Consider the following 324,854-nt stretch of genomic DNA (forward strand, 5'->3'; position numbering starts at 1 on the left):
CGAAGGACGAATCCGGCTGTGCGGGCGACCAGCGCTGTCCGTGGATCAAGGTGCTGGGGTGGCGTCGCCGGTGTGGAGGGGCTGCTGTTTTCGTCGCCTCCGATCGAAGGATGGATGTGGTCGCGGGGGCGGCGAGTCGGGTGTTTCCGGGTCCTGGACGTGCCGCTTCCCCGGTCGCCGTGATCGAAGGATGAGTCCGGCTGTGCGGGCGACCAGCGCCGTCCGTGGATCAAGGTGCTGGGGTGGCGTCGCCGGCGTGGAGGGGCTGCTGTTTTCGTCGTCTCCGAATCAAGGGGTGGATGTGGTCGCAAGGCGGCGAGGCGGGTCTTTTCGCGTCCTGGACGAGCCGCCTCGCCCGTCGCCGTGATCGAAGGACGAATCCGGCCGTGCGGGCGACCAGCACTGTCCGTGGATCAAGGCGCTAGGGCGACGTCCCCCTTGAGAAGCGTCAGACGGGCCGTGGGAGGTCACGTGCGCAGATGGGGTGACTCGGTCCGGCTGATGCGGAGGGGGCGCTGCCCGAACTGGCGGCGGCGGCAGCGGTGAAGGGCTCGCTGCATCGTGGGGGACCCGCGGCGCCTGCATGCGGGGTGGGGCACGTCCGTCTTGGGGGCATAGCGGCCGGTTCGTTTCGGCGTTGCCAGGGTTAGCCGGCCACGGCCCACCACGCCGTGGCTCCGGGCACGCATGGTCGAGCGCAATCCAGGTCGGTGTGACCAGATCGGCGCGACTGAACCGGGCGCCTCGCCAGACCGGGCACATGCCGGGCTGTGCGGTGCCGGGTCGTGTGCGACTGGGTCGGGCGAGTGCGTGGTCGAAGACGGCACAGCGCCCGGGCTGTGCGCGGTGCCGGGCGGTGTGCGACTGGGGCGAGGTCCGTGTGTGAGCGTCGGGCGAGTGCGTGGGCGGAGCGGGTGCATGGTCAGAACCGGCGCGGCGCCCGGGCTGTGCGCGGCGCCCGGGCTGTGCGCGGCGCCCGGGCTGTGTTCGAAGTGGGCCGGGCCGGGTTGTGTGACTGGGTCGGGGGCGTGTGTGGGCGTCGGGTGAGTGCGTGGTCGGGGTGGGGCGCGTGGTCAGAGCCGGCGCGGCGCCGGCCGAGCAAGGCTCGGACCGGCGCGCGGCGCGGCGGGGTGGGTCAGACGAGGCGGCGGATTTCGCCGTGGGCGCGGTAGAAGCCGCCGCGGGAGGCCTCGCGGATCTCGGGGACGACGTAGCGGGCGTGGGGCTCGCGGATGCCCTTGGGGAACTGGACCTGCCAGTCGTGGTGGTAGCCGGGGGAGACGACGCGGATGCGGAGGCGGCCGCCCTCCTCGAAGCACTCGACGATGATGCCGTCGCTGGGGTCGGTGGCGACCTCGACGGTGGTGGAAGGGGCGACGGCCTCCATGCGGGGGGCCTTGACGTCGACGTACTCGGGGACTACGCCCTGCTCGGCGGCGCGGACGGCCTGCTCGCTGGCGTCGATGCAGGCCAGGGAGCCGTCGGTGGTGACGATGTAGAGCCGCTCGTCGTGGTACTGCATCGAGTAGGCGCTGCCGCAGCCGGTGCCGAGCTTCCACAGGCGGGTGCCGTCGGCGGCGAAGCAATACACCGAGGAGCTGGAGTCGCCGGCGAAGACGTAGCGGCCGTCGGGGGCGGCGGCGCAGGAGTAGATGGTGTTGTCGCAGCGGTAGGTGACGGCGGTCTCGCCGCTCTTGGTGAAGGACAGGACCGAGTTGGAGGACATGCCGGCGTAGAGGGTGTCGCGCTCCTGCCAGCCGAAGAGGACGGCGCCGCGGGTGGGCTGGTTCCACAGCTCCTTTCCGGTGCGCCAGTCGTAGCTGGTGACGCCCTTGCTGTGGCCGTGGTGCACGGCGTTGTCGTCGCAGCGGACCATCCAGCCGCTGGTGCCGTTGCCCTGGCGGCGCCAGAGGAAGTCGTCCTCGTGGTCGATGCTGCAGATGCCGCCCTTGGCGTCGGCGACGCCGAGGACGCCGTCGTGGATGTCGAGCCAGTAGATGTCGATGTCGGGGGCGATGGAGTAGGCCAGGCGCGGGATCTTGCCGGAGAGGTCGTAGACGTTGCCGTCGTCGCAGCCGGCATAGAGCCAGTCGTCGTCGGCGACGATGCACTTCACGCCGTCGGGGAGCTTGAACTGGCGCTCGACCTGGGCGTCGTGGGTGAGGGTGGTGACGACGCCCGCCTCGTTGCCGACCATGCAGACGCGGTCGTCGACGAAGATGCCGAAGGCGGAGGAGCCCGACTTGTAGCGCCACAGGAGCGGGGCGGTCTTCGCGGTGGAGCGGGCGCTGACGATCACGCGGCGGGAGACGGAGCGCTTGGCGCGCTGGCCGGCGACGGCCGGGGCGTAGCCCTTGCGGGTCTTCTCGCCGATCTTCTTCGCGGCCTCGGCGGTAGCCTTGGCGTGGTCGGGGTAGGTCGTGGTCTTCAGGGTGCCGGGGTCGCCGATGCGGCCGTAACGGATCGACATCTCAGCGCCGTCGACGGTCACTTCGTAGAACTTGTGGGCGCTGCCGCTGTCCTCGGACAGCTCGAGATAGGTCGTCTGGGGCATCGGTCACGGCCTTTCGAATACGAACCAACGAGGGGCGCCGACAGCGTAGCGGCGACCACCGACAAAAATCGCAGGCGTGCGCGACCGGCCTGGTCGCGACGACCGCAAGGAAGGCGGCGCAGGAGTGACGGACCTCAGAGAAGCCCTGGACCGGCTGCTGGAGCCCGTCCCGCCGAAGCGGCTCGCCGAGTCGGTGCAGCGGCTCATCGCCGACTACCGCAGCGGCCGCCCCGCCGACGAGCCGCTGATCCGCAACATGGTCGACGCCACCGCGTACGCCGCCTACAGAATGCCGGCCACCCACGCCGCCGTAGGGGCCGTGCTGGAACAGCTCGGGCAGAGCGTCAGCCCGCGCAGCATCCTCGACGTCGGCGGTGGCTCGGGCGCCGCGACCTGGGCGGCGCTCGAGCAGTATCCGGAGATCCAGGAGATGACCGTCCTCGACCAGGTGCCGGAGGCGCTGAAGCTCGGCCAGCGCATGCTCCCGCAGGCCGGCTGGCAGGAGTGGCACCTCGGGGAGCCCTTGTCCACTGTGGACATGGTGCTGGTGTCGTACGTGCTGGGCGAGCTCACCGAGGACGCCCAGGTCCAACTCGTCGAGGCGGCCGGCGCCGCGGCGAACCAGGCCGTGGTCATCGTCGAGCCGGGCACCCCCCTCGGGTACCGGCGGATCCTCGAGGCAAGGGACCGCCTCATCGCCGGAGGCTGGACCGTCGCCGCCCCCTGCCCGCACCAGCAGGCGTGCGGGATGACGGGCAAGGACTGGTGCCACTTCACGGCCCGGATCAACCGCTCCGCCCTGCACCGCCGCCTCAAGGCCGCCGAGCTGGGCTACGAAGACGAGAAGTTCTCCTACGTGGCCGTCACGAAAGGCGCCCGCCAGCCACCGGGGCGGGTGGTGCGGCACCCCACGTTCCGCAAGGGGCTGGTCACGCTGCAGGTCTGCAACCCGGACACCACCGTCGGCCCGACGCTCGTCTCGAAGCGCGAGGGTCAGCGGTACAAGCAGGCCCGGGACGTCGAGTGGGGCGACGAATGGCCCGCACCGGAAGGCTGACCAGCGAGGTAGCCGCCCCGAAATGTCCTCATAACCGGATGCGCACGGTGGCGGCCGCAGCATGTGATCGCCGTGACGGTCGCGGGCGCGCTCGTGCTGCCCGTGCTCGGTCTGCTCGGTAACGCCACCGGTATCAGGATGCTCGCCAAGCTGCAGGCGGCGCTGGACCGCTGGACCCAGCTGCCGGCACGGCGGAGGACGGCGAACGGGCCCGGCCGATCGTGGTGATCGGCCGGGCCCGTCGTCAGGCGGTCAGCGTCAGGTCTGGTCCGCAGCGAAGGAGGCGACCCAGGACAGCGACGAGTTCCAGTTGATGGTCAGCTCGTTCGTCGACCACGACTTGATGTCGTCGATGTAGCACAGCTGCGGCTTGCAGTCCTTCAGCGCCGCCGAGGCGACCTCGTCCTGCAGCGAGGAGTTCGGTCCACCGGCGAGCGTGCCGCGCGGCGGGTTGGGCAGCTTCGGGTCGAGCTGGTTGGCGTACCAGCGGCTGTGCTGGTTCTTCGACGCCTTCTCGCCGTAGCCGGTCACGTAGGACTGGTTGAGCGCGTTGCGGCCGAAGATGTAGTCCATGCCGGACAGGACGCCGTCGCGGTACTTCGCCTCTCCGGTCAGGTCGTACGCGGTGCCGACGACCGCCAGGTTGTTGAGCATCTGGCTGTTGGACGCCCAGTCGTAGCCGCCGTTGGGCGCGTAGGCCTGGCCGTACGCCTGCGAGGTGAGCGTGGCGAGGTGCTTGTCGGCACCGGCGACGACGCTGGCCTTCACACGCTCCCGGTCGGGCAGCTTGTTGTCGACCGTGGCCAGGTCGAGCCGGCCGAGGGCGCCGACGGCGCGCCAGTCGAACGCGTTGGCGAAGACGTCGTTCTTGTGCACCGGCGACGCGGTCACGAAGTCGGCGAACTTCTTGTCGCCGGTGGTGATGTAGAGCTCCGCCGCCGCCCAGTAGAACTCGTCGTCGACGTCTCCGTCACCGTACGCGCCACCGCCGACGGAGTCGGAGTCCGGCGCGTAGACCTTCGGGTTCGCCTCCGCCGCCGCGAACGCGGCGCGGGCCGAGGCCAGCAGCTTCTCGGCGTAGGCCGGGTCGTACGCCTTGAACACCCGGGCGCCCTGAGCGGCCGCGGCGGCCAGGTTCAGGGTCGCGGCGGTCGACGGCGGCTTGAGCACCCGCGGCTGCGTGTCGGCGGCCGGGTCGGTCGGCAGCCCGGTCCAGGCGACGTCCTGGACCTTGTGGTGCGCCATGCCGGCGAGCTTCTGCCCGGCCGGGACCTGCATCTTCATCAGGAAGTCGAGCTCCCAGCGGGCCTCGTTGAGCACGTCTGGGGTCTTGCCGCCGGACTCCGGCTGGCGCAGGGTGCGCGCCTGAGCCGCCTTCGGGGAGCGCTCGTAGGAGCTCATCAGCTGCGCGACCGAGATGCCGCCGTTGACGACGTACTTGCCGTGGTCGCCGGCGTCGTACCAGCCGCCGGTCACGTCGAGGGTGTAGTCGCAGGAGCCGGGCGCGCACGGCACCTTGGTGTCGCCGCCGTTCGGCGACTCCGCGACGTGCCCCGCGGCGCGGCCGTAGCCGGGCGCGATCTTGTCGTCGATGGCGATGCCGCTGCGCTGCGGGTAGTAGAACGACATGGCGTCGATCGCGAGCTGGCGGTAGGCCTTCGGGTCCAGGTCGAAGGGCAGGCTCGCCTTGCCGTCGACCTCGAGGGTGTACGTGCTGCCGCTGCCCTTGTAGGAGCTGAAGTCGACGGTGTGGGTGTTCTGGCCGGAGCTGGGGTCCATGCCGTGCGGGGTGGTCTCGCCGGAGGCGACGACGGCGCCGGCCTTGTCCTTGAGCTGCCACGGCAGCGGGTCGGTCGCGTCGCTGATGACGGTGGCGTGCTTCGGGCCGTCGGGCAGGTAACCGACCTGGTTGACCCGCACCGGTGTGTCCGGGATGTGGTCCGGCGTCGCGGGGAACGCGTAGGCTGCGTCGCCCCCGCGGGATCCGACGCCCGGCAGGCGGCCGTCCTTGGAGGCGAACGCGATCGGCAGGGCGACGGCGGGGACCGCCACGATCGCCGCGATGGCGGCGAGTTTGGCCTTGTTGGACAGGTTCGGCAGGCGCACCGGCTCTCCTTCTCGGTCGGGTTGCACCACACCCGCCACCCGCTCCTCCAGGGGGAGAAATGGGGTGATCGGCGGCGTGTCCGGGCGAACCTACCGAGCGAAATGCCGGTCGAATAGGGCAAAACATCCACCATGTGACCCAGGCCACTCGGCACTGCGGCGGTTGGCACATCAGCTCCTCCAAACGCATGAGACCTTCTGTGCATCCGCCCAGCTCAATGACTCTACAACTGGTGTATACAACGTAGGTATACACATGGTGTACAGTCACCGGCATGTCCATCGGTCAAGCGTTTCTGGGGCTGCTCGAGTCCCAGCCCCGCCACGGTTACGACCTGAAGCGGGCCTACGACGAGCGGTTCGGCAGCGACCGGCCCCTCGCCTACGGGCAGGTCTACTCGACCCTGTCCCGGCTGCTGAAGCACGGCCTGGTCACCGTCGACAGCGTCGAGCCCGGCGAGGGCCCCGACCGCAAGCGCTACGCGATCACCCCGGCCGGCGTCGCGGACGTCGAGCAGTGGCTCGCCTCCCCGGAGAAGCCCGAGCCGTACCTGCAGAACACCCTCTACACGAAGGTCATCCTCGCGCTGCTGACCGGCCGCCCCGCCGCCGAACTGCTGGACACGCAGCGGACCGAGCACCTGCGCCTCATGCGCGAGCTGACCCGCCGCAAGACCGGCGGCGACCTCGCCGACCAGCTGATCTGCGACCACGCCCTGTTCCACCTCGAGGCCGACCTGCGCTGGCTGGAGCTCACCGCCGCCCGCCTCGACGACCTGGCCCGGAAGGTGCGTGCCTGATGCTCTCCGCTGTGTCCTTGACGAAGTCGTTCGGATCCACACAAGCCTTGTCGGGCGCCTCCATGTCGATCGCGGCCGGCGAGGTCGTCGCCGTGATGGGGCCGTCCGGCTCCGGCAAGTCGACCCTGCTGCACTGCCTCGCCGGGATCGTCCGCCCGGACGGCGGGCAGGTCCTCTACCGCGACCGCGAGCTGTCCGCGATGTCCGACGCGCAGCGCAGCGCGCTACGGCGCGGCGAGTTCGGCTTCGTGTTCCAGTTCGGCCAGCTGGTCCCGGAGCTCACCTGCCTGGAGAACGTGGCGCTGCCGCTGCGCCTGTCCGGGCACCGGCGCAAGGACGCCCAGCGACGCGCCGCCGAGTGGCTGGAGCGCCTGGAGATCACCGACGTGGCCGGCAAGCGGCCCGGCGAGGTGTCCGGCGGCCAGGGACAGCGCGTCGCCGTGGCCCGGGCCCTCGTCACCGGCGCGCGGGTCGTCTTCGCCGACGAGCCGACCGGTGCCCTGGACTCGCTCAACGGCGAGCGGGTCATGCGCCTGTTCACCGAGGCCGCCCGCGACACCGGCGCCGCCGTGGTGCTCGTGACGCACGAGGCCCGGGTCGCCGCCTACGCCGACCGCGAGATCGTGGTCCGCGACGGCAAGGCCCTCGACCTGGCGAGGCAGGCATGACCGCTGTGCATGGCGGGGCGTCCTCCGGTGCGACGGGGGTGGCGCTCGGCGGGGCGGGGCGGCACGCGCCGGAGGGCGGTCCCGTGCGGGCCGGCCGGCTGCGGCGCTGGGCGACGGAGATCGGCCTCGGGATCCGGCTCGCGCTCAGCGGCGGCCGGGAGGGCCTGCTGCGCACCGCGCTCACCGCCGTCGGCGTCGGCCTCGGTGTCGCGGTGCTGCTGCTGTCGGTGTCCATCCCGACGATGCTCGACGCGCGCAGCGACCGCACCGCCGCCCGCGACGACGACCGGTACGGTGGCGAAGAACTGCCGGCCGGGGACACGACCGTGCTGACGTTGAACCTCTCCACCTCCTTCCACGGCAAGAACGTCCGCGGCCGGCTCGTGCGCGCCGACGGCGCCCACCCGGTGCTGCCGCCCGGCGTGCACGCGATGCCGGCGCCCGGCACGATGCTCGTGTCGCCGGCGCTGCGGGACCTCCTGGCCTCCTCCGACGGCGCACTGCTGCGCGACCGGATGCCCGGCACCGTGGCGGGCACGATCGGCAAGGCCGGCCTCTCCGGCCCCAACGAGTTGGTGTTCTACGCCGTGCGCGGCGACCTGGCGTTCGGCCAGCCGCAGGTCCAGCGCATCGACTCGTACGGCAGCCGCAGCGTCCACGAGCCGCTCGACCCGTTCCTGCTCATGCTGGTCGTCGTCATCTTCGTGGTGCTGCTCATGCCGGTGGCGATGTTCGTCGCCGCCGCCACCCGGTTCGGTGGCGAGCAGCGCGACCGGAGGCTCGCCGCCGTCCGGCTCGTGGGCGCCGACGGTGCCATGATCCGCCGCATCGCCGGCGGGGAGGCGGTGATCAGCGCCACCCTCGGCCTGCTCGCCGGCGGCGTCTTCTTCCTCGTCGGCCGGCAGTTCGTCGAGGCGTTCGAGGTGGCAAGCCTCAGCGTGTACAGCTCCGACGTGCGCCCGCCGCTGCCGCTGCTCGCGCTGCTCGTCGTGGCCGTGCCGGCCGCCGCGCTGGCGATGACCCTGGTGGCGATGCGCCGGGTGGTCGTCGAGCCGCTCGGCGTCGTGCGCCGCGCCACCTCCCGCACCCACCGGCGCCTGTGGTGGCGGGTGCTCGTCCCGCTCGCCGGTGCCGGCCTGCTCGCGCCGCTGACCGGCAGGCACGGCGAGTTCAACCCGTGGCAGGCCGTCGGCGGGGTGTCGTTGCTGCTGCTCGGGGTGGCGCTGCTGCTGCCGTGGGTGTTCGACCGGCTGGTCGGCCGCCTCGGCGCCGGTGGTGGCGTGTCGTGGCAGATGGCGGTGCGCCGCCTGCAACTGTCCGGCGGCAGCTCCGTGCGGGCCGTCGGCGCCATCGCGGTCGCGGCGGCCGGGACGATCGCGCTGCAGATGCTGTTCGCCGCCGCCGAGGCCGAATTCACGATCAACACCGGGCAGGACCCGACCCGGGCGCAGGCGGTCACGGTGCTCACCGTGTCCCCGCTCGCGACGGTCGAGGACGTCGCCGGCGTCGACGCGAAGCTGCGGGCCTCGGGAGTGACGTCGGTCCGCACGTACCGGAGGGACATCGCGACCATCGGTGACGACGACTTCGTCCAGGTCCGTGTCGGCGACTGCGACGTGCTGCGGGAGATAGCCGTGCTGGACCGCTGCACCGACGGCGACGTGTTCGTGCTGGACCGTCCCGACCTCATCGGGCGGACCGTGCGCATGGGCGAACCGTCCGCCACGCCGCAAGGTCCACAGTGGACCGTGCCGGCGGCGGCGCACCGGGCGAAGACCCGCAAGGACCCGTGGGGCCAGGACGTCGAGGGCATCCTCGTCACGCCCGCGGCCGCGCCGGCCGCCCGCGCGGAGCCCACCTTCGAGTCCTACGTCCACCTGGACCAGGCCGCCGGCCAGGCCGCCGAGGAGCGGCTGCGCAACGCGGCGATGGCCATCAGCCCGACCATGGACGTGTCGATCCTGCGCTCGAAGGTGCGCGACAGCACGTTCACGAGCATCCGCCGCGGCCTCTTCGCCGGCGCGGCCGTCACCCTGCTGCTCGTCGGGCTGAGCCTGCTCGTCGGCACGATCGAGCAGCTGCGCGAGCGGCGGCGCACCCTGGCCGCGCTGGTGGCCTTCGGCGCCCGCCGATCCACGCTCGGCTGGTCGGTCCTCTGGCAGACCCTGGTCCCGGTCGTGCTGGGCCTGCTGCTGGCGACCGGCCTCGGCCTCGGCCTCGGCGCCATGCTCCTGGCCACCGTCGACGTGCCCTTCCACGCCGACGTGACCGGCATCGCGATCGTGTGCGGCATCGCCGGCGGAGTGGTCCTCCTCGTCACCACGGCGTCCTTGCCCGCGCTGTGGCGTCTCATGCGGCCCGACGGGCTGCGCTTCGAGTAGCGGGTTTTTCTGTCGTACCCCGGGGCTACCGTGTCGGTCATGGAGCTGCGGGAGTGGTGGGGCCTCATCGAGTCGGCGCGGTCGTCCTGTCGGACGGACGACCGCGACCCGCCGGGCGATCCGGTGCCAGGGGCGGTGCTGGACTTGGTCGCGGCCCTGCCACCCGCCTCGATCGTCGCGTTCGGTCGGCGCTTCTCGGCCGTGTTCGACTCGGCGTATCTCGCCCCGCTGTGGGCTGCGGCCTACCTCATCGAGGGCGGCTGCGGCGACGACGGCTTCATGGACTTCCGCGCCGGCCTGATGCTGCAGGGCCGGTCCGCGTTCGACCGCGCCGTCGCCGACCCCGACACCCTCGCCGACCTGCCAGTGGTCCAGCGCATGGGCACCACCGGCGAGGGCTGGCTCGGCTGCGAGGCGATGCTGTATGTGGCCCGCACGGCGTACACCCGCAGCACCGGCTCACCGTCCGGCTACGACGAGGCCTTAGCCACCCCGGCCGCGGCCCGCCCGTCACCGGCCCGCGGCGAGCGGTGGGACGTCGACGACGACGCACAGATGCGGCTGCACCTGCCCCGGCTGGCCGCCCTGTTCCTTTCCTGATAGCGGAGGATGCTCGGGCGCGGACGACGTGCGGCGCCGACGCGGTTGCGTGTGCCCTGTTGGCGGCGCTGCTCTTCTACTGACTGCGGCGACCACTGGGGATGGGCCGCCGCAGGGAATGCTGGGAGCGGGGCGCTGGGAATGGGCGCTGAGAGCGGAGCTGCTGGGTCGGGTGCTGTTGGCGCTGCGCATGTGCGGTTGCGCCTGCGCCTGCGCCTGCTGGCTGTCCCGTTTCTGCCTTGTTCGCGGCGGGCGGGCGCTCAGGCATGGACGATGTGCTGCGCAGATGCGGTCGGGTGTTCCTTGGTTGGTGGCGTTGTTCTTCCCTCGGCCGCCGGGAGCGCTGGAAGCGGGTCGCTGGGAACGGGGAGCTGGGCGGGCCGGGGCCACCGGCGATGCGCACATGCGGCTGCATCTGCCGTGCTGGCTGGCTCGTTCGTGCCCTGATCGAGGCTGGTGCTCGGGGTGTCGTCGGCGATGTGCAGTTGCGGCTGCGTGTGCCTTGCTTGGCGGCGTTGTTCTTCTCCTGACTGCGGGGAACGCTGGGAGCTGGGGCGCTAGACGATCTATTCCAAGGGGTACGGGACAGCGAAAAGGTGCGAGGGCCTCCAACATCGACGCTGCGAAGCAACGATGACCTGGAGGCCACGTGTACGTCGATCTGGACACCCTCGCCACCGCACTCTACGTGAAGATCGACGACGAATTGAAGGCGTCACCCCAGCTCAACCCGTACCGGCCGAAGACCGGCATCACCCCGCAGATCACCGACGCCGAACTGATCACCGTCGCCGTCCTGCAGGTCCTCCTCGGCCACCACAAAGAGAACCGCTGGCTCCGGGCCGCCCGTAAAGCCGTCGGGCATCTCTTCCCATACCTGCCCAAACAACCCGGATACAACAAACGCCTCCGAGCCCTGGTCACCCAGCTCGCGCACTGCATCGCCGTCCTCGCCGCCGACACCGACCTGTGGCAGCACCCGATCCGTATCGCCGACTCCACCCCCGTGCGGTGCGGCACCTCCCGCGAGACCGTCAGACGTTCCGACCTCGCCGGCTGGGCCGGCTACGGCTACTGCGCCTCGCACTCCCGCCTGTTCTGGGGACTGCGCCTGCACCTCGTCACCACCATCCACGGCCTGCCCGTCGCGTTCGCCCTCACCAACCCCAAGACCGACGAACGTGACGTCCTCATCGACCTGGTCTCGTTGCAGCCGAACATGTTCCACCACCCCGACGGACTGATCCTGATCGTGGACAAGGGCTACCGGGACCGCACCACCGAAACATGGCTCAACGACAACAACACCAACGTCGTCCGGCCCGCATACCGCACCGAACCACCACGCCCCGGCCGGACCCTCCTACGCGCGGTCCGGCAGAACATCGAGTCCGTCAACCAAACCCTCAAAGGCCAACTCGACCTCGAACGCCACGGCGGCCGGACGGCCGCCGGGGTCGCCGTCCGAATCCTGCAACGGGTCCTGGCCATGACCGCCGCCATCTGGCACAACTGGCACACCAGCCAGCCGATCATGCGATCCCTGACCGCCTACGGCCACTAACCCTTGGAATAGATCGTCTAGGAGCGGGGAGCGGGGCGCTGGGAACGCGGGAGGCTGGTGGGGCCGGGGGAGACGACGATGTGCAGAAGCGGCTGGACCTACCCTCGCTGGCGGCCTTGTTCCTTCTTCGATCGCGGCGGGCGCTCCGGTCCAGTCGGCGCCGCGCACATGCGGCTGCGGGTCGCGGTTGGCGTTGCTCCTCCCCTGACTGCCGGGAGCGCTGGGAGCTGGCGGCCTTGTTCCTTCGCTGATGGCGGCCGGCATCCGGGTGTCGACGACGTGTTGCGCAGATGGGGTTGTGGGCCGTGGGTGGCGGCGTTGTTCCTCGTGTGGGCGTGGTCGTGCATCATCAGCCGATGGCGGAAGGTGAGCTGCTGCTCGAGGTGGGCATCGAGCCCGAGTGCAACCAGATCAGGCTGTCCGTGACCGGTGGAGACGGCAGCGTGCCGGAGTGGGGGGACGGACCGGGTGCGGCGGTGTCCGGGCCGGGCGTGATCCTGGTGGAGACCTGGGCTGACGAGCGCGGGCCGGTGACCGTCCGCGTGTACGACGGGCGGCCCGGGCTCGACGGGTGGAGCCTGGTGCGCACGGGCCGGCTCGAGGTCGGGCCGGCCGGGCTTGACGCCGGTATGGCGGTCAGCGCTGTTGACCACTGGATTCCGGTTCCCGAAGGTCCGGTGGAGGTCGAGGTGTGGGTCCGCGATCCGGTCGAGCCGGGCGAGGTCACGTTCGTCCTGACGCGCTGACGACCTTCTGCGGGGCGTCCGGAGTTCGCATACGCTGCTGGCATGGCGGGGTTCGAGGATGCTGCGCGGGGTGTGCTGGACGAGGGGCGGTACGTGGTGCTGGGCACCGCGGACGCGGATGGGAAGCCCTGGGTGTCGCCCGTTTTCTACACGATGAGCGGGTATCGGGAGCTCGTCTGGATATCGTCGCCGGAGACGCTGCACTCGCGGAACCTGGCGGTGCGGCCCGAGGTGAGCATGGTGGTGTTCGACTCGCGGGTGGAGGTGGGCGGGGCGTTCGCCGTGTACATGAGCGGGGTGGCGGCGGAGGTCACGGGGGAGGCCGTGGCGGAGGTCGCGGCGGCGTATGGTGCCGCGGCGCTGCCGAAGGGTGGGCGGCTGGTCAGGATCGAAGAGGTGACCGGCGACGGGGTCTACCGGATGTACCGGGCGACGATCCGCGAGCACTGGGTGCTCGACCCCGACAGCCGGCCCGACGGGCGGGCCGTCATCACACTGTAGAAGCGTTACGCCGCAAGGCGTCAGGCCGGGACGCGGGCGAGGATGTCGTCGACCGAGGCGGCCGGGTCGGTGATGGGGAACTGCACCTCGCGGATCACACCCGCCGCGTCGGCGAGCAGGGTGAGCCGCTTGAGGCGGTCGACGCCCGCGGCGCGGAAGGTCGGCAGGAGCAGGCCGGCGGTCAGCGTGAGGTCCTGGTCCGACAGCAGCGGGAACGGCAGGCGGGCGTGGGCGGCGAACGCGGCCAGCTGGTCGGGGCGCTGGGTGCTCACGCCGTGCACCGCGACACCCTTCGCCAGGAACGCCGGGTGGCGGTCGGCATAGGTCAGCGACTCCAGGGTGCAGCCGGGAGCACCGGGGATGTCGCTCCAGCCGGGCGGGTAGCCGTGGGTGCCCGGGGCGAAGGCGCCGGGGAAGCAGTACAGCACCATCCATGAGACCGGGGCGCCGAGGTCGACCGGGGTGCCGTCGTGTGCGGTGAGCGTGACGGCGGGCAGGCGGCGGCCGATCAGGGCGTGCACCCTGCGGGACTCGCCGGAACCGGAGCCGGAGCCGGAACCGGAACCGGAGGCGGAACCGGAGGCGGAACCGGAACCGGAACCGGAGGCGTCGTCGGCGGTCGCGGTCAGGGCGCCCGAGCCCATGACGTGCCGGGTGCCCCAGTCCTGCAGGGCGACCAGCACGGGCAGCAGCCCTTCGCCCTTCGCGGTGAGCAGGTAGTCGTAGCGCGGCGGGTGCGCCGAATACTGCCGCCGGTGCAGCACGCCGTGCTCGACGAGCCTGGCGAGGCGCTCGGTGAGGGCGCGGCGGCTCACGCCGAGGGCGCGCTGCAGCGCGTCGAAGCGGGTCGTGCCGCCGGCGATGTCGCGCACGATGAGGAACGTCCAGCCGTCGCCCATCACGCCGAGCGCCTGGCTTATGCCGCAGTCGGCGTCGGCGAGGGCAGCGCGGTCCATGCCTACCGACTATAGTGCGTTCCATTATGGAACTCACTGCGCAACGCAAGGAGACGCTGTTCTGGACCTGGTGGGCGGCCGGGACCACCAGCAGCGTCGGGTCGGCGGTCGGGGCGGTCGCGCTGCCGCTGACGGCGCTGACGGTGCTCGGCGCGGGGCCGTTCGAGATGGGGCTGATCGCGGCGGCCAGCTATGTCGCGTGGCTGGTCATCGGGCTGCCGGCGGGGGTGTTCGTGCAGCGGCTGCCGCTGCGCGGGGTGCAGGTCGGCGCGGACCTCGCCCGGGCCGCCGCGGTCGGGTCGGTGCCGCTCGCCTGGTGGTGGGGGTGGCTGAGCGTGCCGCAGCTGGTCGCGGTGGCGCTCGTCGTGAGCTTCGCCAACGTCATCTTCGACGTGGCCAACGCGACCTTCCTGCCGGAGATCGTCGAGCGGGAGCGGCTGCAGGCCCGCAACAGCCTCGTGTCGGCCACGCACGCCGCCACGCAGCTGGGTGGGCCCTCCGCCGGTGGGCTCTGCGTCCAGCTGCTCGGTCCCGTCGCCACGGTACTGGTGGACGCCGCCAGCTTCATCGTCTCCGCCGCGCTGCTGCGGACCCTGCCGGTTCGGGACGGCAGGGTCCGTGGTGACGCGGGCCCGGCCTGGGGGCTGATCCGGGAAGGATGGTGGTTCGTGGTCCGCCATCCGGTGATGGGCCCCGGCATGTGGACCGCGACCGCCGTCAACTTCGTCTGCGGGGCACAGCTGGCCGTGTACCCGCTGTACCTGGTGCGCGAGCTGCATGCCCCCGCCGGGCTGGTCGGCCTGCTGCTCGCCGCGGAGGGCGTCGGATCCCTCGTAGGCGCGGCGCTGACGGCGCGGATCACGGGCCGGCTCGGGTCGGCCAGGGCGCTGATCTGGGCCGGGTTCGGGGCGGTCGCCGGTGCGGCGCTCGTGCCGGCCGGCAGCGGGTGGCCGGCGTTCGTGGCGTTCGCCGCGGGCAACGTGCTCTTCGCCGGCGGCGTGGTCGTGCTGAGCGTCACGACCCGGACCTATCGCCAGATCGCCAGCCCGGCGGAGCTGCTGCCGCGGGTCGTGGCCACCGTCCGGTTCGTGTCCTGGGGCGCGATCCCCGTCGGCGGCCTCGTCGCGGGTGCCCTGGCCGGCGCGGTGGGCGGGCGCACGACGTTGTGGCTGTTCGCCGCGGCGACCCTGGCCGCACCGCTCGCGCTGGTCCTGTCGCCGGTCCGGCGGCTGCGCGACCTGACCGACTTCCAGCAGGTGCCCCGTGCCGGCGGCGAGCTCGTTCACAGCCCGGGCGGCGTCGATGTGGGGCGTGTGAAACGGGGTGGCGATGATCGGCGTGACGTGCGTGTAACGCGCTCTCCTTAGGCTGCCCGCAGCGTCACGGTCGACGCGACGGTGTCGGCCGGGCGGAGGGATGTGGTTGTGGGAGCACTCGGCACGCAGGTCAGGACGGTGTGTTCGTACTGTGGCGTCGGCTGCGGGGTGGTGCTGGACATCCAGACGGGGCCGGACGGCCGGCGGAGCGTGCTGAAGGCGGCCGGCGACAAGGAGCACCCGGCCAATCGCGGGCGGTTGTGCACCAAGGGGGCGACGAGCGCCGACATGCTCGCCGCACCCGGGCGGCTCGGCACGGCGAAGGTCCGCCGGGAGCGCGGCGCCGCGCCGCAGGACGCCGACCTCGACGCCACGATCACCGAGACCGCGCGGAAGCTGCGGGCGATCATCGACGAGCACGGGCCGGACGCGGTCGCGCTGTACGTGTCGGGGCAGCTGACCCTCGAGGCGCAGTACCTGGCGAACAAGCTGGCGAAGGGCTTCATCGGCACCAACCAGATCGAGTCGAACTCCCGGCTGTGCATGGCGAGCGCCGGCAGCGGCTACAAGCTGTCGCTGGGCTCGGACGGGCCGCCCGGCTCGTACGACGACCTCGACCACGCCGACGTGTTCCTCGTCATCGGCGCGAACATGGCCGACTGCCATCCGATCCTGTTCCTGCGGATGCTCGACCGCGTGAAGGCCGGCGCGAAGCTGATCGTGGTCGACCCGCGCCGCACCGCCACCGCCGAAAAGGCCGACCTGTTCCTGCAGGTCAACCCCGGCACCGACCTCGCGCTGCTGAACGGGCTGCTGCACCTGCTCGTCGAGGGCGGCCACGTCGACGAGGAGTTCGTCGCGGCGCACACGGAGGGCTGGGAAGCGATGCCCGCGTTCCTGGCGGACTACCCGCCGGCTCGGGTGTCCGAGATCACCGGCATCGCGGAAGCGTCCCTGCGAGAGGCCGCCGCGCTCATCGGTACCGCGGCGAATTGGGTGAGCTGCTGGACCATGGGACTCAACCAGTCCACGCACGGCACCTGGAACACGAATGCCCTGATCAACCTCCACCTCGCCACCGGAGCGATCTGCCGCACGGGCAGCGGGCCGCTGTCGCTCACCGGTCAGCCCAACGCCATGGGCGGCCGCGAGATGGGCTACATGGGCCCCGGCCTGCCCGGGCAGCGCTCGGTGCTCGCCGAGCAGGACCGCGCGTTCGCCGAGGACCAGTGGGGGCTGCCGCGCGGCACCATCCGCGCCGAGGTCGGCACCGGCACCGTCGACATGTTCCGGCGGATGGCCGACGGCGAGATCAAGGCCTGCTGGATCATCTGCACCAACCCCGTCGCGTCCGTCGGCAACCGCCGCACCGTCATCGAGGGGCTCGAGGCCGCCGAGCTGGTCATCACGCAGGACGTGTACGGCGACACCGAGACCAACGCGTACGCCGACGTGATCCTCCCCGCGACGATCTGGGGCGAGACCGACGGCATCATGATCAATTCCGAGCGGAACCTGACGCTCGTGCACCGCGCCGTGACCCCGCCCGGCGACGCCCTGCCCGACTGGCAGCTGATCGCTCGCATCGCGACGGAGCTGGGGTACGGCGCCGCGTTCGACTACGGCAGCGCCGAGGAGATCTTCGCCGAGCTGCGGGCGTTCTGGAACCCGGCCACCGGCTACGACCTGCGCGGCGTCAGCTACGACCGGCTCCGCGACGGCCCGGTGCAGTGGCCCGCGCCGCCCGGGGCGGGAGCCCGCAACCCGATCCGCTACCTCAACGACGGCGTCAGCCAGCACCTGTACGAGCGGCCCGACGGGTCGAGGCCGCGACTGGCGTTCGCGACGCCGAGCCGCCGGGCGGTGTTCTTCGCGCGGCCGCACCTGCCGGCGGCGGAGCTGCCCGACGACGACTACCCGTTCCTGCTCAACACGGGCCGCGTGCAGCACCAGTGGCACACGCTGACGAAGACCGGCCGGGTCGGCAGGCTCAACAAGCTCAACCCCGGCCCGTTCGTGGAGCTGAACCCGGCCGACGCGGCGCGCCTCGGGGTCGCCGACGGTGACCGGGTCGAGGTCGCGTCCCGCCGCGGCCGCGCGGTGCTGCCCGCCGTCGTGACGGACCGGGTGATGCCGGGCGGGTGCTTCGCGCCGTTCCACTGGAACGACCTGTTCGGCGAGTACCTCAGCGTCAACGCCGTCACGAACGACGCAGTCGACCCGATCTCGTTCCAGCCGGAGCTGAAGGTCTGCGCCGTCTCCCTGACCCGCGTGGTTGAGATGCCCGCGGCCGCTGATGAGCCGGGCCTGCGCGAACTGCTCGGACTGCCTGTCGCACCGCCACAACTCACCGAAGACGAGAAGCGGTATGTTGCCGGGTTCCTCGACGCACTCACCGCCGCTCCGCCGGACCACACCGCCGTCCCCGTCCTACCGGTGTCGGCGCCTCTCACGCCCGAGCACGCCCTTTGGGTGAACGGGCTGCTCGCCGGGCGGTACTCGCGGGTGCCCGCGACGGCACCCGCCGTGGTGGCGGTCGAGGAGGCGGCCGGGCCGGCGATCCAGGTGCTGTGGGCGTCGCAGACCGGCAATGCCGAGGACTTCGCCGGCGTCGTCGGCCGGCGGCTCGCCGACGCGGGCTGGCGGGCGAGCGTGCGCAGCATGGCCGACGTCGGCGTCGACACCCTGGCCGGGCCGGCGGATCTGCTCATCATCACCAGCACGTTCGGCGACGGGGACGCGCCCGACAACGGCGCCGCGTTCTGGCGGTCGCTCGGCGGGCCGGACACGCCGCGGCTCGACAACCGCCGGTACGCCGTGCTCGCGTTCGGCGACTCCAACTACGACGACTTCTGCGGCCACGGCCGGCGCCTCGACGCGCGGCTCAGCGAGCTCGGCGCGACCAGGCTCACCGCCCGCGTCGACTGCGAGCCGGACTACCAGCCGGCCGCCAGCGCCTGGCTCGACCAGGTCATCGCCGCGCTGCGGGCCACGCCGGCCCGAGGGGCGGCGCTGCCGGCACCGACCCGCAACCAGCCGGTGACGGCCCGGCTCACCGGCAACCGCCTGCTGAGCCTGCCCGGCTCGGCGAAGGAGGTGCGGCAGTTCACGTTCGAGGCCGCCGACGGCGTCCTGCCGTACGAGGCCGGCGACTCCCTCGGCGTCTGGCCCGTCAACTGCCCGGACCTGGTGGACGAGTGGCTGAAGGTGACGGGCCTGCGCGCCGACGAGCCGGTCGAGGTCGACCGGCACGGCACGCTGCCGCTCGCCGAGGCGCTGCACCGCCGCCTGGAGATCGCGAAGATCAGCCCGGACCTGCTGCGGTTCGTCGCCGAGCGCGGCACCGACCCGCACCTGAAGACCCTGCTGCGCCCCGACAACCAGGGCGAGCTGGCGAAGTGGGCGTGGGGGCGCCAGGCGATCGACGTCATCGCCGAGTGGCCCGTCGACGCGACCGCGCAGGAGTGGGCGGGCGTGCTGAAGCGGCTCCAGCCACGGCAGTACTCGATCTCCTCGACGCCGCTGCTCGACCCCTCCCGGGTCAGCCTCACGGTCTCGGTGATCCGCTTCGCGAACAGCCGCGGCCAGATCCGCAAGGGCGTCGCGTCGACGTTCCTCGCCGACCTGCCCGCCGACGGTGAGGTGCCGGTCTTCGTCCAGCGCTCCCCGCACTTCCGCCCACCCGTCGACCCCGCCACTCCCATGATCATGGTCGGCCCTGGCACCGGCGTCGCACCGTTCCTCGGCTTCCTCCACGAACGCCAGGCGCGCGGCGCCCGCGGCGCCAACTGGCTGTTCTTCGGCGAGCAGCGCCGCGGCACGGACTTCTACTACGCCGACGAGCTGCTCGCCCTGCGTGACGCCGGCGTCCTCACCCGTCTGGATCTCGCGTTCTCCCGCGACCAGCGCAACAAGGTGTACGTGCAGGACCGCATGCGCGAACACGGCGCCCAACTGTGGTCCTGGCTCCAGGACGGCGCCTCCTTCTACGTCTGCGGCGACGCCAGCCGCATGGCCAAGGACGTCGACCGGACGCTGCGCGAGATCGCCGTCGCCCACGGCCACCTCACCCCCGACGCCGCCGAGGCGTACGTCAAGCAGCTCAGCGCCGAGAAACGGTACGTGCGCGACGTCTACTAGGGTGTGCCGATGCGCAGACGGGTCGTGGGTGTGGTGCTGGCGTGCGGGCTGCTGGCGGGGTGTGGCGGGGAGCCGGTGAAGGTGCCCGCAGCCGCGTCGAAGGCGCCGGCGTCGGTGGCCGAGGAGCTCGCGGTCTTCGCCGGGGGCGGCATCGCGGTCCCGGCGGCGAAGCAGCTCCCGGCGAACGCGGCGATCGGCGGGCCTGACTACGCGGTGCGGTTCACCGAGGCCGGGACGGCGGATCACCTGGAGCCGGCGGTGGTGACGCAGTTCGCGAAGATGCAGTCGGCGACCGGCGTGCCGCGGGACGCGTCGGGCACGATCGCGGCCGGAGCGGGCAAGGAGTTCGTGTTCGCGCGGCTGGCGGCGGTGCCGGCGCGCAAGACCGAGCCGTCGCCGGAGGTGAAGGCGCGGCTGCGGGTCGGGGACAAGGCGCGGCCGGTGGAGGGGATGGTCACGGCGGACAGCGTGCTGGTCGCGCTCGTGCCGGCCGGTGCGCCGGTGACGCTCGTCGTCGCCGACGCCGGCAAGGAGGAGAGCGTCGACCTGCGCACCGGCACGGTCGGGCCGGGGGTCGCCGCCGCGTACCTGAAGCAGCGCCCCTACGGCGAGACGTCCTACAAGCTCGTCGGGCAGATCAGCGGCGAGCCGCACCAGACCTCCGTGGAGATGAAGGTGTCGGCGGCGGTCGAGCCGTACGACCACCGGCAGCAGGGCACGTGGGCGCCGGCCGGGCGGACGTGGCTGCGGATCTGGGTGGAGGCGAAGTTCACCGCGATCGGGGCGCTCGACGGCAGCGTCGACCTGCGGCAGAGCCTGCAGGTGTCCGCGGCCGGCAAGACGATCACCGTCGAGGCGGGCAGCGCCGGCGTCACCCGCGACTCCGTGCCGATCACCGGCTACACGATCAGCGACGAGGTGCGGATGGAGGTCGCGGAGGGGTCGGTGAAGGAGATCTCGTTCCGGTTCGAGCCGAAGGGCGCCATCACCCGCGACGGCAAGCCGGCCACGCTGAAGCTGACCGGCAGCACGCAGCAGAAGATCACGCTCAAATAGCGACGCGGGTCGGTGCACGGTCCGTCATCCACTCGGTGAGCTGCGCGGCGGACACGGGACGGGCGAAGTGGTAGCCCTGGGCCGAGCGGTACCCCAGTGACCGCAGCCGCTCGGCCTGCTCCGGCGTCTCGACGCCCTCCGCGACGGCGTGCAGCCGCAGCGCCTGCGCGAGCTGGATGACGGCGGCGGCGACGGGCGTGCGGCCTTCCCCTGACGGCAGCGGGGGCGCCTGGGTGAAGGAGCGGTCGAGCTTGACCTCGTCGACCGGGCAGTCGTGCAGTTGTCCTCGCCGTGCGGCGGAACGCGGCCGTGAGCAGCAGCGCGCCGACCGGGGTGGGCAGCCACAGCAGCACCGGCGGCCCCACCGGCCGCACCAGGTTGACCAGGAACCAGACCACGCAGGCGGCAAGGACCAGGCACGAGGCGCGCATCGGCCCGGACATGGCGCGCCACCGTCGCAGTGCGCCCATGCGGTCTCCTCGCCCCCTGCTGTCACCAGTGCGCCGCCATCATCGACCACCCGAATGCTGCCATGAGGCATTGCCGGATTTCAGCACGTTACGATTGACGTAATATCACGACGGTTGTAATTTGCTGGTCATGCCGCCTCTGCAGGAACCGACGTTTCTGGTGCTGACCGCGCTCACCGGCGAGCCCCTGCACGGCTACGGGATCCTGCAGCAGGTGACCGCCCTCTCCGGCGGCACGGTGGTGCTCGGCGCGGGCACGCTCTACGGTGCGCTGGACCGGCTGGCCGAGCAGGGCCTGGTCGCCGTCGAGCGCGAGGAGGCCGTCGACGGCCGGCTCCGCCGCTACTACCGGCTCACCGACGAGGGCGCGGCCCGGCTCGCCGCCGAGGTCGACCGCCTGCGCCGCAACGCCAACGCCGCCGCGGCGGGCCTCCGCCGCCGCGGCCGGCGGGCGGGACTCGCGTGATCACGGTTACGGGGTGAGGCGGCGGAGGACTGTCCACTGGGGTTCCGGCACGAAGCCGAGCGCCTCTTTCGGGCCCTGGGCGCCCTTGCCGCCGACGATGAGGGGGCGCTGCTGCTCGATGCCCCAGCGGATGAGGCGGGCCAGGTGGTCGAACCAGAGGCCGCTGCGCCGGTCGCCGCCGAGGGGGAGGGCGCCCCACGGACCCAGGATCGGGGCGACCGGATGGTCGAAGGTGACGGTCGCCGCGATGAGCCCGTTCGGGCCGGTGTAGCTGAGGGCGAGGACGCCCGGCTGCCGCAGGACGGTCTCGAACAGGGCCTGTGGCCAGACCCGCATCGGCGGCCAGCGCTGCGTGTGGTTGCGGCGGGCGGTGACGGTGCAGAGGCGGTGCATGGTGGCTGCGTCGATCCCGGCCTCGGCGGCCGGGCCGAAGGCGACGGTGAGCGACGGGTCGGCGTCGATGTTGCGGACCAGCCGCTGCTGGTCGACGCGCCTCGATTTGCGCAGGGTTCGCAGGTACGCGTCGTAGTCGGTGAACGTGTTGCGTAGCAGCAGCGCCGGCGCGCCGGCTCGCACGACCGAGACGCCGTGCAGGAGGTGTGGTAGCTCGCGCCGGTAGATGTGGCGGTACATGACGGCTTGGAGGCGCCTGCCGTACCGCTGCCGCAGCGACTCCTCGAGGGTCCTGACCGCGGCCGGGAAGAGGTCCGGCGCCGGCCCGCCGCTGGGGTGCAGCGTGCCGGGCAGCCCGCCGGCCAGGGCGATCCCGGGGAGCGCGCCGATGAGCATGCTCTCGACGTCGGCGACGGCGAGCCCGAGGCCGGGGATCCTGCGCAGGCGCAGCGTGACGAGCCCGGCGACCTTGCCGCCGTCGCGGAGCGCGCCGGTGAGGAACGGGCCGCGCCGGGTCGACGCCAGCGTCCGCATGACCGGCCAGTCCAGCACCGAGTGCAGCTCGGCGTCGCGGACCGCGGGCCCCCACCACGGCGGCGTGGCGGTGCCGGTCGGATCGAGAAGATCCAATACCAGTTCTTCGATGAAGATGATGTTCCGCCAAGATCCGCGGCCGGTCAACAATCCGAACGGAACGCTTCCCTTCGGTAACCGCTTCCGTCAATACCTTTGCAGGTTGATGGGGGGACGGAAAGATCTTCGGTCGACGAGATGGGGATCAATGTATGTACTCGGCTTGAGTCAACACCACGACTCGGCTGCGGCACTCCTGCACGACGGGCGGATCGTCGCGTTCTGCGAGGAGGAGCGGTTCAGCAGGATCAAGCACGACGGGGCTTCCCTGTCGGGGTGGTGCAGTGGTGCCTGCGCAGCGCGGGCATCACCCTCGGCGACGTCGACCACGTCGCGTACTTCTTCCAGGGCCGGCGCCTGCTGTGGCACGCGGGCAAGCACTTCCTGCGCTACCTCCCGGCCACCCTGGCCGTGCTGCGCAACGACGCCGGCGACTACGGCAAGGCCCGCGGCTTCCGCGAGACGACGACCCGGCGGGAGACGTCCACCAACGCCGACGACAGCCACATGGGCGGCACCCTGCTCACGCTGTGGCGCCGGGCGTCGCAGCTGGAGGGGCTGCTGCGGGCGGCGACCGGGCACGAGGGGCCGACGAAGCTCAAGGTGCACCTGGTCGACCACCACCACGCGCACGCGGGCAGCGCCCTGCACATCTCGCCGTGGGACGACGCCGCGATCATCGCCTGGGACGGCATCGGCAGCGACGGCACCAGCACGCTGCTCGCCGTCGGCGAGGGCGACCGGATCCACGACCTGCGGCGGGTGAAGTTCCCGCACTCGCTCGGCGCCATGTACGCCGACGTCACCGCCCGCGTGCAGACCGTCTCGCGCGGCGACAACCCGCTGTACCACGAGCTGATCAGCGAGTTCCACGCGCTGACCGGCGTGCCGATGGTGGTGAACACCTCGTTCAACGACAACGAGGAGCCGATCGTGTGCACACCGCAGGACGCGGTCCGCTGCTACCTCAAGACCGGCATGGACGCGCTCGCGCTCGGGCCGTTCTGGACGCAGAAGTGATCCGACGCTGGTGGTGGCTGGCGGCCGGGGTCGCCGGCGCCGCGATGACCGGGCTCATCATGGGGGTCCTGCCGCCGGACCGCACGATCGACAACCCGGCGGAGTTCCTGCTGCGGATCAGCCCGGTGCTGTTCGCGGTCGTCGCGATCGGCGGCTTCCCGCACCGGGCCGCACCGGGCCTGATCCTGCTCGCCGCCGTCGTCGTCGGGTACATGGGCATCCTGGACACCCTGTACGTGCTGCGGGTCGTCGCGCTCGCCGACGGCGGCGACTTCGCGCCGTTCTACCAGATGGCGATCTTCGTCAACGCGTTCACCGTCCTGGCGATCCTGTTCGGCTACCGGCTCGGCGGCGCGAGCACGGAGCGCGTGCTGCGGCTCGGGTTCGCGTCGGCGCTGGTGGTCGTGTCGGGCCTCAACGACCTGTCGTTCTACTACCTCAACGACTGGCCGGACGGGCGCCCGGCACGGCTGGACTGGGCGTCGCACATCACGGTGTTCGTCGGTGGCACGCCCACCCCGGCGGTCGCGATCGTCTTCTGCGCGGTGCACCTGCTGCTGGCCGCGGCCGTGCTCACCGTGCCGAGGTCCACACTTCGGCGTCGGCGAGAAACCCCGACGCCGTCCCCGGCACCGGCGTCCCCCCGACCGTGAGGGCGCCGTGCCCGCACCGGGCGAACACCGTGGACAGGTTTCGGCCGGTGCCCTGGAAGTCGTCCACGGTGATCAGGCGGTGCCCGGACGGCCCGCTCAGCTCGACCGTGATCCCGCCGCCGGTGGCCGTGCAGCCGGCGGCGAGGTCGAGCTCCACGGCGACCGGCGCCTCGGTGAGCGCCGGCTCGGGCCACGGCAGCCCCGCGACCTCGGGGAAGTGCCGGTTGAACGTGTCCGCCAGCCACCGGCCCAGCACCGGCCGGTCCGTGACGAGTGTGGTGCGGCCCTCGTGCCACAGGACGATCGCCCGCCCGGCGCCGTGCGCCGACCAGTCGACCCGCCACACCGACACGAACGCGACCGTCCGGCCGTCGCGCTCGACGGTCAGCCCGGGGTTCGCCCCCACCAGCAGCACCGGCATCGGCCGATCCTAGCGGCCGGCGGCGCGGATCCGGTCCGCCAGTGACGGCAGGTCGCCGGGGTTGCCGTGGTGCCAGTCCCAGAGGGTGCGGCAGCGGACGGTGGTGGCGACGTGGTGGCCGACGCTGAACACGGCCTCGGCGCGGAGGTGGCCGTCGCGGCGCATCCGGATCGTCAGGGAGGTGCCGGCGTCGCCGAGGCGGGCGGTGCCGCCGGGGCGCAGCGCCGCCAGGTCGTCGGCGAAGGCGGCCAGGTCGGGCCAGGGCACGAACAGGGTGCCGGAGCACGGGCGGTCCTCGCCCGGGTGGGGCAGCAGGGTGTCGCGGGGGACGTCGAGCGCGCAGTGGGCGTGCCGGGGGTCGCCGTCGGGCTGGTCCTGCCAGCTGCGCCCGCTGCCGGCCGCGATCCGCAGCCCGATGCCGTGCTCGGCGTCGAAGAACATCACCCGCGTCGTCATCAGAGGTGCTTCACGAACTTGAGGGCGTCGCGGCCCGGTCCGTCGTAGTCGCTGTGCACGGGTAGCCCGTCCACCGAGGTGTCGCCCGGCACGAGGGTGAAGCCGAGCCGGGTGTGGAAGGCGAGGGACTGCCGGTTCGCGACGCCGGTGATCGAGTGGACCTTCCGGACGCCGCGCGCCGCGACGTCGGCGCAGAAGCGGCGGTACAGCCCGCCGCCGACCCCGGTGCGGCGCAGCGCCGGCGAGACGCCGACGAAGTGGATGTAGCCGACCCCCGGGTCGGACTGCGACACGAATCCGACGAGGAACGCGCCGAGCCGGCCGCCGGGCAGGTCGAGCACGTAGCTGGTGTCGGTGAAGTGCTGGAAGTACAGGCGGGGCAGTAGCATCGCCCGGTACACGCTGCCGGACTCGCCGCCCAGGCCGCCCCACCATTCGTCCATGACCGCCATGACGCGGGCGTGGTCGTCCTCCGTCGGGTGCCGTAGCGTGTCGATCACCGTTCCATTGTCGCGCGCCGCATCGGGGTGCGCTGCTACGGTCGGGCCCATGTTCGAGCGCCACGGCGCCGCCGCGGTGAACCAGCCGACGAGGGTCGCGGCGATCGACGTCGGCGGCACCCGTACCAGGGTGGCGGCCGGCGACGGGACGGTCGTGCGCTTCCCGACGGACCCCGACTACGACCGGCAGCTCGCCCTGCTGCGGGAGGCGGTCCAGGGCCGGCCCGAGACCGTCGGCGTGTCGTTCGGCGGGCGGGTCACCCCGGACGGTGACGTGCGGGTCTCGCTGCACCTGCGCGGCTACGAGGGCCGGCCCCTGGGCCGCGACCTGGCGGCGGTGCTCGGCTGCCCGGTGCGGGTCGCCCACGACGCGACCTGTGGCCTGCTCGGCGAGCACGCCGCCGGCACGCTGCGCGGCGAGGACCGGTGCGGCTACCTCACCCTGTCGACCGGTGTCGGCGCGGCCGTGCGGCTCGGGCAGGGCGAGCACTTCGTGGCGCTGACCACCGAGGCCGGCCACCAGCTCGTCGAGGGCAACGACCGGCGCTGCGGCTGCGGGCAGACCGGCTGCCTGGAGACGCTGCTCGGCGGTGCGGAGCTGCGCCGGCGGCTGGGCCGTGGCCTGGAGAGCGTCGACGATCCGCGGTTCTGGCAGGTGTACGCGCAGCGCCTGGCCGCCGGCATCGCCAACTTCGCGCTCACCGCCGGACTGGAGGCGGTCGCGGTCGGCGGGGCGATCGCGGCGCGCCGGGCCGAGCTGTGGCCGCCGCTGCGGCGGGCGCTGGCGGACCGCCTCACGTATCAGGCGCTGCGCGTACACCTGGCGGCGACGGAGGACGCCCCGCTGGTGGGTGCGAGGGTGCTCGCCGGCACGCCGCCGACGAGCATCCTGCACTGAGCGGCTCTGTCAGCGGGCCTCGATCTCGACCCAGTCGAGGTCGCCGGCGTAGTAGTCGCAGCCGACGTCGCGCTGGTCGCACTCGGTCTTGCCGCCGATGGACAGCGGCCAGCTGTTGGAGATCGAGCCGGTCCAGCCGCCGCGGCGGGCCACGGTCCGGCCGTCGATCTCGAGGCTGACGCCGGAGCCGGTCCGCTCGCAGCGCACGACGTGCCACCAGCCGTCGTTGATCGGCCGGGGCGCCTGCACGATGATCGTGCCCCTGGAGCCGCGGAACAGGCACTGCACGATGCCGTTCGGGATCTGGAACTTGAAGTTGCCGCCCGAGGTGGTGGCCTGGCCCTTCTGGATGATGTTGCCGAACTTGTAGGTCGTGCGCAGCCTGAGCGTGACGGCGTAGTCGCGGCTGCCGGGGTCGAGGGCGGAGCTGTCCGGCACGGTCACCAGGTGCCGCGGGTGCGTGGGCGGACGGTCGGGCTCCAGCCGGGTGAACCGGTAGCCGGTCGCGCCGCGGACACCGACGTCGGTGATCACCTCGTCGCCGATCTTGCCGTGCAGGCCGTTGCCGCTGCTGTCGACCATCGTGCGGGCGCCCGGGCCTTCGTTCATCGACCAGACCGCCACCGGGTAGTGGCCGGTGCTGGCGCCGGCCGTGGCCGGCACCCCGACGACCAGGACCGCGGCCGCCGCCGCCACCGCCAGAACCCGCGTCACAGAGACCATGCAATACCCCCGAACTCAAAAAGTCCGCAATCCGGACAAACCAGATCGTAGACCTCGAAAGCTCCTACCCGGGGTGGGATCGCCGCAGCGTCGTCACACTCCTGTCGGCGCCTCCGGGTCCAGGGCGGCCTCGACGGCGGCGGCCTCCATGCCGCGCAGCAGGGCCTCGCCGTCGGCGGGGGAGACCACGTGCGTGTCCATGAAGATGATCGCCCGCACCGCGTCGTCGGGAAGGTCGTCGATGTGCACGATCAGCGGCTCGAACGGCACGTCCTGCCGGGTCGTCCACTCGAACGTCGCGTCCTTGCGGCCCTGGAACTCGGTGCTGCCCTCACCCGCGGTGCGGCGGTCGTTGAAGTACGCCGGCAGCTCCAGGTCGCCGCCCCGCTCCTCGACCACCCGGCGGACCAGCTCGTCGAGCTCCACCGGGTGGTAGTACGCGTGCTTGTACGTGGTCATGGCGCCGCGCTTGGCCCGGTCGAGGACCTCCGCGAGCGAGGCACCCGCCACGTCGAGCTGGCAGATGCCGTACTGGGCGAGCATGCACACGACCCGGTCCAGCCCGGGGCGGAACCGGTTGTTGACCATCGGCCGCAGCACCACCGGGTTGACCCCGGTGACCCGGGCGAGCGCGACGGCGAACACCGCGAGCAGCGCCGGCGCCGGCGGCACACCGGTCCGCTCGGTCACCGCCCGCAGCGCGGGCGCGAGGGCCCACGACGTGAGCTCGCCCCGCCAGTGCCGCGGCTCGGGCTTCTCGGCCGTGTCCGGGAACCGGCGCGGTGCCATGCCGCGCAGGATGCCCTCCCAGTGCCGCAGCGCCAGGGTGTTCTGCCGCTGGCCGGCCGGCGACGCCTGCCACCGGGCCTGCTCCAGGGGCTGCAGCTCCGGGATCGGCGTCTCCACCCGGGTGGCGAGGTCCTCCAGCATCACCCCGGTGCCGAAGCCGTCGGCGACCAGGTGGCACATGACCACGACGAGGTGGGTCAGTTCGCCGCCGGACCGCACCGCCGTCATCCTGACCGGCCAGTCCTCGGCGAAGTCGTACTCGGTCTCCTGCAGCCGCAGCCGGACCGCCTCCGCGACGGCCGCCGGGTCGTCGTCACCCGCGTCGACGATGTCGAGCGTGATCTCACCGGCCGCGGCCACGACCTGGCTGGGGCGCCCCTCGGCGTCGAACCGCAGCCTCGTCCGCGCCGTCGGGAAACGGCTCATCATGTACCGCAGCTGCTCGGCGACGTCGTCGACGGTGGTGCCCGCGGGCAGTGGCCCCCAGGCGCCGTTCGGCAGCCACGAGCGCTGGCGGACCATCGCCTGCCAGATGTCCTGCTGCCCCCACGACAGCTCGGCCTCCCCGGCACCGTCCCCGGCGAACGCCACGTTGATTCGTTCGGCAACCGTGGTCATCGGATTCCTTCCGTGGATACTTCGGCCTTCAGGCCGGAGAGGAAACGGAACTCCTGCGGAGCAGGGCAGGGAAAGCCGATCCGCCGCCAAGGCGGATGGGCGTTTGCCTGTGTGTCACCGCAAGGTTCACCATTCGGGCCGCTATCGTGTGGGCCGTGTCCAGGGTTGTGAAGCGGGCGTTCAGGTACCGCTTCTACCCGACTCCCGGGCAGGCTGCCGAGCTTGCCCGGACGTTCGGGTGTGTCCGACTGGTCTACAACCTGGCGTTGCAGGCCCGGACCGAGGCGTGGACACTGCGCCGGGAACGGGTCAATTACCACGCCACCAGCGCGATGCTGACCGCGTGGAAGAAGACCGAGGACCTGGCGTTCCTCAACGAGGTCTCCTGCGTGCCGTTGCAGCAGGCGCTGCGCCACTTGCAGGTGGCGTTCACGAACTTCTTCGCCAAGCTGGCGGGGTATCCGACGTTCAAGTCCAGGAAGCGGTCGCGCCGCTCGGCGGAGTACACGACCAGCGCGTTCCGCTGGCGCGACGGCCGGCTCACTCTGGCGAAGATGACTGAGCCCCTGGACATCGTGTGGTCCCGGCCGCTGCCCGAAGGAGCCTCGCCATCCACGGTCACCGTGTCCCAGGACACCGCCGGCCGATGGTTCGTCTCGCTGCTCTGTGACGATGTGATCCCCGACGCTGCGGCAACGGGCGCGGTCGGTGTCGACGCAGGGCTCAACAGCCTGCTCACCCTGTCCACCGGGGAGAAGATCACCAGCCCCAGGCATGAACGCCGGGACCGGGCCGCACTCGCCCGCGCCCAAGGCAACCTCGCCAGGAAAGAGAAGGGCTCCGCGAACCGGGCGAAGGCACGGCTGAAGGTCGCCGGCGTCCACGCCCGGATCACCGACCGGCGCCGCGACCACCTGCACAAACTGAGCACTCGGCTCGTTCGTGAGAACCAAACGATCGTGATCGAGGACCTGACCGTCCGCAACATGGTCAAAAACCACCACCTCGCCCGCGCCGTCTGCGACGCGGCCTGGCGGCAGTTCCGCACCATGCTCGAATACAAGACCCAATGGCACGGCCGCACCCTGGTCGCCGTGGACCGCTGGTTCCCGTCGTCCAAACTGTGCAGCGTCTGCGGTGCGCTCGCTGAACGGATGCCGCTGCACGTCAGGTCGTGGACCTGCCGGTGCGGCACCATCCACGACCGCGACGTCAACGCGGCCCGCAACATCCTCGCGGAGGGGCTCTCCGTGATCGCCTGTGGAGGCGGTGTAAGACCTCAACGAGAGTCCTCTCGGACGGGGCAGTCGTCGGTGAAGCAGGAACCCCCTGGGGTGACCCAGGGAATTCTCGCCCTTTAGGGCGGGGAGGACTGTCAAGCCATACCTCCGCCTCGAAGGCGCCGATCGTAGCGGATCATGGTGTCCGGTCTGCTACATGGTTTGTGGTGGTGCCTGCCATACCGGTGTTCGGCTGGTGTACGGGCGTGTGCCGGCCGCTCGGACCCGGTGGAATCGACGGCATGGAGACGGATGTCGTCACGCTCGACAGGGTGCACCGGCGGTTCGGCGCGGGGGACCGGGCGGTCACCGCACTGCACGAGGTCACGCTCGGGTTCGCGGCCGGGACGTTCACCGCGGTGATGGGCCCGTCCGGGTCCGGCAAGAGCACGCTGCTGCAGTGCGCCGCGGGGCTGGACCGGCCGACCGGCGGCACCGTCACCGTCGCCGGGACCGACCTGTCGACGCTGTCGGAGACCGGGCTGACGCTGCTGCGGCGGGACCGGATCGGCTTCGTGTTCCAGGCGTTCAACCTGCTGCCGTCGCTGACCGCGGAGCAGAATGTGGCGCTGCCGCTGCGCCTCGCGGGCCGGCGGCCGGCGCGCGCCGAGGTCCGCGCCGTCCTCGACGCCGTCGGGCTCGGCGGCCGGGGAAGGCACCGGCCGGCGGAACTGTCCGGCGGGCAGCAGCAGCGGGTCGCGATCGCCCGGGCGCTCGTCACCCGGCCCGCGGTCCTGTTCGCCGACGAGCCGACCGGTGCGCTGGACTCCGCGACCGGGCGGGACGTGCTGCGGCTGCTGCGGTCCCTGGTGTCCACAGCGGACGGTGACCGCCGGCAGACCGTCGTCATGGTCACCCACGACCCTCTGGCCGCGTCCTACGCCGACCGGGTCGTGTTCCTCGCCGACGGGCGGCTCGCGGGCGCCCTGGACCGGCCGACCCCGCAGGCCGTCGCCGCGCGCATGACGTCCCTGGAGGCGGTCTCGTGCTGAGCATCGCCACGCAGACGTTGCGGGCGCGGTGGGCGTCGTTCGCCGGGGTGTTCGTGGCGCTGTCGCTGGGCGCGTGCCTGCTCGCCACGACGGGCCTGACGATCGCCTCGACCGTCTCCGACGGCCGTTCGCCGGTCTGGTACGCGCTGCCGGCCGTCGTCGTCACCGGCAACCAGACCGTCAGCGTCACCGTCGACGAGGGCGACGGGGAGCACTCCACGGCCAGCACCCGGGCCCGCCGCCCGCAGCAGCTGCCGGCCGGCACCGCCGAGCGGCTGGCCGCGCTGCCCGGCGCGACCGTCGTCGTGGACCGTGCCGTCCCGGTCGACGTCGGCGGCGTCGCGCTGGAGGCGCACCCGTGGTCGAGTGCGGGGCTGCATCCGTACACCATGCGCGACGGCCGGCCGCCGCGCGCGGACGACGAGGTCGTGCTCCCCGAGATGACCGGCGCCCGCCCGGGTGACCGTGCCGAGGTGTCGACGCCGCTGGGGCCGCGGGTGCTGGTCGTCGCCGGGATCGTCACCGGCCCGCCCGCCGCCTACCTCACCGACCCGGCCGCGGCGGCGCTGGCCGGAGGGCGGGTCGACGCGATCGCCGTCGACGGGGTCACCGCGGCGCAGGTCCGCGGCGTCGTCGGGCCCGGCCCGGCCGTGCTCACCGGCGACCGCCGGGCCGGCGCCGAACCCGACCCCGGCGGCGACCTCCTCGCCGCCGCCGCGTCGCTGCTCGGGACCACCGCCGGCGTCGCATTGTTCGTGTCGGTGTTCGTCGTCGCCGGCACGTTCGCGTTCGCGGTCGTGCAGCGCCGGCAGGAGCTCGCGCTGCTGCGCGCCGCCGGGGCCACCCCTCGCCAGGTGCGGCGGCTCGTCCTCGGCGAGTCCCTCATCGTCGGCGTCGTCGCCGGCCTCGGTGGGTGCCTGGCCGGCCTGCTGGTGGCGCCGCCGTTCGCGGCGTGGCTGGCCCGGTCCGGGTTCGCGCCGCCCGGGTTCACCGCCCGGTTCATCCTGTGGCCGCTGCTCGCCGCGTTCGGGGTGAGCCTGCTCGTCGCGCTCGCCGGCGCGGCCGTCGCCGCCCGGCGGGCCGGCAAGGTCCGCCCGATCGAGGCGCTGCGGGAGGCGGCCGCGGAGCGGCGGGTCATGACCGCCGGCCGGTGGGTCTTCGGCGTGCTGTTCCTCGGCGGCGCGGCCACGCTGCTGGCCGTCATCCCGTCCCTCGGCGGGGAGGCGATCGCCCTCGTCCTGGTCGACGCGCAGCTGGCCATCACCGGGATCGCGCTGCTGGCACCGGTTTTCGCGCCGCGGCTCGCGTGGCTGGCCGGGCTGCTGGTGCCCGGCGTCGCCGGCGCGCTCGCCCGCGACAACGCCCGCACCTCGGTCCGGCGGACCGCGTCGACGGTCGCGCCGATCCTCGTCACGGTCGGCATCGCGGCGGCGACGTTCGCGGCGACGGCGACGCTCTGGGACGCCTCCGAGCGCGCGTCGGCCGGCCGCGTGACCGCCGGCTCCATCGCCCTGCCGGTGGGGTCTGCCGGCATTCCCGTCGCCTCCGCCCCGGGGGCTTCTGGTCCTTCGGGTGCTTCCGGTCCTTCGGGTGCTCTTGCTGGCGTTCCGACGGCACAGTCCGTCGTGTACGTGCCGACCGACGACTATCCGGAGCAGTTCGACGCCCTGTACACCGGACCGGGCATCGACAGTGTGCTGCGGCTGCCGGTGCGCTCCGGCTCGGTCGCCGACCTCGCGGGCACCGACACCGTCGTGGCCGGCGCCGGGCTGGCCCGCGCCGCGGGCTGGCGGACCGGCGGCACGGCGACGCTGTGGCTGGACGACGCCTCGCCCGTCCAGCTACGGGTCGTGGCGGTGCTGGAGCCGTCGATCGACCTCGACGAGACGGTCCTGCTGCCGTGGGCGCTGCGGGCGGCGCACGCCCCACGGACCGGCGCCGACGCGGTCTACCTCACCGGGTCCACGCTGGACGGTGCGCGGGTCGTCACCGCCGCCGAGTACTTCCGGTCGCTGAACGCCGCGCAGCGCCGCCTCAACCACCTGGCGCTGGTCGCCGTGCTCGGCATGGCGCTGGTGTACACGTCGATCGCGATCGCCAACACGCTCGTCATGGCCACCGGTGCGCGCGTGCGGGACCTCGCCGTCCTGCGCCTCGGCGGCGCCACGCCACGGCAGGTGCTCGCGATGATCGCGGTGGAGGCGCTGCTGCTGGGCGCCACGGGGATCCTGCTCGCCGGCGTCGTCACCGCGGGGATGCTGGCCGGGCTGCGGTCTGGGCTGCGGTCTGAGCTCGCCGGTCTCGTGGCCGATCCGCGCACCGTGGTGCCGTGGACGCCGATCGGGGTGATCGCCGCGGTGTGCGTGGCGATCACCCTCGTCGCGAGCCTGGTGCCGGCCGCCGTCGCCCTGCGGACGCCGCCGGGGCGCCTGTCCTCCGTCCGGGAGTGACAGGTCTATGGTCGGGGCCATGGCGTTGTTCGGGCTCGGACCGATCGGGCAGATCGCCCGGCACGTGAGCGACATCGGCCGGGCGGTCGACTTCTACGGCGGGGTGCTCGGCCTGCCGCACCTGTACACCTTCGGCGGTCTGGCGTTCTTCGACTGCTCCGGCACCCGGTTGTTCCTCAGCCGGCCCGAGTCCGGTGCGTTCGACCCGGCCGCCCAGTCGATCATCTACTTCCGGGTGCCGGACATCCACGCCGCCCATGACTCGCTGACCGGCCGCGGCGTCACCTTCCAGTCGCCGCCGACGATGATCCACCGGCACGAGAACGGGGTGGAGGAGTGGATGGCGTTCTTCGCCGACCCCGACGGTTCGCTGCTGGCCGTCATGGCGTAGTTCCTCGAGCGGCCTCGGCCGGGTCGTCGGCCGGGTCGTCGGCCGGGTCGTCGGCCGGGTCGTCGGTCAGGGCTTCGGTCAGGGCTTCGGTCAGGCGAGCGCCGGCGGGGCGGCGCGGAGGGCGCGGCCGAGCATCGTCCTGACTACCAGTGGGTGGATGCGGCCGACCACGGCCAGGTAGGCGCGGCCGCGGCGGGTGCGGGGACGGGCGAGGGTCGAGCAGACCACCGACTCCGCGTCGACGAACAGCGAGATCCGCAGGTCGAAGTGGCGGGTGTCGGCGCCGAACAGGACCTCGTCGGCGCGGGCGTCCAGCGGCGCGAACACCTCCCTGGTGTCGAGCGGCTCCAGGCCCGGGATGTGGTTGCGCAGCCGCATCAGCGCGCCGACCCAGCGCGGCGGGCGGCCGAACATCGCGGCCCGCCACGCGGCCGGGTCGGCGCTCGCGCCCGGCGGCCGCCTGCCCTGCCACGCGTCCATCAGGTCGACCCGGTCCAGCGTCCCGGCCGCGAGCCGCGCGCCGCCGGGGAGCGGCACCCGCCGCGGCCCCCTGCTGAACGCGCGGCGCAGCAGCCGTACCCACGGTGACCAGCGGGCCGGTCGGCGCACGGTGCCGGTGCCGGCGCGCTCGGCGTTGTCGAGCAGGTCCTGCAGCAGCGCCTCGTGCAGCCACCGGATGGCGACGGGCCACAGCACCCGCATCGCGCCGGTGAGCCGGCCCCGGATGACGTGCACGACCGCGGTGCCGTCGCCGTCGGGCTCGATCCGCAGCTCGTGCTCGCCGACGACGCCGATCGCCGGGTCGAACCGGCACCGCAGCAGCCGGCCGGGGACGTGCTCGACGACGTCGTACCGGATCATGCCGTGCCCGCCGGACGCGCCGGGGCCGAGCGGCCGGTCGAACCGCATCGGCGGCCACGCCCTGACCGGCCACAGCGGGTCGTCTGGCCCGGCGAGCCGGTCCAGCAACGCGCCCATCCGCTCCGCCGGCGCGTCGATCGTGCGGCGTTGAACGTTCTCCATGGCTGCCTGCCCGTCCCTCGTTCCGTACGGTGCCGTATGGAGGAACCGTACGCTACCGTATGGGCATGGCACAACGGCGGCTCAGCGCGGAGGACTGGACGGCGGCGGCACTGGCCGCGATCGCCGACGGAGGGCTGCCCGCGGTCGCGGTCGAGCCCATCGCGGCCCGGCTGGGCGCCACCAAGGGCAGCTTCTATTGGCACTTCGCCAACCGCGACGCGCTCATCGAGGCGACCATGCAGCTGTGGGAGCGCGCCTGCACCGACGCGATCATCGACCTGGTGGAGGCGGCGGGGGACCCGCCGCGGAAGCTGTCGCTGCTGTTCACGACGGTGCTCGGGCACGCCCGGTCGAGCCGCCTGGAGACCAACGTCCTCGCCGTCGCCGACCACCCGCTGGTCGCGCCGGTGGTGCACCGGGTGACCCGCCGCCGTCTGGAGTACGTCGAGCAGCTGTTCACCGAGGCCGGGTTCGCGCCGGACGAGGCCGGACGGCGGGCGCTGCTGGCGTATTCGGCGTACGTCGGGCAGGCGGAGCTCGCCGCCCGCCTGCCGTCGCTGCTCCCGGCCGACGCCGGCGGCCAGGGCGCCTACCTCGACACCGTCCTGGGTGCCCTCTTGTCGCCGCCCCATTCGGTGACGTAGCGTTTCTGGATACACGACGTTTCTGAGTTGGGCGGTGCGAGTTGGCGCGGCTGACCCGCGTACAGCAGCAGCAACGGACGCATGAGCAGCTGCTGGACGCCGGTCTGGCCGTCCTGCTGCGGCGCGGATATCTGAGCGCGACGGTCGAGGAGATCGCCGCCGAGGCCGGCTTCACGCGCGGCGCCGTCTACAAGCACTTCGGCGGCAAGGAAGGCCTGTGGCAGGCGATCGTCGACGCCCGGGCCGGCGCGCTGCTGGACGGGCTGCGGGCCGCCCTGGACCGCGCGGGCAGCCACGCCGAGCTGCTGGCGGTGCTCAACCCGGCGGCGTTCGTCAGTGACCCGGCGGCGGCCCGCTGGACCGTGGTCTCCGCCGAGCATCTCGCCGCCGTCGCGGGCCGGTCCGCACACCAGGCCGCGACCCAGCGCCGCCTCGACGAGGCGGTCGCCGCCGACCTCGACCGCCACTGCCGCCGGCTGGGGATCCGGCCGGCGGTGCCGCTGGAGCAGTTCGTGGTGGCGTGGAGCGCGCTCGGCGGCGGCCTCGCGCTCCTGCACGCCGTCGACCCGTCGACCGACGTGGCGACGGTCGCCGCCGGCGTGCTCGCCGCACTGCTGCCCGCACCGTCGTCGCAACCGTCGTCGGCGCCGGCGGCGTCAGTGGAAGGGGGCGCGCGTGGAGTCAGTTGAGCGGCGGTCGGCGTTCATGGCGTGGCTGCGCCGGCGGTTCCGGCTCCTCGGCGGGGTGGCCGGCGCGGTCTCGCACGCCGACACAGGACCGTACGCTGGCGCACCGCGCGACCCCGACCTGCGCGTCGGCGACGAGAAGTCGTACTCGACCGTGCGGTACACCACCCAGCACATCGCGTACACGACGATCGGCACCGGTGAGGGCGAGTGCCGCAGGTGCGGCCGCCCGCTCGTCGACCTGCACCGGCTCGAATACGTCCGCGGCGACACCCGCGTGCCGGTCGGGGCCGTGCGCACCTGCCGCGGCTGCCAGACCGACTCGTGGCTGCTGCGCTCCCGGATGCCGGCGGTGTCGCGCGCCCGCGACACCGCCCGCAAGCACGTCGTCTAGATCACGTCGTAGGAGAGCATGACGACGCCGGTGGACGTGGGGGTGCAGTCCACGAGCGACAGCCGCCGCGGGGTGGCCGCGCCGCGGAACAGGCGCTTGCCGGTGCCGAGCAGCAGCGGGTGCAGGAACAGGCGGTAGCCGTCCACCAGGTCCTCGGCGATCAGGTCCTGGACGAGCACGCCGCTGCCCAGCACCGCGATCGTGCCCTCCCCGTCGGCCTTGAGCTTGCGCACCGAGGGCCCGAGCGGGCCGTCGAGCACGTGCGCGTTGTTCCACGTCAGCGACTGCGGCGTGCGGGTCGCGACGTACTTCACGGTCGAGTTCAGGTGAGCCGCCATGGGGTTCGTGTCGGGCTGCCCGGGCCAGAACGCGAGCATGTGCTCGTAGGTGCGGCGCCCGAACAGGTACGCCGTCGTCGACGCCAGGCCCTCCAGCGCGGCGGCCGCCTGGCGGTCGTCGAAGTACGGCGCGCCCCAGCCGCCGTGCTCGAACCCGCCGTCGCGGTCGTCGTCCGGCGACGCCAGACCCTGCATGACCCCGTCCAGGGTCAGGAACTCGATCACGGTCAGCTTGCGCATGTGTACCTCCAGGTGTGCGGACTCGCTTTCACCTGCTGTACGAATTCGCCGCTCCCGGATCGACATCCCGCCGGCGCCAACCGAGCGCAGGGCCGAGGTTCGTGGCGATGTCGGTGAGGATCTGCAGGTAGTCCTCATGCTCGAACGTGAACGGCAGCGCGAACGCCACCTCCCGCACCTCCTGATACCCGGCGTGCGCGTGCAGCCGCTCCGCGATCAGCGCCGACGGCCCGACCAGATCCGGGGCGAACATCATCCGGGCCGGTCCCTGTGGCGTCGCCGTGCGCGGGGTGCGCTGCTCCGCGTACACCTCGTAACGGCGCCGCTGCTCAGGCGTCGCGGAGTCCGTCGGGATGACCACCAGGCCCTGCGAGACGCGCGCCCGGTCGCCGTCGGGGTGCGCGGCGCGGAACGCGCGGATGTGCGAGCGCTGGATCTCGGCGAAGTCTTCCGACTCCTCTGCCTTCACCACGCTGCTGGTCAGGAAGTTCATGCCGTGCTCGCCCGCCCAGCGGGCCGAGGCGAGGCTGCCCCCGCCGTACCACATCCGGCTGCCGAGACCGGGGGAGTGCGGCTGCACGCGGTCGGAGAACACCTCGAAGCCTTCCGTGCCGGCCTCGGTGACCGGAACCCCGCGGACCAGGTCGAGCAGCCGCCGCACCCGGTCGTAGCCGAAGTCCTCGGCCTCGGCGGTGTGCGGGTACAGCGCGTCCTTCACCCGCTCGAAGTGCATCGGCGGCCCGACGCTCACGCCCGGGTTGAGCCGCCCGCCCGACAGCACGTCCACGGTCGCCAGATCCTCGGCGAGCCGTAGCGGGTTCTCCCAGCCGAGCGGGATGACGGCGGTGCCGAGCTCGATCCTGCTGGTCCGCTGCGTCGCCGCGGCGAGCACCGCCACCGGCGACGAGATTCCGAACTGCAGGTGCCGGTGCCGCACCCACGCACTGTCGAACCCGAGGCGCTCCCCGAGCTCGATCACCTCCAGCGTCGACTCGTGACCCTTGCGCGGATCCGCCTCGTCGAACAGCCCGATCGTCAGAAAGCCCAGCTTCTCCAGTGCCACGCTGTAGATTATCCGCCCGTGACCGGCACGGGCGTCTTCTGCGGGGCGTCTTCTACGAGGCGGCTGCTACGGGGCGGCTGCTACGGGGACGGCGATTGTGATGGCCGCCGGGACGGCGCGGGCCTTGAGCTTGCGGACCTCGGTCCGGGAGCCGCCGTCGAGCTCCAGCAGCACCGGCTCCGCGAACCGCACCTTGACCTTGCGGGCACTCGCCACCCGCACGAACGGCGAGCCGTCGGTCCGTCCGAACGCCATCCTCCCCAGCGTCCGCGCCCACTGCAGGGCGCCGTGCGCGGTGGACACCCCGACCTCCAGCCGCCCGTCGAACGGACTCGCGTCGTCGAACGCCTCGATCCCGCCGGCGATGGTGCCGATGTTGCCGAGCAGCACACAGGTGGCCGGCCCGGAGAACCACTGCGCCCCGTCCAGCTCGACGGTCACCTCGACAGGCTCGTCCTTGACATGCCGGATGGCGGTGCCGAAGTACGCCAGCTTCCCCGCCCGGCTCTTCATCCCCCGATCGGCATCATCGATCATCGCCGCGTCGAACCCGGCACCCGCCATCACCGCGAAGTGCTCCCCGCCGACCTTCCCCAGGTCGAACCGCCGCCGCGTCCCCTCCAGCCCGATCCTCACCGCCTCGCCGATGTCCTGCGGAATGTCCAGTGACGTGGCGAACAGGTTCGCGGTCCCGGCCGGAACGATCGCCAGCGCCACGTCCGACCCGGCAAGCGTGTCGACGCACCGCTGCACCATGCCGTCGCCGCCCCAGACGAAGACCAGGTCCGCACCTTGTTCGACGGCCTTGCGCACCTGCTTCGGCGCCTTCCGGCTCTTGGGCACCTCCCGCCAGTCAGGCGCCTCGACACCCGCCCGGGTCAGCTCCCGCCGAAGCTCGTCAAGCCCCCCACCGATGCTCTTCCCAGCATGCGCAATCACAGCGACCTTCACACCCGCCCCGGTACCCATCCGCACCTTCCGTTAAGCACCCCCCATCACCGACCGCCCCATGCCGGCCCGGCGCCCACCGGCGTGACGATCGAACGCCGGATCCGGTCATGGCGGGGTTCCATCCTTCGATCAACCCGGTCGCGCCGCGATTCTGGCGCCTCGCGTCACCTCACCTCGCCTCCTGCATTCGACGGTGCTCGCACTTGAACCGGCGGGTGGTCCGGAGCCGTCGCGCACGACCCTCCAACCGCGCAGGACCCTGAACCGCGCAGGACCATCGAGCCGCGCAGGACCCTGAACCGCGCAGGACCATCGAGCCGCCGCGCCGCCCGTGGTGGACACCCGGCACCAGATCGCTGTCGCGAGCACGGCTGCGGTCACCGTCGTGCACCACCCGTGCCTACGCACTGCGGTCCGGCGGCGGGCAATCAGCGCGCAGCGGTGGTCAGGCGTCACGGACCTCGAGGGTGATGACCGCGACGAGTAACGCCCCCACCGCCCAGGCCGCGGTCACGGCAAGACCTGCCCACGGGCCGATCGGTAACGTGTCCAGCCCCGTGGTGGCTTGGACGGCGAGCCCAGCGGTCATCGGGCCCGCCTGCAGCAGGTGCCGCTCCCACGCCGGGTCGGGTGCGGCGGCGGCGAGGATCGGGAACAGGAACAGCAGGGCGAGCACCACCCCGACCGCCGAGGCGGCGTTGCGGACCACCGTGGCCACGCCGAGGGCGAGCAGGCCGATGAGCGTCAGGTACAGCACCGAGCCACCGGTGGCGCGCAGAACTGACGGCCATGACGCATCCGCCGGCAGGAAGTGACGGCCGGCGAGGGCGGCGACCGCGACCGCCACCGTCGCCACGGGCACGGTGACGGCGGTGACGACGACGGCCTTGGCCGCGAGCACCCCGGTGCGGCGCGGCATGGCGGCGAGGGTGCCGTGGATCATGCCCGTGCTGTACTCCCCGCCGACGGCGAGCACCGCGAGGATCGCCACGACGGCCTGACCGAGCTGGACGCCGGTGAGACCCGTCTTCGTCGGGTCGCCGGCGCAGACCTCGGCGCTGCACGCAACATTGAGCACGACGACGAGCCCGACCCCGACGGTCGCCGCCACGATCCCGACGACCAGCCACACCGTCTCCGTGGCGGTGCGCAGTTTCGTCCACTCCGCCCGCACGTACCGCCAGCACTCGGCCGCCAGCGGACGCCGCGATTCGGTCGTCAGCCCGCGCCGCCGTCCGGCTCTGAGTTCGTGCCGCGGTTCGGTCGTCAGCTCCTGCTGCGGTTCGGCTGGCTGCCCGGGCCGCGGCTCCGCTGGCAGGTGCTCTGGGGCCGTCCCACGCGGGTGGCGCGCCTCCCGCGCCCCGGAGCCGGCCCGGTCTTCCAGCGGTGATGGGGTGCGGTCCCGACGCGAACCGGGCGGCGGTGGCAGGTTGCGGTCCCTGCGACGGTCCGGCGGAAGCAGGTCGCGGCTCATACGTCCCTCCTACGGAAGCGGTACGCGGCGAAGGCCAGCCCCGCGGTCGCCCAGGCGAGCAGGACCGCCAGCCCCGACCACGGGGTGAGCGGGAAGAAGCCGTTGGCGGGCGTGTACAGGCCCTCCACCTGGGCGTACTGCGGCGTGCTCTGCTGGATGGCGAACGCGGCGGCCGGCGTCACGCGAAGCAGCCACGCACCCGCGGCGACGGGCAGGACGGTCATCGACAGCAGGTACGGCAGGACCGTCGCCACGAACGCCAAGGTCACCGCCGTGGTGCCGCGGCGCAGCAGGACGCCGAACGCGAGCGCGAGGACCGCGGCGACGGCGAGCAGGGCGCCGGTGCCGGCGATGACCCGCAGCTCGGTGGCGGTGGAGACCGGGTGGACGTACACGCCGTTGTCGCGGAGCAGCCCTGGCCCGATGGTGACGACGACGGCCGCGGCGGCGACCCCGACGACGAACGTGACTGCGCCGAGCACGGTCGCCTTCGCGGCGAGCGCGGCACCACGGCGGGGCGCGGCGGCGAGCGACGTGCGGATCAGACCGCGCCGGTATTCGCCGGTCATCGTCATCGCGCCGACCACGACGACGAAGACCAGACCGGCAAACGTGCCGACGAGCGTCTGGCTGATCGTCGTGCCCAGCCCGGCGGCACCGGCCACGGCTGGGGCGATGTCGCCGGAGCCGCTGACCGTGAAGCCGTCGGCGGTCTGCTCGGCGCCGGGCGCCTGCCCTCCGGCGGGTGCCCTGCTACCACCGGGGCTGTCGCCCGGCTCGGGCGGCGGGCCGCTGCCGATCGGGTGCGGGTCGTCGGCGGTGCCGCCGACGCGTTCGGTCGTCCAGGTCGCGGACTGCCAGCCGCCGGTCGTGGTGAGGTGGTCGAAGCCGGCCGTGGCGAGGCTGGGCGCGCTGGTCGCGCCGGCCGCACCGACCCCTTCCACGAACATCGGCGACGTGACGAACAGCCCGGCCTCCGCTGTCGCCGGCAGTCCCTTGAGGCGGACGGTGCCGATGCCCGTCCACGAGGTGCCGTCGGCGGACTCCAGGGCGGTGACGACGTCGCCGGCGCGGGTCAGCCGCAGCCATCGCGGCGCCGACTCGGTGACGGCGCCCGGCTTCCCGGCGCGGTCGTGGACATAGTCGTGCTGCAGCCGCACGCCGTGCGCGCCGGTGACCATGACCGCCGCATACGTGGCGCCCTGCTTCGTGCCGTCCCTGACGATCAGGCCGGCCTTCGCCCACGGCACCAGCCCTGGTTGCGGATCCTTGCCCGGCCCGTCGGGCGGCAGCTCGCCGGTCAGCGACGCGACCCGGACGGTGAGGGTGCCGTCGCCGGCGAGGGGCCGGTGCACGAACGTGAACACGTCGGTGACCTCCTCGCCCTCTGGCCCGACGGGCAGGCCGCAGCCGGAGCCGCACGTGCCCGTCATGCCTGGGAACAGGCCGAGACCGACGATGGCGGCGGCGGCCGCGGCCATGCCGATCAACCAGCCACGCACCGTCCTGAATTTCGTCCATTCCGCGTGTACGAGTCGCGCGAAGCCGCTCATGCCGCCACCCCCGCCACGCCTCGGCGCCTGTCCGGGCCGACGCCGCGACGCTGGGTCGCGGCTCCTCCACCACGCTTGGGACCGCTCATCGTGCCGCCTCCGACCCGGTCGCGGCGCGGAACTCGACGGCGTCACGGGTCAGCTCGAGATACGCCTCCTCGAGGGTGGCCCGGTGCGACGAGATCTCCGCGAACGGCACGCCGCGGCTGGTCAGCAGCCGCACGACGGCCTCGGCCGGCAGCCCGGTGACCGTCAACGTTTCGGCGTCGGTGCGGCTGACGGAGGCGCCTTCTGCTTCCAGTACACCTGCCGCGACGTCGATCGAAGACGCGCCTGTGCGCAGGGTGACTCTGCCTGCGGCGGCCCGCTTGAGCAGCGCGGCGATGTTGGTGTCGGCGATGACCCGGCCTCGGCCGGCGACCACGACATGGTCGGCGGTGTCCTCGAGCTCGCTCATGAGGTGACTGGAGACCAGGACGGCTCGGCCCTCCGCGGCGAGCCCGCGCAGGTGCTGGCGCATCCACACGATCCCCTCGGGATCCATGCCGTTGAACGGCTCGTCGAGCATCAGCGCGGGCGGGTCGCCGAGCAGCGCGGCGGCGATGCCGAGACGCTGACGCATGCCGAGGGAGAACCCACCGGCGGCGCGCCGGGCCACGGTCTGCAGACCGGCCCGCTCGAGGACCTCGTCGACGCGGCGACTCGACAGTCCTTGGGAATGCGCGATCCACAGGAGGTGATTGCGTGCGGTGCGGCCGGGCTGCAACGCGCCCGCGTCGAGCAGCGAACCGAGGTGGCACAGCGGGCGGGCGAGGCTGCGATAAGGACGGCCGGCGACGAGGGCGGTGCCGGCGTCGGGCGCGTCGAGGCCGAGGATCACCCGCATCGTGGTGGACTTGCCGGCGCCGTTGGGCCCGACGAAGCCGGTGACCTGGCCCGGCTCGACGGTGAACGTCATCCCGTCGAGGGCGGTGTGCGACCCGAACCGTTTGCGGAGTCCGTTGACGACAATCATGCGGTCCGTTGTACGTGGCGGCCGGTGACATCACGGTGACAGCGGCTGACACCTCACTGACACCTTCGACCTGGCATGGTGGTGGGCATGCGGGTGCTGGTGGTTGAAGACTTCGAGGTCCTGGCCAGGACGGTCGGGACGGGGCTGCGCCGTGAGGGCATGGCGGTCGACGTGGTCCTCGACGGCACGGAGGCGCTCGACCGGCTCACCGTCAACCGGTATGACGTCGTCGTCCTCGACCGCGACCTGCCGGGCATCCACGGTGACGAGGTGTGCCGGCGGATCGTCGCGGCCCGCTCCAGCAGCCGCGTGCTGATGCTGACCGCGGCGAGCACCGTCAAGCAGCGCGTGGAAGGCCTGGGCCTCGGCGCCGACGACTATCTGCCCAAGCCGTTCGACTTCGATGAGCTGGTGGCCCGTATACGGGCGCTCGCGCGGCGCCCCGCCGAGGCATTGCCGCTGGTGTACGAGCTCGGCGACCTGACGCTCGACCCGGCCCGGCGGGTCGCGTCCAGGGGCGGGCGCCGTTTGGAGCTCAGCCCCAAGGAGTTCGGCGTCCTGGAGTGCCTGCTCGCCGCCGACGGCCGGCCCGTCTCCGCTGAGGATCTGCTGGAGAGGGTGTGGGACGAGGCGGCCGACCCGTTCACCACCGTGGTGAAGACGACGATCCGCCGGTTGCGCGGCAAGCTTGGCGCGCCCGAGCTCATCCACACGGTCCGCGAGGCCGGCTACCGGATCGGGGCGCCGTGAGCACCCGGCGCCGGCCGCGGCGCGGGCTGCAGCTGCGGCTCACGACGCTGTATGCCGTGCCGTTCATCATCGCCGTGACGGCCAGCATCGCGCTGTTCTCCTTCGGGGAGACCGTGTCCGCCCCCGCCAGCGAGACCGTCGGCGGCGTCCGCATCATCCGCGACCCTCCTTCCGAGATCTACGAGGAGCGGATGTTCCGCGTCATCGCGCTCACGGTGCTGATCGCCAGCGTCGTCGCGGTGATCGGCGGTTGGATCACCGCCGGGCGGCTGCTGCGCCCACTGCGCGCCATCATCGCCACGGCGCAGGACATCTCGGCGACGAGCCTGGACCGGCGGCTCGGGAAGACGGGCGACGACGACGAGTTCACGGATCTCGCCGAGACGCTGGACAGCGTCTTCGAGCGGCTGGAGGCGGCGTTCGCGTCGCAGCGGCGGTTCGTGGCCAACGCGTCCCATGAGCTGCGCACGCCGCTGGCCGCGGAGCGGGCGCTGCTGCAGGTCGCGCTCGCCGACCCCGACGCCACCGCCGACTCCCTCCGCGAGGCCTGCCGCGAGGTGCTCGCTCTCGGCGCCGCCCAGGAGCGGCTGGTCGACGCCCTGCTGACCCTCGCCAGCGGCGAGCAGGGCATCGAGCAGGCGGAGCCGGTCGACCTGGCCGAGATCGCGGCCGCCGCGATCCGTCGCCGGTCGAGTGAGGCGAAGGTCCGCGGCGTCCGCGTCGACGCCACGCTGGACCCGGCCGTCGGCGCCGGTGACCCACGCCTGGCCGAGAGCCTGGTGGCGAACCTGGTTGACAACGCGGTGCGGTACAACATCGACGGCGGCTGGATCGAGGTCATCACCTCCACAGTGCGGGACGCCGCCCCGCCCACGGCGGCGAGCGCGGGCCGGCCGGTGCGTGCCGAAGCTGAGCCTGCGGCGCCGGGTGCGGGCACTCCGGGCCGGGACGAGCCTGGATCAGCGGCGGAGAGTGGAGCTTCGGCGGCGCGGGGCGTGGGCCGGCTGCTGCCGTGGGGCGCGAAGTCGTCGGTGCGGGGCGAGGCAGGGCCTGCGGCGCGTGGCTCGGGTTCGACGGTGCGGGAGGCGGCTCGGCTCACGGTGCGCAACACCGGGCCTGCGGTCCCGGCGGAGGAGATCGGGCGGCTGTTGCAGCCGTTCCAGCGGTTGGAGGGCCAGCGGATCGGCCGGGCCGCGAGCGGGCACGGCCTCGGCCTTGCGATCGTGCAGGCCATCGCGACCGCGCACGGCGCCACGTTACGCGTCACGCCCCGCCCGGAGGGTGGCCTCGACGTGACCGTCGACTTCCCGCCGCCCGCCGACCGCAGCGCCTAACTCGGCCGGCGCGGGCTGGGGCGGCCGGGCGAGGAGGACGGCAGCCTGGGATGGCGCGGGCTGGGGCGGCCGGGTGGGCGAGTGCGGCGGGTTCGCTTGGTTGGTGAGGGCTGTGGCAGTGCGGGTTGGAACGGTCAGGTGGCGAGGACGCGGGCTGGGACGCGCTCGGTGGCGGCGGTGCGGGCTGGGACGCGGGGCGTGGGGCGGTGCGGGTTGAGGCGGTCGGGTGAGGACGGCGTGGGGCGGCGCGGGTTGAGGCGGTCAGGTGAGGACGGCGTGGGGCGGTGCGGGTTGAGGCGGTCAGGTAAGGAGGACACGGGCCGGGATGGCACGGGCTGGGCGGCCGAGTGGGCGAGTGTGGTCGGGTTGGCGAGTGCGGTCGGGTGGACGAGTGTGGTCGGGTCGGCGAGTGCGGTCGGGTGGACGAGTGCGGTCGGGTTGGCGAGTGCGGTCAGGTGGGCGAGTGCGGTCGGGTTCGTTTGATCGGTGAGGGTGGGTCGGTTCGGGGAAGGGCGGGCACGGCCGGGTGCAGTTCGGTCGCGGGGGCATGGTCGTGTGAGGCGTGGAGACATGCGGTGGCGTGTCGGGCCGGCTGCCCTCCAGCGACGCGGATTGCGGCGTTGTGCGGGGAGGTGGCTTCGTCACGGGCTGTGGTCGGCCACCTCTCGTTGGGCTGGTGGATCGCTGGCTTGCGAGGACGTAACGCGGGATGGGGTGGCCGTGATGGTGCGTTCGGCGGTTGCCGCTCGTCAGGGACATGGAATTGAGTGACGAGCCCTGGCCCGGGAGCCGTCGTCGATGTCGGCGGGGTTGGTGACCTGGCTGCGGACGGATCCAGGCGGACCGGACCGGGTCGGTCGCCGTGGCGGGATGCGGGGTGAGCGCATCACTGCAGCAGAATGGCGGGGTGCTGGACGACGAGGTCTTCGAGGCGGTCACGGGGCTGGTCGTGGCCGGTGAGTACCGGGACCAGATTCCCGGCTGGGAAGTCGTGGACCTCGGTCTGCTCGCGCTTGTCGATGACTTCGAGGCGCCGCCGGCGCGGCGGTGCACGTACGAGCGTGGGTCACGCAGTCACGTCGCGGCCCGGAGGCATGGGCTGGTGGAGAAGCTGCCGCCGCTGGAGCCTGCGTCGGCGGCAGCGGTGGACGAGGTGGAGCGGGTGGCCGGGGTCGCGCTGCCGCCGTTGCTGCGGCGGCTGTACCTCGAGGTCGGTGACGGTGGGTTCGGTCCCGGGTACGGGCTGCTGAGCCTGCGGAGCGACCTGGTCGAGCAGGGACGGCAGGCCGCAGAGGAGCCTGCCGTCCCGATGATGCTGTGCAGTTGGGGCTGCGGGATGGTCTCGTACGTCGATCTCGCCGACGGCTCTGTCTGGTCGAACGGGCCGGGACGGGAGGGCGGGGCGACCATGGAGCTGTGGCCGCACCACTTCACGCTCGGCGAATGGCTGTCGCAGTGGGTGCGGCGCCGGCTGTACCCGCCGTGGCGCACCACGGATCCGGTGAGTGGGGAGCCGCGGCTCGCGACGTACGAGGAGACCGTCGCGATGCTCGGGGAGCAGCACTGGCTCGACGACTGAGCGCCGGTCAGCAGGCGGCGCGGAAGGCGTCGAGGCGGAGGTTCTTGCGGATCGAGCTGAAGCGGAGGCCGGCCGGGGTCGGGCACAAAGAGGCCTTGTACTCGACGTGGAAGACGGGCTTGCCGGCGGTGATGAACGGGGTGAGCAGGGCGCATTCCTTCCACTGCAGGCAGGATTCGTTGACGGCGAAGTCGAAGGACGGTTGCAGCTTGGTGATCTGGTCGAGGTCGTTCTTCAACCCGACGGCCAGGCCGAGAGAGTGGGCGAGGTCGGCGACGCGGCGGTTGAACAGGAGCTGGTCTGCGGCGGTGAGGGGGAAGCCGGTGGGGTTGGCGTAGCCGTCCATGTTGTCCGGGTCGACGGCGTCGAAGCCCTTCGCCTTGCAGGTCGCGAAGCGGTCGGCGAGGATCGGGCGCAGCGTGTCCCACTGGCGGATGTCGAGCCACTGCTCGCCCGCCCAGCCGTCCAGGGCCTTGCCGCGCACGGCGGCCGGGAAGCGGGCGGCGTCGGCGCGCCAGTCCTCCCAGGAGCCGGCGTCGACGTAGCAGAGCACCTTCCGGCCGGCCGCGTGCAGCTGGGTGACCTGGGCCTTCGTGGCGTCGGCGCCGTCGATGTCGTACACGTCGGCGGCGATGGACGTGTCGAGCTTGCCGGTGAACTGCATCTGCCAGGTGGCACCGACCGCCGGTTTCCACCAGGTGGCGGGGGTGGTCGCGGCGGCTGCCGGTACGGTGGAGCAAACGACGGCAACGAAGGCTGTCACGGCCAGGAGCACAGTGCGGGGGGTGTGTCGCATGCCTCGCCATCGGCCGGGCGTCGGGTGGCCTGATCTGACGGTCCGGCGGAATGCGCCGGCCGACCGGGGGACAGACAGCCCCATCTCCTGGTCGGTATGTGTCCGTGACGGCGGCGGCCAGGTGGTGTACGAACACCGCCCCGACACCGTGCTCTCCACAGCGAGTGTCGGCAAGCTGCTGCTGCTGGTCGAGGTGGCCCGCTCCCTCCCGCCGGACCTGCCGTGTGACCGGCGGGACGTCGAGCCGGTGGCGGACTCCGGGCTGTGGCAGCACCTGCACACCGACGTGCTGCCGGCGCACGACCTGGCGGTGCTGGTCGCGTCGGTGAGTGACAACCTCGCGACCAACGTGCTGCTGCACCACGTCGGGCTGGAGCGGGTCGCGGCGCTCGGGCATGAGCTGGGGCTGGCGGCGACGGCCCTGCACGACATGGTCCGCGACGTGCGGACGGCCGCGCATCCGCCGCGGCTGTCGTCCGGCTCCGCCGGCGAGCTGTCGCTGCTGCTGCACCGGCTGCCGGGGATCGACGGCGGCGAGCGGGCGCTGGACTGGATGCGCACCTCGGCGGACCTGTCGATGGTCGCGTCGGCGTTCGCGCTCGACCCGCTCTCGCACGACGGCCTGGTCCTGCGCAACAAGACCGGCACCGACGACGGCGTCCGGGCGGACGTGGGGGTCGTGAACGGGTGCGCGTACGCGGTCCTGGCCAACTGGCCGCCGGACGAGGCGACGGCCGGTGAGGTGCTCGCGACCATGCGTGAGCTGGGCGATGGGATTCGTGCGTTCGTGGGAGCATGAGGCATGCCGTACTCGCCGCGGGAAACCGTTCAGAAGACCGGGTTCAGCCTCGACACGCTGCGCTACTACGAGCGGATCGGCCTGCTCGACGGCATCGACCGCACCGCCGGCGGGCAGCGCCTGTTCACCGACGACGACCTCGCGTGGCTCGAGGTCCTGCGCTGCCTGCGGGACACAGGCATGCCGATCGCGAGGATGCGGCGGTACGCGGAGCTGGCGCGCGACGGTGACAGCACGTTCGCCGAGCGTGCCGAGCTGCTGGAGGAGCACGACCGGGACATCGAGCGGAAGATCGCCGACCTGCGGGAGGAGCAGGCGAGGATCAAGGAGAAGATCGGCTGGTACCGCGGCGAACTCGCCCGATCAGCACCCGCCGACGCCCAGGCCCCCGCGTGACAGAGGTTTGGGGCGGCTCGCCGCCCTGTGCGCCGGGGACGGTCGGTCCGCGTCCGTTACTGTGCGGCGGGCGTATTCGATCCGGCGGCCGGTTACCCGAGGCGTCCATTGTGGACGAACGGGCAGCTGGCGGCGTCTGGTCGGGCGGTCGCCGATTCTGAAGGGTGCTGACGCCCCGGCGAAGTAGGGCGCACACCGGTGTGGCGGCGTGTCGCGGCGGGCGCCGACGAACGGCTGGCCGCCGACGAACGGCTGGCCGCCGTCGCGCGGATCGCTGCGGACCTGGGGGTGGCCGGGAACCATCCGGTGCTGACGTGGTTGCCGCACCTGCGGGATGCCGCCACTGGGTCGGCCCGATCACGCTGTCCGCCAGCCACGCCGCCACTGGCTGGTCGGTTCGCGGGTCGTCGGGCAGTCGCGCCGCGACCGGCTGGTCGGTTCGCGGGCCGTCGGGCAGTCGCGCCGCGACCGGTTGGTCGGTGCGCGGATCCTTGAGGAAGGCCGCCGTCGGTCAGGGTGAGCGAGGTGATCCTGCGAGGGCTGCGGGGGCGCTGACGTCCACGGCGCAGCGGATCAGGGCGGCCAGGGCGCGTGACCGGCTGTGTGGCGGCCAGGCGATCACCGTGGTCACCGCGGGTGCGTCCAGGACGGGCACGGCGACCAGGTCGGGGCGCAGCTGGGAGCGGCACGACGACGGCAGGGTGGCGACGACCATGCCGAGGGCGATCAGCTGGTACAGCTGCGTGCTGTCGCGCACCAGCGGGCCCGTCGAGGCGGGGGAGCCGGGCCAGGCGGGGAACGGCTCGCCGGCCAGGTCGGCGGTCAGCAGATGGGGGCGGCCGGCGAGGCGGTGGCCGGCGGGCAGGACCGCGACCTGGCCCTCGGTGTGCAGCTCCTCGACGTCCAGGCCGGTCGCGTCGTCGAAGGGCAGGTGCAGCAGCGCCACGTCGGCCCGGCCGTCGCGCAGCAGCCGCTCCTGCTCGCCGATGCCGCACAGGAGCACCTCGACGGCCACGGCGTCGGGGCCGGTCGCGGTGGGGTCGGTGGCGTACGCCGAGAGCAGCGCGGGCAGAAGGTCGCCGGCCGCACCGGACTTCGTGGCGAGCACGAGCTTGGCGGCGGGGTGGCCGGCGCGGCGGGTGCGGCGGTCGGCGGCGGCGACCGCGTCCAGGGCGGCGCGGCCCTCGCGGAGCAGGACCTCACCGGCCGCGGTCAGCGCGACCGAGCGGCTGGTGCGCTCCAGGAGGGTGACGCCGAGGCGGCGCTCCAGCTGGCGGATCGCCCGCGACAGCGGCGGCTGGGCGATGCCGAGGCGGGTGGCGGCCCGGCCGAAGTGCAGCTCCTCGGCGACCGCGACGAAGTACGCCAGCTCGCGCGTTTCCATACCGCTACGGTATCGGTCCTGACCCAGACGGTGTTGGCGGCCGGGGCGGGCGCGAACCAGCATCGTGGGCATGACCACAGGAACCGTGGCGCTGGTGACCGGCGCGAACAAGGGAATCGGCTACGAGATCGCGGCGCGGCTCGGGGCGCTCGGGTGGCGCGTCGGGGTCGGGGCACGCGACGCTCAGCGGCGGGAGGAGGCGGTGGCGAAGCTGCGCGCGGGCGGCGCGGACGCGTTCGGGGTCGCGCTCGACGTCACCGACCAGGCGAGCGTCGACGCGGCCGCGGCGCGGCTGGACGTGCTGGACGTGCTCGTCAACAACGCCGGGATCATCGGTGGCACGCCGCAGGTCCCGAGCACCGTCGACCTGGCGATCGTGCACGCCGCGGTGGACACCAACGTGTACGGGGTGATCCGCGTGACCAACGCGATGCTCCCGCTGCTGCGCCGGTCCCCGCGGCCGCGGATCGTGAACATGTCGAGCTCCGTCGGCTCGTTCGCGGAGCAGACCGACCCGGAGGGGCCGCTGAGCGGGATGCCGCCGTCGGTGGCGTACGCGCCGTCGAAGGCCTTCCTGAACGCCGTCACCCTCCAGTACGCCAAGGAGCTGCGCGACACGGGAATCCTGGTCAACGCCGGCTGCCCCGGCTACTGCGCCACCGACCTGAACCACCACAGCGGCTTCCGGACCCCGGCGCAGGGCGCGGCGATCGCGGTGCGCCTCGCGACCCTGCCCGACGACGGCCCGTCCGGCGGCTTCTTCGACGACGAGGGCCCGGTCCGCTGGTAGACCGCCACGGCCGCCGGGGGAACGGGTCGCTCGCGACTGGAGCGGTCGCGGACTCCGTCGTGACGGCGGCGAGGTGGCTGAGGACGTGGCCGGGCTGGCCGAGCGCGGGGGCGCGCAGGCTGCCGAGCGCGGTGCCGCAACCCGCAAACCCGCAACCCGCGGCCGCGCGGCACCGCGCTCGGGACGAAGGGCGAAGGGCGGAGGCGAAGGGCGAAGGGCGAAGCAGGAACTGGGTCAGCAGGTGGGTGGGGCGGTGCTGGCCGCGGCGGCGACCGGGGTGGTGGCGGCGGCCGACGGCGACTCCGACGGCGACGGGGAGAGGGACGGCGACGGCGACGGGGACGGCGGGGCCGGGCTGTACATGAGGGTGGCCGTCTGCTGGAACGCCGACGAGCCGAGGGCGATCCCCGGCAGCGTGACCTGGTGGCCGGAGGCGTCCGTGACGCGGAGGGTGACCGGGCCGGTCAGCCCCGACGGGCCGGTCCACGTGTTGTCGGTGTTGTGCTTCAGCGGCGTCCAGCCGGCCGCGGTTTGCAGCTCCACAGTGGACAGCCGGTTGCCGTGGTTGTCCAGGACGACCGAGAGGGACGAGTAGCCGGTGCCGCCCTTGGCGCGGACCTTCAGGGGGCCGGGGAGGTCGGGGTCGCGGACGGTGCCGTAGGTGATCTGGATGATGCCGGCGCTGACGGAGCCGATGCGGGAGAAGGCGCCCTTGCTCAGGTCGATCTTGCCGGCGGGACAGGACGGGCACTGGTCGACGACCTGCACGGTGGTGGTCTGGCCGTTGGGGCCGGTCACGGCGAGGTAGGAGCCGCACGCCGCGCCGCCGGCCCACTCGGCGGGGCCGATCGCGGCGTAGGCGTCGGTGGAGGGGGCGCCGAGGTTGCACATGCCGTTGCGGTTGGTGCTGTAGTACGAGGCGCTGCCGGAGCGCACGTTCTCCACCACAGGTGCCTGGAGCGGCGCGGCAGGGACCGCGGCGCAGGCGGCCTCGCCGGTGTCCTGCAGGACGAGCACGAGCGACACGACGACGGCGAGCACGCCGCCCGCGGCAGGGATGATCCAACGCAGGTGACGGCGCTCCATGGGTCCGGGAGTCTAGAAGGCAGACCGCGAAACCCGAAATCGACGACAACAAGCACAGCGAGTGCACACAGTCGTTGACATCGAGGCATCGACGGGCGTCTCATGTGTGGATGCGCAGCGCAGCGTCGTTGGTCCTTGTCGCGGGCATCCTCGCCGTCCCCGCGCCCGCCGCCGCGGAGCCGCCGGTCTGCGGCCCGCCGGTGGCGAGCACCACGCAGCCCGGATACACGGTCGCGGATCCGGACTGCGACGTGAACGGCACGCCGTTCGTGCCGGTCAACGGATCGAGCGTGTGGACCGGGATCACCGACGGTGCGGCGTACCGCATCGAGAAGCCCGCCGACTGGAACGGCGAGCTGGTGCTGTACGCGCACGGGTACCGCGGGCTCGGCACGACCGTGTTCGTCGACAGCCCGTCGCTGCGCGCGCACTACCTGTCGCGCGGCTTCGCCTGGGCCGCGTCCAGCTACGCGACCAACGGCTATGACGTCGGGCAGGGCGTGCGCGACTCGTACACCCTGATCGACCGCTTCAAGGAGCACACCGGGCTGCGCGCCAGGTCCGTCTACATGACCGGCGCGTCGATGGGCGGCCACGTCACGGCGGTGGCCATCGAGGAGCACCCGCAGGCGTTCGCCGGCGCGATGCCCGTCTGCGGCGTCCTCGGCGACGCGGAGCTGTTCGACTACTTCCTCGACGCGAACGTCACCGCGGCGGCACTCACCGGCACCGCCATCACGTTCCCGAAGGCGCCCGTCGATCCGTCGTTCCAGGAGGTGTACCGGCAGCAGGTCGCCCAGCAGGTGCCGCTGCTCGGCCAGGGGGCCGGGCTGACCGCGCTGGGCCGCAGGTGGGGCGACTTCGTCGAGCAGCGCAGCGGCGGCACGCGGCCGGGCTTCGACAACGCGATCGCCTACTGGAGCGCGCTGCCCGGGATCCCGCCGCTGACCACGGTGCCGTTCCTGTTCGGGGTGTACCCGGGGCTGTCCGGCGGCACCGCCGGCATCGCCGAGGGCAACCTCACGTCGAACCGGCTCACGCTGTACCAGAGCGACGACAGCCCGTGGCTCAGCCGGGACGAGCTGCGCGTCAACCGCGACGTCCTGCGGGTCGACCGCACCGACCGGCCCTCGCGGGACCTGTCCGGGGTGCCGCGCGTCGACGGGCGGCCGCGCGTGCCGGTGCTGTCGATGCACACGATCGGTGACCTGTTCGTGCCGCTGTCGATGGAGCAGGAGTACGCGCGCCGCGCCGCGCTGCAGGGCCGCGGGAAGCTCTTCGTGTCCCGCGCGGTGCGGGCGCTCGGGCACTGCGAGTTCACCGTGCCGGAGCTCGCGCAGGGCTTCGACGACCTGGTCTCGTGGGTCAGGACCGGGCACCGGCCGGCGGGCGACGCGATCCTGGACCGCCGGGCCGTGGCCGCGGACGACTTCGGCTGCCGGTTCACGCTGACGCAGCGCCCCTCCTTCGGAGCCGCCTGCCCGGCCTGAACATGAGCGGTGCCGGGTACGGTGACCGCTGCGGCTTCCCGTGCGCCGGTGACGGCTACTTCTCTGAAAAAAGCGCCGTCACCACCGATGATCTCGGGAGCTGCCCATGCTGCCGGCCGAAGCCTGAGTCCAAGATCCGACGGCTCGGCCCCTGGGCGCCCGCCAGCGGATAACGTGACGCCGTGACGCGGCTCGACTTCCGGATCCTCGGCCCGCTGGAGGTCCAGCCGCCCGGCGGCGCGCCGCTGGACCTCGGCGCGCGCAAGCAGCGGGCCGTCCTCGCGCTGCTGCTGCTCGACCCCGGCAGGGTCGTGTCGCTCGACCGGATCATCAACGGGCTGTGGACCGGCGAGGCGCCGTCGAGCGCCACCAGCACGCTGCAGGTGTACATCTCGCAGCTGCGGCGCGTCCTCGAGCCGGACCGCCCGCCGCGGACCGCGCCGTCGGTGCTGGTGACCCGGGACCCCGGGTACCTCCTCGCGATCGACGCCGGTCAGGTCGACGCGGCCCGCTTCACCCGTGGCGCGGAGGAGGGCCGGGCCAGGCTCGCGGCCGGCGCGTACGCCGAGGCCGAGACGCTGCTCACCGCGGCCCTGCGGGAGTGGCGGGGCGTGCCGCTGGCAGACTTCGCCGAGGAGGAGTTCGCGGCCGCGGTCGCCGCGCAGCTCGGCGAGGCGCACGACGGCGCCGTCGAGGACCTCGTCGACGTCCATCTCGCCACCGGGCGGCACGCGGCGGCGGCAGCGGCGTCCGTCGCGCTGCTGGACCGGCACCCGTTCCGCGAACGGTCCTGGGGGCAGCTGATGCTCGCCCTGTACCGGGACGGTCGCCAGGCCGACGCACTCGCCGCGTTCCGGCGGGCGAGGACGGTGCTCGACGACGAGCTCGGCCTGCCGCCCGGCCCGCACCTGCGCGACCTGGAGGCGGCCATCCTCCGCCACGACCCGGCCCTGACGCCAACGCACAGTCCCTCCGTCGCGACCGCGCCCGCCACCCCCGGTCCCTCGGCTTCGCTCAGCACCGCCGGTCGCGCGGGTTCGCTCAGCACCGCCGGTCGCGCGTCGGCGGCCGGCACCGCCGTGAAGACGGCCGACCGCCCGGCGGCCACGGAGCCCGTCGGCAGGGATCTCGTCGGCAGTGCGCTCGTCGGCAGGGAGCGGGAGGAGCGGCACCTCGACGAACGGCTCGCACAGGCAGGCGCCGGCCAGGGCGGCGTCGTCCTCGTCGTCGGTGAGGCCGGGCTCGGCAAGACGCTGCTCGCCGAGCGGGCCGCCACCCTCGCCACCGGGCACGGGCTGCGGGTCGCGTGGAGCCGGTGCGTCGAGGCGAGCGCGACCCCCGCGTTCTGGCCGTGGGCGCAGATCCTGCGGGCACTGCCCGACACCGACGGCCGGCGGCACCTGCTCGACGTGCTCGCCGGGCGCGGCGAGAGCGGCTGGCGGGCCGAGGAGCCCGGCACCGCCCTGTTCCACCTGCACGAGGCGGTCGCCGAGACGCTGTTCGAGAGCGCCGCCGGGCAGCCGCTGCTGCTCGTCGTCGACGACCTGCACGTCGCCGACGCGTCGTCGCTGCAGCTGCTCGCGCACCTGGCGCCCGCCCTGCACCGGCGGCCGATCCTGCTGCTGGGCACGATGCGCCCGGACGTGACCGGCGGCGACCCCGCGCTGCGGGAGACCCTTGCGCTGCTGGCGAACGAGCGCGGCTCCGACCGGATCCGGCTCGGCTCGTTCACGGCGGGAGACATCGCCGCGTACCTCCGCGACAACGCGGGCGGCGCACCCGGTGAGGCACCCGGCGGTGCACCCGGCGAGGCACCCGGTGAGGTCGTCCAGGCGCTGCTGGAGCGCACCGGCGGCAACCCGTTCTACCTGAAGGAGCTGCTGCGGCTGCTCACCAGCGAGCACCCCGGCGGGTGGGGCACCGCGCAGGCCGTCGCCGACCTCGGCGTGCCCGAGGGCGTCCGCGACGTCGTCGGCCGGCGCGTGTCACGGCTGCCGGAGGAGACCCAGGCGATGCTGCGCACGGCGGCGGTCATCGGGCGGGACGTCGAGCTGGTCCTGCTGGAAGCCAGCACCGACGCCGAGAACGAGCAGGTGATGAGCGCCCTGGAGCCCGCGGTGGTCGCGGGGCTGCTCACCGAGGTGCCCGGCACCTGGGACTACCGGTTCTCGCACGCGATCGTCCGCGACACCCTCTACGGCGCGCTCACCCGCCTGCAGCGCTCCCGGCTGCACCTGCGGGTCGGTGAGGCCCTTGAAGCGTTCGCCCGGCCCGACGACCCGGCGCTGCTCGGCCGGCTCGTGCACCACTTCACCATGGCGGCGCGGCTCGGCGGCGCGGAGCGCGCGGTCGGCTACGCGCGGCGCGCCGCCGAGCTGTCGATGGCGCAGCTGGCGTACGACGAGGCCGCCACCTACCTGGAGTCGGCCCTCGGCGCGCTGGACCCGACCCGCCCGGGCGCGGCCGCCGACCGGTGCCGGCTGCTCGTCCAGCTGGGTGTCGCGCGCCGCGCGGGCGGGGATCTCGCCGGCACCCGCGCCGTCCTCGACGAGGCGCTCACCCTCGCCCGGCAGCTCGGCGACGACGACCTCACGATGGACGCGGCGACGCTCTTCGGCGGGGTCACGCTGTGGACGTGGCGGCCGTACCTGGTCGTCGACGAGCGGATGATCGGCATCCTCCGCGACCAGCTCGCCCGCCTCGGCGACACCGACCCGCGCCGCCGGGCCGTCCTTCTCGGCACCCTGGCGGTCGAGCTGTACCACGCCGAGGACCGGCCGGCCGGGGAGGCGTACGCCGCGGAGGCCGTGGCGATCGCCAGGCGCATCGGCGACGCGGAGCTGCGCGCCCGCACCCTCGACAACCTCTGGAACGTCGCCCTGGTCCCGCAGGCCGAGCAGCTGCGCCGGGCCACCGTCGACGAGCTGCTCGCCATCGACGCGCTGCCGCGCACCGTGGAGCTCACCGGCCGGCTGCACCGCATGATGAGCGCCGTGACCGCCGGTGACTTCGCCACCTTCGACACCGACCTGGCCCGCGCCGTCCACCTCGGCGGGGAGCTGCGCACCGGGGTCCTCGCCGCGCAGGTCAGGTACGCGCGGGCCGGCCGGGCGATGCTCGACGGCCGCTGGGACGACGGCGAGCGGCTGGTCGGCGAGGCGTTCGCCCTGCAGGCGCACACCAGTCTGTGGGGCACCAACTGGATCCGGCTGGCCATGCTGTACACCAGCCGGCGCTTCCAGGGAAGGCCCGGTGATCTGCTCGACGAGCTGATCCGCCGCGCCGACGAGCCGCACCTGGAGCTGCTGCGGCCGACCGCGGTCCTGGCCGCCTGCGAGTCCGGCGACGAGGACCTTGCCCGGCGGCTCGTCGACCGGTGGGGCACGCGCCGGGAGATGCTGTGGTGCTGGAACCTCGTGGCGTTCCAGTGGGCGCTCGTGGCGGCCCGGCTCGACCTGCCGCTGTGTGCCGAGTTGTACGAGGAGATCCTTCCCTTCGCCGACCTGTGGGCCACGGTCGGGACGGGCTGCGCCACGTGGGGCTCGATGCGCTACGCCCTCGCCGCGCTCGCGCACGCCCTCGGCCGTCCGGACGATGCCCTCGCGCACGCCACGCTGGCCCTGGAGGCGCACCGCCGGCTCGGCGCCGCCCATCTTGAGGCCGCAAGTATTGCTCAAGTCGCGCGTTTAAGTGGCGATTAACCGGCAGCCAAGCGCTGTCGTGCACCGTGGTCCGTGGCGCTGCCGCACGCGCCCCGACCTTGAGGAACCTCTGATGACTGCATCGACCGACCTGTCCTTCGCCGACCTCGCCGCCGCCGTCGACGGCCCGGTGCTCCTGCCCTCCGACGACGGCTTCGCGGAGGAGATCTTCGCCTGGAACGTCGCGAACCCGCACCGACCCGCCGTCGCCGTCGGCGCCACCAGCATGGCCGACGTCGCCGCGGCGGTCAGGTGGGCCGGCCGTCACGGCCTGCCCGTCGCCGTCCAGGCCACCGGCCACGGCGCCGTCCGCCCCGCCGTCGACTGCGTCCTGATCACCACCAGCCGCATGCAGTCCCTGTCCGTCGACGTCGCCGGCAAGCGCGCCCGCGCCGCGGCCGGGGTCCGCTGGTCCCAGGTCATCGAGGCGGCCGCGCCGCACGGCCTCGCCCCGCTGAACGGATCCTCGTCGCAGGTCGGCGTGGTCGGCTACACGCTCGGCGGCGGCCTCGGCCCCCTCGGCCGCACCTTCGGCTTCGCCGCCGACCACGTCCGCTCCGTCGAGATCGTCACCGCCGACGGCGTCGTCCGCACCGTCGACGCCGCCCACGAGAGCGACCTCTTCTGGGCCGTCCGCGGCGGCAAGGGCAACTTCGGCATCGTCACCGCCATCGAGTTCGACCTCTTCGACGTGCCGTCGCTGACCGGCGGCGGGTACTTCTTCCCGGCCACCCACGCTGCCGAGGTCCTGCACGCCTACCGCACCTGGGCGCCGACCCTCCCCGACGGGATGAACACGTCCCTCGCCATGCTCCGCCTGCCCCCGCTGCCGCAGCTGCCCGAGCCGCTGCGCGGGGCCTTCGTGGTGCACCTGCGGGTGGCGTACCTCGGCGACACCGTCACCGCCTCGGAGCTGCTCGCCCCCATGCTCGCCGCCGCCCCGGTCCTGCTCGGCGGCGTCGGCGAGATGCCCTACCAGGCCATCGACTCCATCCACCAGGACCCGGTCGACCCCACGCCCACCCGCGAGGGCGGCGTCCTGCTCGGCGACCTGACCGCCGCCACCGTCGAGGGCCTGCTCGCCACCGCCGGCCCGCAGGTCGACGTCCCGCTCATCGCGGTCGAGCTCCGCCACCTCGGCGGCGCCCTCTCCCGCCCGCCGGCCGTCCCGAACGCGATCCCCGGCCGCGACGCCGCCTTCTCGCTCTTCGTCATCGGCCTGGGTGTCCCGGAGCTGGTGCCGGTCGTCGACGCCGTGACCGCCGCGGTCCTGTCCTCCGCCGCGGACGCCACCGTGCCGGGCGGGTTCATGAACTTCTCCGGCGGCGCGGGCCCCGAGGCGCTGCAGGCCAACTGGCCCGCCCCGGACCGCGACCGCCTCCTGCGCATCAAGCGCTCCTACGACCCGACCAACGTCTTCTCCACCAACCAGGCAATCCTCCCCTGACAACGAACACGTAGGTGAGTCCCGTGCCGCTGACCGGCCCGGGTCCCGATCGGGATCCGCCGGCCGCAACGGCACGGGACTTACCGTTGCTCGTGAAGGTGGAGACAACGACATCGGCCTGGTCACGCCGCGGGCGGATGCGGCAGCGCTCCGGGCCGCCGGCGCCGTCCTGATCCTGGGCGCAGACGGCACCGACCGCGGGTCCAATCCGCGATGCGCGCCCTCACAGCCTCAGCGCGGTCGCGGCGGCGGCGTCGTCGACGAAGGCGACCAGGCCGTTCGTCAGGGTCGGCGCCGTCGCGTGCCACCTGCCGACCAGATGCCGCCAGCGCACCGTGCCGGTGGCGGTGTCGACGGCGTAGAGATGTGCACCGACGCCGAAACAGGCGACGTCACCGGCCATGGTCACCGCGCCGGGGTAGTAGCCGGTCCGCAGCGTCCAACGGACCCGTCCCGTCGCTGCTTCGACCGCATGCAGATCGCGGGTGGCGAAATACGCGACGCCACCGGCGATCGTGATCGCCGAGAACGGCCCACCCCAGCCGTTGGCACGCATGGACCATCCTGTCTCGCCGGTCTCGCGGTCCAGTCCGTACACCCGTTTGCCCTCTGGCCGGGCCGCCACGACCACACCGTCGGCGGCGGCAAGCACCCATTCGAGGGGCTTCTCGCTGGCGAACCGCGCCACGAGTGGTCGCGGCTTCGGCACGACCTGCCACCGGATCTCGCCCGAGGCGGGCGCGAGGCCGGCCACCCGCCCGGCATCCGTGCCGACGACGACGCCGTCGGCATCGGCGATCGCCGCGACCGGCCCCCCGACGAGCTCTCGCGTCCAGCGGTCCTCACCGGAGTCCGCGGCAAGGCTGACCACGCGACGCTCCCGCCGCACCACGACGTGACCGCCCGGCGCCAGCACCGGCAGGCGGGCGTCGACGCGGTGTCGCCAACGCTCGGCGCCGGTCGCCAGATCCACCGCGGTGAGGTCGGGCGCGGCGAGATCGCCGTGGACGGCCACATATACGTTGGCACCGTCCGTGACCAGCGCGGTCCGCGCCGCGGAGCCGGCGATCGGATGCCGCCACTGCCGCTCGCCTGTGCCGCTGTCGAGGCAGTGCACCTGGCCTCCGTCGTCGCAGACCAGCACCCGGGAGCCGGCCGCAAGCACCGGCCGGACCAGGGTCCGCTCCGGCTCGGCAAAGGCCCATCGGACCGCGCCGGTCAGCGCGTCGAGCCCGTACAGCCGATGGTCGGTGCCCGCCATGAGCAGGGTGTCGCCGGCGACCGGAGGGGCGAAGGCCGCCGGTTCACGCGACTTGCTGTCCAGCGCGATCGCCCAGGTGTTGAGTTGGTGCGTCGCGACCAACGGAGGAATCGGCCGCCTGATGCCACGGACGACGGGCCCGACCCGTTCGACCGTCCACGCGACCACGGCAGCCGGCGGGGCAGCAGGCACCTCGGTGATCGGCGACTCGTCCACAATGGACGATTGGCGGACGGATTCTGGAGCCGTCGAGGTCGTCGAGGTCGTCGCGGCGACGTTGCGTGCGAGGGCGAAGGTGCCGGAGGTGTTCCGTGCGGCGGCCTCCGCCCTCGGCAGGCCCTTGCTGCGCAGTCGTTGCGACACGTGGTGATACACCGTGTCGAGGCTGAGATACTCGCCGCCGCCGGGCAGCCCTTCGGTGAGCAGCCCGACCAGTTCGCCGGTGAACGCCGTGTGCTCGGCACCGATCGGCGCCATCGCCAGCCTGGTGGCGGACGTGGCGGTCAACACGTACGCACCATCGATGACGACCTGCCCGGCCGGTCCGCCACCCATACCGTCCAGCGCTGCCCCGCTGAAGCAACAGTCCAGGATGACGATCTTCACCGCGGCGGGGCTGTCGAGGACCGTGTCCCGCAGTCGCTGGTACGGCAGGCAGTCCACGTCGGAGAACTCCACCGAGGACTCGGCAACGGCTAAGTACAGCTCACCGCGGCGTCCGGCACGCATCCCGTGACCGGCGTAGTAGACGAGGAGCGCGTCGGTGGCCTCGTCAGCGGCCTTGGCCACCGCCTGCGCCACCGCGACCGGTGTCCGGGGGTCCGAGACCACGGCGATGGACTCGCCCGGCAGCCCGCACCGAAGCGGATCGGTGAGGATGCCGGTGAGCGACCGGAGGTTGTTCGCGACCGCGGGGAGATCGGGTAGCTCGGGCTTGCGGTAGGCGCCGACGCCGATGAGCACGGCGCGCGAGGCGAGCGGGTCAGCGAGGATCAAGGCCATCCTCGACGGTCGGTCGGCGGCGACACCAGCACCGTGCCGTTCCCCGGCGTGGGCGAGCTGTGCTCGGCCCGGACGGTCCACGGACGGAGATCGTCGTCGGACCGCAGCCATTGGCGGAGGGCCCCGACCTCCTCCCCGCCGCCGCCGTCGTCCGGGTGCGCCGGAGTTCGTCCGTCATAGCGGACAAGATAGTGTCCGTCGCCGGGCCGTCGCACCCTACGTTTGGCCGTAACGCGTGCGCCGCCGCGTCGTGCGTCGATGGATGGACCAGCCGATGGCGAACACGGAGGTGAGTCCCGTGCCGCGCGCACGCTACGGGGCTCGTCGTCTCTCCGCCTGGCTACGCGCCCGGGCGCGGGCGTGGGTGGCGGCGGGACCTGCGGATGAGGGCGATGGTGAGCCAGGTGAGCATGGCCAGGGCCCACAGGGCGACGAAGACCGTGGTCGCCGCCCAGCGGGCCAGCGGGAACACCGACGGGGCAGGCGAGGGGCCGCCGAAGGCGCCGGCCGCCACCAGGTCCGCGGCGACGTCGACGTCCCAGATGGTGCCCGGGGGCTTGGTGAGCAAGGACTTCGTGGTGCCGTCGGGGGCGAGGGCCAGGAGGTCGGCGTCGGAGACGGCGCGGTAGGCGGCGGGTGGCTCGTAGGACGGCCCTGCGGTGTACGTCTCGTCGACGTAGCGGACGACGACCGCGGTGCCGTCGCGCTGCCAGCCGGCCAGGCGGGCGGTGGCGCCGCCGAAGGTGGGCAGGGAAGTGGGCAACTGGTCGCCGGTCGTGGCGGACAGGACGGTGAGGCGCCAGGACCTGGCGTTGCGGGCCGCGTGGGAGCAGGCGGCGGTGCAGCCGTCGGCGACGGTGAAGACGCCGAGGCCGGTGCCGTCCGCGGTGTACGACCAGGGGCCGCCGAGGAGGGCGCCCGCCGGCAGGGTGGCGAGCGGGCGGCGGGTGCCGGTGGCCGTGTCGACCAGGGCGAGCTCGCGGCCGAGCTGGACGGCGACGGTGCGGCCGTCGGGGGAGAAGGCCGCGGCGCCGCGGCGGGTGCGGCCCAGGTCCAGCAGGTGCGTCGTGGCGCCGGTGCCGACGTCGAGCACCCACAGCGCGCCGTTGTCGGAGCCGATGGTGTCGGATCCGTCGAAGGGCGTGTCGGTCCAGGGTGACGCGTTGGACCGGTGCACCAGCAGGCGGCGGCCGTCGTGGCTCCACGCGACCGGGGCGGCGGCGCCGGAGCCTGTAAAGCGTCTGGCCTCGCCGGTGCTCAGGTCCACGACGGCCACGTCGCGGCCGCCGGTGCCGAAGAGGTGCTCATAGGTGCCGTTGCCCGCGGCGTACCGGCCGTCGGGGGAGAGCAGCACGTCCTGGCCGGCCTGTAGGTAGGTGGTGCCGAAGGGCAGGACGCGGTAGGAGCCGTCGCGGCCGATCGCGCTGATGCGGCTGCCGTACGTGAAGGGCAGGTCCGGCGGCTCGTAGCCGCCGCCACCGCTGACCAGCAGCGCGGCCGGGCCGCGGGGCGAGAGGGCCACGCTGGCCTGCCAGACCCATGGCTCGTGCAACCGCCCCGGCGCGCCGCTCGTCCCGCTCGCCGGCACCGCCGTGCCGTCGAACCCGCTAAGTGCCATGGAAGCGGCAACTGCCAGTACAACAGCGAAAATCGCAAATGTCGACATCTGCCGGCGGTGACGGCGTCGGCCGCGACAGAACAGGTCGGACGGGACGCGGGCGGCGGGCATGTCGTCGGCGGCCGCCGCCAGGCGCCGGGTGAGCTCCTGCGTCATCGTCGCACCTCCAGTTCGGAAGAATCGCCGAGCAGCTCCGGGGCGATTGCCCGCAGTCGCGCGAGCGCGTCGCGGGTCTGGCTCTTCACCGTGCCGACGCGGCAGCCGAGGATGTCGGCGGTCTGCGCCTCGGTGAGGTCCTCGAAGTAGCGGAGCACGATCACCGCGCGCTGCCTCGGTGCCAGCCTGGCGAGCGCGGCGCGGACGGCCACGCCGCCGGTGACCGCGTCGGACTCGTCGGGGCCGGGGCGGTCCGGCGGGTGCTCCACGTGGACGGTCCGCCCGCGGTGCCGCCGCCACGCGGACACGTGCTGGTGGTAGAGGGTGCGGCGGACGTACGGGTCGGGGTCCCCGCCCGCCGCGATCCGCCCCCACCGCCCGGCCACCCGCAGCAGCGTCTCCTGCACCAGGTCCTCGGCCAGGTGCCGGTCCCCGGTGAGCAGGAACGCGATCCGCGACAGCGCGGCGACCCGCTCCCGCACGTACGCCAGGAACGACTCCTCTGCGTCCACGTTCACCTCCACACCCTCCGACACGCCGCCGCGCCGGGGAAGGAGGGGTGCATTCCGAAGAAGATTCTTGCGTCGATTCTTGCGTTGATTTGGGTGGGGCGGGTATCAAGGGGAAAGTTCGATCGTCGAAATATTTGTCTCCGGAAGGTACAGAGCGTGGGCACACGAGTGGCGGCGGCCGTCACCGGCCGGTTCGGCGCGGTCCTGATCCTGCTCGTCACGGTGGGGCTGACGGCGCTGGTGTTCCTCACCTCGCCCGCCCAGCCGCAGAAGGAGCCGGCCGACGGGCTGCCGGCGGGCAAGCAGTCGACGAAGGTCATCGAGCTGGCCGACCGGTTCGCCAGTGGCCGCGCCGAGGTGGCCGTCGTCGTGTACGAGCGGCGCGACGCACCCCTCACCGACGCCGACCGCGCGGCGATCGAGCGGACCAGGACCGCCGCCGGCGGCCAGGCGCCGGCCGTCGGCGCCGAGGACGGGCGGGCCGCGCTGCTGCCCGTGACGCTCACCGGCGAGGGCGACGAGCTGTACGCCGCCGTCGACAAGCTGCGCGAGACCGTCCACGCCGGCCTGCCGGACGGGCTGACCGCACAGGTGACCGGCGGGCCCGCGTTCGGGCGGGACATCTCCGCCGCGTTCGAGGGCGCCGACGTCACGCTGCTCATCGCCACGGCGAGCGTGGTCGCGCTGCTGCTGCTCATCACGTACCGCAGCCCGCTGCTCTGGATGGTCCCGCTCGTCGTCATCGGGGTCGGCGACCAGGTCGTGGCGAAGCTGCTGCCGTGGGTCGCCGTGCTCGTCGGCGAGCGCACCGACGCGTCGGTCAGCGGCATCGTGTCCGTGCTCGTCTTCGGCGCCGGCACCGACTACGCGTTGCTGCTGATCTCCCGGTACCGGGAGGAGCTGCGCCGCACCGAGGACCGCCGCGAGGCGATGCGGGTCGCGCTGCGCAACGCCGCCCCGGCCGTGATCGCCAGCGCGGGCACCGTCGTCCTCGCGCTGCTGACGCTGCTCGCGGCGGTCCTGACCGCCAACCGGACACTCGGCGTCGCCGCCGCGATCGGGGTCGCCGTGGCGCTGCTCTTCGGGCTCGTGGTGCTGCCCGCCGCGCTGGTGTGCCTGCCGCGCGGGATCTTCTGGCCGTTCGTGCCGCGGCTCGGCAGCGACGACCCGACGACCCGCGGCCTGTGGTCCCGCGTCGCGCACGCCGTCGGCCGGCACCCCGCCAGGGTCCTCGCCGGCGCCGCCGTCCTGCTCGCCGTGCTCACCGCCGGCCTGCTGAGCACGTCGATCGGGCTGTCGCAGACCGAGCAGTTCCGCACGCAGGTCGAGTCGGTCACCGCGCAGGAGGCCCTCGCCAGGCACTTCCCCGCCGGCTCCGCGCAGCCGGTGACCGTGATCGCCCCGGCGGCCGCCACCGATCGTGTCGTGGCCGCCGTCGAGGGTACGGACGGCGTCGCCATGGTCGGCAGACCCGAACGCTCCGACGACGGCACGCTGACGAAGCTGCGCGTCGACCTGAAGGCCGGGTCGGGCACGCCCGCCGCCGACGACACGGTCCGGGCGCTGCGGTCGGCCCTCGGCGCGCTCCGGGCCGGCGACACGCTCGTGGGCGGGGCACCCGCCGCGGACCTGGACAAGCGCGACGCGTACAGCCGCGACAACACCGTCGTGGTCCCCCTGGTGCTGCTGGTGGTGCTGCTCGTCCTCGTGCTGCTGCTGCGCTCGGTCGTGGCGCCGCTGCTGCTCCTGCTCACCGTCATCGTCAGCTTCGCCGCGAGCGTCGGCGCCGCGGGCCTCGTGCTGCGGCACGTCCTGGACATCCCGGCCCTCGACGCGGGCGTGCCGCTGCTGAGCTTCCTGTTCCTCGTGGCGCTCGGCGTCGACTACAACATCTTCCTCGTCACCAGGGCCCGGCAGGAGGCAGCGGAGCTCCGCGACACCCGCGCCGGCGTGATCCGGGCACTGGGCGCGACCGGCGGCGTCATCACCTCCGCCGGCATCCTGCTCGCGGCCGTGTTCACGGTGCTCGGGGTGCTGCCGGTGATCGTGCTGACGCAGATCGGGGTGATCGTCGGCATCGGCGTCGTCCTGGACACCCTGGTGGTGCGGACCGTGGTCGTGCCCGCGATCGCCCTGCTGCTCGGCGAGCGCTTCTGGTGGCCCGCCCGCCCAGCCACGGCGCCGGCTTCGGCCTCGGCGCCGGGTTCGGCTGCGGACGGGTCCGCGGAGAATGCGGGTGGGCCGGCACATCACTCGGGCCGGCACATCGCGACAGGGTCGCCGGGGCGGCATGCGGAGTGACCGTTCGGACCTCGTGCAGGCCGGGGTAGGGCTGTCCATTGCCTTGGCGTGCTTGCCGACGACGTTGTGGGAGTGGCCCGCAGGAGGTCGCCGTCACGCGCACGTGGCGCAGCAGGGCGGCGAGGACGTCTGGGGGTGGACCGTCACGCATCGAATCCGAACTCTGCCACAAGCCGCGGCGCCAGGTGAGGGCGTCAGCGCCTGACGACGTCGTGGGCGAGGCGGAGCAGGTCGGGCACGGCCGGGTGTGTGAAGGGCTCCCGCCACGCGAGGAACACGTCGACCGGCGGCGTGTCGGTGAGCGGCACGTAGCGCACCGCCGGGTTCGGATGCATCGCGGCGGTGCCCGCGGGCGTCACGCCGACCGCGTCGCCGGCGATGATGACCGACAGCCAGTCGTCGGTGTTCTTCACGGGCACCACCTGTGACGGCGCGGCGTCCGGCGGCCACAGGGCGAGGGTCGTGCTGCCGGTCACCGTGTTCAGCGCCAAGGGCTCCGCGGCGAGGTCGGCGAGCGTCAGCGAGACGCGCCCCGCGAGGGGGCTGTCGTCGGCGACCGCGGCGAACCGGGCCTCGCGCATCAGGTGGGCCGTCGCCACACCCGGGACGTCGGGCGCGCCGCGCAGCACGGCGACGTCGACCGTGCCGGACGCGAGGCCGGCGCTGCGCTCGTCGAGGCGGAGCAGCTCCAGCGCGGTCTCCGGGTGCGCCCGCTTCCACCGTCGCTGGAGGCTGGTGGTGTACGCCCCGAGCGCCGACCACGCGTGCCCGAGCCGGACCGGCAGCCGCCGGGACCGGTCGGGGTCGAGGGCGTGCTCGACGGCGGTGATCGCGGCGGCCGCGTCGCGGCGGAACTCGTGGCCCGCGGGGGTCAGCGCCAGGTGGTGCGTGGAGCGGTCGACGAGCCGGACCCCGAGGTGCGCCTCCAGCTGCTGCAGGGTGCGGGTCAGCGCCGGCTGGGTCAGGTGCAGCCGGGCGGCGGCGCGGGTGAGGTTGCCCTCCTCCGCGATGGCCAGGAACCCCCGGAGGTGTCGCAGTTCGATGGTCACAAACGTCGCCTTCGGCAGGCCCACGCACGACCGGGCCCTCCGCCACGCTGCGGACTGGTCATGCGTGTTGAGCATAGCCAGCGGTGAAACGGCATTTCCCATGATCCCCGGTACTGTCTAGCGTTGCCCTGTGACCGACGTCCTGACCGCGCCCGCACCGACCGCAGTCCCCGAGAAGTCCAGGGCGGGCGGGGTGTGGCGGGTCCTCGCGTCGCAGACGTCCGTCCACAGTGGAGCCGCCGTCGCCACCACCCTGTTCCCCCTCGCCGGGGCGGCCGGGGTCGTGTCGCTGCGGCTGCTCATCGGCAGCGCGGTCCTCGTCGCGGTCGGACGGCCGAGGCTCAGGGGGTACACCACCCGGCAATGGATCCTCGTCGGCCTCTTCGGCGCCGTCCTCGCCGGCATGAACCTCGCGTTCTACGTCGCCATCGCGCGCATGCCGATCGGCCCCGTCGTCACCCTGGAGGTGCTGGGGCCGCTGACGCTGTCGGTGGTCACCGCGCGGCGCCGCGTGGCGTGGCTGTGGGCGCTGCTCGCGCTCGCCGGGGTGGCGCTGCTCGGCGGCGGTGGGTTCGACCAGCTCGACCCGCTCGGGGTGGGCTGCGCGCTCCTCGCCGGCGCCGCCTGGGCCTGCTACATCATGCTGTCGGCGCGGGCCGGCGCCACCTTCCCCAAGCGCGACGGCCTGACCCTCGCGATGCTCGTCGCCGCGCTGCTGGCCCTGCCCGCCGGGCTCCTCGACGCGGGTGCGGCGCTGGCCCAGCCCCGCGTGCTCGCCCTGGGCGCCGCCGTCGCGGTGTTGTCGTCGGTACTGCCGTACACGTTCGAGCTGACCGCGCTGCGCCGCCTGCCGACGTCGACGTTCGCGGTGCTGATGAGCCTCGGCCCGGCGATCGCGGCGCTGATGGGGTGGGTGCTCCTCGGCCAGGACCTGCACCCGGCGCAGATCGCCGCGATCGGGTTCGTCGTCGCGGCCAGCGCGGGCGTGGTGCTGTGGAAGGACCGCGGGTCCGCTACAGGCGCGGCAGCCGGATCGTGACGACGGTCCCGCGCGGGTCGTTCGGGCCCGCGGTGACCGTGCCGCCGTGCTGGGAGGCGGTCTGCGCCACGATGGCGAGTCCGAGGCCCGAGCCCGGCATGCCACGGGCGGCCGGCGAGCGGTAGAAGCGGTCGAAGACGTGCGGCAGGTCCCCGGCGTCGATGCCGGGGCCGGTGTCGGCGATCCGCAGCACGCACCAGCCCTGACCGGCGCGCAGCTCGGTGTGGACCGTCGCGCCCGGCGGGCTCCACTTGGCGGCGTTGTCGAGGACGTTGACGACCATGCGCTCGAGCTCGCTGGGCCGGCCGTGGACGCGGGCGGGGCTCGCGTCGCCGGCCCAGCCGAGGACCGGGATCGCGCCGGGAACCAGGTCCGCGCCGGAGGCTGGGTCCGCCCCGGGAACCGGGTCGGCGCCGGCGGCCGGGTCCGCCCCGGGGGCCGGGTCCGCGCCGGCGGTGGCCGGGGGACGGTCGAACGTGAACGTCACCGCCGGGACCCGGATGCGCACCCGGTCGATCGCGGCCGCCACGACGTCGGTCAGCTCGACGTCCTCGGCCGGCTCCCGCGTCGTCTCCTCGCGGGCCAGCTCGACCAGCTCGGTGGTGAGCGCCGCCAGCTCGCCGACCTGGGCGTCGAGGTCCCGCAGCAGCTTCGCCCGCTCCTCCGGCGGCAGCCGGTGCGCCAGCTCGGGCTGCCGCTCCACCGCCAGCAGCAGCTCGATGTTGGTGCGGATGCTGGTCAGCGGGGTCCGCAGCTCGTGGCCCGCGTCCTCGACCAGGGTCCGCTGCGACTGGCGGGCGGCGTCGATCGCGGCGAGCATCGTGTTCACCGACTGGCCGAGGCGCGCGATCTCGTCGACGCCGTGGATCGGGATGGGCCGGTTCAGGTCCATCGTGACGGCGACGTCCTCGACGGCCTTCGTCAGCTGCTGCACGGGCACCAGCCCGGCACGCGCGACGGTCCTGCCGAGCGCCGCGGCCCCGCCGATGCCCAGCACGCAGCCGGCGGCCATGAGCAGCCCGAACACGGTCAGCGTCCGGTTCGCCGGCGTCTGGTCGGCGGCCACCTGCACCGCCCCGGCGCCCCGCCCCGCGGCGACGGTCAGCATCAGGTAGCTGTGGCCGTCGAGGAGCATCCGCTCCTGGACCCGCTCCTCCTCGCCGGCCGCGACCCGCCGTGCGCCGTCGGTGACCGGCAGGCCGTTGGTGGAGTGCGCGGTGACGGTGCCGTCGCGGCCGAGGACCTGCCAGCGCGGCCCGATGTCGCGCCGGAACCGCGAATCCCGTCGCCCGCCCGGTCCCTGCGGCGGCGGGCCGTCCCGCCAGAGCTCCGGCTGCGCGACGACGGACCGCGCGTCGGTCTCCAGCTGCGACCGCAGCTGCTGCCGCTGGATCTGCGCGACCGCCGCGAACGCGATGCCCGCGACCGTCAGCACCGCCGCCGCGACCGCCGCCGTGACCAGCAACGACAGCCGGTCGTGCAGCGTCCTGCGCCGCCACCACCGCCCCAGCACCGCCCCGGCCCGCTTCACAGGGGCTCCTCCCGCAGGACGAAGCCGACGCCGCGGACGGTGTGCAGCAGGCGCGGGCTGCCGTCGGCCTCCAGCTTGCGGCGCAGATAGCCGAGGTACACGTGGATGCTGTTGGACGTCTCGCCGAAGTCGTAGCCCCACACGTGCTCGAACAGCATCCCGCGGGTCAGGACCTGCCGCGGGTGACGCAGGAAGACCTCGAGGATCGTGAACTCGGTGCGGGTCAGCCGCAGCGGGTGCTCGCCCCGCCACACCTCCCGGGTCGCCGGGTCGAGCCGCAGGTCGGCGAAGGCCAGGAGCTCCGACGGCGGCTCCGGCGGCGCGGAGAGCAGCGACCGGCGCAGCAGCGCCCGGATCCGCGCCAGCAGCTCCTGCAGCGCGAACGGCTTCACCAGGTAGTCGTCGGCGCCCGCGTCGAGGCCGGCGACCCGGTCGCCGACGCTGTCGCGGGCGGTGAGCATGAGCACCGGCACCAGCAGGCCGTCGCCGCGCAGCCGGCGGCACGCCTGCAGGCCGTCCATCCGCGGCATGCTGACGTCGAGGATCATCACGTCGGGCTCGTCGGCGTGCGCGGCGTCAAGGGCCTCCTGCCCGTCCCGGGCGGTGTCGACCTGATAACCCTCGAACCGCAGCGTCCGCGCGAGCGAGTCCCGCACGGCGGCGTCGTCGTCCACGACCAGGATCCGCATTCCGTCACCCCTTCCGCTGCCCAGCTTGCCTCACCCGTGCCTCAGCCGGCGGGCCAGCCCTCGGTGACCCGGACGAGACCCGACGCCGTCACCATGAGGGCCTCGTAGCCGTCGAGGCCCTCCAGCCAGTCCATCGCCCATGGCCCGCGGGCCGCGGCGGCGGTCGCGTAGACGTCGGCCCACAGCAGGTCCGGGCCGGTCACGGTGACCGCCCGTACTCCGGTCGCGGGACCGCCGGTGTACGGGTCGACGATGTGATCCCCGCGGTGGGTGCGGCCGGAGGTGGCGACGGCGCCCGTACTCCGGGTCACCACGTGCGCCACTCCTGCCTCGGGCGCGTCCGGGTCCTCGACGCCGATCCGCCACGGCGGCTGTCCGTCCGGCGCGTGGACGAGCACGTCGCCGCCGGCGTTGAGGCACCAGCCGAGCCCGGCCGGCAGGTGCGCCGCCGCCCGCTGCACGGCCCACCCCTTGACCAGCCCGGACGGGTCGTAGCGGGGGCGGCCGGTGCGCGGGTCGGGCAGCCCCCGCGGGTCGAACCACCCGCCGGTGCGCTCCCGCGCCTCGTCGCACAGCGCGAACACGGCGTCCAGCGCGGGCGTCGGCGGCGCCTCGCCCCGCTCCCAGCGGGACAGGTCGCTGCCGTCGAGGTACGGGCTGAACGCCGCGTCGTCGCGGCGCAGGTCCGCGAAGACCCGGGCCACCGCGGCCGCCGCGGCCGGGTCGCCGGCACCGGGGCCGCGCAGGTGGACCGAGACCGGCAGGCCCATGATCTGCTCGACCCACGCGCGGCGGGGCAGTTCGGCGGTCATGACAGGTGCGCGGCGTCGATCGCGGCCTGCAGCGACTCCTTGTAACCGTCGCTGGTGACGGTCGCGCCGGAGACGGTGTCGATGTCGGCGCTCTGCGCGGCGACCACCGCCTGGTTGAGGATCGGCAGGGCGCGGGCGTTGATCTGGCGGTCCTTGCCGTTGCCGTCCGGGTACACGGGCACCGTCACGCCGGTGATCTTCCCGCCGGCGACCGTGATGATGACCTGGATGTCGCCCCACCGCGTCGGCACCACCGAACCGTTGTAGGTGGTGCCACCCGTCGCCGCTCCACCGCCCGTATTGTCGCCGCCCGTACCGCTGCCGCCGCTGGTGACGCCGCCGCTCGTGGTGCCGCCGCTCGTGGTGCCGTTGCCCGTGGTGCCGCTCCCGCTGCCGGAGGCGCTTCCTGGGCCGGTCGCCACGGTCGCGGTGCTGCCGAGGCTGGTGCGGTAGCTGAAGAGCAGTACCACGGCGGCGAGCGTCGACAGCAGCCACAAGGTGATCCGTCGCACGGGGCGATCCTTTCCGTTACCAGGAGAACTGTTCGGTGTGCACGCGCGACGCGGGGACCCCGGCGGCGCGGGCGGCGGCGCGGGCCGCCTCGGTCCAGGTGCCGGGCCCGCAGACGTAGACGTCCGCCGCCGCGATCGACGGCGCCGCCCTGCGCAGCGCCTCCGCGTCGCCGATCCCGGCGAGGTTCCGCGGCAGCCATGACGCCTCACCTGCGCGCGGGCCGAGCAGGTGGACGACCCGGACGCCACGCTGCCGCGCCAGCCAGTCCAGCTCGTCGCGGAAGGCGATCTCCGCCTCGCTGCGGGCCCGGTAGAGCAGGGTCGCCTCGCCGGAGCGGTAGGGCAGCTCGCCGAGCAGCGCCAGCAGCGGCGTCACCCCGATGCCGCAGGCCATCATGACGACCGGGCCGCCGGTGTACGACTCGCCGGTGAGCCGCCCGTACGGGCCCTCGACCAGCACGCGGGTGCCCGGCGCGAGCGACGCGACGCGCGAGCTGCCGTCGCCGAGATCCTTCACGGTGATGCGCAGCACCCCGGTGTGCGGGGTCGCCGACAGTGAGTACGGGTGCGCTCTCGTCCAGCCGGGACCGTCCAGGAAGCGCCACTGGAGGAACTGGCCGGCCCGGACCGGCAGCTCGTGCAGGTGCCGGCCGGTCAGATAGACCGAGGTCAGCCCCGGCCCCTCCGGCACGACGCGGCTGACGGTCAGGCGGTGCCGCGCGTTGCGCCACACCGGCAACCCGACCCGGTAGACGAGGACCGCGCCGGCGGACACCGCGTACAGCGTCCACCAGTACGCCGTGGACAGCGGCGAGGCGAGGAAGTCCGCGCCGGTCCAGAGCTGGTGCGGCAGGGCGAGCCCCACGCCGAGGTAGGCGTACAGGTGCAGCAGATGCCACGACTCGTAGCGCAGCCGGCGCCGCGCGGCCCGCATCGACGTGACCACGACCATGACCAGCGCGACCGTGCCGGCCACCGCGAGCAGCATCCCCGGGTACTCGACGGTCAGCTCCCACAGCTCGGCGAACACGTTCGCGTCGGACGCGACCGCGTAACCGATGGTGATGAGCACGATGTGCGCGACCATCAGGTTGAACGAGGTGAACCCGGTCCAGCGGTGCCAGCGTGCCAGCCGGTCCTGCCCGAACGCCCGCTCGACCAGCGGCACCCGGGCCATCAGCAGCACCTGGAGCAGCAGCAGGTCGGAGGAGATCAGGCCGGTGAGCCGGCCCGCCGCGGACCACGCGTCGGCGCCGCCGGCGAGGAACTGCTGGACGCCGCCGTTGGCCACCCACAGCGCGGCCACGACGAGCATGCTCGCCGTGGCCGCCGCGCCGCCCAGGTCCGCCCACCACCGCGGGGTTGTGGCCGGGCGCGGCACGGCACCTGTCATCGTCATGCGTTCAACTATCGGGGGACCGGCTGGCAGCCGGCTGTGAGCCGGTTAAAGGTTGTCTAAGAACGCCCCACGACGTTCTGCCACGCGTCGGCCGGCAGCAGGTATCCGGCTCGCACGTTGGCGACGTCCGCCAGGACCACCTTGGCCAGATACGCGCCGCGGCGCGGGTACAGGCGCTGCAGCGTCGCGGCGTCGAACGGCTGGTGCGTGCCGAACAGCCGGCAGAACGTCTCGCCGGTGTTGTCGCCGGTGTTCAGCGCGGTCGGCACCGCCACCTGCGACAGCCGGATGCCGCCGGTGGCGAGTCCGAGCGCGTCACGGGTCTTCGTGCCGTCGGCGCCGAAGACCAGCGGGGGAGCGACCGGCGGGGGAGTGCCCCGCCGCACCCAGCGGATCAGGTGGTCGTATGCGGCGGCGACGACGTGATCGAGGGGCACCCGGCTGAAGGGCGGGCTGCCGCAGGTGTACTGGGGTGCCGCACCGAGATCCCGCACAGAGATCGGCGCCCGGTACTCCTGGCCGCGCCACCCCGAGTGCGCGGCGCCGGCGACCTCCCAGCGGCGGAACCGGTCGGTGTCGGCGGGCCGCTCAGGGGTCCGCACGTCCGTCTCGGAGAGCACCTGGAACACCGGCTCGGCACCCACGCGGGTCGGCGCGGACCCGACGACGAACGCGTAGCCGTCGAAGACCGGCGTCACCTTCGGCAGGATGCTCTGGTAGTACACCGTCATCCGGGCGGCCGACTGTGAGGCACCGATCGCGAGCGTGGTCCGCGGCCGGAGCGCTCTGGTGACGGCCGCCGCGGCCTTGGCGAAGATGTCGTAGGACAGCTCGTCGGCGGTGAACCGGCCGCCACCGGTGACGTCCAGCGTGCCGTACCGGGCGGGGCTCCAGCCGCGCAGTTGCTCGACGCCGACCCGCTGCGCGGACACGCCGATCCACGCGTGCCCCTGCCGGGTGATGGCGTCGTGGTCCCACAGGGCGTCGAGATCGTAGCCGGCGGTCACGTTCTGCCACTCGACGAGCGCGGTGCCGCTGAAGCGGGCCGCGTGGGCGGGCCGGCGCACCACGACCCTGGTCCGGAACGGCACGCCGGTCGCCACCTGGTTGCCGGCGGTGTCCCAGCCGTCGGCGCCCCCGGCGACGAGGAACTCCTGCTCGACATAGCCGGCGGCGGCGAGGTCGTCGGTGGTGGAGAAGAACGGGTACGTGTCGCGGATGTCCGCTGCCTTCGGATCACCGGGGACGGTGCCCGGCAGCGGCCCCGTGACGGTGACCGGCGGCGCCTCCGCCACGGCGTGTGCGGGGACGGCGGGTGCGGCGACGAGCGCCAGGGCGGTCAGGACGGAGCAGGCGAGTCGTGCCAGTGTATTGGGTGCCATGGATGTCACCCTGTCGGCGGCGGTGGGCCGCGGCATCGGTGGAATCGCCGGTGCTCCACCCGCGGACACCGCTTCCCGGCGTGCCGCCGGCCACCTCGCGCAATGCCACCTCGCCGCCAGCTATGACGACGGAAAGCGCGTTCACATCGCTGCAGCACCCGAGGACGGCCCTGCACGTTGATCGAAGGACGGTCCTGGCCGTCCGGACGACCGCCACACGACTTCGATCACGGCGGCAGGGCGGTAGTGGGTCACCGGTTGCCTGAGCGCATGCCTCTCGACGGCGCGCTGCAGCATCCGAGGACGGCCCTGCACGTTGATCCAAGGATGGTCCTGGCCGTCCGGACGACCGCCACACGACTTCGATCACGGTGGCAGGGCGGCAGCGGGTCACCGGTTGCCTGAGCGCTTGCCTCTCGACGGCGCGCTGCGGCAGCCGAGGACGGCCCTGCACGTTGATCCAAGGATGGTTCTGGCCGTCCGGACGACCACAGCACGACTTCGATCACGGCGCCAGGGCGGCACCGGTTGGAGACGACCGCACGAACGGCTCTCGACGGCCCGCTCCGGAAGCCGGTCGCCACCACCGGGACCGCGGATCTCTCACCTTGATCGAAGGACGGTCCTGGCCGTCTGGACGACCACCTCACGACTTCGATCACGGCGGCAGGGCCGCGGCCTCGGCCTGTTCGCGCTTCGAGGGGGCGGCCATGGCGGGGCCGGCGAGGCCGATGACCACGACCGGGACGGCCCGGGCGCACCGGCAGCGGCCGGACTGTCAGCCCGCGGCGATGGCCTCCTCCACGGTGGCGTGGCGGGTGAGGATGCGGTCAAGGTTGGTGATGTGCAGCACGTTGTCGACCAGAGGGCGGGTGCCGGTCAGCCGCAGCCAGCCCCCGGTCGCGACGAGCTGTGACCGCGTCCTCACGAACAGGTTGAGCCCGCTGGAGTCACACATCGGCACGTCCGACAGCTCCAGCACCAGGTGCAGCGCAGGGCGTTCGGTCAGTCCGGCCAGGACGTCGGCGAGCGGGGCGAGGGTGTCGTAAAGGACCTTGCCCCGCACCGATACGACGACGGCACCGTCGCGGTCGGTGACGTCGGCGGTGACGTGTTCCTCCGTCACCTGGGACTCGTCGCGGTCCAGGGAGAACTCCACAACCCCGAGCGTAACGGGAACCTGCGGACGGCCACAGGGTCCGTTTCCGGCGCGGCGGGGATGGGAATCCGTACAACCGATCGCGGGGTGCACGCGCGACCGGTGTGACGGATGGGTCGCGCATGCGACCGTGTTTGGTTTGCCGAGGGGTGAGCGAGGCATGGCGGCGACGGTGGAAGCGCGCTGGCTGGAAGCGTTCAGCGCGATTCTCGACGGATCACACCTGTTCCAGCCGGACGGGCTGGCCACGGCGGTGGACGCTGCGCTGGAGCCGCTCGGGATCGACGCCACCATCTACCTGGTCGACGAGGAGCAGCGGTCCCTGTGCCCGGTGCCGCGTCCGGGGTACCCGCTACCCCCGCCACAGCCGGTGGAAACGACGGCGGCGGGGCAGGCGTTCGCGATGGTCAGCTCGATGCCGAAGGGTGACCGCGGCTGGTGCGTGCCGATCGTCAACGGCACCGACCGGCTCGGGGTCGTCGAGTTCGAGGTCGGCGAGGACGAGCCGGAGGTGCGCGACGGCTCGCTGCGGGCCCGCTGCGAGACTCTCGCCGGGCTGATCGGTCACCTGGTCACCGTCACCTCCCACAAGGGTGACTTCCTCGCCCAGGTGCGCCGGTCCCGGTCGATGACGCCGGCCGCGGAGCTGCTCCGGCAGCTGCTGCCGCCGCTCACGTCGGCCTGCGAACGGATGGTGATCAGCGCGATTCTCGAGCCGTGCTACGACGTCGGCGGTGACGGCTTCGACTACGCGATCGACGGCGCGCGGGCCAGGATCGTGATCCTGGACGCCGTCGGACACGGGCTCGCGGCCAGCCTCGCGTGCGGGGTGGCGATGTCGGCGATGCGCGCGGTCCGCCGTGCCGGCGGCGACCTGCGGGCGCAGGCCCGGGCCGCCGACGCCGCGCTGACCGAGCAGTTCCCGGACAGTCGGTTCGTGACCGCCGTGCTGGCGGAGCTCGACCTGGAGGCCGGGCGCCTGCGGTACATCAACGCCGGACACCCACGGCCGCTGCTGCTGCGCACCGGGCGGGTCGTCCGGGACCTCGCCGCCGGTCGCCGCATGCCGCTCGGGGTGCACGACGACGTCGAGGTGGCCGAGGAGGACCTGGAGGGTGGCGACCGGCTCCTGCTCTACACCGACGGCGTGACGGAGGCCCGCGACGCGGCCGGGGAGGAGTTCGGCGTGCAGCGGCTCATCGACCTCACCGAGCAGCACGCGAGCGCCGGCCTGCCCGCGCCGGAGACCCTGCGCCGGCTCGCGCACGCCGTCGCCGAGCACCAAGGCGGCGCGCCGGCCGACGACGCCACCCTCGTGCTCGCCGAATGGTCACCGGTCGCGGCGCTGCGCAGCGCTCCGTACCAGCAGCGCCTGACCTGACCTCGCACCGGTCGCGACGTCGGTCTCGTCGTCGAACTCGCCGATGACCTCCTCCAGGAGATCCTCCAGGGCGACCAGGCCGACCGGCGCGCCGTCCTGGGTGGCGACGGCGAGCTGCGCCCGGGACTCCCGCATCGACCGGACCGCGGCCAGCACGCTGCTGCCGGCCGGCAGGGCGAACGCGGCGGTCATCAGGTCGGCGGCGGTCGCCGCCGAACCAGCCGTCGTCGCCCGCAGCGCGTCGCGGACGTGCACCACCCCGACGACGCCGCCCAGGGAGTCGACGACCGGGAACCTGGACCGGCCGGTGGACCGGTTGGCGAGCTCGACGTCGGTCGCGGTGGCGTCCAGCGGTACCGTCACCATCGCCGCCGCCGGGGTCATCACCTGCGCGACGGTGGTGTCCTGCAGCTGCAGCACCCGGCTGAGCAGCTCCTGCTGGTCCTGGGCGAGCGTGCCGTGCTGCCGGGACGACTCCAGCAGCATCATCAGCTCCTCCGGCCCGTGCGCAGCGGACAGCTCGTCCTGTGCCCGGACCTTGACGAGGCGCAGGCACGCGTTGGCGAGGCCGTTGAGCAGTGCCAGCAGCGGCCGCACGACCCGGGTGAACGCCCGGAACGGCAGCGCCAGCCCCCGCGCGGAGCGCTCCGGGTCGCTGATCGCCCACGACTTCGGTGCCATCTCGCCGACCACCATGTGCAGGAACACCACGACGGCGAGCGCGATCACGAACGCGATCGGGTAGCTGAACCGCTCCGGCAGCCCCACGGCGTGGAACAGCGGGTCGAGCAGGTGCGCGACCGCGGGCTCGGCGAGCGCGCCGAGCCCCAGCGAGCACAGCGTGATGCCCAGCTGCGCGCCGGCGAGCATCAGCGACAGCTCGCGGCTGCCGGCGAGCGCGGCGGCCGCGGCCCGGCTCCCACCGGCGGCGGCCTGCTCCAGCCGGTGCCGCTTGCTGGCCACGAGGGCGAACTCGGCGGCGACGAAGAACCCGTTCGCCGCCAGCAGCACCGCGGAGACGAGCAACGCCCATCCGGTGCTCACGCCGTCACCTCCGCTGCGCTCCGGCGCCGGCCTGAGCCCCAACCCGCAATCCTGTTTCGCGGCCCTCCGCTGCGCTCCGGCCCGCTCATGCCGTCACCTCCGCTGCGCTCCGGCGCCGGCCTGAGCCCCAACCCGCAATCCTGTTTCGCGGCCCTCCGCTGCGCTCCGGCCCGCTCATGCCGACACCCGGATCGTCTTTGGGACGTGGCGGTGCACGGTCAGGACCTCCAGGCGCACCTCGCGGGGCGGGGCGTCGTCGTCGGGGAGCGCGGGCGGCAGCGTGACGTCCACGGTGTCGCCGGGTTGGGGGATTCGGCCGAGGCGCTGCAGCACGAGACCCGAGACGGTGTCGTAGTCGTCGCTCTCCGGCAGCGTCACGCCGGTGGTGCGGGCGACCTCGTCGACCCGCCAGCGGGCCGGGACGAGCCACGAGCCGTCCGGCTGGCGGACCGCGGACGGCTCCGGCGCGTCGTCCTCGTCGCGGATCGACCCGACGAGCTCTTCCGCGACGTCCTCCAGGGTGATGATGCCGGCGAAGCCGCCGTACTCGTCGATGACGCACGCCAGCTGCCGGTGCTCGGTGCGCAGCCGCTCCAGGACCGCCGGCAGCGCCGCCGTCGACGGCACCAGGACCGGCGGCAGCGCGATCTCCGCCATCGTCACCTTGTGCCGGTCCGCAGCGGGCAGCGCCACGAGGTCGGCGCCGCCGACGACGCCGATCAGGTCGTCGACGCTCGCACCGACGACGGGGAAGCGGGTGTGCCCGGTGTCGAACAGCTCGACGAGGCGGATCGCCGGGTCGGTCGCGGCCACCGTGACCACGTCGACGCGGGCGATCATCGCCTCCTCGGCGGTGCGCGCCCGGAACGCGAGCCCGCGCTGCAGCAGCTGCGAGGTGTCGGCGTCGAGCAGCCCGCCGGTGCGCGACTCGGCGATGATGCGCTCCAGGTCCTCCGGGGTGGCGCCCTCGGGCAACTCCTCGATCGGCTCGATGCCGACCCGCCGCAGCAGCCGGTTCGCCGCCGCGTCGAACATGCGGATCAGCGGGCCGGCCAGCGCCAGGTAGACCAGCGTCAACCGCGCCAGGGCCCGAGCGAGGGCCTCCGGTCGGGCGATCGCCCAGTTCTTCGGGCCGAGCTCACCGAGGACCATCTGCACCACGGTCGCCGTCAGCAGCGCCAGCACGACCGCCGCCGACGCGCTCGCCGCCTGCGGGACCCCGGCCGTGCCCAGCAGCCGCGCGAGACCCCTGCCGAGAAACGGCTCGGCGACATACCCGACGAGCAGGGCAGTCACGGTGATGCCGAGCTGCGCGCCCGACAGCATGAACGACAGCCGTCCGGTGACGCGCAGGGCCCGCCGCGACGGCAGGTCACCGCCGTCGGCGGCGCGCTTGAGCTTCGCGCGGTCCACGGCCACATAAGCGAACTCGGCTGCGACGAAATAGCCGGTCGCGGCGGTGAGCACCACGATGAGCACGAGGCCGATGAGGATCAGCATGAGGGACCAAAAGTCAGCCGGGCGCAGCCCGGCCCGGTACTCCAACCAACCATGATCCGACGCTAGCAGGCTTCGCTGAACGATCGCTGGGAAGCGCCCCGCACCGGTACTGTGAGGCTGAATCGTTCCAAGCGTCCGGCCGATCCACCTTCGTCGCGGTGATTACCGCCGATGACGCCCGGGTAAAGGGCGGCAATCCCCCGAACACCCTGGAGGTTGTGATGGCGGAGCTCGGACACGAGGGCCGAAGCGGGGCCGGGGCGGCCGGCGAGCCGAGGTCCCAGTCCCGCGATCTGGCGCGCGATCTGGCCCGGGACGTCCGGGACCGGGTCGGCGCCGAGGCCCGCGGCCGCAACGAGGGACTTGCCGGGGGCGTGCGCCGCTTCGCCGGCGAGCTCGACCGGATGCCCGGCGGGCGCGGCGGCCCGGCCACGAACAAGGCCGTCACGCCACGGGGCGGCCGCCGGGTCGCGGACTACCTCGCCGGGCACCGGCCGGAGGGCGTCCTGGAGAGCGTGCAGGACGTCACCCGCCGGCCCGACACGTTCCTGCTGGCCGCCGCCGCCGCGGGGTTCGTCGTCGGCCGGCTCGGCGACGGCGCCTTCCAGGCCGGGCGGCCCGGCGACGGCGACCTCTGGCGCGCGTACAACGGCAGCTCGTACAACGGCCGCGGCTACAGCACGAGCGGCCCGGCGCGGAAGACCCGCTGACCGCCGGCCCGCGGCACGACGCACCGCCGGGGACGCGCCGTGCCAGCACCGGCGGGGGCGCGGACCGGCCGCACCCCCGCCGTCACGCGCCGGTGACCGGCGGCTCGGCCGACCACGGGAAGTTGATCCAGCGGTCCGTGCGGCGCCACACGTACTCGCACCGCACGACGGTGTGCGGCTTCTCGTACAGCACCGCGATGCGCACGTCCGAGGCGTGCTCGACGCAGAAGTCGTGCACGACCCGCAGGGTGGCGCCGGTGTCGGCGACGTCGTCGGCGATGAGCACCCGGGCGCCGGCGAGATCCGCGCCGTCAGGGGTCGGGCGCAGCACCACCGGGGCCTCGAGCCGCTCGTCGACGCCCGTGTAGTACAGGACGTTCATCATCACGATGCTCTTCACGTCGAGCGCGTACCCGAGGGCGCCGGCCAGCAGGAGCCCGCCGCGGGCGATGGACAGCACCACGTCGGGCCGGAACCCGTCGTCGGCGACCGCCTGCGCCAGCTCCCGCGAGGCCGCGCCGAACTCCTGCCAGCTCAGCTCTTCCCGCTCCGCCATCGCCTACCCTTCGAGCGCCTTCCACGGCTTGGGGGTCCACACCCAGTGTCCGTTGACGTGGGCCAGACCGTCGAACGCCATGCCGGAGTCCTTGCCCGGCTCGGTGTACTTCCACCGGTACCAGGTGACCCCGGGCTGCAGGTGCGGCCCGACGTCCTTGTAGCCGCCGGGGAACTCGGCCTCGGCCGCGGAGGTCCACGCCTTCAGGTCGTCGCTGGTGGCCTTCGCCAGCTTCAGCTCGGTCTGGCCGGCACTGCCGGCGACCTCGACCTTCTGCCCGGTCCACACGCTCTTCTTGTAGAACTGTTCGGCCTTCGCCGCGGCGGCGCCCACGAACAGCGCCTTGTAGTCCTCGGCCGTCGGCTGCAGCTTCTGTACGAGCGCGGGGTCCTTCGGCAGCGCCTGCAGCAGCGCCTTCGCGCCGTCGTCACCCTTCGGGTACTGGTCCGCGGCCTGGCTCGCGCCCCCGGCGGTGGTCGCCGGCGCGGCGGGGGAGTCCGCCTCGTCGGACTTGCAGCCGGCGGCGGTGAGGCCGATCAGCGTCACCAACAATGTCGAAAGCGCCAGGCGCTTCATGCATGCTCCTTGATCGTCGGTCCGTGTGCGCGGACCAACGTACAAAGGCGATGCAACGGCCTACTTCAGGAACGCGCTGACCGTCGTCGCGAGCCAGGCCGGGTCGTCGAGCCACGGGGAGTGCCCGCCGGCGGGCTGGACGGCCACCTCGGCGTGCGGGAACAGGCCCGCGTAGTCGGCGGCGCGCTTCGGCGGCAGCGCCACGTCGTGCTCGCCCGCGATCAGCAGGACCCGCGCCCGCAGGCCGCCGATCGCCGCCCGGGCCGCCGCCGTGTCGACGCCGTCGTAGTACACCTTCGCGGCCTCGTCGTTGCGCAGCCGGTCCTGCTCGGCGGCCTGCGCGCGGGCGGTGTCGTCCCACCGCCCGTACGTGAACGGTGTGATCGCCGCCCAGTCGGCGGCGACGGCCTCGCCGGCCCACACCCGCTCGAACGCGGTGTACGCGGTCGGGAACCACGGCTCGGCGTGGCGCAGCCGCGCGACCTCCCGCCGGTCCGCGTCGCCGATCTCCAGGCCGACCACCCGCGGCGACGGGGTCACCAGCACGAGGCGGCCGATCCTGTCGCGGTGGCGGGTGGCGTACAGCACCGCGACGGCCGCACCGGCGGAGTGCGCCAGCAGGTCGACCCGGTCCAGGCCGAGGTGCTCCCGCAGCGCCTCGACGTCGTCGGCGAGCCGGTCGCAGCGGTAGGTCGCCGGGTCCTGCGGCGCGTCGGACCCGCCGGTCCCGCGCAGGTCCAGCCGGACCAGGTCGTGGTGCGCGGACAGTCCCCCGAGATCGCCGAGGTACGACGAGGCCACCATCGGCCCGCCCGGGATGCAGATCAGCGGGCTGCCCGCGCCGCCGCGGTGGTACGCGAGCCGGGTGCCGTCGGCGCCGTCGAAGTAGTCCACCGGGCGATGATATGCGTGCCTCTCGATCCGGTCCCGCCGTGGCGTTTCGGGCCGGACGCGGCGGGGCAACTGCAAGAGGTGAGCCGGCTCGTTCGCGTCCTGGCCGCCGCGGTCACCCTCGCGGTGGGTGTCGGCTGCGCCATCGGCACCGGCGGCGACCAGGAGCGGCGCGGCGCCCCGCTCGGCGGCGGCCTGGGTCGCACGCCCGACGCGGCACGCGCCGACCAGACCGCGCGCGACGCCATCGCCGACGTCGAGCGGTTCTGGTCCGCCACCTACCCGCGCCTGTCCGGCGGTGCGCCCTTCGAGCCCGTGACCGGTGGCTACCACCCGTACACCCGGCGGGACCCGCCACCGGCGTGCGGGCCCGAGCGGTGGCAGTACCAGCCGAACGCCTTCTACTGCTCCGCCGGCGACTTCATCGCCTGGGACGCCGAGACGCTCGTCCCGCAGCTCGACGCCGACTTCGGCCGCCTGCTCGTCGCGGTCGTCTTCGCCCACGAGTACGGCCACGCCGTGCAGACCCGCCTGCGGCAGGGCGGCCAGCCGACGATCGTGCTGGAGCAGCAGGCCGACTGCTATGCCGGCAGCTGGATCGCCGACGTCGCCGCCGGGCACTCCTCGAAGTTCGCCGCCGCCACCCCCGACGAGCTCGACAGCACCGTCGCCGGCATGCTCACGCTCCGCGACCAGCCCGGCGTGTCGGCCCAGGCCTCGCAGGCGCACGGCAACGCCTTCGACCGGGTCCGCGCCCTGCAGGAGGGTGTCGAGCAGGGCGCCGGCCACTGCGCCGCGTACAACGCCCGGAACCTGCCGGTGACCGAGATCCCGTTCAGCTCCGAGGACGAGGCCGCGTCCGGCGGCGACCTGCCCTACGAGCAGGCGGTGTCCGAGCTGTCCGCCGACGCCTCCGCGTACTGGAGCCGCGCCTACCCGAAGCTCACCGGCGAGCCGTGGAAGCAGGTCAAGGTCGTCCCGTTCGACCCCGCCGACCCGCCCGACTGCCCCGGCCAGGACCCGTCGCCGGCCTTCGCCTGCACGAGCCGGGACTTCATCGCCTTCGACGACAAGCAGCTGGGGCCGCAGCTGTACGAGCACATCGGCGACAACGCCGTCGGCATGCTCCTGGCCGACCTGTTCGCCCGCGTCGCCCAGGAACGCCGCGGCGAGCCGGCGACCGGCCGTGAGGGCCAGCTGACGGTCGACTGCCTGGCCGGCTCGTGGACCAACGACCTGCTCAACCGCACCGAGGGCCTCCGCCTCTCCCCGGGCGACCTGGACGAGGCCGTGGCCGCCCTGCTCGTCCTCGGCCGCGCGGGCGCCAGCAACGACGCCACCGCCTTCGACCGCATCGCGGCCTTCCGCGACGGCACCCTGGGCGGCATGTCGAAGTGCGCCTGAGCGGTGCTGTGGTTCTCCTCGCCCGTGGATGTGCAAGACCGGCCGGGACCGCCGGCGAACCTAGCGGCGCGGTCCGCCGCCTGACCGCGGGCGGTCGCCCGCCGCCAGCGCGCCGGACTCGGCGGCGCGGATGATGCGGCGGAAGGTGGGGCACTCCATGTGGCTGGGTGCCGGGCAGGCGGCCGCGTGGCGCAGGGAGTCGCGCAGGACGGTGAGCCTGCCGATCGTCGCGTCCAGGTCGTCGGCCTTCGCGGCGAGCACGGCACGGTCGATGCGCGGGCTGCCGTCGGGGGCGAACATGAGCGCGATCTCGTCGAGGGAGAAGCCGGCGGTGCGGCCCAGCGCGATCAGGGCGAGCCTGCGCAGCACGCCCGGGTCGAACTGGCGGCGCAGGCCGGCCCGGCCGGCGGACGCGATCAGGCCCTTCTCCTCGTAGTAGCGCAGGGTCGAGACGGCCAGCCCCGAGCGGCGCGCCACCTCGGCGATGTCCAGGTTCGTCATCGGCTTGACCTCAAGTCGGCTTGAAGTGAAACGGTCCCATCCCGTCACCGTTCATGGCAAGGAGAGCAGAGCATGGAAGCGCAGACGGCACTGTGGAACGGGCGCGCCGGTGCGGCGTGGGTCTCGGCGCAGGCGATGCTGGACGAGGTGTTCCGGCCGTTCGAGGACCTGCTCGCCGCGGCGGTCCGCGGCGGCGGCCGCGTGCTCGACGTCGGCTGCGGCGCCGGCAGCACGACCGTCGCCGCCGCCCGGAAGGCCGGCCCCGGCGGCCGCTGCGTCGGCGTCGACATCGCCGCGCCGATGATCGCCGCCGCCGCGGACCGCGCCGGCCGCGAGGGGGTGCCGGCCGTCTTCGTCCAGGCGGACGCGCAGGAGCACGACTTCGGGGCGGCGGCGTTCGACACGATCATCTCCAGGTTCGGCGTCATGTTCTTCGCCGACTCCGTCCGCGCGTTCACCAACCTGCGCCGCGCCGCCGCGCCGGGCGCGCTCCTGCGGGCCGTCACCTGGCGCGGCGTCGAGGAGAACCCGTTCATGACGACGGCCGAGCGGGCCGCGGCGCCGCTGCTGCCGTCGCTGCCGCGGCGCCGGCCGGACGCGCCGGGGCAGTTCGCGTTCGCCGACCCGGCGAAGGTGCGGGGCATCCTGCGGGACGCCGGCTGGACCGCGGTCGACATCCGCCCCCTCGACGTGCCGTGCGCCTTCCCGGAGGCGTCGCTCGTGCCGTACTTCACCCGGCTCGGCCCGCTCGGCCTGGTCCTGGGCGACGTCGCCGAGCCTGCCCGGACCCGGATCGTCGAGACCGTCCGCGCCGCGTTCGCCCCGTTCGTCGTCGACTTACCAGCAGGCGCCGAGGTCCGCTTCACCGCCGCCTGCTGGCAGGTCGACGCGCACGCCCCGACGGTGTGACCAGCGACCTCAGCCGTCAGGCGCTCTCGCCGCGGCGGAGCTCGTAGGCGACGAGGCGTTCCTGGGGCGGGGCGCCGTCGGGGCCGGCGAGGCGGGCGGCGAGGAGGTCCACGGCGACCTGGGCCAGGCGCTCCTTGTCAGGGGCGATGGTGGTCAGGGTCGGCACGGAGAAGCGGCCGTCCTCGATGCCGTCGAAGCCGGCGACCGCCACGTCGCCGGGGACGCGGAGACCGGCCTCGTGCAGGGCGCGCAGGGCGCCGAGGGCGAGCGTGTCGTTGAAGCAGAACACCGCGTCCGGCCGGGCGGCCAGCAGTGAGCGCATGGCGGCGGCGCCGTCGGTGCGGTGCCAGGCGGAGGCCGGTGCGATCAGCGAGTCCGACACGGGCAGGCCCGCGTCGGTGAGGGCGGCCGTGTAGCCGGACAGCCGCAGCCGGGCCGTCACGCCCTCGGCGGTGTGCTGGGCGCCGATCGCGGCGATGCGGCGGCGGCCCAGGGCGATCAGGTGGGCGGTCATGTCGCGGGCGGCGGCGACGTTGTCGATCGCGACGTGGTCGGCGGGGCCGTGGTGGACGCGCTCGCCGAGCAGAACCATCGGCGCGCGGCCCGAGGCGGCCGACAGGTCGGCGGCGGTCAGGGCCAGGGGGCTGAAGATGACGCCGTCGATGAGGTGGTCGCGGATGCCCTGGGCGACCATGCGCTCCTGCTCGGCGGAGCCGTTGGTCTGATCGATGAGCACGGTCCAGTCGTGGCGGGCGGCGGCGTCCACCACGTGGCGGGCGAGCTCGGCGAAGTAGGGCAGGCCCAGCTCGGGCACGGCGAGGGCGATGACACCGGTCCGGCCCAGGCGCAGGTTGCGCGCGGAGAGGTTGGGGCGGTAGTCCAGCGCGGCCAGGGCCTCCTCGACCTTGGCGCGGGTGTCCGGCCGGACGTGCGGATATCCGTTGACCACGTTGGACACCGTCTTCACCGACACCCCGGCGCGCTCGGCGACGTCCTTCAGTCTGTGGCGCACGCGAAGGACTGTACCGTGCGCGCAGCTCTTTACAACGTTGTATTCAACGTTGTACAAAGTCATCACGTTCACACGGAAGGCGACAGGATTGGACACCTCGGCAGGGCACGTCGCTCAGCACACGGCGAAGGTCACGATCGATCCGGCGTTCCGCATCGGCCCCGCCGACCGGCGGCTCTTCGGGTCGTTCGTCGAGCACATGGGCCGCTGCGTGTACGGCGGCGTCTTCGAGCCGGGCCATCCGAGCGCCGACGGCCTGGGGCTGCGCGGCGACGTGCTGGAGCTGACCCGCGAGCTCGGCGTGTCGGTGGTGCGCTACCCGGGCGGCAACTTCGTCTCCGGCTACCGCTGGGAGGACGGCGTCGGCCCGGCCGGCGACCGGCCGCGCCGACTCGACCTCGCCTGGAAGAGCATCGAGACCAACGCATTCGGCCTCGACGAGTTCATGACGTGGGCGCGGGCGGCCGGCGTCGAGCCGATGATGGCCGTCAACCTCGGCACCAGGGGCGTGCAGGAGGCCTGCGACCTGCTGGAGTACGCGAACCACCCGGGCGGCACGCACTTCTCGGACCTGCGGCGCAAACACGGCGCCGAGAGCCCGTACGGCATCCGCCTGTGGTGCCTGGGCAACGAGCTGGACGGCCCGTGGCAGGTCGGGCACAAGACGGCCGACGAGTACGGGCGGCTCGCCGCCGAGACCGCCCGCGCGATGAAGATGGTCGACCCGTCGGTGAGCCTCGTCGCCTGCGGCAGCTCCAACCGGGGGATGCCCACGTTCGCCGCGTGGGAGGCGACGGTGCTCGAGCACACCTACGAGCACGTCGACTACATCTCCGCGCACACCTACTACGACCCGACCGACGGCGACCGGGCCAGCATCCTGGCGTCCGCCGTGGACATGGACGCGTTCATCCGTGAGGTCGTGGCGACCGCCGACCACGTCGCCGCCAAGCAGCGCCGGACCCGCCGGCTCAAGGTGTCCTTCGACGAGTGGAACGTCTGGTACCAGCAGCGCCTCGCCGCCGACCTCGACCGTGACTGGGTGGAGGCGCCGGCGCTGATCGAGGACACGTTCACCGCGACCGACGCCGTCGTCGTCGGCGACCTGCTCATCACGCTGCTGCGGCACGCCGACCGGGTCGGCGTCGCCTGCCAGGCGCAGCTCGCCAACGTCATCGGGCCGATCCGCACCGTCGACGGCGGGCCGGCCTGGCGGCAGAGCATCTTCCACCCCTTCGCCCTGACCGCCCGGCACGCCCGCGGCACGGTGCTGCGCACGGAGCCGGTCGGGCCGTCGCACGACACGGCCCGCTACGGCCTGGTGCCGTCCGTGGACACCGTCGCCGTCCACGACGAGGAGAGCGGCGCGCTGGCCGTCTTCGCGGTCAACCGCGGCGACACCGACCTGCTGCTGCAGATCGACCTGCGCGCCATGCCGGGCCTCGTGCCGGCGGAGCACCTCAGCATCGAGGCCGGCGACGCCACCAACACCGCCGACGCACCCGACCGCGTCACGCCGCGGGTGCGGCCACTGCCCACCGCCGGCGGCGTGCCGCTCAAGGCCGCCTCCTGGAACCTCATCCGCTTCACACACCCCCACGAGGAGCGCTGAACCATGACCACACTCAACCGACGGCAGCTGCTGGGTCTCGGCCTCGGCGCCGCCGCCGCGGTGTCGCTGGCCGCCTGCGGCGACGACGACAAGGGCCCCGCCGCCGCCACGGGCAACGGCGGCAAGGACTACACCGGGCCCAAGGTCACCCTGAACCTGTGGAACGGCTTCACCGGCGGCGACGGCGACATCTTCAAGAAGCTCGTCGACCAGTTCAACGCCGAGCACGCCAACATCGCGATCACCGTCGCCACGTACAAGTGGGAGGACTACTACGCGAAGCTGCCCGGCGCGGTGTCCAGCGGCAACGGCCCCGACGTCGCCGTCATGCACATGGACATGCTCGCGACGTTCGCCGCGCGCCAGGTCATCCAGCCGGTCGACGACGTCGCGGCCGCGCTCGGGCTGAGCGAGTCGGACTTCGCCGCGACCGTGTGGAAGGGCGGCATCTACCACGACAAGCGGTACGGCATCCCGCTCGACATGCACCCGCTCGGCATGTACTACAACAAGACGCTGTTCCAGCAGGCCGGCCTCGACCCGGCCAAGCCGCCGACGGACCGGGCCTCGTTCGAGGCGGCCCTCGCGGCGTTCAAGAAGGCGGGCATCCAGGGGTTCTGGATCAGCCCGTTCCAGTTCACCGGCGGCATGACCGGCTACTCGCTGGTCCACCAGTTCGGCGGCTCGCTGTACAACGACGACGCGACGAAGGCGGCGTTCAACTCCGACCAGGCGGTCGAGGCGGTCACCTGGTGCACGAAGCTCGTCGCCGACGGGCACTCCCCGGCCAACGTCGGCCAGGACGCCGACTACCTCGCGCTCAAGAGCGGCAAGAACGCCATCAACATGAACGGCATCTGGCAGGTCAACGACCTCAAGAAGAGCCCCGAGGTGCAGTGGGGCGTGGCGCCGCTGCCGCAGATCGGCACAAAGAAGGCCGTCTGGGCCAACTCGCACAACTTCACCATCGTGCAGCAGAAGAAGACCGACGCGAACAAGGTCGCCGGGGCGAAGGTCTTCATCAACTGGCTCAGCCAGCACTCCCTGGACTGGGCGGCCGGCGGGCAGGTCCCGGCCCGCAACGCGGTCCGCGACGACCCGAAGTTCAAGGAGCTGACCGAGATCAGCGCCCTCGCGGCGGAGCTGCCCGACGCGGCGTTCCCGCCGGCGGCGCCCGGCATCGGCGACGTCACGAACCTGTTCTACACCGCGTTCAACGAGGCGGTGCTGGGCAAGAAGTCGCCGAAGCAGGCGCTCGACGACGGCGTCGCCAAGGCCGACAAGCTGCTGGAGGACAACCGCAAGAAGTACGGCAGCTGACGATGCGGCACGGCCGCGCGACACCGTACCTGTTCCTCCTGCCGTACCTGCTGATCTTCGGCGCGTTCGGGCTGCTGCCGATCGCCCTGGGGGTGTGGCTCAGCCTGCACCAGTGGGACTTCCAGCTGCCCGACAAGCCGTTCACCGGCCTGGACAACTACACCGAGCTGTTCACGCCCGATTCGCTGGTGTACAGCGACTGGTGGGAGAGCGTCCGCGCCACCGCGATCTTCACGGTGCTGTCGGTGCCGCTGCTCGTCGTGCTGCCGCTCGGCGTCGCCGTGCTGCTCAACCGGCGGTTCCCCGGCCGCACGTTCTTCCGGGCGGTGTACTTCGCGCCGTACGTCCTGGGCGTCGCGGTCGTCGGGCTGCTGTGGCGGTTCCTGCTCGACGCGAACCTCGGCTTCGTCAACCACGTGCTCGGCACCGAGACGCCGTGGCTGACGGCGACGCCGTGGGCGTGGGTGTCGCTGGTCGGGGTCACCGTCTGGTGGACGTGCGGCTTCAACGCCGTCATCTACCTCGCCGGGCTGCAGGACATCCCGGCGGAGCTCTACGAGGCGGCCAGGATGGACGGTGCGTCGGCGTGGCGGCGGTTCTGGCACGTGACCTTGCCAGGGCTGCGGCCGGTGATGCTGTTCGTCGTCACCACCACGATCCTGGCGTCGGCGAACATGTTCGGCCAGTCCTACCTGATCACGCAGGGCGCGCCGGGCAACGAGACCCGCACCGTCGTCGCCTACGTCGTGCAGCTCGGCCTCGGCCAGAACGACGCCGGGCGGGCGGCCGCGATGAGCGTCACCCTGACCCTCATGCTGGCGGTCGTCAGCGTCGCCAACTTCCGGCTCTTCCGCTACCAGGAGGACTCGTGACTCTGCCACCAGAAGGGCGCGGGACAGCGCTGCCACCCCGGCCGGTGCCGACCACGAGAGCCGGCGCGCTGAACATCATCCGCCGCGTCGCGCTGTACGCCACCCTCCTCGCCTTCACGGCGGTCTTCGTCGTCCCGCTGGTGTGGATGGCGCTGACCTCCTTCAAGACCTACCCGGCCGCGCAGCAGAGCCCGCCGACGTGGCTGCCGCACCCGGTCTCGACCTACGGGTACGGGCGGCTGTTCGAGGCCGGCTCCCAGAACCCGGTGCTGCGCTGGTTCGTCAACAGCATGCTCGCCGCCACCCTGCACGCGGCGCTCGTGCTCGTCACCGCAGCCACCGCCGCGTACGCCCTGGCGCGGATGCGGTTCCGGGGCCGGGGCGCGGTGTTCGCCGTCATCGTCGCGACCCTGTTCGTGCCGCCGGCGACGCTCATCATCCCGGGGTTCCTCATCGCGGACACGCTCGGCTGGCTCGACACGATCACCGTGCTGGTCGTGCCGACGGCGGCGTCGGCGTTCGGCGTGTTCTTCCTGCGCCAGTTCTTCCTGTCGCTGCCGCGCGAGCTGGAGGAGGCGGCCGTGCTCGACGGGGCCAACCAGTGGCAGGTGTTCGTGAAGGTGGTGCTGCCGCTGTCCCGGCCGGCGCTCGCCACCCTGGTCGTGCTGTCGTTCCTGACCAACTGGAACGACTTCCTGTGGCCGGTCTACACCCTGTTCAGCGCGGACCGGCTGACGCTGCCGGCCGGGCTCGGGCTGCTGCAGGGCGCGTACGTCACCGACTATCCGGTCGTCATGGCCGGTGCGGTGCTCGCCAGCGTGCCGGCGCTGGTGCTGTTCGTCCTCGCCCAGCGGCACGTGATCGAGGGCGTCTCCCGCAGCGGGCTCAAGGGGTGAAGAGTCCGCTCCTGGCCGTCGCCGCAGTCGCTGTCCTCTCCCTCGGCGGCTGCGGCGACGGCCGTTCGACAACAGAGCCGGAAGGCGGCGACGCCGTGTTCAGCAATCCCGTCCACAGTGGAGACACGCCCGACCCGCAGGCGGTGCTCGCCGACGGCACCTGGTACCTCTTCCACACCAACGCCGCCGGGTCGAACGTCCCGGTGCTCACCTCGCCGGACCTCGTGACCTGGAGGCCGGCCGGCGACGCGATGCCGGTGCTGCCCGCCTGGGCCGACCCCGGCAAGACGTGGGCGCCGGAGGCGATCGCGCTCGGCCCGCAGCGCTACGTGCTCTACCCGACCGTCGCGGACCGGGCCTCGGGGCGGCAGTGCATCGCGCGGGCGACCGCCACGCGGCCCGGCGGCCCGTACACGGACACCGCCGCCGCGCCCCTCGTGTGCCAGGCGGACCTCGGCGGCTCCATCGACGCCAGCCCCTTCCGTGACAGCGACGGCAGCCTGTACCTGCTGTGGAAGAACGACGGCAACGCCGTCGGACAGGACACCTGGCTGTGGTCGCAGCGGCTGTCGGAGGACGGGCTGCGCCTGGTGGGGGAGCCGGTGCGGCTGCTGCGGCAGACCGAGCCGTGGGAGGGCCACGTCGTCGAGGGCCCGTTCCTGTGGCGGCACGAGGACCGGCTGTACCTGTTCTACGCGGCCAACGCCTACGACAAGGCCGACTACGCCGAAGGCTACGCGCTGTGCGACACGCCGCTCGGCCCGTGCCGCAAGCCCGGCGGCGACCCGGTCCTGAAGTCCGGCGGCGGCGCGTCCGGGCCGGGCCACGCGTCCATGGTGGAGTTCAAGGGCCGGACCTGGCTGCTGTACCACGCGTGGCCGCCCGGCGCGGAAGGCTCGGTCAGCCCCGGCCGGCAGCTGTGGCTCGACGAGGTCACCTGGGAGGACGGCCGGCCGGTCGTCCACGGCCCGACGCGCGGGCCGCAGCAACGCCCCTGACGGGCCAGGGGCCGAAGGTCACCGCCGGGTGAGGTGGCCGGCGCAGGACTCGCGCCGGTCACCGCCGGACTTCGTGCCGTCGGGGCAGACCACGTTCACCCACGTCACGTCGTCGAGGTCGGCGTCGTCGAGACGGGCGCCGCGCAGGTCGGTGTCGGCCAGGAGGGTGCCGGTCAGGTCCGCGCCCCGGACGTCCGCGCCGCCGAAGTCGGACCGGCGGAACTCGGTCCGTCGCAGCTTCGCGCCGCGCAGCACGGCGCCGCGCAGGCCGGTGTCGGCGAACGTGCTGCCGTCCCAGGTGGTGCGGCGCAGGTCGGCGCGGCCGAGCTCGACGCCGGTGAGCGTGGCGTCGCGGACGTCGGCGCCGGTGAGGTCCGCGCCGGTCAGGTCGACGTTCTCCATCGACACCGTCCGCAGGTCGGCCTCGTGCAGGTTGGAGCCGCTGAGGTTCGCCTCGCGGACGAACCCGTCCACAGTGGACCGCTCCAGGTCGGCGCAGCGCAGCCGCCGCTGGGACAGTTCGGCGTCGTTGACCGTCCGGCGTGGCATCGAGACCGCCCCGGCCTCCGCGCACCGCCGTCCATGCGTCTCGGTGTTCCGCGTCTGTACGACCAGCAGCACGCCGAGCAGGACCGCGCAGAGCAGGCAGGCCGCCGCGACGCGACGCGGCCGGTGCCGCACCGCGTGTCGCAGCTTCGCCAGACCGCCGACGTTCACCGTGGGCCCGGTGAGACGAGCGGGTTCAGGGAAAGGCGCAGGATGCGGTCGTCATCGGCGGAGGGTCCGCGGTCGAGGCGGCCGTCGCGGTTGGACGTCGTCATCCAGACGCTGCCGTCGGGTGCCCTGACGGCGGAGCGCAGGCGGCCGTACTTCGTCGCGAGGGCCTCCACGGGCTTCTTCGCCACCCCGCCGCTGGGCCGCCACCGGATGCTCGGCGCGTCGGGTCCGCCGCCCTCGGTCGGCCGCCTGCCGGCCTCCTTCTGCAGGCTGCGGTCGAGGGCGACGAGGTAGACGCGCTGCCCGCGCAGGCAGGTGACGACGGCGGTGCTGCCGAGCACGGCCACGTCGGCGCTGACCCCGACCTCCGGGTGCCAGGTCACCACCGGGTCGATGAACTGCGGTTTGCCGCCGATGCCCTCCACGAGCGGCCAGCCGTAGTTGCCGCCGGGCAGGATGACGTTCAGCTCGTCCCAGACGGCCTCGCCGATCTCGGTCTCGTACATCGTGCCGTCGGGGCCCCAGTCCAGGCCCTCCGGGTTGCGGTGGCCGTAGGACCAGACGAGCGAGCCGCGGAACGGGTTGCCGGGCGGCGGCTTGCCGTCGGTCGTCATCCGCAGGATCTTCCCGCCGAGATTGCTGAGCTGCTGCGCCGCCTCGGTCCTCGACGCTTCGCCGGTGGTCGCGTACAGGTACCCGTCGGGGCCGAACTCGAGCCGTCCGCCGTTGTGGATGCCGCCGCGCGGGATGCCGGTGAGGATCGGCCTGGGCCGCTCGCCCAGCTTCAGCCTGGCGATCCGGTTGTCGTCGCGGGTGGTGTAGTAGATGAAGACCGTCTGGTCGACGGCGAACCGCGGCGACGCGGCGATGCCGAGCAGCCCGCCCTCGTTGTCCGACACCGCCTCGCTGATCTTCGTCACCGGCGTGACCGCCTGCGTGCCGTCGGCGGCCCTGCCCGGGCCGATCCGCAGGATCCGCAGCGTCCGCCGCTCGGTGACGAGGGCGCTGCCGTCGGGCAGGAACGTCAGGCCCCACGGGACGTCGAGGTGCCGCGCGATCGTGCTGACGGCGACCGAGGCGTCGCCGCTCGCGGACGGGTCGATCGGACCGTGGCCGAAGGCGGTCGGGTCGGTGACGCCCGGCGCCGCGTTCTTGGTCGGCGGTGGCTTCGCCGGGGCGTCGGCCGTGCAGCCGGCGGCGACGCTCAGCAGCACGCAGAGCGCGACGGTGCCCGCGCGGACGGGTGTTCCCATGGACCGGCCTCCGCTCGCGCCGCCGTACATCGTCTCCCTGCACGATCACGAATTCGTGCCGCCTCCGGCCTCACCCGTGCCGGAGGATCGTCGACGGGAGTTTGACCTCGTGCCGGGCGGGGCACAAAGCCGTGGGAGTTGAGCACCCGTACCTTCGCCCGTACCTTCGAGGAGACCAGATGAGACTGCTGACATTGGCCGCCGGGCTCGCCACCGGTTACGTGCTGGGCACCCGTGCCGGCCGCGGCAAGTACGAGCAGATCGTCGAGGGCGCCCGGCAGCTGCGTGCCAACCCGACCCTCGCGCAGGCGCAGGCGACGGCGAGGAAGCTCGCCTCCTCTCCGTCGTCCACTGCCTCGATCACGCCGCCCGCGGCATCACCCGCGATGTCATCCGCCGCGTCGTCCAGCACCACCACGACGCCGTCGTCCCGCGCGGCTTCGGCCGCCCCGGCTTCGACCGGCCCGGCTTCGACCGGTTCCGCTTCGACCGGTTCGGCTTCGGCCGGCCCGGCTTCGGCCGGCTCCGCTTCGACCGGTTCCGCCGGCTCCGCCGCGAAGCCCAAGGCGGCGCGCGGCACCTCCGGCCAGGGCGCGGCGTCCGCCGTCAACTCGCTGAAGTAACCGACCCGAACGATCCCGCACGGCCCCGGCAGCGCGCGCTGCCGGGGCCGTCCGTGTGCAAACGACCGTTCCGCTTGACCATGGAAATGAAACCGATGCCAGTGAGGGAAGGAACTCGAACTCACCGAACCGGAGGAGCATGTCACCGGACGTACCCACCGCACTGTTGGAGCGGGCCGAGGCGGGCCCGATCGACGACGGCGCGTTCGTCGCCTGCGTGCGGGACTCGCTGCCGTACGCCTGGGCCGTCGTCAGCGGCGTCGCCGCCGGCCTGCACGCGTCCGGGGCGGACTTCGCCGACTGGACTGCGATGAGCAGACGATGATGAGAATTCGAACGTCCATGGCCGCCGCCGCGGCCCTGGCCGCGCTCGCCGATGCGGCGACGCGGGCACACCCGCCACGGCGGGACGAGGAGACCGGCTCGCGGTCGTCGCGACCACCACCCAGGTCGCCGGCTTCGCCCGCGCCGCCGGCGGTGACCGGTTCAGCGTCACGCAGATCCTCAAGCCCAACATCGACCCCACATGACGACGAGCCGCCCGCCGCCGACGTGACCGCGATCGGAGCCGCCCGTGTGCTCGTCAAGAACGGCGTCGGCCTGGAGGGCTGGCTCGACGCGACGATCGCCTCCGCCGGCTTCAAGGGCAACGTCGCCGACATGAGCACCGGCGTGACGATCCGCGACGGGGAGGATCCTCACATCTGGCCGGATCCCCGCAACGACCGCATTGCTCGCCGCGCTGCTCGTCGCAGCCCTGTCACGACGGCACGACCCGAGCACCGCCAACGCCGTCGTCCTCGCCGCCGGTGTCGCGCTGCTGTCGGCGCAGCGAGGGCTCGCCACGGACCTGACCGCGTTCCTCGCCGGGTCCATCCTCACCGTCGACCGGCACGACCTCGCCGTCGTCGCGACGGTGCTGGGCGGTGCGGGGAAGGAGGTGACGTTCACGGCGTTCGACCGTGACGGAGCCCGGCCGGCCTGCCCGTCACCACGATCGACGCCACGGTGCTGCTGCTGATCGGGTGCGTGGGTCGTCACCGCCGTCCCAGCCGCCGGCACGCTGCTGACGGTCGCCCTCGTCGCCGCACCGGCCGGCACAGCGCGACTATGGGCGACCCGGACCGGAACCATGACAGCCCTCGCGGTCACACTCGCCGTCAGCGGCAAGGTCTGCGGGCTCCTGCTGCCCCGGGCCAGGGACATCGCCGCCGGAGGTGCGGTCAGCCTGGTCGTGGCCACCTGCTTCGGCGCCTCACTGCTCACCGCGCCCCACTTGCGATCCCTCCGGCTGCCGACCACCGACCGTCCGCCGGCGTCGATGCCGCACCGACCGCCGAAGTGCAGCAGGGCCCGCTGCCATCGGGCGGATTCCCATTCTTTGCGGGTGACCGACCGTCGTGTCCGCGGGTCCGGTTTTCCGGCCACGGCACCTGATCGACGGGCTCCGGCGACGGATCCAGACGGGAGCGCCGTGATGCTGACCGCGTCGCAGGCGCATGCGACCGCCACGACCAGATCCGGTGGGACGCCAGCATGGACCCCACCAGCGTCCGGACACATCAGCACGCTGCCCGGTGCCCACCGTGACGGGACGTTCGCCGCAGGAGCAGTGCTGTGATGTCTGGGCGCAGATCCGGTCGCGTCGCAGCCCTGGTCGCCGAGGTCGGACACGTCACCTGGGACGTGTCGGTGGACTCCACCGCGCGGACGGACCGGCACGCCGCCGGGGCGCGGTATGGGGGATCTGCAGGCCGGTTCACCCGGCGATGTTCGGCAGGAGCCATTCGACCTTGCCTTCGGCCGCTCCCGTGGTGCCCTTGACGCCAGGATCCACCTCGGCTGCGAGCAGGGCAAGAAGTCGCTGTCGATCGTTCTGACCGCGGCAACAGTCTGCAGTTCACCGTGGTCCTCGACGGCAGACGGGTCCCGCCGCTGCGCGCTGGGCTGGCCGCGGACCTGCCTGGATCGGGTCCTGGCCGACAAAGCGTGCGCCGGCAGGGAGAGCCGGGACTATCCGCGCCGCCGTGACGCCTGAACAGTGGCGTCCGGGCCGTGACGCCTGAACCGTGGCATCCGGGCGGTGGCATCTGGGGCGTGGCGTCCGGGTTGGGGTATCTGGGCCGGGGGAGTCCGGGCGGCGGTCCGCTCGAAGGCCGACCACGCCGCGAACTGGAGTCGGGACCTATCTGCGCCGCCGCCGTGACGTCTGGGCCGTGACGTCTGGGCCGTGACGTCTGGGCCGTGACGTCTGGGCCGTGACGTCTGGGCCGTGACGTCTGGGCCGTGGCGTCCGGGTCGGGGCGTCCGGGCGGCGGTCCCGATCAACGGCCGACCACGCTGCGAACCGGTGGGGGCTCGGGCCGGAGGGTGGCCGTCTGCCCGGCCTTCGACCCTGGAACGCTGCGAGCAGTGCCGCGGCGTGGATTGCGGCGTCAACCTGCCGAACAGCGACGACGAGTGTGTGCTGACAGGTCGGCGTCATCGTCACCGCAGCGGCGAATGGTGCTGCGCCGCCGTCAGCGGACACGGCTGAGTTGCGGCTGCGGGCTTCGGTGGGTCGGTGGTCGGTGCGGCCCGGCTACGATCCATCGCATGTCGACCACGGCCTCCGGGTGTCTCTTCGGTCTCGCGTACGGCGATGCACTCGGCAAACCGACCGAGTTCATGACGGTCGACGCGATCGTCGCGCGCTACGGGGCCGGTGGTCCCCGCGAGCTCGAAGGCGACCCGGCACTCGTCACCGACGACACACAGATGACGCTCGCAGTCGGGTGGGCGCTGCTGGACGCTCCCGCTGCCACCGCCGCCGCGCTGGAGCCGCTGCTGCGGGCCCGCTTCGTGGAGTGGGCGCACAGCCCCGACAACAACCGGGCGCCGGGCATGACGTGCCTGCGGGCGTGCGGCGGGCTCGCCCAGGGCGTGCTATGGACCGAGGCGACCGTCGCGGGCTCCAAGGGCTGCGGCGCCAACATGCGGGTCGCGCCGGTCGGGCTCGTCCCCTCCTACGACCTGGACACCCTCGCGGGCGTCGCCCAGCTGCAGGCCGCCATGACCCACGGTCATCCGACGGCCCTCGCGGCCAGCGAGCTCACCGCGCTTGCCGTGCGCCTGCTCCGCGACGGCGCCCCCATCGCGTCGCTGCCCGCCGCGCTGCGCGACCGGTGCGAGTCGCAGCGGACCATCTACCGGTCGGACTGGCTCGGCACGCTCTGGCAGCAGCCGGCGGTGAGCTCGCCGGAGCAGTTCATCAGCCGCGGCTGGGACGAATGCCTCGACGTGCTCGACCGTCTCGACGCCGCCCTGGCGGCCCCCGACGACGGCGGCGACCCGTGCGCGGCCACCGGGGAGGGCTGGATCGCCGAGGAGGCCCTGGCCACCGGCCTGCTGTGCGCGATCCGCCACGCGGACGACCCGGTGACCGCCCTCGCCCGGGCCGCCACCACCGCCGGTGACTCGGACTCGATCGCCTGCCTCGCCGGCGCCTTCCTGGGCGCGTCGCTGGGCATGGCGGCGTGGCCGCTGCCGTGGCTGTCGCGCATCGAATACGCCGCCGGCCTCACCACCCTCGGCCGCGCCTGGGACTGACGGCACCCCCTCGTGCCGGGCCGTCGTCGCGGACGCCTGCCGCAGGACGACGGTCCTGGCCCACGCGACGACACCCCACAAGAACCCGCCGACCCCCGTCATGCCCTGGACGCTACGCCCCGGGTACGACACTTTTCCGGGCCGGCAGATCGAGGAGCGGGGCCGGCAGACCGCACTCCAGGACCAGGCAGATCCAGGTGACAGCGACGGTCAGCAGCACCCGCATCGCCGGGTCCGCGCCCGACACCGGCTCGACGAGCACGGCGTGCAGGATCGCCAGGACCGGCATGTGCAGCACGTAGATCGGCAGGGTCCGGCGGCCGATGCCGCCGATCGTCGCCGACACTGCGCGGGACCGGGCCGCGAGCGCCACCGCCGTCACGCCGAACCCGATGGCGGCGACGCTGACGACCGGGCGGGCGAGTGGGGTCAGAGGCAGGATGGCGAGGCCCGCGGCGTACATGAGACCGAAGACCGACAGACGGCGCCAGGTCGCGGCGCGGGCGAGGCCCTCCACGACCGGCCGCAGGCGGAGGCCGGCGAGGAAGCCGGTCGGGGACTGTCGAAAGGACGACGCTTCGGCTACCGGGCGTGCTCCCGCAGCAGCGAGCGGGTGATGGCGGCGACGTCCGGGACGCCGGTGAGGGCCATCGTCAGGTCGAGCTCGGCGACGATGTTCTCGGCGACCTGCCGTACACCGTCTGCACCGGCGATCGCGAGACCGTAGATGTGCGGCCGCCCGAGCAGGCACGCGTCGGCGCCGAGGGCGAGCGCGACGAACACGTCCGCGCCGGAGCGGATGCCGCTGTCGAACAGGACCGTCGGGTCGGGGCCGACGGCGTCGCGGACGGCGACCAGCGCGTCGAGGGCGGCGACCGTGTGGTCGACCTGCCGGCCGCCGTGGTTGGAGACGATGATGCCGTCGACCCCGGCCGCGACCGCGGTCTTCGCGTCGTCGGGGTGCAGGATGCCCTTGAGCAGGATCGGCAGCTTCGTGCGGCGGCGCAGCGTCTCCACGTGCCGCCAGCTCAGGCCGGGGTTGGAGTAGATGTCGAGGAAGGTCTCGACGGCGGCGCGCGGCTCCTTGGAGCGCAGGTTGGCGGCGGTGCCTCCGGGGTGGTTGCGCGCCATCGACCACAGCGTCCGCAGCGCGCCGAGCGTGACCTGCGGCCTGCCGGCGGGGGCGGTCATGCGTTCGCGGACGATCTCCATGAAGCGCGGGTCCGAGGTGTACTGAGCGATCCCCAGACCCTGCGCGAACGGCAGCGAGCCGAGGTTGAGGTCCTGCGGTCGCCAGCCGAGCAGCGTCGTGTCGAGCGTGACGACGAGCGCGCGGGCGCCGCAGTCCTCCGCACGGCCGATCATCGAGTCGACGAGCCGCTCGTCGGTCGACCAGTACAGCTGGTGCCAGAACGGGGTGTCGCCCATGCTTGCCGCGGTGCGCTCCATCGGGTCGCAGCCCTGGCTGGAGAAGATGTACGGCACGCCCGCCGCGGCCGCGCCCTCGGCGATGCGGACGTCGCTGCCCGGCGTCACGAGCGCGCCCGCGCCGACGGGGGCGAGCAGCAGCGGCGCGCGCAGCGGTGTGCCGGCCACCGTGGTGGTGAGGTCCCGCGTGGTGACGCCGTGCAGCATCCGCGGCACGATCCGCCACCGCTCGAACGCGGCCCGGTTGTGTCGCATGGTGGCGCCACCGCCCGCGCCGCCCGCCACGTACGCCCAGGCCCTCCGCGACATGGCCCTGCGCGCCCGCCGCTCCAGCTCGTCGGCGTCGGTGGGCACGTCCGGCGCGCGCCCGAGCACGCCGGCGCGGTAGATGGCGTTCTGCCTCAGCCGGCCCGGGCCGGGGGTGCTGGTCATCGGAAACCTCCGTGGAAACCCGCGGCGTTCGCCGCGGGGAGGAAGCGGAGGTAGGGAGGTCGATCCGCCGCCAAGGCGGTTCGGCGTCCACCCGCGCTCGCCGTAACGTTCACTGGTTGGCGTGTTAGCTTATGGGCCTTGTCCAGGACTGTGAAGCGTGCGTTCAAGTACCGCTTCTACCCGAGTGCCGAGCAGGCTGCTGAGCTTGCCCGGACGTTCGGGTCTGTCCGGTTGGTGTACAACATGGCGTTGCAGGCTCGCACCGAGGCGTGGGCTATGCGGCAGGAGCGGGTCAACTACAACGCCACCAGCAGGCTGCTCACCGGCTGGAAGAAGACTGAGGAGCTGTCGTTCCTCAACGAGGTCTCCTCGGTGCCGTTGCAGCAGGCGCTGCGTCACCTGCAGTCCGCGTTCACGAACTTCTTCGCCAAGCGGGCCAGGTATCCGACGTTCAAGTCCAGGAAGCGGTCGTGTCGCTCGGCGGAGTACACCAGCAGCGCGTTCCGCTGGCGGGACGGCCGGCTGACCCTGGCCAAGATGGATGCGCCGCTGGACATCGTGTGGTCGCGTTCCCTGCCGGAGGGAGCATCGCCGTCCACGGTGACCGTGTCGCAGGACGCCGCGGGCCGCTGGTTCGTGTCCCTGCTCTGCGAGGACCGGGTCGAGTCCGTCCCTGCCGCGGGTGCGGTCGGTGTCGACGCCGGCCTGGACAGTCTGCTCACGCTGTCCACCGGTGAGAAGGTGGTCAACCCGAAGCATGAGTGCCGGGACCGGGCCGCGCTCGCCCGCGCTCAACGCGACCTGGCCAGGAAGGAGAAGGGGTCCGCGAACCGGGCGAAGGCCCGGCTGAAGGTGGCCCGCGTGCATGCCCGGATCAGCGACCGGCGCAGGGATCACCTGCACAAGTTGAGTACTCGGCTCGTTCGTGAGAACCAAACGATCGTGGTCGAGGACCTGACCGTCCGCAACATGATCCGAAACCATCGCCTGGCCCGCGCCATCAGCGACGTGGCCTGGCGGCAGTTCCGCACCATGCTCGAATACAAGACCGACTGGCACGGCCGCACCCTGGTCGTCGTAGACCGATGGTTCCCGTCGTCCAAACTGTGCTCGACCTGTGGCGTGCTCGCTGAGCGGATGCCGCTGCACGTCAGGTCGTGGATATGCCGGTGCGGCACGGTCCACGACCGGGACGTCAACGCGGCCCGCAACATCCTCGCGGAGGGACTCTCCGTGACCGCCTGTGGAGGCGGTGTAAGACCCCAACGAGAGTCATCTCGGACGGGCAGTCGCCGGTGAAGCAGGAAGCCCAGCGGGCGACCGCTGGAATCCCCACCTCAGACGTGGGGAGGACGTCAAGGTTGTCCATCTTCCTCATCGGACGGTGGCCGGCAAAGCGGCTACGGTCGGGGGCGTGACGAAGCACCGGCCCGCCGCGCGGGTCATCTGCCTGGACGCCGCCGACCGGGTGCTGCTGCTGCGGTGGCGGGACCCTTCCGACGGCAGGTGGCTGTGGGAGCCGCCCGGTGGCGGCATCGACCCCGGCGAGACCCCGTTCGAGGCGGCGCGGCGGGAGCTTGCCGAGGAGACGGGCCTCGACGCGGCGCGCGTGGGGGAGCGATGGGTGCCGGTGTCCCGCGACTCGTGGTGGAAGGGCGTCCGGTACGTCGGGATCGAGCAGTTCTTCCTCGCCCGGTTCGACACCGAGCGGCCGCCGCTGGTCCGGACCGGCCTGCTGCCCCACGAGCAGGTGACGCTCGACTCATTCGCGTGGGTCGCCTGGCCGGACCTGGCGTCGCTGCCGGACGAGCTCCAGCCGCCGCAGCTGCTGGAGGTACTGGTGGCCCTGGCCCCGGACGGCCCGTGGTCGGCGCCTCGCCCCTGACGGGGTCGCAACCTGGGCTGACCGGGCCGCAACCTGGGCGCAATGCGGGGCAGGCATCATGGAGTGCTTCCGACCGAGAGGGTTGTCGTGCTGCTGTCTGTCGCCGCCGCGGTGGTTGCCGCGCCGTTCGTGTGGTTCGTCGGGTCCGTCGCCGGGGTCGCTACGGCGACGGCGCTGCAGGAGGTGCGGGTCGAGCGGCAGGTCCGCCGGATCCGGCGGGAGCGCGCGGGATCACCATGGGAGTTCCGGTCTCCGGGTCGGGCATGACGCGGCAGGCCAGGCCGAAGACCGCCGCGACGACCGGCGCCGTCACCACCTGAGCCGGCGTCCCCTCGGCGACGATCCGGCCGGCGCGCATGGCGATCAGGTGCGTCGCGTAGCGGGCCGAGAGGTGCAGGTCGTGCAGCACCGCGACGAGGGTGCGGCCGCGGTCCCGGTGCAGCCGGGCGCACAGCTCAAGGACCTCGATCTGGTGGGTGACGTCGAGGTACGTGGTCGGCTCGTCGAGCAGCAGCAGCGGCGTGTCCTGGGCCAGGGCCGTCGCGATCCACACCCGCTGCCGCTGGCCGCCGGACAGCTCGTCGACCGGGGTCGTTGCCAGGGCGGTGGTGCCGGTCGCCTCCATCGCGTCGCGGACCGCGTGCCGGTCGGCGGCGGTCCAGGGGCCGAGGGGGCCGTGGTGCGGGTACCGCCCGTGGGCCACGAGGTCGGCGACGGTGATGCCGCCGGGCGCGGTCGCCGTCTGTGACAGCAGCCCGAGGGTCCGGGCGACCTCGCGGGTCGGCCGGGTGCGGATGTCGTGCCCGTCGAGCAGCACGGCGCCGGCCCGGGGGCGCAGCGTCCTGGCCAGGGCCCGCAGGAGCGTCGACCGCACCTACACGGTGCGGGAGCAGCGCGGCGACGAGTTCGACGTCGACTTCGCCGTGCACGACACGGTCACCGCCGGCCCCGCGTCGACCTGGGCCCGGCACGCGCGCCCCGGCGACCGCGCCGTCGTGCTCGCCCCGACCGTCGCCGACAACGGCGGCGTCGACTTCCGCCCGCCGGAGGGCACCGACTGGGTGCTGCTCACCGGCGACGAGACGGCCGTGCCGGCGCTCGCGGGCATCCTGGCGTGGATCGGCACCTCCATGCCGGTCCGGGCGTGGATCGAGGTGCACGACGCGGCCGATGTACGGGACCTGCCCCGCCCCGAAGGCGCCGAGCTGACCTGGCTGGTCGGCGGTGGCGTCCTGGACGCGGTCCGCGCCGCCGAGCTGCCGCCGGGCACCCCGTACGCGTGGGTGGCGGGGGAGCCCGGCGTCGTGCGGTCCGTGCGCCGGCACCTGGTCCATGAGCGCGGCATCGACCGCCGCCGGGTCATGTTCACCGGCTACTGGCGCCGCGGCGCCACCGAGGACGACCTGATCGTGGAGGCGCAGCAGAACGCCTAGAACGGGGGGAGGGCCTTGAAGCGCTCGTCGAGGCGGATGCTGGGCAGCAGCCGGCGCAGCATCGCCCGGGTCGCGGTCAGCGGGTGGTGCGGGAACTCGGCGTCGTACTCCTCGTCGTCGGCGTGGTGGGAGGGCAGGCCGCCGGTGGCGTCCGGGGCGAACGGTGACGGCTTGTTCATCCGTTCGGGACCGAGCTTCGCGAAGATGAGTGCCTCCCGTCCGCCGGTCGTGCCGGTCTCCGCGGCCTGCAGCTTCAGCACGGTGCTGCAGGTGGCCCGCGGGACCGTGTAGGAGCCGAGGAACACCAGGCCGTGGCCCTGCGGGTGGCGCACCTTCACCACCTGCCGCAGCGCGGGCACGCCGTCGACCGGCTCGACGGCCGCGTCGATGAGCCCGCCGCCGGCCGCCGCGGTCCGCCGGGCCGTGCCGGCGAACAGGGCGGCGGGGTCGTGCAGCGGGGCCGGCAGGTCGGGGCGCAGGTCGAAGAAGTGCAGCGTCATCACCGGACCCTGCTCGTGCTGCCAGGCGTACTGATCCACCTGTTGGAAGCCCGTGAGGTCGAGATGGGTGATCGCGCTCATAGAAGATCACCCTATTGGGCGACCAGGCAGGCATGAAATGCGACGAAAAGACCGTTTTATGACTCATACGACCAGGGGATTCGGGTGACTGGCGTGGATCCCCGGCTGTCTCCATCGGCTCGCTGGCAGTACGGTAGACCCGGCGGGGTCTTCACTGCCGGCAACGATGGCCGGCAGGACTCGCCGTGTTTCAGGAGGAACGTGTGGCTAGCGGTACCGTGAAGTGGTTCAACTCCGAAAAGGGCTTCGGCTTCATCCAGCAGGACGACGGCGGCGCGGACGTCTTCGTGCACTACTCGGCCATCGCGAGCAGCGGCTACCGCGAGCTCACCGAGGGCCAGAAGGTCGAATACGACGTGACCCAGGGCCAGAAGGGCCCGCAGGCGGACAACGTCCGCGGTCTCTGACCTTCTCCATCCTGCTCCGGAAGCCGCGCACCTGCCGGTGACCGCTTGCATGACGGGCCCGTGCGACGCTCAGCTGATGGGCGTGGCGCGGGCCCGTCGCCATTGCTGAGGGCAGGCGTCCGGGTGCAGCAGCGCGGCGAGCGCCTCCACCCCGTCGACGAGCCGCGGGCCGGGCCGCACCACGATGCCGTCGGCGTCGATCGCCCACACGGCGGCGTCCGGGAAGCGCGGCGCGACGAGCCGGGCCTGCTCGGCGGCGCCGTCGAGGTGGAACCCGCACGGCGCCACCACGACCACGTCCGGCCTCGCCGCGGTCAGCGTGTCCCAGGTCGTCGCCTGCGACCGCGCGCCGGGATGCGCCGCGACCGGCTCCCCGCCGGCGGCCGTCACCAGATCCGGCACCCAGTGGCCGGCGGTGAACGGCGGGTCGACCCACTCCACGACGAGCACCCGCGGCCGCGGGCGCCCGGCGACCGCCGCCGCGACCGCGTCCAGCCGCGCCCGCAGGCCCGCGACCAGCCGGGCCGCCCGGTCCGGCACCCCGGCGCGGGCGGCGACCGCCACGATCGTGCCGAGTACTTCCTCCAGGGAGTGCGGGTCGAGCGACAGCACGTCGGCGCGGCAGCCGAGGTGCTCCAGGGCGTCGGACACGTGCCCGGACGGCAGCGCGCACACCCGGCACAGGTCCTGCGTCAGGATCAGCTCCGGGTCGAGCGCGGCCAGGGCGCCGGCGTGCAGCGTGTAAAGGTCCTCGCCCGCCGCGAACCGCTCCCGCACATACGCGTCGATCTCCGCCGGCGCCATCCCGCGGGTGTCGCGCCCGCCGACGACCACGGTCTTGCCGGTCCGCGCGGCCGGCGGCTCGTCGCACTCGAACGTCACGCCGACCAGGTCGTCGCCGAGTCCAAGCGCGTAGACGATCTCCGTCGCGGACGGCAGCAACGACACCAGGCGCACGCCCGCCAGACTAACGGGTGAGTGAACGCGCGCCGGGATTCACCCGGTGACACTTCACCGTCCTGCCGCCCCCCATTCACCCTGCGTCACGGGATCGGTGGGATAGCCTCTTCGAGGACGCGGCGCTCGCGTCAATCCCCCCGTGAAATCCGCGATTGTCAGCGAGGTCTGACGCTGGTCCGCCCGGCCCGCGTCCCTACCCGTCGCGCTTGCGCGAGGGAGAGGTATGTGGTGACGCGAGTGCGGTCACGGTCGCGGCACGGGCGCAGGCCCGTGACGCTCGAGCAGCTGTATTCGGGGCGGGACAACGGGATCGGCGCGATCCGGCTGGGCCTGGCGGTCCTGGTCGTGTTCACGCACGGCACGTCGCTCGGCTTCGGCTGGGAGGATCTCGGCGAGTCGCTGTTCCGGGGGCAGACCAACACCGGCACCCTCGCGGTGTTCGGTTTCTTCGTGCTTTCGGGGCTTCTCATCACGCGCAGCGCGGCGCGCACGACGATCGGCCGGTTCGTGTGGCACCGGATGCTGCGCATCCTGCCGGCGCTGTGGGTGTGCCTGCTCGTGACGGCGTTCGTGGTCGCGCCGCTCGTCGCGTTGCACGAGTGGGGGACGCTCCGGGGGTTCTGGTCCGGGCCGAAGGGGCCGCTGCAGTACGTCACCGGCAACTGGTTCACCGGCGTCCGCCAGTACGGCATCCACGACCTGCTCGGTGCGTCCACCCCCTGGGGGCGGCAGTCCGGCGGCAGCGTGTTCGACGGTGCGCTGTGGTCGCTGGTGTACGAGGTGCTCTGCTACGCCGTGGCCGGGACGCTCGCCGTCACCGCGGTGCTGCACCGCAGGCGGTGGCTGGTCGTGTGCCTCGCCCTCGCGCTGTACGGCGTCGTCGTCACCGACCAGATCCAGGGCCGCCCGCTGACGGGGCCGCCGACCCCGCACTACGGACAGGTGCACCTGCCGCTGCTGGGCGAGGTGTCGTTCCACTGGCTCATGTACCTGGGGCTGCTGTTCCTCGCCGGGGCGGTGATGGAGCTGTACCGCGACCGGGTCGTCATCCATGACGGCGCCGGGTTCGCCGCCCTCGCCGCCCTCGCCGGGTCACTGCTGCTCGGCGGCTTCTTCGTGATCGGGTTCCCGGCCCTGGTGTACACGCTGGTCTGGGCGTCCGTGCGGCTGCCGGCCGGGCTGCGGTGGATCGGCCGGCGCAACGACTACTCCTACGGCGTCTACATCTACGGGTTCATCGGCCAGCAGGTCCTCGCCGGCCTCGGCTGGAACCGGTGGGGGTACGTGCCCTACATCGCGATGTCCCTGACCGCCGCGTTCGGCGCCGCCGCGCTGTCATGGCACCTGATCGAGCGGCGCGCGCTCGCGTTCAAGGACTGGACGCCGCGCCGCACGCGCACCGTCGCGAAGGTGCCGGCCCAGCCGACCGGCCCGGGTGCCGCCGCGGACGCTCCTGTCACCGGGGACGGACCTATTGTGGTGGGAGGCCGAAGAGACTGATCAGGCCGGCGCTGCGCAGCGCGCGCAGCAACGCGGCCGACGGGTGCTCCAGCACCAGCCGCGAGCCGGCGTGCTCGGCCAGCCGCTGCGCGGCCACCAGGGCGCCGATGCCGCTGGAGTCGACGAACGTGACGAGGCGCAGGTCGAGGTGCAGCGTGCCCGGCGGCGGCTGCAGCGCCCGCTCGACGCAGCGGCGGAACCGGTCCGTGGCACCGTAGTCGAGCTCGCCCCGGGCCACGATGACGATGCCGCCACCGATGCGTCCTTGCACGTGCAGGCTCATGTCCACCGAGCACCGTCCCAACTCCGGATCGGTGAACCCTATCTGCCCTGCTCAGCGGTGGTTCGTTGTCATCCGGCAAGCGACGCGGCGGGGGCGCGGCGAAGCGCCCCCGCCCCGGGTGTTCAGCGCACGAACTGGGTCTCGACGCCGGCGTCGACGGCGTCGCCGATGCCGTAGACCCAGGCGGCACCGACCGGGTCGCCGAGCTGGGCGCGCAGCCACAGCGCGGCCCACCGGGCGATGTTCTCCACACCCGCCGCCTGGTTCAGGGTCTGCGGCGACAGGTCGGGCCGGGCGCCGGCGACACTCACGTACAGCTTCGGCACGCCCTGCAGGACCGCGCAGGTGCCGAGGCCGTTCGCGGGGCTGCCGATGCCGTCCGCGGCGCCCTGGATCAGCGCGACCGGGACGGTGTTGGCGACCGGCGGGATCCCCGGCGAGCCGGGGGCGGCGTTGTCGGTGCCGTAGAACGCGGCCGCCCGCAGCTGCGACGGCGCGGGGACCGGCACGTCGGTGAACGGTGGCGTGGACGGGCCCGTGGTCAGGCCGAGCCCGGCGGCGCCGCCGAACGAGTGACCCGTGAGCAGCAGCGTGCCCGCGTCGATCTGGCCCTTGAGCGGCGAGCCGGTGCGGGCGTTCTCCGCGGCGGCCCAGGCGACGGTCCAGGTCGCCTCGGCGCCGTCGGCGTGGAGGCCGGGGACGCCGAAGATGACCCGGGTGTGGCCGGGACGACGGGCGAGCGTGCCGCCCGAGGAGTTCGCCTGCCCGAGCCAGGTCGCGACGTTGTTCAGGAACGGGTCGTTGTTGCCGAGGTTGCTGACCGTGCAGCCGAAGATGCCGGCGGACGGCAGTGTCGGCGCGAACACGACGAACCCGGCCGCGGCGTAGTGCTCGGCGAGGTCGGCCAGGTTGCCGTTGGAGCGGGAGAACCCGTGCTGCAGGTGGACCAGGCCCTTGGCGGTGCCGGCGGGCAGGAACCAGTCCGCCGACGGGTGGTAGGTCAGCCCGGCGCGCGGGACGTCGACGGTGTTGCTGACCTGGGTCCAGGTGCCGGCCGCCGTCGCGGCCCGGGCGGGTGCGGACAGGCTCACCGTGACGGCGATGAGCAGGGGCGGACAGCGCGGTCGGCCGGTTGGAGAACAGCGAGCGCTTACCTCCTGACGTGTATCGCTGGACGAAACGCTGTTTCCTGAGGATCGATTGACCTCCGCTTGTTGGCAGGCTGTCAAGAGGCGTAGAGTCCCGTCGTGGAGGGAAGCCCGTCGATGTCGTATCCACCTTCGCCGTGGTCGCTGCGTGGCCGGATGCACGTGTCCGTGTGGGCCGTGCCGGTCGGCGCCGTGCCGGCGCTGCCGCCGGAGCTGGACGGCGCGGTCCGGGTGCTGCGCGCCGGAAGGCGGGCGTTCGTCGGCACCGCGTGGGTCGACTACCGGCCCGGCGGCGACATGGCATACCAGGAGCTGCTCTCGGCCGTGCTGACCCGGGCCGGCTGGCGGCCGCGCGTCACCATCACGCACATCTGGGTGGACAGCGTCGCGTCCCGGGACGGCGGCCGGGAGCTCTGGGGCATCCCGAAGGACCTCGCCGACCTGACGATCCCGTCCTCGTCCGGCCCCGCCTCGGCGTCCGCCGCGGACGGGCCGATCGCGTCGGCGACCCTGCCGCGCGGGGACGGGCTGCCGCCGCGGCTGCCGGCCGGGTTCCGGGTCGTGCAGGCCCTCGCGGGGCGCGCCGAGACGACCCCGGTGCGCTCGGCCGCGCGCTACGGCCCCGCCCGCGTCGCGTGGACGATCGCGCCCGACGGGCCGCTGCGGTTCCTCGCCGGCCGCCGGCCGCTGCTGTCGTTCGTCGCCGGCGACTTCCGGATGCGGTTCGGCTCGCCTCAGCGCGCTGGCGAGTAGTCCGCTTCGCTCAGGTGGGCCGTGCGCGCCGCGTACTCGGCCGCCATCCCCGGCCAGTTGGTGACGACGCGCCCGCCGTCCGTGCGGTACCAGCTGTCGCAGCCCACCCAGACGCTGTCGCCGAGCCGGCGCTGCATCTCGGCGTCGAACGCGCCCGCGACCTCCGCCCGCACCTCCACCGGACCCCTGCCCGCCAGCATCCGCACCGCCTGCACGATGTAGCGGGCCTGCGCCTCGTGGAAATACACCACCGACGTGTTGCCGGTATTGGTGTTCGGCCCGTACATCAGGAACATGTTCGGAAAGCCCGGCACCGCGATGCCGAGGTGCGCGTAGGCGCCGCCGCGCCACTCGTCGTGCAGGGCGCGCCCGTCCCGCCCGGCGATCCGCACCGGCACGAGGAACTCGGTGGCCGCGAAGCCGGTGCCGTACACCAGGACGTCGCACTCGTGCACGGCGCCGTCCTGCGTGCGGACGCCCTGCGCGGTCAGCCGCTCGATGCCGGTGGTCACCAGGTCGACGTCGGGGCGGCGCAGGGTCCGGAACCAGTCGCCGGTGAACAGCACCCGCTTGCAGCCCATCGCGTAGTCCGGCGTGACCCGCTTCCGGATGCCGCGCGCCTGCACCACGCGCTGTGCGCTGGACAGGGCCCAGACCGCGAGGCGCGCCGGCCGGTTGCCGGTCACGGCCTTGCCCGTCACGACGGTGAGCAGCCACGTGCCGGCCCGCGCGGCCCGCATCACCGCGGGGACCCTGCGGTTGAGCGCCCGCCGCCAGCCGCCGTACCGCCGGTTCGGCTTCGGCAGCGTCCACGGCGCCGTGCGCTGGAAGACGGTGACCCGCGCGGCGTGCGGCGCGATCGCCGGCACCAGCTGGATCGCGCTGGCACCCGTGCCGATGACGCCGACCCGCTTGCCGGTCAGGTCGACGCCGGGGTCCCAGCGCGCCGTGTGCATCGCCGGCCCGGTGAACTCCTCCGCGCCCGGCAGCACCGGGACCACCGGCCGCGACAGCTGCCCCATCGCCGGAATGAGCACGTCGAACTCGTCGGTCTCGCCGCTGTCGTACGACACCCGCCACCGCTCGCCGGTCCAGGCGGCGGCCACGACCTCGGTGCCGAGCCGCAGGTGCGGCTCCAGGCCGAAGTCCCGGACGCACCGCTGGAGATAGCCGAGGATCTCCGCCTGCGGCGGGAAGCGCTGCGACCAGCCGGGGTTGAGCGCGAACGAGTACGAGTACAGCGGCGCCGGGATGTCGCACGCGCAGCCCGGATACGTGTTGTCGCGCCACACCCCGCCGACGCCACCCGCCTTGTCCACAATGGTCAGATCGCGGAACCCGGCCTCACGCAACAGGTGCGCGACCGCGATCCCGCCGAACCCGGCGCCGACGACCAGAATCCGCGTCATAGCTTCCTGAACACCTGCTCCACGAGCGTGACGAGGCTGGTCGACAGCAGCACGTGCACCTGGTCCCGGCTGAGCACGCCGCGCTCCAGCCACTCGCGGGCGGTCGCCTTGGCCAGCCCGCAGTAGGCCCGGACCATCGCCCGCAGCTCGTCACGGTGGTCTTCCTGCCGGTCGAGCCCGACCGCCACCAGGATGCTGTCGGCGGCGATGTCGTCGGCCTCGCGGAGAACCCGCTCGATGTCCGGATCGCGCCCGATCCCACCGCCGTCGACCGCGGCGAGCCACGACCGGCTGTGCCGGGACACCACGTCGAGGAACCAGGTGACGCTGGCGTCGACCCTGGTCGCCAGGTCACCCTCGGGCAGCTGCGCCACGGCGACCGCGGGGATCGTGACGAGCACCCGGACGGCCTCGACGAACAGGCCCTTCTTCGTGCCGAAGTAGTGGTTGATCAGCCCGCGGGCGACCCCGGCCGCCTCGGCGATGTCGGTGGTGGACACGTCCGCATAGGCCCGCTCCCCGAACAGCCGCACCGCGACGGCGAGGATCTGCTCCCGCCTGACGTCAGGCTCCAGCCGCCGCCCCCGCTCGGCGGGCTCCCCGCTCATCCGCATGGCAGCCACCGTGCCCTGTTGTTGGCTGACTGTCAACAACGTACGGTGGCCTCGTGACGGAGCTGTCGCACCACCGGTCCGGCACCGGTCCACCCCTGGTCCTGATCCACGGCATCGGCAGCCGCCGGCAGCTGTGGGACCCGGTCCTGCCCGCCCTCCGGCCTCACTTCGACGTCGTGGCGCTGGACCTTCCCGGCTTCGGCGCCTCCTGTACGACCGGCGCCGCGGACGTACGGTCCCTGGCCGACGCTGTGGTCCGGTTCGCGGGTCCGTCCTTCCATGTGGCGGGGAGCTCGCTCGGCGGTGGGGTCGCGCTCGAGCTCGGCCGGCGCGGCGTGGCCCGGTCGGTGACGGCGTTCGCCCCGATCGGCTTCTGGGGCCCGCTCTCCCGCCGCTGGTGCCAGGCCTCGGTGACCGCCGCCCGCACCCTCGGCCGCCTCACCCGCCCGGTGCTGCCCGCCCTCGCGTCGACGGCGGCGGGCAGGATCGCCCTGTTCGGCCTGTTCTTCGGCCACCCCGCCCGCCTCGACCCCGCGGTGTGCCTCGCCGATGTCGACGCCCTGGTCGCCGCCCCCGCGTTCCGCGCCGCCAGGTCCGCCTTCGCCGGGCACCGCTTCACCGATCCCGGCGCCCTCGCCACCATCCCGGTCACCGTCGCCTGGGGCACCCGCGACGCGATCCTCCCCGCCTTCCAGTCCCGCCGCGCCGCCGCAGCCCTGCCGCACGCCAGCCACGTCAGCCTCAAGGGCTGCGGCCACCTCCCGTTCTCCGACGACCCGGACACCTGCGCCACCCTGATCCGGACCACCGCCGGCACCACCTGACCCGAGCCGAAGCCAGGGAGTTCGGACGCTGGTCGGCGTTGCCATTGCAGGTCCGGACCGCCAGCTGGGTGCCGTTGGTCGTGCTGCCGTTCGTCCAGCAGATGCAACAGTCGCACCGGGCCGCCCAGTGGATGCTCGAAGACACGAGGTCCACGCCGGCCGACCTGCGGGTGCTCCACCCTCCGGCGGGAACGCCGGCGAGATCGCCGCCAACAAGGCGTCGGTGCGGCCGACGTTCGGCGCGGCCGCGCAGGCGACCACCCAGGCCGCCGCCCCGGCGGCCACGACGGAGGCGGCGGCCCTGCCGAAGACCGGCCCGGCGACGAGCCGGTCGTCGTCCTCCCGGCCCGCCGGCGCTGCTCACGCTCGGGATCGGGCTCCTCGTCGTCCTCCCGGCCCGCCGGCGCCGCACCGTGGAAGGGAGGTGAGCGGCATGCGCCGCATCGCGACGGCCGCCGCGGCGCTCGCCGTGGCCGCCACCGGCCTCGCCGTGGTCACCGGAACGGCCGCCGCGGCGCCGGTGGACGCGTCGCTGGGGTGCCGGCTGTACTTCAGTGACGCCGGGACCGGCACGTCGCCGACCACGTGGGCGGGCACGTTCACGCTCAGCCAGTCGCCGGCGAGCTCCGCGGCCGGTCAGCCGGTGACGGTGACCCTCGCCGCCGTCGCCGGCGTGACCAACGGCCCGGTGCCGCTCAACGCCGGCGACGTGCCCGTGCGGGTCACCGTCGCCCTCGGCGGCGCGCAGACCGGGACCGTCACCCTCGGCCAGGCCGCGTACCCGGCGTCGGCGAAGGCCGCCGGGGTGCCGCTCGGCCCGATCAGCGCCACCGGCACGTACACGGCGACGGCGGCGGGCACGGTGCCGCTGGTGGTGCGCCAGGTCGCGTTCGCCAACACGACCGCCACCACGTACTGCTCGGCGAGCGGCGACCGTGACCACAGGGCGGTGCCGGTCGACACGCCGGTCACCGCGTCCGCCGTCGTCGCCCCCGGCCCGTCCGGCTCGGCGTCACCGTCGGCGTCGGCGTCCGCATCACCGTCCGTTTCGGCTTCCGCTTCAGCCTCCGCCTCGGCGGGCGCGGGCGCGTCGGCGTCGAGCACGGAGGCGGTCACCCCCGCGGAGACGTTCGGGCCCGCGCCGGTGACGATGAAGTGCAAGACGCTCAGCACGATCCGGGACTGGACCGCCACGCACACGCTCACCATGTCACCGGCGAACCCGGGTCACGGCGCCAGCGTCACCGTCTCGTACACCTTCGACAACGGCGGCAGGAACGGCCCGGCCCCGATCATCGCCGGTGACCTCAAACCCACCGCCACCGGGAAGCTCAGCGGCGCCCAGTCCGGCACGGTGGAGCTCACCGGCCCGGCCTACGGCGCGATCGCGGCGCAGGCGACCGTGCCCGGCGCCACCCTCACCGGGCAGTTCGTCGCCGGTACACCCGGCGTCGTCACCCTCACCGTCGCGGACATCCTGTTTGACCACCCGCAGGTCGGCACGGAGTGCAACAAAAGGCAACGACCCGGTGACGTCGCCGGCGGACACCACGATCGTCGCGAGGTTCACCGTGAAGTCGACGCCGGCGACCCCGTCGGAGGTCACCGGGGAGGCGCTGCCGAAGACCGGCGACGGCGGGATCCTGCTGTGGGGCACGGCATTGCTGCTCACCGGGGTCGGCGCGCTCGTCGTCCTCCCCAGACGGGCCCGCCGCAGGATCGCCCTCGAATAGGTAGGTGCTCCCGATGTCCGGGCGGCCGCCGGCGGTGAGGCTTGACGCATCGCCCCGGCGCCCCGCCGGAGCACCAGCCAAGGAGCGCACAGTGCACCGCTTTCTCATCGAACGCCAGATCGAGGGCGCCGCGAACCTCACCCAGGAGCAGCTGGCCGAGATCGCCAAGACCTCCAACGCGGCCGTCGACTCACTCGGCGTGCCCTACACGTGGGTCACCAGCTACGTCGCCGGCGACAAGATCTACTGCCTGCACGAGACCGACGACGCCGACACGATCCTCGAGCACGCCCGGCGCGGCGGCTTCCCGGCCGACCTGGTCACCGTCGTGGCGAACGAGTTCGGCCCGCAGACCGCGTCGGCGGCCTAGACCGGACGCGGGTGGCGCCCGCCGGGGCTGGATGCCCGGCGGCGCCGCTCCTACAGTCACCTCATGGACCTGTACGAACGGGATCGCGAGCTCGCCGCGCTGGCGGGCGCGACCGCCGGCGCGGCCGGCGGCACCGGCGCGGGGGTGGCCCTGGTCGGCGAGGCCGGCGCCGGCAAGTCGGCGCTGGTCGAGGTCGCGTGCGCGCGGGCGGCCGGGCTGCGCGTGCTGCGCGGCGGCTGCGACCCGCTCGTCACCCCGCGGCCGCTCGGCCCGTTCCGCGACCTGATCGCGGGACTGCGCCCGGCCGACCTGACCGACCCGGCCGCCGCGTGCGAGGTCGCCTACGAGGCGCTGCGCGGCGAGCCGACCGTGCTGGTCGTCGAGGACGCGCACTGGATCGACGGCGCGTCGGTCGAGGTGCTGCGCTTCCTCGTCCGCCGGCTCGAGGTGCTGCCGTGCGCGCTCGTCGTCACCTACCGCGACGACGAGATCGGCGCGCAGCACCAGCTGCGGCCGCTGCTCGGCGACTTCGCCAAGCTCGACGGCCTCACCACCCTGCGCCTGGACCCGCTCACCGTCGACGGCGTCGCGATGCTGCTGCGTGGCGGGCCCCTCGACGCCGCCCAGGTGCACCCGCTGACCGGCGGCAACCCGTTCTTCGTCGCGGAGGTCGCGAAGGAGCCCGGGCGGCCGCTGCCGGCGACGGTGCGGGACGCGGTGCTCGCCCGCACCGCCGGGATCGCCGCCGAGGACCTCGAGGTGCTGCAGCTGGCGGCGACCGCCCCGGACCGGCTCGCCGACCGGGTGCTGCCCACGCTCGGCGTGGACCTGCCGACGCTGCGCCGCCTGCACGACACGGGGCTGCTGCTGCGCGACCGGCAGGGCCTGGTGTTCCGGCACGAGCTCGCCCGGCTCGCGGTGGAGAGCACCATCCCGGCCGGCGGCGCGGCGCGCCTGCACGCGCGGCTGCTGGAGTCCCTGGAGCGGCTGGAGCCCCGGGACCCGGCCGTGCTGACCCACCACGCGGTCTCCGCCGCCGACCCGGTCCGCGCCGCCCGCTACGCGCAGGACGCCGCCGAGGAGGCCGCCCGCGCCGGCGACCACACCGACGCGGTCGCGTTCCTGCGGATCGCGGTGGCCAACCTGCACGGCGCCCCGCCCGGCGAGCGGGCCCGCGTCCTGACCCGGCTCGGCTACGAGCAGTACATGACGAGCAGCCTGGAGGAGGCCATCGGCAGCGTCACCGCGACCTTCCCGCTGTGGCACGCGGCCGGCGACCGCGCCGGGCTGGCGTCCGCGCACGAGTCGTGCGCGCTGTTCGAGTACTACAGCGCGCGCCGCCAGCAGGCCGAGTATCACGCCGACCGGGCCGCGTCGGCCGCCCCCTCGCACGCCGGCGGCGCCCAGTTCATCAAGGGATACCTCGCCTTCCTACGCAGCGACCAGGAGCTCGCCGCCCGCCACTGCGCCGACGCGAGCCGCATCGCCGAGGCGGCCGGCGACACCACCCTCGCCCTGCGCACCGCCGTCGTCGGGGCGGCGGCCGCGCTCGGGCTCGGCGCCGCCGGCGCCCGTGACCGGCTGCTCACCCTCATCGAGGACGCGAAGGCGCACGGCCTCGACGAGCTCGCCTCCACCGGCTACTCGAACCTCAGCTACCTCGACGTCGAGCAGCGCCGCCTCCGCGAGGCCGAGCGCGTCCTGGAGGAGTCCCTCGCCTTCACGATCGCCCGGGACATCCCGATCTGCAACCACTGGCAGACCGCCGTCCGGGCGCGGCTGCGGTTCGTCGGCGGGCGGTGGAGCGCCGCCGCGGAGGACGCCGCGGACGTCCTCGCCCGCGACGGCATGCCCCTGGCCACGCTGTGGCCGCACCTGATCAGCGCGCTGCTGCCGCTGCGCCGCGACGGCGCCGTCAGCCCGTCCGGTGCGCCCGGTGCGGCCGGCGCCGCCGACGTCGTGACGGACCACCTCGACGCCGCCTGGGCTGTCGCCGAGCGCCTCGACGAGCCGCTGCGCCGCCTGCCGGTCCTCGCCGCGCTCGCCGAACGCGCCTGGCTCACCGGCGCGGACGACCCGCGGCTCGCGGCGGCCCCGGCCGTGCTCGCCGCCGCCGTCGGGACGCCCGCGACCGCATGGGTCGCCGGCGACCTCGCCGTGTGGCTGTGCCGGCTCGGCGTCGAGGCGCGCATCGATGCCCCCCAGGTGCTGGCGCACATCGCGGAGCCGCACCGGCTCATGCTGAGCGGGCACCACCACGACGCCGCCGACTGGTGGCGGCGGGCCGGCGCCCCCTACGACGAGGCCCTGGCCCTCGCCGACGCGCCCGACGTCGACGACCAGGTGCAGGCCATCGAGCGGCTCGACCTGCTCGGCGCGACCGCCGTCGCCGACCGGCTGCGCCTCGGCCTGCGCCGCCGGGGCGTCGCCCAGCTGCCGCAGCGCCCGCGGGCCGAGACCCGCGCGAACCCGGCCGGCCTCACCAACCGCCAGCTCGACGTGGCGAAGCTCGTCGCCCGCGGCCTCACCAACGCCGAGATCGCCGGCAAGCTCTTCATCTCGGTGAAGACCGCCGACCATCACGTCTCCGCGGTACTGACGAAGCTCGGCCTCACCAGCCGCCGCACCGTCATGGCCCAGGCGGAGGCGCTGAAGCTGTCCTGACGGGGGTCAGCTGTGCTGCGGAGCGGGGCCGAGGCCCGCTCTCGCGGGTGGCTGGCAGGTGTCGGCGCACCGCAGGTAGCCGGTCGTCATGTTGCCCTGGTCGCCGACGTAGAAGAAGACCAGGTAGACCTGACCGTCGCCGGGCCGCAGCGCGCTCAGGTCGGCACCGCCGATGCGGAGGTCCGCCCTGGTGTGCTCGTCGATGGTCAGTCTGACGGTGGCGTGCGGCCCCGCCGTCGCCGTCGGCTGGTAGGCGAGGGTGTACCGGCCGGACGCGTCGATCGGCTCGGCGGCCGCGCCGGACGAGGAGGCGTCGAACAGGCCCGGCGGCAGGTTCAGCGCGGTGAACGTGCCGTCCGCGCCGAACGTGATGAACCGCTCGGTGCCGGCGTGCCAGGTGCCGGCGATGTTCTCGGTGGTCATGTCGACCGGATCCCCCGGATCCTGCAGCGCCTCGCCGATGCTGCAGGCGGCGCCGACCACCAGCGCCACCAGGAACGCCGCTGAGACCGATCCTCGTCGCAAGGTTGCCTCCCCGCCGGTGGCGCTCACCCGATGCCGACGAGCGTAGTTCCTCCGGCGGCCGTTCGCGGTCCCGGTGGGCCGTGGCCCTCTACAGTCGGTCCGGTAGCTGCCGGCGGGGCCGGGTCGGGCAGCGCCGCGCCGTCATGGCTCAGGCGGAGGCGCTGGAGCTGTCGTGAGGTCCGGGGCGGCGGCGGCCTTACGCGGCGTCGGGGGCGGGCGCAGCATCGCGCGCCAGGAGACGGCGATGGCGGCGATCGGCGGGGCGAGCAGCACGCCGACGAGCCCGGCGAGCGCGCCGCCGACGAACGTGACCGCCAGGATCGCGACCGGGTGCAGGTCGAGGGCGCGGCCGAACACGTACGGGCGCAGCACCCCCTCCAGGATGTTCTGCGTGATCAGCACGATCACCAGCATCCACACGGCCGCCGGCACGCCGCCGGCGCCGAGGGCGACGACGACCGCGAACACCGCCGACACCCACGCGCCGAGATAGGGCACGTACGCGGCGACGAACGTGACCAGGGTGATCATCCCGATGAGCGGCAGGCCGAGCGCGGCCGCGCCGATGGTGATGACGACCGCGTCCATGGCCGCGACGACGGTGGTGCCCAGGACGTACTGGCGCAACCGCAGCGCGGCGCTGTCCAGCATCTTGCGGGTCAGGCCGGGTCGCAGCGGCAGCCGGCGGTCGAGGTAGCCGACGAGCGTCGAACCGTCCTTGAACGCGTAGTACAGCAGGAACGCGCCCAGCAGCACGCCGACCGCCGCCTGTGCCAGCAGCGCGGCCGTGTTCAGCAGCGCCGAACCCGCGCCGAGCAGCACCTCCCGCCAGTGCTTCGAGCGCAGCAGCGCGTCGAGAGGATCGGTGCCGAGCACGGCGCGCAGGTGCTCACCGGCGTCGCCGGCGACCTTGGCCCAGGTCGCCCCGGCGTCGGAGACCGTGCGCAGCATCAGGGCGCCGATCAGGATGAGCAGCACGGGCACCAGCAGCGCACCGATGAGCGCGGCGGCGGTCGGCGGGACCCCGCGGCGGCGGAGCCGGGCGACGAGCGGCTGCAGGGCGGCGGCGACGGTCACGGTGACGAGGACCGGTGCGAGGACCGCGAGGACGACGCCGACGCCGACGATCAGGGCGGCGGCGCCCACGACGACGCCGGCGACCAGCCAGCCGGACCGTCCCAGCCGCGCCAGCCATGAGGACGGCATGCACCTGTACTGCCCGTGCGGGCCGAAGAAACGCCATCGCTGGAGGATGACGCGACGGGTGCTTCCGCCCCATTGGAACGTATAACACGCATAGGGTCTTGCGGCAAGACCCGGGTCCTGCCGCAGAATTCGTGGCCGCGACGCCGGACGGCTCGCGGCCGCGGGAGAAGGAGAAGACCATGCGTGTGCTGGTGTCGTCGGCAGGGACGCGCGGCGACGTGCAACCGGTGCTGGCCCTGGCCCTCGAGGTCCGCCGGCTCGGGCACGACGTCCGCCTGTGCGTGCCGCCCAACTTCGTGGAGTGGGTCGCCGGTCACGGGTTCGACGCCCTGCCGATGGGCATGGAGATGCGCAGGCCCGCGCCGGGGCAGGCGCCCGCGCCGGTGCCGGACCTGATCACCGACCAGTTCGACACGCTCGCCGCCGCCGTCAAGGGCTGCGACGCCGTCCTCGGTGCCAACGCGCACCAGTACGCGGCCCGCTCCGTCGCCGAACGCGACGGCCTGCCGTACGTGACCGCCGTCTACGCACCGGTGGCGCTGCCCTCGCCGGAGCTCGCGCCACCGCCCGCGCCGGGTGAGTCGTGGGAGCCGGGGCGGCCCGGGGACAACGAGCGCCGGTGGGCCGCCAATACGGCCGCCTGGAACGCCCGGGCCCTGGATCGCGTCAACCACAACCGGGCCCGCCTCGGGCTGGCGGAGATCGGCGACGTGCTGCGGCACAACCTGACCGACCGGCCGTGGCTCGCCGCCGACGCCGCCCTCGGCCCGGCGCCGTCAGGCATGGACGTCGTGCAGACGGGAGCCTGGCTGCTGCCGGACCCGGCGCCGCTGCCGGCGGAGCTCGAGAGGTTCCTCGACGCCGGCGACCCGCCCGTGTACGTGGGCTTCGGCAGCATGCCGCTGCCACCGGACACCAGCCGCGCCCTCGTCGACGCGGCACGGGCCAACGGCCGGCGGGTCGTGCTCGCTCGGGGCTGGGCCGACCTCGCCCCCGTCGACGACGGGCCGGACTGCCTCAGCGTCGGCGACGTGAACCAGCAGGCGCTGTTCCCGCGGGTGGCGGTGGCCGTGCACCACGGCGGGGCGGGCACCACCGTCACCGCGGCCCGCGCCGGGGTACCGCAGGTGGTGGTGCCGATGTTCAGCGACCAGTTCTACTGGGCCTCCCGGGTCGTCGCGCTCGGCGTCGGGACGTCGGCGTCGCTCACCGGCCTGTACGCGGGCACCCTGAACGCGGCGCTGCACGAGGCGCTCCTGCCCGGCGTCGAGGCCACGGCGGGCGCGACCGCGTGGGACGTCACCACCGACGGCGCCGCCGCCGCGGCCCGGCTGCTGGTGACGACCGTCAGCGGCTGAGAGCCGCCACCGCACCTGCTCTCAGCGGCCGGCGGCTGAGAGCCGCCACCGGCCGCTGGGCGTGGCTTGTCAGCGGCTGAGGGCCGCCACGACGGCGGCGGCCTTGCGGCGGCCCATGGTGAGCAGGCCGGCGAACGACGCCCACGACCCGTCGGTGAACTCGACCGTCAGCCGGGCCGGGTGCAGGCGGTGCCGGCCGACCCGGGGGGACCGCACCTCGGAGCGCGGCACGTCCCACAACGGGCGCAGCCGCTCGGTGGCCGGCCTGCTGTGGTACTTCGGCTCGTCGACGAAGTGCGCCTGGTCGAGCGGCTCGTACAGGCGCAGGCGGGCGTCGGTGACCACCAGCAGCAGCGGGCCGCCGACGCCCAGGGTGGCCGCGTGGCACGCGGCGGCGGTGGACGTCGCCGCCCCGGCCGCGGCCCGGCCGAACACCAGCCACCAGAAGAATCCCTGGCCCGGCTTTGGCGGGGCCAGGATCGCGCCGGCGACGGCGCCCGCGGCGCTCCCCGCCGTCACCGGGCCGCCGTCGCCGTCGGGTGGCAGCGGCGGGCCGAGCCCCAGCGGCGCCTTGGCCACGACGGCGGCGAGGACCCGCTCCCCGGGCGCCAGCTCGGCGAGTGCCCCGGCGTAGGCCTCGGCGGGCGACGGGTCAGTGTCCATGCTGGAACCGCCGCTGGTCACCCGCGATCTCCTCGAACGCCTCGTAACCGTCGGACAGGCCGGTCCGGCACGCCTCGGCGACCTGCTGGCAGATGTCCCGCGGCTGGAACGACGCCGGCAGCGGCCTGAACGGCATCCGGCCGGCCTCGGTGCCGGCGCCGCCGGCGCGCATCGTCTCGAACCGGTCCGCGACGCCGTGCGTCCTGCCCGCGAACGCGGTCATCGCGGCCGGGTCGACGTCGCTGTCCTGTCCCGCCATCCGGTCCCCAGTCCCCGTCGGAATGCGGCCGAGGGTATCAATCCCGCCCGCCGCCGGATCACAGGGTGGTGTTTCGCGAACGCTTCGACCAAGATGGATGCCGTTGCCGGCGCCGCACCGTTCGGGGGTCACGATGACAGCTGTCCAGCACGATCCGTCCGCGGCGTTGCCGCCATTACCGCTGCCCCCGGCGACCGGCTGCCCGTTCAGCCCGCCCGCGCAGTACGAGAGCCTCCGCGAAGGCAGTCCGGTCGTCCGCGTCGCGTGCCCCACGGGTGTGCAGGCGTGGCTGGTGAGCCGCTACGCCGACGTGCGCGAGGTCCTCGGCGACCCGCGGCGCTTCAGCAACCGGTCCGGCGTCGCCGCGCACATCCTGCTGGGCTACGGCGGTGACACCCCGGTCGGCGAGGGCGAGTTCCCGCGCATGGACGGCGCGGAGCACCTGCGCTTCCGTCGGCACATGGCGCCCGAGGTCTCCAACATGAAGCGGATCAACCAGCTGCGCCCCCTGGTCCAGCAGATCGTCGACGAGCGTCTCGACGCGCTGGCCTCGGCCCCGTCACCGGTGGACCTCTACGCGGACTTCGCCCGGCCGGTGACGACCGCCGTGATCGCCGAGCTGCTCAGCGTCCCCAAGGACGACCGGCACCTGTTCAAGAACGCCGCGGAGGCGCTGTCCGACGGCAAGTCCAGCGCCGGTGACGTCGCCGCGGCCATGCAGCCGCTGTTCGAGTACCTGTACATGACGGTGGTGACCCGCCGGGCGAACCCCGGCGAGGACGTGCTGAGCCGGATGATCGTGCGCAGCGACCAGACCGACCGCCCGTTCACCGACATGGAGCTGGTCATGATGAGCGCGGCGATGCTGATCGCCGGCTACGACACGACGGCCAGCATGATCAGCCACGGCATGCTCGCGCTGCTGGAGCACCCTTCGGAGCTGGAGCGGCTGCGCCAGGATCCGTCGCTCGCCGGCGCCGCCGCGGAGGAGCTCGTCAGGTATCTCGGGGTCGGCTCGGGGCTGCTGCGCGAGGTCACCGAGGACACGTCGATCGCCGGGCAGCCGGTCAAGGCCGGTGACTACGTCGTCGTCGCCATCCAGTCGGCGAACCGGGACACGGACCTGCATCCCGACGGCGACCGCCTCGACATCGGCCGTGCCACCGGCCCGCACCTCGGCTTCGGGCACGGCCCGCACCAGTGCGTCGGCCAGCAGCTCGCCCGCCTGGAGCTGACCACGGTCCTGGCGACGCTGCCGCGGCGGATCCCGTCGCTGCGGCTGGCGGTGCCGCTCGACGACATCCGGTTCAAGGTTGAGACGTCGGTGTACGGGCCGGAGACGCTGCCCGTGACGTGGGACAAGGTCGAGCCGGCCGAGGAGGGCCTGTGATGCGGGTGTCGGTGGACGCGGACAAGTGCATCGGATCCGGGGTGTGCGTCCTGGTCGCCGGTGAGGTGTTCGACCAGCGCGACGACGACGGGGTCGTGGTCCTGCTCGACGAGCACCCGGCGGAGGAGCATCAGGAGGCGGTGTACGAGGCGGCGAACCGCTGCCCGGCGGCCGTCATCGAGGTCCACGACCGGTCGTTCTAGGCGGTCGTCCCGGACGGGGTGTGCTGCTCGTCGGCGTGGGCGATGCGGGTCAGCTCGCGCCACAGCAGCACCACGAACACCGCCGAGCCGGCGAAGGCGAACCAGAACGGCGCCGTCACGCCGACGCGGGTCGCCAGGACGCCGCCGATCACCGACCCGGCGACGAGACCGCCGAAGACGCTGATCGTGTTGACGCTGCCGACGCGGCCCTGCAGGTGCTCCGGCACCGCCCGCTGCCGGACGGTGATCGACGTGGTGCCCCAGATGAACGCGTGCGCGCCGAACACGAACATGATGGCCGACGCGACCCACGCCGACGTCGTCACGGCGAGCGCGAGGTGCGTGAGCGTCTCGATGATGAGCCCGGCGCGCATCACGTTGCCGAGGCTCACGTGGCGGGTCAGCCGGCCGTAGAGGCCCGTGCCGAGCAGCCCGCCGGCGGCGCCGACCGTGGTGAGCAGCCCGAACCCGACGGCGTCGAGGCCGAGGCGCTGCTGGGCGTAGAGCACCAGGACCGACCAGGCGGCGCCGAACGTGACGTTGAAGATGAGGATCGTCAGCGACAGGGTCCGCACGGCCGGGTGGCGTACCGTCCAGCGCAGCCCCTCCACGACGGCGTGCCGCACGTTGCCGGGCGTGTCCGCGGCCGGTCTGGCGGCGGCCGGCAGCGCGAGCCGGGACACCAGCAGCACCCCGGCGGTGACCAGCACGGCCTCCGCGGCGAACGGCCACACCAGCCCCGCGGCGAAGAGCACCGCGCCGAGCGGCGGACCGGCGAGCTGGTTGAGCGTCAGGAACCCCGCCTGCAGCCGCGCGTTGGCGACGACCAGGTCGTCGCGCCCGACCAGCATCGGCGTCAGGGTCGCGGCCGCGTTGTCGGCGAACACCTCCGCGATCGTCAGCAGCCCCAGCGCGGCGAGCGCGCCCGCGACCGGCAGCCGGTCGACGGCGAGCAGCGCGATCAGCACGCACAGCACCACGGCCCGCAGCCCGTCGGCGGCCATGACGATCCTGCGCCGGTCGAGCCGGTCGGACAGCACCCCGGCGTAGAGCCCGAACACGAGCGGCGGCGCCCACCGCAGCAGCGCCGCCAGCGACACCAGGAACGCGTTGTCCGTCAGCGACGCGACGAGCAGCGGCCCCGCCGCGACCGCGATCCCGTCGCCGAGGTTGCTGGTCCACGACGACGCCACCAGCCACCGGAACCCTGTGCCCAGCCGCGCCGGCAGGATCTTCTCGACGACGGTATCGATGCCAGGGGCCACGAGGAGAGCACCTTACGGCGCCGGGCGCAGCCCCGCACGCGATTTTCAGTGATCGCGGAGGAGCGAGCCGGCGTTGTGGACCTTGTCGGGGATGTCGTTGTCACGCAGCGCCATCCACCAGGTCGCGGCGTTGATGGCGATGACCGGCTTGCCCAGCCAGCGCTCGGCCTCGTCGGCGAGGCGGACCATGGACAGGTTGGTGCCGCACTGGACGACGGCGTCGACGTCGGGGCCCCCGCCACCCGGCGGCATGAACGCCCGCCGCGCGGGTAGCACCCGGGGTGGTGAAGAGGGGACGGGCGCTCGCGATCGCCCTCGTGGCGGCGTTCATGACGCTGCTCGACGTCAGCATCGTCAACGTCGCCATCCCCTCGATGCAGGCCGGCCTGCACATGGGCGCCAGCGGGCTGCAGTGGGTCCTGTCCGGCTACGCGCTGACATTCGGGCTGCTGCTGGTGCCCGCCGGGCGGTTCGGCGACGCGCGCGGGATCCGGCCGGTGTTCGTGGCCGGGCTCATCGGGTTCACGGCGGCCAGCGCCGCGGCCGGGGCGGCGCAGAACGAGGCGTGGCTGGTGGTCGCCCGGCTCGTCCAGGGCGCCTTCGCCGGAGTGGTGAACCCGCAGGTCACCGGCCTCATCCAGCGCCTGTACCCGCCGCTCGAGCGGGCCCGGCCGTTCGGCCTGCTCGGCGCCACGATCGGCATCGCCACCGCCGTGGGGCCGCTGCTCGGCGGGGTGATCATCCAGGTCGCCGGCACGGCCGACGGCTGGCGCTGGGTGTTCTACATCAACGTGCCCGTCGGGCTCGCTGCCGCGGCGCTCGGCTGGCGGATGGTGCCGCAGCGCCCCAAGGAGCGCAGACGCCGGGAGAGCCTGGACCCGGTCGGCGTGCTGCTGCTGGGCGGCGCCGTCGTGCAGATCCTGTTGCCCCTGATCGAGCAGCGGCAGTGGTACCTGCTGGGCACAGGCGTGCTCACGCTCGGCGGGTTCATCCGGTGGGAGCTGCGCCACGCGAGCGTGCCACTGGCTGACCTGCGCCTGTTCCGGCGGCGCTCCTACGGGCTCGGCACGACCGTCGTGCTGCTCTACTTCGCCGGGTTCACCGCGAACTTCTTCATCCTCACCCTGTACCTGCAGCGCGGCCAGCACTTCACGGCGCTGCAGGCAGGGCTGGCGATCACCCCGTTCGCGCTCGGCTCGGGCCTGGCGGCGTTCACGGGCAGCCGGGTCGTCAACCGGTTCGGCCGGATGCTGGTCGTGGCCGGGCTGGTCACGACCGCCGCCGGCCTCGCGGCGACGGTCGCCGTCCTGCACCTCCTGGTCTCGCCGTGGGCCCTGGCCGTGCCGCTGCTGGTCGCCGGCGTCGGCAGCGGCCTGGTCATCACCCCCAACCAGACCCTCACCCTCGCCGACGTGCCGGTCGACCGCGCCGGCAGCGCCGCCGGCGTCGTCCAGACCGCCCAGCGCGTCAGCGCGGCGTTCGGCATCGCGGCGATCGGTGCGGTGTTCTTCGCCCGCCTCACCGACACGCACGGTGACTGGGCCGCGGCGTACGAGATGGCCCTCGCGGTCGCGATCGGCTTCATCGCCCTGGCCCTCGCCGCCGCGGTGACCGACGTGCTCCTCGCCCGCCGATCCCGCTGAGCCCTGAGCCGGGCCCAGCGGGGAGCCGGCGCCGGCTTCTTGCATCAGCCGCTCCGGCCGGCGCCGGCCGCTTCCTCATCACCCCTGCCCAGCAGGGGGCGGGTCAGCTTCTCGCGCAGCTCAGGGCCGGCGCCGTCGCCGTGCCCGTCGCGATGAAGCCGAACGTGGCCGAGGCACCGGCGGCGAGGGCGCCGTTGTCGGACTCGTTGGTCACGGTGGCGGTCGTGCCGCTCGTGGCGAGGCGGCCGCTCCAGATCTGGCTGACGCTCTGGCCGCTGCCGAGCGTCCAGCGCACCGCGGCGAGCAGCAGTGTTGTTCGTGCCGTTGACATGTCGGACCTCTCTGACGGGGGTGTGCGTCCCTAGAGAGATGCATGCCGGACGATCCGGATAACACTTTTCCTACGACGGGTAGGCGGTGGGGGACAGGCCGGCCCCGCCGGCGCGGAACGCGGCCGGGGCGTGCACCACGCACGTCTGCGCGTACTCGGCGAGCCCCTCCTCGGCGTACTCGCGGCCCCAGCCGGAGCGCTTCACCCCGCCGAACGGCGACCGCAGCGACATGCCGGTGCGGTTGTGGGTGTTGACGAACGCGAACCCCGCCTCCAGGCGCCGGGCGAAGGCGAACGCGCGCTCCTCGTCGGCGCTCCACACCGACGCGCCGAGGCCGAGGTCGTCGTCGTTGGCCATGGCCAGGACCTGGTCCTCGGAGTCGTACGGGATCAGCGGCACGACCGGCGCGAACTGCTCCTCGTGGATCAGGGCGGAGTCCGGCCTCGGGTCGACGACGAGCAGCGGCGGCGAGAAGTAGCCCGCCTGCTCGTCGTAACCGTCGGCCTCACGGCCCAGGTCGACGATGTCACCCGCGGCGGCGATGGCCAGGTCGAACGCGTGGGACTGGGCGTCGGCGCTGATGAGCGGCCCGGTCGCGTCCGTCAGCACCGACTACCGTGACCTGGCGGCGCTGCGGGCGTCGACGGTCGCGTGCCGGCGGCTCGGGTTCGTCGGCCGGGCGTGCATCCACCCTGCCCAGGTCCCGGTCGTCAACGAGGTCTTCACCCCGTCCGCGCTGGCGGTCGAGGAGGCGTCCGACCTGGTCCGGCGCTTCGACGCCGCGGTCGCCTCGGGCGCGGGCGGGCTCGTCGGCGCCGACGGCCGCATGGTCGACGCCGCCGTGGTCCGCGCCGCCCGGCGCGTGCTGGACCTCGCCGGGCCGGCCGCCGGTGGTGCCGACCGGCGTTGAGGCGCCGCCGGCCATCGTCGCGGCTTCACGGCAGCCTCGCCACCGCCTTCGGGCCCAGCGCGAGCAGCTTCGGCTTCGCGGCGTCGACGTCGCCGGCGGCCACCACCACCACGACGAACGCACCCTTGATCGAGAACAGGAAGATGGTGCTGATGAACGCGGCCTCGCCGATGCCGGGGACCCGCTCGCTCTCCGGGAAGTTGGCCTCGACGGTCTCGAACTCGGCGTCGAACCCGGCGCGGTCCTCCGGGTAGACGCCGACCGTGGTGAGCAGCTTCGTGCCCTGCTGGTCGAAGGAGCAGACCCGCTCGCCGGTGCGGTTGCCGCGGATCTCCTCGCCGGGCTCGATCGTGCCGCCCTGCACCTGCTGCACCTCCTCCGGCGTGAGCAGCCCACACGGGTCCGGGGTCGCCGCCGTCGCGGCCGGGTCGAGCGGGCGGTCGTCGGGCTCGTCGCGCGGGCGCGGCATGCAGCCCGCCATCGTCACGGCGGTCACCGCGGCGAGCATCGTACGCACGGGCTTCGATGCAAGCATGCCGACAGTGTCACGCGCCGGGTCAACACCGGCCCGGGTGCCGTTGTGGACCTGCTGCGAAGGTGTCGGGCGGGTCCGGTGCACGCCGGCCCGTGCCGCCCGGATCGGCTCTAGCGTGCGTTCCGTGGAGACAGTTGACGTACTGGTGGTCGGTGCCGGACTGGCGGGCCTGCACACGGCCCGCCTGCTCGCGGAGCGGGACCTGCGGGTCCTGGTCGTCGACCGGCGCAGGTCCCTGGCGGCCGGGGTCCGCACGACCGGGATCTTCGTGCGGCGCACCCTGGACGACTTCGACCTGCCCGGCCACCTGCTCGGCCCCGGCGTCCGTGACGTGCTGCTCTACCCGCCGTCCCGCCGCGACCCCGTGCACCTGAGCAGCGACCGCGACGAGTACCGCGTCGCCGACATGCCGGGCGTCTACGACCACGCCCGGCGCGCCGCGGAGACCGCAGGCGCGCGGGTGCTGCTCGGCGTCCGGTACACGGGAATCACCGCGGGCGTCGCGCTCCTGGACGGCGCCGAGGCGGTCCGGGCCCGGTTCGTCGTCGGCGCCGACGGTGCCCGCTCCACCGTCGCCCGCGACCTCGGCCTCGACGTCAACCGCCGGCTGCTCGTCGGCGCCGAGCTCATCCACCCGACCGGGTCCGCCACGACCGTCCCCGCGTTCCACTGCGTCCTGGACCCGCGCATCGCCCCCGGCTACCTCGGGTGGGTCATCGACGACGGCCGGCACGTCCACGCCGGCGTCGCCGGCTACCCGTCGGCGATGCGCTCCGGCGTACGCCACCTCCTGTCGACCTTCACGTCCGACGCCCCCGGCCTGAACGCGCCCGCCGGCCCCGTGGAGCGCCGCGGCGGGCCGATCCCCGTCGGCGGCGTCCTGCGCCGCCTGGCGTGCCCGTCCGGCCTCCTCGTCGGCGACGCCGCCGGCGCCGTCTCCCCGCTGACCGCCGGCGGCCTGGACCCGTGCCTGCGCCTGTCCGAACTGGCCGCCACGGTCACGTCCGACTATCTGCGCACCGGCGACGACCACGTGCTGCGCGCCTACGACGGCAACGCCCTGCGCTCCCGCTTCCGCGGCCGCCTGGCCCTGCGCCGGGCGCTCGCGTCCGTCACCTCCCCGGCCGTCGCCGAGGCCGCGGTCGCACTCCTCCGCACCCGCCCCGGCCGCTCCGCCGCCGCCCGGATTCTCTTCGGTGACCGCTCTTTCCCGGATGTCGCCTCCCCGTCGCTCAGCCCGGTCAGGTGACGGGTCCTCGCCGCCACGTGGTGTCAGCGGGCCCAGTCCGGCAGAAGTTCCCGGGCGTCGATCCAGCGCCGCGGTACGCCGGCGCCCGTCTCGGTCCGGTCGCCGACCCCGGTGTGCGCGGCCACGATCCCGCCGGCGATCGCCGCGGTCGTGTCGATGTCCCCACCCGCGACGACGCACGCGGTGACGGCCGCCGGGTAGTCGTCGAGGTGCGTGGCCGCGACCCACACCGCGAACGGCACCGTGTCCTGCGCGGTGACCCTGCTGCCGTTGCCGAGCTCGTACGCGGCCTCCTGCGCGGTCCGCCCGATGAGCCGGCGCGCCTTCCCGAGCCCCCGCTCCACGGCACCCTCGGGTGTGTGCGGCCGCAGCAGCTCCAGGAACGCCCCCGGCTCGGGCCGCACCCCACCGAGCCGTGCCGCCGCCGCGTGCGCCGCCGCGACGGCGACGACCACCGCCCCGGCGACCCCCTCGGGGTGCGCGTGCGTCACCTCGGCGGACCGCGCCGCCTGCTCGGCCGCCCGTGCGGGCCGGTCCGCGTGGTATGCCCCGACCGGCGCCACCCGCATCGCACCCCCGTTCCCGAGCGACCCCTGCTCGCCGAACGCCCGCCGCGCCGCCTCCCGCCACGGCACACCCTCACGGATCTCGTGCAGGACGGTCGCCGCCCCGGCCCCGTAGCCGCGGTGCGACTCGTACCGCTGCGAGAACCGCGACGCGAGCCTGTCCTGGTCGATGGTGGGCCCGTCCCGCAGCTCCGTGACGACGGAGCAGGCCATGTGCGTGTCGTCGGTCCACTCCCACGGCCCGCCCGGCACCCGCCCCGCGACCAGGTCGCCCACCGACCGCCCGACCATGAAGAACTGCGCCCCGAGCGCGTCCCCGACCGACAACCCCGCCAGGCTGTCATCGACAAGCCCGAGCCGCACCCGCTCCGACAACGCGAACCTCACCACCCCCAGATCCTCCCAGCCCCCCACCACCGGCGCCCCTCGCGGCGGTCCTGCCCGCCGGGTAGCCGGGGCCGTCCAGATCGAAGTCGCGTGCCGGCCGTGCGAGCGACCGTTTCACGACTTGGATCACCGCCCGCGCCCATCGGCAGCCGAGCCCCCGGGGCCCCACCCATGATCCGGAAGACTTATTGTCGCCCTAGCAGCAACAACTCTTCCGGATCATGAGCACGGCGAGCCCGGCCGTGATCCCGAATGGTTCTGGCCGCCCTGGCTACCGAAATCGCACGGGAAACCTCAGCCACGGCGGAGAGCGGCCACCGATGCCGCGTGAGCGGAATCCAGCCAGCGCGGAGCGCCGCGGCTGTGCGCGCGAAGCGCGCATTGGGGGTCCGGGGTGAGAATCCCCCGGCGGGACCCGCCGCGCCAGCGGTGGGGCGGTGAGCCCATGGCCGAAGGCCACAGACGGGTAGCAGCGGGTAGCAGCTATCGGCGGGGGGCTACCGGGGCGCTGAGGCCGAGGGTGAAGAGGCGCTGGTCGACCTCGTTGAGGGCGAGCCGCAACGCGCCGAGGGCCACGCTGTCGGCGCCCAGGGTGGAGGCGCGGACGTCGGGGAGGCGCAGGCACAGCCGGCCCAGCTCGCGGCGGAGCGGGTCGAGGACGAGGTCGGCGGAGCGGGAGAAGCCGCCGCCGAAGACGACGACCTGGGGGTCCAGGGCGAGGACCAGGGCGGCGGTGCCGATGGCGAGGTCCTTGACGTAGCGGTTGACGGCGGAGCGGGCGTCGCGGTTGCCGTCGCGGGCGGCGTTGAAGACCCAGGCGGCGGCGTCGTCGGGGCTGACGGTCGCCGGCACGCCGGGGCACTGCTCCAGGTGTGAGGGCGCGGTCAGCCAGCGGACGGCCTTCAGGGCGCCGATCTCGCCGGCGGCGCCGCCAAAGCCCCGGCGCAGGACGCCGTCGATGATGAGGCCGGCGCCGGTGCGCATGCCGGCGAGGACGAAGACGATGTCGTTGGCGTCGCGGGCGGCGCCCTGCCAGCGCTCGGCGAGGGCGGCGAGCTTGCAGTCGTTCTCCACGACGATGGGGCAGGTGAAGCGGTCGCTGAGGTGGGCCGCGAGGTCGACGGTCTGCCAGCCGGGCAGCGGGGTGAAGAGGGTGGTCTTGCCGCTGGCGTCGACGGGGCCGGTGACGCCGATGGTGACGGCCCAGATGTCCTGCTCGGTCTTGCCGGCCTCGGACAGGCAGGTGGCGAGGACGGCGTCGAGCGCGGCGAGCCGCGAAGGCGGGTCGGCGTCGGCGGCGACGGTGCAGCGGGCCGTGTGCACGACGTTGCCGTCGAGGTCGGCCAGCAACGTCAGTATCTTGTGGGCGCCGACGTCGACGCCGATGACGTGCCCGGCGGTGGCGCGGAAGCGGTACCGCCGGGCCGGCCGCCCCACGACGCTGCTGCCGCTCGGCTCGACGACCGTGGCCCAGCCGCCGGTGACGAGCCCCTGCGCGATGACGTCGACGGCGGGGCGGGACAGCCCGGTCAGCTTCGCCAGCTCCGTGACGGTGGCGGGTGGCTGATCGCGCAGCGCCCGGACGACCGTCAGCGAGTTGAGCTCGCGCAGCCTGGACAGATCGGTGCCGCTGATGACCTGATCTGTCACAGTCTTCCCCTTGACGTATCGTGCCAGCGGCGCGCCAATATTGCTATGGAGTTTACAAAGTACTCGGGGGATCGCAACCCTGTCACGATCGCGGTGGTCGTTGCGGGCCTGCGGGGTCGCCAGTAGGCACGGCTCGCTGCGTGGACGACTGCGACAACGACGCACCGGGCGGTCTGGTCAGCCGAGCGGGCCCGGCTGACCAGATCATTCATGACGGTCCGATTAGACGAAGGAGATGCTGTCGATCGTGACGGTGCCGCTGCCGCCGTACCAGAAGCCCATGGCGAGCTGGGCGGGGCTGGCGCGGTTGATGCCGTTGGCGACCATCGGGATCCGGATGTCCTGGAACGTGTCGGTCAGGGCGGGGTGCCCGCCGCCGTCGAGGGTGTAGTCGGCGAACACCTTCGTGGTGCCGCCGAGGCTGAGGTTGAAGTGGGCCGCGGACGTGCCCTTGATCCGCACGACCAGGTAGGTGCGGGTGGAGACGTCGACGCCGACGTCGCTGCCGAACCAGCCGCAGTTGTTGTACTGCAGCGTCAAGGCACCGCCGGAGACGACACCGTTGCCGCCGCCGTTGAGGAAGCAGTTGCCGCCGGTCCACTTCCCGAGGTCGTTCATGGCCGCCGACGGGTAGGCGGGTGTGCCGTCGTAGTCGTCGACGACCAGACCGGCCGGCACGGGCGGAGCGGTCGAGGCGGTCAGCGGCGCCGACGCCGGTGAGAGGTTGCCCGCCGCGTCGCGGGATTTCACGGTGTACGTGTAGCTGCCGGCGCTCAGCCCGCCGTCGGTGTACGCCGTGCCGGTCGGCGTGCCGACCTGCGTGCCGTTGCGGAACACCACGTATCCGGTGACCCCGACGTTGTCGGTCGAGGCGGTCCAGGCCAGCGAGATCGAGGTCGTGGTGGTGCCCGTGACCGCGAGCCCGGACGGAGTCGACGGCGGTGCGCAGTCGGTGCAGCCGACGCCGACGGTGACGGCGTTGCTGGGCGCCGACACGTTCCCGGCGGCGTCGCGGGCGGTGACGGTGTACGTGTGGGAGCCCGCCGGCACCCCGGTGTCGGTGTACGTCGTCCCCGTGGGCGTGGCGACCTGCGTACCGTCGCGGAACACCGTGTATCCGGTGACGCCGACGTTGTCGGTCGCGCCGGTCCACGACAGCGACGCCGAGGTGGCGGTCGTGCCGGTCGAGGTCAGCGTGGGCGCGGTCGGCGGCACGCAGTCGGACGTGCACGAGCCGACCTGGATCGTGGACGCCAGGACGTTGTAGCCCTTGGCGGCGTCCCAGGTGCCGGTGTTGGCCAGGCGCACGGAGTACGCGGGGTTCCCGCGCAGCCCGGTGGCCTGGTCGGGCAGCCACAGCGCGAGCTTGTAGGTGCCCGCCGTCATCGACGGCAGGGTCACCGAAACGGTGGGGATCGTGACGGCGCCCGGCCGCCACGTGCGCGGGTCGAGGCCCGGCAGCGGCACGTTGTAGCGCTGGGTGCCGTTGTCGAAGACCAGGAAGACGGGGCGGGGCTTGATGATGCCCGCGTAGCCGTCGTTGGTCAGGTGCGCGGCGAACGTGAACGGGCTGCCGGCGACGGCCTGCGTGGTGTAGGTGGCGTCCTGCAGGCGCAGCCGGTAGCCGAGCTTGCGCTCGATCCGGGTGAACAGGGTCTCGGCCGGGTCGTTGCCCGATGCCGCGAGGTGCGCGGCCTTCCAGATGTCGGTGTTGACCGGCGCGTAGTCCTCGTTGATCTCCGTCCAGTGCTGGTGCGACAGCTCGTACTGGGCGTTGACGCCGGCGCTGTCGTTGGCGCCGCTGGCGTTGCAGGTCTCCCCGCCGACGAGCTTGTTGCCGCCGGTGGTGGTCGCCATGTCGTACACCCACTGCTTCTTCACGGACACGTCGAACCAGCCGAGCCACGAGTTCTGGTCGTAGGTGCCCATGTCGGCGGTGTCGGCGAGGAAGCAGTCGTCGTGGAAGCCGAGCCGGTCCTTGTCCTGGGTGGTCATGAGGCAGTTGTCGGGCAGCGGGCAGCCGGGCGGCGGCGTGGTCCGCTGCGCGAACTCGTAGTTGAAGATGGGGTAGCGGATCGCGATCGGCATCGTCGCGGGCGTGCTGCTGAGCAGCTTCTTGACGAGGCGGTAGCGGACCGGCGCCTGGCTCTCCTCCGACGACGCGGTGTAGGGGCTGGAGTGCCACTCGCCCCAGGCGCCGAAGAACCCGGCCTCCAGGTGCAGGATGACGTCGGCGTTCGCCGCGAGCACCGGCGCGAGCTGGTCGATGTGGCGCTCCATCTGCGGCTCGGTGACCGCGGAGTAGCCGTCCCAGACGTAGGCGACCCGCAGCACGATCTTCATGCCCTGGGCGCGGATCGCGGCCAGCCCGGTGCCCAGGTTGGTCATCAGGGCCGGCGGCAGGTCGGCGGTCTGGTACTTGTCGAGGTGCAGGTAGCTGTGGATGAGCGTGTTGCCGCTCGCCTTCGCGCGGGCGAAGGTGCGGTCGAGCATGTCGGGGTTGAATCCGGGGATGGTGTTGCTGGCGTAGTCGTTGACGGCCGGGTCGTCGACGATCTCGTAGCGGTTGTGGAAGCCGCGCTCCGGGTTGGCGAACACGGTGGCGAGGTCGGCGGTGTAGGTGGCGGTGGTCGTCGGCGCGTCCGCTTGAGCGACGCCGGGCGTCAACAGCAGCACGGCGGCGAGGAGCGCGGCCGCGATTCGGGTCGGTTGCATCGTTCTCCCTGAACGGGCGGCCGGCGCCGTCCATCAGGGTGGACGGCGCCGGCGCGGGGGTCAGTTGCTGAAGGAGAAGCCGTCGATCGAGATGGAGCTGTTGCCGCCGTACCAGAAGCCCATGGCGAGCTGCCCGGGGCTGGTGCGGTTGATGCCGTTGGCGGCCATCGGGATCTTGATGTCCTGGTAGGACGTCGTGATCACGGGGTGCCCGCCGCCGTCGAGGGTGTAGTCGGCGAACACCTTGGTGGCGCCGCCGAGGCTCAGGTTGAAGTGGGACTGCTCGCCGCCGGAGGCACCGCGCACCCGCACGACGAGGTACGTGTAGGCGGAGACGTCGGTGGCGACGTCGCTGCCGAACCAGCCGCAGTTGTTGTACTGCAGCGTCAAGGCACCGCCGGCGACGACACCGTTGCCGCCGCCGTTGAGGAAGCAGTTGCCGCCGGTCCAATTCGCGAGGTCGTTCTTCGCCGCGGACGGGTAGGCGGGGTTGCCGTCGAAGTCGTCCAGGCCGATGCCGCCGCCCCCGCCGCTGCCGCTCGCGGACGTGGTGACGGTCAGCGGGCTCGACGCCGCCGACACGTTGCCCGCGGCGTCGTAGGCCTGCACGGTGTACGTGTAGGCGGTCGACGCGGACAGGCCGCTGTCGGTGTAGGAAGTGATCGCGGACGTGCCGACCTGGGTGCCGCCGCGCAGCACGCGGTAACCGGTGACGCCGACGGCGTCGGTCGACGCGTTCCAGGTCAGTGACACGCTGCTCGCCGTCTTTGTCGGCGAGGCGAGCCCGGTCGGCACGGTCGGCGCCGTGGTGTCGCCGCCGCCCCCGCCGCCGACGCTGATCGCGCCGAGGCCCAGCCACCCGTCGGCGTTCTGGGTGGCGTTGCCGAAGCGCAGCTTCTTCGCCGCCGCGCTCACCGTTTCCAGCGGGTTCTTGACCCGCAGCACCAGCTGGTACGAGCCGGTCGCCACCCCGGTGAGACTGACGCCGGCCTGGAAGTACTGCGGGTAGCCGAAGTCGCGGTAGGTCGGGTCGGCGCCGACGCCCCAGTCGGGGAACGCCCGGATCTTCAGCGGCTGGACGGTCCGCAGGTCCCAGGGGGTGTCCCAGGTCTTGACCACGGTCCCGGCCGGGTTCTTCAGGCCGAGCGTGACCGTCCACGGGTAGTAGAACGGGGCCACGCCGTTGTTGACGAGCGTGACACCGACCGTCGCGCTGCTGCCGCTGACGGTGTTCGGGAAGTACGCGTGGGTCGCGGACAGGTCATAGCCCATGAGCCGCACGGCCGCGGCGACATTCGGGTCGGACGGCGAGTAGCTCTGGCTGGTCTGGTTGATCTTCCAGGTGGTGTGCTCCAGCTCGATGCAGGCCTTCATGTTGTCGACCTGGCCCGAGCCGCCGGGCCACGAGGTGAACGCGGAGCTCTGGATCTCCGGCCGGACCTCGCCGCCCATCGAGCTGGTGATCCACTTGTTCTCCACGCCCATGTTCACGGCGCGTTGCAGCTGCGAGTAGCTCGCGCCGCCGAGCGACTGCGGCAGGGTCACGCCGGCGAGCGGTGAGCCCTCCCGGTAGCAGAACGAGTCGTCGTGGTAGCCGATGTCGCGGGTGTTCGCGGCGCCGCCGGCGGAGTCCGGGTAGCGGATCTCGAGCTTCGTCTTGTTGAACGCGGCGTCGAACGCCTGGATGATCTGCGCCCCGTGCGCGTCGGTCGGCATCAGGTTGGGGTAGCCGTCTGCGGTGTCGGTGTCGAACGGCCACGTGTGCCACTCGCCCCACAGTCCGACGATGCCGAGGTTGATGAAGCCGATCCGCGGGTCGCCGTCGTAGCGGGCGCCGAACGCGGCGATGAAGTTGGACAGTGCGCTCAGCAGGTAGGGGCTGTCGTAGTCCGGCGACACCGTTCCCCAGAAGGTGTTGTTGCGGTACGTGACGTGCCCGTCGAAGCAGTGCGGAATGGAGTTTCCGGGATGGCTGCCGGTGCCGCCGGGATACTCCATGAAGAACCGGATGGCGGCCTGGTTGCCGTAGGACGCGATCTCGTTGAGCGCGCTGTCCACGATCGACCAGTCGTAGCTGGCGCAGTTCGCCGCGTTGGTCATCACCTCGGACAGGCCGAAGTAGCTCCACGCGAGGGACCGCGGGTAGCCGGAGTTCTGGTTGTCGCCCGGGAAGTAGAACCGGGCGAAGCCCTTCAGCGGGTTGTCGAGCGGGCTCGGGGCGGCGGTGAGCGGGTGGTCGGTCAGCGACGGGCCCGGCGTGGCGGGCGGAGCCGGTCTGGCCGGTGGGCCGGCCGGTGCCGCGCCGGCGGGCTGCGCCTGCACGGTCACGGCGAGCACGGCCGTGGCGGCGGCCGTGCAGAGTGCGGCGGCGAACGCGAGGGCTCGCCGCCGCGGGGCGGTACGCATGGATGGGCCTCCGGGACGTGGGGTGAGTCCCCGTACCTCGATTTGATACGAGGAGGTGTTGACAAAGTTTCCCTGAGCTTCATCATTATTAGCGGCCGCCCACCCTTCGCCGCAAGACATCAATCTCGAAGACTTTCGATGGACGAATCGAGGCTGGATCGTGACGATGCGTAACTCCCCGGCGGTGACCGCGCCGCCCGAGCCGGGCCCGCCCGGCGGGCTGAACGGCGGGCCGAACGGCGGAGCCGGCGCCGCGGGGGCGCGCCGTCACCGCGACGACCGGCGGGTCGCCTGGCTGTTCCTGCTGCCGGTGCTGGTCGGCTTCGCGGTGTTCTACCTGTACCCGACGGTGCGTGGCGTCTGGTACTCGCTCACCGACTACAGCCTGCTCAACACCCCGTCGTACGTGGGCGCCGACAACTACGCGAAGCTGGTCAGCGACGCGCAGTTCTGGAAGTCGCTGCGGATCACCGCGTACTACGTGGTCGTCAACATCGGGTCGCAGACGCTGCTCGCGCTCGGCGTCGCGGCGCTCATGCACCGGCTGACCCGCTCGGTCGTGCTGCGGGCGACGCTGCTGCTGCCGTGGCTGGTGCCCAACGTGACCGTCGGGCTGCTGTGGATGTGGCTGCTGGACGCCAATCTCGGCTTCGTCAACCACCTGCTGACCGCCGCGGGCCTGGAGAGCCGGGGGTTCCTCACCTCGCCGGACCTGGCGATGCCGTCCATCGCGCTCATCAACACCTGGGCCTACACCGGCTACACGGCGCTGCTGCTCTACGCCGGCATGCTGCAGATCCCGCTGCACCTCTACGAGAGCGCCTCCCTGGACGGCGCGGGCGAGCTGCGGATGTTCCGCATGATCACGCTGCCGCTGCTGCGCCCGATCCTCGCGCTGGTGCTCGTCGTGTCGCTGATCGGCTCGTTCCAGATCTTCGACACCGTCGCCGTCACCGACAAGATCGTGCCGGTCGGCGCCACCCGGGTCATCTACTACTACATCTACCAGCAGGCGTTCACGTACTTCCACATGGGCTACGCCTCGGCCGTCGCGATGGCGCTCGTGCTGATCCTCGGTGTGCTCACCGCCGTGCAGATGTGGCTGCTGCGCGCCTCCCGATCCGACCTCACCTGAGAGGCATCATGTCCCGCCGCCTGACGCCCGGTCGGCTGCTCGCCTGGGCCGCGCTCATCGCCTTCCTCGTGGTCACGATCGTGCCCTTCTACTGGATGGTCCGCACCGCGATCACCCCCGCCGCCGACATCTACCGCGACAGCACCGGCATCGTGCCGGAGCACCCCACGCTGATCAACTTCGAGCGGGTCCTCGGGCTCGTCGACGACGAGACCGCCCGCGCCGCCGGTGGCTCCGGCGCGAAGATCAACTTCTTCCGGTACACGCTGAACTCCCTCATCTACAGCGGCGCCATCGCCATCGTCCAGACCTTCTGCTGCGCCATGGCCGGATACGCCTTCGCCCGCCTCCGCTTCCCCGGCCGGGACCTGCTCTTCGGGCTGTTCGTCGCGGCCCTGATGGTCCCGCCGATCTTCACGCTGCTGCCCAACTTCGCGCTCATGCGGCAGTTCGACGCCGTCGACACCTTCGCCGGCATGGTCGCGCCGTCGCTGCTGATGACCCCGTTCGCGGTGTTCTTCCTCCGCCAGTTCTTCCTGTCGGTGCCGCGCGAGGTCGAGGAGGCGGCCGTCATCGACGGCGCGAGCCGCTGGGGCATCTTCTGGCGGGTCATCCTGCCGATGAGCCGCGGCCCGCTCATCACCATCGCCCTGACCACGTCCGTGTGGGCGTGGAAGGACTACCTGTGGCCGCTGCTCGTCGGCCGCGGCGAGGACAACCGGGTGCTCACCGTCGCGCTCGGCGTGTTCCTCCAGCAGTCACCGAACACCGCACCCGACTGGACCGGGCTCATGGCCGGCTCCACCCTGTCCGTCCTGCCCGTCCTGCTGCTGCTGATCTTCCTCGGCAAGCGGCTCGTCCAGTCCCTGAACTTCACCGGCATCAAATGACACCTGAGCTTCACCGCATCAACGACACCTGAGCTTCACGGGCATCAATGACAGCTGAACTTCACGGGCATCAATGACACCCCCCACCCCGTCCTCGAAAGGGATCCCCATGTCCAGACTCCGTATGGCGGCGGCCGCGCTGTCCGCCGCGGCGATCGTCCTGCCCCTCGCGGCCGCCTGCTCCGACGAGTCCGGCGGCGACACCGGCAACGTCACGCTCAACTACTGGCTCTGGGACGACAAGCAGCTGCCGCCCTACCAGGCGTGCGCCGACGCGTTCACCAAGGCCAACCCGAACATCACCATCAAGTTCACGCAGACCGCGTGGTCGCAGTACTGGCAGAACCTGACCACCCAGCTCGCCGCCGGCAGCGCGCCCGACGTGTGGACCGACCACGCGTCCTACTACCCGCAGTTCGTTTCCAGCAACCAGATCCTCGACATCCAGCCGTTCGTCACGAAGGACAAGGTCGACCTCGGCCAGTACCAGGCGGGCCTCGCCGACCTGTTCGTCAAGGACGGCAAGCGCTACGGCCTGCCGAAGGACTGGGACACGATGGCCCTGGTCTACAACACCAAGCTCGTCACCGACACCGCCGGCCTGGACAAGCTCACCTGGAACCCCAGCGACGGCGGCACCTTCGAGCAGGCGATCGCCAAGGCCACCGTCGACAGCCAGGGCCGCAACGGCCTCGACCCGGCCTTCGACAAGAACAACGTGAAGGTCTACGGCTTCCTGCCGGAGTGGGCCGACGGCTCGCAGGGCCAGAACGGCTGGGGCGACCTCGCCGTCGCCAACGGCTTCACGTACCTCGACAAGAACCCGTGGGGCACGAAGTACAAGTACGACGACCCGAAGCTCGCCGAGACCATCGGCTGGTTCAAGCACCTCATCGACAAGGGCTACGCGCCGAAGTTCGACAAGCAGTCGAACCTCGGCCGGGACGCGGTGATGGACACCGGGACGGCGGCGTACACCATCGTCGGCTCCTGGACCATCGGCACCTACCTCGGCACCGGCGCCAAGCAGCAGTACGCGTTCGCCCCGCTGCCCACCGGCCCGGCCGGGCGCAAGACCGCCATCAACGGCCTCTCCGACGCCATCTACGCCGGCACCAAGCACCCCGACCAGGCATGGGCGTGGGTGAAGTTCCTCGGCTCGTCCGCCTGCCAGGACGTCGTCGGCGAGAAGGCCGTCGTGTTCCCCGCCGTCAAGTCCGGCACCGAGAAGGCCCTCGCCGCCCACAAGGCCGCCGGCCGCAACGTGCAGGCCTTCACCGACCAGGCGACCGCGTCCGGCGGCACCTTCTTCCTGCCGATCACCGACCACGGCAACGAGGTCAGCCAGATCGTGCAGGACGCGATCCAGTCCGTCGCGCTCGGCCAGGCCGCCCCCGCCGACGCGCTGAAGAAGGCCAACGACCAGGTCAACGCCCTGTTCAAGTAGCCCTTCGAACCAAGCGGCGGGGCGCTCGGCCCGCGTCCCGCCGCCACACAACCTGATGAGGAGAACCATGGCACAGCTCGTCGAGGTCGGCGGACACCACTTCGCCGTCCAGCACTCCGCCGCACCGGCCGTCGACATCGGCACTGCCCCCGGCGGCGTCCTGCTGCCCCCCGGCCGGGTGGCGATCCTGCACGGCCTCGGCGACGCGTCGTTCTACCGGCACGGGCAGAACTCGTGGAGCCCGTGCGGCTGGCGGCGGCTGAGCGAGCCCCCGCTGCGGGTGCCGAACCCGACCCGGCTCGTCACCGCCGACGACCCCACGTTCGACGACCCGGCGCGGCACCACTCCTCGGCCGTCGCCGCGTTGCAGGGCCCCGACGGCGGCACCCTGCTGCTCGGTGCCCTCGGCCTCGACACGCCGCGGCTCACCGCCGACCACGACACCCTCACCGGCTGGTACGCCGCCTCCGGCGCCGACTGGTTCCTCGCCTACGGCCCCGAAGAGGACGTGTTCGCCGCCTACGCGGCGGCGCTCGCGTCGCGGTTCGGCGCCGGCACGCGCCGCGCCGGCAACGTGTGGTGCAGCTGGTACGCCTACTACGAGAACGTCACCGAGGCCCAGCTCACCAAGGACATCGCGGACCTGGCCGGGCTGCCCTTCGACGTCGTGCAGATCGACGACGGCTGGGAGGAGCTGGTCGGCGACTGGCAGCCCAACGCGAAGTTCCCCAGCGGCATGCGGGCGGTCGCCGACCGCATCGCCGACGCCGGGTTCACGCCGGGGCTGTGGCTCGCCCCGTTCATCGCGCTGCCGCACTCGCGCCTCGTCGAGACCCGGCCCGAGCTGCTGCTGCGCGACGAGTCCGGGCAGCCGGTCGTCGCCGGGTACAACTGGGGCGGCCCCTACTACGCCCTCGACCTCGCCCGTGAGGACGCCCTCGCGCATGTCGCCGCGCTGATCCGGACGGTCGTGCACGACTGGGGGTACCGCTACCTCAAGCTCGACTTCATCAACGCCGGCGCCGCACCGCTCCCGGGCCGTGACCGCGACCGGCTCTACCGGGAGGGGCTGCGGGTCATCCGGGAGGCCGCCGGCGACGACGTCTACCTGCTCGGGTCCGGCGCGATCCTGCTGCCGTCGCTCGGCATCCTCGACGGCCTGCGCAGCGGCCCCGACGTCGCGCCCATGTGGGACAACTACGCCTCCGTCGACCCCTCCGACGCCACCGCCCGCAACGCCGTCGTCAACAGCGTGCACCGGCTCTGGCAGTCCCCGCTCGTCGAGGTCGACCCCGACGTCATCTACTTCCGCAGCAAGCTCAACCTGCTCACCACCCAGCAGACCCGCTGGCTGCGCGACCTCGCCGACGTCTGCGGCTTCCGGGCCGTCTCCGACCCGCCGAGCTGGCTCACGCCGGCCGAGCTCGAGGACCTGCGCGAGTACCTCGACGCGAAGCCGGTCATCCGCCGGCTCGGCCGCTACCGCTACACCCTCGACGGCCGCGAGGTCGACTTCGCCCCGGCCGTCGCCACCGACGGCCAGCTCTACCCCATCTCCTGAGGCGGTGCCGCCCGATGCCCGAAACGGAGCCCAAAACGGAGCCCGTCACGGAACCCTTGCTGCCGGCCGTCCGCCACCAACGCATCATCGAGCTGCTGGCCCAGAGCGAGTACGTGACGATCGCCGACGTCCGCAACGCCACCGGCGCCTCCCTGGCCACCACGCAACGCGACCTGGCGCGGCTGGCCACCACGGGCGCCCTGGCCCGGATCCGGGGCGGCGCCACCCGCCCCCAGGCACCCCGCGGCGAGGCCCGCCTGCTCGCCGCGTGCCTGACCCGGGTCCGCCACGCCCTCGACCGCCACGACCTCACCACCGCCGAGCACGCCCTGCACCAGGCCCTCGACGCCTGCGCCCGCCTCCGCCGCGGCTGACCCGGCCGGTGCGGCCGGCCGCGTCGCAGACCCGCGCCGTCCCGTGGCGGCGCCACCGGGTGTCCGGGGTGCGGCTGCGCCGGTCCCGGGCGCACGACCTGGACCGGCCCGGCTGGACCGACGGCTGTCAGTACGAGTTCGAGGCGATCCTCCAAGGGGCCGAGCAGGTCGTCCACAGTGGACAGCGACGCGAGCGCGGTCGTGCGGGCGGCCAGCGCCTCGGCGGCGGCCGGGGGCAGGGCGCGGGCGGCGTTGAGCTGAAACTCGCGGGCCAGGGGCGGCGGGGGGAGCGGCGCCTCGGCGCTGCCGAGGGAGGCGTCGACGCGGTGCTCGTGCCCGGCGCCGACCCGCAGGACGGCGGCGAAGGTGTGCGGGAAGATCCTCGTGGCGCGGTCGTCGGCGACGCAGCGGACCTTGGTGGCCAGGGCGAGGCGGGCGGGGTCGAGGGGCCGGTGAAGTCGTCCAGGCCGACGCCGAGCCCGCCGCCGCCGAGCAGGGCCGTCGCGACCGTGTAGGGGCTGGAGAACTTCCCGTGGTAACTGCTGCGCGGCCGGACCTTCTCGGCGGCGGGTTCGGCGATGGTGCGAAGGGTCGGCGCCGCCACCCCGAGCTCGATCCAGTCCACGGCCGACGGGTCGAGGCCGGCGGCGCGCAGGGCGAGGGCGCAGTCGATGCCCGGGTGGGTGAAGTGGTTGGACGGATAGGGCTTGAACGCGGCGCGCAGCAGCTCCCAGCGGGTGCCGAGGCCGGCGAGGAGCGCGCCGTCGCGGCGGCCGTCCGTGTACGCCCGGTGTGACGGATCTCCGGTGCGGGCGGCCTGCCGGAGGCGCCGACGGGCCGCCGGGGAAGACTCCGGTGCGTGTCGTGGTGGATGTACGCGCTGCTGCCCCTCGCCGGGGTCGGCGCCGGGCTGGTGGGCAGCGTCGCCGGGCTGGCGTCGCTGATCAGCTACCCGGTGCTGCTGGCGATGGGGCTGCCACCCGTCACGGCGAACGTCACCAACAGCGTCTCGCTCGTCTTCAGCAGCGCCGGGTCGATCACCGGGTCGCGGCCGGAGCTCGCCGGGCAGGCCGCGCGGCTGCGGTGGCTCGCCGTCGCGGCGGTCGCCGGTGGGGTCACGGGCAGCGCGCTGCTGCTCCTCGTGCCCGCGGAGACGTTCGAGGTGGTGGTGCCGTGGCTGATCGCGGGCGCGTCCCTGGCGATCCTGCTGCCGCGCCGACCGGCCGACGCCGAGCCGCACCGGCACCACGGGTGGTTCCTGGCGGGCGGGGTCGCCCTGGTCGGCGTGTACGGCGGCTACTTCGGCGCGGCCGCCGGCATCGTGCTGCTCGCGCTGCTGCTGGCGCTGACCCCGGCGACGTTCGCGCAGGGGAGTGCTGCGAAGAACGTCCTGCTGGGCGCGGCCAACGCGGTCGCCGCGTCCGCGTTCGCGCTCTTCGGGCCGGTGCACTGGCTCGCGGTGCTGCCGCTCGGCGTGGGCCTGTTCATCGGCGGCCGCCTCGGCCCGGTCGTCATCCGCCGCAGCCCGCCGGCCGCGCTTCGTGGCGTCATCGCCACCCTGGGCCTCGGCCTCGCCGTCCACCTGGGCTGGCAGGCGTACCGATGACCGCCGCCGCGAGCTACCGGGCGCTGCTGCGGACGCCCGGCGCGGCCGCGTTCTTCGTGCCGGCGGCCGGCGGCCGGGTCGGGATCGCGATGACGAGCCTCAGCATCGTGTGGCTGGTCCGGGACGCGACCGGGTCCTACGCGACCGCCGGCCTGGTCACGGGGGCGTTCGCCGTCGCGGACGCCGTGGCGGGGCCGCAGGTGGGCCGGCTGATCGACCGGTTCGGGCAGGCGAGAGTGCTCCTGCCGGGGGTCGTCGTGCACGCCCTGGCGGTCGGTGCGCTCGTGGCGGGCGCCGCCGGGCACGCGCCGGGCTGGCTGCTCGCCGCCGCCGGCGCGCTGGTCGGGGCGAGCCTGCCGCAGCTGAGCGCGGCCGTCCTGGCCCGGTGGTCGGCGCTGCTGGGCGGTGAGCGGCGGGCCGCGCTGCCGTCGGCGTACGCGCTGGAGTCGCTCAGCAACAGCGCCGCGTACTTCGTCGGGCCGGCGCTGGTGAGCGCGATCGCCGCGGCGGGCCGGCCCGTCCTCGGCGCGCTGACCGCCGCCGCGCTGGTGGTCGCCGGCGGGTCGCTGCTCGCGCTGCAGCGGCGGACCGCGCCGCCGGTCGTGGCGCACGACGGCCGCCGGCCACACCACCGCCGGGCGCTGCTGCGGCCGGGGTTCCTGCTGCTCGTCGGCGTGAACACGGCGATCGGCGGCTTCTTCGGCACGATGTCGATCGCCGTGACCGCGTTCGCCGTCGAGCGCGGCACGCCGGAGCTGGCGGCCGTGCTCTTCGCCGCGTCGAACGGCACCGGTCTCGTCGCCGTCCTCCTGTACGGCCTGCGCCCCTGGCCCGTGCGGCCGCGCACCCAGCTGGCCCTGGCGGGGGCGGCGCTGGGACTCGGCGCCCTGCCACTGGCGGCCGGCGGCATCGCGGGGGTCGCCGCGGGAGTGGTACTGACCGCGGCAGCGGTGCCGGTCGTCATCGTCCTCGGCTCGGTGCTCGCCGACGCCGTCGTCGCCCGCGGCGTGCTGACGGAGGCGTTCGCCTGGCTCGGCTCGGCGAGCGCCGCCGGCTCGGCCCTCGCGGCGACCGCGGCCGGCGCGGCGATCGACGGCTCGGGCGCCCACGGCGGCCTGCTGGTCGCGCTCGCCGCGGCCCTCACGACGGCCGCGCTCGCGGTCTGCGGCCTCCGCGCGCTCCACCCGTCGACAGCAGCGTCCGACCGGCCCTGACCCCTGCGCACCGGACCGGCGGCTACAGCGCGTGCCGCGCGCGCGACCGCGGCTTGGCGGCGGGGGACCGCGGCCTGGCGGGGGACCGCGGGGCCGGCACCGAATGCGCCGGCACCGAATGCACCGGCAGCTCCCGGCGTGGCCTGGGAACGGCGGGCGCGGACGTCAGGGCGAGGCGGTGGCGGCCACGGGCGGGAGCGGCGGCGGTGCGCCGCATCATGCGGAGGAAGGGCAGTTCGACGCCGTGGTAGAGCAGCATGGCGGCGATCAGGCTGAACCACAGCACGGACACCGTCGCGACCAGGGCCTGCGCCGGGCCGGCCCGGTGCGGGAGGAGACCGGTGCGCTCGAAGACGACGATCATCAGGAAGTGCACCAGGTAGAACGCGAAGGACAGCTCCCCCAGGTACACCATGACGGGGCGCGACCAGAGGGTGCGGCGCCCGAGCAGGTCGGCGCGGGCGGCGGCGGCCACGACGCAGGTGACGGGGACGAGGGTCAGGGTGTGCTCGTAGACGGGGTAGGGCACGAACAGGCCGGCGGCCATCGCCGGGGGCACCATCGCCAGGGACCAGCGCAGGCCGGGGCCGCGCCACGCGCCGGAGCGGACCAGCAGCGCGACCGTGACGCCGAGGGTGAACTCGGCCATGCGGACCGGGGGCAGGACGTAGCCGACCCAGGCCGCGGTCTCGCGCGAGGCGTGGACGAGGTTCGTGGAGAGGGCGGCGACGCACTCGACCATCATGACCGCGATCGCCCACAGCCCGGCCGGCCCCAGGCGCCGCAGGCCGGCGAGCAGGAGCGGGAAGCACAGGTAGAAGAACACCTCGCAGGACAGCGACCAGCTGACGATGTTGAGCCCGGCGTACACGTCACGGCGCGGCAGCCAGCTCTGCGTGAGGGTCAGGTGGGTGGCCAGCTGCAGCGGGCCGGCGCCGCCGATGATGAAGATCGCCGCCACGGTGGTGACGAGCGCCGCAGGGTAGATCTTGCTGAACCGGCGCCACCAGAACGCCGGCACCGACATGCCGGGATGAAACGACCAGGCGAGCACGAAACCGGACAGCACGAAGAAGAACGACACGCCGAGCCCGCCGCCGTGGGCGAGGAGGGCCCAGACCGCCGAGCGGACGGGCTTCGGCGCGACGAGCTGCGGGTTGTAGTACTGCTCGAGGAGGTGCTGACCGAAGACGATGAACGCGGCAACCCAGCGCAGTCCGGTGAGCGACGGCAGGCGGCTGTTTCGATCCACCCCAGTTGTCTAACGAACGGTGCGCATCCCCAATGGCGATCCGGAACGGCTCACATCGAACCTCATCCTGCGAACGCGCGCAGCGCGGACGCCAGGGCGACGACGTCCGCGTACTTCGCGTCCAGGTCGAACAGGTTCGCGTCGTGCGGGCCGGGAGCGCGGTCGGCGCGGCCGCCGCCCTGACCGGGTCGGCGGCCGCGTCGTGCTCCGGTGTCTCAGGGCCCGGGCCAGACCGGGTGCAGGCCTTCCGGCGAGTCGTAGAACAGGTACGGGCGCAGCGTCGCCGTCTGCGTGAGGGTGCGGTGCAGGCGCGCCGGGCTCCCGCCGGGCGCGGCCAGGAACGGCTGGGTGGTGAGGAGGCGGCGCAGGTCAGAGAAGGGCCAGGCGGTGCCGAGCAGGGCCCGGATCCGGGCCAGGGTCGCGACCCCGTCCGGCGGGATGCCGTCGACGTACACGTCGGCGGAGTGCGGCAGGTCCCACACGGCGGTCCGGTCGCTGTGCCGGCAGCCGGTCAGGTGGTGCGGCACCGGCCGTCCCAGTAGCCGACGTGCCGCAGGGTCACAGCCGGAGACGGTGGCAAGCGGCGACTTCTGCCAGGGTGCCGCACGGGCGCGGGCACGCCGGCCCTCGGGGAGGGGCCGGCGTGCGGTCGGAGCGGTCCGGAGGTCAGCGCCAGGCCTGGTGGGTGGTGACGCCGCCGGGGTTGCAGTCGTACTGGACGAGCTTGGCCAGGGCCAGGATGCTGCCGTCCTTGACCGTCAGGCACTTCCAGCTGTTGTGGTTCACGAAGTGGAAGTAGCCCGGCACGGTGAGGATGTCGATCTTGAACCACTGCTGGTTGAGGTCGCCGTGGCAGGTGTACTGCTGGACCACCGCGTTGTTGGACTTGCTGCGGTCGCGGACGTCCAGGCACTTGCCGCTGTTGTAGTTGCGGATCAGGTAGAAGCCCTCGGTGCCGACCGGCTCCAGGTCGAACAGCTGCGCGGTGGAGCCGTTGCACGGGGACTGTTGCAGCTGCAGCTTGTTGCTCGTGCCCCAGTCGGGGACGTCCATGCACTGACCGCTGTGCGCCACGTCCCAGGAGCTCCAGACCGGGGCGGTGTCGGCGTGGGCGGCCGCGACCGGCGCGGCGGCCAGGCCGGCGCCGAGGACCAGTGCGAGCAGCATGCGGCGGGCAAACGTGATCATGATCGGTTCCTGTCGGTCGTGGCGCCGCCCGGGTTGGCGGCGCACACCGGGAACCGTGCCGCCCGGCGCTGAAACGGCGCTGAAACCGCCACTGAAACGGGCGGGGTCGTTCAGGAGCGAACGACCATCCGTCCGTCGTAGGACGGCCACGGGATGTTCACGCGACGGCCGTCGCACCAGACACTGGTGATCGTCGATATTGGCGGCGGCGAAGCCACGCCGCCTTACCGTCTGATCGGAGCTGGAATGACCCGACCGTCCCGTTTGATCGCCGCGCTGCTGACTGCGCTGCTGACCGGGGTGCTCGCCGCACTCGTCCTGGGCGCCCCGTCGCACGCGGCCCCGTCAGGGATCCCGTCCAAGGCGACGGCGCAGAGCTGGCTCACCGCGCTGACCGTCGCCGCCGAGGGCTCCAGCAGCGGGTACTCCCGCGACCTGTTCCCGCACTGGATCACCATCAGCGGTGCGTGCAACACCCGCGAGACCGTCCTCAAGCGCGACGGCACGTCCGTCGTCACCGACAGCTCGTGCGCGGCGACCTCGGGCCGCTGGTACTCCCCGTACGACGGCGCGACCTGGACCGCCGCCGCCGACGTCGACATCGACCACGTCGTGCCCCTGGCGGAGGCGTGGCGCTCCGGCGCGAGCTCCTGGACGACCGCGAAGCGGCAGAGCTTCGCCAACGACCTCACCCGCCCGCAGCTGATCGCCGTCACCGACAACGTGAACCAGTCCAAGGGCGACCAGGACCCGTCGACGTGGCAGCCGTCGCTGTCGTCGTACCGCTGCACGTACGCGAAGATGTGGATCGCGGTGAAGCACTACTGGGCGCTGAAGCTCCAGTCGTCGGAGAAGTCGGCGCTGCAGACGATGCTCAACACCTGCTCGTCCTGACCCGCGTGCGCCGGGGCGTTCGCGCGCCCCGGCGTACAGCTCTCGCCGGGCGCGGTCAGCCGGCGAGGGGGTGCCCGCCGTCGCCGTCGACCTTCACGTCCATCACGCCGTCCTCGTCGAGGTCGACCATGGTGACGTTGACCTGCCCGTCCCCGTCACTGTCGAGCTGGAACAGGTCGGCCTTGCCGTTGCCGTCGGTGTCGATGGCGAGCACGTCCGCGACCCCGTCCTGGTTCGTGTCGACGGCGAGCAGCTCGTCGCGCTGGTCGCCCCGGGTCTCGACAGATTCGCCCATGGCAGTTCCCTCTCTGCAGGTGTCCGGGACCACGCGCCCGAAGGACCGCCATGGTAGCCCCGGGCCATGAACCTCGGGTGCCGCCCGCCCGGCTACTTGCGCTCGACGCGGCGCAGGCCGTGGGCCGGGGTCCACCACTCGACGACGAGCAGGGTGGCCTCCGGGTCGAGATGGGTGTGGACGACCTCGGCGATGTCGGCGACGAAGCGGTCGCTGCCCGATTCGTCCGAGGTGACGGCGGTGACGCGGCCGGAGATCTTCGCCTCGCCGGGCCAGTCGGCCTCCGCGCCGTCGACGGGGTCGACGGTGGCGCTGTGCAGGGCGAAGCGCGGGTCGCGGCGCAGGTCGGCGCCCTTGCGGGCGCCGGGCATCGAGCCGAATGCCAGGTCGCCGTCGGTGAACTGCGCCTCGATGCCGGAGATCCTGGGGGAGCCGTCGGCGCGGAGCGTGGCGATCGTCTTGTGCCTGTGCGCGTCGAAAAGTACCCGCACGCGGTGGGCGAACTCCGGCTCGGCCCGCTCGACGTCCTGCCAAGTGGTCATGGGTTTCATGATGCCAGCAGGGCTCATGAAACACTGTGGCATGCACCTCCAGCACGGGCTTCTTGCCATAGCGGCGGTTCTCGCCATCGTCTCGGTCGCGAAAGTGGCGCCACGCGTCGGCGTGGCCGTGCCCATCGCGCTCGTCGTCGTCGGTATCGGGGTCAGTTACCTGCCGTTCGTGCCGAACGTCAACGTCGACCCGCACCTGATCCTGACCGTGGTCCTGCCACCGATCCTGTACTCGGCGGCGGTCAACGTGCACGCCACCGACTTCCGGCGCAACGTGAAGGCGATCGGCGGGCTGTCGGTGCTGCTCGTCGTCATCTCCGCGCTCGCCGTCGGGCTCCTGCTGCACGCGCTCATCCCCGACCTCAGCCTGGCCGCCGCGATCGCGCTCGGCGCGGTCGTGAGCCCGCCGGACGCGGTCGCGGCGATCTCGATCGGCAAGCGGCTGGGCCTGCCACCGCGGCTCGTGATCGTGCTGGAGGGCGAAGGGCTCATCAACGACGCCACCGCCCTGGTCCTGCTGCGGTCCGCGGTCGCCGCGACGGCCGGCGTCGTGTCGGCGTGGGACGTGCTCGGCGACTTCGCGTTCGCCGTCGCCGGCGGGCTCGTCATCGGGCTCGTCGCGGGCCTGCTCACGGTGTGGCTCCGGGCGAAGCTCAACGAGCCGGTGCTGACCACGGCGATCTCGTTCATCGTGCCGTTCCTCGCGTTCGTGCCCGCGGAGGAGATCCACGCGTCGGGCGTCCTCGCCGTCGTCGTCGCCGGGCTGGTGACCGGGCACCAGAGCGCGCGGCACTTCACCGCGCAGGACCGCATCAGCGAGCGCACCAACTGGCGCACCATCCAGCTGCTGCTGGACAACGGCGTGTTCCTGCTCATGGGGTACCAGATCGTCACCGTCGTCGGCGACGTGCACCACGGCGAGGACGACGTCCTCGTGACCGTCGGCATCGGTCTGGCCGTGACCGCCCTGCTGGTGCTGCTGCGGGTCATGTTCGTCGCGCCGCTGACCGCGATGCTGCGCCACGACCAGCGCCGCGCCTGGGCCCGCAAGGACCGCCTGCAGGGCATCCTGACGAGGCTGACCGAGCGGGAGCACGAGTCGCCGAAGTCGGCGGCGCGGGCCGGGTGGGTCGCGTCGCTGGTGCGCCGCCGGCAGGCGGACGACGCCTACCTGACCACGGAGGGCCTCGGCTGGCGCGGCGGCGCGGCGCTGGCCTGGGCCGGGATGCGGGGCGTCGTCACGCTCGCGGCGGCGCAGTCGCTGCCGCAGAGCGTCCCGCACCGCTCGCAGCTGATCCTCATCGCGTTCACCGTCGCGATCGTGACGCTGCTCGGGCAGGGCGCGACGCTGCCGGTGCTCATCAAGCGGCTGCGCATCGCCGGCACGGACGCCGAGGCCGACCGGCGTGAGCTGGCCCGGCTGATCGGCGAGATCACCGCCGAGGGCGAGGACGTGCTGGACAACCCCGACCTGCGGCAGGCCAGCGGCGCGCCGTTCGACGTGGAGGCGCTGGAGGCGGCCCGCCGGGAGAACGCCGCGATCGGCCAGGCCCTCACCCAGCCCCACGACCCCGCGGAGAGCGACCTCGCGCATCAGCGTCGTGAGCTGCACCGGCTGCTGCTCGAGTCGGCGCAGGCCGCGCTGCTGGACGCGCGCGAGTCCGGCACGTACACCTCCCGCGCCCTCCAGCACGTCCAGCACATGCTCGACACCGCGGTCACCAACCTGGACCCCGCCGAGGTGCACTGAAGCCATGACGGGCCGCCCCGGACGCACGGGGCGGCCCGGGCCTGCGCCCCCGCGGGCTCAGCGGGCGACGCGGCGGAGGCAGGCGACGAAGCCCTGGTCCATGCTGACCAGCTCCCAGCCGCGGGTCTCCAGGTACTCCACGGCGGTCAGGACCTCGTCGAGCATGGCGTTCTGGCCGGCGCCGGGGTTGACGGCGGCGCCGAGCGCGGTCGAGAGCGACATGGAGGGGCCGATGACGATGTACCGGAAGGGGTAGCCGTCCAGGACGGCGCGGCCGGTGGCGATGTCGTTGGCGCGGAAGACCCTGGACGGTCGTGGCGGTGGTGGCGGCTGCACCGCCGCATCATCACACGGCCGGCGGCGCGCCGCCCTCCGGCCGTGTGACGGTGCGGGTTCAGTAGGTCCAGACCTGGTTGGCCGCGCCGGTGCAGGTCCAGATCTGCAGGCGGGTGCCGTTGGCGGAGCTGGAGCCGGCCGCGTCGAGGCACTTGCCGGAGCCGGCGTTGACCAGGGTCGACCCGGTGCGGGTCCAGCGCTGCGCCGCGGTGCCGTTGCAGTCGTACAGCTGGACCTTGGTGCCGTTGGCGGTGCCGGCGGCGGTCACGTCCATGCACTTGCCGAGGGCGCGCACGGTGCCGTCCGACAGGCGGGCCCAGCTCTGGGCGGCGGTGCCGTTGCAGTCGTACAGCTGGACCGCGGTGCCGTTGGCGCTGTTCGCGCCGGCGACGTCGACGCACTTGCCGCCGTAGCCGTGGATCGGGCCGACGGAGCCCGGCGGCGTGGTGGTGGGCGGCGTGGTGGTGCTCCCGACCCAGGCGGTGGCGGCCGCGGCGCCGGTGCTGTCGATGGCGGCGTTGCTCTCCACGGGGCTCGGCACGCTGCTGGGGAAGACGATGTACGTGACCGGTCCGGCGGTGCCGCCGCTGGCGGGGTTCGGGTCGATGCCGAGCGCGACCGCCAGGGCGTAGGAGCCCTCGCCGATGATGTTGCTGGGGCCCTCGTCGGCGAAGACGGCGTAGGCGACCTTGCCGTTGTAGACGACCGCGGCGACGCTGCCGGCGCGGATGCCGTTGGCGGAGTACGTGAAGCGGCTGCTGGGCAGCGGCACGACGAAGTAGCGGGTCACGTCCGAGGTGAAGTACGCGCCGGTCGACGTGGTGAACGAGGTCTGCGCCTGGTACCACGGGTCGGTCGAGGCGTTGCAGCGGGCGGTGGAGATGCCGTCGCAGTCGATGTCCATGTCGGCGGTCCAGAAGTACGCCGAGCCGTTCTTGCAGATCGCGACGGTCTCCGCGGCGCCGTCGTCGGTGGCGTACCGGCCGTTGGAGACCTGGTTGCAGGTGGAGGTCTTGGCGAGCAGCTGGGCGGCGGTGGGTCCGGCGGCGAGCGCCGCGGACTGGGTGGTGAGGGCGTAGGCGGCGGTCGCGACCACGGACAGTGCGACGGACGCGAGCGCCAGGATCGGTCTGCGCATGGCGGGCTCCAGACGTCGTCGGGCGGGCGGGGACACCGGACAGGTAACCTGACTAACAGATTTCTGTCAATACGATGCTCCCGGCCCGGCCGCCGCTCGGCATCGGAGTCGCCGCGTCGCCGGGGCCGGCCGCCGGCCGGTCGCACCGACGGGTGCAAATGGCCTCTTGCCAGTCGGCATGTCCGCGAATAATGATGTAGTCCTTCGGAAGTTCGCCTACACCTCTGCGTATTGCCGGTGTCCTGCCGCCGCCCCACCGCCCGGGCCGCGGCGGTGACGCCGTGCGCACGCGCGCCCGCAAGGCCGGCCCCGACACCCCCTCCGAGCCGAGGAAACCCATGAGACGAAGCTTCACCGTCGCCCTGCTCACCGCCCTCACGATCGCGGCGGCGGCCACCCCCGCCGCGGCCCACCCCGGCACACCGCAGTGGAAGCCCCTCGCCTACACGGCCGCGCCCGCCGACAACCCGCTCAAGGGCTTCATGCCGTTCGCCGGCGACTACGAGACGTTCCCGCACAGCATGGAGTGGTTCTACCTGCCGCTGCGCGACGTCATGACCGGACCGAAGCAGTTCCGCTGGGACGCCTTCGAGCGGCAGCTCGACGCCGTCGCCGGGCGCGGTCACCAGGCCGTGTTCCGGTTCTACCTCGACTACCCGGGCAAGCCGACCGGCATCCCGCAGTACCTGCTGGACGCCGGCCTCGTCACCCGCCCGTACCCCGACTTCGGCAACAACGGCGTCAGCGTCGCGCCCGACTACAGCGACCCGCGGCTCGTCACTGCGCTGGAGAACTTCATCACCGCGCTCGGCCGCCGGTATGACGGCGATCCCCGCATCGGGTACATCACCCTGGGCCTCATCGGCTTCTGGGGCGAATGGCACACCTGGCCCTACGACGGCTGGACCCAGCCCGACAACTGGATGCCGGGCACCGACGTGCTGACCCGCATCCTCGGCCGGTACGAGGCGGCGTTCGACGAGACGCACCTCCTGGCCCGCTACCCCAGCCCGGAGAACAAGCCGCTGAACATCGGCTACCACGACGACTCGTTCGCGTTCGAGACGCTGCCGCCCACGTCGTGGCACTTCGTGCAGCGCCTCATCGACAACGGCGTCACCGACAAGTGGCGCACCCAGCCCGTCGGCGGCGAGCTGCGCCCGGAGATCCAGTCCTGCCTGTGGGACGAGCCGGTCTCCTGCCCGCAGCACGAGGACTACGCCGAGTCCGTCGCGCAGACCCATGCCTCGTGGCTGATCAACCACGCCGCGTTCACCGGCGGCGGGTTCACCGGCGACAAGTACCAGCGAGCCCTGGCCGGCGCGAGGTCCCTCGGCTACGAGCTGACCGTCACCGAGGCGGCGCTGGCCCGTGACCGCGTCACCGTCCGCGTCGAGAACCGCGGTGTCGCGCCGTTCTACGCCGACTGGCGGGCCAAGCTGGCCATTGTGGACAGTCGCGGTCGCGTCGAACGGCGCTGGCACACCGGCTGGAGCATGGCCGGCATCCAGCCGGGTCAGGGTGCTACGACGCTGTCCGCGCGCATCGACACCCGCGGCCTGCGCCCCGGCCGCCACACCGTCGTCATGCGCGTGGACAACCCGCTCCGCAACGGGATCCCGCTGCGGTTCGCCAACACCGCCCAGAACACCAGCACCGGCTGGCTCACGCTCGGCACCGTCTGACCGCTGAAAGGGAGCACCGCCCATGCGATCCCTGCGCATCCTGGCCGCCGCGGCGACCCTGGTCCTGTCCCTGCTACCCGCTTCCGCCGCGACCGCGGCCCCGGCGGGGCCACCGCCCCGGCCCGCCGCCGGGCCCGGACCCGACACCAGCCTCGCCACCCACACGTACGCCTACGCCGACGCTCCGCTCGGGCAGCCGCTGAAAGGCTTCGCCCCCTACCTGTTCCCCGGCGACAACCTGTCCACGAAGTACCCCGGTGGTCTCGTCTGGAGCTACTTCGCCCTCAACGAGGTCATGAAGGACCCGGCCAGCTGCGCGGTGTTCGACTGGAGCGTGTTCGAGAAGGCCCTCGACGAGGCCGCCGTCTGGGGGCGGCAGGTCGCGTTCCGGTTCTACCTCGAATACCCCGGCGGCAGCGGCACCCACCCGGGCAACGGCATCCCGCCGTGCCTGAACGGCAAGATGGCCCTGCGCACCAACGGCTTCTGGGGCACTGTCAGCCCCGACTACGACGACCCCGACGTCATCGCCGCGCTCACCAGCTTCATCAACGCGTTCGCCCAGCGCTACGACCGGGCCGGGCCGGGCGGCACCGCCGACCCGCGCATCGGGTTCATGTCGCTCGGCCTCGTCGGGCTGTGGGGCGAGTGGCACACCTGGCCCTACGACCGGGACGCCGCCGACGGCTACCCCGACCTGATGCCGACCGACGCCACGATCCGCACCATCATCGGCGCGTACGACGCGGCGTTCAGCAACATCCAGCTGGAGGTCCGCTACCCCCTCGCCGGCACGGAGACGGCGAACATCGGCTTCCACGACGACTCGTGGCCGTACAAGGAGTGGCGTGGCGGGCAGCTCAAGGGCATGACCCTGCCGATGTCGATGAACGGCTGGGACGACGCGTTCCTGCAGCTGCAGCTCAACACCGGCACCGAGAACCGGTGGACCACCCAGTCGATCGGCGGCGAGGCCCGGCCCGAGATCCAGGGCAGCCTCTACACCGACTGGCCCAACGGGTCGAACCAGGTCGACGACGTCCTCGCCGCGACCGAGCTGACCCACATCACCTGGATGATCAACCAGACCGGCGCCGGCGGGTACAGCACCAGCGACCCGAAGGTCGCCGCGGGTGTCCGCAAGATGGGCTACAACCTGCACATCCCGCAGGCGAACTTCAACGCCACCGCGGCCGGCACGGTCAAGGTCGGCGTCACGATGCAGAACACCGGTGTCGCACCGTTCTACTACCCGTGGACCACCGTCATCGGGCTGCGCGACGCCGCCGGCACCGTCGTGAAGACCTGGGACACGAGCTGGGACCTGCGGCAGGTGCAGCCGCTGAAGATCCGGGCGTTCCCGGACTGGAACGCCGGCGCCGGCTACCTCGACTACGGCCGGCCGGTGAACTTCTCCACCACCCTCAGCACCGCCGGGGTGCCCGCCGGGTCGTACAGCCTGGTGCTGAAGGTCCGCAATCCACTGGAGACGGTCACGCCGGCCGTGCTGCGGGCCCGCCCCGCCGCCAGCCGCCTCACCGACTGGGTCATCGACCAGTGGCGGCCGGCGCTGCCGCTGTCCTTCGCCAACGCCAACCAGGGCACCGACGGCTGGGTCGACCTCGGCGCCGTCTCGACGACCGGCACCTGCACCGGTGACTGTGCCGCGCCGTCCGTACCGGGTGGGCTCGCGGTCACGGGCGTGACGTCGTCGAGCGTGGCGCTGTCCTGGTCGCCGTCGACGGACAACGTGGGCGTCACCGGCTACCAGGTGCTCCGCGACGGCACCCAGATCGGCACCGCGACGGGGACGACGTTCACCGACACCGGCCGCCCGTCCGGGCAGACGTACCAGTACACGGTGCGTGCCGTGGACGCCGCCGGCAACGTCTCCGGCCCGTCCGCCGCCGTCAGCGCGACGACGACCGGCTGCGCGGGGGACTGCACCGCTCCGACCGCTCCGTCGGGCCTGACCGCATCCGCCGCAGGCACCAGCGTCTCGCTGTCCTGGTCGCCGTCGACCGACAACGTCGGCGTCACCGGGTACGAGGTGTTCCAGGGGTCCACCCTGGTCGGGACACCTGCCGGCACCTCGTTCACCGACACCGGCCTGGCCCCGTCCACTGTGTACACCTACACCGTGAAGGCCCGCGACGCGGCCGGCAACCGTTCGCCGGCCTCCGGCGCGGTGACGGTGACGACCGCCGGAGTCCCGGCCGGCCTGCTGCTGGACGACTTCGACGGCAGCCCGGCGTACCCGTCGGCGGCGCAGAACGACCTGGGCAGGTGGACCGGCGGCAACTGCTTCCTCGACGGCGGCGGCTCCGGCGTCGTCGCCGGCGGGGCGCTGAGCCTGCGGTACAACAACTGCGGCTGGTTCGGCTCCGACGTCGGCGTCGACCTCAGCAGCCGCACCTACCTGGTGATCCGGGTCAAGGGCGCGGCCGGTGGCGAGCAGACCCACTTCAACCTGGGCCTCGGCGGCACCACGAAGGTGTTCGCCGACTACACCCTCGACGGCGGCGCCCACCCCGTCGTCACCACGTCCTATCAGGACATCCGGATCCCCCTGGCCGCCAACGGGATCAGCCGGAACTCGCCGTCGCAGCTGACGATGGGCTTCTGGTACGGCGGCAGCTCCACCATCACCATCGACAGCATCAGCTTCGTCTGACGCGGTCCGCCCGGCCGGGGCGCCGTGCCCCGGCCGGGCCCTACTTCGTCGTCTTCACCCCGTAGACCGCTGTGACCGGGACCGGGCCGGCGCAGCGGGAGTCGTTGGACCGAGCCGGCCCGCCAGAGTCCGTGCCCATCCGACGTACCCGCCGGGTCGCCGGACGGTCCGGTCGCGGCGGTCAGGGGCTGCCCGGGGTGACGAGGCCGTGCTCGTAGGCGTGGACGACCGCCTGCACGCGGTCCCGCAGGTCGAGCTTCGTCAGCACCCGGCTCACGTGCGTCTTGACGGTCGCCTCCGACAGGTGCAGCGCGGCGGCGATCTCGGCGTTGCTCAGGCCGCGGGCGACCAGCTGCAGCACCTCCAGCTCCCGGTCGGTGAGCCGGTCGGCGGCGAGGGCGGCGGCCGTGTCGACCGGCGGGACGCGCAGGAACCGGTCGATGAGCCGCCGGGTGACGGCCGGGGCGAGCAGCGCGTCACCGGCCGCGACGGTCCGGACCGCCTCCGCGAGCTGGCCCGGCGGCGCGTCCTTGAGCAGGAAGCCGGCCGCCCCGGCGCGCAGTGCCTCGTAGACGTAGCCGTCGAGGTCGAACGTGGTGAGCACCAGCACCCGCGGGCCGTCCTGCCGGTGGCGGATGCGGCGGGTCGCCTCGATGCCGTCCATCACCGGCATGCGGATGTCCATCATGACCACGTCGGGGGCGAGGGAACCGGCGAGCCGGACCGCCTCCGCGCCGTCGGCCGCCTCACCGACGACGGTCAGGTCCGGCTGCGCGCCGAGCATCGCCGACAGCCCGGACCGGATCAGGGCGTGGTCGTCCGCGACGAGCACCGTGATCATGCCGACCCCCTCGGCAGCCGTGCCTCGACCGCGAACCCTTCGCCGTCGGGCCCGGCGATGACCGTCCCCCCGTACAGCCGGGCGCGCTCCCGCATGCCGATCAGCCCCCTGCCGCTGCCCGGCGGACCCTGGCGGTGACCCGGCGCCGGGGCGGCGTTGCGGACCGCCACGTCGATCCAGCGGGCGGTGTATCCGATGTGGACGGTGGTGGCGGCGGGCCCGGCGTGCCGCCGGACGTTGGTGAGCGCCTCCTGCACGATCCGGTAACCGGCCAGGTCGAGGCCCGGCGCGACGTCGCCGCGCTCGCCGCCGACCGTCAGCGTGACCGGCAGGCCGGCGGCGCGGACCTCGTCCACCAGGTCGGCGACCCGCTCGAGGGTCGGCTGCGGTGCCAGTACAGACGCGGCACCGGCGGCATCGTCACGCTGGACGTCAAGGACATGTCGCATCTCCGTCAGCGCCTCCCGGGCGGTCCTGCGGGCGGCGGCCACATGGCGGCGCGCCAGGTCGGGGTCGATGGCCATGAGCTCCTCGGCGGCGCCCGCCTGCACCGCCACGATCGAGAGGGAGTGGGCGACGACGTCGTGCAGCTCGCGGGCGATCCGCTCCCGCTCGGCGGCGACGGCCTCGGCGGCTCGGCTGCCGGCTTCCCTCCGGGCGGCCGCCGCGTCCGCGGCACGCGCTTCCGCTTCCCTGCGGGCGGTTTCGGCGTCCTCGGCCCGGGCCTTGGCTTCGCGGCGGGCGGTTTCGGCGTCCTCTGCCCTGGCCCTGGCCTCCCGGCGCGCGGTGGCGGCCTGGGCGGCCCGGAGGCGGACGAGCCAGCCGCCGGTCCACGCGCCGGCGATGAAGAACCCGAGGATGAACAGCTGGCCCGGGGTGTCGGTCGTGTAGTAGCCGAGCGGGTCCAGCGACAGCATCGCCGCGAGCGTGACGACCCCGCCCGCGACGGCGACGACCGGCCGGCGCGCGTGCAGGGCCGCGGAGAACACCGCGACGAGCATGCTCGGGAACGGGAACGTGCTCTCCTCCGCCCCCGGCACCGCGAACACCCGCACCATCAGCACCGCGACGAGCGCCACCACGACCGCGGTCGGCGCGCGGCGGCGCACGAGCAGCGGCAGCGTCACCCCGGCGGCGAAGAGCGCCCGCTGCCACCACGAGCCCGGCCCGGCCGCGGTCGCCGCCTCCAGCAACGCCCATGCGAGCAGCACGGCGGTGAGGGTGACGTCGGCGCGCGTCGGCCGGCGGGGCACCCGCGCGAGTGTGGTGAGCGCGTCCACACCGACGAGCCTAGGCCCAGCCGAGGTGTGCCCGCGTCATCCCTCGGTCGCACGCGCGTCAGCCTTCAGTCGTACCCGGGTCGCGACGCCGGACCGGGCGGGTCGGCACCTCGCGGCGGACGTGCCGGGGCCCGCGCCGTCCGTACCGTCTGCGCCATGACAACGACAACCACAGTCTCCACCGATACCTCATCCGCCCGCCTCGCCGGCTACGCCGCCGTCCTCGGTGGGATCACGTCCGCCGTCGCCGGCGCCATCCAGGTCGTCCGCGTCGACGACGGCAACCCGAAGGTCGGCCTGTCCGAGCACGTCGTCCTCACACTCGTCGCGGTCTCGCTGGTGCTGTGGCTGCCGGCGTACCTGCGCCTCGGCCGGACATCGAGCCGGCTCGGCCTCGTCGGCGGCTGGCTCGCCGTCGCCGGCGCCGCGATCCTGGCCGCCGGCATGACCTCGACGAACCTGCACGGCGAGGACTACTCCTGGTTCCCGGTCGTGGCCGCCCCCGCGAACCTGGCCTGGCTGGCGGGATCGGTGCTGCTCGCGGTCGCCACCTGGCGCGCCCGGACCCTGCCCCGCACCCTCGCCGTCGGCGTCGGCCTGGTGTGGCTCACCTCGATCATCCTGTCCCAGGCCGGCGGCAGCCTCGTGGCCGGCGCGATCTTCGCCGTCGTGGGGGTCCTCCTGGCCCGCGGCCCGGCCTCCCGGCCCGCGGCCTGAGTTGCACGTGGATTGCACGTAGCGCGCTGTACGGTCCGCGGCATGCCGTTCAAGACCTACCGTCGCCCGGTATTCCCGGTCGAGAGCCCGGGCGACGTCGCGGCGCTGGTCGAGCTGCTCGTTCCGGCCGCCACCGACGAGCAGCTCCGCAACACCCTCTGTGACCACTTCGCCTATGTGGCGGGCGCACATCCGGAGTGGTTCCGCCCGCACCAGGAGCGAGTCATTCTGGAACTGCTCGGCGGGTTCTCGGTCACGTTCGACACGATGTCCGTGCTGTTTCGCGGAGCCCCGGACAACTGCGTCGAGCACCTGATCGCCCGCCCGAGGCTGCGCCTGGATGCGCTCGCGGCCATCGGCACCGAACCGGCACTCACCGCGGCGGCCGATCTCGCGCGCGGCCAGGGCGACGCGAGCGAGCTGGAGGACATCGGGTTCTGGACCCCGCCGTCCGGCCCGCTGCGGCAGCGGTTCTCGTCGCACCGGCTGGCCGTGGAGCGCCGGCCGGTGGCCGACCTGGCCGGGCTGCTCGCCGCGGAGCACCCGGTCGGCCTGCCGCTGGACCGGGTCGTCCGCGACCCGGAGACCACCCCGGTCAGCTGGCACTTCCTGTCCCTGCGCGCCGCCGCCCTTCCCGGCGTGCCGGCGTGGCCGGCCGACCTCCTGCACCTGGTCGAGACGAACCTCGGCTGGGGCGTCACCGGCGCGGTCGGTGAGGACGGCCGCTGGCACGGCGAGTCCGTGGAGGCCGAAGGCGCGCCGGACGACGAGGACGAGCGCGTCAACGACGAGGGGGACGGCCGCGCCATGGTCGTGCTGCGCCCGTACGACGACACCCTGCTCTACTGCAACTCGCACATCATGTCGACACCTGACGTGTTCGGCACGGTCGGCGGCCCACCCATCGGCGTCTACTCGAACCCGTCGTGCCGCTCCTGCCACCGGCTCATGTTCCACGTCGCCACGGTGACCAACCACATCCGCGGCGACGGCGACGGCTTCCGCAGCCTGTACATCTGCGAAGACTGCCACCTGACGACGTCCGCCGCCTCGAACTGGAACTGACCCTCACCCCGTCTCCCGCAGCACGAGCCCGAGCATTTCCGCGATGGCGGCCTCGTCGATCACGGTCGCCGTTCCCTGCTCGTGTTGCCGGAGCGCCTGATGTACGGCGGTGAGCCGCGGCCTCCGGTCGAGCGCCCACCGCGCCGCCTGCGCCTTGGAGCAGTGCGCCCGCTCCACCGCGAAGTGCCAGATCCGGCACGCGGTGAGCACCATGAACGCGGCGTGCGCGGTGTCGCCGGTGAGTGACTGCCACGCCACCAACCAGTGCCGGCCACGATCGACGACCCATTCGGCCGGCACCGGTGCGAGCGCATCGTGCGGCGCGGCACCGGCGAGCGCCCGCCCGCCGGCCCGCGCCATGGAAAGCTCGGCGAGCAGGTCCGGGTATGCGGCGACGCGACGTTCGACCTCGAGCGCCTCCTGGCCATACCGTCCGACGTGCAGCTCCAATGCGGGCTCCCGCCCCGGCGCCGCGGCCACCGCGGCCGTCACCATGTGCAGGTCGATCCCGCCGGCGCCGCTCAGCCCGGCGCGACCGACCACCCGCACGACAGCGTCCGCCTCCGCCTCGGTGAGCTGGTCCTCGACGACCACGAGCAGGTCGATGTCGCTGCGCCCCGGCTGGAACCCGCCGGCCGCAAGGGAACCGTGCAGCATCACCGACCGCACGGATTCCCCGACCGCATCACAGATGGCCCGGGCAACCACCCCAGCTGCGTCCTGCGCATCCCCGATCATCACGTGACGATAGCCCCCGCCCACCTCGACGACCGGCAACCACCATGGTCGCGCGAGTTCTACGGCTGACTGTCAGTCGAGGCAGAACTCGTTGCCCTCGATGTCCTGCATGAGCTGGCACGACTCGTTCACCCCGTCGGCGAGCAGGAGCTTGCCGCGGACCGCGCCGAGGGGGAGCAGGCGGGCGCATTCGGCCTCGAGGGCGGCCAGGCGCTCCTCGCCCACGAGGCCGGTGCCGACGCGCACGTCCAGGTGGACCCGGTTCTTGACGACCTTGCCCTCGGGGACGCGCTGGAAGAACAGGCGCGGGCCGGCGCCGGTGGGGTCCGTGCACGACGCGAACGCCGGATCCTTCTGCTCGGGCGGCAGGACGTAGCCCAGCACCTCCGACCAGAAGCGGGCGACGCGCCACGGGTCCGCGCAGTCGAAGGTGACCTGGAACTGTCTGACCGGTGCCATCCCACCACCCTATAGGTGCTTGAGCTCAAGTGCGGTTGAGCTCATAGTCTCCGCGGCATGACCTACGTGATCGCGCTGCCGTGCGTGGACCTGATGGACAAGGCGTGCCTCGACGAGTGCCCGGTCGAGTGCATCTACGAGGGCGACCGGATGCTGTACGTCCAGCCGGACGAGTGCATCGACTGCGGCGCGTGCGAGCCGGTCTGCCCGGTCGAGGCCATCTTCTTCGAGGACGACCTTCCCGCCGAGTGGAGCCAGTTCACGGCCGTCAACGCCGGGTTCTTCGCCGCGGTCGGCTCGCCGGGCGGATCCACGCGGGTGGCCCGCATTCCGGGCGACCACGCGTACGTGGCGGCCCTGCCGCCGCAGGTCCACGACGACGCCCTGGCGTGAGTCAGGCCGGCTCGTCGAGGCGGACCGGGCCCTGGCCGCGCGTGCCGAGCCGGTCGTCCGGGTTGAGCAGGTCACACGATCGCATCGAGAGGCAGCCGCAGCCGATGCAGGCGGTGAGCTGGCGCTCAAGGTTGACGATGTACCGCCGGCGGTCCTCGAGCTCGCGCTTCCACACCCGGGACACCCGCACCCAGTCCCGGTGACTCGGCTCCTCGTCGGCGGGCAGCGTGGTGAAGATCTGCGCGACGTCGGCGAGCGGGATGCCGAGCCGCCGGGCCGCGAGGATCAGCGAGATCCGGCGCAGCATGTGCCGCCGGTACAGCCGCTGGTTGCCACGGTTGCGCTCGGCCGTGATGAGCCCTTCGGCCTCGTAGAACCGCAGGGCGGACGCGGCCACCCCCGTCCGGGCGGTGACCTCACCGACGGTCAGCAGGTCCTTCGAGTGCGCGTTCGACGACACCCGTGGACCGTAGGACCTCAACCTAGGTTGAGATCAAGGGGAAGCTCAGGACCATGGTGAGGCCTTCCGGGCGGCGGTCAGAGCTCGAGGCGGTAGCCGAGGCCCGGATGGGTGAGGAGGTGGCGGGGGTTCGCGGGGTCGGGTTCGAGCTTGCGGCGGAGGTTGGCGAAGTGGACCCGCAGGTAGTTCGTCTCCGTCTCGTACCGCGGGCCCCAGACCTCGCGGAGGAGCTGGCGGTGCTCGACGAGGGTGCCGGGGGAGCGGGCGAGGACCTCCAGCAGGTGCCACTCGGTCGGGGTGAGGTGGACCTCGCCGGTGGGGACCGTGGCGCGCTTGGCGGTCAGGTCGAGGACGAAGGCGTCGGTCGTCACGATCGGCGCCGGCGCCGCGGGGGGCGCGCCGCGGCGGAGGGCGGCGCGGATGCGGGCGAGGAGCTCGTCGACGCCGAAGGGTTTGGTGACGTAGTCGTCGGCGCCGGCGTCGAGGGCGGCCACCTTGGCGGGCTCGGTGTGGCGGGCCGACAGCACGATGATGGGGACGTCGCTCCAGGCGCGCAGGCCCTTCACCACCTCGATGCCGTCGAGGTCGGGCAGGCCCAGGTCGACGATGGCGAGGTCGGGGTGGTGGTTGCCGGCCGAGATGAGGCCGCCGGTGGCGGTCCCGGCGGTGTCGACCTGGTAGCCGCGGGCGGTGAGGTTGATCCGCAGGGCACGCAGCAGCGGCTCGTCGTCGTCGACGAGGAGGATCCGGCTCACGGCAGTATTGTCGCTCGCCGCGCCTGGCGGAGCGTTTCCGGGAGTGCACCGTCACGCCGCAGTCGCCGGACGAGTGCACCACGCCGCGGACCCGGCAAGATGGACGCGTGGAGCAGCGAGACACGGAACAGGCGGAGAAGCTCGGCACGATCGTGTCCATCTGGGCGCACCCCGACGACGAGACGTACGGCGCCGGGGGCATCATGGCGGCCGCCGCCGCCAACGGGCAGCGGGTCGTGTGCGTCAGCGCCACCGCCGGCGAGCGCGGCACCGACGACCCGGTCGCGTGGCCGCCGGAGCGGCTCGGCCGCACCCGCCGCTGGGAGGCCGCCGCCGCGATGGCCGTGCTCGGCGTCACCGAGCACCGGTTCCTCGGCTACCCCGACGGCGGGCTGGCGGCCATGGACCCGGCCGAGCCGGTCGAGCGGATCGCGGCGCTGCTGGCCGACGTCGCCCCCGACACGGTGCTGACGTTCGGGCCGGACGGCGGCACGTTCCACCCCGACCATCAGACGATCTCCGCGTGGGTGGGCGCCGCCTGGGAGCGGGCCGGCCGGCCCGGGCGGCTCCTGCACGCCGCCATGACCCAGGAGCACCTGGACACCTGGAGCGGACGGTACGAGCAGTGGCAGGTCTTCATGACCGACGAGCGGCCGGTCGGCGTCGCGAAGGAGGAGCTGGCGCTGCACGTACGCCTGACGGGAGCGGAGCTCGACCGCAAGATCGCGGCGCTGCTCGCCATGCACACCCAGGTGGCGCCGGCCGTCGCGCTGCTGGGCATGGACGAGTACCGGGCGCTGAACGACGAGGAGGCGTTCGTCGAGGCCGGGTGACCGCAGAGCGTGTGCGCACCGGTCGGGGAGTGTCAATCGGGTGCTGGCGGCGGGTCCGGTGACTCGCCGCCCGGTGTGGAACTTTCCCGGATGGCCGCGAACTGCGGGGCCAGCCTCGCGAACGCGCGCCGCAGCGGACGCCGGAACTCCTCGGCGGTGGCCCCGTAGAAGTCCGCCACGCACACGGGTCCGTTCCTGCCGGCCGTCGCGGGTCCGCCGGAAGTCGCGCCCGCGCCCGGCGAACCCGTGCCGCTCGAGATCGGCAGGACGTCACGGGCGAGCAGCGCGGAGATGACGGCCTTCGCCGGGCGGTCCATCGCCGGCGCGTGTGGGTCGGGCGGCTCGATCACGACGACGGCGGGGGTGCGGTGCTGGCGCGGACGACGAGCTGGGTGGCGAGCTCCACGCGGGCCGGCTCGACCGGCTCGCCGACCGCCAGCTGCAGCACCATGCGGGCGGCGGTCGCGCCCATCTCCGCGAACGGCTGCCGCACCGTCGTCATCGGCGGCCCGCACCAGCGGGTCACCTCGATGTCGTCGAAGCCGACGACGCTGACGTCGCCGGGGATGCGGAGGCCGAGCAGGCGGGCGGCCTCGTAGACGCCGAGGGCCTGCAGGTCGTCGCCGCACAGGATCGCGGTCGGCCGGTGCCGCAGCGACAGCAGCTGCCGGCCGAGCAGGACGCCGTCGTCGAAGTCGAACCGGCCGTGCCGGACCAGGGCCGGGTCGAGCGGCGCGCCGGCGGCGTCGAGCGCGCCGCGGCAGGCCTCCAGGCGGGCCCGGGCGCACAGGTACTCCATCGGGCCGGTGATCACGCCGACCCGCCGGTGGCCGAGGTCGAGCAGGTGGCGGGTCGCGGCGATGCCGCCGCTCCAGTTGGTCGCGCCGACCGACGGGATCGGGTGCATCGGCTCGCCGGTCGGGTCGAGCACCACCATCGGCACGCCGCTGGCGGCGAGCTGCTCGTACTGCCGGGCCCGGAACGCCGAGTTGACCGCGATGACACCGGTGGGGCGGCGGGCGAGGAGCCGGTCGGCGGTGCGGCGCCCGCCGGACCCGGGGCCCTGCAGGTCGGTGAACCCGACGGCGAGGCCCCGGTCGCGGACGACCTGCTCGACGCCGCGCAGGATCTCCATCGCGAGGTGGCTCTCCAGGCCGTAGAACGCGACCTCGACGCTCGGCGACACGGCCGCGGCCGCGGACTCGCCCCGCCGGTAGCCGTGCTCGCGCAGCAGCGCCTCGACCCGGTCGCGGGTCTCCACGGCGATGCCGGACCGTCCGTTCAGAACTTTCGAAACCGTCGGCGGTGACACGCCGGCGAGCCGCGCGATGGTCGCCACGGTGACCTCGCCGCGGCGCCGGCGGCCGCCGGAGGCTTGCGCTGTCGCGGAGTCCACGACGCCAGTCTATGGCCGGGATCATTCGAAGGACATGGAAACATTTCCAAGCGGCGCGGTGCTGGACCGCACGACGAGGGGCGTGGCCAGCTCCAGGCGGGTCGAGTCCAGGGTCTCGCCGGCGGCGAGGGACAGCAGCATCCGGGTCGCCAGGCCGGCCATCTCCGTCAGGGGCTGCCGCACGGTGGTCAGCGGCGGGATCGACCAGCGGGCCTGCTCCAGGTCGTCGAACCCGACGACGCTCATGTCGTCCGGGACGCGCAGGCCCCGCTCGTACAGGGCCTCGTAGGCGCCGCGGGCCATCTCGTCGGCGCACGCGAAGATCGCGGTCGGCGGCGCCGGCAGGTCCAGCAGCGCCAGGGTCTCCCGGTGGCCGGTCGGGCTGGTGAAGTCGCCGGTGCGCTCGTAGCCGGCGGGGACCTCGAGGCCGGCGGCGTGCATCGCCGCCCGGTAGCCGTCGACGCGGGCGCGGGCGCACAGCACGTCGCCGGGGCCGCCGATGACGGCGATCCGCCGGTGGCCGAGGCCGATCAGGTGCTCGGTGGCGGTGAGCGCGCCGGTCCAGTTGGTGGCGCCGACCGACGGGACGCTCGGGTCCGGCTGCCCCGCCGGGTCGACGACGACCACGGGGATGCCGAGGTCGGCGAGGCGGGCGCGCTGGTCGGCGGCGAGCTCGGACAGCACGAGCAGGACACCGTCGGACCGGCGCGCGGCGAGGTGCTCCAGCCAGCGGCGGTCGGGCGCGGTGCGGGTGCGCCCGTGCACGGCGGAGACCACGACACCGGTGCCGGCGCGGTGTGCGACCTCCTCGACACCGGCGAGGATCTGCATCGCCCACGCGCTGCCGAGGTCGACGAAGACGACGTCGATGAGGCCGGCGGTCCGGGCCGGCGGCGTGCGGCGGGGCAGATAGCTGCGGGCGCGCAGCAGCGCCTCGACCCGCTCCCGGGTCGCCGGGGCGACGTCGCGCCGGCCGTTGAGCACCTTCGAGACGGTGGGGACGGACACCCCGGCCTCGGCCGCGATCTCCGACATGGTGGCCCTGCTGTGCGACGGCCTGGGGGTCGGCATAGCCCGCGAGTCTACGCCGAAAGTTTCGAGGGCAGCCAGTCCAGCTGGCGCCGCACGTGGACCGCGTCGCCGCCCTCGTGCCCGTTGTACGGGTAGGCGTGCATCACGCGGTCGGCGCACCCGTAGGCGTTGTACGCCGCGAACACGGTGCTCGGCGGGCACACGGTGTCGCGCAGGCCGGCGCCGAAGTGGCCGGGTGCCGTCGCCCGCCGGGCGAAGCTGACGCCGTCCACGTAGGACAGCGTGCGCCAGACCAGGTCCTCGACGCCGCGGTGCACCGCCAGGTGCTGGGCGATCTCCCCGTACGGCGAGGCGTCGGTCAGCGCGACCGCCCGCTGGAAGTGGCACAGGAACGGCGCGGTCGCCAGCAGCGCCGCGACGTCCGGCACGAGACCCGCGACGGCGAGGGCGAGCCCGCCGCCCTGGCTGTTACCGGCGACCGCGACCCGCGCCGGGTCGATGCCCGGCAACGCCCGGACCGTGTCGACGGCCCGGACGGCGTCGGTGACGAGCCGCCGGTAGTAGTAGTCGTGCGGTGCCAGGATCCCCTCGGTGAGCAGCCGGTATCCGCCGGCGCGGGGATCGGGGGTGGCGCCGCCGTTGCCGTACAGGTCGCCCTGCCCGCGGTTGTCCATCAGCAGGTGCGCGTAGCCGGCCGTGACCCAGGTGAGGCGCTCGTGCGGCAGGCCGCGGCCGCGCCCGTAGCCGGCGAACTCCACCACGGCGGGCAGCGCGGCGGGCACCCCGGCGGGCCGGCTGAACCAGGCGCGGACCGGGTCGCCGCCGAAGCCGGCGAAGGTGACGTCCCAGGTGTCGACGAGCCGCAGCCCGGTCGCCACCCGGGCGGCGGCGAGGACCGGCGGCACGGTCCGCGCGTCGCTCAGCGTCGAGGCCCAGAACGCGTCGAAGTCCGCGGGCTCGGCTACCGCCGGGGCGTACCGCAGCAGCTCGGGCAACGGGAGGTCGAACTGCGGCATGGGTCTCCTCGACCGAAAGTTTCCAGGGCGGCCAAAACATCGACCAGGAATAGTGTGCGCAGTTCACTGCGTATAGATCGAGTCCTTGACAGGACGCAACGATAAATCTACATTGCCCGATGCCTCGCGAATGTTTGCCGAAACTTTCGGTCCTGGAAGAGCATGGAGGAGGGGCATGACACGTCGCACCTGGCGGTCCGCGCTGCGCCGCGACTGGCAGCTGTACTCCCTCGCCGTGCTGCCGCTGCTGTTCTTCGTCGTCTTCCGCTACCTGCCGATGGCCGGCAACGTCATCGCGTTCCGGCGGTTCCGCCCCGGCGGCGACCTCTTCGGCGACACCTGGGTCGGCCTGCGCTACTTCAGGATGTTCTGGCAGGACCCGACGTTCTGGCACGTCTTCACCAACACGCTGATCCTCGGCGGCCTGACCCTGCTGTTCGTCTTCCCGCTGCCGATCGTGCTCGCGCTGCTGCTCAACGAGGTGCGCACCCGCTGGCTCAAACGGCTCGTGCAGACCGTCTCCTACCTGCCGCACTTCCTGTCCATCGTGGTCGTGGCCGGCATCGTCTTCCAGCTGCTCGCCCTGGACGGCGTGGTCAACGCGGGCCTGCGGGCCGTCGGCGCCGACGCCGTGCCGTTCCTGCAGCGGCCCGGCTGGTTCCGCACCATCTACATCTCCTCGGAGGTGTGGCAGACCGTCGGCTGGGGCACGATCCTGTACCTCGCCGCGCTCACCACCATCGACCACGAGCTCTACGAGGCGGCCCGGATCGACGGCGCGAGCCGGTGGCGGCAGACGTGGCACGTGACGCTGCCCGGCATCCGCCCGACGATGGTGACCCTGCTGATCCTCAACGTCGGCACGTTCCTGTCGGTCGGGTTCGAGAAGGTCCTGCTGCTGTACAACCCGCTGACGTTCCCGACCGCCGACGTCATCTCCACCTACCTGTACCGGGTCGGCGTCGTCTCCGGCAGCTTCAGCTACGCCGCCGCGATCGGCCTCTTCGAGTCGGTGATCGGCCTGACCCTCGTGCTCACGGCGAACTTCGTCTCCAAGCGCACGGTCGGAGCGGGCCTGTGGTGAAGCGCGCCGTCCTCGGGCTGGTCCTCACCGCCGTCGTGGTGCTGACGCTCTACCCGTTCTGCAACGTCATCGCCCGCTCGTTCAGCGAGGAGCAGGCGATCCAGGCCGGCGAGGTCAACCTGCTGCCGCGCGGGTTCAACACGACCACCTACCGGGTCGTCATGTCCGACCCCGTGTTCTGGGCCAACTACCGCAACACCCTTGTCTACACGGTCGTCGCGACCGCCGTCTCGATGCTGCTGACCACCTGCTACGCGTACGTGCTGTCGAAGCGGCACCTGAAGGGCCGGGCGCTGCTCGTCGGCGTCGCGGTGTTCACCATGTTCTTCAACGGTGGCCTGATCCCCAACTACGTGCTCGTCAGCGGGCTCGGGCTGCGCAACACCATGTGGGCGGTCGTGCTGCCCAACGCCATCAGCGTCTTCAACCTCCTCGTCATGAAGGCGTTCTTCGAGGGGCTGCCGGTCGAGCTGGAGGAGGCCGCCGCCGTCGACGGCCTCGGCACCTACGGCATCCTCCGGCGCATCGTGCTGCCGCTGTCCAAGGCCGTCATCGCCACGATGGTCCTGTTCTACGCGGTCGCCTTCTGGAACTCGTGGTTCCCGGCGTTCCTGTACCTCGACGACGCCGACCTGTTCCCCGTCACCGTCTACCTGCGCAACCTCATCGCCGGCTCGACCGGCGGATCCGACATCTCCACGCCGTCGGACACGGCGCTGCAGATCGCCGCCAACATCCAGGCGGTGACGATCGTGCTCACGGCGCTGCCGATCATGCTCGTCTACCCCTTCGTCCAGCGGTACTTCGTCTCCGGGATCACCCTCGGCGCGGTCAAGGGATGACGCGCCGCCCGCCATCTTCGAGGAGCTCCCCATGTCGCACCTGAAACGGCGCACCCTGCTCGGCGCGGCCGGCGCCGCCGCGCTCGTCTCGCTCGCCGGCTGCGGTGACGACGACCCGGCGAAAGGCCAGGACTACACCGGTCACCGCGACGGCGCCATGGACGGCTACGGCATGGGCACGCAGTTCACCGCCGCCCAGCCGCTGACGTTCTCCATCATGATGCTGAGCAACGCCGGCTACCCGTACAAGGCCGACTGGCTGTTCTTCAAGGAGCTCACGAAGCGTACCAACGTGACGCTGCAGGCCACCGTCGTGCCGGGCAGCGACTACAACCAGAAGCGCAGCGTCGTCGTCGCGGCCGGCGACGCACCGATGATCATCCCGAAGACGTACCACCCCGACGAGGAGGCGTACATCGCCAGCGGGGCGATCCTGCCGGTCAGCGACCACCTCGACCTCATGCCGAACTTCCGCGACCAGGTCGCCAGGTGGAACCTGCAGGCCGACCTCGACACGTACCGGCAGGAGGACGGCAAGTTCTACCTGCTGCCGGGCCTGCACGAGGACGTCTGGTCCGAGTACTCCGTCGCGGTGCGCACCGACGTGCTGCAGCAGCTCGGCCTGCAGGTGCCGAAGACGTGGGAGGACCTGCGGACGGTCCTGCGGGCGATGAAGGCCGCGCACCCCGACGTGTACCCGCTGTCGGACCGCTGGAGCAGCCCGGCCAACCCCGGCGCCAACAACCTGCTGTCGATCGTCGGCGCCGCGTACGGCACCCTGGCCGGCTGGAGCTATCAGCACGCCAGCTGGGACGACGCGGCGAAGGCGTTCGTCTACACCGGCGCGTCCCCGCAGTACAAGCAGCTGGTCGAGTACCTCAGCTCGCTCGTCGCGGAGAAGCTTGTCGACCCCGAGAGCTTCACCCAGTCCGACGACATCGCCAAGCAGAAGTTCGCCAACGGCCGGTCGTTCGTGATCAGCTGCAACGCGCAGACCGTCGTCAACGAGCTGCGCCCGGGCATCGCGAAGATCCCCGGGGCGACCGTGTCGAAGATCCCCCCACCGACCGGCCCGATGGGCGACACGAAGGCCGGGTCCCGCCTGGAGGGCGGGGTCATGATCTCCGCCAAGGCCCGCGACAGCAAGCACTTCGTCGCGCTCATGCAGTTCATGGACTGGCTGTACTACTCGCCCCAGGGCAAGCTCTTCGCCAAGTGGGGTGTGGAAGGCACCACGTACACCGGCAGCGTCGAGGACGGCACGTTCAAGCTCGCGCCGGACGTCAACTGGGGCGGGCTCAACCCGCCCGGCACGAAGAACCTCCAGGTCGAGTACGGCTTCTCCAACGGCGTGTTCAGCTACGGCGGCAGCACCAAGCTGCTCAACTCCCAGTTCCCGAAGGAGGAGCAGCTGATCCAGGACGTGCTGAACGGCCGGAAGAACCAGCCGCTGGCACCCCCGCACCCGCTCAACGCCGACGAACGCGAGCAGGCGACGCTGTGGGAGACGACGCTCAAGGACCACGTCAACCAGCAGACGCTGAAGTTCATCCTCGGCCAGCGCCCGCTGAGCGAGTGGGACACCTACGTGAGCGAGCTCAAGGGCAAGAACATGACCCGCTACATCGAGGTCGTCAACGCCGCCTACAACCGGTACAAGAAGAATCACCCGTGACCGGGCGCTTCCGTGACGCGTGGCGGCACTGCATCGGGGCCGGGCGGTTCGAGCTCGCGCTGCGCCGCGACTACCAGGACTCCCTGGCGCTGCTGCAGCGGGAGATCGGGTTCCGGCACATCCGCCAGCACGGGCTGTTCAGCGCCGGCGCCGGCGTGCACCGGCCGTACGAGTACGCCGGCGAGCGGCGGGTCCTGCACTCCTTCACCTACGTCGACCAGGTGGTCGACGCGTACCTGGGGCTCGGGATCCGGCCGTTCGTGGAGCTCGGCTTCATGCCGCCGGGGCTCGCGTCCGGCGACCAGACCGTGTTCTGGTGGCGCGGCAACGTCACGCCGCCGAACGACCGCGCCGAGTGGGCGGCGCTGGTCCGCGGCACCGTCGCGCACCTCGTCGACCGGTACGGCCTCGACGAGGTGCGCGGCTGGCCGATCGAGGTGTGGAACGAGCCCGACCTGAAGGACTTCTGGCAGCACGCGGACCAGGACGCCTACCACGACCTGTACGAGGCGGCCGCCCACGCCGTGAAGGACGTCGACGCCGGGCTCCAGGTGGGCGGGCCGGCCCTCTCGCCGGGCGCGGACGACGGCTGGCTGCCGCGGTTCGCCGAGTTCGTGTCCGCGCGCGACGTCCCGATCGACTTCGTGAGCCGCCACGCGTACACCTCCGGCGCCGCCCGGCACGTGCCCTTCGGCGTGCACCAGACGCTCGCGCCGGCGACGACGCTCCTCGACCAGTTCGCCGCACCGGGGCGGCAGCTCGCCGGCACGGCCCTCGAAGGGCTGCCGGTGCACATCACCGAGTTCAACTCCTCCTACCGCCCCGACAACCCCGTCCACGACACCGCGTTCCACGCGGCATACCTGGCGCCGGTCGTCGCGGCGGCTGGGGACGTCGTGGACTCGTTCTCCTACTGGACGTTCTGCGACGTGTTCGAGGAGAACGGGATCCCGGCGGCGCTGTTCCACGGCGGGTTCGGGCTGCTCACCCACCGGCAGATCCGCAAGCCCACGTTCCACCTGTACGCCTTCCTCGCCCGCATGGGCGACGAGGTCGTAGCGCGCGGCGACGACCACCTCGTCACCCGCGACGGCGCCGGCCGGGTCACCGTCCTGGCGTGGGCCTCCGGGCACGGGCAGCGCGTCCGGCTGACCGTGCCCGCCGGACCCCCGGGCGGCGCCGCGTATGTGGCCCGCTCGTCGGTGTCGGAGGAGGCGGGCAATGCCTGGGCGGCGTGGCGGGAGATGGGCAGCCCGCGCTCGCCCGGCGTGCGGCAGCTCGACGCGCTGCGGGAGGCGTCCGAGCCGGCCCGCCGCCACTGGAGCGCGCCGGTCGTGGACGGACGGGTCGACCTGGACCTGACCCTCGCCGCGCACGAGGTGACCCTGGTCGAGGTGACCCCGGTCCACGACGAGACGCCGCCGTGGTGGGACGACACGCGGATCCTGGGCGGCCCGGCATGAGGCTCGGGCGGGTCGCGGCGCGGGTCTACCCGTTGCTGGTGGTGGAGCTGCTGCTGGTCGCCACCGTCGCGCCCGGGCTGGCGCTGCTGGTCCTGCTCGACCGGAGCGTCGTCGTGGCCGCCGGCGCCCTGCCGGTCGGGCCGGCGCTGTCCGCCGCCCTCTACGCGCTGCACCGGCAGCCGGCCGACCCCGCCGACCTGCGCCCCGCCGCCGCGTTCTGGCGCGGCTACCGGCTCAACGCCCTTGCCGCACTGCGGATCTGGGCGCCGCTGGTGGCGGTCCTGGCCGTGGTGGCCGTCAGCCTCCTGCACCGGGATGCGGCGGGTGTACCGGTGTGGTGGTCGGGCCTGCTCGTGCTCATCGCCGCGGTGGCCACGCTCGTCGCCGTCACCGCCCTGGTCATCGCGTCGCTGTTCGTCTTCCGGCCCGCCGACGTCCTGCGGCTCGCCGCCCACTTCCTCGCCGCCCGCCCGGCTGTCGCCCTCGGCACCGCGGCCGTGCTGCTGGCGGCGCTCGCGGTCACGGTGCTGCTGTCGGAGGCGGTGCTGCTGCTCCTCGCCTCCGCGTTCGCCGCCGCGCTGCTGGCCGTCAGCCGCCCGATGATCGCCGGCATCACCGAGCGGTTCCTGGAGCCCCCCGGCGTCGCGGTGGTCGAGCGGCCATGACCGACGTCCATCCGGCCTGGCTCCCGCCGTCGGCGCTGCGAGCGGTCGGCTCGCGGCGCGTGCTCGTCCGCGGCGACGGACTGCTCGTGCGCACGGTGATCGCCGAGGTGGCGCAGGCGTGCGGGCGGCACGGCGGCGCGGTCGTCGCCGAGGCACCCGACCTGGTGCTCACCGTGTCCACGCCGGCCTGCGGGCCGGACGGGTTCGTCGTGTCCCGCGAGGACGGCGTCACCACGGTCGCGGCCGCCGACCCCGCGGGGCTGCTGTACGGGCTGTTCCACGTCGTGCGCCTCGGCGAGGCCGCGTTCGGCGACCCGTTCCCGCCGCGGGTGCACCGGCCCGCGTACGCCCGCCGCATGCTGGACCATTGGGACAACGTCGCCGTGCACCCCGTCATGGGCCAGGTCGAGCGCGGCTACTCCGGCGGCTCGCTCTTCTGGCGCGACGGCGCCCTGCGCGAGGACCTCGGCCGGGTCGCCGGCTACGCGCGGCTGCTGGCGGCGTGCGGCGTCAACGCCGTGACCGTCAACAACGTCAACGTCCGCGAGACGGAGACGCGGCTGCTCACCGACCGGATCGGCGACGTCGCCACCCTCGCCGGGATCTTCCGCCCGTACGGCGTCCGCGTCCACCTGTCGGTGAACTTCGCCGCGCCGTGCGCCGACCTCGGCACCGCCGACCCCCTCGACCCGCGGGTGCGGGCCTGGTGGGCCCTCGCGACCGACGGCGTCTACGCGGAGATCCCCGACTTCGGCGGGTACGTCGTGAAGGCCGACTCCGAGGGGCAGCCGGGGCCGTTCGCGTACGGGCGGACCCACGCCGACGGCGCGAACGTCCTCGCCGCGGCGCTCGCCCCGCACGGCGGCGTCGTGCACTGGCGGGCGTTCGTCTACGACCACCGGCAGGACTGGCGCGACCGGAGCACCGACCGGGCCCGCGCCGCGTACGACCACTTCGTGCCGCTCGACGGCCGGTTCCTCGACAACGTGATCCTGCAGGTGAAGCACGGCCCGATCGACTTCCAGGCGCGCGAGCCGGTGTCGCCGCTGATCGCCGCCGTGCCCGCCACGAACGTCGCCGTCGAGCTGCAGGTGACCCAGGAGTACACCGGCCAGCAGCGCCACGTGTGCTACCTCGCCCCGATGTGGAGCGAGGTGCTGCACACCGCCCGCGAGATGGCCACTGTGGACGGTCTCGCCGGCGTCTCCAACGCGGGCGACGACCCGTTCTGGACCGGGCATCCGCTCGCGCAGGCCAACCTGTACGCGTTCGGCCGGCTCGCGTGGGCGCCGGACCTCGACCCCGTCGCGATCCTCGACGAGTGGATCGGCCTGACGTTTCCCGGAGCGTCCGCCGTCGTCAGGGACACGCTGCACGCCGTCATGGACGACTCGTGGCGCACCTACGAGGCCTACACCGCACCGCTCGGCGTCGGGTTCATGGTCCGCCCCGGGCACCACTACGGGCCAGACGTCGACGGCTACGAGTACACGCCCTGGGGGACCTACCACTTCGCCGACCGCGACGGCGTCGGCGTGGACCGCACGTGCGCGACCGGGACCGGCTTCGCCGGGCAGTACCCGCCGGAGCTGGCGCGGGTGTACGAGTCGGTCTACGACTGCCCCGACGAGCTGCTGCTGTTCTTCCACCACGTGCCGTACGGGCACATCCTGCACGACGGCGGCACCGTCATCCAGCACATCTACGACACCCACTTCGCCGGCGCCGACGCGGTCGTGGCGATGCGCGACCGCTGGGCGCGGCTGCCGGTGTCGTCGGTCGGCCCGGCGTTCGCCGCGCGGGTCGCGGAGCTGCTCGACGAGCAGGTGCGCAGCGCCGCCGAGTGGCGCGACCAGGTCAACGCGTACTTCTTCCGCAAGTCCGGCGTCCGTGACGCCCACGGGCGCCGGATCCCCTGACCCGACCCCGCCTGATCGCCGTCGCGCTGGCCGTGGCGATGGCGGTCGCTGCCGGCGTCACCGTCGCGACCGCCGGCCCGGCCGCCGGGCCTTCAGACCTGTTGGAGCGCCCGGCGGATGGCGGCGGCGACGTGCTCGGGGTCGCGCTGGTCATGCACGACGATGACGGCGGTGCCGCCGCCCGAGCTCGTGTTCTTGCCCTTGTTCGTGCTGCCGTCCGCCGCACCGCCCGCCTCGGTGCCCGCTCCGGTGTCCGTGAACAGCGACACGACCTGCGCCATCGCGGCGTCGAGCTCCGCGACCGGCTCGGCGGTGTCACGCCGCAGCCACCGCCGCAGCACGTGGTTGTGGGCGGAGACGACGGCGGCCGCCATCAGCTCGGCCCGCAGCGCCGCGCCCGGGGCGGGGCCCCACGACTCGGCGATGAACTCGCGGAAGAGCCGCTGATACCGCGCGACGCTGGCGATCTCACGGTCCCGCAGCGTCGAGATCCGGCTGGTGAGCGCGTACCGCAGGCGGGCCCGGTCCCCTTCCTCGATGTACCGCAGCAGGACGAGGCGCACCGCCTCGGTGACCGCCACGATCGCCGTGTCCGCCGTCGACGTAGCGAGGCGCTCCTTCACGGTCGCGAGCAGGCGGTCGTGATCGGGGAAGATCACGTCCTCCTTCGACCGGTAGTGCCGGAACAGCGTCGTGCGCCCGACCCCCGCCCGGTCGGCGATGTCGTCTGCGGTCGTCTGCTCGTAGCCACGCTCGTCGAACAGCGCGAGGGCGGCGTCGACGAGCCGGTCTCGTACGGGAATCGCGGTCACGGTTCCATCCTTGCGCATCGCTTTGACCTGTTGCTTTAAGGTCCTGGTATCCAGTACCGTCCTGATGGTACGCAGTACCGATTCGTTCTGGGGAGGGCTCATGGTCCTGATGTTCGCTTCCGGCGCCGCTACTTCCCGCGCGTTGGCCTACGACCCGGTGCTGCGCTCCACCGACCTGTTCCGCAGCGTCGACCCGGACTCCGCCGCCGCCCTGGCCCAGGAGTTCGAGCGGCTCGACGCGGAGCGGGGCACGGTCCTGTACACCGAGGGCGACCCCGGCGACCGGCTCTACATCGTGCTGTCGGGCAAGGTGAAGATCAGCCGCCGCTCCCGCGACGGCCGCGAGGGCCTCATGGCGCTGCTCGGCCCGACCGACCACTTCGGCGACTTCGAGCTGCTCGACGGCGGCCCCCGCGTCGCCGCCGCCACCGTCGTCTCCGACGCCCGCCTCGCCGTGCTGCCCAAGCCCGTCCTGGACCGGTGGATCGCCCATCACCCGCACGTGGCGGAGCAGCTGCTGCGCGTCATCGCCCGCGGCATCCGCGGCCACCGCGCCGCCGTCGACGACCGCCTGTTCAGCGACGTGCCGGGCCGGGTCGCCGGCCGGCTCGTCCAGCTCGCTCAGCGCTTCGGCGTCGCCGAGGACGGCGCCACCCGCGTCGTGCACGACCTCACCCAGTCGGAGCTCGCCCAGTTCGTCGGGGCCTCGCGGGAATCGGTGAACAAGGTCCTCGCCGAGTACGCCGCCCGCGGCTGGGTCCGCCTGGAGCACAAGTGCGTCGTCATCCTCGACAACGCCCCGCTCGTCCGCCGCGCCCAGCGCGGCCGCCGCCGCTGACGGGCGTCTTCTAGGCTGGTCCGCGTGGACCTGGAGTTCAGCGGCGAGGTGTGGCACTGGCGCGGCCCGTCCCCGTTCCACTTCGTGACGGTGCCGGAGGACGAGTGCGCCGCGCTGCGCTCCGCGGCCTCCCTCGTCACCTACGGCTGGGGCATGATCCCGGTGACCGCCCGCATCGGCGACACCACCTGGACCACCTCCCTCTTCCCGAAGGACGGCGGCTATGTGGTCCCGCTGAAGGACCGCGTCCGCAAGGCCGAGGACATCGACCTCGCCGACACCGTGACCATCCGCCTCACCGTGGACGCCTAGACTGCCAGGCCGGGATCGATGAGTGCCCGGAGTGCCGCGCAGTGCGCCGTGTAGGCCGTGCGCCCGGCGCGTGTCATCGAGAACGTCGTGCTCGCGCCCCGTCCGTGACCGTCCTTGGTGGACTTGACGTAGTCGGCCGCTTCCAGTGCTGACATCTGCTTGGACAGGTCGGAGTCGGTGAGTCGCAGTTGTTCCTTGAGGAACCGGAACGACACCGACGGCGCGTTGGCCAGGATCGCCATCGCCGCGAGCCGCTTGGGGACGTGAATGACCGGATCGAGGTCGCCGATCACGCCAGCCGGTCCCGGACCTCGGCGGCGGCGACGGCGTACTTGCGCTCGTAGACGGCGAGTCCGGCGGTGACGAGCACGAAGGCGGCGGCCGCGGCCACCGGCACGCCACCGAACCACCACGCCGGCGCGACCAGTGCCGCGATGACCACGAGGCCGGCGAAGTAGCCGCGCCACACCGCGGCGATCTCCGCGGGTGGTTTGCCGTGGCCGGGCATCGGGAGCGCTCCGTGCCGCCGGCGCATCCAGGTCAGGAAGAGCACCTCGGCCGAGAGCAGGATCGCGAGCGAGGCGGCGAACAGTGCGCCGTTCTCCCGCCACCAGATGAAGCATCCGATGAACGCGGCGGTCCACGCGCCGACGGCCGGGGCGTACCACCACGGGGTCGCCGGGTACTGGACGTAGGGCGCGGCGGCGGCGCGCTCCACGAGGAGCAGTTGGTCGCGTGCCTCATTACTTTCCATACTGGAAACTATAACGAGTACTTTCCAGTATGGAAAGCTTGGTTCCGGCTCCTCGAGTCGCCGCAGCCGGGACGGCACCACGTGCTTGGTCCGGCCCGGTGCCGAGCCTCCTGGCCGCTAGCGCGCCGGGGGCGTGATCGCGGCGACCACGGCCGAGCGCGGTGAGCGCCTGCCGAGCAGGCTCTGGGCGTACACGGCGTAGGTGTACTCCGTAGAGCCCTTCAGGCCCTTGAGCGTCACGTCGGTGCGGTTGGTCGTCACGACCCGGGTCTCGCCCGCGCCGTTGACGGCGACCACCTGGTACCTCGTGCCGCCGATCCTGTCCGGGCGGCGCTGCCAGGCGAGCCGGACGCTGCTCGAGGTCACGTCCGTGACGGTCAACCCCCGCGGGGCGTGGCTCTTGGGGCCGACGCCGGCGGCGGCCGCGCTGTTGCGGAACACCGTCGCCTCTCGCGTGTCCGTGTCGAGGCCGTTGGGGCCGTCGATGAACCGCCGTCCCCAGGCCGTGCGGCTGTTGCCGTCGAAGTTGTTCACCAGGTCCAGGTAGCTGAACTGCTTGTCGTTGCCGCTCCAGGACCAGCCGAGGTAGCCGAGGTGCTGTGCCTGCGCAGTGGCCATGATGGCGTCCTCGTCCGGCTTGCCCCACTGATGCTGGCTGGAGAACTCGCCGATGAGAATCGGCAGGTGGCGCGTGGTGAACGAGGTGAGGTAGCCGTTGACCTTCGCCCCGGTGTTGAACATGCCGTACATGTGGATGTCGAACGCGGTGTTGCCGGTGGGGTCGGCGGCGAGGACCCGCTCGGCGTTGTCGCGCATGACGAACGACTCGTCCTGGCCCCAGCCGGGGCCGTCGACCAGCAGCGTGTGCTTGAAGCCGGCGGCGCGCAGCCGGCGGATCGCGTCGGCGGTCTGCTGGACCCAGGGCCACGTGGTGCCGTTGGCGAACGGCTCGTCGGCGATGTTGACGATGACATCGTCCTCGTGGCCGGCCAGCGTGTCGCGCAGGCTGAGCCAGAACTGCACCGCCTCCGCCATCGGTGCCGCCTTCTTGTCCTGGCCGAAGCCGGCGGTGTCGTGCGCGTCGAAGATGCAGATCAGCCGGTTCTGCCGGCACAGCTCGATGACGGTTGCCACCTCCCGGGCCGGGGCCCGCCGGAACTGGTGGCCGATGCCGAGGGTGACCCGCACCGCGTTGGCGCCCGCCGCCTTGATGGCCGCGAAGGAGCTGTTGTGGTTCGGGTACCACATGAAGTCGTGGTTGACGCCGCGCAGCACGAGGTCGCTGCCGTTGGCCTCGACGAGCCGGCCGTCGCGCACCTGGATGCCGATGTGCGGCTCGGCGGCATGCGCCCGGCCCGGCGTCACGAACACGGCCAGGAGCGTGGCCACCGTCAGCACCGCCCGCACCACCCGGGTCCGGCCGGCAGTACGCGGTCGAGCCGGGCGCCTTGTGCACGCAGGCAGCACGTCGTCGCGCCGGGCCGGCCTGAGCAAAACGTTGGCGTCGGTGGTCACGGCCCCTGCGGATACCCCGGGTCGTCCGCTCCTACCCGCACCGCCGGGTGACCCGGACGGGCGGCGGCCGGCGCCGCGCCCACCCCGTAGCCGCCCGGCCGCCCCCCACGTGGGCTGGCCGCCGCTGGCAACGGACCTGCGGAGTGGGCTGAGACCCTACAGCGGCCAGTGCTGGAGGGCGGTGTCCAGCCAGGGGACTACCAGCAGGACCGTCGGCAGGACGAGGATCGCGGCGGCCAGGGTGTAGACGGCGGCGGCGAGGCGGGAGTCGGTGGGTGGGGCGCCGGGGGCCAGGCGGTCGAGGCGCCACCGGCGTTCGCGGTCGGTGTCGTGCGCCTCGAGCTCGAGGTCGCCGGCCGGGGCGCTGAGTGACCGCAGGGCCGCGTGCACCGGCTCGTCGCCGTGGACGCGGCGGGCGGCGTCGTCGGCCAGGGCCTCCAGGAGCAGGTGGACGGCGTCCAGGGGGGCGCGGCTGCGCAGTGGGGCGGGGACGGCGCGGTAGAAGGCGGTGAACGACTCCATCACGACGTCGTGGCGGGCGCGCAGGTGGGCCCGCTCGTGGGCGAGGACCGCGGCCACCTGCGGCTCGCTCAGCAGGCGCAGGGTGCCCTCGCTGAGCACGATCCTGGGGGAGCGGCCCGGCACGCAGTACGCGAACGGCAGCCCGCCCTCCAGGACCCGCAGCGGCACGTCGCCGTCGATCGTGGCCCGGGAGAGCAGGTCGGCCAGCATGCGGTGGCGGGCACGGCGCACGCGCGACCGGTACGCCACCAGGAACAGCGACACGAGCAGCCGCACCACGATGACGGCGGCGACGGCCAGGGCCGTGACGAGGGCGGCGACGGCGAGCGTGGTGCCGCGGGCCCGGACCAGCTCCTCGGGGCCGGCGAGCACCACGCCCAGCGCGCACAGGACGGCGGCGAGGGTGATCGCCTGCCACAGCGCGACGGCGGCGCCGGGGGCCCGGGAGGTCCAGCGCGCCCTGGCGAGGGGGCCGGGGACGACGAGGGACAGGGTCAGCCCGAGCGCGCCCAGCAGGAGCGCGGTCACCGGTCCTTGGCGGCCTTCATCGCGGCGGTGAGCGCGTCCAGGCCGATCCGGCCGACGAAGTGCGCCAGGGCCGCGTCGCGGGCGGCGCCGTCGGGTGCGGCGCTGAGGGCGTCGAGCATGAGCGCCGCGGTCATCTCCTCGCGCGTCTGGGTGGCGGTGTACCGGTAGGCGCGGTCCGCCTTCTGCTGGGTGACGACGCCCTTCTTGGCCAGCCGGTCCAGCACCGTCATCACGGTCGTGTACGCGAGGCCCCGCGACGGGTCGAGCCGCTCGTGCACCTGCCGGACGGTCAGCGGCTCCCCGGCGTCCCACAGCTGCGCCATGACCTCGCGCTCAAGGTCTCCCAGTCCGGCCATGGCTTCAGTGTAACCGGGATTACGGTGCGCGTCGTACTACAGCACGTAGTATCTACTACGAGATGTCGTAGAGGGGGATCCATGGACGTGCTCGACCTGACGCGGCTGCAGTTCGCGGTGGTCACGCTCTACCACTACCTGTTCGTGCCACTGTCGATCAGCCTGTCCGCGGCGACCGCCGGCCTGCAGATCGCCTGGATGCGCACCGGCGACGACAAGTACCGGCAGCTCACGATGCTCGTCGGCAAGCTGCTCATCGTCACCTTCGCCGTCGGCGTCGTCACCGGCCTGGTGCAGGAGTTCCAGTTCGGGCTCGCCTGGAGCGAGTTCGCCCGCTTCTACGGCGACGTCTTCGGGCCCACCCTCGCCATCGAGGGCATGCTCGCGTTCTTCCTCGAGGCCACGTTCCTCGCGCTGTGGTACTTCGGCTGGGACCGGCTGTCGCGCCGGGTCCACCTGGCGACCATCGTCGTCGTGGCGGTCGGCACCCTGCTGTCGGCGTTCATCATCCTGGCCGCCAACTCGTTCATGCAGCACCCGGTCGCCTACGAGCTCGACCCCGTCACCGGCCGCGCCCGCCTCACCAGCTTCAGCGAGCTGCTGCTCAACAAGGTCAACCTCGCCGCGTTCCCGCACACCATGTCGGGCGCGGTCATGGTCGGCGGCGCGCTCCTGCTCGCCGTCGGCGCCTGGCGGCTGCGCGATGCCGCCGACGGGGACACGTTCAGGACCCTCGCCCGGCTCGGCGCCTGGATGACCGCCGCCGGCGGCGCGTTCACCGCCCTCACCGGCGACCACCTCGGCAAGGTCATCACGCAGGTGCAGCCGATGAAGATGGCCGCCGCGGAAGCGCTCTACGCCACCACGACCGGCGCGCCGTTCTCCGTCTTCGCGATCCCCGGCTTCAGCATCGAGGTGCCCCGGCTGCTGTCGATCCTCGCGTACGGCAGTCCCGACGCGACCGTCGCCGGCATGGACGACCTCCAGGCGCAGTACAGCGCCGCCTACGGCCCCGGCAGCTACGTGCCGATGATCCCGGTGGCGTTCTGGACCTTCCGCCTCATGATCGGCGCAGGGATGCTCGCGATGGGTTTCGCGCTGCTGTACCTGTGGCGCACCCGGCGCAACCGGCGGCCCGACGCGTGGATGGTCCGGGCGGCGATCCTGCTGCCGCTGCTGCCCGCCGCCGCCAACAGCCTCGGCTGGATCTTCACCGAGACCGCCCGGCAGCCGTGGATCGCGTTCGGCCTGTCGAAGGTCGCCGACGGCATCTCCCCGGGCCTCACCACCGGCGAGGTCCTCGCGTCGCTGCTCGCGTTCACCGCCGTCTACGGGGTCCTCGCCGTCGCCTGGCTGCGCCTCGTCCGGCACCTCGCCCGCAAGCCGCTGGCAGCGCCCGACCCGGTGGCGGCCGACCCCGAACCCGCCCTGAGCTACTGAGGAGACCTCGATGAGCCTGGTCGTCATCTGGTACGCGCTGATCGTCCTCTGCTGGGTGCTGTTCTTCGTCCTGGAGGGCTTCGACTTCGGCGTCGGGCTGCTCAGCCCGCTGCTCGGCCGCGACGAGCACGAACGCGCCGCCGCCGTGCGCACCATCGGCCCGTTCTGGGACGGCAACGAGGTGTGGCTGGTCGCCGCGATCGGCGTCACGTTCGCCGCGTTCCCGTCCTGGTACGCCGCGCTGCTCTCCGGCCTGTACCTGCCGATGGTCGCGATCCTGCTGCTGCTCGCCGGCCGCGGCGTCGCCCTGGAGTTCCGCGGCAAGCACGACTCGCCGCGCTGGCGCCGCCGGTGCGACCTGGTCCTCGCCGCCTGCTCGGCCGGCGTCGTGCTCCTGTGGGGCGCCGTGCTCACCGTCTTCGTCCGCGGGCTCGCCCTCGACGCCGGCGGCGAGGTCAGCGGCGGCGGGCTCGGCCGCACCCTCACGCCGGTCCTCACCCCGGCGGCCGGCCTCGGCGCGCTGGTCGCCCTCACCGCCGCGGTCCTGCTCGGCGCCACCTTCCTGGCCCTGCGCACCACCGGCCCCGTCCGCCGGCGGGCCGGGCTCCTGGCGCGCCGGGTCGCGCTCGCGGCCGCGGTCGCGGCGCTCGTCGTCGCCGGCGGTGCCGCTCTTGCGGGGGCCGCCGCCACGGTACTGGTGGCGTCGGCCGCGGCCGTGCCCCTCGCCGGGGTCGCCGTCCTGACCCGCCGGGCGGGGACGCGGTGGGAGGCATTCTCGTTCGGCCTGGTCGCGCTCGCGGTCGCGGGCGCCGTCGTGGCCACGCTGACCGCCAACGGCGACGTGGTCCTGCCGAGCACCCTGTCGGGCGCGTGGTCGCTGACCATGTCGGAGGCTGCCGCGACCGGCTCCGCGCTGCGCCTGATCAGCGCCGCCGCCGTCGTCGTGCTCCCCGGCGTCCTCGTCTACCAGGCGTGGTCGTACCGCGTCTTCCGGCAGCGCGTCGCCAGCGAACGGATCGCCTCATGAGCCGGGCGGCGGGTCGTTTCACGGGCCGGGCGGCGGGTCGCTTCATGAGCCGGGCGGGGCGTGGCGGGGCGGCGGATCGTCATCAGGGTGCGGCGGCGCGGAAGGCCCGGGGGCCCGTCGACCCGAGGCTGCTGCGGCACGCACGCAGCAGCCGGGCGGGGATCGCGCTGCTCGCCGTCATCGGGGCCGCGCAGGCCGCCGCGACCGTCGTGCTCGCCGTGGTGGTCACCGGCATCGTCGTGCGCCTCGCCGCGGCGGAGCCGGTCGGCGCCGGAGCCCTTGCCGCGCTCGCCGGGGTGTACGCCGCCCGGGCCGCCCTGACGTGGGCGGAGCAGGTCGCCGGGCGCCGCACCGCCGCCCGCGTCACCGACGAGCTGCGCCGATCCGTGCTGCACGCGGCGCTGCGGCGCGGGCCCGCCTGGGTCGCCGGCCACGGCAGCGGGCGGCTGGTCGCGGTCCTCGGCGGCGGCATCGACGCGCTGCGGCCGTGGTTCAGCGGGTACCTGCCGTCGCTCGTCCTCGGCGTGGCCCTGCCGCCGCTCGTCGTCGCCGCGATGCTGTTCGCCGACCCGGCCTCCGCCGTCGTCGTGCTCGTCACCCTCCCGCTCGTGCCGCTGCTCGGCGCGCTCATCGGCTGGGCCACCCAGCGGCGCGCCCAGGAGCGCTGGCAGGCGAGCGCCCGCCTCGCCGGGCACTTCCTCGACGCCGTCCGCGGCATCGCGACGCTGCGCCTGTACGGCCGTGCCGAACGCCAGACCGCCGCCGTCGCCAGCATGACCGACGCCCACCGCGCCGCGACCGTGCGGGTGCTGCGGGTCGCGTTCCTCTCCTCGACCGCTCTGGACCTGGTCGGCACGCTGTCCGTCGGGCTCGTCGCGGTCGAGGCCGGGCTCCGCGTCGCCGCCGGCCACCTCGACCTCGGCCCCGCGCTCCTGGTGATCCTGCTCGCGCCCGAGGCGTACCGGCCGCTGCGCGAGGTCGCCGCCCGCTTCCACGCCAGCGCCGACGCGGCCGCCGTCATCGCCGACGTCGACCAGATCCTGACGGACGCCGCCCCCGCGCCGCGCTCCACCGCGGCCGGCGGAGCGCCCGGTGTGCTGGCGGCCGGTGTCCGCGTCCGGCACCCCGGCGCCGCCGTCGACGCGCTGCGGCTGCCCACCCTGACCGTCCACAGCGGAGAGCTCGTGGCGCTGCGCGGGCCGTCCGGCGCGGGGAAGACCACGACGCTGCGGGTGCTCGCCGGGCTGCAGCCCGTGTCGGCCGGGTCGGCCGGCGTGGGTGGGGGACGACCGCTGTACCTCCCGCAGGACCCGACCCTGCCGCACGCCCGCACGGTCGCCGAGGCGGTCGCCCTCGACGGCGAGACCCGACCGGCCGACGGGGTGGTGCTCGACGCGCTGCGGACCGTCGGACTCGACCCGGAGATCCTGGCCATGCCCGGGGGCCTCGACACCCCACTCGGCGAACGCGGCCAGGGCCTCTCCTCCGGTCAGCGGCAGCGGCTCGCCCTGGCCCGGCTGCTGCGCCAGGCCGCCGCCGCCCCTGCCGTCGTGCTGCTGGACGAGCCGACCGCCCACCTCGACGCCGTCGCCGAGCGCCGCGTCGTCGCCGAGCTGCACGCCCTCGCCGCCCGCGGCTGCGCCGTGCTCGTCGTCGCGCACCGGCCCGCCGTCCTCGCCGCCGCCGACCGGACCGTGGCCATCGCCCCGCCCACGCGCCACGGAACCCCGTCCCCCGTGCCGCCGTCGCCATCGGCCGCCACCCCGTCGCCCGTGCCACCGGCCGCCGCGCTGGTGCGGGACGGTGCCGGTCCGTCGGGCGCCGCCGATCCACACCCCGCGCGCACCAACGCGCCGCGCCCCCGCGGATGGCTGCGGAGCCCGGCGGTGGCGGTCGGGCTGGGGGCGGGGTCGTGGATCGCCGGGCTCACGCTCATCGGGGCGGCGGTGTGGCTGCTCGTGCGGGCCGCGCAGCTCCCGCCGGTGCTCACCCTTTCCGGGGCCGTCGTCCTGGTGCGAGGCAGCGCCGTCGCGCGGCCGTTGCTGCGGTACCTCGAACGCCTGGTCTCGCACGAGGTCGCGTTCGCCCGGCTCGGCGCGTGGCGGGCCGAGGTGTACGCCGCCCTCGTCCCCAGGGTGCCCGGGCCGGCCCTGCACCGCCGCGGCGACCTGCTCACCAGGGTCGTCGACGACGTCGACGCGCGGGTCGACGGGGTCCTGCGGGGGCGTCTGCCCGCGTACGCCGTCGGGGCCGCCCTCACCGTCGCGGTGCTCGCCGCCGCCACTGTGGACCTGACCGCCGCGGCCGCCCTCGCCGCCGGGCTCGCGGTCGCGGCGCTGCTCGCGCCGTGGCTCGCCGCCCGGCACGCGGACCGGGCCGACGCCGCCACCGGCAAGGCCCGCGCGGAGCTGCGCGACGCCGTCGTCGAGACCGTCGAAGGCGTCGAGGACCTGGCGACCCGCGACCCCGCCGCCGCCCTCGCCGTCCCCGGCCGCCGCAGCCGCGCACTGTCGCGCCTGGAGGCCCTCGCCGCCTCGACCGCCGGCGCCGCGTCGGCCCTCGCCCAGCTCGGCTGCGGCCTCGCCGTGCTCGGCGTGGCCCTCGCCGCCGCGGCCGGCGGTCACTCCGGCGAGGTCGCCGCGATGCTGCTGCTCGGCGCGGTCGCCCTCGCCGAGCCCGTCCTCACCCTCCCCGACGCCGCCATCGCCCGCCGCACCGCCGCCGGCGCGACCGGCCGCCTCGCCGCCGTCGCCGCGCGACCGCGTCCCGCCGCACCGCCCACAGGGGACGCTGGGGACGCCATGACGGTGGGGGACGACCTGACCCTGACCGTGGACGATCTCGCGGCGGGCTGGGACCCGCGGCGGGCTCCCGCACTGCGCGGGCTGGACCTGCGGTTGCCGCCCGGGCGGCGGGTCGCGGTGCTCGGCGCGTCGGGCAGCGGCAAGTCGACGCTCGCGGCCGTGCTGGTGCGGATGCTCGACCCCCGGCAGGGCCGCGTCACGCTCGGCGGCATCGACCTGCGGGACCTGCCCGATGCCGTGCTGCGCTCCACCGTCGGACTCGTGGGTGACGCCGCGGACCACGTGTTCGCGACCACGGTGCGGCAGAACCTGCTGCTGGCCCGGCCCGCGGCGACGGACGACGAGCTCCGCGCGGCGCTGGCCGGGGCGCGGCTCGGGGCGTGGCTCGACAGCCTGCCGGAGGACCTTGACACGTGGCTCGGCGAGGGCGGCGCGACCATCTCCGGCGGGCAGCGGCGCCGGCTCGCGATGGCCCGGGCGCTGCTCGCCGGGCCGCGGGTCCTGGTGCTGGACGAGCCGACCGAAGGCCTCGACGAGCAGGAGGCGGCCGCGCTCATGGCCGACCTGCTGGACGCCGCGGCGGGCCGCACGGTGCTGCTGCTGACCCACCGCCACGACGGCCTCGACCACGTCGACGAGGTGTACGACCTGGTCGGCAGCCGCCTCCTGCTCCGAGCAGGCGCACCAGCACGTCCGTCAGCTCCTCCGCGGTCCGTTCGGAAGGCTGCGACGGCCGCACGATGTGGCTGACGACGAGCCGCACGGTCGACTCGGCCGCCACCGCGACGACCTTCGGGCCGCGGTCGGGCCGGTGCGTGCCCGCCCACTCGACGATGACGGCGGTGCGCGGCTGGGCGGTGCTGCCGTTCCTCGCGCTGCCGGCGGTGGCGGGCTTCTCGCCGCTGGCCGACCGGGACCGTAACTTTCACGCCCCGCCCGCTGCCCGGACCGCCACTGGTTGACCGTTGTCGATGCATGCGCCTACCTTCCCCAGGCGAAGCCAGTCGAAGCGCTTCGACGCGCGTCAACCGAGGGAAGGGCCGCCATGCGAAGGCGCACCGCTGTACTCCTGTCCACCGCGGCGCTCGGCGCGACCGCGGCCGGCGTCGTCGTCACGGCGCCGAACGCGTCGGCCGCCACCGGCTGCCGCGTCACGTACACCGTCGCCAACCAGTGGCCGGGAGGGTTCGGCGCGAACGTCACCGTCACCAACCTCGGCGACCCGGTCAGCGCCTGGACCGTCGTCTGGTCCTACGCGGCCGGGCAGACGGTGACCCAGGCGTGGAGCGCGACCGTGACCCAGAGCGGGTCGCAGGTCACCGCGAAGAACGCCGGCTACAACGGATCCCTGGCCACGGGGGCGAGCACCTCGTTCGGGTTCAACGGGTCCTGGACCGGCAGCAACCCGGTGCCGGCGAGCTTCACGCTCAACGGCACCGCGTGCACCGGCGGCGTCTCCACCTCGAGCCCGACGCCGTCCCGGACGCCGTCGAGGACGCCCAGCTCGACGCCGTCGAACCCGGGCACCGGGGTGCCGTCCGACGCCGCGTGGGTCGCCACCGGCGCGTGGGACCAGTGGACGAACAACGGGTACACCGTCATCAACGACGTCTGGGGCTCCGGCGCCGGACCGCAGACCATCTGGGCCCGCAGCGGCACCAACTGGGGCGTCGTGGCCGAGCACCCGCGGACCAGCGGCGTGAAGTCCTACCCGCACACCGGCAAGACGCTCAACCGCACGCTCAGCTCGCTGAGCTCACTGCGTAGCTCGTTCAACGTCAGCGTGCCCGCCGACGGCGACTACGCGACCGCCTACGACATCTGGGCCAACAACAACGCCTACGAGGTCATGATCTGGGCGAACCAGCACGGCGCGGTCGGCCCGATCGCCGAGTCGTACGACGCGAACGGCGCGGTCCCGAACGCCCGCAACGTCAACGTGGGCGGCCACACCTGGAACGTCTACCGGGGCTCGAACGGCGCCAACGCCGTCTTCTCCTTCGTGCGGACCAGCACCACCAACTCCGGCACCGTCGACGTCCTGGCGGTCCTGCAGTGGCTGCGTACCCAGAACTGGTGGGGCGACGTGACCATCGGCCAGGCCCAGTTCGGCTTCGAGATCACCGGCACCGCCGGCCGGGCCGCCTTCGTCGACAACAGCTTCTCCCTCGACTACAGCTGAGGCTGAGGCTGGAGTTGCGGCTGGAGTTGCGGCTGGGGTTGCGGCTACGGCTGAGGCTGGAGCTGGGCCTCCGGCCGGGGCACGGCCCGGCGCACGCCACGGATGAGCAGGTAACCGACCATCCAGAACTCGCCGGCGGTCGCGGGCAGGACCAGGAGGTCCGCGGCCGCCGGCGCGACGTGCTCGCTGAACGCGGCGAGCACGTAGCCGGCGCCGCCGGCGATGAGGATCCAGCCGAGCGCGCGGGGCATCCAGCCGGAACGCAGCACGCACCAGCCCATCGGGACCAGCCACAGGCCGAAGAAGATCCCGCCGGCGCTCCAAAGCGCGCCGCTCACCAGGTACAGCAGCTGGACCTGCGCGTCGTCCCGCACGGACAGGGTGGTGCCGAGCAGCGCCGCGCTGACGAGGACGACGACCGCGTTCACGGTGCCGAAGACGGCGATCGCGCCGGCGGCGAAGCTGTCCGCGGTGCGGAACAGCCGGTAGAACCACAGCGCAGCCAGTGCCTGCGTCAGGACGGTCAGCAGCTCCAGGGCGACCCCGGCGCGGGCGAGCGACGCATGCGCGGTGACGTTGGACAGGGTCGCGGCCGGGTCGCCGTCGACGAACAGCCGCGAGCGCACGAGCAGGAAGCCGAGCCCGCCCGCGACGGCGAGGCCGAGGTAGAGCAGGCCGGTGACACGAGCGGTGCGGACCAGCGGGTCCATGGTCTCCTCCTGAGACGAGCGTCAACCTTACAAGGTAAGGGAACCATACGTTGTAAGGTGACGCAATGAGGAGTGCGCTCAGCCGGGAGAAGGTGCTGGCCGCGGCGGTGGCCCTGGCGGACGCGGACGGCATCCGGGCGCTGACGATGCGGCGGCTCGCCGCGGACCTCGGCGTCGAGGCGATGTCGCTCTACCACCACGTGCCCGACAAGGAGGCGCTGCTCGACGGCGTCGCCGACACCGTGGTCGCGGAGGTCGTGGCGGGCGCGGGTGAGGGCGGCGAAGGAGCGGACTGGCGGGAGGTGCTGCGCCGGCGGTTCCTCGCCGCGCGCCGGGTGATGCTTCGGCACCCGTGGGCGCCGGCGCTGCTCGGTACCCGCCGGACGATCCCCATGAGCGTCGTCGGTTACTACGACGGGATCCTCGGCACCTTGGTCGCGGCCGGGTTCACCTACCGCCTGGCGCACCGGGCGCTGCACGCGTTCGGCAGCATGCCGCTCGGCTTCGCGCAGGAGGTGTTCAGCCCCGCCGCGGCCGGCGGCAGCATGGACGTCGAGGCCACCGAGGCGGAGCTCGCCGCGATGGCCGCCACCGTGCCGCACCTGACCGCCATGGTCGCCGCCGAGGTCCACGCCGCGACCGACCCGACGCTCGGCTGGTGCGACAGCCAGGTCGAGTTCGAGTTCACCCTCGACCTGCTGCTGGACGGCCTGGAGCGGCTCCGGTCACAGCCGCGACCGCGCCGGGCCGCGGCCGTTGGGAGCGAGGGCGAATCCTCGTCACGCGCCGGCCCGCCCTGATGGTCCGTGGGTATGGTGGCGGCGTGGAGTATCGCGCACTCGGCAGGTCGGGTCTGATGGTGTCCGTCCTCACGATGGGGACGATGACGTTCGGCGGCAAGGGCGGCTTCGCCGCGGTCGGTGCCACCGACGTGCAGGAGGCGCGCCGACAGGTCGACATGTGTCTCGACGCGGGCGTGAACCTGATCGACACCGCCGACGTCTACTCCACGGGTGAGTCGGAGCGGATCGTCGGCGAGGTCCTGCAGGGCCGTCGCGACGACGTCCTGGTCGCCACGAAGGTGCGCATGCCGATGGGGCCCGGCCCCAACGACGCCGGCCTGTCCCGGCAGCACGTCATCGCCGGCTGCGAGGCGAGCCTGCGCCGGCTCGGCACCGACCACATCGACCTCTACCAGTTGCACGAGTGGGACGGCGTGACGCCGCTGCAGGAGACGTTCGAGGCGCTCGACCTGCTGGTCCGCGCCGGCAAGGTCCGCTACGTCGGCCTGTCCAACTACGCCGGCTGGCAGCTGATGAAGGCGGTCGGCACCGCCATGATGCACGGGCTGCCGCGCCCCGTCAGCCAGCAGATCTACTACTCGCTGCAGGCCCGCGACGCGGAGTATGAGCTGATCCCCGCCGCCATCGACCAGCACCTCGGCGTCCTGGTCTGGAGTCCCCTCGCCGGTGGGCTGCTGTCGGGCAAGTACCGGCGCGGGGTCGAGCCGCCGGCCGGTGCCCGCCACCTTAGCGACTGGGACGAGCCGCCGGTGTACGACCAGGAGAAGCTCCACGACACGGTGGAGGTCCTCGTGGAGATCGGCGCGGGCCACGGGGTGTCGGCCGCGCAGGTCGCCCTCGCGTACATCCTCGGCCGCCCGGCGGTCACGTCACTGGTGATCGGCGCCCGCACCGGCGAGCAGCTCGCCGACAACCTCGCCGCCGCGGACCTGGTCCTCACCGCCGAGGAGCGCCGCCGGCTGGACGAGGTGAGCGCGCTGAAGCTGCTCTACCCGTACTGGCACCAGGCGAAGACGGCCGGCGACCGGCTCTCCGCGGCGGACCTCACCCTCCTGGGCCCGCACCTGTAGGCTCCCGCCGGGCCGGGAACAGGTCATTTGTGCCGCCCGCGTCCGGCATGGACCGCCGGATCCGGGGGTACAGCAGCAGTATGGCTGCACGCAGACAGAGCAAGAACGAGCTGGATGCCGAGGACCGCAACGCGATGCCCGACAGCGCATTCGCGTTTCCCCGGCAGCGTAAGGAGCCGCTCAACGACGCGTCGCACGTACGCAACGCGATCGCGCGGTTCGACCAGGTCCGCGACGCGACCGACGCGGAGCGGGCGGAGGCATTCAAGCGCATCAAGCGCGCCGCGAAGCGGCACGGCGTCGAATTGACCGAGACGCGCTGGCAGGACCTCGGCAAGCCGTCCGCCACCATGAAGTCCTCCGACAAACCCCGCTCCGGTGGTTCGCGCGGAAACCAGCCGCGCGGAAACCAGCCGCGCGGGAGCCAGTCGCGCGGAAACCAGCCGCGCGGGGGCCGATCGACTGGGAACCAGTCGCGCGACGAGCTGTACGCGGAGGCGAAGCGCCGCGACATCAAGGGCCGGTCGTCGATGAACAAGAGCGAGCTGGAGCGGGCGCTCAAGGGCAGTTGATCGACTACGGTCACCGGCATGGAACAGCAGCGTCCGAAGCTTGCCGACGTGGCGCGGGTGGCCGGCGTGTCCCGGGCCACCGCGTCACGGGCCATCAACGGCCTGCCCGGCACCACGGACGCGATGCGCTGCTCACCCTGGAGCCGGACCTCGACGCGGTCTTCGCGGCGTGCGACGTCTCCGCGATGGGCGTCCTGCGGGCGCTGCGCGAGGCGGGCCGCTGGGTGCCCGACGACGTCGCCGTGGTCAGCTTCGACGGCAGCGCCCTCGCCGAGGCCGCGGACCTGTCGTCGGTCTACATGCCGGTGGAGGAGGAGGCCGAATCGGCGATCCGCCGCCTGCTCGATCCCGCCCTCCCGCCCGCCGCCCGCCTGCCGACCACCCTCACCCTCCGCGGCTCCAGCTGAACCGGGCCGGCTTCGGACCGCCGGCTACGCCAGCACCTCGCGCAGCTTGTCGGCGAACTCCGCGGGCTTGCCGGCGTACGGGTGGTCGCCGCCGATGAAGCCGCCGTGGTGGCTGGGGAAGACGGTCGTCTCCTGGCCCAGCAGCGCCGCGGTCCCGTGCGAGGTGCGGGCGGTGTAGGTGCCCGTGGACTCCTCGCCGACGGCGACGACGATGCGCGTCGGTGCGGCGTTGAGTGCCGCCGCGTCGGGCCGGTAGTCGGTGATCGGCCACGACCGCTTCGACAGCAGCGGGTCGTCGCGGGTGCCGTCGTCGTCGGCCGGCATGCCGAACATCGCCGGGTCAGGGGTCGGCTGGTCGAAGAAGGCGTCGGTGAACTCGCCCTGCCACGACGTCATGAGGATGAACGCGGCCATGCCGGCCCCCATCCCCTTCGCCTCGTAGGCGTCGTTGAACATGGCCCGCGCCCGGTCGGCGGCGGCCGCGTCGGGCAGCACCGCGTTGATCGGCGGCTCGTGGGCGACCAGCGTGGCGACGTCGCCGGGGTGGGCCGTGACCAGCTCGAGCGCGGTCACGGCGCCGCCGCTGGTGGCGAACATGTCGACCGGGCCGCCGCCGAGCTCGCCGATCAGCGCGTGCAGGTCCGCCGCCTGTTGCTGCGGCGTGTTGTCCGTGCGGCCGTCGCTGCGCACGCTCCGCCCGAGGCCGCGAGGGTCGTACGTGATGACGGTCCGGTCCTCGAAGTGGCCCGCGAGCTCGGTGAACCCGTCGGCCGTCATCGGCTGGCCGATCATGAACAGCACCGGACGCCCATCGGTCGGCGGCAGCGGCCCGCGGACGTCGTAGACCAGGTCGGCGCCGGGCAGCGCGAGGGTGTGTGTCTGCGTCTCCACCATGCGGCGAGCCTAGGGCATCCCCGTCCCGCCGGCTGGCGATCCGCCCGGCGGTGCGCCGTTCGGGGTGACCGCCCGCGAACGCCCCTCAGCAGCTGTAGTAGCCGCTCCGGCCCGCCGCTTCGGCGTTGAAGTCGGCGAACCGCTCCACCCACGCCGACACCTCGCCGGTGCCGGGGTGCTCGTCGTAGAACGACAGCAGGTCCCCGACGACGCACGCGTCGAGGGCGGCGCGCAGCCGGCGGGCGATGAACGCCGCCTCCGCCGCGGTGGTGTGGCCCTCGTTGTACAGGAACCGCCGTGCCGGCAGGGCCTCCTCGCCCACCTCCAGGCCGGGGGTGCACAGCGCCTGCTCGAACCCGTCGCCGGTCAGCACCCCCGCCTCGATCATGATCAGGCGGACGTACTGCATCTGTTCGCCGCTGAACGCGCACGGCGTGCTGGCGTAGCCCTCGTCGGTGGGCGGGTCGAAGCTGAACGCGTATCCCATGCCCCGGCACGATAGCCACGCCGCGCCATCCGGCCTCACTGTCCTCATCCGTACACCTGATATCCGAAATACCCCTTAGGTGAATGTTTTCACTGCTTAAGGTGATTTTCGATATTAGATCTACGGGGGAGAAGCAGGTTGGAGCAGAAGTTCGGTGCTTGCCGCGACCACGCGGCGAGCACCCGCAGGCGGCGACGAACGGCCGGCGTGGCATTGGCCGTCGCGACGACGAGCGTGATCGTGCCGTTCATCCATGCCGCGCCGGCGCAGGCGGCCGCCGTCACGTGCACGCCGGTCAACGGCACCGACTGCACCCGGTACACGTACACCGGAGCCGACCAGACCTTCACCGTGCCGGCCGGAATCACCCTGATCGAAGCCGCCCTGTTCGGTGCCGGCGGCGCGAACTCGCTGGAGGGCAAGGGCGGCGGCGGTGGGTACACCACCGGCTCGATCGCCGTCACCCCCGGCCAGGTCCTCACGATCACCGTCGGCGAGGGCGGCAAGCCCGACTCCGACGTCGGCACGTACGGCGGCGGCGGCCGCGGCGGCCACAACGCCGTCGGGCTGGTGGAGGCCAACCTCCAGAAGGGCGGCAGCGGCGGCGGCATGTCCGCGATCTGGTCCGCCTCGTACGGTGCCGGCCCGCTGCTGATCGCCGGCGGCGGCGGCGCGGCCTCGCTCGAGACGGCCAGCGACGGCGGCGGAGGCGGCGGCGCGACCGGCGGTGGCGGGGCGGGCGGGGCCACGGCCGGCGCGGGCGCCAGCCAGTTCGTCGGCGGGACCGGCGGCGACAACCTCGACTGCGAGGGGGGCGGCGACGGCGGCTCGTTCCAGGGCGGTGCCGGCGGTGACGGCTACAGGCCCGGCGGCGGCGGTGGCGGCGGCTTCTACGGCGGAGGCGGCGGCGACTGCAAGTCCGGCCCCGGGAGCATCCAGTTCGCCGGAGCCGGCGGTGGTGGCTCCGGGTTCAAGCACACCAGCGGTGTCTTCGGCGCCTACACCTACCAGGCGATGGACGACAAGTCCGCGGGTGACTCCGCGGCGCTGCACCAGTCGGGGATCGGTGGCGCCGAGCAGAACGGCCAGGTCATCATCCAGTGGGTCACGCCGCCGAGCGCGTCGCCGCTGACGACGTCCGGCCCGTACGGGGTGCCGCAGACGGTCACGGTGCCGGTGCCGGTCTCCGGGACGGTCTACCTGCTGGACGCCAGCAACGTGCAGGTCACCACCGTCACGGTCCCGGGGCAGGGCACGTACACGGTGGACCAGGCGACCTCGGTCATCACGTTCACCCCCGCCCAGGGCTTCTCCGGCAGCGGAGACCCGATCGGGTACCGGGTGAAGGCCGGCGAGAACAACGCGGACTCGACCTATACGCCGACGGTCGCACCCGGCCCGCCGCCGAACCCCGCGCCGTCACCCACCGCGCTGACCAGCACGGGTGTCGGCACCGCGCCGCAGCACGCGACGGCGACCGTCCCGGCCGGCAACACCGTCACACTGATCGGCGCCTCCGGCCAGCAGGTCACCAAGGTGACGGTCGCGAAGCAGGGCACGTACGCGCTGGACCCGGGCACCGGCGTCATCACGTTCACGCCCGTCGCCGGGTTCCACGGCGCGGCCACCCCCGTCGGGTACCGGCTGACCAACGCCACCGGCCAGTCGGGCGACTCCACGTACACGCCGACCGTCACGAAGCCCGCCAAGCCGGACCCGGCGGCGAAGACCAGCAGCGGCCTCGGCACCGCGACGCAGACGGTCGCGATCGACCTGCCCGCGGGCGGGACCGTCGAGTTCGTGTCCGGCGGCACCACCGTCCCTTCGCTGACGGTGCCCGACCAGGGCACGTACGGCTGGAACGGCACCGACAAGACGCTCACGTTCACGCCGCTCGCCGGCTACATCGGGACCGCGACGGCCGCCACGTACCGGGTGACCGACACCTACGAGCAGCACGGCGACGCGACCTACACCGCGACGGTGACGATCCCGCCGCCGCCGGCCGCGCCGGACCGCACCACCAGCGGCGAGGGCGTCACACCGCAGACCGCGACGCTGCCCGTGCCGGCGAATGGCACCATCTCCCTGATCGACGCCGACGGCAACGCGGTCACGTCGCTGTTCTTCCCCGGCAAGGGCACCTACACGCTGCAGCTCGCCGGCGCGGCCGGCGCATCCGGCGCCTCCATCGCGGCCGCCTCCATCGCGGCCGCCGGCACCGTGTCGAACCCGTCGCAGCAGCAGGGCTCCGCCACCGTGATCTTCACGCCGGTGCTGGGCTTCCACGGCCAGCTGCCACCGGTCGACTACCAGGTCACCGACGCGTACGGGCAGACGGCGAAGGCGACGTACACGCCGCTGGTGACGATCCCGGCCCCGCCGGCGCCGCCGAGCCAGAGCACGCAGGGCCCGGCGGACAAGACGCAGACGGCCACGCTGCCCGTGCCCGCCGGCGGCTCGATCACCCTGCTCGACGCCCGCGGCCGGCCCGCCGTCGTGGTCCGGGTCGCCGGCCAGGGGACGTACGTGCTGCAACCGGCGAACGGGCACATCAGCTTCGTCGCGGTCGCCGGCTTCTCCGGCCAGGCGGACAAGGTCCGCTACCGGGTCACCGACGCCTACGGCCAGACCGCCGAGTCGTACTACTCCGCGTACGTGACCGGAGCGGCGCTCGCGGTGACGGGCCTCGCCCTGCTCGACCTCATCCTGGTCGGCTCGACGATGATCCCGACGGGCGCGACGCTGATGGTCCTGGGCGGCCGCCGGCGCCCGCGGCTCGCCTGAACAACGGGACCGGTGACGGCCATCCGGTCGTCACCGGTCCCGCGACGATGTCAGGCGCAGGCGCTACGCCAGGGCTCTGCGATGGCTGTTGTCCAACGGGATGACCGGGCGCCATGCCGGGTCAGGCCGGCTGCAGCGCGGGACCCGAGAGCTCGGGGGCGTCCGGTGCCGGGGCCAGCGTCACGAGGCGCCGGCGGCGGGACAGCCAGGTGATCGTGGCGACGTACACGGGCAGCAGCAGCGCGTCGGCGGCGAGGAACTGCCACCCGGCGTCGGCGGCGGACCCGGAGGAGTTGAGCTCGCCGAAGGCGGCGGCGCCGGCCATGCTGGCCAGGTTGTTGACGACGTGCAGGGCGATGGCCGCCTCGAGGCCGCCGGTGCGCACCGTCAGCCAGCCGATCGCCACGCTGTACAGGATCAGGTCCGCGTAGCCCCAAGGGGTGCCGTCGCCGTGGATGGCGGTGAAGGCGACCGCCTGGACGGCGAGCGGGAGCCACGGGGAGCGGACGTACGCGCCGGTCGCCTGCAGGAGCCAGCCGCGGCACAGGTACTCCTCGCCCGCGGACTGCAGCGGGACCAGCACGAGCAGCATCAGCAGGGCCGCCGTGAACGGGCCCGCGCCGACCCAGGCGCCTGACTCCTCGGCGCCGTCGTCGCCGGTCAGTGCGTACAGCAGGCTCATGCCGGCCAGCAGCAGCACGATCGTCGGCACGGCGACCAGCGCGCACACGCCGAGCCAGCGCAGGCGGAGCCGGCCCTGCACCGACGAGACCGTGCCCGGGCGGCGGCGCTGCACCCACCAGGCGGCGAACAATACGCACGGGATGAGCATCGCGGTTCCCAGAAGGCCCAGCCCGAAGCCGGCGGTGCCGCCCCAGTCACTGGTGCCGTCCGCGTTCAACGGACGGCGGGCGATGCTCCCGATCACGTCGGCTCCCGCGTACACCGCCACCATCGCCACGACCGAGGAGCCGAGCACGACCAGGGTGCCCAGCACCGGCCGCCACCATCGGTGCGCCTGATTGCGCGCCAGCCGATGGAACGGCACACCCGGCTCATCCGTGATCGTCATGCCGGTCATTGTGCGTCACACGTCGATGTCGATCTGGACGGTGCCGGTGTCGACGGCGCAGACCGTGGCGGTGCCGCCGCTCAGGGCGAAGTCGACGTTGTACGGGTGGCCGGCGCCGGTGCCGTCGGTGAGGGTCAGGTTGGCGAAGCCGGTGCCGTCGTCGGTGTGCTGGGAGGAGACGAGCTTGGTCTTCCAGGGGCGGGCGAGGTCGGTGAACCCGGCGCGAAGCTCGTCGGCGGTGGGCGGGACCGCGCTGCCGGCGGCGCACCGGTGGGCGGCGGCGGCGGTGTAGTCGGCGCGCTCCAGCTCGCCGAAGAACTGCTCGACGGCGATCCGGATGCGCTTGCCGTCGCCGTAGTCGAACGGGTCGGTGGAGAGACCGCACGCCGTCAGGGTGAGGGTGAGGCAGGCCATCGCCGTGAGCCCGCGCGGCAGCGTCAGCGTCATGCGCGTCACGGTAGGCGCCCGCGGGCCGCCGGAGCGTCGCGCCGCCGACACCTGCCGTGCGTCGCGCGTCACGACCACCGCCGGCTGATCGCCGGGCATGATCGTGGGGTGCGGGCAGACGACATGGTGACGCTGGACCGGACCGGGCTGCGGGTGAGCCGGCTCGGGCTGGGGCTGGCGTCGCTCGGTGGGCTGTTCGCGCCGGTGAGCGACGAGGAGGCGACGGCGACCGTCGACCGGGCCTGGGAGCTGGGGATCCGGCTGTTCGACACGGCGCCGGTGTACGGGTACGGCCGCTCGGAGACGCGGGCGGGTGCGGCGCTGCGGGGCCGGCCGCGCGGCGAGTTCGTGCTGTGCACCAAGGTAGGCCGGCTGATCGAGCCCGGCGGCCCGGACACGCAGGACATCTGGGCGGACCCGCCGCCCGGGGTCGGGCCGCGGCTGGACTACGGGCGGCGGGCGGTGCTGCGGTCCGTCGAGGACAGCCTGGAGCGGCTCGGGCTCGACCGGGTCGACGTGCTGCACATCCACGACCCCGACCTCGACTATCCGGCGGCGCTCGGCGAGGCGTACGCGGCGCTCGCGGACCTGCGCGGCGCCGGTGTGATCCGGGCGGTGTCGCTCGGCGTCAACCACGCGGACGTCGCGGCGCGGTTCCTGCGGGAGGCGCCGGCGCCGGGGCCGGACTGTGTGCTGCTGGCCGGGCGGTACACGCTGCTGGACCAGTCCGGTTTGGCCGATCTGCTGCCGTTGTGTGCGCGGCAGGGGGTGGCGGTGCTCGCGGCGGGCGTGTTCCAGGCAGGGTTGTTCGCCGAGCCGCGGACAGGGGCGGCGTACGGCTACCCGGACGTCCCCGCGGCGCTGCTCGAGCGGGTCCGGGCGGTCCGCGACGTGTGCGCCGCCCACGGCGTGCCACCGCTGGCGGCGGCGATCCAGTTCGCGTTCGGGCACCCGGCGGTGGCCGCCGTCGTCGTCGGCGCGAGAACGCCGGAGGAGATCGCCGGCAGCGCGGAGCTCCTGGCGCATCCGGTGCCGCCGCGGCTGTGGGCGTCGCTCAGAGCGGCAGGGCTGCTGCCGGACGACGCGCCTACGCCTGCGGGACGGTGACGCAGACGCCGTCGAGCATGAGGTCGATCGAACGCGTCGCGGCGTCGGGGCCGGCGGCCTCCACCACCCCCTCGGCCATCGTGCAGAGCAGCGCCAGGTCCGCCGGGGTGAGGTCGGGCCGGACGAAGCCGGCCTGCTGAGCGCTCCGCAGCGGCGCCGTCAGCGTGGTGATCATGCGTTGCTGGTACCGGTCGCGCGTCTGCCGATCGAGCCGCCGCACGTGCAGGACCAGGGGGCGCATCGCGATCTGCGTGCGCAGCAGCTCGGCCAGCACGTCCCGGAACGCGGCCGGGCGGTCGGCCCTCGCCGCCACGAACGCCTCGAGGCGGGCCAGCTCGTGCGCGACGACCGCGGCGGTCAGCGCCTGCCGGTCGGGGAAGTGCCGGTAGACGGTCGCCTGGCCGACGCCGGCCCGCCGGGCGATCTCCGGCATCAGGACCGTGGTGTGCCGACCCAGCATCAGCTCGGTGGCGGCCGCGACGATCGCCGAGCGGTTGCGCTGTGCGTCCCGGCGGCGCGGCGTCTGTACGCCGTACAACACGGGCCCCACCCCCTCAGCGACGACTCATGTTACCGACTAGTAACGATAATGTCATGAACTTCAAATTCTCGGTACCTGCTTCTACGCTCCCGCCACCGAGGCAGCCGCCCCTGCCTGACCCCCGCCCGACGAAGGAGGGCGCATGGCGAAGCGCCGAACATCCCTGCCCGTCTGCCTGCTGTCCGTGCTCGCCGCCGCCGTCCTGACCGCGGCGGCCCCCGCCCCCGCCACGGCGGCGCCGCAGGCCGTTGCCGCGGTCGCTCAAGGAGCCGCCACCACCGGCTTCCGGTTCGTCGACATCGCCGGCGCCGGCGGCGTGGTGCTCAAGGCCAATGTGATCGCCCCGTCCGCCGCCGGCCGCTACCCGGCGATCGTGTTCCCCGCCAGCTGGGGCCTCAACGACCTCGAGTACATCGCCCAGGCGAAGACCTTCGCCGGCCGCGGCTACGTCGTCGTCTCCTACACCCCGCGCGGCTGGTGGGCCTCCGGCGGCGAGATCGACACCGCCGGGCCGAAGGACATGGCCGACCTGTCGTCCGTCATCGACTGGACGATCGCCAACACGGCCGCCGACCCGAACCGGATCGGCGCCGGCGGCATCTCGTACGGTGCCGGCATCAGCCTCCTCGGCTCGGCCTTCGACCACAGGATCCGCGCCGTCGTGGCCATGAGCGGATGGACGGACCTGGTCTACTCGCTGTACGGCGACCAGACCCGCCACCAGCAGTCGGCCGGGCTGCTGCAGCTCGCCGCCGCGCTGCTCGGCAACGCCGGCCCCGACCTCACCGGCAAGCTCGACGACTTCAACGCCAACCGCAACGTCGCCCAGATCATGGCGTGGGCCGGCGTACGGTCCGCGGCGACCTACATCGACGCCATCAACGCCAGCCGGCCGGCGGTGCTCATCGCCAACTCGTGGGGTGACTCGATCTTCCCGCCGAACCAGCTCGCCGACTTCTACGGCCGGCTCGCCGGACCGAAGCGGCTCGAGCTGCGCCCCGGCGACCACGCGATCGCCGAGCTCACCGGCGTCGCCGGCCTGCCCAACGACGTGTGGAGCAGCGCGTACCGCTGGTTCGACCAGTACCTCGCGGGCGTCGCCACCGGCATCGACCAGGAGCCGGGGGTCCTCGTGAAGCCGCACAACGCCGCCACCGAGTCCTATTCGGCTTGGTCCACGTTCAGTGGGAGTCTCCGCCGGTACGGCCTGGGCCAGATCCGCTGGTGGGACGGCACCGGACTGCTCGGGGGCAACCCGTCGGCGGGCTGGAGCAAGACCCTGCCGGGCGACCTGAACACCACCGCCGACGGCGGGGTCGTCCTGCTGACCAACGGCGCCGCCGCCCTCACCGGGATCCTGCCCCAGATCTGGCTGCCGTCCGTCGACCGGCTCCGCGCCGGCGTCTGGGCCTCGGACCGCCCGTCGACCGCCGCCCGGATCCGCGGCATACCCCGCGTCCACCTGAACCTGACCGGCACCGCGGCGCAGGGCACGGTCGTCGCGTACCTGTACGACCTGGACAGCCTCGGCAACGCGAAGCTCATCACGCACGCCCCGGCCACCTGGCTCGGCACCACGACCGGCAGCCGCAGCCTCGACTTCTCGCTCTCGGCGACCGCGTACGACGTGCCGGCCGGCCACTCGCTCACCCTCGTCGTCGACACGACCGACCCGCTGTACTACGACGCGAACACCCTCGGCTCCACGGCCACCGTCTCCGGCGGCTCCTATGTGGACGTCCCGCTGCGCTGACCGGTCGCAGCGATTCGAACCCACGCCAGGTGCCGGCGGCGCGACACGTACGCCGCCCGCCGGCACCCGCCGTGACCACTCATCCGGTCCACCACCGCGGACGTCGGCTATCCGATGTGGGAGGAGCGGAAGGCGTCCCGCGGGAGATCGGCGACCGCCGCGCCGACATCGACGGCGACATCCGCGACGTGGTCACCGAGGAACGGAAGGTCCGCCTCCGCCTCCGCGCCGACCCGAATCCCGACGACGTCGAATGGTTCCGCTTCGACCCGGAAGCTTCGACCCGGAAGCCTTGTCCCGCAGCTACCCGCGGCTGTGGGCGCTGTTCGGCTCCCGCTGGCGGTAAGGCCGGCGGCGAGGTCGAACGGCGCGGCCCGGAGAAGACCGACGAGATCGGGTGTGTCGGAGCGGAGCAGCGGCAGCGAACCGGCGGCCAGGACGCGCTGCGAGCCGGGGTCGCCCAGGCGGTACGTGCTGCGCAACCCCTCGTGCCGGCACAGCAGGACCTCGAAACACTCGGCGACGTCGGCGACCGTGGCGCCCGGCGGGACGTCGAAGGGCTGCGCGAGGACCGCGGCCGGCGCGTGCGGCGCGTCGAGGAGCCACTTCGCGATGTTGCGCTGCCCGGCGGTCAGCGGCCCGGCCGCGTCGCGGTGGCCCTCGAACCGCAACCGCACCATTGTCGGAGTCCTTTCCGTAAAGCGTCATCGAATCAGGAACGTCGGCGCTGATCGATGAAAGTTTCAGCCTGAGTTTTTCGAAAACGCCCAGGTCGTAGGGCGTCAGCAGGGCGCGCCGGGCCGGCGCGGGAAATGCGTGCGTCGGGGCGTCGTCCGAGCGGCGGATTCCGTGATGCTGAGCGGGTCCCCCGCCGGACGATGTTTCGAAACGAAGGGCTTCTGGAATGGACAAGAAACGCAAGCTGGGCGTCGCCGGGGCGGGTGCCCTGGCGGTCGTGGTGGCGCTGGGCGTCGCGGCGACCGCCGACGCCGCCGCGTCCACGCTCGGCGTCGCCGCCGCCGAGCAGGGCCGCTACTTCGGCACCGCCGTCGCCGCGTACAAGCTGAGCGACTCCGTGTACTCCGGCATCCTGGACCGCGAATTCAACATGGTCACGCCGGAGAACGAGATGAAGTGGGACGCGACCGAGCCGACGCAGGGCTCGTTCTCCTACGGCTCCGCGGACCAGATCGTGTCGCACGCCCAGTCGCACAACCAGCGCATCCGCGGGCACGCCCTGGCGTGGCACCAGCAGCAGCCGGGCTGGGCGCAGAACCTGTCGGGGACCGCGCTGCGCAACGCGATGGTCAACCACGTCACGCAGGTCGCCACCCATTACAAGGGCAAGATCTACGCCTGGGACGTGGTGAACGAGGCGTTCGCGGACGGCGGGTCCGGATCCAGGCGCGACTCGAACCTGCAGCGCACCGGCAACGACTGGATCGAGGTCGCGTTCCGTACCGCGCGGGCCGCCGACCCGGGCGCGAAGCTCTGCTACAACGACTACAACACCGACGGGCAGAACGCGAAGTCCAACGCCGTCTACGCGATGGTGCAGGACTTCAAGGCCCGCGGCGTGCCGATCGACTGCGTCGGCTTCCAGTCGCACTTCAACAGCGCGAGCCCGGTCCCGTCGGACTACCAGGCCAACCTGCAGCGCTTCGCGGCCCTCGGCGTCGACGTGCAGATCACCGAGCTGGACATCGAGGGCTCCGGCCAGACCCAGGCGGACAACTTCGCCACCGTCACGAAGGCCTGCCTCGCGGTGAGCCGCTGCACGGGCATCACCGTGTGGGGCATCCGGGACAGCGACTCGTGGCGGGCGTCGGGCACGCCGCTGCTCTTCGACGGCAACGGCAACAAGAAGGCCGCGTACACCGCGACGCTCGCCGCGCTCGGCGGCGGGAACCCGACGAGCACGCCGCCCAGCACGCCGCCGGTGAGCAGCTCCAGCAGCCAGCCGCCGATCCCGTCCGGTGGCTGCACGGCGACGGTCTCGGTCAACCAGTGGCAGGGCGGGTTCGTGGCGACCGTCAGGGTCACCGCCGGCGCGAACGGCACCAACGCGTGGACCGTCACGATGCCGCTGCCGAGCGGGGCCACCGTCACCAACTCCTGGAACACCACCAGGTCCGGCAACACGTTCAGCAACGTGTCGTACAACGGCCGCATCACCGCCGGCCAGTACACCGAGTTCGGGCTGCAGGCCACCGGCACCGCCGGCACGCTCAGCCCCACCTGCGCCGCAAGCTGAGGAGGCCGGCGATGCGTCTGATCAAGGCGGCCGTGGCCGCCGTGGTCCTCGCCGTCGCGGGCGTCGCGTGGCTCGCGGCACCCGCGTCGGCGGCGACCCTGACCGAGGTGACGAACTTCGGCACCAACCCCACGAACCTGCGGATGCACCTGTACGTGCCGAACACCGTCGCCGCCCGCCCCGCGGTCCTCGTGGCGGTGCACTACTGCACGGGCTCGGGTCCGGCGTTCTACTCCGGGACCGAGTTCGCGTCGCTCGCCGACCGGTACGGGTTCATCGTCGTGTACCCGTCGGCGACCCGCAGCGGCAACTGCTTCGACGTCTCGTCGCCGCAGGCGCTGCGGCGGGGCGGCGGCAGCGACCCGGTCGGCATCATGTCGATGGTCACGTACGTGCTGCAGCACAACAACGGCGACCCGGAGCGGGTCTTCGTGACCGGCGCGTCGTCCGGCGCGATGATGACCAACGTGCTGCTCGGCGACTACCCCGACGTGTTCAAGGCGGGCGCCGCGTTCGCAGGCGTGCCGTTCGGGTGCTTCGCGACCGCCGACGGCTCCTCGTGGAACAGCACCTGCTCCAGCGGCCAGCTGAACAAGACCCCGCAGCAGTGGGGCGACCTGGTCCGGGCCGCCTACCCCGGGTACACCGGGCCTCGGCCGCGGATGCAGCTCTTCCACGGCACGAACGACACGACGCTCGCCTACCCGAACTTCGGGGAGGAGATCGAGCAGTGGACCAACGTGCTCGGGGTGAGCCAGACGCCGGTGCTCACCGACCAGCCGCAGTCCGGCTGGACCCGCACCCGCTACGGCAGCGCGGGCACCATGGCACCGGTCGAGGCCATCAGCCTCGCCGGCGTCGGGCACAACGTGCCGCTCGCCGGCCAGGCCGCGATGGTGATCGCGTTCTTCGGACTCAACGGCACGACCCCGCCGCCGTCCTCGCCGGCACCGCCGAGCTCACCGCCGGCGTCCCCGTCGAGTTCCCCGTCGAGTTCCCCGCCGGGCTCGCCGTCGAACCCACCGGCCGGGGGCTGCCGCGTCTCGTACACCGTGAACGCCTGGAACACCGGGCTCACCACGGCCGTCACCGTCACCAACGCCGGCAGCACCGCCGTCAACGGCTGGACCCTCGGGTTCACCTTGCCGTTGGGGCAGACCGTGACGTCGGCCTGGAACGCGACCGTCACGCCGGCCTCCGGCGCGGTGACGGCACGCAACGTCAGCTACAACGCGGCGATCCCGCCGGGCGGCTCGACGTCGTTCGGCTTCCAGGCCAACCACACCGGCAACACCGGCAAGCCGTCCGCGTTCACCCTGAACGGCACCGCCTGCACCGCGGCCTGACGAAACACCAGGGCGGGACCCCGGCACCGGGGTCCCGCCTTTGTCTGTCAGTCCGAGATGGACACGCGCGGCTGGAGGTGCCGGTCGGGGCCGACGGTCCGGCGCGGCCCGACGACGGGGATGCGCACGGCGGCGTGGACGTCGTCGCTGGAGCGGGCGACCCGCAGCTCGACGTCGCCCGGCTCGACCAGGCGGCGGCCGTCCCGGCCCGTGTAGGACAGCAGGTCGGCGTGCAGGGCGAACACGACCGTGCGGCGCCGGCCGGGGGCCAGGTCGACGCGGGCCGTCGCGATCAGCTGCCGCTCCGGGCGGGCGACCTCGGCGACCGGGTCGTGCAGGTACACCTGGACGACGGTGCTCGTGTCACGGTCGCCGTCGTTGGTCACCGGCACCGACAGCTCGACGGTGCCGTCGGTGGGCCAGCCCCCGGCGGGCGACGAGCTGACCTCGCCCCAGGAGACCGGCGTGTACGACAGGCCGTGGCCGAACGGGAACAGGGCCGTCGGGTCGACGGTGCTGACGCCGCTGCGCCGGGCGAGCGGCGCGGCGAGGTACGTCGACGGCTGGCTGGCGCCGGCGCCCGGGAAGCTGACCGGCAGCCGCCCCGACGGGTCGACCCGTCCACTGAGGACATCGGCGATCGCGGCGGCGCCCTCCTCGCCGGGGAAGAACCCGCACACCACGGCGGCGAGCCGGTCGACCTGCCGGGACAGCTCGTAGGGCCGGCCGACCAGCAGCACGAGCACGACCGGCGTCCCGGTGGCGACGAGCGCCTCGAGCAGCTCCTCCTGCCGCCCGGGCAGCCGCAGGTCGCTCGCGTCGCAGCCTTCGCCGGAGGTACCGCCGCCGAACAGCCCGGACAGGTCGCCGAGGACCGCGACGCAGACGTCGGCAGCCGCGGCGGCGGTCACGGCGGCGGCGATCTGCTCGTCGTCGCCGCCGGTCACCGGGCAGCCGAGCGCGTAGGTGACGTCGTGGCCGGCCCGCAGCGCGTCGAGGACCGACGGGATCGACACCCCGGCGGGCATGTCCGGGTGGTGGACGAGGACGTGGCGGGGGAAGGAGTAGCAGCCGAGCATCGCGCCGGGCGAATCGGCGCCGGGCCCGACGACGGCGAGCCGGGCGCCGGGGCGCAGCGGCAGCGCCGGCGTGCCGTCGACAGGCTCGTTGCGCAGCAGGACGATCGAGCGTTCGGCGAGGCGCTTCGCCAGGTCCCGGTCCTCTGGACTGTCGGCGTCCACTGTGGAATCGGACAGGGCCGGTGGTGACGGGTCCCACGAGGGGTCGAGCAGGCCGAGCGCGCACTTCTGCAGCAGGATGCGGGTGACGGCGCGGTCGATGAGGGCCTCGTCGACGTCGCCGGCCTCGACGGCGTCCAGCAGCGGCGCGCCGAAGCAGTTGGCGCCGGGCAGTTCGACGTCGATCCCGGCGCGCAGCGCGAGGGCGGCGGCGTCGGCGCGGGACCCGGCGACGCCGTGCAGCGTCTGCAGGAACGCGACGGAGAAGTAGTCGGACACGACGGTGCCGTCGAAGCGGAGCCGGCCGCGGAGCAGGTCGGTGAGCAGGGTCTCGTCGCCGGCGACGGGGACGCCGTCGACGTCGGAGTAGCTGTTCATGACCGAGCGGGCACCGGCGCGCAGCGCCATCTCGAACGGTGGCAGCAGCACGTCGGCGAGCTCCCGCGGGCCGATGGACACCGGCGCGAGGTTGCGCCCGGCGCGGGACGCGGAGTAGCCGGCGAAGTGCTTGAGGGTCGCGACGACCCCGGCGGACTCCAGGCCGCGCACGTACGCGGCGCCGATGAGCCCGACGAGGTGCGGGTCCTCGCCGATGGTCTCCTCGACCCGGCCCCAGCGCAGGTCGCGCGCGACGTCCAGGACGGGGGCGAGGCCCTGCTGGATGCCGAGGCGGTGCATGGTGCGGCCGATCCGGGCGCCCATCGCCTCGACGAGCGCGGGGTCGAAGCTCGCGCCCCACGACAGTGGCGCCGGGTAGATGGTCGCCTGCCAGGCGGCGAGGCCGGTCAGGCACTCCTCGTGCACGATCGCGGGGATGCCGAACCGGCCGGCCGCGATGATCTCGCGCTGCAGGTGCGCGACCCGCCGGGCGCCGTCCGCGGGCGCGATCGGCGTCGTGCCGTAGGCGCGGGTGATCTGGCCCAGCCCGTACGGGATGAGCTCGGCCCAATCGATCGGGTCGGGGGTCTGCTCGTGCTGGTGCGGGGCGACCTCCCCGGCGGTGTCGTCGACGTCGAGCCAGGCGCCGTACATCTGCGCCACCTTCTCGCGCAGGGTCATCCGGGTCATCAGGTCGGCCACGCGTGCGGACGCGGGCGCCGTGGTGTCCCGCCAGGTTCCGCCTGTGGTTGGCGACGAGACGCCGCTGTCGAGTGTCACGCTCGTGACTCCAATGTCGTTCGGGGCAGGGTGACGCGCAGCGTTGCGCGGCGCTGAAAGTTTCAGAGGGCGCGGGCCGACTGCCGCACGACGAGGCGGGTCGGGAGCCGGACGTGGGTCGCGTCGACCTCCTCGCCGTGGATGAGCTTGATCAGCAGCTCGATCGCCCGGTGGCCCATGGCGTGGATCGGCTGCTCGACGGTGGTGAGGGCGGGGCTGGCCAGGGCCGCCTCGGGGACGTTGTCGAAGCCGACCACCGACAGGTCGTCGGGGACCCGCAGCCCCATCGACGCGGCGACCTCGACCGCGGCGATCGCGGAGACGTCGTTGGCGCCGAAGATCGCGGTGGGCCGGTCGGCGCGGCCGAGCAGCAGCCGGGCTGCCGCCGCGGACGAGTCCGGGTCGTAGTCGCCGACCTCGATCAGGTCCGGGTCGACGGGCACGCCGGCGTCGCGCATCGCGTCGCGGAAGCCCTGCTCGCGCTGCCTGGAGGACTCCAGGTCCGGGCGGCCGGTGATCATCGCGATGCGGCGGTGGCCGAGCCCGAGCAGGTGCTCGGCCGCGAGCCGGCCGCCGTTGAGGTTGTCGGAGTCGATGGTCGGCAGGCCGGACGGGCCCGCGTGCGGGTCGACGGCGACGACGGCGGTGCCGTAGTCGACGTCGACCACGGTCGGGGTGACCAGGACCGCGCCGTCGATGAGGGTGCCGGACAGCCGTGACAGGTAGCGCTGCTCCCACCCGGCCTGGTCGCCGGTGCGCCCGCCGGCGGAGTAGACGACCAGCTCGTAGCCGGTGCCCTTGATCGCCTTCGCGGCGCCCTTGAGCAGCTCGGTGCTGAACGGCTCCAGGTCGGCGACGAGGATGCCGATCACGTTGGTCTTGTGGTTGCGCAGGCTCTGCGCCACGAGGCTCGCCTCGTAGCCCAGCTCGCGGATGACGGATTGGACGTGTGCGCTGGTCGCGGCCGACACCCCGTAGCGGGCGTTGAGCACCTTGGACACCGTCGCCACCGAGACGCCCGCCGTGGCGGCGACGTCCCGGATCGTGATTCGAGAACTGGGCTTCACGACGGCAGCGTAACTTCCGATAACGATATCAACAACGATTGACAAGTCCGGTTTTCAAGGCGGAGACTCTGCGGTCATCGAGGGCCGGGCCCTTCGGCTCGGCTCGCCCCCGTCAGGAGATGATCACTTTGAACGTCCGCCTGAGCACCCCACGGAGGCTGGCCACGATCGCCATCGCACTCGCGGTGGCCGTGCCCTCCCTGACCGCATGCGGCGACGACGAACCCGGATCGAACAGTGACCCGAATGCCGCCACGACCTTGACCTGGTGGCACAACGGTGCCCAGGACCCCGGCAAGGGCGTGTGGCAGTCGATCGCGGACCAGTACCACGCCGACCACCCGAACGTGTCGTTCAAGGTCGAACCGGCCCAGAACGAGGCGCTGAAGACCAAGATCTCGGTGGCGCTGCAGTCGCCGAACCCGCCGAGCATCTTCCAGCAGTGGGGCGGCGGCGCCCTGGCCACCCAGGTGCAGTCCGGCAAGATCCTGGACATCACCGACGCGACGTCGAGCTGGATCAAGGAGCTCGGCCCCGGTGCGGCCGGCTGGGCGGTCGAGGGCAAGCAGTACGGCGTTCCCTTCGGCCTGCACGTCGTCGGCTTCTGGTACCGGACAGACCTGTTCCAGCAGGCCGGCATCACCGCGCCGCCGACCACGATGGAGGAGCTCAACGACGCCGTCACCAAGCTGAAGGCGAAGAACATCGCCCCGATCGCCCTCGGCGGCAAGGACAAGTGGCCCGACGCGTTCTGGTGGTCCTACTTCGCGATCCGGGAGTGCTCCACGGAAACGGTGAAGAACACCGTGAAGAACCTGAAGATGGACGACCCGTGCTGGGTCAAGGCCGGTGAGGACCTCAAGGCGTTCCTGGACACCAAGCCGTTCCAGGACGCGTTCCTCGGCACCCCCGCCCAGCAGGGCGCCGGCAGCTCGGCCGGCCTGGTCGCCAACGGCAAGGCCGCGATGGAGCTGCAGGGCGACTGGGAGCTGCCCACGATGATCCCGCTGACGGAGGACAAGGAGTACGCCAAGAAGCTCGGCTGGTTCGCCTTCCCGACGGTCTCCGGCGGCAAGGGCACCCCGGGCACCGCGCTCGGCGGCGGCGACGGCTACTCGTGCGCCGTCAAGGCCGGCCCCGCGTGCGCCGACTTCCTCAAGTACCTCGCCAGCGTGCCCGTCCAGACGAAGCTGGTGCAGTCCAACACGATCAGTCTCCCGGCGAACCCGGGGGCGATCTCGGCCATCCAGGACCCCACGCTCAAGACCGTGCAGGAGTACCTGAACAAGGCCCCGTACATCCAGACGTACTTCGACCAGGCACTGCCCACCAGCGTCGGGCAGGCCCTCAACGACGCCATCGCCGACTTCTTCGCCGGCAAGGGCTCCCCGCAGGGCATCGTCGACGCCTTCAACAAGGCGGTCGCGAACAAGTGACCGTCTCCGCAGTCACGACACCGCAACGGAAGGCCGGCCGGGGCGTCTCGGGACCCGCCTCGAGCTTGCGCTGCTGCTGACCCCGGCGCTGGTGCTGTTCGTCGGGTTCGTGCTGCTGCCGATCGCGGTCGCCGTCTACTACAGCTTCTACAAATGGACCGGCTTCAGCCCGCGCACCCCATACGGACTGGAGAACTACAAGCGGGTCCTGGAGGACGAGGTCTTCCGGACCGCCCTCTGGCACAACCTGATCATCGCCGGGTTGTCGGTGGTCATCCAGCTCCCCCTGTCGATCGGGCTGGCGCTGCTGCTCAACCGCAAGATCCGCGGGCGGACGGTGCTGCGGCTGGTGGTCTTCGCGCCGTACGTGCTGTCGGAGGCCATCACCGCGGTGGTGTGGCTGCTGATGCTGCAGCCCGGCGGCTTCGTCGACCAGCTGCTGAAGTCGGCGGGCCTGGGCGGCCTGGTCCAGGAGTGGCTCGCCGACGGCGACCTGGTGCTCTACACCCTGTTCGTGGTCATCACCTGGAAGTACATCGGCTTCGGCGTCATCCTGCTCCTCGCCGGCCTGCAGAGCATCCCCGCCGAGCTGCGCGAGGCCGCCTCGACCGACGGCGCGTCCGCGTGGGAGACCACCCGCCACATCGTGCTGCCGCTGCTCGGCCCCACCATCCGGATCTGGATCTTCCTGTCCGTCATCGGGTCCCTGCAGCTGTTCGACCTCGTGTGGATCATGACGCTGGGCGGGCCCGCAAGCGCCTCGGCGACCATGGCCACCTACCTGCTCGACCACGGCTTCACCCGCTACGAGTTCGGGTTCGGCAGCGCCGTCGCCGTCGTGCTCTTCGTGGTGTGCTTCATCTTCGCGCTGCTGTACCAGCGCTTCGCACTGCGCCGCGACATCCAGGGCGCCCTGACCCGGGGGGTGCGGTGATGAACAAGCGGTCGTCCGTGGGGACACCCCTCACCTACCTGATCGTGGTGCTGGTCGTCGGTGTGACCGTCGTGCCGCTGCTGTTCACCATCCTCGGCGGCTTCCGCACCAACGCGCAGATCAACAACAATCCGTCCGGCTGGCCCGACCCCTGGAACTTCAGCAACTACGGCGAGGTGCTGACCTCCGACGTGTTCTGGCAGGCCATGTACAACAGCGCGCTGATCTCCGTGATCACCACGCTGCTGGCGGTGGCCGTCGGGGCGATGGCGGCGTTCGCGCTGTCCCGCTACACGTTCGCCGGCCGCGAGTCGCTGTACACGCTGTTCACCCTGGGCCTGCTGTTCCCGCTCACGGCGGCGGCGCTTCCCCTGTACCTGCTGCTGCGGGAGCTGGACCTGCTGGAGAACCCGCTCGGGGTGGCGCTGCCGCAGGCCGCGTTCGCGCTGCCGATCACCATCGTCATCCTGCGCCCGTTCATGGCCGCGATCCCCGGCGAGCTGGAGGACGCGGCCGCGATGGACGGCGCTGGACGGCTCGGCTTCTTCTGGCGGATCCTGATCCCGCTGAGCCGGCCCGCGCTGACGACGGTGGCGATCCTCGCGTTCGTCACCAGCTGGAACGCCTACCTGCTGCCGCTGCTGGTGCTCAGCGACCCGTCCAACTTCACCCTGCCGCTCGGCGTCGCCGCGTTCCAGTCGCAGTACTCCCAGGACACCGCCCGCATCCTCGCCTACACCGCGGCGTCGATGATCCCCGCGATCGGGTTCTTCGTGTTCGCCGAACGGCACATCGTCGGCGGCCTCACGGGATCGGTCAAGGGTTAGAGTCGCCGCGCCTTCGCCGGGGAACGATCGGCGCGTCTCCCCGGCGAAGGCGCGGTTTTCCCGCCCACGGGGGCGAGGCCCTGGCCCACGCGGCTACGGCAGCGTCCGGGCCACGTCGTCGCGGACGGCGCCGGGGTCGGCGCCGAGCGCCCGCACCAGCCGCGCCGCGGTCCCGTCCGCGTCGAGGGCCGCGACCGTCAGGTGCGACGACCCGGTCTCGGGGTGGCCGGCGTCGCGGGCCAGGGCGACGGCCCGCTCGACGGCGTCGACGGCCTCCGCGGTCCAGCCCGGCCCGGGGAACCAGACGACGAGCTGCGCCCGCCCGTGCGGCACGACGGCCAGGTCCGCCACCCGCGCGTCCGGCATCGCCGCGACGGCGCGGTCGAGCGTCACGCCGTGGGTGGAGAGGGCGTCGAGGGCGGCGTTGAAGGGCCGGACGGCCGGTCTGAGGCGGCGGTCCGCGGCCCGCAGCTGTGCGGCCATGCCGGCGACGCCGAGCAGCAGATGCGCGGAGGTGACGGGGCCGTCGCCGAGGCGGGCCGCCTGGCGCGTCGCCTCACACAGCAGGACGCGGACAGCCCCCGTGCCGTAGCGGTCGTACTGGCGGGACCGCCGGAGCCGGCGGTCCCGCCAGCCCGCGAAGCCGGCGCGGTCGACCAGCTCACGGCGTCCGTCGAGCATGGCGACGGCCGGCCGGTTGGGGCGGCCGGACTCGCGCCAGCACGGATCGGCCCGGATCGTGGCGGCGAGCTCGGCGCGGTCGGCCGGGTCCGCGGGCAGGCCGTGCGTCGCCGCGCCGGGGGACCGCAACACGCCCGTGAGCACGTGCACCCGGCCGACGTGCGCGACACCGGCCTCTCCCGCCTCGTCGAGGGCCGCGCGCAGTCCCGACACCGCCGACGCCCGCCACTGCGCCGGCGGCGGCTCGTTCCTCGTCACGCGCTGCGCGCCGGCGAGGTACGCCGCCTCCCGCAGCAGCCGGGCCAGGGGGTCGGCGACGTCGAGGTCCTGCACCACCGGGTCGTCCGTGGATTCGGGCGGCGGCGTGCCCCGGTCGGGTGTCTTCCGCAGCCGCCGCAGCGCCCGAAGCATAGCCGCCGACTCCCCGGTGGTGCCTGGCTCGGCAGCCCATAGGAGCGTGCCCGCGTCGACCGGGCCGCCGGACATGGGCCAGGGACGGCCCGCGATGATCAGAGCCTGCACGACGTCGCTGCCGAACTCGGGCATGGGCGTCATCGTCGCAGAAGGCGTCAAGGGCGGGACGTCCAATGGCTGCGGCGGAGCCGCTCGAAGCCGTCCAGGAGCAGGTCGAGCGAGAACTCGAACTCGAACTGGTCGTCGCAGCCGCTGCCGACGACCGACGCCTCGTCATGGGCGATCCTGGTCGTGATTTCGCTGATGTACGGGAAACGCGCCGCCATCTGCCGCGCGGTCTCCTCGTCGGGCGGTGGCACCGCGGACGGGGGCGTGGCGAACAGCTCCTGTGAGAAGCCCAGGATGCGGCTGCCCATCGCGTGCATCACGTGGTGGGTGAGGTCCACGGACAGCCCGCCGGCGCGGAACATGCCGATCATCGAGTCCATGTACTGCATGACCACCGGCGTGGGGGCGGCGCGGGACTCCAGCACGCGCGACGCCCACGGGTGGCGCCGCAGGGCCCGGCGCGCGGACAGGATCCGCTGCCGGACGGCGGCCCGCCAGTCCTCGCCGGCCGCGGTGGGCGGGTCGATCTCGCCGACCACCACGTCGAGCATGCCGTCGAGGAGCTCCTCCTTGTTGGCGACGTGCTTGTAGAGCGCCATCGGCACGACGCCGAGCACCTGGGCGAGCTTGCGCATGCTGAGCGCGTCGATGCCGGTCTCGTCCGCGAGCGTGACCGCGGCGCGCAGCACCCGGTCCCTGGTCAGCGGCGCGCGAGCCGTCGCTGAGACCTGTCGTGTCAACCGGACCACCCGCCCCTTCCGCAGCCGTCGACGATATCGCCTCTTGACTGGTGTACGCCGTACACCCTACCTTCAGAGCGGCAGGTGTACGCCGTACACCAGCACGCGGCGACATGAAGGAGCTTGCGATGAAGGCGATCGTCCAGGACCGTTACGGGGCCTCCGAGGTGCTGCGGGTCGACGAGATCGAGCCGCCGGCGGCCGGCGACGGCGAGGTGCTCGTGCGGGTCCACGCCGCGTCGGTCAACGCCCGCGACTGGCACGTGATGCGCGGCGACCCGTATCTGGCCCGCCTGGCGTTCGGGCTCGCCGCGCCGAAGGTGCGGGTGCGGGGCACCGACTTCGCCGGCCGGGTCGAGGCCGTCGGCGCGGGGGTGACCCGCTTCCGGCCCGGCGACGAGGTCTACGGCGAGGTCGACGCGGCGTTCGCGGAGTACGTGCGGGTCCCGGAGGGCGGTGCGGTGGACCTCAAGCCGGCGAACCTGACGTTCGAGCAGGCCGCCGCGGTGCCCCTCGCCGCCAACACCGCCCTCATGGGGCTGCGCGACGCGGCGGGCGTGCGGCCCGGGCAGCGGGTGCTCGTCAACGGCGCGTCCGGCGGGGTCGGCACGTTCGCGGTGCAGCTGGCGAAGGCCTTCGGCGCGCACGTCACCGGCGTGTGCAGCACCAGGAACGTGGACCTGGTCCGGTCGCTCGGCGCCGACCGCGTCATCGACTACACCCGTGCCGACTTCGCCCGCGAGAGCGGCCGGTTCGACGTCGTCTTCGACCTCGTGGGCAACCGTTCGCTGGCGGACTGCCGGCGGGTCCTCACGCCGGCGGGGACGCTGGTGCTGTCCGGCGGCGGGGTGTCGGACGGCGGCAGCCTCTTCGGTCCGATGGGCCTGCTCACCAAGGGGCGGCTGGTGTCGCGGTTCGTCCGGCACCGGGTGTGCGCGCTCACCGCGGTGCCGGGCCGGGAGAACCTTGCGACGCTGCGCGAGCTGATCGAGTCGGGCGCGGTCACGCCGGTCATCGACCGCACCTTCGCGCTCGGGGAGGCGGCCGAGGCCGTCCGTTACCTCGAGATGGACCACGCCCGGGCGAAGGTCGTCCTCACTGTGTGACCAGCGTCCCGCACACGTCGGCGTCGAGGTCGGCCAGCAGGTCACGGGCCTGCGAGGCGTACTGCTCGCTGATGTCGACGGTGTGCAGGGCGGCGGTACGACGCTCGCCGGGTGCGACCCTGCGGGTGGCCGCGAGCTGGTCGCGGGCGGCGCTCAGCTGGGCCAGGTAGGCGTCCAGCAGCGCGAGCATGTCATGGTGCATGGTCCCTGACCCTCGACCTCGCGGTGGCCGCCGCACCGCGGAGGGGACGGCGGCACGACCGGCTACTTCTTCTTCTTGTTCTTCTTGTCCTTCTTCTTGTCCTTCTTCGACTTCTTCGCCATGTCGCCCACCTCCGATTCCGGCCCCGTCAGCAGTGGATTCGTTCATGATCCTATGGTTGGGACGACGCCTGCAGGGTACATATAGTCCCCTTTGCGTACACCTGCTGCTTGGTCAGCCGTACACCTGGACTCAGGGCAGGGTGAACGTGAAGGTCGTGCCCGGGTCGGCCGGGCTGGCGGCGATCGTGCCGTGGTGGGCGTCGATGATCGCCTTGGTGACGGCGAGGCCCAGGCCGGTGCCCTTGATGCCGTGGGCGAGGGCCGTCGAGGCGCGGAAGAAGCGGGTGAAGAGCTGCGGGTACTGCTCGGCGGGGATCCCGATGCCGGTGTCGGTGACGCTGACGGAAGCGGGGCCTCCGGCGCCGGCGACGGAGGCGGCGACGGTGACGGTGCCGCCGCCCGGGGTGTACTTGACGGCGTTGGACAGCAGGTTGTCCAGCACCTGCCGCAGCCGTGCCGGGTCGGCCCGCACGGTGAGGTTCGCGCCGGCCTCCAGACGCAGCGCGACGCCCTTCGCCTCCGCGGCCGGCCGGTGGTCCTCGACCGCCTCGCGCAGCAAGCGGGTCAGCGGCAGCGGCCGCGGGTCGACCGTAAGGTTCGCGCTGCCGAGCCGGGCCAGGTCCAGCAGGTCGTCGACGAGCTGCTGCATGTGGCTGCTGTGCCGGCGGATGACCTCGCCGTAGTGGCGCACGTCGTCGGTGACGCCGGGCTCGTCGCCGATGATCTCCGCGTACCCGAGGATCGTGCCGATCGGGTTGCGCAGTTCGTGGGAGACGAGCGCGACGAGGTCGTCCTTCATCCGGTCGAGCTCGCGCAGCTGCCGCACCTGCTGCCGCTGCTCGGCGAGCAGCTGCTCCCGGTGCTCGGCGAGGATCCGGCGTTCGGTGACGTTGGTGCTCATCCCGTCCAGGAACAGCCGCCCGCCCTCCCGCCGCGGGACCGCGCGCGTCCACACCCAGCGGGTGACGTCGTCGAACCCGATGACCCGTACCTCGGTCTCCGCGGGCCGGCCGGCGGCGAGCGAGGCGTGGAACCCGCCGGACTGGGCGCGGTCCTGCGGGTGGACCCGGTCGGCGAGCGCCATCGCGAGGTCGGTGCCCGCGGGCATCGGCGAGCCGAGGACGCCGCCGCCGCCGGGGCTCGCGTAGACGGAGCGGATGGACTGGTCGGCGAGCACCTCGACCGTCCACACGAAGTCGTTCACGTTCGCGACGACCCGGTCGAAGTCGCGGCGCGCGGCGGCGAGGGCGGTGCTGAGGTCGTCGGCGCGCAGCCGCTCGATGTGCCGGGCGATGTGGGCGCAGACGCCGTCGAGCATCGCCAGGACGTCCGGGTCGGGCGGGACGAGCCGTTCGGTGGCGAAGACCAGCACGCCGAGGACGGTCCCGCCGCTGAGGACCGGCAGCCCGATCGCGGCGTGCAGGCCCGCGGCGATGGCGTCGTCCCGGCGCGGCGACGGGTACGGCAGCTTCCCGATGTCCCCGAGCCACTGCGGCCGGCCCGTGCTCCAGACGCGGCCGATCATGCCGTCCCCGCGGCCGGCGGGCCGCGCGTGGTCCACGAACGCGGGCCTGGCCCGGCCGGGGGAGACCCACACCCCGAGCCGGTCGGCGACATCGGCGTCCGGGTCGACGTGCCAGTACTCGCCGAGCGCCCAGTCGAGCGCGACGGTGACCGCCTCGACGACGGCGGCCGCCGCCTGCGCCGCCCCGGCCGCGGTCGTCAGCGCCTCCGCGACCGCGAGCTGCGCGCCGCGCAGCTGCTCGGCCCGGTGCGCGTCGGTGATGTCGTGCATCGCGACGACCGAGCCGAGCCGTCCGCCGTCCGGGGCGTCGATCGGCTGGCCGTTGCACAGGAACCGGCGCTGCGGGCCGCCGGGGTCGCCGACGACGATCTCCTCGCCGTGCACGTGCTCGCCGGCGAACGTGCGGGCGAGCGGCACCTCGTCCGGGCGCAGCCGCCGCCGCCCGTCGGCGGCGAAGAGCTGGTAGGTGCCGCCGGCCCAGTTCCGCGCGGCCGTCGGCTCGACCGACACGCCCGGGTGCGCGTCGCGGAACGCCCGGTTGACGGTGGCGAGCCGGCCCTCGCTGTCGCAGGCGACGACGGCGGTGTCGAGGCTGTCCAGCAGCGCCCGCTGGAACGTGCGCTCGGCGTCGAGCTGCCGCTGCGCGGCCTGCCGCGGGCTCAGATCGTGCACGAAGGCGTGGATGACAGGTCGGTCGCGCTCCACGTACGGCTGCCCGATGACCTCGATCGGGAACCTGCGGCCGGCCCGGTCGACCGCCGTCACCTCGAGGGTGCCGGCCGATCCGCTCCCGGCAGCCCTGGAGGTCTCCGTCAGCCACGCGGCGAACGCGTCCCGCGACGTGCCGGCGATGACCACGCCGACCTGCCGGCCCAGGGTCTCCGCCGCGGACCGGCCGAACATGCGCTCGGCGGCGAGGTTCCACGCGAGGACCGTGCCGGCGGCGTCGAGCGACACGAACGCGTCGGCGGCGCTGTCCAGCACCGCCTGCGTCCGGGTCGAGGCGAGCATCAGCTCGCTGTTGGCCAGCCGCAGCGCCAGCTCGACCTCGGCGGCGCCGGCGAGGTCGGCGACCGTGTCGAGGTCCTCGGCGCTCCACTGCCGCGGCGCGTGGTCGGCCACGCAGAAGCAGCCCAGCACCTGCCCGTCCGGGGTGCGCAGCGGATACCCCACGAAGGCGGCGACCGGATCCCGCGGCTCGGCGGCCCGGATCACCAGCGGCGCGCCGTTGTCGACCACGGCCCGGCAGTACGCCTGGGCGAGCGGGGAGTCCCGCGCGCCGGTGGGGCCGGCGGCGCTCACGAACACCTGGCGGTCGGCGTCGACCAGCGACACCATGGCCGCCGGCACCCCGGCCGCCCGCCGTGCGAGCCGGGTCAGCCGGTCCAGCGACGGCACCCCGCCGGCGTGCAGGAGCCCCGTGGCGTGCAGCGTCTCCAGGCGCGCGGGATCCCCGACGCGCCCCGCGGCTGCCGCGCCCGCCGGTCGTGACCCACGCCCCCGCACGCCACATTATCGGCGGGCCCGGCGCTGACCTGAGCCGAGCGCGCCAGTGGATAGGGTAGGTCGCATGGCTGAGCGACCCCTGACGCTGATGGCAGTGCACGCACACCCCGACGACGAGGCGACCGGCACCGGTGGCGTGCTGGCGCGGTACGCCGCGGAGGGCATCACGACCGTGCTGGTGACCTGCACCGACGGGCGCTGCGGCGACGGGCCCGGCGGGGTGAAGCCGGGGGAGCCCGGGCACGACCCCGACGCGGTGGCCGCGATGCGCGCCGTGGAGCTCGAGGCCGCCTGCGCGGCGTTGAAGGTGTCGCACCTGGAGCTGCTGGGCTACCCCGACTCGGGGATGATGGGCTGGTCGACGAACGACGTGGCGGGCTCGTTCTGGACCACGCCCGTGCCGGAGGCCGCCGAGCGGCTCGCCGGGCTGATCCGGCAGTACGAGCCGGACGTGATCGTCACGTATGACGAGAACGGGTTCTACGGCCACCCCGACCACATCCAGGCGCACCGGATCACGATGGCCGCGGTCGAGCTGACCGGCAGCCCCGCCAAGGTGTACTGGACGACCGTGCCCCGCTCCGGCATGGAGGAGTTCGGCCGGACGCTGCGCGAGCTCGGCGTCGAGTTCGACGCGCCGGACCCTGCGCCGGACTCCGTGCCCGATCCCGCGTCGGACGCCGCACCGCAGGGCCCGCCGATCGGCCTGCCGGACGAGGAGATCACGACGTGGGTCGACACCAGGGCGTACGGCTCGCAGAAGTACGACGCGCTCGCCGCCCACGCCAGCCAGGGCGAGAACATCTTCTTCCTGAAGATGGGCCGGGAGCGCTTCACCGCGCTGATGGGCGTGGAGACGTTCCTGCGGGTGCGTGACACGACCGGCGCGCCGCTGCCGGAGGACGACCTGTTCGCCGGCCTTCGCTGAGGTTGTGCGGGGGCTTAAGCGTTCCTTTGGCGGCGGTCCGGCGGTCTCGCATCTCCGGTCGGCCCGGCTACGATGCCGATCGTGCTGGACAACCCCGAACCGCAGCAGCCGTGGTGGACGCGCCGCAGCACGTGGGTGGTCGCGGCCGCCGGTGCTGTCGTCGCCGGCACCGCGGCCGTCGCGCTCGTCGCCCAGGCGTCCGGCGCCGCGTGTGCCGCGCCCGCGGCGTCCTCCGGGCAGGCGACGTTCTACGCGGCCGACGGTGGCGGCAACTGCTCGTTCGACCAGGTGCCGAACCCCCTCGTGGTGGCGCTCGGCGACGCCGAGTACGCGGCCGGCGCGGCGTGCGGCGGCTACCTGGACGTGAAGGGGCCCAAGGGCACGGTCCGGGTCAAGGTGACCGACCGCTGCCCGGAGTGCGCCGCCGGGCACCTCGACCTGAGCCGGCAGGCGTTCGCGAAGATCGGCGACCCGGTCGCTGGGGTCATCAAGGTGACGTACAGCAGGGTGACCAGCCCGCCGGTGCCCGGTCCGATGACGGTCCGGGTCAAGGAGGGTTCGTCGCGGTACTGGCTGGCGCTGCGCCTGGACAACACCGGCAACCCGCTGTCGGCGGTGGAGCTGCAGTCCGGCGGCGGCTGGAAGGCGCTGAGCCACACCGACTACAACTACTGGATCGCGCAGAACGGCGCCGGGAGCGGGCCGTTCACGGTCCGCGTGACCGACACCGCCGGGCGGCGTACGACGCTGAGCGGGGTGACGCTGACGGTCGGCACCGTGCAGCGCCCCGGCGCCACGGCCGCGGCTGCGGCGCCGTCGAAGACGCCGGTGGTGAGCAGGCCGGCCGCGGCGGCTTCGGCCGTGGCGCCGTCGGCAGCGGCGGCCTCGGCGCCGGCCGCGGAGACGACAGCGACCGGGTCGACGACCGGGGCGGCCGCGGCGGCGCAGCCGCCGGCCCGGTGCGGCTGAGGGGTCACCGCCGGGCGGTGAGGTACCCGCCCATGGTCGTGAAGTAGTCCTTGGCGGCGAGCTCGGTGCCGTCCTCCGTGCGGATCCGCTCGACGGCCAGGCCGTGGCTGCGGCCGCGGCGGGCCTCGGCGCCGGCCACGACGACGACGGCGTCGCCCTCGCGGATGAAGATGCGGCCCGGGGTGCCGCCGTAGATGCCCTTGGACACCGACGCGGCGACGATCCGGATGCGGTGGCCGCGGTGGTACGTGAAGGCGTTCGGGTACGGGTCGGACTGGGCGCGCACGAGCCGGTCGAGGTCCTCCGCGGGCCAGGTCCAGTCGATGCGGCTGTCCTCCTCGGCGCGCTTGTGGAAGAAGCTGGCCTTGGAGCGGTCCTGCGGGGTCCAGTCGGTGCGCCCGGACGCGATCAGGTCCAGGCCGTCGACGGTGATCGGGCCGAAGAGCGCCAGGGTCTTGTGGAACAGGTCGGTCGTGGTGTCGCGGTCGCCGACGGGGACCGCCCGCTGCAGGACGATGTCGCCCGCGTCGAGCTCCGCGTCCATCATGTGCGCGGTGACGCCGACCTCCCGCTCGCCGTTGATGAGGGCCCAGATCAGCGGGGAGAAGCCGCCGTAGGCCGGCAGCAGCGAGTCGTGCACGTTGAGGGTGCCGAGGCGGGGCAGCTCGAAGATCTCCGGCGGGATCCAGGTGCGCCAGTTGGTGGCGACGATCACGTCCGGCTCCGCCTGCTTGAGCCGGTCGAGCAGTTCGGCGTCGTCGGGCCGGTCCCGGACGATCACCTCGACGCCGTGCCCGGTCGCCAGGTCTGCGACGGAGTCGTTCCAGATCCGCTCGTACGGGTGGTCGCTCACCGGGTGGGTCACGACCAGCGCGACCTCGTGCTCGGAGGCCAGCAGCGCCTGGAGCGTGCGATGCCCCCAGGTCTGATATCCGAACATGACGACGCGCATGGGGCCTCCCAGATGAGTGACGGCGTTCGATGCCATAGCCTTCGATCGGGAGTTAGGTTAGTCTACCCTTCATTCACGCGGTATCTGTGGGGCGGTCGTGACAAGCGCGAAAACTAAGGTTAGGCTTCCCTAACTCCACGCCGATCGGTGATGGAGGCGGAGCGGTCGAGCCGGGGCTCGACGTGGACGATGGGAACGCGATGCCACAGATGCGCCAGGAGGACGCCGTGCCGGTCTTCGACCTGGTCGGGGTGGGCTTCGGCCCATCGAACCTGGCACTCGCGATCGCCGTGCAGGAGCGCGCCGCAGGCGGCGGCACGCCCGTGAGCGCCGTGTTCCTGGAGCGGCAGGCCTCGTTCGGCTGGCACCGGGGCATGCTCATCGAGGACGCGACGATGCAAGTCTCCTTCCTCAAGGACCTCGTCACGATGCGCAACCCGACCAGCTCCTTCAGCTTCCTGTGCTACCTGCAGGAGCGCGGCCGGCTCGTCGACTTCGTCAACCACAAGAGCCTGTTCCCGCTCCGGGTCGAGTTCCACGACTACCTCGAGTGGGCCGCCGCCCGCGTCGACGACATGGTCAGGTACGGCGCCGACGTCACCGCCGTGCACCCCGTCCACACCGATGACGTCGTGACGGCGTACGACGTGGTGGTCCGCGACGCGACCGGCGACCTGTCCACCGTCCGCGCCCGCAACGTCGTCCTGGCCAGCGGGCTGCGCCCCGCCCTGCCGCCGGGCGTCGAGGCGTCGAAGCGCGTCTGGCACAGCCGCGACCTGCTGACCAATGTGGACGGTCTGGCCGGCACCGACCCGTCGCGGTTCGTGGTCGTCGGCGCCGGGCAGAGCGCCGCCGAGGTCACCGCGTTCCTGCACGAGCGCTTCCCGTCGGCCGAGGTCTGCGGCGTGCTGTCCCGCTACGGCTACAGTCCCGCCGACGACAGCCCCTTCGCCAACCGCATCTTCGACCCCCTGGCCGTCGACGACTACTTCGACGCCTCCGCCCAGGTGAAGTCGATGCTGCTCGGGTACCACGCCAACACCAACTACTCCGTCGTGGACACCGACCTCATCGAGGCGCTCTACCGCCGGGTGTACCGGGAGAAGGTCCTCGGCTCGCAGCGGCTGCGCCTGCTCAACGTCTCCCGGCTCACCGCCGCCGAGGAGGCCGGCGACCGGGTCGCGGTCACCGTCGAGTCGATGCTCACCGGCGCCCGGACCGTCCTGGACGCCGACGTCCTCGTCTGCGCCACCGGTTACACGCCCGCCGACCCGTTCCCGCTGCTCGGCGAGCTCGCCGGCCGGTGCCACTACGACGAGGAGGGGCGCGCGGTCGTCGAGCGCGACTACCGCATCCGCACCGACGCGAGCGTGCGGGCCGGCATCTACCTGCAGGGCGGCACCGAGCACACGCACGGCATCAGCTCCTCGCTGCTGTCCAACACCGCGATCCGCTCCGCGGAGATCCTGGAGTCGGTCTGCGACCGGCGCCGCGCCTCTGTGCCCGCACTGTCCGGGTCGGGCTCCTACGCGTGAGCCGGTCGACCACACCGGAGCCACCCGCCGCGGCCGTGCTCACTCCTGAGCTCGCCGCTGGGCTCACCGCTGAGCTCGCCGCCGGGTCCACCACGGCACGCCCGCAGCTGGCACCCGGGCGTGCCGTGGTGCCGGATCCCCGGCGAGCCGCCGCCGGGAAGGGCAGGCCGGCGGGGCTCGCCGCCACGAACGCCCGCCGGGCCGTGTGGCTCGCCGGGTCCGTCGGCGTGCTCGCCGTCGTGTGCCTGCTGAGCATCGCCGTCGGCACCAAGAACCTGTCCCCGGCGACGATCTGGGACGCGTTCGCGCACTACACCGGCACCGGCGACCAGTCGATCGTGCGGGACCTGCGAGTGCCGCGGACCGTGCTGGCGATCCTCGTCGGCGCGTCCCTCGGCATCTCCGGCGCCGTCATCCAGGCCGTCACCCGCAACCCCCTCGCCGACACGCAGGTCCTCGGGATCAACGCGGGTGCCGGGCTGTTCGTCGTCGTCGCGGTCGGGCTGCTCGGCCTGTCGAGCATCGCCGCGTACGTCTGGTTCGCGTTCGCGGGTGTCGTCGTCGCGATGCTGCTCGTCTACGCCCTCGCCGCCGTCGGCCGGGGACCGGCCACCCCGGTGCGGCTGCTGCTCGCCGGCGTCGCGCTCGGCGCCGTGCTCGAAGGCATCGCCTCGGGCATCCGGCTCGTGCGCCCGCGCGCCTTCTACTACCTGCGGTTCTGGGACGTCGGCGCGCTCACCGGCCGCGGCTGGGACGTCATCGGCGCCGTCGCGCCGTTCGTCGTGGCGGGGCTCGTCCTCGCGCTGCTCGTCGCCCGGTCCCTCAACACGGTCGCGCTCGGCGACGACCTCGCCCGCTCCCTGGGCGCCCGCCTCGGCCGCACGCGCGCCGGCGCCGTGCTGTCGGTGACGCTCCTCGCGGGCGCGGCGACCGCGGCGGTCGGGCCGATCGGCTTCGTCGGCCTCATGGTGCCGCACGTGGCCCGCTGGATCACCGGCCCCGACCAGCGTTGGATCTTCGCGTTCACGCTCGTCGGCGGGCCGGTCCTGCTGCTGTCCGCCGACATCGCCGGCCGGGTCGTGCTGCGCCCCGGGGAGCTGCAGGCGGGCATCGTGACCGCGTTCATCGGCGCGCCCGTGCTCGTCTGGCTCGTCCGCCGCCGCTCGGCGAGCGCCCTGTGAAGCCGGTCGGGGAGGACGTGGCGGTGCCCACCGTGGACACCGCGGCGGCGCGGCGGACCGTCGACTTCGGACGGTCGGCGCTCACGCTGCGGATCGGGCGGACCGTCTCGGTGCGCGCCGGCGTCCGCGTCGCCGTCACCTGCGTCCTGATGCTGCTCGCGGCCGCGGCCGTCGCGGTCCTCGCGCTCGGCACCGGCGAGTTCACCGCGACGCCCGCCGAGGTGCTGCAGGCCCTGACCGGCGACGGGTCCCGCGCGGTGCGGCTCGTGGTCGTCGAGTGGCGGCTGCCGCGGGTGCTGCTCGCGCTGCTCGTCGGCGCCGCGATGGGCGTCTCCGGCGCCATCTTCCAGGCGCTGACCCGCAACCCGCTCGGCAGCCCCGACATCCTCGGGTTCAGCACCGGCGCGTACACCGGCGTCCTGGTCTGCGTCGTCTTCATCGGACGCGGCTACCCCGAGACCGCGACCGCCGCGCTCGCGGGCGGTGTCGCGACCGCCGCGCTGGTCTACCTGCTGTCGCTGCGGGGTGGCGTCCAGGGCTTCCGGCTCATCATCGTCGGCATCGCGATCAGCGCCGTGCTGAGCTCCGTCAACCAGTGGTTCATCATCAAGATGGACCTGCAGAACGCCGTCGCCGCCACGATCTGGGGCAAGGGCACGCTCAACGGCCTCGGCTGGGACCAGGTCACGCCGGCCGCGGCCGCCATCGGCGCGCTGTGCCTCGGGGTGGCGGCGCTCGGCCGGCGGCTGCAGGTGATGGAGCTCGGCGACGACGCGGCCGCCGCGGTCGGCGTCGGGGTCGAGCGGACCCGCCTCGCCTACCTCGCGCTCGGCGTCGCGCTCATCGCCGCCGCGACCGCCGTCGCCGGGCCGATCTCGTTCGTGGCGCTCGCCGCGCCGCAGCTGGCGCACCGGCTCGCCCGCACCGCCGGGATCGCCCTCGTGCCGTCCGCCGCCATGGGCGCGCTGCTGCTCATGGCGAGCGACTTCGCGGCGCAGCGGGTGTTCGCGCCGACCCAGCTACCGGTCGGCGTGGTCACCGTGTCCATCGGCGGCCTGTATTTCGTGTGGCTGCTGGCCCGCCAGGCGAGGAGATGAGGATGAGCGGACAGCGAAGCGGCTCGGGCCGCGAATCATGTGGCAGGTTTGGGTCAGGCCGGCGCCGGAGCGCAGCGGAGGTGGCGGCATGAGCGGACAGCGAAGCGGCTCGGGTCGCTCACTGAATTGCCGGTTGCGCGCCGACCGCATCACCGTCGGCTACGACCGCAGGACGATCAGCACCGACCTGGACCTCGCCGTCCCCGACGGCCGGTTCACCGTGATCGTCGGCCCCAACGCCTGCGGCAAGTCCACGCTGCTGCGCGCGCTGTCGCGGCTGCTCACCCCGTCCAAGGGGCAGGTCGTGCTGGACGGCAGGGCGATCCACGCGTACCCGGCGAAGGAGGTCGCCCGCCGGCTCGGGCTGCTGCCTCAGTCGTCGGTGGCGCCCGACGGCATCACCGTCGCCGAGCTCGTCGCCCGGGGCCGGTTCCCGCACCAGCGGCTGCTGCGCCAGTGGTCGGTGGACGACGAGGCCGCGGTCGCCGCGGCGATGGCCGCGACCGGCGTCGCCGAACTGTCCGCGGAGCTCGTCGACACGCTGTCGGGCGGCCAGCGGCAGCGGGTGTGGGTCGCGATGGTCCTCGCCCAGCAGACCCCGATCGTGCTGCTCGACGAGCCGACGACGTTCCTGGACATCGCGCACCAGGTCGAGCTGCTGGAGCTGTGCCTGCGCCTCAACCGCGAGCAGGGCACCACGATGGTCGCCGTCCTGCACGACCTCAACCACGCCTGCCGCTACGCCGACCACATCGTGGTGATGAAGGCGGGTGTCGTCGTCGCCGAGGGCGACCCGCGCGAGGTCGTGACCGGCGACCTCGTCGAGGACGTCTTCGGCCTGCCGTGCCGCATCATCCCCGACCCGGAGACCGGCACGCCGCTGGTCATCCCCCGCGCCGGCGCGCTGCACGCGGCCACCGCGACGCTCTGAACCGACCTCGTGAGAAGGGAACCATCAAGCATGTCCAGCAACCCGTTCGACGACGAGAACGGCACGTTCTTCGTGCTCGTCAACGACGAGGAACAGCACTCGCTGTGGCCGACGTTCGCCGCGGTGCCGGCCGGCTGGCGGATCGTCTTCGGCGAGAGCGGCCAGACGTCCCGCCAGGAGTGCGTGGACTACGTCGACCGCAACTGGACCGACCTGCGGCCGAAGTCGTTGCGGGACAGCATGGCGCAGGACGCCGCAGCGGCCGTCTGACGATGCCGTCGATGACCGGACCCCGCATCCTGCGGCGCTCCCTCACCCGCAACCGGGCCCGCCTCACCGCCGGCACCGGGCTCATCAGCCTGCACCAGCTCGCCGAGGCGACCGTGCCGATCCTCATCGGCGTCGGCATCGACCGTGCCGTCGCACCCGGTGACGGCACGGCGCTGCTGCTGTGGGTGGCGGCGCTCGCCGCGCTCTTCGTCGGCCTGCACCTGTGCTACCGCTTCGGCGCGCGCCAGCTGATGCTCGCCATCGCCAACGAGGCGTACCTGCTGCGCGGCGAACTGGCCGCGAAGATCGTGCACCCGCGCCGGCTGCGCACCGACCTGCGCGCCGGCGAGCTGCTGACGGTGTCCAGCACCGACGCCGACAACGTCTCCTACCTGCTGGACTACGTGCCGCGCATCGCCGGCGCGATCACCGCGACCGCCGTCAGCGCCGCCGTGCTGCTCGCCGTCGACTGGCGGCTCGGCCTCGTCGTGCTCGTCGGCACGCCGGTCGTGCTCGTCGGCATGCAGTTCGCCGGTCCGCTCATCACCCGGCGGGTCACCGAGCAGCAGGAGCTCGCCGGCAAGGCGACCGCGCTCGCCACCGACCTGGTCAGCGGCGTCCGTCCGCTGCGTGGGCTCGGCGCCGAGCGGGCCGCCGCCCGCCGCTATCGCGACGTCAGCCAGGCCTCGCTGCGCGCCGCGCTGCGCGCCGCCGGCACCCAGAGCCGCTACCTGGCGTTCTCCACCGCCGGCAGCGCGCTGCTCGCCTGCGGGGTGGCCGTGCTCGCCGGGTGGTTCGCCCTGGACGGCCGGATCAGCGTCGGCGAGTTCATCATGGTGATCGGCCTGGCCCAGTTCCTCCTGGAGCCGATCGGGCTCCTCGCGATCGTGCCGAGCTGGGTCGCCGAGGCGCGCGCCTCCGCCGACCGGTGCGCCCTGGTCCTGGATGCCGACCTGCTCCTGCCGCCCGGGAAGCAACACGCGACCATCGCGGCTCCGGATCTGGTGCTCGCGTCGCTGCGCCACGGGACGCTGGAAGGCCTCGATCTGACGGTTCGCGCCGGCGAGTTCGTCGGCGTGGTGACCCCTCGCTCCGCCGATGGCGAGGCTCTTGTGCGGTTGCTCGCCGGTGGCGTCCCCCCGGATGAGTTCGAAGGGTCGGTCACGGTCGGCGGGGTCGCTCTCCACGATCTGGAGCCGGCCGACGCGCGGGCGCTCATGCTCGTCGAGCCGCACCACACGGATCTGTTCACCGGCACCGTCGCCACGAACGTCACCGCCACCACCGGCGCCGGCGCCCCGGACGCGACCGCCGCCGCCACCACTGGCTCCGTGGCCCCGGACGTGGCCGCTGCCGCCGGCGCCGGTGTCCCGGACGCGACCGCCGCCGCCGCTGGCTCCGTGGCCCCGGACGTGGCCGCTGCCGCCGGCGCCGGTGTCCCGGACGCGACCGCCGCCGCCGCTGGCTTCGTGGCCCCGGACGTGGCCGCTGCCGCCGGTACCGATGCCGCCAACGCCGACGCGACGGCGCCCGGCGACCAGGATCTGCGCGAAGCGCTCGCCGCGTCCGCCGCCGACCAGGTCGTCGCCGAGCACCCCGACGGGATCCAGCGGCACGTCGCCGAGCGCGGCGCGACGCTGTCCGGCGGGCAGCGGCAGCGGCTGGCGCTCGCCCGCGCGCTCCTCGCCCGCCCGCCGATCCTCGTGCTGCACGACCCGACCACCGCCGTCGACACCGTCACCGAGCACTCGATCGCGCGGGCCGTCCGCGCGCTGCGGCAGGGGAGCACCACGGTCGTCGTCACCAGCAGCCCCGCCGTCCTCGCGGTGGCCGACCGGGTCGTCGTCGTCGACGGCGGCAGGGTGTCGGTCGAGGGCGGCCACGCCGAGCTCGGCGCGACCCACGACGACTACCGGAAGGTGGTGCTGCGGTGAGCGGACCTCCGATCGCCGACCGGCGCGAGACGCTGCGGTGGCTGCGCGGCGAGCTGCGGGCCCGGTGGGGCGAGGCGGCCGGCGCGCTCGCCGTCGGCCTGCTCGCCGCCGCGGCCGGCGTCACCCCCGTCTACGCCCTCGGCGTGCTCGTCGACCGGGTCCGCGCCGGCGCGCCCGCCTCCGACATCGTCGGCATCACGGTCGTCATCGTCGCCGCCGCGATCGTCGCCGGCGTCGCCACCGCCCTGTCGACCTACCTCATCGCGCGGCTCGGCGGCCGGATCCTCGCCGCGCTGCGGGAGGACGTCGTCGCCCGCGCCATCACCCTGCCCGCGACACGGCACCCGATCGGGAAGGGAGAGCTCATGTCCCGGGTCGGCCCGGACGTCGCCGCCGTCAACAAGGCCGTCACCGACGTGCTGCCGACGATGACGTCGTCGGTGCTCCTCGCGGCGCTCAGCGTCGCCGCGATGGCGGGCATCGACTGGCGGCTCGGCCTCGCCGGGCTCGTCACCGCGCCCCTGTACGTCCTGGCACTGCGCTGGTACCTGCCCCGCTCCGGCCCCGGCTACGCGGTGGAACGCGCCGCCGTCGGCGAACGGTCCCAGCTGCTGCTGGAGAGCGTGCAAGGGCTGCGGACCGTGCACGCGTACCGCCTCGAAGCCCCGCACCTGCGGGGGATCGACGCCGCCTCGGCCCGCGCCCGCGACGTGTCGGTGAACGTGTTCAGCCTCTTCACCCGCTTCGTCGGCCGGATCAACCGGGCCGAGTTCGTGGGGCTCACCGTCATCGTCGTCACCGGCTTCCTGCTCGTGCGGGACGGCGCGGTCACCGTCGGCGGCACCGCGGCCGCGGCCGTGCTGTTCCACCGGCTGTTCAACCCGGTGTCGATGCTGCTGTACACGTTCGACGAGCTGCAGGCGGGCGGCGCCGGCCTGGCCCGGCTCGTCGGCGTCGTCACGATCGCCGACGAGCCCCGGTCCGCCGCATGGGACGGCCCGGCACCGCAGGACGCCACGCTGGAGGTGACCGGCGTCCGGTTCGGCTACCCCGGCGGCCCCGAGGTCCTGCACGGCGTCGACCTGCGCATCGAGGCCGGGCAGCGGGTCGCGCTCGTCGGCTCCACCGGCGCCGGCAAGTCGACCCTCGCCGCCGTCGCCGCCGGCATCCTCCAGCCGGCGGCGGGGTCGGCGAGCATCGGCGGGGTGCCGGTCGCGCTGATGGGCCCGGACCTGCTGCGCTCGCAGGTCGCCATCATCACCCAGGAGACGCACGTCTTCGCCGGTGAGCTGATCGAGGACCTGCGCCTTGCCCGGCCCGGCGCGACGGAGGCCGAGGTCGACGCGGCCCTCGCGACGGTCGGCGCCGCCGACTGGGTCCGGGCGCTGCCCGAAGGGGTGCGCACCGTCGTCGGCGAGGGCGGCCACGAGCTGACCGCCGCCCGCGCGCAGCAGATCGCCCTCGCCCGGCTCGTCCTGGCCGACCCGGCGGTCGCGATCCTCGACGAGGCCACCGCGGAGGCCGGCAGCTACGGCGCCCGCGACCTGGAGGACTCCGCGCTCGCCGCGACCGCCGGCCGCACCACGCTCGTGGTCGCGCACCGGCTCACCCAGGCCAGGTCCGCGGACCGGGTCGTCGTCCTCGAGGACGGCCGGGTCGCCGAGGAGGGCGGCCACGACGAGCTGCTTCTCGCCGGCGGCCGGTACGCGCAGCTGTGGGCGGCGTGGGAGTCGCGCACGCCCACCTTTCCGTAACCGAACGACATCACATAGAGGCAGGAACAACCGTGTCCACAGTGGACGTGCTGCGGCAGCTGGACGACTGGAACAACCCGACGGAGCCCGGCCACCGCAGCACCGTCGCCGCGGCGTTCACCGCCCAGGTCCGGCGGACCCCGGAGGCGCCCGCCCTCGTCGCGGGCGGCACCCGGCTCAGCTACGCCGAGCTCGGCGCCCGGGTCTTCCAGCTGGCCCGGTCGCTGCGCCGGCGGGGGCTCGCCGACGAGGAGATCGTGGGCATCGCCGTGCCACGCTCCGCGGAGATGGTCGTCGGGGTCCTCGCCGCGATGGTCGCCGGCGGGGCGTTCGTGCCCGTCGACCCGTCGTGGCCGCGGGAGCGCCGGCGGCAGGTGCTCGCCGACGCGGGAGTCCGCATCGTCCTGGACGAGGCGGCGTTCGGGGAGCCGGCGCTCGCGGACGAGTCCTCGGAGCCATTCGACCTGGAGCTGGCGCCGGGCCGCCTCGCGTACGTCATCTTCACCTCCGGCTCGACCGGCCGGCCGAAGGGCGCGATGATCCGGCACGAGGCGATCTGCGAGCGGCTGCGCTGGCAGATCGAGGAGATCCTGCTGTTCGGGCCCGGCGACGCGAGCCTGTTCAAGGCGCCGCTCGCGTTCGACATCTCCGTCAACGAGATCCTGCTGCCGCTGGTGTCCGGCGGCACCGTCGTCGTCGCCGAGCCCGGCGGCGAACGCGATCCGCAGTACCTGCTCGACCTCATCGCGGCGGAGAAGGTCACGTTCGTGTACCTCGTCTCCTCCATGCTGGACGTGCTGCTGGAGATGGATCGGGGGCACGGCCGCCTGTCGGGCCTCAAGCACGTCTGGTGCGGCGGGGAGGTGCTCACCCCGGAGCTGTTCGACCGGTTCCGCAACCAACTCGGCACCACCCTCTACCACGGCTACGGCCCGGCCGAGGCGACGATCGGCGTCTCCCACGTCATCTACCGCGACGCCGCCGAACGCATCGCCACCTCCATCGGCCGGCCCAACCCGCACACCCAGCTGTACGTCCTGGACGACACCCTCACGCCGCTGCCGCCCGGCGAGACCGGCGAGCTCTACGCGGCCGGGTTCCTGCTCGGCCGCGGGTACGTCAACGCGCCGGCCATGACCGCGGCACGGTTCGTCGCCAACCCGTTCGACACCCGCGGCAGCCGCCTCTACCGGACCGGCGACCTGGCCCGCTGGACCCCGGACGGCACCCTGGAGTTCGTCGGCCGCGCCGACAACCAGGTGAAGATCCGCGGCATGCGCCTGGAGCTGGAGGAGGTCGAGGCGGTCCTCGCCGCGCACCCGTCGGTCCGGCACGCGGCCGTCGCCGTGCGGCGCAACGCGGCCGGCGCCGCCCACCTCGTCGGCTACGTCATCGCGCCGGCCTCCCTGGACAGCGCGGCCCTGCTGGCCTGGTGTTCCGGGAAGCTGCCCGAGTACGCGGTGCCGAGCGTGGTCGTGCGGCTGGACGCGCTGCCGGTCAACGCCAACGGCAAGGTCGACCGGGCCGCGCTGCCCGCGCCGGCCCTGCCGGGCAGCGGCGGCGGGCGGGCACCGGAGACCGCCATGGAACGGGCGCTGTGCGACGTCTTCACCGCCGTCCTCGGCGTGCCCGTCGCCGCCGACGACGACTTCTTCGCCCTCGGCGGGGACAGCATCGTCGCCATCGGCGTGGTCCGCGAGGCCCGCCGTGCCGGGATCGCGCTGCGCCCCCGCGACCTGCTCACCCACCGCACCCCGGCGGGCGTCGCCGCCGTCACGGCGGTCGCCGCCACCGCCGCGCCGTCGTCCGCCGTGGAGCGCACCGGCGCCGTCCCGGACACCCCGATCGTGGCGTGGCTGCGCGAGCACGGGCCGGCCCTCGACGGGTTCCACCAGGCGGTCACCCTGCACACCCCGGCCGGCCTCACCCTCGAGACCCTGCAGCGGATGGTGGCGGCGCTGCTCGCCGCCCACGACGCGCTGCGGGCCCGGGTCGACGCCGCCGGCAGCCTCACCGTCGCACCGTTCGACCCCGCCGCCGTGCCCGCGGTGGCGCTGACCGGCACCCTGAAGGAGACCGTCGCCCGACTCGACCCGCGCCGCGGCGTCATGGCCGCGTTCACGTGGCACGAGCAGGCCCGGCACCTCCTTGTCGCCGTGCACCACGTCGTCGTCGACGGTGTCTCCCTTCGGGTCCTCGCCGAAGACCTCGGCGCCATGTGGGACGCCGGCACCGTCGCGTTGGAGCCCGCCGCCACGTCGCTGCGGCAGTGGGCCACCGCGCTGCGCGCCGCCGCCCGCGACGGCAGGTTCGCCGCCGACGTCGCGTACTGGCAGCGGGCCGCCGCGGTCGCCGACCCGCCCCTCGGCCGCCGCCCGCTCGACCCGTCGCGCGACCTCGTCGCCACCGAGGAGCGGCTGACTGTCAGCCTCTCCACCGCCACCACCGCGCGGCTGCTCGGCGCCGTCCCCGCCGCGATCCACGGCGGCGTCGACGACGCGCTCGTCACCGCCGCCGCCCTCGCCGTGCACCGCCGTCGCGGCGCGGCCGGGCCGGTGCTGCTGGAGCTGGAGGGGCACGGCCGGCAGGAGGACCTGCTCGAGGGCCCAGCCGGCGACCTCGACCTGTCCCGGACGTTCGGCTGGTTCACCACCCTCTACCCGGCCGTGGTCGACCCCGGCGACGGCGCCGATCTCGGCGCGGCCGTGAAGTCCGTCAAGGACCAGCTGCGGGCGGTGCCGTCGCAGGGCCTCAGCCACGGCGTCCTGCGCCATCTCGCCGGCCGGGCCGACCTCGCCGCCGCGCCGCAGGTCCTCGTGCACTACCTCGGCCGGTTCGGCGCCGGCGCCGGCCGCCCCTGGACGCAGGTGTCCACCGTGGACGAGGACCGCGACCTGCGGATGCCGCTGCCCCGCGTCCTGGAGCTCAACGCGGTCACCCTCGACACGGCCGCCGGGCCGGTGCTGTCCGCGACGTTCAGCTGGCCCGCCGGGGTCCTCGACCGGGCCGACGTGGAGGCCATCGCCGGCGACTGGACCGGCCTGCTCGACGCGATCGCCGCCGACCCGCACGTCGCCGGGCACACGCCGTCGGACTTCCCCCTGCTCACCCTGGACCAGTCCGATGTGGACCGGTTCGAGGCCGACGCCGCCGAGGGCGCCCTGCGTGACGTGCTGCCGCTGTCGCCGCTGCAGGCCGGGCTGTACTTCCACGCCACGTACACCACCGGCGCCGACCCGTACGTGGTGCAGCAGCGGGTCGAGCTCACCGGCCCCCTGGACGCGGACCGGCTGCGCGCCGCCGCCGACCGGCTCCTCGACCGGCACCCGAACCTCGCCGCCGCGTTCCGCCCCACCGCCGCCGGTAACGTCGTCGCCGTCCACACCGCCGGCACCGCCGCGCCGTGGCGGACCCTCGAGGCCACGGACCCGCGCGACCTTGACGGGATCGCGGCCGTGGACCGGTCCCGGCCGTTCGACCTCGCCGAGCCGCCCGCGATGCGGTTCACCCTGGTCCGCCTCGCCGCCGACCGGCACGTGCTCATCCACACGATCCACCACATCGTCGCCGACGGCTGGTCGGTGCCGGTGATGTTCAACGACCTGCTCGCCCTGTACGCCGGCGCGCCGCTCCCGCCCGCGGTGCCGTTCCGCGACTTCCTGGCGGCGCTGGCCGGGCAGGCGCCCGACCTGGCCGTCTGGGACCGGCTGCTGGACGGCGTCGCCGAGCCGACCCGGCTGCTCGCCGCGCTGCCGCCGGCGCCTCCCGGTGACGGCTACGGCCGCGTCACCCGCGAGCTGCCGGCCGCGCTCGCCGCGTCGGTGCGCGAGTTCGCGACCGCGCACGGCCTCACCGTCGGCAACGTCGTCGGCGGCGCCTGGGGCGTGCTGCTCGGCCGGCTCACCGGGCGGCCGGACGTCACGTTCGGCTCGACGGTCGCCGGCCGGAGCCTGGCCGTGCCCGGCATCGAACGCATCGCCGGCCTGCTCATCAACACCGTCCCGGCGCGGGTGCGGTGGGCGCCCGGCGAGCCGCTGGCCGGCGCCGTCGGCCGGTTCGCCGCCGACCAGCGCGAGGCCATGGAGCACGAGCACGCGCCGCTGACCGAGCTGCAGCGCCGGCTCGGCACCGGGGAGCTCTTCGACACCCTCGTCGTCGTCGAGAACTACCCGGACGTCGAGGTGGCGGGCGGGGACCTGCGGGTCACCGGCATCGACGTCGTCGAGGCGCCGCACTACCCCGTCACGCTCATGGCGCGGCCCGGCGACCCGTTCACCGTCACCGTCACCCACGACAGACGGCACGTCGACACCGCCACCGCACGGCGTCTGCTCGACATGTACGAGACGCTGCTGGCCGCCCTGGACGGCACCTGTGCCGCACCGCTCGCGGGTCTCGCCGCCGCTCCCGCGGCCCCCGCCACACACGACGGGACCGTGCTGGACCTCCTGACCTACCCCGGCGGCACGGCCGTCGTCTGCGGGGAGCGGGAGCTGACCTACGCGGAGCTCGACCGGCGCTCCGGCCGGCTCGCGCACGCCCTCGCCGCGGCCGGGGTGCGCCGCGGCGACCTGGTCGCGGTCGCCGCCCGCCGATCGGTGGACCTGCCCGTCGCGGTGCTGGGCGTCCTGCGGGCCGGCGCGGCCGTGCTGCCCGTCGACCCGGCGTACCCGGCGGCCCGCATCGAGCTGATGCTCCGCGAAGCGGCACCCGTCTGCGTCCTCACCGACGACGCGGGCCACGACGCGGGCCGGGCCGGGCACGGGCTGCCGGTGCTGCGGATCGGCGCGGCGGTCGACGGGGCCACCGGTCACCTGCAGGTGCGCGGGCTCACCGGCGCCGACGCGGCCACCGTGCTGTTCACGTCGGGCTCGACCGGCGTGCCGAAGGCGGTCGTCGGCACCCACGCCGCCCTGGCCAACCGGCTCGCCTGGGCCCGGGACGCCTGGGGGCTGCGGTCCGGGCAGGTGCGGATCGCGAAGAGCTCGCTGAGCTTCGTCGACGGCACCACCGAGCTGCTCGGCGGGCTCGTCGCCGGCGCGACCGTCGTCCTCGCCGACGACGCCACCGCCGCCGACGGCGCCGCCCTCGGCCGGCTCGTCGAGCGCAGCGGCGCGACGCAGCTCCTGGCCGTGCCGAGCCTCGCCGCGGCCCTCGCCGACAGCGCCCCGTCCCGCGTCCGCGGGCTGCGCCGCTGGATCACCAGCGGTGAGGCGCTGACCCCGTCCGTCGTCCGGGCCCTCACGGCCGCGTCGCCCGACGCCGAGATCGTCAACTCGTACGGCTCGTCCGAGGTCGCCGGCGACGTCCTCACGGCCGTCGTCACCGCGGGGGACCGGACCGTCCCGCTCGGCACCGACGTCCCCGGCGTGCGGGTGCACCTGCTCGACGCGGCGCTGACCCTGGTGCCCGACGGCGCCGTCGGCGAGATCTACGTCGGTGGCGTGCAGAACGCGCGCGGCTACCTCGGCCGGCCCGGCAGCACCGCGGGCCGGTTCGTCGCCGACCCGTTCGGTGCGCCGGGGGACCGGCTGTACCGCACCGGCGACCTCGGCCGCCGCGACGCCACCGGGCGGATCGAGTTCCTCGGCCGCGCCGACGACCAGGTGAAGATCAACGGGTTCCGGGTGGAGCTCGCCGAGGTCGAGGCGGCCCTCACCCGCAGGCCCGGCGTCACCGGCGCGGCGGCCGCCGTGCGCGGCAACACCCTCGCCGCGTACGTCACCGGCGACGGCGTCGACCCGGCCGCCGTCCGCGACGCGCTGCGCGCCGAGCTGCCCGCCCACCTGGTCCCCGCGACCGTCACCGTCCTCGCCGCGATCCCGCTGCTGCCCAACGGCAAACGCGACCGCGCCGCGCTGCCCTCGCCGGCCGTGCCGCGCCGGCGGGCCGCTCAGGCTGCCGGCTCGCCGCGGGCGGCGCGGATCAGCGCCTGCTACACCGCCGTGCTCGGCACCGAGGCCGGGCCCGGCGACGACTTCTTCGCCCTCGGCGGCGACAGCATCGCCGCCATCCGCGTCATCAACCGCCTCGCGCAGGACGGGATCGTGCTCACCACCCGCGACATCTTCGACCACAGGACCCCGGGCGCCCTCGACGCGCACCTGTCCGCCGGCACTCCCGCAGGGGAGCGCGTGCCGGTGGATCCCGAGGCGGTCGGCCCGCTGCCCTTGCTGCCCGCCGTCGAACGGCTCACCGACGCCCCCGACGGCGCCCCCCTCCGTGCCGCGCTGTTCGAGGCGCCCGCCGGGCTCACCGCACCGGTCCTCGAACGCGCCCTGCAGGCCGTCCTCGACCACCACGACGGGCTGCGCCTGCGGATCACCCGCGAGTCCGGCCTGTTCCTCACCCTGGAGCTGACCGCCCCCGGCACCGTCGAGGCCCGCACCGTGCTGCGCCACGTGGCCCTCGAGACGGGCGCGGTGGACCGGGAGCTCGCCGCCCTCGACCCGGCGGCCCCGCTCGCCCTCGTGTGGCTCGACGCGGGTGCCCACGCCGCCGGTCAGGTGCTGCTCGCCGCGCACCCCCTCGCCGCCGACGACGTGACCCTGACCCTGGTCGCGGCCGACCTCGCCGCCGCGTGCGCCGCCATCACCGACGGGCGCACCCCGCAGCTGCCGCCGGTCGGCACGCCGCTGCGCGCCCACGCCCGCGCCGCGCAGGAGGACGCGGGCCGCCCGGCCCGGGTCGCCGAGTTCGGGCACTGGCAGGACGTGCTGCGCCCGGGCGCCGACGTCGCACCCGGCTTCCACGGCGCCGCGCAAGACAGCACCGGCCGGCACACGCGGACCTTCGAGGGCGCCCTCGCCGCGAAGCTGGCCGCCGCGCCGGAGCTCGCCGCGGTCGCCGCCCTCCGCGTCGCCGTCCAGGACCCCGACGACCTCGTCGTCGAGGTCGAGCGCGCCGCCCGCCACCTGGTGCGGGTCGGCGCCGACGAGGACCTCACCCGCACCGCCGGCCTGTGCGCCACGGTCGTGCCCGTCCGCGTGGCGGCGGCCGCCGACGCCGAGGCCGCCCTCGTGCACACCGCGGTCGCGCTCGGCGCCGCACCCGACGGCGGCGTCGGCTTCGGCCTGCTGCGGCACGGCAACCCGCGGGTCGGCCGCGCCCTCGAACGGCTCGAACGCGCCGCCGAGCCCCGGATCCTCAGCCGCAGCAGCGGATTCGGCGCCCCGGGCGGCTGGCCCAGGCTGCCGGTCGCGGCGCCCGCCGATCCGCTGCTCGGCAGCCGGTACGCCATCCAGTGCGACCTCGCGCTCACCGGCGACGGCCGGGTCGAGGCGACGCTCCAGCACGTGTCCGAGGTGGACGGTGCCGGCCTGGCCGAGCGGTGGTGGCGCGCCCTGGCGGCGATGTCGCAGCAGGCGCAGCCCGCCACCGAGGTGTGGGAGCTCTCACCGCTGCAGCTCGGCGTGTACTACCAGGCGACGTTCGACCAGACCGCCAACACCTACATCGCGCAGAACGTGTTCGAGCTCGACCGTCGCGTCGACGTCGACGCGATGACGGCCGCCTTCGGCGCGCTGCTGCGCCGGCACCCCACGCTGCGGGCCGCGTTCGTCGGCGAGGGCGTCCCCACACCCGTCCAGGTCATCGCGCCCGAGGTGCCCGCCGTCGTGACCGTCGTCGACACCCCGGACGACGCCGCGTTCGCCGCGCTGGTCGACCGGGACCAGACCGAGCCGTTCGACCTCGCGACCCCGCCGCTGGTGCGCCTCACCGTCGCCCGGCGCCCCGGCGGCCGCGACACCCTGCTGCTGACCAGCCACTTCCTGCTGTGGGACGGCTGGTCCCGGGAGCTGGTCCTGCGGGACCTGTTCGCCCTCTACGCGGGCCGCACCCCCGCGGCGCCCACGGCGTCGTTCACCGACTACCTGCGCTGGCTCACCACCCGCGACACCGCCGGGTCCGCCGCCGCCTGGCGGACGGCACTGGCCGGGGTCACCGAGGCGACCCTCGTCGCGCCGGAGGCCGCCGGGCGCGCGCCGATGCTGTCGGAGCGGGTCCACGCCGTGCTGCCCGCCGACGTCACCGCCCGCCTGACCGAGCAGGCCCGGCGCGGCGGCGTCACCCTCAACTCGCTGCTCACCGCCGCGCTCGGCCTCGTCATCGGCTACGAGACCGGCCGCGCCGACGTCGTGCTCGGCACCACCGTCGCCGGCCGCCCCACCGAACTGCCCGGCATCGACCAGGTCGTCGGCCTCTTCCTCAACACCGTGCCGGCACGGGTCACCGCGACCGCCGGCGCGACCGTGCTCGACCTCGCCCGCCGCGCCCAGGCCGACCGGCTCGACCTCGGGCCGCACGAGCACCTCGGCCTCGGCGAGATCCAGCGGGCCGCCGGTCACGAGCAGCTCTTCGACTCCCTGTACGTGCTGCAGAACTTCCTCGCCGACGACACGTTCGCCGACCTGGAGCGCGAGCAGGGCATCGTCGGCGTCGGGTACACCGACACCACCCACTACCCGCTCACCTGGGTGCTGACCCCGGGCGCGAACCTGCGGCTGAAGCTCGAGTACCGGCCCGACGTGTTCACCGGGGCGCGGGCCGCCGCCCTCGCCGACCGGCTCGTCAGGCTCCTCACGACCCTGGCCGGCGGGCTCGACGTCCGCGTCGGCGCCCTCGACCTGATGTCGGCCGGCGAGGCGGACGCGCTGCGGGCCGCGTGGCGGTCCACCGAGCACCCGATCGTCGACGCCACCATCGCCGACATGCTCGCCGAGCGGGCCGCGGCCTGCCCCGCCGACACCGCGCTCGTCGCCGGCGGCCAGGTCCTCACTTACGCGGAGCTCGACGCCCGCGTGAACCAGACCGCGCGGCTGCTCCTGGACCGGGGCGCCGGGCCGGAGCGGATCGTCGCGCTCGCCCTGCCCCGCGGCATCGACATGGTCGTCGCGCTGTTCGCGGTCCTGCGGGCGGGTGCGGCGTACCTGCCGCTCGAGCTCGACCACCCCGTCGACCGGCTCGCCGGCATGCTGGCGGACGCCGAGCCGGCGCTGCTCGTCGCGCTGCCCGGCACCCCGGTCGCGGCCCGGCACGACGGCGCCGTCGTCAGCCCCGCCGACGCGGCCGCGTTCCCGTCGGACCCGCCGCCGGCGACCGGCGACCCGCACCGGCTCGACCGGCCCGCCTACGTCATCTACACGTCCGGCTCGACGGGCAAGCCGAAGGGGGTCGTCACCCCGTACCGCGGCCTCACCAACATGCAGCTCAACCATCGCGCCGAGATCTTCGCCCCGGCGGTCGCCCGCGCCCGGGCCGCCGGCCGCGACCGGCTGCGGATCGCCCACACCGTGTCGTTCTCCTTCGACATGTCGTGGGAGGAGCTGCTGTGGCTCGTCGAGGGCCACGAGGTGCACGTCTGCGACGAGGAGCTGCGCCGCGACGCGGTCGCGCTCGTCGCCTACTGCCAGGCGCAGCGGGTCGACGTCGTCAACGTGACCCCCACCTACGCTCACCACCTCTTCGACGAGGGGCTGCTCGACCCGGCCGGGCACCCGCCGTGCCTGGTCCTGCTCGGCGGCGAGGCGGTCTCCGACGCCGTGTGGTCGCGCCTGCGCACACCCGGCGGCCCGACCGGCTACAACCTGTACGGGCCCACCGAGTACACCATCAACACCCTCGGCGCGGGCACCGGGGACAGCGCGACCCCCACGGTCGGCCGGCCCATCTGGAACACCCGCGGCTACGTCCTCGACGCGTTCCTGCGGCCCGTCGTGCCGGGCACCATCGGCGAGCTGTACATCGCCGGCGCCGGCCTCGCCCGCGGCTATCTCAACGCCGGTGGGCTGAGCGCCGCCCGGTTCGTCGCCGACCCGTTCGCCGCCGGCGGCCGCATGTACCGCACCGGCGACCTCGTCCGCGAGCGCCCAGACGGGAACCTCGACTTCCTCGGCCGCAGCGACGACCAGGTGAAGATCCGCGGCTACCGGGTGGAGCTCGGTGAGGTCGAGGCCGCCGTCGCGGCGCTGCCGCAGGTCCGCCAGGCGGCCGTCGTGGCCCGCGCGGACGCGTCGGTGCCGGGCCTCAAGAAGCTCGCCGCCTACCTGGTGCCGGCGGGCGACGACCCCGACCTCGCGGGCGCCGTGCGGGCGGCCCTGGCGGAGCGGCTGCCGTCCTACATGGTGCCGTCCCTGTACGGCGTCGTGCCGTCGCTGCCGCTGACCGTCAACGGCAAGCTCGACGTCGCCGCCCTGCCCGAGCCCACCGCGCCCGGTGCCGCGGGCGGTGCCGTGCGGGGCCCGGGCAACGACCGCGAACGCGTGCTGTGCGCGATCTACGCCGACGTGCTCGGCCTGCCCGCCGTCGGCGTCGACGAGGACTTCTTCGTCGCCGGCGGGGACAGCATCTCCTCGATCGCCGTCGCCGGCCGGGCCCGCCGCGAGGGCCTGCCCGTCACCCCGCGCGACATCTTCCGCCGCCGCACCGTCCAGGCGGTCGTCGCCGGCCTGCCGGCCACGACGGACATCGCCGCGCCCGCCGCCGACGACGCCGTGGGGGTCGTCGCGCTGACGCCGATGCTCGCCGAGACCCGCGCGGCCGCGACCCCGCTGACCGGGTTCTACCAGGCGATGACGTTCCGGACCCCGGCCGGGCTGACCCGGCCCGCGCTCGACGCCGTCCTGCGCGCGCTCGTCGACACCCACCACCTGCTGCGCGCCGTCGTCGACCGCGACTGGACGATCACCGTCCCGCCGGCCGGCTCGCCCGTGCCGGTGACCCAGAGCGCCGACCTCGACGTCGAGGCCGCCGCCGCGCGGCTCGACCCGCACCGCGGCGTCATGCTGCAGGCCGTCTGGTCGCCCGGCGCCCGGGAGCTGCTGCTCGTCGCGCACCACCTCGTCATCGACGGCGTGTCGTGGCGGATCATCGGCGCCGACCTGGCTCGCGGCTGGCAGGACGCGGCCGCCGGCCGGCCCGTCGCGCTCGACCCGGCGCCGGCGTCGTTCCGCGGCTGGTCCCTGCTCACCGCGGCCCGCGGCGACCGGTTCACGGCGGAGCTGGGCCACTGGCGGGACGTCCTCGCCACCCCCGACCCGCCGCTGGGCTCCCGCCCGCTCGACCCGGCCGCCGACACCGGCGCGACCGTGCGGACCGTCACCGTGACCCTGCCGGACGCCGACAGCTTCCTGGCCCGGGTGCCGGCCGCCATGTACGGCACCGTCAACGACGTCCTCCTCACCGCGTTCGCCCTGGCCGTCCGCGCGTGGCGGCCCGCGGCCTCCTCCGCGCTGGTCGTCAGCCTGGAGGGGCACGGCCGCGAGGGCGACGTCTACGACGCGGACGTCGACCTGTCCCGCACCGTCGGCTGGTTCACGGCCATCCACCCGGTGCGGCTCGACCCCGGTGCCGTCGCCTGGGACGACGTCCTCGCCGCCGGGCCCGCGCTCGCCGGCGCCGCCCGCGCGGTCAAGGAGCAGCTGCGGGCCGTGCCCGGCAAGGGGATCGGCCACGGCGTCCTGCGCCACCTGCGGCAGGAGCTGACCGGCCCGGTACCGCAGATCCTGTTCAACTACCTCGGCCGGTTCCCGACCGGGTCCGCCGGCGACTGGGCGCCGACCGGGCCGCTGCGCGAGGGCGTCGACCCGGCGAACCCGGCGATGACCCTCGAGGTCAACGCGTTCGCCGCCGACGGCCCCGGCGGCACCACGTTCACCGCGGCGCTGTCCTACCCGTCGGGGCTCTTCACCGAGGCCGACGTGGCCGGGCTCGCGGACCGCTGGCTGGCCGCGCTCGCCGCCCTCGGCCGCTGCGAGGCTTTCGGGCACACCCCGTCGGACTTCCCTCTGGTCAGGCTCTCCCAAGGCGACGTCGACGACCTCGCCGGCTTCGAGGACGTCCTGCCGCTGCTGCCGCTGCAGGAGGGCATGTACGTGCACCAGGCCATGGCGGATCCCGGCGCCGACACCTACGTGGTGCAGCAGGTCGCCCGGCTGACCGGCCCGGTCGACGCCGACCGCCTGCGCGCCGCCGTCGAGGCGACCGTCCGCCGGCACGCCGCCCTGCGCGCGGGCTTCCGCGAGCTGCGCGACGGCCGGATCGTCCAGGCGATCGCGCCGTCGGTCGACGTGCCGTGGCGGGTCGTCGCCGGCGGCGACCTCGCGCTGGTCTGCGCGGAGGAGCTGGCGCGGCCGTTCGACCTGGCCCGGCCGCCCGCGCTGCGCTACGCCCTCGTCTCGCTCGGCGAGACCGACCACCGGCTCGTCGAGACGATGCACCACGTCCTCGCCGACGGCTGGTCCTACCCGCTCGTGTTCAGCGACATCGTCGCCGCCTACGAGACCGGCGCCGACCTCCCGGCGCCCGCCACCACCTTCCGCGACCACGTGGAGGCCGTCGTCTCCCGCGACCGGGAGGTGGCCCGCGCCGTCTGGTCCCGCGTCCTCGACGGGGTCACGCCGTCGCTGCTGTACCCGCCGGGCAGCCCCGTCGCCGCGCACGACAGCGTCCACAGTGCACTGTCCGCCGCCGACACCGCGGCCCTCGCCGCCGCGGTCCGCGCGCACGGCGTCACGCTCAGCACCGCCGTGCACGCCGCGTGGGGGCTGCTGCTGGGCCGGCTCCTCGGCCGGGACCGGGTCGTCTTCGGCTCGACCGTCTCCGGCCGCGGCGGCGACCTGCCCGGCGTCGAGACGGTCGTCGGCCTGCTCATCAACACGCTGCCGCTGCCGCTGTCGTGGCGGCCCGGCGAGACCCTGGGCGCGGTGCTGACCCGGCTGCAGGAGCTGCAGACCGAGGTGCTCGACGCGCAGCACGTCGGCCTCGCCGAGCTGGCCCGGCTCGCCGGGGTGCGGGAGCTGTTCGACTCGATGGTCGTCGTCGAGAACTTCCCGGCGGTGCGGGCAGGCGTGGACTCGCCGCTGCGGGTCGACGGGTTCACCGGCACCGACTCGCCGCACTACCCGCTGGCGCTGGTCGCGTTCCCCGGCGACGAGCTGACCCTCGAGGTCAAGTACGACGTCGGGCTCGTCGGCGCCGCCCGGGCCGCCGAGCTCCTGGCCATGGTCGAGGAGATCCTGCTCGGCTTCGTCACCGGGCTCGCTCAGGCCGTGGGTGAGCCGGCAGGCTTCGTCCCCGGGCTCGACCGAGCCGTCGGTGCGCCGGCCGCGAGGTCCACGGTGGACGGCACGCTCGCCGGGCCGCGCGGCGCCGTGGACCCGGCGGCGGTGGCGGTCAGTCACGGCGACGACCGGCTCACCTACGCCGAGCTCGACGCCCGCGCCAATCGCCTCGCCCGCGAGCTGATCGCCCGGGGGGTGCGGCCCGAGTCGCGGGTCGCGGTCGCGCTGCCCCGCTCGGTCGACCTGATCGTCGCGCTGGTCGCCGTCGTGCGTGCCGGCGGCTGCTACGTCCCCGTCGACACGGGCGCGCCGGCGAGCCGCATCGCGTACATCCTCGCCGACGCCGCACCCGTGTGCCTGCTCACCGACACGGCCACCGCCGCGCAGCTGCCCGGCGGCGTCCCGGCGATCCTCGTCGACGGGCCGCTGCGCGCGCACGACACCGCGCCCGACACCGCGCCCGACACAGGGCCCGTCACCGGCACCGGGCTCGCGCCGGACAACACGGCGTACATCATCTACACGTCCGGCTCGACCGGGCGGCCGAAGGGCGTCGCGGTCACCCACCGCAACGTGCTCACCCTGTTCGCCGCCGCCGAGGAACTGTTCGCGTTCGGCGCGAGCGACGTGTGGACGATGTTCCACTCCTACGCGTTCGACTTCTCCGTCTGGGAGTTGTGGGGCGCCCTGCTGTACGGTGGCCGGCTCGTCGTCGTCGACGGCGACGTCGCCCGCGACCCGCGCCGCTTCGCCGCGTTGCTGCGCGACGAGCGCGTCACGGTGCTCAACCAGACCCCGTCGGCGTTCTACCCGCTCATCGCCGAGGACACCGGCGGCCTGGCGCTGCGCTACGTCGTCTTCGGTGGCGAGGCGCTGGACCCGTCGCGGTTGCGGCCATGGTACGAGCGGCACGCCGACGACGCGCCGCGGCTGATCAACATGTACGGCATCACGGAGACCACGGTGCACGTGACGTTCCGCGCGTTGAGCAGCGCCGACTCGGCCGCCGGATCCGTCATCGGGGACGCGCTGCCGAGCCTGCGCGCCCACCTCCTGGACGCCCGGCTGCGGCCCGTCCCGCCGGGGGTCACCGGCGAGCTGTACGTCGCCGGCGACCAGCTCGCCCGCGGCTACCTCGACCGGCCCGGCCTGACCGCGTCCCGGTTCGTCGCCAACCCGTTCGGCCCCGGACGGCTGTACCGCAGCGGCGACCTCGCCACCCGGACGGCCTCCGGCGACCTCGTCTACGCCGGCCGCTCCGACCAGCAGGTGAAGGTCCGCGGCCACCGCGTCGAGCTCGGCGAGATCGAGGCGGCGCTGCTGGACGTCGACGGCGTCACGAACACCGCCGTCAACCTGCACGACGGACGGCTCGTCGCCTACCTCGTCGGCGCGTCCACCGTGGACGTCGACGGCGTGCGCGAGCTGCTGTCGCGGCGGCTGCCGTCGTACATGGTGCCGGCGGCGTACGTGCGGCTGCCCGCCCTGCCGCTCACCGTCAACGGCAAGCTCGACCGGGCCGCGCTGCCCGCACCGACGGGCGAACGGGCCGCGCCGGTCGAGGTCGCCGCCGACGAGTCCGCGGCCCAGCGGCTGCTGCGCTCGCTCGTCGCGGAGGTCGTCGGGCTGACCGAGGTCGGCGCCGACGAGGACTTCTTCGCCGTCGGCGGCGACAGCATCATCGCCATCCAGCTGGCGAACCGGGCCCGCCGCGCCGGCCTGTCCATCAGCCCGCGCGACGTGTTCGTCCACCGCACCGCCGCCGCCCTCGCGGCGCTCGCGGCACCTGCCGCTGCCGTCCCCGCGGCACCACCGGTGGTGTCCGACGGTGTGGGTGAGGTGCCGCTGCTGCCGATCGTGCAGCGCCTCGCCGAGCTGGGCGGCCGCATCCACCGGCACAACCAGTCGGACCTGCTCCTCACGCCCGCCGGGCTCACGCACGAGGCGGTCACCGCGCTCGTCGATGGGCTGGTGCGCCGGCACGACGCGCTGCGTCTCCAGCTGCGCCGCCCGTCGCCGATGCTCTGGTCCCTGGAGGCCCGCCCGTCCGCCGACGTGTCCACGGTGGACGTGCGGCGGGTCGACGCGGCGGGGCTCGACGACGCCGCGCTGCGGGAGCTGGTCGGTGTGGAGTCCGACGCCGCCACCGACCGGCTCGACCCGGACGCCGGCGAGGTCCTGCAGGCCGTCTGGTTCGACCGCGGGCCGGGGGAGCGGGGCCGGCTGCTGCTCGTCGCGCACCACCTCGTCGTCGACGGCGTGTCCTGGCGGATCCTGACCGACGACCTCCGCGACGGCCCCGCCGCGTCCGGCGACGCGGGCACGTCGCTGCGCGCCTACGCCCGGCTGCTGCAGGAGCAGGCCGGTCAGGCGGCGCGGCTCGGCGAGTTCGAGCACTGGGCCGCGACCCTCGCCCCGGGCGGCGAGCTCGACGCCACGCGGCACACGATCGGGCTCACGGTCGGCCAGACCCGCGACCACGAGCTGATCCTCCCGCCGTCGGTGACCGGCCCGCTGCTGAGCACCGTCCCGGCCAAGGCCGGCGTCGACGTCACCGCGACGCTCGTCGCGGCGCTGCGGATCGCCGTCGGCCGCTGGCGGGCCGGGCGCGGCGCCGACCCGTCTGCGCCGCTCACCATCGACCTGGAGCGGCACGGCCGGGAGGAGCTTGACGGCACCGACCTGTCGCGGACCGTCGGCTGGTTCACGACGATCGCACCGGTCAGGCTGCCGGCCGTACCGGACGGGCAGCAGGCACTGGAAGAGGTGCACCGGCTCGTCACCGCCGCACCGGACAACGGGCTCGGGTTCGGGCTGCTGCGCTACGCCAACGCCCGCACCGCCCCGGCGCTCGCGCGGCTCGGCACGCCGCAGGTGCTGTTCAACTACCTCGGCCGGTTCGGGGCGCCGTCGGATCGGGACTGGGACACCGCGCCGGAGGCGGACGCGTTGCGTACCGGCGCGGATCCGGACCTCGGCACGCCATACCTCCTGGAGATCAACGCCGCCTGCCGCACCACTCCGGACGGCCCCGAGCTGCGGGCCGTGCTCACCTACGCCGACGAGGGTCTTGACGTCCCCGGCCTCGCCGGCCACTGGGCCTCCGTCCTGCGCGAGCTGGCCGTGCCCACGGACGAGGTGTGGCCGCTGTCGCCGCTGCAGGAGGGCCTGTACGTGCAGGCGAGCCTCGCCGGGGACGCCGACGTCTACATCGCGCAGAACGCGTTCGACTTCACCGGCCGCCTCGACCGCGACCGGCTCGCCGCCGCGTGGACCCGCGTCCTTGAGCGGCACCCGGCGATCCGGCTCGGCTTCACCGTTTCAGGCACCCGGCCGGTCGCGGTGCTCGCCGCCGCGCTCCAGGGTTCGGTCGCCGTCGTCGAGGCGGGCGATCTCGACGCCGTCATGGCCGAGGACCGGATCCGGCCGTTCGACCTGACCGCGCCGCCGCTCGCCAGGCTCACGATCGTGCGCCGCCCCGACGGCACCGACCGGCTGCTGTTCACCTACCACCTGCTGCTGTGGGACGGCTGGTCCCGCGAGCTGGTCCTGCGCGACCTGTTCGCCCACTACGCCGGGCACACCCCGGCGCCGCCGGCGGGCCGCTTCACCGACTACCTCGGCTGGGTCGCCGCCCAGGACGCCGCCGCCTCCGCGAAGGCGTGGGCGGACGCGCTGCGGGGCCTCGACGAGCCGACCGTGCTCTACCCGGCTGCGGCCGGGACCCGGCCGGTCCTCGCGACCAGCATCGCCCGGCAGCTCACCGAGGAGCAGACGGCCCGCCTCACCGCGCAGGCCCGCGCGGAGGGCGTCACGCTCAACGCCGTGCTCAGCACCGCGCTCGGCGTCGTCCTCGCGCACGCCGCCGGCCGCAAGGAGGCGGTGTTCGGCACCACGGTCGCCGGCCGCCCCACCGAGCTCGACGGCATCGACGAGGTCGTCGGCGTCTTCCTCAACACCGTCCCCGCCCGGGTCACCCTGGCGCCCGGCGAGGCCGCCCGGGACGTGCTGCGCCGCGTGCAGGCCGACCGGATCGACCTGATGCCGCACGAGTACCTCGGCCTGGGGGAGATCCAGCGCGCCGCGGGCCGGACGACGCTCTTCGACAGCCTGTACGTGCTGCAGAACTTCCTCGACGACGACACGTTCACCGACCTGGAGACCGAGCACGGGATCGTCGGCGTCACCGCGGTCGACGCCACCCACTACCCGCTCACGTGGGTTGCCACGCCGGGCCGGCGGCTGCGGATCCGCCTGGAGTACCGCGCCGACGTCGTCCCGCCCGCGGACGCCTCGGCGCTGCTCGACCGGCTGCACCGCGTGCTGCTGGCGCTCGCGGACGACGCCACCGGGCCCGTCGCCGCGCTGCCGGTCGCGGACCCGGCCGTGCTGGAAGGGGTGCGGGGCGAGATCCTGCCCGAGACGATCGCCGAACTGATGGCGGCGCAGGCGGCCCGCACCCCCGGGGCGCCCGCGCTCACCTTCGGCGCGACCACCGTCACGTACGCCGACCTCGACGCCCGCGTCAACCGGCTGGCCCGGCACCTGCTGCGGCTCGGCGCCGGCCCGGAGCGCGTCGTCGCGCTCGCGCTGCCCCGGTCGATCGACATGGTCGTCGCGCTGTTCGCCGTCCTGCGCACCGGCGCCGCGTACCTGCCGCTGGAGCTCGACCACCCCGACGAGCGGCTGCGGGTGATGCTCGACGACGCCCGCCCGTCGCTGGTCCTGACCGCCGGCCGGCTCGACGGCGTCCGCCTCGACCAGCTGGACCTGTCCGGCGAGTCCGGCGCCCCCCTCACCGACGCCGAGCTCGGCGCGTTCGCGCCCGGCACCCCCGGCCGCATGCACCACCCCGCCTACGTCATCTACACGTCCGGCTCGACCGGGCGGCCGAAGGGCGTCGTCACCCCGTACCTGGGGCTGACGAACATGCAGCAGAACCACCGGCAGGCCATCTTCGCGCCGACGATCGCCGCGCACGGCGGCCGGACCCTCACCATCGCCCACACCGTGTCGTTCTCCTTCGACATGTCGTGGGAGGAGCTGCTGTGGCTCGTCGAGGGCCACCACGTGCACGTGTGCGACGAGCACCTGCGCCGCGACGCCGTCGCCCTGGCCGGGTACTGCGCCCGGCACCGCGTCGACGTCGTCAACGTCACCCCGACGTATGCCCAGCACCTCCTCGACGCGGGACTCCTCGACGGTCCCCACCGGCCGGCGCTGGTGCTGCTCGGCGGCGAGCACGTCCCCGAAGGCCTGTGGGCGACGCTCCGCGACACCGACGGGGTGCTCGGCTACAACCTGTACGGGCCGACCGAGTACACCATCAACACCCTCGGCGGCGGCACCACCGACAGCGCGACGTCCACCGTGGGCACCCCCATCTGGAACACCCGCGGCTACGTGCTGGACGACTGGCTGCGGCCCGTGCCGCCCGGTGTCCCCGGTGAGCTGTACATCACGGGCGCCGGCCTCGCCCGCGGCTACCTCAACCGGCCCGCGCTGACCGCCGACCGGTTCGTCGCCGACCCGTTCGTGGCCGGTGGCCGCATGTACCGCACCGGCGACCTCGTCCGGCTCCGCACGGACGGGCTGCTGGACTTCCTCGGCCGCACCGACGACCAGGTGAAGATCCGCGGCTACCGGATCGAGCTCGGTGAGGTGCAGGCGGCGATCGCGGCGCGGCCGGGGGTGCGGCAGGCCGCCGTCCTCGCCGTCCCCGACGGCACCGGCGGCAGGCGGCTGGTCGCCTACGTGGTCGCCGCCGGCACCCTCGACGTGGCCGCGCTGCACGCGGCGTTGAAGGCGGCGATGCCCGCCTACATGGTCCCCGCCGCGTACGCCGTCGTGCCCGCGCTGCCGCTGACCGTCAACGGCAAGCTCGACGTGGCCGCGCTGCCCGAGCCGCAGCCCGTCGCCACCGCCGGGCGCGCCGCCGCCACCGACACCGAACGCCTGCTGTGCACCGTCTTCGGCGACGTGCTCGGCATCGACGGCTACGGCGTCGAGGACGACTTCTTCGACCGCGGCGGCCATTCGCTCATCGCGATGCGCCTCCTCGGCCGGCTGCGCGCCGAGCTCGCCGCGGACCTGCCGCTGCGGGTGCTCTTCGACGCGCCCACCCCCGAACGGCTCGCGCTGCGGCTCGCGTCGGCCGGCGCCACCGCCCGTCCGTCGCTGACCCGGCGTCCGCGCCCGGAACGGATCCCGCTGTCGCCGGCCCAGGAGCGGCTTCTCCTGCTGCACCACCTCGACCCCGCCTCCACCGCGTACAACTACCCGCTCGTGATGCGGCTGCGGGGCGGCGTCGACGTCGCGGCGCTGCGGGCCGCCCTCGCGGACGTCACCACCCGCCATGAGGTGCTGCGGACCCTGGTGACCCTCGACGGGCAGCACGTGCTCGAGTTCGCCGAGGTCCCGGTGTACGACCGGCTCGACGCGGCCCTGTCGGCCCCGTTCGACCTGTCCGTCGAGGTGCCGATCCGGGCCGCCGTCGTCGCCGAGCGCGGCGGCGACACGCTGCTCGCCCTGGTCCTGCACCACGTCGCGATGGACGAGTGGTCGGACCTGCCGCTGCTGCGGGACCTGACCACCGCCTACACGGCCCGCCTGGCCGGCCGGGCTCCACAGTGGACGCCGCTGCCGGTGCAGTACGCGGACTACGCCGCCTGGCAGGCCGACCTGCTCGGCGACCCGTCCGACCCGGCGAGCGGGCACGCCACGGCCCGCCGGTTCTGGCTGGGGCAGCTGCGCGACCTGCCGGAGGAGATCCCGCTGCCCGGCGCGCTGCCGCGGACCGTGCCCGGCCCCGCCGGGCAGGTGGACGCGACGCTGCCGGCCGACCTCGTCGCGCGGCTGCGCGCCATCGCCGGCGAGCAGCAGGCGAGCCTGTTCATGGCCCTGCACGCCGGGCTCGCGGTCCTGCTGTCCCGGCTCGGCGCCGGGGAGGACGTGCCGATCGGCACGCCCACCTCCGGCCGTGGCGACCCGGCGCTCGCCGACCTCGTCGGGTTCTTCGTCAACACCGTCGTGCTGCGCACCGACCTGTCGGGCGCGCCGACGTTCACGGAGCTGCTGCGGCGGGTCCGCGCCGCCGACCTCGCCGCGTTCGAGCACGCGGAGCTGCCGTTCCAGCAGGTCGTCGAGGCCGTCAACCCGCCGCGGGCGACCGGCCGCAACCCGCTGTTCCAGGTGATGATCGGCTACCACCACCGGCCCGGCGACTCCGAGCTCAGCGACACCGTCCTCGGGCTGCCGCTCGGCCCGGAGCCGGAGTTCGCCGCCGACCCGAAGGTCGACGTCAACGTCACGTTCGTCGACGCGGGGGAGACCGTCGCCGTCACCGTGGAATACGACACGGCCCGCTTCACCGCCGGCACCGCGGCGCGGCTGACCTCGCGTCTCGTCCGGCTCCTCACCGAGCTGGCGGCGCACCCCGACGCGCCCGTCCGCGACGCGGACCTCCTGACGCCGGACGACGAGGCCGACCTGGCCGCGTGGCAGGACGGCGGGCCGCTGCCCCCGACGGAGTCGTGGATCGCGGCGTTCCGCGGCCACGCCGCCCGCACCCCTCACGCCGACGCGCTCGTCAGCGCCGGCCGCACGTGGAGCTACGCCGCGCTGGACGCGGCCTCCGACCGGCTGGCGGCGTCGCTGATCGCGCAGGGCGCCGGGCCGGAGCGGCTGGTCGGGATCGCGCTGCCGCGCACCGCCGACCTCGTCGTCGCCGTCCTCGCCGTGCACAAGGCCGGCGCGGCGTACCTGCCGCTCGACCCGGGGTTCCCGGCGGAGCGCCTGGCGTACATGGTGCAGGACGCCGACCCGGTCGTGGTGCTGTCCCTGGACACCGCACTGCCGCCGGGCGAGCTCGCGGCCGTGCCGCGGGTCCGGCCGGGGAACGCCGCCTACGTCATCTACACCTCCGGGTCGACCGGCCGGCCGAAAGGGGTCGTGGTCACCCACCGCGACCTCGACGCGTTCCTCGCCGCGATGGACTCGGCGGTGCCGATGACGGCCGCGGACCGGCTGCTCGCCGTCACCACGCTGTCGTTCGACATCTCCGTCCTCGAACTCATGCAGCCGCTGCGCACCGGCGGCTGCGTCGTCCTCGCGTCCGGCGAGGAGGTCCGCGACCCGGCGCTGCTCGCCCCGCTCGCCGCCGCGGCCACCGTCATGCAGGCGACGCCGTCGCTGTGGGCGGCCCTGCTGGACGCGTCCGATGTGGACCTCACCAGCGTGCGGGCCCTCGTCGGCGGCGAGGCGCTGCCGCCGTCCCTCGCCGCCGAGCTGCGCCGCCGGGCGCGGTCCGTGACCAACCTGTACGGCCCGACCGAGGTCACCGTGTGGGCGACCGGGTCCGCCGTCGGGGAGGGCCGGCCCACCATCGGCGGTCCGCTGCCCGGCACGACGGCGCACGTCCTGGACGCCGCGCTGCGGCCCGTGCCGCCGGGTGTCGCCGGGGAGCTGTACCTCGGCGGCGCGCAGGTCACCCGCGGCTACCTCGGCCGGGCGGCGCTGACCGCGTCCCGGTTCGTCGCCGCCGCGGGCGGGGCCCGCCTGTACCGCACGGGCGACCTCGTGCGGTGGCTGCCCGGCGGCGACCTCGAGTTCCTCGGCCGCACCGACTTCCAGGTGAAGGTCCGCGGGCACCGCATCGAGCTCGGCGAGATCGAGGCCGCGCTCGCCGCGCACCCGGCGGTGGCCCGCGCGGTCGTCGTCGCCCGCGACGACCGGCTCGTCGGGTACGTGACGACGGACGGCACTGACCCCGGCGACCTGGGGCGGCACCTGGCCGACCGGTTGCCCGCGTACATGGTGCCGGCGGCGTTCGTGGTGCTCGACGCGGTCCCGCAGACCCCGAACGGCAAGGTCGACCGGGCGGCGCTGCCCGCGCCCGACTTCACCACCGCCACCGCTGGCGACCGTCCGCGCAGCAGGACCGAGGCCCGGCTGTGCGCGATCGTCGGTGACGTGCTCGGGGTGGCGCGGGTCGGCGTGACCGACGACTTCTTCGCCCTCGGCGCGCACTCGCTGCTCCTCGTCAGGCTCGCCGCGGCCGTCCGCCGCGAGCTCGGCGCCGACGTGCCCGTCGCGGACCTCTTCACGGCGCCGACCGTGGAAAGCCTCGCCCGCCGGCTCGCCGGCGACCTGCCGCCCGGTGACGCCCTCGCACCGGTCGTCACGCTGCACCCCGGCAGGCGGGGCAGTGCCGGGCGGCCGCCGCTGTTCTGCCTGCCGCCGGCGAGCGGCCTCGTCTGGCAGTTCGCGGGGCTGAAGCGGCACCTGCCGGCGGACGTGCCGCTCATCGGGCTGCAGTCGCCGCGCCTGAGCCGGACCACCGACCTGCCGTCCACATTGGACGAGCTCGCCGCGGAGCTCGCCGGCCGCGTGCTCGAACACGCACCGGACGGCCCGGTGCGGCTGCTCGGCTGGTCGTTCGGCGGCGCCGTCGCGCACGCCGTCGCCCGGCGGCTCGTCGCGGCGGGCCGGTCGGTGACGTTCGTCGGCATGCTCGACTCGCGCGTCACGCTGCCGGCGGTGGACGGCGAGTGGGACGGGCCGGCCGCGATCGCGGCGCTGCTGCAGGAGCTGGGCTACGACGTGCCGGCGACCGCGGTGCCGACGGTGCGGGACGCGGTGTGGTTCGTGCGGGCCGCCGGCGGTGGCGTGGCCGCGCTCACCGACGAGCAGATCGCCCGGGTCGTGGAGAACTACCTCGACAGCGACCGGATGATGGCGGGCGCGCGGCCCGGCGTCCTCGCCGCGGACGTGCTGTTCGTCGACGCGACCGTGCCGGAGCCCGGCTTCACGGGCACGGCGTCGGACGGCTGGCGGTCCCTTGTGGACGGCCGCCTGACGGCGGTCGGGCTCGCCTGCGGACACTCGGAGCTGCTCGATCCGGCGGTGCTGGAGCAGCTCGGGCCGCTGGTCGCCGACGCGCTCTGACCGCACGACGAAGGGGGCGGCGCCGTCGTGGCGCCGCCCCTTCGTGCTGGTGTCACGCGGCGGCGAGGTCCGGGACCTTGGTGGCCGGGTCGTTGTCGGCGGCGGCGGCGAGCGCCGGCACCAGGATGTCGAGGGCGAAGAGCAGCGCGTTCGGGCCGCTGTAGGCCAGGGCCCCGGACAGCGGGGTCTCGAACGTCGTGTACAGGGTGCGGTCGGTGGTGACGACCTTCAGCTTCGCGAACACCGGCGACGCGGTCATCGTGGCCTTGGTGGCGCCGTTGACGAACAGGATGTCCTTGTCCATCAGGTCAAGGCGCTCCTCGCTGATCTCGTCCTTCTCGGGCTGCGCGGCGAAGCCGAGCGCGTCGAACAGGGCGCGGCGCGGGTCCTTGGCGGCGATGAGCCAGTGCTGGCCGTTCTCCGGGCCGAAGTCCTCGACGAGCACCTTGCCGGCGAACTCGGGGTGCGCCTTCTTGACCTCGGCGAGCTTCGCGTTCACCTTGTCGACGAGCGCCTTCGCCTCAGCCGACTTGCCGAGGGCCTTGCCGGTGGTCAGCGTCTGCACGTCCCACGGGGTCTGCTCGTCGGCGTAGTCCTTCGACTGCACGACCGTCGGCGCGATCTGCGTGAGCCGGTCATACGTCTCCTGGTTGACCGTCTCGTAGATGGCGATGATCAGGTCGGGCTTCTCCTTGAGGATCGCCTCGAAGTTGATCTCGGCGGAGAACGTCGGCAGCGTCTTGCCGCCCAGCGCCGACTTGACCCACGGGTAGGTCGGGTACTCGGTGAACCACTCTCGGGTGCTGACCGGCGTGACGCCCAGGGCGAGCACGAAGTCCTGGTCGTTCCAGCCGACGGTGAGGACCCGCTTCGGCTCGGACTCGATCTTCGTGGAGCCGAACTTGTGCTCGATCGTGACGGGGAACGCGGCCGGCGCGGCGGAGCCGCTGGGCGTCGCGGCGGCGGAGTCCTTCGTGTCGTCACCGCAGGCGGCGAGGCCGGTCACGGCGAGCAGGGCGGCCGCGGCGAGCGCCGTGCGGCGCGACCACGTCGTGGGTCGGGGGGTGCGGGTCATCAATGCTCCTTGGGAGGTTCGGGGTCGCGGCAAACCGTGCCGGAGGGTGGCGCGGTGAAGCAGGAATGTAGGTTAGCATTGCCTAACTTAGGCTTGGCTTCTATGCCGGCCCTTTGGGACCTCCATGCCTGCCCCTTCGGAGAGGACGACTCAATGCAGCGCACCCTGCTCGGCGGAAAGATCCACCGCGCCACGGTGACCCAGGCCGACCTGCACTACGTGGGATCGATCACCATCGACAGCGCGTTGCTGGAGGCCGCCGGCCTGGTCGAAGGGGAGCAGGTGCAGGTCGTCGACATCGACACCGGTGCCCGCCTCACCACGTACGTGATCGAGGGCGCCCGTGACAGCGGGGTCATCGGCATCAACGGCGCCGCCGCCCGCCTCGTCTCACCCGGCGACCTGGTGATCATCATGTCGTTCGAGCTGGTCGACGCGTCCGAGGTCGCCTCGCACCGCTCCCGCGTCGTCCACGTCGACAAGGCCAACCGCATCGTCGAGCTCGGCACCGACCCGGCGGCACCCGTCCCCGGCGACCCCGACCAGCGCTCCGGCCGGTCCGCCGGTCTGGACGCGGGTTTGGACGTTGCTGCGCCGGCCCCCGCCGTGCTCGCCGCGAGCCGCTGACGTCATGGCCCCGCCGTGGACGGACGACGCCTGCACGCTGACGGTGTGCCGCGACTGCTGCTGCGGCAGCACCGGCAAGCACCCCGACGTCGACCATGACGCGCAGCTCGCCGCGCTGCGGTCCGGCGCCGGCGGGCACCGCGTCCGCGTCAGTGAGTGCCTTTCGGTCTGCGAACGCTCCAACGTCGTGGTGGTGCAGCCCTCCCGGGCCGCCCGCCGCGGCGGGGCCAGGCCCGTCTACCTGGGCGACATCCTCGACCACGACGCCGCCGACGCGGTGGGCGCGTGGCTCACCGCCGGCGGCCCCGGCGTCGCCGAGATGCCCTCACGGCTGGGGGAGCACGTGTTCGACGCCGCCACCTGCGTCGGCTGCTGACATCTTCTTCGCGGCGGGCCTTTCCGAGATCGCGTCTCATCACCGATGCTGAGCCCATGGTCATCGCCCTGGCCCGCCGCGACGACGTCACCATCGCCTACGAGCGGCTCGGCCCGCCCGACGGCGAGCCCCTGCTGCTCATCATGGGTCTCGGCATGCAGCTGCTGTCGTGGCCCGACGAGCTGTGCGCCGAGCTCGCCGGCCGCGGCTACTGTGTCGTCCGCTTCGACAACCGCGACGCCGGCGAGTCGACGCACTGGTCACAGGCCGGCAGCCCGCGCCTGTTCGACCTGCTGGCCCGCCCGCGGGCCGTGGCGCCGTACCGCCTGACCGACATGGCACTCGACGCCGTCGCCGTCCTCGACGCCGTCGGCTGGCCCTCCGCCCACGTCGTCGGCGCCTCCCTCGGCGGCATGATCGCGCAGACCCTCGCCATCGGTCACCCGGACCGCGTCCGGACGCTGACCTCCGTCATGTCCACGCCCGCGCCCCAGATCGGCCGCGCCCGGCTCGGCGCGTTCCGCGCCCTCGGCATCCCGCCGGCCACGACCCGCGACGAGGCCGCCGAACGCATGGTCCGGGTCTTCACCGCCATCGGCTCGCCCGCCTACCCGCGTGACGAGGAGTGGCTGCGTGACGTCGGCCGCCGAGCGTACGACCGCGGCCACGACCCGGCCGGCGCCCGCCGCCAGCTCGCCGCCATCCGCGCCTCCGGCGACCGCCGCCCCGGGCTGGCCGCGGTCCGCGTCCCGACGCTGGTCGTGCACGGCGACGCCGACCCGCTCATCCGCGTGGCCGGCGGGCGCGCCACCGCCGCCGCCGTGCCGGGCGCCCGCCTCGTCGTCTACCCGGGCATGGGCCACGACCTGCCGCGGCCGCTGTGGACGCCGATCCTCGACGAGATCGGCGCCCTCACCGCCGCCTGATCCCGGTTACGCTGCGCTGCTTGGGGTCGGGCGTGTGACCTGACCCCGGTTGCGGGGCTGCTTAGGATCGGGCGTGTGACCGAGCCGACGGATCCGCACGTCGCGGCCGCTGTGGACCGGGGCGACGTGGACTGGCTCACCGCGCACGTCGACGGCACCGCGTGCCCGCCCGCGCTGCTTGACCGGCTCGCCCGCCACGGCGACCCGTCCCTGCGCCTGCTCGCCGTGCAGTGGCTCGGTGCGCGGGCCACCGGCGGCGACGTCGACGACGGCCTGCTGCGGCCGCTCGCGGTGGACGAGACGCCGGAGGTCGCGCTCGCCGTGGCGGAGCTCTTCCAGCGGCACGGCGGGCGGCTGCCGTCGTCCGCCTGGCCGGGGTGGCGCGAGCGTTGTCCGGTGGCGGTGGTCCGGGTGGCGTGGCTGCGGGCCGAGCTGCTGCACCTGCCGGGCCGCCTGCCCGCCGAGCCGCCCGGCGAGACGCTGTTGCAGGCGGTGGCGGGCCTGCGCTGCGCCGACGCGTCCGACCCGCCGCGGCTGCTCGACGAGCTCACCGGCCGCGACGACCCGGTTCTGCACGACGCCGCGCTCCGAATGTGCCGGGAAGGGCTGCGCGCCGCGGTGCTCGCCCCTGCGGCCGCCCGCCGGCTCCTGGTGCGGCTCCTCGGCAGCGGCACCCCGGCGGTCGTGGCCGGCGCGCTCACCGAGCTGGCCGAGCCGTGGGCCGCCGTCGACCCCGTCGCCCCACACCGGCTGCGCACACTCCTCACCGCGGCGCCGGTCGCCGCAGTGCACGAGCCGGCGGTCGTCGCCGGGGTGGCGGTGAACGCGGGCGTCGCCGGGGCGGAGGTTGCTGGGCATGGCGGCGTCGCCAAGACGGCTGTGGCCGGGCACGGCGGCGTCGGCGGGACGGGGTTGGCTGGGCGTGCGGGCGTCGGCGGGGCGGCGGCTGGGCATGGCGGTGTCGCCGGGACGGGGTTGGCTGGGCGTGCGGGTGTCGGCGGGGCGGCGGCTGGGCATGGCGGCGTCGGCGGGACGGGGTTGGCTGGGCGTGTGGGTGTCGGCGGGGCGGTGGCTGGGCATGGCGGCGTCGCCGGGGCGGGGTTGGCTGGGCGTGTGGGTGTCGGCGGGGCGGTGGCTGGGCATGGCGGCGTCGCCGGGGCGGGGTTGGCTGGGCGTGCGGGCGTCGCTGAGGCGGCGGTGGCGGCCGCGGCCCGGCACGGGTTGCGGGATCCGTTGCTGGACGCGGCGGCCGACCGCCGAGTGCCGCCGCGCGCCCGGCAGCGTGCCCTCGAAGCGGTCGGTGACCTGCTCGACCGTGATGCCATCGCGGCGGTCGTCGGTCTCGCCGGCACCGATCCGCTGCTGCTGGGCCGGGCCGCGATCGGCTGCCTCACCACGATGCACCACCGCGGGCTGATCGTCGCCGGTGCCGACGCCGCGGGTGTCGTGGGCCTCGCGCTCGCCGACCACACGATCCCCGCCGATGACGTCGCGGCGCTGCTGTACACCGCCCGGCACGCCACCCGCGACGCCCTCCTCACGGCGACCGGCACGGCGCAGGACTGGCCGCGGCGGCTCGACCTGCTGGTCGCCCTCGCGCGGCAGGGGGCGCCGGACCTCGACATCGGCGGGGACGTCGCGGCGTTGCTGCCGGGGGCCGGCGAGCCGGAGCCGTTCCTCGCCGCGATCCGCGCGCTGCGCCACGCCCCGGCCGAGGAGGCTGTGCTCGCCGCCCTGCCCCGCGCGCCGGCCGCGGCGCTGCACGCCCTCGAAGCGGTCGGCGGTGACCGCACCGTCGCCGTGCTCGCCGCCGCTCTCGACGGTGCGGGGGCGGCGTACCTGCGGCCGTGGCGGCACCGAGCGCTCGAACTGTGCTGGCTGCTCCAGCCCGACCCCGCCCGCCGGCACGCGCTGCTGCTGCGGCTCGACCCGGCGGCCCTGCCCGGCCGGGTCGCCGCCGACCTCGGCCGCCCCGACGAACGCGAGCTCGCCGTGCTGCGCGCCCGCGCCACCCCCGACCGGCCGCTCGAGGTGCTGATCTGGCTGGCCGGCAACGCGGCCGCCGTGGACGACGTCACCGACCTGCTGGGCCGCGTCGTCGCCGAGCTGGCCCTCGCGTACGACACCCGGAGCAACCCGCCGGACGGGCAGCACCGGCTCCCCGCCGACCTCGCCGCCGTGGATGCGGACCGGGACCGTCCGGCGGCCACGAAGCGGATGCCGGTCGTGCCGCAGGAGGCGCTCGCCGCGCTGCAGGGGCTGGGCCGCCGCCTGTTCCGCGACGGCCGCATCCGCCCCGTCTGCCTGCTCGACGCCGCGGAGCGTGTCACCGACCCGCATGACGCCGGCCAGCTGGACGCCGCCGAGCGGGCCGCCGGTGACGCGTTTGCCGCGAGCCTCGCGCTGGACCTGCTCGACCGGCCGGGGACGCCGCCGACCGGGCTCGCGGTGCTGCTCGAACTGCTGGAGCGGACCCCGTACGAGCGGATCCGCGCCCGCACGCACCGGCTCCTGCGCCACCGCGACCCGCACGTGCGCAAGCACGCCGTCGCGGTCCTCGCGCGCGACGGGGTCGAGGCCCTAGCCGCGACACTGACACCGCTCACCGCCGCCGGGGACGTGCAGACGGTCCGCCAGGCCCTCGTCGCGCTCAGCCGCGCCGATGCCCGGTGGGCCGGTCACGCCGTCGCCGCCTGCCTCGAACACCCGAACATGAACATCAAGAAGGCCGCGGCGGAGGCGTTGCGCACCACCGGAACCCCCGCCACGGTGCCGCACCTGCTCGGCTGGCTCGGCCGTCACGACAACCCCGGCCTGCGGTCCGCGCTGACCGCCGCGCTGCGGGCGATCCTCGGCGACGCGGCCGACGCGACCGTCATCGCCGCCTTCGAACGTGCCGGCGAGCTCCCGCTGCTCGAATCCCTCGACGGCGCCCTGACCGAGCGGTCGGTCGCCGCGCTGGCGGATCAGGGCTCGCCGGCCGGCCCGGCGCTGCTGCGCCTCGTCGCCGGCGGCCGGCTGCGGCTGCGCGACGGCGGCGGCGCCTCGCTCGCCGGCCGGATGGCGGCGCACGGCATCACCCCGCCCCTGACGTCCGCCGCGCCCGGACCGCACCCGGATCTCGCCGCCCTGATCCGCGACGGATGGCATGCCGGGACCGCCCGCCGGGTCGCCACCGCCGACGGGGACCTGCCGGAGGCGCTGCTGCCCGGGTTGCGCCGGCTGCTGCCGGACTGGCTCAGGCTCGCGGCCGCCGAGCCGGACCTGCGCCCGTCCGTGCTGCGGCTCGTCGTGCGCTGCTGCCCGGCGCCGTGGACGCCCGAGGAGCGGATCGCGCTCGGCCGCGCACGGTCCACTGTGGTCACCGGGGTGGGCGAGCTGTCGCACGCCGACCGTGACGCCCTCCTCGCCGTCCTCGAGGACCTGGCCCCGCACCTCACCCCGGCCGCGGCGCTCGACGTGGCGTCCAGGTTGCGGGCGGCGCCGGCCGCGCCCGCCGGTCTCCGCTCGACCCTCCCCGTGCTGCGCCGCTGCGGCGCCGTCCTCACCCGCCGCGACGTGGAGCGTGCCCTCGCCGATGCCGCGCTCGGCGCCGACCCGTGGCAGGCCGAGGTGCGGGTGCTGCGCGAGGCGTTCGGGCTCCCGGGCCAGGACGAAACGTTCGGGGTCCCAGGCCGGGACGAGGCGCCGCGCGACGCGTTCGGGGCGCCGGGCCGGGACGAGGCGCGAGGCGATGTGCGGGTGCCGCGCGAGGCGCCGGCCGGGTCGGTGCCGAGCCCAGGGTCGTCCACAGTGGAGTCGCGGGAACGCCTCGCGGCCCTGATCGAGGCGTGGCCCGCCGCCGCCGTCGAGGACCGGCCCGCGCTGCTCGACCGGATGGCGGCCCTGCAGCCCATCGGAGCTCCACTGTGGACTCTCGGCGAGGAGGCCGCCCGTCCGGACCCGGCGCCGCGCACCCCGCACGACGGCGACCTCGACCAGCCCCGTTCGGCCGCCGTGCGCGACCGGCTCCTCGACATGCTCGACCACCCGCGCCCCGGCACCACCCAGCGCCGCCGCGCCGCCGAGGCCCTGCGGACCTGGCCCGAGCCGGCCATCCAGCGTCGCCTGCTGCAGGTGTACCTGCACCGCGGCGCCGACCTGCCGGCGACCCACACGCTGGCCCGCGCCCTGACCCCAGCCGACTTCGCCCCGGACGCACCCTTGGAGCACGAGGCGCTGGAGCGCGCGACCGCGACCCGTGACGCGCTGGAGGCGGCCGGCTACGACCGCGCGCGTGCCGAGCGGGCGGGTGCCCGGCAGGCCGCTCACGTTCGGCTGGCAAGGGCGGTGCGTCTCACCCGGCATCTGACACCGGCCGAGCTCGCGCCGCTCCTCCCGGCCCTCCTGCGGCTGCGCGAGCCCGCCACGCCGGACATCCGGCAGGTCGTCGACAGGGAGCTGCGCCGCCTGCCACCCGAGACCGTGGCCGGGCTGCTCGGCGAGCCCGTCCGGCCGTTGCTGCTGCCGGAGCCCGCGGAGCCCCGGCTGCCGGCCGGGCTGCTGGACCGGCCGTCGGCGACGGTGCGCCCGCCGACCCGCGACGACCTGCTCCGCCTCGCGTGCGACGGCGACGCCACGCGGGTCCGCGTCGCCCTGGCCGCCCTGGCCGGGACCGGAGACGGCACCGGCCTGGCCGGGCTGCTGGACGACCTGCTGCGGCACCCCGAGGCGAAGGTCCGCCTGCACGCCCACCGCGTGTCACGCCAGTTGCTGGACCGGCCCACGTACCTGCGGCACAGCGAGGTGCTTCTCGCCGACCCGCAGCCGGACATCGTCCGCGTCGCGATCCGCGCGGTCAGCAGCGCCGGCTGGACGCCCGCGATCGGCGCCGTCGTCGGCCTGCTCCTGCACCCAGACCCGGCCGTCCGCCGCACCGCCGAGGCCGGCCTGACCCGCTACGGCCCCGCCGCCGCCCCGGCCCTCACCAAGGCCGCCGCCCGCGCCCGCCCCGACCGCCGCGCCGCGTACGCGAAGGTCCTGGCTGCCGTGACAGCGGCTCAGTAGCCGCCGGCGGTGGATGGTGCGGCCGCCGGGAGCTCCCCGCGCTCGCGGGCGGCGAAGTCGTCGAGGATCGCCTCGGTGACCGTCGCGCCGAAGCGGGTGGCGCCCGCGCGGTGCAGGGTGAGCAGGGTGTCGAGGCTGCGGACCCCGCCGGCCGCCTTGACCTCGACGTGCGGGGAGACGGTGGCGCGCATCAGCTGGATGTCCGCCAGGGTGGCACCACCGCCGGCGAACCCGGTGCTGGTCTTCACGAACCGCGCACCGGCCCGCTCGGCGATGCGGCAGCCGGCGACCTTCTGCTCGTCGGTGAGGTACACGTTCTCCAGGATCACCTTGACGACCCGCCCCTGCGCCGCGTCGACCACGGCCGCGATGTCGTCGTGCACGTACGCGTCGTCGCCGCTGCGCAGCCGCCCGATGTGCAGCACCATGTCGATCTCGTCGGCGCCCGCCTCGACGAGTGCCCGCGTCTCGGCGACCTTGACCGTGGTGAGCGTGTCGCCGTGCGGGAACCCCGCCACGGTCCCGACGAGCACACCCGTCCCGTCCAGCGCCGCCCTGGCGAGGCCGACGTCGGACGGCCGGACGCACACCGAGGCGACCGCCCGGCGGGCCGCGACCTCGCACCCCAGCCGGACGTCTCCGGTCGTCAGCTCGGGCCGCAGCAGCGAGTGGTCGATCATCTTGGCCACGTTCATCGAGGTTCTCCTGTTCCAGGTGGCCGCACGTCGAACGTGACGCGCAGGTCGTAGCGGGCGCCGACATACCGGCTGACCGTGTGCTCCAGCGGCGTCGAGTGCTGGTCGACGATCAGCCGGGTCTCGACCAGCAGCGGCTCGTCCGCCGGCACGTGCAGCCGCTCGCCGTCGGCGCCGGCCCGCTGCGCCGTCAGCGTCGACGAGCCGAGCGTGGGGCGCAGCCCCAGGTCGTGCAGCGCGCGGTGCAGCGAACCGGCCTCCAGGTCGACGTCGAGCAGCGCGCTCAGGTGTGCCGGGAAGCAGGCGTACTCGACCGCGAGCGGGACGTCGTCGGCGAGCCGTACCCGAGCGATCGACACCACGCGAGGTGCGGCGGCCGTCAGCCCGAGCGCCGCCGCCTCGGCCGCGGAGGCCGCCCGGATCTCGCCTTCCAGCAGGCGCGACCGCGGGGTGCGCCCCCAGCCGCGCACCTGGTCCTGGAAGCTCATCAGGGTCCCGGCGGCCCGTGGCTCGGGTCGCTGCCGCACGAACGTGCCCCGCCCCTGGATCCGCTCGATGAGCCCGTCGGACTCCAGGGCGTTGAGCGCGGCCCGCACCGTCATCCGGGCGACCCCGAACTCCCCGGCGAGCACCGACTCGGCCGGCACCGTGTCGCCGGGGCGCGCACCGGCGAGCCGCGTCCGCAGCTCCCGCTCGATCCGCACGTACAGCGGCGTCTTGCTCACCCAATCCTCCAGGTCCTCTAGACAACCTAGACAGTGCCAGACGTACCCGGGAGCGTCAACCCGACCGGGTGATCGACGGTCGATACCGTGGAAGACCGGGGCGGGCGGTTCCTATGGTGGTCCGATGAGCGCAGCCGGAGCGGCCAGTTGGGGTCTGTTCGCCGCGCTCATGCTGGAAGTGCTCGACCTGCTGGCGGCCCGCCGCCGGACCGGGCGGCTGCCGTGGCACGGGCCGGGGGAGCCGGGGGCCGGGGCGTACGCGGCGTCCGTCGCCGTCCGGTGCCTCGCCGGCGCCGGGCTCGCCGCCGCGCTCGGGGCGGGCGGGCAGGTGTCCGGGCCGGGCGGGATGGTGGCAGCGGGGATCGCGGCACCGTTGCTGCTGACGCAGCTCGCCCGGGTGGCCTCGCCGTTCCTGAGTGTCGCCGCCGTCGCCGGTACGACTGCCGCAACCCCTCCCGAATTCGCCACGCCCATGGTGAACGGCGCCAGACGGGTGTCGCGCCTGCGGGTCAAGCTGCCCGCGGCCCGCAAGCAGACCGGCGACGACCACCGTGCGGGTTGAGGCATTCCTCGCGCGGCTGCTCACCGCGCTGGGGCGACACGACCGTTCGGCGCCTGTCCGGGGACCGGTGCTGGCCGCGCTGAGCAGGGACACGGCCGCCTTCGGCGGCACGGTCGAGGCCGGCCCACCGCCGCGATGGCCCGGACCTGCCGGGGCGCTGCACCGGACCGCCCCACCCGCGGAGCAGCCTGCCGCCCCCGCCCGCCGCGGAGCGTCACGACTGCGACGCCGGACCGCGGATCCGACCCGCCCCGGTGCCTTCTCTGCCGATCAGCCGGGCTCCTTGGACAGCGCCCGGCCGGCCCGGGCCACCACGCCCGCGGACCATCCAGGCGCGTCGGACGGCTCGGGCGCCTCGCCGGGTGAGCCGGCGCGTCGTGGGCGGTTGCTGTGGCGTGGCGGGGGTGCGTCGTCCGATGTCGTGTCCGGCGGGTCGTTGTGGCGGGGCCGTCGCGGGTCGGCGGACGATCAGCCAGGTGCTTCGAGTGGTGAGCCGGCGCGTCGCGGGCGGTTGCCGTGGCGTGGCCGGGGCGCGTCGCCCGATGTCGTGCCCGGCGGGTCCACGGGGCTGGGCCGTGGCGGGCAGGCGGCGGATCAGCCGGGCACTTCGGCCGGTGAGCTGGCGCGTCGCGGGCGGTTGCCGTGGCGTGGCCGGGGCGCGTCGCCCGATGTCGTGCCCGGCGGCTCCACGGGGCTGGGCCGTGGCGGGCAGGCGGCGGATCAGCCGGGCACTTCGGCCGGTGAGCCGGCGCGTCGCGGGCGGTTGCCGTGGCGGGGCCGGAATGCGGCGCCGGACGTCACGCCTGCCGGGTCGCGGGGGCGGGATGTGCCGGTGGACGCCACGACCGGCGGGGCGCGGTGGCCGGGACAGGGCGCCTCGTCGGACGTCACGCCCGCGGGCTCGCGGTGGCCCGGGCAGGGGGCTCCGCCGGATGCCGCGCCCGCTGGCCCGCGGCACGGTGCCGCCGCGGCGGACCGTCCTGACCCGGCGTCCGCGGGGTCGCGGTGGCCGGCGCGAGGCGGTTCGGCCGCGGAGAAGCCGGGTGGCTCGCCCGCGGAGCAGCCGGACGTCGCGCCCGCGTGGCAGGCGCGGGGCGGCTCCCCCGCGGAGCAGCCGGACGTCACGGCCGCGTGGGCGCCGCGGCAGGCGAAGCGCGAGGCCGCCTGGCCACCGCCGCTGTTCGCCATGCCTGACGCGAGCCCGGCGCAGCGCATGCCGTCGACCACGACCCGGCGGCTGTGCGCGGCCGTGCACCTCGATCCCGGCCTCGCCGAGCGGGTCGTCGCCGAACTCACCGACGACCCGCGGCGGGCCGTGGCGCCGTCGGTCGGCCTGGACCTGGAGCCGGTGCTGTGCCATGCGCTGCGGGCCAGGCTGCTGGCCACGGCCAGGGACGCGTTCCTCGCCGTGGCGGTCCTCACCGCGCTGATCCTTGCGCCCCGCACCACCGCCGCCGTCCTGCTCCTCGGGGGCGTCGTGGGGCTGTGCCGGTCGAAGGCGGTCCGAGGGGCGCCGCCCGCCGGGAGGGCGCTGCTGGCCGTAGCGCTGGTCTTCGGCCTCGTCACGGCCGTCGGCGCGGTGCTGACCGTCGCCGGCTCGTCCGTCGCGGCGCCGGGCGGTGAGCTCGACCGGGTCGTCGCCGCCGTCGGCGCGGCACCTGGGGCGCGGGTGTGGGCCGCTCTCGCGGTCCTGGCCGGGTGCGCCGTCGCCGGCCACCTCGCGCACCTGTGGTGGACCGCCGCCACCCTCACCGCCGCGACCCATCCGGCCCCGAGGCTGGCCTCGACCGCCCGGCGGGTCGCGGTCGTCGCCGCCGCGCAGCGGGGCAACGTCGCGTTCAGCCGCGGCGACCCGTTCGTCGGTGCCGGGCCGCGGGTGTGCGCGTGGTCGGTCGCGGTGGCGCTGCGCGCGGTCGACTCCGGCGGCTACCGCCCCCGCAGCCCCGCGACCCTCGACCCCGTCCTGCTGCGCCGGCACGTCGGTCAGGCGTTGCAGGGCCTCGGCGACGGCACCGGGCATCACGGGGTGCCGGGGCTGACGGTGACGCCGTACCTGGCCGCGGACGGGGTCCGCTGCGCCGGCGACCCGCTGCTCGACGACGGCGTCCCGCTGCCGCTCGCCTCCCGGGACGCCGTCGACGCCGTCGTCCGCGCCCCGCAGGAGGGCCTGCGCCACTACGACCGGGTCGTGATCGTGCCGCGGGCCAGAGGCGTCACCACGGCCGAGGGCCGGCCCGTCGTGCCGCCCGACGACGGCGACGGGTACGTGTCGGTGTTCGTGCACACGTCGATCGAGGCCTCGGTCGTGTACGTCGAGCTCTCCGCCCACGTCCTGCCACCGGTCCGGCCCGCGTGCTATGTGCCGGCGCCGGTCGTACACCTGGAGCTGCTGACACAACTGACGGCCGCGCCGTGGCGACTGATCCGCACGGCGGCCCACCGGCTGCGAATCCTGGCGCGCCGGCCCGACCACGACGGCTGGCACGACCACAGCGCCCGCCTCGGCATCCGCGAACTCGTCGGCGACCCCACCGCCACCCTGCCGGCCCTCGAGGCTACGAAGTACGTGAAGGTCGTCGAACGGGTCGTCGTCGAGGCCGTGGCCGACTTCCTGGAGCGCTACGACCTGGACGCCACCACCTTCCGCGCCGAGGTCCCGACGGCCCGCTGACCCCCTCCACCGAAGTCGCCCATGGCAGCTCGTCAGGGGGTGCCCGAGCCTGGGGTGACCAGTCCGGTCTCGTACGCGGCGACGATCGCCTGGGCACGATCGCGCAGCTGCAGCTTCGACAGGATCCTGGCGATGTGCGTCTTGACCGTGGCGTCGCTGAGCTGCAGCTGCGCCGCCAGCTCCGCGTTGCTGAGCCCCCTGGCGAGCAGCCGCAGCACCTCCACCTCGCGCGGCGTCAGCCCGGACAGGTCCCGGTGGAGCGTCGCGGTGCGGGCGTCCCGGGTCGCGTACCGCTCGATGAGCCGCCGCGTGATCGACGGCGCCAGCAGCGCGTCCCCGGCACGGACCAGCCGCACCGCGCCAACGAGGTGCTCGGGGCTGACGTCCTTGAGCAGGAACCCGCTGGCCCCCGCCGACAGCGCCGCGTAGACGTACTGGTCGAGGTCGAACGTCGTGAGGATGATGACCCGCGGCGTGGCGCCCGTGACGGGCCCGCCGAGGATCCTGCGGGTCGCCTCGAGCCCGTCCATGCGCGGCATCCGCACGTCCATGAGCACCACGTCGGGCCGGGTACGCCGGACCGCGTCGACCGCCTCGGCCCCGTCGGCCGCGTCCGCGACCACCTCGATCCCGCTCGCCGTGAGAATCATGCGGAACCCGGTCCGCACCAACGCCTGATCGTCGGCGACGACCACCCGCAACGGCTCGCTCACGCAACCCCCTCCACCGCGTCCCCGACCAGAATGCACCGCGATCGACCGGCCAGCACCGGACGCCCCTCAATCATGCGATCGCCTCACCGCTCCACGACGTCACCCCGCCGCCCGCCCGACCACCGTTGCCGCAGTCGGCACGGCCCCGCCCCCTGCAGAACACCGTCGCGAGCGCCGGCGGCCGTGCCCCGGCCTCGGTGCCGCCCCACCACGACGGACCGGCCATGGATGTCGCCCCGCCGCCGTGATCGAAGGACAGCCTTGGCCGCCGGCGTGGCCGGATCCATCCATCGATCATGACCCCGACGGCAGCCCGCAGCGACCGCCGCGGCACGGCAACCGTCCGGATCGCGGGCGCACCTCGGGGACTGCGACGAGATCGCCAGCACACCGCCACAGTTACGGACACGACCGCATCGTCCCGCCACCGCGAGACGCCGCAGTGCCCGCGCAGCTGGAGCGGTGGCGGACTGTTCGCGCTGCTGGTCGGCGCGCTGCTGCGGCCCACGTCCGGCCCGCGTCGCTGCCCGCGATGCTGGCCTGCTCGCGCTGCTGGCCTGCTCGCGCTGTCGGCCTGCTCGCGCTGTCGGACGATGGTGTGCTCTGTTCGCGCTGCTGGGCGATGGTGGGTTGGCCGCGCGGATGGGACTGCGCGCCGCCGGCGGATGGCCCTGTGGCTGCCTCACGGGAAACGGCCCGTGCGGGACCGGCGCGTTGCCCGCAAAGGGGACGGACCCGCTGCCGAACATCGTCGCGAGCGCCGGCGGCCGTGCCCCGGTCGGCGATCCTGGGGTTCGTGGCCGGCACGCCCCGGTGCCGCCCCACCACGACGGACCGGCCATGGTTGTCGCCAGGCCGCCCACCTTCGCCCCCGCCGACGTGATCGAAGGACAGCCGTGGCCGCCGGCGTGGCCGGATCCGTCCATCGATCATGACCCCGGCCGTAGCCCGCAACGACCGCCGCGGCACGGCAGCCGTCCGGTTCGCGGGTACGCCTCGGGGACTGCGACGAGATCGCCAGCGCACCACCTTCACGGACACGACTGCACCGTCCCCGCCGTCCCCGCCGCCGCGAGACGCCGCGCTGCCCGCGCAGGTGTAGCGGTGGCGGGCCGTTCGCGCCGCCGGGCAGCGCGCTGCTGCGGGCCACGTCCGGCCCGCGTCGCTGCGCGCGATGCCGGCCTGCCCGTGCCGTCGGACGATGGCGTGCTCTGTTCGCGCTGCTGGGCGATGGTGGGTTGTCCGCGCGGACGGGACTGCGCGCCGCTGGCGGATGACCCTGCGACTGCCTCGCGGGAAACGGCCCGTGCGGGGAACGGCGAGTTGCCCGCAACGGCGCGTTGCCCGCAACGGGATGGCGCTCTGTCCACGTCGCTGAGTGCCGGCGGGTTGTTCGCACCACTGGGCAGCGGCGCGCTGTTGGCGGATGGTCCTGTGTTTGCGCTGCTGGGGGGCGGTGCGGCACCGGGGATGGCGCTGCCGCGGTGAGCGGCCGGGGCACCGCCCGGCAAGCCAGGCGGGTCATGAGGGTGGGATCGGGATGGTGGCGTGGACGCGGAAGCCGCCGGTGGGGGTGGCGCCGGCGGTGAGAGTTCCGTCGTGGATGGCCAGGCGGTCGCGGAGGCCGGCCAGGTCGCGGCCGCTGCCGGGGTCGGTGGAGCTGTCGGCGGTGCCGCCGGTGTCGGTGATGTCGACGCGCGGGGTGTCGTTCGCGCTGTCGGGGGCGGCGCGGTACTGGGGACGGCGCTGTCGCGGTGAGCGGCCGGGGGCGCGGTCCGGCGAGGCAGGTGGGTCATGGGGGTGGGGTCGGGATGGTGGCGTGGACGCGGAAGCCGCCGGTGGGGTTGGGGCCGGCGGTGAGAGTGCCGCCGTGGAGGGCCAGGCGGTCGCGGAGGCCGGCCAGGTCGCGGCCGCCGCCGGTGTCGGTGCCGTCGATGCGCGGGGTGTCGTTCGTGCTGTCGGGGGGCGGCGCGGTACTGGGGACGGTGCTGTCGCGGTGAGCGGCCGGGGCGCGGCCCGGCGAGGCAGGTGGGTCATGGGGGTGGGGTCGGGATGGTGGCGTGGACGCGGAAGCCGTCGTGGATGGCCGGGCGGTCGCGGAGGCTGGCCAGGTCGCGGCCGCTGCCGGGGTCGGTGGAGCTGTCGGCGGTGCCGCCGGTGTCGGTGCCGTCGACGCGCGGGGTGTCGTTCGTGCTGCTGGTGGGCGGCGCGGCACCGTGGACGTCGCTGTCGCGGTGAGCGGCCGGGGCACCGCCCGGCATGGCAGGCGGGTCATGGGGATGGGATCGGGATGGTGGCGTGGACGCGGAAGCCGCCGGTGGGGGTGGCGCCGGCGGTGAGAGTACCGCCGTGGAGGGCCAGGCGGTCGCGGAGGCCGGCCAGGCCGCGGCCGCTGCCGGGGTCGGCGGAGCTGTCGGCGGTGCCGCCGGTGTCGGTGACGTCGACGTGCAGGGTGTCGGTGGTGTGGTCGACGGTGACGGTCACCGAGGCGCCCACGGCGTGCTTGACCGCGTTGGTCAGCGCTTCCTGCACCACCCGGTATGCCGCCAGCTCCACCCCCGCGGGCAGCGGCACCCGCGTGCCGGTCTGGACGACGTCGACGGGGACGCCGGTGCGGCGGACGCGGTCGGCGAGGGCGTCGAGTTGGTCGAGCCCCGGGGTCGGGGCGAGGTCGGGACCGTCGTCGTCCATCGTCAGCAGGCCCATGACGTGGCGCAGCTCGACCATCGCGGCGCGGCCGCTCGACTCGACCGCCAGCAGGGCCTCGCGGGCCAGGCCGGGCTCGGTGTCCAGGACGGTGCGGGCGGCGCCGGCCTGCACGACCATCATGCTGACGCTGTGGCTGACCACGTCGTGCAGCTCGCCGGCGAGCCGGGCGCGCTCCTGCTGGACGGCGAGGCTCGTCGCGGTCGCCTGCTCCCGCTGCAGGGCCAGGGCCCGCTGCTTCCAGATGTGGATCGCGTTGGCGGTGAGGCTGACCGCGCACAGCAGCAGGAACACCGCCAGCCCCGGCCCCGCGTCCGTCTCGGCGTCGCCCCGGCCGCTGACGAGCAGGGCCACGGTGGCCACGATGACGCTGCCGATCGCGAGGGCCCGGTGGCGGCTGTAGAGCGCGGCGCTGTAGGCGGCCACGACGAAGCACACCAGCGCGGGCATCGGGTCGAACCCGGGCTCCGCGCGCAGCACCATCGCGGCGACGACGATCACCCACAGCGAGGCGACCGGGAACCTGCGGCGGGTCACCAGCGGCAGCGCCAGGAGCGCGGCCAGGACATACTGCCCGGCTGAGGGCCCGTCGGAGATCTCGGGACCGGGGAACGGCGGCTCGGGGGCCGGTGGCAGGAGCAGGTCGGGCACCCGCACGACCCGGTCGCTCTCGAAGACGAAGTCCGGCGCGGGCGCGTCGCCGGGCTGCGCCGTGCTGCTGACCGTGAGCAGGCTGAGCACCAGCGCGAGCACCGCGTCGGCGGCCCACGCCCACTTGCTCAGCTTCGGCATCGGGCCGCTCACGCGCCACAGCTCGGCACTGATCGCCCGCAGCTGCCGCCTGACGAACCCGATGTCCACGTCCCCAAGTCTGCCAAGGCACCCCGCCGCGCGGCATCGGTCTCGAAGACCACCCGCCGCCGCGCTGTGTAGTCCAAAAGGATGACGCGAGCGCCGGAGACCGTCACCGCGGCCGACGTGCCGGAGCCGACCGAGTTCCTACGGTCGGAACGACCGAGAAACGTCGTAAAGGGAGGTACCAGATGACCGCCCCACTCATCCAGATCAGCGATGTCAGCAAACGGTACGACGACGGCCCACCCGCCCTCGCCGGGCTGACGCTGCGGATCGACGCCGGCGAGGCCGTCGCCGTGCTGGGCGCGTCCGGCAGCGGCAAGTCCACGCTGCTCAACCTGATCGCCGGGCTGGACAGGCCCACGTCCGGCAGCGTCACCGTCGACGGCGTGCGGGTCGACGGGCTCGGCGAGGCCGCGTCCGCGAAGTACCGCCGCGCCCGCATCGGCATGGTCTTCCAGTTCTTCAACCTGGTCGACGACCTGACCGTGCACGACAACGTCCTGCTGCCCGCGCAGCTCGCCGGCGTGCCGCGGGGCGAGGCCACCGCCAGGGCCGGTGAGCTGCTGGAGAAGCTGGGGGTGCGGCGGCACGCCCGGGCGTTCCCCGGCCGGCTGTCCGGCGGCGAGCGGCAACGCGTCGCCGTCGCGCGTGCCCTCATGAACCGCCCGTCGCTGCTGCTCGCCGATGAGCCGACCGGCGCCCTGGACACGGCGTCCGGCCGCGAGGTCCGCGACCTGCTGACCGCCCTGCACCGCGACGGGCAGACCGTCGTTCTCGTCACGCACGACGTGACCCTCGCCCAGGAGTGCGCCACCCGGACCGTGGAGCTCGTCGACGGCCGCCTCAGCCGCGACGTCAAGCACGGCATCCAAGCGGCAGGCGCCCGGTGAGCGGCCGGCGGAGCGTCTTGGGCCGCTCACCGGAGTGGCTGGTCGGCTCAGGTCGGCGCCGGAGCGCAGCGGAGGTGACGGCGTGAGCGGGGTCGGCAGAGTCGTGCGGGCCGGCGGGCGGCGGAGGGTCCAGTCGGTCGTGATGGCGTTGACGACCCTGCTCGCCGTTTCCGCGTCGGTACTGGCAGCAGGCCTTCTCGACGCGTCGCGCGCGCCCTTCGACCGGGGCTTCGCCAAGCAGCAGGGGGCCCACCTGACGGCCACGTTCGACGCGGGGTCCGTCACCGCGGACGCCGTCGCCGCCACCGCGAAGGCGGCCGGTGCGACCGCGTCCGCCGGCCCGTTCAGGACCGTGTCGCTGCGCCCGACGACCGTCAGCGGTGGCCGCATCCCGCCCGGGCTGCAACTGCCGCCCGCGATCCTCGCCGGTCGCGCCGACCCCGGCGGGCCGGTCGACCGGCTCGACCTGACCGACGGCCGGTGGGCCACCGCCGCCGGGGAGATCGTGTGGGCGACCGGCCGGTCGCCGATCGAGGTCGGCGACAAGCTCACGTTCGCCGACGCGCCCGGCAGCCCCACGTTCACCGTCGTGGGCCTTGCCAGGTCCGTCGGGACCAGCGCCGAGGCGTGGACGACCCCGGACCAGCTGGCGGCGATGCTGGGCACCGGCGTCGAGGGCGGCTTCCAGATGTTGTACCGCTTCGCCGACGCCGCCACCGACGCGCAGCTCACCGCGCACCGGACCGCGGTCGCCGGCGCCGTGCCCGCCGACGCGATGACCGGCGCCGCCTCGTACCTCGCCGCGAAACGCAAGGCGGAGCGGCAGGCGGCGACGTTCGTGCCGTTCGTGGTCGCGTTCGGGGTGCTCGGGCTGTGCATGTCGGTGCTCATCATCGGCGTCGTCGTGAGCGGTTCGGTCGGCGCCGCGACCCGCCGGATCGGCATCCTGAAGGCCGTCGGCTTCACGCCGGCCCAGGTCACCCGCGCGTACATCGGCCAGGCGCTGATCCCGGCCACCATCGGCGCCGTGCTCGGCGTGCTGCTGGGCAACGTCGCCGCGGTGCCGGTCCTGGCCAACGAGAGCGACGCGTTCGGCACCGCCACGATGACGGTCGCGCCGTGGGTGAGCGTGGTCGTGCCGCTCGTCGCGCTCGCCGCGGTCGTGCTGACCGCGTTCGTGCCGGCGTTGCGGGCCGGGCGGCTGCGCACCGTCACCGCCCTGGCCGTCGGCCGCACCCCGGCGAGCGGGCGTGGCCGGACGGCGCGGCGGCTGCTGGGCCGCCTGCCGCTGCCCCGGCCGGTGAGCCTGGGGCTGGCGAACCCGTTCACCAGCCCTTCCCGCTCCGCGACGATCGTTGCGGCGGTCGCCCTCGGCGCCCTCGGGGTGACGTTCGGGGCCGGTCTCGCCACGTCCCTCGCCGGCATCCAGGACGGCCTCAACCGCCGCTCCGCCGGCGCCGTCGTCGCCCACGCGTTCACGTTCGGCCCTGGCCCTGGCGGCCCCGGAGGCCCGCCGGCACCGGGTCAGCAAGGCGGCCCCACCGGCCCGGCGAACCCAGGCCAGACGGCAGGCCCGGGTCAGACCAGCGGCCCGGGGCAGAACGGCAAGGGCGGGCCGCAGCCGTCCGCCGGGGACCTCGCCGCCCTCGGGAAGGTGCAGGCCGCGATCGACGCGCAGCCCGGCACCCGCCGGTGGTTCACCACGGGACAGGCCGAGATCGGTGTCTCGGGCTTCACCGCCCCCGCGAACGTCGTCGCCTTCACCGGTGACTCCTCCTGGGGCGCGTACAAGATGATCTCCGGGAAGTGGTTCGACGGGCCGGACCAGATCGTGGTGCCGACCGCGTTCCTGCACGCCACGGGCCTGCGGGTCGGCGACACGACCACGCTGACCGACGCCGGGCGCTCGCGCAAGGTCCGGATCGTGGGGGAGTCGCTCGACCTGAGCGACGGCGGCCGCGGCGTCGTCACCGACGCGGCCACCCTCACCGCCCTCGGGACCGTCATCGAGCCGCGGTCGGTCGAGTTCCACATCGACCTCGATCCGGGCGTCACCGCGCAGTCCTACGCGGACGCGCTGAACAAGGTCCTGCAGCCGCTCGGCGGCGGCGCGGACGTCAACGCCGGGGAGCTCAGCGAGACCGTCGTCGCCATGGACACGCTCGCCGCGACGCTCACCGTGATGCTCGTCGTCGTCGCCGGGATGGGCGTGCTCAACACGGTCGTGCTCGACACCCGCGAACGCGTCCACGACCTCGGCGTGTTCAAGGCCCTCGGCATGTCACCGCGGCAGACGGTCACGATGGTCCTCACCTCGGTCACCGGCACCGGCCTGCTCGCCGGCGTGATCGGGGTCCCGCTCGGCATCGTGCTCCACCACGCGGTCCTGCCGGCGATGGGCCGCGCCGCCGACACCGGCATCCCGCCGTCCTACATCGAGGTGTACGCCCCGCTGATGGTCCTGCCGCTCGTCCTCGGCGGCCTCGTCATCGCCTGCGCCGGCGCCCTCCTGCCCGCCGGCTGGGCCGCCAGGACCCGCACCGCCACGGCCCTGCGCACCGAGTAGCGCCGGCGCGGAACCCGCACACGGAGCAGCGGGCAGCGAAAGAGCCGTGGCGCACAGGGAACACCGGCCGGCGCTCGGCGTACAGGAGCGGCAACGGCGAACGGGGCCGGACCACAAGACAGGTCCGGCCCCGGAACCGTGCACCGCAACGGCGGTCGCCGCACCGCGTGTCGGGCCGGCCAGCCGATATGCTGGTCGGTGATGAAACAAGCGGGTGAAACAGAGCAGCGGCAGCGTGTCACCATCCGCGACGTCGCTCAGCAGACCGGCCTGTCCATCGCGACCGTGTCGCGGGTGCTCAACGGCCGCTCCAACGTCGCGCCCAGCACCCGGGACCGGGTCCTCGAGGCGATGGGCGGCCTCGGCCGGCAGGCGCCGCGGCGGCGGGGGTCGGGCGCGCAGAAGGCGGACAACGGCGTCTACGTGCGCTGCCCGTACGTGCTGACGGACTACTTCGGGCTCATCGTGTCCGCCATCGCGGAGGCGCTCGACGTGCACGGCATGCACGCGATCGTCGACGCCGGCGAGTCGTCGTGGAAGCGCACCGAGGTGCTCAAGACGCTGACCGGCTGGCCGCAGGTCGCGGGCGCGCTGCTCATCCTGCCGTCGGAGCCGGAGGAGGACCTGGAGCGGCTGCGCGACCAGGGCTTCCCGTTCGTGGTCGTGGATCCGCGCACGTCGCCGCCGCGCGACATCGCGGCCGTGTCGGCGGCCAACTTCGCCGGCGCCCGGCGGCTCGTCACGCACCTGACGGAGCTCGGGCACCGCCGCGTCGGCATCCTCGGCGGGCGCCCGGGCTGGATGGCCAGCAGCGACCGGCTCGCCGGCTGGCTCGCACCGCTCGTCGGCGCCGGCGTGCTGCCGGAGCCCGACCTGGTGCGCGCCGTGTCCGACCCGACGGTGGAGGAGGGCTACCGCGCCGCCGGTGAGCTGCTCGACCTGCCGCAGCGGCCGACGGCGATCGTCGCGTTCAACGACAAGATGGCCGTCGGGGCGCTGCACGCCGCCGCCGACCGGGGGCTGCGCGTGCCGCACGACCTGTCGGTGGCCGGCTTCGACGACATCGAGCTCGCCCGGGCCACGCACCCGGCGCTCACCACGGTCCGCCAGCCCCTCGGCGAGATGGGGCGGATGGCGGTCAGCCTGCTCGGGCGGATGCTGGCCGGGCACGAGCTCGACGCGCTGCACGTGGAGCTGGCGACGGACCTCGTGGTGCGCGGCTCGACCGGTCCGGTGCCGTCCTGACGCGTGTTTCATAAGAACTTCCATCGGATCCTGAAAAAAGGTTGACACGCTGCCGCGGCGACGTGTTTCCTTCGTGTTACAGGCGTCGATGGATTCCGCGCGCCTCCACCATCCGCAGAAGGAGGCGCCGTGAGGCGATCCATCTCCGTGGCCGCCGTCGCACTGGTCACCGCCGGTGCCCTGGGAGCCGCCGCCGCCCCTGCCGCGGCGAACGCCCAGCACGGGTCCCTGGTCACCGGCACCTACTCGACCGGCGCCGCGCACTGGCAGCCGCTGCCGGACGTCCGGGTCGGTGCCGGGGCCGGCGTGAAGGCCGACGCGACCGTCGTCGTCGACCCGAGCCGGACGCGTCAGTCGTACACCGGCATCGGCTTCTCGATCGACGAGACCTCCGTGTCGAACCTGTGGAAGCTCACCCCCGCCGAGCGCGAGCGCGCCGTCCGGCTGCTCGTGGACCCGCGCACCGGCGCCGGCCTGGACCGCTTCCGGCTCACCATCGGCAGCCCCGACCTCATCGAGCACCTGCCGTTCTGGTCCTACGACGACCTGCCCGCCGGCGTCACCGAGGACCCGGACCTGCGGTACTTCTCCATCCAGCGCGACATCGACCTGCACATCGTCGACACGGTCAAGCTCATCCAGAAGTACAACCCGCAGGCGACGTTCCTCGCCTCCGCGTGGAGCGCCCCGGCGTGGATGAAGACCAACAACCGCTTCCTCGGCGAGGTCGCCCTCAAGCCCGGCAGCACCAGCGAGTACTACCAGGTCGGCAAGCTCCGCGACGACCGCATCGACGTGTTCGCCCGCTACTACGTCAAGTACGTCCAGGCGTACGCCCGCCTCGGCATCCGCGTCGACGCGCTGACGCTGCTCAACGAGCCCGGCATGGACGTCGTCTACCCGGCCATGGACATCAGCGTCGAGCAGCAGCAGAAGCTGTCCGTGGCGATCGACCGGGAGCTGCGCAAGGCACGCCTCGACGTCGACCTGTACATCCACGACTTCAACTTCTGGGACTGGCGCGATCCGAACAGCACCGCCACCAAGAACTACTACCGGGTGCTGGACGACCCGGCCGCCGCCCGGGCCGCGGACGCGATCGCGTTCCACCCGTACTGGGGCGACCCCACCGTCATGCGGGACGCCTACGAGCAGACCGGCAAGCCGGTGCACCTCACCGAGACCAGTGACCTGTCCCCGGCCACGGTCCTCGCCGACTTCCGTCTCGACGCGTCCTCCTACGTCATGTGGGCGCAGGCGACGGATCAGGACGGCGGCACCCTGCACTGGACCCCGGCCCGCGACAACAACGTCGACTGGGACGAGGTCGCCCGCACCACCAAGTGGCCGGACCGGCTCGTCAAGGTGGACACCGCGGCCCGCACGTTCACCGTCCGCGAAGAGCTCTACCAGCTCGGGCAGTTCAGCCGGTACCTGACGCCCTCGCACGTCCGCGTCGCCTCCAGCGGCACCTCGGGCGGGATCGGCAACGTCGTCTTCCGTGACCGGCACGACGGGTACGTCGCGGTCATCGGCAACGCGCTCGACACCGACCGCACCGTGCGGGTCGTGCTCGCCGGGAAGTCGTTCGTCGCCACCGTGCCGGCGCACGCCTACGCCACGTTCCGCTGGGACGCCGAGCTGCCCCGCGGCCGCAACCACGCCCCCGTCCTGCGCGACCCGGGCCCGGTCGTGGTCGACCAGTACGCCACCTCGACGCTGCGGCTGCAGGCCACCGACGCCGACCGCGACGCCCTGTCCTTCTACGCCACGGACCTGCCCGACGGCGTGACCGTCGACGCGGCCACCGGCGTCGTCTCGCTGCACCCGACCGTCGCCGGCGCCTTCGACCTCACGGTCACGGCCACCGACGGCCGCGCCAGCGCCGCGCGCACCATCCACGTCACGGTCCGGCCGCACGGCGCGCCCGTGGGGGAGAAGGTCGAGGCCGAGGCGTACGTGGCGCAGCACGGCTGGACCGACGGCGGCCCGAACTTCATCGAGTCCAACCCCGCCGCCAGCGGGGGCCGCAACGTCGGGTGGACCGCGGCCGGCAACTGGCTCGCCTACCGTCTGGACGTCGCCGCCGGCACCTACGACGTGGAGCTGCGCGTCGCGACCGGCACCGGCGGCCCCCTGCCCGGCGCGATCTCGCTCCGCGACGCGACCGGTGCGGTCCTGGCCACGGTGTCCGTGCCGGACACCGGCGGGTGGGGCGCATACCAGTCCATCCACGTCCCGGTCACCGTCGCCACCGCCGGCGACCAGCAGCTGACGCTGTTCTGCGAGACCGGCGGGTTCAACGTCGACTACCTGCGACTGACCTGACCTCCTGCCGCGCCGGCCCCGTCGGATCCCTGGGTACCCCGGATCCGGCGGGGCCGCGTCGTGTGCCGCCGAACGTTACGGGCGCGGCACGAGGCGGTAAATTCCGCGGCCCCGAGGGGTCGCGCGCGCCGGTCATGGAGCGCTCCAGTGCCTGTTCCCGGAGGTTCGGGACCTAACGACCTAGGGAATCCGTGAGATCCGCCAGGGCGCCACCGGGCAACTTCGTCTATACGCTGCGCATCGACATTGATCACGCACGGCAACCGACGAATCGGAGTGCGCGCCGCGATGCGTCTTTCTCAGTGCACGAAATCATGTTGTCCTTCCGGCGGTGGCCGATGACCGGGCACGGGCTCACCCGCCGGCAGATGTCCGGCGGCGGCGTCTGGCTCTTCCAGATCGGCGCCAGCTCGCCGATGGCGGTCCTCGCCGGCGGTATCGTCGCCACCTTCGCCTCGACGGGGATGGTCGCCACCCCGCTCACCTTCCCGCTGCTCGGCATCGCGCTCGCGCTGCTCGCCGTCGGGTACGTGTCGATGGCCCGCAACGTGCCGCACGCCGCCCCCGCGTACGCCCTGCTCGCGCACGGCTTCGGGCCGACCGCGGGCATCATCGGCGGAGCCCTCGCGCTGGTGTTCTACTCGTGCATCCAGCTGAGCCTGTACGGCCTGGCCGGCGCCACCCTCACCGGGCTGCTCGGCGGCGACTGGGTCGTCTGGGCGGCAGTGCTCTGGCTCGCCGTCGCCGTCTGCGGGCTGCTGCACGTGTCGCTGTCCGCGCTCGTCGTCGGGTCCGTGCTCTGCGTCGAGCTGGTCGTCATCGCCCTGTTCGACCTGGCCGCGTTCGCCCACCCCGCCGGCGGGTCCGTCAGCACCGGCCCGATCAGCTTCGCCGGCCTGTGGACACCCGGCATCGGTGGCGCCCTCGCGCTCGGCATCGCGGCGTTCATCGGCTTCGACACGGCGCCCGCCTACAGCGAGGAGGTCCGCACCAGCCGCAGCATCACCCGCGCCACCGTCGGCGCCCTCATCTTCATGCCGCTGCTCTACGGGCTGTCGGCCTGGGCGCTCGCCGCGAACGTCGGCGCCGACCGGATCGCCGCCGTCGCCGCCGACCCGGACGCGGGCCTGCCCTTCAACGTCCTCGACGAGTGGTACGGCAGCGGCCTCAGCCTCCTTGCCACGATGCTGCTCATCACGTCGGTCTTCGTGGCGATGCTGTCCTTCCACAACGTCCTCGCCCGCTACGCCTTCGGGATGGCCCGCGAGGGCGTCCTGCCGGTGTGGCTGGCCCGCACCGGCGCCGCCGGGCAGGCCGAGGGCGCCCCGACCGGCGGCTCGATCCTGCAGAGCGCGAGCGCGCTCGTGGTCGTCGGACTGTTCGTCGTCCTCGGCGCCGACCCGGTCACCGTGCTCTTCACTTGGCTGTCCGCGGCCGGCGCCATCGGGATCCTGCTGATGCTGGTGCTCATCTCGGCCGGGAGCATCCGGTACTACCGGCGCGGCGGCGGCTCCAGCGAAGGACTCCTCGTCAGCACCGTGCTGCCCAGCCTGGGCGTGATCGCGGGCGCAGGCATCCTGCTCGTCACCCTCACGAACCTCTCCTCGCTGCTGGGGATCGCCGGCGACTCGATCCTGCAGGCCGTCATCCCCGCCGCCGTGCTCATCACCGTGCTCATCGGGGCGGTCTGGGCGCTCATGCTGCGGTCCCGCCGGGCGCCGGTGCTCGCCGACGTCGGGCGCGGCAGACCGGACCCGCTGCGGGTACTGGACCTCCGGCTCAAGGACCTCGATGTCTGAGCCCGCGTCCAACTCCTCGTCCGCGCCCGGATTCCCGTTCGCGTCCAACTCCTCGTCTTCGCACGGGTTTCCGCTCGCGTCCAACTCCTCGTCTTCGCACGGGCTTCCGTTCGCGTCCAACTCCTTGCCCGCGCGGGGTTCCGCGTTCACCGCCGGCGCGGACCGGGCCGACGGCCGGGTCCCATGGCCGTCGGCGCACCGCCGGTCCGCCCACGACGGCGCCGAGTCCGACGGCCGTCACCTGCGCGCGGTGCCGCCCGAGGTGCCGCGCGGCAGGGGCGACGGCAACGCCGAGGCCGGCGTCACCGCCGCGTTCCGGAGCGAGGTCGTCTCCCGGCTGCGGCGCTTCTCCGTCCTGCACACCCGCCACGTGTGGGAACGCCGCCGCCGCGACCCGCTCAGCCCCCACGGCATCGCCCTGTTCTACCTCGAGCGCGGCGTGCCGGCGCCGCAGCAGTTGCGCACCGCGACCCGCATCTTCCTCGCCGACGACGAGGCCGACGACCTGCCGATGCTGCTGTACGGCCTGGCCCGGCACGCGCACGAGGGCTACCAGGCCGACCCCGGCTTCGACCCGCGGACGCGGATGGCCAACAAGTGCGACTCGATGTCGGCCGACGCGGTGTTCACCGGCATCGGCGTGTGCACCCTCGACACACCGTTCGGCACCTGGGCCGACGCCCAGCGGCAGGCAACCAACGAGTTCGACCTGCCCGGCCGGTGCTACGCCCGCCTCATCGACGGCACCCGGCTGCTGCTGGACCGTGGCGGGCGCAAGCAGTTCAACGGCCTCACCGTCGAGAGCTCCGTCGACGACGCCAACACGCGCTACGGGGTGCCGAGCATGCAGTGGCGCTGGAACCCGGAGCTCGCCGAGATCGAGCCGCACGACCCCGCGTACCACGTGTGGCGCTGGATGAGCGAGCTCGGCCGGATCGTCGACGCCGGGTCGCAGCCGCGATGAGCGCCCTCCCGGACCCGGCCGTCGGTGGCCGCCTCGACCAGCTGTACGCCGACCTGACCCGGCACGCCGAATACGACCTCGGCTTCCCCGGCGCCACCGACCTGCCCGACATGACCGCCGTGGCGCGCTTCGAGCGAGTCCTGCTGAACAACGTCGGGCACCCGTACGCCGCCGGCGGCTCGTACCGGCTGCACACGAAGGTCGTCGAGCGCGAGGTCGTCCAGTTCGTCGCCGACCTCGTCGACGCACCGCCGGACAATCGCCACGGGTACGTGACGACCGGCAGCACCGAGAGCAACCTCTGGGCCCTGTGGCAGGCCCGCCGGCACCTGCCGGGCGCGGCCGTATTCGCCTCCACCGCCGCGCACTACAGCATCGCCAAGAACGCCGAGCTGCTCGGCATGCGGCTGCACCTCGTCCCCGCCGACGACCGCGGCGAGATCCGCTACGACGACCTGCGCGCCGCCGTCACCGAGCACCGCGGCCGCGGCACCGGCGTCATCGTCGTGGCCACCGTCGGCACCACCATGACCGAGGCCGTCGACGACGCCGCCCTGATCGACAAGGCCCTCGCCCTCGCGGACGTCGACCCTGAGCGGCGCTGGATCCACGCCGACGCGGCCCTCGCCGGCATCCCGCTGGCGCTCTGCGACCCGCTGACCCGGCCCGGCTTCACCTTCGCCGACGGCGTGCACTCCTTCGCCGTCAGCGGTCACAAGTTCCTCGCCACGCCCTTCCCCTGCGGGATCGTCGTCGCCCTCGCCGACCGCCACACCGACCGGGGCAGGATCACCTACACCGCCGCCCCGGACAGCACCATCACCGGCTCCAGGTCCGGCCATGCGCCGTTGTGGCTCTGGTACCTCCTGCGCCACTGGGGCCTGCCGGGGCTGCGCGGGCGGGCCGCCGCCTCCAGAGACCTCGCCGGCTACACCGAGCGGCGGCTGCGCGGGATCGGCTGGCCGGCGTGGCGCGCCCAGGAGCACGCCTTCACCGTCGTCTTCCCCCGCCCGCCGCAGTCCCTGCTGGACCGCTGGCCGCTCGCCACCGACGACCACGGCAACGCCCACGTGGTCTGCATGCCGGGCAAGACCTGCGAACTGGTCGACCGGTTCGTCGCGGATCTCGCCCAGGACCTCAGGGGCGCCGTCCCCCCGCCGGACCCGAAGGCCTGCCGACCGGGTTGACGAGCGTGACGCCCGCCGTGATCAGGAGCAGGCCGAGCGCGGTCAGGGTCGTGGTGTCGACGCCGGTGACGGGCAGCGCCGCCGAGCACGCAGCTGGTGGCGGTGCGGTGCCGGTGATCGCGCCAGTGGTTCCGTTCAGCGTCAGCCCGGCCGGCAGCGTCCCCCGGTCACCGCTCACGTGCAGGGTCCGGTGCCGCCAGTCGCGGTCAGCGTCGCGGTGTACGGCACGCCCACGACCCCGGTCGGCGGCGTCGCGTTTTTCGGGTAACTCCCTCTTATACCGGCAGCGCCTCGGTGTCGAGACAGCTGTCCGGAATCCAACAAGTCCGATGAATGAATCCCGACCGGGACGCTAGGTTGGGCCTAACGGGGGTCTGATGGTCGGCGTGGCGGCGGGTGCATCCCGCAGGGACCACCGCCTCCGCAGCACGGCAGCCGCCGCGCCGGTCATGAGATCCCAGCTCATGCCGCCCAGCTCGGCCGCCCGCGCACCGCTCTCGGTGCGAAAGATCCGGATCGGGCCATGTCACGGGGCCCAGTCCATCAAGGCATGCCCCTCGATCATGTGGTCGATCGACGGCGACACCTCCAGAATCTCGCTCACTCGAGAGAGCGGCGGGTGTGGGCATAAGGTCGGCCCGACACGGCGACCTTCGTGAGGACGGGGGCAGGACATGGACCAAGGGACCCGCGACGAGGTGCTGGCCCACCTGGCTGAGGCGGTCGGGTCCGTCACCGCGGCCCACCCGACGCGGGTCGCCGTCGACGGGCCGCCCGCCGCGGGCAAGACCACCCTCGCCGACGAACTGGCCGCCGTCCTGCGCACACAGGGCCGCGCCGTCATCCGCGCGACGATCGACGATTTCCTCTTCCCCCGGGCCCAGCGCTATCCGCGCGGCGAGTACTCGGCCGAAGGCTGCTACTTCGACACTCACGACAACGACGCGCTGACCCGGGTCCTGCTCGACCCGCTCGGCCCGGGCGGAGACCGGCGCTTCCAACAGGCGGTCTACGACCACACGGCGGACACCGCGCTGTCCCCGCCGGTCACGACCGCCCCCGCCGACGCCGTGCTGCTCTTCGACGGCGTCTTCCTCATGCGCCCGGAACTGATCGACCGATGGGACCTGCGCGTCTTCGTGTCGACCGCACTCGAGAAGACCGTGGACCGTGCCGTGATCCGAGAGCGCCGGGTGTCGTCCCGGGCCGACGTCGAACGCCGCTGGCGCGAGCGCTACATCCCGGCCCAACAGCTCTACTTCACCACGGTCCGCCCGACCGAACACGCCGACATCATCGTGCACAACGACGAGCCCCAGCAGCCGGCCTGGGAAACCCGAACACGCTGACCGCACTGCGCGGGTCGGCGGCGGTCTGGAGTTCGGGGCAGTTGCCGAGGACCGCGGTTGGGCGGGGGTGCCGGCAGTTCCAGCCGGTGATCTGCCGTGCCGACAATGGCTTCGGAACCGCTCGGAGGCCGGGTCGTACCCGGGTGCCGTTCGACGAAGTCACGGACATGCCAGCCCCCGGTCAAGCCGAAGCGATCCCGGCCGGGTGGCACCGGCCCTCGGACATGCCAGCCCGATCACGCCGGACACGGTCCTGGCCGGCCGCCGATGCAGTCCGGTTACGACGGCCGTCGGTCGCGTCACGGCCTTCGGCACGCCGGCCCCGGGCATGCGAGGCTCCGGGCACCTGGGCGGCCGGGACGCCAGGCGCGGACCTTGAGTTTTCGTGCGTCACTGCGGCTGACATGACCCAGGTCGTATCTCCGTGTGCGTGCCACCGAAGGTGTGACCGACCGGAATGCGCCCCCGACGGACGGCGCCCCCGACGGATGGCGCCCCCGACGGACGGCGCCCCCGACGGACAGCGCCCGTGACGAGCGGTGTCCCGTGACGAGCGCCGTCCCCGGGCGTCAGGCGACTCGGCGAGTCAGGCGACCGAGCGCCTCTGGCAGGCAGCACGCTCAGCGTCCAACGTGCGCCGGGAAACCCCACGCGGCCGTCTGGGACCCGGTGGGCGACGGCGGCCGGCCGGGTGGGGGCGGGTCAGGACAGGATGGTGGCGATGGTGGACTCGTCGCCGGCGGAGAACGCTGCGAGCAGTGCGGCGAACTGGTCGGCCGGCAGGATCCGGATGCCGAGCTGCTCGGCCTTGTCGGCCTTGGAACCGGCGCCGTCGCCGACGACGACCAGGTCGGTGCGCTTCGAGACGGAGCCGGAGGACTTGCCGCCGAGGCGCTCCACGGCTTCGTTGCCCTCGTCGCGGGTGAGGCCGGGGACCGAGCCCGTGACGACGACGGTCATGGGGGTGCCGTCGGGGCGGCGCAGCGGCAGGGCGACGGTGGCGCCGGCCGTGGGGGAAGCGGCGTCGGAGTCGGTGGAGGCGGCGGGCGGCGCGGGCAGGTCGGGCTCGGTCATGTTGACGCCGCGGGCGACGAGCTTCTCGATGACCGGGGCGAGGTCGACCAGCTCGGCGGCGATCGTCACGGCGCGCTCCGGGCCGACGCCCTCGACCTGCTGCAGGTCCTCGACGGACGCGTCCAGCAGGGCCTGCATCGTGCCGAAGTGGCGGGCCAGGCGGCGGGACATGGACCGGCCCGTCATCCGCACGCCGAGGCCCGTCAGCACGCGGGCGAGGGGCTGGCTCTTGGAGGCCTCGATGGCGGCGACGAGCTTCGTCGCGGACACCTCGCCCATCCGGTCCAGACCGGCGACCGCCGGGACGTCGAGGTCATACAGGTCGGCGGGGTCGGTGACGAGGCCGGCGGCGACGACCATGTCGATGATCTTGCCGCCGAGGCCTTCGATGTCCAAGGAGTGGCGGGCGGCGTAGTACGCCAGGGACTCGTGGGCGCCGCAGACCCGGCCGCGGGTGCAGCGCCAGCGCTTCTGGGTGCGGTCGATCTCGCCGTCGCAGCGGGGGCACCTGGCCGGCGGCTCGAACGGCACCGAGTCCGCCGGACGCTCGTCGAGCTTGGCGCCGGTGATCTCGGGGATGACGTCGCCCGCGCGGCGGACGAACACCACGTCGCCCGGGCGCACGTTGCGCCGGACCAGGTCGTCGAAGTTGTGCAGCGTGGCGAACGTGACGGTGACGCCGTCGATCTGCACGGGCTCCAGCACCGCGACCGGGGTGATCACGCCGGTCCGGCCGACCTGCACCTTGATCTCCAGCAGCCGGGTCATGCGCGTGTCGGCGGGGAACTTGAACGCCACGCCCCACCGCGGCGCCCGGCTGGACGAGCCGGCGGCGTCGCGGTCGGCGGGCAGGTCGGCCTTGATGACCGCGCCGTCGATGCCGAACCCGAGCGTGCCCCGGCTCGCGCTGAGGGCGTGCACCGCGGTGAGGATCTCGTCGATGGTCTGGCAGACGGGCGTCCCGGCGACGGAACCGCCGGTCGTGGCCACCCCCTGCCGCTCCAGCTCCGCCATCGCCTCGGAGTGCGGGCCGGTCGGAGGCTCGTCGCGGTGCACGGAATAGGCGAGGAACGACAGCGGCGCGTCATAGGTGCGGTCCTGCGCGCGCAGCGTGCCGGCGGCGGCGCTGCGCGGGTGCGCGAACGCCAGCTCGCCCGCGCCCGTGCGCATCGCATTGGCCACCTCGAAGTCGGCGTCGGTCATGAAGACCTCGCCGCGCACCTCGAGCGTCAACGGTGCGGCGAGCCGCTCGGGCAGCCCCGCCGCCCGCCGGGCCTGCCCGGTGACGTCCTCGCCGGCGCGGCCGTCGCCGCGGGTCGCGACCTGCACGAGCCGGCCGTCGACATAGCGGGCGGCGACCGCCAGCCCGTCGATCTTCGGCTCGACGGTGAACCCGCCGACCGGCCGCCCCACCAGCTTCTCCAGGCGGGCCGCCCACTTGCGCAGCGTGTCCTCGTCGAACACGTTGTCGAGGCTGAGCATCGGGGTGCTGTGCACGACGTCGCCGACGACCCCGCCGCCGGCGCCGACGACCTCGGTCGGGGACTCGTCGGCCTTCCACTCCGGATGGGCGGCCTCCGTCGCCGCGACCCGGGCCAGCAGCGCGTCATACAGCGCGTCGTCCATGGCGAGATCGGGCCCGCTGTAGTAGGCGGCGGCCGCCTCGCGGACCTCACCGACGGCGGCCTGATACTCCTCGGCGCTCGCGAACGGCTCCGCCCGCGCGGCGTCGACGACCAGCCCTGCACCAGCTTCCTGCACCACGGCATCCCCTCTCCAGATGCCAGCAGCCTAACGACGAGGTATGACAAAAACGGGGCACGACAGCAACGGTGCTGCCGGCGGCGACCTGACGGCCATGGCCGACCCCGTAGGCAACGAGTCCTGCGTCGAGCAGGCAGGACACGGGCAGCACCCCAGGGTCATCCGAACGGCCATTTCCGCCCCCGCGACGACCCCCAGCACGGGGTATACCGCCCGGCACGGCGTACCGTGGCAGCGCTAACATCAACATGGGGGGAGGGCGATGCGTCCAACGAGCCAGGGCCGGGCAGCGGTCATGAACGACGTCGCGCGACTCGCCGGCGTGTCCCACCAGACCGTGTCCCGGGTCCTGAACCAGCACCCGAGCGTCAGCCCCGCCACGCGTGAGCGGGTGCTCGAGGCGGTCCGGCAGCTCAACTACCGTCCCAACGCGATGGCCCGCGGCCTCGCGGGGCGGCGTTCGCGGGTGATCGGCGTCGTCAGCTTCGACACGATCCTCTACGGCCCCGCCTCGACGCTGCTGGGCATCGAGCGCGCCGCCCGCGCCGCCGGCTATGGCGTCAGCATCGTCACGCTGGAGCAGGTCGACCACAGCGGCATGGTGTCCGCCCTGGAGGCCCTCGCCGACCAGTCCGTCGCCGGCGTCGTCGTCATCGCCCCGCAGACCGCGGCCGCCGCGGCGCTGCACAGCCTCCCGCTCGGCGTCGCCGCCGTGGCCGTCGAGGCGGTCGTCGGCGGCGAGATCCCCGCGATCTCCGTCGACCAGGTCACCGGTGCCCGCCTCGCCGTGCAGCACCTGCTGAGCCTCGGCCACCGCAAGGTCTGGCACCTGTCCGGCCCCCGCGACTGGCTGGAGACCCACGGCCGCATCGAGGGCTGGCGCGGCACGCTCGAGGACGCCGGCCTGCCCGCCCCGCCGCTCATGACCGGCGACTGGTCCGCCCGCTCCGGCTACCAGGCCGGCCTCGAGCTCGCCCGCCGCGACGACGTCACCGCCGTCTTCGCCGGCAACGACCAGATGGCCCTCGGCATGATGCGCGCGTTCCACGAGCACGGCATCCGCGTCCCCGACGACGTCAGCATCGTCGGCTTCGACGACATCCCCGAGGCCGAGTTCCTGTCCCCGCCGCTCACCACGATCCGGCAGGACTTCGACGAGGTCGGCCGCCGCTGCATCGCCGCCCTGCTCCGTGCCATCGAGGCCGACCTCCCGGAAGGCCCCGACCGCCCCGAGCCCGACCCCCGCGTCGCACCCACCCTCGTCCTGCGCCGCAGCACCGCACCCCCGAAACGCTGAAGAGCGGCAGCCCCGGAAGCCGAAGAGCAGCGGCGCAGAAGAGCCGAAAGCCGAAGAGCAAGAGGCTGGCCCCGGTCCGTCGTGGCGCGGACCCGTTGCTCCCGCGGGCTCCGGTCGGGCCTTGAAGGCCCTCCCTCTCCCTCCGCGTGCAGTTGCGACACCGCGGCGCCGGCCGGAGCGCCTGCGCGCCCCGGCCGGCCAAGGCCGCGACACGGCCTGCGGCCGTGAAAACCCCGAGCCGCCCGGCCGCTTCGATCACCGAGGCGGGTCAGTGGCAGGTCCAGGTGAAGGGTTCGATGGAGCCGCCGGTGCTCTTCGTGGCCGCGCCGGCCAGCACCTTGCCGTCGGCGCTGACGGATTCGATCTGCGCGTGGTCGTACCCGCGAGGCGCCGGCACCGGGGTCACCGTGGTGCCGGTCCAGAGGACGGCGCCGTCGAAGCGGTTGACGGCGACGGTCCCGTCGGCGGCGACGCTGTTGCCACCGGCGAAGACGTCCGCGGCGGTCAGCGGCTCGACGGTGCCGGCGGAGAGGTGCCAGCGGGCCGGTGGGACGGCGCCGGTGCCCGTACGGCGGCCGGTGGCGGGGTCGAAGGCGTTCAGCACCAGGAAGTTGACCGGACCGACGGCCCAGTCGCCGGCGATGCGCTGCGCGATGCCACCGGGCTGGCCGGGCGGGGTCGGCAGGATCGTGGTGGTGAGGTCGGCGTTCCACAGCACCGGCTGCTCGCCCTGGCCGAAGTCGCCGACGATGCGCCCGTCGTCGGCGATGTCGTAGGCGGCCGAGGACCTGCCGGACGGGGTGGGCAGCAGCACCGCGACGTCGGGGGCGCCGTGCCGCCACAGGACGGCACGGAACTTCTTGCCCGGCATGGTGGCCTCGCCGACGATGTCGCCGGCGGCGTTGATGCCGCGCGCGCTGACCGACAGGGCACCGGACGGCTTCGGCAGGAAGGCGAGCGCCCCCGAAGCGGTGGTGCGGAACGCGGCACCGTCGGCCGACTCGCCGTCCTTGCCGATGACGGTGCCGGTGGAGCTCATCGCCGTGACCTGCATCCGCTTGCTGGTCGTGAACCGCTGGACCTCCACGCCGTCGCGGTACACGATGAGCAGGCCCGGCCCGGGAGCGCGCTGGAACGCCAGGTAGCGCCCACTCGGGTCGGTGTGCGCGGCGCCGATCTCCTCGTTCCCGACGGGCAGCCGGGCGGCCACGCAGCCAGAGGCGGTCGGCGAAGGCGCAGGAGGGGCGGGGTCCGAGGGAGTGCCGTGCGGTGCCCGTACCGCGGCCGCGACACCGACGGAGACGATGAGGACGACGAGGGCCGCGCACACCCCGGTGACCGCACCGCGGCGCCGCCGCACCCGGGCACGTCCGGCGGAGATGACGTCGTCGACCCGGACCCGGCTGTCCGGCACGGGCTCGTCGGCCAGGATCGCGAACGGGTTGTCGTTCATGCCGCGCTCCTCGTGAGCTCGTCGAGCATGCGGCGCAGGTTGCCCAGGCCGCTGAAGGTCTGCCGTTTCACCGTGCCCTCGGAGCGGCCGAGGATCCGCGCCACCTCGGCGACCGGCAGGTCGCACAGGTAGCGCAGGACGACGACCGTGCGCTGCCCCTCCGGCAGCCGCCGCAGCGCCGCCCGCAGCACCATCCGCTGCTCGACGAGCGGGTCGTCGGCGGCGACGGGGATGTCCGGGGTGGTCGCGCGCAGCTGGACCCTCGCCCACCAGCGCCGCCGGTCGGAGAGGCAGGACCGCACGACCATGGTGTGCACGTAGGCGTCGAGGTTCGCCACGTCGTGCATCCGGGACCAGCGCTGGTAGAGGACGGTCAGCGCGTTCTGGACCGCGTCGTCGGCCTTGTCGCGGTCGCCGAGCAGCTGGAATGCGACCCGGTGCAGGCGCGGTATCCGCGCCTGCACGTACAGGCTGAAGTCGTGTTCGCGGTCCGCGCGCACCGTGGTGGGTCCCTTCCCTGGACGTTCCACCACACTGATGCGTCCCGGCGCCCCCATGGTTGACTCCGCGGCGCGACAAGTTTCAGGGTGCGCACCGCGACCCGGGCCTGACATGCACCCGGCCGGGGCGAGCCGCCGGGGGCGGCGTCGAACTGATCAAGCGTCCTCGAAGATCGATGGGTGACGGTGCCGTTACAGATACTGCGAAAGCCGACGGTGGCGCCGGTGAACCGGACGGGAATAGCATCGGCCGGTATCTTCACGCATGGGCTGATGCAATTGGCACACCAGCCCACGCGTGATCATTGGTGCACAGGATCGAGGAATCGGGAAAAGCGTCAGCTGATCACATCAAAAATGCCGTGCTTGGCGTCGGACAGGAACGACTTCCAAGCGGCTGGACTGAACCGTAAAACGGCTCCGTCCGGATTCTTGCTGTCGCGCACACCGACAGCGGAGGCAGCGACTGTGACTTCCACACAGTTGTTGCCGCCGTTGCCGTTGCTGTGGCTGCTTTTGCGCCAGCCGGCGTCGGTGAATCGAGCGGGCAAAACGTTCACCTCCTTTCTCGTGAGCTGAGCCGGCCGCGCGGGGGCGGCGGCCGGCTCAGGCGAGCAGGCGTTCGATCAGGTGCACCGTCGACGCCTCGCTGAGGGCCTTCGTCTCGAGCCGTTCGAACTCGTCGCGGTAGCGCCTGACCTCCGCAGGCTGCTCCTCGTAGTAGTCCCCGGCAAGGCCCTCGAGGTAGATGACATCCAAGTGGGCGACGTCCGGGAACTCCAGGAACGTGATCGGGCCGCCCATGAACGGGTGCTCGCCGGCGGTGAACGGCACGATCCGCACCGACACGTTCGGCAGCGCCGCGACGTCGATGAGCTTGCGGTACTGCTCCTGCATCACCGACGGGCCGCCGACGACCCGGTGGATCACCGACTCGTCGAAGAGGGCCACGAGCCGCAGCGGACTGGCCGCGGTGAGGCGCTCCTGGCGCAGCCGGCGCAGTGCGACCCGCCGCTCGATCGACTCCCTGGTGTCGTTGCGGCGGCCGATGCCGATCAGCGCCCGCATGTAGTCCTCGCACTGCAGCAGGCCCGGCAGCACGATGGGCTCCCACACGCGGGTGATCGACGCGTCCGCCTCCATGCCGACGAAGTTCCCCGGCCGCATGACGTCGCGGTAGTCGGTCCACCACGTGCGCTGCTTGCTCTGCCGGGCCAGGGCCAGCAGCGCCTCCCGGTAGTCCGGGTCGCGGACCCCGTAGAGGGTCAGCAGGTCGTTGACGTCCCGGGCGGTGACCGGCACGCGTGCGTTCTCGATTCTGGTGACCTTGGCCGAGTGCCATTCGAAGTGCCGGGACACGGATTCCTGCGTGAATCCGGCTTCTTCGCGACTTTTCTTCAGTTCCGCGGCCAGCCGACGGCGGCGAAGCGTCGGGCCCTCGTCCTTTGCGGCGTCAATGTCCACGGTATTGATCATATGCAATTCGCGTGATGCGCATACCCCGAGTCTAGTACTCGTTGCACTACGCGCCGTGTCTGGTACATGATGCTCGGGGACATCGAAGCCAGCACATGCTGCTGGTCCGTTCGCTGACGTGCTCGGGGCAGATCTCGAGGGAGCGTGGTCGCGATGCTTGCCAACGGCTATTACCTGATTGCCCATGACGATCGAACCGGCCGGTCCAGGCTGCACCCACGTGCCGCCGGACTCGGATTGGCCGCTGCCCTGCTGGGTGAGCTGATGCTGTACGGGCGGTTGCGCGCCATGACCGGCGACCTGTACGTCGTCAGCCAGGAGCCACCAGGCGACTCCCTGGCCCACACCGTGCTCGACCTGCTGATCGCCCAGCCGCAGCACCGGGAGATCCGCACCTGGCTGGCGTACCTCGCGGCCGACGCGACCGACCAGGTCGGCGAGCGGCTGCTGCGCGCCGGCGTGGTCGAGCCGGTCACCCGGCGCAAGCTGCTCAGCGCGTCGCAGACGCTGTACCTGCCGCTCACCGCCGAGCAGCGCAACACCGCCGCGTGGGAGTCGATCCGGCTGTCCGAGGCGCTCGCGCACCGCCGGTCCATGGGCCTGCACGACCGGTCGCTCATCGCGCTGGTCGTCGCGACCGGGCTGACCCGGCACGTCTTCGCCGGCGTCCAGGAGCAGCGCGAGTGCATGCGGCAGCTGCCCGCGATCATGGCGTCCCTGCCGGACGACCTGGTCCAGCTCGTGCAGTACACCGAGGCGGCGGTGGGCTCCGCGCTCGCCGTCGGCCGCCGGTGACGCGCGCGGTGGGCCGGCACCACTATCACCGCGGGAAGCTGCGCACCAGCACGGCCGACCGTGTGAGGAGACCGAACATGGCGCGTTTCGCACCGAGCGGGCCCGACATCGTGACCCGCGGTCTGGCCAGCAACCGTCTCGGCGTGCCGTCCATCGTGTTCTTCGGCGTCGCGGGGGCGGCGCCGCTGACCGTGATCCTCGGCGCCATCTCGACGATCTACGCCGTGGTCGGCAACATCGCCGTGCCGCTGGTGTACTTCGTCGCGGCGCTCATCCTGTCGCTGTTCACCGTCGGGTTCGTGGCGATGAGCCGGCACATCGTCAACTCCGGAGCGTTCTACTCCTACATCAGCCACGGGCTCGGCCGGGTCACCGGCGTGGCGGCGGCGTTCATCGCGCTGCCGGCCTACGCGGCGATGCAGATCGGCCTGTTCGGCCTGCTCGGCGTCGTGGCGAAGGGCATCCTGGCGGCCAGCGGGATCCACACCAGCTGGTTCGTCTGCTCGCTGGTCGGGTGGTTCCTCATCGCCGTGCTCGGCGTGCTCTGGGTCGACCTCAGCGGCAAGGTCCTCGCCGTGCTGCTCACCGCCGAGATCACCATCGTGCTCATCTACGACGCGATCATGGTCGCCCACCCAGCCGGCGGGAAGGTGAGCACCGAGGCGCTCGACCCGGCGCAGCTGCTGACCCCCGAGGTCGCGGCGATGCTGGTGCTCGCGATCGCCGGCTTCGTCGGCTTCGAGGCGACCGTCGTGCTGTCCGAGGAGGCCAAGGACCCCAAGCGCACGATCGGCCGCGCCACCCACTGGGCGGTCCTGCTGCCCGGCCTGCTGTGCGGCGTCTCGGCATGGGCCATGTCGGTGAACACCGGCTCCGGCAACATCGTGCAGGCGGCCAAGGACCAGGAGACCGACCTGGTCTTCGCGCTCGTCGGGCCGTACGTGCCCGAGGCGCTGATCAACGTCGGGTACGTGCTGTTCCTGACCAGCGTCTTCGCCGCGGCCCTGGCGTTCCACGCCGCGGTCGCCCGCTACCAGTTCGCCCTGGGGCGGGAGCGGGTGCTGCCCCGGCTGTGGGGTGTGGCGCATCCGCGCACCGGCGCCCCGCTGATGGGCTCGATCACGCAGAGCCTGCTCGCGCTCGGGGTGCTGATCGTGTTCCGGGTGACGGGCGTCGACCCGCTGATCCACCTGTTCGCCTGGGGCACCGTCGTCGGCGGCCTCGGCGTGCTGATGCTCATGTGGGGCGCGTCCGCCTCGGTCATCGCGTTCTTCCTCCGGCACCGCCGGCGGGAGAACTTCTGGCGCGCCCAGCTCGCGCCGCTGCTCGCGTTCCTGTTGCTCAGCGCGGTGCTCGCGGCGACGGTCATCGGACTCGGCGACCTGCTGCAGGTCGACAACGACTCGGTGTTCAACTGGGTCTTCTCCGCCGCCTACGGCGGCTTCGCGATCCTCGGCATCATCTGGGCGCTGGTCATGCGCGCCGCCCGGCCGGACGCCTACGCCGGCATCGGCCGCGGCGCCGAGCAGCGGGTCATCCCGGAGAGCGCTGGGCTGCCCGTCTCGCACGCGCTGCCCCGTACCGCGGATGTCGTCCACCACTCATAAACCGACACCGAAAGAAGATGGTCATGACGCATGCCATTCAGGATGTCGTCGTCCGTGACATCGAACCGGTCGACACCGACGCCATCACCGACGTCCTCGTCGCCGCCATGAGCGACGGCCTGGTCGCCCGGTGGATGGCGCCGGACGCCGACGACCGGCGCGAATACAGTCCCGAGTACTTCTCGATCTTCGCCGAGCACGCCGTGCGGCACGGCGAGGTGTACGCGACCGTCGACCCGTTCGACGGCAGGCCCTCCGGCGTCGCGCTGTGGTTCCCGCTGACGCACGCGATCCCGCCGCCGGTGGATTACGACCGGAGGCTCAAGGAAGCGGCCGGCCCCGCGTTCGACCGGGCCTGCCGGCTCGACGCGATGCTGGAGGAGGAGCACCCGCTCGTCCCGCACCACTACCTGGCGTTCCTGGCCGTGCGGCCGGAGCGGCAGAACCTCGGCATCGGCAGCTCGCTGCTCGCCAGGCACCACCGCCGGCTCGACCGGGCCGGGATCCCCGCCTACCTGGAGGCCAACGATCCGCGCAACCGGGCGCTGTACCTGCGCCACGGCTACGAGAGCCGCCCGCCGATCCTGCTGCCGGACGGTCCGCCGGTCTGGCCGATGTGGCGCCCGCCGAGCACGTGAACCCGCCCGCCGACCCTGCCGCCGGGCGGTCCGCCGGCCCGGCCGATGTGGCGTTCGCCGGCCCGGCCGGCGCGGCGTCCGCCGAGCACGCGGACACGCCCGAGCTGCTGATCGACCTGGCGAAGGTGGCGGCCGGGTACCGTGCCGTGACCGCCGGGCTGCCGGGCATGACGGTGCACTACGCGATGAAGTGCAACCCGCACCCGGAGGTCCTCGCGGAGCTGCACGGCCTCGGCTGCCGCTTCGAGATCGCGTCCGCTCCGGAGCTCGACCTGCTGGCCACCGCCGGCGTCGACCCGGCCGACGTGCTCTACAGCAACCCGGTCAAGCCGGCCGCCCACATCGCCCACGCGCATGCGAAGGGCCTGTGGCGCTTCGCGTTCGACTCCGAGGAGGAGCTGGACAAGCTCGCCGCCGCCGCACCCGGCGCGGCCGTGTTCGTCCGGCTCGCCGCGCACCAGATCCGCAGCGGCGTGCCCAGCGAGGGCAAGTTCGGCGTCGACGCCGCCACCGCCACCGCCCTGCTGCTCGGCGCCCGCGACCGGGGGCTGCGCCCCTTCGGGGTCGCCTTCCACGTCGGCTCGCAGATGCTGCTGCCGCAGGCGTGGCGGGCGCCGCTGCGCGCCGTCGCGCAGGTCATGGACAAGCTCGCCGCCGAGCAGGTGACGCTGGCGATGGTGGACGTCGGTGGCGGCTTCCCGGTCCGCTACGACCGTGCCGTGCCGCCGCTGGCCGACTACGCCGCCGCGATCGGCACGGGACTCGCCGGCCTGCCGTACGACGTCCCGGTCGTCATCGAGCCCGGCCGCGCGGTCGTCGCCGAGGCCGGCACCCTGCGCGCCACCGTGATCGGCACCGCGCTGCGGCACGGCCGGCGCTGGGTCCACCTGGACGTCGGCGCGTTCAACGGCCTGATGGAGAGCCTGGAGACCGGCAACGAGCTGCGGTTCCCGGTCACCGACTCGCGGCGCGCCAGGGCTCGCGAGCGCTGCCACCTCACCGGCCCGACCTGCGACAGCCAGGACACCATCCTGTTCGACGTGGAGCTCTCCGCCGGCCTGCGGGCCGGCGACGAGGTGTACATCGGCAGCGCCGGCGCGTACACCAGCGTCTACGCCTCGTCGTTCAACGGCTTCCCGCCACCCACCGTCCGCTGCACCCGCGGGGGCGCCTAGGCGCGGGCGGCGCTGGCGCGGACGACCAGGGACGGGGTCAGGTGCACGGGGGTGGTGGGCAGGGGGGTGCCGTCGAGGCGGGCGACGAGCAGGTCGACGCTGCGCCGGCCGAGCTCGGCGAAGTCCTGGTGGACGGTGGTGAGCGGGGGCAGGAAGTAGCCCGACTCGGGCATGTCGTCGAAGCCCACGATGCTCACGTCGTCCGGGACCGTCCGGCCCGCCTCGTGAAACGCGCGCAGCACGCCCAGGGCGATGTGGTCGTTGCCGCAGAAGACGGCGGTGACGGCGGGGTCGGCGGCGAGCAGCTGGCCGCGCAGGTAGCCGGACCGGGCCGACCAGTCGCCGGCCGCGACCGGCGGCACGGGCGCCCCGGCGGCGTGCAGCGTCTGCCGCCAGCCGTCGATCCGGTCGCGCCCTTCAGGCCAGTCGGCGGGGCCCGGGACGTGGTGGACGGTGCGGTGGCCCAGATCGAGGAGGTGCCGGGTGGCCAGGCAGGCGCCTCGGACGTTGTCGACGCGCAGCATCGGCACGGCGCCGTCGTCGGCGCCGCCCACCCCGACGGCCGGCGTGCCCGGCGGCGCCTGCGCGAGGGCGTCGGCGACGGAGTTCTTCGGCGCGATCGCGATGATCCCCTCGACCGCCTGGGCGCACAGCTGCTCGACGGCGTCGAGGACGGAGTGCCGGTCCAGCGACCGGACGGTGGCGATGCTGACGTAGTAGCCGGCCTCCCGGGCGGCCTTCTCGATCCCGTAGATCATCGACGCGGGCCCGGCGAGGGTGGTCTCGAAGCCGATCAGCCCGATCGTGCGGGACCTGCTCGTCACGAGGGTCCGCGCCGCGAGGTTGCGGCGGTAGTTGAGGATGCGCACGGCGTCCAGGACCCGGCTGCGGGTGCCGTCGCTGACGTTGGGCAGGTCGTTGAGCACCCGCGACACGGTCTGGTGCGACACCCCCGCGAGGCGCGCCACGTCGCGCATCCCGACCTTGCGCGGCGGCGGCGCCGGCACCGCGTCGGGCGCCGCGCCCCCGGCGTGCGCGACCGGCCCCCGCCGGCTGCGGTCGGGGCCGGTGGGGGAGGGGAACCCGGGCCGCCGGACCGGCGCCACCGTGAAACCGCCTGATGGGCGACCGGTGCCCGGGGATCCGGTTTGTCCCGGCGCATGGCTTTCGATGTCTGAGGACATCGCCAGGTTGCCCGGGGACAGGTGGCTGCCGGCCGGAACATCACGCGACGCGGGCGTGGGATCACGGTCCGTCGAACCTGGACCGCCGTGAGCGGCGGAGACGCTACGTTCCGTAGAAGTGGAAGCACTTTCGGTGGAAGTGGGGGCGGTGGTGGCGGTGCGCGCGGAGGCTGCGCGGTCCCGCCCGGAGCGCGCGGGGTGGGTCAACGAGCACCTCCGGTCACGAATCGACGTCACGGACTTGACGTCGGGGATGAGAACGCTAACACTCTCGACATACAAGCGCGACGGCCAATGTAATCCAGGCCGGAGCGAGGTACCCCCACTGCCACACACCCCGGCGGTGGGGCGGTCCGCCCTTGAATGTGAACGTTCACTAGCTCTGGCGCAAGACACCCCGTGAGGAGAGGCGTAGTGCTGAAGAAGTGGTCCGCGGCCGTGCTCGGCGGTCTGCTGGTCGTCGGCGCGCTCGGCGCGTGCGGCGGCGAGAAGGAAGGCGACGCCGGCAGCGGCACGAAGAAGGACGACGGCAAGATCACGATGGGCTTCGCCCAGGTCGGCGCCGAGTCCGGCTGGCGGACGGCGAACACCAAGTCGATCCAGGAGGCCGCCACGGCCGCCGGCATCGACCTGAAGTTCTCCGACGCGCAGCAGAAGCAGGAGAACCAGATCAAGGCGATCCGCAGCTACATCGCGCAGAAGGTGGACATCATCGCCTTCTCGCCGGTCGTCGAGTCGGGCTGGGACACCGTGCTCAAGGAGGCCAAGGACGCCAAAATCCCGGTGATCCTGACCGACCGCGCGGTCGACTCGAAGGACACCTCGCTCTACAAGACGTTCATCGGCTCCGACTTCGTCCTGGAGGGCAAGAAGGCCGGTGAGTGGCTGGTCAAGGAGTACCAGGGCAAGACCGACACGGTGAACATCGTCGAGCTGCAGGGCACGACCGGCTCCGCGCCGGCGAACGACCGCAAGTCCGGCTTCGCCGACGTCATCAAGGCCGACCCGAAGTTCAAGGTCATCGCCTCGCAGACCGGTGACTTCACCCGCGCCAAGGGCAAGGAGGTCATGGAGGCCTTCCTGAAGGCCAACCCGAAGATCGACGTGCTGTACGCGCACAACGACGACATGGGTCTCGGCGCCATCGAGGCGATCGTCGCGGCCGGCAAGAAGCCCGGTGTCGACATCAAGATCGTCACTGTCGACGCGGTCAAGGACGGCATGACGGCCCTGTCCGAGGGCAAGATCAACTACATCGTGGAGTGCTCGCCGTTGCTCGGCCCTCAGCTCATGGACCTGGCCAAGAAGGTCATCGCCGGTGAGACCATCCCGCAGCGGGTGCTGACCGAGGAGACCACGTTCACCCCGGAGCAGGCGAAGGCCGCGCTGCCGAACCGCAAGTACTGAGAGGCGCAACCATGGGGACCGCAATGCTGAGCATGAGCGGCATCAGCAAGCAGTTCCCCGGCGTCAAGGCCCTCGAGGGTGTGGATTTCCGCCTGTACCAAGGGGAGATCCACGCCCTCATGGGTGAGAACGGCGCCGGGAAGTCGACGCTCATCAAGGTGCTGACCGGCGTCTACGACATCGACGAGGGTGAGATCACCCTCGAGGGCCGACCGGTCCGGTTCGCCGGGCCGCACCAGGCCACCGAGGCCGGCATCAGCACCGTGTACCAAGAGGTCAACCTCTGCGCGAACCTCTCCGTCGCGGAGAACATCTTCATCGGGCGCGAGCCGACGAAGTTCGGCCGGATCCAGTGGGGCGTCATGCGGCGCCGCGCGACCGACCTGCTCCAGCGCATGGAGCTCGACCTCGACGTCACCGCGCAGCTGTCGACGTACTCCCTCGCCGTGCAGCAACTGGTCGCGATCGCCCGCGCCATCGACGTCGACGCGAAGGTGCTCGTCCTCGACGAGCCGACCTCCAGCCTCGACGCCGGCGAGGTCGCTCAGCTGTTCCGCATCATGCGGCAGCTCAAGGCGCAGGGCATCGCGATCGTGTTCGTGTCGCACTTCCTCGACCAGATCTACGAGATCTGCGACCGGATGACGATCCTGCGCAACGGCCGGCTGGTCGGTGAGCACCTCGTCGCCGACATCAGCCAGGTCCAGCTGGTCAGCCTCATGATCGGCAAGGAGCTGGCGCTGCTGGAGCGCCTGGAGGACGCCGGCAAGCGCTCGTTCACCGGCGTCGAGGCCGTCGCCCAGGCGCACGAGCTGGGCCGCTCCGGCGCTGTCGAGCCGTTCAGCCTCACCATCCACAAGGGCGAGGTCGTCGGCCTCGCCGGGCTGCTGGGCTCCGGCCGCACCGAGCTCGCCCGGCTGTTCTTCGGCGCCGACAAGGCCGACAGCGGCCGGCTGGAGATCGACGGCAAGCCGGTCAACCTGCACGGCCCGCGCACCGCCATGGACCACGACATCGCATACTGCTCCGAGAACCGCAAGACCGAAGGCCTGGTCGAGGAGCTGTCGGTCCGCGAGAACATCATCCTCGCCCTGCAGGCGGCCCGCGGGTGGACCCGCCCGCTGCCGAGAAGGCGGCAGGACGAGCTGGTCCAGAAGTACATCGACGCGCTGAACATCAACCCGAAGGACCCCGAGCTGCCGGTCCGCAACCTCAGCGGCGGCAACCAGCAGAAGGTCCTCCTGGCGCGGTGGCTCATCACCGAGCCGCGGCTGCTCATCCTCGACGAGCCGACCCGCGGCATCGACATCGGCGCCAAGGCCGAGATCCAGCGGCTGGTGGTCGAGCTCTCCGACGGAGGCATGGCCGTGCTGTTCATCTCCGCCGAGCTGGAGGAGGTGCTGCGCCTCAGCCACCGCATCGGCGTCCTGCGCGACCGGAGGCTGGTCACCCAGCTGGAGAACACCGACGCGGTCGACCTCGACCGCCTCACCGAGACGATTGCGAGCGGCACCTGATGGCGGCGATCACCAAGCACAGGCTGTTCTGGCCGGCGGCGATCCTCCTGGTGCTGCTCGTCACGAACGTGTTCTTCTCCGGCGGCTTCTTCAAGATCGAGCTGCGCGACGGCCACCTGTACGGCAGCATCATCGACATCCTGCGCGCCAGCGCGCCGCTGGGGCTCGTGGCGCTGGGCATGACGCTGGTCATCGCCACGGGCGGCATCGACCTGTCCGTCGGCGCCGTCGTCGCGATCGCCGGCGCGCTCGCCTGCCTGCGCATCAGCGAGCTGGACGACCAGAACAGCGTCGGCGGCGTCCTGCTCGCCGTCGGGCTCGCGCTGGTGCTGTCGCTGGTGCTCGGCGTCTGGAACGGGTTCCTCGTCGCCACCGTCGGCATCCAGCCGATCATCGCCACGCTGATCCTCATGGTCGCCGGCCGCGGCCTCGCCCAGCTCATCACCGACGGGCAGATCATCACGATCAACAGCAGCCCGTACAAGATGATCGGCGCGGGCTACTGGCTGGGCCTGCCGCTCAGCGTCATCATCGCCGTCGGCGTCGCGGTCCTCGCCGGCCTGATCGTGCGCCGGTCGGCGCTCGGGCTGCTGCTGGAGTCCGTCGGCGGCAACGCCGAGGCATCCCGGCTCGCCGGCATCAAGTCGCGCTGGCTGATCCTCATCGTCTACGTGTTCGCCGGGCTCTGCGCCGGCGTCGCCGGACTGATGATCAGCTCCAACGTGTCCAGCGCCGACGGCAACAACGCCGGCCTGCTCATCGAGCTCGACGCGATCCTCGCCGTGGTCATCGGCGGCACCTCGCTGTCCGGCGGCCGGTTCTCGATCGCCGGCACCGTCCTCGGCGCGGTCATCATCAAGACCCTCGACATCACGATCTACACCGTCGGCATCCCGCCCGAGGTGACGCTGCTGTTCAAGGCGGTCGTCGTGGTCGTCCTGTGCCTCGCCCAGGCGCCGAAGTTCCGCGAGAAGTTCCAGCGCCGCCGCCCATCCACGCCCACCGCCCCCCAGGCGCAGCAGAAGGTGGAGGTGACCGCATGAGCGGCCAGCGGAGCGGCTCGGGCCGCGAATCAGCATTGCAGGGTGCCAGCCGGCGCCGCAGCGCAGCGGAGGTGACGGCATGACGACCTTCGAGACGCTCCAGAAACGGGTCATCAGAAGGCCGCAGCAGCGGCACATCCCGGTGCTGGCGACCCTCGCCCTGCTGTGTCTCATGTACGGCGCCGGCGTCGTGCGGTACACCGGCTTCGACGACACGCAGATCGTCCTGAACGTCTTCATCGACAACGGCTTCCTGCTCGTCGTCGGCGTCGGCATGACGTTCGTGATCCTGACCGGCGGCATCGACCTGTCGGTCGGCGCGGTCGTCGCGCTCACCACGATGATCTTCGCGTCGCTGGTGCGGGCCGGCTGGTCACCGATCGCGGTGCTGCCCGTGGTGCTGCTCGTCGGCGCCCTGATCGGCCTCGCGATGGGCTGCATCATCCACTTCTTCGACATCCAGCCCTTCATCGCCACGCTCGCCGGCATGTTCCTCGCCCGCGGCCTGTGCTACGTCATCAGCACCGAGGCGATCCGCATCGACAACGCGCTGTGGACCTCCCTCGCCGACTACAAGATCCGCTTCGGCGGGTTCCACATCTCGTGGAGCGTCGTCATCTCGCTCGTCGTGGTGCTCGTCGGCGCGTACGTCCTGGCGTACACCAGACTCGGCCGCAACATCTACGCCATCGGCGGCAACCAGCAGTCGGCGCTCCTCATGGGCCTGCCCGTCGGGCGCACGAAGATCGCCGTCTACACGATCAGCGGCGTCTGCTCCGCCCTCGGCGGCGTGCTGCTGACCTTCTACACGTCCTCCGGTTACGGCCTGCACGCCCTCGGCATGGAGCTCGACGCCATCGCGGCCGTGGTCATCGGCGGGACCGTCCTCACCGGCGGATCCGGCTTCCTGTTCGGCACCGTGCTCGGGGTCCTCGTGCTCGGCCTCATCCAGACCATCATCACGTTCGAGGGCACCCTCAGCTCGTGGTGGACCAAGATCGTCATCGGTGCGCTGCTGTTCGCGTTCATCGTGCTGCAGCGGGCCGTGGCGCGGAGATCACAATGACGCGATATGTAGTCGGGGTCGACTTCGGCACCCTGTCCGGCCGGGCCGTCGTGGTCCGGGTCGCCGACGGGGCGGAGGTGGGCACCGCCGTCCACGAGTACCGGCACGGCGCGGTCGAGCGGACCCTCCCCGCGACCGGCGAGACGCTGCCGCCGCACTGGGCGCTGCAGATGCCCAGCGACTGGGTCGACGTGCTGCGCCACGCGGTCCCGGCCGCCCTGCGGGACATCGACCCGGCCGACGTGGTCGGCATCGCCACGGACTTCACCGCCTGCACGTTCCTGCCGGTGCTCGCCGACGGCACACCGCTGAGCGACGTCCTGCCCGCGGAGAAGCACGCCTACCCGAAGCTGTGGAAGCACCACGCCGCGCAGCGGCAGGCCGACCGGATCAACGCGCTCGCCGCAGCACGTGGCGAGGCCTGGCTCGCGCGGTACGGTGGCAAACTCTCCTCCGAGTGGCAGCTGGCGAAGGCGCTGCAGGTCCTCGAGGAGGACCCGGCGGTCTTCGCGCGGGCCGAGCGTTTCATCGAGGCCGCCGACTGGATCGTATGGCAGCTGACCGGCGTCGAGACCCGCAACGCGTGCACCGCCGGGTACAAGGGTGCGTATCAGGACGGCGGCTACCCGCCCCGGGACTACTTCGAGGCGCTGCACCCCGGCTTCGGCGCGTTCCTCGACAAGACCGACGGTCCGCTGTCGCCGCTCGGCGGGCTCGCCGGCCGGCTGACCGCCGAGGCCGCCGCGTGGACCGGGCTGCCGGAAGGCATCGCGGTCGCCGTCGGCAACGTCGACGCGCACGTGACCGCACCGGCCGCGCAGGCCGTCGACGCCGGGCAGCTCGTCGCCATCATGGGCACCTCCACGTGCCACGTGATGAGCGGCGCGGCCCTCGCCGACGTGCCCGGCATGTGCGGGGTCGTCGCCGACGGCATCATCCCCGGCCTGTACGGCTACGAGGCCGGACAGTCCGGCGTCGGCGACATCTTCGGCTGGTTCGTCGGCTTCCTGGAAGGCGGCGCCGACACACACGATCGCCTGACCGAGCTCGCCGCCGCGCAGCGCCCCGGGCAGCACGGCCTGGTCGCGCTGGACTGGCACAACGGCAACCGCTCGGTGCTCGTCGACCACCACCTGTCCAGCGTGATCGTCGGGCAGACCCTCGCCACCCGCCCGGAGGACGTCTACCGGGCGCTGATCGAGGCGACCGCCTTCGGCACCCGCACCATCGTGGAGACCCTCGAGACCGCCGGCGTGCCGGTGACCGAGTTCATCGCCGCCGGCGGGCTGCTCAAGAACACGTTCCTCATGCAGGTCTACAGCGACGTGCTGCGCCGCCCGATCAGCGTCATCGACTCCGAGCAGGGGCCGGCGCTGGGCTCGGCGATCCACGCCGCGGTCGCCGCCGGCGAATACCCGGACGTGCGGGCCGCCGCGGCGGCGATGGGCAAGGTGAAGCGGGCCGTCTACACCCCCGACGAAGCCGCCGCCGACGTCTACGACCGACTCTACGCCGAGTACCGGCAGCTGCATGACCACTTCGGCCGCCCCGGCGGCAACGAGGTCCTGCACCGCCTCCGCGAACTGCGCGAGGAGGTGGCCCAGTGATCTCCCAGCTCAGGCAGGAGGTCTGCGACCTGCACGCGGAGCTGATCCGCTGGGGCCTGGTGACCTGGACGTCGGGCAACGTGTCCGCCCGCGTCCCCGGTTCGGATCTGCTGGTGATCAAGCCGTCGGGGGTCTCCTACGACGACCTGACACCCGAGGCGATGGTGGTCTGCGATCTCGACGGCAAGCTCGTCGAGGGGGACCGCGCCCCGTCGTCGGACACCGAGGCGCACGCGTACGTGTACCGGCACATGCCGCACGTCGGCGGGGTCGTGCACACGCACAGCCCGTACGCGACGGCGTGGGCGGCCCGCGGCGAGCCGATCCCGTGCTCGATCACCGCGATGGCCGACGAGTTCGGCGGCGACATCCCGGTCGGGCCGTTCGCGCTGATCGGCTCCGACGCGATCGGCCGCGGCATCGTCGAGACGCTCACCGGGCACCCCTCACCGGCGGTGCTGATGCTGCAGCACGGCCCCTTCACCATCGGCGCCACCGCGAAGGCCGCCGTGAAGGCGGCGGTCATGTGTGAGGACGTCGCCAGGACCATGCACTTCGCCCGGCAGCTGGGCGCCGTCGAGCGGCTGCCGGACGTGGCCGTCGCCTCGCTGCACGACCGCTATCAGAACGTCTACGGCCAGCCGCAGGGCGGGCAGAGGAGCACACGATGACGCACGAGGTCTGGTTCCTGACCGGCAGCCAGGGGCTCTACGGCCCCGAGACGCTCGACCAGGTCGCGGCCCAGTCGAGGCAGATCGCCGCGACCCTGGACGAGTCGCCGGACATCGCGGTGCGCGTGGTGTGGAAGCCGGTGCTCACCAGCGCCGGCGACATCCTGCGGACCTGCCTCGAAGCCAACGCTGACTCGTCGGTCGTCGGCGTGGTCGCGTGGATGCACACGTTCTCGCCGGCCAAGATGTGGATCTCCGGGCTCGACGCGCTGCGCACCCCGCTGCTGCACCTGCACACGCAGGCCAACGTGGCGCTTCCGTGGGCCGAGATCGACATGGACTTCATGAACCTGAACCAGGCCGCCCACGGCGACCGCGAGTTCGGCTACATCCAGTCCCGGCTCGGCGTGGCCCGCAAGACCGTCGCCGGGCACGTCACCGACCCGCGGGTCACCGCCCGCATCGGCGCCTGGGCGCGGGCCGCCGCCGGCTACACGGAGATGCGGTCCCTGCGGCTGGCCCGCTTCGGCGACAACATGCGCGACGTCGCCGTCACCGAGGGCGACAAGGTCGAGGCGCAGCTGCGCTTCGGGGTCTCGGTCAACACGTACGGCGTGAACGACCTCGTCGAGGCCGTCGACGCGACCCTCGACGCCGACGTGGACAATCTGGTCAAGGAGTACCACGACACGTACCGGGTGTCGGCCGCTTTGAAGACCGACCGGGCCGAGTCGCTGCGCTACGCGGCCCGGATCGAGCTGGGCCTGCGGGCGTTCCTCACCGCGGGCGGGTTCAAGGCCTTCACCACCAACTTCGAGGACCTTGGCGGGCTGCGCCAGCTGCCGGGCCTCGCGGTGCAGCGGCTGATGGCCGACGGCTACGGCTTCGGCGGCGAGGGCGACTGGAAGACCTCTGTCCTCGTGCGCACGCTGAAGGCGATGGCACCCGGTGGCGGCACCTCGTTCATGGAGGACTACACGTACGACCTCACGCCCGGCAACGAGGTCATCCTGGGTGCGCACATGCTCGAGGTGTGCCCCAGCATCGCGTTCGACACCCCGTCGTGCGAGATCCACCCGCTCGGCATCGGCGGCCGCGAGGACCCGGTGCGGCTCGTCTTCGACGCCACGCCCGGCCCAGCCGTCGTCCTCGGCCTGGCCGACCTCGGCGAACGCTTCCGCCTGGTGGCCAACGAGATCGACGTGGTCACGCCGACCGCGCCGCTGCCGAAGCTGCCCGTGGCGCGGGCCGTCTGGAAGCCGCGGCCGGACCTGTCGACGTCGGCGGAGTCGTGGCTGACCGCCGGAGGCCCGCACCACACGGTGTTGTCGTTCGCCGTCGGTACCGAGGAGCTGGCGGACCTGGCGGACATGACCGGCACGGAGCTGCTCGTCATCGACGCGGACACGACGGTCCGGCAGTTCGCCAAGGAGGTCCGCTGGAATCAGGCGTACCATCGCCTCGCGCGGGGGTTCTGAAATACGGGTGCGTTCCGTTTATGGAACTGGTGAGGTGGGTGCATGACCGTTCGCATCAGGCACATCACCGTCGACTGCGCCAAGTGCTACGACCTGTCGCTGTTCTGGGCCGCCGTCACCGGTTTCCGTGAGGACCCCGACGACCCCAACCTGCCGGAGCACACCGAGGCGGCGCTGCACGCCCCGGACGGCTCGACCGGGATGCTGTTCATCCAGGTGCCGGAGGGCAAGACCGGCAAGAACCGCATCCACCTCGACCTGCAGCCCACCTCCTCGGGCAGGGACGAGGAGGTCCAGCGGATCCTCGGCCTCGGGGCCACGCTGGTCGCCGACTTCCGCAAGGAGGACGGCACCGGCTGGGTCACCCTGGCCGATCCGGAGGGCAACGAGTTCTGCGTGGAGCGCAGCGCCGCCGAACGCGCCGCTGGGCCCGCCGCCTGATCGTCCCTGCGCCGTTTCTTGCGGGCGGCGCAGGGACCTTGTTACTCGCGGGTTGCATTGCCGGTCGTTCAAGGCGGACGATGCAGCCATGCAGCGCGAGGAGCACAGCCTCACCGGAGGCGGCGGGGTCCGCATCGTCTACGACGCCTGGACTCCCTCGACCGTCGAGGGAGTCGTCGTGCTCTCCCACGGCATGGGGGAGCACGCCCGGCGGTATGACCACGTCGTGGCCCGCCTCGGCGAGCTCGGCCTCGCCGTCTACGCGCCCGACCACCGCGGCCACGGCCGCTCCGGCGGGAAGCGGATGTACCTGCGCAGCATCGACGAGTACACCGCCGACCTGCACCTGCTCTTCGGTGAGGTCGCCGCCCGTCACCCCGGCCAGGCGCCGTTCCTCATCGGGCACAGCATGGGCGCCATGATCGCCCTCGCCTACGCCCTGGACCACCAGGCGTCGCTGCGCGCGCTCGCCCTGTCCGGCACGCCGGTCGTCCCGGGCTCGGGGATCGGCAAGCCGGCGATCGCCGTCGCGAAGGTCCTCGGCCGGATCGCGCCGGCGACGCCCGTCCAGGCGCTGAACTCCGCGTACATCTCCAAGGACCCGGCCGTCGTGGCCGCCTACGACGCCGACCCGCTCGTCTACCACGGCAAGGTCCCCGCGGGCGTCGGCGGCGCCATGCTCAGCCAGATGGCCGTGTTCCAGCGCCGCCTGCCGTCACTGACCTTGCCGACCCTGGTCCTGCACGGCGCCTCGGACAAGCTCGTCGACCCGGCCGGCAGCCGCCTCATCGCCGACAAGGCCGGTTCCCAGGACCTCACCCTGCACATCTACGACGACCTGCACCACGAGGTCTTCAACGAGCCCGAGCGCGACCGCGTCCTCGATGACCTGATCGGGTGGCTGAAGACCCACTGAGGAATGCACTGAGGAATGTACTGCGGCCTCGCGCCGTTGATCCCTTCCATGGACGACGTCATGGCCGAATACCGCAGGGGAGTCCTCTTCTTCGACGCCGGCGACCCGATCGAGGCCGCGAAGATCCTCACCACCGTCCTGGACCAGGAGCCGGGCAACGCCGAGGTGCGACTGTGGCTGGCCCGCGCCTACTTCGCCTCTGCGCAGCTGAACCGCGCCGAGACGCATCTGCGCAGCCTGGTCGACCGCGACCCGACCGACCACTACGCCCACCACCTGCTGGGCCGCACCCTGGAGCGGCAGAACAAGCCCCGCGAGGCCCTGCCCTTCCTGCGCCTGGCCGCGGCGATGGCCACCGTCCCCGACTACGCCGACGCCGTCCGCCGCGTCGAGGGCGCCTGCTCGCCCTGACCCCGCCCACCCGTGTCCTGTCCGATCCGAGCCCACGGGCGAGCAGGGCGCGGCTCATGGCGCGCGCGGGCAGTTGTGCCCGGGCGCGCAGGTCACCCGCTCGCTCACCCGGTGCCGGCACCGTCCGGGCGTAGCATGGGACTTGCCTGCGAGACGACCGAGCGAAGCTGGTAGCACAGCGGAGCCGAGACACCAGGAGACCGAGAGGTCGAATGGTGTCATCGAACACCAGATCCGGTGAAAGCCGGTGACGGTGGATCGCCTCGCAGGTTCATTCCTGCCTCCGGCGTCTGAGCGTGAGTAGGGCCCGCGCTCAGGCGCCGGAAGCCGCGCGCAGCATGTCGCCCCAGCCGGCCTGGATCATGCTGGTGAAGCGCCACTCCCCGCCCGTCTTGGCCATCACGTCGACGTAGCGCATGTGCAGCACCTGCTCGCCCGTGGTGACCGTGCTGTCGGTGACGACGACGGCCAGGTCGGCGTTGAGGAACACCGGCTGCCGTTGGTTGTCCAGCCGTGGCCGCGGCTCACCGACGGCCGCCCGCATCGCCTGGACGAACGTGGCACGGTCCCACTGCTGCGTCACACACTCACCGGCCGAGTCGTTCGTCGTCACCGTCAGCGGAAACAGCGCGACATCGGCCATGCCCTCGACGTCCCCGCGCTCGGCGAGCGCATCGTAGGCGGCGAACCAGTCCAGTAGCCGCGCGACGTCCTTGTCATCGGGCATGAAGACGGCGTTGGTGATCGGGCTCTGCTCGGACAATGCCACCCCTTGGTTCAGATTCTCTCTACGCCGTATAGAGTAACGGTGCATCTGCCGTCCGGCAACCGCTCCCGCGTGTCGTGCGGGGCGAGCGGGGCCGGTGCGCCTGCGGCCGGATCGTGCGGGGCCGGATGATCCGCGCGAACCGCGGCCGGACGTCACGCCGCTCGCCCAGGAGGAGGAGAACGCGTTCAGCCTCATGCTGGCAGCGTCCGCCCCGACCTGAGCCGGCCGCATACCTCCACCCGGTCCGGGAAGCAACGGTCGTGCAGTACTCCATCCGAGAGCGCGCCGTGCTGGCCGGCGCGGCCGTCACCGTCACCGTCACACTCGCCGCCTGCGGTGACACCGCCAGCAGCGGCGACACCCCCACGGCGCCGGGCAACGGCAGCGTGAGCGTCAATCCGACGTTCAACAACGCCGATTCGATCTTCGTCCGGATGATGATCCCGCATCATGAGCAGGCCGTGGAGATGGCCGCCCTGGCCCAGACGAAGGCGACCGATCCGGACGTCAGGCAGCTCGCCGCCAAGATGGGTGCCGCGCAGCAGGCGGAGATCGCGACGATGCGGGGCTGGCTGGCCGCCTGGGGTCAGCCGACCACGATGCCGAGCGGCATGATGCCGCATGACATGCCGAGCGGGATGATGCCCAGCGGGATGCCGATGATGCCGGGCACGATGACCAGCGCCGACATGGCGAAGCTGAAGGCGGCGACCGGCAGCGACTTCGACCGGCAGTTCCTCCAGATGATGATCACCCACCACCAGGGAGCGATCGTCATGGCCCAGGGCGAGACGGCCCACGGCACCAACCCGGACGCCAAGGCCCTCGCGGCCCGCATCGAGAAGACGCAACAGGCCGAGATCGTCGCGATGCAGCACATGGCCCCGCCGCCATCCTGAACGGATCCGGCCGCCGGCGCGAGTCGGCGGCGGTGACGAGCAAGGTGAGGAGGATCGCGTACCCTCGTCGGCAGGTGTGCCGGGAAGTCTGGTCGGCGATGTCTTTGCCGACCCTTCCCGCAGGAGCCGCATGCGACCCGCACCCGACCGCCGTCCGCGAATGTCGCTGCTCGGGCGTGGGAGCTGGGGCGAGGCCAGCCGGATCGGCGACATCCTGCGCACGGAGACGGTCGGCGGCGCGTTGCTGCTGGCCGCGGCGGTGGTCGCGCTGCTGTGGGCGAACTCGCCGTGGCGGGCCGCCTACCACACGCTGGGCGCGGTTACGGTCGGCCCGCACGCGCTGCACCTCGACCTGTCCCTGGCCGAATGGTCGGCCGGCGGTCTGCTGGCGGTCTTCTTCTTCGTGGCCGGTCTGGAGCTCAAACGGGAGTTCGTCGCCGGGGACCTGCGGGATCCGCGGCGGGCGATGCTCCCGGTCCTCGCCGCGGTCGGCGGCATGATCGGCCCCGCGGTGATCTTCGTGGCGGTCAACGCCGGCGTCCCCGGCGCGCTCGCCGGGTGGGCGGTCCCGACCGCCACCGACGTCGCGTTCGCGCTCGCCGTGCTCGGCGTCATCAGCACCCACCTGCCGGCGGCGCTGCGGACGTTCCTGCTGACCCTCGCCGTCGTCGACGACCTGCTCGGCATCACGATCATCGGCGTGTTCTACACCGACGACCTGTGGATCGTCCCGGCCGTCCTGATGCTGGTCCCGCTCGGGCTGTTCGGTGTGCTCACGCACCTGCAGGTGCGCGCCTGGTGGGTGCTGCTGCCCCTCGCCGCGGCGACGTGGGCCCTCATGCACGCCTCCGGCGTCCACGCCACCATCGCCGGAGTCCTGCTCGGGTTCGCGGTCCCGGTGCGGCGCCGCGCCGACGGCACCGGCTGCGAGATGGCGCAACGGTTCGAGCGGCGCTGGCGGCCGGTCTCCGCCGGCGTCGCCGTGCCCGTGTTCGCGTTCTTCGCCGCCGGGGTCACCGTCGTCGGCCAGGGCCCGATCGGCGCCCGCCTGATCAACTCGGTCACCCTCGGCGTCGTCGCCGCGCTGGTGGTCGGCAAGGCGATCGGCGTGCTCGGGACGACGTGGCTGGTGCAACGGTTCACCAGCGCCCGGCTCGCCGCACAGCTGAGCTGGTGGGACGTCTTCGGGCTGTCGATCCTCGCCGGGATGGGATTCACGGTGTCGCTGCTGATCGGCGAGCTCGCGTTCGGTGTCGGCACGCAACGCGACGCCGACGCGAAGATCGGCATCCTGCTCGGGTCGTTGATCGCCGCGACGCTCGCCGCCGTGGTGCTGCGCATCCGCAACGTCCACTACAGCCGGCTGCGCAAGATCGAGGAGCTCGACCTCGACGCCGACGGCATCCCCGACGTCTACCAGCAGGAAGACCCGGCCACCTGACGGCCGGCGAAGACGAGCTGCTCCGGCCCGGTGATCGCCGACGTACCCAGGTCGCAGCGTGCCGCTGCTGCCCCGCCTGCGATCCTGGCTCCGCCCGTCTGGCGTCGCAGGGCTGATTCAGGCGGCTGAGCCGCGGTTCGCTGCGGGCTGGGCGGGCCAGGTCCCGGGGCGGGGGTCGCCGACTCGGCCCACAACTGCCACCACTGTGCGTCGGGCACCTCGCCGGCCGCGGTTGCGAACGCGCGCATGGTCGCCAGGGTGCGTTTCGAGGCGGTCAGGTCGACTAGCCCGGACCAGGTCCTCGAGTTCCCTGCGGCGCGCGAGCATCACCGCGCCGATGAGGTCCTTCCCGGCGTCGGTCAGGCAGAGCCAGATCGGGCGCCGGTCGTCCTCATGTCGCTGCGGGCGCTCACCTCCGTCACGCATCGGTGGGCTCGATCGCGTTGAGGATCGCGGCCTTCAGGGCGTCGACGTCGTACGGGTTGACGGTGATCGCCTCGGGGAATCCAGTGGCGGTGATCAGATGGTCGTGTGTTCCACGGTGCCGCGGACGGTGACGACCACTGCGCCGCTGTGCTCGATGCTGCTGCTGACGGAGAAGTTCACCGCGCGTCGACTCGATCGTGCCGCTCCGCGCCCGCCGGCACGGGTTCGGCACCGGTGGCCGGGCCGTACGATGTCGCCTCTGCGAGGGTCCGGAACGCTGGGAACAGCTCGTGCAGGTTGAGCAGCCGCAACGAATCCCGGACCTGCTGTGCCGCGCCGACCAGGCACACGGTGATGGACCGGCGGTGCGCATGGACCAGCACGTCGATGGCGCCGGAGTCCAGCCGTGCCACCCGGGTGACGTCGATGACGAGGCGTTGTGCCCGACCGGGCAGGTCGAGGACGAGGTCGCGCAGGCGGGCGTTGACGAGCAGGTCGGGTGAGCCCGTCAGGGTCACGACGGTGGTGTCCGCCACCCGGGTGACCCTCAGGCGCCGCGACTCGCGGGCGGCGGGCACGCAGCGTTCACGGGCCAGCGCCTGTTCGACCATCCGTGGCGGCGGGGGTGTGTGCGTGCAGCGGCGGCAGGTGTGCGGTCCGGTCGCGAGGTCGTCACCGGTCCAGCCGTCCTGGCTGAACAGGCTCCACGCGACGGCCCAGTTCCCCATCGTCGGGGCGAGGTTGGTGACCAGTTGGCCGCAGCCGTCGCAGGCGAGGGTGAAGTTCTTGCTGTCGAGACTGAGCAACGCCGTCAATCGTGACCCCTATCGGACCGGGTGGACAAGGATCCACCCTGCGCGCGGTGCATGGCAGCCGTCCCGCGAATTGATGACAGTTCTATGACGAAGCCTCCGGCGGCTCGGCCGCTGTGCCGGTGACAGTTGCGTGACATCTGCCACCCGACGGCGGCTGCGGGCCGCGACGGACATCGGCTGCCGAGGCGACACGCGGACGCCGCAGCGGCTCGTCACGGTCCGTGGCATGGGCTACAAGCTGCAGCGATGAGACGCGCGGGGCTTCGGACACGGGTCGTCGGCGGGTTCGCCGTCGGCGCGTTGCTGCTGTCGGCGTCGATGGCGTTCGCGACATACCAGGCGACCCGGCATTCCCTGCTGGAAGGGCGCGAGCGGGCGTCGGTGCGTGCGGTGTCGTTCGACACCCGGATCCTGCGGGAGGGTGTGCTCACCGATCAGGTCGACGCCGCCGATCTGCTGCGCTCGTTGGACACGGGCGGGAACCGGCGGGCGATGCTGTACCACGACGGCGGCTGGCTCGGCCGGGCCGCCGACGACGGCACCATCGAGGCGGTGGTGGGACACCGGGGGGACCGCCCCACCATCGCGTCTTCGGGGTGTGCGTCGCATCCGACACACGGCCAGGAGGAACCCAGTCTTGCCCGGCCATGTGGAGGCCATTCGGCGGTGGGATGACGGTTGTATGACACGCTGCCTCGTCGCACAACTGTCACACGATTGAGGATTTCCCGCCATGCCGCGCGGCGAGGATCGCGATGGCGGCTCCGGCCGGAGCCATGCCGTGCAGCGAGACCTGGGGGTGTCGACGTCATGCCGATGATCGGCGGCCGGTATCGGCTGATCGCCGAGGTGGGCACCGGCGGCACGGCGTCCGTGTGGCGGGCCGTCGACGTCAGGCTCGAACGGACCGCTGCGGTCAGGATGCTGCCGCACCGCATCGACGCGCCACCGCCGACGGACTTCACGGTCAACGGCATCGCTTGCGACCGGTCGGTGTCCGTGCTCGCCGTGGATCGGGCCGACACGGCATGACCCGCGGCCGTCCGCTGCGGTTCGACGCGGTCGTCGAGGACTCCCGCGACATGGGGCACCTGGCCTGTACATCACGATGCTCACCGGCGCGCCGGGTCGGCGCCCGATCCACCTGCACGTCGACCTCGCCCAGTGCCCGTCCGTGGACGCGGCCGGCGTCGACCTTCTCGTCGGGCTGCACCGCCGGCTGCGTGACCTCGGCGGACGGCTGACGTTGCTGAGGCCGTCGCCGCAGATACGGCACCTGGTACGGCTGTCCGGACCGGCCGGCCTGCCCGAGATGGTCGACGAAGGCGCGCCGGCGCCGGGTGAGCCGTCGCGGTAAGCGTCGTACGATCGTCACAATTCCGATGGGCGACCGCCATGCGCTCCGGTGAGCATGGCATGAACGGGGCGGAGCGCCGTCGCTCGCGGACCGCCCGTGACCGGAGGGGCGGGGGCGCGCATGACGGTGCTGCACACACAGGACGGCACGGACTTCAGCCTGGTGTGCGACGGCTGCGGGCTGGTCGTGGATCATCTCGGCGCCAGCCTGCATTCCTGGACCCTGGCCTGGAGCCTGTTCAGCCGGCACGGCTGGATCGGTGCACAGGCGCCCGGCGGACCGCACGGATGCCCTCGATGCGTACGGCTGGCCGAACGGTCCGCCATCGACGACGAGGAACCCGAACGCATCCAGCCGCCGGATGGCGGGGGTGCCGATCCGGCGACGTCCGGCAGGGCGGGGAGTCCGGCGCCGGCGCGGGCACGCCGCGCAGCGTCGTCATCGCCCGCGCACGCCGTGGTCATGCTGTTGAGCCGTGGCGGTGATCCTGACGAGGAGCCGTCGGCGCTCTGATCACGCTGCTCGGGTGCCGGCGGCGGACCGCCGGACCGGACGCGAGCCGAGCGCCCTGGTGGGAGCCGGTCACGTCGTCCTGACGACCTCGGCGACGCGAGGTCGCGGGTGGTGCCGCCGCAGCAGGAGCCCGGCCGCGACGACGAGCAGGGCCGTGACGTATGCGGCGCGCTGCACAGAGGACTGGGTGAGGCCGAAGTCGCCGGCGAGCTGTGCGACGGTGCCCGCGACCGCCAGGACCAGCCACTCAGCCGGTGCACCGTAGGCGATGAGCATCACCAGCAGCAGCGCGTACCACGGGTAGCTGGGCGCTGTGACGAGCAGGGCCGCGGCCACCATGACGGCGGCGCCGCGCCACGGGCGGTCCGGGTCCGCGGTGCGCATGACGTACAGCGAGGCCGTGGCCAGCAGCAGCACGGCGGCCGGGGCGAGCACGGGCTCGGGCAGCAGCAGGCTCAGCAGCGCGAAGCGGGAACCGTCGGCGTACCCCTCCTCGTGCAGGTAGCCGGGCAGGTACCCGAGGACGGCGGGGCCGGCGGCCAGCACGTGCGGCAGGTAGACGGCGACGACCGCGATGGTCACGGCAGCCGCGACCGTCACGGGCCGGCGGCGCAGCACCGCCGGGCCGAGCAGCACCGGCGTGAGCTTCGTGGCCACCGCGGCGCCGAGCAGCGCGCCGCCCAGCACCGCGCCCCGCCGGGTCCGGCCGCGGGCCAGCACGAACAGGGCGAGCGCCGCCAGGCCCACCGCGGCCACGTCGACATGGGCGTTGTTGCCCGCCTCCAGGGCCACCAGGGGACACCAGGCCCACAGCACCGCGCGGCGCGGGTCGCGGCCCAGGCGGCACAGCGCCCACCACAGGAACGCGGCGGTGGCGAACGCGAACGCCGCCATCGTCAGCTGCATCGGGCGTTCCCGGCCGGTGCCGGGCACCACCGCGAACAATGCCTCCGCGACCGGCGGATAGATCGTCGGCACGTCCGGCCGGTTGATCAGCGTGCAGCCGCTGGGCACGCACCAGTTCGAGTGCTCCGGCCACAGGAAGCCGTCGCGCAGCCCGGCCAGCTGCGGTGCCGATGGCGGATACCGGTACGGGTCGACGCCGGCGCGCTGGACCCGGCCGTCCCACACGTAGCGGTACATGTCGTCGCTGCTGTTCGGCGGCTCGAGCCCAGCCGCGAGCGGCAACACGGCACCGCCGAGGAGCACCAGCACAAGCGCGGCGCGCCGGTCGAGCCGGCACACCAGGTACGCGCCGGCCACGAACGGCACCCACATCAGCACGTACCAGCGGCCGGGCAGCAGCAGGGCCGCCAGCATCGCGACCAGGCAAGCCCCGGCGCACACCCGCCGGGCGTTCACCGCCTGTGCCTCAGGTTCGCAGCCGTCCACAGTGCCGCGACGGTCCAGACCACGGTCAGGACGACGGCGAGTCCCCGGCCGTAGGACTGCGGGAACGCGGACGGGTTGCCGGCGACGCGACCCGCGCCGGCGATGAACGGCAGCGCCACCGCGGTGACGGCCGCGCTCACGACCAGCGCCGCCCGCACGGGGCCGCGGGCCGGTTCGGGTACCCACCGGGTGACGGCGACCCCGGCGAGGATGACCAGCGGGACGACGACGAAGTCGTGGCCGGCCAGCAGCACCGCGACGAACGCCAGCTGGCCGAGCGGGTTCGCGCCCCGGTCGGTGAGCAGCCCGTAGGCGCCGTAGCTGACCGCGGCGAGGCCGAGCGCCGCGAACACCGCCCTCATGACGGCACCACGGTGATCGCACCGACCCACTTCGTCTGCAGCACGCCAGGGCGGTTCGGCGCGATGAGCCGGCACGGGTAGCCGTGGTCGGGGTGCAGCGGCGCACCGCCGATCCGCAATGCCAGCAGCGTCAACGGATCCCGGGCCGGACCCGGGTCCAGTGTGGACGTCCGGTAGCCGCCGTCGCGCTGCAGCGACTCGACGGTCACCGGCAGGTCGAGCTCGTCGGCGCCGACGAGCCGGAGGAGGTCCGCGACGCGGACGCCGGTCCACTCGGCGCCGGCGCTCCAGCCTTCCACGCACGCGATCGGCAGCGACACCGTGTGCTGCGGCAGCGCCCGCAGGTCGGCGAGGCTCAGCGCGTGCCGTCCGCCCGGACCGGTCACGACAAGCCGGTAGGTGTCGTCCACCGCGGTCACGCCGGCGGCGGCCGCCGTCTTGTTCACCGGTACGCCCTGCGGGCCGACGTCCGGCAGCCGCGGCGCGAGCAACGCCAGCCGCCGCAGCGGGCGGACCGTCTGTCCCACCGTGGCGAGGGTGATGGCGGCGGCGGCGGCGCCGACGAGCGTGAGCACCCCTCGGCGCGACCGGTCCACGGCCGGCGCCGCCCGGACGACCGGCAGTTTCGCCGCGACGTGCAGCAGCAGCGCGCCGATCAGCAGCCACGCGGTCCAGTAGTGGGCGCCGACGAACCCGAACGGCATCAACGAGTACCGGTACGCGATGTTCAGCAGGCCGGTGACGAGCTCGAACAGCGCGGCCCCGGACAGCAGCGCCACCGCGGCCCGCTCCAGCGCGTGGGGCACGCCGCGCACCGGAGGCCACGCGAACAGCTTCGGGAAGACCGACCACACTTTCGCCGTCAGCAGCGGCAGGCACGCCAGCCCGGTCGCGACGTGCAGGCCCTGGGTGATGCGGTACAGCTGCACCGGCCGCGACGGCCAGGCGAACCAGCCGGGCGGATGCTGGATCGCGTGGCTGATCAGGCCGGTCGCGAAGCACACGGCGAACGCGGTCGCCAGCCACAGGCCCAGGTGCGCGGTCAGCCGCGGCGAGCGCAGCGGTGAGGTGAACCGGCGTGGCAGCGTGGTCAGGGCTTCAGGCGGGCGAACCATCGGCCGGCCTCCGTCCAGGTCTCGGCGAGCCGCAGCGTGGCGTCGCGGCCGATGGCGGCGATGTCCTCGACGCCGACGAACGCCCACGCGAACGTGGCGCTGGTGAGCTCGGCGCCGGTGAGCGCGACGTGGCCGCACCAGGTGCGGCAGCCCGGCGGGTCCACCTCGACCAGGACGCTGCCGGCCGCGGCGATCAGGTCGCGGCAGCGCCCGAGCAGGCGCACGGGGTCGCCGCCGATGCCGATGTTGCCGTCGGCGAGCAGCGCGCAGCCCCAGCCGCCCTCGCCGGGCAGCGGGCCGAACAGGTTGCCACGGATCACCGGCGCGCCACGGCGTCGCGCGTACCGCACCGCCTGCGGGCTCACGTCCACGCCGAGCACGCGCCGGCCGGTCGCGGCGATCGCCTCCGTCAGGCGGCCCGGGCCGCAGCCCAGGTCGAGGGTGCCGTCGGCGCACCGGGCGACGAGTTGCCCGTCGCCCGGCACCGGCCGGCCCGACCAGGCGCCGGCGTCGAGCGGGCGGAGGACGGCGCCGGCACGGTCGACGAGCAGCATCGGTGCCGGTTGGCCGCGTGCGGCGCGGCGCAGCGCAGCGCCGTACACCGCCACGGGGGCGTTCACGACGTGGCCCCGGCCGGTGCTGGCAGCAGTTCGGCCACCGTCCGCGCGAACCGCCCGCCCGGGCATGCCGCGGCGACGGCCCACGCGTCCGCGGCGGTGTCCACGTCACGCAGCGTCGGCAGGGTCGCCACGTCGGCGTCGCGCAGCGCGGCGCGGGTCGCCGCCCCGGTGTCCGAAGTGGACATCGGCACGTCGACGAGCACCCGGGCCATCGACGGGTCCCGCAGCCCGAGAACCCACCAGCCGCCGTCCTGCGCCGGGCCGAGCACCGCGGCGGAGTCCGCCAGCGCCGCGCCCGCCGCGACGAGGTGCCCGATGCGCAGCTGCGGGGTGTCCATGCCGACGAGCAGCGTCGCGACACCCGGCACGGCGGTGTCGGCGAACGCCGCGGCCAGGCGCGCACCGAGGCCGTCGCCGCGTTGCGGGCGGCGCCCCCAGCCGACCGGCGCGGCGAGGTCGCCGTCGACCACCAGGGTCCGGCGGACGGCGGGCACGGCGGACAGGACCTCGACGGTGTCGGCGAGCATCGCGGCGGCGACCGCGGCCGCCTGGCCGGGCGTGCACGGCGGGCACAGCCGGGTCTTCACCCGCCCCGGTAGCGGGGTCTTGGCCAGCAGCAGCAGCTGTACGCGTGGCGCGGTCATCGGCTCAGCACCTTTGTCATGTCGCGTACGGCCCGGGCGGTGCCGCGGACGGTGCCGGTCACCTTCGACCTGCCGGCGACGCGCGGCGCGTAGTCCACGTCGACCTCGGCGATGCGCCAGCCTGCCTCGGCCGCGCGGAGCACCATCTCCAGCGGGTAGCCGAACCTGCGGTCGACCAGCCCGAGGGCCAGCAGCGCTTCGCGCCGCGCGGCTCGCATGGGGCCCAGGTCGTACACCTGGATCCCGGACGAGCGGCGCAACCGCCAGGCCACGACGGCGTTGCCGACCCGGCCGTGCACCGGCCACGCCCGGCGGTCCGTGGGGCGGCGACGACCCATCGACAGGTCGAGCCGGCCCTCCTCGACCGGCGCCACCACCCGGGGCAGCTGCCGTGGGTCGAACGAACCGTCGGCGTCCATGAAGCACACGATGTCCGCGGTGGCGGCCCGCAGCCCCGCGTGGGCGGCGGCGCCGAACCCGCGCGGGGCGGCGTGCACGACGACAGCGCTGTGCGCGGCGGCGATCCGCGGCGACCCGTCGGTCGAGCCGTTGTCGGCGACGATCGCGCGGTAGCCGCCGGGCAGCCGGGACAACACCCACGGCAGTGCGGCGGCCTCGTTGAGACAGGGCAATACGACATCTGGCACGGATCGGACGCTACCCATGGGTCGCCGGCAAAGATCTTACGAGCGGCGAACCAACCATTACGAACCACGAACGCGGCCGACCGGCCGTCCGGTGCCCGCCTACGGTCATGGCATGCGGATCCTCGTCACCGGCGGCGCCGGGTTCATCGGCACGCACGTCGTCACCGCCCTGCGCGCCGCCGGCCATGACGTCTCGGTGCTCGACCTGCTGCACCCCGCCGCGCACCGCACGCCCGACCCCACGTTCCCGCGCGCCGACGTCCGCGACCGGGACGCGGTCGATGCGGCGCTGGCGGGGGTCGACGCCGTGGTCCACCAGGCGGCGATGGTCGGTATGGGCGTGGACCTGGCCGATCTGCCTGAGTACGTCGGCTGCAACGATCTGGGCACCGCCGTGCTGCTCGCCGGGATGGCCCGCACGGGCGTGCGGCGGCTGGTGCTGGCCAGCTCGATGGTCGTCTACGGCGAGGGTGCGTATCGCTGCCCTGCGCACGGACCGGTGCCGCCCGCCCCGCGGGCCGCCGCCGATCTGGCGGCCGGGTCGTTCGAGCCCGGCTGCCCTGCCTGCCGGTTGCGGCTGGCGCCGGACGATGTCGAGGAGGACGCCCCGCTGCGGCCGCGCAGCGTCTACGCCGCCTCGAAGGTCGCGCAGGAGCATCTGGCACTGGCGTGGGCGACCGCCGGCGCCGGCACCGTGGTGGCGCTGCGCTATCACAACGTGTACGGGCCCGGTATGCCGCGCGACACGCCGTACAGCGGCGTCGCCGCCATCTTCCGCTCCGCCCTCGAGGCGGGCCGGGCCCCGCGGGTGTTCGAGGACGGCGCCCAGCGCCGCGACTTCGTCCACGTCACCGACGTCGCCGCGGCCAACGTCCTGGCCGTCACCGCCACCGTGCCGGACGGCTTCCGCGCCTACAACATCGCCTCCGGCGTTCCGGCCACGGTCGGCGCGATGGCCGCCTCCCTGGCCGCGGCGATGCACGGCCCGGAGCCGATCATCACCGGCGACTTCCGTGCCGGCGACGTGCGCCACGTGGTCGCCGCGCCCTGGCGGGCCCGGGCCGAGCTGGGCTTCGCCGCCCGTGTCGGCCTCGAGGACGGGATGCGGGACTTCGCCACGGCGGCGCTGCGCGGTTGATGCCGGCCCGAGGCGGCAGGCAGTCAGGCGGCGACCGTGCTGCTTGCCGTCAAGGACACCCCGTGGGGTACGCCGTGCGGGGTGCCGGCGGTCACCGCGAAGCCGACCTGTGGATCACTATTCCGGAGTGGTGTGCGCGGAGGTCGACGACCACTCGGACACCGGCCGGCCTCGGGCGAACGCCGCTGCGGCGGACGCTCGTCGGTGAGCAGCGAATCCTGCCGATGCGCAGTCGTTGCGGGGCGCGCGGAAGGGGTGACGGCGACGCCAGTGGGCCTGTAGTGTCCTCGGCAAGCCTGGCAGGGCAAAGATCGTCGTCGATGTTGCCGTGGCGGGTGCGGCTGCCGTCGCGATCCAGGGATGTGGATGCGGATGGTCTTCGGCGCGGGGCGCATGGTCGAGGCGAAGCTGCCGCACCTGCTGGTCTGTGTCCTGCTGCTGGGCATCGCCGACTCCATGATCGGGCCGTATCTGGTGCTGTTCGGCGCGGACCGGGCGCTACTGTCTCCGCTGCAGGTAGGCGTGTTCCTCTCCGTCATCGCCGTCAGCGGACTGTTTGTGACGTCCTGGCTCGGTCGCCGGTTCGACCGCGGTGCCGGCCGGTGGCCGGCGTTGGTCGCCGTGCTGGCGCCGGCCGTCGGGTACCTCGCGCTGAGCACGACCACCAGCTACGCCCTGCTGCTGGTCATCGGGGCGGGCCTGCTCGGCGCCGGCCTGGCGGGCTTCTCGCAGGTGTTCGCGCTGGCGCGGACCCACCTGGACCGGGCGTCCGGTGGCGCGTCGGGACGCGGGACATTGGCGCTGCGGTCGGTGTTCTCGCTGGCCTGGGCCATCGGCCCGATCCTCGGGTCGGCGGCGCTGGCGTGGCGGGGATACAGCGGCCTGCTGCTGCTGACCTCCCTGGCGTTCGCGCTGATCGCGGTACCGCTGCTGCTGTTGGGCGCGACGCCGGTCGCAGCCCGGACCGCGCCGCAGTCGCGGACGCCGTCCCGGTTGCAGCGGCCGGTGCTGTTGGTGGCGGCAAGTTTCATGCTGTTCAACACCGCCATGTGCGCCGGCTCGGTCGCGCTGCCGCTGTACGTCACGCGCACCCTGGCCCGGCCCGACCACGATGTGGGGCTCCTGGCCAGCACGGGCGCACTGGCGGAGATACCGGCGGCGCTGGGCCTGATCCTGCTGCCCGCCCGGGTACGCCCGCAGCGGGTGATCCTGCTGGGCATGCTGCTGTTCGTGGTGTACTTCGCGCTCGTCGCGGCCGGCTCCAGCCTGCCGCTGCTCATCGCCGCCCAGGTGGCCCGCGGCGTGGCCATCGCCGCGGTCAACGCGCTGGGCATCACGTACATCCAGGACCTGATGCCCGAGGCCACCGGCCGCGCGACCGCGCTGTTCGGCAACGCGTTCATCACCGCGTCGCTGGTCTCCGGGCTCGTCGCGGGCGCGACCGCGCAGGCGCTCGGATACCGGGCGGCGCTGCTGCTGTGCGGACTGATCAGCGCCGCGGGCTGCCTCCTGCTGATCAGCGCCCGGCCGGTGCCGCGTGACCTCGCCGCCAGGGCGGACCCGCCGCCGAGATCGGCGACCACCCCACAGCGTTCGGGCAACTGAACGGTGCGAGCGCTGAGGTACACACCGCCGTCACGGCTACCGCTACGATGCGCGCGTCGATTTCTAGCGGGGGCTTATCGTGTCCGAGCACAGCGAGACTGCATTGTCCACCGAGAGCGACCGTGGCGCCGGTCCTGAGGTCAGCGCCGACCCGCCTTCCGGGCTGCCCGCTTCCGCCGCGAGCGGCCCGCTCGGTGATGCGGAGGCCGCCGGCGAGGGCCGGCCCGAAGCCGCCGCCGCAGCAGAGGTCGAGCAGCCATCGGAACGGTCTATTGTGGACCGTTCGAGGCGGCGCCGTCGCCGTGCCGCGGCCGTGGTCGCCGCTGTCGTGGTCCTCGCCGCGATCGCCGGCGGCGGTGCCTTCGCGTTGACGAGGAACTGGGAGAAGCCGTCCGGGATGCTGCCGGAGCAGGTGGTGCCCGCCGACGTGGCGTCGTTCGCGCGGTTCGACCTGCAGCCGGGCATGCGGCAGCGGCTCGCGTTCGACGGCCTGCTGGGCAAGACGTCCGGCGCCCGCAACTCCTTCACCGGCGTCCAGCGCGCCCTGCTCACCGGGTCCGGCGCGTCGATCACCCTCGAGGAGGCCGCCCCCTGGCTCGGCGACCGTTTCGGGATCGCGCGCTGGACCTCGCCTTCCGGTCCCGCGACGCTGCTCGTCACGCTGCTCAAGAACAAGGACAAGGCCCTCGCCACCGTACGCGCGAAGGGCCCCGACGCGGCGGGCATCGTCATCCGTGCCGACTACGCGCTGATCGCGTTCGCCGCGCAGGGGTCCCAGGCGGTCGCCGAGGCGGCCGCGAAGGCACCGTCCCTCGCGGCGGACCCGGTGTTCGCCACCGCCCGCGCCGGTATGCCCGCGGACCTGCCGGTGCTGGGGTGGTTCGACTTCGGGCGCGACGTGCGTTCCTACGGACTCGACGCCGAGGAGTTCGGCCTGCCCCAGCTCTTCGCCGACCCGAAGCATCCGCTGCCCGCCGCCAACGGCCGGCTCCTCGTCGGCGCCCGCGCGGAGGGCGACGGCATGGAGGTGCGGGGCCGCCTCATCGGCGCGCACGACCTGCCGTACTTCGCCGCCGGGCCGCCCGCCGCGGCCGGCCGTCTCGGTCAGCTGCCCGCCGGCGTGACCGCCGCGGGCGTCGTGCCCGGCAACCTCGGCTACCTCGGCACCAACCCGACGAACATCCTGTTCCCCGCCGCGGTCTTCTCGATGCGCGGGCTGCTGGACGGGACCGGCCCGCCGCTGCCCAGCGGTGGGGAGTTCCTTGGCGCTGCCTCGATCACCCCCGGTTACGGCGCCATCTACACGGGCGACCCGGGCAGCCTGACGGGCATGAGTGACGGCCCCGCCATCGAGGCCCACGACGCCCAGCGCAGCCTCGACGCCGTCACCCAGGCCGCCGCCGGCGCGAAGTCCGTCGCCTACGCCACCGCCGGTCCGCAGCCGAGCGCCTTCGGCGCCTTCATGGACCCGCCGGGCATGCTCGTCGACGTCGAGCTCGCCGACGCCGCCGCGGCGGCACAGACCCGGTCCGCCACCGCCCGTCTCGCCGCGTGGTCCCACGTCACGGTCACCACTCGCGACGCCCACGTCGTCATGCGGACCGGGCCGTTCGCCGGCAGCACGACGGGCCTCCTCGCCGACGACCCGCTGTTCCGCACCGCGATGACCGGCGCCGACCCGCAGGCGACGGCCGCGCTCTTCCACGTCGGCGGCGAGGCGTTCGGGATCCCGCTCAAGGCGTTCGGGTTGAGCACGACGCCCGACGGCCCCGACACGGTGATGCTGGCCCGGCTCGTCATCGGCTGACCCGTGACTGTGCGGGGGACCCCGGACATGGGGGTCCCCCGCTACTGTCCGTCGCGTTCGCGGTGTACGCGTCGACGGCGGGTGGTGCCCGCCCGCGGCGACGTCGCGCACCGGGCGCTCCGTGCCCGTTGCTCGCGTGACGGCGGCCGGAGGTGTACTCGGCCGACAGGGGGTAGTGGGACCGGCGTAGGGAGGGGACCGAGAGGAACCGGAGGCGTTTCGATGACCGTAGGCACGCGGGTGGCCGCGAAGCGGAGGTTCCGGTCGGAGAACGGCGCGTACGTCACCACTGCGCGTGGCGCGGAGGTGCTCGGCACACCCCTGCTGAACAAGGGCACGGCCTTCACCCGCGAGGAGCGCACCGCGCTGGGGCTGGAGGGGCTGCTGCCGCCGGCGGTCCTGTCCCTGGACGACCAGCTGCGGCGGGTGTACGAGCAGTACCGCCGCCAGCCGTCCGACCTGCACAAGAACGTTTTTCTGGCGATGCTGCAGGACAACGACGAGGTGCTGTTCTACCGGCTGCTGACCGAGCACCTGCGCGAGATGCTGCCGGTCGTCTACGACCCGACCGTGGGTGAGGCGATCAAGCGGTACAGCCACGAGTACCGCCGCCCGCGTGGGGTGTACCTGTCGGTCGACGAACCTGACCGGGTGGAGCAGGCGCTGTCCGACGCCGGGCTGGGTGCGGACGACGTGGACCTGATCGTGGCCTCCGACGCCGAGGAGATCCTGGGGATCGGCGACTGGGGCTCCGGCGGCATCGACATCGCAGTCGGCAAGCTGGCCGTCTACACCGCCGCGGCCGGTATCGACCCGGGCCGGGTGATTCCGGTCGCGCTCGATGTCGGTACCGACAACGAGGAACTGCTCAACGACCCGGACTACCTCGGCAACCGGCACACCCGGGAGCGCGGGCGGCGCTACGACGAGTTCATCGACGCCTACGTGCAGGCGGCGACCAGGCTGTTCCCGAACGCGCTGCTGCACTGGGAGGACTTCGGGCCGAGCAACGGCAGGCGGATCCTGGAGCGCTACCGCGACCGGGTGTGCACGTTCAACGACGACATGCAGGGCACCGGCGCGATCGTGCTCGCCGCGGCGCTGAGCGCGATGCGGGTGGCCGGCACTCGCATGCGGGACCAGCGGATCGTCATCTTCGGCGCCGGCACCGCCGGGGTGGGCATCGCCGACCAGCTCCGCGACGCGATGGTCCGCGACGGTGCGGACCGGGACGCGGCGGTCCGGCAGGTCTGGTGCGTCGACAAACAGGGCCTGCTGACCGACGACATGACCGACCTGCGTGACTACCAGGCCCCGTACGCCCGGCCGGCCGGCGAGGTCGCCGCCTGGCGGCGGGACGGCGGCATCGGGCTCCGGGAGACCGTCGCGAACGTCAGGCCGACCATGATGGTCGGCACCTCGACCGTGCGCGGCGCGTTCACCGAGGAGATCGTCAAGGAGATGGCCGGGCACGTGGACCGGCCCATCATCTTCCCGCTGTCCAACCCGACGGAACGCATCGAGGCGATGCCGGACCGGCTCATCCCGTGGACCGGCGGCCGCGGCCTCATCGCCACCGGCATCCCGGTCCCGCCGGTCACCTACCGAGGCGTCACGTACGGCATCGGGCAGGCGAACAACGCCCTGCTGTACCCCGGGCTCGGCCTCGGCGCCATCGTGGCCAGGGCGAAGCGGATCAGCGACGGCATGTTCGCGGCCGCCGCCGAAGCCGTCGCCGGCCTCGTGGACGTGAGTGCACCCGGTGCGTCGCTGCTGCCGCACGTGGAGAACCTGCGGGAGGTGTCGGCCACCGTCGCGGCCGCCGTGGCGAAGCGGGCCGCCGCCGAGGGGCTGGCCCGCGCGGACCTCACCGACCCGGGACGGCAGGTACGGGACGCGATGTGGCAGCCGGAGTACCGTCCCGTCAAGGCCGGGTGACTCGCCGTGCCCGAGCCGACCGGCTCCCGTGGTGAGCCTGAGGTGCGCGACGTGCCGATCGGTATCGACGCCACCGGCACCCGCACCGAGACCGACTCGCTCGGCCCGGTCGCCGTGCCGGCCGACCACTACTGGGGCGCGCAGACCCAGCGCTCCCTGGTGCACTTCGACATCGGCGACGACCGCATGCCCAAGGCGGTCTACCACGCCTACGGCTACGTCAAGAAGGCGGCGGCGATCGTCAACGCCCGCGCCGGGCGGATGCCGCGGTGGAAGGCCGACCTGATCTCGCGGGTGGCCGACGAGGTGATCGCCGGCGAGCTCGACAGCGAGTTCCCCCTGTACGTCTGGCAGACCGGCTCCGGCACCCAGTCCAACATGAACGTCAACGAGGTGATCTCCAACCGCGCGATCCAGCTCGTCGGCGGGCAACTGGGCTCCAAGACACCGGTACACCCGAACGACGACGTCAACATGGGGCAGTCCTCCAACGACACCTTCCCGACCGCCATGCACATCGCCGCGGTCACCGCGATCGAGGAACACCTGCTGCCGGCGCTCGCCAGGCTGCACGACGCCACCACGGTCAAGAGCCGGGAGTGGGCCGACGTCGTGAAGATCGGCCGGACGCATCTGGAGGACGCCACCCCGCTCACCGTCGGCCAGGAATGGTCCGGCTACGCCGCCCAGCTCGAGGACGCCTGCGAACACCTCGCCTTGACCAGGCATGGCCTGTACCGGCTGGCGATGGGCGGCACCGCCGTCGGCACCGGCCTCAACGCCCCATCCGGCTTCGGCGAGGACACCGCCGAGGTGATCGCGGAGCTGACCGGCCGGCCGTTCGTCACCGCGCCCAACAAGTTCGCCGCGCAGGGCTCCCTGGACGCGCTGGTGCGCACGTCGGCCGCGCTGCGCGGGATCGCCACGGCGCTGTTCAAGTTCGCCAACGACGTGCGTTGGCTCGGCTCCGGACCGCGCACCGGCCTGCACGAGCTGATCCTGCCGGCCAACGAGCCCGGCTCCTCGATCATGCCCGGCAAGGTCAACCCGACCCAGGCCGAAGCGATGCTCATGGTCTGCGTCCAGGTGCTCGGGTCGGACACCGCCGTGGCCATCAGCGGCAACGAGGGCAACTTCGAGCTCAACGCCTTCCGTCCCGTCGTCATCAACAACGTCCTGCACTCGATCCGCATCCTCGCCGACGCTGCCGGCCACTTCTGCGAGTTCCTCGTGGAAGGCGTCAGGCTCGACCGCGACCGGTTGCGGCAGAACGTGGAGCGCTCGGTCATGATGGTCACCGCACTGTCGCCGGTCATCGGCTACGACAAGGCATCCGAGATCGCGCACCTCGCCATCGACGACGATCTGACCCTCAAGGAGGCGGCGCTGCGCCGCGGCGTCAGCGACGAGATGTACGAGCGGATCGTGGTGCCCGAGGACCTGACCCATGCGGGCGTGGCTGACGTCGGGCCGAACAGGTGAGCACCGTCGTTCCCGGGCGTTGACGCGGGACCTGGTAACGCCGGCCGCCCGCTCATCGCTGTCTCGGTAGATGCGTTTCCCCATGCCTCACGTGGGGACCCGATGGTTGACTTTTGAACTAGTTGACGGAAGTTCGGTTCATACACGCCAAACTTCCGTTAGGACAACTCTTTCTTTTAGGACAAGTGGCGGATACGGTGACGGCTGTGCGTTGACGGATCGAGTGCCGCCCCGCGTCGCGGGATCCCGGCGGCCACTCCAGCGCGACGTCGACGCAGCACCCCGCTTGCTGCGCGCCTTCCCTCCGGGCGTGCCGCATCCGCTTCGTCCCGTTCCCCTGCCTGGCGGCGTCTGCCGGCGACCGGTGCATCCGGTCATCGGCGGTTCGTTCGTCCGGCTGCACCTGCAGGAGGTCCCATGTTCAGAGCCTCTGGCCGCCGGGTGGCCGCGTTCGCCGGTCCTGCTCGCGCTCGCCGGCTCGCCGGCTCCACCGTCGCGGTCCGCGCGGCCTACCGGCGCCCGGTCGTGCTGCGAGGTGCTCGATGAGGGCCTGGCGCCTGGTCGAGGACGAGCCGGCGGAGCCGCAGCCTCGCCCCGAGCGTCCGCGTGCCGTCGGACGGTACCTGGTCGTCGCGGCGGTCATGCTGGTCGCCCTGGTCGGCGCGGGCGGACTGGCCGCCGCCCAGACCGGGATGTTCGCCGAGCGTCCGGACGGCTGCGTCAAGCCGGACCGCAGCACCCAGCTGTACGCGGTGGAACTGCCCAAGGACGGCACCCAGACCCGGATCGGCTACGGCCTCACCCCGGAGACGGCGTCCTACCCGGGCCCGCTGATGGAGATGATGGAGGGGGAGTGCCTCGCCATCACCCTGCACAACCTGGTGCCCGAGGCGACCCTGGCGGCGCTGCGCACCAACCCGAGCCACCCGCTCGGCGTCTCCCTGCACGTACACGGGGTCAAGTACACCCAGGAGTCCGACGGCACGGCGCAGAGCGGTTCGTACGTCCCGCCGGGCGGCACCCGCACCTACACCTGGTACGCCCAGCCCCGGAACACCAAGACCGGGGCGCAGGGCACCGCCGGGTACTGGTGGTACCACGACCACATGGTGGGTGGCCCGCATGGCACCCAGGGGCTCGCCGCCGGCCTCTTCGGCGGCCTGGTGGTCCGCCGCCCCGGCGACCCGAAACCGGACCGCACGTACACGGTGGTCTTCGGCAACCAGCAGAGCATCAACCTGCGTCGCGGCGCGGCCATCGACACCTGCGCGGAGGAGAACCCGCAGCCCGGCCCGACCTGCCTGGTCGCCCGCATGGGGGAGCGGGTGGAGTTCGTGGTGGTCGGCATCGGCAACGACATGCACACCTTCCACCTGCACGGGCACTCCTGGGCTGACACCCGGACCGGGGTGGTGAGCAACGGGCAGCCGCTCGCCGACTCCGTGCCGATCATCGACACCAAGGTGCTCGGCCCGGCCCAGACGTTCGGGGTCAGCGTGGTCGCCGGCGAATCGGTCGGACCGGGGCACTGGATGCTGCACTGCCACATGCAGTTCCACTCCGACGCCGGCATGTCGACGATGCTGCACGTGCTGGACGCGAACGGGAACATGCCGCCCGGCATGGACCACCAGCACGCCGCCGCGGCCCCGGCAGCAGCCGCCGCATCCGCCACCGACGACGGCGCCCACGTGCACAACTGATGACGGCCCGGGGCGGCTCGAGGATTGGCCGCCCCGGTCCACCACCGCGTCCGCGCCCGGGTGGCCTCCTGCTGACGCTACTTGTCGTCGGACTTGCGGGTACTGCTGGCCGGCGCCGTCCGGGTGGGTCCGGCCTCGCCGCCGCTGTGCCCGAGGATGTCCATGATTCTCGGGGCCAGGGCCGCGGCCAGTGCCGGTGCCAGCGCGTCGGCGAGCGCGTCGGCCAGGGCCTCGGCGAGGAGCGCGCGCTCGAGTGCCGACCTCCGAGCCGCACCTCGTGCGGGCTTGGCCGACAGCACCGCGTCGAGCAGCGGTGCCGTGGTCTTGGCCTGCACGCCTCGCGACCTGGCGGCCTCATCGAGGATCGCCTGGATGGTGTCGTCGATCAGCGATTCAATCGGCTCTTGTGACTCGTGGGCAGGTTCCTTCGGCCCCCGTTCGGCCACGATGACTCCTCAGCGTTTGTCGGAGGACTCCGTCAGACTCGGCCGATCCGCCCTCCGGCGCGACGACCGGAGGGCCAGATCATGCGTGCCGCTACTGGCGGGCCATCATGGCGGCGAGCATGAGCGGGTGCTCGATGCCTTCTTCGCTGCTTTCCTGTCGCTGTCGCATCAGCGCGGCGATGAGGAGGGGGTGTTCGAAGATGTTCTTGCCCTGCTGCCGTCGGCTGGCCATCATGGCGGCGAGCATGAGCGGGTGCTCGATGCCTTCTTCGCTGCTTTCCTGTCGCTGTCGCATCAGCGCGGCGATGAGGAGGGGGTGTT

The 324,854-nt window shown here is 73.4% G+C and carries 276 protein-coding genes and 7 pseudogenes; 158 read left to right on the forward strand and 125 right to left on the reverse strand.

The genetic code is table 11. The features are described from left to right. Positions 1-1,135 precede the first annotated feature (1,135 nt). The gene (locus ACFY3L_RS19190) at positions 1,136-2,554 is read right to left on the reverse strand and encodes a WGR domain-containing protein (protein ID WP_389325246.1); all 1,419 of its coding nucleotides are present in this window, start codon (positions 2,552-2,554) and stop codon (positions 1,136-1,138) included. A 124-nt stretch (positions 2,555-2,678) separates the two neighbouring features. Here ACFY3L_RS19190 and ACFY3L_RS19195 point away from each other — a divergent pair, with 124 nt between their 5' ends. Continuing rightward, positions 2,679-3,611 carry a small ribosomal subunit Rsm22 family protein gene (locus ACFY3L_RS19195; RefSeq protein WP_389325249.1) on the forward strand — a complete coding sequence of 311 codons (933 nt, stop codon included), beginning with the start codon at positions 2,679-2,681 and terminating at the stop codon, positions 3,609-3,611. Positions 3,612-3,683: 72 nt separating this feature from the next. Beyond that, complete coding sequence (locus ACFY3L_RS19200; protein WP_389325252.1) at positions 3,684-3,839, forward strand: hypothetical protein; 156 nt, start codon at positions 3,684-3,686, stop codon at positions 3,837-3,839. A 30-nt stretch (positions 3,840-3,869) separates the two neighbouring features. On the opposite strand, the gene ACFY3L_RS19205 is transcribed toward ACFY3L_RS19200, so the two are convergent. Continuing rightward, complete coding sequence (locus ACFY3L_RS19205) at positions 3,870-5,717, reverse strand: glycoside hydrolase family 9 protein (RefSeq protein ID WP_389325255.1); 1,848 nt, start codon at positions 5,715-5,717, stop codon at positions 3,870-3,872. A 275-nt stretch (positions 5,718-5,992) separates the two neighbouring features. Between ACFY3L_RS19205 and ACFY3L_RS19210 the strand changes: the two genes are divergently transcribed. The 7 genes from ACFY3L_RS19210 (at position 5,993) to ACFY3L_RS19240 (ending at position 12,977) form a co-directional block, all read left to right on the forward strand. Further along, entirely contained in the window at positions 5,993-6,517 is a 525-nt protein-coding gene (locus ACFY3L_RS19210) for a PadR family transcriptional regulator (RefSeq protein ID WP_389325258.1), read from the forward strand. Further along, positions 6,517-7,185, forward strand: a complete 669-nt coding sequence (locus ACFY3L_RS19215) for an ABC transporter ATP-binding protein (RefSeq protein ID WP_389325261.1) — start codon at positions 6,517-6,519, stop codon at positions 7,183-7,185. Before ACFY3L_RS19210 ends, ACFY3L_RS19215 begins: the two co-directional genes overlap by 1 nt. Then, a complete protein-coding gene (locus tag ACFY3L_RS19220) occupies positions 7,182-9,566 on the forward strand; it encodes an FtsX-like permease family protein (RefSeq protein ID WP_389325264.1) in 2,385 nt (794 codons plus the stop codon). The genes ACFY3L_RS19215 and ACFY3L_RS19220 overlap by 4 nt, the downstream gene beginning before the upstream one ends. Before the next feature lie 39 nt (positions 9,567-9,605). Continuing rightward, positions 9,606-10,166 (forward strand): DUF4240 domain-containing protein, encoded by a 561-nt coding sequence (locus ACFY3L_RS19225; protein WP_389325267.1) that lies wholly within the window; start codon positions 9,606-9,608, stop codon positions 10,164-10,166. A gap of 649 nt (positions 10,167-10,815) precedes the next feature. Then, a complete protein-coding gene (locus ACFY3L_RS19230; RefSeq protein ID WP_389325269.1) occupies positions 10,816-11,730 on the forward strand; it encodes an IS982 family transposase in 915 nt (304 codons plus the stop codon). 329 nt (positions 11,731-12,059) lie between these two features. Then, the gene (locus ACFY3L_RS19235) at positions 12,060-12,476 is read left to right on the forward strand and encodes a hypothetical protein (RefSeq protein WP_389325271.1); all 417 of its coding nucleotides are present in this window, start codon (positions 12,060-12,062) and stop codon (positions 12,474-12,476) included. A gap of 42 nt (positions 12,477-12,518) precedes the next feature. Then, positions 12,519-12,977, forward strand: coding sequence for a pyridoxamine 5'-phosphate oxidase family protein (locus ACFY3L_RS19240; protein WP_389325274.1), 459 nt, complete (start codon positions 12,519-12,521; stop codon positions 12,975-12,977). A 20-nt stretch (positions 12,978-12,997) separates the two neighbouring features. On the opposite strand, the gene ACFY3L_RS19245 is transcribed toward ACFY3L_RS19240, so the two are convergent. Then, a complete protein-coding gene (locus ACFY3L_RS19245) occupies positions 12,998-13,933 on the reverse strand; it encodes a winged helix-turn-helix transcriptional regulator (protein ID WP_389325277.1) in 936 nt (311 codons plus the stop codon). Between the two features lie 26 nt (positions 13,934-13,959). On the opposite strand from ACFY3L_RS19245, the gene ACFY3L_RS19250 reads away from it, so the two are divergent. The 3 genes from ACFY3L_RS19250 (at position 13,960) to ACFY3L_RS19260 (ending at position 20,445) form a co-directional block, all read left to right on the forward strand. After that, the gene (locus ACFY3L_RS19250; protein WP_389325280.1) at positions 13,960-15,300 is read left to right on the forward strand and encodes an MFS transporter; all 1,341 of its coding nucleotides are present in this window, start codon (positions 13,960-13,962) and stop codon (positions 15,298-15,300) included. Positions 15,301-15,387: 87 nt separating this feature from the next. Further along, complete coding sequence (locus ACFY3L_RS19255; protein WP_389325284.1) at positions 15,388-19,389, forward strand: molybdopterin-dependent oxidoreductase; 4,002 nt, start codon at positions 15,388-15,390, stop codon at positions 19,387-19,389. A gap of 9 nt (positions 19,390-19,398) precedes the next feature. Further along, the gene (locus ACFY3L_RS19260; protein ID WP_389325287.1) at positions 19,399-20,445 is read left to right on the forward strand and encodes a hypothetical protein; all 1,047 of its coding nucleotides are present in this window, start codon (positions 19,399-19,401) and stop codon (positions 20,443-20,445) included. On the opposite strand, the gene ACFY3L_RS19265 is transcribed toward ACFY3L_RS19260, so the two are convergent. Continuing rightward, positions 20,438-20,854 (reverse strand): EAL domain-containing protein, encoded by a 417-nt coding sequence (locus tag ACFY3L_RS19265; RefSeq protein ID WP_389325290.1) that lies wholly within the window; start codon positions 20,852-20,854, stop codon positions 20,438-20,440. The genes ACFY3L_RS19260 and ACFY3L_RS19265 overlap by 8 nt on opposite strands. Before the next feature lie 191 nt (positions 20,855-21,045). On the opposite strand from ACFY3L_RS19265, the gene ACFY3L_RS19270 reads away from it, so the two are divergent. Continuing rightward, complete coding sequence (locus ACFY3L_RS19270; RefSeq protein WP_389325293.1) at positions 21,046-21,381, forward strand: PadR family transcriptional regulator; 336 nt, start codon at positions 21,046-21,048, stop codon at positions 21,379-21,381. Between the two features lie 6 nt (positions 21,382-21,387). Here ACFY3L_RS19270 and ACFY3L_RS19275 read toward each other — a convergent pair whose 3' ends face one another. Next, entirely contained in the window at positions 21,388-22,404 is a 1,017-nt protein-coding gene (locus ACFY3L_RS19275) for a hypothetical protein (RefSeq protein WP_389325296.1), read from the reverse strand. A gap of 279 nt (positions 22,405-22,683) precedes the next feature. Between ACFY3L_RS19275 and ACFY3L_RS19280 the strand changes: the two genes are divergently transcribed. Beyond that, positions 22,684-23,427 carry a carbamoyltransferase C-terminal domain-containing protein gene (locus ACFY3L_RS19280; protein WP_389325300.1) on the forward strand — a complete coding sequence of 248 codons (744 nt, stop codon included), beginning with the start codon at positions 22,684-22,686 and terminating at the stop codon, positions 23,425-23,427. Further along, a complete protein-coding gene (locus ACFY3L_RS19285) occupies positions 23,424-24,080 on the forward strand; it encodes a hypothetical protein (RefSeq protein ID WP_389325303.1) in 657 nt (218 codons plus the stop codon). Before ACFY3L_RS19280 ends, ACFY3L_RS19285 begins: the two co-directional genes overlap by 4 nt. Here the strand turns inward: ACFY3L_RS19285 and ACFY3L_RS19290 are convergent. Genes ACFY3L_RS19290 through ACFY3L_RS19300 form a run of 3 tightly spaced genes read right to left on the reverse strand, consistent with a single transcriptional unit; the run spans position 24,001 to position 25,457 of the window. Then, positions 24,001-24,501, reverse strand: a complete 501-nt coding sequence (locus ACFY3L_RS19290) for a hypothetical protein (RefSeq protein WP_389325306.1) — start codon at positions 24,499-24,501, stop codon at positions 24,001-24,003. The two genes, ACFY3L_RS19285 and ACFY3L_RS19290, sit on opposite strands and share 80 nt — an antisense overlap. Before the next feature lie 9 nt (positions 24,502-24,510). Beyond that, positions 24,511-24,957, reverse strand: coding sequence for a hypothetical protein (locus ACFY3L_RS19295; protein WP_389325309.1), 447 nt, complete (start codon positions 24,955-24,957; stop codon positions 24,511-24,513). Further along, positions 24,957-25,457: a GNAT family N-acetyltransferase gene (locus ACFY3L_RS19300; RefSeq protein WP_389325312.1), complete on the reverse strand. Its 501-nt coding sequence runs from the start codon at positions 25,455-25,457 to the stop codon at positions 24,957-24,959. The genes ACFY3L_RS19295 and ACFY3L_RS19300 overlap by 1 nt, the downstream gene beginning before the upstream one ends. A 49-nt stretch (positions 25,458-25,506) precedes the next feature. On the opposite strand from ACFY3L_RS19300, the gene ACFY3L_RS19305 reads away from it, so the two are divergent. Next, positions 25,507-26,355 (forward strand): ROK family protein, encoded by an 849-nt coding sequence (locus ACFY3L_RS19305; protein ID WP_389325315.1) that lies wholly within the window; start codon positions 25,507-25,509, stop codon positions 26,353-26,355. A gap of 9 nt (positions 26,356-26,364) precedes the next feature. Here ACFY3L_RS19305 and ACFY3L_RS19310 read toward each other — a convergent pair whose 3' ends face one another. Further along, on the reverse strand, positions 26,365-27,078 hold the full coding sequence (locus tag ACFY3L_RS19310; RefSeq protein WP_389325318.1) for a laminin G domain-containing protein: 714 nt from the start codon (positions 27,076-27,078) through the stop codon (positions 26,365-26,367). A 93-nt stretch (positions 27,079-27,171) separates the two neighbouring features. Further along, positions 27,172-28,485, reverse strand: a complete 1,314-nt coding sequence (locus ACFY3L_RS19315) for a condensation domain-containing protein (protein ID WP_389325321.1) — start codon at positions 28,483-28,485, stop codon at positions 27,172-27,174. Positions 28,486-28,640: 155 nt separating this feature from the next. Between ACFY3L_RS19315 and ACFY3L_RS19320 the strand changes: the two genes are divergently transcribed. The 4 genes from ACFY3L_RS19320 (at position 28,641) to ACFY3L_RS19335 (ending at position 33,598) form a co-directional block, all read left to right on the forward strand. Continuing rightward, entirely contained in the window at positions 28,641-29,846 is a 1,206-nt protein-coding gene (locus tag ACFY3L_RS19320; RefSeq protein WP_389325324.1) for an RNA-guided endonuclease InsQ/TnpB family protein, read from the forward strand. A gap of 161 nt (positions 29,847-30,007) precedes the next feature. Beyond that, entirely contained in the window at positions 30,008-30,757 is a 750-nt protein-coding gene (locus ACFY3L_RS19325) for an ABC transporter ATP-binding protein (protein ID WP_389325327.1), read from the forward strand. Beyond that, on the forward strand, positions 30,751-33,207 hold the full coding sequence (locus ACFY3L_RS19330) for an ABC transporter permease (RefSeq protein WP_389325330.1): 2,457 nt from the start codon (positions 30,751-30,753) through the stop codon (positions 33,205-33,207). Before ACFY3L_RS19325 ends, ACFY3L_RS19330 begins: the two co-directional genes overlap by 7 nt. Positions 33,208-33,226: 19 nt before the next feature. Next, positions 33,227-33,598 (forward strand): VOC family protein, encoded by a 372-nt coding sequence (locus tag ACFY3L_RS19335; protein WP_389325333.1) that lies wholly within the window; start codon positions 33,227-33,229, stop codon positions 33,596-33,598. Positions 33,599-33,688: 90 nt separating this feature from the next. On the opposite strand, the gene ACFY3L_RS19340 is transcribed toward ACFY3L_RS19335, so the two are convergent. Next, positions 33,689-34,621 (reverse strand): DUF2867 domain-containing protein, encoded by a 933-nt coding sequence (locus ACFY3L_RS19340; RefSeq protein ID WP_389325336.1) that lies wholly within the window; start codon positions 34,619-34,621, stop codon positions 33,689-33,691. Positions 34,622-34,686: 65 nt separating this feature from the next. Here ACFY3L_RS19340 and ACFY3L_RS19345 point away from each other — a divergent pair, with 65 nt between their 5' ends. Genes ACFY3L_RS19345 through ACFY3L_RS19355 form a run of 3 tightly spaced genes read left to right on the forward strand, consistent with a single transcriptional unit; the run spans position 34,687 to position 36,345 of the window. Then, complete coding sequence (locus ACFY3L_RS19345; RefSeq protein WP_389325339.1) at positions 34,687-35,265, forward strand: TetR/AcrR family transcriptional regulator; 579 nt, start codon at positions 34,687-34,689, stop codon at positions 35,263-35,265. A gap of 41 nt (positions 35,266-35,306) precedes the next feature. Next, complete coding sequence (locus ACFY3L_RS19350) at positions 35,307-35,954, forward strand: TetR/AcrR family transcriptional regulator (protein ID WP_389325342.1); 648 nt, start codon at positions 35,307-35,309, stop codon at positions 35,952-35,954. Continuing rightward, on the forward strand, positions 35,941-36,345 hold the full coding sequence (locus ACFY3L_RS19355) for a hypothetical protein (RefSeq protein ID WP_389325345.1): 405 nt from the start codon (positions 35,941-35,943) through the stop codon (positions 36,343-36,345). Before ACFY3L_RS19350 ends, ACFY3L_RS19355 begins: the two co-directional genes overlap by 14 nt. On the opposite strand, the gene ACFY3L_RS19360 is transcribed toward ACFY3L_RS19355, so the two are convergent. The 6 genes from ACFY3L_RS19360 to ACFY3L_RS19385 form a co-directional block, all read right to left on the reverse strand. Further along, positions 36,342-36,923 carry a dihydrofolate reductase family protein gene (locus ACFY3L_RS19360; RefSeq protein WP_389325348.1) on the reverse strand — a complete coding sequence of 194 codons (582 nt, stop codon included), beginning with the start codon at positions 36,921-36,923 and terminating at the stop codon, positions 36,342-36,344. The two genes, ACFY3L_RS19355 and ACFY3L_RS19360, sit on opposite strands and share 4 nt — an antisense overlap. A gap of 28 nt (positions 36,924-36,951) precedes the next feature. After that, complete coding sequence (locus tag ACFY3L_RS19365) at positions 36,952-37,986, reverse strand: LLM class flavin-dependent oxidoreductase (RefSeq protein ID WP_389325351.1); 1,035 nt, start codon at positions 37,984-37,986, stop codon at positions 36,952-36,954. A gap of 66 nt (positions 37,987-38,052) precedes the next feature. Continuing rightward, positions 38,053-38,925: a diacylglycerol/lipid kinase family protein gene (locus tag ACFY3L_RS19370; protein WP_389325354.1), complete on the reverse strand. Its 873-nt coding sequence runs from the start codon at positions 38,923-38,925 to the stop codon at positions 38,053-38,055. 457 nt (positions 38,926-39,382) lie between these two features. Continuing rightward, on the reverse strand, positions 39,383-40,111 hold the full coding sequence (locus ACFY3L_RS19375; protein ID WP_389325357.1) for an ABC transporter permease: 729 nt from the start codon (positions 40,109-40,111) through the stop codon (positions 39,383-39,385). A 296-nt stretch (positions 40,112-40,407) separates the two neighbouring features. Then, positions 40,408-41,913, reverse strand: a complete 1,506-nt coding sequence (locus ACFY3L_RS19380) for an ABC transporter permease subunit (protein WP_389325360.1) — start codon at positions 41,911-41,913, stop codon at positions 40,408-40,410. A 136-nt stretch (positions 41,914-42,049) separates the two neighbouring features. Beyond that, positions 42,050-42,979, reverse strand: coding sequence for an ABC transporter ATP-binding protein (locus ACFY3L_RS19385; RefSeq protein ID WP_389325363.1), 930 nt, complete (start codon positions 42,977-42,979; stop codon positions 42,050-42,052). Between the two features lie 87 nt (positions 42,980-43,066). Here ACFY3L_RS19385 and ACFY3L_RS19390 point away from each other — a divergent pair, with 87 nt between their 5' ends. Further along, on the forward strand, positions 43,067-43,729 hold the full coding sequence (locus ACFY3L_RS19390) for a response regulator transcription factor (RefSeq protein ID WP_389325366.1): 663 nt from the start codon (positions 43,067-43,069) through the stop codon (positions 43,727-43,729). After that, complete coding sequence (locus ACFY3L_RS19395; RefSeq protein WP_389325370.1) at positions 43,726-45,063, forward strand: sensor histidine kinase; 1,338 nt, start codon at positions 43,726-43,728, stop codon at positions 45,061-45,063. Before ACFY3L_RS19390 ends, ACFY3L_RS19395 begins: the two co-directional genes overlap by 4 nt. Positions 45,064-45,197: 134 nt before the next feature. On the opposite strand, the gene ACFY3L_RS19400 is transcribed toward ACFY3L_RS19395, so the two are convergent. Continuing rightward, positions 45,198-45,380 (reverse strand): hypothetical protein, encoded by a 183-nt coding sequence (locus ACFY3L_RS19400; RefSeq protein ID WP_389325373.1) that lies wholly within the window; start codon positions 45,378-45,380, stop codon positions 45,198-45,200. Between the two features lie 560 nt (positions 45,381-45,940). On the opposite strand from ACFY3L_RS19400, the gene ACFY3L_RS19405 reads away from it, so the two are divergent. Continuing rightward, on the forward strand, positions 45,941-46,642 hold the full coding sequence (locus ACFY3L_RS19405) for a hypothetical protein (protein ID WP_389325376.1): 702 nt from the start codon (positions 45,941-45,943) through the stop codon (positions 46,640-46,642). Between the two features lie 7 nt (positions 46,643-46,649). Here ACFY3L_RS19405 and ACFY3L_RS19410 read toward each other — a convergent pair whose 3' ends face one another. Further along, the gene (locus ACFY3L_RS19410) at positions 46,650-47,405 is read right to left on the reverse strand and encodes an endo alpha-1,4 polygalactosaminidase (RefSeq protein ID WP_389325379.1); all 756 of its coding nucleotides are present in this window, start codon (positions 47,403-47,405) and stop codon (positions 46,650-46,652) included. Positions 47,406-47,436: 31 nt separating this feature from the next. Here ACFY3L_RS19410 and ACFY3L_RS19415 point away from each other — a divergent pair, with 31 nt between their 5' ends. Together ACFY3L_RS19415 and ACFY3L_RS19420 are read left to right on the forward strand one after the other, a co-directional pair. Beyond that, complete coding sequence (locus ACFY3L_RS19415; RefSeq protein ID WP_389325383.1) at positions 47,437-48,237, forward strand: serine hydrolase; 801 nt, start codon at positions 47,437-47,439, stop codon at positions 48,235-48,237. A 3-nt stretch (positions 48,238-48,240) separates the two neighbouring features. Next, on the forward strand, positions 48,241-48,633 hold the full coding sequence (locus tag ACFY3L_RS19420; RefSeq protein WP_389325386.1) for a MerR family transcriptional regulator: 393 nt from the start codon (positions 48,241-48,243) through the stop codon (positions 48,631-48,633). 511 nt (positions 48,634-49,144) lie between these two features. On the opposite strand, the gene ACFY3L_RS19425 is transcribed toward ACFY3L_RS19420, so the two are convergent. Next, positions 49,145-50,017 carry a LysR family transcriptional regulator gene (locus ACFY3L_RS19425; RefSeq protein ID WP_389325389.1) on the reverse strand — a complete coding sequence of 291 codons (873 nt, stop codon included), beginning with the start codon at positions 50,015-50,017 and terminating at the stop codon, positions 49,145-49,147. A 70-nt stretch (positions 50,018-50,087) separates the two neighbouring features. Here ACFY3L_RS19425 and ACFY3L_RS19430 point away from each other — a divergent pair, with 70 nt between their 5' ends. Next, complete coding sequence (locus tag ACFY3L_RS19430; RefSeq protein ID WP_389325392.1) at positions 50,088-50,807, forward strand: SDR family oxidoreductase; 720 nt, start codon at positions 50,088-50,090, stop codon at positions 50,805-50,807. Between the two features lie 234 nt (positions 50,808-51,041). Here ACFY3L_RS19430 and ACFY3L_RS19435 read toward each other — a convergent pair whose 3' ends face one another. Then, on the reverse strand, positions 51,042-51,893 hold the full coding sequence (locus tag ACFY3L_RS19435; protein ID WP_389325396.1) for an expansin EXLX1 family cellulose-binding protein: 852 nt from the start codon (positions 51,891-51,893) through the stop codon (positions 51,042-51,044). Positions 51,894-52,003: 110 nt separating this feature from the next. Between ACFY3L_RS19435 and ACFY3L_RS19440 the strand changes: the two genes are divergently transcribed. The 3 genes from ACFY3L_RS19440 to ACFY3L_RS19450 all read left to right on the forward strand — a co-directional run bounded on the left by ACFY3L_RS19440 (position 52,004) and on the right by ACFY3L_RS19450 (position 58,531). Next, positions 52,004-53,383 carry an alpha/beta hydrolase family protein gene (locus tag ACFY3L_RS19440; RefSeq protein ID WP_389325399.1) on the forward strand — a complete coding sequence of 460 codons (1,380 nt, stop codon included), beginning with the start codon at positions 52,004-52,006 and terminating at the stop codon, positions 53,381-53,383. Positions 53,384-53,565: 182 nt separating this feature from the next. Next, positions 53,566-57,084: a BTAD domain-containing putative transcriptional regulator gene (locus ACFY3L_RS19445; RefSeq protein ID WP_389325402.1), complete on the forward strand. Its 3,519-nt coding sequence runs from the start codon at positions 53,566-53,568 to the stop codon at positions 57,082-57,084. 73 nt (positions 57,085-57,157) lie between these two features. Then, positions 57,158-58,531 (forward strand): FAD-binding oxidoreductase, encoded by a 1,374-nt coding sequence (locus ACFY3L_RS19450; RefSeq protein WP_389325405.1) that lies wholly within the window; start codon positions 57,158-57,160, stop codon positions 58,529-58,531. Between the two features lie 223 nt (positions 58,532-58,754). Here ACFY3L_RS19450 and ACFY3L_RS19455 read toward each other — a convergent pair whose 3' ends face one another. From ACFY3L_RS19455 to ACFY3L_RS19465, 3 genes are all read right to left on the reverse strand, one after another. Further along, entirely contained in the window at positions 58,755-60,788 is a 2,034-nt protein-coding gene (locus ACFY3L_RS19455) for a PQQ-binding-like beta-propeller repeat protein (protein WP_389325407.1), read from the reverse strand. A gap of 346 nt (positions 60,789-61,134) precedes the next feature. Further along, positions 61,135-62,412 carry a hypothetical protein gene (locus ACFY3L_RS19460; protein ID WP_389325410.1) on the reverse strand — a complete coding sequence of 426 codons (1,278 nt, stop codon included), beginning with the start codon at positions 62,410-62,412 and terminating at the stop codon, positions 61,135-61,137. A gap of 152 nt (positions 62,413-62,564) precedes the next feature. Continuing rightward, positions 62,565-63,086, reverse strand: coding sequence for a SigE family RNA polymerase sigma factor (locus ACFY3L_RS19465; RefSeq protein ID WP_389325413.1), 522 nt, complete (start codon positions 63,084-63,086; stop codon positions 62,565-62,567). A 150-nt stretch (positions 63,087-63,236) separates the two neighbouring features. Between ACFY3L_RS19465 and ACFY3L_RS19470 the strand changes: the two genes are divergently transcribed. Continuing rightward, a complete protein-coding gene (locus ACFY3L_RS19470; RefSeq protein ID WP_389325416.1) occupies positions 63,237-65,381 on the forward strand; it encodes an MMPL family transporter in 2,145 nt (714 codons plus the stop codon). 194 nt (positions 65,382-65,575) lie between these two features. Here ACFY3L_RS19470 and ACFY3L_RS19475 read toward each other — a convergent pair whose 3' ends face one another. Continuing rightward, positions 65,576-66,430, reverse strand: coding sequence for a LysR family transcriptional regulator (locus ACFY3L_RS19475; protein WP_389325419.1), 855 nt, complete (start codon positions 66,428-66,430; stop codon positions 65,576-65,578). A 130-nt stretch (positions 66,431-66,560) separates the two neighbouring features. Between ACFY3L_RS19475 and ACFY3L_RS19480 the strand changes: the two genes are divergently transcribed. Continuing rightward, the gene (locus tag ACFY3L_RS19480; protein WP_389325422.1) at positions 66,561-67,469 is read left to right on the forward strand and encodes a DMT family transporter; all 909 of its coding nucleotides are present in this window, start codon (positions 66,561-66,563) and stop codon (positions 67,467-67,469) included. On the opposite strand, the gene ACFY3L_RS19485 is transcribed toward ACFY3L_RS19480, so the two are convergent. From ACFY3L_RS19485 to ACFY3L_RS19510, 6 genes are read right to left on the reverse strand one after another with little or no spacing between them, the layout of a single operon-like run. Continuing rightward, positions 67,444-69,000 carry an ATP-binding protein gene (locus ACFY3L_RS19485; protein WP_389325425.1) on the reverse strand — a complete coding sequence of 519 codons (1,557 nt, stop codon included), beginning with the start codon at positions 68,998-69,000 and terminating at the stop codon, positions 67,444-67,446. The genes ACFY3L_RS19480 and ACFY3L_RS19485 overlap by 26 nt on opposite strands. Next, entirely contained in the window at positions 68,997-69,689 is a 693-nt protein-coding gene (locus ACFY3L_RS19490) for a response regulator transcription factor (protein ID WP_389325428.1), read from the reverse strand. Before ACFY3L_RS19490 ends, ACFY3L_RS19485 begins: the two co-directional genes overlap by 4 nt. 41 nt (positions 69,690-69,730) lie before the next feature. After that, complete coding sequence (locus ACFY3L_RS19495; protein WP_389325431.1) at positions 69,731-70,501, reverse strand: FAD:protein FMN transferase; 771 nt, start codon at positions 70,499-70,501, stop codon at positions 69,731-69,733. After that, entirely contained in the window at positions 70,498-71,013 is a 516-nt protein-coding gene (locus ACFY3L_RS19500) for an FMN-binding protein (RefSeq protein WP_389325434.1), read from the reverse strand. Before ACFY3L_RS19500 ends, ACFY3L_RS19495 begins: the two co-directional genes overlap by 4 nt. A gap of 16 nt (positions 71,014-71,029) precedes the next feature. After that, entirely contained in the window at positions 71,030-72,412 is a 1,383-nt protein-coding gene (locus ACFY3L_RS19505) for a ferric reductase-like transmembrane domain-containing protein (protein WP_389325437.1), read from the reverse strand. 56 nt (positions 72,413-72,468) lie between these two features. Continuing rightward, entirely contained in the window at positions 72,469-73,794 is a 1,326-nt protein-coding gene (locus tag ACFY3L_RS19510) for an alpha/beta hydrolase domain-containing protein (RefSeq protein WP_389325440.1), read from the reverse strand. Here ACFY3L_RS19510 and ACFY3L_RS19515 point away from each other — a divergent pair. Continuing rightward, positions 73,793-73,975: a hypothetical protein gene (locus tag ACFY3L_RS19515; protein WP_389325443.1), complete on the forward strand. Its 183-nt coding sequence runs from the start codon at positions 73,793-73,795 to the stop codon at positions 73,973-73,975. The two genes, ACFY3L_RS19510 and ACFY3L_RS19515, sit on opposite strands and share 2 nt — an antisense overlap. A gap of 597 nt (positions 73,976-74,572) precedes the next feature. Here ACFY3L_RS19515 and ACFY3L_RS19520 read toward each other — a convergent pair. Next, the gene (locus ACFY3L_RS19520; protein ID WP_389325446.1) at positions 74,573-74,953 is read right to left on the reverse strand and encodes an STAS domain-containing protein; all 381 of its coding nucleotides are present in this window, start codon (positions 74,951-74,953) and stop codon (positions 74,573-74,575) included. A 160-nt stretch (positions 74,954-75,113) separates the two neighbouring features. Between ACFY3L_RS19520 and ACFY3L_RS19525 the strand changes: the two genes are divergently transcribed. Next, on the forward strand, positions 75,114-76,334 hold the full coding sequence (locus ACFY3L_RS19525; protein WP_389325449.1) for a PP2C family protein-serine/threonine phosphatase: 1,221 nt from the start codon (positions 75,114-75,116) through the stop codon (positions 76,332-76,334). Here the strand turns inward: ACFY3L_RS19525 and ACFY3L_RS19530 are convergent. Together ACFY3L_RS19530 and ACFY3L_RS19535 are read right to left on the reverse strand one after the other, a co-directional pair. Further along, positions 76,284-77,378: a hemolysin family protein gene (locus tag ACFY3L_RS19530; RefSeq protein ID WP_389325452.1), complete on the reverse strand. Its 1,095-nt coding sequence runs from the start codon at positions 77,376-77,378 to the stop codon at positions 76,284-76,286. The two genes, ACFY3L_RS19525 and ACFY3L_RS19530, sit on opposite strands and share 51 nt — an antisense overlap. Before the next feature lie 174 nt (positions 77,379-77,552). Next, positions 77,553-78,878 carry a hemolysin family protein gene (locus ACFY3L_RS19535; protein ID WP_389326085.1) on the reverse strand — a complete coding sequence of 442 codons (1,326 nt, stop codon included), beginning with the start codon at positions 78,876-78,878 and terminating at the stop codon, positions 77,553-77,555. 158 nt (positions 78,879-79,036) lie between these two features. On the opposite strand from ACFY3L_RS19535, the gene ACFY3L_RS19540 reads away from it, so the two are divergent. Next, entirely contained in the window at positions 79,037-79,588 is a 552-nt protein-coding gene (locus tag ACFY3L_RS19540; RefSeq protein ID WP_389325455.1) for a hypothetical protein, read from the forward strand. 82 nt (positions 79,589-79,670) lie between these two features. On the opposite strand, the gene ACFY3L_RS19545 is transcribed toward ACFY3L_RS19540, so the two are convergent. The 3 genes from ACFY3L_RS19545 to ACFY3L_RS19555 are packed head-to-tail and all read right to left on the reverse strand — an operon-like array spanning position 79,671 to position 81,614. Continuing rightward, positions 79,671-80,144 carry a phosphoribosyltransferase gene (locus ACFY3L_RS19545; RefSeq protein ID WP_389325458.1) on the reverse strand — a complete coding sequence of 158 codons (474 nt, stop codon included), beginning with the start codon at positions 80,142-80,144 and terminating at the stop codon, positions 79,671-79,673. Positions 80,145-80,147: 3 nt separating this feature from the next. Continuing rightward, complete coding sequence (locus ACFY3L_RS19550) at positions 80,148-80,720, reverse strand: hypothetical protein (RefSeq protein WP_389325461.1); 573 nt, start codon at positions 80,718-80,720, stop codon at positions 80,148-80,150. 60 nt (positions 80,721-80,780) lie between these two features. Beyond that, the gene (locus ACFY3L_RS19555) at positions 80,781-81,614 is read right to left on the reverse strand and encodes an alpha/beta fold hydrolase (protein WP_389325464.1); all 834 of its coding nucleotides are present in this window, start codon (positions 81,612-81,614) and stop codon (positions 80,781-80,783) included. Between the two features lie 15 nt (positions 81,615-81,629). Between ACFY3L_RS19555 and ACFY3L_RS19560 the strand changes: the two genes are divergently transcribed. Then, on the forward strand, positions 81,630-83,015 hold the full coding sequence (locus ACFY3L_RS19560) for a zinc metallopeptidase (protein ID WP_389325467.1): 1,386 nt from the start codon (positions 81,630-81,632) through the stop codon (positions 83,013-83,015). Positions 83,016-83,075: 60 nt separating this feature from the next. Here ACFY3L_RS19560 and ACFY3L_RS19565 read toward each other — a convergent pair whose 3' ends face one another. Beyond that, positions 83,076-83,516, reverse strand: a complete 441-nt coding sequence (locus tag ACFY3L_RS19565) for a helix-turn-helix domain-containing protein (protein ID WP_389325470.1) — start codon at positions 83,514-83,516, stop codon at positions 83,076-83,078. A gap of 72 nt (positions 83,517-83,588) precedes the next feature. Here ACFY3L_RS19565 and ACFY3L_RS19570 point away from each other — a divergent pair, with 72 nt between their 5' ends. Continuing rightward, positions 83,589-84,425 carry a methyltransferase domain-containing protein gene (locus tag ACFY3L_RS19570; RefSeq protein WP_389325473.1) on the forward strand — a complete coding sequence of 279 codons (837 nt, stop codon included), beginning with the start codon at positions 83,589-83,591 and terminating at the stop codon, positions 84,423-84,425. A 16-nt stretch (positions 84,426-84,441) separates the two neighbouring features. Here the strand turns inward: ACFY3L_RS19570 and ACFY3L_RS19575 are convergent, their stop codons facing one another. After that, positions 84,442-85,437: a LacI family DNA-binding transcriptional regulator gene (locus ACFY3L_RS19575; RefSeq protein WP_389325476.1), complete on the reverse strand. Its 996-nt coding sequence runs from the start codon at positions 85,435-85,437 to the stop codon at positions 84,442-84,444. Between the two features lie 88 nt (positions 85,438-85,525). Here ACFY3L_RS19575 and ACFY3L_RS19580 point away from each other — a divergent pair, with 88 nt between their 5' ends. From ACFY3L_RS19580 to ACFY3L_RS19600, 5 genes are read left to right on the forward strand one after another with little or no spacing between them, the layout of a single operon-like run. After that, positions 85,526-87,049 (forward strand): alpha-N-arabinofuranosidase, encoded by a 1,524-nt coding sequence (locus tag ACFY3L_RS19580; protein WP_389325479.1) that lies wholly within the window; start codon positions 85,526-85,528, stop codon positions 87,047-87,049. Positions 87,050-87,052: 3 nt separating this feature from the next. Further along, on the forward strand, positions 87,053-88,369 hold the full coding sequence (locus ACFY3L_RS19585; protein ID WP_389325482.1) for an ABC transporter substrate-binding protein: 1,317 nt from the start codon (positions 87,053-87,055) through the stop codon (positions 88,367-88,369). A gap of 2 nt (positions 88,370-88,371) precedes the next feature. Beyond that, on the forward strand, positions 88,372-89,241 hold the full coding sequence (locus ACFY3L_RS19590; RefSeq protein WP_389325485.1) for a carbohydrate ABC transporter permease: 870 nt from the start codon (positions 88,372-88,374) through the stop codon (positions 89,239-89,241). Beyond that, positions 89,238-90,137 (forward strand): carbohydrate ABC transporter permease, encoded by a 900-nt coding sequence (locus tag ACFY3L_RS19595; protein WP_389325487.1) that lies wholly within the window; start codon positions 89,238-89,240, stop codon positions 90,135-90,137. The genes ACFY3L_RS19590 and ACFY3L_RS19595 overlap by 4 nt, the downstream gene beginning before the upstream one ends. Further along, the gene (locus ACFY3L_RS19600) at positions 90,134-91,135 is read left to right on the forward strand and encodes a glycoside hydrolase family 43 protein (RefSeq protein WP_389325490.1); all 1,002 of its coding nucleotides are present in this window, start codon (positions 90,134-90,136) and stop codon (positions 91,133-91,135) included. Before ACFY3L_RS19595 ends, ACFY3L_RS19600 begins: the two co-directional genes overlap by 4 nt. A gap of 18 nt (positions 91,136-91,153) precedes the next feature. Here ACFY3L_RS19600 and ACFY3L_RS19605 read toward each other — a convergent pair whose 3' ends face one another. Together ACFY3L_RS19605 and ACFY3L_RS19610 are read right to left on the reverse strand one after the other, a co-directional pair. Further along, the gene (locus ACFY3L_RS19605; RefSeq protein ID WP_389325493.1) at positions 91,154-91,852 is read right to left on the reverse strand and encodes a pentapeptide repeat-containing protein; all 699 of its coding nucleotides are present in this window, start codon (positions 91,850-91,852) and stop codon (positions 91,154-91,156) included. Further along, the gene (locus ACFY3L_RS19610) at positions 91,849-93,105 is read right to left on the reverse strand and encodes a PQQ-dependent sugar dehydrogenase (RefSeq protein ID WP_389325495.1); all 1,257 of its coding nucleotides are present in this window, start codon (positions 93,103-93,105) and stop codon (positions 91,849-91,851) included. The genes ACFY3L_RS19605 and ACFY3L_RS19610 overlap by 4 nt, the downstream gene beginning before the upstream one ends. Before the next feature lie 179 nt (positions 93,106-93,284). Here ACFY3L_RS19610 and ACFY3L_RS19615 point away from each other — a divergent pair, with 179 nt between their 5' ends. From ACFY3L_RS19615 to ACFY3L_RS19635, 5 genes and pseudogenes are all read left to right on the forward strand, one after another. Beyond that, the gene (locus tag ACFY3L_RS19615) at positions 93,285-93,728 is read left to right on the forward strand and encodes a hypothetical protein (protein ID WP_389325498.1); all 444 of its coding nucleotides are present in this window, start codon (positions 93,285-93,287) and stop codon (positions 93,726-93,728) included. A gap of 139 nt (positions 93,729-93,867) precedes the next feature. Then, positions 93,868-94,029 (forward strand): annotated as a pseudogene (locus ACFY3L_RS19620) (hypothetical protein); the annotation flags it as partial. Between the two features lie 41 nt (positions 94,030-94,070). Beyond that, positions 94,071-94,454, forward strand: a pseudogene (locus ACFY3L_RS19625) (metal ABC transporter solute-binding protein, Zn/Mn family); the annotation flags it as partial. Between the two features lie 4 nt (positions 94,455-94,458). Further along, positions 94,459-95,349: pseudogene (locus tag ACFY3L_RS19630) on the forward strand (metal ABC transporter permease). Positions 95,350-96,323: 974 nt separating this feature from the next. Beyond that, positions 96,324-97,316: an ADP-ribosylglycohydrolase family protein gene (locus tag ACFY3L_RS19635; RefSeq protein ID WP_389325501.1), complete on the forward strand. Its 993-nt coding sequence runs from the start codon at positions 96,324-96,326 to the stop codon at positions 97,314-97,316. A gap of 112 nt (positions 97,317-97,428) precedes the next feature. Here the strand turns inward: ACFY3L_RS19635 and ACFY3L_RS19640 are convergent, their stop codons facing one another. Both ACFY3L_RS19640 and ACFY3L_RS19645 read right to left on the reverse strand, forming a co-directional pair. Continuing rightward, complete coding sequence (locus tag ACFY3L_RS19640; protein ID WP_389325504.1) at positions 97,429-97,833, reverse strand: hypothetical protein; 405 nt, start codon at positions 97,831-97,833, stop codon at positions 97,429-97,431. Between the two features lie 65 nt (positions 97,834-97,898). Then, the gene (locus ACFY3L_RS19645) at positions 97,899-99,176 is read right to left on the reverse strand and encodes an alpha-hydroxy-acid oxidizing protein (RefSeq protein ID WP_389325506.1); all 1,278 of its coding nucleotides are present in this window, start codon (positions 99,174-99,176) and stop codon (positions 97,899-97,901) included. A 138-nt stretch (positions 99,177-99,314) separates the two neighbouring features. On the opposite strand from ACFY3L_RS19645, the gene ACFY3L_RS19650 reads away from it, so the two are divergent. Both ACFY3L_RS19650 and ACFY3L_RS19655 read left to right on the forward strand, forming a co-directional pair. After that, positions 99,315-100,475, forward strand: coding sequence for an RNA-guided endonuclease InsQ/TnpB family protein (locus ACFY3L_RS19650; protein ID WP_389325508.1), 1,161 nt, complete (start codon positions 99,315-99,317; stop codon positions 100,473-100,475). Between the two features lie 115 nt (positions 100,476-100,590). Continuing rightward, positions 100,591-101,061 carry an NUDIX hydrolase gene (locus ACFY3L_RS19655; protein ID WP_389325511.1) on the forward strand — a complete coding sequence of 157 codons (471 nt, stop codon included), beginning with the start codon at positions 100,591-100,593 and terminating at the stop codon, positions 101,059-101,061. Between the two features lie 160 nt (positions 101,062-101,221). Here the strand turns inward: ACFY3L_RS19655 and ACFY3L_RS19660 are convergent. Next, positions 101,222-101,932: pseudogene (locus ACFY3L_RS19660) on the reverse strand (ABC transporter ATP-binding protein); the annotation flags it as partial. A gap of 10 nt (positions 101,933-101,942) precedes the next feature. On the opposite strand from ACFY3L_RS19660, the gene ACFY3L_RS19665 reads away from it, so the two are divergent. Next, on the forward strand, positions 101,943-102,494 hold the full coding sequence (locus ACFY3L_RS19665; protein WP_389325514.1) for a siderophore-interacting protein: 552 nt from the start codon (positions 101,943-101,945) through the stop codon (positions 102,492-102,494). Here the strand turns inward: ACFY3L_RS19665 and ACFY3L_RS19670 are convergent. Continuing rightward, the gene (locus ACFY3L_RS19670; RefSeq protein ID WP_389325517.1) at positions 102,491-103,075 is read right to left on the reverse strand and encodes a hypothetical protein; all 585 of its coding nucleotides are present in this window, start codon (positions 103,073-103,075) and stop codon (positions 102,491-102,493) included. The two genes, ACFY3L_RS19665 and ACFY3L_RS19670, sit on opposite strands and share 4 nt — an antisense overlap. Before the next feature lie 203 nt (positions 103,076-103,278). Here ACFY3L_RS19670 and ACFY3L_RS19675 point away from each other — a divergent pair, with 203 nt between their 5' ends. Next, positions 103,279-103,482 (forward strand): cold-shock protein, encoded by a 204-nt coding sequence (locus ACFY3L_RS19675; protein WP_360562411.1) that lies wholly within the window; start codon positions 103,279-103,281, stop codon positions 103,480-103,482. Between the two features lie 69 nt (positions 103,483-103,551). Here the strand turns inward: ACFY3L_RS19675 and ACFY3L_RS19680 are convergent, their stop codons facing one another. After that, positions 103,552-104,439: a cobalamin-binding protein gene (locus ACFY3L_RS19680; RefSeq protein ID WP_389325520.1), complete on the reverse strand. Its 888-nt coding sequence runs from the start codon at positions 104,437-104,439 to the stop codon at positions 103,552-103,554. Between the two features lie 273 nt (positions 104,440-104,712). Between ACFY3L_RS19680 and ACFY3L_RS19685 the strand changes: the two genes are divergently transcribed. Beyond that, positions 104,713-105,942, forward strand: a complete 1,230-nt coding sequence (locus ACFY3L_RS19685) for an acyltransferase family protein (RefSeq protein ID WP_389325522.1) — start codon at positions 104,713-104,715, stop codon at positions 105,940-105,942. Here the strand turns inward: ACFY3L_RS19685 and ACFY3L_RS19690 are convergent. Both ACFY3L_RS19690 and ACFY3L_RS19695 read right to left on the reverse strand, forming a co-directional pair. After that, positions 105,914-106,225 (reverse strand): STAS domain-containing protein, encoded by a 312-nt coding sequence (locus tag ACFY3L_RS19690; RefSeq protein ID WP_389325525.1) that lies wholly within the window; start codon positions 106,223-106,225, stop codon positions 105,914-105,916. The genes ACFY3L_RS19685 and ACFY3L_RS19690 overlap by 29 nt on opposite strands. Before the next feature lie 122 nt (positions 106,226-106,347). Further along, positions 106,348-107,316, reverse strand: coding sequence for a hypothetical protein (locus ACFY3L_RS19695; RefSeq protein ID WP_389325527.1), 969 nt, complete (start codon positions 107,314-107,316; stop codon positions 106,348-106,350). A gap of 174 nt (positions 107,317-107,490) precedes the next feature. Here ACFY3L_RS19695 and ACFY3L_RS19700 point away from each other — a divergent pair, with 174 nt between their 5' ends. Next, complete coding sequence (locus ACFY3L_RS19700; protein ID WP_389325530.1) at positions 107,491-108,126, forward strand: acetoacetate decarboxylase family protein; 636 nt, start codon at positions 107,491-107,493, stop codon at positions 108,124-108,126. Here ACFY3L_RS19700 and ACFY3L_RS19705 read toward each other — a convergent pair. After that, on the reverse strand, positions 108,108-109,535 hold the full coding sequence (locus ACFY3L_RS19705) for a flavin-containing monooxygenase (RefSeq protein ID WP_389325533.1): 1,428 nt from the start codon (positions 109,533-109,535) through the stop codon (positions 108,108-108,110). The genes ACFY3L_RS19700 and ACFY3L_RS19705 overlap by 19 nt on opposite strands. After that, positions 109,532-110,149 carry a TetR/AcrR family transcriptional regulator gene (locus tag ACFY3L_RS19710; RefSeq protein WP_389325536.1) on the reverse strand — a complete coding sequence of 206 codons (618 nt, stop codon included), beginning with the start codon at positions 110,147-110,149 and terminating at the stop codon, positions 109,532-109,534. Before ACFY3L_RS19710 ends, ACFY3L_RS19705 begins: the two co-directional genes overlap by 4 nt. Positions 110,150-110,202: 53 nt before the next feature. Between ACFY3L_RS19710 and ACFY3L_RS19715 the strand changes: the two genes are divergently transcribed. The 4 genes from ACFY3L_RS19715 (at position 110,203) to ACFY3L_RS19730 (ending at position 115,740) form a co-directional block, all read left to right on the forward strand. Further along, a complete protein-coding gene (locus tag ACFY3L_RS19715; RefSeq protein WP_389325539.1) occupies positions 110,203-110,973 on the forward strand; it encodes an alpha/beta fold hydrolase in 771 nt (256 codons plus the stop codon). A gap of 433 nt (positions 110,974-111,406) precedes the next feature. Further along, on the forward strand, positions 111,407-112,744 hold the full coding sequence (locus tag ACFY3L_RS19720) for a hypothetical protein (protein WP_389325542.1): 1,338 nt from the start codon (positions 111,407-111,409) through the stop codon (positions 112,742-112,744). Between the two features lie 53 nt (positions 112,745-112,797). Further along, complete coding sequence (locus ACFY3L_RS19725) at positions 112,798-113,076, forward strand: DUF4242 domain-containing protein (protein WP_389325545.1); 279 nt, start codon at positions 112,798-112,800, stop codon at positions 113,074-113,076. Between the two features lie 63 nt (positions 113,077-113,139). Beyond that, entirely contained in the window at positions 113,140-115,740 is a 2,601-nt protein-coding gene (locus ACFY3L_RS19730) for a helix-turn-helix transcriptional regulator (RefSeq protein ID WP_389325548.1), read from the forward strand. A 6-nt stretch (positions 115,741-115,746) separates the two neighbouring features. On the opposite strand, the gene ACFY3L_RS19735 is transcribed toward ACFY3L_RS19730, so the two are convergent. Beyond that, a complete protein-coding gene (locus ACFY3L_RS19735; protein ID WP_389325551.1) occupies positions 115,747-116,265 on the reverse strand; it encodes a hypothetical protein in 519 nt (172 codons plus the stop codon). A 141-nt stretch (positions 116,266-116,406) separates the two neighbouring features. Continuing rightward, positions 116,407-117,471, reverse strand: coding sequence for an AI-2E family transporter (locus ACFY3L_RS19740; protein WP_389325553.1), 1,065 nt, complete (start codon positions 117,469-117,471; stop codon positions 116,407-116,409). Positions 117,472-117,650: 179 nt separating this feature from the next. Here ACFY3L_RS19740 and ACFY3L_RS19745 point away from each other — a divergent pair, with 179 nt between their 5' ends. Further along, entirely contained in the window at positions 117,651-118,829 is a 1,179-nt protein-coding gene (locus ACFY3L_RS19745) for a glycosyltransferase (protein ID WP_389325556.1), read from the forward strand. Positions 118,830-118,898: 69 nt separating this feature from the next. On the opposite strand, the gene ACFY3L_RS19750 is transcribed toward ACFY3L_RS19745, so the two are convergent. Next, positions 118,899-119,492: a hypothetical protein gene (locus ACFY3L_RS19750; protein ID WP_389325559.1), complete on the reverse strand. Its 594-nt coding sequence runs from the start codon at positions 119,490-119,492 to the stop codon at positions 118,899-118,901. Then, a complete protein-coding gene (locus ACFY3L_RS19755; RefSeq protein WP_389325561.1) occupies positions 119,482-119,751 on the reverse strand; it encodes a hypothetical protein in 270 nt (89 codons plus the stop codon). The genes ACFY3L_RS19750 and ACFY3L_RS19755 overlap by 11 nt, the downstream gene beginning before the upstream one ends. A gap of 133 nt (positions 119,752-119,884) precedes the next feature. On the opposite strand from ACFY3L_RS19755, the gene ACFY3L_RS19760 reads away from it, so the two are divergent. Continuing rightward, on the forward strand, positions 119,885-121,141 hold the full coding sequence (locus tag ACFY3L_RS19760) for a cytochrome P450 (protein WP_389325564.1): 1,257 nt from the start codon (positions 119,885-119,887) through the stop codon (positions 121,139-121,141). After that, on the forward strand, positions 121,141-121,344 hold the full coding sequence (locus ACFY3L_RS19765; RefSeq protein WP_389325567.1) for a ferredoxin: 204 nt from the start codon (positions 121,141-121,143) through the stop codon (positions 121,342-121,344). The genes ACFY3L_RS19760 and ACFY3L_RS19765 overlap by 1 nt, the downstream gene beginning before the upstream one ends. On the opposite strand, the gene ACFY3L_RS19770 is transcribed toward ACFY3L_RS19765, so the two are convergent. Both ACFY3L_RS19770 and ACFY3L_RS19775 read right to left on the reverse strand, forming a co-directional pair. Next, positions 121,341-122,597: an MFS transporter gene (locus ACFY3L_RS19770; protein ID WP_389326088.1), complete on the reverse strand. Its 1,257-nt coding sequence runs from the start codon at positions 122,595-122,597 to the stop codon at positions 121,341-121,343. The genes ACFY3L_RS19765 and ACFY3L_RS19770 overlap by 4 nt on opposite strands. A 57-nt stretch (positions 122,598-122,654) precedes the next feature. Then, complete coding sequence (locus ACFY3L_RS19775) at positions 122,655-122,885, reverse strand: hypothetical protein (protein WP_389325569.1); 231 nt, start codon at positions 122,883-122,885, stop codon at positions 122,655-122,657. A gap of 5 nt (positions 122,886-122,890) precedes the next feature. Between ACFY3L_RS19775 and ACFY3L_RS19780 the strand changes: the two genes are divergently transcribed. Next, positions 122,891-124,252 (forward strand): MFS transporter, encoded by a 1,362-nt coding sequence (locus ACFY3L_RS19780; RefSeq protein ID WP_389325572.1) that lies wholly within the window; start codon positions 122,891-122,893, stop codon positions 124,250-124,252. A 103-nt stretch (positions 124,253-124,355) separates the two neighbouring features. On the opposite strand, the gene ACFY3L_RS19785 is transcribed toward ACFY3L_RS19780, so the two are convergent. Together ACFY3L_RS19785 and ACFY3L_RS19790 are read right to left on the reverse strand one after the other, a co-directional pair. Next, on the reverse strand, positions 124,356-124,583 hold the full coding sequence (locus tag ACFY3L_RS19785; RefSeq protein ID WP_389325575.1) for a cellulose binding domain-containing protein: 228 nt from the start codon (positions 124,581-124,583) through the stop codon (positions 124,356-124,358). Positions 124,584-124,653: 70 nt separating this feature from the next. Continuing rightward, entirely contained in the window at positions 124,654-125,193 is a 540-nt protein-coding gene (locus tag ACFY3L_RS19790; protein WP_389325577.1) for an aldehyde dehydrogenase family protein, read from the reverse strand. On the opposite strand from ACFY3L_RS19790, the gene ACFY3L_RS19795 reads away from it, so the two are divergent. After that, a complete protein-coding gene (locus ACFY3L_RS19795) occupies positions 125,165-125,494 on the forward strand; it encodes a hypothetical protein (RefSeq protein ID WP_389325580.1) in 330 nt (109 codons plus the stop codon). The two genes, ACFY3L_RS19790 and ACFY3L_RS19795, sit on opposite strands and share 29 nt — an antisense overlap. Positions 125,495-125,519: 25 nt before the next feature. Here the strand turns inward: ACFY3L_RS19795 and ACFY3L_RS19800 are convergent, their stop codons facing one another. Further along, complete coding sequence (locus ACFY3L_RS19800; RefSeq protein WP_389325582.1) at positions 125,520-126,029, reverse strand: hypothetical protein; 510 nt, start codon at positions 126,027-126,029, stop codon at positions 125,520-125,522. A 124-nt stretch (positions 126,030-126,153) separates the two neighbouring features. Between ACFY3L_RS19800 and ACFY3L_RS19805 the strand changes: the two genes are divergently transcribed. Beyond that, the gene (locus ACFY3L_RS19805; protein WP_389325585.1) at positions 126,154-127,278 is read left to right on the forward strand and encodes an FAD-dependent oxidoreductase; all 1,125 of its coding nucleotides are present in this window, start codon (positions 126,154-126,156) and stop codon (positions 127,276-127,278) included. A gap of 23 nt (positions 127,279-127,301) precedes the next feature. Here the strand turns inward: ACFY3L_RS19805 and ACFY3L_RS19810 are convergent, their stop codons facing one another. From ACFY3L_RS19810 to ACFY3L_RS19825, 4 genes are all read right to left on the reverse strand, one after another. Further along, on the reverse strand, positions 127,302-128,231 hold the full coding sequence (locus ACFY3L_RS19810) for an ADP-ribosylglycohydrolase family protein (RefSeq protein WP_389325588.1): 930 nt from the start codon (positions 128,229-128,231) through the stop codon (positions 127,302-127,304). A 483-nt stretch (positions 128,232-128,714) separates the two neighbouring features. After that, positions 128,715-129,881 carry an ROK family protein gene (locus ACFY3L_RS19815; protein ID WP_389325591.1) on the reverse strand — a complete coding sequence of 389 codons (1,167 nt, stop codon included), beginning with the start codon at positions 129,879-129,881 and terminating at the stop codon, positions 128,715-128,717. Positions 129,882-130,103: 222 nt separating this feature from the next. Next, positions 130,104-132,596, reverse strand: coding sequence for a DUF4832 domain-containing protein (locus tag ACFY3L_RS19820; RefSeq protein ID WP_389325594.1), 2,493 nt, complete (start codon positions 132,594-132,596; stop codon positions 130,104-130,106). Positions 132,597-132,656: 60 nt separating this feature from the next. Then, entirely contained in the window at positions 132,657-135,002 is a 2,346-nt protein-coding gene (locus ACFY3L_RS19825) for a fibronectin type III domain-containing protein (protein ID WP_389325597.1), read from the reverse strand. Positions 135,003-135,168: 166 nt separating this feature from the next. On the opposite strand from ACFY3L_RS19825, the gene ACFY3L_RS19830 reads away from it, so the two are divergent. The 6 genes from ACFY3L_RS19830 to ACFY3L_RS19855 all read left to right on the forward strand — a co-directional run bounded on the left by ACFY3L_RS19830 (position 135,169) and on the right by ACFY3L_RS19855 (position 140,924). Then, a complete protein-coding gene (locus ACFY3L_RS19830; protein ID WP_389326091.1) occupies positions 135,169-136,137 on the forward strand; it encodes a carbohydrate ABC transporter permease in 969 nt (322 codons plus the stop codon). An 8-nt stretch (positions 136,138-136,145) separates the two neighbouring features. Next, complete coding sequence (locus tag ACFY3L_RS19835) at positions 136,146-137,027, forward strand: carbohydrate ABC transporter permease (RefSeq protein WP_389325600.1); 882 nt, start codon at positions 136,146-136,148, stop codon at positions 137,025-137,027. Positions 137,028-137,136: 109 nt separating this feature from the next. Further along, positions 137,137-138,474 (forward strand): ABC transporter substrate-binding protein, encoded by a 1,338-nt coding sequence (locus ACFY3L_RS19840; protein WP_389325603.1) that lies wholly within the window; start codon positions 137,137-137,139, stop codon positions 138,472-138,474. A 67-nt stretch (positions 138,475-138,541) separates the two neighbouring features. Beyond that, a complete protein-coding gene (locus ACFY3L_RS19845) occupies positions 138,542-140,035 on the forward strand; it encodes a glycoside hydrolase family 36 protein (protein WP_389325606.1) in 1,494 nt (497 codons plus the stop codon). Positions 140,036-140,049: 14 nt separating this feature from the next. After that, positions 140,050-140,409, forward strand: coding sequence for a DeoR family transcriptional regulator (locus tag ACFY3L_RS19850; protein ID WP_389325609.1), 360 nt, complete (start codon positions 140,050-140,052; stop codon positions 140,407-140,409). Positions 140,410-140,417: 8 nt separating this feature from the next. After that, positions 140,418-140,924 carry a hypothetical protein gene (locus tag ACFY3L_RS19855; protein ID WP_389325612.1) on the forward strand — a complete coding sequence of 169 codons (507 nt, stop codon included), beginning with the start codon at positions 140,418-140,420 and terminating at the stop codon, positions 140,922-140,924. Here the strand turns inward: ACFY3L_RS19855 and ACFY3L_RS19860 are convergent. Then, positions 140,924-141,136: pseudogene (locus tag ACFY3L_RS19860) on the reverse strand (MmgE/PrpD family protein); the annotation flags it as partial. The gene ACFY3L_RS19855 and the pseudogene ACFY3L_RS19860 sit on opposite strands and share 1 nt — an antisense overlap. Positions 141,137-141,268: 132 nt before the next feature. Between ACFY3L_RS19860 and ACFY3L_RS19865 the strand changes: the two are divergent. Together ACFY3L_RS19865 and ACFY3L_RS19870 are read left to right on the forward strand one after the other, a co-directional pair. Beyond that, positions 141,269-142,015, forward strand: a complete 747-nt coding sequence (locus ACFY3L_RS19865; protein WP_389325615.1) for a sulfite exporter TauE/SafE family protein — start codon at positions 141,269-141,271, stop codon at positions 142,013-142,015. Further along, positions 142,012-143,229, forward strand: a complete 1,218-nt coding sequence (locus ACFY3L_RS19870; RefSeq protein WP_389325618.1) for an MFS transporter — start codon at positions 142,012-142,014, stop codon at positions 143,227-143,229. The genes ACFY3L_RS19865 and ACFY3L_RS19870 overlap by 4 nt, the downstream gene beginning before the upstream one ends. Before the next feature lie 22 nt (positions 143,230-143,251). Here the strand turns inward: ACFY3L_RS19870 and ACFY3L_RS19875 are convergent, their stop codons facing one another. The 3 genes from ACFY3L_RS19875 to ACFY3L_RS19885 all read right to left on the reverse strand — a co-directional run bounded on the left by ACFY3L_RS19875 (position 143,252) and on the right by ACFY3L_RS19885 (position 145,669). Further along, positions 143,252-144,481, reverse strand: a complete 1,230-nt coding sequence (locus ACFY3L_RS19875) for an acyltransferase family protein (RefSeq protein ID WP_389325621.1) — start codon at positions 144,479-144,481, stop codon at positions 143,252-143,254. A gap of 215 nt (positions 144,482-144,696) precedes the next feature. Next, positions 144,697-145,008: a hypothetical protein gene (locus ACFY3L_RS19880; RefSeq protein ID WP_389325624.1), complete on the reverse strand. Its 312-nt coding sequence runs from the start codon at positions 145,006-145,008 to the stop codon at positions 144,697-144,699. A 139-nt stretch (positions 145,009-145,147) separates the two neighbouring features. Further along, positions 145,148-145,669: an RICIN domain-containing protein gene (locus tag ACFY3L_RS19885; RefSeq protein WP_389325627.1), complete on the reverse strand. Its 522-nt coding sequence runs from the start codon at positions 145,667-145,669 to the stop codon at positions 145,148-145,150. 246 nt (positions 145,670-145,915) lie between these two features. Here ACFY3L_RS19885 and ACFY3L_RS19890 point away from each other — a divergent pair, with 246 nt between their 5' ends. Further along, positions 145,916-146,563, forward strand: a complete 648-nt coding sequence (locus ACFY3L_RS19890) for an HNH endonuclease family protein (protein WP_389325630.1) — start codon at positions 145,916-145,918, stop codon at positions 146,561-146,563. A gap of 55 nt (positions 146,564-146,618) precedes the next feature. Here the strand turns inward: ACFY3L_RS19890 and ACFY3L_RS19895 are convergent, their stop codons facing one another. Both ACFY3L_RS19895 and ACFY3L_RS19900 read right to left on the reverse strand, forming a co-directional pair. After that, positions 146,619-146,858 carry a hypothetical protein gene (locus ACFY3L_RS19895; protein ID WP_389325633.1) on the reverse strand — a complete coding sequence of 80 codons (240 nt, stop codon included), beginning with the start codon at positions 146,856-146,858 and terminating at the stop codon, positions 146,619-146,621. 92 nt (positions 146,859-146,950) lie between these two features. Then, a complete protein-coding gene (locus tag ACFY3L_RS19900) occupies positions 146,951-147,400 on the reverse strand; it encodes a pyridoxamine 5'-phosphate oxidase family protein (protein WP_389325636.1) in 450 nt (149 codons plus the stop codon). A 40-nt stretch (positions 147,401-147,440) separates the two neighbouring features. Here ACFY3L_RS19900 and ACFY3L_RS19905 point away from each other — a divergent pair, with 40 nt between their 5' ends. Then, on the forward strand, positions 147,441-149,159 hold the full coding sequence (locus ACFY3L_RS19905; RefSeq protein WP_389325639.1) for a cation:proton antiporter: 1,719 nt from the start codon (positions 147,441-147,443) through the stop codon (positions 149,157-149,159). Positions 149,160-149,216: 57 nt separating this feature from the next. Here ACFY3L_RS19905 and ACFY3L_RS19910 read toward each other — a convergent pair whose 3' ends face one another. Beyond that, positions 149,217-149,495: a hypothetical protein gene (locus ACFY3L_RS19910; protein ID WP_389325642.1), complete on the reverse strand. Its 279-nt coding sequence runs from the start codon at positions 149,493-149,495 to the stop codon at positions 149,217-149,219. A 58-nt stretch (positions 149,496-149,553) separates the two neighbouring features. Beyond that, positions 149,554-150,633 carry a ricin-type beta-trefoil lectin domain protein gene (locus ACFY3L_RS19915; protein ID WP_389325645.1) on the reverse strand — a complete coding sequence of 360 codons (1,080 nt, stop codon included), beginning with the start codon at positions 150,631-150,633 and terminating at the stop codon, positions 149,554-149,556. Positions 150,634-150,971: 338 nt separating this feature from the next. Here ACFY3L_RS19915 and ACFY3L_RS19920 point away from each other — a divergent pair, with 338 nt between their 5' ends. Together ACFY3L_RS19920 and ACFY3L_RS19925 are read left to right on the forward strand one after the other, a co-directional pair. Then, positions 150,972-152,318, forward strand: coding sequence for a DUF4832 domain-containing protein (locus ACFY3L_RS19920; protein WP_389325648.1), 1,347 nt, complete (start codon positions 150,972-150,974; stop codon positions 152,316-152,318). Positions 152,319-152,340: 22 nt separating this feature from the next. Then, positions 152,341-154,992 carry a fibronectin type III domain-containing protein gene (locus ACFY3L_RS19925; RefSeq protein ID WP_389325651.1) on the forward strand — a complete coding sequence of 884 codons (2,652 nt, stop codon included), beginning with the start codon at positions 152,341-152,343 and terminating at the stop codon, positions 154,990-154,992. A 181-nt stretch (positions 154,993-155,173) separates the two neighbouring features. On the opposite strand, the gene ACFY3L_RS19930 is transcribed toward ACFY3L_RS19925, so the two are convergent. Both ACFY3L_RS19930 and ACFY3L_RS19935 read right to left on the reverse strand, forming a co-directional pair. After that, positions 155,174-155,833: a response regulator gene (locus tag ACFY3L_RS19930; RefSeq protein WP_389325654.1), complete on the reverse strand. Its 660-nt coding sequence runs from the start codon at positions 155,831-155,833 to the stop codon at positions 155,174-155,176. Continuing rightward, positions 155,830-157,113, reverse strand: coding sequence for a sensor histidine kinase (locus ACFY3L_RS19935; RefSeq protein WP_389325657.1), 1,284 nt, complete (start codon positions 157,111-157,113; stop codon positions 155,830-155,832). The genes ACFY3L_RS19930 and ACFY3L_RS19935 overlap by 4 nt, the downstream gene beginning before the upstream one ends. A 156-nt stretch (positions 157,114-157,269) precedes the next feature. Here ACFY3L_RS19935 and ACFY3L_RS19940 point away from each other — a divergent pair, with 156 nt between their 5' ends. Together ACFY3L_RS19940 and ACFY3L_RS19945 are read left to right on the forward strand one after the other, a co-directional pair. Further along, complete coding sequence (locus tag ACFY3L_RS19940) at positions 157,270-157,830, forward strand: hypothetical protein (RefSeq protein WP_389325660.1); 561 nt, start codon at positions 157,270-157,272, stop codon at positions 157,828-157,830. Between the two features lie 42 nt (positions 157,831-157,872). Further along, positions 157,873-158,895, forward strand: a complete 1,023-nt coding sequence (locus tag ACFY3L_RS19945) for a hypothetical protein (RefSeq protein ID WP_389325663.1) — start codon at positions 157,873-157,875, stop codon at positions 158,893-158,895. Between the two features lie 3 nt (positions 158,896-158,898). Here ACFY3L_RS19945 and ACFY3L_RS19950 read toward each other — a convergent pair whose 3' ends face one another. Together ACFY3L_RS19950 and ACFY3L_RS19955 are read right to left on the reverse strand one after the other, a co-directional pair. Then, entirely contained in the window at positions 158,899-159,633 is a 735-nt protein-coding gene (locus ACFY3L_RS19950) for an aminoglycoside adenylyltransferase domain-containing protein (RefSeq protein ID WP_389325666.1), read from the reverse strand. 72 nt (positions 159,634-159,705) lie between these two features. Next, positions 159,706-160,092, reverse strand: a complete 387-nt coding sequence (locus tag ACFY3L_RS19955) for a VOC family protein (RefSeq protein WP_389325669.1) — start codon at positions 160,090-160,092, stop codon at positions 159,706-159,708. A gap of 57 nt (positions 160,093-160,149) precedes the next feature. Here ACFY3L_RS19955 and fdxA point away from each other — a divergent pair, with 57 nt between their 5' ends. Then, entirely contained in the window at positions 160,150-160,485 is a 336-nt protein-coding gene (fdxA, locus tag ACFY3L_RS19960) for a ferredoxin (protein ID WP_389325672.1), read from the forward strand. 1 nt (position 160,486) lies between these two features. On the opposite strand, the gene soxR is transcribed toward fdxA, so the two are convergent. Continuing rightward, entirely contained in the window at positions 160,487-160,945 is a 459-nt protein-coding gene (gene soxR / locus ACFY3L_RS19965; RefSeq protein WP_389325675.1) for a redox-sensitive transcriptional activator SoxR, read from the reverse strand. A 77-nt stretch (positions 160,946-161,022) separates the two neighbouring features. Next, entirely contained in the window at positions 161,023-161,700 is a 678-nt protein-coding gene (locus ACFY3L_RS19970; RefSeq protein WP_389325678.1) for a response regulator, read from the reverse strand. Positions 161,701-161,807: 107 nt separating this feature from the next. Here ACFY3L_RS19970 and ACFY3L_RS19975 point away from each other — a divergent pair, with 107 nt between their 5' ends. Further along, positions 161,808-162,533: a PIG-L deacetylase family protein gene (locus tag ACFY3L_RS19975; RefSeq protein WP_389325680.1), complete on the forward strand. Its 726-nt coding sequence runs from the start codon at positions 161,808-161,810 to the stop codon at positions 162,531-162,533. Between the two features lie 32 nt (positions 162,534-162,565). On the opposite strand, the gene ACFY3L_RS19980 is transcribed toward ACFY3L_RS19975, so the two are convergent. From ACFY3L_RS19980 to ACFY3L_RS19995, 4 genes are read right to left on the reverse strand one after another with little or no spacing between them, the layout of a single operon-like run. Continuing rightward, positions 162,566-162,850, reverse strand: coding sequence for a hypothetical protein (locus tag ACFY3L_RS19980; RefSeq protein WP_389325683.1), 285 nt, complete (start codon positions 162,848-162,850; stop codon positions 162,566-162,568). A 29-nt stretch (positions 162,851-162,879) separates the two neighbouring features. After that, positions 162,880-163,929, reverse strand: a complete 1,050-nt coding sequence (locus ACFY3L_RS19985) for a LacI family DNA-binding transcriptional regulator (protein ID WP_389325686.1) — start codon at positions 163,927-163,929, stop codon at positions 162,880-162,882. Between the two features lie 21 nt (positions 163,930-163,950). Then, complete coding sequence (locus ACFY3L_RS19990) at positions 163,951-165,000, reverse strand: LacI family DNA-binding transcriptional regulator (protein WP_389325689.1); 1,050 nt, start codon at positions 164,998-165,000, stop codon at positions 163,951-163,953. Positions 165,001-165,011: 11 nt separating this feature from the next. Continuing rightward, positions 165,012-165,977, reverse strand: a complete 966-nt coding sequence (locus ACFY3L_RS19995; RefSeq protein WP_389325692.1) for an acetylxylan esterase — start codon at positions 165,975-165,977, stop codon at positions 165,012-165,014. A gap of 175 nt (positions 165,978-166,152) precedes the next feature. Here ACFY3L_RS19995 and ACFY3L_RS20000 point away from each other — a divergent pair, with 175 nt between their 5' ends. Genes ACFY3L_RS20000 through ACFY3L_RS20025 form a run of 6 tightly spaced genes read left to right on the forward strand, consistent with a single transcriptional unit; the run spans position 166,153 to position 173,625 of the window. After that, on the forward strand, positions 166,153-167,061 hold the full coding sequence (locus ACFY3L_RS20000; protein ID WP_389325695.1) for an ABC transporter permease: 909 nt from the start codon (positions 166,153-166,155) through the stop codon (positions 167,059-167,061). Beyond that, the gene (locus tag ACFY3L_RS20005) at positions 167,055-167,903 is read left to right on the forward strand and encodes a carbohydrate ABC transporter permease (RefSeq protein ID WP_389325698.1); all 849 of its coding nucleotides are present in this window, start codon (positions 167,055-167,057) and stop codon (positions 167,901-167,903) included. Before ACFY3L_RS20000 ends, ACFY3L_RS20005 begins: the two co-directional genes overlap by 7 nt. 31 nt (positions 167,904-167,934) lie before the next feature. Next, the gene (locus ACFY3L_RS20010) at positions 167,935-169,578 is read left to right on the forward strand and encodes an extracellular solute-binding protein (RefSeq protein ID WP_389325701.1); all 1,644 of its coding nucleotides are present in this window, start codon (positions 167,935-167,937) and stop codon (positions 169,576-169,578) included. Next, complete coding sequence (locus tag ACFY3L_RS20015; RefSeq protein ID WP_389325704.1) at positions 169,575-171,041, forward strand: xylan 1,4-beta-xylosidase; 1,467 nt, start codon at positions 169,575-169,577, stop codon at positions 171,039-171,041. Before ACFY3L_RS20010 ends, ACFY3L_RS20015 begins: the two co-directional genes overlap by 4 nt. Continuing rightward, complete coding sequence (locus ACFY3L_RS20020) at positions 171,038-171,706, forward strand: hypothetical protein (RefSeq protein WP_389325707.1); 669 nt, start codon at positions 171,038-171,040, stop codon at positions 171,704-171,706. Before ACFY3L_RS20015 ends, ACFY3L_RS20020 begins: the two co-directional genes overlap by 4 nt. Further along, the gene (locus ACFY3L_RS20025) at positions 171,703-173,625 is read left to right on the forward strand and encodes an alpha-glucuronidase (protein WP_389325710.1); all 1,923 of its coding nucleotides are present in this window, start codon (positions 171,703-171,705) and stop codon (positions 173,623-173,625) included. The genes ACFY3L_RS20020 and ACFY3L_RS20025 overlap by 4 nt, the downstream gene beginning before the upstream one ends. A gap of 92 nt (positions 173,626-173,717) precedes the next feature. Here the strand turns inward: ACFY3L_RS20025 and ACFY3L_RS20030 are convergent, their stop codons facing one another. Then, positions 173,718-174,437, reverse strand: coding sequence for a TetR/AcrR family transcriptional regulator (locus ACFY3L_RS20030; protein ID WP_389325712.1), 720 nt, complete (start codon positions 174,435-174,437; stop codon positions 173,718-173,720). A gap of 109 nt (positions 174,438-174,546) precedes the next feature. Between ACFY3L_RS20030 and ACFY3L_RS20035 the strand changes: the two genes are divergently transcribed. After that, positions 174,547-175,275, forward strand: a complete 729-nt coding sequence (locus tag ACFY3L_RS20035) for a Crp/Fnr family transcriptional regulator (protein WP_389326094.1) — start codon at positions 174,547-174,549, stop codon at positions 175,273-175,275. A 24-nt stretch (positions 175,276-175,299) separates the two neighbouring features. Next, on the forward strand, positions 175,300-175,587 hold the full coding sequence (locus tag ACFY3L_RS20040; RefSeq protein ID WP_389325715.1) for a DUF1905 domain-containing protein: 288 nt from the start codon (positions 175,300-175,302) through the stop codon (positions 175,585-175,587). Here the strand turns inward: ACFY3L_RS20040 and ACFY3L_RS20045 are convergent. From ACFY3L_RS20045 to ACFY3L_RS20065, 5 genes are all read right to left on the reverse strand, one after another. Beyond that, positions 175,584-175,880, reverse strand: coding sequence for a winged helix-turn-helix domain-containing protein (locus ACFY3L_RS20045; RefSeq protein WP_389325717.1), 297 nt, complete (start codon positions 175,878-175,880; stop codon positions 175,584-175,586). The two genes, ACFY3L_RS20040 and ACFY3L_RS20045, sit on opposite strands and share 4 nt — an antisense overlap. Continuing rightward, entirely contained in the window at positions 175,877-176,341 is a 465-nt protein-coding gene (locus ACFY3L_RS20050) for a hypothetical protein (protein ID WP_389325720.1), read from the reverse strand. The genes ACFY3L_RS20045 and ACFY3L_RS20050 overlap by 4 nt, the downstream gene beginning before the upstream one ends. Positions 176,342-176,458: 117 nt before the next feature. Then, on the reverse strand, positions 176,459-177,730 hold the full coding sequence (locus tag ACFY3L_RS20055) for a cellulase family glycosylhydrolase (RefSeq protein ID WP_389325723.1): 1,272 nt from the start codon (positions 177,728-177,730) through the stop codon (positions 176,459-176,461). A 282-nt stretch (positions 177,731-178,012) separates the two neighbouring features. Continuing rightward, positions 178,013-178,906, reverse strand: coding sequence for a M56 family metallopeptidase (locus ACFY3L_RS20060; protein ID WP_389325726.1), 894 nt, complete (start codon positions 178,904-178,906; stop codon positions 178,013-178,015). Beyond that, complete coding sequence (locus tag ACFY3L_RS20065) at positions 178,903-179,262, reverse strand: BlaI/MecI/CopY family transcriptional regulator (RefSeq protein ID WP_389325729.1); 360 nt, start codon at positions 179,260-179,262, stop codon at positions 178,903-178,905. The genes ACFY3L_RS20060 and ACFY3L_RS20065 overlap by 4 nt, the downstream gene beginning before the upstream one ends. 81 nt (positions 179,263-179,343) lie before the next feature. Here ACFY3L_RS20065 and ACFY3L_RS20070 point away from each other — a divergent pair, with 81 nt between their 5' ends. The 3 genes from ACFY3L_RS20070 to cydD are packed head-to-tail and all read left to right on the forward strand — an operon-like array spanning position 179,344 to position 185,283. Continuing rightward, entirely contained in the window at positions 179,344-180,702 is a 1,359-nt protein-coding gene (locus tag ACFY3L_RS20070) for a cytochrome ubiquinol oxidase subunit I (protein WP_389325732.1), read from the forward strand. 10 nt (positions 180,703-180,712) lie between these two features. Continuing rightward, a complete protein-coding gene (gene cydB / locus ACFY3L_RS20075; RefSeq protein WP_389325735.1) occupies positions 180,713-181,729 on the forward strand; it encodes a cytochrome d ubiquinol oxidase subunit II in 1,017 nt (338 codons plus the stop codon). Positions 181,730-181,773: 44 nt separating this feature from the next. Continuing rightward, on the forward strand, positions 181,774-185,283 hold the full coding sequence (gene cydD, locus ACFY3L_RS20080; RefSeq protein ID WP_389325738.1) for a thiol reductant ABC exporter subunit CydD: 3,510 nt from the start codon (positions 181,774-181,776) through the stop codon (positions 185,281-185,283). Here the strand turns inward: cydD and ACFY3L_RS20085 are convergent. Continuing rightward, positions 185,273-185,368, reverse strand: a pseudogene (locus tag ACFY3L_RS20085) (TetR/AcrR family transcriptional regulator); the annotation flags it as partial. The gene cydD and the pseudogene ACFY3L_RS20085 overlap by 11 nt on opposite strands. A gap of 210 nt (positions 185,369-185,578) precedes the next feature. Here ACFY3L_RS20085 and ACFY3L_RS20090 point away from each other — a divergent pair. After that, positions 185,579-186,715, forward strand: coding sequence for a cellulose binding domain-containing protein (locus ACFY3L_RS20090; RefSeq protein ID WP_389325741.1), 1,137 nt, complete (start codon positions 185,579-185,581; stop codon positions 186,713-186,715). 44 nt (positions 186,716-186,759) lie between these two features. On the opposite strand, the gene ACFY3L_RS20095 is transcribed toward ACFY3L_RS20090, so the two are convergent. Then, positions 186,760-187,425 carry a DUF4386 domain-containing protein gene (locus ACFY3L_RS20095; RefSeq protein WP_389325744.1) on the reverse strand — a complete coding sequence of 222 codons (666 nt, stop codon included), beginning with the start codon at positions 187,423-187,425 and terminating at the stop codon, positions 186,760-186,762. A gap of 65 nt (positions 187,426-187,490) precedes the next feature. Here ACFY3L_RS20095 and ACFY3L_RS20100 point away from each other — a divergent pair, with 65 nt between their 5' ends. The 5 genes and pseudogenes from ACFY3L_RS20100 (at position 187,491) to ACFY3L_RS20120 (ending at position 190,277) form a co-directional block, all read left to right on the forward strand. Beyond that, positions 187,491-188,225, forward strand: a complete 735-nt coding sequence (locus ACFY3L_RS20100; RefSeq protein ID WP_389325747.1) for a TetR/AcrR family transcriptional regulator — start codon at positions 187,491-187,493, stop codon at positions 188,223-188,225. A 23-nt stretch (positions 188,226-188,248) separates the two neighbouring features. Continuing rightward, positions 188,249-189,298, forward strand: coding sequence for an aldo/keto reductase (locus tag ACFY3L_RS20105; protein ID WP_389325750.1), 1,050 nt, complete (start codon positions 188,249-188,251; stop codon positions 189,296-189,298). Positions 189,299-189,378: 80 nt separating this feature from the next. Beyond that, positions 189,379-189,870: a DUF6582 domain-containing protein gene (locus ACFY3L_RS20110; protein WP_389325753.1), complete on the forward strand. Its 492-nt coding sequence runs from the start codon at positions 189,379-189,381 to the stop codon at positions 189,868-189,870. Positions 189,871-189,888: 18 nt separating this feature from the next. Further along, a pseudogene (locus tag ACFY3L_RS20115) lies at positions 189,889-189,969 on the forward strand (LacI family DNA-binding transcriptional regulator); the annotation flags it as partial. A gap of 86 nt (positions 189,970-190,055) precedes the next feature. Next, on the forward strand, positions 190,056-190,277 hold the full coding sequence (locus tag ACFY3L_RS20120; protein ID WP_389326118.1) for a substrate-binding domain-containing protein: 222 nt from the start codon (positions 190,056-190,058) through the stop codon (positions 190,275-190,277). A gap of 24 nt (positions 190,278-190,301) precedes the next feature. Here ACFY3L_RS20120 and ACFY3L_RS20125 read toward each other — a convergent pair whose 3' ends face one another. Beyond that, positions 190,302-191,171, reverse strand: a complete 870-nt coding sequence (locus tag ACFY3L_RS20125) for an alpha/beta fold hydrolase (RefSeq protein ID WP_389325756.1) — start codon at positions 191,169-191,171, stop codon at positions 190,302-190,304. A gap of 85 nt (positions 191,172-191,256) precedes the next feature. Then, a complete protein-coding gene (locus ACFY3L_RS20130) occupies positions 191,257-191,658 on the reverse strand; it encodes a hypothetical protein (protein WP_389325759.1) in 402 nt (133 codons plus the stop codon). A gap of 207 nt (positions 191,659-191,865) precedes the next feature. Between ACFY3L_RS20130 and ACFY3L_RS20135 the strand changes: the two genes are divergently transcribed. Then, positions 191,866-194,445, forward strand: a complete 2,580-nt coding sequence (locus ACFY3L_RS20135) for a glycine-rich protein (RefSeq protein ID WP_389325762.1) — start codon at positions 191,866-191,868, stop codon at positions 194,443-194,445. A gap of 121 nt (positions 194,446-194,566) precedes the next feature. Here ACFY3L_RS20135 and ACFY3L_RS20140 read toward each other — a convergent pair whose 3' ends face one another. Further along, positions 194,567-195,517 carry a CPBP family intramembrane glutamic endopeptidase gene (locus ACFY3L_RS20140; protein WP_389325765.1) on the reverse strand — a complete coding sequence of 317 codons (951 nt, stop codon included), beginning with the start codon at positions 195,515-195,517 and terminating at the stop codon, positions 194,567-194,569. 15 nt (positions 195,518-195,532) lie between these two features. Further along, positions 195,533-195,964, reverse strand: coding sequence for a hypothetical protein (locus ACFY3L_RS20145; protein WP_389325768.1), 432 nt, complete (start codon positions 195,962-195,964; stop codon positions 195,533-195,535). Between the two features lie 108 nt (positions 195,965-196,072). Between ACFY3L_RS20145 and ACFY3L_RS20150 the strand changes: the two genes are divergently transcribed. Further along, a complete protein-coding gene (locus tag ACFY3L_RS20150; protein WP_389325771.1) occupies positions 196,073-197,071 on the forward strand; it encodes an aldo/keto reductase in 999 nt (332 codons plus the stop codon). On the opposite strand, the gene ACFY3L_RS20155 is transcribed toward ACFY3L_RS20150, so the two are convergent. Next, positions 197,052-197,612: a TetR/AcrR family transcriptional regulator gene (locus ACFY3L_RS20155; protein WP_389325774.1), complete on the reverse strand. Its 561-nt coding sequence runs from the start codon at positions 197,610-197,612 to the stop codon at positions 197,052-197,054. The two genes, ACFY3L_RS20150 and ACFY3L_RS20155, sit on opposite strands and share 20 nt — an antisense overlap. A gap of 142 nt (positions 197,613-197,754) precedes the next feature. Here ACFY3L_RS20155 and ACFY3L_RS20160 point away from each other — a divergent pair, with 142 nt between their 5' ends. Further along, complete coding sequence (locus ACFY3L_RS20160; protein ID WP_389325777.1) at positions 197,755-199,365, forward strand: CocE/NonD family hydrolase; 1,611 nt, start codon at positions 197,755-197,757, stop codon at positions 199,363-199,365. Between the two features lie 107 nt (positions 199,366-199,472). Here ACFY3L_RS20160 and ACFY3L_RS20165 read toward each other — a convergent pair whose 3' ends face one another. Next, positions 199,473-200,045 (reverse strand): hypothetical protein, encoded by a 573-nt coding sequence (locus tag ACFY3L_RS20165; RefSeq protein WP_389325780.1) that lies wholly within the window; start codon positions 200,043-200,045, stop codon positions 199,473-199,475. Between the two features lie 224 nt (positions 200,046-200,269). Here ACFY3L_RS20165 and ACFY3L_RS20170 point away from each other — a divergent pair, with 224 nt between their 5' ends. Together ACFY3L_RS20170 and ACFY3L_RS20175 are read left to right on the forward strand one after the other, a co-directional pair. Beyond that, positions 200,270-201,619, forward strand: coding sequence for an endo-1,4-beta-xylanase (locus ACFY3L_RS20170; protein WP_389325783.1), 1,350 nt, complete (start codon positions 200,270-200,272; stop codon positions 201,617-201,619). A gap of 11 nt (positions 201,620-201,630) precedes the next feature. Continuing rightward, the gene (locus tag ACFY3L_RS20175) at positions 201,631-202,965 is read left to right on the forward strand and encodes a PHB depolymerase family esterase (protein ID WP_389325786.1); all 1,335 of its coding nucleotides are present in this window, start codon (positions 201,631-201,633) and stop codon (positions 202,963-202,965) included. 47 nt (positions 202,966-203,012) lie between these two features. On the opposite strand, the gene ACFY3L_RS20180 is transcribed toward ACFY3L_RS20175, so the two are convergent. Both ACFY3L_RS20180 and ACFY3L_RS20185 read right to left on the reverse strand, forming a co-directional pair. Then, positions 203,013-205,361 carry a beta-glucosidase gene (locus tag ACFY3L_RS20180; protein WP_389325789.1) on the reverse strand — a complete coding sequence of 783 codons (2,349 nt, stop codon included), beginning with the start codon at positions 205,359-205,361 and terminating at the stop codon, positions 203,013-203,015. Positions 205,362-205,423: 62 nt separating this feature from the next. After that, positions 205,424-206,428 (reverse strand): LacI family DNA-binding transcriptional regulator, encoded by a 1,005-nt coding sequence (locus ACFY3L_RS20185; RefSeq protein ID WP_389325792.1) that lies wholly within the window; start codon positions 206,426-206,428, stop codon positions 205,424-205,426. A 119-nt stretch (positions 206,429-206,547) separates the two neighbouring features. On the opposite strand from ACFY3L_RS20185, the gene ACFY3L_RS20190 reads away from it, so the two are divergent. The 3 genes from ACFY3L_RS20190 to ACFY3L_RS20200 all read left to right on the forward strand — a co-directional run bounded on the left by ACFY3L_RS20190 (position 206,548) and on the right by ACFY3L_RS20200 (position 209,625). Further along, the gene (locus tag ACFY3L_RS20190; RefSeq protein ID WP_389325795.1) at positions 206,548-207,864 is read left to right on the forward strand and encodes an ABC transporter substrate-binding protein; all 1,317 of its coding nucleotides are present in this window, start codon (positions 206,548-206,550) and stop codon (positions 207,862-207,864) included. 91 nt (positions 207,865-207,955) lie between these two features. Then, positions 207,956-208,798, forward strand: coding sequence for a sugar ABC transporter permease (locus tag ACFY3L_RS20195; protein ID WP_363415854.1), 843 nt, complete (start codon positions 207,956-207,958; stop codon positions 208,796-208,798). After that, on the forward strand, positions 208,798-209,625 hold the full coding sequence (locus ACFY3L_RS20200; protein WP_389325799.1) for a carbohydrate ABC transporter permease: 828 nt from the start codon (positions 208,798-208,800) through the stop codon (positions 209,623-209,625). Before ACFY3L_RS20195 ends, ACFY3L_RS20200 begins: the two co-directional genes overlap by 1 nt. 93 nt (positions 209,626-209,718) lie before the next feature. Here ACFY3L_RS20200 and ACFY3L_RS20205 read toward each other — a convergent pair whose 3' ends face one another. Both ACFY3L_RS20205 and ACFY3L_RS20210 read right to left on the reverse strand, forming a co-directional pair. Next, entirely contained in the window at positions 209,719-210,852 is a 1,134-nt protein-coding gene (locus ACFY3L_RS20205; protein ID WP_389325802.1) for a Clp protease N-terminal domain-containing protein, read from the reverse strand. A 23-nt stretch (positions 210,853-210,875) separates the two neighbouring features. Continuing rightward, a complete protein-coding gene (locus ACFY3L_RS20210; RefSeq protein WP_389325805.1) occupies positions 210,876-211,568 on the reverse strand; it encodes a TetR/AcrR family transcriptional regulator in 693 nt (230 codons plus the stop codon). Between the two features lie 128 nt (positions 211,569-211,696). On the opposite strand from ACFY3L_RS20210, the gene ACFY3L_RS20215 reads away from it, so the two are divergent. Then, on the forward strand, positions 211,697-212,674 hold the full coding sequence (locus ACFY3L_RS20215) for an NAD(P)-dependent alcohol dehydrogenase (RefSeq protein ID WP_389325808.1): 978 nt from the start codon (positions 211,697-211,699) through the stop codon (positions 212,672-212,674). On the opposite strand, the gene ACFY3L_RS20220 is transcribed toward ACFY3L_RS20215, so the two are convergent. Beyond that, on the reverse strand, positions 212,664-212,876 hold the full coding sequence (locus ACFY3L_RS20220; RefSeq protein ID WP_389325811.1) for a hypothetical protein: 213 nt from the start codon (positions 212,874-212,876) through the stop codon (positions 212,664-212,666). The two genes, ACFY3L_RS20215 and ACFY3L_RS20220, sit on opposite strands and share 11 nt — an antisense overlap. 252 nt (positions 212,877-213,128) lie before the next feature. Then, positions 213,129-216,029 carry an ATP-binding protein gene (locus ACFY3L_RS20225; RefSeq protein ID WP_389325814.1) on the reverse strand — a complete coding sequence of 967 codons (2,901 nt, stop codon included), beginning with the start codon at positions 216,027-216,029 and terminating at the stop codon, positions 213,129-213,131. A gap of 64 nt (positions 216,030-216,093) precedes the next feature. Here ACFY3L_RS20225 and ACFY3L_RS20230 point away from each other — a divergent pair, with 64 nt between their 5' ends. Together ACFY3L_RS20230 and ACFY3L_RS20235 are read left to right on the forward strand one after the other, a co-directional pair. After that, on the forward strand, positions 216,094-216,957 hold the full coding sequence (locus ACFY3L_RS20230) for a PIG-L family deacetylase (RefSeq protein ID WP_389325817.1): 864 nt from the start codon (positions 216,094-216,096) through the stop codon (positions 216,955-216,957). Between the two features lie 81 nt (positions 216,958-217,038). Continuing rightward, positions 217,039-217,926, forward strand: a complete 888-nt coding sequence (locus ACFY3L_RS20235) for an expansin EXLX1 family cellulose-binding protein (RefSeq protein WP_389325820.1) — start codon at positions 217,039-217,041, stop codon at positions 217,924-217,926. 4 nt (positions 217,927-217,930) lie between these two features. On the opposite strand, the gene ACFY3L_RS20240 is transcribed toward ACFY3L_RS20235, so the two are convergent. Next, entirely contained in the window at positions 217,931-218,878 is a 948-nt protein-coding gene (locus ACFY3L_RS20240; protein ID WP_389325823.1) for a methionyl-tRNA formyltransferase, read from the reverse strand. A gap of 200 nt (positions 218,879-219,078) precedes the next feature. Here ACFY3L_RS20240 and ACFY3L_RS20245 point away from each other — a divergent pair, with 200 nt between their 5' ends. The 8 genes from ACFY3L_RS20245 to ACFY3L_RS20280 all read left to right on the forward strand — a co-directional run bounded on the left by ACFY3L_RS20245 (position 219,079) and on the right by ACFY3L_RS20280 (position 250,586). Beyond that, positions 219,079-220,413 (forward strand): lysine N(6)-hydroxylase/L-ornithine N(5)-oxygenase family protein, encoded by a 1,335-nt coding sequence (locus ACFY3L_RS20245; protein ID WP_389325826.1) that lies wholly within the window; start codon positions 219,079-219,081, stop codon positions 220,411-220,413. Next, complete coding sequence (locus tag ACFY3L_RS20250; protein ID WP_389325829.1) at positions 220,410-221,594, forward strand: FecCD family ABC transporter permease; 1,185 nt, start codon at positions 220,410-220,412, stop codon at positions 221,592-221,594. The genes ACFY3L_RS20245 and ACFY3L_RS20250 overlap by 4 nt, the downstream gene beginning before the upstream one ends. 23 nt (positions 221,595-221,617) lie before the next feature. Further along, the gene (locus tag ACFY3L_RS20255; protein WP_389325832.1) at positions 221,618-222,691 is read left to right on the forward strand and encodes a FecCD family ABC transporter permease; all 1,074 of its coding nucleotides are present in this window, start codon (positions 221,618-221,620) and stop codon (positions 222,689-222,691) included. A 121-nt stretch (positions 222,692-222,812) separates the two neighbouring features. Then, the gene (locus ACFY3L_RS20260) at positions 222,813-223,622 is read left to right on the forward strand and encodes an ABC transporter ATP-binding protein (protein WP_389326097.1); all 810 of its coding nucleotides are present in this window, start codon (positions 222,813-222,815) and stop codon (positions 223,620-223,622) included. A 30-nt stretch (positions 223,623-223,652) separates the two neighbouring features. After that, positions 223,653-223,892 (forward strand): MbtH family protein, encoded by a 240-nt coding sequence (locus ACFY3L_RS20265; protein WP_389325835.1) that lies wholly within the window; start codon positions 223,653-223,655, stop codon positions 223,890-223,892. Between the two features lie 11 nt (positions 223,893-223,903). Next, complete coding sequence (locus tag ACFY3L_RS20270; protein WP_389325838.1) at positions 223,904-225,826, forward strand: ABC transporter transmembrane domain-containing protein; 1,923 nt, start codon at positions 223,904-223,906, stop codon at positions 225,824-225,826. Further along, on the forward strand, positions 225,823-227,580 hold the full coding sequence (locus tag ACFY3L_RS20275; RefSeq protein ID WP_389325841.1) for an ABC transporter ATP-binding protein: 1,758 nt from the start codon (positions 225,823-225,825) through the stop codon (positions 227,578-227,580). Before ACFY3L_RS20270 ends, ACFY3L_RS20275 begins: the two co-directional genes overlap by 4 nt. A 32-nt stretch (positions 227,581-227,612) precedes the next feature. Next, the gene (locus tag ACFY3L_RS20280) at positions 227,613-250,586 is read left to right on the forward strand and encodes a non-ribosomal peptide synthase/polyketide synthase (RefSeq protein ID WP_389325844.1); all 22,974 of its coding nucleotides are present in this window, start codon (positions 227,613-227,615) and stop codon (positions 250,584-250,586) included. A gap of 52 nt (positions 250,587-250,638) precedes the next feature. Here ACFY3L_RS20280 and ACFY3L_RS20285 read toward each other — a convergent pair whose 3' ends face one another. Continuing rightward, the gene (locus ACFY3L_RS20285; RefSeq protein ID WP_389325847.1) at positions 250,639-251,661 is read right to left on the reverse strand and encodes an ABC transporter substrate-binding protein; all 1,023 of its coding nucleotides are present in this window, start codon (positions 251,659-251,661) and stop codon (positions 250,639-250,641) included. Between the two features lie 153 nt (positions 251,662-251,814). On the opposite strand from ACFY3L_RS20285, the gene panD reads away from it, so the two are divergent. The 4 genes from panD (at position 251,815) to ACFY3L_RS20305 (ending at position 258,636) form a co-directional block, all read left to right on the forward strand. Then, positions 251,815-252,288, forward strand: coding sequence for an aspartate 1-decarboxylase (panD, locus tag ACFY3L_RS20290; RefSeq protein WP_389325850.1), 474 nt, complete (start codon positions 251,815-251,817; stop codon positions 252,286-252,288). Between the two features lie 37 nt (positions 252,289-252,325). Then, positions 252,326-252,664 carry a hypothetical protein gene (locus tag ACFY3L_RS20295; RefSeq protein ID WP_389326100.1) on the forward strand — a complete coding sequence of 113 codons (339 nt, stop codon included), beginning with the start codon at positions 252,326-252,328 and terminating at the stop codon, positions 252,662-252,664. Positions 252,665-252,720: 56 nt separating this feature from the next. Next, positions 252,721-253,590 carry an alpha/beta fold hydrolase gene (locus ACFY3L_RS20300; protein WP_389325853.1) on the forward strand — a complete coding sequence of 290 codons (870 nt, stop codon included), beginning with the start codon at positions 252,721-252,723 and terminating at the stop codon, positions 253,588-253,590. Between the two features lie 75 nt (positions 253,591-253,665). Further along, positions 253,666-258,636: a hypothetical protein gene (locus ACFY3L_RS20305; RefSeq protein WP_389325856.1), complete on the forward strand. Its 4,971-nt coding sequence runs from the start codon at positions 253,666-253,668 to the stop codon at positions 258,634-258,636. On the opposite strand, the gene deoC is transcribed toward ACFY3L_RS20305, so the two are convergent. Both deoC and ACFY3L_RS20315 read right to left on the reverse strand, forming a co-directional pair. Beyond that, a complete protein-coding gene (deoC, locus tag ACFY3L_RS20310) occupies positions 258,630-259,331 on the reverse strand; it encodes a deoxyribose-phosphate aldolase (RefSeq protein ID WP_389325859.1) in 702 nt (233 codons plus the stop codon). The genes ACFY3L_RS20305 and deoC overlap by 7 nt on opposite strands. Next, on the reverse strand, positions 259,328-260,056 hold the full coding sequence (locus ACFY3L_RS20315; RefSeq protein ID WP_389325862.1) for a GntR family transcriptional regulator: 729 nt from the start codon (positions 260,054-260,056) through the stop codon (positions 259,328-259,330). The genes deoC and ACFY3L_RS20315 overlap by 4 nt, the downstream gene beginning before the upstream one ends. Before the next feature lie 124 nt (positions 260,057-260,180). Here ACFY3L_RS20315 and ACFY3L_RS20320 point away from each other — a divergent pair, with 124 nt between their 5' ends. Together ACFY3L_RS20320 and ACFY3L_RS20325 are read left to right on the forward strand one after the other, a co-directional pair. After that, entirely contained in the window at positions 260,181-260,618 is a 438-nt protein-coding gene (locus ACFY3L_RS20320; protein ID WP_389325865.1) for a hypothetical protein, read from the forward strand. An 832-nt stretch (positions 260,619-261,450) separates the two neighbouring features. Continuing rightward, a complete protein-coding gene (locus ACFY3L_RS20325) occupies positions 261,451-263,289 on the forward strand; it encodes a hypothetical protein (RefSeq protein WP_389325867.1) in 1,839 nt (612 codons plus the stop codon). Positions 263,290-263,321: 32 nt separating this feature from the next. On the opposite strand, the gene ACFY3L_RS20330 is transcribed toward ACFY3L_RS20325, so the two are convergent. The 3 genes from ACFY3L_RS20330 to ACFY3L_RS20340 all read right to left on the reverse strand — a co-directional run bounded on the left by ACFY3L_RS20330 (position 263,322) and on the right by ACFY3L_RS20340 (position 267,569). Next, positions 263,322-263,939: a response regulator gene (locus ACFY3L_RS20330; RefSeq protein ID WP_389326103.1), complete on the reverse strand. Its 618-nt coding sequence runs from the start codon at positions 263,937-263,939 to the stop codon at positions 263,322-263,324. Positions 263,940-266,035: 2,096 nt separating this feature from the next. Then, positions 266,036-266,263, reverse strand: coding sequence for a hypothetical protein (locus tag ACFY3L_RS20335; protein WP_389325870.1), 228 nt, complete (start codon positions 266,261-266,263; stop codon positions 266,036-266,038). A gap of 10 nt (positions 266,264-266,273) precedes the next feature. After that, the gene (locus tag ACFY3L_RS20340; protein ID WP_389325873.1) at positions 266,274-267,569 is read right to left on the reverse strand and encodes a sensor histidine kinase; all 1,296 of its coding nucleotides are present in this window, start codon (positions 267,567-267,569) and stop codon (positions 266,274-266,276) included. 182 nt (positions 267,570-267,751) lie between these two features. Here ACFY3L_RS20340 and ACFY3L_RS20345 point away from each other — a divergent pair, with 182 nt between their 5' ends. The 7 genes from ACFY3L_RS20345 to ACFY3L_RS20375 all read left to right on the forward strand — a co-directional run bounded on the left by ACFY3L_RS20345 (position 267,752) and on the right by ACFY3L_RS20375 (position 278,545). Further along, positions 267,752-268,456, forward strand: coding sequence for an ABC transporter ATP-binding protein (locus ACFY3L_RS20345; protein ID WP_389325875.1), 705 nt, complete (start codon positions 267,752-267,754; stop codon positions 268,454-268,456). A gap of 82 nt (positions 268,457-268,538) precedes the next feature. Then, complete coding sequence (locus ACFY3L_RS20350; RefSeq protein ID WP_389325878.1) at positions 268,539-271,022, forward strand: ABC transporter permease; 2,484 nt, start codon at positions 268,539-268,541, stop codon at positions 271,020-271,022. Between the two features lie 201 nt (positions 271,023-271,223). Continuing rightward, complete coding sequence (locus tag ACFY3L_RS20355) at positions 271,224-272,267, forward strand: LacI family DNA-binding transcriptional regulator (protein ID WP_389325880.1); 1,044 nt, start codon at positions 271,224-271,226, stop codon at positions 272,265-272,267. 129 nt (positions 272,268-272,396) lie between these two features. Then, positions 272,397-274,595 (forward strand): carbohydrate-binding protein, encoded by a 2,199-nt coding sequence (locus tag ACFY3L_RS20360; RefSeq protein ID WP_389325883.1) that lies wholly within the window; start codon positions 272,397-272,399, stop codon positions 274,593-274,595. Between the two features lie 338 nt (positions 274,596-274,933). Beyond that, positions 274,934-276,394 carry an APC family permease gene (locus ACFY3L_RS20365; protein WP_389325885.1) on the forward strand — a complete coding sequence of 487 codons (1,461 nt, stop codon included), beginning with the start codon at positions 274,934-274,936 and terminating at the stop codon, positions 276,392-276,394. Beyond that, a complete protein-coding gene (locus ACFY3L_RS20370) occupies positions 276,387-277,358 on the forward strand; it encodes a hypothetical protein (RefSeq protein ID WP_389325888.1) in 972 nt (323 codons plus the stop codon). Before ACFY3L_RS20365 ends, ACFY3L_RS20370 begins: the two co-directional genes overlap by 8 nt. Next, entirely contained in the window at positions 277,355-278,545 is a 1,191-nt protein-coding gene (locus ACFY3L_RS20375) for a histidine decarboxylase (protein WP_389325891.1), read from the forward strand. Before ACFY3L_RS20370 ends, ACFY3L_RS20375 begins: the two co-directional genes overlap by 4 nt. On the opposite strand, the gene ACFY3L_RS20380 is transcribed toward ACFY3L_RS20375, so the two are convergent. Beyond that, a complete protein-coding gene (locus ACFY3L_RS20380) occupies positions 278,496-278,723 on the reverse strand; it encodes a putative Ig domain-containing protein (protein ID WP_389325894.1) in 228 nt (75 codons plus the stop codon). The genes ACFY3L_RS20375 and ACFY3L_RS20380 overlap by 50 nt on opposite strands. A gap of 496 nt (positions 278,724-279,219) precedes the next feature. Between ACFY3L_RS20380 and ACFY3L_RS20385 the strand changes: the two genes are divergently transcribed. Next, positions 279,220-279,894 carry an AAA family ATPase gene (locus tag ACFY3L_RS20385; protein ID WP_389325897.1) on the forward strand — a complete coding sequence of 225 codons (675 nt, stop codon included), beginning with the start codon at positions 279,220-279,222 and terminating at the stop codon, positions 279,892-279,894. A gap of 702 nt (positions 279,895-280,596) precedes the next feature. Here ACFY3L_RS20385 and ligA read toward each other — a convergent pair. Next, on the reverse strand, positions 280,597-282,732 hold the full coding sequence (ligA, locus tag ACFY3L_RS20390; protein ID WP_389325899.1) for an NAD-dependent DNA ligase LigA: 2,136 nt from the start codon (positions 282,730-282,732) through the stop codon (positions 280,597-280,599). Between the two features lie 295 nt (positions 282,733-283,027). On the opposite strand from ligA, the gene ACFY3L_RS20395 reads away from it, so the two are divergent. Beyond that, positions 283,028-284,029, forward strand: coding sequence for a LacI family DNA-binding transcriptional regulator (locus ACFY3L_RS20395; RefSeq protein WP_389325902.1), 1,002 nt, complete (start codon positions 283,028-283,030; stop codon positions 284,027-284,029). A 268-nt stretch (positions 284,030-284,297) separates the two neighbouring features. Here ACFY3L_RS20395 and ACFY3L_RS20400 read toward each other — a convergent pair whose 3' ends face one another. From ACFY3L_RS20400 to ACFY3L_RS20415, 4 genes are all read right to left on the reverse strand, one after another. Then, positions 284,298-285,482 carry a hypothetical protein gene (locus tag ACFY3L_RS20400; protein ID WP_389325905.1) on the reverse strand — a complete coding sequence of 395 codons (1,185 nt, stop codon included), beginning with the start codon at positions 285,480-285,482 and terminating at the stop codon, positions 284,298-284,300. Beyond that, positions 285,479-285,982: a SigE family RNA polymerase sigma factor gene (locus ACFY3L_RS20405; RefSeq protein WP_389325908.1), complete on the reverse strand. Its 504-nt coding sequence runs from the start codon at positions 285,980-285,982 to the stop codon at positions 285,479-285,481. Before ACFY3L_RS20405 ends, ACFY3L_RS20400 begins: the two co-directional genes overlap by 4 nt. Before the next feature lie 338 nt (positions 285,983-286,320). Further along, positions 286,321-286,533 carry a DUF397 domain-containing protein gene (locus tag ACFY3L_RS20410; protein WP_389326106.1) on the reverse strand — a complete coding sequence of 71 codons (213 nt, stop codon included), beginning with the start codon at positions 286,531-286,533 and terminating at the stop codon, positions 286,321-286,323. 55 nt (positions 286,534-286,588) lie between these two features. After that, positions 286,589-287,446, reverse strand: coding sequence for a helix-turn-helix domain-containing protein (locus tag ACFY3L_RS20415; protein ID WP_389325911.1), 858 nt, complete (start codon positions 287,444-287,446; stop codon positions 286,589-286,591). A gap of 165 nt (positions 287,447-287,611) precedes the next feature. Here ACFY3L_RS20415 and ACFY3L_RS20420 point away from each other — a divergent pair, with 165 nt between their 5' ends. From ACFY3L_RS20420 to ACFY3L_RS20435, 4 genes are all read left to right on the forward strand, one after another. Further along, complete coding sequence (locus tag ACFY3L_RS20420; protein ID WP_389326109.1) at positions 287,612-288,253, forward strand: GPP34 family phosphoprotein; 642 nt, start codon at positions 287,612-287,614, stop codon at positions 288,251-288,253. A gap of 77 nt (positions 288,254-288,330) precedes the next feature. Then, positions 288,331-289,860, forward strand: coding sequence for an APC family permease (locus tag ACFY3L_RS20425; protein WP_389325914.1), 1,530 nt, complete (start codon positions 288,331-288,333; stop codon positions 289,858-289,860). 23 nt (positions 289,861-289,883) lie between these two features. Then, the gene (locus ACFY3L_RS20430; protein ID WP_389325917.1) at positions 289,884-290,498 is read left to right on the forward strand and encodes a GNAT family N-acetyltransferase; all 615 of its coding nucleotides are present in this window, start codon (positions 289,884-289,886) and stop codon (positions 290,496-290,498) included. Continuing rightward, on the forward strand, positions 290,477-291,673 hold the full coding sequence (locus ACFY3L_RS20435; protein WP_389325919.1) for a type III PLP-dependent enzyme: 1,197 nt from the start codon (positions 290,477-290,479) through the stop codon (positions 291,671-291,673). The genes ACFY3L_RS20430 and ACFY3L_RS20435 overlap by 22 nt, the downstream gene beginning before the upstream one ends. Here ACFY3L_RS20435 and ACFY3L_RS20440 read toward each other — a convergent pair. Continuing rightward, positions 291,670-292,650, reverse strand: coding sequence for a LacI family DNA-binding transcriptional regulator (locus ACFY3L_RS20440; protein ID WP_389326112.1), 981 nt, complete (start codon positions 292,648-292,650; stop codon positions 291,670-291,672). The two genes, ACFY3L_RS20435 and ACFY3L_RS20440, sit on opposite strands and share 4 nt — an antisense overlap. A 621-nt stretch (positions 292,651-293,271) precedes the next feature. Here ACFY3L_RS20440 and ACFY3L_RS20445 point away from each other — a divergent pair. The 10 genes from ACFY3L_RS20445 (at position 293,272) to ACFY3L_RS20490 (ending at position 303,414) form a co-directional block, all read left to right on the forward strand. Continuing rightward, positions 293,272-294,264, forward strand: coding sequence for an ABC transporter substrate-binding protein (locus ACFY3L_RS20445; RefSeq protein WP_389325922.1), 993 nt, complete (start codon positions 293,272-293,274; stop codon positions 294,262-294,264). A 23-nt stretch (positions 294,265-294,287) separates the two neighbouring features. Then, positions 294,288-295,781: a sugar ABC transporter ATP-binding protein gene (locus ACFY3L_RS20450; RefSeq protein ID WP_389326115.1), complete on the forward strand. Its 1,494-nt coding sequence runs from the start codon at positions 294,288-294,290 to the stop codon at positions 295,779-295,781. Further along, positions 295,781-296,824: an ABC transporter permease gene (locus ACFY3L_RS20455; protein ID WP_389325925.1), complete on the forward strand. Its 1,044-nt coding sequence runs from the start codon at positions 295,781-295,783 to the stop codon at positions 296,822-296,824. The genes ACFY3L_RS20450 and ACFY3L_RS20455 overlap by 1 nt, the downstream gene beginning before the upstream one ends. A 79-nt stretch (positions 296,825-296,903) precedes the next feature. Next, positions 296,904-297,890, forward strand: coding sequence for a galactofuranose ABC transporter, permease protein YjfF (yjfF, locus tag ACFY3L_RS20460; RefSeq protein WP_389325928.1), 987 nt, complete (start codon positions 296,904-296,906; stop codon positions 297,888-297,890). Then, a complete protein-coding gene (locus tag ACFY3L_RS20465) occupies positions 297,887-299,497 on the forward strand; it encodes a ribulokinase (RefSeq protein WP_389325931.1) in 1,611 nt (536 codons plus the stop codon). Before yjfF ends, ACFY3L_RS20465 begins: the two co-directional genes overlap by 4 nt. Continuing rightward, on the forward strand, positions 299,494-300,168 hold the full coding sequence (locus ACFY3L_RS20470; RefSeq protein WP_389325934.1) for an L-ribulose-5-phosphate 4-epimerase: 675 nt from the start codon (positions 299,494-299,496) through the stop codon (positions 300,166-300,168). The genes ACFY3L_RS20465 and ACFY3L_RS20470 overlap by 4 nt, the downstream gene beginning before the upstream one ends. Next, positions 300,165-301,646, forward strand: coding sequence for an L-arabinose isomerase (gene araA, locus ACFY3L_RS20475; RefSeq protein WP_389325937.1), 1,482 nt, complete (start codon positions 300,165-300,167; stop codon positions 301,644-301,646). The genes ACFY3L_RS20470 and araA overlap by 4 nt, the downstream gene beginning before the upstream one ends. Positions 301,647-301,688: 42 nt before the next feature. Further along, entirely contained in the window at positions 301,689-302,087 is a 399-nt protein-coding gene (locus tag ACFY3L_RS20480; protein WP_389325940.1) for a VOC family protein, read from the forward strand. A gap of 88 nt (positions 302,088-302,175) precedes the next feature. Further along, positions 302,176-303,003 carry an alpha/beta hydrolase gene (locus ACFY3L_RS20485; RefSeq protein ID WP_389325943.1) on the forward strand — a complete coding sequence of 276 codons (828 nt, stop codon included), beginning with the start codon at positions 302,176-302,178 and terminating at the stop codon, positions 303,001-303,003. A 48-nt stretch (positions 303,004-303,051) separates the two neighbouring features. After that, the gene (locus tag ACFY3L_RS20490) at positions 303,052-303,414 is read left to right on the forward strand and encodes a tetratricopeptide repeat protein (RefSeq protein ID WP_389325946.1); all 363 of its coding nucleotides are present in this window, start codon (positions 303,052-303,054) and stop codon (positions 303,412-303,414) included. A gap of 313 nt (positions 303,415-303,727) precedes the next feature. Here the strand turns inward: ACFY3L_RS20490 and ACFY3L_RS20495 are convergent, their stop codons facing one another. Beyond that, positions 303,728-304,378 (reverse strand): hypothetical protein, encoded by a 651-nt coding sequence (locus ACFY3L_RS20495; RefSeq protein WP_389325949.1) that lies wholly within the window; start codon positions 304,376-304,378, stop codon positions 303,728-303,730. A 65-nt stretch (positions 304,379-304,443) separates the two neighbouring features. Here ACFY3L_RS20495 and ACFY3L_RS20500 point away from each other — a divergent pair, with 65 nt between their 5' ends. Both ACFY3L_RS20500 and nhaA read left to right on the forward strand, forming a co-directional pair. After that, positions 304,444-305,082, forward strand: a complete 639-nt coding sequence (locus ACFY3L_RS20500; RefSeq protein WP_389325952.1) for a DUF305 domain-containing protein — start codon at positions 304,444-304,446, stop codon at positions 305,080-305,082. Between the two features lie 130 nt (positions 305,083-305,212). Next, positions 305,213-306,523, forward strand: coding sequence for a Na+/H+ antiporter NhaA (gene nhaA / locus ACFY3L_RS20505; RefSeq protein ID WP_389325955.1), 1,311 nt, complete (start codon positions 305,213-305,215; stop codon positions 306,521-306,523). 602 nt (positions 306,524-307,125) lie between these two features. On the opposite strand, the gene ACFY3L_RS20510 is transcribed toward nhaA, so the two are convergent. Then, positions 307,126-307,755: an STAS domain-containing protein gene (locus ACFY3L_RS20510; RefSeq protein ID WP_389325958.1), complete on the reverse strand. Its 630-nt coding sequence runs from the start codon at positions 307,753-307,755 to the stop codon at positions 307,126-307,128. A gap of 255 nt (positions 307,756-308,010) precedes the next feature. On the opposite strand from ACFY3L_RS20510, the gene ACFY3L_RS20515 reads away from it, so the two are divergent. From ACFY3L_RS20515 to ACFY3L_RS20530, 4 genes are all read left to right on the forward strand, one after another. Next, complete coding sequence (locus ACFY3L_RS20515) at positions 308,011-308,439, forward strand: hypothetical protein (RefSeq protein ID WP_389325961.1); 429 nt, start codon at positions 308,011-308,013, stop codon at positions 308,437-308,439. A 135-nt stretch (positions 308,440-308,574) separates the two neighbouring features. Further along, a complete protein-coding gene (locus ACFY3L_RS20520) occupies positions 308,575-308,796 on the forward strand; it encodes a hypothetical protein (protein ID WP_389325964.1) in 222 nt (73 codons plus the stop codon). A gap of 76 nt (positions 308,797-308,872) precedes the next feature. Next, a complete protein-coding gene (locus tag ACFY3L_RS20525; protein ID WP_389325967.1) occupies positions 308,873-309,121 on the forward strand; it encodes an STAS domain-containing protein in 249 nt (82 codons plus the stop codon). 120 nt (positions 309,122-309,241) lie between these two features. Next, positions 309,242-309,634, forward strand: a complete 393-nt coding sequence (locus ACFY3L_RS20530; RefSeq protein WP_389325970.1) for a hypothetical protein — start codon at positions 309,242-309,244, stop codon at positions 309,632-309,634. Between the two features lie 69 nt (positions 309,635-309,703). Here the strand turns inward: ACFY3L_RS20530 and ACFY3L_RS20535 are convergent, their stop codons facing one another. The 6 genes from ACFY3L_RS20535 to ACFY3L_RS20560 are packed head-to-tail and all read right to left on the reverse strand — an operon-like array spanning position 309,704 to position 314,414. Then, positions 309,704-310,954: a glycosyltransferase 87 family protein gene (locus tag ACFY3L_RS20535; protein ID WP_389325973.1), complete on the reverse strand. Its 1,251-nt coding sequence runs from the start codon at positions 310,952-310,954 to the stop codon at positions 309,704-309,706. 38 nt (positions 310,955-310,992) lie between these two features. Further along, a complete protein-coding gene (locus tag ACFY3L_RS20540) occupies positions 310,993-311,388 on the reverse strand; it encodes a hypothetical protein (protein WP_389325976.1) in 396 nt (131 codons plus the stop codon). After that, positions 311,385-312,503 (reverse strand): molybdopterin-dependent oxidoreductase, encoded by a 1,119-nt coding sequence (locus tag ACFY3L_RS20545; protein ID WP_389325979.1) that lies wholly within the window; start codon positions 312,501-312,503, stop codon positions 311,385-311,387. The genes ACFY3L_RS20540 and ACFY3L_RS20545 overlap by 4 nt, the downstream gene beginning before the upstream one ends. Further along, positions 312,479-313,123, reverse strand: a complete 645-nt coding sequence (locus ACFY3L_RS20550) for a methyltransferase domain-containing protein (RefSeq protein ID WP_389325982.1) — start codon at positions 313,121-313,123, stop codon at positions 312,479-312,481. Before ACFY3L_RS20550 ends, ACFY3L_RS20545 begins: the two co-directional genes overlap by 25 nt. After that, a complete protein-coding gene (locus tag ACFY3L_RS20555) occupies positions 313,120-313,767 on the reverse strand; it encodes a DUF2064 domain-containing protein (RefSeq protein WP_389325985.1) in 648 nt (215 codons plus the stop codon). The genes ACFY3L_RS20550 and ACFY3L_RS20555 overlap by 4 nt, the downstream gene beginning before the upstream one ends. After that, positions 313,764-314,414 carry a glycosyltransferase family 2 protein gene (locus tag ACFY3L_RS20560; RefSeq protein ID WP_389325988.1) on the reverse strand — a complete coding sequence of 217 codons (651 nt, stop codon included), beginning with the start codon at positions 314,412-314,414 and terminating at the stop codon, positions 313,764-313,766. Before ACFY3L_RS20560 ends, ACFY3L_RS20555 begins: the two co-directional genes overlap by 4 nt. A 112-nt stretch (positions 314,415-314,526) precedes the next feature. Between ACFY3L_RS20560 and ACFY3L_RS20565 the strand changes: the two genes are divergently transcribed. The 6 genes from ACFY3L_RS20565 to ACFY3L_RS20590 all read left to right on the forward strand — a co-directional run bounded on the left by ACFY3L_RS20565 (position 314,527) and on the right by ACFY3L_RS20590 (position 324,087). After that, positions 314,527-315,552 (forward strand): NAD-dependent epimerase/dehydratase family protein, encoded by a 1,026-nt coding sequence (locus tag ACFY3L_RS20565; protein WP_389325991.1) that lies wholly within the window; start codon positions 314,527-314,529, stop codon positions 315,550-315,552. A gap of 366 nt (positions 315,553-315,918) precedes the next feature. Further along, positions 315,919-317,157: a sugar efflux transporter gene (locus ACFY3L_RS20570; RefSeq protein ID WP_389325993.1), complete on the forward strand. Its 1,239-nt coding sequence runs from the start codon at positions 315,919-315,921 to the stop codon at positions 317,155-317,157. Positions 317,158-317,470: 313 nt separating this feature from the next. Then, positions 317,471-318,964: a hypothetical protein gene (locus tag ACFY3L_RS20575; protein WP_389325996.1), complete on the forward strand. Its 1,494-nt coding sequence runs from the start codon at positions 317,471-317,473 to the stop codon at positions 318,962-318,964. Between the two features lie 222 nt (positions 318,965-319,186). Further along, positions 319,187-320,902, forward strand: a complete 1,716-nt coding sequence (locus ACFY3L_RS20580) for an NAD-dependent malic enzyme (RefSeq protein ID WP_389325999.1) — start codon at positions 319,187-319,189, stop codon at positions 320,900-320,902. A 51-nt stretch (positions 320,903-320,953) separates the two neighbouring features. Next, complete coding sequence (gene fumC / locus ACFY3L_RS20585; protein ID WP_389326002.1) at positions 320,954-322,384, forward strand: class II fumarate hydratase; 1,431 nt, start codon at positions 320,954-320,956, stop codon at positions 322,382-322,384. Positions 322,385-322,926: 542 nt separating this feature from the next. Continuing rightward, a complete protein-coding gene (locus tag ACFY3L_RS20590) occupies positions 322,927-324,087 on the forward strand; it encodes a multicopper oxidase domain-containing protein (RefSeq protein ID WP_389326005.1) in 1,161 nt (386 codons plus the stop codon). A gap of 77 nt (positions 324,088-324,164) precedes the next feature. On the opposite strand, the gene ACFY3L_RS20595 is transcribed toward ACFY3L_RS20590, so the two are convergent. After that, on the reverse strand, positions 324,165-324,533 hold the full coding sequence (locus tag ACFY3L_RS20595; RefSeq protein WP_389326008.1) for a hypothetical protein: 369 nt from the start codon (positions 324,531-324,533) through the stop codon (positions 324,165-324,167). 91 nt (positions 324,534-324,624) lie between these two features. After that, the coding region (locus ACFY3L_RS20600) for a hypothetical protein (protein WP_389326011.1) at positions 324,625-324,854 on the reverse strand (230 nt) is incomplete at its 5' end.

This window comes from Dactylosporangium sp. NPDC000521, from assembly GCF_042898305.1.
In the GTDB taxonomy this organism is placed as follows: domain Bacteria; phylum Actinomycetota; class Actinomycetes; order Mycobacteriales; family Micromonosporaceae; genus Dactylosporangium.

What these genes read in the sequence shown, in the direction of transcription:
- ACFY3L_RS19190 (WP_389325246.1), bottom strand. Translation starts at nt 2,554, where the DNA reads ATGCCCCAGACGACCTATCTCGAGCTGTCCGAGGACAGCGGCAGCGCC.
- ACFY3L_RS19210 (WP_389325258.1), top strand. Translation starts at nt 5,993, where the DNA reads ATGTCCATCGGTCAAGCGTTTCTGGGGCTGCTCGAGTCCCAGCCCCGC.
- ACFY3L_RS19215 (WP_389325261.1), top strand. Translation starts at nt 6,517, where the DNA reads ATGCTCTCCGCTGTGTCCTTGACGAAGTCGTTCGGATCCACACAAGCC.
- ACFY3L_RS19220 (WP_389325264.1), top strand. Translation starts at nt 7,182, where the DNA reads ATGACCGCTGTGCATGGCGGGGCGTCCTCCGGTGCGACGGGGGTGGCG.
- ACFY3L_RS19225 (WP_389325267.1), top strand. Translation starts at nt 9,606, where the DNA reads ATGGAGCTGCGGGAGTGGTGGGGCCTCATCGAGTCGGCGCGGTCGTCC.
- ACFY3L_RS19240 (WP_389325274.1), top strand. Translation starts at nt 12,519, where the DNA reads ATGGCGGGGTTCGAGGATGCTGCGCGGGGTGTGCTGGACGAGGGGCGG.
- ACFY3L_RS19245 (WP_389325277.1), bottom strand. Translation starts at nt 13,933, where the DNA reads ATGGACCGCGCTGCCCTCGCCGACGCCGACTGCGGCATAAGCCAGGCG.
- ACFY3L_RS19250 (WP_389325280.1), top strand. Translation starts at nt 13,960, where the DNA reads ATGGAACTCACTGCGCAACGCAAGGAGACGCTGTTCTGGACCTGGTGG.
- ACFY3L_RS19260 (WP_389325287.1), top strand. Translation starts at nt 19,399, where the DNA reads ATGCGCAGACGGGTCGTGGGTGTGGTGCTGGCGTGCGGGCTGCTGGCG.
- ACFY3L_RS19270 (WP_389325293.1), top strand. Translation starts at nt 21,046, where the DNA reads ATGCCGCCTCTGCAGGAACCGACGTTTCTGGTGCTGACCGCGCTCACC.
- ACFY3L_RS19290 (WP_389325306.1), bottom strand. Translation starts at nt 24,501, where the DNA reads ATGCCGGTGCTGCTGGTGGGGGCGAACCCCGGGCTGACCGTCGAGCGC.
- ACFY3L_RS19295 (WP_389325309.1), bottom strand. Translation starts at nt 24,957, where the DNA reads ATGACGACGCGGGTGATGTTCTTCGACGCCGAGCACGGCATCGGGCTG.
- ACFY3L_RS19305 (WP_389325315.1), top strand. Translation starts at nt 25,507, where the DNA reads ATGTTCGAGCGCCACGGCGCCGCCGCGGTGAACCAGCCGACGAGGGTC.
- ACFY3L_RS19310 (WP_389325318.1), bottom strand. Translation starts at nt 27,078, where the DNA reads ATGGTCTCTGTGACGCGGGTTCTGGCGGTGGCGGCGGCGGCCGCGGTC.
- ACFY3L_RS19315 (WP_389325321.1), bottom strand. Translation starts at nt 28,485, where the DNA reads ATGACCACGGTTGCCGAACGAATCAACGTGGCGTTCGCCGGGGACGGT.
- ACFY3L_RS19325 (WP_389325327.1), top strand. Translation starts at nt 30,008, where the DNA reads ATGGAGACGGATGTCGTCACGCTCGACAGGGTGCACCGGCGGTTCGGC.
- ACFY3L_RS19335 (WP_389325333.1), top strand. Translation starts at nt 33,227, where the DNA reads ATGGCGTTGTTCGGGCTCGGACCGATCGGGCAGATCGCCCGGCACGTG.
- ACFY3L_RS19340 (WP_389325336.1), bottom strand. Translation starts at nt 34,621, where the DNA reads ATGGAGAACGTTCAACGCCGCACGATCGACGCGCCGGCGGAGCGGATG.
- ACFY3L_RS19345 (WP_389325339.1), top strand. Translation starts at nt 34,687, where the DNA reads ATGGCACAACGGCGGCTCAGCGCGGAGGACTGGACGGCGGCGGCACTG.
- ACFY3L_RS19360 (WP_389325348.1), bottom strand. Translation starts at nt 36,923, where the DNA reads ATGCGCAAGCTGACCGTGATCGAGTTCCTGACCCTGGACGGGGTCATG.
- ACFY3L_RS19385 (WP_389325363.1), bottom strand. Translation starts at nt 42,979, where the DNA reads ATGATTGTCGTCAACGGACTCCGCAAACGGTTCGGGTCGCACACCGCC.
- ACFY3L_RS19390 (WP_389325366.1), top strand. Translation starts at nt 43,067, where the DNA reads ATGCGGGTGCTGGTGGTTGAAGACTTCGAGGTCCTGGCCAGGACGGTC.
- ACFY3L_RS19415 (WP_389325383.1), top strand. Translation starts at nt 47,437, where the DNA reads ATGCCTCGCCATCGGCCGGGCGTCGGGTGGCCTGATCTGACGGTCCGG.
- ACFY3L_RS19420 (WP_389325386.1), top strand. Translation starts at nt 48,241, where the DNA reads ATGCCGTACTCGCCGCGGGAAACCGTTCAGAAGACCGGGTTCAGCCTC.
- ACFY3L_RS19425 (WP_389325389.1), bottom strand. Translation starts at nt 50,017, where the DNA reads ATGGAAACGCGCGAGCTGGCGTACTTCGTCGCGGTCGCCGAGGAGCTG.
- ACFY3L_RS19430 (WP_389325392.1), top strand. Translation starts at nt 50,088, where the DNA reads ATGACCACAGGAACCGTGGCGCTGGTGACCGGCGCGAACAAGGGAATC.
- ACFY3L_RS19435 (WP_389325396.1), bottom strand. Translation starts at nt 51,893, where the DNA reads ATGGAGCGCCGTCACCTGCGTTGGATCATCCCTGCCGCGGGCGGCGTG.
- ACFY3L_RS19440 (WP_389325399.1), top strand. Translation starts at nt 52,004, where the DNA reads ATGCGCAGCGCAGCGTCGTTGGTCCTTGTCGCGGGCATCCTCGCCGTC.
- ACFY3L_RS19450 (WP_389325405.1), top strand. Translation starts at nt 57,158, where the DNA reads ATGACTGCATCGACCGACCTGTCCTTCGCCGACCTCGCCGCCGCCGTC.
- ACFY3L_RS19460 (WP_389325410.1), bottom strand. Translation starts at nt 62,412, where the DNA reads ATGGCACTTAGCGGGTTCGACGGCACGGCGGTGCCGGCGAGCGGGACG.
- ACFY3L_RS19490 (WP_389325428.1), bottom strand. Translation starts at nt 69,689, where the DNA reads ATGCGGATCCTGGTCGTGGACGACGACGCCGCCGTGCGGGACTCGCTC.
- ACFY3L_RS19495 (WP_389325431.1), bottom strand. Translation starts at nt 70,501, where the DNA reads ATGACCGCCGAACTGCCCCGCCGCGCGTGGGTCGAGCAGATCATGGGC.
- ACFY3L_RS19505 (WP_389325437.1), bottom strand. Translation starts at nt 72,412, where the DNA reads ATGACGATGACAGGTGCCGTGCCGCGCCCGGCCACAACCCCGCGGTGG.
- ACFY3L_RS19515 (WP_389325443.1), top strand. Translation starts at nt 73,793, where the DNA reads ATGGATGTCACCCTGTCGGCGGCGGTGGGCCGCGGCATCGGTGGAATC.
- ACFY3L_RS19510 (WP_389325440.1), bottom strand. Translation starts at nt 73,794, where the DNA reads ATGGCACCCAATACACTGGCACGACTCGCCTGCTCCGTCCTGACCGCC.
- ACFY3L_RS19525 (WP_389325449.1), top strand. Translation starts at nt 75,114, where the DNA reads ATGGCGGCGACGGTGGAAGCGCGCTGGCTGGAAGCGTTCAGCGCGATT.
- ACFY3L_RS19535 (WP_389326085.1), bottom strand. Translation starts at nt 78,878, where the DNA reads ATGCTGATCCTCATCGGCCTCGTGCTCATCGTGGTGCTCACCGCCGCG.
- ACFY3L_RS19545 (WP_389325458.1), bottom strand. Translation starts at nt 80,144, where the DNA reads ATGGCGGAGCGGGAAGAGCTGAGCTGGCAGGAGTTCGGCGCGGCCTCG.
- ACFY3L_RS19550 (WP_389325461.1), bottom strand. Translation starts at nt 80,720, where the DNA reads ATGAAGCGCCTGGCGCTTTCGACATTGTTGGTGACGCTGATCGGCCTC.
- ACFY3L_RS19565 (WP_389325470.1), bottom strand. Translation starts at nt 83,516, where the DNA reads ATGACGAACCTGGACATCGCCGAGGTGGCGCGCCGCTCGGGGCTGGCC.
- ACFY3L_RS19570 (WP_389325473.1), top strand. Translation starts at nt 83,589, where the DNA reads ATGGAAGCGCAGACGGCACTGTGGAACGGGCGCGCCGGTGCGGCGTGG.
- ACFY3L_RS19585 (WP_389325482.1), top strand. Translation starts at nt 87,053, where the DNA reads ATGACCACACTCAACCGACGGCAGCTGCTGGGTCTCGGCCTCGGCGCC.
- ACFY3L_RS19590 (WP_389325485.1), top strand. Translation starts at nt 88,372, where the DNA reads ATGCGGCACGGCCGCGCGACACCGTACCTGTTCCTCCTGCCGTACCTG.
- ACFY3L_RS19610 (WP_389325495.1), bottom strand. Translation starts at nt 93,105, where the DNA reads ATGGGAACACCCGTCCGCGCGGGCACCGTCGCGCTCTGCGTGCTGCTG.
- ACFY3L_RS19615 (WP_389325498.1), top strand. Translation starts at nt 93,285, where the DNA reads ATGAGACTGCTGACATTGGCCGCCGGGCTCGCCACCGGTTACGTGCTG.
- ACFY3L_RS19635 (WP_389325501.1), top strand. Translation starts at nt 96,324, where the DNA reads ATGTCGACCACGGCCTCCGGGTGTCTCTTCGGTCTCGCGTACGGCGAT.
- ACFY3L_RS19645 (WP_389325506.1), bottom strand. Translation starts at nt 99,176, where the DNA reads ATGACCAGCACCCCCGGCCCGGGCCGGCTGAGGCAGAACGCCATCTAC.
- ACFY3L_RS19670 (WP_389325517.1), bottom strand. Translation starts at nt 103,075, where the DNA reads ATGAGCGCGATCACCCATCTCGACCTCACGGGCTTCCAACAGGTGGAT.
- ACFY3L_RS19690 (WP_389325525.1), bottom strand. Translation starts at nt 106,225, where the DNA reads ATGAGCCTGCACGTGCAAGGACGCATCGGTGGCGGCATCGTCATCGTG.
- ACFY3L_RS19700 (WP_389325530.1), top strand. Translation starts at nt 107,491, where the DNA reads ATGTCGTATCCACCTTCGCCGTGGTCGCTGCGTGGCCGGATGCACGTG.
- ACFY3L_RS19705 (WP_389325533.1), bottom strand. Translation starts at nt 109,535, where the DNA reads ATGACGCGGATTCTGGTCGTCGGCGCCGGGTTCGGCGGGATCGCGGTC.
- ACFY3L_RS19710 (WP_389325536.1), bottom strand. Translation starts at nt 110,149, where the DNA reads ATGCGGATGAGCGGGGAGCCCGCCGAGCGGGGGCGGCGGCTGGAGCCT.
- ACFY3L_RS19720 (WP_389325542.1), top strand. Translation starts at nt 111,407, where the DNA reads ATGCGCCGCATCGCGACGGCCGCCGCGGCGCTCGCCGTGGCCGCCACC.
- ACFY3L_RS19730 (WP_389325548.1), top strand. Translation starts at nt 113,140, where the DNA reads ATGGACCTGTACGAACGGGATCGCGAGCTCGCCGCGCTGGCGGGCGCG.
- ACFY3L_RS19740 (WP_389325553.1), bottom strand. Translation starts at nt 117,471, where the DNA reads ATGCCGTCCTCATGGCTGGCGCGGCTGGGACGGTCCGGCTGGCTGGTC.
- ACFY3L_RS19745 (WP_389325556.1), top strand. Translation starts at nt 117,651, where the DNA reads ATGCGTGTGCTGGTGTCGTCGGCAGGGACGCGCGGCGACGTGCAACCG.
- ACFY3L_RS19750 (WP_389325559.1), bottom strand. Translation starts at nt 119,492, where the DNA reads ATGGACACTGACCCGTCGCCCGCCGAGGCCTACGCCGGGGCACTCGCC.
- ACFY3L_RS19755 (WP_389325561.1), bottom strand. Translation starts at nt 119,751, where the DNA reads ATGGCGGGACAGGACAGCGACGTCGACCCGGCCGCGATGACCGCGTTC.
- ACFY3L_RS19760 (WP_389325564.1), top strand. Translation starts at nt 119,885, where the DNA reads ATGACAGCTGTCCAGCACGATCCGTCCGCGGCGTTGCCGCCATTACCG.
- ACFY3L_RS19765 (WP_389325567.1), top strand. Translation starts at nt 121,141, where the DNA reads ATGCGGGTGTCGGTGGACGCGGACAAGTGCATCGGATCCGGGGTGTGC.
- ACFY3L_RS19785 (WP_389325575.1), bottom strand. Translation starts at nt 124,583, where the DNA reads ATGTCAACGGCACGAACAACACTGCTGCTCGCCGCGGTGCGCTGGACG.
- ACFY3L_RS19795 (WP_389325580.1), top strand. Translation starts at nt 125,165, where the DNA reads ATGAGCGGCCCGGTCGCGTCCGTCAGCACCGACTACCGTGACCTGGCG.
- ACFY3L_RS19800 (WP_389325582.1), bottom strand. Translation starts at nt 126,029, where the DNA reads ATGCTTGCATCGAAGCCCGTGCGTACGATGCTCGCCGCGGTGACCGCC.
- ACFY3L_RS19820 (WP_389325594.1), bottom strand. Translation starts at nt 132,596, where the DNA reads ATGCAACCGACCCGAATCGCGGCCGCGCTCCTCGCCGCCGTGCTGCTG.
- ACFY3L_RS19825 (WP_389325597.1), bottom strand. Translation starts at nt 135,002, where the DNA reads ATGCGTACCGCCCCGCGGCGGCGAGCCCTCGCGTTCGCCGCCGCACTC.
- ACFY3L_RS19830 (WP_389326091.1), top strand. Translation starts at nt 135,169, where the DNA reads ATGCGTAACTCCCCGGCGGTGACCGCGCCGCCCGAGCCGGGCCCGCCC.
- ACFY3L_RS19835 (WP_389325600.1), top strand. Translation starts at nt 136,146, where the DNA reads ATGTCCCGCCGCCTGACGCCCGGTCGGCTGCTCGCCTGGGCCGCGCTC.
- ACFY3L_RS19840 (WP_389325603.1), top strand. Translation starts at nt 137,137, where the DNA reads ATGTCCAGACTCCGTATGGCGGCGGCCGCGCTGTCCGCCGCGGCGATC.
- ACFY3L_RS19845 (WP_389325606.1), top strand. Translation starts at nt 138,542, where the DNA reads ATGGCACAGCTCGTCGAGGTCGGCGGACACCACTTCGCCGTCCAGCAC.
- ACFY3L_RS19850 (WP_389325609.1), top strand. Translation starts at nt 140,050, where the DNA reads ATGCCCGAAACGGAGCCCAAAACGGAGCCCGTCACGGAACCCTTGCTG.
- ACFY3L_RS19870 (WP_389325618.1), top strand. Translation starts at nt 142,012, where the DNA reads ATGACCGCCGCCGCGAGCTACCGGGCGCTGCTGCGGACGCCCGGCGCG.
- ACFY3L_RS19885 (WP_389325627.1), bottom strand. Translation starts at nt 145,669, where the DNA reads ATGATCACGTTTGCCCGCCGCATGCTGCTCGCACTGGTCCTCGGCGCC.
- ACFY3L_RS19890 (WP_389325630.1), top strand. Translation starts at nt 145,916, where the DNA reads ATGACCCGACCGTCCCGTTTGATCGCCGCGCTGCTGACTGCGCTGCTG.
- ACFY3L_RS19895 (WP_389325633.1), bottom strand. Translation starts at nt 146,858, where the DNA reads ATGGGCGAATCTGTCGAGACCCGGGGCGACCAGCGCGACGAGCTGCTC.
- ACFY3L_RS19900 (WP_389325636.1), bottom strand. Translation starts at nt 147,400, where the DNA reads ATGACCACTTGGCAGGACGTCGAGCGGGCCGAGCCGGAGTTCGCCCAC.
- ACFY3L_RS19905 (WP_389325639.1), top strand. Translation starts at nt 147,441, where the DNA reads ATGCACCTCCAGCACGGGCTTCTTGCCATAGCGGCGGTTCTCGCCATC.
- ACFY3L_RS19915 (WP_389325645.1), bottom strand. Translation starts at nt 150,633, where the DNA reads ATGCGCAGACCGATCCTGGCGCTCGCGTCCGTCGCACTGTCCGTGGTC.
- ACFY3L_RS19920 (WP_389325648.1), top strand. Translation starts at nt 150,972, where the DNA reads ATGAGACGAAGCTTCACCGTCGCCCTGCTCACCGCCCTCACGATCGCG.
- ACFY3L_RS19925 (WP_389325651.1), top strand. Translation starts at nt 152,341, where the DNA reads ATGCGATCCCTGCGCATCCTGGCCGCCGCGGCGACCCTGGTCCTGTCC.
- ACFY3L_RS19930 (WP_389325654.1), bottom strand. Translation starts at nt 155,833, where the DNA reads ATGATCACGGTGCTCGTCGCGGACGACCACGCCCTGATCCGGTCCGGG.
- ACFY3L_RS19940 (WP_389325660.1), top strand. Translation starts at nt 157,270, where the DNA reads ATGACAACGACAACCACAGTCTCCACCGATACCTCATCCGCCCGCCTC.
- ACFY3L_RS19945 (WP_389325663.1), top strand. Translation starts at nt 157,873, where the DNA reads ATGCCGTTCAAGACCTACCGTCGCCCGGTATTCCCGGTCGAGAGCCCG.
- ACFY3L_RS19950 (WP_389325666.1), bottom strand. Translation starts at nt 159,633, where the DNA reads ATGATCGGGGATGCGCAGGACGCAGCTGGGGTGGTTGCCCGGGCCATC.
- ACFY3L_RS19955 (WP_389325669.1), bottom strand. Translation starts at nt 160,092, where the DNA reads ATGGCACCGGTCAGACAGTTCCAGGTCACCTTCGACTGCGCGGACCCG.
- fdxA (WP_389325672.1), top strand. Translation starts at nt 160,150, where the DNA reads ATGACCTACGTGATCGCGCTGCCGTGCGTGGACCTGATGGACAAGGCG.
- ACFY3L_RS19980 (WP_389325683.1), bottom strand. Translation starts at nt 162,850, where the DNA reads ATGGACCGCCCGGCGAAGGCCGTCATCTCCGCGCTGCTCGCCCGTGAC.
- ACFY3L_RS19990 (WP_389325689.1), bottom strand. Translation starts at nt 165,000, where the DNA reads ATGCCGACCCCCAGGCCGTCGCACAGCAGGGCCACCATGTCGGAGATC.
- ACFY3L_RS19995 (WP_389325692.1), bottom strand. Translation starts at nt 165,977, where the DNA reads ATGCCGCAGTTCGACCTCCCGTTGCCCGAGCTGCTGCGGTACGCCCCG.
- ACFY3L_RS20000 (WP_389325695.1), top strand. Translation starts at nt 166,153, where the DNA reads ATGACACGTCGCACCTGGCGGTCCGCGCTGCGCCGCGACTGGCAGCTG.
- ACFY3L_RS20010 (WP_389325701.1), top strand. Translation starts at nt 167,935, where the DNA reads ATGTCGCACCTGAAACGGCGCACCCTGCTCGGCGCGGCCGGCGCCGCC.
- ACFY3L_RS20020 (WP_389325707.1), top strand. Translation starts at nt 171,038, where the DNA reads ATGAGGCTCGGGCGGGTCGCGGCGCGGGTCTACCCGTTGCTGGTGGTG.
- ACFY3L_RS20025 (WP_389325710.1), top strand. Translation starts at nt 171,703, where the DNA reads ATGACCGACGTCCATCCGGCCTGGCTCCCGCCGTCGGCGCTGCGAGCG.
- ACFY3L_RS20035 (WP_389326094.1), top strand. Translation starts at nt 174,547, where the DNA reads ATGTTCGCTTCCGGCGCCGCTACTTCCCGCGCGTTGGCCTACGACCCG.
- ACFY3L_RS20050 (WP_389325720.1), bottom strand. Translation starts at nt 176,341, where the DNA reads ATGGAAAGTAATGAGGCACGCGACCAACTGCTCCTCGTGGAGCGCGCC.
- ACFY3L_RS20065 (WP_389325729.1), bottom strand. Translation starts at nt 179,262, where the DNA reads ATGGCCGGACTGGGAGACCTTGAGCGCGAGGTCATGGCGCAGCTGTGG.
- ACFY3L_RS20070 (WP_389325732.1), top strand. Translation starts at nt 179,344, where the DNA reads ATGGACGTGCTCGACCTGACGCGGCTGCAGTTCGCGGTGGTCACGCTC.
- cydB (WP_389325735.1), top strand. Translation starts at nt 180,713, where the DNA reads ATGAGCCTGGTCGTCATCTGGTACGCGCTGATCGTCCTCTGCTGGGTG.
- cydD (WP_389325738.1), top strand. Translation starts at nt 181,774, where the DNA reads ATGAGCCGGGCGGGGCGTGGCGGGGCGGCGGATCGTCATCAGGGTGCG.
- ACFY3L_RS20090 (WP_389325741.1), top strand. Translation starts at nt 185,579, where the DNA reads ATGCGAAGGCGCACCGCTGTACTCCTGTCCACCGCGGCGCTCGGCGCG.
- ACFY3L_RS20095 (WP_389325744.1), bottom strand. Translation starts at nt 187,425, where the DNA reads ATGGACCCGCTGGTCCGCACCGCTCGTGTCACCGGCCTGCTCTACCTC.
- ACFY3L_RS20100 (WP_389325747.1), top strand. Translation starts at nt 187,491, where the DNA reads ATGAGGAGTGCGCTCAGCCGGGAGAAGGTGCTGGCCGCGGCGGTGGCC.
- ACFY3L_RS20110 (WP_389325753.1), top strand. Translation starts at nt 189,379, where the DNA reads ATGGCTGCACGCAGACAGAGCAAGAACGAGCTGGATGCCGAGGACCGC.
- ACFY3L_RS20120 (WP_389326118.1), top strand. Translation starts at nt 190,056, where the DNA reads ATGGGCGTCCTGCGGGCGCTGCGCGAGGCGGGCCGCTGGGTGCCCGAC.
- ACFY3L_RS20125 (WP_389325756.1), bottom strand. Translation starts at nt 191,171, where the DNA reads ATGGTGGAGACGCAGACACACACCCTCGCGCTGCCCGGCGCCGACCTG.
- ACFY3L_RS20130 (WP_389325759.1), bottom strand. Translation starts at nt 191,658, where the DNA reads ATGGGATACGCGTTCAGCTTCGACCCGCCCACCGACGAGGGCTACGCC.
- ACFY3L_RS20140 (WP_389325765.1), bottom strand. Translation starts at nt 195,517, where the DNA reads ATGACGATCACGGATGAGCCGGGTGTGCCGTTCCATCGGCTGGCGCGC.
- ACFY3L_RS20145 (WP_389325768.1), bottom strand. Translation starts at nt 195,964, where the DNA reads ATGACGCTGACGCTGCCGCGCGGGCTCACGGCGATGGCCTGCCTCACC.
- ACFY3L_RS20160 (WP_389325777.1), top strand. Translation starts at nt 197,755, where the DNA reads ATGGCGAAGCGCCGAACATCCCTGCCCGTCTGCCTGCTGTCCGTGCTC.
- ACFY3L_RS20165 (WP_389325780.1), bottom strand. Translation starts at nt 200,045, where the DNA reads ATGGTGCGGTTGCGGTTCGAGGGCCACCGCGACGCGGCCGGGCCGCTG.
- ACFY3L_RS20170 (WP_389325783.1), top strand. Translation starts at nt 200,270, where the DNA reads ATGGACAAGAAACGCAAGCTGGGCGTCGCCGGGGCGGGTGCCCTGGCG.
- ACFY3L_RS20175 (WP_389325786.1), top strand. Translation starts at nt 201,631, where the DNA reads ATGCGTCTGATCAAGGCGGCCGTGGCCGCCGTGGTCCTCGCCGTCGCG.
- ACFY3L_RS20190 (WP_389325795.1), top strand. Translation starts at nt 206,548, where the DNA reads ATGATCACTTTGAACGTCCGCCTGAGCACCCCACGGAGGCTGGCCACG.
- ACFY3L_RS20200 (WP_389325799.1), top strand. Translation starts at nt 208,798, where the DNA reads ATGAACAAGCGGTCGTCCGTGGGGACACCCCTCACCTACCTGATCGTG.
- ACFY3L_RS20205 (WP_389325802.1), bottom strand. Translation starts at nt 210,852, where the DNA reads ATGCCCGAGTTCGGCAGCGACGTCGTGCAGGCTCTGATCATCGCGGGC.
- ACFY3L_RS20215 (WP_389325808.1), top strand. Translation starts at nt 211,697, where the DNA reads ATGAAGGCGATCGTCCAGGACCGTTACGGGGCCTCCGAGGTGCTGCGG.
- ACFY3L_RS20220 (WP_389325811.1), bottom strand. Translation starts at nt 212,876, where the DNA reads ATGCACCATGACATGCTCGCGCTGCTGGACGCCTACCTGGCCCAGCTG.
- ACFY3L_RS20230 (WP_389325817.1), top strand. Translation starts at nt 216,094, where the DNA reads ATGGCTGAGCGACCCCTGACGCTGATGGCAGTGCACGCACACCCCGAC.
- ACFY3L_RS20240 (WP_389325823.1), bottom strand. Translation starts at nt 218,878, where the DNA reads ATGCGCGTCGTCATGTTCGGATATCAGACCTGGGGGCATCGCACGCTC.
- ACFY3L_RS20245 (WP_389325826.1), top strand. Translation starts at nt 219,079, where the DNA reads ATGCCACAGATGCGCCAGGAGGACGCCGTGCCGGTCTTCGACCTGGTC.
- ACFY3L_RS20265 (WP_389325835.1), top strand. Translation starts at nt 223,653, where the DNA reads ATGTCCAGCAACCCGTTCGACGACGAGAACGGCACGTTCTTCGTGCTC.
- ACFY3L_RS20270 (WP_389325838.1), top strand. Translation starts at nt 223,904, where the DNA reads ATGACCGGACCCCGCATCCTGCGGCGCTCCCTCACCCGCAACCGGGCC.
- ACFY3L_RS20285 (WP_389325847.1), bottom strand. Translation starts at nt 251,661, where the DNA reads ATGACCCGCACCCCCCGACCCACGACGTGGTCGCGCCGCACGGCGCTC.
- panD (WP_389325850.1), top strand. Translation starts at nt 251,815, where the DNA reads ATGCAGCGCACCCTGCTCGGCGGAAAGATCCACCGCGCCACGGTGACC.
- ACFY3L_RS20300 (WP_389325853.1), top strand. Translation starts at nt 252,721, where the DNA reads ATGGTCATCGCCCTGGCCCGCCGCGACGACGTCACCATCGCCTACGAG.
- deoC (WP_389325859.1), bottom strand. Translation starts at nt 259,331, where the DNA reads ATGAACGTGGCCAAGATGATCGACCACTCGCTGCTGCGGCCCGAGCTG.
- ACFY3L_RS20320 (WP_389325865.1), top strand. Translation starts at nt 260,181, where the DNA reads ATGAGCGCAGCCGGAGCGGCCAGTTGGGGTCTGTTCGCCGCGCTCATG.
- ACFY3L_RS20330 (WP_389326103.1), bottom strand. Translation starts at nt 263,939, where the DNA reads ATGATTCTCACGGCGAGCGGGATCGAGGTGGTCGCGGACGCGGCCGAC.
- ACFY3L_RS20335 (WP_389325870.1), bottom strand. Translation starts at nt 266,263, where the DNA reads ATGCCGGGCGGTGCCCCGGCCGCTCACCGCGACAGCGACGTCCACGGT.
- ACFY3L_RS20345 (WP_389325875.1), top strand. Translation starts at nt 267,752, where the DNA reads ATGACCGCCCCACTCATCCAGATCAGCGATGTCAGCAAACGGTACGAC.
- ACFY3L_RS20355 (WP_389325880.1), top strand. Translation starts at nt 271,224, where the DNA reads ATGAAACAAGCGGGTGAAACAGAGCAGCGGCAGCGTGTCACCATCCGC.
- ACFY3L_RS20365 (WP_389325885.1), top strand. Translation starts at nt 274,934, where the DNA reads ATGACCGGGCACGGGCTCACCCGCCGGCAGATGTCCGGCGGCGGCGTC.
- ACFY3L_RS20370 (WP_389325888.1), top strand. Translation starts at nt 276,387, where the DNA reads ATGTCTGAGCCCGCGTCCAACTCCTCGTCCGCGCCCGGATTCCCGTTC.
- ACFY3L_RS20375 (WP_389325891.1), top strand. Translation starts at nt 277,355, where the DNA reads ATGAGCGCCCTCCCGGACCCGGCCGTCGGTGGCCGCCTCGACCAGCTG.
- ACFY3L_RS20385 (WP_389325897.1), top strand. Translation starts at nt 279,220, where the DNA reads ATGGACCAAGGGACCCGCGACGAGGTGCTGGCCCACCTGGCTGAGGCG.
- ACFY3L_RS20395 (WP_389325902.1), top strand. Translation starts at nt 283,028, where the DNA reads ATGAACGACGTCGCGCGACTCGCCGGCGTGTCCCACCAGACCGTGTCC.
- ACFY3L_RS20400 (WP_389325905.1), bottom strand. Translation starts at nt 285,482, where the DNA reads ATGAACGACAACCCGTTCGCGATCCTGGCCGACGAGCCCGTGCCGGAC.
- ACFY3L_RS20420 (WP_389326109.1), top strand. Translation starts at nt 287,612, where the DNA reads ATGCTTGCCAACGGCTATTACCTGATTGCCCATGACGATCGAACCGGC.
- ACFY3L_RS20425 (WP_389325914.1), top strand. Translation starts at nt 288,331, where the DNA reads ATGGCGCGTTTCGCACCGAGCGGGCCCGACATCGTGACCCGCGGTCTG.
- ACFY3L_RS20430 (WP_389325917.1), top strand. Translation starts at nt 289,884, where the DNA reads ATGACGCATGCCATTCAGGATGTCGTCGTCCGTGACATCGAACCGGTC.
- ACFY3L_RS20440 (WP_389326112.1), bottom strand. Translation starts at nt 292,650, where the DNA reads ATGCGCGACGTGGCGCGCCTCGCGGGGGTGTCGCACCAGACCGTGTCG.
- ACFY3L_RS20450 (WP_389326115.1), top strand. Translation starts at nt 294,288, where the DNA reads ATGCTGAGCATGAGCGGCATCAGCAAGCAGTTCCCCGGCGTCAAGGCC.
- ACFY3L_RS20455 (WP_389325925.1), top strand. Translation starts at nt 295,781, where the DNA reads ATGGCGGCGATCACCAAGCACAGGCTGTTCTGGCCGGCGGCGATCCTC.
- yjfF (WP_389325928.1), top strand. Translation starts at nt 296,904, where the DNA reads ATGACGACCTTCGAGACGCTCCAGAAACGGGTCATCAGAAGGCCGCAG.
- ACFY3L_RS20465 (WP_389325931.1), top strand. Translation starts at nt 297,887, where the DNA reads ATGACGCGATATGTAGTCGGGGTCGACTTCGGCACCCTGTCCGGCCGG.
- araA (WP_389325937.1), top strand. Translation starts at nt 300,165, where the DNA reads ATGACGCACGAGGTCTGGTTCCTGACCGGCAGCCAGGGGCTCTACGGC.
- ACFY3L_RS20480 (WP_389325940.1), top strand. Translation starts at nt 301,689, where the DNA reads ATGACCGTTCGCATCAGGCACATCACCGTCGACTGCGCCAAGTGCTAC.
- ACFY3L_RS20485 (WP_389325943.1), top strand. Translation starts at nt 302,176, where the DNA reads ATGCAGCGCGAGGAGCACAGCCTCACCGGAGGCGGCGGGGTCCGCATC.
- ACFY3L_RS20490 (WP_389325946.1), top strand. Translation starts at nt 303,052, where the DNA reads ATGGACGACGTCATGGCCGAATACCGCAGGGGAGTCCTCTTCTTCGAC.
- ACFY3L_RS20495 (WP_389325949.1), bottom strand. Translation starts at nt 304,378, where the DNA reads ATGAGGCTGAACGCGTTCTCCTCCTCCTGGGCGAGCGGCGTGACGTCC.
- nhaA (WP_389325955.1), top strand. Translation starts at nt 305,213, where the DNA reads ATGCGACCCGCACCCGACCGCCGTCCGCGAATGTCGCTGCTCGGGCGT.
- ACFY3L_RS20515 (WP_389325961.1), top strand. Translation starts at nt 308,011, where the DNA reads ATGAGACGCGCGGGGCTTCGGACACGGGTCGTCGGCGGGTTCGCCGTC.
- ACFY3L_RS20520 (WP_389325964.1), top strand. Translation starts at nt 308,575, where the DNA reads ATGCCGATGATCGGCGGCCGGTATCGGCTGATCGCCGAGGTGGGCACC.
- ACFY3L_RS20525 (WP_389325967.1), top strand. Translation starts at nt 308,873, where the DNA reads ATGCTCACCGGCGCGCCGGGTCGGCGCCCGATCCACCTGCACGTCGAC.
- ACFY3L_RS20530 (WP_389325970.1), top strand. Translation starts at nt 309,242, where the DNA reads ATGACGGTGCTGCACACACAGGACGGCACGGACTTCAGCCTGGTGTGC.
- ACFY3L_RS20535 (WP_389325973.1), bottom strand. Translation starts at nt 310,954, where the DNA reads ATGCTGGCGGCCCTGCTGCTGCCCGGCCGCTGGTACGTGCTGATGTGG.
- ACFY3L_RS20540 (WP_389325976.1), bottom strand. Translation starts at nt 311,388, where the DNA reads ATGAGGGCGGTGTTCGCGGCGCTCGGCCTCGCCGCGGTCAGCTACGGC.
- ACFY3L_RS20545 (WP_389325979.1), bottom strand. Translation starts at nt 312,503, where the DNA reads ATGGTTCGCCCGCCTGAAGCCCTGACCACGCTGCCACGCCGGTTCACC.
- ACFY3L_RS20555 (WP_389325985.1), bottom strand. Translation starts at nt 313,767, where the DNA reads ATGACCGCGCCACGCGTACAGCTGCTGCTGCTGGCCAAGACCCCGCTA.
- ACFY3L_RS20565 (WP_389325991.1), top strand. Translation starts at nt 314,527, where the DNA reads ATGCGGATCCTCGTCACCGGCGGCGCCGGGTTCATCGGCACGCACGTC.
- ACFY3L_RS20570 (WP_389325993.1), top strand. Translation starts at nt 315,919, where the DNA reads ATGCGGATGGTCTTCGGCGCGGGGCGCATGGTCGAGGCGAAGCTGCCG.
- ACFY3L_RS20580 (WP_389325999.1), top strand. Translation starts at nt 319,187, where the DNA reads ATGACCGTAGGCACGCGGGTGGCCGCGAAGCGGAGGTTCCGGTCGGAG.
- ACFY3L_RS20590 (WP_389326005.1), top strand. Translation starts at nt 322,927, where the DNA reads ATGAGGGCCTGGCGCCTGGTCGAGGACGAGCCGGCGGAGCCGCAGCCT.